We start from the raw sequence: 461373 nt of genomic DNA, 5'->3' as shown, positions 1-461373 counted from the left end.
GCGTCCTCGGCCACGGGGGCCGCGGCCGGGGCGCTCGCCTGCTTCACGGGCCGGATCGGCGCTGCCTGAACCGACTCCACCGCGATGGTGATGTGGCAGGTGCGCTTGCGGATCCGGTACGCGCGGCCCTGCGCCCGCGGCCGGAACCGCTTGAGCGTGGGGCCCTCGTCGACGTAGGCCTCGCTGACCAGCAGCGAGTCCGGGTCGAGCCGCTCGTTGTTCTCCGCGTTAGCAATGGCCGAGGCCAGCACCTTGTACACGGGCTCGCTGGCGGCCTGCGGCGCGAACTGCAGCACGGTCAGCGCGTCCTTCGCGGGCATGCCGCGGACGAGGTCGACCACGCGGCGCGCCTTAGTCGCGGAGATGCGCACGTGCCTGGCAACCGCACGAGCGCCGGGCAGCGCGACTTCGCTCTTCGTTGGCATCGGGTGTCCTTACCTAACTATCCGCTGATCCGCTTACCGGCGCCGGCTCTTGCGGTCGTCCTTCTCGTGACCCTTGAACGTGCGGGTCAGAGCGAACTCGCCGAGCTTGTGGCCGACCATCGACTCGCTCACGTACACCGGCACGTGCTTGCGCCCGTCGTGTACGGCGATCGTGTGCCCGAGCATCTCCGGGGTGATCGTCGACCGCCGCGACCAGGTCTTGATGACGTTCTTGGAGTTCCTGTCGTTCTGCGCTTCCACCTTCTTCATGAGGTGGTCGTCGACGAACGGGCCCTTCTTCAGGCTGCGAGGCATATCTACTCAGAACCTTCCTCAGCCGCGCTTGCGGTTGGCGTAGCGGCGGCGGACGATCAGCCGGTCGCTCGGCTTGCCCTTGCGACGGGTGCGGCCCTCGGGCTTACCGTTCGGGTTGACCGGGTGGCGGCCACCGGAGGTCTTACCCTCACCACCACCGTGCGGGTGGTCGATCGGGTTCATCGCGACACCACGGACGGTCGGGCGCTTGCCCTTCCACCGCATCCGGCCGGCCTTGCCCCAGTTGATGTTTGACTGGTCGGCGTTGCCGATCTCGCCAACCGTGGCCCGGCAGGACACCGACACCCGCCGGATCTCGCCGGACGGCATGCGCAGCGTGGCGTAGTCAGCCTCGCGGCCGAGCAGCTGGATGCCGACGCCGGCCGAGCGGGCCAGCTTGGCCCCGCCGCCCGGGCGCAGCTCCACGGCGTGCACCGTGGTGCCGACCGGGATGTTGCGCAGCGGCAGGTTGTTGCCCGGCTTGATGTCCGCGCGAACGCCGGACTCGACGCGGTCGCCCTGCTTGAGGTCCTTCGGCGCGATGATGTAGCGCTTCTCGCCGTCGGCGTAGTGCAGCAGCGCGATGCGCGCGGTGCGGTTCGGGTCGTACTCGATGTGAGCGACCTTGGCCGGTACGCCGTCCTTGTCGACCCGCTTGAAGTCGATCAGACGGTACTGGCGCTTGTGGCCGCCGCCCTGGTGGCGGGTCGTGATCCGGCCGTGGGCGTTGCGCCCGCCCTTGCTGTGCAGCGGGGCGAGCAGCGACTTCTCCGGCGTCGACCGGGTGACCTCGGCGAAGTCGGCGACACTCGCGCCACGGCGACCGGGCGTGGTCGGCTTGTACTTACGGATAGCCATTATCGATAAACCCCTAGCTCACCGGGCCGCCGAAGGCCTCAATGCGGTCACCGTCGACGAGCTTCACGATCGCGCGCTTCGTGTCCTTGCGCTTTCCAACGCCGGTACGCGTGCGCTTGCGCTTGCCCTGGCGGTTCAGCGTGTTCACCGTCTCGACGCGGACGTTGAAGATCTGCTGAATAGCGATCTTGATCTCGGTCTTGTTCGCGTCCGGGTGCACGAGGAACGTGTACCAGTTCTTGTTGAGCTCGCTGTAGCTCTTCTCCGAGACCACCGGCGCGAAAATGACGTCGCGCGGGTCGGCGATCGTGGTCACTGCCCGTCCTCCTCGCTGGCTGCGTCCTGGGCCTCGCCGGAAGCGGCGGTCGCGCTGACCGTCAGCGGCAGGCCGAGGAACTCGTCCAGCGCCGCGGCGGTGAAGACCACGTCATCGGCGACCAGGACGTCGTACGTGTTGAGCTGGCCGGCCTCGATCAGGTGCACGGTCGGCACGTTGCGCAGCGAAAGCCAGTTGTTCTCGTCCTCGGCGGTCAGTACGACCAACACGCGCTTGGACTCGGTGACCTTGCTCAGCACGCCGAGCGCGGTCTTGGTCGAGGGCCGCTCGGTGTCCACGAAGGACTCGACCAGATGCAGGTGGCCGCCGCGGGCCCGGTCAGACAGGGCGCCACGCAGGGCGGCGGCCTTCATCTTCTTCGGGGTCCGCTGGCTGTAGTCGCGCGGCACCGGGCCGTGCACCACACCACCGCCGGTGAACTGCGGCGCGCGGGTCGAACCCTGCCGGGCCCGGCCGGTGCCCTTCTGCTTGTACGGCTTCCTGCCGCCACCGGACACCTCGCCGCGGCTCTTGGCCTTGTGCGTGCCCTGCCGGGCGGCGGCCAGCTGGGCCACCACCACCTGGTGCATGAGCGGGATGTTGGCCTGCGCGTCGAAAATGTCCGCGGGGAGCTCGACCGAACGGGTCTTGGTGCCCTCGCCGTTGATGACGTCTACCGTGGTCACTTCGTCGCACCACCCTTCTTGGCGGCGCTGCGCACGAGCACGAGCGCGCCCTTCGGGCCCGGTACGGCGCCCTTGACCAGGATCAGGTTGTTCTCCGGGTCGACCGCCTGGATGGTCAGGTTCTGCACGGTGTAGCGCACGCCACCCATGCGGCCGGCCATCCGGACGCCCTTGAATACCCGGCCGGGAGTGGCGCAGGCGCCAATCGAGCCGGGCGAGCGGTGCTTGCGCTCGACACCGTGGCTGGCGCGCAGGCCGTGGAAGCCGTGCCGCTTCATCACACCGGCGAAGCCCTTGCCCTTGGTCCGTCCGGTCACGTCGATCGGCTGACCGACCTCAAACGCCTCGACGGTGACCTCAGCGCCCAGCTCGTACTCGCCCGCGTCGTTGGTGCGCAGCTCGACGATGTGTCGGCGCGGCGCCACGTTCGCCTTGGCGTAGTGCCCGGCCTTGGGCTTGGTCACCTTGCGCGGGTCGATCGCGCCGTACGCGAGCTGGACCGCCGAGTAGCCGTCCTTGTCGGGGGTGCGGACCTGGGTCACGACGCACGGGCCGGCCTGCACCACGGTCACCGGGACGACGCGGTTGTTGTCCCAGACCTGGGTCATGCCGAGCTTGGCGCCCAGGATCCCCTTGACTTGCCTGTCCATTAGTCGAGTCCCTACTACAGCTTGATCTCGATGTCGACGCCCGCCGGGAGGTCGAGGCGCATCAGCGAGTCGACCGTCTTCGGCGTCGGGTCGATGATGTCGATCAGACGCTTGTGCGTACGCATCTCGAAGTGCTCGCGCGAGTCCTTGTACTTGTGGGGCGAGCGAATCACGCAGAAGCGATTGATCTCCGTGGGCAGCGGCACCGGGCCTGCGACCTGCGCCCCGGTACGAGTCACCGTCTCCACGATCTTCCTGGCCGAGGAGTCGACGACCTCATGGTCATAGGCCTTGAGCCGGATGCGGATCTTCTGTCCCGCCATAGTGGCTTCTGTTCCTTCTCTCGATGCCGCTGTTGTGCGGGCCTGCGCCCGCCGGCGCCCGTCTTCGGCCCCGGTCGAATCCCGTCCCGCTTTGTACCGACCCCCGCGGTCGGGCGTGTCGCCTTTAGGAGCCAGGCTCCGCCCCGTGATCCGGAGCTGTCTGGCGGCGTCGGAGATCCTGACTGGATCGCCTACGAGCGGCGTTTCGTCCGTGGCCCACAAGCCCCTACGGGCCGGCGAACCGACTGCGGTGATCGCGAAGCGCCCGAGCGACCGGGCGCCACACGGGGGTGGCCGACCGAGATCGGCCACCCCGCGCTGAGCACAACCTGTTCAGTATGCCGTACTGCCGTACGGCCACAAAATCCGGGTAGCTCAGGTCACTTAAGGATCTTGGTGACCCGACCGGCGCCGACGGTACGGCCACCCTCCCGGATCGCGAACTTGAGGCCTTCCTCCATCGCGATCGGCTGGATGAGCTGAACCGTCATCGAAGTGTTGTCACCGGGCATGACCATCTCGGTGCCCTCGGGCAGCGTGACGACGCCGGTGACGTCCGTGGTCCGGAAGTAGAACTGCGGACGGTAGTTCTGGAAGAACGGGGTGTGCCGGCCACCCTCCTCCTTCGAGAGGATGTAGACGGTCCCCTCGAACTCGGTGTGCGGGGTGTTCGTGCCCGGCTTCACCACGACCATGCCGCGCTCGACGTCCTCGCGCTTGATACCGCGCAGCAGGAGGCCGACGTTCTCACCGGCACGAGCCTCGTCGAGCAGCTTGCGGAACATCTCGATACCGGTGACGACGGTCCGCATCGACTTCGGCTTGATGCCGACGATCTCGACCTCCTCGTTCGGCTTGAGGATGCCACGCTCGCAACGGCCGGTGACGACCGTACCGCGACCGGTGATCGTGAAGACGTCCTCGATGGGCATGAGGAACGGCTTCTCGGTCTCCCGCTCGGGCTGCGGAATCGCGGTGTCAACCGCGTTCATCAGCTCCATGAGCTTGTCCGCCCACTCCGGGTCGCCCTCGAGCGCCTTGAGCGCCGAGACGCGGATGACCGGCAGGTCGTCGCCCGGGTACTCCTGGCTCGAGAGCAGCTCGCGCACCTCGAGCTCGACCAGCTCGAGCAGCTCCTCATCGTCGACCATGTCGCTCTTGTTGAGCGCCACGACGATGTAGGGAACGCCGACCTGACGGGCCAGCAGCACGTGCTCGCGGGTCTGCGGCATCGGGCCGTCGGTGGCGGCCACGACCAGGATCGCGCCGTCCATCTGGGCGGCACCGGTGATCATGTTCTTGATGTAGTCGGCGTGACCAGGGCAGTCGACGTGGGCGTAGTGCCGCGCCTCGGTCTGGTACTCGACGTGTGCGATCGAGATGGTGATGCCGCGGGCCTTCTCTTCCGGCGCCTTGTCGATCTCGTCGAACGGCGTGTACGGGTTGAGATCCGGCATCTTGTCGTGCAGGACCTTCGTGATGGCCGCGGTCAGCGTCGTCTTCCCGTGGTCAATGTGACCGATGGTGCCGATGTTGACGTGCGGCTTAGTCCGCTCGAACTTCGCCTTCGCCACTGCTGTCCTCCTGTGGACTTCTTGGTTCGTACGTCGTTTCCCTGGGTCTGGCCGCAGTGGCCGGACCGGATGATTCAGCTCGCCCCCGCCGGGGCCAGCCGGGGATTACTCCCCGGTGGCCTTGGCGATGATCTCCTTCGCCACGTTCTGAGGAACCTCGGCGTAGGAGTCGAACTGCATCGAGTAGCTCGCCCGGCCCTGGGTCTTCGACCGCAGGTCGCCGACGTAGCCGAACATCTCCGACAACGGCACCAGGGCGCGGACGACGCGGGCACCGCCGCGCTCCTCCATCGCCTGGATGATGCCGCGGCGGGAGTTGAGATCGCCGATGACGTCACCCATGTTCTCCTCCGGGGTGACGACCTCGACGGCCATCATCGGCTCAAGAAGTACCGGATCGGCCTTCCGAGCCGCCTCCTTCAGTACCATCGAACCGGCGATCTTGAACGCCATTTCGGACGAGTCGACCTCGTGGTACTTCCCGTCCGTCAGCGTCAGCTTCAGCCCCACCAGCGGGTACCCGGCGAGGATGCCGTACTGCATCGCGTCCTGGGCTCCGGCGTCCACCGAGGGAATGAACTCCTTCGGCACACGCCCACCGGTGACCGCGTTGACGAACTCGTACGTCGGTCCGTCCGAGGACAACGGCAACGGCTCCAGGTTCACGAGGACACTGGCGTACTGGCCCGACCCACCGGTCTGCTTCTTGTGCGTGTGCTCGACCTTCTCCACCTTGCGGCGGATCGTCTCGCGGTAGGCCACCTGCGGCTTGCCGATGTTGGCCTCGACCCGGAACTCGCGCTTCATCCGGTCGACGAGGATCTCCAGGTGGAGTTCGCCCATACCGCTGATCACGGTCTGGCCGGTCTCCTCGTCGTTGCGGACGCGGAAGGTCGGGTCCTCCTCGGCCAGCTTCTGGATGGCGGTACCGAGCTTCTCCTGGTCGGCCTTTGACTTCGGCTCGATGGCCACCGAGATGACCGGCTCGGGGAACGTCATCGACTCCAGGATCACCGGGTGCGCCGGGTCGGACAGCGTGTCACCGGTGGTGGTCTGCTTGAGACCCTGCACCGCGATGATGTCACCGGCCTGCGCGAACGGGCGGTCTTCCCGCTTGTTCGCGTGCATCTGGTAGATCTTGCCGATCCGCTCCTTGCGATCCTTGGTGGAGTTGATCGTCTGCGCACCGGCCTCGATCCGGCCCGAGTACACCCGCACGTAGGTCAGCTTGCCGAGGTGCGGGTCGGTCTGGATCTTGAAAGCCAGGCCCGAGAACGGCTCCTCCACGCTGGGCTTGCGCCGGATCGGCGTCTCGCCGTCGGTGGCCGTGCCCACGATCGCCGGGATGTCCAGCGGCGAGGGCAGGAAGTCCACCACGGCGTCGAGCATGGGCTGCACGCCCTTGTTCTTGAACGCCGAGCCACACAGCACGGGGTTGATCTTCCCGGCGATGGTGGCCGCGCGGATCGCCACCTTCAGCTCGTCGACGCCGAACTCGCCGCCATCGAGGAACTTCTCCAGGATCGCGTCGTCCGTCTCGGACAGCGTCTCGAGCAGCTTCTCGCGGTACTCGTTGGCCTGGTCGACCAGGTCGGCCGGGATCTCCTCGATGGCGTAGTCCTCGCCCTTCTGGGTCTCGCCACGCCAGGTGAGCGCGCGCATGCCCAGCAGGTCGACGACGCCGGTGAAGTCGGCCTCGTTACCGATCGGGATCTGCAGCACCAACGGGTTGGCCTGCAGCCGGGTGACCATCATGTCGACACAGCGGAAGAAGTCCGCACCGGTGCGGTCGAGCTTGTTGACGAAGCACATCCGCGGCACGTGGTACTTCTCGGCCTGACGCCAGACCTGCTCGGTCTGCGGCTCGACGCCGGCGACACCGTCGTACACAGCCACGGCACCATCCAGAACCCGCAGCGACCGCTCAACCTCAACCGTGAAGTCGACGTGGCCGGGGGTATCGATGATCTGGATCGTGTGGCCCTTCCACTCGCACTTGGTTGCGGCGGAAGTGATGGTGATACCGCGCTCCTGCTCCTGCTCCATCCAGTCCATGACGGCCGCGCCCTCATGAACCTCACCGATCTTGTACGTGATACCGGTGTAGAACAGGATCCGCTCGGTGGTAGTCGTCTTACCGGCGTCGATGTGCGCCATGATGCCAATGTTGCGGAGGTTGGCGAGCGCGTTGTCGGCGGCAGCCACTGTGATCCCTACTTCGTCTTCTCGTCGTTTCGCATTACCACCGGTAATGCGCGAAGGCCCGGTTGGACTCAGCCATCTTGTGGGTGTCCTCGCGCCGCTTCACGGCGGCACCGAGGCCGTTGCTCGCGTCAAGCAGCTCGTTCATCAACCGCTCGATCATGGTCTTTTCGCGCCGGGCCTTGGAGTACGTCACCAGCCAGCGCAGGCCCAGGGTGGTGGCCCGGGTCGGCCGGACCTCAACCGGCACCTGGTACGTCGCGCCACCAACCCGGCGGCTGCGCACCTCCAGGGTCGGCTTCACGTTGTCCATGGCGCGCTTCAGTGTCACCACGGGGTCGGTGCCGGTCTTCTCCCGGCACCCCTCCAGGGCGCCGTACACGATCCGCTCGGCGAGCTGGCGCTTGCCGCGCATCAGGATCTTGTTGATCAGCTGGGTGACCAGCGGCGAGTTGAAAACCGGGTCGGCGACCAGCGGTCGGCGCGGCGCGGGGCCCTTACGCGGCATGTCAGCTCTTCTCCTTCTTCGCGCCGTACCGGCTGCGCGCCTGCTTCCGGTTACGGACGCCCTGGGTGTCCAGCGAGCCACGAACGATCTTGTACCGGACGCCGGGGAGGTCCTTAACCCGGCCACCACGGACCAGCACGATCGAGTGCTCCTGCAGGTTGTGCCCGACGCCCGGGATGTATGCGGTGACCTCGATCTGGCTGGTCAACCGCACGCGGGCGACCTTGCGCAGCGCCGAGTTCGGCTTCTTGGGCGTGGTGGTGTACACACGCGTGCACACGCCGCGCCGCTGCGGGCTTCCCTTGAGCGCCGGCGTCTTCGTCTTGCTCGTCTTCGCCTGGCGGCCCTTGCGGACCAGCTGCTGGATGGTGGGCATCCGGGTCTCGAATCTCCCTTCGACCGCCGTCTCGCGGCCGCCGTCTTGCTATCGAACGTCCTACACCTGCCGTGCGACCGGACCTGCGGCAAGCGCCTCATCGGCTCCTGCGCGCCTATCCGGCCCCCGCGGTCGGGCGTGTCGTCCGGCACACGGGCCCGGCGAATCTCATGCAAGCCGCCGGGTTAAATTCTCGTGCCGCGCCTTAGCGCACGCACGATGAGCCCGGGGCATGCCCCGGGCCACGAGGGGAAAGAGTACCGACCGTTGGCGCCCAGGTCAAAATGGGTCCCACGGAAGCCACTCCGAGCATTAATACTACTCCCCGATCGGGACGGACCGCCGCGGACCGGCCGCCGGCCCCGGGTCTGGTGGGGTGATGCCGCTCTCAGTGCGTCCGGGAGGCTCAACTCAGGATCAGCGCCAGCAGGAATCCGAACGCGGCGAGCACGAGGCCCCCGCCCCCGCACCAGATGCCGGAGATCGCCGGACCGCGACCTCGCAGCCGTCCGGCCGCCGCCCTGATCTGGCCCAGCGCGATCAGGCCCGCCGCGATCGCCGCCCCGCCGAGCAGCGCGGAGAGGATCGCGAACGCGCCCGATACCAGCGCGCCCCAGCCCGGGCCCGCACCGGCGATGCCGAGGCAGATCACCACGAACGCGACCAGGGCCGCGCCGATACCGGCCACTATGCTCCCGGTTGCCAGGCCCAGGAAGGTCGGGTTCACCGCCAGGTACGCGATCCCGAAGTCGGTGCCGGGTACCGGATCGATGCGCGCCGGCCGGCCCAGGGTCCCCACCGGTCCGGGCGGGGGCGGGATCGGCGGTGGCCACGGCGGGCCGCCAGGGTACGCGGCTGCCCCGCCTGGATAGACCGGCGCGCCGCCTGGGTGGGTCGGGTAGGCCGGAACGCCGCCCGGGTGGCCCGGGTACGCCACCGGCCGGCTCATCGGCCCGGGGGGCGGGTACGCCACCGGCGGCCCGGACGGCGGGTAGGGCTGCCCCGGCCCCGGCGCCGGGTACTGCGGCGCCTGCATCGCGGGAGGCAGCGGCGCCGGGTACGGCGCACCGGGGTGGCCCGGGGTGCCCGGGTACACCGGCGCTACCGGGTACTCCCCCGGCGGGGCGGGCGGTTCCGGCGGGGTCCAGGGAGGTGGCTGGGGCGGCTCCGTCACGGCCAGCCTTTCAGTTCACATCGGGGGCGAAGTTCGTACCGGGACCGCCGGCGGAGTGCAGCAGGCCGACGATGGCGGCGGCTACCAGCGCGCACGCGGCCAGCACGATGCCGACCCAGGCCAGCGCCACCCCGGTGCGGATCCGGCGGCCGCCGGTCAGGAATCCGCCGGCCGCCGACATCTCCCGCCGGGCGTCCCTGGCCATCAGCAGGGCGAGCGCGGCCGGGATTAGCCCGCCGACGAAGAATCCGGTGATCGCGGCGACGACGCCCAGCGCCAGGACGGCCGCCGCCTTCGTGGAGGGGACGGGATCAGGGTCGAGCGGGTGCCTCACGTTCGCGGGGTCAATGGCTGCCACGCTCGCTCCCGGGACTGCGCTCACCACCCTATGGAAACAGATCGGGGCCCCAGGCGTTCACCTGAGGCCCCGATCTCACGCCGGTGACGGCTCCCTGACCGGTCTGGCTCGGCGCGTCAGACGCCGCGCGACGACCCAGACCAGTCGACCGTCAGCGGAACGATCCGAGATCGAAGTCGTCCAGCGGTACGGCGTGTCCGCTGGCCGGCCCGAAGCCGTAGTCGGTCTCGGCGTACCCGGTCATCGAGTACACCTTGGCCTTGGCCTCCTCGGTCGGCTCGACCCGGATGTTGCGGTACTTGCTGATGCCCGTACCGGCCGGGATGAGCTTTCCGATGATCACGTTCTCCTTCAGCCCGATCAGCGAGTCGCTGCGGGCGTGGATCGCGGCGTCGGTGAGCACCCGGGTCGTCTCCTGGAAGGACGCCGCCGACAGCCACGACTCGGTGGCCAGCGACGCCTTGGTGATGCCCATGAGCACCGGACGTCCCGCGGACGGCTCGCCGCCCTCGGCGACGATCCGCCGGTTCTCCGCCTCGAAGTGCGCCCGGTCGACCAGCACGCCCGGCAGGAACTCGGTCGCGCCGGAGTCGATGATCGTCACCCGCTTGAGCATCTGCCGGATGATGATCTCGATGTGCTTGTCGTGGATGAGCACACCCTGCGACCGGTAGACCTCCTGGACCTCCTGGGTCAGGTGGACCTGGACGGCGCGCGGCCCGAGCACCCGCAGGAGCTCGTGCGGGTCGATGGTGCCCTCGGTGATCTTCTCACCGACCTCGACGTGCCCACCGTCGCTGACCCGCAGCTTGACCCGCTTGGAGATCTTGTCGTGGACGATCTCGTCGCTGCCGTCGTCCGGCACGATGATGATCTTCCGCGACCGGTCACCCTCCTCGATCCGGATGCGTCCGGCGATCTCCGCGATCGGCGCCTTGCCCTTGGGCACGCGCGCCTCGAAGATCTCCTGAACACGCGGCAGACCCTGGGTGATGTCCTCACCCGCGACGCCACCGGTGTGGAAGGTACGCATGGTCAGCTGGGTACCCGGCTCACCGATCGACTGGGCGGCAATGATGCCGACCGCCTCGCCGACGTCCACGGTCTTGCCGGTCGGCAGCGAACGCCCGTAGCAGGCCCCGCAGACGCCCAGCTTCGACTCGCAGGTGAGCACGCTGCGCACCCGGACGTTCTCCACGCCCGCGGCCACCAACCGGTCCACCAGGATCGAGTTGAGGTCGTCACCACGGTGCGCCACGACGTTGCCGGACGCGTCCTTGATGTCGTCGGCCAGCGTACGGGCGTGCGCCCCGGTCTCCGCGTGCTGGTGAACGACCAGCCGACCATCGGAGGCCCGCTCGCCGACCTGCATCGGGATGGCCCGGTCGGTGCCGCAGTCCTCCTCGCGGATGATCACGTCCTGCGAGACGTCCACCAGACGCCGGGTCAGGTACCCGGAGTCGGCGGTACGCAGGGCCGTGTCGGCCAGACCCTTGCGGGCACCGTGCGTGGAGATGAAGTACTCCAGCACGGACAGTCCCTCACGGAAGGACGACTTGATCGGACGCGGGATGATCTCACCCTTGGGGTTGGCCACCAGGCCACGGATCGCCGAGATCTGCCGCAGCTGCAGCAGGTTACCGCGAGCACCCGAGTTGATCATCTTCCACAGCGGGTTCTCGCGCGGCAGCGCCGTCTCCATCTCCTTGGCGACCTCGTTGGTCGCCTTGGTCCAGATGTCGATCAGCTCGCCGCGACGCTCCTCCGCGGTCATCAGACCACGCTGGTACTGCTTGTCGATCCGCTCGGCCTCGCGCTCGTATCCCTCAAGGATCTCCCGCTTGCGCGGGGGCTGGACCACGTCCTCGATGCCGATGGTCACGCCCGACCAGGTGGCCCAGTGGAAGCCGGCCTCCTTGAGCGCGTCCAGGGTGGCCGCCAGGGCGACCTTCGGGAAGCGCTCGGCCAGGTCGTTGACGATCGCCGAGAGCTGACCCTTGCGGATCTCGTAGTTCACGAACCGGTACCCCGGCGGCAGGGTCTCGTTGAACAGCACCCGACCCAGGGTCGTGTCCATGATCAGCGGCTGACCCACCTCCCAGCCCTCCGGCGCGTCCCACGGCTGCGCACCGGCGCCGTTGTCCACGCCGATCACGCCGTTCAGCCGGATCCGGATCGGAGCCTGGAGGTGCAGCTCGCCGTTGTCGAAGGCCATCCGGGCCTCCGCGTCCGAGCTGAACGTCCGGCCCGCACCCGACAGGTTGTCCTGCGTGTGGGTGAGGTGGTACAGGCCGATGACCATGTCCTGGGTGGGCATGGTGACCGGCTTGCCGTCGGCCGGCTTGAGGATGTTGTTCGACGAGAGCATCAGGATCCGGGCCTCGGCCTGCGCCTCGGCGGCCAGCGGCACGTGCACGGCCATCTGGTCACCGTCGAAGTCGGCGTTGAACGCCGTGCAGACCAGCGGGTGGATCTGGATGGCCTTGCCCTCGACCAGCTGCGGCTCGAAGGCCTGAATGCCCAGACGGTGCAGGGTAGGCGCCCGGTTGAGCAGCACCGGGTGCTCCCCGATGACCTCTTCCAGGACGTCCCACACCACCGGACGCTGGCGCTCCACCATCCGCTTGGCGGACTTGATGTTCTGCGCGTGGTTCAGGTCGACCAGCCGCTTCATCACGAACGGCTTGAACAGCTCCAGCGCCATGTACTTGGGCAGGCCGCACTGGTGCAGCTTGAGCTGCGGGCCGACCACGATGACCGAACGGCCGGAGTAGTCGACGCGCTTGCCCAGCAGGTTCTGCCGGAATCGGCCCTGCTTGCCCTTGAGCATGTCGGACAGCGACTTCAGCGGCCGGTTACCCGGGCCGGTGACCGGACGGCCACGGCGGCCGTTGTCGAACAGCGCGTCGACGGCCTCCTGCAGCATCCGCTTCTCGTTGTTCACGATGATCTCGGGCGCGCCCAGGTCGATCAGGCGCTTGAGCCGGTTGTTCCGGTTGATCACCCGGCGGTACAGGTCGTTCAGGTCGGAGGTCGCGAACCGGCCACCGTCCAGCTGCACCATCGGGCGCAGGTCCGGCGGGATCACCGGCACGCAGTCCAGCACCATGCCCATCGGCGAGTTGGTGGTGTTCAGGAACGCCGCCACGACCTTCAGCCGCTTGAGCGCGCGGATCTTCCGCTGGCCCTTGCCGGAGCGGATCGTCTCGCGCAGGTCCTCGGCCTCGGCGTCGAGATCCATGTTCTGGATCAGCGCCTTGATGGCCTCGGCGCCCATGGCGCCCGAGAAGTACTCGCCGAACCGGTCGCGCAGCTCGCGGTAGAGCAGCTCGTCGGTGACCAGCTGCTTGGTGTCGAGCTTGCGGAAGGTGTCCATCACCTCGTCGAGCCGGTCGACCTCGCGCTGTGCCCGGTCCCGGATCTGGCGCATCTCGCGCTCGCCAGCCTCCTTGACCTTGCGCCGCACGTCGGCCTTGGCGCCCTCCGCCTCCAGCTCGGCCAGGTCCTGCTCCAGCTTGGCGGCGCGCTTCTCGATCTCCGAGTCGCGGGCGTTCTCGGCGTGCCGCTTCTCCGCGCCGATTTCGCTCTCGACCGTCGACATGTCGCGGTGTCGCGCCTCGGTGTCCACGCCGGTGATGACGTACGAGGCGAAGTAAATGATCTTCTCGAGGTCCTTGGGTGCCAGGTCGAGCAGGTAGCCGAGCCGGCTCGGGACGCCCTTGAAGTACCAGATGTGGGTCACCGGCGCCGCGAGCTCGATGTGCCCCATCCGCTCACGCCGCACCTTGGCCCGGGTCACCTCGACGCCGCAGCGCTCACAGATGATGCCCTTGAACCGGACCCGCTTGTATTTACCGCAGTAGCACTCCCAGTCCCGGGTCGGGCCGAAGATCTTCTCGCAGAAGAGTCCGTCCTTTTCGGGCTTGAGGGTGCGGTAGTTGATCGTCTCGGGCTTCTTGACTTCACCGTGCGACCACTGACGGATGTCGTCCGCGGTCGCCAGGCCGATACGCAACTCGTCGAAGAAGTTGACGTCGAGCACTTGGTCCCTCGTATTTCTTGATCGCCTCGCGATTGGCTTTCTCGGTCGCTACGCGATGCTCGGGTTTGTGGTCGCCAGGTAAGGTCCGGCCGGCACGCCGGCCGGACCCTAACTTCAGATCTCCTCGACGCTGCTGACGCCCTCGTTCGGACGCCGCGACAGGTCGATACCCAGCTCCTCGGCCGCCCGGAACACCTCGTCGTCGGTCTCCCGCATCTCCAGAGCCACGCCGTCGCTGGACAACACCTCAACGTTGAGGCACAGCGACTGCAGCTCCTTGAGCAGAACCTTGAACGACTCGGGGATGCCGGGCTCGGGGATGTTCTCACCCTTGACGATCGCCTCGTAGACCTTCACGCGGCCGAGCACGTCGTCCGACTTGATCGTGAGCAGCTCCTGCAGGGCGTAGGCGGCACCGTACGCCTGCATCGCCCAGCACTCCATCTCACCGAAACGCTGCCCACCGAACTGCGCCTTACCACCCAGCGGCTGCTGCGTGATCATCGAGTACGGGCCGGTCGAACGCGCGTGGATCTTGTCGTCGACCAGGTGGTTCAGCTTCAGGATGTAGATGTAGCCGACCGCGATCCGATCGGGCAGCGGTTCGCCGGACCGGCCGTCGAACAGCTGCGCCTTACCACTGGCACCGACCAGCTGGACGCCGTCCCGGTTGGCCAGGGTGGAGTCGAGCAGGCCAGCGATCTCCTCTTCCTTCGCGCCGTCGAAGACCGGGGTCGCCACGTTGGTGTCCGGCTCCGACTCGTGCGCGTTGATCGACTGCAGCGCCCTCTTCCAGGTGGTGTCGTCGCCCTCGATCTTCCAGCCGGTCTTGGCCACCCACCCGAGGTGGGTCTCCAGGACCTGGCCGACATTCATCCGGCTCGGCACACCCAGCGGGTTGAGCACGATGTCGACCGGCGTGCCGTCCTCCAGGAACGGCATGTCCTCGACCGGAAGGATCTTGGAAATGACACCCTTGTTGCCGTGTCGGCCGGCGAGCTTGTCGCCGTCCTGGATCTTCCGCTTCTGGGCCACGTAGACCCGGACCAACTCGTTGACACCGGGCGACAGTTCGTCGCCGTCCTCCCGGGAGAAGGTACGGACACCGATGACCGTGCCGCTCTCACCGTGCGGCACCTTCAGGCTGGTGTCCCGGACCTCGCGGGCCTTCTCGCCGAAGATCGCGCGAAGCAGCCGCTCCTCCGGGGTCAGCTCGGTCTCGCCCTTGGGCGTGACCTTGCCGACCAGGATGTCACCGGGGGTCACCTCGGCGCCGATCCGGATGATCCCGCGCTCGTCCAGGTCCGCCAGCATCTCCTCGCTGACGTTCGGGATGTCGCGGGTGATCTCCTCCGGCCCCAGCTTGGTGTCGCGGGCGTCGACCTCGTGCTCCTCGATGTGGATCGAGGTCAGGACGTCCTGCTGGACCAACTTCTGGGACAGGATGATCGCGTCCTCGTAGTTGTGACCCTCCCAGGGCATGAACGCCACGAGCAGGTTGCGCCCGAGCGCCATCTCGCCCTCGTCGGTGCACGGCCCGTCGGCGATGACCTGGCCGGCCTCGACCCGGTCACCCTCGAAGACCACCGGCTTCTGGTTGACGCAGGAGCCGGCGTTGGAGCGACGGAACTTGTGCAGCAGGTACGTGCGGCGGTGACCGTCGTCCTGGTGCACCGTCACGTAGTCGGCGCACAGGTCCTCGACCACGCCACCGACCTCGGCGACCACCACGTCTCCGGCGTCGACCGCGGCCCGGTACTCCATGCCCGTGCCGACCAGCGGGGACTCCGCCTTGATCAGCGGGACCGCCTGGCGCTGCATGTTCGCGCCCATCAGGGCACGGTTGGCGTCGTCGTGCTCCAGGAACGGGATCATGGCCGTCGCGACCGAGACCATCTGCCGCGGCGAGACGTCCATGTAGTCCACGGCCTCGGGGGGCACGGCCTCAAACTCGCCGCCCTTACGCCGGACCAGCACCCGCTCGCCCGCGAACGCACCGTCCGCCTTGAGCGGCTCGTTGGCCTGCGCGATGACGTGCCGGTCCTCCTCGTCCGCGGTCAGGTAGTCGATCTGGTCGGTGACCCGACCGTCGAGGACCTTCCGGTACGGCGTCTCGATGAAGCCGAACGGGTTGACCCGGGCGAAGGTGGACAGCGCGCCGATCAGACCGATGTTCGGGCCTTCCGGCGTCTCGATCGGGCACATCCGTCCGTAGTGCGACGGGTGCACGTCACGGACCTCGAAGCCGGCCCGCTCACGGGACAGACCGCCCGGCCCCAGCGCCGACAGGCGGCGCCGGTGGGTCAGGCCAGCCAGCGGGTTGGTCTGATCCATGAACTGGGACAGCTGGGAGGTGCCGAAGAACTCCTTGATCGCCGCCACCACGGGGCGAATGTTGATCAAGGTCTGCGGCGTGATCGCCTCGACGTCCTGGGTGGTCATCCGCTCGCGGACGACCCGCTCCATCCGGGACAGACCGACCCGAACCTGGTTCTGGATCAGCTCGCCCACGGTGCGCAGGCGCCGGTTGCCGAAGTGGTCGATGTCGTCCGGCTCGTACCCGTCCTCGCCGGTGTGCAGCCGGCAGAGGTACTCGACGGTCGAAACGATGTCCTCGATGGTCAGCACACCCGTGGTAATCGGGACGTCGACCTCGAGCTTCTTGTTGAACTTGTAACGCCCGACCTTCGCCACGTCGTAGCGCTTCGGGTTGAAGAAGAGGTTGTCCAGCAGGGTCTGCGCGTTCTCCCGGGTCGGCGGCTCACCAGGCCGCAACTTCCGGTAGATGTCGAGCAGGGCTTCGTCCTGGCCGGCGATGTGGTCCTTCTCCAGGGTGGTCATCATCAGTTCGGACCAGCCGAACCGCTCGCGGATCTGCTCGTTCGACCAACCAATGGCCTTGAGCAGGACGGTGACCGCCTGGCGGCGCTTGCGGTCGATGCGAACGCCGACCGTGTCACGCTTATCGATGTCAAACTCCAGCCAGGCACCCCGGCTAGGGATGACCTTGACGCTGGACAGGTCCCGGTCGGAGGTCTTGTCCGGCTGCTTGTCGAAGTACACGCCCGGCGAGCGGACGAGCTGGCTGACCACGACGCGCTCGGTGCCGTTGATGATGAAGGTGCCCTTCGGCGTCATCATCGGGAAGTCACCCATGAACACGGTCTGGCTCTTGATCTCGCCAGTGCTGTGGTTGGTGAACTCCGCGGTCACGAACAGTGGTGCGCAGTAGGTCAGGTCCTTCTCCTTGCACTCCTCGATCGAGGCCTTGACCTCGTCGAAGCGCGGCGCGGAGAACGACAGCGACATAGTGCCAGAGAAGTCCTCAATGGGACTGATTTCGTCGAGGATTTCTGCAAGACCCGAACGAGCGTGCGGATCATCAGCCGAACGCGTTGCCCACGCCTCGTTGCCAACCAACCAGTCAAAGGACTCGGTTTGAATGGCAAGGAGGTTGGGGACTTCGAGGTGTTCGGTGATCCTGCCGAATGAGATTCGGCGGGGAGCGAAGGCGCTCGACGACGTACGACTGGTCTTCGCAGGGCGGGAAGCTGCCAAGATGCGTCCTTCCGAGGACCGGTGGTGCTGCAAAACGGCCGTTGCGCGTGCACCCCGATTGGCCCCTGTTAAATCACCCAAAACGGACAATCTATGCGGGGTCTATGTCGGAAGGCAGCGCAAACTAGCAGTGTAGCCGAAAGGCTAACCGCTGTCGAGCCCCCCATCGAGAAGTTCTCCGAGCGGGCCATGCCGGGGGCTGAACCCGGGGCCTGCACGGGCCTCAGAGACCCTTGCTCGGAACTCCCTACGACGGTCTGGCGCATCCGCGGAAGGCGTTGCGCAATCAGCGTGCCTGTCGCATGCCGGCCCCGTCAAGAGTTGAGCCTCGGGTCGGACACGGGTGACGCGCAACTTGCATGTACGCATACGGCATATTCGGACAAAGGTACGTCCGGATACTTCCCCGCAGTATCGGTGAGATAACGCCAGCGATACCGTCCGGCCGGAACAGTGTCCCATGAGCGGCCCGGCAACGCGGTGAGCCGGGCGATCCCGGCCAGGCGGCCCGACAAGCCGCAACGACGCTGCTCAGCGAGCCTATCGGAGCAGATGGGCGGGATCAGCGACGTACCCGGCGCCGCTGCGCCGACCCCGTCCGGGGCGGCCGGCGGTGGGCGTTTGAGGTCGGGACGGCCGGGCGGGTGGGCGTCGATGGGACGAGGCACGCCCGACGGGGGCTACGGCGCGCCGCCGGCCGGGCGGCCCAGTGTGACGATCGTCATCATGGATGCGTCGTCGGGCGCGGTCATCACGGCGGCACGAAACCGACCTTGCCGGCATTCTCCCGATCGAGGCGACGGCGCCACGAGCGGCCGGCGCGGCCGGATCGACTCAGGCGACGCGGCACTATGCGGCACGGCCGCGTCACCGTCGCCCGACCGGCGAGCCCGACCCGCGGATCCGACCGGCGAGCCAGGTGTGGCCGGCGCGGTCGGGGCCCATGGACGTGGTGCGGTGCCGTTGGCGGGCGTGCCCGCCAACGGCGGCGGCCGGTCCCCGGATATCCGGGAACCGGCCGCCGACCGACGCGAAGCGTCAGGTCACTTGAGGGTGACCTTGGCGCCCTCGGCCTCGAGCTTGGCCTTGGCCTTGTCGGCGTTCTCCTTGTTGGCCTTCTCCAGCACCGGCTTCGGCGCGGCCTCGACCAGGTCCTTGGCCTCCTTGAGGCCCAGGCCGGTCAGCTCACGCACGACCTTGATGACCTGGATCTTCTTGCCGCCGTCCGCCTCGAGGATGACGTCGAACTCGTCCTTCTCCTCCTCGGCCGGAGCGGCAGCGGCGCCGCCGCCCGGGGCCGCGGCGGCGATCGCGACCGGGGCGGCCGCGGTGACGTCGAAGGTCTCCTCGAACTGCTTCAGGAAGTCAGACAGCTCGATCAGCGTCATCTCCTTGAACGCGTCGAGCAGTTCGGTGTTGCTGAGCTTCGCCATGGTGGGTCGGCTTCCTTTCGTACGTGGTGGTGGTCAGGCGCTCTCGGGCGCCGTGGTGGCCGACGCCTCGGCGGTTGCGGCGGGCTCGGCACTGGCCGAGCCGCCTTCCTTCTCGATCTTGTCCTGCAGGGCGGCCACGGTGCGGGCTGCCTTCGCGAGCGGCGCCTGGAACAGGCCGGCGGCCTTGCTCAGGTTGGCCTTCATCGCACCGGCCAGCTTGGCCAGAATGACCTCGCGGGACTCGAGGTCGGCGATCTTCCCGACCTCGGCCGCGCTGATCGCCTTGCCCTCGAAGACGCCGCCCTTGATGATCAGCAGCGGGTGGGTCTTCGCGAAGTCGCGCAGGCCCTTCGCCGCCTCGACGGGGTCGCCGGAGACGAAGGCGAGCGCGGTAGGACCGGCGAACAGGCTCTCCAGTCCGGTGATTCCGGCGTCGGTCGCCGCCCGCTTCGCGAGCGTGTTCTTTGCCACCTCGTACTTCGTCTGGGCACCCAGCGAGCGCCGCAGCTCGGTGAGCTGAGCGACCGTCAGGCCCCGGTACTCGGTGAGAACGGTCGCGCTGGAGCTGCGGAAGCTCTCGCTCAGCTCGGCGACCGCGCCGGCCTTTTCGGCCCGGATCTTGTCTGCCATGTCCCTCCTTCCTGTGATCCTCGCGGGAGCGCTCGTGTTACGAGACTTCCCTGTGTGGGCTGGTGCCTCGATGGCCCAACAACGAGAAAACGCCCCGGGCGCAGGTGCGCACGGGGCGGGCAGGATCAGGACGGCCCGACTTCCGATGCTCCGGACCCCAAGATCCAAGCCGAACCGGCTCGAGTCCCGATGTCCGTCCCTGCGCGGGCCGCCCGCTCGATGCGGGGCCTTCGTTCGCGCCTTGCGGCACGATAACCAGCGGTCTCTGGGTGGTACTTCGCTGGTAAGAGTACCGGAGGCGGTGGGCGCCGCCAAAACCGCCCGGGCGCCTCAGCTCCGGGTGCGCCGCAGCCAGCCGTAGCCGGTCAGCACGGCCGCCGACCAGATCAGCGCCCAGCAGGTCAGGCCGCCCAGGGCGCCGGCCTCGATCCCGCCCGAGAGCGCCCGAGCCGTGCCGAGCAGGGGCGGGGCCAGCCACGGTACCGGGGACCCGCGCATCCCCAGGATGAGCGCCAGGACCGCGCCACCGATCAGGATGGCGGTCGCCCGGCCCGGCGTACCGGCGATCACCCGGCTGCTCAGGGCTCCCAGCGCGATGGCGGACGGCACGACTATCGCGTGCGCCCACAGGCCCAGCAGCAGCCCGGTGACGGCATCGGTGTGCTCGACGCCGCCGACCAGCCACGGAACCCCGATCGCGAGCACCACCACCGGCACCGCGACCGCACCGGCCGCGAGCAGGCCGGCGGCCGCCTCGTGCCGGCGGGAACGCATCGCGACCAGGGCCAGCCTGCGCTGGACGTCGGGCTCCGCGTCGAGCAGGAGCTTGGCCTGCCAGGCGAGTACGGGGAACATCAGCAGCGCGGACACGCCGTACGCCTCGGCGGCCACGGCCTTTCCGCCGCCGTACAAGATGCCGAGCAGCACGAGCGCGGCCAGCAGCGGGGGGATGCACCGCCCGGCGCGCAGGTACGCACCGACCCGCATGGACGCCAACGCCGCCGCGCCGGGATCGATGGTCCGGCCGGTGCCCGCCACGCTCTGCCGGCTCATGCGTGTACCCGGATGATCTGATGCCCCGCGGCGCGCAGGGCGGCCACCGCGGCCGGGCCGTCGTCGGCCGCCACCTCGATGAGCCACGGCGCCCCGGACACCGCGCCGCCGACCGGCACCGGTCGCACCGCGGGCCGCGCCTCGGGCGCCGCCGGGGTCTCCACGGCGGGGATTTTCGCCGGCCTCGCCGGCGCAGAAGCCTCCGCCGGCCCCGCCGGCACACAAGCCTCCGCCGGCCCCGCCGGCACAGAGTCCTCCGCCGGCGCCGCCTGCGCGGGGAGGGGCGCGTGCCGCGTCGCGGGCGCCCGGTCGACGGTCACCCGGCCGGCCTCGACGGTCCACCCGGTGGCACCGGGCAGCCGCGCGGTCTCGCCGCGATGGTCGCTGACGATGACCGCACCGCCGGCCGCCACCACCTCCGCGACGATCTCGGGTACCAACTCCCGGGCGGCCGAGTCGAGCCCCTCCCAGGGCTCGTCGAGCACCAGCAGATCGGGGTCGGGAATCAGGGCCTGCGCCAGGCCGACCTTCTGGGCGGTGCCCTTCGACAGCTCGCCCAGCTTGACCGTGCGGAACGGGGCCAGGCCCAGCCGCTCGATCCACGGCTCCGGCGAACCGGCCCGGGAGAGCGCCGCCATGGCACCCAGGTAGCGGGAGACGGTGAACGGCTGATCAGCCGGGAACCGCTCGGGTACCCAGCCCACCCGGCCAACCCGGTCGAGGATCCGGCCACGGGTCGGCCGAAGTACGCCGACTAGCAGTTGCAGCAGGGTGGACTTGCCGGCACCGTTGCGCCCCCGAACCACCACGATCTCGCCATCATCGATGTCTACGGTGACGTCCGAGAGCACCCAGTTGGCGCGGCGGCCGTACCGGAACGACACCCCGTCGAGGCGCATGAGGTGATCGTGCCATAGCGCGACGACGGGAACGACCCTGCAGGGTCGTTCCCGTCGTGTCGAACGGTGCCGCGTGCGGCCGGGCGCGATTACTCCGCGTCGCCGGCCTCGGTCAGGTTCCGCGTGATGCCAGGGTCGATCTGGATGCCCGGCCCCATCGTCGTGGTCACGACGACCTTCTTGAGGTACTTGCCCTTGGCCGCGGACGGCTTCGAGCGCAGCACCTCGTCGAGCACGGCGGCGTAGTTGTCGACCAGCTGCTCCTCGGTGAAGGACGCCTTGCCGATGATCAGGTGCAGGTTCGAGTGCTTGTCCACCCGGAAAGTGATCTTGCCGCCCTTGATGTCCGACACCGCCTTGGTGACGTCCATCGTGACCGTGCCGGTCTTCGGGTTCGGCATCAGGCCGCGCGGGCCCAGGATCCGCGCGATCCGACCGATCTTGGCCATCTGGTCCGGGGTGGCGATGGCCGCGTCGAAGTCCAGCCAGCCCTCCTGAATCCGGGCGACCAGGTCGTCACTGCCCACCACGTCGGCTCCCGCTGCCTCCGCCTCGGCGGCCTTCGGGCCGGCGGCGAAGACGATGACCCGAGCGGTCTTGCCGGTGCCGTGCGGCAGGTTGACCACGCCGCGCACCATCTGGTCCGCCTTGCGCGGGTCGACCCCGAGGCGCATCGCGACCTCGACCGTGGGGTCGAACTTGACGCCGGTGGTCTCCTTGGCCAGCTTGATCGCGTCGGCCGGGGTGTACAGCCTCGCCCGGTCGACCTGGTCGGCTGCCTTGCGGTAGTTCTTGCTGTGCTGCATGAGTTCGGTCTCCTGTGGTGTCTGGCGGACGCAGCCCGCGCCCTCCCACGGTGTGTCGGGGTCAGTCCTTGATCGTGATGCCCATGGAACGGGCAGTGCCGGCGATGATCCGCTCGGCCATCTCGATGTCGTTGGCGTTCAGGTCGGCCATCTTCTTCTCAGCGATCTCACGCAGCTGAGCCTTGGTGATCGCGCCGACCTTGGTGGCCTGCGGGACGCCGGAGCCCTTGGGCACGCCGGCGGCCTTGATCAGCAGGCGGGCGGCCGGGGGCGTCTTGAGCACGAAGGTGAACGAGCGGTCCTCGTACACGCTGATCTGCGCCGGTACGACATCGCCGCGCTGGGACTCGGTCTGGGCGTTGTACGCCTTCACGAACTCCATGATGTTGACGCCGTGCTGACCGAGGGCGGGACCGACCGGCGGAGCCGGGGTCGCCTGGCCAGCCGGCAACTGAAGCGTGAAGGTCTTGACGAGCTTCTTCTTCGGAGGCATGGCAGCATTCTTTCCTGGGCTGGTTGTTGGCACATACTGCCGGCCCGATCACGTCGCACGGTTCGACGCGTTCCGGGCCGGACGTTTTAGGGTACCGCTACGTCGCGGACGGCTCCGTCCGGCTCTCGCCACCCGGCTCCCGCGGCCATTCGGGGGCCCACGATCACCCGGCCGATAGGCCGGGGATCGCGCGGGTCCCGATCGCGGCGACCGCCCCGCTCGCGGGGCGACCTCGCCGGATCAGATCTTCGTGACCTGGTTGAAGTTCAGCTCGACCGGGGTCTCGCGGCCGAAGATCGACACGAGCACCTTGAGCTTCTGCTGGTCAGCGTTGATCTCACTGATCGTGGCCGGGAGCGACGCGAAGGCGCCGTCGGTGACGGTGACCGAGTCGCCCACCTCAAAGTCGAGGACCTTGACCTCGGGCTTCGCCTTGGTCTTCTCCACCGTCGCGACCGGCGCCAACCACTTCAGCACCTCGTCGAGGGAGAGCGGGGCGGGCCGGTCGGCGCGGTCGGTGGCGCCGACGAAGCCGGTGACTCCCGGGGTGTTACGCACGCAGGAGTACGACTCGGGGGTCAGCTCCATCCGAACCAGGATGTAACCGGGGAACACCTTGTTCTGGACCTGGAGCCGCTTGCCGTTCTTGACCTCGACCTCTTCCCGGGTCGGCACCTCGACCTGGTAGATGAAGTCTTCCATGTCAAGGCTGGTGATCCGGGTCTCGAGGTTGGTCTTGACCTTGTTCTCGTAGCCCGCGTACGAGTGCACGACGAACCAGTCGCCCGGCGCGAAGCGCAGCGCGGCGCGCAGCTGCTCGACCGGGTCGCCCTCCTCCTCGTCGGCGTCGGTGGCGTCGACATCGACGGTGGCCACGGCGGTCGTCGGTACGCTGGCCGCCTCGGCCGACGCGTCGATCTCCGTCGCCTCTGCGTCGGTCACGTCGTCGGGGGTACGGGCAGTCTCGTCGTACTCAGGCACGCTAGTTCTCTTCTCCTACTAACTCTGACCGCCGCCGAAGACCAGCAGCACGAGCCTGGCAAACCCGAGATCAAGCAGCCCGACGACGGTCAGTATGATCGCGACGAAAATGACGACGACCGCCGCATAGGTCAAAAGCTCCTTACGCGTCGGCCAGATGACCTTGCGGAGCTCAGCGACGATCTCACGAATGAACCGACCGATCCGGCCAAAAATTCCGGGACGATCGTCGGCGCCACCCTTGGTGGCCTTTTTATCCGTCTTGTCGCCATCATCCTTCGACTTGGTGCGCAGCGCGGTCGAGCCTTTCGCCGCCGCGGCCGCGTCCTCGTCGTCGAGGGAGTCATTGTCGACAGCGTCGTCGAGCACCTCATCAAGGTGCTCATCCACGGCGTCCTCGCCGCGCCGCTTGCTCTCGGCCACTTCGCCCTCTTCCAATCGAAGGTGATATGTCACGCGCTGCGGATCACTGCCGCGCTCTTCCTTTTAAATGCGGGCCGGCTGGCCCGCCGTCCGTCAAAGCCTGCAGGGGCGACAGGACTCGAACCTGCAACCTGCGGTTTTGGAGACCGCTGCGCTACCAATTGCGCCACACCCCTAGGAAGAGCTCACCCTGACCGCACCCGGCCAGGGTTGGATCACCCTACGGCCGCCCAGTGTACGGGTATCGACCGGGATTTCCCAACCGGAACCCGCGGGGCATCCCCGGTCATGCCACCCGCACCGTCGCCCGAGCTTGACTGAGTACTTTCTCTCCTTCACAGGTGGCGGTGAGATCCAGGATCGCGTGGCCTTCTTCTGTCGTGCCCTTCAGGACACCGGTGACCACCAGTTCGGTGCCCTCGTCGGTGTCCGGCACCACCACCGGGCGCGCGAAACGGACACTATAGTCGATCACGGAACCGGGGTGCCCCACCCAGTCGGTCACCGCCCGGCTCACCAGCGCCATGGTGAACAGTCCGTGCGCGATCACGCCGGGCAGACCGACGCCGGTCGCGACCCGGTCGCTCCAGTGGATCGGGTTGAAGTCACCGGACGCACCCGCGTACCGGACGAGATCCGCCCGGGTGATCCGATACCTGCGCTCCACGAGATCCATCTCGCTCACTCCCCCCGTACCACGAGCTTCGACCAGCCGGTGACCACCAGCTCGCCGTCCTGGTCGACCACCTCGGTGCGCGCGGTGACGAAGTCGTGCCCGCCCCGCGACACAATCTTCTCGATGGTGCTCCGGCAGGTCAGCACGTCGTCGGCGTGAATCGGGCGGCTGTGCTGGAGGCGCTGGTCGCCGTGGACGACCCGGCTGAAGTCCAGCCCGAGATCCGAGTCCTCGACCAGCTGCCGGACGCCCGAGTTGGTCAGCACGACGGCGAATGTCGGCGGAGCGATCACGTCCGGGTAGCCCAGCTTCCGGGCAGCTTCTGGATCGAGGTACTCCTCGTCCTCGGCCCCGATGGCCTCGGCGAACTCACGGATCTTCTCCCGCCCGACCCGGTAGGGCGGGGTCGGCGGGTAGGCGTGGCCTTCGAACGACGGATCCAGTGGCATGGTGCGAACCTACCGCCCGGCGACCCACGCCGAGCCGCCGCCATCAGCCAGCCGAGCCCGCCCACGCTGCCCGAGAGTCCGCCCCGCCCGGGCCCATCCCTGCCGCCCGGGCCCATCCATGCCGCCCGAGCCCGTCCGTGCCGCCCGAGCCCGTCCGTGCCGCCCGAGCGCGTCCATGCCGCCCGAGCGCGTCCATGCCGGCCCAGCCCCGGCCACGCCGGCCCAGCCCCGGCCACGCCGGCCCAGCCCCGGCCACGCCGCCCGAGCGCCGCCCACGCCGCCGGAGCCCGTCCCCGCCGGCGGAACACCGCCCGGACCCGCCCGGCGCCGCCCAGGGCGCGCGGAGGGCTCTGGACACCCCCGTCGAACCCGGCGCCGGCGCAGACCAACGAGCCGGCCGAATGAGGCCCACGATCCGGCCGGATAAGGCCGAGAGGCGGGCCGAATACGTAGGCGGGGAAACGACCGGCTGGGCGCCCAGTACGCGCCGGAACGCACTGATGGCGACGCCCCGAAATCGGGACGCCGCCATCCGCGGACGATGTTTCTTCGCCTTACCGGGCCCGGGCGCCGAGGGCGCCGCCCGACCGACTCGACCGGTCGGTGGGACTACCGGGTCTCGCGGTGCAGAGTGTGCTTGCCGTCACGCGGGCAGAACTTCTTCAGCTCAACGCGGTCCGGGTCGTTACGGCGGTTCTTGCGCGTGATGTAGTTGCGCTCCTTGCACTCCACACACGCCAGCGTGATCTTGGGACGTACGTCGGTCGCCTTAGCCACGGCGGAGTGCCTTCCTCGCTGATGGGACTTTTGCTCGGCGTCCCAGGGTAGCCGCTTGACGGCCACGGACGCAAAGCGGGCGCCCTGGAGACGCCCCGCTAACCGTAGCGGTGGCCGGACTTGAACCGGCGACACAGCGATTATGAGCCGCTTGCTCTACCAACTGAGCTACACCGCCAACTGCCCTCCGGCGTTGACCGGCGAGACCACCTACCGGAATCGACCGGCAGGAGCCCCCGCAGCGTCAACTGGCAGGTCGAGCCCCCTTACGGAATCGAACCGTAGACCTTCTCCTTACCATGGAGACGCTCTGCCGACTGAGCTAAGGGGGCGTCGCTATCTCCGTCCGGAGAAGCGCACCGGGTAAGAGTACACAACTCATGCGGGCGGGTCGAACCGGTATGCGGGTGTCAGGGAACGGCGCGCAGCCGTCGTATCTCACCCGCCGGCGTGGGCTCCGGCTCCGTCTGAGCGGAGAACCATGCCTCCAGCCGGTCGTAGGACAGCGGGCGGCTGAACAGGAATCCCTGGCCGGTGTGGCAGCCGATGTCCTCCAGCAGCGAGAGGGTCAGCTCGCTCTCCACGCCCTCCGCGACCACGCTCAGCCCGAAGTGCCGGGCCAGGTCGACGATCGCCCGAACGATCGCCAGGTCACCCGGATCGGTCGCCATGCCCTGGATGAACGTCCGATCAATCTTGACCTCGTGTACCGGCAGCCGGCGCAGGTACGACAGCGACGAGTACCCGGTTCCGAAGTCGTCGACCGACAGCCGTACGCCCATCTCGCTGAGCTGATTCAGGATCGGGAGCATCCGGTCGCTGCCACCGGACATGCCGTTCTCGGCCATCTCCAGGGTCAGCTGGTCGGGGCTCACGTCGTACTCCGCCAGCAGCCCACTCACCCAGGCCGGGAACTCGGGATCGGTCAGGGTACGGGGCGACAGGTTGACCGCGACGTTGAGCGGCTTGCCGGCCAGGGACCACTCCCGGCACCGGCGCAGCCCCTCCCGCAGCACCGCCTCGGTGAGCCGGCCCATCTGCCCGGTGTGCTCCGCCACCGCGACGAAGTCCTCCGGCGAGACGGACCCGTGCGCACTGCGCTCCCACCGGGCCAGGCACTCCACCCCGACGAGTTGGCGGGTGCGGAACGACACCTTCGGCTGGAAATAGACCTCGAGCTCGTCGTTGTCCAGCGCGCGCCGCAGGTCGCCGGCCAGGGCGAGCCGCCGGCTCGACCGGGACTCCAGGCCGATGTTGAACAGCTGTACGGCCGGGGACATCAGCTTCGCCACGTGGGTGGCCACGTCGGCGCGTTGCAGCAGGATCCCCGGCTCGGCGCCGTGGTCCGGATGCATCGCTATGCCCACCGCGGAGTCCACGTCCAGCTTCAGTTCACCGATCTCTATCGGATCCTGTAGCGCCTGCCGCAGCTCACCGGCGAGGGCGATCGCGGCGTCCGCACCCGGAGTCCGCAGCATCACCGCGAACTCGTCGCCGCCGAGCCGGGCCACCAGCGCCGCCGCCGGGGCGGCCTCGCGCAGCCGGCGAGCCACCTCGGACAGCAGTTCGTCGCCGGCCGCGTACCCCAGGGACTCGTTGACGTCACGCAGTCCCGACAGGTTGAACTGGAGTACGGCGACCGCCTCGCCCGGGGCACGCACCTTCACGGCCTGCTCCAGAGCGTTGGCCATGCGCCGGCGGTTCGGCAGGCCGGTGAGCGCGTCGTGGTGCGCGTCGAACCGGAGCCGGTCGACCAGCCGCGAATTCTCCACCGCCGCCGAGGCATGTACCGCCACGGTCTCCAGCAGCCGGATGTCCTCGGCTCGGAAGGTGACCGTCGGACCGCCGAGCCGGTCGGCCACCTCGAGAGTGCCGATCACCGCTCCACCGGAGCGCAGCGGTACCACTATCGCGTCCTTGGTACCCGCCTCCCGCAGCGCGGCCCGCGACTGGTCGTCGCCGTCCAGCTTGGGCCCGGTGGCCACCGTGATGCCCTGGTCGAACGCCCGGTGCCGCTGGCTCTCCGGGGTCGCCGAGAGGTCGATCAGGCCGCCGTCGTCGACCCGCGCCGACAGCAGCGTCTCCGGGAAGCGGCCCTGCGCCGGCAGCCACAACGTCGCCCACTCGGCCTGCAGCAGCCCGCGCACTCGGGCGAGCAGGACATCGGCCAGGGTGACGTCGTTGTTGGTCTCCGCCACGGCACGAGTCAGGTCGTAGATCTCGCTAAGCGACCGGTGCTGCCGCAGCGACTGCGCGTACGCCCGGTACACCACGAACAGAGCGGCGGCGAGGCCGGCCACCAGCAGGAGTGCCCACGGACTGCGCTGGATCGTGATCAGCACCAGCAGCCCGACCGCGGAATTGATGCTGCCCACCGCCAGGCCGGGCGTCGAGGTGCGCACTATCCGCCGGAGCGAGGCGCCGCCCTGTACCAGCGAGATCACCCCGAGTACGGCGGCGACGCTGAACAGCACGGTCGCCACCGTCGCCGCGAACAGCACCAGCCAACTGCGCGGCCCGGTGCCCAGCGGATCGGAGTACGAGACGATCAGCGCCCCGACCGCGGTGCTGGCGAGAATGCTCGAGGTGTTGAAGGCGAGCTTGACCGGTGGCCCGACCCGGGCCTGCACGATCAACCTGGCCAGCGTCCGGACCAGCAGCAGGGTCAGCGGCGGCAGATAGAACAGTGCGACGATGAACGGAATCTCCGTCGGCACGATCCGGAGACCGTGCCGACGCACCTCTACGGTGAACGAGAGCGCGTCGGCCGCGACGAACACCGCCAGAAATGCGGCGGCCTCGGGGAGCGAGCCGAAGACGGGCCGGTGATGCGCTACCGCCGGCACCGCCAGCAAGATCGTTAGGACGGTCAGCGGCCCGCTAATAAACCAGGCGAGGTACTCCGGTCGGCGCGGAGCGGTCACGGTAATCGTCACGCTCCCTAACGTCAGGACCGGCGGGTCAGACCCAAATGACGTCCGCCGGGCTCATCTCGTGCATCCCGCCCAGCAGCGGGGAGCCCGGGGTGGAACCGACAACGCTGACGACGACCGCCTGGGGGCTGTCGTCACTCGCGGGGGCGGCCACCCGGCCGGTTGGGGCGGCGGCGATGATGATGCCGAGCGCGACCGCCGCCATCACTATGAGCCGCAGCGTGCCGCTACGCAGCCTGCGTCTGTTCATTGCAGCTCCTGTTGGCGAGACCAGTCGATGGTTAGCGAGGAGTAATGTTGACGATGTTGCCACAGAAGCCGTCATAGCAAAAGTCCAGCTGCACCCTTGAGCCGATTGACTCGTCAATTCTCACCCATTGCGACGACGAGACCAGCGAAAGTGGCCAAGGATGACCCGGCGGCTAGTGCAGATGCTGGCCAAAAGGTCATCGCGATATGGCCGAAAGTATGATCGACCGCCTGGTTATCGCGCCCGTCGACAGCCGGCGGTTGTGATTCCACGATCGCGCAGGGTGCCGGTGGGCGAGGCGGCGACGGCCGGCGGCCTGACGGGTGTTTTCTCGTGGCCAAGGGGGACGCCGGCCTGCTGGGAAGGATCGCCCGGAACGCACCGCAGCCCCGGGCGGCGGTCCGGATCTATTGGCGGCGGGCCGGCGAGTCCGTCGCACCCTGAGTCCCGGGTCCGGCCTCCGCAAAGGGACTCATCCGCACTCGGGTTCGAAACCGGGGAAATTACGGATCGTCACTGATTCCTTCGGAGCGCCATCGACCACTGGGCCACCATTCATGAGAAACACAGGGGCCAGTGGAGGGGTCAAGATAGCGTTACCCCACGGGGAAGTCACGGCAGTTGACTATCGCGCTTTGCACCGCCAGATCGACAATTAACGGCGGAATAGCGGTAATGCTCGGTATTGCCCCTTTCCGGACAGCTGACCGCGCAGAGGATACCGACGAATCGGTTATATCCCGCGATGTTCCGGGGCGGCGCTCCCGACGGTTCCGGGTGCCGGCACGTGGACGCCCGGGCGAGCCTCCCGTCGGCACTACGAGCCGGAGACGCCGTGCCGCAGCTGTGCGGGTACCCGGGCGCGTCCCACGGCCGGCCGGCGGGCCGGGGCCGGAGCGACGGACACCGCGACCGGCACGGTGGCCGGCTGGCTCTTGTCCGGCAGCGGGTGCCGCGCCCGGTGGGCACGCATCGCGGCATCGAACGCCTCGGCGTTCAGGCTGCGCTGCGCCGCGGCGGAGATCTCCGCCTGCTGCCACGCGATCCGCTCGATGTCGGACACCGACTGATAGGTCCGCAGCAGCCGGGCACGGCCGGTGCGGCGGATGATCAGATCCTGCTGGAACGGATGCAGCTTCGGGTCCCAGCCCTCGCGGTGCATCATGGCCGCGCTCAACTGCTCGATGGTCAGCTCGCCCCGGTGGTACGCGCTGGTGGCGGCCCGCAGCAGGTACCGTTCCCGCTGCTGCGCCTCCTCGGTGTTCAGCTCGGTGTCCGGCACCGGGTAGACCGCCGCCTTCATGGCACGACGGGCGGCCTTGTCGGCGTTCTCGTACGCGCGCCACGCCGCATCCTGCGCATTGAGCACGGCGTGCCACTCCTGCCGCCGTCGCTGCGCCGTCACCGCCGCCCGGCCGGCGGCCACGGCCACCTCCTCGGCGTACCGGCGCAGCTCGTCGGGCGAGTCGCCGGAGGAATCGCCGGCGGTGGCCGCCACGGCGGCGGGCAGCGACCCGCGGCCCCGGCGAGCCGCGACGCCGGCCGGTGTCACCTCGGCCCGCTGGGCGGGATCGGCGGCGGCGCGCGCCCTTCGGACGGCGGCGCGACGGGCCCGCGCGGCTCGGCGGGCCGCACGCCGCTCGCGACCGCGCTGGCTGGTCAGCGAGATGACCGCGCAGACCAGCGCGGTCAGCGCGACGAGACCCAGCCAGATGGTCAGGGCCTCACGGACATCGGTGAGGAGCTCATGCATGACGAAATTTCCCACGATCGATACCTCGTCCAAGATCGATGCGTTTGGCGTGCGGGGTGGCCACTCCGATGAGAAGGTCCACAAGGGGCGGCCTGTGGGGTATGGACCGGTACGCCGCTATGACCGGCGGGGTCCACCCATGTGGGAACGGAAGGTGGCGTGGAGTTCCTGGCGGCCCGAAGCGCGGCCGTCAGGTGTTATGCGATCGGAGGAGCCCGCGAGCCCACCGTGAGAGGCACGGAGGTGCGGAGTGCGGCGGACGGGTACGCCGCGGCCGGCCGGCTCGCGGCCGCGGGCGCCATGATGGGCGCGGTCGCGGTGAGCGGGGCCCGGTGCGCACTCCACTGGTCGGCGCCGTCGCGGGGACCGGTGGCCTCGGCCACCGTGGTGTAACCGGCGTCGACGCCGGTCGCGAGGGGAGCCGGGATGGATGCGTCCCGCGCGGTCAGCTCGGCGTGGGCCGATGCGGACGCACCAACCGAGGCCGTGTTGACCGGAACCGGATGCCCATACCGCGCCCCGGCCGCCACAGAAAGCAGGGCAAGACCGACGAGCAGCGGCAGCGATCGATGCGCGTGACGTCGACGACGGGGCGACGCAACGACGGGCATGCGTGGACGTTACTCCCCATAGAGGACGTGCGTAAACCGGTCGTGACGAAGATCCCGCGCCGGACACGACCTGGTAGAGGCACCTTTCCGGGGCTCGGTACGCAGAAGCGTCGATACATCGGCAGAGCACTCGTAGGTGGCCAGGCACGGTGCCACGGGATCATCCCGCGCGTCGATGGTGACCTGTGTCACTGTTCTGTCCCTGTAGTTGTCGAGCCGGCGGTGACGGCCGGGTCGGCGGGCGACGCGACGATGCCAGGGCCGGCGGACGGGCCGGCCCTGGCATCAGCTGGTGCGGATCAGAATTGGCCGTTGGCCACATCCGCGAGGGTCACGCGGGTCGCCGTGTAATTGACGGTGACGCCGTTGGCGACGTACTTGATCGGCAGGCCCGTGTCGGCGTTGACGATCAGGCTCTGGGTCCCGTCTCCGGTGGCCAGACTGCCGGCGGCGAGGGTCAGTACCGCCTGGCCGTCGAGGGTGCCCTTGGTGACCTTGACCTCGGGCATCTGCCCCAGCAGCCGCAGCACCCCGGCGCGGACCGTCGGGCTGCCGCCGCCGACCGTCAGGGCGTCCATCGAGTCGTTCCAGACCCAGTTGTCGGTCCAGTTGGACAGGTCGGACACATCCTCGTGGATCCCGTTCTGCGCGAGGACCTTGAGCTTCTCAAGAACCTTGTCGTCGACGGCGGGCTTGGCACCGGGCGGGTCGAGAGTCGGCTTGACCTTCGGGTTGGCCGGGAGGTACGCGAGCGCCATCAGCTTGCGGGCCTGGTCCAGGTCGCCGTCGGCCGCCTGCTTCGCCGCCGCGACCACGTTCTTGCGCCCGGCCTCGTCCGCCTGCTTGTGATCGCCCTTCACCTGGGCCGGAAGGCCGCCGCGGGTCTTGGAGAAGTAGTAGTCGCCGTTGTCGGCGTGCAGGTCCCAGACGTCGACCTTGAGGCCGTTCGTGTACACCTGGTCGCGCAGCAGAAGCGTCGCGTCGCCCTGGGGCTGCGCAGCGGTGGTCAGGTAACCGGCCAGCTGCACCAGTGGGGCGTTCGCGTCCGTCGCGCCACCGGTCGCCGCCGAACTCGGGACGGCCAGATTGTGCGCCGGAGCCTGGGTGCCAACGCCGGCGGTAGCCACGGCGACCGCCGCGACCGCCGCGACGAAGCCGGTACCGGCGGTCGCGCGCCACGCCACGCGACGGTTCCGCAGCTTCCGTCCGCGGGTCTCGATCTGATCGAGGTCGGGCGCGTACGGCCGGTCCCCGACGATGTCCTGCAGCGCCGTGCTCAGACGTTCCTCGGTCTCGTGCGACATGGTCAGTGGTCTCCTTGATTCAGGACGGACTTGAGCTTGATCAACGCCCGGCTCGTCTGGCTCTTGACGGTGCCCTCACTGCACCCGAGGGCCGCCGCGGTCTCCCGCTCGCTGAGCCCCTCGAGAAACCGCAGGACGACGGTCGCCCGCTGCCGCGCGGGCAGCGACTGCAACGCCTGGAGCAGCTCGGCGCGGTTCACCACTTCGTCGGACAGGTCAGCGACGGTGATGTCGGTCACGTCGGCGTCGGGATGCACGGTGAGGTTCCGGTTCCGGCGCCAGCTGCGTCGCGACTCGTTGATCAGAATGCGTCGCACGTACGCGGACGGGCTGTCGGCCCGCTGGACCTTGCGCCAGTGGCTGTACGCCTTCGCCAGGGCCTCCTGGACGAGGTCGTCGGCCAGATACCAGTCCCCGCACAGCAAGTACGCCGTGCGGTGCAACGATGCGGCGATCCTCTGGACGAAATCCCGGAAATCCTGCTCCGCGCCGCTCGCCGTCCCGGCTGGTCGGTGCTTCATTACGGTCGTCACATCGGGAAAGACACCGGTATGGGCGCGGACGTTGTCACGGGGGTTCGGATCTTTCTGAGGCGGTACGTCTGGCGCTCGGAAGAAAACCACGCCCGGCGACCCAAAGGCCAGGTCAACGGCGGCCGGGGTCAGCGGGGCCGGGACCGCGGCGACCGGGAACGTCGCCGGCGTCGGGCCGCCCGGCGGGGTCGAGGCGGGCCTACGACAACGGCCCCTGGTCGGCGTCCGCGCGGACCAGGGGCCGTCGGACTCGAATGCGACATCTAGATCAGCGGCGGACTCGGTAGCGCAGGTGCAGCACGCGGTCGCCCTGGATCACCGTGTGCGGGTCTTCGAGCAGATGCTGGGCATCGGTCGACCCGAAGTACCGCTTGCCTGAGCCGAAGACCACCGGCGCGACGTCCATCGCCACCTCGTTCACCAGGCCGAGGGCGAATGCCTGTCCGCCGACGTCGCCCGCCGCCACGGCGACAGCGCGCTCCCCGGCGAGTTCCCTGGCCTTCGCGATCGCCTCGGCCACGTCGCTGATGAAGTAGTACGACGCCTGACGCTCCCGGGGGTGTACGGAGTGCAACCCCGTGGGGTGCCAATCGTCGGGTCTGGGCCGGTGCGACACCACGATCACGTGATCCCCCGCTGGCGGCACGCCCTCCCAGCCATTGATCATGTCGAACAGGTGGCGCCCGATCACCATCGACCCGATCCCCGCCCACATCGTCATGACGTAGTCGGCCGACGCCTGCGAGACCTTGATTTCGCCACCGTCGATGATTTCGACATCGCCGTTGACACACCAGTCGAAGAGTGGGCCGACCTGATCGTTCGCATCGGCGAGGAAACCGTCCACCGAGCGCATCGACGGGCGGGGGCGGCCCGCCGGATGATCGAGGTTGCCCTAGCTGTCGAGGCGGCCGGCCAGCCCTCCGAGACGCCGACACGTATGCGAGACGACCAGTGAGCTTGAGTGCGCCCGGGTGAGCCCCAATGAGACCTACGGCAACGGCCCCCGGTCAGCGTTTCCGCTGGCCAGGGGCCGTTCCGCGAGAATGTGGCGGGTGAAGGGTTCGCGCCAGATATGGCCGACATCACCAGTCGGTGACTACGCCCAGGCGGGATCACGGCCGGTCAGGCCGATGATGCGGTCCAAGGTGGGCGCGTCGGCCGGCACCGCGACCTCCGGTCCGTACATGCCCATCTCCCGCCCCTGCTCCACGCCGGCGAACACCGTGTCGCGCAGATGCGCCAACAGGTCGTCAGGCAGTTCCAGCCGCTGCCCGGTCGCGACCGCCAGGTCCCAGCCGTGCACGGCCAACTCGCCGACGATCATGTCGCCCATGACGGGCGCGGGCAGCGTGTGCGGCGTGCCCATGCTCGTCTCGCCCTCCCAGGCGCTCGGCGGCGCCCACGACAACGTGATGTCGTCCAGCAGGGCGAGTAGGCGGCCGCGCCAGTCGCCGGCCGCCAGGTCCACATCGGACTCGGCGGCCGCCGGCTGCGCAACGGACTCCTTGCGGCCGCCGCCGGCGAGCGACGGGCCCCAGAACAGGAGGTGGTTCACCAGTGCCCGCACGTCGTACTCCGTGCACGGAGTCTTGTTGGCGAGCTGGTCGTCGGTGATGGTGCGGGCGACCGCGGCCATGGCCTCGGCCGCGTTGGATAGGTGTGACATGACGGCGACGATAGGCGGCGCGGGCCGGAGGGGTCTTGAACAAAGGCGACATAAACTCTGCCGTGTGGGGCGAGACGTTCGTGAGCTGCGGGGTGCGTGGACCAGGTATCAGCGCCACGCGTTCCACGGCCCGTCGCCGACGCTCGCGCCGTGGGTGGAGCAGTACTGGGAGGCTCGCTGGGACTACGCCGAGCCTTACCGGCAGAAGATCGTGCCGTACCCGAACGTGCACCTGTCGTTCAGCGGCGGCCGCGCGGACGTCAACGGCGTGTGCAGCGGCTACCAGCTCAAGGTCCTCGAGGGCCGCGACCACGTCTTCGGCGTCGCGTTCCGGCCGGGCTGCTTCCGCCCGTTCCTCGGTGCCTCCGTCTCGACGATCACCGACCGCGTCGTCCCGGCGACCGAGGTGTTCGGCCCGGACCTGCCCACGACGCTCGACGTGCCGACCGTGGACGCGTTCCTGCGCAAACACCTGCCGGACGACGACCCCCGGGTGCGCCAGGCGATGGCCGCGGTCGAGCTGATCGCCAAGGACAAGGCCGTGACCACGGTCGAACGCCTCGCCGGCGAGCTGGGGCTGAACATGCGGCGGCTGCAACGGCTGTTCGCGGAGTACGTCGGCATCGGGCCCAAGTGGGTGATCCGCCGCTACCGCCTGCACGAGGTGACCGCACGCATGGCCGCCGGCGGGGCAATCGAGTGGGCCGCGCTGGCGGCAGACCTCGGCTACGCCGACCAGGGCCACTTGATCCGCGACTTCAAGAGCATGTTCGGCGAGCCACCGACCTGGTACGCGCAGCGGTATTAGTCCGCCTCCCCCGATTTGAGTGTGGGTCGCGTCGTGGCGCGGGTGCGGGCGGTCGCCGCCAGGGCCGGCGCCGCGCGCGCCGAGCTGTGCGCCGGCCTGTCCGACGGCGGTCGACGCTGGCTCGCCGCCCGTATGATCTGCGTCACGCTGCCGTGTCGACCTGGCTCAGCGCCGGGGTACCGGCGCCCCAGGTCGCCGAGTGGGCCGGGCATAGCGTTCACGTGCCGCTGCGGGTCTACGCGAAGCGCATCGACGGGCGGGCCGGGGCGGCGCGCCGCCGGATCGAGTCCGCGCTGAACCTGCCAGAGGACGTTATGCCAGGTCACAGCTAGTGGATCATGCCTGAAACCTTGCCACGTATTTGCCGCAGCGAGTGAGCCGAGACTGGCCCGGGTGAGACTGAGCGGGACTCACGACAACGGCCCCTGGTCAGCGTTTCCGCTGATCAGGGGCCGTTGTGCGAGACTGTGGCGGGTGGAGGGTTCGAACCTCCGTAGCTCTCGCGACAGATTTACAGTCTGCTCCCTTTGACCACTCGGGCAACCCGCCGTGACAATCGCTGCCGTGGCGCTCCGCCACCGTAGCGGAAGCAAGGATAACGGTAGAGCCGGGGTCTCGCGCAAACGGGTACCGTCGGCACGCCGCCGGGTACGTGGCAAGCTGAATGGACGAATCTCGCATACAGGAGAGACGACGTGGCAGATCCATCGTTCGACATCGTCAGCAAGGTCGACCGGCAGGAGCTCGACAACGCGCTCAACCAGGCCGAGAAGGAGCTGGAGACGCGGTTCGACTTCCGGGGTACCGGTGCGAAGGTCAGCCACGCCGGCGAGAACGCGGTCACCGTGGTGGCCGAGACCGAGGACCGCGCCCGGGCCGCCCTTGAGGTCTTCAAGGAGAAGCTGGTCAAGCGCAACATCTCGCTGAAGTCGCTGGATGCCGGCGAGCCGAAGCCCTCCGGGAAGACCTACCGGATCGATTGCAAGATCATGCAGGGGATCGAGTCGGACAAGGCCAAGTCGATCAGCAAGAAGATTCGCGACGACGGGCCCAAGGGCGTCCAGGCTCAGATCCAGGGCGACCAGCTGCGCGTCAGCGGCAAGAAGCGGGACGACCTGCAGACCGTGATCGCGATGCTGAAGCAGGCCGACTTCGGAGTGGCGCTCCAGTTCACGAACTACCGGTAGATCGGCCGGGCCACCGCCCGCCGTCGGCCCGCGAAGCCGGTGCCGCGACCCGCGAAAAGTAACCAGCCTGGCCAGCCGCGAAGCGGCGACCAGGCTGGTTTGCGGTTTTCGAGGGTCAGCGCAGGTACGTGACGGGACCCTGGTTGCCCGCCAGCTGCTCCAGCCGCGCGATGCGCTGCGCCATCGGCGGGTGGGTGGAGAACAGCTGGGCCAGGCCCTGCCGGCGGAACGGGTTGGCGATCATCAGGTGGGCCGCACTGGTCAGCTGGCGCTCGGGCGGCAGCGGCAGCGCGCGAGTACCCGAGTCAATCTTGCGGAGAGCGCTGGCCAGCGCGAGCGGGTCCTTGGTCAGCGCGGCGCCGGAGGCGTCCGCCTGGTACTCCCGGCTACGGCTGATCGCGAGCTGGATCACCGTCGCGGCGAGCGGGCCGAGGATGAGCATGGCCAGGGCACCGAGGATCCCCCCGTCCCGGTCGTTGTCCGAGCGGCCGCCGAGCGGAATGAACCATGCCAGGTGCGCCAGCATCGTGATGATGCCGGCCAACCCGGCCGCCACCGACGAGATCAGGATGTCCCGGTTGTACACGTGGGACAGCTCGTGGCCGATCACCCCGCGCAGCTCACGCGGGTCGAGCATGCGCATGATGCCCTCGGTGACGCAGACCGCGGCGTGCTGCGGGTTGCGACCGGTCGCGAACGCGTTGGGCTGCGGCGTCGGGCTGATGTACAGCCGGGGCATCGGCTGATGGGCGTTGCTGCTCAGCTCGCTGACGATCGCGTACAGCTGCGGCGCCTCGGCCTGGCCGACCGGGCGGGCCCCCATCGCGCGCAGGGCGATCTTGTCGGAGTAGAAGTAGGAGACAGCGTTCATCACCAGCGAGATGAGCACGGCGATCATCAGGCCGCCGCTCCCGCCGAACAGCCAACCGACCGCCAGAATCAGGCCGGTCAACAGGCCCAGGAGGGCCGCAGTCTTGAATCCATTGAAGTGCCGGTGCACGTTCACTCCTTTTACGGTTGACCGGTACAACGCGTTGCCGGCCGGGGTGCCTTCCCGCATTTTGCCGTGAATCGGCTGGGAGGAGCCTGAAAATCCGCCGATCATGATCAGGTTTAAGACGGTCAGGCCACCGCGTCGATCACCAACTGGGGGGCGAATCCGACCACCACGGCCACCAGAGCGACCCCGCCGAGCGCGGCGGCGACCGGCCACCCGATCTTGATCCGGGAATCCGGTTCGCCGTTCCCGGCGAAGAGCGCCCCGATCGCCCGGACGTAGTAGGCCAGCCCGACCACCGAGTTGATCGCCACCACGATCGCCAACCAGGCCGCACCGCCGGACAGCAGCGCCCGGACCACGACGACCTTCGCGAACAGCCCGGCCAGGCCGGGCGGCAGGCCGGCCAGGCCGATCATCGAGAGCACGAACACACCGGTCACCCAGGGCGCGCGCCGCGCCGCGCCGGCATAGTCGGTGATCCGGCCGCCGTCCCGACCGCCGCGCAGGGCGACGACCGCGCCGAACGCGCCGATCTCCAGGATCACGTAGAACACGGCGTACCCGAGGGTGGCCGCCACCGCCCCGGACACCCCCTGAGCGGTACGCCCCCGGGCCAGCGCCAGCGCGCCCAGCGGGGCGAGGATGTACCCGGCCTGTGCGATCGAGGACCAGGCGAGCAGCCGCACCATCCGCGCCTGGCGCAGCGCGCCGAGGTTACCGACGATCATGGTGAGCGTCGCCACCACCGCGAGTGCCGGCCCCACGATGGGAAGCGCCGGCCCGAGCGCGTCCACGGCGACGTACAGGATCGCGATGACGCCACCGAGCTTGGACGCGGTCGACAGGTACGCGGCGACCGGGACCGGCGCGCCATCGTACGCGGCGGGCGCCCAGGCGTGCATCGGCACCGCGGCCACCTTGAAGGCCAGTCCGGCGATCACCAGTACGGCACCGGTTGTCACCATCGGCGGACGGGGCCCGTGGCCCAACGCCGCGGCCAGCCGGGTGAAGTGCAGCGCGCCGGTGGACGCGTACAGCAGGGCGGCCCCGAGCAGGGTCACCGTGGTGGACACGACGCTGACCACGAAGAAGGTGACCGCGCCCTCCGCGCTGGCCACGCTGCGCCGGCGGAACGCGACCAGCGGGTACAGCGGGAGGGTCAGGGTCTCCACCGCGACGGTCAGGCTGATCAGATCCCGGGTGTAGCCGAGCACCACGCCCCCGGTCATCGAGCAGCCGAGCAGGAAGTAATACTCGCCCTGCGACTGGCTCGGCACCGACAGCGCCACAACCACCAGGGTCAGCAGCGCGAAGACGACGGCCACCAGTGCGGCCCGGTGATCGGCCACGTACGAGCAGCCGACCGAGCAGAACGTGCGGCGCACCGGGCCCCGTCCGACCGCGACCGCCGCGACGGCGGTGGCGAGGGTACCCAGTGCGGTGGCCGCCGCGACGGCCGCCCGCCGGGCCGGTACCAGCAGGTCGACCAGGAACGCCAGCAGCGCGGTGCCGGCCGCGCAGTACCCGGGCAGCAGGGCGACCTGGTTCAGGTTCATCGTGCCACCAGCGCCATCACGGGATCGTGCGCCAACCCGAGCACCAGCGCGGGGATCAGCCCGACGGCCAGGGTCAGCAGCACCAGCGGGGCCCAGGACACCAGCTCACCGGCGGACAGCGGCGGGCAACCACCGGCGAACGCCGGCCCGACCGGCCCGTGGCTGACCCGGCGCAGCAGCCGGAGGAAGTACGCGGCGGCCAGCGCCCCGCCGAGCGCCGCCGCCACGGCCAACACGGTCCACAATGGACCGCCATGGCGCAGCGCCGCGATCACCGCGAACGCCTCGCCCCAGAACCCGGCCAACCCGGGCAGCCCGAGCGAGGCGATGGCCGCGTACCCGAGCAGGCCGGCCAGCCGGGGCATTCGGTCGCGCAGGCCGCCGAGCTGGGCCAGTTCCCCGGTGTGCGCCCGGTCCTTGATGGCCCCGGCGAGGAAGAACAGCAGGCCGGTGACTATGCCGTGCGCGATGTTGCCGATCAGGGCGGCCTGCACGCCGGTCGCGTTGAGGGTGGCGATACCGAGCAGCACGAAGCCCATGTGCCCGACGCTGGAGTACGCGATCAGGCGCTTGAGCTCCGTCTGCGCCAGGCACACCAGCCCGCCTACCAGGATCGCGGCCACCGCGAGCACGCCCAGTACGGGCGCCACCCGGCGCGCGGCGTCGGGCAGCACCCCGACCGCTATCCGCAGCAGCCCGTACGTCCCCATCTTCAGCAGCACCCCGGCCAGGATCACCGAGCCGACCGTCGGCGCCTCGGTGTGCGCGTCCGGCAGCCAGCTGTGCAGTGGCCACAGTGGACTCTTCACCGCGAACGCGAGGGCCAGCAACACGAACGCGGCGAGTTGGAGCCCCTCGGACAGTCCGGCTCCGTGTGCGGCGGACAGCGCCACCAGGTCGCCGGTGCCCGCGCGGGTCACCACCAGGAACACCCCGACCAGCAGCAGCACCGAGCCCGACAGCGTGTAGAGCACGAACTTGCGGGCCGCGTGCCGCCGCGCCGGCCCGCCCCACACCGCGATGACCGCGTACATGGGTAGCAGGACGACCTCGAAGAACACGAAGAACAGGACGAGGTCGAGCGACAGGAACACGCCCACGATGCCGACCTCGATGGCCAGCAGCAGTGCGGCGAGCAGGCGTCCACGCGTACATGGAGGTGGTGTGCTTCGAGGTTGTGCCTCTTGGCTCACCACCTCCACGGCTGGAACCGTCCACAGTGTATAGATACCGCAGATAAGGGTCAGCAGGGCGGTCAGCACTACCAAGGGGTAGGAAATACCGTCCACCCCGATGTGGAAGCGTAGGTCCAGGCCGGAGGCCCAACGAAGGTTCAGTTCGTGCCAGGGGCGGATCTCTCCCGGCCGCGCCGGACCGGCCGGGGCCGCCGGACGCCAGCCGTAGAGCAGGACGCTGGCCACGAGGGCGAGCGCCGCGCCCGAGACGGCGACCAGCCGGCCGGCCCGATCTGCGCGCGCGGGCAGGATCGCCGCGCCGGCCGCGCCGAGCGCCGGGAACGCCAGCGTGGCGACGAGCAGCGCCTGCCCGGCCGTCATCGGGCACCCGCCAGAAGCACCGCGACCAGTCCGATCAGCAGCGCCCCGCCGAGCACGGTGGCGGTCGCCCGGGGCAGCGCGGTCCGGTGCCACCGGCCGACCGCCTCGCCGAGGCCCATCGTGTGCCGCCCCGTCGCCTCCACCGCTCCATCCACAAGGGACTCGTCGGCGCGTCGGACGAGTGCGGCGAGCCACAGTACGGGCCGGACGACGGCCGCGCGCTGGACCGCGTCGAGGTAGAACGCGGCGGCGAACACCGGCGCCGCCCGGCCCAGGGCCAGCGCCGGATCGGCGGCCGGAGCGCGCCGCCACAGCGCCCAGCCCAGCAGCGCCCCGGCGAGAAGGCACAGCAGCGGCGGAACGGTGGCCGCGTTCAGGTGCACCAGCGCCGGGGCGCCCAGCTGGCGGGCGAACCCGGGAACCAGGCCGGCGAGGCCCAGCAGCGTCGCCGGCACGGCCAGCGCCACGACCGGTACGAGCATGAGCGGTCCGGCCTCGTGGCCCCGGCGGTCGCCACGGCTCGCGCCGAAGAAGGTGCGCAGCCAGAGCCGGGTCGCGTACCAGGCCGTGGCCAGCGCGGTGCCCAACGCCGACAGCCAGACCACCCAGTCGACCCAGCCGGCCGCCGGCCCGCCCCCTCGGGCGTCGAAGGCCGCCGCCACCACCGCGTCCTTGCTCCAGAACCCGGCGAACGGCGGTACCCCGGCCAGCGCGGCCAGCCCGACGGTGAAGCACCAGAAGGTCACCGGCAGCGCCCGGCGCAGCCCTCCCATGGCCGCCATCGAGTTGGTGCCCACCGCGTGGATGACGCAGCCGGCCGCCAGGAACAGCAACGCCTTGAACGCCGCGTGGGACAGCAGGTGGAACAGCGCCTCCGGGGCCGCCCCGACGGCCAGCGCCCCGGCCATGTACCCGATCTGGGAGACGGTGGACCAGGCCAGCACCCGCTTGATGTCGTCCTGCGCGGTCGCCGCGAGGGCGCCGAGCAGCATGGTGATCGACGCTATGACGCCGAGCACGGCCAGGGTGGCGGGTGCGCCGAGGAACAGCGGGTAGAGCCGGGTCACCACGTAGATGCCGGCCGCCACCATGGTCGCCGCGTGGATCAGCGCGGAGATGGGGGTCGGGCCGGCCATCGCGTCGGGCAGCCAGGTGTGCAGCGGAAACTGCGCGCTCTTGCCGGCCACCCCGGCGAGCAGCAGCAGGGTGGCCAGGGTGAGCCGGGCCGGCGAGTAGTGCGCGGCGAGCACGTCGGCGATCCGGAACGACCCGGCGGACAGGCCGAGCAGCGCGATGCCGATCAGGAAGCCCACGTCGCCGACCCGGGTGACCAGGAACGCCTTGACCGCCGCGCCCGGCGCCTCCGGCAGGGCGCGGTCGTGCCCGATCAGCAGGTATGAGCAGATGCCCATGACCTCCCAGCCGACCAGCAACGCGATGAGGTCGCCGGAGACCACCACCAGCAGCATTGCGGCGGTGAACAGCGACACCTGGGCGGCATAGGGCGGGTACCGGTCGTCGTGCGTCAAGTACGCCACCGAGTACACCTGTACCGCCAGCGCCACGACGCCGACCGCGACGGCCACCAGCGCGGCGGCGCCGTCGACCCGCACCGACAGGGTCACCGGCAGGTCGCCGAAGTCGGCGATCCGGTACCCGCCGTCGACCGGTCCATTGTGGAGCGCCAGGGCGACGGCGAGCCCGAGCGCCGCCGCGGCACCGCCGACGCCGAGCGCTATCGCGCCGGCCCGGGCCCGGCCGACACCCCGTGCCGGCAACAGCAGGCCGAGCAGCGCCGCCAGCAGGGGTACCGCCGGCAGCGCGCCGGCCACGACGCTCACCGGTCCGCCTCGTCGCGCAACGGCACGCCGGCCCCGGGCGTGCCGCGCTGCGCCGGGATCCCCTCGGATGCCGGGACGCTTTCGGGTGCCAGGATGCCCTCGGGCGCCGGGATGCCCTCGGATGCCGGGGTGCCGTCGATGGACGGGCCTCGCTCGACGCGCGCCGGATCGGGGTCGGACAGCGGGATCCGGTCGACCGCGACGCTGGCCCGCAGCCGGTACAGCTGGAGGATCAGGGCCAGCCCCACGCCCACCTCGGCGGCCGCGAGCACGATGACGAACAGCGCGAACACCTGGCCGGAGGCGGGCAGCTCGGCCCGCACGGCGGCGTCCGAGGTGACCAGGATCAGGTTCACCGCGTTGAGCATCAGCTCGACCGACATCAGCAGCAGCACCGCGTTGCGGCGCACCAGCACGCCGTACACGCCGAATCCGAACAGGCCGGCCGCCGTCAGGTACGGGATGACGGGGTGCATCAGTCGCCGCCGGAATCGTCGTCGGCGTCCGGCCGGGAGACCACGACCGCGCCGATCAGGGCGGCCAGCAACAGCACGGAGAGCACCTCGAACGGCAGCACCCAGTGCCGGAACACCTCACCGCCGAGCAGCTGCGCCGAGCCGACGGCGGGCGCGTCCACCCGCTGCCACCGGTACCCATCGATCAGCAGCGCGGCCAGGCCCGCCCCGGCGCCGCCACCGACCAGCAGTCCGGTCCAGCCCGGCCGGTCCAGGTCGGGGCTGGCCCCGATCGGCGCCCGGGTGAGCATCACCGCGAACAGCAGCAGCACCACGACCGCGCCGACGTACAGCAGCACCTGCACCCAGGCGACCAGTTCGGCCGCCAGCACCAGGTAGGCCCCGGCGACGGCGCCCAGGGTGACCACGAGCCACAGCCCGGCGCGGACCACGTGTCGGGTGGTCACGACCCGAGCGCCGGCGCCGATCGCTATCGCGCCGAGCGCGAGCAGGAGGACGTCGGCCGCGGTCATCACGCCGCCCCGGCCGGCCCGCGACTGGTCCGGGTCGTCGCGCGGCGCCCGAGGCGCCGAGCCAGACCGGTCGATCGACTGGTCCGGGTCGTCGCGCGGCGCCAGACGCGCCGAGCCAGACCGGTCGACACGTAGATCGAACCATCCTCCATGGCTCGCTCCGCTCGCTTATCTGGCGGCCTTGCGGGCCGCGACGCTCTCCTCCTTCGCCGGCTCGCCCATCGGGTCGTGCGCGGGCGGCGGCGGCACCGTCCACATCCATTCCCGCAGCCGGTCCTTCTCGTGCAGCAGGTCGCGGATGTCGTACTCCGCGTACTCGAACTCCGGCGACCAGTAGAGGGCATCGAACGGGCACGCCTCGATGCAGATGCCGCAGTACATGCAGAGGGAGAAGTCGATGGCGAACCGGTCCAGCACATTGCGCTGGCGCGGCCGGGCGGCGCCCGGTACCACCACCTCCTCCTTGTGCGAATCTATATAGATGCACCAGTCCGGGCATTCCCGGGCACACAACATGCAGACGGTGCAATTTTCTTCGAAGAGGGCGATCACCCCACGCGATCGTGGCGGCAGGTCCGGCTCGACGTCCGGGTACTGCTGGGTGTGCGCCCGGTGGGCCATGGTCCGGGCGGTGACCGCCAGGCCCTTCGCCAGGCCCTTGCCGGGTATTGCTTCCATGCCGCTCATCCTTCCCCGTTCCGCGCGCTCACGCGAGCACCCGTACCCCCGCCGTGAGCACCAACTGACCGAGGGACACCGGCACCAGTACCAGCCAGCACAGCCGCTGGAGCTGATCCTCGCGCAGTCTCGGGTACGCCACCCGCACCCAGATCACCACAAAGCTCACCGCGAACGTCTTGACCAGCGTCCACAGCCAGCCCATCGGGGCGTCGAACGGGCCCTTCCACCCGCCGAGGAACAGCACGGTGGTCAGCGCGGAGATGACCACTATGCCCACGTACTCGGCGAGCAGGAAGAACGCGAAGCGCAGCCCGGTGTACTCGGTCAGGTACCCGAAGACCAGCTCGGAGTCCGCGATCGGCATGTCGAACGGCGGCCTGCGGATCTCGGCCAGCCCGGACACGAAGAAGACCACCATGGCCGGCAGTTGCCAGAGCAGCCACCAGGGCCGCCAGGCCGCCACGATGCCGGACAGGCTCAGCGTGCCGGCCGCCATCGCCACGCTGGCCGCGGACAGCACGAACGGCAGCTCGTACCCGAGTAGTTGGGCCGCCGCCCGCAGGCCGCCGAGCAGCGAGTATTTGTTGGCGCTGGACCAGGCGGCCATGAGCACCGCCACCACGCCCACGCCCACCACGGCGAGCACCACGAACAGCCCGATGTCGATGGGCTGGCCGACCATCCAGTCGCCCGGGCCGAGCGGGATGAACAGCAGCGCGACCAGGTACGGCAGCAACGCGATGACCGGCGCGAGCCGGAACACCGGCCGGTCGGCGTCAGCCGGGACGATGTCTTCCTTCTGGACGAACTTCACGCCGTCCGCGATCAACTGGGCCCACCCGTGGAAGGCTCCCGCGTACATCGGGCCGAGCCGGCCCTGCATGTGCGCCATCACCTTGTGCTCGGCCTGGCCCACCAGCAGCGGCAGGGTGAGGAATGCGACCACCACGCCGAGCACCCGGATGATGACCTCGATCACGGCTACCCCTGGCCGTCGGGGGTGCGCGGCCGCGGGCCGGGCTCGCGGCCGGCCGGGCCGGACCCGCCCGCCCCGCTCGGCTCGCCGGCCGGCGGGCGCGGACCCCACTCGCCCGGCGCCGGAACACCCGGGGGCCGCATCGGGGCCCGTCGGGCCGCGTGCGGATCATGGGACTCGCCCGGCTCCTTGGCGCCCGGCCAGGCCTTCGCCACCCGCGCGGCGAGGACGAACTCCTTGCGCAGCGGGTGCCCCTCGAACTCCGGGGGCAGCAGCAGGGGCCGCAGGCCGCCCGGGTGCCCCGGAAAGTCGACGCCGAACATCTCGTGCGTCTCCCGCTCGTGCCAGGCCGCGCCGGCGAACACGTCCACAATGGACGGCACGGCGGCCGACTCCCTGGACACCAGGGTCCGCAGCAGGACTCCGGTCCGCCCGGTGGTGGACCAGAGGTGCGCGACGATCCGGAACCCGTCGTCCAACTCGTCGACGGCGGACAGCCAGTCCAGGTAGTCGTATCCGAGATCGTTCCGCGCGGTATGCACGGCCGGCGCCCAGCCGTCCACCGCCACGTCAACGGTCACCCTGGACCAGGCGCCACCCCCGGAGACCGAGGCCGCGCCACCGAGCCGGGTACCCAACTCCTCCGGCGTCATGGATGGATCGTAACCGGGCAGGGAAGACCCGGTGCTCCGCCGACCGGTCGGCTCCCCGGGCCGCACCTCGATCCGCCCGTTGGAGGCCCGGGGAGCCAACCGAAGGAACCGATCGAAAACTGGCCAAAAGGCCGAACGAAATTAGACTGAACCGATGAGCGAGCCTCGCCTTCGCTCCGAACGCCCGAACGCATCGCCGCCGAGCGCACCGCCCCCGAACGCATCGCCGCCGAGCGCACCGCCCCCGAACGCACCGCCCCCGAGCGCACCGCCCCCGAGCGCCCCGTGGCCGGCCGAGCCGGTCCCCTCGACCCGGCTCGCGCCGCCGGCCGGCCCGCCGCGATCGGGTGCCCCGTCGCTGTCCGCCGATCCGCCGCCCTCGAACGCCCCGCCGTCGTCGATCAAGCCGCCGTCGTCGGCGATCAAGCCGCCGTCGTCGGCGATCCCGGGGCTGTCGGCCAATCCGCGGCTGTCGGCCATCCCGGGGCTGTCGGCTGCGGAGGGCCGGAGCCTGGCCAGCCTCGCGGTGGCCGCGGTCGCCGCGAGGCTGCGCGGCGCCCCGCCAGACGACCGGCCCCCGGTCGAGGCGCGGCTGCACAGGCCGGGTGCGTCGTTCGTCACGTTAGAGACCGACGGCCGGCTACGCGGCTGCATCGGCAGCCTGCTCCCGGTCCGGCCGCTGTACCTCGACGTGGCGCGCAACGCCCGCCGGGCCACCACCGACCCTCGCCTGCCACCGGTGACCAGGGCCGACTGGCCGGGCCTGGCGGTGTCCGTATCGGTGCTCACCGACCCCGCACCGCTGCCGGTGCGCGAGCTGGCCGGGCTGGTGGCCGCCCTGCGCCCCGGGCTGGACGGCCTGATCCTGACGGACGGCCGCCGGCGGGCCACCTTTCTGCCAGCGGTGTGGCGCAAGCTCGCCGATCCGGACCAGTTCGTCCGGGCGCTGCTGGCCAAGGGGGGCTGGCCGGACGGGGCCTGGCCGGACGGGATGAGGGCCGCCCGCTACACCAGCGAGGAGTTCACTGACGCCCCGCCGCGCGAGGACATAGGGTGACCGGCATGCACCCGCTGGTTGAGGAGGCCATGAAGAAGGCCGCGGTGGCCTGGCTGGCCGTACCGGGGCGGCCCGGGCCGTACCCAGTCTGGTGCCTGTGGAGCGACGGGGCGCTGTACCTGGTCAGCGGGCCGGGCGAGCAGCCGGCGCCGGGGCTGGAAGGCGCCACCGTGGTGGACGTCTCGGCCCGGGGAGATCACGGCGGGCGCATCGTCACCTGGCCGGCCAGGGTCGATCGGCTGGCACCGGACGACGAGCTGTGGCCGACGATCGCCCAGCAGTTGGCCGGCAAGCGGCTCAACGCACCGGCCGGCGTGGCGGAGACGGTCCGGCGCTGGGCGGACGAGTGCCTGGTCGCCCGCCTGGTCCCGGTCGGCGAACCGATCGAGGCAGCGCCCGACCTGCACGACGCCTCGGGCGCGGCCCCGCCACGCCCGACGCCGGCCGCCAACCGCACGGCGAAGCCCTTCCGGCTGCACCGGGTGCGCGGGGCGACCCGCCCCGAGCACTAAAACGCTCCGGCGCTGGGCGCCGGGGAGGGCGGGCCTCAGCCCACGAACGGCGGGACGGCGATCTCGCCACGGGCGATCGGGACCACCCGACCGGTGGCCGTCGCGTTCACCACCGTGCCGCCCCGCGCGGTCACCCGGCACTCGACCGTGGAGGGCCGGCCCATCTCGTGCCCCTGCTCCACCAGGTACTCGGACTCGCCCTCGCCCGGCAGCAGGCCGGACGCGACCAGCCAGACTCCCAGCCCGAGCGCGGCCGAGCCGGTCGCCGGGTCCTCCACCATGCCGCTGCCGAAGAACACCCGGGTGTGCGCGACCCGGTTGGCCTCGTCCCACGCGACCAGGCTCACCGCGAACAGCCCCGCCGCCCGGGCCGCCGCCGCGTCCCCGGCGGCGCGGGCCAGCGCGTCCCGGGTGATCGAGACGAACGGGAACTCCAGGCCGCAGCCCGCGATCCGGGGGGCCGGTCCGACGAAATCCTCGTCGGTCAGGCCGGCGGCGGCCAGCAGGTTGGTGGGGTCGAGCGCCTCGCCGACGGTGGCCGGCCCACCGGTCAGAGTGGCCTTCCCGCCCTCGTACACCTGGATGGGCAGCAGCCCCGCGCCGCACTCCTGGACGAGGGCGCCGGGCTCCCGCCCCGCCCGCTCGGCGAAGGTGACCGCCGCCCCGACGCTCGGGTGACCCGCGAACGGCAGCTCGGTCTCGGTGGTGAAGATCCGCGCCCGGTACGTCGCCTCGGGGGTGGTCGGCGGCAGCACGAAGGCCGTCTCCGAGAGGTTGAATTCGCGGGCCAGCGCCTGCAGCTGCTCGGCGGCGAGATCCTGGGCGTCGAACACCACCGCCAGGGGGTTACCGGTGAACGGTCGGTCCGTGAACACGTCCACGATCTGATACGGCAGGCTGATCATGTGATCACCCTATCCGCCAACTACTCTGGACGGGTGACCACGGCGACCAGGGTGTACGTCGCCCGGCTCGCTGGCCTCGCCGTCTTCGACCCCAACGGTGATCAGGTCGGTCGGGTCCGGGACGCGGTCGCGCGCATCCGCAGCAGCAGCGTGCCGCCCCGGGTCGTGGGGCTGGTGGCCGAGATGCCGCTGCGCCGCCGGATCTTCCTGCCGATCCACCGGATCACCGCCATCGAACCGGACTCCGTGGTGCTGTCCACCGGGACCCTCAACCTGCGGCGCTTCGAGAAGCGCGCCGGCGAGCTGCTGGTACTGACCGAGCTGCTGGACCGCCGGGTGACGGTGGCCGCGACCAGCCGGGCCGGCACGGTCGTCGACGTGGCGATGGAGGCCGACCGCGCCGGGGAGTGGTCGCTGACCCGGGTCGCGGTGCGCGAGGTGACGGGCCGGCTGGCCCGCCGGGGGCACCTGCACCAGCTGGAGTGGTCCGAGGTGACCGGCCTGATCGGGGTCACCGAGCAGCAGGGCACCGCCAACCTGCTCGCGGTGCTGGACAACATGCGCCCGGCGGACCTGGCCAACGTGCTGCAAGATCTGTCCGACAGCCGGCGCAACGAGGTGGCCGCCGCGCTGGACGACGAGCGCCTGGCCGACGTGCTCGAGGAGCTGCCCGAGCACGACCAGGTGGAGATCTTGGCCGCGCTCAAGCCCGAGCGGGCCGCCGACGTCCTGGAGGAGATGGACCCCGACGACGCCGCCGACCTGCTCGCCGAGCTGCCCAAGCCGGACCAGGAAGTGCTGCTGGACCTGATGCAGCCGGAGGAGGCCGATCCCGTCCGCCGGCTGCTCGACTACTCGCCCGGCACCGCCGGCGGCGTGATGACCTCCGAGCCGATCGTGCTGCCGCCGGACGCGACGGTGGCCGAGGCCCTGGCCCGGATCCGCGAGCCGCAGCTGTCCCCGGCGGTCGCGGCGCAGGTGTTCGTGGCGCGAACGCCGATGGCCACCCCGACCGGCCGGTACCTGGGCATGGTGCACTTCCAGCGGCTACTCCGAGAGCCGCCCGCCGAGCTGCTCGGCGCCGTGGTGGACAACGACATCGATCCGCTCGACCCGGACACCCCGCTGCCCGAGATCACCCGGCGGATGGCCACCTACAACCTGATCGCGATCGCGGTGGTCGACAACAACGACCGGCTGGTCGGCGCGGTCACCGTCGACGATGTGCTCGACCACCTGCTGCCGCCGGACTGGCGCGACCGCGATCAGGATGTGCCGCTGCGGATCGGCCATGGCTGAGTTCCGCCGGGACGCCCGGCTCGATCAGCCGCGGGTGTCCCGACGGGTACCGGTCCCGAAAATCGACAGCGAGACCTTCGGCAGGTTCGCGGAGGTGTTCGCCCGCTTCATGGGCACCCCGCGATTCATCGCGTACATGACGATCTTCGTACTGGTGTGGATCGTGCTCAACATCGTCGGCCTGTACGGGCTGCGGTGGGACCCGTACCCGTTCATCCTGCTGAACCTCTTCTTCAGCACCCAGGCCTCGTACGCCGCCCCGCTGATCCTGCTCGCCCAGAACCGCCAGGCCAACCGGGACCGGGTGACCATGGAGGAGGACCGGCGCCGCGCCGCCATGCAGAAGGAGGACACCGAGTACCTGGCCCGGGAGATCGCCTCGCTGCGCATCGCGCTCGGTGAGGTGGCCACCCGCGACTTCCTCCGCTCGGAGCTGGTCAGGCTGATCGAGGAGCTGGATCAGGCCGCGACCCGCCGGCAGAAGACGGAGCGTAAGGAGCTGCGGCGGGAGGCCCGCCGGGCGGCGCGCAGGGCGGCCGGGGCGGAGGGCCTGGACGAGCCGTTCGACGAGTTCGGCGACGACGCGGAGCCGCTGGAGCAGACTCCGCCGCGCGCCCCGAGGGGCTAGGCGCGCGGCACGGGCGGCGCGGAATCGTCGGGCCGTGCCGCCGGCCGGGAAGCCCGCCGTTGTCCGGGTGCCTGCGCAGTGCCGGACAACGCCGCCGGGAGACCCCCGGAGGGTTGGTTGGCGGACTCGCCGATACCCCGGATCGTCGCACCTCAGAGCCCATTCTCAAGATCAACAGTGATCGTGGCGGTGCCGTCGGTCACCGACGTCGCGCGCCGGTCGGCCGGTCCGGCGCCGGACGTAGCATGGTTGCTATGTCAGCTCCGACCACGTCCGTGGAAGCCGCCATCCAGTCCGCCCTGGCAACCGTGCAGGATCCGGAGATCCGTCGGCCGATCACCGATCTCGGGATGGTCCGCGCCGTGACGGTCGACACCGACGGCCGGGCGAAGATCGGCATCCTGCTCACCGTCTCCGGCTGCCCCATGCGGGACAAGTTGAACACGGACATCACCGCCGCGGTCTCCGCGGTGCCCGGCGTCACGGGCGTCGAGATCGACTTCGGTGCGATGACCACCGAGCAGCGCCAGGCCCTACAGTCCTCGCTGCGCGGGCCGGGCGCCGCCGAGCCGGTCATCCCGTTCGCCCAGCCCGGCTCCCGTACGAGGGTGTACGCGGTGGCCAGCGGCAAGGGCGGCGTCGGCAAGTCCAGCGTCACGGTCAACCTGGCCGCCTCACTGGCCGCCAAGGGCCTGTCGGTCGGCGTGGTGGACGCGGACATCTACGGGCACTCGGTGCCCCGGATGCTCGGCATCTCGGCCCGCCCCACCCAGGTCGAAGACATGATCATGCCGCCTCAGGCGTACGGCGTGAAGGTCATCTCGATAGGCATGTTCACCCAGGGCAACGCGGCCGTGGTGTGGCGCGGCCCGATGCTGCACCGCGCGCTGCAGCAGTTCCTCGCCGACGTGTACTGGGGCGACCTGGACGTCCTGCTGCTGGACCTGCCCCCGGGCACCGGCGACATCGCGATCTCCCTGGCTCAACTGCTGCCCAGCGCGGAGATCCTGGTGGTCACCACCCCGCAGGCCGCGGCGGCCGAGGTCGCCGAGCGGGCCGGGGCGATCGCCCTGCAGACGCACCAGCGGCTGATCGGTGTGGTCGAGAACATGTCCTGGCTGGCCCTGCCCACGGGCGAGCGGATGGAGATCTTCGGTGCCGGTGGCGGGCAGACCGTGGCCGAGTCGCTGACCCGGCTGACCGGAGCCACCGTGCCGCTGCTGGGACAGATCCCGCTGGACACCCGGGTACGGGAGGCCGGCGATCAAGGTGCTCCGATCGTGTTGGACGCGCCGGACGCGCCGGCGGCCCAGGCGCTCTCGGCGGTGGCCGACCGGCTGGCGATCCGCCGCGAATCACTGATCGGTAAGCCGCTGGGGCTACGGCCCTCGTCCGGCGGCTGAGATCGGGCCGGGCCCGACCGGCCGTTGAGGTCGCCCAGCGGAGCCGCCCGTCACGAGGTGCCGGGCGGCGGGGTGGCATGAGCCACGATCAGGTGGCGTCCATGTCGTACGCGACCTGGCTGGTGATCGCCGGCCCTCCCGCGGAGGTCGGCTTCAGCTGCCGGTCCACCGACTCGGCCGTGGACTTCAGCTCGTTGTGGACGCCCTTGAGGTCGTCCTGCACGCCCTTCAGGTCCTTCTGGACCCCCTCGTAGAGGTCCTCCAGCGGCTTGCGCAGCGCCTTCTCGTCCTCCTCGGAGAGCAGGTGCTTGCGCAGCAGCGACTTGGGGTTCAGGTCTTCCAGCTGGATGTCGGTGCCCAGCTCCCGGCTCAGGTCCCCGGTGGCATTGCGCGCCATGTCCCGCAGGTTGCGCACCATCTTCACGCCATCTGCGATCGCCTTGGGCAGCTTGTCCGGGCCGAAGATGAACAGGGCCAACAGCAACAGCAGGAGGATCTTCTCGCTATCGAGGTTGTCCAGCCCGAACATGTCGACCTACTTCCCCCGACGGCGATGGGCCGCGCGCTCGCCGGTCCGCGCGTTGCCGACGGGCCCGTTTTACAGGGTACGCATGGCTCGGCCCTGCGGCGAGAGGGCGAAGCGGATCAGTTGGAGTCCGCCGCCAAGGTCACCTGCACGGTATGCGGCCCGCCATCCCGCTGATACTGGACATTTACCGCCTGGCCCGGTGCGTACATCCGCACCAACGCGATCAGATCGGCCGGCTCCTCCAGGGGCACGTTGTTGATCCGGGTCAGCACGTCGCCCGGCTTGATCCCGGCGTTGGCGGCCGGCCCGCCCGAGGGCACGACCGTAACCTCGACCCCGCCGTTCGGATTTTGGTATGAATTGGACAATTCAGCACCGATCACCGTACGACGGGCCTTACCATTGTTGATGATGTCCTGCGCTATCCGTTTTGCCTGGTTAATCGGAATCGCGAACGCGAGTCCGATATTTCCGGCTTCGTCCGCATCGGAGGCCATCGAACGGATCACCGAGTTCATCCCGATCACCCGACCACCGGCATCCACCAAGGGACCACCGGAGTTCCCATGATTGATCGCGGCATCGGTCTGGATCGCGGAGTAGTACCGGGTCGGACCGCCCGGCTCGTCCGCCTCGATGGTCCGGTTCAACGAGCTGACGATCCCGGAGGTCACCGTGTTCGCCAGCGCCAGTGGAGAGCCGATCGCCAGCACCGGGTCACCGACCGCCACCTGGTCGGAGTCGCCGAACTGGACCGGCTGCAGACCGCTCTTGCTGAGCTTGAGCACCGCCACGTCCGACTCCTGGTCCTCCCCGACCACTTTGGCGTCGACCGTCGTGGAGTCGCTGAACGTCACGGTGGCCTGGCCCTTCTCCCCCTCTACAACGTGATCGTTTGTGATCACGTAACCGTCGCTGGAGGCGATGAACCCCGAACCCAGGCTGTATCCGGAGTCGGTACCCACCTTGATCGTCACGACGCTGGGCAGTACCCGGGACGCCACCCCGGCCAGCGAGTCCGGCGGGCGTACCGCCAGCGAGGCGGGCGTGCCGTTGCCCGCCGCGCCCAGGACGGTCTGCCCGGGCGCGCCCCCCTTGGTGGCGAAGACGTAGCCCAGCGTGCCGCCGAGCGCGCCGGCGAGCAGCGCGGTCACCACGGCCACCAGAAACACCATCCCGAGCGAACGGCGCTCCCCGGGCGCGGTGATCGTCGGATCGGGCTCCAGGGGAGGCGGCGCCGCAGCCGGGCGGATCACCACGGCCGACGGCGCGTCAGGATCCCGCCACGGGTCCCCCAGAGCGTCGGACCACCATGGCGACTGGCCCGTTCCCGTGGTGCTGGTCGAGCGAGCGCCGGGCGCGCCTTGCCGGGCGACGCCGTCAGGCTGCCGCCAGGCCGAACCGTCAGTCACGATCGGCACCCTCTCCTGTCCATCCCCGCCTCCAGCATCGCACGCCTCGCGGCGTCGCAAGCCGGCGCTCGGATCTCCACCGATCTCCCCTCCCGGGGGGCGGGATACTGGTGCGACCCTGACTAGGCTCTAGCGGGTAGCGTCCGCGCCCCGGTGCGGCGCACACCCCTCGGCGCCACTCGCTAACCGGAGGCGCCTGCCCACGGATCGGGAGGTGCACCATCGCCGCGACCATCAACCCGCCCAATCCAGTCACCGCGGCGGCACGCGAATTCGCCGAGGCGTACGCGCCCGAGGACCGGATCCTGCACGTCGCCCGCTCACTGGCCCACGAGGTCGGAGTGGCCCCCATCCAGCCCGGTGCCGGCGCCGCGCTGCGGCTGCTCGCCGCCGCGGGTGGCGCCAAGGCCGTGGTGGAGATCGGCACCGGTACCGGCGTGAGCGGCCTGTGGCTGCTGAGCGGGATGCGGCCCGACGGCATCCTGACCACCATCGACGTTGAGGCCGAGCACCAGCGGATGGCGCGCCGGATCTTCGCCGAGGCCGGGTACCAGGCGTCCCGCACCCGGATCATCACCGGCCGAGCCCTGGACGTGCTGCCCCGCCTCGCCGACGGAATGTACGACCTGCTCTTCATCGACGGTGACCGGGACGAGTACGGATCCTGCGTCGGCTCGGCGCTGCGGCTGCTGCGGCCGGGCGGGGTGCTGGCCATCAACGGGATGCTGGCCGGCGGCAAGGTGGCCGACCCGGCGGCCCGGGACCCGGAGACGGTGGTCCTGCGGGAGTTGGTCAAGGCGCTGCGCGACGCGGAGGAGTGGCTGCCGGCCCTGCTACCGGTCGGCGACGGCCTACTCGCGGCCGTCAAGCGCTGATCCATCCCGGCTGCCCGGACCGGCGGAGCGGACTCAGGCCTGCCCGTTCTCCGCGGCGATGCCCTCCAGCCAGCGCAGCAGCGTGCGTACCCCCCAGCCGGTGGCACCCTTGACCAGTTCGCCCTCGGGGCCCTCGATCCAGGACGGGGCGGACATGTCCAGGTGCGCCCAGCGGTTGCGGGCCGCCCCGGCGAACTCGCGCAGGAACAGCGCGGCGGTCACCGAGCCGGCTCCGCCGTCACCCACGTTGGCGGCGTCCGCGATGTCGCTGGCCAGCAGCTCCAGGTAGTCGTCCGGCAGCGGCAGCCGCCACACCTTCTCGCCGGCGGCACCGGCTGCGGCGCTCAGCGCTCCGGCCAGTTCGTCGTTGTCGCTGTACAGCGCGGCGGTGCGCTTGCCGAGGGCGACCGCGTTGGCCCCGGTCAGCGTCGCCAGGTCGACCAGGAGATCGGGGTTCAACCGGCGTGCCGCGTAGGCCAGCGCGTCGGCGAGCACCACCCGTCCCTCGGCGTCGGTGTTGAGCACCTCGGTGGTCCGGCCACCGTAGTGGCGGACCACGTCGCCCGGCCGGTACGCGGAGCCGCTGACCATGTTCTCGGCCAGCGGGGCCAGCGCCGTCACCCGCACCGGCAGCTTGAGCGCCGCCGCACCGAGGGTGGCGGCGATGATCGCCGCCGCTCCGCCCATGTCCTTGCGCATCAGCTTCATGCCGTCGCGGGTCTTGATGGAGATGCCGCCGGAGTCGAAGGTGATGCCCTTGCCGACGAGTACCACGTGTTGGCGCGCCCCGCGCGGGCGCCAGCCCAGCTCGACCAGGCGCGGTCCCCGGCTGGAGCCGCCGCCGACCGCGAGGATGCCACCGAACCCCTCGGCGGCCAACTCCTGCGGTTCCCGGACCCGTAGCTTGAGGCCGGGCAGCCGGTCCGCCTCGCGAGCCACCCGGGCGGCGAACCAGGCCGGGCTCTTGTCCTGGCTCGGCATGTTGGTCAGGTCGCGGGCCAGGTAGGTCACGCTGGCCACCGCGTTCGCGGTCGCCAGGGCCGCCTCGAAGCGCTCGGGCGCGTCGACCGCCACCGTCACCCGGCGCAGCGTCGGGCCGCCGCCCGGCTTCTCGGCGCCCAGCCGGAACCGGTACCCGGCGAGCAGCAGCCCCTCGGCGAGCCCGCGCACCGCCGACGGCTCGGCGGCGGGCGGCAGCGCAATGGTCAGCGAGGATTCCCGCGACGCGGCCCGGTAGAGCGCGGCCCCGGCCGACCGCCACCCGGCCTCGTTCGCCGAGCCCACCCCGACCAGCAGCAGCCGGTGGGTCCGCTCCCCCGGCCGGGGCAGCACGTGCACCACGCCCGCCGCGCCGCTGTGGTCTGTGTCATCGACGAGGGCGGTCGCCTGGGCGACGATGGCGTCGCCGAGCGGCACCCCGACGGCAACCAGCCCGTCCGGGTCGACCGGCAGCGCCAGCGCGGCCGAGGCTCCGGTGGCTGCGGAGAGGCGGATGGTGAGCAAGGCGCGGTCATCTCCCGTTCGTCATGGTTCGACTGCCATGGCAGCCGTCCGCACCCGGTGATCCGTGGATCGTCCGGGTGCGGACGGCGGCCTGACGTGTTCACCCGTACCCTCCGGCGCCCAGCGGCGCACCGAGAGACGGCCCCGCCTGCGGTTCTGCCGGCGGATAGGGTCAGCCGGCGGCGGCCTTCAGCGCGTCTCCGAGCGCGTTCGCCTCGTCGGGAGTCATCTCAACGACGAGCCGGCCACCGCCTTCCAGCGGGACGCGCATCACGATGCCCCGGCCCTCTTTGGTGACCTCCAGCGGACCGTCGCCCGTCCGCGGCTTCATCGCCGCCATCTCGTCTCCCCTCAAACTTTCCCCAGGTCAGAGCGGCTCCTCGGACCTGTACGGCAGCGGCCCGCGCTCCGGAAATGCGCCCCGGAACGGTGCCGACTCATGATTTTCCCTGATGAAGGGCGTCAGACCCAAACCGCCCCTGCAGAGATATGACACTGAACTAGACCGGAAGCAACGAAGCTGTCACAATGAGCGGCATTTCCGCCGGCCGGCGGCGTGATGTCGATCACGGGGGGTGAGGGCAACCCATGCAGGCCCGCTCGGCCCTGTTCGATCTCTACGGCGATTATCTACGCCCACGGGGCGGCCGGGCACCCGTTGCCGCCCTGGTCCGGCTGCTCGCGCCGCTGGGGATCGCCGCCCCCGCCGTACGCACCGCCGTGTCCCGCATGGTCCGGCAGGGCTGGCTACATCCGCTGCGGCTGTCGACCGGGCCCGGGTACCTGATGAGCCCGAAGGCGGCCCGGCGGCTCGACGAGGCGGCAGCGCGGATCTACCGCACCGGCCGGGCCGGCTGGGACGGAACCTTTGATCTTATTGTTATCGACGCCCCGCCCCAGCGGGGCGACCGGTCCCGGCTCGCCACCAACCTCGCCTTCCTCGGCTACGGCAACATCGACGAGACCACCTGGGTGGCCACCCGGGCCGCCGACGACGTGGACGCGCTGCTGCGCGAGTCCGGGCTGCGGTACGAGCGGTTCACCGCCAGCCACGCCGCCGGTACGGCCGGTGCCGTAGCGCTGGTACGCCGGGCGTGGAACCTCGACGAGATCGGCGGCGCGTACGAGCGGTTCGTCCGGGAGCTGCGCCCCCTGGTAGCCGCGATCAACGATCAGAGTACGGACGAGGCAAGCTACGCGGCCCGATTCCGGCTGGTACACGCCTGGCGAACGTTCCTGTTCAGCGATCCTCAGCTGCCACCGACCCTGCTCCCGGCGCGCTGGCCGGGCACCGCGGCGGCGGCCTTCTTCGATCGACACGCCGGCCGGCTGCGGCCCGCCGCCGACCGGTACGTCGACCTGTGTCTCGATCAGTCGAGCCGCGGCCCGACCGTGCGGCACCTGGCCCGGGCCCCGATCAAGAGCGTTCGACCGTAGGCGGATTTCCGCGAGGAGAGATCATGAGCGACGAGTTGTTGATCGAGCGAGACGGCGCCGTGGTGACCCTGACGCTCAACCGGCCGGACTCGCTCAACTCCCTCGACCGGGCGCTCAAGGAGTCGCTGCGGGACACCCTGTCAGACCTGGACACCGACCCGGAGTGCCGCGCGGTGGTGCTTGCCGGCGCCGGACGGGCCTTCTGCGTGGGTCAGGACCTGCGCGAGCACCTGGAGGTGCTCGAGTCCGGCTCGACCGCCCCGCTGGGCACCGTCCGCGAGCACTACAACCCGATCGCCTCCCGGCTGGCCCAACTGAGCAAGCCCGTCGTGGCAGCCGTTCGCGGCGCCGCCGCCGGCGCGGGTGCCTCGCTCGCGCTGCTCGCCGACTTCCGGATCGGCGGCCCGAAGACCAGCCTGCTGATGGCCTTCGCCAACGTGGGCCTCGCGGCCGACACCGGCGCCTCGTGGTCCTTGCCGAGGCTGGTCGGGCTGGCCAAGGCGACCGAGCTGCTGATGCTCGCCCAGCCCGTACCGGCGGCCGAGGCGCACCGGCTCGGACTGCTCACCACCCTGGTCGACGAGGACGACCAGGTGCTGCCCGCGGCCCGGGAACTCGCCGCCCGGCTCGCCGCCGGCCCCACGCTCGCGTACGGCGCGATCAAGCGCGAGCTGGCGATCGGCAGCATCGGCAGCCTCGCCGACGCGCTTGCCGCCGAGGCCGAGGCGCAGGCGCAGACGGGTGCGTCGGAGGATCACCGGGCGGCCACCGCGGCCTTCGCCGCCAAGCGCAGGCCGGAGTTCACCGGCCGCTGACCCCGGCCCGCCTCACTCGTCCTCTTCGGGGTCCAGGTTGGTCTGCCCGCCCATCAGGTAGGCCTGCATGGCCAGCTCGTCGCCGGCGGGCGAGACGAAGACCGGCAGCTCGGTGGGGCCCAACTGATCCACGAACGACCAGAACCGGGCGACCGCGTCCGCCGCCGAGTCCGCCTCGATCGGCAGGTTGAGGCTGATCAGCCACCGCTCGGTCATCGCGCGCTACCGCGCGCCGTCGCGGGCGGCCCGACCCGCCGGTCGTCCGCTCGCCACGTAACACTCCGCCAGATGATCGTCGACCATGCCGGTGGCCTGCATGAGCGCGTAGGCCGTGGTCGGGCCGACGAACCGGAAGCCGCGCTTGCGGAGATCCTTGGCCATCGCGGTCGACTCCGGCGTGGACGCCGGGACCTCCGCGTAGGACGTCGGGCGTGGCCGGCCGCCGGGCGCGTAGGACCAGAGCAGCGCGGACAGCCCGCCGGGCAGATCGAGCGCCGCCCGGGCGTTGTTGATCGCCGCGTCGATCTTCGCCCGGTTGCGCACGATGCCGGCGTCACCCATCAGCCGCTCGACGTCGGCGTCGCCGTAGGTGGCGACCTTCTCGATGACGAAGCCATCGAACGCGGACCGGAACGCCGGCCGCTTGCGCAGGATGGTCAGCCAGGACAGGCCGGACTGGAACGCCTCCAGGCTCAGCCGCTCGTAGAGCGCGTCGTCGTCGCGCACCGGCCGGCCCCACTCCACGTCGTGGTAGGCCAGGTAGTCGGGCGTGCTGCCCGCCCACCCACAGCGCGCCAGCCCGTCGGCTCCGATCAGCAGGTCCACGCGGCCAGCCTAATGAACCGGTACGACAGTTACGGCAGGCTCCCGGCCTCGACCAGCCGGGCGAAGCGCCGCAGCATCGAGGTCAGGCTCACCTTGGAACCGGGCCAGAGCACCGCTCCGGCGAACCGGCCGGCGGGTCCGGCCGGCAGCTGGAACCACTCGTGCCAGACCACCTGGGTGCGCCCGCCGCCCATCGGGGTGCAGCGCATCACGCCCGGCCCGCGCAGCAGCCGCCCGGTGTGGATCACCCGCACCTCGTACGGCGGGTCCAACTTCGCGACCTTCATCTCATCGCGCAGGACGGCCGGACCGACCGTGGTGACCGCCTCGATCGTGCTGCCCTCGCCTCCGTCGCCCTGGGTGATGCGCACCCTGGTGAACGGAATCCAGTCGCCCTGCCGCTCCCACGCCGTGAAGGCGGCGTACACCCGCTCCGCCGGCGCGTTCACGATCACCGTGGCGGTGACCTCGCCGGCCCCCGGAGCCGACGGCGGGGTCGACGCGGATCTCGGACCGGTCACTTGGCCGGCTCGACGGCCGCCGCGTCGCCCATCTCGCCGACGCCCGTGGGCCAGCCGCGGCCCGCCCGGTCGGAGTCGCGATCGCGGTCGGAGTCGGCGCCCGCGGCATCGGCATCGGTGGGGCCGGTCGCTTCGCCGGAGGTCTCCGCTTCGTCCCGCTTCGCGGCCCGGTGGGACTTCTCACCGTCGGACTGCGCGCCCTCGGGCCCGTCGAGGTCGATGGGCTCCCCGTCGAGGTCGATGGGCTGCGCGTCGACCGGGACCTCGGCCGCCGGATCGAGGTCCGCGTCGGTGGCCCGGCTGGGCCGCGCGGCCGACTCGCGCGCCTCGCGCAGCGCGTCCGCCTCCTCGATCCGTCCGGCGCGCAGCGCGGCGACCTCGGCCTCCAGGACGCCGATCAGCTCCTCCTTGTACCCGAGGTCGTAGCCGGCCCGCCGGAGCGCCTGGTCCACCTGGGTCATCCGGTAGCCACGCAACGTGACATCGAATTGCACCCCTGAGAGATCGGACTCGGTCAGCGGCCGGGATCCCGGCAGGGGAACCGACCGCCCGTCCGGTTCGGCAGGCTCCAGGCCCTGGTCACCTCCCATGATCAACACAGTGATACCAAAGACGAGTGCGGCAGCGACGAGCGCCACGGCGAGCACAATGAAGAGCTGGCCCATGTGCACGATCGTGGCACGCTTGCCCGGTGCGGGCGACCCCGCCACCCGGACGAGGAGATAGATGAGCGACCACGACGAGCGAAGTGCCTGGAACGGGGCGGTCGAGTCCCAGGTTGTGGGATCGCCGGATGGCACTCGGATCGATGATCTCCGAACTCCCGCCACGGCCGGAGCGGCCGTCTCGAACGTGAACGGAGGGCCGGACGGGCGCGGCGGGCCACCCGGGAACGGCGGGCCAAACGGGGGCGGCAGGCCAGCCGAAGGCAATGAGCCAAGCGGGGGCAGCGGCCCGGTCGGTGGGGATCTGCGGCTCGGCCGGCGGACATTGCGCCCCGGCGAGTTGGCGGTGATGGCCATCGTGAACCGGACCCCGGACTCCTTCTACGACCGGGGGGCGACCTTCGCTCAGGACGCCGCGCTGCGCGCGGTCGAGCGGGCCATCGACGACGGCGCGGACATCATCGACATCGGTGGAGTGAAGGCCGGACCCGGCGAGACCGTGGACGCCGCCGAGGAGATCCGCAGGACCGTCTCGACGATCGCCGCGGTCCGGGCCGAGTTCCCCGACGCGGTCATCTCGATCGACACCTGGCGGGCGGAGGTCGCCCGCGAGGCCGTGCCGGCCGGCGCCGATCTGATCAACGACACCTGGTCCAGCGCCGATCCCACCCTGGCCGAGGTCGCCGCCGCGACCGGAGCCGCACTGGTCTGCTCGCACGCCGGCGGGCTGGTGCCCCGGGCCCGGCCGTACCGGTCCGCGTTCACCGACGTGGTCGCCGACGTCGTGGGTACCGTCACCACGCTGGCCGAGCGCGCGCTGAGCCTGGGCGTACGCCGGGACGGCATCCTGATCGATCCGGCACACGACTTCGGCAAGAACACCCGGCACTCGCTGGAGGTGACCCGGCGCCTGGGCGAGCTGGTCGGTACGGGCTGGCCGGTGCTGGTGGCACTGTCCAACAAGGACTTCGTCGGCGAGACCCTCGACCTGCCGGTGCAGGACCGGCTGGAGGGCACCCTGGCCGCCACCGCCGTCTCCGCATGGCTGGGCGCCCGGGTGTTCCGCGCGCACCAGGTCCGGCAGACCCGACGGGTGCTGGACATGGTCGCCGCCATCCGTGGCGACCGCCAGCCGGCGGTGTCGCGTCGCGGCCTGGCCTGATCCGACCCGCGCAACCCGCCCGGCGTCTCAGGCCCAGCGCAGCACCCGCTTGCGCCACGAGTACAGCAGGCCAAGCGCCAGTACGCCGACGAAGATACCCATCTCCACGACCGCGCTGGCGCCGAACTCCGGTCGGTCGTAGATGACCGCCCACGGGAAGAGAAAGACGCTCTCGACCGCGAACAGCACGTAGAGAAACGCGTAGAGGTAATAGCGGATCTGGGCCTGCGCCCAGTCGCCCCCGACCGGATCGAGACCGCACTCGTAGTTCCGGTATTTGTCCGGCGCCGGGTTGGGCCGGGCCGGGCGCAGCAGACGGTTGGCCGAGAAGGCGCCGACGAACACCAGCGCGGCGACCACGAGCAACAGGCCCAACGTCGCGTACGAGCCGAGGTACCCGTCCATACGGACGATCGTACCGCCGAAAATCGACCAAGTTAGCGCTCGAATCCGGCCGGAGAGGCGCACCCGGAAACCGGCAGGAGCCCTCAGAATTAGCGTGCGAAACATTGTCACAAGAGATCGCGAGGTGCCCTTGCCACGCTGGTCCGCACTCCGGGGGCTGGTTGCGCTACTGGCCGCCGTACTGATCGGCGCCGGGGCGCTGAGCACCGCGCCCGCGCTCGCCTCGGGCGTCACCGTGGAGGACTCACCGGCCGCCTCGGACGACAGCCCGACCCCCACCGACTCGCCGACGCCGCCGGCCGATTCGCCGACGCCCACCCCGAGCGAGGAGGCACCCGAGTCGCCGACGCCGCCGCCCTCGCAGGCGCCGCCGTCGTGGCTGCAGCCGCCGCCCCCGTCGGTGGGCCGGACCGAAATTCCGCCCCACGCCCCGGTCCTGCGGGTACGGGCCTACGCCAGCAGCGCGATGCTCGGTGACGAGTACTGGAGCGGCACGGACGGCACGGCGTTCACGATCACGGTCAAGAACACCGGCACGGTGGCCGCGAAGGTCGACGTCAGCTACACCGTTCCGAACGGCGTGACCGACTCGGCGACGGGCGCCTGCCAGGGGGGCCACTGCTCGATCTCATCGCTGTCGCCCGGCGCGTCGGTACCGCTGACGGTCGCGATCACGGTCTCCCCGGACGCCTGGCGCGCGGCGCCGCTGGCGGGGCAGTTCGGCTTCACGGCCACCGGAGACGACGCCCGGGTGAGCAGCGGGCAGCGCCCGTGGAGCATCGTCTTCCCGGCCGGGCCGCCGGTCCCCGACATCGACCTGCGGGTCGAGAACGTCGCGCTCGGCACCGATCCCGACGTGCCCGGCCAGCTCAGGATCAAGGTTGCCAATGCGGGCCACCTACCGGCGGCCGCGTCGGTCGACGTCGTGGTGCCCAACGGTGTGAGCCAGGGCTCGTTGCCCACCAGCTGCCAACAACGGCAGCGGCTGGACGGCGCCACGACGCGATGCGTCCTGGGCACCCTGACTCCGGGCGCCCAGGAGTCGTTCTCGGTACCGCTGACCGTGGACGCGCGGGCACGCGCCGACGCGCCCTTGGCCGGCCTGGTCCGGGCCACGCTCACCCCGTCCGGGCAGGACGGCCGGACCACCCAGGCCTCGTACCAGATCCTCGTGCCGGCGGGCCAGACCGGCGTGGATGTCGGCAGTACGGCATCGGACTCGGCGACACCGCTCGGGAACGACCACGACGAGGAGTACGGCTCGTTCGCCCTCACCCCGCACAACACCGCCGCTTGGCCGATCATCGCCGTCTCGACGGTGGTCCTGATCGGGGTCATCGTGGCACTGGTGATCGTGCTGCGCGGGCGACCGGTGACGGCGGCGCCCCGGTTCGCGGGTGGGCCGGCGATGCGGAACGCCGCGGGACTGTCCGGCCCCACGGCCCCGGTCCGGCGCTACCTGCCCGACCGCGTGCCCGCCGCCCCACAGCCGGTCGCGCAGCCAGCAGCGCAGCCGGTCGCGCAGCCAGCAGTGGAGCCGATCCCGGTGGCCGAGGCGCCGGCGAGTCCGGTGGCCGAGGCGCCGGCGGTGCCCGCCGGACCTGAGGCCGGGCCGAAGGCCGGCGGGGTGGTCGGGGCGGAGCCGACCGGCCCGGTAGAGCTGGAATGGACCCGGTTGCCCGACTCGCCGCCGCCCAGCGATCCAGCCGGCGGCGATGCCGGAACCGGTGACGCCGGAACCGGTGACGCCGGAACCGGTGACGCCGGAACCGGTGACGCCGGAACCGGTGACGCCGGAACCGGTGACGCCGGAACCGGTGACGCCGGAACCGGTGACGCCGGAAGCGGTGACGCCATCACCGCCGATCCCGGCGATGATGGCGGCGCCGGAGCGGCGGACGCGGCCACCACCGAGACTGGCGACGGCGCCTCCGAGGCGACCGACGTGGCCACCGCCGCGACGGGCGGCGAGGCCACCGCCGCGACGGGCGGCGAGACGGGCGATGGGAGCACCGGAGAGGGTGTTGAGACCGACGGGCAGCCCGCCGGCTAGCGGCCCCGAGAGCTCCGGCGAGCACCCGCAACGGCAGCCGGGGGCCCGCCGATGCCCTGATCTCCTGCGGTCGGAATCGCGCCGGGTTGCCCTTATTGCGGGCAACAGTGGCTGTATTGGCGATTCCGCTGATAGCCGGGAATCTCGCGGCTACACCGACCGGCTACTGGGCCATCAATGATTGTGACCAATTGCCCTAACATTCGTCGGACCCGGGACAGAACCCGGGTTCAAGCTCGACGTAGGCTCAAGCTTGACAAAAACCTAGCGGGCCCGGCTACAACGGCGTTGCGCACCCGCACACGCATGGCCCGCCGCGAGGAGGTCCCTTCCCGTGACCAAGCAGGTCCGCCAACTGGATCGGGTGGTCATCCGGTTCGCCGGCGATTCCGGCGACGGTATGCAGCTCACCGGTGACCGGTTTACTTCCGAGACCGCTCAGCTGGGCAACGACATATCGACGTTGCCCAACTTCCCCGCGGAGATCCGGGCACCCGCTGGCACCCTGCCCGGGGTGTCCAGCTTCCAGGTGCACTTCGCCGACTTCGACATCCTCACCCCCGGCGACGCGCCGAACGTGCTGGTGGCGATGAACCCGGCCGCGCTCAAGGCCAACCTGCGTGACCTGCCGGGCGGGGCGGACATCATCGTCAACACCGATGAGTTCACCAACCGGAATCTGACCAAGGTCGGATACGCCGCCAACCCGCTGGAGGACGGGTCGCTGGAGGGCTACGCGGTTCACCCCGTCGGCCTGACCAGCATGACCGTCCGCGCCCTGGCCGACCTCGACGTGTCCAAGAAGGACGCCGAGCGGGCCAAGAACATGTTCGCCCTGGGCCTGCTCTCCTGGATGTACTCCCGGCCGTACGAGTCGACGCTCTCCTTCCTGGAGCGCAAGTTCGCCGCCCGTCCGGAGTTGGTGGCGGCGAACATCGCGGCGTTCAAGGCCGGCTGGAACTTCGGCGAGACGACCGAGGACTTCTCGGTGCGCTACGAGGTCAAGCCGGCCAAGATGCCACCCGGCAACTACCGCAACATCACCGGCAACGCGGCGCTGGCGCTGGGCGTGGTGGCCGCGGGGGTGCGGTCGGGCCGGCCGGTGGTGCTGGGCGCGTACCCGATCACTCCGGCCTCGGACGTCCTGCACGAGCTGTCCAAGCACAAGCGGTTCGACGTGACCACCGTGCAGGCCGAGGATGAGATCGCCGCCATCGGCGTGGCGCTGGGCGCCTCCTACGGCGGCGCGCTGGGCATCACCTCGACCAGCGGCCCCGGCGTCGCGCTGAAGGGCGAGACGATCTCCCTCGCGGTCGCGCTCGAGCTGCCGCTGCTCATCATCGACGTGCAGCGCGCCGGACCGTCCACGGGCATGCCGACCAAGACCGAGCAGGCCGACCTGAACATGGCGTTGTTCGGCCGGCACGGTGAGGCCCCGGTGGCGGTCATCGCGCCGAAGTCGCCGTCCGACTGCTTCTACGCGGCGCTGGACGCGGCCCGGATCGCGCTGACCTACCGGACCCCGGTGATCCTGCTCTCCGACGGGTACATCGCCAACGGCTCGGAGCCCTGGCTGCTGCCGGAGGTCGCCGACCTGCCCGACCTGTCGGTCGAGTTCGCCACCGAGCCCAACGGGCCGTCCGGCGAGTTCCTGCCGTACCTGCGTGACCCGAAGACCCTGGCCCGGCCGTGGGCGATCCCCGGTACCCCCGGGTTGGAGCACCGGATCGGCGGCCTGGAGAAGGCGGACAAGACCGGGGACATCTCGTACGACCCGGCCAACCACGACTTCATGGTGCGCACCCGGGCCGCGCGCATCGAGGCCATCGAGGTGCCCGACCTGGAGGTCGAGGACCCGAACGGCGACGCCCAGGTGCTGGTCCTCGGCTGGGGCTCCACCTACGGCCCGATCGGTGCCGCCTGCCGCGCCCTGCGGCAGCGGGGGCAGGCGATCGCCCAGGCCCACCTGCGGCACCTCTCGCCGATGCCGCGCAACCTCGGCGAGGTGCTCAAGCGGTACGACAAGGTGGTCATCCCGGAGATGAACCTGGGTCAGCTGGCCCACGTGATCCGGGCTCGCTACCTGATCGACGTGATCGGTTACAACCAGGTCCGCGGCCTGCCGTTCACGGCGGCCGAGCTGGAGACGATGTTGGAAGAAGTCGTGAAGAATGTCTGAATCGGTATCGATCAAGCTCTCCGCGAAGGACTTCAAGTCCGACCAGGAGGTGCGCTGGTGCCCGGGCTGCGGTGACTATGCGATCCTGGCCGCTGTCCAGTCGTTCATGCCCGAGCTGGGCATCCCGCGCGAGCGGATCGTCTTCATCTCTGGCATCGGCTGCTCGTCCCGGTTCCCGTACTACATGAACACCTACGGGATGCACTCCATCCACGGCCGCGCCCCGGCGATCGCCACCGGCCTGTCGGTGTCCCGGCCCGACCTGTCGGTGTGGGTGGTCACCGGCGACGGCGACGCGCTGTCGATCGGTGGCAACCACCTGATCCACGCGCTGCGGCGCAACGTCAACCTGAAGATCCTGCTGTTCAACAACAAGATCTACGGGCTGACCAAGGGCCAGTACTCGCCCACCTCGGAGGTTGGCAAGATCACGAAGTCGACCCCGGTCGGCTCCGCGGACTCGCCCTTCAATCCGATCTCGCTCGCGCTCGGCGCCGAGGCGTCGTTCGTGGCCCGGACCATCGACTCGGACCGCAAGCACCTGCAGTCGGTGCTGCGGGCGGCCTCGCAGCACGAGGGCTCGGCGTTCATCGAGATCTACCAGAACTGCAACATCTTCAACGACGGCGCGTTCGACGTGCTCAAGGAGCCGGCCACCCGGGACGACTTCCTGATCCGGCTGGAGCACGGCAAGCCGGTCACCTTCGGGGCCGACGGGCAGTGGTGCGTCGTTCACCCGCCCGGCGGCTTCGGGCTGTCGGTCGAGCGGACCGCGGAGACCGACCCGTCGCACATCCTGGTGCACGACGCGACCGTCAAGGACCCGGCCTACGCCTTCGCCCTGTCCCGGCTGCCCGACCTCGACCTGCGGCACACCCCGATCGGACTGTTCCGCTCGGTGGAACGGCCGGCGTACGACACGGTGGTCCGTGAGCAGGTCGCGACCGCGCAGAGCAAGCTCACCCGCGGCCTCGACGAGGAGTTGGGCGCGCTGCTCGGCTCCGGTGACACCTGGACGATCCTCTAGCGGCCACGGCCCGGTAGACGCAGACCGCCCCGGCGACCCGTTGATCGGGTCGCCGGGGCGGTTGAGTATCCGGCGCGGCGATGACCGTGAGGGTCAGGACGCCCGGGAGTCGACGTCGCGGGCGGGCAGCTGCGCCGGACCGGTGCGCCGGTCGGTCTCGGCGTAGCGGTCGCCGTCGAGGCACCGGTCGGTCTCGGTGAAGCGCTCCGAACCGGCCTCCAGATCCGGGTGCCGCACGGCGAGCGCGACCTTGGCCGCCTCCTCCAGGGTGAGCGCGGCGCCCTCGGCGTACGCGGAGTCGAACGTCGCGTCGCCCAACGCCGCGCGCAGCCGGCTCTGCTGCTCCGCCCAGTACCCGCCGTAGATCCTCGCCACATCCGGCAGCAGCGCCCGGGCGGCCTGGGCCGCGCCGAACAGCCGGGCGGCGGTGAGCCCGTCGTCCCCCAACGCGCAGCGCACCGCGAAGCCGTTGATGGTCTCCACCGCGCAGGAGTGGAAGCCGTAGCCCATCCGGGAGCGCAGCGCGACGGCCAGGTGGTCGTGCGCCGCGATCAGGTCGCGACGGGCGAGCGCGACCATGCCCAGGATCATGTCGACGGTGCGCCGGCCCCGCTCGATGGGCCGCCCGGCCTCCACGGGACGGGCCGCGCCGAGCAGGTCGGCGGCCTCGTCCAGGGCGCCACGCTCCCACAGGATCTGCGCGAGGCAGTACACGGCGGGCAGCGCCTCCCCGACCACGTCCCGCTCGTGCGCCCAGCCGATCAGTTCGCGGCAGGCCGCCTCGGCCTCGTTGGGACTGCCGATACTGCGCAGCGGCGAACCCCGCCCGGACAGCGCCCGCGCCACGAGGGCGTGGTCCCCGGCACGCAGCGCGTACGCCTCGGCCCGCTGGGAAAAGCGCAGTTCCTCGGCGTACTCCCCATCGGCACCCGCGTGCAGCGCGTGCGTGTGGTACGCGACGGCCAGCTCGGCCTCGGGGATCTCCTCGCCGGTGAGCGCGATCCGCTCGTACAGCCGGAACAGCCACAGCCGCCCCTCGCGGGCCAGCCCGCGCTCGCGCCACCACTGGTCGAGCCCGCCGACGATGTGCAGCCCCTGCCGGGCGCTGCCCTCGTTCGCGCTCCACCGCAGCGCGGCGCGCAGTTCGTCGGCGAGCGGATCGATGGCGAACAGGGACAGCGTGACGGGCCGCCGATCCGGACCCTGATGGGCCCGTTCGAGTGCGTGCAGGCACCAGGCCACGTGCCGGTTGCGCGCGACCCGCTCCTCGCCCGCCTCGGCGAGCCGGCGCGCCGCGTACGCCCGGATCGGACCGAGCATCCGGTACGTCGTGCCGGACGCCGTCGGCTGCGCCTGTACCAGCGACTTGTCCACCAGGATCGCGAGCACGTCCAGCGGATCCTCGCCCAGCAGCCACTCGATGGCCGGAAGGTCCACCTGGTCGGCGAAGACGGCCAGCCACCGCAGCAGCCGGGCCGCCCGCGGTGCGAGGGTGCGGTACGACCAGGTGACGGTGGCCTGCAGGGTGGCGTGCCGCAGGGCCGCACCGCCGTTCAGCGACACGGTGTCCACCATGGACAATCCGGCGTCCAATGTGGACACAACATCGTCGAGCCGGTTCACCAGCTCGCCCGCGGTCAACACCCGCAGCCTGGCGGCGGCCAGCTCCAGCGCCAGCGGCAGCCCTTCGAGCCGGTACGCCACCCGGCACAGCTGCTCCAGCTCGGCGCCCGCCGGTCGCTTGCCGCCGTGGGCCGCGGTGGCGCGGTCGAGCAGCAGCGCCACCGCGTCGCCGGGGCCGCCGTCGCGGTCGGGCTCCAGGGACAGCGGTGGGATCCGCCACACCACCTCGCCGGCCAGCCCGAGAGGCTCCCGGCTGGTCGCCAGCACCTGCGCGCCCCGGCTGCCGGACAGCAGCCGGCCGACGACCATCGCGGCCGCGCCCGGCTGCGCGTCGCAGGTGTCCAGGACGAGCAGGAACCGCCGGCTGGTCGCGTAGTCGGCGATGGTGTCCACGACCGCGCGCCCGGGCTCCGGGCGCAGCCCCAGGTTGGCCGCCACCGTCACCGCCACGAGCCCCGGGTCGGTGACCGAGGCCAGGTCGACGAACCACACCCCGTCCGGGTAGGCATCCACCCGGGTGGAGGCGACCTCGACGGCCAGCCGCGTCTTGCCAGAGCCGCCCGGCCCCACCACGGTGACCAGCCGGTGCCGTTCGACCAGCGCGGCCAACTCGTCCTGCTCGGTGGCCCGGCCGACGAAGTTGGTGACCGTACCGGGCAGGTTGTGCGGGGTCGCGTCGAGCGTGCGCGGCCGCGGGAACTGCCGGTGCAGCCCGGGGGCGATGAGCTGGAAGAGCCGCTCCCGGTCGTCGAACCCGCGCAGCCGGTGCAGGCCCAGGTCCAGCAGCCAGGACTGTTCGGCGAGCTGGCCGGCGTGCCGGGCAGTCGACGCCGAGCAGACCACCTGACCGCCGTGCGCGGCCGATGCGATCCGGGCCGCCCGGTGCACCTCGGGGCTGGTGTACTCGTCACCCATCGGCTCGGCGTACCCGGTGTGCAGCCCCATCCGCACCTGCGGCCGGGCCTCCGGGGTGGGCCAGTCGTGCACGGCCAGGGCGCGCTGCGCCTCGCCGCAGGCGTGCAGCGCGTCGCCGGCGTCTCCGAACGCGACGAACAGCGAATCGCCCTCGGCGAACAGCGGCGTGCCGGCGCAGGAGGCCAGGGTGTCGCGGAGAAGCCTGCGGTGCTGGTTCAGGACCGGCGGGTACCCCGCACCGAGCATCTGGGCCAACCGCGTCGACCCTTCGATGTCGGTGAAGAGGAATGTCACCAGGCCACTTGGCAGGTGAATCCGTTCCGACACGCCTGAACCTCCGCCCCCTGGAAGTCGTGCCTCATGCTGACGCACCCTCCGAAGCGACCGCATCGGAGAAACGGTCCGGCACGGATCGGCTCAAGGTCGAGCCTTGAATCCGGATCATGGCACGGGGGATTCAACGAGCGGAGAAACGTGGGAGTGCTACGGCTGACGTAACGACGACCACCAGGCCGAGTTGCGGTCTACAAGGTCACTTCGGGTCGGCCGACCAGCCGGGCATGGTCCCCGTCCGGCCGCGAGGGATGCGCCGCCATCGACTCGCGCGTGCCTCACGGATCGCGCGAGGCGGTCAAAAAGCTAGCACCCGCAGGCGCCGCCGCAGCACCCACCTGACGCCGGGGGGCGCGCCGCGGAGGAGGCCCGGCCCGCTACCGAAACGGTGGAGAGAAGCTTGACCGTGTCGTCATGCCCGTCGGGACAGCGTGCGGGCGCGGCCGACTGCTCCATCGGCCGGGTCAGCTCGAACGTGTCACCGCAGGCGCGGCACCGATACTCGTATCTCGGCATGTTCACAGGTTACGACGGCTGCGGCCACACCGGAACGGGTGCGATACTCACCTTGTGACCGGCACGGACCAGGCCTCCCCACCCGCGCTGCGCCCAGCGACCCCTCCCGATCCCGCCCGCCACCGACGACCGCGGCTGAGCTGGGTGTTCGTCGTGGGACGGCACATCGGGCGAGCCGCCATCGCCACCGGCCGGGCGACCCAGCGGTGGGCGCTACGCCCGAGCGGGCGCTTCGCGCTCCCGGCCCTGGCACTGGCCGCCCTGCTGGCCGTGGCGGGCAGCGCCGGCGGATATCTGGTTCCGGCGACCGCGCCCAACCAGCCGCTGCCCGTGCCGTCCGGCGGCGCTCAGGACACCGACCCGGCCCAGGCCGGGGGTCCGCAGCTGGGTGTGCCGACCGAGCCCGATCCGACCGACACGTCGCTGCCCGGCATGACCGACGTGCCGACCGAGGGGCCCACCGCCCCGGCCCAACCGCAGGACGCGTTGGTCGGATGGGCGGGCCCGCTCTCCACGACGCTCAGCATCCCGATCGTGGCGTTGCAGGCGTACGGGTACGCCCAGCTGTCGGAGCAGCAGAGTGAGCCCGCCTGCCATCTGACCTGGACCACCCTGGCCGGCATCGGCAAGGTGGAGTCCAACCACGGCCGCGCGAACGGCGCCGAGCTGCTGAGCAGCGGCAAGGCGGTGCCACCCATCATCGGCCTGCCCCTGGACGGCAACGGGAACCGCGCCAAGATCACGGACACCGACCACGGTCAGTACGACGGCGACAGCGTCTACGACCGCGCCGTCGGACCCATGCAGTTCGTGCCGAGCACCTGGAACAGGTACCAGGTCGACGCGGACCAGGACGGGACCGCGGATCCCAACGACATCAATGACGCTGCGCTCGCCGCCGCCAACTATCTCTGCGCGGGCGGCCGCGACCTTTCGAAGCCCGGCGATTGGTGGGCCGCGATTCTGTCCTACAACGCCCTACAGTCCTACGCGGAGAATGTGTTCACCGCGGCCAACGACTACGGAATTCACAGCCGAGGCGTGATCTGACGTGGACAACTTTCCGGCAACCCGAAGAATCGCCGGAACAACTACTTTCGCCGACTCCCGATTGTCGGCAAGCTAGAGCGGTGATGGTACGCGAGTGGGATCCCCGAACCGCGCCGTCCGTTGAGATCGAAGCCGTTCTGGCCACACTCAACGCAGCGCAGTCTGTCGATCTTCCCGAAGATCCACAATGGCGGGTCGACGCGTTCCGCGAATACCTTGCCGTCACTATGCCCGGTGAGCGGCGAGTGTGCTGGTTGGCGGAGTCGAGCCCCGGCGCCGCCGCCCGTGGCGAACCGGTGCTCGGCGAGGCCAACATCCTGTTGCTGGGCGACATCGGCGTGGTCGAGGTGGTCGTGCACCCCAAGGCTCGCCGCGGCGGGCTGGGGCGCGAACTGCTCGGTGCCGTGATTCGCCGGGCCTACAGCGAGGGTTTCACCTCGGTCGGCGCCGAGGCCATCGGCGACACCCCCGCCATCGATTTCTACGAGCGCCACGGGTTCAGCTGCGCTTATGTCGAGATTCGCAACGTACTCAAGCTGTCGAGCGTCGACTGGATGCGGCTCGGAGAGATGGCCGGCGGGGTCAGCTCCGGCTACCGCATCGAGTACTACCCCGGCGGCCCGCCGGAGGAGCTCTACGAGGCGTACGCCGAGGCGAAGGAGATTGTTCGCGAATCCTATGAGTTCAGCGACCTGGAACTGCGCCCAAGCTCCTACGACCCCGGGCGCCTGCGGGCCAGCCTGACCACCCTGCACGCACGTGGCCTCAAGCCCTACATCGTGCTCGGCATCCACGAGCGGACCGGGAAGGTGGCCGGCCTGACCGAGGTCGTGGTGCCGGCCCAGCGCCCCAGCCGCGCCGACCAGTACGACACGATCGTCGTGCCGGCCCACCGCGGATACGGGCTGGGCAGGGCCATCAAGGCACGGATGCTGTTCGAGCTGCGCTCGGCGGAGCCGCGCCTCACCGAGGTGCAGACCTGGAACGCCTTCGAGAACGAGCCGATGCTCAAGGTGAACGCGGAACTGGGCTTCCTGCCGGACCGGCAATGGCGCGAATACGAGGCCGACGTGGCGGACCTGTTCCGGGTGCTGCACCTGGCCACACCCTGACCCGCGACCATCGACCCACCGCTACCAGCGGATATCGGGTGATGGACGCGCGGTGCGGGGAGCGGACGGATCAGTAGGCGGCGCGCAGCAGCTGCGCCGCCTCCACCGCCCAGTAGGTGAGGATCGTCTGTGCGCCGGCCCGGCGGATCGAGGTCAACGTCTCCAGGATGACCCGATCCCGCTCCAGCCAGCCGTTTGCCGCGGCCGCCTCAACCATCGCGTACTCGCCCGAGATCTGGTACGCCGAGACCGGAACATCCACGGCGGACGCGATGGCGGCGAGCACGTCGAGGTACGGCAGGGCCGGCTTGACCATCACCATGTCGGCGCCCTCGGCGATGTCCAGGGCCGCCTCCCGCAACGCCTCCCGCGCGTTCGCGGGATCCTGCTGGTAGGAGCGGCGGTCACCGACCAGCGTCGACTCCACCGCCTCGCGGAACGGCCCGTACAGCGCCGACGCGTACTTCACGGTGTAGGCGAGGATGGCCACGTCGGCGTACCCGGCCTCGTCGAGCGCGTGCCGAACGAACCCGACCTGGCCGTCCATCATGCCGGACGGGCCCACCACGTGTACCCCGGAGGCGGCCTGCTCCACCGCCATTTCGCCGTACCGGATCAGGGTGGCGTCGTTGTCCACGCTGCCGTCAGGCGCCAGGACCCCGCAGTGGCCGTGCGAGGTGAACTCGTCGAGGCACAGGTCGCCCATCACGACCGTGGAGTCACCGACCTCGGCGATGACGTCCCGGATGGCGACGTTGAGGATGCCGTCCGGATCGGTACCCCCGGAGCCGACCTCGTCGCGCCGCTCCGGCACCCCGAACAGCATGATTCCGCCCACCCCGGCCGCGACCGCCTCGGCCGCGGCCTTGCGCAGCGACTCGCGCGAGTGCTGCACCACCCCGGGCAGCGTGGAGATCGGCCGCGGCTCGGTCAGCCCCTCCCGCACGAACATCGGCAGGATGAGCTGGCGCGGCGCGAGCTCGGTCTCGCTGACCAGGCGACGCATGGCCGGCGTGCGGCGCAGCCGACGCGGACGAACATCTGGATAGGTCATGGCCGCCTCACCTGAATCGCAGCGCCGTCGGACCCTGCACCTTGGAGCCGCGGCGCTGCTTGGCCGGCATGGCGGCCAGCTTCTCCCGCAGCTCGACCGCGTACGTGGCAAGCTCCTCGACCAGGTCGGGCACCGAGGCATGCTGCGGCTGGACGTCCACCCGCAGGCCGAACTCGACGGCGGTCTCGGCCGTCTTGGGCCCGATCACCGCGACCACCGTGCGGGTGTGCGGCTTACCGGCGATGCCGACCAGGTTGCGAACGGTCGAGGACGAGGTGAACAGCACCGCGTCGAAGCCGCCCGACTTGATGGCGTCGCGGATGTCGGCGGGCGGCGGCGCGGCCCGGACGGTCCGGTACGCGGTGACGTCGTCGACCTCCCAACCGCGCTCGGTCAGGCCGGCGGCCAGCGTCTCGGTGGCGATGTCGGCGCGCGGCAGCAGCACCCGACCCACCGGGTCGAGGATCTCGTCGTGTGGCGAGAACTCGGCGAGCAGGCCCTCACTGGACTGCTCGCCGGCCGGCACCAGCTCGGGCTGGATGCCGAAGGCCCGCACGGCGCTGGCGGTCGCCTCACCGATACAGGCGATCTTCACGCCGCCGAAGTGCCGGGCGTCCAGGCCGTGCTCGGCGAACTTCTCCCAGACCGCGCGGACGGCGTTGACCGAGGTGAAGATCACCCAGGCGTACCGGCCGTCCACCAGGCCCTTGATCGCCCGCTCCATCTGCGCCGGGGTGCGGGGCGGCTCGACCGCGATGGTCGGCACCTCGCACGGGATGGCGCCGTAGGCGCGCAGCCGCTCGCTCATCACACCGGCCTGCTCCTTGGTGCGCGGTACCAGCACCTTCCAGCCGTACAGCGGGCGGCTCTCCCACCAGCCCAGCTTGTCCCGCTGGGCGGTACCCGTGCCCACGGAGAGCACCACCCGGCCGCTGAAGCCGAGCGCGGCGGCGACCATGCTGTCCACTGTGGACGTCGAGGTGTACTGCGTCTCACCGGTGCCGTCGCCGGTGACCGCGACCGGGGTCTGCGGGTCGATGCCGGCCGCCAGCAGGCCGTCGCGCACCGTGCCGAGTTCGCCGGCCTCGACCGCGACCGCGACCGCGCCACGGCCGGCCGCCGCGGCGAGCGCCTCGAAGTCGACCGCGCCGATGTCGTCGATGTCGGCCGAGGTACGCACCCCGGTCAGCGGGATGCCGGCGTAGGTGGCCACCCCGGCCGCCTGCGCGATGCCCGGCACCACCTCGAACGGCACCGCGGTCCTGGCGACCGCCTGCACCTCCCGGACCACCGACTCGTGGCCGAACGGGTCTCCGGCCACGAGGTGCACCCCGTGCAGCCCGGACCGGGCCGCGGAGAGCAGTACCTTGGCCACGTCACCGGACGCGCCCTCGGCGGGTGAGAACTCCGCCTCCTGCGGCGCCAGCTCACGGATCGCTCCGAGCATGACCTCGGATACGCCCCGGTCGTAGACGACCTGGTCGGCCGAGGCCAAGGCGTCATGGGCGCGGCGGGTGAGCAGGCCGGGGTCGCCGGGGCCGGCCCCGACAAAGCTGATATGCCCGGTGGACTTTCGGGTCCGCGTCATTGCTGTACTCCCAGTACTTCGTTGGCGCCGGCGCCCAACAGCTCCTCCGCCAATAGGCGGCCAACCGTGGACGCGTCGGCGAGCGTCCCGGTACGGGACAGTCGGAGGGCGACACGCCCGTCCGGACTCAGCACCGCACCGCGCAGGTATATCTCCCCGGCCGGATCCGTCTGGCCGTGCTCGACGATCTCGGCGAGACCGGCGACGGGGGCGCTGCAGCCCGCTTCCAGCGTGGCGAGCAGCGCACGCTCCGCGTCGACCGCCGCCCGGGTTGGGGCGTGATCGAGCGCGCGGAGCGCGTCGAACAGGTCGGGATCGTCCACCCGGCACTCGATGGCCAGCACGCCCTGCGCGGGCGACGGCAGCATCTGCCCCGGGTCGAGGATCTCCGTCACTTCATTGGCCCGGCCGAGCCTGACCAGCCCGGCCCGCGCCACGACCACGCCGTCGAGCTCGCCGGACGCGACCTTGCGCAGCCGGGTATCCACGTTGCCGCGGATCGGCACGATCTCGATGGGCAGCCCGAGGGAGTGCAACTGGGCGATCCGCCGCACCGCACCCGTACCAATCCGGGCGCCGGCCGGCATCTCGGCCAGGGTCAGCCCGTCCCGGGCGACCAGCGCGTCGCGCGGATCCTCGCGCAGCGGGGTAGCCGCGATCACCAGGCCGTCGGCGGGCGCCGTCGGCAGATCCTTGTAGGAGTGCACCGCCAGGTCGATCTCCTTGGCGGCGAGCGCGTCGCGCAGCGCGGAGACGAACACCCCGACGCCCAACGCGGCCACCGGAGCGGTGGAGCGGTCGCCAGCGGTGCTGATCTCGACCAGCTCGACGTCCTGACCGCTGGCCTCGGCCAACGCGTCGGCGACCATGCGCGACTGCCTCACGGCGAGCGTGCTGCCCCTGGTTCCGAGGCGGATGCTCACGATTCGACCTCCGGAACCCCGTTCACCGCGCCGGATGACGGCACGTCCAAGTCGAACAATTCACGCAGCAGGGCGGCATACCGGTCGCCGCCCGGCCCGGCCGCCAGTTCCCGGACCCGCACGGTCGGCTGGTGCAGCAGGCGCTGCACGACCCGGTGGATAGTACGCGCCACCTCGGCCCGCTGCTCGTCGGTCAACTCCGTGCGGCGCTGGGACAGCCTGCGCAGCTCGGCGGCGACTACCTCGTCTGCTCGGGCCCGCAGGGCGGCCACCGTCGGCGCCACATCGGAGCTGCGCAGCCAGGCCAGGAACGCCTCGACCTCGACCTCGACGATGTCCGCGACCGCGGCCGTGTCCGCGGTCAGGCCGCCGTCCGCCGCCAGAGCGGTCCCGAGCCGCTCGATGTCGATCACCTCGACCCCGGGCAGGTCGGCCACCTCCGGGGCGACATCCCGGGGCACCGCGAGGTCCACGATGGTGACCGGGCCGGTCACGTCGGCCGCGGTGATGACGTGGCCGGACGAGGCGGTGGCCGAGACCACGAGGTCCACATTGGACAAGTCGAGCTCGGGTCGCGCGGCCGCGTCGTAGAGCTCGGCGAGCCGGGCGGCCCGCTCGGCGCTCCGGTTGGTCACGTAGAGCGGCCCCGCCCCGGCTCGACGCAGGGTGGCCAGGGCCAGCGAGCCCATCGCACCGGCCCCGACGACGAGCGCCGAGCGTCCGGCCAGCGTGGCCTCGTCGGGGCCGGTCGAGCCGACCGCGGCGGCCAGGTTGAGTGCCGCCGAGACCACGCTCTGGCCGGCCCGGTCGATCCCGGTCTCGGCATGCGCCCGCTTGCCGACCCGCAGCGCCTGCTGCATCAGCTCGTGCAGCAGCCGGCCGGTCGCGTCGTGCTCCGCCGCCACCGCGTACGCGTCGCGCAGCTGGCCGAGGATCTGCGCCTCGCCGATCACCATGGAGTCCAGGCCGGTGGCCACCCGGTACGCGTGCCGGACCGCCTCGGCGTCGTAGTGCACGTACGCGTAGGGCGCCAGCTCCGCGGGGGTCGAACCGGCCCGGGGCGCCAGTACCGAGACGATGTCGCTCAGCCCGCCGTGGAACGCCGACACCCCGGCATAGACCTCGATCCGGTTGCAGGTCGACAGCATCAGCGCCTCGCCGATGAACGGCTGGGCCAACAACTGCGCCAGGATCTCCGGTACCTCGACCGGCGGCGCGGCGAGCCGCTCCAGCACGGGTACCGGCGCCGTACGGTACGAGACGCCGACGACCACTAGATTCATCAGCTGATCGCCTCCGGCAACGCCGTCAGGGTGGCCTTCCGGTGTTCGTGGAAGGAGAGAATCTGCAGCTCGATCGCGAGATCGACCTTGCGCACGTCCACATTCTCGGGCACGGACAGCACGCACGGCGCGAAGTTCAGGATGCTGGTCACCCCGCAGTCGACCAGGGCATCGGTGACTGTCTGGGCGGCGTGCGCGGGCGTCGCGATCACCGCTATCGCGATCCGTTCGAGCGCGACCACCTCAGCAAGATCGTCAATGTGACGCACCGGCAGGCCCGCGATCCGGTCCCCGATCCGGGCCGGATCGACATCGAAGAGTGCCGCGATATGGAAGCCCCGGGAACCGAAGCCGCCATAGCCGGCGAGCGCCTGGCCGAGGTTACCGACGCCGACCAGCGCCACCGCCCGGTGCTGGTTGAGCCCGAGCACGTGTTCGATCTTGTCGATCAGCTGCCCGACGTCGTACCCGACGCCGCGGGTGCCGTTCGAGCGCAGATAGGACAGGTCCTTGCGCAGCTTGGCGGAGTTCACCCCGGCCGCGTGGGCCAGCTCCTCGCTGGACACCACGTCGTCGCCGCGCTCGGCGAGCACGTGCAGCGCCCGCAGGTACTCCGGAAGCCGGGCAACGGTGGCCTCGGGCAGGTCCGGCAGCTCCGAGAGCGGTGCCCCGCGATCGGACAGTCCATGGGCGGGCGAGCCGTTGGCTGGCAGCCCGGCCGCCGAGCGCGCGGGGCGGGAAGCACTTCCCCCCGGCCGCTCGTTGCGCTGCTGACTCAAGTCTTCCTCTCGATCCAGGTCGCCTGAGGGGACGCGTCGCTGCCGCGACGCCGCCGGCCACCCGTCGTCACTCCGTACGTGCCTGCTGGGAACCCCGCCGTGTCGACCATGGTCGACTGTGCTAGGAGGCTCACCGCGTTTACAGAGTAGGCGCTCGTGAAGACGTGCACAAATCGCGATCTTGGAAGCTCCCACCGCAGGTCAACCCGCTGGCCGGTGGGGTTAACCCGAACAACGGAACGGCGGCCCGCGGGATGGGGCATTCCGGTGCCAGTGTCTAGGTTCGATGCATGACACACCCCCGACCCGGGAACGCCCTCACCCGGATGGTCCGCCAGATCGGCGCCGACACGGCGTACGTGATCATCGGCTTCCCGATCGCCCTAGCTGGCCTCATCGTGACGTTCCCGCTGTTCGCGCTGGGTGTTGGCACCCTGGTCACGGTGATCGGTCTCCCGATCATGGTGGCGGCGCTGATCGTCGCCCGGGGGTTCGCCGACCTCGAACGGCTGCGGCTGCCGGCGGTCACCCACCGGGCGGCGCCCCGCCCGAGGTACCGGCACGCCCGGGAGGGCTCCGGGTTCTGGCGGCGCGTCTTCGCCTCGCTGCGCGACGGCCAGGGCTGGCTCGACCTGATGCACGCGTTCTTCGGGTGGATCGTGAACACGGTCAGTTTCGTGTTCACCGTCACCTGGTGGGCTGTCGCGCTCGGGGGCCTGACTTCGGCCATCTGGGCCCGGTACATCCCGGATGGCGCTAATGATCAGGACCTCAACGACCTGCTCGGCCTGCCCGACCGACTGTCCGACCGGGTCGGGCTGTACACCGTCCTCGGGGCGTTCTTCCTGATCACTCTGCCCCTCGTGGTCCGGATCACGGCGGTGATCCGGGCCCAGTTCGCCCGGGCGCTGCTGACCGGCATCGCCGAGGTGCAGAACCGGATCAGCGGCCTGGAACAGCAGCGGGACTCGGCGGTCTCGGCGGAGGCCACCGCGCTGCGCCGGCTGGAGCGCGACATCCACGACGGGCCGCAGCAGCGGCTGGTACGGCTGGCCATGGATCTGGGCCGGGCCCGCCAGCAACTGGAGATCAACCCCGAGGCGGCCCGGGCCACCATCGACGAGGCGCTCGGCCAGACCCGGGAGACCCTCGACGAACTGCGCGCCCTGTCCCGGGGCATCGCCCCGCCGATCCTGGCCGACCGCGGCCTGCCCAGCGCCCTGGCCGCGCTCGCCTCGCGCAGCACGGTGCCGGTGGCCCTGAGCGTGCCGGAGGATCTCGGCCGGCTGGCCCCGATCTTGGAGAACACCGCCTATTTCCTGGTCGCCGAGGCGCTGACCAACCTGGCCAAGCACAGCCAGGCTCAGGCCGGAGCGGTATACCTCGGCCGGGCCGAGGGCCGGCTGACGGTGGCCATCCTCGACGACGGGATCGGCGGCGCACACCTGTCCAAGGGCCACGGGCTGACGGGCCTGGCCGACCGGGTACGGGCGGCGGGTGGCACGCTGCACGTCACCAGCCCGGCCGGCGGGCCGACCGAGATCCGAGCGGAGTTGCCATGCGAATAGTCGTCGCGGACGACGCGGTACTGCTACGGGAGGGCCTGATCCGCCTCCTCGAAGAGAACGGGCACCAGGTCGTGGCCGCGGTCGCGGACGGCCCGACGCTGGTGGACGCGATCGTCGAACACCGCCCGGACGTGTCGATAGTGGACGTGCGGATGCCGCCGTCGCACACGGACGAGGGGCTGCGGGCCTCGGTCAGGGCCCGGCGGCTGGTGCCCCGGTCGCCGATCCTCGTCCTGTCGCAGTACGTCGAGGTCTCCTACGCCGACGATCTGCTGGCCGACCGGGTGGGCGCGATCGGATACCTGCTCAAGGACCGGGTGGCGGAGGTCGCCGACTTCCTGGACACGCTCACGCGGGTGGCCACCGGTGCCACCGTGCTCGACCCCGAGGTGGTGGCGCAGTTGGTGATCCGTCGCGGCCGCGCGCCGCTGGACTCGCTCACGCAACGGGAGCGCGAGGTCCTGGCGCTGATGGCCGAGGGCAAGTCGAACACCGCGATCGCCAAGACCATGGTGGTCACCGACGGCGCCGTGGAGAAGCACGTGAAGAACATCTTCACCAAGCTCGACCTGCCGCCGGACGAGGAGCAGCACCGCCGGGTGCTCGCCGTGCTCACCTATCTACGCGGCTGACCCGGCCGGCGGTCCGAGCCCGAGCCCCACTCGCCCGCCCGAGCCGATCGCCCGCCCGAGCCGGTCGCCCGCCCGAGCCGATCGGCCAGGCCGGCGGGCGGCTACGCGGCGGGCCGGGCCGCCAGCAGCGCCGCCTCGGCCAGCGTGTCGACCACGGGCACCCCGGTGGCCACCAGCCTCGCCCGGTCGGTGAAGCCACCGGAGTAGAGCACGCAGCGGGCGCCCACGCTCTGGGCGGCCACCGCGTCGTCCACCGAATCGCCGATCAGCACGCAGTCCGCACCCTTCAACCCCTGTTCCCGCAGGTGGTTAGCCAGGTGCGGGGCCTTGAACCCGCCGCCGAGAACGCCGCGCAGCCCGTCGACCCGGGCGAAGTACGTGTTCAGCCCGTACCGCTCCACGGTCGGCACGAGTTCCTCGTGGAACCACATGGAGAGCAGGGACTGGGAGCCCGCCCAGGATCGCAGCGTGTCCAACGCGCCGGCGGACAGCGGGCAGCCCGGGAGGCCGTCGGAGTACGCGAGGTGGAACGTCTTGTCCAGCCGGGCGAACTCCTCCTCGTCGATCGGGCGACCGAGCACGCCGCCGTAGTAGTCCGCGACCGGCCGGCGGAAGTCGCGCCGGTGCTCGTCCGCGGTCACCGCCGGTCCGCCGCAGGCCGCCAGCGAGGCGTTGGTGGCGGCGACCACCAGGGTCAGGTCGTCGAGCAGGGTTCCGTTCCAGTCCCAGACAAGATGTGGCACCCGGCAACCTTAGCCGCGGACGGCAGCGGGCCGCCCGAGATTAACCGGCCACCGCGACCGGCTCGCCGCATCGACCGGCCCACGATTGATCGGCCCGCCGCACCGATCAGCCGGCCAGGTCGCGGCGGAGGCGGCCCTCCTCGACCCGCCAGTACCCGTGCTCCTTGCCGTCCAGCATGATCACCGGTACCCGGTCGCCGTACTCCGCCTCCAGCGCGGCGTCCGACTCGACGTCCAGCTCGTCCCAGTCCTCGCCGGTGTCGGCCGCGATGCGGGCCAGCTCGTCCTTTGCCACGTCACACAGGTGGCAACCGGGCCGGGTGATCAAGGTCAGTCTGGGCGTCGTCACGTCACCAACCTAGCCCTGGTCGCGCAGGTGAGCCTTGCGCACCCGGCCGGTCGCCGAGTGTGGCAACGATGGGAGGAACTCGATGGCCGACGGGCACTTGAACCTGGCCAGCCTGCGGGCGCAGTGGTCCAGCAGCTCGTCGGCACCGACCTCGGCGACGGTGACCACGAACGCCTTGACGGACTGGCCCGCGTGCGAGTGCGGGATGCCGAGCACGGCCGCCTCCCGTACCGCCGGGTGCGCCATGAGCACCTGCTCGACCTCGTACGGGTACACGTTGAACCCGTTGACCACGATCAGCTCCCGCTTCCGGTCGACCAGGAACAGATCGCCGTCGGCGTCGGCGTAGGCCACGTCGCCGGTGGCCCACCAGCCGTCCGCGGCCGGGCCGTCCCGTCCGTCCGACCAGTACCCGCTGAACAGGTTCGCGCCCCGGGCGACGATCTCGCCCGGATCGGTGCCGGGCGAGCCCGCGGCGTCGTCGTCGAAGTCGTCGTCGGCGACGTCGATCGCCTCCCCGGACGCGGAGACCAGCTTGAGCGACACCCCGGGGATCGCCCGGCCGATGGATCCCGGCTTCGGCTCCGGTGCGGCCAGCGTCGAGGTGAGCACCGGCGCGGCCTCGGTCAGGCCGTACCCCTCGAAGACCCGGCGCCCGGTCGCCTCGAGAAACCGGGCGCCGGCCGACGGGCGCAGCGGGTCGGCGCCGCTGACCGCCAGCCGCACCGACGCGAACGCCTCGCCGAGATCGGGCAGCCGCGACCACGCCGCGAACATCGCCGGCACCCCGATCACGATGGTGACCCGGTGCGCGGCGACCAGCCCCAGGGACTCGGCCGCGTCGAAGCGATCCAGCAGCACCCCGGTCGCCCCGTGGTAGGCCAGGGCGCCGAGCCCGGCGGTCAGCCCGTACGAGTGAAACAGCGGCAGGGCGAGCAGCAGCACGTCCTCGGCGCCCATCGGCGGGGGCTCGACCCGGGCGAGCTGAGCGTGGTTGGCCAGCAGGGCCCGGTGAGAGAGCATGACGCCCTTCGGGCTGCCCTCGGTACCGCTGGTATAGAGCAGTACCGCGAGATCCTCGCCGCCGGCCGGGCTCACCGGCTCGGGCGGGCGCCCCCCGGTCGGCGCGGCCTCCGGCCGGTACCGCCGACGCAGCGGCAGACCGTCGGCGATCAGGTCGGCGGCGGCGCACACCTCCGGCGTGCCCACCAGTACGGCGGCCCCGGAATCGGCGAGGACGTGGCGCAGTTCCCGCCCGGTGAGCTCGGGATTGACCGGCACCGCTACCAGGCCGGCGCGCAGCACGGCGAAGTAGGACTCCACGAATCCCGGCGCATTGGGCAGGGCGATCGCCACCCGGGCCGGGTGGCCGTCGCTCGCGGGCAGGTCGAGCGCGCGCAGCCCGGCAGCGAGATCATCGATACGACGATCGAGATCCGCCCAGGTCACCACCTGGTTCTGCCAGATCAACGCGGCCCTTCCCGGGGTGGTTCGCGCGGCCCGGCGAACCGTCTCGGCAACGTTCGATGGCTCCTGCACGAAGGCACCCTAGCGCCGGACGGCGATCGTGGCGGGGGTCGATTTTCGCGGCCCGAGGGTCTCCATTCCGCTCGACACGCCCGGCGGTTCGCGACGCGCCGGGCGACACGCTGATCACGACACGCCGATCGGCGGGGAGCGTGTCGCGGAAAAGCGGCGAGCCCTACCCATCAAAGCCTTGTCAATTACCGAGCGGCGGACAACGTGTGCGACGGGTATCGAAGGGTCTTCGAAATACTTCGCCTCTGTGTAACGGACTCCGCACGTACCGGTGACGTTGGCCCTATTATTTCTGGGGTCGGCCCACCCAATGTGTCGTGTGTCGACACCCCTCTGCCTGAGGAGGCCGCAGTGCCCGTTAAAGCACCGCACCACCACCTCGTGGGCAGGAGTCGGATTTCGCATAGCGCTCCGGCTCTCGCCCCGTGGGCGCTGGCGCACGGGCCGGCGGAGGAGGTGTGGTGACCCGTTACGAGTTGGCTGGTGCGGGCACCGGCACGTCCTTCCCGCTCGCCGCGTCGTTCCCGGGCGCGTCTCCCTCTCCCACGTCCTCGACCTCCCGACCGGGCCCGACCGGGTCCGTCGGCCGAGAGGTGCTCGCCGCGCGCCTCGCGCTGACCGAGGGCCTCTCGGTGCTGCGCGACTGCATGACCGAGATGTTGAGCTCGGTCCTGCACGGCGACGGCGGCACCAGCTCCCGCACGCGCAACCGGCCACACGTCAACGACATCCCGATCAGGCACATCCCGGGCGGCAACACCAAGCCGGTCGGCGGAAGGCTGGCCGTTCCGGCCCGCCCGGTGCCGGTCCAGGCGCCAGAGTTGGGCGGCGACACCGAGCCCCTGCCGCAGCGGCCGGGCGCCCCCACCACCGGTCTGATCGACGGCGCCTCCGGCAACCAGGCCACCGAGCCGCCACCAACGCGGACCGGCCCGCCGGACGGCGCTCCCCCCGGGTTCCCGGTCCGCCCGGACCCGTCGGACGCGGCCGCGGCCGTGTGGACGCTGGTCGAGCGGGCTCAGGCCGGCGAGGCGGAGGCGTTCGGGCTGATCTACGACCGGTACGTGGACACGGTCTTCCGGTTCATCTACTTCCGGGTCGGCAACCGGCAGTTGGCCGAGGACCTGACCTCGGACACCTTCCTGCGCGCCCTCAAGCGCATCGGCAGCTTCACCTGGCAGGGCCGCGACCTCGGCGCCTGGCTGGTGACCATCGCCCGCAACCTGGTGGCCGACCACTTCAAGTCCGGCCGGTACCGGCTGGAGGTCACCACCGGCGACGTGCTGGACGCCGACCGCGAGGATCGCGGCCCGGAGGGCAGCCCGGAGTCCGCGGTCGTCGACCACATCACCAACGTCGCCCTGCTCACCGCCGTGAAGCAGCTCAACCCCGAGCAGCAGGAATGCATAGTGCTGCGCTTCCTGCAGGGGTTCTCGGTCGCCGAGACGGCGCAGGCCATGGGCAAGAACGAGGGCGCGATCAAGGCGTTGCAGTACCGTGCGGTACGCGCGCTGGCCCGCCTCCTCCCAGACGGTTTCCAGGCGTGACGAGTGCCGGAGGGGCACCCGTAACTGATAGCGCGACTCGCGCGTTGAAACGGATGCCAGCCGTCCGGGCCGCTACCGGCGGCACCAGGGGGAGGAGGTGCGGGTGATGGCTGCCGGGTTTTTCGACCACCGTCGCGCCGAACGATTCGCCCAGCTCCTTGACCAGTCCGACGGCAGAAGTCGCCGGCACAGCCGCACCGCGATCGACGATGAACTCGCCGACCCCGTGGCGCTGGGCCGGTTGCTATCAGCCCGGGAGCCGGCCAAGGAAGAGACGCCGGACCAGGACTTCCGCACCAGCCTGCGAGCCATGCTGGTGGCCACCGCGGAGCGGGAGGGCATCGGCCTCACCGCCGGCAAGGACCAGCGCCGCCAGCTCGTCGGGGAGGTGTACCGCAGCGCCTCCGCACAGGGTGGCGCGACCGGTACCCCGGTGCGGGGGAAGAAGCGCCCGGTGGTGGGCAGCAAGCGCACCCGCGGCGCCATCATCATCGGCATCGCCGCCGGCACGCTCGCCCTGTCCGGCATGTCCATGGCCAGTGGCGACGCGATGCCCGGCGACCCGCTGTACGGGGTCAAGCGGTCCACCGAGAACGCTCAGCTCGCCCTGACCGGCTCGGACATCGACAGGGGCCAGGCATACCTGGGCTTCGCCCGCAACCGGGGCATGGAGGCCACGGCGGTGCGCGACGACCCGAACCGCCTGGAGGCGGCGCTCGGTGACATGGACGCCGAGACCACCCAGGGGGTCCGGCTGCTCACCGCGATGGCGCTGAACCAGCACAACCCGACCGCGCTCAGCCTGATCGACGACTTCGTCTCGACGCAGCGGCCGGAGGTGGTGCGCCTGGTCACCGGCCTGACGGGTCTGGCGCGGACCCGCGCGGCGCAGTCGCTGCGGCTGCTGGACCAGATCGGCGAGCGGTCGGCGGCCCTGCGGGCGTCGCTGTCCTGCGGGCTGAACGGCACGGCCTCCGACACGCTGGGCCCCAAGCCGCCGCCGTGCCCGGGCGCGTCCCGCGCCGGCCAGACGGGCCCCGCCGCGTCCGGCCACTAGGTCTCCAATCGCTCTTCGGCTCCGATCGCCGACTCACATCAGGGCCCGCCCGCGCTCGCGGCCGGGCCCTGATGGATTGGTGACCCTCGGTAACTGCCTCGGGTCGGCCGGTCATCGTGGGCCCATCGGCCGGCCGATCGCCGCGCCCGGCCCGTCCGCCCCGGTCACCGGGGCCCTCGAACGCTCCCCAGCGGGCGGAACTGCCCGTTTTCCGGCGGGCTTTGTTCAGGTCCCGGCGAGGTTGCGGCAAACCCATGGCGACGTTCTTTGGGGACTCTCAGCGTCACCGGGATCTGATTCCTGTCCGGGACGGATACCCTCGCAGGGGTCGATACCTCATCGCGGGAAGGGAGCAGCGTGTCCGGCACACCACGGCACGAGGTGCTCGCGGGCTGGGCGGCGGCCGAACTCGAGGAGGCCCTCACCATGCCCGCCGACTCGTCCGCCGCCGCCTTCTTCGACATCGACAACACGATGATGCAGGGCGCCTCGGTCTACTGGCTGGCCCGGGGCTTGGCCGCCCGTAAATACTTCACTACAGCCGATCTAGCCCGTTTTGCCTGGAGTCAGCTCAGGTTCCGGCTGCTCGCCCGGGAGCACAACGGCGACATGTCGCACGCCAAGCAGGCCGCCCTCGCGTTCGTCAAGGGCTGGCCCGTCGGCGAACTGCGCCGGCTCTCCGAGGAGATCTTCGACGAGTTGATGGCCGAACGGATCTGGTCGGGCACCCGCGCCCTGGCCCAGCTGCACCTCGACGCCGGGCAGCGGGTGTGGCTGGTCACCGCCGCGCCGATCGAGCTCGGCCAGGTGATGGCCGACCGGCTGGGGCTGACCGGGGCGCTCGGCACCGTCGCCGAGGTCGACCAGGGCCGGTATACCGGCCGGCTGGTCGGTGACCTGCTGCACGGCCCCGCCAAGGCCGAGGCCATCGCCGCGCTGGCCGGCGACGAGGGGCTGGACCTGCGCCGTTGCACCGCCTACAGCGACTCCGCCAACGATCTCCCGATGCTGTCGCTGGTCGGGCACGCGGTGGCGGTCAACCCGGACGCCACGCTGCGCCGGGAGGCACGGCAGCGTAACTGGGAGATCCGAGACTTCCGGACCGGGCGCAAGGCCGCGCGGATCGCCGTACCGTCCGCCCTCGGTACCGGCATGGTCATCGGAGCGGTCCTGGCCACGGCCGCCATCCGGCGCCGGCAGGGCCACAGCGGCTAGCCGGGCGAGGTCCTAGGCGTCCCGATCGCGCCGCTCCAGCAGCCCGTACAGGGTCTGCTGGATGGTCTCCCGAACCTGGTCGGCGAGGTTGAACACGACCGCGGGATCGTCCGCCTGCTCTGCGCGGCCGGCGGTCTCGATCGGGGTGCCGAAGCTGATCAGCCACTTGGACGGCAGCGGCACCAAGCCGAGCGGCCCGAGCCAGGGGAACGTCGGCGTGACCGGGAAGTACGGCCACCCGAGCAGCCGGGCCATCGGCTTGATCTCGCCGATCATCGGGTAGATCTCCTCGGCGCCGACGATGCTCACCGGGACGATCGGGGTACCGGTGCGCAGCGCGGCCGAGACGAACCCGCCCCGGCCGAAGCGCTGGAGCTTGTACCGGTCGCGGTACGGCTTGCCGACGCCCTTGAAGCCCTCCGGAAACACGCCGACCAGCTCACCGGCCGAAAGCAGCCGCTCGGCGTCCGGGTTGCAGGCCAGCGTGCTGCCATGCTTGCGGGCAAGCTCCGACAGGAACGGCATCCGGAACACCAGGTCGGCGCCGAGCAGCCGGAGGTGCCGGCCGCCCGGGGGCTCGTCGTGCACCGCCACCGAGAGCATCAGCGCGTCCATCGGGACCACGCCCGAGTGGTTCGCCACCACCAGGGCCGGCCCGGAGGTCGGCAGATTTTCGATCCCCTCGACGTCGACCCGGAACCACTCGCGGTAGAACAGCCGCAGCAGCGGGAAGAACACGCCGTCGGTCAGTTCCTGGTCGAACCCGAACTCGTCGACCTCGTACGCACCCGTGAGCCGGCGCCGCAGAAACGCCAGAGCGCCGGCGACCCGCCCGTCCCAGACGTCGGGCGTCTCCCGGTCCGGCGCGGGCGCGTGCTCCGGCAGGGCCGGGACCGGGGCCGGAGCGGCGGCCCTGAAGGCACGCGGGGCGCGGCCGCCCGGCGGGGCCGCGGGCGTGAGGTGGCCGGCTCCGTTCGGGTACGGGCCGGCGAGGCGGTTCTCGAAATCGGTCATGACGCGCCCCGCAGGGCGGCCCGTGCCGCGCGGATCCCACCGAGGATGGTCCGCTCCGCGGCGCCGATGGCGTCCTCGGGGACGATGCCGCCCGCCCCGGTACCCCGCAGGAAGTCGGCGAACGCGTCGGACGTGGACAGCGGCGTGTACCCGTACTCCCGGATCAGCCGGCTGGTGTCCACCACCCGGCCGTGCACGAACAGGTCCAGCTGATCGAGGCTGAACTTGACGCCGGAGCGGGCCATCCCGGCCGCGGCGGACAGCCCCTGCTCCGTCACCGGAATGGCTACCCGGTTCGCCCGGCGTACCGCCTGGGAGAGCGTGATCACGCCGGCGCCCGCCACGTTGAAGGTGCCCGGGTGGTCCTCGACCACCGAGCGGTGCAGCACCTCCAGCGCGTCGTCCACGTGGATGAACTGCAGCCGGGGGTCCCGGCCGAGCACGGTGGGCACCAGCGGGAGCGCGAAATACCGGGTCAGACTGGTGTTCGCCCGCCGGCCGATGAACGGCGCGAAGCGCAGCACCGTGGCCGCCACGTCGCTGCGCCGGCGCAGGAAGCCGCGCACGTAGCCCTCGATGTCGAGCACGTCGCGGGCGAACCCGCCCCGGGGCACCTCTCGCGGCTCGGTGTCCTCGGTGAACACCGCCGGATCGCGGAAGGACGCCCCGTACGCCGCCGTGGACGACCGGATCACGATCTTGCGCAGGTGCGGGGCCTGCTGGCAGGCGGCGAGCAACTGCATCGTGCCGATGACGTTCTGCTCTTTCATCGCAGGCCGGCCACCGGCACGCCGGTCACCGGCCACGGCGAGGTGAACCACCGCCTCCACCCGCTCGGAAGCAATGATCTTCGCGGGCTCGGTCGTGGTGATGTCCGCCGCGACGAACTCGACACCGCCGGCGAGCAGGATGGCCGACTCGGCCGGCGGCTCCTCGCTGTCCAGCCCGATGACCCGCCCGATCCGGGGATCGGCGGCGAGCCGAGCGGCAACCTGGGCGCCGAGATATCGGGCCACGCCGGTGACCAGCACCACAGCGGGGCCACGAGGGCGCCGGCGCGGGGTGGCGCCGTTGATGCGGCGCTCCTGACCGGTGCTCACGTCACTCCTCCGCGTAATCGCCAGAAGGATCCGAGCGAGGGGTGCCTGTGCCCGTCCGCCGAGGCGGCGGCCTAGCTACTTGCCGAGACGGCGACGCTGGACGCGGGTCTTACGCAGCAGCTTCCGATGCTTCTTCTTGGCCATCCGCTTGCGGCGCTTCTTGACCACCGAGCCCATACGAGTGTTCCCCTCGACCTGTGCGCTTGATTAAACCCGGTAAGCCTAGCCGGCCGGTTACGGTGAGGGGAAATCGGCCCATGCCCCTGGCTCGGGTCGGGTCAGGCCGACCTCTGGAACGCGTCGCGGAGATAGGCGTGGACGGCGTGCTCCGGCACCCGGAACGACCGCCCGACCCTGACCGCCGTGAGGTCACCGGAGTGCACCAGCCGGTAGACGGTCATCTTGGACACCCGCATCAGCTCCGCCACCTCGGCGACGGTCAGAAACTGAACCTCCGCCAACCTGCCCTCGGAGTGTGAGGATCCTGCCATGGCTCACCCTCGGTCCCTGTCCCGGCGCGTTCCGCCGTCGGGACAGCGAGCGCCACCGGGGCGGGGAACGCGCGTGTAACTAGAACGGTACCGGTACTGGTGTGAAGCGCGCGACGGCTTCTCACATTTGGTCCCGTATGGCGCATCTTCCGGGGGACGGACCTCTCGGCCGGGCGAGCTACCGCCGGGACGCCAGGGCCCGGGCGAAGAAGACCAGGTTCGCCGGGCGCTCGGCGAGCCGGCGCATCAGGTACCCGTACCACTGCTCCCCATACGGGACGTAGATCCGCACCTGGTACCCGGCGGCCGCCAGCCGGCGCTGCTCCTCCGGCCGGATCCCGTAGAGCATCTGGAACTCGAACTCCTCCGGCCCGCGGTCGAACCACTTCGCGCGGTCCTCCCCGATCGCGATCAGGCGCGGATCATGGGTCGCGATCATCGGGTACCCCGGCCCGGACATCAGGATGTTGAGGCAGCGAACGTACGACTTGTCCACGTCCACGGTGGACTGGAAGGCCACCGACTCCGGCTCCGAGTACGCGCCCTTGCACAGCCGGATCCGGGAGCCCGGGGTGGCCAGCTCACGGCAGTCCCCCTCCGTGCGGCGCAGGTACGCCTGTAGCACCGCGCCCGCGGTCGGGAAGTCCTGCCGCAGCCGCGCCAGGGTGTCCAGCGTCAGGTCGGTGGTCGCGGCGTCCTCCATGTCGAGGGTCACCGTGGTCCCCAGCGACGCGGCGAGCTCACAGATGGTATGCGCGTACTCGCAGGAAAGCGCCTCGTCGAACCGCTGACCCAGCGCGGAGAGCTTGACGCTGATCTCGGCGGCCGGGGTGACCCCGGCGTCGGCGAGTGACTTGAGCAACCGCAGGTACTCATCCTTGGTGGCCGCCGCCTGCCCGGGCGTCTGGGTGTCCTCGCCGAGGTAGTCGAGAGTCACCTTGAGTCCCTGGGCGACGAGCTCACGGGTGGCCCGCAGCGCGTCGTCGGTGGCCGCGCCCGCCACGAACCGGGCAACCACGTCCCGACTCAGCGGGACCGTCTGCACGAGCCGCTCAACCCGGGTCGACCGAGCCGCGGCGAGGATGGCCGTTCGGAGCATGGGGCGAGCGTATCGCCCACGAATACCTTCGACCCGCTAACCTCTGTTCCTGCCGAGTGGAGGACCGATGCACCGGATCAGCAGTACGCCCCGGACTGGGTGGCAGCAGACGGTACGGGAGCAGGGAGTGTCTCTTGCCCGATGGGACGAAAGCGCCTGCTATGTCCTTGACCTCGGGGAGGTCCTGCGGCTCGAGGCGCTGACCGCGGAGCTCTACGACATGTGCCTCGCGGCCGCACGGCACGTGGTCGAGCAGGGGCGGTACGCGGAATTCGGGGTGCCGGAGTGGGCCGTACCGGCCATCCAGGCATCCCTGCTGTCCGGGGCGCCGAGCCTGTGCACGCGACTGGACCTGTGGTACGACGGGCATCGCGCGCCCAAGCTGCTGGACTGCCGGTCCGACGTGCCGGGCGGCCTGGTGGAGACCTCCATCGCGCAGTGGTACTGGCTGGAGCAGACCAGACCCGACCAGGACCAGTGGAACAACCTGCACGAGCGGCTGCTGGCCGGCTGGCGGGCGATAGCGCAGGGCCTGCGCCACCCGACGGTCCACTTCGGCTGGTCGCAGCTCGATCCGGCCGGCGGCGACGAGTTGGCCGCCGGGTACCTGGCCGGCCTCGCCGAGCAGGCCGGCCTCGCTCCCCGGCTGATACCCATGCACGAGATCGGGTGGGACGGCGAGCGGTTCCTCGACGACGAGAGCACCCCCATCGTCACCTGCTTCAAGCGCTACCCGTGGGAGTGGATGATCCGCGAACCGTACGGGCGGGTCGCGACGGCGGCCAACGCCATGACGACCTGGATCGAGCCGCCGTGGAAGCTGCTGCTGGCCGGAACGCCGCTGCTGGCCACCCTGTGGCAGCTGTACCCGGACCACCCGAACCTGCTGCCGGCGTTCCCGGGACGGACCCTGGAACTGCCGCAACCGCCCAGCTTCTCGGGTAATCCGGTGGTGCTGACCAGCTGGATGGTCAGCGGGGAGGGCGGGCGGACGCACACCGCCGGGGCCGGCCTGCGGGAGTCCGGGGTAGACGGATATGAGCGTTTCGTCCCACACTATGTAACAAGATAGCCATCGGCGTACCTAGATTGCGCCGGGCTCGCCGACACCGTCTACCGTTGTCGCGTGAACTTCGACGCGTACGCCCACCGGGCTGTCGATCTTGTTAACGCGCCGCTAGACGATCTCGATGACCTGAGAAGCCTCTTCGACTCCGGGTCACGGTTGCAGTGCGAGACCACCGAACGGGACATCGCCGCCCTCCGTCGCGCCCAGAAGAGGCTGCGCGAGGTCTTCGAACTGGGCACCGGCCACCGGGACGCCGAGGCGGTGGCCGCCCTCAACGCCCTGCTCGACGCGCACCCGGTCCAGCCCCGCATCTCCGGCCACGACGCGGCCGACTGGCACATGCACGTCACCAGCCGCGGCTCGACGATCAGTGCCGAATACCTCGCCGGCGCCGTCTGGGGGCTGGCGGTCTGGCTCTGCGAGTACGGCAGCGCCCGCTTCGGCGTGTGCGCCGACGAACGGTGCGGCAACGTCTACCTGGACACGTCCTCCAACTGCTGCCGCAGGTTCTGCTCGGAACGCTGCGCCACCCGCTCACACGTCGCGGCGCACCGGGCCCGAAAGCGCGCCGCTGACGCGCTGACCCCGGTGGGCTGACCCTCCCCAGCGACCGACCGGTCCGGGTCGTCGCGCCTGCGCGGACGCGCCGAGCCAGACCCATGGAAAGCCTCGCTCAGACGTCCACAGTGGACGTCTGAGCGAGGTGTGTGCGCGCGAACCTCAGCGACTCGGCCAGGTCCGCCTCGCGCTCGGAGCGGCTGGCCGCCCGCCGGGTGGACACCTCGACCGCTATCGAGCCGGTGAACTTTCGCCCGGACAGCGACGCCAGCAGCGCGGCGCACGGCTGGGTGCCCCGGCCCGGCACCAGGTGCTCGTCGCGCGCCTCGCCGGTGCCGTCGCCGAGGTGCACGTGGGCGAGGGACGAGCCCATCGCGTCGGCCATCGCCAGCGAGTCACCGTGCGCGGCGGCGCAGTGCGACAGGTCCAGCGTGTACGCGTCGAACCCGACCTTGGTCGGGTCCCAACCCGGCGAATAGGGTACGAACTCCCGCCCGGCCATCCGCACCGGGAACATGTTCTCCACCGCGAACGTGATGCTCGGGTGCTGTTCGCGCAGCCGGGCGATGCCGGAGGAGAAGGTCCGGGCGTAGTCCCGCTGCCAGCTGAAGGGCGGGTGCACCACCACGATGGGGGCCGACAACGCCTCGGCCAGCCGCGCGCTGCGGCGCAGCCGCTCCCACGGATCGGGGCTCCAGACCCGCTGGGTGACCAGCAGGCAGGGGGCGTGGACGGAGCCGACCGGCACGCCGTAGTGCTCGGACAGGCCGCGCAGTGCCCCGGCGTCCTGGCTCACGGCGTCGGTCCAGACCATCACCTCGATCCCGTCGTACCCGAGGGCGGCGGCCATCGCGAAGGCGGCCGAGGTGGGCTCGGGGAAGACCGACGAGGTCGAAAGCAGGACAGGAATCACACCGCCAGAGTAGCGCCGGGGAGGTAGCCCGGCCCGAATCGTCCGGACAAATGGAATCCGTTCCACATTCCGGGCGGGGCCGATGCCCCTCAAGTCTCCAAAATGTCCAGCCTGCGCAGAATCACACCCTCGCGCAGCGCCCACGGGCAGATCTGTAGCTCCTCGATGTTGAGCCGGCGCATTGTGGCCTCCGCCACCACCGCGCCCGCCAGCAACTGGTGCGCCCTCGGCGCGCTGACCCCGTCCATCTCGCCCAGCGCGCTGGACGGGATGTGCCGGATGAAGGCGAGCACCTGGTGCAGTCCCGTACGGGTGAGCACCCGGGGGGTCAGCGGACCGGCCCCCGACGGCGCCGCGCCCGCCAGCCGGGCCAGGGTGCGGAAGGTCTTCGAGGTGGCCACCGGCCGGTCCCACCCGCTCGGCTCGATGACCCGGGCCGCCCCGTCGACCACCTTCTCCGCGTACTCGATCAGAGCGTCGACGTCGCCCGCCTTGGGCGGGGAGCCGTGCAGCCGCTCCCGGGTCAGCCGGCCGGCCCCCAGCGGCACGGACAGGGCGATGTCCGGCTCCTCGTCGATCCCGGCGGCCAATTCCAGGGAGCCCCCGCCGATGTCCAGCACCAGCAGCCGGCCGGACGACCAGCCGAACCAGCGCCGTACCGCGAGAAAGGTCATCCGAGCCTCGCCCTCTCCGGAGAGCACCCGCAGCTCCACCCCGGTCTCCCGGCGCACCCTGGCGAGCACCTCGGCCGAGTTGGTCGCGTCCCGCACCGCCGAGGTGGCGAACGCCAGCAGATCCTCGGTCTGCAGCTGCTCCGCCGCCTTGCGGGCGTCACGGACAGCGGTTACCAGCGCGTCCGCGCCCTGGGTGGACAGCCGGCCGTCCGGCTTGATCTGTTCCGCCAGGCGCAGGACGGCCTTTTCCGAATGGGCCGGCCACGGATGGGCACCGGCATGTGCGTCGACCACCAGAAGATGCACGGTGTTGGAGCCGACGTCGAGGACACCGAGTCGCATGCGGCATACGCTAGTCCGATGAGCATCCGCGCGTCCGTCGACGACCCGACCGATCCCCGCAGCCTGGAGGTTGGGCTGGACTTTCCCCGGGAATGGATCGAGTTTCCAGACCCGGCAGATCCCGAGCACATGATCAGGGCCGACCTGACCTGGTTGCTGTCCGCCTGGACCTGTGTGTTCGGAAAGGCCTGCCACGGGATCATCAAGGGGCGCTCCGGCGACGGCTGCTGCTCTCACGGCGCGTTCTTCACGGATGCCGACGACGAGAAGCGCACCCGCGAATCCGCCAAGAAGCTGACCCCGCAGACCTGGCAGCACTACCGGCGGGGATTCAAGAACTACACCGAGATGGACACCGTGGACGGCACGAATCCGGCCAGGCGCACGGCGACCCGCGACGGCGGGCCGTGTGTGTTCCTCAACGACGCGGACTTCGCCGGCGGTGGCGGCTGCGCGCTGCACGCTCAGGCACTGCGCGACGGGGCGCACCCGCTGGAGTACAAGCCGGACGTCTGCTGGCAGCTGCCGATCCGCCGGGACCAGGACTGGGCCACCCGGCCGGACGGCACCAAGGTCCTGGTGTCGACCATCACCGAGTTCGACCGGCGCGGCTGGGGCGAGGGTGGGCACGACCTGGACTGGTGGTGCACCTCATCGCCGGAGGCGCACGTCGGAGCCGAGCCGCTCTACCGCTCGTACGAGCCCGAGCTGACCGCGCTGGTCGGCAAGGCGGCGTACGCCAAGCTGGCCGAGCTGTGCGCGGCCCGGTCGGAGCTCGGGCTGGTGGCGCCGCACCCGGCCAGCCCGCAGCGCAAGACGATCCCGGTCATCGCGAGCCAGCCCGCCCGGAACAAGACCGCGGAGCGCCGCCAGCCCGCGCAGGCCCGGAGCAAGGACTGAGCACGCCCGCCCGCGGCGGCTCGGCTCACCGCCGGTCGGCGGCTGGCCGGCCGCTCGCCGGGCGGGGCCAATCCCGGGCGTCGATCCGGTAGCGCCGCTGGGCGCCCGGACCTGACCCGGTGACCCGGCCTAGGGCTCGAACTTGTAGCCCAGTCCCCGGACCGTGACGATGTGCCGCGGCGTCGAGGGCTCCGGCTCGATCTTGGACCGGAGCCGCTTCACGTGGACGTCCAGGGTCTTGGTGTCGCCCACGTAGTCGGCGCCCCAGACCCGGTCGATCAGCTGGCCCCGGGTGAGCACCCGGCCCGCGTTGCGTAGCAGCATCTCCAGCAGCTCGAACTCCTTGAGCGGCAGCGGCACCGCGTCGCCGGAGACCGTCACCACGTGCCGTTCGACGTCCATCCGGACCGGACCGGCGGCCAGAGTGGGCGCGGTCACCTCGACCGCCTCACCGACCTGCCGGCGCAGCACCGCGCGGACCCTCGCGACCAGTTCCCGGGGCGAGTAGGGCTTCGTGACGTAGTCGTCGGCACCGATCTCCAGCCCGACCACCTTGTCGATCTCCGAATCGCGGGCGGTGACCATGATGATGGGTACGTGCGACCGGGAACGCAGCTGCCGGCACACCTCGGTACCGGACATCTCCGGCAGCATGAGGTCCAGCAGGACGATGTCCGCGCCGGTCCGGTCGAATTCGGTCAGCGCCTGGGTACCCGTGGCCGCGACGGAGACCTCGAAGCCCTCCTTGCGCAGCATGTATGACAAAGCGTCTGAGAACGACTCTTCGTCCTCGACGACCAGCACGCGGGCCACTAAGCCTTTCCTTTCACTGCAACTCCGCGGCGGAGTATCCCGCCGCGATCACAACCGACGGCGGTAGCGGAAGCGCGTCGTCCGGTGGGCGTGCCGGAAGCCGCAGGATGAACGTCGAACCCTCACCGAACGTACTGACCACATCGACCTGTCCACCATGGTTGGTCGCGATGTGCTTGACGATCGCCAGGCCGAGCCCGGTGCCCCCGGTGGCCCGGGAGCGCGCCTTGTCGGCCCGGTAGAACCGCTCAAAGATCCGGTCGAGATCCTTGGGCTCGATGCCGATGCCCCGGTCGGTCACCGAGATCTCGACGAACTCCCCCTTGACCCCCGCGTCGATGGTCACCTTCAGCGGCGGCTCCTCGCCGACCCCGTCCGGCGAACCGACCCCGGCGTCCGGCGAGTACACCACCGCGTTCTCGGCGAGGTTGGCCACCGCGGTCATCAGCTGGCTCTCGCTGCCGTACACGGTCAGGCCCCGGGTGCCGGAGAAGGTGACCTCGATGCCCTTGGCCGAGGCCGGGGTACGGGTGCGGTCGATCACCTCCGCCACGATCCGGTCGACCGGCACCGGCGCCGGCTCGGGCAGCGGCTCGCCGCCCTGGAGGCGGGAGAGTTCGAGCAGTTCGGTGACCAGACGTCCCATTCGGGTCGACTCGTGCTGGATCCGCTCGGCGAACCGGCGGGCGGCCTCCGGGTCGGGCGGCCCGTCCCCGTCGGTCTCCAGGGCGTCCAGCAGCGCCTCGGCCAGCAGCTGTAGGGCTCCGACCGGGGTCTTCAGCTCGTGGCTCACGTTGGCCACGAAGTCCCGGCGTACCCGGGCCACCCGGTGCGCCTCCGTGACGTCGGCCGCCTCGACGGTGACGTGGCCGTCGCCGAGCGCCACGGCCCTGATGTGCACTCCTAGCGGATCACGGCCATTGCCCCGGGGCAGGTCGAGCTCCACCTCCCGCCGGGTGCCGGTACGCCGGGCCTGGCCGGCCAGGGTACGCACGACGGTGTGCGCGACCGGGGTACCCCCGGCCACCGTGCCGGCCCGAAGCAGGCCGAGCTCCCTGGCGGCCGGGTTGGCGAGCACCGGGCGGTCTTCCTCGTCCAGCACCAGCACGCCGACCCGCAGCGCGTCCAGACTCCGCTGGCCAAGCCCCTTGATCGAGGTGCTCCGGGCGGCCTCTTGCTCCACCGAGTCCTCCGTGTACGAAGCCGAATGCTGCGCAGTCGGCCCGCCGCGATCCTTGGCGCCGCGACGGCGCATCCACTCCACGCAATGATCGTAGGCGGGTTGTTAACCTAACGATTTCGCAGCAAAGGACGAATGGGACACCCGACGCACAGAATTCACTGGTCGGATTCGCGCAGTTCACCGGGGTTCACCGCGGCGACGCTCCGCCCACCTACCGTCACGCCGGAACTTACAGTAAAACACCAGCTGAGCGGTCTGGACCATGGGCCAGCCGCGACCACCTCTTGACCGGTCTGACCGGCCGACCAGACCCGCGAAGACCCGCGACGCGGCCGGCCCCCAGATCCGTGAACGTCCTTGGGAGCGACATGCGCGAGGAATACCGAGCAGACCTGGCCAGCGTCGGGCAGACCCTGGTCGCGATGGCCGAGGGAGTCCGGTCCGCGATGCGCCGGGCGACCGAAGCCCTACTGGCCGCCGACCAGACCGGTGCCGAGGAGGTCGTGTACGGCGACGCCGAGATCAACGCTTACCGCAGCCAGGTCGAGGACAAGGTCTACGACCTGCTCGCCCGGCAGGCGCCGGTCGCCTCCGACCTGCGCCAGGTGGTCACGGCGATCCACGTGGCGGCCGACCTGGAGCGGATGGGCGACCTCGCCGACCATGTCGCGAAGACCTGCCTGCGCCGGCTGCCGAACAGCGCGGTGCCCGACGAACTGGTACCCGTGGTCAGGGACATGGCCCGGGTCGCCGACCGGATCTCCGGGAAGATCGCCGAGATCCTGCAGTCCACGGACGCCAAGCGCGCCGCCGAACTGGAGCGCGACGACGACGAGATGGACGAGCTGAACAAGCAGCTCTTCGGGCTGCTGCTGGGCACCGCCTGGCGGCACGGGGTCGAGGCGGCCATCGATGGCGCGCTGCTCGCCCGCTGGTACGAGCGGTTCGCCGACCACGCCGTGAACGCCGGCGAGCAGATCGTGTACCTCGTCACCGGTGAGGCACCGGCGCAGACGGCCTGAGGCGTCCGGCGCCGGTGACCTCACCGTGCGCCGGCTACCGGCCCTGGTTCGCCACGGCGGCGGCGGCTTCGGCCGCCGCCTCGGGGTCGAGGTAGCGTCCACCCGCGACCAGCGGACGCAGGGTCTGCGGGTCGAGGTCGTAGCGCAGCGGGATGCCGGTCGGGATGTTCAGCTTGGCGATCGCCTCGTCGGAGATCTGGTCGAGGTGCTTGACCAGCGCCCGCAGCGAGTTGCCGTGGGCCGCGATCAGCACGGTGCGGCCGGCCAGCAGATCCGGGACGATCGAGTCGTACCAGTAGGGCAGTGCCCGGATCAGCACGTCCTTCAGGCACTCGGTACGCGGCCGGATGTCGACCGGCAGCGTGGCGTAGCGTGCGTCGCCGAACTGGGAGAACTCGTCGTTCTCGTCGATCGGCGGCGGCGGGACGTCGTACGACCGGCGCCAGAGCATGAACTGCTCCTCGCCGTACTCCTCCAGCGTCTGCTTCTTGTTCTTGCCCTGCAGCGCGCCGTAGTGCCGCTCGTTGAGCCGCCAGCTGCGCCGCACCGGAATCCAGTGCCGGTCGGTGGCGTGCAGTGTGATCTCCGCCGTCCGGATCGCCCGGCGCAGCACCGAGGTGTGCACGACGTCCGGCAGCAGACCAGTCTCGCGCAGCAGCTCACCGCCGCGGCGCGCCTCCTCCTCGCCCTGCGCCGACAGGTCCACGTCGACCCAACCGGTGAACAGGTTCTTCGCATTCCATTCGCTCTCGCCATGGCGGAGCAGCACGAGGGTGCCCACAGTCATGCGCTCATCCTGCCCGATCGACCCGCGGTCGCCTCGCCCGGCCGGCGTGACGACCACGACATGGAACCGGGTTGGGCAGCCTGCTTAGATGATCTGTAAATAAAACTTACTGGGGAGGTTGGGTGCGCGCCTGGCTCCGGTCGACCGCGGGTGGGCTCTCCCGGACCTACTGGGTCATCTGGTCGGGGATCCTGGTCAACCGGGCCGGCGGGTTCGCCGTGCTGTTCCTGACCCTGTACCTCACCGGGCCGCGGCACCTCACCCCGAGCCTGGCCGGCACGATCGTCGGCGGGTACGGCGTCGGCGCCGCCGGCGGGACGATGCTCGGCGGCGTCCTGGCCGACCGCTGGGGGCGGCGGCGGACCCTCCTGCTGGCCTACTTCACCGGCTCCGCGGTGCTGCTCGCGCTGGCGCTGGCCAAGAACCTCGGTGCGATCGCCGCCTGCGTCGTGCTGATGGGCGCCGCGCAGGGCATGCCCCAGCCGGCGTTCGTGGCGGCGATCGTGGACATCACGCCGGAGGCCGATCGGCCGCGCGCCTTCAACCTGCAGTTCTGGGCATTCAACCTGGGTCAGGCCGCGGCCGGCCTGATCGCCGGCGCGGTGGCCCGGCTCAGCTTCGTGCTGCTGTTCGCCGCCGATGCGACGAGCACCCTCATCACCGCCATCCTGATCCTGCTCTGGGTGCCGGAGAGCGTGCCGCACCGCTCGGGCCCGGAAGATCGCGTCGCGGCGGGCGGCGGACCGGGACCGGGACCGGGACCGGGACCGGCCCGGGCCGGGGTGCGGTTGGCGCTGACCGACCGCATCTTCATGGTGTTCGTGGGCCTGACCCTGCTTCAGGCGGTGCTGTCCGCCCAGAACACCTCGATCCTCCCGCTGTCCATGACCGCGGACCACATCCCGCCGGCCGGGTACGGGCTGCTCATGTCGCTGGCCGGACTGCTCATCGTGGCCGGGCAACTGTTCGTACCCGGGCTGATCCGGGGGCTGCTCCACGGCCGGGTGCTCGCCCTGTCGCTGGGCCTGCTGGCGCTCGGCTACGGCGCCCTCACGTTCGCCGGCTCGCTCGCCTTCTACCTGGCCTGCGCCGCGGTCTGGACGGTCGGCGCCATGCTGGGGGCGCCCGCCAACGCCACCATCATCTCCGACCTCGCGCCGCCCGCGGTCCGGGCGCGGTACCAGGCGGTGTTCTACCTGACCTTCTCGTTGGCCAGCTTCATCGCGCCGGCCCTGGGTGGAATCAGCTGGCAGTACCTGGGCTCCTGGCACTGGCTGCTGTGCGCGGGAGTGGGGCTGGTCGCCTGCGTCGGGCACCTGGTCGCCTCGCCGGCCCGGGAGCGCCAGGTCGCGCGGCGCGCGGCGGAACGGGCGGCCGCTACCCCGAAGCGGCGCGCCCTGGTGGACGGCCGGTCTTGACACGCCGGAGCGAGAACGAGCGCGGCGGCGGATGATCCCGTATGGTCGCAGATCTATGAGCGAGGACAACTGGCCAGGGCCGGTATCCGGCCAGGCACCCCACGATGAACAACACGTCATCGGCGTCGCGCACGTACCGGGCCTCAGCATGATCCTGAATGAGAGCACCGCTACCGAGTTGCCGCCGGTCCGCGCCGGTCACCCGCAGCCTATCGATCCCTCGAGCCCCCGACCCCACTGACCAGGTAAGCCCCTACGGCGGGCGGGCGACGCGGATCCCCTTGCCGCGTCGGCCACGCCTGCCGCTTGGACACCAAAAGGGTTCGCCGCGATCCCTCGGGACATCGGCGAACCCTCCTTGGTACCGGTGGCGTACCAACGTCCCCCAACGTGCGCCACCAGACGGCTGCTTGTCGGCCCGGCGTAACGACCCCCTCGTACGTCCGGCCGGCAGCCCGTCTGGCGTAAACGTACGGGTTGGAAGAACGGCCGGGCAAGCCGTTTGCGTTGTAGCCTCAATCACAAGCCGTCACCGAGCGGCCGGATCCCTTGCCTGGTAAGGGATCAGCCGTAGTGGCGTAGAGCAGGCCAGATCGTGTTCCAGGGCTCCCGCCGTCCATGACAGACAGTTACTGGCACGCCCTGCTCCTCGTTGCTCACCGGCAGCCCGCTGTCCAATGTGGTCGCCTGGGCGCAGTCGTCGAACCACCGGGAGAGGTCCTCGCCGACCGTCACCGCCACGGTCGCCGACGCCGGTGGAGGACCCAGCCGGTACAGCTCGTTGAGCCCGCCGTACGCGGTCGGCAACCCGTACCGGGGGCCGTACCGGTCCAGTGCGCCCTGCTCGCCGTAGTTGCCGGCGACCAGGGTGGTACGGCCACGGTCGGCGGCCGGCAGCGACCCGTACACGGCGGCGACCTGGCGCACGTACTCCGGCCAGCCGACCGAGTCGCGATCTGCCTGGTTGATCTGGCCGATGACGTCCGGCAGCGAGCGCGCCGGAATCAGCGGCAGCGCGATCACCACGCCCGTCAGCACGCTCACGGCCGCCGCCGCCCAGGTCCACGCCCACCTGCCCCGGTGGCCAGTGGCCCACCCCACGGTCACCACACAGCCGGCCGCGAACAGATAGGCGAGCAGCCCGAAGGTGTAATACCCCTGGCCCCCGGTGATCAGAACCAGCACGAACACCACCGGGTACGCCCAGGTGACCGCCCGGATCGCCCGCCACCGCGGGTCGCGCAGCAGCCGGATCAGCCCGGCGATCCAAATCGGGGCGACCGTCACCCCGATCAGGACGAACTGGAAGGGCAGCAGGAAGGTGCGGTCGTCCGAGCCCTTGTCCCTGGCGATGGCGCGGGCCATCGTCTGCTCGGGCCAGTGGTGGGCTATCTGGAAGATGAGGTTGGGCAGGCCCACCACCACCGCGATCCCGACGCCGGCCCACAGCCACGGGCTGGCCAGCTCGCGGCGCGGCCCGGCGATCAGCAGCCCTGCCGCCAGCCCGATGAGCAGCAGCACGATGAGCTGCTTGTTGTACAGGCCCAGTCCGACCGCGAGCCCCGCCGCCAGCCACCAGCGCGGCTGGGCGCGCTGCAGCGCGCGAACCGCGAACAGGATGACCAGCAACCACGCCACCAGGTCCGGCGACGCGGTCAGCAGCGCGTGGCCGCTGACCAGCACGAAGGTGGAGGACATCCCGACGGCCGCGAGCGTCTGCGCGACCGCGGTGCCGCCCAGTTCGCGGACCAGCAGCACGGTCAGCAGGATCACGGCCAGCGCGCACAGCGCGGCCGGGACGCGCGGTGCCCACAGGTTGTCGCCGAACAGCGCGACGCCGGCCCGGACCAGCAGCGGCGTCAGCGGCGGCTCGTCGACGTAGCCCCAGGCGGGATGGGAGGAGAGCACGCGAAAATACAGCTCGTCGCGCTCGTAACCGTACTGATTGACGGTGGCCGCCAGCAGGCCGGCGACCGCGACCATGACTACACCGACCGGACGCCACGCGAGTCGTGGGAGCACCGGGAAAGGGTAGGTCTATTTACGACGGTCGGTTGACCAGGTGCTCAAATGCCCGCAAATTGTCCAGCGGCTCCCCGCGCTTGACCCGCCACTCCCATTCGCGCCGGATCGCGGCACCGAAGCCGATCTCCAGCATGGTGTCGAAGCTCTCGTCGGCGTAGGTCAGCACCGACCCGAGCAGCCGGTCCAGTTCTTCCTCGGTGACCGCGTGCAGCGGCACCCGGCCGGTGAGGTAGACGTCACCGGCCTTGTCGATGGCGAACGCGACACCGTAGAGCCGGGCGTTGCGCTGTAGCAGCCAGGCCCACAACTGTTCGCGGTGCTCGTCCGGCTGGCGCATCACGAAGGCCTCGATGGCCAGCGCGTGGTCGCCGATCGTGAGATTGCACACCGTCTTGAGCTTGTGGGTGCCGGGCAGGGTCACCGAGTACCGCCCGGGTCCGGCGCTGTCCCAGGTCAGCTCCCGCTCGCTCAATGTGGACTCGATGAGCGTCGCGAGGTCGCCGCTCATTGCGCCGTGGCCAACTCGAAGCCCTGCGAGCGGTTCCCGCTCACCGCGTCCCGGTACACCGCCAGCAGGCCGGCCGCCGTCCGGTTCCAGGAGAACTGGCGGGCGTGCTCGATGGCGCCCCTGGCCAGCACCGCCCGCCGCCGCGGGTCCCGCAGCAGCCGGGCCAGCGCCCGCGCCCACTCCGCCGGGTCGTGCCCGTTGACGAGCAGCCCGGAGCGACCGTCCCGCACCGACGTGGGCAGCCCGCCCACCGCCGCGGCCACGACCGGCGTGCCGCACGCCTGCGCCTCCAGCGCGACCAGCCCGAAGGACTCGTTGTAGCTGGGCACCGCGACCACATCGGCGGCCCGGTACACCTCCGGCAGCGACTGCCTGTCCTGAGGCGCCAGGAACCGCACCATGCCGGCGATGCCCAGTTCGCCGGCCAGGCCGGCCAGGTCCAGGCCGCTGCCGCTCGTACCGCCGACTATGGCGAAGGTCACCTCGTCACGCAGGTCCGGCGGCAGCAGGGCCGCGGCGCGCAGCAGGATGTCGGGCGCCTTGAGCGGCTGGATCCGCCCCACGAACGCGACCACGTACCCGCGCGCCGGAAGGCCCAGCCGGCGCCGGGCGGCCACCCGCGCCGCCTCCTCGCGCCCCACCGCGGCCGGTGTGAACCGGTCGAGGTCGACGCCCGGTTCGACCACACTGACCCGGGCCGGCGATGCGCCGTACAGGTCGATCAGCTCGCGCGCCTCGATGGGCGTGTTGGCCACCAACCGGTCCGCCTCCGTGATCACCTGCTCCTCGCCGATCACGCGGGACTTGGGCTCGGGCCGGTCGCCGGCCGCCAGCTGACGATTTTTGACCTTCGCCAGGGTGTGCGCGGTGTGGACCAGGGGCACTCCCCACCGATCCTTCGCCAGCCAGCCGACCTGACCGGACAGCCAGTAGTGGGAGTGGACCAGGTCGTACCAACCGGGCGAGCGGGAGGCCTCGGCGCGCAGCACCCCGTTGGTGAAGGCGCACATCTGGGCCGGCAGCTCCTCCTTGGACAGCCCCTCGAACGGCCCGGCGATCACATGCCGGACCAGAACACCGGGCGCCATCTCCACCGTCGGCGGCAGCCCCGAGCGGGTGGCCCTGGTGAAGATCTCGACCTCCACGCCGGCCTGCGCGAGACGCTTGGCGACCTCGACGATGTAGACGTTCATCCCGCCCGCGTCGCCGCTACCGGCCTGTTCGAGTGGGGAGGTGTGCACCGACAGAGTGGCGACCCGACGCGGCAGCCTCGTTCCGGCCAGCGTGCTCACTCGGGCCACGTGCCCTCCCCGCGTCGTCGGAACCGTCGTCGGGCCTGGCTCTGGTTGTGCCCATACCCAACGCTGTCAACCGCCAGACCGACTCGCATCTTCCCGCTTCCCGATCCCGCCACGCCATTCGGGTGAGCAAACTCGCACCACGCCACGGCGCGCGGACGGCGAGGATGGCAGGATCGCGGAGAATGCCGGGCTCGCCTAGGAGGACGATTGACCACGTCAGCTCACCCGACGGCGGGCACGGTCCGCCCGATAGCGGTGATCACCGGAGCGTCCAGCGGGATCGGTGCCGCCACGGCGCGCCGGCTGGCCACCGAGGGCTTCCACGTGGTGGCCGCGGCCCGGCGGGCCGACCGGCTGGCCACGCTGGTCGAGGAGATCCGGGCCGGCGGTGGGCAGGCGACCGCGGTGAGCGCCGACGTCACGTCGGACGCCGAGGTCGCCGCGCTCGCCGATGCGGTGACGACGCTTCCCGGCGAGGTGACGCTGCTGGTGAACAACGCCGGTGGCGCGCTGGGCATGGACCCGGTCGAGTCCGCCAGCGTCGAGGACTGGCGCTGGATGTACGAGGTCAACGTCGCCGGTACGCTGCGGGTCACCCAGTCCCTGCTGCCGGCGCTGGAGGCGTCCGGCGCGGGTACGGTCGTGGTGCTCGGCTCGACCGCCGCGCAGATCGTGTACGAGGGCGGGGCCGGGTACACGGCGGCGAAGCACGCCCAGGCGGCGTTGACCGAGACGCTCCGGCTGGAGCTGTGCGGCCGGCCGATCCGGGTTATCGAGATCGATCCGGGCATGGTGCGCACCGACGAGTTCGCGCTCAACCGGTTCGGCGGCGACGAGCAGCGCGCGGCCGCGGTCTACGCCGGCGTAGCCAACCCGCTCGTGGCCGAGGACATCGCGGACTGCGTCGCCTGGTGCGCCACGCGACCGCACCACGTGAACGTGGACCGGCTGGTGGTTCGCCCGCTCGCCCAGGCCGCACAGCACAAGGTGCACCGGGTTCAGTGAGGTCCGCTTCGGCGGGTGCGGAGCACCGCGCGACGGCCCAGACCGGTCGCCCCGTCGGCTCGGTGACCCGGGGCACCACCAACCCGAACCGGCTGCGCCGGGTGGACGGTTGGATCTGCGCCACGCTGGGCCCACGGCTGCCGGAAGACGCGCTCGTGGTGGACCTCGGGTACGGCTCCTGGCCGGTGACCACCGTCGAGCTGCGCGACCGGCTGGCGCGGGTGCGCCCGCGCGCACGGGTGGTGGGGCTGGAGATCGACCGGGCACGGGTGGCGGAGGCATCGCGATACCGCGACCCGCCCGGGCTGAACTTCGCGCTCGGCGGGTTCGAGCTGGCCGGGCTGCGCCCCGCGCTGGTACGCGCGATGAACGTGCTGCGCCAGTATCCGGAGCCGGAGGTGCCGGGCGCCTGGTCGACGATGTCGGGGGCGATCGCGCCGGGCGGGTACGTCATCGACGGCACCTGCGACGAGCTGGGCCGGCTGTCGTCGTGGATCCTGCTGGACTCCTCCGGCCCCCGGTCGCTGACGCTCTCCATGCGACTGTCCACACTGAACAATCCCGCGGAGGTCGCGCAGCGGCTGCCCAAGGCGCTGATCCATCGCAACGTGCCGGGCCACTGGGTATACGAATACCTGACCGCGCTGGACGACGCGTGGCACGCCGCGGCGCCGCTGTCCGTGTTCAGCCACCGGCAGCGGTGGATCCAGACGGTGGCGGCCACGAGGGCGGCCGGCTGGCCGGTGCGGGACGGTACCCGGCGGTGGCGCCTCGGCGAGGTCACCATCGACTGGCCCGCCTAGCCGACCGCCACGAGCGACGCGAACATCCGCATCCGCGCCGCCGGCCCGCCTACAGCGAACAGTTGACCAGCACCGGCTCCGGGCGCAACTCGACCTCGAACCGCTTCTGCACTCCGTCGCGAACCTCCCGGGCCAGGTCCAGCAGCGCGTCGGTGGTGCCCGCGCCGCGGTTGGTCAGGGCCAGCGTGTGCTTGCCGGAGATGGCCACGCCGTCCCGCCCGTACCCCTTGGTGAAGCCGGCGTTCCCGATCAACCAGGCGGCGCTGGTCTTCACCGTGCCGTCCTCCCCCGGCCACGCCGGCGGCTCGCCGAGGTCGGCGGCCCGGCGGCGCAGCACCGCGTACCCGGCGGCGTCGAGCACCGGGTTGGTGAAGAACGAGCCGGCCGAGTAGGTGTCGGGGTCGTCCGGGTCCAGCACCATGCCCTTGCCGGCCCGCAGCCGGAGCACCGCCGAACGCACCTCCGCGAGCGGCGCCCGGCCGCCCACCGGCACTTCCAGCGCACGCGCCAGCTCCGGGTACCGGACCGGAGTCGAATGCCCCGAACGGCTCAGCCGCAGCGTCACGGACAGCACGACCCACCGGTCGACGTGCTTGAACACGCTGGCCCGGTACCCGAACCCGCACTGCGCCGGCGTGAACGTGGTGGTCTGGCCGAGCTGCCGGTCGTACACACGCACCGACGTGATCGTCTCCGCGACCTCCTGCCCGTACGCGCCGACGTTCTGGATCGGCGTGGCGCCGGACGAGCCCGGGACGCCGGAGAGGCACTCGATGCCGGCCCACCCCTCGGCCACCGTACGGGCGACCACCTCGTCCCACGGCTCGCCCGCCGCGAGAGTGAGCCGCACGCCGTCCGAGTTGGGGTCGGCCACCGCCTCGAAGCCCCGGGTACGCAGCAGCACCACGGTGCCGGGAAAGCCCTCGTCCCCGATCACCACGTTGGAACCGCCGGCCAGAACCAGTACCGGATCATCGTCTGGGATCGCCTCGGCGATCTCCGACGGATCGGTGACGGTGACCAACCGGCCGGCCGGGCCGCCCAGGCGCAGCGTGGTCAGGGATGCCAAGTCACGGCTGCCAACATGCACAGGACAACCCTAGGCTCTACAGTAGGTGCGGCTTCGGCGGACCGCCATCTCGGTCGGACCGTCGGCGGCAGTGGCGACCCAGGCGCGGCGATGATCTCCGGCCGTGCCGATGACCAGGCATGGACGGGATGACCAGGAATTTGGCTAACAAAGACTTCTGGCTGGCGGCGCTGCGCACCGAGGGGCCGGCGTTCCGGGAGGCCGTGACGGATGCTCCGCTGGACGCACCCGTGCCGTCCTGCCCCGGCTGGACGGTTGCCCACCTGATCGGGCACCTCGGCGAGTTCTACGGCTTCGTTCTGAGCCATGTCGGGCGGGGCGTGACCAGCCGGCCGGAGGACACCTCACCGGAGGAGTTCCAGCCGCCGTCGGGCGCCGACCCGCTCTCCTGGTGGGACGAGCGGTACCAGCAGGTCATCTCCACTTTGGACGCGCTCGACCCCGACATGCCCGCGTGGAACTGGGCGCCACAGGCCAAGACGGTGGAGTTCTGGCACCGGCGGGCGGCGCACGAGACCACCGTGCACCGCTGGGACGCGCAGTTCGCCACGATCAACGCCGAGCCGATCGAGCCGAAGCTCGCGGCGGACGGCGTGGACGAGGTGCTGGACACCTGGCTGCCGGCGGGCCGGCGGCGGGGCCCCAGCGACCTGGTGGGCGTCGTCGGGCTGGGCGCCACGGACCTGGACCGGGAGTGGCTGGTCCGGCTGCGCGCCGACGGCGGGGTCGCCCTTCTGGACACCGACACGCTGCTGGACACCGACGAGCACCGCGAGCGGGCGGTGGCCCGCGGGACCGCCAGCGACCTGATGCTGGCCCTCTACGGCCGGGTCGGCTTCGACCTGCTGGAGCTCGCCGGCGACGAGCGGCTGCTCGAGGCGCTGCGCACCGGCTGAGCCGGGCCTCGCCGGGCCGGCCCGGCGAGGTTCACGGGCCGGGCGGCCGAGGCGTCGATCCGCGCCCCCGGCCCGGCGATCGAGGCCCCGCGGTCGAGGGCCCGCGGTCGAGGGCCAGCGGTCGAGGCTCAGCGGTCGAGGCTCAGCACCAGCTGGGGGCGGGCGATCTCGTGGTCCGGGCGGATCGGCCGGACCGCCGTGCCGATGGCGAAGAACTCGGTGGTGTGCGAGCCCCACGAGTGGTTGCGCTGGTCCAGCTGTACGCCCACGATGCCCTCCGCGGACAGCGCCTCCGCCTCCTTCTGCATCCGCGCCATGGCCAGCTCCCGGGCGTCGTAGAGCGCCTGGGTGAACTGCGGCAGCTCGGTGTTCTGGCCGAGGTTGGACAGGATGTTGCCGAACGTACGGTGCGCGACGTGGTAGACGCAGACGCCCATGGTCATGCCCAGCGGCGCGTACCCGGCCTGCAGCAGGGTCCAGAAGTCCTGGCCGGACAGGTCGGACGTGAACGGCTGCCCATGATCGTTGCGCCAGCTCTTGCCGTCGTCGGCCTTGACCGCCGTGCCGACCGCGAGGAACTCGGCCGCGTCCGAGCCCCACTCCTTGAACTCCACCTCGAGCCGGACGCCCACGATCCCGTCGGCGCCGAGCGTGTCCGCCTCCGCCTGCATCCGGGTCATGGCCAGCTCCCGGGCGTGGTACATCGCCTGGGAGAGCACGTCGAGCTCCTGGTTCTTGCTCCAACGGCCCACCTGGAAACCGACGTGATAGACCGAGGTGCCCAGCACCAACCCGAGCGGCGTGAAGCCGGCTTGCTTGACCAGCAGGAACTCATTGACCGTGAGGTCCGAGGTGAAGATGTGGCCCTGCTTGTCCGGCCGGAGTTCGGCGAGCCGGTTCATGGCGTCCTGCGGGACACCCAGCTCCGTCGGATCGGCGCTCATGCGGCAACTCCCGAACTCTTGTCGGAAATCATGGAAGCTCTCCTCATCGCCTTACAGGCGCAACATAGGTAGTGGCGCCTCGAGTGAGGCGGTCGTTTCGAAGGGCACCACCGCGGTACCCCAGATAAAACAGTTGGCGACGTGGTCCTCGCCCTCCCCGCCGCTGGAGCAGCGCTGCCCGGACACCTGCAGCATCATGTCCCGGAGCAGGACCGTGTGGCCGCTGCGGTGCCGCGCGTCGGCGGCCAGCGACTTGCGGGCGGCGTCGCGCGCGGCGTGTACCAGCTCGGTGTTGCCGGCGAGCTCCTGGTTGTACCAGGACCGGCGCTGGCTCATCACGCTCCAGTCGTCGTGCCGGACCATCGCGCCGACCCCCTGCACCAGGGCCACCGGCACCCAGCCCGCCCGGATCAGCTTGGCGAAGTCCTGCCCGCTCAGGTCGGACGTGAACGGCCGGCGCGGCCGCTTGGCTCCGTCGGCCCGCACGGCCGTACCGATGGCCATGAACTCCAGCCCGTTGTCGTAGAACGAGCGTACGGACAGCCGGACCCCGACCACACCGTCGCCGCCCAGCCCGGCGCACTCCCGGCGCATCCGCTCGACCGCCCGGTGCCGGGCCTGGTTGAGTAGCTCCTGGGTGGCCGGCACCGGTACCACCGGGGCGATCCCCCAGCCGCCACCGCCCGCGAAGCCGCCGCCGGCGATGCCGCCGCCGGGCATCCCCCCGCCGGCGAACCCGCCGCGCACCCAGCCGCCGCCCATCGCCAGCCCGCGCCCGTAGTACCCGCAGCCCGTGTACGACCAGCCGACGTTGTAGACCGCACTGCCCAGCACCTGGCCGACCGGGGAGAAGCCGACCGACCGGATCGCGGCGAACTCCTCGACGGTCAGGTCTGAGGTGAAGCTCCCGGACTCGCCCCGGTCCCGCCGCTCACGCTGCTCGCTGATGCGCCACTGGGCGCGCAGCGGCAGCCGACCGGCGGCGATCTCGGCGGCGCTGCCCTCCGCGATCTCGTCCGCCGACCAGGTCTTGCCGGTCGGGTCGACGGTCATCGGTTCACCCCCGGCGCGCCCACGCCCGTCTCGGCCACCCCGGTCACGGTGCGGTCAGTTTCTGCAGCGCCGCCACCGCCGCGGCGTTGGTGCCGGCGACCGCGGCCAAGGCCTCGGCCAGCGATCGCGACCACTCCTCGGCGGTGACGGACTTGGTCGACATCACCACGCCTCCGGACTCGTGGCATACCTTGGTCACGGCCCGGGCGCCCACGTCGGTCCGGTCCAGCTCGTAGCGGCGATCGCCGACGTGTACGGAGATGCCCAAGACGGCCGGCTCCCGGCCGGCCATCCGCGCCTTCCACTTGCCCTCCCGCCGGACCTGGACCAGATCCGGAGGCAGGGTCGCGGACAGCATGTTGAGCAGCATCCCGGAGTACAGCGACAGATCATCTGTATGCCGGCGTAGCTGGGCGGCGAGCAGCTCGAGATCAAGGTTCGACTGCGGTGTGCCCTGCGTCATACGCTCCTCCAACGCGCGTTACCCCGATCCAGGCTAGCGCTCGCTCACCACCTCACGGGCAACCGCCAGAACGTCGGCCCCGAACAGGACGAGCCGGACCTCGTCCGGGCCCACGGTGGCCTCCTCGATCGCCACGAGCGCCTGGCGGACCGCGTCCTCGACCGGCCAACCGTACGTGCCGGCGGAGATCAACGGGAAGGCGATCGAGCGAGCTCCCAGCTCGTGGGCGACCGCGAGGGAGTTGGTGTAGCAGTCCCGCAGCAGGCTGGAGCGCTCGTCCTGGCCCGTGTAGACCGGCCCGACGGTGTGGATCACCCAACGGGCCGGCAACCGCCCGGCGGTGGTCGCGACCGCCTGGCCGGTGGGCAGCCCCCGGCCGTAGCGGGACGCCCGCAGCGCCCGGCACTCGGCGAGGATCTCCGGACCGCCGCGCCGGTGGATGGCGCCGTCCACCCCGCCGCCGCCGAGCAGCGACGAGTTCGCGGCGTTCACTATGGCGTCGACCGCCAGCGTGGTGATGTCCCCCTGGACCAGTTCGAGGCTCATCCCCGCATCATGGAGCCTGGATCGGCAGCCCATGCATGCGGCGGGTCATCAGGGTGGCGCCGACCACCGCCGCCGGCATCCCCAGGATCGCGCCGAACGGGATCAGGAAGCAGACAAAAACCGACACGCCGAAGCCGAGCGCCAGGAACCGGTGCCGCCGCAGCAGCTCGCGGCGCTCCCGCAGCCGCAGCCCCCGGCGGGCGCCGGCCACCCCGGTCAGCTCCAGGGCCAGCACCCAGCCGCCGACGAGCGCGCCGATCACGGGCACCACCGTCTGCCCGACCGCCGGCAGCAACCCGCCGACGAACAGCAGTACCCCGACCACCGCGGAGAAGACCAGCAGCCGGATCGACTCGGCGAGGCCCCGGAAGATCCCCCGCCACCACGGCACCTCGACCGCGTTGGGGACGCCGCCCAGGGCGTCCTCCACCCGCTCGGAGATCTTCTCGTAGAACGGGTCGCCGACGGCCAGCGTGAGCCCGGTGAACGCGACGAAGGCCAGCAGCGCGAACACCCCGACGATGGTGATCGCGGCGAGCACCCGGAGAAGATCGCGAAGCCCGTCCGACCAGCCGTTCGCGAACCAGGTCACCGCCCGCGACTCCGGGCCGAGGAACACCAGGAGCGCGATCAGCGCGACGAGCAGCAGGGCAAAGGCGATCAGGGCCGGCAGCATGCCCAGCACGACCAGGCCGGGGTTGCGGGCGTAGGTACCGAGTCCCCGCACGAGCAGCCCGACGCCGGTCATGAACTCTCGCACCGGCCGGCCGGCGTCGCGTACTCGGTTGTCCACGCCGGCAGCCTAACGGTCATGGTCCACTTCGGCCCGCCGTGCGCGGGCCGCCGCCCGTTGGTCGGTGGAGCCCGGCCGGGCGCGGGATCAGTCCGCTAGTCCGCTATGCGCACCCGTACCCGCCGGTTGGCCCGGCCCTTGCTCTCCACCTTGACCACCGACACCTTGCCGATCTGGCCGGTGGACGCCACGTGCGTACCCCCGTCGGCCTGCACGTCCAGCCCGGTGATGTCGACGATCCGGATCTCCTGCTCGTCGGCCGGAATCAGGTTCGACTGGGTACGGATGATGTCCGGCAGGGCCAGTGCCTCGTCGCGGGGCAGCACCCGGGCGAGCACCCGGCGGTCCGCGGTCACCTCGGCGTTGACCAGGTCTTCGAGCCGGGCCTTGAAGTCGGGCGGCACCTCGGGCAGGTTGAAGTCCATCCGGGCCTCACCGGGCTCCATGTTGCCCCCGGTGACCAGCGCGCCGAAGTCCCGGAAGACCACGCCGCACAGCACGTGCAGACCCGAGTGCGTGCGCATGAGCATGCTGCGCCGCGCGTCCTCGACGGCGCCGGTGACGGTCGTGCCGGCGGGCGGCAGAGGATCCCCCTCGGCGGGCAGCAGGTACAGGTCGTCGCCCTTGCGGGTACCGACGATCCGGGTCTGTACGCCTTGCCAGAGCAGCACCCCGTGGTCCGGCGGCTGCCCGCCGCCCCCGGGGTAGAAGGCCGACCGGTCCAGGACTATCCCGTCCTGCGCGTCGGAGAACAGCACCGTGCACTCCCACTCCCGCAGGCCGGGATCGGCGAGGTCGAGGCGGTGCGTGCGGCCGTGCTCGGTGACACCCATAACCGGCGACCCTACCCGTCCGCGCCGGCCAGGAAGCCGCTGATCCGCTGCCGCAGGTCGGCGCGGGCCGTCCAGAGCACCCCGGGCCGGTCGTAGATGTGCAGCCGCGCCCGGGGCAGCAGCGAGGCCAGGCGCTCGGCCACCCCGACCGGGTGAAGGTCGTCACCGACACAGCCGATCACCAGCGCGGAGGCCGTCACGGCGCCCAGCGCCGACGCGTCGGGCACCGCGAAGCCCTCCGCCAGACCGGCGAGACCGGCGCCCAGGCCGTCGCGCAGCAACTGCTCGCAGCGCTGCCGGACGAACGAGTACGCCGCCGCCGTGCCCCGCAGATCGACCGGTACCTCGGCGGACACCACCTCGGCGACCCGCTCCCGGTCGCCCGAGCCGACGGCGTCGAGCAGCGCGCCGATCCGCCGGCGGGCCGGGCCGGTACGCGGCGAGTCCAGCACCGCCGGCAGGAAGAACACCACCCGCTCGAACCGGTCGGGCCGGCGCGCCAGCAGCCCGCACAGCGCACCGGCGCCGAGGCTGACCCCCAGCGCCTGGTTCGCGCCGTGGAGGTCGGCGACGGCCCCGAGGTCGTCCGCCAGGTCGGCGTAGCTCCACCGGCCGGGCGGCGCGCCGGAGCGGCCGTGCCCGCGCAGCTGAACGAAGATCCTCGTCCCGGGTACCGCGCTGCCCAGCGGCCGGGTGTCGGCGATGCCGGAGCCCAGCCCGTGCGCGAACACGGTGACGGGACGGCCAGCGCCGGTGAGCAGGTACTCCAGCTCGACGCCCGCGGCGGTGGTGAACAGCTCGGTCGGCGGGGCCGGAAGCGACACCATCCCTACCAGGAACCCTGGCCGTCGACCGCGTCGCGCAGTGCGGGGCGCAGATCGAGCACGTAGACCAGCGAGACGGTTACCGCTATCAGACCGAGGAAGTTCCGGACGCTGCCGAACAGCAGCGTCACCAGCACGGCACCGCCGGTCATCGCGAGCCATCCGCCCTTGGGGATGCGACCGACAACCAGGAACGCGTCGGTCCGCTGGGTCAGGCAGTTGACGAACGCGAACAGCTCGACGATCAAGCTCACCACGGTGAGCGCGTAGGTGACATCAGCGGTCACCGTGCTGTAGAACAGCGGCGCGGCGGCAATGACCATAGCCAAGAGCTTATGCCGACGCGGCCCGGGACCGCCGGGCCGCGCCGTGCTGGCCTACTTCCCGGCCGGGTCGGTCCCCTCGGCCGGCGCGTCGCCGGCCTCCGGCGCCGCCTTGCTCTCGGGCCTGACCTGCTCCGATGCGGCCCCGTCCGCCTCGGCGTCCGGCCGGATGCCGACGGTGGCGTGGACGACCCGACGACCGCGGACCACCTGCTCGCCGCGGGCGACCAGGTCGGTGTAGATCTCCTGGGCACGCTCCTGCGCGGCCTGGGCGTTGGTCACCAGGCTGACGACGTTGCGCTGGGCGGCGTCGCGCAGGCGCACGGCCCGTCCCCCGGCCGCGTCGCGCAGCCGGTCGCTGTCGAACTCCCCGCTGGACACCCGGCCGCGCAGTTCGGTCACGGCGGCGGGGAGCTTGCGCAGCCGCTGGTAGGCGAGGTCGCCGACGGCGGCGGCCGCGTACAGCGGGGCGGGAATCTTGGCGTCTTCCTTCTCAGCCATCAGATCTCCTTGGTTCCGGCGGCCGGGTCGGCCGCGTTCGTGGCTGTCTTCGTTTGCTGCTCCGGGACCGCGGCGGGGCGGTCGGCGGCCGGGTCGACGTCCACGGCGAGGTCGGCCGTGACGCTCCCGACGTCCGGTTCGAGGTCATTGTCTGCTTCGAGGTTGATGCCTGCCTCGGCGGCAATGTCCGCTTCGAGGTCGGCGTCCGCCTCGGGGTTGGCGTCCGGGTCGGTGGCCGGCGGGCGCGCCGCGGCGGCCTCGGCCTCACGGGCGTTTTCCCGGCGGAACGTCTCGTAGATCTGGATGAGCGACTGCTTCTGGGCCGCGGTCAGCCCCGGGTCGGCCGCGATCGCCTCGAGGACGTTGTGGCCTTCCTTGCCGTCGAGCAGGCCCGCACGCAGGTACATCAGGGGCGTCGAGACCCGTAGCGCACCGGCTAGCTGCTGCAGCACCTCGGCGCTCGGCCGGCGCAGGCCGCGCTCGATCTGGCTGAGGTACGGGTTGCTGACCCCGGCCTGCTCGGCGAGCTGGCGGAGCGAGATCCGCGCGTTGCGGCGCAGGTCCCGGATGAAGTCGCCGATGTCGTGCGGCAGGTCCTTGGGCGTTTGCATGCCATCAACGGTACGTCGCCGCGCTTGCAGCAGCAAGCAAAGTGCTAGCGCTTGCTAGCGTGACCCCCGCCACCGGCAGACGCCGCCGCACCGTCGCCGCACCCTCGCCGCCGCCGTACCCTCGCCGCCCGTGCGCCTCGCGGGTGCGCCCTCGCCGAGGAGGGCGCACCGGGAACTCACCAGATCGCGCGCACCACGCCGACCGGCTCGCCCCGCCCGCGCTGGATCACGCCTTCGGCGTCTCCGGCCAGCTCGTCGAGGATCGGGGCGTCCACGCCCAGGCGGCGCAGCGCGCTGGCCACGACGGGGAATCTGGCCCGCCGGGAACCATCGTCGATCTTGATGGCCACCGCACCGGCCCCGGGCACCGCGACGGCCAGCACGCCCTCGGCGCCGCCCTTGGCGAGCAGGCCCGGCACCCCGCGCATCAGCCGGGCGTCGTCGGCTCCGGTCCCCGAGACCAGCTCGGGGTACGCCCGCATGGCGTCGGCCACGGTACGCCCGGCGGTGCCCGGCTGGCCCTGCACCAGCCGGAGGTACGCCGTCGCCAGCGCGTACAGCGAGATCGCCAGGACCGGTGCCCCGCACCCGTCGACGCCCACCGCCGCGGCGGGCTCGCCGGACATCTCCTCCACCACCGAGCGCAGGTGCCGCTGCAGCGGATGGTCGGGCCGGTGGTACCCCTCGATCGGCCAGCCTGCGGCCAGGCAGGTGAGCAGCATGCCGGTGTGCTTGCCGGAGCAGTTCATGTAGATCCGGGACGGGCCGCCGCCGCCCAGGATCACGTCCCGGCGGGCTGCCTCGGCCAGCGGCAGGTCGGGCGGGCAGGCCAGCGCCTGCTCGGGCAGGCCGCCGCCGCGCAGCATCGTCCGGGCCAGATCGACGTGCATCGGCTCGCCGTGGTGACTGGCGGAGACCAGGGCGAGTTGGGCCGGCTCGGCCAGCGCCAGCCCGGCCTTGAGCATGCCGGTGGCCTGCATCGGCTTGTTGGACGAGCGCGGGTAGATCGGCCCCGTCACGTCTCCGGCGGCGGCCACCGCCTCGCCGGTGGCGGACAGCACGACGACCGAACCCCGGTGGTAACTCTCCACGAAGCCGGACCGCGTGACCTCGGCGAGCAGTTCGCCGCCCGCGTAGCCGCCGGGGGCACGCCCATCGGCCGCCGGGTCGGGCGCGGCGACGCCGCCGCTGCCGGCCTGTGCCGGGATGGCGGAAAGCCGCTCAGCCATGGCGCTTCACCTCCAGCAGGGTGCGGGCCTGCTCGGCCGTCATGGGTGCTCGCCCGGCCAGCCGGGCGAGGCCGACCGCGCGGGCGACCAGTTGCATGTTCGACTCGACCGGCTGACCCTTGGCGTACGTGATCGTGTCCTCCATGCCGACCCGCAGGTGGCCGCCGGTGGACAGGGAGGCGAGCAGCACCGGGATGGTGGACCGGCCGATCCCGGTGGCGGAGAACGTGGCGCCCTCGGGCAGGTCGCGCAGGCAGGCCACGAGGGCCTCGGCGGTACCCGGCATCCCGCCCGGTACCCCCATCACCAGGTCGACGTGCACGTGCCCGCCGGCCGGCGGGCCGTACCGGTCGAGCAGCCGGCGCAGCGTGGTCAGCTGGCCAAGGTCGAAGATCTCGTACTCCGGCACGATGCCGCGCTCGCGCATCCGGGTGTGCAGCTCGACGATGAACTCCCAGCGGTTGAGGAACACGTCGTCGCCGAAGTTGACGGTGCCCATGGTGCAGGAGGCCATGTCCGGTTCGGCGTCCAGCACCCGCAGCCGATCGGGCTCAGGGTCGGTGACCGCGCCCCCGGTGGAGAGCTGGACGATCAGGTTGGTCTGCTCGCGCAGGGCCGCGACGGTGTCGCGCAGCCGGCCCAGGTCGAGGGTGGGCCGCGCGTCGTCGTCGCGGATATGAACGTGGATGACGGCGGCGCCCAGCGCCTCGCACTCCCGGGCGGTGGTGACCAGTTCATCGAGGCTCACCGGTAGCGGCGGCACCTCGCTCTTGGCCGACTCGGCGCCGGTCGGCGCGACCGTGATCAACGTCGGTGTTGTCATGGCCGCGATCCTTCCACGGTCGCTGACCTGCTGCTCAGCCCGGTATGTATTGACGAAATAGATAACACTCCTTACCGTTTCTCCATCGACATCCGTCCCTGTCACAGAGGTTCCGTAGGGAGGCCGATCTTGGCCAGATCACGCATTCTCACCGCCGTCGCCGCGCTGGCCGGCGCCGCGCTCGTCGCCACGACGCTCGCCCTGGCGTTGCCCGCCCAGGCGGCCGGCAGCGTCATCGCGACGTTCAGCAAGGACTCCGACTGGGGCACCGGCTACCAGGGCAAATACACGATCACCAACGGTACGGCGGCCGGCATCAGCGCCTGGACGGTCGCCTTCGACCTGCCGGCCGGGCTGACCATGGGTACCTACTGGGACACCCTCATCACGACCAGCGGCCAGCACGTGACCGCGAAGAACCGCGACTACAACGGCACCGTCGCGCCCGGGGCCAGCGTGACCTTCGGTTTCGTCGTCAACGGTGGCTCGGGGGCGCCCGCCGGCTGCACGATCAACGGCGCGTCGTGCACCACGGGCTCGGGTGGTGGCGGCAGCTCACCCACGCCGCCGCCGACCCGCACCCCGACCCCCAGCCCGACGCCCACCGGTGGCGGTGGAGGCGGTGGTGGTGGTACGGGCACCACGCTGGCCACGGCGCCGTACATCGACATGGGCTCGTGGCCGACGCCGGTACTGGCCGACGTCGCCAGCGCCAGCACGCTGAAGAACTTCACCCTCGCGTTCATCACCTCGGCCGGCTGCCACGCCAGCTGGTTCAACGCGTACGACCCGCGCGCGGGCTGGCAGCTCGACCAGATCAACGCCATCCGGGCCCGCGGCGGCGATGTCAAGATCTCCTTCGGCGGCGCGAGCGGCATCGAGCTGGCCCAGGCGTGCGGCAGCGTCAGCGCGCTGACCGCCGAGTACCAGGCCGTCATCAACGCGTACAGCCTCAAGTACATCGACTTCGACATCGAGGGCGCGGCGGTGGCCGACCCGAACTCGATCAACCTGCGCTCACAGGCGATGAAGCAGCTACAGACCGCCAACCCGAACCTGAAGATCTCGCTCACCCTGCCGGTGCTGCCGACCGGCCTTGACGGCAATGGCGTGAACGTGGTGACCGCCGCCAAGAACGCCGGGGTCAACCTCGACGTGGTCAACGTGATGGCGATGGACTACTACCAGAACGGCGACTACGGCGCCTTCGCGCTGCAGGCCGCGCAGTCCACGTTCAACCAGCTCAAGTCGCTGTACCCGACCAAGACCACGGCCCAGCTGTGGCGCATGGTCGGGGTGACGCCGATGCTTGGCCAGAACGACGACGGGCACATCTACAACCAGACCGCCGCGCGGAACCTGGTCTCCTTCGCCAAGACCAACCACCTCGGCGAGCTGGCCTTCTGGGAGGTCACCCGGGACCGCAACGCCTGCACCGGCGCGCTCTACATGTGCACCAACATCAGCCAGTCGCCGTACGAGTTCAGCAAGATCTTCTCCAGTTACACCGGCTGATCTGATAGACCAACATGGCGCGGGTCCGCTCGTCCGGGGTGGGCCCGCGCCCCATCCAGGCCCGGCCGCGCCCGCTCGGCGGGCCGTCAGGCGGGGTCGATCGCCGCGGCCGAGACGCCGACCCGCAGCGGCTCGCCGTCGCCGACGCTCCGCTTGATCACGGCTAGTGCGATCATCCCCAGCTCGTGGTGGCGCACCGCGGTGCCGACGAAGCCCACCTCCCGCCCGTCGGCGGTGGACACCGCCGTGCCGGCGGCCGGCAGCTCGTCGGTGCTCACGCCGTCCAGGTGCAGCAGTACCAGCCGACGGGGCGGCCGCCCCAGGTTGTGTACCCGGGCGATCGTCTCCTGGCCGCGGTAGCAGCCCTTGTCCAGGTGCACCGCGTCGGCCAGCCAGCCCACCTCGGCCGGGATCGTCCGGTGATCGGTCTCCAGCCCGTACCGCGGCCGGCGGGCGGCCACCCGCAGCGCCTCGAACGCCCAGATCCCGGCCCACGGCACGCCCAACTCCTCGGCGACGGCCGCCACCCGGGGACGCGGCACCAGCAGGTCGTACCCGTAGGACATCCGGCGCGCCCAACCGCCGCCGGGCAGCGGAGCGGTCGAGTACACGGTGGTCGGCCGGGGCGCCACGTCGGCCGAGGCGAACTTCGCCCCCGGTACCGGTGCCACCCGCGGCGGGTCCAGCTCGATGCCCGGGATCCTTGCCTCGGGACCGACCAGCGACAACAGCGCCCAGTCGGCGGTGACGTCGGCCGGCTCGACGCGCATCAGGAAGCGCATCCGGTTCAGGAAGTCCAGCAGCGCCGGCCCGGCCCCGGGCTCGGTGTCCAGCCAGGTGGTCGTGCCGTCGTCGGTGAGCACCGCGTGGTGTTCCGCGTGCCCGTGCGGCGACAGGACCAGCAGCTCGCTGCCCTCGCCCGGCCGCAGGTCGGTGAGGTGCTGGGTGGTCAGGCTGTGCAGCCAGCCCAGCCGGTCCTCGCCGGGGATGGCGATGATCCCCCGGTGCGAGCGGTCGACCAGCCCGGCGGCGGTTTCCAGGGTTCGCTGCTCGCGCACCGGGTCGCCGTAGTGGGCCACCGCGCCGGTGTCCGGCGAGCCCGGCTCGACGGCCTCGATCATTACCTCAGGCATCCGTACCTCCACAGGCGTCTGTGCCTCCGCACCCGGCACACAGCCCGAACAGCGCGACATGGCCGATATCGATCAGGAAGCCCTGGTCGCGGGTGAGCGTCTCGGCCAGCGGGCCGAGTACGCCGGAGGACACCTCGACGATCGCGCCACAACCCCGGCACACCAAGTGGACGTGCTGCGCCTCACCCACCGCGTGGTATGTCGGGGCGCCGTGGGACAGGTGGGCGTGGGTCACCAGACCCAGCTCCTCGAGCAGCTCCAGGGCCCGGTACACGGTGGTGATGTTCACCCCGGCGGCGGTCTTCGCGACCCGCGCGTGCACCTGGTCCGGGGTGGCGTGACCGAGCTCGTACACGGCCTCCAGCACGAGCTGGCGCTGAGCGGTCAGCCGGAGACCCCGGGAGCGCAGCACCTCCGCCAGCGGCGAATTGGACACCTTTCGAGGGTACTCGGACCGATCAGCCGACCAGAGCCGGCGGCGACCGGCGGCCGGCGGGCGCCGGCCGGGTAGTCTGCCTGACGTGTCGCAGCGAGTGGTCGCCGTGCTGGGTCGCGGCGTTGTACCAGCCCAGAGCCCCATCCTCCGCGCCGATGATCTCGGAGTCCTGCGTGGCGACGGGATCTTCGAGACCATGCACGTGCGTGGCTCGCGGCCCTGGCTCATCGAGGACCACCTTGATCGAATGAGTCGCTCGGCCCGGCTGGTCGAGCTCGACCTGCCGGCCCGCGAGGCGCTCCTCGAACTGGCCCACCAGGCGCTGGCCGAGTGGCCGACCGACGTCGAGGGCGCGCTGCGCCTGGTCTGCACCCGGGGCAGCGAGGACGGCGGGCCGGTCACCGCGTTCGCCACGCTGGCCCCGATCGGCGCCGGGCAGCTCCGAGGGCGCCGGGAGGGCATCTCGGTGGCGACCGCGTCGCTGGGCGTCGCGGCGGACGCCCGGTCGGCCGCGCCCTGGCTGCTCGCCGGCGCGAAGACGCTGTCGTACGCGGTGAACATGGCCTCCCAGCGGTGGGCCGGCGGCCGGGGCGTGGACGACATGCTGTGGGTCTCCAGCGACGGGTACGTGCTGGAGGCGCCGACCTCGACGCTGGTCTGGCTGGCCGGCGACACGCTGTGGACGGTCCCGGCCGCCTCGACCGGGATCCTGCCCGGCATCACCGCGCGGTGGCTGCTGGACCACGCCACCGACCTGGGCTACGAGGCCGGCGAGCGGATGATCCGTCCGGCCGAGCTGACCGCCGTGGACGGGGCCTGGCTGGCCTCCTCGATCCGCGGGTTGGCGGAGATCCGGACCCTCGACGGCAAGCCGCTGGACCCGGCCGCGGACACCGCCCGGATGCTGGGGTTGCTCGGCTTCTGACGCCGCCCGGAAACAGGCGCCGGCTCCTTGGCCGGTACCGGCCTCGGACCTGGCGCCCGTTTCCGGGCCTAGCCCCCGTCTTCGGACCTAGCGCCTGTCTTTGGGCCTAGCCCTGTCCTCGGACCTAGCGCAGGCGCCTCAGCCGCCGACCCGGATCAGCCGGGCGGACAGGTGCGCGCTCATCGGCTGCCCGACCGCGGCCATCTCCTGCGCGTACAGCAGGGCGCCCTCGACGATGCCGTACAGCCGCTGGCCGGCGGTGACCTCCTTCGCCGCCACCGTACGCACCACCGCGTCGGTCACCAGTTCGACCTTGAGGTGGTCCTGCCGGCCGACGTACAGCTCCATGATCCCGGTCGGGTTACTGAGCAGGACCTCCAGCTCATCGCCGGCCTGGTCGTCCTGCATGACAGGGCGCCACCAGCCCGTCTCCCGGGCCGCCGGCCGGATCGGGGTGCCGTCGTCCTGGATCAGCCAGGACCGCGACTCGTAGAACAGGAACGGCCGGCCATCGTGGCTGAACCGGACCTCCTGGGCGTAGTCGAAGTCCTCGATCGTCGGGTAACCACCCCGGCCCCGGCCGCGCCACACCCCGACGAACGGCAGCAGGCCGAGCAGCGCGGGGTGCAGGTCGGGCCCGGTACGCAGGTCGTGCGTCTCCTCGTACGGATACTCCGGCACCGGCGGGGCGTTCAGCCACGGCGGCGGGGTCAGACTGTCAGTCACCAGCGTCCTCTCGATACCCGTACGGCAAGGTAGACCAGCCCGCCCGCGAGGGCGCCGAACCCGGCGACCAGCAGGCTGACGAAACCGATCTCGGTAACCACGGCTCCCGATCCTATGCTGGTCCACATGCTCCGTTCTCTGGTCATCAAGGTGACAGCCGGCAGCGACGCTCCGGAACGCTGCTCGCAGGCGTTCACCGTGGCCTCCACCGCGCTGGCCGCCGGTGTCGACGTGTCGCTGTGGCTGACCGGCGAGGCCGCCTGGTTCGCACTGCCCGGACGCGCCGCCCAGCTCGAACTCCCGCACTCCGCGCCGCTGCCCGACCTGCTGGACGCCGTGCTGGCCGGTGGCCGGGTCACCCTGTGCACGCAGTGCGCCGCCCGCCGCTCGATTGGGCCGGAGGACGTCATCCCGCCGATCCGCATCGCCGGCTCGGCGGCCTTCGTCGAGGAGATCATGACCGAGGGCACGCAGGCGCTCGTCTACTGACCACCAACCGGCCCCACCCACGGCCAGCCCGCTCCGGGCCGGCCCCACTTACGGCCGGCCCGAGCCACGGCCGGCCCGACTCACCGGCCGGCCGCGCGTGGCGGTGGTGCCCGGTCAGGACCGGCAGGCGCCGGCGGTGAACGTCACCGTCACCTGGTCGCCGTCGGCGCGTACCAGCAGGCCGGACGGGTCGGCGTAGACGTCGTCGCGGTCGACCACGGGCGGCTTCGCCGGGGTGGGCAGGGAGTCGAGGGTCGCCGTCGGCGCCCCGACCGCCTCGACGGTACGCAGCCCGCACGGCAGTTGATGGATCGACCAGTGCGCCGCGGCCACGCCGAGCTGGCGGAGCACCGGCTCGACCGGGGCACGATCGGCCGCTCCGGGCGTGGCGGTCGGGTCGGCGGCGGGCCGCTGGCCCAGCGGGCGGCAGCCGGTGCCGGCGGTCACCTGGACCAGCCCGGCCCGGTCGACCGAGCCCGTGATCTCGACGTAGTCGCCGGCGTCGGCGGCCAGCCGGGGGGCCGGGGTACCGGTGGTGGCGGGGCGCGCGACCCCGGGCCGGTACGCGCGGGGCAGCCCGGCCGCGATCCGGTTGAGCAGGGCCGATTCGGTACCCGGGGCGGTGGCCAGCCAGACCTCCCGGTCGTAGCGCTCCCCGGACCGGACCGGCGTGATCTCGCAGCTGTCCAACCTGTCGTACCCGGTGATCGCCGGCACCACCCCGGCTCCGGCCGCGTCCACCACCAGCCCGATCGCCCGGTCGACGGTCGACTGCGCCTGCGCGATCGTGGTCTGCTCGCGCACACTCGGCTTCCCGTGCCGCGCGTACCAGACCCCGCCGACCAGCAGCACCAGCGCCCAGGCGGAGCAGACCGCGACCATCACCCGGCGCCGGCGCGGGTCCGGCGGAGGGGGCGGCGGAGGCGGCAGGTAGGGCACGTACCTCGGCTGGTCGTCGAGCGTCACCCGACCATCGTCCCTCTTCCGGCCAACCGTCTTCCGGCCGGCCAACGACGAAGGTGCCGGCCGCACGCTGCGCGCGCGACCGGCACCTTCACGCCCATGAGTGAGGCGCCGCTACGCCCGTGGAGGGCGACGCCGCTACGCCCGGGAGGGCGACGCCGCTACGCCCGGGAGGGCGGTGCGTCCGATCAAGCGGCGACCGAAAGGGCCACCTCGTTGATGCCGCGGCCGGCATCGACCGTCGCGTCGCCATTGCCCGCGCGGGACAGGGCGCGCAGCGTCCAGCTGCCCGGGGCGGCGAAGAACCTGAACTGGCCGGCCGCCGAGGTCACCACCTCGGCGGTGAACTCACCGGAGGAGTCGAGCAGCCGGACGTAGGCGCCGGAGACCGGCTGCCCTTCGGCGCTCACCACGCCGCTGATCACGGTCTCCTTCTCCACGTTGACGCTCGCCGGAAGCGGAGCGGACTGCTCCGGCGCGCCGCAGCCTGAGATGTCGGTCATGTTGTTCACCCCTGACCCGGCTCGTCGCCGAGCGCGACCGGCACGCCGACCAGCGAGCCGTACTCGGTCCACGAACCGTCGTAGTTCTTGACATTGCTGTGCCCGAGCAGTTCGCGCAGCACGAACCAGGTGTGCGACGAACGCTCACCGATCCGGCAGTACGCGATGGTGTCCTTGCTGTCGTCCAGGCCGGCCGCTCCGTAGATTCCCCGGAGCTCGTCGTCGGACTTGAACGTCCCGTCCTCGTTGGCCGCCTTGCTCCACGGCACGCTGATAGCGGTGGGCACGTGCCCGGCCCGCTGCGCCTGCTCCTGCGGAAGGTGGGCGGGGGCGAGCAGCCGGCCGGCGTACTCGTCGGGGGAGCGCACGTCGACCAGGTTCTGGGTGCCGATCGCGGCGACCACGTCGTCGCGGAACGCCCGCAGCGACAGGTCCTGGTCCTGCGCGACGTAGTTGGTCGCCGGGCGGGTCGTGGCGTCCCCGGTCAGCGGCCGGTTGTCCAGCTCCCACTTCTTGCGGCCGCCGTCCAGCAGCCGCACGTCGCCGTGGCCGTAGAGCTTGAAGTACCAGTAGGCGTACGCGGCGAACCAGTTGTTGTTGCCGCCGTAGAGGACGACGAGGTCGTCGTTGCCGATGCCGCGTGAGGACAGCAGGGCCTGGAACTGCTCCCGGTTCACGAAGTCCCGCCGGACCTGGTCCTGGAGGTCCAGGCGCCAGTCCAGCTTGACGGCGCCGGGAATGTGGGCCGTGTCGTACGCCGCGGTGTCCTCGTCGACCTCGACGAAGACGACGCCGGCGGCGCCCAGGTTCTTCTCGGCCCAATCGGCGGAGACGAGTACAGAGTCGCGACTCATGGTTACCTCTCGAAGGTGGTGGCTGGGCCGCGATCATGCGCGACGCGACCCGTGGGCGATCGATGGGTACGTCGGACGGCGCCGCTACCGGCAATGAGGCTGGGAGTGGAACGGCCGCCGTGTCAGGCCCGGGGACACAGGCAGGCCGCGACCAGGCCGAAGTCGATCGGCCGGCGCTTCGTGAGCATCAGATCACGGTCACGGCACGCCAGGAACGGCGACGCGGGGACCAGTGGGCTCATGGCTCCGGAGCCTACCATCGCCGGCATCCCCCGGACAGGGCGCCTCACCTTGCGACAATGCTCACTTACGCTCCGCCGCTGTTCAGCGGGACATTGGCGGCGGTCGCTGTAATTGTCACTCCGGCCTGCTTCGCCTGGACGTTCTGGATCTTCAGGTGGTACGGCAGCGGCGGGATCTTCACGTTGAACGACAGCTGCTGTTCGAGCGACCCCAGCACCTGCTGCAGGATGGGCGGTACGTTGCCACCCTGGACGTTCACCTTGTTGATGTGCACCTGCGCCGCATCGTTGACCACCTGGATGCTTCCGGTGGCGACCACATTGATCGACAGGGTCAGTACCTTCACCGGCGCGGTGATCTGGACCTCGCCGTTGGGCAGCGGCGCCACCGTCGCGCCACCGCTGCCGAACTGCGACAGATCAATCAGCTGAGACACCGAGGACCAGTCCAGCCGGGCGGTACCGGCCACGTGGTCGGCGGTTATGTCGCCGCTGCCGTTGATCAAGGCGCCGAGGCTGGCGTTGACCCCGGTGGCCACCACGGTGAGGTCGTCGAGCGTGACGTCCCGGGTGCTCGGCTTCGCGATGTCGATCGTGATCTTGTTGTATCTGCCGCCGACGACCTGGGTCAGGAACGGGAAGCCGCCGATCTTGACGGACGGGTTCGACGGCGAGCTGACCCCCTGCGCGGTCAGCTGCTTCTTGGCCTGGTCGGCGACTGTGCGCTCGGCGGCGATGACGGCCACCCGGTCGGCGATCACGAACAGCCCGGCGACGGCGATCACCACGACGACCAACACGAGCAGGGCCTTGCGTCCACGCCTACGACTGGCCGCCATGTGAATGCTCCTCGGTCCTCGAGACGGGGGGCGTCAGTTCAGGTTCGTGACCAGCACCATCACGCTGAGCACGTACGCGACCGGGGAGGCCAACGCGAACCCGCCCAGCGGGCCCTGCATGTGCCGCGCGATCCACAGTGCCGGCTGCTCGCCCTCCAACTGCCTGCCCACCTCCGCATAGGAGACCGCCAGGTCCGCGAGGACCGCCACCAGCGCGGTGGCGAAGCCGGCGAGCGCGGCCCGCTTGGGGTCCAGCCCAACCAGCACCGAGCCCATGACGCCGGCCACGCCGGTGCCCACCATGGCGCCCGCCACCACGCCCACCGTGCCCCGCGGCACCAGGGGGCTGGTGCGCGGCGACGGGAACACGATGTCGCCTAGCCTGGCCACCACCAGCGCGACCCCGGCGGCGACCAGGCAGGCGACGATCGCCGGAGTACCCGGGGCGTGCCGATTCAAAACAACCAGCATCCCGAAGCAGACCACGCCAATCACGACTATCAAGGTGCTGCCGAGCGACTCGGTGACCCGTGGCCGGGGGCTGCGGCGCAGCAACTGCCCGGCCACGGCGGCGCCCACCGCGGCGACGGTGATCAGGCAGAGGGGCGCCAGCGAGGCGTGCGACGTCATGGTCGCGGCGAGGTCGACGCCCGCCGCGGCGGCCAGCGACACGCCGGCCACCACCCGGGGCCCGGTCGGCCGCATGGTCACCGTCCAGGCCAGGACGAACAGCACCTGTACCGCGAAGACCACCAACCCGTACGAGCCGGCGCCGGCGTACGCGCCGAGCACCAGGGCGAGCCCGAGCAGGCCGGCGAACCCGGCCACCGCCAGCGAGAGCAGCCGGTCCAACGGCGCCACGCCCTCGCCACGCTCCTGCAGCCAGCTCGGCAGGTCGGACTGCATGCCCTGGGTCAGGCCGGTCTGCTGGCCCTCGACGGCCCGCCGCCGGTGGGGCCCGCGCAGCCGCCGCCCGCCGCCCCCCCGGGGCTGGCCGCCGCGGGAGCCCGGGTCACGGTCGCCCTCGGGCGCTCCGGTCATGGCTCGGGTCGGATCTTCCTGGCGGGGGTCGGCCCACCCGGGACCCCCCGGGGCGGCCTGCATCGGACCCGCCGGGACCGGGCCCGGCTGTCCGGGATTGCCCCGGCCCCGCTCCGGCCGGCCACGCTCGGGACGGTCCCGCCCGGCCGAGGGATCCTCGTCGGGCCCGCCGGGCGGGTAGTCGATCCCGCCGTCCCGCGTCGCGCTCCAGCCGTACGGGTCGGAGTCGTCGATGCGGCGGCCAGTGGGGTCTGCCCGGCGCGGGCGGCGCACGGCCGCACGCTGCCCGTGCTGCCACTGCTCGCGGGCGCCGTCCGGCGCCTCGCGACCTCCGCCCGGTGGGTTTGTCGGGGACACGCCCCTGATCGTGCCAGAGTGTGACCGGGTACCGCGACGCCGGCCGCCGTCGGATGTTCGCGGCGGCGGGGTCCGCCAGTGCCCCATTTCACGTGGTGAATCGGCCCGCACCATCGGTTATCCTTCTCTCTTAACCCGCCCGTCAGCGCCGTCGGGAATCAGTCAAGACGAGACGGAGGAGACGCGTGGAAATCCTCTTGCTGACCGGCGGACCCGCCGGCGAGGCGGCGGCCGTGCTGCCGGCTCTGGACCTGCTGCCACACTCGGTGCGCACGGCACCCCGCGACGTACGCACCCTGGTCTCCGGGCCGTCGCCGGATGTCGTCATGATCGACGCCCGCGGCGAGCTGGCCGATGCCCGCGCCACCTGCCGGATGCTGCACGCCACCGGCCTGGGCGTGCCCCTGATCGCCGTGGTCTACGAGTCCGGCCTGGTCGCGCTGTCCGCCGAGTGGGGGCTCGACGACATCGTGCTCGCCTCCGCCGGCCCCGCCGAGATCGAGGCAAGGCTGCGGCTGGCGGCCGGACGGCTGGGCCAGGCCAACGCCAACGAGGGCACCCTGATCCGGGCCGGCGAGCTGTCGATCGATCCGGACACCTACGCCGCGAAGCTCAAGGGCCGGCCGCTCGACCTCACCTACAAGGAGTTCGAGCTGCTCAAGTTCCTCTCCCAGCACCCCGGCCGGGTGTTCACCAGGGATCAGCTGCTGCGCGAGGTCTGGGGCTACGACTACTTCGGCGGCACCCGCACGGTGGACGTGCACGTCCGGCGGCTGCGCGCCAAGCTGGGCTCGGAGTACGAGTCGATGATCGGCACCGTTCGCCAGGTCGGGTACAAGTTCGTGGCCCCACAGGCCCGGGCGCTGCCGGAGACCGAGCCGGTCACCATCCCCACCCCCGTATAGCGGCCCGGGCGGGCGTTCCGGCATCGAACGGGCGTTCCGGCGGCGGATAGGTGGTCCGCACCCGGGTGGGCGGTCTGCCGGAGGCCCGCGCCGCCGCCGGGATAACGTTGCGCAATGACCTCCACCCTGCCGGTTCGGCGCCTGGAACGACTGGATCCGCAGCAGGTGAGCGAGGTCATCGAGCTGACCCGGGCGGCGAGCGACGCCGACGGCGTCAACCCGCTGTCCGAGCACGTCATGCTGCATCTGAGCCATGGTGGCGACGAGCCCGCGGAGCACCTTCTCATCCGCTCGGACGGGCGCCTGGTCGGGTACGCGCACGTGGACACCACGGACACGGTGGAGGGCGCCAGCGCCGAACTGGTGGTGCACCCGATGTTCCGCCGGCGGGGGCTCGGCCGGGCGCTGGTGACGGCGGTCACCGAGGCGGCGGCCGCACACGACCCGAGCGGCCGGCTGCGGCTGTGGGCGCACGGCGACCACCCTTCGGCCTCCGCGCTCGCGCTGTCGCTGGGCTTCGAACGGCACCGGGTGCTGTACCAGATGCGCCGCCCGCTGGACGCCCCGATCGAGGCGCCGGCCCTGCCGGCCGACGTGCGGATCCGCGCGTTCCGGCCGGGTGCTGACGATGAGCGGTGGGTCGAGCTCAACGGCCGGGCGTTCGCGCACCACCCCGACCAGGGCCGGTGGACGCTCAAGGACCTACGGGTCCGGATGACCGAACCATGGTTCGACCCGACCGGCTTCTTGATCGCTGAGCGCGCGCCCGAGGGCGACCCGGGCCGGGCGGGCGAACCGAAGCAGGCCGGCGCCGATGAGGCCGGTGCTTATGAAGCAGCAGCGGGCGGCGAGCGCCCGATGCTGGGCTTCCACTGGACCAAGGTGCACGGCGCCCGGCGCGTCGACGGTACCGACGTCCACCAGCACGACCCGATCGGCGAGGTCTACGTGCTCGGCGTGGACCCGGACGCGCAGGGCCTCGGCCTGGGTACCGCGCTGACCCTTGCCGGCCTGCGCCACCTGCGGGACCGCGGGCTCGACCAGGCCATGCTGTACGTGGACGGGAACGATTCGACGGCGGTACATCTGTACCAGAAGAACGGCTTCGTGCGCTGGTCGACGGACGTCTCCTTCCGGCGCGGGGCCTGACCGCCGCCGGACTCGATCCGGAAACGATCCGATTGTTGCCGACGGCACGTACGGCCACCCGTCTCGACCGAACGGGCATTCCCGGATATCCCGGCGGCCCGCACGCCCTACCGGGACGGGCATTCCCGGATGGTCCGCGGATCAGCTCCGCCGACGCCGGCCGATGACGTCGAGTCGGTGAGCCAACTCACTTCCGAGCTGCCGGACTCACCCGCCGAACTCCACATTGTCATCACAAATGAGGCATGAAATCGGGCATCAGCACCACCGTTCACGCAACCGACATCTCGCCATCGGCACATCGTCAACCGAGCACCTTGACGAGTTCACCATGCGTTCACTTCTGGCCTCTGCACCGTCCATCTGCCGCTCTTAACGTCCAGTCATCCGGCGAGATCGCCGGTTGACTGGACGGGGGCTTCGCCGCCGGCCCGGTATGACTACCGAAAACTCTCGAAGGGACAGCACGTGAAGCTCCAGCGGCACGGCATCCTGGCCGGCCTCGCGCTGACCGCGACGTTCGCGCTCGCCGCGTGCGGGTCGGACAACAACACCGCGAGCTCGCCGTCCACCCCCACCGGTGGAAGCAGCGCCTCCGCTAGCACGATTAGCTGCGCGACCGGCACCCTGAACGCTCAGGGCTCGACGGCTCAGCAGAATGCCATTAACCAGTGGGTCAAGGACTACCAGACCCAGTGCTCGGGCGCGAACATCGTCTACCAGGGCACCGGATCCGGCGCTGGCCAGCAGGCATTCATCTCCGGCACTGCGGACTTCGCTGGTTCGGACTCGGCGCTGACTGCCGCTGACCAGCCCAAGGCCAACAACCGTTGCAAGACCGGCCCGGCGATCCACCTGCCGATGGCAGTGGGCCCGATCGCGGTGGTCTACAACGTCCAGGGCGTGAGCAACCTGCAGCTCAAGCCGGCGACGCTGGCCAAGATCTTCTCCGGCAAGATCACCACCTGGAACGACGCCGCCATCAAGGCGGACAACCCGGGTGCGACCCTGCCGTCCACCAAGATCCTGACGCTGCACCGCTCGGACAGCTCGGGCACCAGCGACAACTTCACCAACTACCTGAGCACCGTTGACCCGACCGACTGGACCTTCGGCCACGACAAGACCTGGAAGGGCCCGGGCGGCGACGCCGAGAAGGGCTCGGACGGCATTGCCGCCCAGCTGGGCAAGACCGATGGCGCCATCGGCTACGTCGAGTGGTCCTACGCGCAGGCCGACAGCCTGAACACCGCCAAGATCGGTAACGCCGCGGGTCAGTTCCAGGACCTCACCGCCGCCTCGGCCGGTGTCACCATCGCCAGCGCGCAGACCACCGGCACCGGCGACGACATGCAGATGAAGATCGACTACAACACCACGGCTCAGGGTGCCTACCCGATCGTCCTGGTGACCTACGAGATCGTCTGCGAGCAGGGCAACTCCTCGACGGCGCTGCCGCTGCTGAAGGGCTTCCTGGGCTACACCTCCAGCAGCGCCGCTCAGCAGTCGGTGACCCAGCTGGGCTACGCCCCGCTGCCGGAGACGGTCCGCACCAAGGTTGCCGCCACCGTGGCCAAGCTCAGCTGACGCCCCTAACCGACCGGTAAGACGAACGATAGGTAGACGATGAGCCAACCATCGTTTCCCGGCTCCGCCGAGGCCGCTTCCGCGGCCTCGGCGGATTCGCCGAATGACCTGACTGTCGAGGACGACACCCGTACCGTCGACATCCCGCGGCACCGCTCCGGCGGCCGCGGCCCGGTCGCCCCCATGGGTGGCGGCGGCGCCCTGCCGACCAGGCGCCGGTTCGGCCCGGAGAGCGTCTTCCGCTGGCTCACAACGGGTTCCGGCGTAGTCGTGCTGGTCATCATCGTGGCCATCGCGGTCTTCCTGATCGCCAAGGCGGTGCCGGCGATCCGGGCCGACAAGGCCAACTTCCTGACTCACTTCCAGTGGTTCCCAGACGACGAGGTGCCGAAGTTCGGCATCGCCTCGCTGGCCATCGGCACCATCTACAGCTCCGCCATCGCGCTGGTCATCTCGGTGCCGGTGGCGCTGGGCATCGCGTTGTGCCTGTCCCACTACGCGCACAAGCGGCTGGCCAGTGGTCTCGGTTACCTGATCGACCTGCTCGCCGCGGTGCCGAGCATCGTCTTCGGCCTGTGGGGCCGGGACTACCTGTACCTGCCCGTCGAGCAGTTCTCCGGCTGGCTGCACAAGTACTTCGGCTGGATTCCGCTGTTCGGCAGCGACGGGCCCTACGGCAAGTCGATCCTGCTCGGCGCGCTGGTCCTGGCCATCATGGTGCTGCCGATCGTCACCTCGCTGTCGCGGGAGGTGTTCCGGCAGACCCCGCCGATGAACGAGGAGGCGGCGCTGGCGCTCGGCGCGACCAAGTGGGAAGTGGTCCGCCTGGCGGTCCTCCCCTACAGCCGCCCCGGCCTGATCGCGGCGGTCATGCTCGGCCTCGGCCGGGCGCTGGGCGAGACCATCGCCCTGGCGCTGGTCCTGGGCGGCGGCTTCGGCGTGGGGATCGACATCATCCACGACGGTGGCAACACGATCGCCGCGAACATCGCCAACGGCTTCGGTGAGGCCACCGACATCGGCCGCGGCGCGCTGATCGCCTCGGGTCTCGTGCTGTTCGCCATCACGCTGGTGGTCAACGTGATCGCTCGGGCGATCGTGTACCGCCGCCGTGAGTTCCTCGGAAGCGCGGTATGAGCATGACGACCCTTACCAACTCTCCGCAGGCACCGCTGACCACCTCGTTGCAGACCCGCCGCCTGCCGCTCTGGTCGCTGATCAGCATCGGGGTCGGGGCCGCCGTGGTGGCGTACCTGGTCTTCAAGATCGGCGGCCTGCTCGACGCCGGCTGGGTGCTCACCATCGTCGGCGCCGTGCTCATCTTCCTGATCGTGCTGGCGGTCGTCTCGACCGTGGTCGAGGGCGGTCGCTCCGCACGTAACCGGGTGGCCACGTCGCTGATCTACTCGGCGTTCATCCTGGCACTGCTGCCGCTGGTCTCGGTGGTGGTCACCCTTGTCAACAAGGGCAAGACCCGGCTCGACGGCACCTTCTTCAACAACTCGATGCGCAACATCACCGCCTTCGACTCCGGCGGCGGCGCGTACCACGCGATCGTCGGCACCCTGGAGCAGGTGGGCATCGCCACGGTGATCACGGTGCCGCTGGGCATCCTGGCCGCCGTCTACATCGTCGAGTACGGCCGGGGCCGGCTGGCCAACTCCATCCGGTTCTTCGTGGACGTCATGACCGGTATCCCGTCGATCGTGGCCGGCCTGTTCATCCTGGCGTTCTGGGTGCTGATCGTTTCGCCGCACTTCTCCCCGACTGACAAGCCGTTCTACTCCGGCTTCGCGGCGGCCCTGGCACTGTGCGTACTGATGCTGCCGACGGTCACCCGGTCGACCGAGGAGATGCTGCGGCTGGTGCCCGGGGCTCTGCGGGAGGGCTCCTACGCGCTGGGCATCCCGAAGTGGCGGACGATCGCCCGGATCGTGCTGCCGACCGCGCTGCCCGGCATCGTCACCGGCATCATGCTCGCCATCGCCCGCGCGGCCGGCGAGACGGCGCCGGTTCTCCTGGTGGCGGGGGGTACCCCGGACCGCAACTTCAACCCGTTCCAGGGCAACCAGGAGTCGCTGTCCGTCTACATCTACGAGCAGGCCAGCCTGGCCTCGAAGTACGGCCCGCCCCGGGCCTGGACCGCGGCGCTGACCCTGGTGGCGCTCGTGCTCGCACTGACGGTCGTGGCAAAGCTGCTGTCGCGCCGCACCAAGTTGAACCAGAAATGATCGCCCCTCAGGAGTCGGTAATGGCGAAGCGGATAGAAGCGGTCGGCGTCACCGCGTACTACGGCGCCTTCAAGGCGATCGACGGCATCAGCATGGTGATCGAGCCGAAGTCGGTCACCGCGTTGATCGGCCCGTCCGGCTGCGGCAAATCGACCTTCCTGCGCTCGATCAACCGGATGCACGAGGTGCTGCCGGGCGCCCGGGTCGAGGGCAAGCTGACCATCGACAGCCAGGACATCTACGCCCGCGATGTCGACGTCACCGCGGTGCGGCGGACGATCGGCATGGTCTTCCAGCGACCCAACCCGTTCCCCACCATGTCCATCTACGACAACGTGGTGGCCGGGCTGCGGCTGGGCGGCGTGCGGCGCAAGTCGGTGCTCGACGACGCCTGCGAGAAGGCGCTGCGCGCGGCGAACCTGTGGAACGAGGTGCACACCCGGCTCAACCGGCCCGGCGCCGGACTGTCCGGTGGTCAGCAGCAGCGGCTGTGCATCGCGCGGGCCATCGCGGTCGAGCCGCAGGTGGTGCTGATGGACGAACCGTGTTCGGCGCTGGACCCGATCTCCACGCTGGCGATCGAGGACCTGATCAGCGAGCTGAAGAACCAGTACACGATCATCATCGTCACGCACAACATGCAGCAGGCGGCCCGGGTCTCCGACCGGACGGCGTTCTTCTCGATCGACAAGACGGGCGACCCCGGCCGCCTGATCGAGTACGCCGAGACCGCCAAGATCTTCACCAACCCTTCGGTCAAGAAGACCGAGGACTACATCACCGGCCGTTTCGGCTGACGATTGCCGGCCGATCACGGCCAACCGCGGTGGCTGACGACTGGTCTGGGGCGTGGTGCGGCGCTAGAGGCGCCGGCCCGGACCGGTCGGACGACCGACCTGGCCCGTCGCGCGTCGGCAGACGCGCCGAGCCAGGCCGGTCGGACACGGCCGGTTCGAGAAGGTGGCGGCCTTCAGAACACGAGCCGACCGTCGACCAGTCGTGGGCGCACCGGGTTCACCGCGTCCCGGTGCGCCGCCGCGGCCAGCGCGGCGTCGATGCTGCGGTAGTCGGCCAGTTGGTCGAGCGTGGTCCGGGTCGGGGGCAGCATCGGCAACTCAGCGGTGTCGGCGGGAGCCGCCCACACCGAATGTGACGCCTCGGTGCCGATGTGCCGGGTCAGTTGCCCCTCGGGCAGCCGGGCGAGGAAGAAGTACGTGTCGTACCGCCGGGGCTCGAACTCCGGGGTGATCCACCGACTCCACGCGGCCAGCAGGTCGCCCCGCAGCACCAGCCCCCGCTCGCGCAGCAGTTCGGCGAAGCCCACCTCGCGCGCCTCAACCGCGCGCCGGGCGTGTTCCCACTCCACTGTGGACACATCGGCGAGCACGGTGTCCGCGCTCGCCCCGGCCAGCAGCACGCCGGTCTCCTCGAAGACCTCGCGCACGGCGGCGCAGACCACCGCCCGGGCCTCGTCGGCGGGCAGCCCGAGCCGTTCGGGCGGGGCCACCCAGTCCAGATCCGTACCCGCGTCGCGGGGGTCGACGGTGCCCCCGGGGAACGCGTACATCCCGGCGGCGAAGGCCATGCTGGCGGCCCGGCGCACCAGATAGACCTCGTAGGGCGAGCGGAGCAGCAGCACGGTCGCTGCCGGGCGGGGGCGCGCGACGGACTCAGAACTCACCCATCGACCCTACTTGCCCGCACCGGACATGGTTGGATCATGCCATGAGCACGCGTATTCGGTGGGGCATCCTGGCCACCGGCAACATCGCCAACACCTTCGCCCAGGATCTGGCGCTGCTGCCGGACGCTGAGATCGCGGCCGTCGGTTCCCGTACTCTCGACGCCGCTCGCGCCTTCGCCACCCGGCACGGCATCCCCCGCGCCTACGGCTCCTGGGCCGAACTGGCCGCCGATCCCGAGATCGACGTCGTCTACGTGGCAACCCCGCACTCGGCGCACCACGAGGCGGCCCGGTTGTGCCTGGAGGCCGGCAAGGCGGTGCTCTGCGAGAAGCCGATGACCCTCGATCTGGCCTCGGCGCAGGATCTCGTGACGCTGGCCGGCGAGCGCGGCGTGTTCCTCATGGAGGCCATGTGGATGCGCACCATCCCGGCCATCCGGAAGATCGTTGAACTGGTCGCCGACGGCGCGATCGGCGAGGTGACCGCGGTCTACGCGGACTTCGGCATCGCCGGCCCGTTCGAGCCCACCAGCCGGCTACGCGATCCGGCACTGGGCGGCGGCGCGCTGCTCGACCTCGGCGTGTACCCGGTCACCTTCGCTCAGCTGTTCCTCGGCCCACCGCAGCGGATCGCCGCGTTGGCCAGCCTCACGCCCGAGGGGGTGGACGACAACACCGGCATCATCCTCGGCTACGACGGCGGGGCGCTGGCCAGCCTGCACTGCGGGATAGTGGGCGCGACCCCGTGCACCGCCACGATCGTCGGCGAGACCGGCCGGATCGAGCTGCCCACGCTGTTCTTCCGGCCCGACCGGTTCACCATCCACCGGGGCCAGCAGGCCGAGGTGGTGCAGGTGCCGATCCGCGGCAACGGCATGGGCTACGAGGCCGAAGAGGTGATGCGCTGCCTGCGCGAGGGACTGACGGAGAGCCCGCTGGTGCCGCTGTCCTCGACCATCGAGGTGATGCGCTGCCTGGACGCCGTCCGCGCGCAGATCGGCGTCCGGTACTGACTCCGGCCGGCGGCGCGGCCCGGCACCGCCGGACCCGCGCGGCGAACGCCTGGGCGGTCGGGGCGGCCGAGGTGCGGCCGGCCCGACCGCCGGCTCAGAACAGCGGCCGGATCAGCAGGTAGACGATCGCGCCGACGGCACCGGCGGCCGGGAAGGTGAGCACCCAGGCGACCAGGATGTTGCCGGCGACGCCCCAGCGGACCGCGGAGAGCCGCTTCGTCGCGCCCACCCCCATGATCGCTGAGGTGATCGTGTGGGTCGTCGAGATCGGCAGCCCGTACGCGGTCGCCGTGTAGAGCACCGCCGAGGCCGTGGCCTCGGCCGCGAAGCCCTGCGGCGGGTCCAGGTGGATGACCTTGCGACCGAGGGTACGGATGATCCGCCAGCCCCCCGAGTAGGTGCCCACGGCCAGTACCAGGGCGGTCAACACGTCCACCCACCACTGGTGGCGCGTCATCGACTCGTACCCGCCGATGGTCAGCCCGAGCAGCACGATGCCGACCGTCTTCGACGCGTCCTGCATGCCGTGCCCGATCGACATGGCGAACGCGGACACCGACTGCGCTCCCCGGAAGCCCCGGTTGAGGGTGCCGGGGTGACCGCGCCGGAACGCCCAGAGCACGCCGAGCATGACGAAGTATCCGAGGATCAGCCCGATGATCGGGGAGAGCACCATGGGGATGATCACGCTCTTCAGGATGCCGCCCCACAGCACCACGCCCGGCCCACTGAGCAGGGTCGCACCGACCAGGCCGCCGAAAAGCGCGTGCGACGACGAGGACGGGATGCCGAAGTACCAGGTGGTCAGGTTCCAGGCGATCGCCCCGATCAGCCCAGCGATCACCACGCCGAGGCTGGCCGAGCCCTCGGGCAGCCGGACGATGCCCTTGCCCACGGTGGCCGCGACCTTGCCACCGAGGAAGGTGCCGATGAGGTTGCCGACCGCGGCCATCGCCAGCGCCACCCTCGGGGTCAGCGCGCGGGTCGAGACCGAGGTGGCGATCGCGTTGGCCGCGTCGTGGAAGCCGTTGGTGTAGTTGAAGCCCATCGCGAACAGGATCACCGCGATGGTGGCGCACAGTTCGAAGCTCATGACGCCGGTCCGGCCCGGTGCGAAGCACGGCGCGGGTCGGAGGCGATCACGACTCCTTCACCGCGATGGTCTCCACGGTGTTGGCGACCCGCTCGAAGGAGTCGCAGGCGAGTTCCATCTCCTCGACGACCTCCTTCATCTTGAGAACCGTCAGCGCGTCGTACTCCCCGGAGAACAGCCGCACCAGCAGCATCCGGTAGGCCCGGTCGCCCTCGTTCTCGAGCCGGTTGCATTCGACCCAGTAGTCCTCGAGGTCCCTCAGGCCGCGCAGCCGGGGCATGGTGGCGGCGGTGAGCCTGGCCTGCCGGTCGAGCACGTCGACCATCTCGTGCATCTCGCGGGGCAGCGCCGGCATCTTGGTCAGCCCGTAGAGGTAGACCAGGCTGCCCACCGCCTCCAGGTGGTCCATGACGTCGTCCAGGTTCGAGCCGAGCCGGTAGATGTCCTCCCGGTCGAACGGCGCGATGAAGGTCGAATTGATCTTCTGGTACAGGTCGTGGGTGATCGCGTCGCTCGCGTGCTCGACCTCGACCAGCCGCTCGCTGATCGCCTGGATGTCCGCGCCGGGCAGGATCAGTTCGGCCACCAGTTCCGTGCCGACGACGAGGTTCTGCGCGGCCCGGCTGAAGAAGTCGTAGAAGGAGTTGTCGCTCGGACGCAGTCGGAATCGCACGCGGGAACCTCACACGGTACGGGGGGTGATCTCCGGGAACTTTAGTTCACCGCCGGGTCACCCGTTGTTTCACGGGTACGGTCGCGGCCGCAAGCCGGCGCCGTTCCGCCGCCAGATCGAATGCGCCCTCCGGATAGGTTAGCCGCAAATCCCGGAAAGCCCCTCTGAGCAGGGAAGCGACGGCCCAATCGCGGTACCACTTCTTATTTGCCGGAATTATGTGCCACGGTGCGTAGCCGGTCGAGCACTCTGAGAGGGCGTCCTGATAGGCGTTCTGGTATTCGGCCCAGTAACCCCTTTCGTCCACGTCGGCCGGGTTGTACTTCCAGTGCTTGGTCGGGTCATCCAGCCGCTGTTCGATGCGTTTGCGCTGCTCCTCGAATGAAATGTGCAGCATCACCTTGACGATGGTGGTTCCGTTGCGCGTCAGGTCCCGCTCGAACTGGTTGATCTGCGCGTACCGGGCCCGCCACACGTCCGGCGTGACGATCTCGTGTACCCGCGCGATCAGCACGTCCTCGTAGTGCGAGCGGTTGAATACCCCGACATATCCGGCGGTCGGCATGGCCGCCCGGATGCGCCACAGGAAGTCGTGTGCCAACTCCTCGGGCGTCGGGGTGCCGAAGGCGACGATGTGCAGGCCCTGCGGGTTCATGGTGCCGGCGACCCGCCGGGTCGTGCCGTCCTTGCCACCGCAGTCCATGGCCTGCAGCACCAGCAGTACCCGCCGCCGCCCGGCGGCCGCCTTGGCGTTCGCGTACAGGCGCTCCTGGTGGGAGGCCAGCTCGATGCCGACCTTCTCCAGTTCCTGGCGCGCCCAGGCCTTGGGTCGCTTGCCGGCCTTGCCCGGCAGGCCGGGGGTCCCGTCCGGATCGATGGCGCCGAGATCCACCCGGCTGCCCGGCTCCACCCGGAGAATTTCTCGTAGGTCCACCGGCAGATCATCGCCCATCCACGCCGTTGAGCAACCCCTGGTGCTCTGCTCGTACCCTCGACACATGGTCGACGAACTCGGCGAACGGTTCGAAGAGCATCGAGGTCACCTCTTCGGCGTCGCGTACCGGATGCTCGGCAGCCGGTCCGAGGCCGAGGACGCGGTGCAGGAGACCTGGCTGCGTTTCGCCTCCACCAGCCCCGACCCGGCCAACCTGCGCGCCTGGCTGACGACCGTGACCGGGCGGATCTGCCTGGACCTGCTGCGCTCCGCCCGGGTACGCCGGGAGACCTACGTCGGCCAGTGGCTGCCCGAACCGATCGTCACCCGGCTGCCGGCGGGGATCGACCCCGCCGACGAGGTCACCGAGCACGAGCAGGTCGGCCTGGCCCTGTTGGTGGTGCTCGAACGGCTGACCCCGGAGCAGCGGGTCGCGTTCGTGCTGCACGACGTGTTCGCCGTCCCGTTCGACGCCATCGCCACCGCCCTGGACACCACGCCCGCCGCCGCCCGGCAGCTGGCCACCCGGGCCCGGCGCACGCTGGCCGATCCCGGCGCGCCCCGGCACACCGCGGACCTGGCCGAGCAGCGCCGGGTGATGTCCGCCTTCATGGACGCGGCGCAGCGCGGCGACCTGGACGGGCTGGCCCGCATCCTGGCGCCGGACGTGGTGGCCATCGGTGACGGCAACGGCCTGGCCCCCGCCGCTCACAAGCCGGTCACGGGCGCCACGCAGGTGAGCCGGTTCGTGCTCGGCCTGTTCCGGCAGGTCGAGCGGTACCAGTCGGTGCGCGCCGAGCCGGTGCTCGTCAACGGGGACATCGGGCTGCTCATCGACGCCGTCGACGCGTCCGGCACGCCGGTCCTGATGGTCATGGTGCCGACCTCCGCGGACGGCCGGATCACCGCGCTCTACAACCAGCTCAATCCGAGCAAGCTCGTCGGGGTGCCCCGGCCCGACCCGGCCACCACGGCCTGGCCGCCCCGGATCTAAGCACCGTCGGGCGGCCGAGCCGCCAGGGCGGCCGCCGTCGGCTCGTCCGCGGGCAGGAACGCCTCCAGCTTCAGCTCGGCGAGCGTGACGTCTTCGGCGGTGGCGAACGTGGTGACCGTCGTCATCAGCCGGAGTTCGCCGCAACGCGAGCGCAGCCGCAGGGGTACCGCGAAACCGAGCTGATCGGTGCCGATGTCCCGGGCCGGGGCGTGCGCCGCGAGCTCCGCGTGCAGCGCCGCCAACCGGCCGCCCGGGTCGCGCCGCGCCTGGCGCTCCAGCCGGTCGAGGATGTGGTACGCCCACTGGGCGAGATTGCGCACCCTCGGCGCCATTCCGTCGGGGTGCAGCGCGACCCGGTAGACGTTCACCGGCGGCGCCAGCAGGTGCGCCGCCACCCCCTCGGTGAGCACCTCGAACGCGTCGTTGGCGGCGACCAGGTCGCCGTGGCGGTCCACCACGATGGCCGGGTACGGCAGGTGCCCGTCGAGGATGTGGCCGAGCGCGGCCCGCACCGGCGCCAGTCCCGGATCGTTCAACGGGCTCTCCGGGTACGCCGGGGCGAACCCGGCCGCGAGCAGCAGATCGTTGCGGTCCCGCAGCGGCAGCTCCAGGGACTCAGCCAGCCGCACCACCATCCCGCGGCCGGGGACCGAGCGCCCGCTCTCGATGAAGCTCACGTGCCGCTGGGTCGTACCGGCGCGCAGCGCCAGCTCCAGCTGGCTGACCTGCATCCGGGTGCGCCGGGTACGCAGCGCCTCAGGGAAGTCCACACCAGTGGTTGTAACAGCGGTCCCCGGGCGGCTGCCATTCCTCGCGGGGAATTGCCGCGATACCCGGTCGACCACACGATTTCAGGCATGAACAGTGCGAACGGCATCGGCGACGGCATCCGCCTCGGCGTGGTGCTACCGAGTGGGAGGGCCCAATGGGGCCCGGGTACGGATCCGCGCGACCTGATCGACTTCGCGGTGCGGGCGGAACGGCTCGGGTTCGCCTCCCTCTGGGCCGGCGACACGCTGCTGCGGCCGGTCATCGAGACGTTCACCATGCTGTCCGCCGCGGCGGCGGCGACCGAGCGGGTACGGCTCGGCACCGCCGCGCTGCTGCCGGCGCTGCGCCGGCCGGTCCAGGCGGCGCAGGCCATCGCCTCGCTCGACCTGCTGAGCGGCGGACGGCTGGTGGTCACCGTGGGCGCCGGCTTTCCTCGCCGCTCCGAGGCCGAGTACGCCGTGTCGGAAGTGCCCTGGCGAGGACGGTTCGCCCGGCTCGACGACACCGTCGCGCTGTGGCGGCACCTGTGGGCGGCCGACAGCCCCACCGCGTACCACGGCGAGGTGCTGCGCTTCGATCACATCCCCGAGCAACTGCGGCCGGCCCGGCCGGGTGGGCCGCCGATCTGGCTCGGTGGCGCGTCACCGTCGGCGCTGGCGCGCACCGGCCGGCTCTACGACGGCTGGCTGCCGTACCCGCCGGACCCGGCCGACTACGAGGCGGGGCTGTCGCGGGTACGCGAGGCCGCGACCGAGGCCGGCCGCCCCGCCACGGCGGTCGCCCCGGCCCTGTTCGTGACGGTGCTCATCACCGACGACGCCGAGACGGGCCAGCGGGCCATCGCCGACTACGCCCTGGCCACGTACGGGATGCCGGTGGAGGTGGTGCGCACGATCCAGGTGCTGCTCGCCGGTACCCGCGAGCAGGTCACCGCCGCCCTCGACCGGTACGTCGCCGCCGGCGCCCGGCACCTCGTGTGCCGCATCGGCGCGCTCGACCTCAAGTCCCAACTCGACCAACTCGAACTCATCAGCACGCTGTACCCGAAGGAGAAGCCCGATGCTTGATCCCCAACGATTCGCCGAGCGGTACGTCGCACTGTGGAACGAGCCCGATCCCGGCGCACGGTGCCTCGCTATCGCCGAGGTCTTCGCCGAGCGGGCGCGCTACTGCAACGCGCTGCACCGGTACGACGGGCTCGACGAGATCACCGACGCCATCCAGGCGTCCCACGAGCGGTGGATCGGGCAGGGCTACGTCTTCCGCGCGCGGGACGGGGCCGCGACGCACCACGACGCCCTGCGGCTGCGCTGGGACATGCTGCCGGCTGCCGGCGGCGAGGTAGCCTCGATCGGCACCGACCTCATCGTGCTCGACGAGGACGGCCGGATCGCCCGCGACTACCAGTTCATCGAGAACTGACCCGGCCTCAACGACACGTGACCTGGCAGCGACACGTGAGCCGGCTTCAGACGACGAGCGGCCCGGCGGGGCGTCAGACGACCTGATCCAGCCAGGCCTGGTATCCGCCGGCGAACGGCTCGGTGCCGTCCGACAACGCCTTGACCAGCCAGTGCGCGGCGGCCCAGGCATTGCCCACCACGTCGACCGGGTAGCCGAACCGCAGCCGGTTGACCTCGAACTCGTCCTCGTCGACCAGCTCCGGTCCGGTGGCGGCGCGCCGCCGCCGGACGTCGAGGTCAAGGTCGACGAAGCGCACCAGGTGCGGGTCCACCCAGGTGGCCGGCGTGGCTATGTCGCAGTAGACCTCGGTGCGCCGGGGCGGCGCGTTGAACAGCGCCGTCCACCAGGACTGCCGGGGCACGAGCAGGACGTAGGGATCGTCATATTTGTAGCCACCGTCGTTCATCGCGTGCAGCGGCTGCGGAACGCCGAGCCAGATGCCGTGCTGATCCTCCCCGAGCCGCAGGGCCGGATAGCCCCGATGCGCGGTGCCGTCATATTTCGTGTATTCGACGCGCACCACGTCTTTGGCCATGCCCCGACAGTACTGGCCGCGACCCTGGCTAATACAGTTAGCGACCGCCGTTTTCCCGAACCTGTGGATAACTCGCCGGAGTGTGGACGACGCACAGGCCCGTCGGAGGCACGCGGTAGCGTTCTGACCCGTGAGCCGACCCACCGTTGAGGACCTGCTCGCCGCCGCCGTGGGTGCCGTGCCCGGCGGGGCGGCCCGGCCGGGGCAGCAGGCCATGGCCACGGCCGTCACCGAGGCCGTTTCGAACGGCGAGCACCTGCTGGTCCAGGCCGGCACCGGCACCGGCAAGTCGCTGGCCTACCTCGTGCCGGCGCTGCTGGTCGACGGGCCGGTGGTGGTGTCCACCGCCACCCTCGCGCTGCAGTCCCAGCTCGTCGACCACGACCTGCCCCGGCTGGCCGACGCGGTCGAGCCGCTGCTGCGCCGGCGACCGACCTTCGCGGTGCTCAAGGGGCGGCATCACTACGCCTGCCTGGCCCGGCTGGACAACTTCAACGAGGACGAGCCGGCCGACGCCCTGTTCGAGCCCGAAGACGGCGGCAGCAAGTGGCTGGGCGAGGCGGGCCGGCTGGGCAAGCAGGTCGAGCGGCTGCGCGACTGGGCCCTGGAGTCCGAGACCGGTGACCGCGACGAGTTGGACCCCGGCGTCGACGACTCCGCCTGGCGGCTGGCGTCCATGCCCGCCAGGGAGTGCGTGGGAGCGGCCCGCTGCCCCTACGGCAGCGAGTGCTTCGCCGAGGCGTCGCGAGCGCGGGCCCGGGAGGCCGACATCGTCGTGACCAATCACAGCCTGCTCGCCGTCGACATGCTCGCCGGCCGGCACATCGTGCCGCCGCACAAGCTGCTCGTGATCGACGAGGCGCACGAGCTGGCCGACCGGGTGTCCAGCGCGGCGCAGGCCGAATTGTCGCCGGAGGCCATCGAGCGGGCCGCCCGTCGGGTCCGCACCCTGGTGGACCCCGACGATTACGACCGGCTGACCGAGTCCGGCGACGCGCTGGCGGACGGGCTGACCGGGGCCGAGCCGGGCCGGCTCACCGCCGGGCTGCCGGCAGCGATCCAGGAGGCGCTCACCCTGCTCGACGCGGCCTGCCGGCGCGTCCTCGACCGGCTCGGCGACGTCAAGGCCGACGATCCCGATCCGGTGCGCAAGCAGCAGGCCAGGGCCGTGCTCTCCGAGATGACCGAGACCGCGCAGCGGCTGCTCGCCTCGGCCGACTTCGACGTCGCCTGGATCGAGCGCGGCGACCGGCGCCGTGCCATCGTGGTGGCGCCGCTGTCGGTCGCCGGCACGTTGTCCAACCACCTGTACGAGGACCGCACGGTGGTGGCCACCTCGGCCACGCTGGCCCTCGGCGGCCGGTTCGACACGGTGGCTCGCTCGCTCGGCCTGGCCGAGACCCCGTCCACCGAGGACCCGAAGGTCACCCCGTCCTGGACCTCGCTGGACGTGGGTTCGCCGTTCGAATATCCGAAGCAGGGCATCCTCTACGTCGCCGCGCACCTGCCCCGGCCGAGCGCGTCCGGGCTCTCCGACGCGGCCGCCGAGGAGCTGATCGCTCTGGTGCAGGCGCTCGGCGGCCGGACTCTCGGGCTGTTCTCGTCCCGCCGGGCCGCGGAGCGGGCGGCCGAGGTGCTGCGGGCAAAGACCGACCTGCACGTGCTGCTGCAGGGCGAGGAGGCGCTGCCGCTGCTCGTGCGCAAGTTCCGGGAGGACCGCAACAGCTGCCTCATGGGCGTGATGTCGCTGTGGCAGGGCGTCGACGTGCCGGGCGACGCCTGCCAGCTCGTGGTCATCGACCGGTTGCCGTTCCCGCGGCCGGACGAGCCCCTGGCGGCGGCTCGGGCGGCCGCGGTCGACGCGGCCGGCGGCTCGGGCTTCGCGGCCGTCAGCGTGCCGATCGCCGCCGTCCGGCTTGCCCAGGGTGTCGGCCGGCTGATCCGCAGCGCCAGCGACAAGGGCGTCGTGGCCGTGCTCGACTCGCGGCTGGAGACCGCCCGGGGCTACGGCGGCTACCTGCGCAAGACCCTGCCGCCGTTCTGGTACACGACCAAGGCCGACGTGGTGCATGGAGCCCTGCGCCGGCTGCGCTGACCGCCCGGGCGCTGACCGCCCGGCGTCGGATGCGGTGCCTAGCTCTTGACCACCACGTCGCTGGGCGGTGGCGGCTCCGGTCGTCGGCGTCGCCTGGCCGCCAGGTGCCGGATCCCGGTGTTGAGTACGGCCAGGATCGGCACCGCCACCAGGGCGCCGATGATGCCGGCCAGCACCACGCCGGTGGCGATGGCCACGATCACCGCCAGCGGGTGTACCGCCACCGCGCGGCCCATGATGACCGGCTGGAGTACGTGCCCCTCGAACTGCTGCACCGCCACGACCACCGCCACGACCACCAGTGCGGTGACCGGACCCCGGGTGACCAGGGCGACCAGGACCGCCACGGTGCCGGACAGCGTGGCGCCCACGATGGGGATGAAGGCACCCAGGAAGACCAGGGCGGCCAGCGCGAACGCCAGGTCGACCCGGAGGATCACCAGGCCGATGCCGATGCCCGTGGCGTCGATGAAGGCCACCAGCACGGTGGCCCGGACGTAGGCGACCAGGGTCTGCCACGAGTACTCGCCGGCGGTACCCAGCGGCTCCCGAGCCGCGACCGGCAGCAGGCCGACCAGGAACCGCCAGATCCGCCGGCCGTCACGCAGGAAGAAGAAGGTGGTGAACAGGATCAGGAAGGCGGACGCGATCACCTCGAACGCGGTGGTGGCCGTCGACCACGCGCCGCTGGTCAGCACTGATTTGTGACTGTTGAGCCAGTCTTGTACCGAGTTGAGTGCCGAGTCGAGCTGCCGGTCGGACAGGTGCATCGGCCCGCCCTTGAGCCAGCCCTGGATCTGCTGGATGCCGCCCTGCGCCTGCTGGCTGAGCTGGCTCCAGCTGTTCACGAACTCGGTAATGACCAGCGTCAACACGCCGGCGACCACGGCCAGGCCGGCGATCATCGTCAGCGCGGTGGCCAGCGACCGGTGCAGGTGGGCGTGCTTGCGCAGGAAGCCGACCAGCGGCGAGAGCAGCGCGGAGAGCAGCATCGAGATGGCGACCGGCACGACCACCTGGTGTAGCTTGCCGACCACCCACAGCACGGCCACCCCGGCGATGGCGACGATCAACAGACGCCACGACCAGGCCGCCGCGATGCGCAGCGGGTACGGCACGTCCTGGCCGTCTTGCCCCACCGGATGCTCCAGGTACACCTGTTCGGCCGCGGGCTCGTCGCCCATCGGCTCCGGCTCGTGATCCTGATCCTGCGCCGCGCTGCGTACGGTCTCTCTGCCGGCCTGGTAGGCCCGCCGGATATTCTCCTGTACCTGCCTGAAACGGCCCAAGGCGCTCTCCATCCGCCAGCCTTGCCGATCCCACCCTTCGGCGGCCACCCCCACGCGTCCGGCACCGCGCCCCCTGCGGCGACCGGACCACACCTACCGTACCGACGCGGGCAATCGAGATCCGCTGTACCGTACCGGTCGTGAACGTGAACGACCCCGAACCCGGTCTGCCCATCCGCCTGCTACACGACCGCGTCCTCGTCCGCCTCGAGGGCAATGAGGGAGAACGCCGCTCGGCCGCGGGGATCGTGATCCCGGCCACCGCCTCGGTCGGCCACCGGTTGTCCTGGGCGACCGCGGTCGGTGTCGGCCCGCACGTGCGCTCCATCGTGAACGGCGACCGGGTGCTGTTCGACCCCGACGACCGCTCCGAGGTCGAGCTGCACGGGCGCGACTACATCCTGCTACGCGAGCGTGACGTTCACGCCGTCGCGGCCAGCCGCGTGGAGACCGACGCCACCGGCCTCTACCTGTAGCCGACGAGGGCCGGCGGCTAACGGTACCCGGACTGCGGGTACCGGGGCAGCACCACGGGCAGCGGCACCACCGGCACCTGCGGGGCCTCGACCGCGCGTACCGAGCCGTCCGGGAAGCTCACGTGGTACCGGCCGCCGTCCCAGGTCACCGGTGGCGCGTGCGGGTCCCGGGAGAACACCCCTCGGTACCAGGCGACGCACTCCAACAGCCGGCGCTCCTCGGTCAGCATCCCGGTCAACTCCTCCGGCCGCATGGCCAGGCCGCGCTGGAGGCCGTCGCGCAGCAGCGCGAGCTGGGTCGCGGCGAACTGGTACCCGCGCATGGCCCGCTCGCCCTCCTCGCCGGCCACCCGCTTGGCCCAGGCCCGGGCGGACATCCGCCGGCCCATGGTGACCAGCGTGGCGACCTCCGGGGCAGTGAGCCAGCCGGCGCGCACGTACTCCGGGAGGATCCGCTCGGTCAGCCGGCCCTCCCGGGAGCGCAGGTACAGCGCGAGGCCGACCATGCCCAGGAAGATCGGCATCATCACCGAGAAGTACCCGTAGAGCTGCACCAGGTACTGGCCGGTGTCCTGGGCGATGGTGATCATCAGGTTCCACGAGCTGTGCATGATCATGGCCGCCAGCAGGCCGGCGAACGGGGCCAGCCGGCGCGCGGTGCGCGACCTGGCCCGGGCGGAGATGCCCAGCCCGACGCCGGTCATCGAGGTGAACAGCGGGTGGGCGAATCCGGAGAGCAGGATCCGGGCGAGGAACAGGCCGAGCACCCCGGCCAGCCCGCCGGCCACGCCGCCCTTGTCGGCACCGCTGGCGTACCCGTACCCGCCCAGGTAAAGGATGTTCTCCACCATGGCGAAGCCGGTGGCGGACAGTCCACAGTAGACGATCCCGTCCACGATGCCGGAGAACGCCCGCCGCCGGCGCCAGAACAGCAGGATCGGGCCGAGCGCCTTCATCGACTCCTCGATGACCGGGGCCACCGCCACCGCCACCAGCGCGGTCGGCCAGCCCAGCCGGCCGAACGCCCAACTGGCCAGGTTGTTGAGCAGGAAGGCGACCAGGGTCGCCACGCACGCGCCCCAGGCCAGGCAGAAGGCCAGGTACTTGATGGGCTCCGGCTCGTACCGGTCCAGCCAGAAGAAGGCCGCCACCAGCAGCGGTACCGGGATGATCGCCGCTATCACGCCGACGGCCACGGCCACCGGTCCGATGTTGAACCCGAGCAGGATCAGCATCGCCACGCCGCACAGCGCGATGAAGGCGATCAGGCCGGCCAGCAGGCCGATGCGCTTCCAGTCCGGTCGCCCGGACGGCATGGGCGCGAGGCTTCCGGCGAGCTGGCTCATCAGCCGAGACTATCCGGCCGACCGGGAGGGGCGCGGCACCCGCCCGGCGGCCCGGTGGATGAGCCTGGCCGTCGCCCGGTCCGACACGCCGGTGGCCAGCATCAGGTCGGTGCCGATGGTGCGCACCTGCGCGGCGACCACCCCGGCGGAGAAGTCGAGCCCCCGCCGGTACGCCTCGCCGGCCAGGGCCACCGCCGCCAGGGTCAGCTCCCGGGTTCGGTCGGGCTCCCGGCCGGCCGCCAGCTCCCGGACGAAGACGGCGACCGCCTCCGCCGCGCTCTGCAGGGACGCGATCAGGTTCGGCGACGCCTCCTCGCCGTCTTCGATCATGGTGACCGTCCGGCGGGCGAGCACCCTGGCGTTGCGCAGCGCATGGTCGATGTGGGGGGCGGCGTCCACGTACTCGGTCAGCGGCACCCGGGCCCGCCACCGCACCGGCGCCAGCGTGGCGGTCTCCCTGGCGTCGGCCAGCGCGTCCTGGAAGCGGGTGATCGACGAGTCGGCGTCGCTCAGCGCGTTTAGCGCCGCCTGCGCCTGCTCCAGGCTGCCGGACGCGAGCGCCCGGGCGCAGTCCCGCAGCCCCTCGGCGAGGCAGTCGAAGGCCGGCGCGGCCGCCCGTTTCATCACCGTGAGCGGGTTGATCTGCAACAGCAGCGCCAGCACCAGAACGCCGACGACCCCGCCGACCACCGCGTCGATGAACCGCGAGTAGTAAATGCCGCTCTGCGGCGGCGCCAGGGTGGACACCAGCACCGCCGAGGAGGCCGCCTGGCCGATCACGGTCGGGCTGCCGCCGAGGAACACGCAGGCCAGGATCACGAACGCGACGGATACCCCGATCTGCCACGGCCCGGTACCCGTGAAATAGATCAGCAGATCGCCGAGCAGGATCCCGAGCGCCACTCCGGCCAGCAGTTCCACCGCCCGGCGCAGGCGCTGGCCGACCGAGACGTTGAGCACGATGACCGCGGCGATCGGCGCGAAGTACGGGTGTGGGTGCCTGACCAGGTAGTGCGCCGCCAGCCAGGCGAGGCTCGCCGCGACCCCGGCCTGTGCGGCGAACAGCAGGCTGCCGCGCAACCGGCGCCAGCGGTCGGACAGGTCGGCCCTCGACCGCTGGCGCAGTTCGGTCAGCGCTTCCACGGTCGTGTGCATTCGGGGCCCGGCCATAGCCATGGTCGAGACACTATGCGCCCGGCCGCCGCCGTGTCGGGCGAAGACTATTCGTAGAGCCCGGGGATTTCCGGATCGAAGCCCAGGTCGCGAGCTGCCTCGGCGCGTCGGGACCGGTAAATCAGCAGTCCGAGCAGGCCGACGCCGGCCAGCACCATGGAGCCACCGACGATCATGACCCAGGCCGCGGCTGAGCCGCCGCCCCCGGCCCCGGGCACCGTCATGGCCTCGACCGGCGAGTCGCTGGGCAGTGGCACCACCGGGTCGATCGAAAGGCTGGGGGACGGCGGGTCGCCGACGGTCGGATCGGCGGCGGCAGTGGCGCTCCGGGTGGGGGCCGACAGCGCCCGGGCGGCCGGGGACGCGGTCCGGGCCGGGGTCGGACTGGCCGGGCCGAGCACGGTGTACGTCACGGCGCGCGCGCCGAGCCCGAGCAGGCCCGGCACCTCGATCCGGTGCGGGCCGGGTGCGCGGTCGCGCGCCGGCGGCCGGGCCCGCAGGGTGGCCACGCAGACGCCGTTCTGGCGCACCGCGCGCAGGGCCGCGGACAGCGGCGCACCATCCCACTCGAACTGGACGAGCGGGCAGGCCAGGCGCGATCCCGGCCGCATGCCGAGCTGCACCATGCGGTACCGGACGACGAAGACCGAGGTGGCCGCGCCCTGATCGGGCGTGACCCGCAGGGACGCGTCATCGCCCGGCGCCGAAATGGCCGGTGAGCCGGTCAGGACGATCCCGGTGAGGACCACCGCGCCGAACAGGACCGCGGACGCGGGCCGGAGTACGCGCATCGGCTCATCCTGGCCCAGCCCGGCCGGCCCCGGCTACCCCATGCCGGGAACTGGCACATCGACGCCTGGCGTACCACCCTTCTCCTCCTCAGGTCGTACCCGCGAAGCGTTCTTCATGCCGACGACCCGGACCCCCGGGCCGCCATAGCTTGCCCCTATGACCACAGTTGCGACCACCACCCGCGCGGCGGTGTCGGTGAACGACCTGGTGAAGGTGTACGGCACCGGGGAAGCGGCGGTACGTGCCCTGGACGGGATCAGCGTCGAGTTCGGCGCCGGCCAGTTCACGGCGATCATGGGCGCCTCCGGCTCCGGCAAGTCGACCCTGATGCACTGCGCCGCAGGCCTGGACACCGCCAGCTCCGGCAGCGTGAGCATCGGCTCCACGGTGATCACCGGGCTCAGCGACAAGGCGCTGACCAGGCTGCGCCGGCAGCGGATAGGTTTCGTGTTCCAGTCGTTCAACCTGCTGCCCACGCTGTCCGCGGAGCAGAACATCCGGCTGCCGCTGGAGCTGGCCGGCCGGGCGGTCGACCGCCAGTGGTACGACAACATCGTCGACGTGCTGGGCATCCGCGACCGGCTGCGGCACTATCCGGCCCAGCTGTCCGGCGGGCAGCAGCAGCGGGTCGCCTGCGCCCGGGCCCTGCTGCCCCGGCCCGATGTCGTCTTCGCCGACGAGCCGACCGGCAACCTGGACTCCCGCTCCGGCGCCGAGGTGCTCGGCTTCCTGCGCCGGTCGGTCAGCGACCTCGGCCAGACCGTCGTCATGGTCACCCACGATCCGAACGCCGCCTCGTACGCCGACCGGGTGATCCTGCTGGCCGACGGCCGGCTGGCCGGCACGCTGGACGCGCCGCCGGGCCCGGACGCCGTGCTGGGCGCGCTACGCCGGCTGGACGGCGTGGCGGCCGCCGACCCGCACCGCGCCGCCGACCCGCACCGCGCCGCCGACCCGCACCGCGCCGCCGACCCGCACCGCGCCCCGGCCGCGCCGCGGCGGGAGGTCTGAGCGATGTTCAAGACCACCGTCGCGGGGCTGCGCGCGCACGTGCTGAGGTTGCTCGCCACCGCCCTGGCCATCGTCCTGGGCGTCGGCTTCGTCGCCGGCACCCTGATCTTCGGCGACACCATGAAAGCGGCGGTGTACGACGAGTTCGCCCGCGCCGCGCAGCACGTGGACGTGTCCGTCACACCGCGGTCGGCGCACCGGACGGAGCTGCCCCGGTCCACCATGGACACGGTCCGAGCGGTCCCGGGTGTGGGCGGCGTCGACGGCCGGATGCAGGAGAACCTGCCGCTGCTGGACAGGCGGGGCCGGCTGGTCGCGGTGGGTGGGCACCCGGGCATCGCCATGTCCGCCGGTACCGTGCCGGCGCTGCGGCCCTACGACCTGAAGTCGGGGCGGGTGCCGGCCACCGCCACCGAGGCCGCCCTGGACGCCGGCACGGCGGCGCGCACCGGGTACGCGGTCGGGGACACCATGACCGTCCTGGACACCGGGCAGGCACCGCACCGGGTGACCCTGGTCGGCATCGTCGACTTCGGCGACTCCAAGCAGTACGCCGACCAGGCGGTGGTGATCCTCACCCCGGCGGCGATGACCACCCTGGCCGGGGCGACCGGGTACAGCCAGGTGGTGGTGTCGGCCGCCGCCGGCGTGGACCAGTCGACGCTCGCCCGTCGGGTGGGTGCCGCCCTGCCCGACGACCGGGTGGTGGCCGGCGCGCAGTACCGCGACGACCTGGCCAACGATGCGATCAACCAGCTGGCGAGCCTCATCGAGGTACTGCTGATCTTCGCGGTGATCGCGTGCGTGGTCTGCTCGTTCGTCATCTACAACACGTTCACCATCCTGATCGCGCAGCGGGTCCGGGAGCTGGCGCTGCTGCGCTGCGTCGGAGCGTCACGGGGGCAGCTGTTCGGCTCCGTGCTGCTGGAGTCCGTGGCGGTCGGGCTGGCCGGGGCCGTGCTCGGGATCGCGCTGGGCATCGGCCTGGGGTACCTGCTGTTCCGCGGGCTCGCCGCGCTGGGCCAGCCGCTGCCGTCACACGCCGTGGTGCTCACCGGCACCCCCGTGATCGTCTCGCTGCTGGTGGGCGTGCTGGTCACCGTGGCCTCGGCGCTGATCCCCGCGGCGCGGGCCACTGGGGTACCGCCGCTGGCCGCGCTGCGCGCCACGCCACTGGCCGCACCGGGACGGCACCGGCGGCGCGCGCCGCAGGTGATCCTCGCCGTACTGGTCGGCGCCGCGGGCACGGCGCTGACCGTGGCCGGCTCGACCTACCACGGCGATTCCCAGGTCGCGACGATCACGGTGGTGGTCGGCGGGTTGGTCAACTTCCTCGCCGTACTCATCCTGTCGCCGCTGTTCGTGGGCCCGCTGACCGCCGCGCTGGGCTGGCTGCCCGGTCGGATCTTCGGTACCCCCGCCCGGCTGGCCTCCGCGAACGCCCGGCGCAACCCGGGCCGCGCCGCGGCCACCACCGCCGCGCTGATGGTCGGGGTCGGCCTGATGTCCGCGGCCAGCGTCGCGCTCGCCTCGGTCAAGGCCACCACCACCGACCAGCTGACCGCGCACTACCCCGTCGACTACATCCTCCAGGCCGCCCAGACCGCCCACGGCAGCCTCGGCATCCCGCCGGAGGTGGCGCGACGGCTGCGGTCACGGCCGCAGCTGTCCAACGTCGTCGAGGTCAGGATCGACAGTGGGACGCTGGACGGAACGGGCGTGGAGATCGGCGCGGTCGACCCGGCCGACCAGTCGCTGGTGATCGGCCGGACGATGACCCTGGTCGCCGGGTCGGCGGCCAACTTCCGGCACGGCACGGTCGTCCTGTCCACCTCGGCGTCGGCGGCCAGGGGCAAGCGCGTCGGCGACACCGTCACGCTGTCTACCGGGGATGGCCGCGCGGGCAGGTTCACCGTGGCCGCGCTGGCCTCCGGCGAGTCCCAGGTCGGGGCGGCACTCATCGGGTGGGACGACCTGGCCGCACTGGACCCGACGGCCACCGACAACGTAGTGCTGATCAAGGCGGCCGACGGGGTGTCCCCGACCGCGTCCCGGGCGGCGGTGGATTCGGTGACCGACGCGTACCCGACGGTCCAGGTGAGCAGCCTCGCGGAGTGGCGGTCGGAGCTCACCCAGGAGATCGACTCGCTGATCGCGGCGGTGGCGGGCCTGCTCGCCATAGCCGTGATCATCGCACTGATCGGCGTCATGAACACGCTGTCGCTGTCGGTCTTCGAGCGTACGCGCGAGTCCGCGCTGACCCGGGCGCTCGGCCTGACCAGGGGCCAGCTGCGCGCCACGCTGCTGGTCGAGGCGCTGCTGATGGGGGTGGTCGGTGCCATCGTCGGGCTGGGCTTCGGCCTGCTCTACGGCTGGGCCACCACGCGGGTGATGTTCACCGGCTTCGCCCCGGAGTTGACGGTGCCGGTCGGGCAGCTGCTCGGGTACCTGGCCGTGGCGGGGGCGGCGGCGGTCGCCGCGGCGGTGCTGCCGGCCCGCCGGGCGGCTCGCGCCTCGATAGTGGGGGCGATGGCCGAGACCTGAACCAACGGGCCGGCGCCGGGACCTGGGCCGAGGCCCGGGCCGGCGCCGGGGGCCCGGGCCGGCGTCAGGCAACGGCGAGCCGTCAGGACCGGCGGGGCGCCCGGGGTACCTCCGGTGCGCCCCCGCCGGGCAGGTCGGCGAACAGGTCGCCGTACCGCTTAACCCGGCTGAGCACCTCGTCCGCCCGGAACTGGCGCACCCTGCCCTTCTCCAACTCCGGCCAGGTCAGCGGGGTCGAGACGGTCGGTGTCGGCTCGGCGCGCATCGAGTACGGGGCCACCGTGGTCTTCGCCGCGTTGTTCTGGCTCCAGTCGATGAACACCTTGCGCGGGCGCAGGTTCTTGGCCATCCGGGCGACGATCAGCCGGGGATTGTCGCGCTCCAGCTCCTCGGCCACCCGCCGGGCGTACCCGGCCACCTCGTCGGCCGGCTGGGTACCGGCCAGCGCGCACATCAGCTGCATGCCCTTGCGACCAGAGGTCTTCGGCAGCGGCTCCAGGCCGTCGGACCTCAGCCGCTCCCGCAGCAACAGGGCGACCTCGGCGCACTCGGTCAGGCCGGCGGGCGGCCCCGGGTCCAGGTCGACCACCAGCCGGTCCGGGCCGCTCGACCCGACCGTCCACTGTGGAACATGCAGCTCCAGGGCGGCGAGATTGGCCAACCAGACCAGGGTCGGCAGGTCGTCGGCGATCACGTAGTCCAGCGCCTCGCGCCCCTTGGTCGAGCCCGGCGCGGGCAGCGTCTCCACGCGTACCCAGTCCGGCACCCCGGCCGGCGCGTTCTTCTCGAAGAACCCGTTGCCGCCGACCCCGTTCGGGTACCGGATCCGGGTCAGTGGCCGGTCCGCCAGGTGCGGCAGCAGGACGGGCGCCACCCGGGTGTAATAGTCGATCACTTCGCCCTTGGTGAACCCGGCGGCGGGGTAGAGCACCTTGTCCAGGTTGGACAGTTCCAGCGTGACGCCTTCGACCTGTACCGGAAAGCGGTCGCGATCAACCATCGACGCACTCCGCCGGGGACTTGTCGGTGCGCAGCCGCTCCAGGCGCGGAAAGCGCAGCCGCCGGTCGGGGGTGAGCTGGCCGTACCGGACCTCCACCACCACCTGGGGGCGCACCCAGACCGCGTCCCGGGCGTCCTGGCTGGGCAGGTCGCCCGCGAACGGCGACGCCGGCCCGACGAGCGGGCGCAGCGCGTCGAGCAGTTCGCGCTCCTTGGCCGCCGAGATCCCGCCGCCGACCCGGCCCCGGAACTCGAGCCGGCCGTCCGGCCGCATCGTGCCCACCAGCAGCGCCCCGATGGTCCGGGCGCCCCGGCGCCAGCCGCCGACCACCAGGTCGGCGGTGTGCTCGCGCTTGTACTTGACCCAGTCCGGTGAGCGGGTGCCCGGCCGATACGGCGCCGCCAGCCGCTTGGCCACCACGCCCTCCAGCGCGTACTCGTCGGCCGCCGCCAGGGTGGCCTCGCCGTCATCGAACCGGGGAGGCACCAGCCACCGCAGCGCGGACAGGTCCAGGTCCTCCAGGGCGGCCCGGCGGTCCGCGTACGCGCGGCCGGTCAGGTCGAGCCCGTCGAGCGCCAGCAGGTCGAAGATCATGTACGTGACCGGGCGGGTGGCCGCGAGCCGGCCGGCCCGGCCCGCCTCCCGTACGTGCATGCGCTCGGCCAGCGCGGTGAACGAGGGCCGCCCCTCCCCGTCCAGCGTGACGATCTCCCCGTCGAGTACCGCCTGGTCGAGTACGGCGGCCAGCGGCCCCAGTTCGGGGTAGGCGACGGTGACGTCCGCGCCGCTGCGGGCGCGCAGGCTCAGCGTGCCGCGCTCGATGGTGGCAAGCGCCCGGACGCCGTCCCACTTGAACTCATAGGCCCATCCCGGCCCGCTGGGCAGCGGACCGGCGGTGGCGAGCATGGGCGCGCCGGGCACCCCTCGACCCTATCCGGGTATCACAGCGGCTGGTGGGCTCCTGGCCGCCAGAAGTAGCCGGCGGCGTCGCGCAGCCCGCGCGCCACGGCCCACATCGGGCTGCCGGTCACCCAGCCGCGCACCGTGCGCCGGGGCGAGGTCGCCGGCCCGGTCTCGCCCGCGGCCACCAGGTACGCCGCGAACATCTCCTCGGCCTGGTCGGCCACCAGGTGGGCGCGACCCCGATCGTCCCCGCCGGGCAGCACGCGGGCGGCCGAGTACAGGGTGGCGTGCACGTCACTGCTGAGCATCGGACCGTCTCCGACGATCGCCGGCAGGAGGTCGGCAGCCATGGCTAGAAGCCCCGCACCCGTGGTCGTCGCGACCGAATCGGCCGGACCGCTCATGGTCACGTTGCCTCCTCCCCCTGGCCACCGCCCCACTGCGCCGCTCGTCGGTCCGGCCCAAGGGGCTCGATCCGCGACGCGGCGCCCGGCGCCGGTCTCCCGCGGCCGTCGTCATCCGGAACAGCCGGCCACGGGGAAGCTCGGCGACGAGCGCTGTACACAGCATGCACCGACGTCTATTGCGATGCAACTCCCAGATAATAACGTTGCGTCACTGGTCGCTAGCGTTACTTTGCCGCAAGTGCGAGACTCGGCGCCGTGACCAGCAGCCCTACCGTTCGCCGCCGCCGTATTGCCCGTGAGCTGCGGCAGTTGCGCGAACGAAATGGATTGACCCTGGATCAGGCTGCCCGGCAGCTTGACATGTCCAAAAGCAACCTGTCCAGGATCGAGAACGCGCAGATCGGAATCAAGCCGCGCGACGTGCGCGCCGCCCTCGCCCTCTACCAGGTGTCGAATGCCGACGCCGAGGCGCTGATTGAAATAGCGCGCGGCGCCCAGCAGCGCGGCTGGTGGCACAACTACAGCGATGTCCTACCGGAATGGTTCGAGTTCTATGTCGGGCTTGAGGCTGAGGCGTCCGCGATGCGCACGTATGAGGCTGAATCAGTGCCCGGCCTGCTGCAGACCGAGGCGTACGCGCGGGCGATGTTCCTGCTCACCGCAGGCGACTCCGAGCTCGACCGCAAGGTGGCCGCACGCATTCAGCGCCAGGAGATCCTCCGGCAGGACTCCCCGGTCGCCGTGTCCGCGGTACTCAACGAGGCCGTACTGATGCGCCCGGTCGGCGGCTCGACGGTGATGAGCGAGCAATTGCGACAGCTGGCTGATCTTGCAGAATTACCGAACGTTACCATTCAGGTACTACCAATGTCGGCCGGTGGACACCCCGCGATGACAACACCCTACGTAATCCTGAGCTTCGCAGATGCTCCGGACGAATCAATCGTTTACCTCGACAATCTCACGTATGGACAGGCACTGGAAGAACCCGAACACGTCGGAGGGTATAGCATCGTGCATCAGAGGCTGTGCAGTATGGCACTCGATCCCGACGACTCGATTGCCCTACTCCGCGCTGCTTCTCGTCACATTCAGTAACTCCTCCGATAGCTCTTCTAAACGCAAAAGGGGGTGCGGTATGGCCGCCAAGGACCTGACGCGCGCGGCGTGGCACAAAAGCACACGCAGCAGCGGCAACGGCAACTGCGTCGAGGTGGCGATCCTCGACGACGCCGTTGCGGTCCGCGACACCAAAGACCGCAGCGGTCCGGTGCTGGTATTCACCCCAGCCGAATGGGGCGCGTTCGTAGCCGGCGCCAAGGACGGAGAATTCGACCTGGCCTGCTGAAGTACGCCGAACACCAACGACCCCTGTGCAGGGGGTCGTTGCTTGCTTTCTGGGGCGCTCTCGCTGAGAGCGCCCCTCACATCACGTTCCGTCCGGTGCGAAACCCATGCCGATCGGCGCCGGAGCGGTCGTTTTCCCTGGTCTCCGGTCGTATCCTGAGCACTATGCGGGCCATCTGGAAGGGCGCGGTCTCGTTCGGCCTCGTGTCGATCGCGGTCCGCCTCTACTCCGCGACCGAAGAGAAGGACATCCGCTTTCACCAGGTGCACCGCACGGACGGCGGGCGCATCCGGTATAAGCGGGTCTGTTCCGTGGACGGCGAGGAAGTCTCGTACGACGACATCGCCAAGGGGTATGACATCGGCGGCGGCGAGATGGTCGTGCTCGGCGACGACGACTTCGCTGACCTGCCGCTGACCACCTCGCACGCCATCGAGGTACTGGAGTTCGTGCCCGCCGAGCAGGTCGACCCCATCCTCTACGCCAAGGCCTATTACCTGGAGCCGGAGAGCACCGCCGCCAAGCCGTACGTGCTGCTGCGCGACGCGCTGACCGGCGTGGACCGGGTGGCCATCGTCAAGGTCGCCCTGCGCCAGCGCGAGCAGCTGGCCACGCTCCGGGTCCGCGACGGCGTGCTGGTGCTCAACACCATGCTGTGGCCGGACGAGGTGCGCAGCGCCGCGTTCGACTTCCTCGACGAGGATTTCTCGGCCCGGCCGCAGGAGTTGGCGATGGCCGAGTCCCTGATCGACTCGATGGCCGCCGACTTCGAGCCCGACGCCTACACGGACAACTACCGCGAGGCGCTGCAGGAGGTCATCGACGCGAAGATCGAGGGCCGCGAGGTGGTGGCGCCGGCCGAGGAGGAGGGGGTCCCGGCCCCGGCGGTCGACCTGATGGCCGCGCTGCGCGCCTCGGTCGACCGGGCCAGGGCGGCCCGCGGCGAGCACGCCGGGCCGCCGGCCGAGCCGACCCCGATCACCTCGGCCAAGTCGGCCAGGACGGCCGCTGCCAAGACCCCACCCGCCAAGAAGGCGGCCAAGGCCGCCCCGGCGAAGAAGGCGGCCGGCGGCAAGGCCACCGAATCGGCCGGCGAGGACAAGCAGGCCGCGAAGAAGGCCGCCGCGAAGGCCGGCACGCCGGCCAAGAAGACGACCGCCAAGAAGGCGGCGGGCAAGACCCGCCGCTCCGCCTGACCCGCCGCCCGCCCGACGCTCCGGCCGCCCGACCCTCCGGCCCCCGACTCACCGGCCGGTCGGCCCCGCGCCTATCCGATCGTCCGCACGTCCAGGGCGCCGTCCGCGTAACGGGCCCGCACCACCTTCTTGTCGAACTTGCCCACGCTGGTCCTGGGTACCGCGTCGATGAACGCCCACCGCTCCGGGACCTGCCAGTGGGCCACCCGACCGGCCAGGAAGTCGCGCAGTTCCTCGACCGTCACGGTGGCCGATTCGCGGAGCACGACCGTGGCCAGTGGCCGCTCGTCCCAGCGGGGATCCGGCACCCCCACGACGCACGCCTCCAGCACGGCCGGGTGTGCCATCAGGTGGTTCTCCAGGTCCATGCTGGAGATCCACTCGCCACCCGACTTGATCACGTCCTTGGCCCGGTCGGTGAGGGTCAGGTACCCGTCGGCCGACTGCGTCCCCACGTCGCCGGTGCGCAGCCAGCCGTCCCGGAACTTCTCCTGGTCGGGAACGTCCTCACCGAAGTACCGGGCGGTGACCCAGGGGCCGCGCACCTCCAGCTCGCCGACCGCCTGGCCGTCGTTGGGCTGGATGTCGCCGAGCGGCCCGACGATCCGCGCCTCCACCGCCGCCGGGAACTGCCCCTGGGTGTACCGGTAGTCCCAGGCCGCCTGGCCGCTGACCCCCGGCGGGGTCCGGGAGACCGAGCCCAGCGGGGACATCTCGGTCATGCCCCACGCGTGCAGGATCTCCACGCCGTACCGCTCCGAGAACGCGCGCATCAGCGCCGGCGGGCAGGCCGAGCCGCCGACCACCACCTCCTTGAGCGACGAGATGTCGGCCTCGGGGTGCCCGTCCAGGTAGGCGAGCAGGTCGGTCCAGATGGTCGGGACGGCGCCGCCCTTGTCCGGCCGCTCCGTCCGGATCATCTCGGCCAGCGGCTCGGGCTGCAGGAACCTGTCCGGCATGATCAGCGAGGCGCCCGCCATGAACGCCGCGTACGGCGTGCCCCACGCCATCGCGTGGAACATCGGCACGATGGTCAGTTCGCGGGAGTGCGGGGTCAGGCCGAACGCGGCGGGCGAGCAGACCTGCATCGAGTGCAGCCAGATGGACCGGTGCGAGTACGCCACGCCCTTCGGGTTGCCGGTGGTGCCGGACGTGTAGCAGAGAGCGGCGGCGTCCCGCTCGTCCACCTCCGGCCAGTCGTACTCGGTGGGCTTGCCGTCCAGCAGCTCCTCCCACCGGTGGATCCGGACCCCGGGCACCGCCTCCAGCGGGCCGGCGTCCCCGCCCCCGACCACCACGACGTGCTCCACCGTCGGCATCTGCGGCAGGCTCCGGGCCAGCAACGCGATCAGCGTCGAGTCGACGATCACCACCCGGTCCTCGGCGTGGGTGGCGATGTAGCTCAGCTGCTCGGGAAACAGCCGGAGATTGAGGGTGTGCAGCACCGCGCCCATGCTCGGAACCGCGAAGTATGCGACGAGGTGCTCGGCGTTGTTCCACATGAAGGTGCCGACCCGTTGGTCGCCGACCACCCCGAGATCGTCGTGCAGGGCGTGGGCGAGTTGGGCGGCCCGGGCACCGATCTCGGCGTACGTCTCGCGCCGGGCGCCGTCGGCGGTCCAGGTCACCACCTCGGATGTGCCGTGCACGCTACGGCCGTATTCGAGGAGCCGGGAAATCCGCAAAGGCAGATCCATCATCGTGCTACGCATGATCACACGTTAGTGGCGTTGGTCACAGCCGGCCAGTGGCCAAAACGGGCGCTCAGCCAATCTGCGCCTCCGCCGAGGCGTCGGCGCTCAGCCAATCGGCGCCTCCGCCGAGGCGTCGGCGCTCAGCCGATCAGCGCCTCCGCCGACGCGTCGCGCATCTCCCCGTTCCGCCCGTCCGACGGGGCGGCGCCGCGCAGCTCCCGGTTCGGCAGCAGCAGGCACAGCACCACCGCGATCAGCGACACCAGGCCCGCTACCAGGAAAATCGGGTGCAGCGTGGCGACGAAACCGTGCTGGACCGCCGAGCGCAGCGGGCCGGGCAGCGCGCGGATCGACGCCGGGTCGTTGATCGAGATGCTGTTCGCCTTCCCGGCGAAGCGGTGGGCGACGCCCGGCGGCAGCCGCTTCAGGGCGGCCGCGACCAGCGGGGCCAAGCTGCTGGCCAGCTTGTTGCTCAGCACCGCGCCCAGCGCCGCGACGCCCACCGAGCCGCCCAGCGAACGGAAGAAGGTGGCGGTCGCGGTGCCGGAGCCCATGTCGCGCAGGGCCAGGCCGTTCTGTACGGCGAGGATGAGCGGCTGCATCGACAGGCCGAGCCCGACGCCGATGATCAGCATGTAGCTGAACGCCTCCCAGAGCGTGGTGTCGGTGCTCAGCCGGGTGAACAGCAGCAGGCCGGCCGACAGCACCGCCGTGCCGATGACCGTGCTCCACTTGTACCGGCCCAGCTTGCTGATCACGCGGCCCGAGATGATCGAAGTGATGATCAAGCCGGCCATCATCGGCAGCATCAGCAGACCCGACTTCGTGGGCGTGGCGCCCTTCACGATCTGCAGGTACAGCGGCACGTAGATGATCGCGCCGAACATGCTGAAGCCGAGGATGAACGTGGCCGCGTTGGAGATCGAGAAGCTGCGGTTGCGGAACAGCCTCAGCGGCAGGATCGGCTCGGCGGCCCGCCTCTCGACCAGCAGGAACCCGACCGCGAGCACGACGAACGCGGCCAGCAGGCCGATCACCTTCGCCGAGGTCCAGGCCCAGCCCTTGGTGCCGCCGAAGGACAGCGCGAGCAGCAGGGAGATGACGGTGGTCACCAGCAGCGCCGAGCCGGCCCAGTCCACCCGGTGCTCGCGCTTGGTGTGCGGCACCAGCCGTAGCACCGAGTAGCAGAAGAAGATCGCGACGATCGCCAGCGGCACGTTGATGTAGAAGATCCAACGCCAGTCGTGCTGCGCGAAGTAGCCACCGACCAGCGGGCCGGCCACGCTCGACAGGCCGAAGACGGCGCCGAAGATGCCCTGGTAGCGGGGCCGTTCGCGGGGCGGCAGCACGTCCGAGATGATGGTGAACGCGAGGGTCATCAAGCCACCGGCGCCCAGTCCCTGGATGCCCCGGAACAGGATCAGCTCATCCAGGTTCTGGGAGATGCCGGCCAGCAGCGAGCCGACCATGAAGGTACCGATCGCGAACATCAGCAGCGGGCGCCGGCCGTACAGGTCGGAGACCTTGCCGTAGAGCGGGGTGGAGGCGGTGGAGGCGAGCAGATAGGCGGTCACCACCCAGGAGTAATGGTTGATGCCTCCGAGCTTGCCGACGATGGTCGGCAGTGCCGTACCGACGATGGTCTGATCCAGAGCGGCCAGCAACATGCCGGTCATCAACCCGCCCATCAGCAGGAGTATCTGCCGATGACTCAGCGCGGGCCTGCTGGTCTGCCCGACGGCCGTACTCATCTCTTCTCCTGTCCCAGTTCCGCCATGGTGTCGTTGATTCGCGTGAAGAGCCGGGCGAACTCCGCCCGCTCCGCGGCAGTCCAGCCCGCGAGCAGGTCCCGCATCGCCGACTGCCACCGGTCCCGGTTGCGGTCGAAGACCTCCACGCCGGTCCGGGTCGCCCCGACCAGCACGGCCCGCCTGTCCGTCGGATCCGGGGTGCGTGTGACCAGGCCGGCCGCCTCCAGCGCGTCGACCTGACGGCTGACCGTCGACAGGTCGAGACAGACGTGGTCGGCCAGCGCGGACAGCCGGGCCGGACCGCCACTGGCGATCCGGCTCAGCAGAATGTATTCGGCCCGCTCCAGGTCAAGGCCGTTCGGCGAGCGAAGGCTCGCGTAGTAGCGGTCGGCCCGACGCAGGAAGATGCCGAACTGACGCCCGATCTGAACGTCATCGTCCGCCAACGGTGGTCCCCACCAATCCCCCGAGAACTCGTCCTCAACGAGGATCTGTCGGCGGCGGGACGGCTGCCCGATGCGCGCTAGGACAGATTCGCGAAACCGTTTGCCCTGCCCACGGTGTTCAGGACGTACACCGCCTTGTCGGGCTCCAGCGCGGCGGCCAGCGCGGTCGCTCGCTCCTCGGCCGCCCGGCGTGCGAGTTCGGCCTCCCGCCGGCCCTCCTCGGCCTGCCTCTTACCCGCCAGGCCGGCCTGTATGCCGAGGAACCCGCCGAGAATCGTGCCGACGGTGCCGGTGATCACGCCGAGCGCGGCGCCCACCTCGGTACCCGTGCGGTACCGGTACACCGCGATGCCGAAGAACAGGAGCATCGCGGCTATGGCGACGAACACCGCCAGGAACCCGTACCCCGCGCCGCCGCCCCCGCTGTGCGGACGTTCGGGCTCTTCAGACTTTTGTTTCTTGGACATGGCGCCCCACCCCCTGGATCGCCCGATGGCTACGAGTCGACTTTAGACGCATTTGGGGTGTAGATGCCGTTTTCGCCCAATTCGCCCGAGCGGGGCCGTTCAGGGCGCGGCGACGGTCGATTCGTGCGCACCCCGGAGGCCGGCGGCCGGGTGCTGGGCCGCGTCCGCGACCGGAACACCGACCCGAAGCATCCGGTCGATCTCGTCCGGGGGTACCGGCCGGCCGAACAGCCAGCCCTGCCCGCAGTCGCAGCCCAGCTCGCGCAGCCGGGCGGCCTGCTCCACGGTCTCCACGCCCTCGGCGGTCGCGGACAGCCCGAGCCCGTGCGCCAGCCCGACCAGGGCCGCCACTATCCGGTCCCGGGCCGGATCGGCCGGTCGCTCGCCCAGCCCCTCGACGAACCGCGCCGCCAGCTTGAGCGTGTGCACCGGCAGGTCGCACAGGTAGGCGAAGTTCGAGTACCCGGTGCCGAAGTCGTCGATGGCGATCCGGATGCCCATCGCGGCCAGTGCGCCGAGCACCCGCATGGGCTCGCCGGCGGTCTCCATCACCGCGCTCTCGGTCAGCTCGAGCTGGAGCAGGCGGGACTCGAGCCCGGTCTCCGCGAGCACCTCCCGAACCGTGCCGGCGAGATCCGGTTGGTGCATCTGCCGTACCGCCAGGTTGACGCTGACCACGAGGTCCCGCCCACGGTCGGTCTGCCACCGCCGGGCCTGCCGGCACGCCTCGGCCAGCACCCAGCGCCCGAGCGGCACGATCAGCCCGCTCGCCTCGGCGACCTCGATGAACTGGTCGGGCAGCAGCCGGCCGAAGGCCGGATGGTTCCAGCGGACCAGCGCCTCCACGCCCACCAGTGCCTGGTCGGACAGCCGGAACAGGGGCTGGTACTCGACGACGAACTCGCCCCGGGTCAGCGCCGCCGGCATGGTCGTGGACAGCGTGTACCGGGTGACCTCCCGCGCGTGCCGGTCCGCGTCGAACAGTGCCCAGCGCCGCCCGCCCGCCGACTTCGCCCAGAACAGGGTGGTGTCGGCGGCCTTCATCATGTCCTCGACGTCGCTGGCGCCCACCGCCCGCTCCACCACGCCCACGCTCGCGCCGACGTTGAGCTCCTGGTCGCCGACGCGGATCGGCTCCTCCAGTGCCCGGAGTACGCCGCGGGCCACCGCGACCACCTGTTCGGTGCCGGTGGAGTCCGGGATGAGCACCACGAACTCGTCGCCACCGATGCGGGCGACGAGGTGCCCGAGGCGGGACACCTCGGCCTCCAGCCGCCCGGCGATCGCCGCGAGCAGCCGGTCGCCGAGGTCGTGGCCCAGCGTGTCGTTCACCACCTTGAACTCGTCGAGGTCCAGGTAACACAGCCCGATCCTGCGCTCGGGGTCCGCGCCGTCGAACAGCTCGTTCAACCGCTCCAGGAACAGCCTGCGGTTGGGCAGCCCGGTGAGCGGGTCGTGCCGGGCCTCGTGGCGCAGCCGGGCATGCAGCCGCTGCCGGTCGGTGACGTCCTGGATCATCGCTACCGCGTACCGCGGCTGCCCGTCGCGGTCGCGCAGCAGCGACAGGGTCATCTCGGTGTAGACCGTGCCGCCGTCGCGGCGCCGGTACCGCCGGTTGCGGCGCAGGAACTCGACCTCGCCGCCGATCACCTGCTGATGACCGTTCCAGCTGGCCGGCTCGTCGTCGGGGTGCGACAGGTCCCGGACGGTCAGTCGGCGCAGTTCGTCGATCGAATACCCGAGCAGGTCGGCCAGCGCCTGGTTCGCCTCCAGGATCCGGCCGCTCACGTCGGCGATGCCGATCCCGATCGCGGTGCTGGCGAACACCGCCCGGAATCGGGCCTCGGCCTGCGCCTGGGCGGAGGTCAACGCCTCCCAGGCCCGTTCCTGGTCGTCGAGGGTGCGCCTGCGCAGCGCCCAGCTGTACCCGCTGGCCAGCGCGCCCTGCAGGCCGGCGATCCGGTCAGCGGCACCGGCCGCGCCCTCGCCATCCGCGCCCTGGTCATCAACGCCAGGCGGGGGGCGGGTCTCATCCGCGCTGGCCAGCACGGTGGGGGTCGCGCCGGCGGCGCCCGCGCAGTCGGCCAGGTGGGTGCCGAGCAGCGCGACGGTCCGGCTGAGCGCCTCGGGGTTCAGGAAGTGGGCGCTGACCAGCGCCGCGCCGACCTGCCGCGCGGGATCGGGAGAGAACGGGCGGCCGGACAGGGCGGCGAACAGCTGGTCGGTGAGCCCGCACAGCAAATGGTTCAGCTCGGCCGGGCCGATCGGGACATAGCTGGTCCCGGCGACGGCTCGCGTCCAGGCGTCAACGAAGCGGTCCCGGCCGGATCCGGCTACGAGGCCGGATCCGATGCGTGCCATCGCAGCCTCCCCCGGTTTCCCATATGGCAACTTGCACGCGTCCGCGCGCTGCGAGCATATGGCCACCGGCAAGGCTCGGGGAACCCGTCGACGGTACCGGGCGAGTCGGGCGCATCATGATATCTATCTATACATAGGCACCGATCGCAGCGGGAACTTCGGTATCGGGGCAGCACCGGGCCTCGTAGTAGGTACGTTCCGACCGCGTACCTCGCAGGAAGGCGGCCAGGACGATGCGGCAGTTCGTGAACCCTCGCTCGGGACTCGAGGTCGAGCGGATCGGGCCGATCCTCGACCAGATCGGCCAAGCGACCGGCGACGCTGACCGACCCCGACTGATCCGCGTCGAGGCCTGGCGGGAGGATCGAAAGGTCGGTAGCACACTCTGCACGAGCGAGAGCGCGCGATATGCCGTGACCGGTTACCCCGACGCGTCGCACCTCACGGTCGAGGTGCTGGAGGGCGCCTGGGGCACCCCGTCGACCCGCGCCCACGACCGGCGCGCGAGCGCGCCGTCGTCCGGCTGTCCTCGGCGATTTTCCCTGGCCAAGGTGCTTGGAGCCGCCTGTCGGAATCGAACCGACGACCTCATTATTACGAGTAATGTGCTCTACCGACTGAGCTAAGGCGGCGTAGACCCGTAGAGTCTACTTGACCTCCCCGCCCCGGGCCCACCCGGTATCGACGAGATCATTCCGTCGGCGCGAGGGCGTTCCCAAACCGTTACGATCTTGCCCGCGAACCCTCCTCCGACCCGCGATTCCGCTGGTCGTTGCGGCGATCGGGCCACCCGCACGGGTACTCGCGGCGCTACCCGGTCTGGCGACCATTGGTTACCCTGCGAACGCATGACCCTCGACGAGCAGCCCGTCACCGAATCCCGGCCGCGCACGCTCGATCCGAAGGAACTCGGCTTCCGGCCGCGACCCCCGGTCGGTTGGTTGCAACCGGTACAGCTCTCGGGCACCGCGCTGCGGGTCATCCTCTCCCAACTCTTCGGCGCGTACCTCGACAAGCGCGAACTGCAGAACACGCTGCCGGCCAGGATCTACGACGAGGGAGCCGACCGCGACGAGCTGTGGTTCGACTACGTGGCCGACCTCGGTGACGGCTTCGACCCCACGTACACGATCGCCTATCTGCTCGCTCAGCCGAGCCTGACCGTCGACGGGCACGAGCTGCCGCGCGGCAAGGTCCTCATGATGGGCGGCGACGAGGTATACCCGACGGCCAGCACCGGGGCGTATGAGGACCGCACCAAGGGGCCGTACAAGGCCGCCCTGCCCTGCGCCTACGGCGCGGACCAGCCGCAGCTGTACGCGCTGCCCGGCAACCACGACTGGTACGACGGGCTCACCGCCTTCCTGCGGTTGTTCGCCAAGAACGAGGCGGACAGCATCGGCGGATGGGTCAACGCGCAAGCCCGGTCGTACTTCGCCATCTCGCTGCCGCACCGCTGGTGGCTGCTGGCCATCGACACGCAGTTCGGCACCTACCTCGACGATCCGCAGCTGCGCTACTTCCGGGACGTCGCCGCACGGCTGGGGCCCGACGACAGGGTGATCCTGTGCTCGCCGACCCCCGGCTGGGTCGAGTCGGTCGACGACCAGGGCGCCTACGACGCCATCGACTACTTCATCCGCACCGTGGTCGGACCGACCGGCGCGCAGGTGAAGCTGATGCTCTCCGGGGACCTGCACCACTACGCCCGGTACCAGGGGCCCGACCGTCAACTGGTCACCTGCGGTGGCGGCGGCGCGTACCTGTACCCGACGCACAAGCTGCCCGAACAGATCGAGGTACCGCCGCCGGCCAGCAGGTCGCGCCGGCAGAGCACGATCAAGCCGTACACGCTGGCCACCACGTTCCCGAGCAAGGCGGGGTCGCGCCGCTACGCCAGCGGGGTCTTCACCCGGGTCCTGGCGAACAACCTCAGCTTCGCCGGCCTGCTGGGTGCCGTGCACACCCTGTACGGGATGGCCATCGTCGAGCTGATGAGCCACCCGGCGGGTACGTTGCAGCGCCTGTTCACCATCCCGGTCGTGCTCATGGGCCTGGTAATGGTGGCCGGGGCCGCCTTCTTCGCGATGCCGCCCAAGGGCGGCAAGCGCCCGAAGCACTGGCTGTTAGGCATCGGGCACGGGCTTGTCCACGCCGGGCTCGGGGTTCTCGGAGCCTGGGCCTGGCTGGCCCTGCCCTTCGGGCACTGGGTCTGGCCGCTGCCCGTGGTCGCCGCGCTGGTCATCTACCTGCCGGTGTCCGGGCTGGTCGGCACCGAGGTCTTCTGCCTGTACCTGCTGGTGGCCAGCATGGCCCGGGTGAACCTCAACGAGCTGTTCGCCGGACAGTCCATTGTGGATTCAAAGAGCTTCCTGCGACTGCGGTTCGACCGGGACGGCTCGTTGACGATCTACCCGGTGGCGGTCGACCGGGTCAGCCGCCGCTGGCGGGTCGACCCCGAGGCGGCCGAGACCAGCCCCTGGATCGTGCCGGAGAAGCCGATCGAGGTACGGCTCATCGAGCCGCCGTTGCGCATCGAGTAGCCGCGACTCACCGGCTCTCGTAGGCCTGGCGGGGCCCGCACACCGAGGCCCGGCTGCACATGCAGCGCGAGCCGTCCGTGTCCAGCCGGACCACCACGGAGTCGCGCGGCACACTGTGTCCCACGACGCGTCCGTCACCGTCCGGTGTGGACACCCGGGCACCCACCGACGGCGCCGAGGCCTGGAAGCTCTGGTACAGCGGGTGTTCGTATTTGAGGCAACACATGAGCCGGCCGCAGGCCCCCGAGATGCGCAACGGGTTCAGCGGCAGATCCTGATCCTTGGCCATCCGGATGGTGACCGGCTCGAAGTCGGTGAGGAAGGTGGCGCAGCACAGGTCGCGCCCACACGACCCGATCCCGCCCTGCACCCGCGCCGAGTCGCGGGCGGAGAGCTGGCGCAGCTCCACCCGGCAGTGCAGGGTGGCACCCAGGTCGCGGACCAGGGACCGGAAGTCGACCCGGTGCGGTGCGGTGAAGTAGATAGTGGTCCGGCCGCCGGAGCCCGTCGCGCTCTCCAGCACGTGGTCGACGGCCACTACCTTCATCGGCAGCTCGTGCTCGCGGATCAGCTTCTTGGCCGCCGTCTTGGCCTCCGCCTTGCGCTTGCGCATCAACTCGTCGCGGCGCAGGTCGTCCTCGCCGGCGAGACCGACCAGTCTGGGGAAGCCGTCGGTGTCCTCGGAGACCCACTGTGGCGCCCAGACGCACTCGGCGACCTCGGCTCCGTCGTCGGTGGGGACCAGCACCTTGTCGCCCACGCCGATCGACAGCTCACCGGGGTTGAGGTAATACAGCCGGCCGTACCGGTTGAAGCTGACCGCACACAGCATTCCCATTGAGCCACCTTATCCCCGTTCGGGGCGCCGGAGACCGGCCGCTTTCGTGAACAACCGGGCGGAGATTCAGCCCAGTTCCAGGTGACCCCCGGTGCCGATCGCGACGGTCGGGGACGAGGGGTAGGGCAGGGCATCGAGCCGGCCCACCCAGGCGTCCACGACCCGTTGGCCGTCGTGCAGGATCTCGGCGGCGGTGCCCAGGACGTGCGCGCCGAGGTCGGCGGCTGCCGTGACCGCGTCCCGGGACGTGCCGGCGGGTGCGAACCCGCCCCCGGCGGGACCACCGGAGACCGCACCGCCCGCGAGCGCACCACCCGAGAGCGCACCGCCGACGACGCCACCGACCGCGCTGCGGGCCGAGGCACGCAGGGTGGCCGCCTCGGCCGAGCCCAGGCACTCGGCCAGCGTCCCGGCCAACGCCCTGCGGCCACGGACCAGCCAGGCGACCAGGTCGTCGAGGTAGGACGCGGTCGCGCGCAGCCGTCCCGCCATGCTCGCCGGGTCCCCGGCGAGATATCCCGACAGGGTCGACCATTGCGCCGCGTAGCCCTCCGCCGCAGGGCCGCGCCATGCGGCCGGCATCGGCACCGACGCCTGCGCCGCCTCATACCCGTCGGCCTGCCGTCCCAGTGGATCGCCAGCGGCAATCAGCGGGCCGGGGGCCACCTCGGCCAGGTGCGCGGCGACGTCGCCGGGCAGCGCGCCGAGCCTGCGCAGCAGCGCGAGGATCGGATGCCCCGGCGGCACCCCACCGGCGAGCAGTGTCGCGTCGACCCGATCGAGCAGGTCGCGGGCGGACGGGTAGGTGCGGTCGAGGAGGTCCATCAGGTGCCTCCGACGCCCTGGTGGCGGCGATGCGCCTCGTCCTCTACGGCCCGATAGCCCCCGGCCGCGGACCGCAGCGCCCCGGCCAGGTCGGTCAGCCTGGCACCGGCGGCCGCCGCCTCCCGCTCCCGCGCCGCGAGCGCGGCACCCCACCGGGCGTGCATGGTCCGGCCGAGTTCGCCGAGGCCGCCCGGGCCGTCGCCGCCGAACGTCGTCGGCCCCGGGTCGACCCGCCCAAGCCGGGTCGCGGCGGCGGACACCTCCTCGCTCAGCGAGCCGACCCGGCCCGCAAGCTCATCGATCTCCATCGACCCTCCCCAGCGGGCGGTAATCGGTGAACGTCTCGGCGTGCAGCGTGGTGCGGGCCCAGGCGGCGGCGTCGGACGCGGCGGCCACCGCCTGCCGGATCGAGCGGGACAGCTCGGCGTTGGTGCGGCCGGTGAGGTCGCCGATGACGGTCACATCGCGGATGGCGCCGTCGGCGGCCACCACCACCTCGACCATGCCGTCCGGCGAGCTGACCGTGACCTCCACGGTGTGCAGCGCCTTGTCGAACTCGGCGAGCCGGGCATCGAGACGCTGATAGCGCTCGATGGCTTCCTCGATGAATTGCTCGTCGATCTCGCGCGCCATGAGCCTCCCCCTCCCGGATGGTCACCGTACGGCACCGTACGGTGAGGAGGGAAGCCCGTCGATGTGGACTGTGGATAAGTGCGAGGTACGGGGCCGGTCAGCCGCGCCAGAGGGCGAGCATCATCGCCTCCACCGCGATCCGCGGCTTGACGTTGAGCTCGATCTCCGACCGGCAGGCCAGTACGGCCTCCAGCCGGCGCAGCGCACTCTCGGCCGTCCAGCGCGCGGCGGCCTGCGCGGCGACCTCGACGCTGTCCACGTGGACCGGCGCGACCGGCGCGGCCAGCTTCTCCACCAGGACATCCCGGTAGAACCCGGCCAGGTCCACCAGCGCCCGGTCCAGCGCGTCGCGTTGCGTGCGGGTGGCCCGCGACTTCTGTCGCCGCTCCAGTTCCCGGATGGCGCCCGTCATGCCCCGGGCGGCGGACGCCGCTCCCTTGCCGGTACCGCCGGCACCCAGCGCCATCTGCAGGTCGGCGCGCTCCTTGGCGTCCGCCTCGGACACCGTCGCGGCGGCCTCCGCCTCGGCCGCCTCGATCAGCGACGACGCCGCGTCGAAGCACGCGCCGACGCCGGTGAGCCGGCGCGGTACCGCGAGCACCTTGTCCCGGATTTCCCGCGCCTGCGGGTCCCTGGCCAGCCGGCGGGCCCGGCCCACGTGTCCCTGCGCGGCGGCGGCGGCCCACGCGGCGGCGGACGGATCGATGCCGTCCCGCTCGACGAGCACCGACGCGACCGCGGCGGCCGACGGCTGGCGCAGGGTCACCACGCGGCACCGGGAACGGATGGTCACCGAGACGTCGTCCGGGTGGGTGGAGGGGGTGCAGAGCAGGAAGACGGTGCGCGGCGGCGGCTCCTCGATCGCCTTGAGCAGCGCGTTCCCGGCCGCCTCGGTGAGCCGGTCGGCGTCCTCGATCAGCACCACCTGCCAGCGGCCCTGGCTCGGCGCGCCGGCCGCGCGCAGCACCAGCGCGCGCATCTCGCCGACCCCGATGGTCAGCCCCTCGGGCACCACGAACCGCACGTCGGCATGGGTCCCGGTGAGCGTGGTGTGGCAGGCCGGGCAGACGCCGCAGCCCTGGTCGGCGCATTGCAGCGCGGCCGCGAAGGCCCGTGCCGCGACCGACCGGCCGGAGCCGGGCGGACCGGTGAAGATCCAGGCGTGGGTCATACCCTGGGTCGGCTCGCCGCGCACCACCGCACCCGCGGCGGCCGCGGCCCGGCGCAGCGTTGCCACCGCCTCGTCCTGGCCGACGAGCGTGTCGAAGACACCGGTCACGACGGCCTGCTCTCCAGGGCGGACAGCGGACCCTCGAGCACCTTGGTGGGCTGCTCGGGACCGCCCGGCGCGGTGTCCCCGGCCGCGTTGCCGCCGCCGACCGCCGCACCCTCGACCGTCGCACCGACGCCCGCCGCATTCTCACCCGCGGCACCGTCGCCCACCACGGCCTCGCCCGCCACGGCCTCGCTCGGCGCGGCCGGCTGCGGCCCGGCCCCCGCCTCGGCCTCAGGGCGCGCCTCGCCCTCCGGACGCGGCTCGGCCTCCGGGCGTGGCTCCGGTGCCTGGCGGAGGTGCTCGGCCTCGCCGTGACCCGGCTCCGGCTGCGCCGCCCCGGGCTGGGCCGGTCCGAGTATGCCCACCACCCGTTCGGCGACCATCCCGGCCACCGCCTCGGGCGGCCGGGACGCGTCCAGCACCAGGTACCGGTTCGGGTCCGCCGCGGCGAGGTCCAGGAAGGCGTACCGCACCCGCTCGTGGAACGGCAGTTCCTCGCCCTCCAGCCGGTCGGTCTGCCCGGACCGGCGGCCGGCCCGCGCCAGCCCCACCTTCGGGTCGACGTCCAGCAGCACGACCAGGTCGGGCTTCAGGCCACCGGTGGCCCACCCGGACAACCAGCGCACGTCGTCGACCGGCAGGGTCCGGCCGGCGCCCTGATAGGCCAGCGACGAGTCGACGTACCGATCGCTGATCACCACCGCACCCCGGTTCAGCGCCGGACGCACCACGGTGGCCACGTGGTGCGCGCGGTCGGCGGCGTACAGCAGCGCTTCGGCCCGCGGGGCGATCTGTCCGCCGTCCACCGGCGCCGGATCGAGCAGCAGGCCGCGGATCCGGGCGCCGACGTCGGTAGCGCCGGGCTCCCGGGTGATCACGACGTCGTGGCCCTCCGCGCGCAGCCGGTTGGCCAGCCGCTGCACCTGGGTCGACTTGCCGGCACCCTCGCCGCCCTCGAACACGATGAACCGGCCGACCCGCGGCGCCGGTTCGGCCAGCGACAGCGGGCGGCCCCGGATCGAGCCGACGAGGTCCTTGAAGAGCGGTACGCCCTTCTTGTCGTCCATCTGCCGCAGCGCCGCGATGCCCGCGGCCACGCCGACCACACCGGCCACGAACAGCAGCAGGCGGGTGGTCGACACCGGGATGCCCAGCACCCGGCGGGACCCGCCGAAGCCGGTGATCAGCGAGGTCACGGACACGCTGAACAGCAGGGTCAGCTGGGTGCCCACTTGGATGAAGGAGAACACCCGGCCGCGAAGATCGTCGCTGATCTCCCGGCCCATCAGGGTGGTGCCGGCCAGCAGCGCCATGCCCGCGCCGACGCCCACACCCACCGCGAAGACCACGGCGATGACCAGGTGCCAGGCGAAGGCCAGAACGGCCACCGACAACGCGGCCAGCACGATGGACAGCCCGAACCAGCGGCGCCGGGACAACTCGCCGACCAGCCGCGGGCCGCCAACGATGCCCAGCGCGAGACCGATGAACAGGAACGCGAACAGGATGTAGAACGTGGAGTCGCCGCCGCCCAGCGACCGGGAGTAGAAGGAGGCGGTACCGACGACGGCGCCGGCCACCGCGAAGGCGCACAGGATGCCCTGGACCAGGCCGCGCACGAGCGGCGTCTTGCCCACGTACGCCCAGCCGGCGAGGAACTCGCGCCAGATGCTCGCCTGTTTGGCGCGGCGGGCGGCGGACCGGCCGCTGATCTCCTTGATCCCGAAGAACACCGTGAACGCGGTGGCCAGGAAGGTCAGCGCGTCGAAGTACAGGGCCACGTTCGACGAGTTGATCGGGCTGTGCCCGGTGGAGCGGACCACCGACCCGAGCAGGGTGTTCAGGCTCGCGAGCACGATGCCGGCCAGCACCGGGGTGACGCCGTACGTGGTGGCCAGGGTCAGCTGGTTCGCCGACTCCAGGCGCCCCTTGGGCAGCAGGTTCGGCACCGAGGCGTCCTTGGCCGGCCCCCAGCCCATCTGGAGCGTCTCGATCATGAAGGTGGCCACGGCCGTCCAGAGCACCACCAGCTTCGAGTCGCTGGTGAAGAAGGTGACGCTGGGGATCGAGGCGAACAGCAGGAACCGGCCGATGTCGCAGACGACCATCGTGTACCGGCGGTCCCACCGGTCCGCCACCACACCGGCCAGCGGGCCCATGACCAGCGCCGGCAGCATGCGCACGGCGACCACCGAGCCGAACGCGGCGCCCTGCGCGGCGGAGCCGGAGACCTGCTCCTTGGCGAAGGTCGCCGAGGCCAACAGGCCGAGCCAGTCACCGAGCGAGGAGAAGCCGAGTACCAGCCACAGCCGGCGGAACGGCCGGATCTTAAGAATTGCCCTTAAGGCGGCTGCTCCCGACAAATCGACGGGCGATGGCGGGGGCGAAGCCGGCGTTTCCGTGCGCCCTCCCCGCGGCTCGGACGTCGTACCGATGGCCCTAACCTCCGCACTGCCGTGCTGTCAAGCAGCTCCCATTGCGTTCACTGTAGCCGGGCTACCGGTCCGGGACAGACCGGCGCGGCGTGTCGAATACCCCTTTGTCGACGCGTGCCAACCGTACGAAATCGGGGTGCGACCCGCCGGAGCGACGCGAGACTATTTCGCGTTCCACACCGACCCGCTAGCGTGCTTTATGTGTCCTACGCAACATCCGGGCGGGATGCCCTGCTCAAGCGCTACAACGACGCCACTGTCGGGCTCGAACCGCCGTTCGCGATCGTCGATCTCGATGCCTTCGACGCCAACGCCACCGAGCTGGTCAAGCGCTCGGCGGGCAAGCCGCTGCGGGTGGCCAGCAAGTCGGTGCGCTGCCGTCACCTGCTCGGCCGGGCGCTTGCCATGCCGGGCTGGCGGGGGGTCATGGCGTTCACCCTGGCCGAGGCCCAGTGGCTGGTCCAGACCGGGGTCAGCGACGACGTGCTGATTGGATATCCAACCACCGACCGCGAGGCGCTGCGCGCCCTGGCCGGCGATGCGGAGTTGGCCGCCTCGATCACGCTCATGGTCGACAGCACCGACCAACTCGACTTCATCGACGCGGCGCTCGGCGGCGGCGCCGGCGGGCAGACCATCCGGCTCTGCGTCGAGCTGGACGCCTCGTGGCGACCGGTCGGCGACCGGCTACACATCGGCGTGCGCCGCTCGCCGATACACACGCCGGAACAGGCCGGCGCGCTGGCCGCCGAGGTGGCCCGCCGCACCGGATACCGGCTGGTCGGGGTGATGTCCTACGAGGCACAGATCGCCGGACTCGGGGACGCGCCCGGCGGGCAGCGGGCCCGGGGCGCCGCGATCCGGTTCATGCAGCGCCGCTCCATGCCCGAACTGATCGGGCGCCGGGGCGCCGCGGTGGCCGCGGTACGCCGGCACGCCGATCTCGAGTTCGTCAACGGCGGGGGTACCGGCAGCGTGGCCGCGACCGCCGCGGACCCGGCGGTGACCGAGGTGACCGCCGGGTCGGGGCTGTACGGGCCGGCGCTGTTCGATGGGTACCGGGCGTGGCGGCCCACGCCGGCGGCGTTCTTCGCGCTGCCGGTGGTGCGCCGCCCGGCGCCGGGGATCGCCACCGTGCTCGGTGGCGGCTGGATCGCCTCGGGCGAGACCAGCCGCAGCCGGCAGCCGGTCCCCTGGCTGCCCGGCGGGCTGTCGCTGATCGGCACCGAGGGCGCCGGCGAGGTGCAGACGCCGCTGACCGGCGCCCGCGCCGACGCGCTGCGGGTCGGTGACCGGGTCTGGTTCCGCCACGCCAAGGCCGGTGAGCTGTGCGAACACGTGGACGTGGTGCACCTCGTGTCCGGCGACCGGGTCGTCGGAGTGGTCCCCAGCTACCGCGGCGAGTCCCGGACGTTCCTCTAGGACGCGGGGCACGCGGAAGTCCGCGCCGGGGTCCGGCGCGGACTCGTCACCGGCCGGGCCGGACCCCTCCGGGCCCGGTCCGGCTCACCCACTCAGCGGGAGATGGTGTTGACGTGGCGGTACAGGTACTCCCGGATCAACGCCTTGGCCTCGGCCAGAACCGCCGGGTCGCCGTCCGGATCGCGCCGGAAGGCCAGCTTGATGAGCGCGTCGCCGGCCTCGACCGCCACCCCGAGCGCGAAGTCCAGCCGCGGGCCGGACGCCGCACCGAAATGGTCCACCAGCAGCCCGGCGAGCTGTTCGGCGATGATCGTGTTGTTGTCCCGCTCCTCGTCGAGCAGGTGCACGTCCACCACGTCGCCGAAGTGCAGGGTCCGGAAGCCTGGTACCGAGCGATGCATCGAGATGTACTCGTCGATCGCCGCGTCCACGACGTCCCACCAGTGAGTGAACTGGGTATCCGCGAAGCGGGAGCTGATCCGCTGCAGATAACCCTCAAGATTGCGCAGGGTCAACGCCTGCACTATCGCCCGCTTGTCCGGGAAGAACTGGTACACCGAGCCGATGGCGACCCCGGCCCGCTCGGCGAGCAGTGTGGTCGTCAACGCCTCGTACCCGATCTCGTCGACCAGCTCGGCGCACGCATCCAGCATTCGCTTAACCCGCGCGACACTTCGTTCCTGTACCGGAACGCGACGCAGCGGCCGGCTGGAGGCCTCGGTCGTCACTGTGCGCGCCACCCCTCTCGCGGCTACGGGCGATCATGCCACTTGATGTCAAATCTACTCAGAGCAACGATGCCGAGGCGGGCTCGAAGTGCCCTGTTCGGCTTTAAAACGCCGCAGATTGCGCGAGTTCATGGAGCGAGGAGCCTCGATGAGCGTCAACGAATGGCGAAACTGGGCCGGCAACCAGCGCGCGGAGGCCGTTCGGGTGGCCCATCCGGCGAGCGTGGACGAGGTATCCGCAGTGATTCGAGCCGCCGCCGATGAGGGGCTGACCGTCAAGGCGGCCGGCGCCGGGCACTCCTTCACCCCGGCCGCCGCGGCCGATGGGATCCGGGTGGAGCTCGACCGCCTGGCCGGTCTGATCTCGCTCGATCCGGCCTCGCGGCTGGTCACCGTGCAGGCCGGCATGCCGCTGCGGGTACTCAACCGGGTGCTGGCCGGACACGGGTTGGCCATGCCCAACCTGGGCGACATCGACACCCAGACGATCGCCGGCGCGATCTCCACCGGTACTCACGGCACCGGTGCCCGGCTGGGCTGCCTGGCCACCTTCGTCGAGGCGCTGACCCTGGTCGCCGGGGACGGCACGGTGATCCGGTGCTCGCCGACCGAGCGCCCGGAGGTGTTCCGGGCCGCCCGGGTCGGGATCGGCGCCCTCGGCGTGCTGACCGAGGTGACGCTGCGCTGCGTGGACGCGTTCACGCTGTGCGCCGAGGAGCGCCCGGAGCGCCTGGCCGACGTGTTCGCCGGACTCACCGAGCACGTCGAGGGCAATGATCATTTCGAGATGTACTGGTTCCCGTACACCGACCGGGTGCAGACCAAGCGCAACAACCGGGTGCCCGCGCACGACCGGCCGCTGGGCCGGCTGCGCGGCTGGTTGGACGACGACTTCCTGTCCAACACGGTGTTCGCCGGGGCCTGCCGGGTCGGCCGGGCGGTGCCGGCCCTGGTGCCGGGGATCACCGCCATCGAGGCCCGGGCGCTGACTCCGAGGGTCTACACGGGCCCGTCCCACGAGGTGTTCTGCACGCCACGGCGCGTGCGGTTCATGGAAATGGAGTACGGGATACCCCGCGCCGCGCTGCCCGAGGCGTTCGAGGGGCTGCGGAAGGTGGTCGAGGGCCTGCCGTTCAAGATCATCTTTCCGGTCGAGATCCGGGTATCGGCGGCCGACGACATCTGGCTGTCCCACGGGTACGGGCGGGACAACGCGTACATCGCGATCCATCAGTACGTCGGCATGCCGCACGAGCCATACTTCCGGGCGTTCGAGCAGGTCGCCGAGGGGCTCGGCGGCCGGCCACACTGGGGCAAGATGCACTGGCGCAGCCGTGACGACCTGCGCCCGGAGTACCCGCGCTTCGACGACTTCCTGGCGGTACGCGACGAACTCGACCCCGGGCGGGTCTTCGCCAACGCGTACACGTCGAGGGTCCTGGGCGACTGACCCCGACTCCGACCGGTCTGGCTCGGCGCTTGGCGCCCGCGCGACGACCCAGACCGGTCGGGACTCAGGTCGTCTTCTTGGCCGTGGCCTTCTTCGCGGCCGTCGCCTTGGCCGGCGCGGCCTTCTTGGTGGCCGTCTTCTTGGCCGCCGCGCTCTTCTTGGCCGCGGTGGCCTTCTTCGCGGTGGTGTTCTTCGCCGCGGTGCCCTTCGTCTCGGCCGCGGTCTGCTTCTTCGCCGGGGCGGCCTTCTTGGCGGTCGCCTTCTTGGGCGCGGGGCCCTTGGCCCGCTTCTCGGCCAGCATCTCCGAGCCCTGCTCCACCGACAGCGTCTCGGGCGTCTGGCCCCGCCGCAGCGACGCGTTGGTCTCGCCGTCGGTCACGTACGGGCCGAACCGGCCGTCCTTGATCACTAGCGGCTTCTCGGTCAGCGGGTCGGGCCCCAACTCCCGCAGCGGCGGTGCGGCGGCCCGGCGCTGCCTGGTCTTCGGCGCCGCGAGCAGCGTCAGCGCCTCGTCCAGGCTCACCGTGAACAGCTGCGACTCATCGGCCAGCGACCGGTACTCGTCGCCCCGCTTCACGTAGGGCCCGTACCGGCCCGCGCCCGCGAACACCTCCGCGCCCGCCGGGTCGGCGCCCAGCAGCCGGGGCAGGGACAGCAGCCGCAGCGCGTCGGCCAGCGACACCCCGTCCGGGGTCTGGGTACGCAGCAGGGACGCGTTGCGCTCCCCGCTGGACACGTACGGGCCGAACCGGCCGGACTTGATCACGACCGGCTCGCCGGTCTCCGGGTGCTCGCCCAGCTTCCGCTCGCCGCCGCCGCCCAGGAACAGCTCGTCGACCTTTGGCGGGTTCAGCTCGTCCGGGGCCATGCCCTCGGGCAGCGACGCCCGGTCGTCCTCGCCCGGCTCCTCGCCCGGCAGGGTGCGCTGCAGGTACGGCCCGTACCGGCCGACCCGCACCACCACGTCGCGGCCGGCGTCGTCGCGGAACAGCGGGATCGAGTTGACCCCGCGGGCGTCGATCTCGCCGAGGTTCTCGGTGACCATCTTCTTCAGGCCACCGGCGCGGGCGATCGAGCCCTCCTCGCCGAGGCCGCCGAAGTAGAAGGCGGTCAGAAACTCCAGCGCCGAGTGCTCGCCGTCGGCGATGTCGTCCAGCTCGTCCTCCATGGAGGCGGTGAACTGGTAGTCCACCAGCCGGGGGAAGTGCCCCTCGAGCAGGTTGGTCACCGCGAACGCGGTGAACGACGGGATCAGCGCCTGGCCGCGTTTGAACACGTACCCGCGGTCCTGGATGGTGGCCATGATGTTGGCGTAGGTGGAGGGCCGGCCGATGCCCAGCTCCTCCAGCGCCTTGACCAGCGAGGCTTCGGTGTAGCGGGCCGGCGGCTGGGTGGTGTGCCCGACCGGGTTGAGCCGGTCGCCGCGCAGCGCCTGGTCCTTGACCAGGTTCGGCAGCCGGCGCTCGGCGTCCTCCGCCTCGGCCTCCTCGTCGTCGCTGGACTCGACGTACGCGCGCAGGAAGCCGGGGTCGGTGATCGTCTTACCGGTCGCGCCGAAGTCGCACTCCTCGTTGGTGGTGGATACCGCCCGGATGCGCACCGAAACGGACGAACCGACCGCATCGGTCATCTGCGAGGCGATCGTGCGCCGCCAGATCAACTCGTAGAGCTTGAACTCCTCGGCGGACAGCTCGTTGGCCACCTCGCCGGGGGTACGGAAGGCGTCCCCGGCCGGCCGGATGGCCTCGTGCGCCTCCTGAGCGTTCTTCACCTTGGAGGTGTACCGGCGCGGCTGCGGCGGCACGAACCGGTCGCCGTACAGGTCCGCGACCTGGGTACGGGCCGCCGCGATCGCCGACTCGGAGAGGTTCACCGAGTCGGTACGCATGTAGGTGATGTAACCGTTCTCGTACAGCCGTTGGGCCGTGCGCATGGTCTGGGCGGAGGAGAACCGCATCTTGCGAGCGGCCTCCTGCTGCAGCGTGGAGGTGATGAACGGTGGGTACGGCCGGCGCCGGTACGGCTTCTCCTCAACCCGGACGACCTTGAATGGTCGGTTCTCCAGCCGGCCGGCGAGCCCGCGCGCGGCGCCCTCGTCCAGATGCACCACGTCGCCCCGGGCGCGCCCGGTGGTCGGCTCGAAGTCCCGGCCGGTGGCGATCCGGTCGCCATCGAGCGAGATCAGCGTGGCGGAGAAGCCGCGAGGCCCCTCCTCGGCCGCCTCGAGCAGGGCGAGGTCGGCCACGATGTCCCAGTACTCCGCCGACCGGAAGGCCATCCGCTGCTTCTCGCGGTCCACCACGATCCTGGTGGCGACCGACTGCACCCGGCCCGCCGACAGCCGCGGCATGACCTTCTTCCACAGCACCGGCGAGACCTCGTACCCGTACAACCGGTCCAAGATCCGGCGGTACTCGTACGCGTTGACCAGGGCTCGGTCGATTTCCCGCGGGCTGGCCACGGCGGCCTGGATGGCCGGCTTCGTGATCTCGTGGAACACCATCCGCTTGACCGGCACCTTGGGCTTGATCGTCTCCAGCAGGTGCCAGGCGATCGCCTCGCCCTCGCGGTCCTCGTCTGTGGCCAGGTAGACCTCGTCGACCTCCTTGGCCAGCTTGATCAGCCGGGTGATCTGCTGCTTCCGGTCGCTGGAAACCACATAAAGCGGCGTAAAACCGTTGTCAACATCCACGCCCAACCGGGCCCAGGGCAGCGACTTATACTTCGCCGGCACATCCGCCGCGTTACGCGGCAGGTCCCGCACGTGACCCAGGCTCGCCTCAACCACATACCCGGGGCCCAGGTAGCCCGAGATCGTCTTGGCCTTCGCCGGGGATTCGACGATGACCAGGCGTTTAGCGTCGTGTGGCACGGCACTCCCAGCTGCTCATGGACACGGTGTTCAAAGGTAACCCAGCACGCTCCGGAACTGGGCGTACCGGGGCCAGCCAGGCGGCGCCACCGTACACCCAACTCTGCCGGTGACTCACGTCACGGCGTGGGTCGTGCCCCGATCGCGTGACCCCGCGGGGGGTGTCGGGGGTCCTCGGCCGCTCCCCGACCCGGCCGCGGCCCAGCCGTCCCGCGGCCGCCCCGGCCACGCGCCTACGGGGCAGGCCACGCCTCTGCGGGAACCTCGGCCGGCCGGTCGCCGACCAGTTCGGCCAGCCGGGAGATCCGGCGCCGGCCGGCGATCCGGTACGCCGGTCCGCCGGCCCTGGTACCCAGGAGAACTGCCGGTAATCCGACAGCGGCCAGCGCCACACCCACCGGCTCCCAGGCCGGCTCGTCGGACGGGCCGAGCCGCAGGGTGAAGCCCAGCGGGTCACCGTACCCGGCGGCGATCACCCACAGCCTCAGCCGCCGGCCGTCCAGCCAGAACCCGGGCGGCGGGAGCTTCACCGCCCCACGCAGCCAGGCCACGGCCAGCGGTGCCAGGGTGCTGGAGTAGGCGGTGCGCACCCCGATGTTCTGATCGACGGTGGCCACCAGGGTCGCCGGTACCCCCCGCTGGGCCAGCTCCCCGTGCAGCACCCGGCCCCGCCACAGGTCGCCGACGACCACCGAGACCCGGGCCGTGCCGCCCATCCGGACCACCTGACCCGGGCCGGCCAGCAGTCCCTCCAGGTCGGTCGGCGCAGGCGGTGCCCCCTCGACCCCGAAGAGGTTGAGCTGCTTCACCCGCATCCCGGCCTCACCCGCCGCTCCTACCCGCACTCCGGTACTTCTTCGAAGTCCTTGCGCAGCTCGGTGGAGGCGAGCGCACCCGTGTTGAGCCCGGCCTGCGAGTACTCCTTGTCGAGGGTGCCGACCGCGGTGGCCACCCCGTCGTAGAACGGCTTGGCCTCGGTGATCGGGAGGGCCTGGACGGTGCCGTGCGCCTTGTCGTACGCGTCGCGCACCCTGGCCAGCCCGCTCACGAACCGGTCGGCGATCACCTTGCCGCCGTCCACGTCGGGCACTCCGGCGGCGACGACCTTCTTGCGCGCCGCCTCGGTGGTCTGCGAGGCGCCCTGGAGCAGCCGGAGCATGTTGTCCTTGGTCTGGACGGGGGTCGTCGCGTTCTTCATCTGCGCCGCTGCCTGGCTGTTGAGCTGGGCGATGCTGGACCGCCAGGGGGACAGCGCGCCGCACACCCGCACGGTCCAGGTCTTCGCCGGCGTGGCACTGCCGCTGCCACCGCCGTTGCCGCACGCGCCGAGCGCTACCACCACACCGAAAGCCGCCAGGGAAGGGAGCACGCGACGCATGCCCGTCACTGTACGACTGTTCGAGTGGCCACGATGGGTGGCCAGGGCGTGCCGCGACGCCGGAAGCGCGGCCGGTGCCGGGCTTGTCGCGTACGCGAACATCCTTCGACGCACGCCTGCCCGGGGCCGGTTGGGCTAACGGTGCCCTACACCCTGGTGCTACACCCTTGCGGTGGCGGCGTCCTCGCTCGGGTCCGCCGAGCCGCCGCCCGTGGCGGCCGCGATGTCCTCCTCCGAGGCCACCGCCATCGGCTTGCGCTTGTTGATCGTCACGGCGACCACGATGATGAGCAGGGCCGCGACGGCGACCGCGATGCGCAGCGGCGTGTTCTTGTCGCTGCCCGCGCTCCACATCACCACTGCCGGTGCGATCAGCAGCGAGACCAGGTTCATCACCTTGATCAGCGGGTTGATCGCCGGGCCGGCGGTGTCCTTGAACGGGTCGCCGACCGTGTCGCCGATGACCGTCGCGGCGTGGGCGTCCGAGCCCTTGCCGCCGAACTTGCCGTCCTCGATCATCTTCTTCGCGTTGTCCCAGGCACCACCGGAGTTGGCCAGGAACAGGGCCATCAGGGTACCGGCGCCGATCGCACCGGCCAGGTAGCTGGCCAGGGCGCCGATGCCCAGGCCGAAACCGACCGCGATGGGCGCCAGCACGGCGAGCAGGCCGGGAGTGATCAGCTCACGCTGGGCATCCCGCGTGCAGATGTCCACCACCCGGCCGTACTCCGGCCGCTGGGTACCGTCCATGATCCCGGGGAACTCGCGGAACTGCCGCCGCACCTCGAAGACCACGGCACCGGCGGACCGGGAAACCGCGTTGATGGCCAGCCCCGAGAAGAAGAACACCACAGCCGCGCCGATCAGCAGGCCGACGAGGTTGCGCGGGTTGGACACGTTGAGGATCTGGTCGAGCGACTCGGTGACCTTCGCCTTGCCCAACGCGGTACCCACCGTGTCGGTGTACGAGCCGAACAGCGCGGTCGCCGCCAGCACGGCGGTCGCGATCGCGATGCCCTTGGTGATCGCCTTGGTGGTGTTGCCGACCGCGTCCAGGTCGGTGAGCACCCGGGCGCCCGCCTCGTCGATCTCGCCGGACATCTCCGCGATGCCCTGCGCGTTGTCCGAGATCGGGCCGAAGGTGTCCATCGCCACGATCACGCCGACCGTGGTCAGCAGGCCGGTGCCGGCCATTGCGACCGCGAACAGGGACAGCACGATCGAGCCGCCGCCGAGCAGGAACGCGCCGTACACGCCCGCGCCGATGACCAGCGCCGAGTAGGTGGCCGACTCGTAGCCGATCGAGATGCCAGCCAGCACCACGGTGGCCGGGCCGGTCAGCGAACTCTTGCCGATGTCCTGCACCGGACGCCGGCCGACCTCGGTGAAATAGCCGGTCAGCGCCTGGATGATCGCCGCCAGCACGATGCCGATGATGACGGCGATGATCGCGACCACCGGCGGGGAGACCCGCAGGTTGTCGGTGGCGGCCAGCCCCAGCGTCGTACGCCAGCCGCTGCCCAGCAGATCCGTCCAGGTCTTCGGCAGGTACAGCCAGGCGGCCACCGCGCTCAGCACCGCCGAGATCCCGGCGGAGATGAAGAACGCTCGGTTGATCGCGGTCAGCCCACTGCGGTCGGACGTGCGCAGCCGGGTGATGAACACACCGATGATGGCGGTGAGCACGCCGATCGTCGGAACGATCAGCGGGAACACCAGACCGTGCACCCCGAAGGCGGCCTTGCCCAGGATCAGGGCTGCCACCAGGGTCACCGCGTACGACTCGAAGAGGTCCGCGGCCATGCCGGCGCAGTCGCCGACGTTGTCCCCCACGTTGTCGGCGATGGTCGCCGCATTGCGCGGGTCGTCCTCGGGGATCCCCTGCTCAACCTTGCCGACCAGGTCGGCTCCGACGTCGGCGGCCTTGGTGAAGATGCCACCGCCGACCCGCATGAACATGGCCAGCAGAGCGGCACCGAAGCCGAAGCCCTCCAGCACGGTCGGCGCGTCGCCCTTGTAGATGATCACGACGATCGCCGCACCGAACAGGCCGAGGCCAACGGTGAGGAAGCCGACCACGCCACCCGTGCGGAAGGCGATCTGCATGGCACGCTCGCGGCTACCCTGACCGGTGTTCGCCGCGGCGGCCACCCGCAGATTGGCCCTGGTGGCCAGCGCCATGCCCGCGCCACCGATGAACGCGCTGAACAGTGCGCCGACCACGAAGAACGCGGACCGTCCGATCTTGACAGACAGACCGCCCTCGTTCACTGGGAGCAGGAACAACAGAATTACGGCAATGATCACGAACACGCCGAGGGTTTTGAACTGGCGGAAGAGGTACGCGCTCGCGCCCTCCTGCACAGCCCCGGCGATGTCCTGCATTTTCTGGGTGCCCTTACCGGTTGCGAGAACCGCCCTGACCAGGGCGAACGCAAAGCCCAACGCCACCAGCGCGATAGCTGCGGCGACTATGACGTAGGACAGGTTGCTACCGGTAAGGGACAGCTCGCCTGCGGCGAGGGATCCCCTGGACATCTATGTCCTCCTGTACCGATACGTGCCATCATCGCCCGGTCAGTGGCGATGACGGACTCCACGCGGCGTAACCGCGTCCCTGCCCCGGCAGACGCCGGGGCGAGGAATAGCTGATGACCCGGGGTACTTTAGTCGTCTCGCGTGTGGCAAGTCACATCGCGTACCCTGTGTCTCGCGTTGAGACGTTCCGATGAGTTATGGCGAAGGTGAGCACTCCTCGGCGCCGGGCCCGGGTGAGCGCGGTCGGAGCCGGGTTGAGGCGCTCGGAGCCGGGTCGGAGCAGACGCGAGCCCGCCTCAACGTGACCCCGGGGAGCGCGGCCGGGGCCGGGTTGTGGGGCGCAGGCGAGCACGCCTCAACGGGCCGGAGAGCGGCCCGAGCCGGGCCGTGGCGGGGGTGAGCGCCCCAGGATGCGGGGCCGAAGGTCAGGTCCGGGCCGTCAGCCCCGGCCGCCCGCGCCGGTTCGGCCGGACGCGGCCGGCCACGACATCAGCACCTCGGTGCCCGGGCCATGATCCGCGGGGCGCACCGTGAGGTTCTCCACCAGCCCGGCGAGCAGGGCCAGCCGCATCCCCACGGTCACCGCCTCCTCGCTGGCGGCCTGGGCCTCGGAGGCCCCGGCGGTGGTCGCGCCCTCGTCCGGCGCCTCCAGCAGCGCGACCGGGTCGGCGAGCTCGGCCGGATCGTTCAGCGCCTGGCTGAGCGCGGCGTCGATCGGCGCACGGTCGATGACGCGCACCGTGAACCGCTCGTCGTCGCCCAGCGCCACCTCGACAAGGTCGGGGATGGAGTGGTCATGGTGCAGGGCGACGGCCCGGGAACAGGCCTCGCCGATCGCCAGCCGGATCTCGTCGAACAGCTCGGGAGCCACCCCCGCCCGGCGGGCTACCGCCACTCCGACCAGGCGAGCGGTGCGTACGTGAGCCGGCGCGGGCGTGAAGGACAGCCTGACCGTCGGCATCCGCGCCTCAGCCGGCCGCGCCGGCGGGGTCGACGCCGCCCTCCGGGCCGGCGCCGGGCGCGGCATCCGCGCCGGAACCGGCCGTCGCGGCCTCCACCGTCTCGTACATGGTGAAGACCCGGTCCAGCCCGGTGATCCGGAAGATCTTGAGCAGCCGCTCCTGATCGCAGACGAGGAACAGCTCACCGTTCACGCCGCGCAGCCGCTTGAGCGCGCCGACCAGCACACCCAGCCCGGTGGAGTCCAGGAACTCCACCCGATCAAGATCGACGATCAACCGTCGGGCGCCGCCCTCGACCAGCGCTATCAGGCGTTCACGCAGCTGTGGCGCGGTGTAGACATCAATCTCGCCGGCCACCTCGAGAACCAGATGGCCCTCGGCGGCGCGGGCCGACAGCGACAGCTCCATGCGGACCTCCTCCGGTGGCGACGCCGAAGGGCGTACCTCCTTGCGCATCTAACCACCGCCCGACGATCTCGCGCGCCCGCGTACCGCACCCAATTTCGTGCGTCGCCAACGTTCGGCCAGCGCGGACGCCGGGAACGGCCATTCGCGACCGGCAAACCGCCGGGCGTCAACGGGCGAGGGGGCAGCACGACATCGGCCGCCACCATTGAGTGGCCCGGATGCGCGGCCGGTGGGCCGTTGGACGCGGCCCGGGCACCGGTGTCAGAGTGCTTGGATGACCAGCCCCACCCTGTCCCCTGCCGGGTCACTCGCCCCCGACGAATTGCTGGACCGGTTGCTGGCTGGCCAAACCGAGCCGCTGACCCACGTAGAACGGGTACCCGCCCGGGACGGCGTCGCGGCTCCATGGCCCGAATGGGTCACGCCAGCGCTGCGCTCCGTGCTCGCCGAGCGGGGGATCACGGCCCCGTGGACGCACCAGGCCGTCGCCGCGGACCTCGCTCACTCCGGCAGGCACGTGGTCGTCTCCACCGGTACCGGCTCGGGCAAGTCGCTGGCCTATCACCTGCCGGTGCTCGCGACCCTCCAGAGCGATCCTCGCGCCACCGCCCTCTATCTGGCACCCAGCAAGGCACTGGCCGCCGATCAGCTGACCACGCTCACCGCGCTGGCCTCCGCCGACGTCCGGCCGGCGCTCTACGACGGCGATACGCCGCGCGAGGAGCGCGACTGGGTGCGGGCCTACGCGCGGTTCGTGCTGACCAACCCCGACATGCTGCACTACAGCGTGCTGCCCCGGCACGACGGTTGGTCCACGTTCCTTCGCCGGCTGAGGTACGTGGTCGTCGACGAGTGCCACGCCTACCGGGGCGTGTTCGGTTCGCACGTCGCGCAGGTGCTGCGCCGGCTGCGCCGGATCTGCGCCCGGTACGGGTCGGCACCGGTGTTCGTCCTCGCGTCCGCGACCGCGGGCGATCCCGCCGAGGCCGCATCCCGGCTGGTCGGACTGCCGGTGACCGCGGTCACCGAGGACGGCTCCCCGCGCGGCGGGGTGACCTTCGCGCTGTGGGAGCCCCCGCTGCTGTCGACCGGTCCGGGTCGCGGCACGGTCCCGGACGGGCCGAGCCAGACCGGTCGAAGGGTCAGCTCGACCAGCGACCAACCCAGCGAGCCCGCCGAGGTGCGGGTGCGCGACGCCATGCCGATCCGGCGGTCCGCCCTGCGGGAGACGGCCGACCTTCTCGCCGACTCGGTGGCCGGCGGCGTGCGGACGCTCGCGTTCGTCCGATCCCGCCGGGGTGCCGAGGTCGTGGCCGCGATGGCCCGGCGCTCGCTGGCCGAGGCCGTCCCGGAGCTGGCCGACCGGGTCGCCGCGTACCGGGCCGGGTACCTGCGCGAGGAACGGCGCGCCCTGGAGCGGGCGCTGCGCTCCGGCGAACTGTACGGGCTGGCGTCGACCAACGCGCTGGAGCTCGGCGTGGACCTGGTGGGCCTGGACGCGGTGGTGATCGCCGGCTATCCGGGCACGCTGGCCTCGCTCTGGCAGCAGGCCGGGCGGGCCGGGCGGGCGGGGCGCGACGCGTTGTGCGTGCTGGTCGCGCGGGACGACCCGCTGGACACCTACCTGGTGCACCACCCTGAGGCGCTGTTCGGGCGGTCGGTCGAGGCGACCGTCCTCGATCCCGGCAACCCGTACGTGCTCGGCCCGCACCTGTGCTGCGCCGCGGCCGAGCTGCCGCTGACGGACTCCGACCTCGTGCTGTTCGGTGAGGCCGCCCCCGCCACCGTGGACGCCCTGGTGTCGGCCGGCGCGCTGCGGCGGCGCCCGTCGGGCTGGTACTGGACGGACTCGCAGCGCCCCGAGGTCGACCTGCGCGGCACCGGCGGAGCCCGGGTATCGATCGTCGAGTCGTCGACCGGCCGGCTGCTCGGTACGGTCGACGGCGCCTCGTCGCACGCCCAGGTACACAGCGGCGCGGTGCACCTGCATCAGGGCGCCTCGTACATCGTTGACGAGCTGGACCTCGAGGACAGCGTGGCGCTGGTGCACGCCGAGGAGCCCGACTGGACCACCCATCCCCGGGATGTGACCAACGTCGACGTCGTGTCGGTCTCGTCCTACCTGGATGCCGGGCCGGTCGGGCTGTTCCTCGGTACCGTCGACGTGACCGGACAGGTGGTCGGGTACCAGCGACGGCGCATCAGTACGGGCGAGGTCATCGACACCCGCCCGCTCGACCTGCCGGTACGGCAGCTGCGCACCACCGCCGTGTGGTGGACCATCTCGCCCGACGAGCTGGACCGGTGCGGGGTCGAGCCACCCGACATCCCGGGTGCGCTGCATGCCGCCGAGCACGCCGCGATCGGGCTGCTGCCGCTGGTGGCCACCTGCGACCGCTGGGACATCGGGGGCCTGTCGACGGCGGCGCACCCGGACACCGAGGCGCCCACCGTGTTCGTCTACGACGGGCACCCGGGCGGTGCCGGCTTCGCGGAAAGGGCGTACCACGCGGCGGCGCAGTGGCTTCACGCTACCCGTGACGTCATCGATTCGTGTGGCTGCGAGGCCGGATGCCCGTCCTGCGTCCAGTCGCCCAAGTGCGGCAACGGAAACGACCCCTTGAACAAGGCCGACGCGGTACGGGTCCTGGACGCTGTCCTTGCCTCGCTGCCACCCGACGATGCCCTCACGACCATGAACGCCCCAGCGACCGCGAACGCCCCGATGCCCGCGAACGTCCCAACGGCCGAGAGAGCCCAGGAAGTCCCGGCCCCACGGGGCGCGGCCTCCGCCTGAGCCGCGCCACCGTTCGCGCACGACCTCCCGACCCCGGGGTCCCTGCCGGGCCCCCACCGCCCGGGCCCCCACCACCCGGGTCCCCACTGCCCGAGGGGCCGTGGTCCGAGGGGCCGTGGTCCGAGGGGCCGTGGTCCGCGCCGGCCGCGAGAAGGCCACGCTCCTCGGGTCGTGCAGCGGACCGGCCCGGGCGACCCCCCGCGCGCTGCCGAGCCCGGCCATCGCGACCTCGGCGGTCACCACCAGATCGAGTGCGTCGAGCCGGCAGTCCACCATCCGGGCACCGTTCAGGCTCACGGTCAGCCCGGCTCTGGCGCACGCGGCCGGCGCCCCGTCAATCGCGTAGCGGGCGCCGGCCAGCGCGCCGAGGTCCGCCGCCGACTGGGCCCGATGCCGTGCCGTCGCGGCCGCGGTGACCAGCGCGCCGGCCAGGCCGACCGCGACCACGACGAATCCGGCACCGAGCAGCCAGATCGAGGCGGATCCCCGATCGGCACGCGGACTCACGGGACCGCCGTCGGTTCGACGTCGGCGACCGCGTCTCCCGAGACGTCGACCCCGGGCAGATGTGCGCCCAGGGGTCGCACGTTCATGCGCACCGACGCCCGGACCGTCTGTCCGTCCGCCGCCACCGAGACCACGGCGCCGTGCGGCGCCCTCGCCCGGCCGGCCGCCATGCCGTCTCCTCCTCTGGCCGCCACCAGTGCGGCATCCCGGGCGGCGTCCACGCACTGCATCCTGGCCAGCACGGCGTCCACCGCGCCGAGCGCGAACAACAGCAGCAGCACCAGGGCGGGAAGCGCGACGGCCAGTTCGGCCGTGGCGCTTCCCCGATCGACGCCCAACCTCGACCTCGACGACCTCGACCCCGGCTCTGGCTCCCGCTCCGGCGCTGGCGCTGGCCTCGGTCCCGGGCCGGCGTCGTCCCGCGCCACCCGGCGCTCGGCACCACGCTCGCCACCGGGGTCGACACCACGGTTGGCATCGTGGCGGCCGCCCGGGTCGCTCACTTGAGGGCTCGGTCGATGAGCGCGGTGAGCGCCGCCTGAACGTGGCTGGAGGTCAGCACCTTGAGCAGGATTCCGGCGAACGCAACCGCCGCCAGGGTGCCCACCGCGTACTCCGCCGTCGTCATCCCTCGGTCGTCACGCAACCGTCGGACGAGTCGTTTCAACAAGCTCACGTAGCCTCCTCAGTATCGAAGCGCGTCGCCGAGTACGGCGACGATCACCGGCACGATGCCGGCGAAGACGAAGGCCGGCAGGAAACAGAGGCCCAGCGGCAGCACGATGAGCACGCCCGCCCGGCGAGCCGCGGTCTCCGCCTCGGCCGCCCGGCGCGCCCGCTGGTCGTCCGCCAGCCGGGTGAACGCCGCGGCGAGCGCCGAACCGCTGTCCGCGCTGCGGACCACAGCCGCTGCCATCCGGGCGCCGCCCGGCAGGTCCTGCATCGGCAGCCAGGCCTGGGCCGGAGTCAGGCCGAGCCCGAGCGACCGGCCGACCCTGGCCAGCCGCTGGGCGATGGGACCGTCCACCGCCTCGGCGACCGCCCCGACCGCCCGATCGGTGGGCAGCCCCGCCCGCAGCGCCGCCGCGAGCAGGTCGGCCGTGAACGGCAGGTCGGCCTCGGCGCGAAGCCGTTCGGCCCGACGCCGGGCGGGCTCCATGCGGCGCAGAAACCGCTCCGCCACCACGGCGACGGCCACGCCGGCCAATGCGCCGCCCCATCCACCGATCAGCAGAGCCGTCGCCAGCGCAGCGAGGCCGGCCGCGCCCAGCCGCGTCGCCGTGGCCGGGGCACCGGGGTGTCGCCCGCCGGACTGCCGCGCGGACCAGGGACCTTCCACCGGGCCGCGCGACCGGCCCGCACGGGTAGACCTGGTGACGGGACCTCCATTCGCGGCCACGGCGCCCGGCCCGCCGGTCCCGTTCCCTGGACCGGCGACGCCGCCGCGCGACCCAGCAACGCCGCCGCGAGACCCAGCAACGCCGCCACGCGACCCAGCAACGTCGCCACGCGACCCAGCAACGCCGCCACGCGACCCAGCGACGCCGCCACGCGACCCAGCGACGTCGCCACGCGACCCAGCGACGCCGCCACGCGACCCAGCAACGTCGGCGCGAGACCCGGCAGCCTCACCGCGCGAACGGGCGACGCGGTCTTCGCGCGCGGTCGCGGTACCCCGTCGGCCGGCCGAGCCGGCCAACTCCCCGGTCACGGCGGTCCGGCGGCGGCTCATCCCGCCACCCCGGCGATGCTCCGGGCCAGCCGGCCGGACCAGGCCAGGCCGGCCACCTGCAGCAGCAGGGCCAGCCCCGCGCAGACCCCACCCACCGGGGTGCGGAACAGGATGTGCAGTGGATCGGCGCCCATGCCGTAACCGACGCCAATGCCGGCGACCGGCAAGGCCGCGAGCAGCCATGCCGTGGCACCGGCACCGGAGGCCTCGGCGGCGGCGTGGCCGCGGATCCGGTCGAGCCACCGAACGTCGGCCTCCAGCCGTTCGAGCAGATCGGCCAGCGGAGACCCGGCCGCCTCGGCCACCTCCCAGGCGCTGGCGAGGCGCTCGACCAGCCGCGCCACCGGCGCCGCATCGGACGCTGCGAACGCCGGCAACGCCGCGCTCAACGCGCCGCCCGGCGCGACACCGGCCCGCAGGTCGGCGGCGAGCACGGCGACCGCGTCCAGCGCGCGGGCGGTCGCCTCGTCCACGCGGCGCGTACGCCGTCGGCGCAGCAGTGCCAGTGCCGCGAGGGTGGCGTAGACCGCCGCCGCGGCGCCCGCGACCGGGCCGCCCGCCGGTACGGCCACCGCGGCCCCGAACACCCCGGCCGCGACGGCCACGGTGCGGGGATGGCGATCGGCGAGCGCCGGCCGGCCCGTGGGCCGGGAGGCGGAGGTCAACAGCCTGAGCCTGCGCCTGCGGCGACGCGGCGCGAGCAGACTCATCGCCGGACGCCCAGCGCGGCCGGGGCCGTGACGTCCCGGGCGGCCAGCAGGTCAACCAGTTCCCGGGCCGCCGGTCCGGCCCCGGTGCCGCGCTGCCAGGCCGGCACGGCCTTCACCATCCGCTGCGGACCCGCCGGCGCCAGCAGGCACACCTGATCGAGGACGCGCCCGGCCGGCCCGCGCCGCAGATGCACCGCCACGCGCAGCGCCGCCGCTATCTGCGCGTGCAACGCGGCGCGGGGAACCCCGCCGAGCAGCCCCAACGCCTCCAGCCGGGCCGGGATGTCCATGGCGCCGTTGGCGTGTAGCGTGCCGGCGCCGCCCTCGTGGCCGGTGTTCAGCGCGCCGAGAAAATCCAGCACCTCGGCGCCCCGGCACTCGCCGACCACGAGCCGGTCGGGCCGCATCCGCAGCGCCTGGCGCACCAGCTCACGCAGCCCGATGTCGCCCGTGCCCTCCACGTTGGAGGTGCGGGCCTGGAGCCCGACCACGTGCGGATGGTTGGGCCGCAGTTCGGCGGCGTCCTCGACCAGCACGATCCGTTCGTCGGGCGGAACCAGTCCGAGCAGGCTGGTCAGCAGCGTGGTCTTCCCGGAGCCGGTGCCGCCGGAGACGACAAAGGCGAGCCGCGCCGCGACGATCGCGGCGAGCAACTCCGCCCCGACGGCGTCGAGCGTCCCCGCGGCGACCAGGTCGGCCAGCGTGAACGAGCGCTGGCGGAACGTGCGCAGCGACAGGTAGGGCCCAGCGGTCGCGATGGGCGGAAGCACGGCGTGCAACCGGCTCCCGTCGGCCAGCCGGACGTCGACAAACGGGGCCCCCTCGTCGAGCCGGCGGCCGCCCGCCGCGGCGAGGCGCTGCGCCAGCCGCCGAACCTCGTCCACGCCGCCCACCGCCAGGGGCGTGCGAATCAGCCCCGCGCCCCGGTCGACCCAGACCTCCCTGCCGTTGACCAGCAGGTCGGTCACGCTCGGATCGCGCAGCAGCGAGGTCAGGGGGCCGGCCGCGGGTACGTCGGCGCGGATCCGGCCGGACAGCGGATGTGCCCCACCCATCACGCGACCGCCTTGGTCATACCGAGCCCTAGCTCGGTGAGCAGCCGCTGGCACAGCCTGGCCAACGGGCTTCGCCCGTCCCGGGCGGGTGGTTGCCCACGCTCCAGCCCACGGGCCAGTCCTGGCTCCGGGCGCAGCACCCCGGCCAGCGGCAGCCCGAGCGCCTTGGCGACATCGGGGCCGCGTAGACCGCCCGGGGCGGGGCCACGTACGACGATGGAAAGCGACGGGCAGTGCGGCGCGGCCGCGGCGGCGACCCGGGCGGCGGCGGCGCATGCCCGAAGCTCCGCCGGCACCACCAGATATCCGCGGTCGGCCGCTTCCAGTGCGAGCACCGACGCGTCGTCCAGACGGCGCGGCAGGTCGATGACGACCAGGTCCTGCCCGCGGCGGCCAGCGTCCAGCGCGCTGGCCATCGCCTCCGCCGGCACCGCGAGCACGTCGCCGCGGTCCCACGACAGCACCACCAGCTCGCCCCGCTGCGGCAGCACCTCCACCAGAGCCGGCGGGCTGACCCGACCGCTGGTCTGGGTGAGGGCCGGCCAGCGCAGGCCGTCCAGCGACTCCCAGCCCAGCACCAGGTCCACCCCGCCGCCGAGCGGGTCCGCGTCGACCAGCAGCGTCCTCATGCCGGCCCTGGCCGCGGTGACCGCCAGCCCAGCGGCCAGGACGCTCGCTCCCGCGCCGCCGCGCCCACCGAGCACCGCGACCATCCGCGCCTCCGCCGCGCGGGCGATCCGGCCGATCCGCTGGACCAGCCACGGCTCGGCGGCCGGCAGGGTGGCGAGATGCTCGGCCCGTAGGTCGTGCGCGACGTCCCAATCCGGCGGTCCCGGCTGCTCATGGTGCCCGACCAGCACGATGCCGGGCCGGGACGGCAGCGACGCCCTGGCGCACTCCGCGGCCGCGTCGATGCCGACCAACACCATCGGCGCCTCGACGAACCACCTGGCCGCCGCGACCGCGTCCGGCGCCACGTCCACGATGACCTCCGCCTGGGCTGCGATCGTCAGCAGGTCGTCGAGGAGGTCCAGGTCGGCGGTGATGACCAGCGGGCGGCGGCGATCGGGGACGGGTGCGGCCTGGTGTGCGGTGTGAATGACCATCGCGGCCTCCTGTCGGGCGCGGATCTGACCCGCTCACCGTGGACCGCCACGCCGGCCCGGCCAACCGGCGAAACCATGATCTGTGGACAGCGGGGGTGGCTGTGGAAGCCGTCTCCCGGGCCCGGACGATCTGCTATGACTTCCCCACTGGAAAACGCCGAAAGCGGCGCTCGGCCGGGGACCTACAGCGCCTTGCGCATCTGCAGCGACGTGACCTCGTACCCGGCGGAGGAGTACAGGCTGCGGGCGGTCGGGTTATCGGCGAACACGTTCAGCCCCATCGTCGTGGCGCCGTGCCGGACCGCCTCCCGTTCGGTGGCATCCAGCAGTGCCCTGCCGTACCCGTTGCCGCGCAGTTCCGGACGTACCTCGATGTAGTAGACCCAGGCATCACCGCCGGAGGAGCCGGAGTGCCGCAGCTTCACCCAGACACACCCGACGGCGTCGAGGTCGTCGGTCTCGGCGGTGAGCACGAGTGTGTCCTCGGTCGCGAGCCCGTTCGGCAGGAGTTCATCCATGGCGCGGAGCGCACGATTGCGCGATCCGTCCGCGCCCCAATCGCCCGCGCGCACCCGCTGGTCTGCGTAGTCGTCCACGAGCCGGGCGCGGAAGCCGTCGAATTCCGCAGGGGTCATGGTGCGCAGCCGCAGGCCGTCCATCACGACAGTCTTTCGGTCGGCAGCCTCAATCGCGAGCCCCTTTTCACGGATTCCAGAGGCCGGCGGGCGGTTGGGCCGGGTTCGAGTCGGTAGCGGTTCGCGTCGGTAGCGTTCGTGGCGGCGCGGGCCTGACCGGAAGGCCCCGCCCGGTCGACCCGGTTCGCGGTGCACGCACGGTCGCTCAGACGGCCGTAGGCCCGACGGGGGCGGTTGCCGGTATAAGGGGAGACCCCCAGACCCACCCGAAAGCCCCAGCGCGCCCCTACCGTCCTTTTCGAGGCCGATTCCCGCGCTCACCTCACCGGCCCGGGCCCGATGGCAGGCACACCGGCGACAGGGATGCCGGTGAGAGGGATGCCGGTGAGAGGGATGCCGGTGAGAGGGTGCGATCGCGCCGGGGGCCCGCCGAGTCGGTGCCCGTTGGCCGCCGCCGGGCGCCTTGATCAAGCAACCGCGCGGGGTGGCCGATCCCGGCGAATTTCAAGATCCGTCGTGACCTGCGGAAACCCTACCGCCACGTACCGTGCGGGAATAGGGACGACCCCCGCCGGGGGGTGACGGGGGTCGTCGGGGGTCCGGCTCCGGGGGGGTCGAGCCGAACCCGCTCAGCGGTTACGGGGGGTGCAACCGCCGAGGGTCTGGATGCCGGGCAACGCGGCCGCGTTGGAGTACAGGCAACCGTCGTTCTACAAGCATGCCTGAACCACTCGGCGCACGTCGAGTGGCCTTCGCCCCAACACCCCGCGACACCTTGCGTCGCGATCATTCCGGCACACCATACGCCCATCGATCCCGGGCGGGCATGCCCCTTACGCAACGCATTCGCGTGTCTCGGGGTACGTCGCCGCGGCGGCGGGGTACCCCGCTAGACTTGCCCGCCGTGGGCCATGGCGCCGCCTTCTTCGACCTCGACAAAACCGTCATAGCCAAGTCGAGCGCTCTCGCGTTCGGCCGCCCCTTCTATCGCGACGGCCTGATTACTCGGCGTGACGTAGTGAAAGCTGCCTATGCTCAGCTGATCTTCAAGATCGGCGGCGCCGACGATCAACAGATGATCCGTACGCGCGACTACCTCGCCGAATTGTGCAAGGGGTGGAAGGTCGAACAAGTACGACAAATCGTCAACGAGACCCTTCACGAGCTTATCGACCCCTATATATATGCCGAGGCCGTCGAGCTGATCGAACACCACCAGACGGTCGGGCGGGACATCGTCCTAGTTTCCGCCTCGGGCGAGGAAATGGTCAGACCTATCGGGGACCTTCTGGGTGTGACCGACATCATCGCCACCCGCATGGTCGTCGAGGCCGGCCGGTACTCCGGGGAGATCGAGTTCTACGCGGGCGGGCCGAACAAGGTAGCCGCGATCAAGGAGATGGCCGCCACCCGCGGGTACGACCTGGCCGAGTCGTATGCCTATTCGGACTCGATCAGCGACGCGCCCCTGCTGGAGTCAGTGGGCCACCCGACGGCGGTCAACCCGGACCGCGGACTGCGCCGGATCGCGGCCGAGCAGGGCTGGCCCGTACTGGAGTTCCGGCACCCGATCCCGCTGCGCCGCCGCCTGCGCGACCGCCCGGCGGTGCCGGTGGCGGCCGCCGCGATCGGCGTGGGGGTCGGCGTCGCGATCGGCCTGGCCTGGTACGGGCGGCACCGCCGTTCGCGCCCTGGGGGCCTGGAGCCGACCGGCGCGCTGTGAGGCGACCGCCGCGGCTCGCCCGGCACCCCTGTCACTTCCAGGGGTAGCGCCCTCACGCGAAGCGGCGTAGAACGGGGAGTGCGGCGCCCTTCGGGGATCCGCACACGGCCATCGGGCACCCACGCGCGACCAGCCGCGGCAGGCACGTTGCGGCGGGACCGCGAGGACCGCCGACAACGATTTATATGCACGCTTGGTAACCCGGTAGGACGTGAGTGACGGCGCCTCCACGCGAGGCGCCGTCTACAAAATCGTCACCCGATCGCCATCCGTCGTCCGTCGAGGACCGACCGTGGACGAACCGCCGACGCGGGCCGGGACGGGGATGGACCCGGGCGCGAGGTGCTCCCGGACCGGGGGCGCAGCCCGGGCCGAACCCGAGGAGCGTCCGAGACTCCTCAGAGCTGCTCGGGGCTACCGGCGACCGCGGCGACCGCCGAGAGATCGTCCGCCGCCAGCGATACCACCCCGGTGCAGTGCTTGATCCACGAGCGGATTCCGTCCGGGGTACCGGTGGCGTACGCGCCGGCCGCGCCGACGTACTCCGGCTGCCGGGCCAGGTGCCCGACCTCGGGTGCGAGCAGGCCACGTGGGTCCAACCCGCCCGCGATCAGGGTGATGCGTGCCGCCGCCCGGGCCACCACGCCGTTCGGGCCGGTGAACGAGGCCATCGACAGCAACTCGCCGTGGACGACCGAGGCGAGCAGGAGGGTCGGCACCGAGGTGCCGCCGGCGATCAGGTCCAGCAGGGCGCCCAGCCGGTTCACGTCCGAGCCGGGGATCGGCCTGCCGAGCTGATCCGGCGGTACCGTGTCCCGCGCGGCGAGCACGTGGATGCGCGCCAGCACCTGCCGGGGTACCTTCATCCAGAGGTCGGCGAGCCCGTCGGTCTCCCGGGCGACCCGCAGCGCGCCCTGCACCACGGGATCGGTCACCGTACCGGCCCGGACCTCCTCCGGGTCGTACCCGTGGCCCTCGATCGCGGCGCTGGCCACCGCGGAACGCAGGCCGACCTCGGCCGCCACCGCCCCGCCCGATCGCCGTAGCGCCGGATGGGACAGCGCGGAGTCCACGTTCGCGCGGGCCGCGTCCAGTGCCGGTCCGACATCGACGAGTTCCAGCAGGGGGGCCAGCACATCGCTCACGATCACACAGAGTAGCGATATTCGGCCATCGAACCAAGCACACACTCCGTCGCCGAATACTCACGCCTGCTTGAAGGGTGTTCGTAACCGCGCACAAACGGCAAGATTGAGCCGGCGCGCGCGCAGCATATGCTCGCGTGGCCGATGGTTGGCACGGAAGCTGAGCCGAGAGGGAGCCATTCAATGAGCGAGACATTGGAGAATCTGCTCCAGGAGACCCGCCGGTTCGAGCCGCCGGGCGACCTGGCCGCGGACGCCAACGTCAAGGCGGACGCGTACGAACAGGCCGGCGCGGATCGGCTCGCCTTCTGGGCGACCCAGGCCGGACGTCTCGACTGGACGAAGCAGTGGGACCAGGTGCTCGACTGGTCCAACCCGCCGTTCGCGAAGTGGTTCGTGGGCGGCACGTTGAACGTGGCGTACAACTGCCTCGACCGGCACATCGAGGCGGGCCGGGGCGCCAAGGTGGCCATCCACTTCGAGGGCGAACCGGGCGACCGCCGCACGATCACCTACAGCGACCTGCACACTTCGGTGTGCCGGGCCGCCAATGCCCTGACCGCGCTCGGGATCGAGCCCGGCGACCGGGTGGCCATCTACATGCCGATGATTCCGGAGGCCGCGGTCGCGATGCTCGCCTGCGCGCGCATCGGCGCGACGCACAGCGTCGTCTTCGGCGGATTCTCCGTGGACGCGCTCAAGGGACGCATCCAGGACGCCGACGCCAAGCTCGTGATCACGGCCGACGGCGGGTACCGGCGGGGCAAGCCGAGCGCGCTCAAGCCGACCGTGGACGAGTCGGTGGCCGAGTGCCCGAGCGTGGAGCACGTGCTGGTGGTCCGGCGCACGGGTGAGGACGTGAGCTGGACGGACGGGCGCGACCTGTGGTGGCACGAGGTCGTGGAGACGGCCGACCCGGTACACGAGGCCCAGCCGATGGACGCCGAGCATCCGCTGTTCATCCTGTACACCAGCGGCACGACCGCCAAGCCCAAGGGCATCCTGCACACCACCGGCGGGTACCTGACCCAGGTCAGCTACACCTTCAACGCCGTGTTCGACCACAAGCCGGACACCGACGTCTACTGGTGCACCGCCGACATCGGCTGGGTCACCGGGCACTCCTACATCGTGTACGGTCCGCTGTCCAACGGCGCGACCCAGGTGATGTACGAGGGCACCCCGGACACCCCGCACCGCGGCCGGTTCTGGGAGATCGTGCAGCAGTACAAGGTGAGCATCCTGTACACCGCGCCCACGCTCATCCGCACCATGATGAAGTGGGGCGACGATATCCCGGCCGAGTACGACCTGTCCTCGCTGCGCATCCTGGGCAGCGTGGGCGAGCCGATCAACCCCGAGGCGTGGATCTGGTACCGGCAGACCATCGGTCGCGGCGAGACGCCGGTGGTGGACACCTGGTGGCAGACCGAGACCGGGGGCATCATGATCTCCCCGCTGCCCGGGGTCACCGCCACCAAGCCCGGCTCGGCCATGCGCCCGCTGCCCGGCATCGTCGCGGACGTGGTGGACGACCAGGGCAACAGCGTGCCCAACGGCGGTGGCGGATACCTGGTGCTGCGCGAGCCCTGGCCGAGCATGCTGCGCACGATCTGGGGCGACGACCAGCGGTTCATCGAGACGTACTGGTCGCGGTTCTCGAACATGTACTTCGCGGGCGACGGCGCCAAGCGCGACGAGGACGGCGACCTGTGGCTGCTCGGCCGGGTCGATGACGTGATGCTGGTGTCCGGGCACAACATTTCCACCACCGAGGTGGAGTCGGCGCTGGTCAGCCACCCGAAGGTGGCCGAGTCCGCGGTGGTGGGCGCGACCGACCCCACGACCGGCCAGGCGATCGTCGCCTTCGTCATCCTGCGTGGTGCCGCCGAGGGCGACGACGCGCTGCTGGGGGAGCTTCGCGACCACGTCGCGAAGACTCTCGGACCGATCGCCAAGCCGCGCCAGATCATGCTGGTACCGGAGCTGCCGAAGACCCGGTCCGGGAAGATCATGCGCCGGCTGCTGCGTGACGTCGCGGAGCGCCGCTCGCTGGGCGACGTCACCACGCTGCAGGACTCGACCGTGATGGACCTGATCCAGAACGGCATGTCCGCCGGCAAGTCCGACGAGGACTGACGAGGACGAACGAGACGCACGAGGTGCGGCGCCGGTCGGGAGCGAAACCGCCTCCCGGCCGGCGCTTCCCCGTTCGGGGCCGGGCGCCGGTCAGCCGCGCAGCGAGGCGAGCAGCCCGTCCCGCACCGTGAGCAGGGCCGAGTCCAGCGCGCCGAGCAGCACCGCGTCGTCGGGTACCGAGGTGATCTCGACCGCCGTTTCCAGGGACGGGGTGGCCCGCATGGCCATGATTACCGCGTCGCGCAGCGCGGCGCCGCCGGCCTGCGCCACCTCCCCACCGAGCACCACGAGCGGCGGGTCCAGCACCGCCACCACCGCCACGAGCCCGACCGCGATCCGGTCCGCCAGCGCCGCCAGGAACGGTGCGCCTCGCGGCCCCGCGGTCGCCGCCGTCACCACCTCGGCCGGCGTCCGGCCGGACAGCCCGTGCGACGCGGCCAGGGCGAGTACCGCCCGGCCACCCACCAGACCCTGCAGGTCGGCGTCGCCAACGCCGTCGGCGCTGTACAGCGGCATGTAGCCGATCTCGCCGGCCCCGCCCCTGGCGCCGCGCAGCAGCGTGCCGCCCAGATCGATGGCCAGGCCCAGGCCCTCGCCGAACCACAGCAGCGCGAAACCCTCCGCGCCCCTCGCGGCCCCCCTGCGGCGCTCGGCGATCGCGGCCAGATTCACGTCGTTGTCGACCCCGACCCGGGTGCCGACCCGCTCCTCGATGCGAGCGATCAGCCCCGGCCGGTTCCAGCCCGGCACGTCGACGTGGTGCACCGTCCCGGTGTGCGGGTCGTAGGCGCCCGCCACGCCGATCTGCAGGTACCCGGCGGTGTCGCCGGACATGCCCGACCGCTCGCGTAGCTGCTCGACGAAGCCGCATACCGCGTCCACCGGGTCGACGGCGCGAAAGTCGACCGGAGCCTCGAGCCGGGCGCGCACCGCGCCGGACACGTCGCACACCGCGCCGGCCAGGGCGGGGGTACCGGTCATCACGGTGTCCCGGACGGACAGGGCGACACCGTACGCGGCGTCCGGGTTGGCGGCGTACACCTCGGCGTTCGGGCCGGGCCCGGCGCTGACGTGGCCGACCACGACCACCAGCCCGGCTTCGGTCAGCCGCCGCACCGCCTCGGAGATGGTGGGCTTGGACAGGCCGGTGAGGTCGCGCAGCTCCGCCCTGGTCAGTTTGCCCCGTTCGAGCAGGTGCGACAGCGCCGCACTCTCGTTCATCGCCCGCAACAGCCGCGACGACCCGGCAAGGTGGGTCACCCGTACTCCCCCTGGACCGGCAGAGTCCCTAACAGTTGCCTGGAACGGTAGGGCGCTCCCGGTCCGCCGTCAACGCGCCGGGCCCGAGCCCCGACGCGAGTCATGGCAGCCCGGCCCGCGCCGGGTGGCGGCGAGGCCGGCGTTTCCAGGGGGACGACCCCGGGAAAACGCGACGTGACCCGTGACTCTCGCCTCGATCGTTCGCGGAGCTCGCGTCCGGCCCTACCCTGTGACCATGAGCAGCGCACCTGACGAGTCGGCCGTCCTCATCGAAGGACCGTGGACTCATCGGTTCGTCAGCGCCAATGGCAGCCGCTTTCATGTCGTCGAGGCGGGAACCGGGCCGCTCGTGCTCTTCCTGCACGGGTTCCCCGAATTCTGGTGGGCGTGGCAGCACCAGCTGCGGGCGCTGTCCGAGGCCGGCTTCCGGGCCGTCGCCGTCGACCTGCGGGGGTACGGCGCCAGCGATAAGCCACCGCGCGGCTACGACGGGTACACGCTGGCCGGCGACGTGGCGGGGCTGATCCGCGCGCTCGGCGAGCGCTCCGCGATCCTGGTCGGAAACGGGGCCGGCGGCATGGTCGCGTGGACCACCGCGGCGTTCCACCCCAAGCTGGTCCGCCGGCTGATCGTCACCGGTGCGGCGCACCCGCTGCGGCTGCGCACCGCGCTGGTGTCCGACCCGCGCGGGCAGCTCGCCGCGTCCGCGGCGATGCTGAGGTTCCAGGTGCCGCGCTACGAGCACGCGCTGACCCGCGACGACGCTCAGATGATCGACACGTACATGCGCCGGTGGGGCGGGCCGGCGTGGGTGCGCGGGCCGGACTTCGCGGAGTATTCGCGGCTGTGCCGCACCGCGTTCCAGATCCCGCAGACGGCGTTCTGCGCGCTGGAGGCGTACCGGTGGGCGTTCCGGTCGGTACTGCGGCTGCACGGGTACCGGTTCGTCAAGCTGGTGCAGCAGCCGATCGTCGCGCCCACGCTGCATCTGCACGGCGAGTTGGACACGGCGATCCTGCCGCGCACCGCGCAGGGCTCCGGCCGGTATGTGATCGCGCAGTACGAGTGGCACCCGATCGAGGGCGTCGGCCACTTCGCGTCAGTCGAGGTGCCAGACCTGATCACCGGCGAGATCCTGCGCTGGGCCAAGGAGTCCTAGCTCCTCCTAGACCCGCTGCTCCCGCACGTCGGTGACCTCGGCGGCGGGGACCCAGCCCTGGTACACGCCGAAGTCGAACTCCTCCAGGCTCAGCTCCGCGGCCACCGGCGCCTTGCCGCCCGTGTACTCCACCCGCAGCCAGCTGTCGTGCTCACCGAGCATGATGAACGGCTCGCCGCGCCAGTAGCAGGTGGTCCGCACGTAGACGAACTCGGACACCTCGTCGGCGGGCACCGTGCGCCGGTACCGGTCGCGCCGGATCTCCTCGAAGCCGTCGCGGGGCTGGGTGCTGTACAGCCGCATGTCGTCGCCGTCCGGGCTGACCTCGTACTCGTCGCCCCGCCAGCGGGCCACGTACCCGTCGCGCATCAGAACTCCGACCCGCGACTGCTGCGGCCGGTGATCGGATCCCAACCGGTCTGGTCGTACCCCGCCGGATCGAACCCGTCCTCGTCAGTGCCGGTCGCCTGCTGACCAGGCCCGTCGCCACCGGACTCGGCACCGTCGGGCTGGTCGCGGCCGGGTTCATCGCCGCCGAACGTATCGCCGCCGAACGTATCGCCGCCGAACGTATCGCCGCCGAACTCGTCGCTGGCGGCCTCGTCGCGGCCGGCGTCATCGCGGCCGAACGTGTCGCTGACGGCATCATCGCCGCCGGTCTCGTCTCTGGCGGCCTCATCGCCACCGGCCTCGTCGTGGTCTGGCGTGCCTTGACCCGGGGCGCCTTGGCCTGGGGCGTCCGACAGATCCGGCTTCACCGGGCCGGCGGTGGCCTCGGAGGCGACGCGCTGCCAGCGCGGTTCGTCCGCGTCCAGCAGCGCCACCAGCGTCTCGCCGCTGTCCCGGCTGACCCGCCACATCTCGGCGCCGTGCGGCAGCCGGGCGCTGTCCACCTTGAACTCGGCGATCACGTCGCTGCTCTCGCTGGGCGCGAAGCCGTTGCCACGGAACGGAGGGCGCTCGATCATCCAGCCCTGCATCGCACGCATGCCGGCCTCGTCCCGCCCGCCGTAGGGAACGCGGTACAGGTTGGGCCGGTAGGCCGCCCAACGCAGCACGTAGAGCTCGTTGTCGGACGGCTTGAACGGCGACCCGGGGTAGCCGAGTCCGAGCGCCGCGTACAGCTGCTCGGGCGTCTTGAGGTGGTCCGCCTCGCTGGCCCGGTGCACGAACCCGGAGACCCGGTCGTACCCGCGCTCCAGGAAGTACGCGACCTGGGTCGGCGCGATCGGCTTCTGCATCACGATCGCGTGCACCTCAGGTCGCGCGGACGCGGACGAGGCCGCCTTGTCGAACTCCGCGGACGGATCGTCGCTGAGCCCGACCTCGGCGGCCCACGCGGCCAGGGCACGGATCTGAGCACCGGGCAGGGTGGCCCCGACCGGCGTACCCGGGTTGACCGAGAACGACCAGGACTCCTCGGGCCAGGCCCTGATGAGCTGGACAAACTTCACCGTGACGGCGTCGGTACCGACGCCGAGGTGCTCCTCCATCCGGGCCGGTGAGGTGAACACGACCACGAACGGCTGCCCGTCGATCTCTTCACGCCGCCAGGCGAAGCCGGGCTGCCCCGGCGCGATCGACGTGGATTCGCCCGACGCGACCGGGACGAGCACCCTGGCCAGCAGCAGCGTGGACAGGAAGGTGTCGGTCTGGTTGTCGGACGCGGCGGCGAGCAGGTTGGACTCGACCTCGTTGGCCGGCACGAAATCGGGATCGCGGGGCGCCTTCTCCTCGACCGGCCCGAGCTCCTCGACCGGCCCGAGCTCCTTGGCCGACCCGAACGGTTCCTGCCCCGGTACCCGCGCCCGGCCGGCCGGCTCGCTGGCACGCGTTTCGCCGCCGGGACGGGGTGCGTCACCGGGACGAGGAGCCTCGACCGGCCGCTGCGCCTCGATGGAACGCTGCGCCTCAACGGAACGCGCCTCGATCGAACGCGGCGGATCGAGGCGGCGCGTGGTTTCGCTGGGGCGCGGTGGCTCGATGGCGCGCGTGGGTTCGATGGAACGCGGTGGCTCGACGAACCAGGGCGCATCACCGGGCCGACCCGAATCGCTGGGCCGACCTGAATCGATGGGCCGAGACGTTCCGGTGGGCGGGGCCGGGTCGGAGGGCCAGGGCGTGTCCGGGGACCACGGTGCCTGCGCGGGGCGCGGGGCGTCCATGGGCCGCGTCACGGAGGCTCGCACGGAGCCGATCGCGCTGGTCCCGGACCATCCCGCCGGCGGCGGGGCCGGCGACTGCGGGGAGGCCGGCTGGTTGGGCGGCAAGGGGGCGGGCGCTTCCAGCGGTGGCCGCCCGACATTCGTGGGAGCCGTGTCCAGCGGCGCCGATCGCCCGTACGGCGCCGGGGGCCGAGGCGACGGCGCCCCCGCATCCCCGCCTGCCGGGCGCACGGGCCTCCTCGGCAACGGTGTCGGCGCCCGACTTGTCGCTGGCCGATTCGTCGCTGCCTGATTTGTCCCGCCCTGGTTCGGGAAGGGGGTTGGCCGGCTCGGCAGCGGCGGAGGGCCGACCTGATCGGTGGGGCGCAACGGACGCGCCGGTAGGGACGCGGCGCCCTGGTCGGCGGAGGGCATGGGTCGCCGTGGCAGCATGCCCCCGCCCTGGCCGGCGGGCCTGCCCGGCGGCGTGGCGTCATTCTGGTCGCCCGTGGACGTCGGCCGGCTCGGCATCGGCGGGGCACCGACCTGATCGGTCGGGCGCAACGGACGCATCGGCAGCGGCACCGACGCCCGCCTGGGTCCCGGGTCCACGTGCCCGGCCACGACACCCTGCGCCGGCCGGTCCGGCTCAACGGCCGGCAGCTCGGGCCTGCCTTCGATGGCCCCACCCACCTGCGCGACTCCGGGCCTGATCGGCAGCGGAACGCCGCCCTCGCCCGGCCCGCCGCGCGGGGTCGCGGTGCCGCGAACCCGGGTGGCCTCGACTCGGGCCCGAGCGCCCAGGGACCGGCCGGGCAGCCGAACGTCCCCCCTGGCCAACTGCGCGACGAACCACGCGGGCAGGTAGCTCTCGACGGGCAGCCCCGGGTTGATGGCCAGCCACCAGTCCTGATTGGGCCAGACGGCGGCAAGGTCGTGATACGGAACCCGGCGGGCCGTTCCGACGTGGTTGGTCAGGCTGGCCCGCATCGACTCGACCGAGGTGAAGGCCAGGACATGGGTGCGCCCGCCGTTGGTCCAGGTGCCCCAGCCGGCCGATGCCTGGCCGGAGGTCTCCGCGCCGGAGACCGGCAGCAGGAGGTCGACCCGGGCCAGGATTTTGAAGTACAACTCCTGGTCACCGGCGACCAGAGCGTCCCGCAGCGCCGACTCGGCGTCGGTGGCTGGCTCCCAGTCGGTCACTAGGGCTGCACCTCCACCGCACCCGAGATTTGAATACCGCGACTAAACCTACAAGGCGGACGGCGGGTTGCGCAGCAGGTGGTCGCCTTACGCGCCGGTTCACGGGTGAAGCCGTGCGTCGATACCATCCGGCATGGCCCCGTATGGCCGGCCGAAACCGGGTCGCCGGGGCACATCAACGGCATCCCGGAGGCCACATGCGCCGGGTCAGGACGTCCACCATCACGGCGATGACGCTGCTTGTTGGATTTGCGACACCGGCACGTGGCGCAGAGGCGGCCCGGACGGGCAGCGACTTCCCGACTCCCCGGTCGGGGCCTTCGTGGACCTCGTCGCGCCCGGCGGGGACGTCGTGGCGGCCGGGCCGGGCCGCACGTTGGCCAGCTACGACGCGACGAGCTTCGCGGCGCCGTTCGTGTCGGCGACCGCCGCGCTCATCCGGCAGCACGACCCGGGCCTGCCCGCCGTGCGGGTGTCCGAGCGGATCCTGGCCAGCGCCGACCCCGCCCCCGACGGGCGGCGGTCGAGCGGGTACGGACACGGCGTGGCCAACCCGCTCCGTGCGGTGACCGAGAGCCTCGCCAGCTCCGGGCCGGCCGCCGCGCCGGCACGGGTGCGGATGGCGCCCCGTCCAGTCGCGGCCCCCGACCGGACCCGGGATCGGGCCGCCGCGCTGGCGCTGGCCGGCACCGGCCTCGCCGCACTGGTCCTGCTGGCCGCCGTGGTGATCCGACGCGGGTCTCGGCGCGGCTGGCGGGCGGGCCCGGGCTGAACCGGTCGACACCCGCTCGATCCGCCCACCCGATCCGCCCGCCGCGCGGCGGATAGCCCGCCACGGAGGCGGTGGGTAGCCCGCTACTGGAACAGCCCGGTGTTGCGCCGCTCGGTGTGCAGGTAGTCGGCGGCCGAATCGTCCAGGGCGACCTTGATGTCGCGCAGCATCCGCGACAGGTCCCCAGCGGCCGATCGCCACTTGGCCTGGCGGGCGTCGTACGCCTCGCGGGCCTCCCCACCCCAGCTGGCCACCAGGGGCGCCGCGTCCCGCTCGACCTGGCCCAACTGGTCACTCATCACGTTGAGTGCGGCCTGAATGTCATGACTCGCCTGCTCCAGCGCGGCGAAGTTGACGATGAGTACGTCGTCGCTCATGCCCGTGCCCCTCCCTCTCCTAGAGCGGCAGCCGCACACCGCCGGTCGAGCCCCGCAACCGGTCGGCCGCCGCGCCGTCGGATGTCGTGTATTGCCGGCCGGACGTGCGGATCGCCGTAGCCGTCTCGCCGAGCGCCTGCTGCAGCGCCGCCTGGTCCTCCGCCCAGGCCAGCTTGACCTGCTCGAAGGAGGCGCCGCCGGCGCCCTGCCACTGGCTGCGCAGCACCTCCAACTCGCCGAGCAGCCGCCTGAGCGTGCCCTGCAGCGACTGGTTGACCTGGTCGAACTTGGCCGCGGTGGCCTCCATCACCGCGGCCTGCGCGGAAGTCGTCGACATCGGAACCTCGCCCCCAATCCGTTCGCTTCGCGGTATCACGCCACGGGGTGAACAACGTCGCCGACGGTAGCGATTGATCGGCGACCGTCGCTACCCCATGCTCACCGCCTGTGGATAACTCCCGACTAATCGGGCGACGGAGCCCGGACACGTCGGCGCGTCGGTTCGCGGCGGGCGCATCGGCTGGTGGCGGGTGCGTCAGTTGGTGACCGGGGAAGGGGACCGGGCCGCGTCCGGATCGAGTGTCTGCCCCGCCGGCACCGCGGCGACCAGCGCGGCCGGCATCCGCACCGGGGTCGCCTTGGCGTACCCGAGCATGCCCAGCACCTCGGTTCGCGGCACCGGGTACCGCACGCCGAGGTCCGTCACCAGGCACAACGCGCCGCTGGCCGCACCCGGCGACGCCATCGCCTCCACGATCGCGCCCCGGCCGGGCGCCACCACCACTCGCCCGGCGAGCGGCCCGGCCGGTGAGCCCGCCGGAGCCGACCCCGGAGCCGACGACCCCGGAGCACCCGGCAACGACGAGGCGGTCGGCGACGGGGCGGCGGGCACGTTCACCTGGATGGCCGGCAGCCCCTGCGGACCGCCGATCCGCGCGCATACGCGCGAGTCGACGGTGGCCGGCTGGGCCAGGGCCGGCATGGACAGCGGCGGGGCCAACGCACTGGCGGGCGGGGTCAGCGGGGCCGCCACCGGGGCCGCCGTGTAGTCGCCCGGCGAGAGTTCGATGGCGCCCGAACGCCCCTGTACTCTCGCCGTCCGCTCATCGCCGAGCAGCAGGTTCGCCTGTACCTGCGAGATCGCCGCCAGCCCGGCGGACACCGCGACGGCGTACTGCGGCGCCCCGCCCTGCGGGCGTACCACGAACACCTGCCCCACTCGCGCGAAGCTGGCCTTCGACCGCTTGCCCCGCCCCGTGATCGGCATCGTGTCCAGGTCCGGCCCGGCCGGCACCGCGGCCAGCAGAGCGGCGGCCACGGTCAGCACCGGCTGCCCGCGCCACGCCAGCGCGCCCAGCGCGAAGTCGGTGACCCGGTGCCGGTGGCCGTGCCAGACCAGCGAGATCCCACCGCTCGGGTCGCCCGCCACGCGCACCAACAGCCCGGCATCGCCGAGCGGGCGTCCACCGGGCACCGCTCGTCCGATGTAGAGCGTCGAGGCGCCGCCCTGGTCGGCGCACATCGTCCAGGGCGCGCCCAGCAGGCCGCCGACGTCGGGCAGCGAGTCGGGCGCACCGGCGATGCCCAGCGGGGCACCGCGCGCCACCCGCGCGATCGACCGGCGCGCGACCGAGACCGTGTGCGCCTGCCCGGAGCCGATGACCAGCAGCGCGGAGGCGTAGTTGGGCACCGGGCGCAGGACGCCGTCCAGATAGACGTAACGCGCCCCGGTCTCCTTCTCGACGATCACCGCCGACGGATCCCGCCAGCCGGTGCCGCCGCCCGGCGCGAGCACCCCGTACACGGCGAAGGCCGCCAGCGACAGCGTGCCGACCAGTACTCCGATCAGGGTCGATCCGGCCAGCCGGCGAAACGGCGACTGCGCCGGGTCGGTCTGGCCCGTGACCAGGGCGGATACCACCCGCTGCAGGGTGAACTGATGCGAGTGGAGCTGGTCGGTTCGTGACGCCACGCCGTCCTCCCAGGATTTACGGTCAGCGATGCGTGCGGGCCGGCAATACGATATTCGCCCGATGGCACTGACGGGAGGTGACCGCGTGCCGACTCCGCGACAGCGCGGCGCGGCGGGGACCGGCCGGATCGTGGCGGCCCAGGTCGCCGTGCTCGCCCTGCTGCTCGCGGCGCTGGGCCGGGGCGCGCTGGGCTGGCTGCTCGCCGCGCCGGTCGCCGCCGCCTTGATCGCCCTGGGCTTCCTGCGCTGGCGGCATCGCTGGCTGCACGCCTGGCTGGCCACCGGGCTGCGCTACCTCGCCCGTCCCAGGACCGTGCCGGCCACCGCCGACCCGGCGGCCCTGCTCGCCTTCGTCGAGCCGACCGCCGAGATCGGCGCGGAGCCGGGCGTCATCGAGGACGCGGGCGGCGTGGTCGCGGTCCTCGACCTGGGCGAGGTGGGCACGCTGCACTCCGGCCCGGCGATCCCACTCCCGCCGCCGGTCGAGCTGCGCGCCGCGGGTGGGTGCGACGCCGTACAGCTGATCCTGGCCGCCGTACCGGCCGGCGACCCGGGGCCGGCGGGCACCTCGTACCGGCAGCTGACCGAGGGGCGGGTACCGGCCCGGTGCCGGGCGCTGCTCGCGGTGCGGGTGTCCCGGGCGGACGTTTCGTGGTCCGGGGAGGACCTGCGCCGCACGCTCGCGGGCGGCCTGCGGCGCGTCGAGCGCCGGCTGCGTCGGGACGGGGTCGCGCACCGCCAGCTGGGCGGCCGGGCGCTCGGGGCGGCGCTGGCCGACCTCGCCCCGGTGGTGCCACAGTCGCCGGCGGGCGGTGAGGGCTGGACGGACCTGCGGCTGGGCGGGCTGCACCAGGCCAGCCTGAAGGTCCCCCGGCTCGACCGCCTTCCCGTCGAGATCACCGAGCAGCTGATCTCTCGGCTGCTGGCCCTGCCCGCCGCGTCGACCACGGTCGGCCTGTGCGCCACCACCGCGGGTACCGACCTGGTGGTGCGGGTGGCCGCCGGCACCCCCGGCGGGCTGGCCACCGCGGTGTCCGTGGCGCACCGGCTGTTGGGTACGGCCGGGGTGGTGCCCGAGCGGCTGGACGGGCGGCAGCGCGCCGGCCTCGCCGCGACGCTGCCACTGGCCCGGTCGCTGGACGCCGGCCGGTCGCCGGAGGTCGCGATCCGCGCCGCACTCCCGCCGTCCGGGCTCATGCTCGGCCACAACCGGCACCGCCAGCCGGTGACCGTACGGCTGTTCCGGCCCGAACCGACCCTGGCGGTGCTGCTCGGCGGGGTACCGGCGGCGCAGGTGCTGACCCTCCGCGCGCTGGCGCTGGGCGCGCGGGTCGTCATCCAGACCGCCCGACCCCGGTCCTGGGAGCCCTTCCTGCGCGCGGTCACCCTGCCCACCGGCGAGGTGACCATGGCGCCGCCCGGGTTCGCCGCTCCGAGCGCCCCGGCCGGCCCGCTGGCACCGCAGCTGGTCGTGCTCGACGCCGGGCGGGCGCCCGTCCCGCCCGTACCGGCGGCGGCCTGGCGCGCCTGCCTGGTACTGCGGGAGGAGGTATCGGCCGCGGACACCGCCCAGCTGGCCCGGGCCGACCTGGTGCTCCTCCAGTCGATGCCGCCGGACGAGGGGGCGCTGGTGGCCGCCGCGCTCGGGCTGGGTGGCAGTCGCGAGTGGCTGAGCCGGATCCGGCCCGACCTGGTCGGCGCGGTGAGCCGGCTGGGCGCCGGGCGCAGCGCGGTCCGCTGGGCGATCCTGTCCCTGACGGACATCGAGCGACACGTGATCGGCGCACCGGAGCGGGTCGGAGCCAGCTGAGCGGATCGGAGCCGGCGCAGCGGGGTGGAGCCGGCGCAGCGGGGTGGAGCCGGCGCAGCGGGTGGAGCCGGCTGGGCAGGTCGGAGCCGGTGCGGCGGGTCACGGCCGGCGAGGTGGGCCGGGGTGGACGCGGCGGGTCACCGTGGGCCGAACGGACATGCGAGGATCGCCGAATGGGTATCGTCGTCCGGGTACTGGTCACGGCCGTGGCGCTGTGGATCTCCACCCTCCTGGTGTCCGGCATCGAGCTGGGCGGGAGCTCCACCGCGAAGAAAGTCGGCACGTTGATCGTGGTCGCCGCGATCTTCGGCGTCATCAACGGCGTGCTTCGGCCGATCATCAAGACCGTGGGCTGCGCCGTCTACGTGCTGACCTTCGGACTGGTAGCGCTGATCGTCAACGGGCTGCTGTTCATGCTCACCAGCTGGGTCGCCGGTCAGCTGTCGCTGCCGTTCCACGTGGACAACTTCTGGCCGACCGCGGTGCTCGGCGCGCTGATCGTCGCGGTGGTGAGCTGGCTCATCGACCTGGCCATCCCGAAGAGGTTCCAGTGATCGACGGGTACCGGGTCGGCACCGAGGGCATCGACGTCGACCTGGTGCACGGCTGGCTGTCCGCCGACTCATACTGGGCGGCCGGGCGCAGCCGCGAGACGGTCGAGCGCAGCATCGCCAACTCGTACTGCCTGGGCGCGTTCGGCCCGCAGGAGCGGCAGGTGGCCTTCGCCCGCGCGGTGACCGATTGGTCGACGTTCGGCTGGGTCGCCGACGTGTACGTCGACCGCGCGCACCGGGGCCGGGGACTGGGCCGGTGGCTGGTCGGCTCGCTGTGCGATCACCTCAGGTCGCGAGGCGTCGACCGGCTGCTGTTGGCCACCGCCGACGCCCACGGCGTGTACGAGAAGCTGGGCTTCGCCGGCCTGGCCCGGCCCGAGCGCTTCATGGAGATCGACGAGCGGTGATCCGCGTCACCCCATGAACGCCCGGGCGCCGTCCGAGTACCGGTCAGGTGGGCTGGTAGACGAGCAGCCTGGTGCCGTCGGCTCGCTCCAGCTCGATGTGGTCGATGTTGTTCGGCGCGAGGCCGATGCTCTCGTTGGACGGGGCGGCATCCTGACCCGGCTGCACCCGCCACGGCTTGAGCTGCAGCGGCTGTCCGCCACCGCGTGGATAGACCACCAGGTGCACCATCCACGGCGTGTCGTACTGCGGCGAGCTCTCGTACAGGCACAGCATCCGGATGTCGGTACCGCCGTTGGACGGCCCGTACCCGATCAGCGCGACGATCGGCTCGTCCTCGTCCAGCGGCTGCATCTGCGCCACCACCGGCTTCATCGGCGGCGCGGGCCGGTCGACCATCACCGACACCCCGAACGCCGCCAGCACGGCCAGGCAGGCCGCGGCGAGCCCGCCGCCGGCGAGCTGCCACCGGCGCCGGCGCATGGTCCGGCCGCGCTCGTCGCCGGCCTTGCGCAGCACCGAGTCCAGCAGCCGCGGTGGCGCCGTGGCGGTGGGCGCATCGATCGCCACCGCGGTGGGAGTGTCCAGCCTGCCCAGTAGGCCGGGCAGCACCGCCAACTCGGCGACCTCGTCCCGGCACTCCGCGCAGCCGGCGAGGTGCCGCTCGTACTGAGCCCGTTCGGCGGGGGCGAGCGCACCAAGTACGTACACGCCAGCATCGACAGTCTGCGGGCACTTCATTGCGTCACCCCCATCTCCTCAAGAACCAGGCGCAGCGAACGCAGCGCGTAGTGGGTGCGGGACTTCACTGTCCCCGGCGGAACACCGAGCCGTGAAGCCGCCTCGGCCACCGACCGGCCCTGGTAGAAGCACTCCACCAGTACCTGCCGGTGTACCGGCGACAGGCGGCTCAACGCCTCAGCGATCAACCAGGCCTCGACCGTCCGGTCGGTCTCATCATCGCTGGCCGGTTCGGGCAACGTGTCCGTCACGACCTCGGCCACCCGTACCGATCGTCGCCGCCACGAGTCGATCGCGAGGTTTCGCGCGGTCGTGAACAGCCATGCTCGTACCGAACCCCGGTCCGGGTCCAGCGCCTCCGGATGTCGCCACGCCCGCAGCAGCGTCTCCTGTACCAGGTCCTCGGCCCGCTGTCGGTCACCGCTGACCAGGCGGAGCGCGTGCGCGTACAGAGCGTCACCATGATCCGCGAACATCACCCGCAACAACTCGGTGTCGTCGCGAACTGGTCCCCGGGCCGCATCGGCCATGCGGCGCCCGACCCAACCCATATACACATCCTCCCGCGCCCTACGCAGGATGACACGCGGCGGGACTCACATCGGTTCAATCGCGGTCAGCCTCCGTTGGCCCCGGGACCCTCCTCCACCAGGGCATCCGCGAGAGCGCGAGCGGTCGTGGTGAGCCGGGCCCGGACCGCCTTCGCCGAGGTCATCATCTCGGCGGCGGGCAGCGCGCACGCAACCACCACACGGCGGTCGGGGTCCCGGTCGTTCAGGGCGAGCACTGAGGCGCACGCCACACCGGGCCTGAACTGGCCGATCTCCAACTGCATGGCGCGCCGCTCACCGGCCGCCAGGTCGGTCTCCAGCGCCTCGGGTGTGACGATCGTCGCCTGAGTGAACGGGCGCATACCCCAGTCCCGCAGGTAGCGGGTGCGCTGCTCCAGCGTCAGCGTCGCGAGCAGGGACTTACCCAGCGCGGTGGCGTGCGCGCCGTCGTCGAACCCGGGGACCAGGTCCTCCAGGTAGGGCGAGCGTGGCCCCTCGGCCACCGCGCTGAGCACCACCCGGCCGCTGATGAACCGGGCCAGGAAGTGGCTGTACCCGGTGTCCATGGCCGCCTTGCGCAGCACCTCGCCGACGCTCGCCGGACCGCGCAGCGCGGCCGTCAGCTCCCGGAAGCGGTCAGAGACCTCCATGCCGACCACGTAGGTGCCGTCCTCGCGGCGGGCCACATAACCCTCATAGGCCAGCGTGCGGACCAGGTGATAGGTCGTGGCCACGGTGAGTTCGCACCGCCGGGCGATCTGCTTGACCGTCAGTCCCTTCGGCGAGGCTCCGACCGATTCGAGAACTCGCAGCGCCCGCGAGACGCTGCGAATCAGGTCGGAGGGCTCGCCTTGTGGATCTCGCACCGGGGCACCTCCCCACGCCTCCAGGCTCTACACCATATGAAACTGGCTTTGATTTGTGAACGCCTGTCCGTTCTGCAACCAGCGCCGCAATGCGCTTCCGGCGGCGAGCGCGGACCCCGTGGCGCCGGCCATGGGGCGGTGATCGGAACCCGTCTTCCCTAGTCACGAGGGGTAAGCGGATGGTTGCGCTTCGGCACAACCGGCAAGACGCTACCAAAAATTTTTGTGACGCTAATCTCTTTGAGATCGAGCCTCGACGGGTGATCCGCGGCGGCCGCCGCGCCCATGGCTCAAGCCGATCCCACGGGTCGGCCCGACTCCACGGGCCCTGCCCGCCGGGCGCGGTCACTCGGGGGATGGCGCGGCCGCTCGGGGGGTGGCGCGGACAGGCCGGGGTGGCACGGCCGGGCCGAAGCGTCGCGGGCGCCCGCGACGCCCGTCCGGACCGGCATCCGGCTCCCACCGGGCCGCAACCCGCCCGTCCGGGGCCCGTACGCCGCCGTGGGCGGCCGGGTGCCCAGTTCAGCTGGTGCGGTCGGCGATGAACTCGCAGAGGTGCTCCAGGGCCCGCCGGGCCGCCGTGTCCGGCAGCGGGGCCAGGTGCTCACGGGCCTGCTCGGCGTACCCACGGACGGTCTCCCGGGCGCGCTTGAGCGCCGCGGACTCGCGCAGCAGCCCCAGCGCCTCGGCGTGCCGGTCGTCGTCGGTCACCGGCCCGTCCGCCAGCAGGTCGCGCAGGCGCACCGAGGCGGCGTCGGTCTCGTCGGAGGCCAGCGCGTACAGCACCGGCAGCGTCGGCACGCCCTCGCGCAGGTCGGTGCCCGGGGTCTTGCCGGACTGGGGCGACTCGGAGGCGATGTCGATCAGATCGTCGGAGAGCTGGAACGCGATGCCCATCGCTTCCCCGTACCGGGCCAGCGCCTCGACCTGATCCGTCGGCGCACCCGAGAACATCGCACCGAACCGCGCCGAGGTGGCCATGAGCGAGCCGGTCTTCTCGGCGAGGACGTACAGGTAGTGCTCGACGGGGGGCGCGTCGCGCGGGCCGACCGTCTCCGCGATCTGGCCGTGTACCAGCCGGGAGAAGGTGCTCGCCTGGATACGTACCGCCTCGGGGCCCAGCTGGGCCGCCACGTCGGCCGCGCGGGCGAACAGGAAGTCGCCGACCAGGATGGCGACCGAGTTGCTCCAGCGGGCGTTGGCGCTGGGCGCCCCCCGGCGCAGCAACGCCTCGTCCATCACGTCGTCGTGGTACAGGGTGGCCAGGTGGGTGAGCTCCACCACCTCGGCCGCCGAGACCACCTCCGGCCGGTGATACTCGCCGAACTGCGCGGAGATCGCCACGAGCAGCGGCCGGAACCGCTTCCCGCCGGCGTCGACCAGGTGCCTGGCCGCCTCCGCGATCAGTGGATCGCCGCTGAACACCGCGGCGTGCAGCCCCTCCTCGACCCTGACGAGCGTGGCCGCCACGGCCGATTCAAGCTCGGGGTCGAATAACGGGATATTGATTGAGCTGCTGGGAACCGCGCCTACCACGACTCAACGATGCCATACTCGCGGGCCGATGCCGATTCGGGCCCGTGTGGGCCGGGCGGAGCCCGGCCCACACGGGCCCGAATGCAGCTTCAGGAGCCCTCAGCGCGCCCCAGCGGGTCTCAGCGGATGAATTCCGCGGCCCGGTTGGTCAGATCCAGCAGCGGGGCCGGTACGACGCCCAGCAGCAGCGTGGCGATCCCACCGATGGCCAGCGTGGCCGAGGTGAGCGCGCCCGGGATGGAGACCGTGGGGGTCGAGTCCCCGGGCTCGGACAGCCACATCATGACCACCACGCGCAGGTACGGGAAGGCCAGAATCATGCTGCTCACCACACCGAAGATGACCAGCCACGACTGCCCACCGCCGATCGCGGCGGCGAACACCGCGAACTTGCCGGTGAAGCCGCTGGTCAGCGGGATACCCGCGAAGGCCAGCATGAGGAAGGTGAACAGACCGGCGTACAGCGGAGAACGCCGCCCCAGCCCGGCCCAGCGGGAGAGGTGGGTGGCCTCGCCGTCCGCGTCGCGCACCAGGGTCACCACGCCGAACGCGGCGATCACCGTGAAGCCGTAGGTGACCAGGTAGAACAGCGTGCTTGACAGGCCGTCCTTGCTCAGCCCCAGGACGCCCACCAGGATGTACCCGGCGTTGGCGATCGACGAGTAGGCGAGCAGCCGCTTGATGTCGGTCTGGGTGACCGACAGGATCGAACCCACCAGCATGGTGAGCACCGCGATCACGCCGATGACCGGCCGGAAGTCCCAGTCGGTGCCCTGGAACGCCACGTACAGCACGCGCAGCAGGCCACCGAACGCGGCCACCTTGGTGCAGGCGGACATGAACGCGGTGACCGGGGTGGGCGCGCCCTGGTACACGTCGGGGATCCAGACGTGGAACGGCGCCGCGGCCGCCTTGAACAGCAGTCCGAGCGAGACCAGCGCCAGGCCGATGTAGAGCAGCGTGGTGCTGTTGGTCGAGGTCTGCACCGCGTTGTGGATGCCCGAGAAGGAGACCTGGCCGGAGAACCCGTACAGCATGGCGATGCCGAACAGGAAGAACGCCGAGGCGAACGCGCCGAGCAGGAAGTACTTCATCGCCGACTCCTGAGACAGCAGCCGGCGCCGGCGGGCGAGGCCACACATCAGGTACAGCGGCAGGGAGAAGACCTCCAGCGCGATGAACATGGTCAGCAGGTCGTTCGCCGAGACGAAGAGCATCATGCCGCCGAGCGCGAACAGCATCAGCGGGTAGACCTCGGTACCGGCGTGCGGGCGGGCGGCTTGCTCCCGGTCGGCCTGGGTACCGGCGGTCACCCCGGCCGAGGCCACGAACGGCCCGCCCGGCTCCAGGGTGCGCTCGGCGATCAGCAGCAGCGCGACGATGCCCAGCGCGGCCAGCGAGCCCTGCAGGAACAGGGACGGTCCGTCCAGCGCGATGGCCGAGTCGGCGGTCAGCTCCCGGGTACCCGCCTCGAGGATCACCACGATGAGCGAGGCGACCAGCGCGGCCAGCCCCCAGACGAGCTGGACGCCGTACCGGCCGCGGCGCGGCACGAAGGCCTCGAAGAGCACCCCGACCGCGGCCGCGCCGAGCAGGATCAGCATCGGCGCGAGCGCGCCGTAATTGAGGTGCGGGAACGTGAGAGTCTGCTCCGCGAGTGTCACTTGCCGCCTCCCTGAGCGACCGTCGGATTCGGGTCGGACGTCCCGATCTGCGAGAACGTCGCCTTCACCGCCGGATTGATGACGTCGGTGACTGGTTTGGGGTAGAAGCCGAGCAGAAGGAGCAGCACGATCAGCGGCGCGACCACGACCTTCTCCCGCACGGACATGTCCCGGCGCATCCCGGGCACCTTCTCCAGTGCCGGGTTGAGCGTGCCCTGGGTGGTCCGCTGAATCATCCACAGCACGTACGCGGCGGCCAGGATGATGCCGACGGTGGCGATCACGGCGACCGCCTTGTGCACGGTGAAGGTGCCGATCAGCACCAGGAACTCACTGATGAACGGGCTGGTACCCGGCAGGGCCAGCGAGGCCAGGCCGGCGATGAAGAACACCCCGCCGAGGACCGGCATCAGCTTGCCCGCACCGCCGAAGTCGGAGACCTGGGCGCTGCCCCGCCGCGCCACCAGCATGCCCACCACCAGGAACAGCAGGCCGGTGGCCAGCCCGTGGTTGAGCATGTAGAGCACCGCACCGGTGCCACCCTGGGTGGTGAAGGCGAAGATCCCGATGCCGATGAAGCCGAAGTGCGCGATCGACGTGTAGGACACCAGTCGCTTGAGGTCGTTCTGACCGATCGCCAGCAGCGCACCGTAGATGATGCCCACCAGCGCCAGCACCAGGCCCAGCGGCGCGAAGTACTTCGCGGCGTGCGGGAACAGCGGCAGGCAGTAGCGCAGGATGCCGAACGTGCCGACCTTGTCCAGCACGCCGACCAGCAGGGCGCCGGCACCGGCCGGCGCCGCGCCACCGGCGTCCGGCAGCCAGGTGTGGAACGGGAAGAACGGCGCCTTGATGGCGAAGGCGACGAAGAAGCCGAGGAACAGCCACCGCTCGGTGGTGGTGGACATGTGCAGCTGGGTCAGCTGGTGCCAGTCGAAGGTGCCGTGACCGAGCTGGTCACGCCCGACCACCCACAGGCCGATCACCGCGGCGAGCATGAGCAGACCGCCGACCAGCGAGTAGAGGAAGAACTTCACCGCGGCGTACTGCCGGCGCTGCCCGCCGTAGGACCCGATGAGGAAGTACATCGGGATCAGCATGACCTCGAAGAACACGTAGAACAGGAAGATGTCCGCCGCGGCGAACACCCCGATCATCGTGCACTCCAGGGCCAGCAGCAGGGCGAAGTACGTGGGCACCGACCGCTTCGAGTTGTCCACGTCGTGCCAGGAGGCGAGGATCACCAGCGGTACCAGCAGGGCGATCAGCGCCAGCATGACCAGCGCTATGCCGTCGGTCTCGAAGGTGAACCGCGCGCCCCAGAACGGGATCCACTGGTACGACTCGCGGAACTGGAAGCGCGCGCCGTTGGCGTTGAAGGTCGCGTACATGACCGCGGTCAGCACGAGCACCGCCAGCGACCAGATCAGCGCCACGGTCTTGGCCAGCACCGGCCGGCTACGGGGCAGGCAGGCCACCACCGCGGCACCAACCAGGGGCCCGCCGGTGAGCACGCTCAGATATGGAAAGGAGCTCATGCCGCGTTGGCCTTCCCTATTCGCTTCGTTGTTCTGTGGGAGCCGATCATCCGAGCGCCACCGCCAGCGTCGCCGCCACGATCAGCAACGCGCCCCCGAGGATGGACAGCGCGTAGCTGCGCACGAAGCCGCTCTGGGTGCGCCGCAGCCGGCCCGAGGTGCCGCCGACGAACGCCGCCAGCCCGTTGACCAGTCCGTCGACGCCGCGGTTGTCGAGGTACACCAGCGCCCGGGTCAGGTACAGGCCCGGCTTCTCGAAGACACCCTCGTTGAACGCGTCTCCGTACAGGTTCGCGCGGGCCGCCCGGACCACCGGGCCGGCCGGCTGCTCGTGCAGCGCCGTCCCGTTGCGGAACAGCACGATGCCCAGGGCGAGGCCGATCAGCACGACCAGCAGGGTCAGGCCGCTGCTCGTCCACTGCCCGATGTGGGCGTGCGACTCCTCCGGCGGGTTGTTGAACACCGGCATCAGCCAGTCCTTGACCGGCAGCAGCGGGGAGACGAACAGGCCACCGGCCGCGATCGAGCCCACGCCCAGCAGGAGCAGCGGGATCGTCATGATCGGCGGCGACTCGTGCGGGTGCTCGATGTCTTCGGTCCACCGCTTCGGGCCGTGGAAGGTGAGCACGATCAGCCGGGTCATATAGAACGCGGTGAGCCCGGCGCCCAGCAGCGCGGCGGAGCCGAACAGCCAGCCGGTCCAGCCGGGGCGGTTGAACGCCGCCTCGATGATCGGGTCCTTGGAGAAGTACCCGGACAGCGGCGGAATGCCGATGATGGCCAAGTACCCGAGGCCGAACGTGATCCAGGTGATCGGCATGTAGCGCCACAGGCCGCCGAAGCGCCGGATGTCGGTCTGGTCCTTCATGCTGTGCATGATCGAGCCGGAGCCCAGGAACAGGCCGGCCTTGAAGAAGCCGTGGGCGAGCAGGTGGATCAAGGCCAGCGCGTACGCCGCCCCGCCCAGGCCGACGCCGAGGAACATGTACCCGATCTGGGACACGGTCGACCAGGCGAGCACCCGCTTGATGTCGTCCTTGGCCCCACCGATGATCGCCCCGAACAGCAGCGTGAACGCGCCGACCGATACCACCACGGTCTGCAACGAGGCATTGGCCGAGAAGATCGGGTTGGACCGGGCGATCAGGTACACGCCGGCGGTCACCATGGTCGCGGCGTGGATCAGGGCGGAGACCGGGGTCGGGCCCTCCATCGCGTCGGGCAACCACGCCTGCAGCGGGAACTGGCCGGACTTGCCGCACGCGCCGAGCAGGAGCAGCAGGCCCAGGATCAGGATCGTGGTCTTCCCGGCGGCGCCCGAGGTGGCCCCGTTGAACACGTCGGCGAAGTTGACCGAGCCGAAGGTCGCGAACATCAGGAAGATGGCGGTCACGAACCCGGCGTCACCGACGCGGTTCATGATGAACGCCTTCTTACCGGCGGTGGCCGCGGCTGGCCGGTCGTTCCAGAACGAGATAAGCAGGTAGGAGGCGAGACCGACGCCCTCCCACCCGACGAAGGTGATCACATAGTTGTTGCCGAGTACCAACAGGAGCATCGCCGCGACGAACAGGTTGAAGTACCCGAAGAAGCGTCGACGCCCCTGGTCGTGCGACATGTACCCGACCGCGTACAGGTGGATCAGGAAGCCCACACCGGTGATCAGGAGCACGAAGATGGCCGAGAGCGGATCGAGCAGCAACCCGAACTGAACCTTCAACCCGCCGACGGGGATGAAGTCGAACAGGTTGAGCGAGGCCGCCCTGGACGGGCCGGCCAGCCCGCGCAGCGAGAAGAAGTAGATCAGCCCCAGCACGAAGGAGGCCAGCACGGACAGCACGCCGAGGATGTGACCCCACTTGTTCATCCAGCGCCCGAAGAGCAGCAGGATGGCGGCGCTGGCCAGCGGAATCGCGACGAGCAACCAGATACTGGACAGCGTTCCGTGCGCTGCCTCGAAGTGAACCGGCATCTAAAACCTCAGTACTTCAGCAGGTTGGCGTCGTCGACGCTGGCCGACCGCCGGGTACGGAAGATCGACATGATGATGGCGAGCCCAACCACTACCTCGGCCGCCGCCACCACCATCACGAAGAAGGCGATGACCTGACCATCCAGGCTGCCGTTGATCCGGCTGAACGTGACCAGCGCGAGGTTGGCCGCGTTGAGCATCAGCTCCACGCACATGAACAGCACTATCGCGTTGCGCCGGATCAGCACGCCCACCGCACCGATGGTGAACAGCGCGGCCGAGAGCACCACGTAGTAAGTCGGGGTCATCGCTCAGTTCCCTTCGGGGCCGACTCGGCACCCGTCAATTCCCGAGTCGGCAGGATCTTGGAGATGCTCCGGTCGGCGAAGGTGCCGTCCGGGAGCAGGGCCGGGGTGGCCACCGAGTCAGAGGTGGCGTAGACGCCCGGTCCGGGCTTGGGGCCGGGGTAGTTACCCGGCGCGAAGCGCGCCTTCATCCGGTCCACCTGGGTGACCCGGTCCTCCTTGCGACGCTCGACGTGGGCCAGGATCATGGCGCCCACCGCCGCGGTGATCAGCAGCGCCGAGGTGACCTCGAAGGCGAAGACGTACTTCGTGAACAGCAGGGCCGCGATGCCCTGCACGTTGCCGCCGCTGGCGTTGTTCGCGGCGGCCAGGCCGGCCGAGGAGACGCTGCCCATGGCGCGGGCGATCGCGGTGCAGACCAGGCCGGCGAAGCCCAGGCCGATCAGGATCGCCGCGGTGCGCTGGCCGCGCAACGTCTCGATGAGCGCGTCCGAGGATTCCCTGCCGACCAGCATCAGCACGAACAGGAACAGCATCATGATGGCGCCGGTGTAGACGATGATCTGCACCATGCCGATGAACGGTCCCGCCTCGAGCACGTAGAACACGCCCAGCGAGAGCATGGTGACCACCAGGAACAGGGCCGAGTGGACCGCGTTGCGGGCCCAGACCATGCCGATGGCGCCGATCAGCGCGAGCGGCCCGAAGATCCAGAAGAAGACCTTCTCGCCGGTACTCATGTGGTCCGCGGCGGCGGCCAAGATGATGGCGTGGCTCATACAGCACCCCTGCTGAGTGGTTCCCCGGGCTGCGACGCGTCCGCGCCCCCGGCCCGCTCGGCCCCGGCCGAGGTACCGGGGTTGGTCAGGCTGCCGAGGTAGTAGTCCTTCTCGGATTCGCCCAGCCGCATCGCGTGCGGCGGCTGCTCCATGCCGGGCAGCAGCGGCGCGAGCAGCTGTTCCTTGGTGAAGATCAGATCCTGCCGGCTGTCCCGGGCCAGCTCGTACTCGTTGCTCATGGTGAGCGAGCGGGTCGGGCAGGCCTCGATGCACAGCCCGCAGAAAATGCAGCGGGCGTAGTTGATCTGGTACACGGTGGCGTACCGCTCACCGGGTGAGAATCGACTCTCCTCGGTGTTGTCGCCGCCCTCGACGTAGATCGCGTCGGCCGGGCAGGCCCAGGCGCACAGCTCGCAGCCGATGCACTTCTCCAGGCCGTCGGGGTGACGGTTGAGGATGTGCCGGCCGTGGTAGCGGGGCGCCGGTGTCGGCGGCTTGAACGGGTACTCCGTGGTGACGACCTTGCGGAACATGTGCGCGAAGGTCACCCCGAAGCCCTTGAACGAGCCGGTGAAGGTACCCACCTAGTTCTCCTTCTCGTCGGTGCCGCTGGTACCGACCGCTGCGGGCTCCCGTTGCCCGGACACCCTCGCCAGCCGCGGGCTGGGCGGGATCTGCAGGTCCAGTGGGGGCACCGGGAAGCTGCCCTCGGGCCTGGCGGCCAGCTGCTCCTCCAGCTCCTCCGTCGTCGGGGGCTGCTGGTTCCGCTTTTCCGGCCAGAGGAACACGGCGATGATCGCCACGAGCACCACCCCGCCGATCACGTACCAGCGGGTGTCGCCGCTCGGGTTGCGCTGGGTCGTCTTGATGCCGGCGAGTACCAGGATCCAGACCAGGTTGGCCGGCAGCAGCACCTTCCAACCCAGCCGCATGAACTGGTCGTAGCGCAGCCGGGGCAGCGTGGCCCGCAGCCAGATGAAGCCGAACAGGAAGACCAGCAGCTTGCCGATGAACCAGAGCAGGCCCCACCAGCTGTGGTTGAGCGCGTTGTGGTCGATCAGCGAGAGCGGCCACGGCACCCGCCAGCCGCCGAGGAACAGCGCGGCGCCGACCGCCGACACGTTGATCATGGCGATGTACTCGGCCAGGTAGAACATGGCGAACTTGAACGACGAGTACTCGGTGAGGTAACCGCCGACCAGCTCGGACTCGGCCTCGGGCAGGTCGAACGGCGCCCGGTTGGTCTCGCCGACCGCGGAGATCGCGTAGATCACGAAGCTGGGCAGGGTGACGATGGCGTACCAGCTCGGCGCGCTCGGGTGCCAGCCGAAGATGTCCCAGCTGGCCTGAGCGCCGCCCGCCTGGGCGTGCACGATGCCGGAGGTCGACATGGTGCCGGCCGTCATGAACACCGCCACGATGGACAGGCCCATGGCGACCTCGTACGAGATCATCTGCGCGCTCGACCGGAGACCACCCAGCAGCGGGTACGTCGACCCGGAGGCCCAGCCGGACAGCACGATGCCGTACACCGACATCGAGGTCGCGGCCAGGATCACCAGCACCGCGACCGGCACGTCGGTGACCTGCAGCGGGGTGCGGTGCCCGAAGATCGACACCATGGGCCCGAACGGGATCACCGCGAACGTGATGAACGCGCAGGTACCCGCGATGACCGGGGCCAGGAAGTAGACCACCTTGTCGGCGGTGATCGGGATGATCTCCTCCTTGAACGGCAGCTTCATGCCGTCCATGAGGCTCTGCAACCAGCCCTTCGGTCCCACCTGGTTCGGGCCCGGCCGCACCGCCATCCGCGCCACGACCTTGCGCTCATACATGATCGTGAACAGGGTGAGCACCAGCAGTAGCGCGAAGACGCCTACCACCTTGATCAGCACTAGCCACCAGACGTCGTGGCCGAAGTCGGCCAGCGTCGGGTCCTGAGCCAGATACCTCACCGGTTGCCTCCCTCAGGCGCCGGCTGCGCGGAGGGCCCGGACGCCGCGAGCAGCGGTCCGGCCGGGGGCGAGCCGGCGGAGATCCGTACGATCGCGCCGGACGGTACACCGAGGGTGCGGTGAACGCCGGAGCCGGGTGAGTTCGTTGGCAGCCAGACCACACCGTCGGGCAGCTCCGTGATGACCACGGGCAGGGTCAGCGCGCCCCGGTCGGTGCCGACCGTGACCGCGTCACCGTCGACCACGCCCAGGCGGGCGGCCCGGTCCTTGGACAGCCGCACCATCGTCGGGCGGGCGGTGCCGGCCAGAACGTCGTCGCCGTCCAGCAGGGTCCCCGAGTCGATGAGCTGGTGCCAGGTGGCGAGCACCGCCTCCTGCTCCGTCGGACTCGCCGCGCCGACCGCCGGTACGCTCGGCACCGCCGGCCGCGCCGCCCGGGTGGACGGCAGGGCGGCCATCTCGCGGCGTACCGCCGCGGGGTCGCCGGTGCCCAGCTCGACACCGAACTCGCGGGCCAGCGCGTCGAGTACCCGCGCGTCGGTCATCGCCGGCGTGTTCAGCACCTGCTCGAAGGTGCGCACCCGGCCCTCCCAGTTCAGGAACGAGCCGGCCTTCTCGGCCACCGGCGCGATCGGGAAGACCACGTCCGCGCGCTCCGCCACGGCGGTGCGCCGCAGCTCGATGCTGACCAGGAAGCCCACGTTCTCGAGGCCCTCCCGGGCGACCCGCGGGTCGGTCAGGTCGGCCGGGTCCACCCCGGCCACCACCAGCGCGTCCAGCCGCTCGTGGGCGGCCGCGTCGACGATGTGGTCGGTGTCGCGGCCCAGCCGGCTCGGCACCACGCCGGAGTCGAGGCCCCAGGCCTGAGCCAGCTCGGCCCGGCCGGTGGCGTCCAGCACCGGACGCCCGCCCGGCAGCAGGTTCGGCAGGCAGCCGGCCTCGATCGCACCCCGGTCGCCGGCCCGGCGCGGCACCCAGGCCAGCCGGGCTCCGGTACGGGCGGCCAGCGCCGCGGCGGCGGACAGCCCGCCCGGTACCGTGGCCAGCCGCTCGCCCACGATCAGCAGGGCGCCCTCGACGCTCAGCGCGGTGCGCAGCGCCTCGTCGCTGTTCAGCACGACGGCCTCGTCGCCGGGGACCGCCGGGCGCACCGTGGCACCCAGCTTGGTCAGGCCCCGGCTGGCGAACGGCGCCACCGCGTAGACCGGCATGGCGCGCTTGTTGTACGCCTTGCGCAGCCGCAGGAAGAGGATCGGGCACTCCTCCTCCGGCTCCAGGCCGACGATCACCACGGCCGGCGCGGCGTCCACGTCCGCGTAGGTCACGTGGTGCGCCCCGACCACCGACGAGGCCAGGAAGTCCTGCTCCTCGGTGATGGCGCGGGCGGCGGGGTCGGCCGAGCGCATCGGGCGGGCCCGGAAGTCGATGTCGTTGGTGCCCAGCACCACGCGGGCGAACTTCGCGTACGCGTACGCGTCCTCGACGGTCAGCCGGCCGCCGGTCAGCACGCCCACGCCCTTGCCCTCACGGGCCCGGCGCAGCCCCTCGGCGGCCACCGACAGGGCCTCCGGCCAGGAGGCCGTGCGCAGCTCACCGGTCTTCTGATCGCGCACCAGCGGCTCGGTGAGCCGGTCGGTGGCGGTCGCGTACTGGAAGCCCCAGCGACCCTTGTCGCAGTTCCACTCCTCGTTGACCTGCGGGTCGTCGCCGGCCAGGCGGCGCAGCACCTTGCCCCGCCGCCAGTCGGTGCGCTGCGAGCAGCCGGCCGCGCAGTGCTCGCACGCGCTGGGCGTGGAGACCAGGTCGAACGGGCGGGACCGGAACCGGTACTGGGCGCCGGTCAGCGCGCCGACCGGGCAGATCTGCACCGTGTTGCCGGAGAAGTAGGAGTTGAACGGGTCGTCGCCGACGCTCGGCCGCTCCTGCTCGTACTCGACCTCGTCGATCGACGAGTTCTCGTGCGGGTGGCCGAAGGCGGCCTCCCGGAAGATGCCGATCTGCTCCGCGGCGCCGCGGTCCATCAGGTCGATGAACTTGTCGCCGGCGATCTCCTCGGAGAACCGGGTGCACCGCTGGCACAGCACGCAACGCTCGCGGTCCAGCAGCACCTGGGTCGAGATGTTGATCGGCTTCTCGTACTCGCGCTTGTGGTCGTGGAAGCGGGTGTCCGTGCGGCCGGTCGACATCGCCTGGTTCTGCAGCGGGCACTCACCGCCCTTGTCGCACATGGGGCAGTCGAGAGGGTGGTTGATCAGGAGGAACTCCATGATCCCCTCTTGCGCCTTGCGAGCCACATCGCTGGTCAGCTGGGTCTTGACCACCATCCCGTCGGAGACCGGCTGGGTACACGAGGCGACCGGCTTGCGCTGCCCCTCGATGTCCACCAGGCACTGCCGGCACGCGCCGGCCGGCGCGAGCAGCGGGTGGTCGCAGAACCGCGGGATCGCGATGCCCAGCCGCTCGGCGGTCCGGATGACCAGCTCGCCCTTTGGCGCCTCGACCTCGATCCCGTCGATGGTGAGTTTGACCGTGGGCACCGGCGGCGGCGTTGGTGCCGTCGCCGACGGCACGGCCTGCGTGCTCTTTTCCAAATCCGTCACTAGTGCGCTCCCACCAACTCCGCGGGCGACAACAGCGGAGCCCTGCGGCCCTCGATGTAGTCCAGGTAGTCCTGTTTGAAGTACTTCATGGACGACTGCACCGGGCTGGCCGCGCCGTCGCCGAGCGCGCAGAACGAGCGGCCCAGCAGGTTGTCGCAGGTGTCCAGCAGAGTGTCCAGGTCCTCGTGGGTGCCCTTGCCTGCGAGGATCCGGTGCAGCACCTGCACCATCCAGTAGTTGCCCTCGCGGCACGGGGTGCACTTGCCACACGACTCGTGGTGGTAGAACTCGATCCACCGGTACGTCGCGTAGACCACGTCGTCCTGGTCGGAGAAGATCTGCACCGCCGTGGTGCCGAGCATGGTGCCGGCGCCGGCCATGCCCTCGAAGTCCAGCGGCACGTCCAGGTGCTCGTCGGTGAGCAGCGGGGTCGACGACCCACCCGGAGTCCAGAACTTCAGCTGGTGACCGGGCTGCATCCCACCGGCCAGCTCGATGAGCTGGCGCAGGGTGATGCCGAGCCCACACTCGTACTGGCCCGGGTTGTTGACCCGCCCCGAGATCGAGTAGATCTTCGGGCCGGGCGACTTCTCGCTACCCATGCTCCGGAACCAACCGGCCCCACCGAGCACGATGTACGGCACGCTGGCGATCGTCTCGACGTTGTTCACCACGGTCGGGCTGGCGTACAGCCCGTGGGTCGCCGGGAACGGCGGGCGCAGCCGGGGCTGGCCGCGGTACCCCTCCAGCGAGTCCAGCAGGGCGGTCTCCTCGCCGCAGATGTAGGCGCCCGCACCGCTGTGCACCACGACCTCCAGGTCGAACCCGGAGCCGAGGATGTTCTCGCCGAGGTACCCGGCGGCCTTCGCCTCGACCACCGCGTTGCGCAGCCGGCGCGCGGCGTGCACCGCCTCACCCCGGATGTAGATGAAGGCGCGGTTGGCGCGGATCGCGTAGCAGGCGATGATGATGCCCTCGATCAGCGAGTGCGGATCGGCCATCATCAGCGGCAGGTCCTTGCACGTGCCCGGCTCGCCCTCATCGGCGTTGACCACCAGGTAGTGCGGCTTACCGTCGTTCTGCGGGATGAAGGCCCACTTCATCCCGGTGGGGAAGCCCGCGCCACCGCGACCGCGCAGGCCGGACTCCTTCACCAGGGCGATCAGGTCGTCCGGGTGGGCGGTCAGGGCCTTGCGCAACGCCGTGTACCCGTCGAGCCGCTCGTACACGCCGATCTTCCACGCGTCCGGCGACAGCCAACGCTTGGTCAGGACCGGCGTGAGTCGCGCCAGCGCTTCCTGGGAGGGGGCGGTCATCCTCTCACCTCTTCGTTCTTCACGACGGGTCCTCGCGGCCCGGCGTTACGTCGCCGGCCGGCTTGGCGTCGCTGGCCGGCTTGTTGGCCGACAGACCCTTTTCCTCGGCCGGGGAGGTCACCACGGGCGCGGCCGACGGGGCGGGCGCCGGAGGGGTCTTCTTCTCTTCCGCCGCCTTGGCCTCGGCCGCGGCCTTGGCCGCCTCGCGGTCGGCCTGGGTCGGGATCGGCGTGTTCGGGTCGAACCCGGGGACCGTGATGCCGTGCTGCTCGGCCAGTTGGTTGCCGCGCAGCGTCGGCGCGGCGGCCGGGCCTTCGGCCACGGCTCCGTCGCGGTCCTCGTCGAACCCGGCGAGCTGGATCGACATCTCCTTGAGCGTGCACAGCCGGGAGCCTCGGGTCGGGGCCGGGCGCTGCCCGTCCTTCAGCTGGCGCACCAGCTCCGTGGCCTGCTCGGCCTGCATGTTGTCGAAGAACTCGTAGTTGACGGTGACCACCGGCGCGTAGTCGCACGCGGCCAGGCACTCGGCGTGCTCCAGCGTGATCGTGCCGTCCGTGGTCGTCTCGTCGTGCCCGACGCCCAGCTCCGCGGAGAGGGCCTCGAACGTCCGGTTGCCGCCCAGCACGCCGCACATCGTGTTGGTGCAGACGCTGACCAGCCAGTCACCGGTCGGCCGGCGCTTGTACATGGTGTAGAAGGTGGCGACCGCCCCGACCTGCGCCCGGGTGATGCCCAGCTGCTCGGCGCAGAAGGTCACCCCCTCCGGCGAGACGAACCCCTGCTCGGACTGCACCAGGTGCAGCAGCGGGAGCAGCGCGGAGCGCTCGTGCCCCGCCGGGTACCGCGCGATGATTTCCTTCGCGCGCGTGTAGGTCTCTTCACTGAAGGCCATTAACGGTCACACCCACCCATCACCGGGTCCAACGAAGCTCCCCCGGCGATCACGTCGGCCAGCAAAGCACCCTCGGCCATCGCGGGGATGGCCTGCAGGTTGACGAAGCTGGGCTCCCGGTAGTGCACCCGGTACGGGCGAGTACCCCCGTCCGAAACCGCATGCACCCCCAACTCGCCACGCGGCGACTCGATCTGCACATACACCTGCCCCGGCGGCACCCGGAAACCCTCAGTCACCAACTTGAAGTGGTGAATCAGCGACTCCATCGACTGACCCATGATCTTCGCGACGTGCTCCAGCGAGTTACCCATGCCGTCCATGCCGATCGCCAACTGCGCCGGCCAAGCGATCTTCCGGTCCTGGACCATCACCGGCCCCGGCTCCAACCGATCCATCGCCTGCTGGACGATCTTCAACGACTCCCGGATCTCCGCCAACCGCACCTGATACCGACCCCACACATCGGCGGTCGTCGCCGTCGGCACATCGAACTCGTAGGTCTCATACCCGCAGTACGGCATCGTCTTACGCAGATCCCACGGCAACCCGGCCGAGCGCAGCACCGGGCCGGTCACCCCGAGCGACAGGCACCCGGGCACGTCCAGCACCGCGACGCCCTTGGTCCGCTCCTGCCAGATGATCTGGCCGGTGAGCAGGTCCTCGTACTCCTTGAGCTTCTTGGGCAGGTAGGCCAAGAACTCGTGGATCTTCTTGATCGCCTCCGCCGGCAGGTCCTGCGCCACACCACCCGGGCGCACATACGCCATGTTCATCCGCAGACCGGAGGCCAGCTCGAAGATGTCCAGGATGTACTCGCGCTCCCGGAAGCCGTACAGCATCATCGAGATCGCGCCGAGCTCCATACCGGTGGTCGCCAACCACACCAGGTGCGAGGAGATCCGGTTGAGCTCCATCATCAGCACCCGGATCGTGTTCGCCCGGGGCGTGATCTGATCCTCGATGCCCAGCAGCTTCTCCACCGCCAGCGCGTACGCCGTCTCGTTGAAGATCGGAGCCAGGTAGTCCATCCGGGTCACGAACGTCGAGCCCTGCACCCAGTTACGGAACTCGAGGTTCTTCTCGATCCCGGTGTGCAGGTACCCGATGACCGCCCGGGCGTCGACGACGGTCTCGCCCTCCAACTCGAGGACGAGCCGGAGCACGCCGTGCGTTGACGGGTGCTGCGGGCCGAGGTTGACCACGATCCGTTCGTCGTGGATCGGGTCCTCGCCGCCGAGAGTCTCCCTCCAGTCCCCACCGGTGACGGTGAAGACTCGGCCCTCGGTGGTCTCTCGGGCGCTCGCGTACGAATCGGTGCTCATGCCGCCGCCTCGCTGCGCTCGCCGGCGCCCTGAGGCACGAGCAGCTCTGCGTTCATGGTTCGCTCGCTTCGCTCACTCACTGGTAGCTCCTCCGCTTGTCTGGCGGTGGTATCTCGGCGCCCTTGTACTCCACCGGGACACCGCCGAGCGGGTAGTCCTTGCGCTGCGGGTAACCCTCCCAGTCGTCCGGCATCAGGATCCGGGTCAGACCGGGGTGGCCCTCGAAGATGACGCCGAACATGTCGTACGCCTCGCGTTCCTGCCAGTCGGCCGTCGGGTACACCGACGTGACGCTGGGCACCCGCGGCTGCTCGGCCGAGACCGCGACCTCCAACCGGACCTTGCGGCGGTAGGTCATCGAGGTCAGCTGGTACACGATGTGCAGCCGGCGCTCGTCGGTGCCGAGGTAGTCCGCCCCGGACACCGAGGAGCACAGCTCGAAGCGCAGCGACGGATCGTCGCGCATGGTCCGGCACACCTCGAGGATGCGCTGCGGACGGATGTGCAGGGTCAGCTCGCCGCGGTCCACGACCACGTGCTCGATCGCGTCCGCGAAGCCCGGGTGGGCCTCGACCAGCGCGTCGTACACGTCGTCGAAGTAGTCGCCGTACGGCCGCTGCGCGTCCACGATCGCCGGACGGCGCCGGGTCAGGCCACCGAAGCCGGAGGTGTCGCCGGTGCCTTGGACGCCGAACAGCCCTCGCTGGGCGGGGCTGGCCGGCGGGAACTCGGCCGGGGCGCCGGTCTGCGCGCCGACCGGGTTCGCGGAGACCGGAACGTTGCCAGAGTCGCTGCTCACCGGGAGGTCCCTCCGGTCAGGTGGTGCTGCGCCTTCATCCAGTTCTCGATGCGCAGCTGCTCCTCGCGGCCCTCCTTGACCGCCTGCTCCCACTCCGCGCGCCGGGCCTTGTTCTCCCGGTACGAGGAGGGCATGGCGCCCGGTGCGACGGCCGGAACATTGCCACTCGCCTGGCGAGCGGCAAGCATCTTCCGGCCGTTGGGGCCGAGCGGCTGGTGGAGGATCTTCTCGCGGAGCTTGAGGATCGCGTCGATCAGCATCTCCGGCCGCGGCGGGCAGCCGGGCAGGTACATGTCGACCGGTACCACGTGGTCGACGCCCTGCACGATCGCGTAGTTGTTGAACATGCCGCCCGACGAGGCACACACGCCCATCGAGATCACCGAGCGAGGCTCCGGCATCTGGTCGTAGATCTGGCGCAGCACCGGCGCCATCTTCTGGCTCACCCGGCCAGCGACAATCATGAGGTCGGCCTGACGGGGCGAGGCGCGGAACACCTCCATGCCCCACCGGCCGAGGTCGTAGTGCGGGCCACCGGCCGCCATCATCTCGATGGCGCAGCAGGCCAGGCCGAACGTTGCTCCCCAGAACGACGACTTGCGCGCGTAGTTGGACAGCTTCTCGACCGAGGTGAGCAGGATTCCACTCGGCAGTTTCTCTTCGATACCCATGCCGGATCCCAGGCCTTAATCCCAGTCAAGCCCGCCGCGCCGCCAGACAAAGGCGTACGCGACGAACGCGGTTGCGATGAACAGCACCATCTCCACGAACCCGAAGGTGCCCAGCGCGTTGAAGGACACCGCCCACGGGTACAGGAAGATGATCTCGATGTCGAAGACGATGAACAGCATCGCCGTCAGGTAGAACTTGACCGGAAAGCGCCGGCCACTGCCGACAGGTTCCGGAGTCGGCTCGATACCGCACTCGTACGCGGACAGCTTTGCCCGGTTCGCGCGTTTCGGCCCGACGACCGGGGCGATCGCCACGGAGAACAACGCGAACAGGGCGCCGAGCACCACGAGACCGACGATCGGTACCCACTGAGCGAGCGACATGATCAGCCCCGCCTTGCCCTTCCTTGGCCATTTCCGCTGGCAAGTAACTTATTAGTAGCTCTAAAAGGCCTGCGATTTGGGGTGATCCGCGGCACCCCGTATCCGATAATTCCGCTCATACCGCCGGCGCCATCCTCGTGAGCCCGTTGATGATCCGGTCCATCGCGTCGCCACCCCGCGGATCCGTGAGATTCGCCAGCAGCTTCAGCACGAACTTCATGAGCATCGGGTGAGGCATGCCGTGCCGAGTGGCGATCTTCATGACCTGCGGGTTACCGATCAGCTTCACGAACCAGCCGCCGAGCCGGTAATACCCGCCGTACCTGGCCTTCAGCTCGATCGGGTAGTGCCGCAGGACGCGTTCACGTTCCGGGCCGGCGGGCCGGGCCAGCGCGTGCACCGCGATCTCCGCGGCCAAGGTCCCCGACTCCATGGCGTAGGCGATGCCCTCGCCGTTGAACGGATTGACCATGCCGCCCGCGTCGCCGATCAACATCACGCCCCGGGTGTAGTGGGGCACCCGGTTGAAGCCCATCGGCAGCGCGGCGCCCTGGATCGGGCCCTCGGCGTAGGACTCATCATTCATGGTCCAGTCGTCGGGCGTGGTGGACAGCCAGTCGGTGAGCATCGTCCGGTAATTGGTCTTGCCGAACGCGGAGCTGCTGTTGAGCACGCCGAGACCCACGTTGACCCGGCCGTCGCCCATCCCGAAGATCCAGCCGTAGCCGGGCAGCAGCTCATCCTCGCGCAGCGACCGGCCACCGCCGCGCTGCGCCGGTGCCGGGCTGCGCAGTTCCAGCCAGGACTCCAGGTAGTCGTCGCTCTGGCGGGCCGCCGAGCGGTAGTAACGCCGGACTGCCACCCCGATGGGCCGGTCCTCCCGCTTTGCCATGCCCAGCGCCAGCGCGAACCGGGCGGACACTCCGTCGCACGCCAGCACCAGCGGCGCCCGGAACTCCTGCCGCTCCTTGCCCGGCCCGACCTGCGCGGTCACGCCGACCACGCGGCCGGCCGCGTCCAGCACCGGCCCGGAGACGTTGTGGCTGGTCAGCAGCGTCGCGCCGGCCCCGGTCGCGGCGGTGGCCAGCATCTGGTCGAAATCGAACCGGGTCCGCACCAGGCCGTAGTTCGGGTAGCTGGCCAGATCAGGCCAGTCGAGCTCCAGACGGATGCCGCCGCCGATCACGCGAAGGCCCCGGTTGCGCACCCAGCCGGCCTTTTCGGAGGTATCCACCCCCATGTCGATCAGCTGCTTCACCGCGCGGGGGGTCAGGCCGTCGCCGCAGACCTTCTCCCGGGGAAACTCGCTCTTCTCCAGCAACAGGACCGACAGCCCATGACGGGCCAGATGGTATGCGGCGGCGGAACCGCCGGGCCCGGCGCCAACGACGATGACGTCGGCCTCCCGAGTCTGGACCACGACTTTCACCGCCTCGCTTCTTGCTGGTACCGGTCGTGCTCGTGAAAGTCTTCACAAGCACGCTCCGGCGAGCAGTCTAAGACCGCTCCCAGGAACCTTACGGGTTAGGTGTACCTAACTCGTAAGAGACTCATAAGTGCCCTCCGCCGTGGCGGGCAGGTCGGCCGCCCGCACAGCCCGGTGTAGCGCCACGATGCCGCCCGACAGGTTCCGCCAGGCCACCCTTTGCCACCCGGCCTCACTCATCCGCGCGGCCATCCGCTCCTGGTCCGGCCAGGCTCGGATCGACTCCGCCAGATAGACGTACGCCTCCGGGTTACTGGACACCCGGCGCGCCACCTCGGGCAGCGCCCGCATCAGGTAACCGAGGTACACGGTGCGGAACGCCGCGCTTATGGGGTGACTGAACTCGCACACCACCAGCCGCCCGCCGGGTCGGGTGACCCGCGCCATCTCGGCCAGCGCCGCGCGGGTGTCGTGGATGTTGCGCAGGCCGAAGGAGATCGTGACCGCGTCGAAGGCACCGTCCCGGAACGGCAGCCGCAACGCGTCGCCGGCGAGCAGCGTCACCTGCCGGTTCTGCCGGCCGAAGCGCAGCATGCCCAGCGAGATGTCCACCCCTATCGGGTTCGCACCGGTCTGGGCGAGTTCCTCGGTGGAGACGCCGGTGCCGGCGGCCAGGTCGAGGACCAGTTCGCCCGGGCTGAGGTCCAGCGCTCGCCGGGTGGCGGCCCGCCACAGCCGGTCCTGCCCGAAGGACAGGATGGTGTTGGTCACGTCGTACCGCTTGGCCACACCATCGAACATCTCGGCCACTTCGTGTGGCTGCTTGTCCAGGCTAGCCCTACTCACGTCGGCCCACTCTGCCAGACGTCCCTGGTACCCGCGTCCGGAGGGCCCGCACCCGCGCCCTGGGGGCGGGCCCGCACCCGTTGATTCCGGCGGCGGCGCGGCCTATGTTCGCGGGGTGATTATCGGGACGGCTCACTGCCACGCACGGATCGGTGACCCGATAGAGGGCTGAGCCCCCTCGGGGCCGCGAACCCCCACCCCCTCACCTCCACTCGGACGGGAGGGGGCCGCCTCCCGTTCCCTGCCATCCCCAGGTCGAGACCTCGAGCGCGACCGCGGGCGCCGCCGGGCGCCGCGCCCGGTCGCCGCACGCGAAGCAGGAAATCGACTACCGCCGCACGGGATAGCAAGGGAGCGAACCATTACCGTCACGTTCAACCACACCATCATCGCCGCAAAAGACCGGCAGGAATCGGCGCGGTTCTTCCGTGAGCTGTTCGAACTCGAACCGGCGCCCTCCTGGGGGGTGTTCACGAACATCCTGCTCGACCAGGGAGTCCTGCTGCAGTTCGCGGAGCCTCCGGTCGAGATCCAGATGCAGCACTACGCCTTCCTGGTCGACGACGAGCTGTTCGACAGGGCGTACGCGCGCATCCGGGAACGGGGTCTCGATCACTGGGCCGACCCGCAGATGAAGCGCCCCGGCCAGACGAACACGGAGCACGGCGGGCGGGGCGTCTACTTCATGGACCCGGCCGGCCACGGGATCGAAATGATCACGCGGCCCTACCTGTAACCGGTTGACCGATGGGTGGGCGCGACGGTCGCGCTCACCCATCCGGGCCACGAGCGGTATCGGATAAGCCGGACAAGCCGCCAGAGCGGAAACCGCGGCGTCAGTTCGCCTCGACGACGCTCAGGGCGGTACGGCCGCCGGCCCCGCCCCCGGGCAACGCGATGGAGGAGAAGTGCGACACGACCCGCTCGTCGGTCGGGTCGTCCGCCGGCGTCCAGTGCACCCGCAGGTGGTTGTACAGGGTGTCGCGCTGGGCCGGGATCCGGTCCGCGCCGCGGATCATCGAGACCAGCTCGGTGAGCTTCGAACGGTGCCGGGCACCCGCGCTGGAGATCACGTTCTCCTCCAGCATGATCGATCCAAGGTCGTCCACGCCCATGTGCAGCGAGAGCTGCCCGACGTCCTTGCCGGTGGTCAGCCAGGACGACTGCAGGTGCGCCACGTTGTCGAAGAACAGCCGGGCCATCGCGACGAACCGCAGATACTCCAGGTTAGTTGCCTGGGTGCGCCCCTTGAGGTGGTTGTTCTCCGGCTGGTAGGTCCACGGAATGAAGGACCGGAAGCCACCTGTGCGGTCCTGCACGTCGCGGATCATGCGGATGTGCTCGATCCGCTCCGCGTTGGTCTCGCCGGTGCCCATCATCATGGTCGCGGTCGACTCGACGCCCAGCCGGTGCGCGGTCTCCATGACCTCCAGCCAGCGCGCGCCCGACTCCTTCAGCGGCGCGATGGCGGTGCGTGGCCGCTCCGGCAGCATCTCCGCGCCGGCCCCGGCGATCGAGTCCAGTCCGGCCGCCTTGATCCGGCGGATCGACTCCTCGATCGACACGCCGGAGACCTTGGACATGTGCAGGATCTCGCTGGGCCCGATCGAGTGGATCACCAGGTCCGGGTACACCGCCTTGACCGCCGAGAACAGCGTCTCGTAATACTCCACGCCGTAGTCCGGGTGGTGGCCGCCCTGCAGCATGACCTGGGTGGCGCCCAGGTCGACCGCCTCGCCGCAGCGGCGCAGGATCTCCTCGGTCGGGTGGGACCAGCCCTCGGCGTGCTTGGGAGCCCGGAAGAAGGCGCAGAACTTGCAGGCCGTGACGCATACGTTGGTGTAGTTGATGTTGCGGTCGATGATGTACGTCACGATGTTGTCCGGGTACCGGCGCCGGCGTACCGCGTCGGCGGCCTCGCCCAGCGCGTGGAACGGCGCGTCGGTATAGAGCAGCAGCGCCTCGTCCGGGCTGATCCGCCCGCCGTCGGCCGCACGCTGCAGGATGTCGTCGAGCTCCCGGATAGCCGTCACGCCTTCGAGGGTAGACGGCCGCCGGGAGCCCGGCACCGCCACCCGACCGGCGTCCCGGCCCGCGACGTCCCGATCCGGGCGGCGACATAGGGTCGAGGTCATGGCAGATATGCGCTTCCGCCGGCTCGGCGCGTCGGGGCTGGTGGTCTCGGTCGTCGGCATCGGCTGCAACAACTTCGGCCGCAAGGTGGATCTTGACGGTACCCGCGCCGTGGTCGACGCCGCGATCGAACACGGGATCAACCTGTTCGACACGGCCGACATCTATGGCAACCCGCACGGCGCCTCGGAAGAACTGCTGGGAGCCGCCCTCAAGGGCCGCCGGGACGACGTGGTGATCGCCACCAAGTTCGGGATGGACATGGAGGGTGTCAACGGGGCCGACTTCGGCGCCCGGGGCTCCCGCCGGTACATCCACCGGGCGGTGGAGGCCTCGCTGCGCCGCCTCGGTACCGACTACCTCGACCTCTACCAGCTGCACCGGCCCGACCCGCAGACCCCGATCGAGGAGACCCTGTCCGCGCTGGACGACCTGGTGCGCGCCGGAAAGGTCCGGTACCTGGGCAACTCCAACTTCAGCGGGTGGCAGATCGCCGACGCGGCCTGGACCGCCCGGTCGGCCCACCTCACCCCGTTCGTCAGCGCGCAGAACGAGTACAACCTGCTGGAGCGGGGAGCGGAGCAGGAGGTGCTGCCGGCCTGCGAGCGGTTCAACCTGGGCATGCTGCCGTTCTTCCCGCTGGCCAGCGGCCTGCTGACCGGCAAGTACCGGCGCGGCGAGCAGCCCCCGGCCGGCGGCCGGCTCTCCGACGAGCGCTACGCGCAGCGGCTGGCCAACGCGCCCTGGGAGACGGTCGACGCGCTGCAGGACTTCGCCGACAAGCGCGGGATCAGCCTGCTGGAACTGGCGATCGGCGGCCTGGCCGCCAAGCCGGCCGTGGCCAGCGTGATCGCCGGCGCCACCCGGCCGGAGCAGGTCGCCGCGAACGCCGCGGCGGGCGCGTGGGTCCCGTCGGCCGAGGACCTCGCCGAGCTGAACGCGATCGGTTGACCGACCGGGCGGGCCGGCCCCGGAGCGATCCGGAGCCGGCCCGTCACGCGTCGTAGTCGACCGTCAGCGCCTCGGTGACCGGACTCGACTGGCAGGTCAGCACGTACCCGGCGGCGAGCTCGGCCGGCTGCAGGGCGTAGTTGCGCGCCATCCGCACCCGTCCGTCGATCACCTTCGCGCGGCAGGTGGAGCAGACCCCGCCCTTGCACGCGTACGGCAACTCCGGGCGTACCCGCAGCGCGGCGTCGAGTACCCGCTCGTCGGCCCCCATGGTGAAGGTGGAGGCACGCCCGTCCAGCAGCACGGTGACCGTCGCACCCGCCTCGGGCGCCGGCTCATCCGCCCGGCGCGTGGGCACCGGCGAGTCGTCGACGTGGAACAGCTCGGTGTGTACCCGCTCCGGGGCCACCCCACGCGATTCGAGCGCCGCGCGAGCATCGGTCACCATGCCGTACGGGCCGCACAGGAACCACTCGTCCACGCCGGCCGGTTGCAGCAGCCCGTCCAGGATGCCGCCGATCCGATCGCCGTCCAGCCGGCCGGAGAGCAGTTGGGCGTCGCCCGGCTCCCGGGACAGCACGTGGACCAGGTGCAGCCGGGACGGATCCCGGTCCTTGAGGTCGGCCAGCTCCTCGATGAACATCACCGACCGGGCGTACCGGTTGCCGTACACCACCGTGAACGTGCTGCCCGGCTCGGTGGCCAGTGCCGTGGCCACCAGGGACAGGACCGGGGTGATGCCGGAGCCGGCGACGATCGCCGCGTAGCGCCGGCTGCGCTCCGACCCGAACTCGGTGATGAAGTGGCCGAGCGGCGGCAGCACGGTCAGCGCGTCGCCGGGTCGCAGGTCGGTGGTCACGTACCCGGAGAACACGCCGCCGGGTACCTGCTTCACGCCGATGCGCAGCCGACCGTGGGCCGTCAGCTCGTCCGGCGTGGAGCAGATCGAGTACGAGCGCCGGACGTCCTGCCCGTCCTCCACCCGCCGGACCGTCAGGTGCTGCCCGGCGCGGAACGCGAACGTCTCCCGCAGCGGTTCGGGCACCTCGAAGGTGATCGCCACCGCGTCGTCCACCAGCCGGTCCACCGCGGCCACGGTCAGCTCATGGAACCGCGGCCGCTGCCGCACCGGCTCGACAACCGTCTCGGTCACAGCGGCTTCACCTGGTCGAACGGCTCGTGGCAGGAGCGGCAGCGCCACAGCGCCTTGCACGCGGTCGAGCCGAACTCCGACAGCCGCTCGGTGTCCAGCGATCCGCACCGGGGGCACTTGACCGACAGCGTCAGCGGGACCGGGCCGGCCACCCGGCCCGGGGGTGCGATCCCGGCGGAGGACAGCTTGGTCCGGCCCGACTCGCTGATCCAGTCGGTGCTCCAGGCGGGCGCGAGAGCCGTGACGATCTCCACCTCGGGGTAGCCGGCGCCGGCCAGCGCCGTCCGGATGTCCGCCCGGATCATCTCCATGGCGGGGCAGCCGGAGTAGGTAGGGGTGATGGTGACGATGATCCGGCCGGCCCCGTCCATCTCGACGGCGCGCAGCACGCCCAGGTCCTCGATGGACAGTACCTGCAGCTCGGGGTCGACGACCGCCGCCACCACGTCGCGCGGGGTGGTCGCGGTGTGCGGACGGGCGGTCACCAGCGGGCCCCCGGGTGCGCCCGGTGCAGCACCTGCATCTCCGCCAGCAGGTAGGACAGCTGCTCGGTGTGCCGGCCGTCCCGGCCGCCACCGGGCGCCCAACCGTCTGCCGGCCGCCGCACCGTCGCCCCGGCCAACACATCCTCCACTGTGGACAGCCACGGAAGGCGCAGGTCGGGTTCGTCCTCGAACAGCTCATGGGTGTACGGCCACACCTCGTCCACCGCCGCCTGCATGCGCTCGTGCGACACGTCCGTACCGTCGCCCAGCCGCGCCGTCCACATCGCGGCGTGGTCGAGGTGGTACGCGGACTCCTTGACGGCCTTCGCGGCGATCGCGGCCAGCCGCGCGTCCTCGCCGGCGGCCAGGCGCTGATAGCGCAGCCGCTGGTACGCGGCGAGGAACAGCAGCTTGGCGATCATCACGGCGAAGTCCCGGTCGGCCAGCTCGACCAGCAGAACGTTGCGGAACTCCCGGTCGCTGCGCAGGTAGGCCAGCGCGTCCTCGTCCCGGCCGGCACCCTCGAGCTCACCGGCGTAGCTGAGCAATAGCCGAGCGGCGCCGAGCTGGTCCAGCGCGATGTTGGCCAGCGCGACGTCCTCCTCCATCTCCGGCGAGCGGGTGCACCACTGGCCCAGCCGCTGCGCCGCCACCAACGCGTCGTCGCCGAGGGCGAGGAGCCGATCGAGGTGGGTGCTCACAGGTGCGCAGCCCCCTCGGGTACCTCATAGAAGGTCGGGTGGCGGTAGACCTTGTCAGCCGCGGGGTCGAAGAACGTGTCCTTCTCGTCCGGGCTCGACGCGACCACCTCGGCGGCCGGGACCACCCAGATGGACACCCCCTCCTGACGCCGGGTGTAGAGGTCACGCGCGTTGCGCAGGGCCATCTGGGCGTCCGGCGCGTGCAGGCTGCCGACGTGCGAGTGAGACAGCCCCCGGCGGGGCCGGACGAACACCTCCCACAGCGGCCACCCGTCGCTCATGCCGGATCCTCGCTTCCCTGACGGTCGCTCACGCGGCGACCTCCCGCATCCGGGCGGCCTGCTTTTCGGCGTACGCCTGGGCCGCCTCGCGGACCCAGGCACCCTCGGCGTGCGCCGCGCGCCGGTGCGCCGCGCGCTGCCGGTTGCACGGCCCATCGCCCTTGATCACGCGCATCAGCTCGTCGTAGTCGGGCTGGGTGTAGTCGTACGCCTGGCGCTGCTCGTTCCAGCGCAGGTCGGGGTCGGGGAGGTCCAGTCCGAGGACCGAGGCCTGCTGCACGCACATGTCAACGAAGCGCTGGCGCAGTTCGTCGTTGGAGAAGCGTTTGATCCTCCAGGTCATGGACTGCTGGGAGTGGGTCGAGTCGGCGTCGGGCGGGCCGAACATCGCCAGCGACGGGTACCACCAGCGGTCCACCGCGTCCTGCGCCATCACCTTCTGCTCCGGCGTGCCGTGCGCGAGGGTGTGCAGGATCTCGTACCCCTGCCGCTGGTGGAACGACTCCTCCTTGCAGATGCGGATCATCGCTCGCGCGTACGGGCCGTAGGAGCAACGGCACAGCGGCACCTGGTTGACGATGGCGGCGCCGTCCACCAGCCATCCGATGGCGCCGACGTCGGCCCAGGTCAGCGTCGGGTAATTGAAGATTGAGGAGTACTTCTGCCGGCCTGCCAGCAGCAGCTCCACCAGCGTGTCCCGGGACACCCCCAGCGTTTCGGCGGCCGCGTAGAGGTAGAGCCCGTGCCCGGCCTCGTCCTGCACCTTGGCCAGCAGGATCGCCTTGCGCTGGAGAGAGGGCGCCCGGCTGATCCAGTTGCCCTCTGGCTGCATACCGATGATCTCGGAGTGAGCATGCTGGGCGATCTGCCGGATCAGGCTCTGCCGGTAGCCGGTCGGCATCCAGTCGCGCGGTTCGATCTTCTGATCGGCGTCGATCACCGCGTCGAAGTAGCGCCGCAGCTCATCCTCGTCGGCCTCGGCGCCCGGACCGGCGTCCTGGCCGGCGACCGACGCGGCGCCCGCCTCGCGCAGGGCCCGCTCGGCGGCCGCGACCTCGTCGAGCAGGTGCGACGGCCCACGCGACGGCCCGCCGCCGGCCGGCCCGGAGCCGCCGGAGACCGATCCGGACTCGCCCGCATCGTCGGGGACATTGAAGTCGTTGCCGTACACGTGACCAGTGTTACAGCAACTGCCGTTCCGGGCAATGGCATGTAACAACGACGTTGAACCAACGTGAATGCCCTGCCCGAAGGTCGGCAGCTTCTATGTGATTTCGGGCACGAGAGCCTCCCACAATCGTCAAAGCCCACACTTACCGAGCCCTGATCTTGTGGGGATTGGCTACAACGGGTGGACGCAATCCGTGGACGGACCGAGTACCGTCGCTGGACGTAACCCCCGATAACCGAATATCCCCCCGACCGGTTTGGAGTCATCATCGCCATGCGCCCCCGCGTGGTCATGTCGGTGTGCCTGGCCATCGTGGCGGTCGTCGGAAGCGTGCTGCTGCTCGTGCCGACGACCCGAGCGCAATTGGCGGCTTTCGGCACGCACAGCAGGGCCGCCGCCAACCCCGGACAGTCGCCGTCCCCCAGGGCGAAGACGGCCGCGCAGCCCGCGCCGCCGCCGCCCGAGCTGCGCGCGCCGGCCGATCCGAACGCGGTAACGTCCGGCACCTCGACGACGACCTTCTTCTCGTGGGCGTTCCTCGACCTGACCAACAAGACGATCACCGGATCGGCCAACAGCGCTACCGGCACCAACTCCACCGAGTCCATGGTCAAGGCCTGGATCGCCTCGGACTACCTGCGCGACAACCCGAACCCGAGTCCATCGGTGCTCAATGACCTGCACCTCATGATCATTAATAGCAACGACGACATCGCGCAGGAGTACTACGTCAAGGACGGCACGAACGCGGTCATGCAACGGATGATCAAGATGTGCGGGCTGACCAACACGGCGATCTACCCGTACTGGTGGTCCAGGACCCAGATGTCGCCACGGGACGCGGTCAGGTACGGCGACTGCGTCGCCGACGGTACGGCGGCCGGTCCAAAGTGGACCTCCTGGATCCTCACCCAGATGCGGGAGGTCCAGGGCAGCGTCGCCGACAACAGCCCCTCCAACGTCAAGGTGCAGGGTGGCCGCTGGGGCATCATCGACGGCCTCCCGGCGAACCTGGTGCCGACCACCTCGATCAAGAATGGCTGGACGTATTACGGTCCCGGTTGGCACGTCAACTGCCTGGCCATCAACCCGGGGCACTGGGTACTCAACGTCATGATGCAAACCGATACGAACTCATTGCAGACGGCCGCTAATGTCTGCGCGGGAGTCGCCCGCCAACTGACGTACACCCCGGAGATCTGACCCACCCTCATGCGCACCCGAACCCTCGTCCTCCTGTGTCTTGTCGTCGCCGCCGTGGCCAGCGTGGTCTCGGTGCCGCTCGCGTACGCGGGAAGCCACTCGCCGGCCACCCCGTTCGGTACCGCGAAGACCGCCTCGCAGCCCAAGCCGCCGCTGCCCACGCTGGTGATCCCGGCGGATCCGAACTCGATCAAGGCGCCGGCCAACCTGGACTACTTCGGCTGGACGCTGATCGACCGGCAGACCGGACAGAGCGCGGGCTCGGCCAACGCGGAGACCACGGACAGCACCACCGAGTCGATGATCAAGGCCTGGATCGCGGCCGACTACCTGCGCCACCACGACAATCCGGCGCAGTCCGACCTCGACGCGCTGAACTCGATGATCATCCACAGCGACGACAACATCGCCCAGACATACTTCGTGGCCGACGGCGGCGAATCGTCGATCGACGAGCTGGTGCAGGTGTGCGGGCTGAAGGACACCCACGAGGCGTCGGGGCCGGTGGCCGGTAAGTGGTCGTACACCATGATGTCGCCGGCGGACGCCGCGCGGATGGGCCTGTGCATCGCCGACAACAAGGCCGCGGGTGCGAAGTGGACGCCGTGGCTGCTCACCTCGATGAAACACGTGGTGGGCTCGGTGCAGGACCAGCAGGCGACCACCGGCGGCGGGCGGTGGGGCATCATCGACGGGCTGCCCTCGTACCTGCAGTCCTCCACCGCCATGAAGAACGGTTGGACGGCCCAGGTCTACAACGACGACGACTGGCACATCAACTGCCTGGCCATCAACACCGGCTGGGTGCTGGCCATCGAACTCAGGTACCCGTGGACCTCCCCGGACGGCCGGTGGGAGGACGCGGACAACCTGGCCGTCGGCGCCAACGACTGCGCGGCGGTCACCAAGGAACTGGTCGGCGTACCGGCGGGCTGACCGTCGATCACCGCAAGGCGCTCAAGCCTCCCGCGAACGCTCCAGCCCACTTGCGAACACTAGGGCCCGGCCGATCGGCCGGGCCCTAGTGCGATAAGTCGAACGCGCGTTCTCAGTCGACGAAGAAGTCCGGCCGGCCGGTCGGCAGTGCCGGCGCCTCGCCCAGTTCGGCGGCGCGGCGGGCGAACTCCGACAGGCCCGCCACCTGCCGATCCCCCAGTGAGAAGTCCAGCGTGCGGAAGTAACCCGCCAAAGTCGCGGCGTCGAACGGCTCCCACCGGGCCGCCGCGGTGGCCACCTCGTCCAACTCCGACAGGCACAGGTCGCGTGAGCGAAGGAACGCCTGGTGGACGTCCTTGACCACGCCGGGGTGGGCGGCCGCGAAGTCGCGGCGCACCGCCCACACCGCGAACACCATCGGCAGGCCGGTCCAGTCGCGCCAGGCCTGGCCGAGGTCGGTCACGCTGAGGCCGCGTTTGGGCGCCTCGTACAGGGCGCGCAGCGCGACGTCGCCGATCACCACGCCCGCGTCCGCCTCCAGCAGCATGGTGCTGAGATCCGGCAGGCAGCGGAAGTACTCCGGCGTCACGCCATATTGCTGCTGGAGCAGCATCTTGGCGAGCAGTACGCCCGTGCGGCTGGTCGAGCCGAGCGCCACCCGGCGCTGGTCGAGCTGATCGAGCGGCCTGGTGGAGACCAGGTTCACCGACAGCACCGGCCCGTCGCTGCCCACCGCGAGGTCAGGCAGCAACAGCAACTCGTCCGCGTGGCGGAGGTACTCGACCAGCGAGATCGGGGCGATGTCCAGCCTGCCCTCGACCAGGTCATCGTTGAGCCGGTCCGGGGTGTCCTTGTGCAGGTCGAAATCCAGCAGGGTACCGGAGCGCATCAGCCCCCAGTAGATGGGCAGACAATTCAAGAACTGGATGTGACCTACCCGCGGTCGCTGCGATGTGCTCACCTGTCGCACGCTACGCCGTGCCCGGCCGTGGTGAAGCTCACGCCGGCACATCGATCGCCGCACCGGCGTCCGGGTGCCCGACGGGAGCGGGGAGCGCCCCGGCCATCGACCGCTCGCGGGCCGCGGCCCGCAACAGCGGGGCCATGAAGATCAGCGCGATGGCCAGCCCGAACAGGCCGGAGGCAGCGACGGTCGCGCGCACCGACAGCACGCCGAGCACCACCCCGCCGGCCACGAAGCCCACCGCGCTGGCCCCGTTGGCCACGGCACCGTACGTCGCGAAGGCCCGCCCCCGGAATTCCGCCGGAGCACGCCGGCCGAGCGTCAGGTTCGCCGCGACGTTCTCCACCCCGTTGGTGACACCGCCGAGCACGAACAGCGGCACGAGGACGGCGACGTTCGGCACGGCCGACATCGCGAGCACGCCGAAGCAGGTGAGCAGCAGTGAACCGGCCATCATCCGGGCCACCGCCGCGTCGCTGCGGGCGCGCCGGCTCAGCAGCCAGGCCCCGATCAGCATTGAGCCGTCCCAGGCCGCGGTGAGCAGCCCGTACACCGTCGTGCTCGAGTGCAGTACGCCACGCACGAAGAAGACGTCGGCCACGTTGACCGCGCTGACCGCCGCGATCAGCGCACCGAACAGCACCACCATGGTCCACACCAGCCGGTCGTCGCGCAGCCGCCAGGTCACCGCCGGCACCGGCGCGAATACGGCCGCGGATGCGGTCACCTCCGGGCCGGCCGCGGTACCGCCCCGGCGCCGGGTGCCGATCAGCAGGCCGGCGGCCACGATGGCCAGGTAGCTCACCGCGTCGAACAGCAGCGGTACCCGCAGCCCGAACAGCCCGACCAGCACGCCGCCGAGGGCCGGCGCGACCAGCATGCCGATCGAGCCGGCGGTCTGGTTGAGCGCGCTGGCCCGGGGCAGGTCCTCGTCGCGGACCATGGCCGGCAGCAGCGCGGCCAGGGTCGGCTGGGTCTGCGCGTACCCGCAGGCCAGCAGCGTGGCCAGCCCGATCAGCGCGTACACGTTGGACACGTACACCATGGCCACGCAGACCACGGCCTGGCCGATACCGGTGACGACCAGCAGCAGCCGGCTGTCCACCCGGTCGGCGAGCCGGCCCGTCCAGCGCACCAGCACCACCGGCGGCACGGCGGCGGCGAGCAGCAGGGCGGTCACCGCGTAGCTGCCCGCTCCCCGTTGCTGGAGCACCAGCAGCAGCGCCGTGGCGGCGAGGAAGTCTCCGCAGCTGGAGATGGCGCGGGCGACGGCGGCCACAGCAACGTCGGACCAGCGGGACTCAGATGTGAAGGACATACTTCGAAGTATGTCCTTCACATCTCGGAGTTGGCAATCCCTATGGCGCCCCTGTCGGGTCGTCTGTCGGAAACGCGCGGAGCATCACGGAGACCGTGCGGGCATCCGGCGGTGGATCGACCCGATCGCGCTTCCTGTACTGACGTACCAACTCTTCGATCGCTCCGCCGAGCGCCTTGAGCTCATCGGCGGTCACCAGGATGGCCATCTGGGAGAGCTGGACCGCGCGCTGCCACTCGGCCGGCTCACTCATCCGCCGGGCCAGGAACTTCCTGGTCTGGGCGTCCTCCCAGGCCAGGAACGTCGAGATCAACCCGTCCTCGGCCGCCCGCGCCTCCGGCGTGGCGTCCACGCCCGCGTCGACCGAGTACCCGCCGGCGACCGTGCTGCGCCACACCCGCTCGCGGGCGTCGCCCCGGCCCGGCGCCTCCTCGATCAGCCCCACCTTCGCAAGGGCACGCAGGTGGTAGCTGGTGGCGCTGGGCGACAGCCCGACGATCTCCGCGCACTCGGTGGCGGTGGACGGGCCGTTCTGGCTGAGATGCTCCAGGATCTGGATCCGCGCGGGATGGGACATCGCCCGCATCATCCCGATGTCGCTGATCAGCGGGTCGCCGTTGGGCGCCATGGGCAGGCCCGGGCCGGCCAGATCGCTATGAGCCGCACCGGGACGAGCCGGTAGCTTGCCGGCCGATGCGTTCGCGGCCGCGGTGGGGTCGGTCGCCGGATTCGTTGCCATCCGGTCAAGATAACGGGGCGAGCGCGGCGGGATCAGTAACCAGACCTAGAGATCAAGATCGTAGGCCGCGGCGATGGCCAGCTCGAGCGCCTCCTCCTGCCCGGGCAGCAGATGACCGATGCGCCGGCCGAGCGTCGAACGGGGCACGGTCGTGATGTTGTCGCACGAGATCACAGAGTCGTGGTCGAGACCGTTGGCCTTGCCGACCGGAACCTCGGTAGAGAGGCCCCGGATGGTGCTTGTGATCGGCGCCACGCTCATCGACGCGAGAAAGGGACGGACCTGCTCACGGGTGAGGACGAGTACCGGACGGGTCTTGTCGAGTGCCGCCAGGTGGATAGGCCGCATCAGTCGATGTCTATCGGCTGTGCCGTCGCCCACCCTGCCAGACCATCGAGGTCGCGCCCTTCAACCTCGGCGGCGTATATGGCCGCGTCACCCCGCACCGCTCCGATCGCTGATCAAGTTCTCGGGCGCGCACGGCTGCGCGCTAATTCGATGGAGCGGCCCGGTGGTGGCGGCGTATCGTAGTTGGTCGCTTGACGGCCGCGGTGAGTAGCACCGCAGCGGACGTCGTCGCGCCGGGCGTCGGCCATCCGCCCCCGGACACGCGAGCGGACAGCCGAGTTCTTCAAGGAAGCCAGCATGCCCGCATCCGACCTCGACGCCGATCTTGATCATGAACGGGAACATCTCACCAGCTCGCGCACTGCCCTGAAGCGGATGCGCGAGGGCGCCGAGGCCCTGTACGCCGTCGGCGGCGACGTCGCCGGCGACGGCTACGGCGCCGAGAGCCTGGGCCGCGCCCTGTCCCGCCGGATCGCCGAACTGGCCGACGACCCGACCACCCCGCTGTTCTTCGGCCGCCTCCGGTTCGGCGACGAGGGCGACTACCACATCGGCCGGCGGCACGTCACCGACGAACGCGGCGAGCCCATGGTGCTGGACTGGCGCGCACCCATCTCCCAGTCGTTCTACCGGGCCTCGGCCGGTGACCCGCAGGGCGTCGCGGTGCGCCGCCGGTTCGGGTTCTCCGCCGGCACGCTCACCTCGTTCGAAGACGAACACCTCGACCGGGGCGAGGAACTGGGCACCGCCAGCCGGATCCTGACCAACGAGATCGAGAGGCCGCGCGTCGGCCCGATGCGCGACATCGTGGCCACCATCCAGCCCGACCAGGATGAGCTGGTCCGCGCCGACATCGAAGAGACCATCTGCGTCCAGGGCGCGCCCGGTACCGGCAAGACCGCGGTCGGGCTGCACCGGGCGGCATACCTGCTGTACCTGCACCGGGAGCGGCTGCGCCGCTCGAAGGTGCTGATCGTCGGCCCGAACCGGGCGTTCCTGCGGTACATCGCGGCGGTGCTGCCCGCGCTCGGCGAGATCGACGTCGCGCAGTCCACCGTGGAGGACCTGCTGACCACCGCCGTCCGGGGCAGCGACAGCGCCGAGGGGCAGGTGGTGAAGCACGATCCGCGGATGGCGGAGGTGCTGCGCCGGGCGCTGGGCCGGTACGTGCGCCGGCCGGAGGAGCCGATCGCGGTCTCGGACGGAGCGTACCGGTGGCGGCTGCCGGAGACGGTACTGCGCCGGCTCGTCGACGACGTACGCCGCGAGGATCCCCCGCACGCGATCGGCCGGGAGCGGGTACGCGCCCGGGTGGTGGCGCTGCTGCAACGCCAGGCGGAGGCGCGCAGCGGCGAGTCGCCGCCGGAGTCGTGGGTACGCCGGATGGGCCGGTCCGCGGCGGTCGTGTCGTTCCTCGACGCGTGCTGGCCCGCGGTCACGCCCGAGGCGCTGGTCTTCGACGTGTTGAGCGATCCCACCGACGCGGCCGAGGGCATCCTCAGCGAACCGGAGCAGGCGGCCATCCGCTGGGCCAAGCCGGCCCGCTCACCCAGGGCGACCCGCTGGTCGGCGGCCGACGCGGTGCTCATCGACGAGGCGGCCGGCCTGATCGACCGGCTGCCCAGCTTCGGCCACGTGGTGATCGACGAGGCGCAGGACCTGTCGCCGATGCAGTGCCGCGCCATCGCCCGGCGCAGCGAGCACGCCTCGCTGACGCTGCTCGGCGACCTGGCCCAGGGCACCGCGCCCTGGGCAGCCCGGAACTGGGCCGACTCGCTCGAGCATCTGGGCAAGCCCGGCGCCGCCGTGGTGCCGCTGACCATCGGGTTTCGGGTACCGCAGGCGGTGGTCGCGCTGGCGAACCGGCTGCTGCCGGCGCTGGGCGTGGACGTCGCGGCGGCCACCTCGCTGCGCGGGGACGGGTGGCTGCGGGTACAGGAGGTGTCCGATGTGGACGCCGGCACGGTGGACGCGGTGCGGGCCGCGCTGGAGCAGGACGGCTCGGTCGGAGTGATCGCCGCGGACTCGGCCGTCGACCGGCTGGCCGCGGCGCTGCGGGCGGCCGGGCTGGACAGCGGGGGCGCCGAGGACGAGAGCCGGATCACGGTACTGCCCGCCACCCTGGCGAAGGGTCTGGAGTACGACCACGTCATCGCCGTGGAGCCGGCCGAGATCGCGGCGGCCGAGGCGCGCGGGCTCAACCGGCTGTACGTGGTGCTGACCCGGGCGGTGTCCCGGCTCGCGGTGATCCACTCGCGGCCGTTGCCCTCCCCGCTGTGACGAGTTTCCCCATATCGGCGCGCGCCGGCGCACCCCGGTGCCAGGATGCGTTCGACGAGGGGAGCTGTCATGAAGATGTCCCGGTACCTGCCCGGCACCCCGTGCTGGATCGACCTCGGCTCGCCCGACCTCGACGTTTCGAGGGCGTTCTACACCGACCTGTTCGGCTGGACCGCCGAGGTCTCGCCGGACCCCGCCGCCGGCGGGTACACCACCTTCCACCAGGGCGGCTCTCCCGTGGCCGGAGCTGGCCAGCTGATGAGCGACTCAGCGCCGCCGGCCTGGACCTGGTACGCGGCGACGGACGACCTGGACGCGACCGCCGCCCGGGTCGAGGGCGCCGGCGGGAAGGTGATGGTTCCGCCCATGGACGTGCTCGGCATCGGTCGGATGGCCGTGTTCATGGACACCACGGGCGCGCCGTTCTCGGCCTGGCAGGGCGGCAGTTTCCCGGGTGCGGGGATCGTCAACGAGCCGAGCACCTTCTGCTGGAACGAGCTGATGGTCCGCGAGGCCGACGCCGCCGCCGACTTCTACGGCCGGGCGCTGGGCTGGACCACGCAGGCCAGCGACCAGCCGGGCGTCGCGTACACCGAGTTCAAGTGCGGCGATCGGTCGGTCGCCGGGATGATGCCGATGACCAGCGACCGGTACCCGGACGACCTGCCCAGCCACTGGATGGTGTACCTGGCGGTCGCCGACGTCGACGAGACGGCGGAGCGGATCGGGCAGCTGGGCGGCGTGATCTCGATCGAGCCGACCGGCTCCCCGGCGGGGCGCTTCGCCGTCGCGGGCGACCCGTGCGGCGCGGTCTTCGGGATCGTCACGCTGACCTGACCGGCACCACCAGCGGCCCGAAGTCGCCGTCCACGACCCGGACCCGGGCGCCGTAGTGCCGGGCCAGCAGCTGTTCGGTGAGCACCTCGCGGGGGGTCCCGGCGGCGGCCACCCGGCCGCCGGACAGCAGCACCATCCGATCGGCGAACTCGCCCGCGATCGACAGGTCGTGCATGGTCGCAAGCACGGTCAGCGGGCCGTCCCGGCGCAGCTGGTCGACCAGCTCCAGCACCTCCTGCTGGTGCCCGATGTCCAGGGCCGTGGTCGGCTCGTCGAGCAGCAGCAGGGTGGCCCCCTGGGCCAGCGCCCGGGCCAGGAAGACGCGCTGGCGCTCGCCGCCCGACAGCGACTCCAGCCGGCGCGCGGCGAACCTGGTCAGGTCCAGCCGGGACAGGGCCTGATCGACGGCGGCCAGATCCGCGGCCGACTCGCGACCCAGCGGCCGGATGTACGGGGTGCGGCCCAGCAGCACGTAGTCGAGCACCACCATGCCGGGCGGTACCACCGGATCCTGCGTCACCATCGCCACCAGCCGGGCCCGGTCGCGCCGGCTCAGCACCGCGCTCGAACGGCCGAACAGCTCGATCGTGCCGCGGAATCGCACCAGCCCGCCGACCGCGCGCAGCAGCGTGGACTTGCCGGCCCCGTTCGGGCCGATCACGGTTACCCACTCGCCCTCGGCGACGGTCAGGCTGACCCCGCGCACGATCTCGCTGCCGTCCAGGTCGACGCCGACATCCCTGATCTCGACCGACATGTCAGGCCCGCCGGGAGCCGCGCAGCACGATCACGAAGAACGGCGCGCCGAAGAACGCGGTGACCACGCCGATCGGGATCTCGTTCGGTGCGAGCAGGGTACGGGCCGCCAGGTCCGCCAGGGTCAGGAACGCGGCGCCGAAGAGCAACGACAGCGGCAGGATCACCCGGTAGCTGGAGCCGGCCAGCAGCCGGACGGTGTGCGGCACGATGATCCCGACGAAGCCGATCAGCCCGGACACGGACACCGCCGCCGCGGTGCCCAACGACGCCGCGACGATCAGGATGATCCGGGTGCGCTCGGGGTTGGCGCCCAGGCTGGCGGCCTCCTCGTCACCCACCGACATCACGTCGAGCTGGCGCCGGTGGGCCAGCACCACCACCGCCATGGCGACCGTGTACGGCAGCAGGAGCAGCACGTCGTGCCAGCCCGCCGTGCTGAGCGAACCGGAGAGCCACGAATACACCTGGCGGATGGTCTGCGCGTACCGCTGCATCAGGAAGGTCTGCCCGGCGGTGAGGAAGCTGGCCACCGCGACACCGGCGAGGATCAGGGCGGCCGGGCCGCGGTACCTGCCCCGGCCGGATCCGCTCGCGCCCAGCGCGTAGGTCAACCCCACCGCCACCAGCGCACCGACAAAGGCCGCCGCCGGTACGGTGAGCGGAGTCGCCCCGCCGCCGCCCGCCGCCCCGGTGTCGATGGCGTGCGAGACCACGATGGCGGCGGTGGCGCCCAGGCCAGCGCCGGCGGCGGCGCCCAGCAGGTACGGGTCGGCCAGCGGGTTGCGGAACACGCCCTGGTACGTGCCGCCGGCCAGGGCGAGCGTCGCGCCGACCAGCAGCCCGAGGACCACCCGGGGCAGCCGGAGCTGGGTGACGATGGCCGCCTCGGTGCCGGTCAGGCCGCTGTGCAGGTGCACGCCCGGTACCAGGTCGATCAGCTCCAGCGCCACGCCCGCCGGGTTGAGCCCGACCGGCCCGATGGCGAGCCCGGCGAGCGAGGCGATCACCACAGCCGCCACGCCCGCGGCGAGCCACCCGGCCCGCAGCCGGCCCACCCGCGACCGGCCCACTCGCAGGGCGTCGGTGCGCAGCGAGTCGGCCCGCGGCGCGTCAGGCCGCGACGACCCGGCGACGGGCGATTGGGTGGTCGGCGGGTCGATCACCGGCGAGTCGGTGGCCGGGGAGTCGGTGGCCGCTGGCTCGCCGGTCGCGGCCGCACCCGCCGTCACGGTCGCACCCGGCCCCGGCCCGGGCCCCGGGTCCGGGTGCCGGCGGGGCGCGAACGCCGGCTCACGAAGCCGGTACCTTCTCCACCGCGTCGGTGATGTCCTTCACCAGGTTGACGACGCGAGGGCCCCAGCGCGAGGCGATGTCGTCGTCCAGCGCGACGACCCGGCCGTCGCGCACCGCGCTCAGCCCGCTCCAGCCCGGGCGCGCCGCCACGGTGCTCGCCGACTGCTGACAGCACTTGGTGTCGGCCAGGAAGATCAGATCCGGATTCGCCTTCACGATGCTCTCCGCGGACAGCTGCGGGTACCCGCCAGCCTTACCGTCGGTGTCCGCCGGGTCGGCGATGTTGGTCAGCCCGACCATGCTGAACAGGGAGCCGATGAAGGTCTTCGACGTGGCTGAGTAGTAGGTCTGGTCGAGTTCGTAGTAGTAGGTCAGCGGCTTGGTGCGCTTCGGCACGTCCTTGACCAGGCTGGCGATGCCGTCCTTCATCTGCGTCACGGCATTGGCGGCCTGGCTCTGGTGGTCGGTGAGCCTGCCGAGGTCGGTCAGCTCCGTGTACGAATCGTTCAGGGTGGCGGCCGCCGGCATCACGTACACCGGGACCTTCAGCTTGGTCAGCTGCTGCTTGATGTCGTTGATGTCCTCCGAGATGACCACCAGGTCCGGGCTCTTCGCGGCGATCGCCTCGGCGTCGGGCTGGTACCCGGACAGGTTGGTCTTCGGCACGCCGGCCGGGTAGTTCGACTGATCATCCACGGCGGCCACCTGGCTGCCGGCACCGATCGCGAAGAGCATCTCCGTGCCGGTCGGGGTCAGCGACACGATGTGCGTGGGGCGCTGGGAGAGCGTGACACCGCCAACGGTGACCGGGAACGCCGACGCGCTCGTGGCGGGCCTCGCGGACGTGGCGGGTGTGCTCGATCCGCAACCGGCGACCAGGCCGGCGACGGCCAGGGCGGCGAGCGCCAGCGCGGCCTTGCGCGGGCCTACCGTGGCGTACTTGGTCATCTGTCCTCCTGTCGGTCGAGGCCTGGTGCTTCGCCGACGGGACGGGTTCCGCCCGCGAGAATGCCCCTCCTCGAGAGCGTGGTTCCGCGATCCGCGCGGCAGGCGACCTGGCTCGTCCCCGCCGGCACGACCGGTGGGGCATCACAGTTGCGGGACAGCGCCGGAGTCGCACCGGCTTCGCTGCGCACGAACGGGTAGACGGTAGCTCACCGTGGCTCCGGCCTCGGCGCCACCGCCCTCAGGCGGGGCGTGGGGCGCTCCCCCGCGCCGCGATCCGGCTCGGTCGCGCTCCCCGCCGAGGTCTGGCTCAGTCGTCCTCGTCGTCGCCGGCCAGGGCGGAGCGCAGCTTGGCCTTGTCCGCTTTGCGGCGGGTCACCGCCTGGTCGACCTGGCCGATCATCTCCATGCGCCATTTGCGCAGCAGGACGAACTGCAGCCCGAACGAGGCGATGATCGCGACCATCAGCTTGACGAGCAGATCGATGTCGGGCACCGGCCACAGCACCAGCGCCACCACCACGAACAGGCCGACTCGACCCAACGTGTACTTGACCGCGGGGCTCACCGATCTCACCTCTCACGCACCTACCGGTGGGCCAGCCACCGGACGCCGAAGAACCACAACAGCGTGTAACTCAGCGTAGCCACCGCCGCACCGATATCGCCCACGCCCAAGGGCGGCAGGAAGTCCGCCAGACCACCCACCACCGAGCCCAGGACCAGCCCGATCGCCGCGGCGACGACCGCCACAACGATCCGTAACCCTACTCCCGGCCAGGCACGGAACTCCTCGGCGAACAGCCAGACCGGGAGGATCGCGATGAGCCAGCCGGAGGCGTGCCCGAACGTGCCGAGCTGGATCAGGGCGAAGATGCCGTCGATCGCGGCCAGCGCGGCGAGCCCGACCACCAGCCCAAAGATCACCTGTCCGAGCAGGTCGACCAGCCTCGCGTCGGGCCCGGTCGCCCGCCAGGGCCCGGCGGCCTGCGGCCGGCCGCCACCCTTGGAACCCTGCCCGCCGCTCCGGCCGCCACCCTGCGGGCCCCGGCCCGAACCCCGCGCGCCCTGCCCACGGCCCTGGCCCGCGCCCTGCGCCGCCGGTCCACGGCCCTGGCCCTGTGCCGCCTGGCCCGCGCGCCGAGGGTCGCCGCCCCGGCCCCGTGGCGGGCGGCGGCGTCCGGAGCCGGCGCTGTTCAGGCCGCCCATACCTGCTGCGGCTCGGCGCGGCGCAGCGCGAGCGGCACCGGGGGCTCGTGCTCACGGACGATCTCGTACCGCGTGTTGCGTTCAACCGGTTGGAAGCCCGCGTCCCAGATCAGGTTGAGCAGGTCCTCCCGGTGCATCGTGGCCGGGGTCCCGTAGTTGTCCGCATCATGCGTGATCTTGTATTCGACCACCGAGCCGTCCAGGTCGTCGGCGCCGAAGTTGAGCGAGAGCTGCGCCACCGACAGCCCGTGCATCACCCAGAAGCACTTGACGTGCGGAACGTTGTCGAACAGCAGCCGCGAGACCGCGAAGGTCTTCAGCGATTCGGCCGGCGCCGCCATGGTGGTGCGCTCCTGGAGCCGGTTGCGGATCTTGCCGTCCGCCGAATCGACGAAGTCGTGCTGGTATCGCAGCGGGATGAAGACCTGGAAGCCGCCCGTCTCGTCCTGCAGTTCGCGCAGGCGCAGCACGTGGTCGACCCGGTGCCGGTGCTCCTCGATGTGCCCGTACAGCATGGTGCTCGGGGTCTTCAAGCCCTTGCCGTGCGCCAGGCGGTGGATCCGCGACCAGTCCTCCCAGTGCGTGGCGTGGTCGACGATGTGCTGCCGGACCTCCCAGTCGAAGATCTCCGCCCCGCCGCCGGTCAGCGACTCGAGCCCGGCGTCGATCAGCTCGTCCAGGATCTCGTCGGCGGGCCGGCCGGAGATCTTCTCGAACCAGTGGATCTCGGTGGCGGTGAACGCCTTGAGCGACACCCCGGGCAGCGCGGCCTTCAGCTCGCGCAGCACCCGCGGGTAGTACTTCCAGGGCAGCGTCGGGTGCAGGCCGTTGACGATGTGCAACTCGGTGAGCTGCTCGTCCTTCATCTCGGAGGCCTTGGCCACGGCCTCCTCGACCCGCATCGTGTACGCGTCCTTCTCGCCGGGCTTGCGCTGGAATGAGCAGTACGCACAGGCCGCCGAGCAGACGTTGGTGAGGTTGAGGTGCCGGTTGACGTTGAACATCACCCGGTCGCCACTGCGCTCGGTGCGCTTCTGGTGCGCCAGCCGGCCCAGCCAAGCGAGGTCGTCGCTGGCGTACAGCGCCTCGCCGTCGGCGCGGGTCAGCCGCTCACCAGCGGAGACCTTGTCCTCGAGCTCGCGCTTGAGTCCCGCGTCCACGTACCCCGCCTCCTGTCGCCCCGTCGCCCGGCCCGGTATCCGACCGCGGTCGCCGGACTCCGAGCCTACGTCCCACCCGTTGGTACCGGCGCGCCGCCCGCCCCACGCCGACAGATCCCCGTCAGTCGGCACGCATGCGCTACGACCAGCGGTGGAAGCCTTTCCTGCCCCTGACGGTCAGGAAACTGTTACCCGCCGTCGGGTGACAGGGCTTGCTGCTCTGAGGTAGGACGGTTGGGGGGAAAATCAACGCCGGCAGCGCGGGACGGGTGGCATGAATCAGCACACGCGGCAGTCCTCACTCCGACTACCGGCCGTGCGGCGGTTCGCATGGCCGGTGCTGGTGTGCAGCGTGGTGTGCGTCCTGATCGCCCGGCCGTCGTTCGCGGCTCCGGCGGACGCCAACCCGGGGCAGAACCCTCCGTCGACCGCGACGATTCCCGACACCGGGGTCGCCCCGATTTCCGGTTCGCCGCTCACCCCGCCGGGCAGCGCCCAGGCCGGTTCCGGGTTGACCCCGGTCACCGGCCCGTACGCCTCGCAGATCACCGCTCAGTACGCGACCCTCGAGGCGACCGGCGAGAAGCTCAAAGAGGCCAATTTCGACCTGGACAACGCGAAGCAGGACGCGAACTCCACGTACCAGGTCTGGCAGCAGGCGATCAAGAACGCGGCCGAGACGCAGACGAAGGCCGACAACCTGGCGGCACAGGCCTACGAGGACGCGGCCGGGCTCGGCCCGCTGGCGAACTTCGCGAGCGACGTCCACCAGCTCGGCATGCTGGCGCCGGGGCTCAACGCCGGCGGCAGCCAGACCGGCAGCGTCGCGGCCGCGCAGGACGCCACCGAGGCGCGCAAGGAGGCCGCCACCGACGAGGAGGCCTACCGGGCGGCGCTGGCCCACGAACAGGAGCTCGAAAGCCAGCAGAACAGCCTTCAGAGCAGCTACAACCAGCAGAACACCACGCTGACCTCGCTGCAGACCACCAACGCGACGCAGATCGAGGCGGCTGAGGCGGCACAGGCCGCCTCGGATCAGCAGCTGGACCCGGAGTTCGGGGCCGGCACCCAGGTCAACGGCAGGGTGGCCAACCCGAAGGCGCTGGCCGCGCTGCGCTGGGCATACGCGCAGGCGACGGCAAACCCGCCAAAGTGGTACAAGTTCGGCGCCGAGGGGCCCAACTTCTTCGACTGCTCCGGGCTGACCTGGGCCTCCTACCGATCCACCGGATACACGCTGCCCCGGGTGGCCGCCGACCAGTTCCACGCCACCTCGGTCTCGGAGGTCCCGCCGTCCCAGCTGCTCCCGGGCGACCTGTTGTTCTTCAGCACCACCAGCAAGACCGACTGGACCACGATCTCCCACGTCGCGATCTATTACGGCGACAACCTGATGGTCGAGGCCGCCCACGAGGGCACCCCGGTCCGGGTCAGCCAGGTCTGGTGGTCGGCGTTCTACGGTGCGACCAGGGTCTACCCGGCCGTGGGCGCCCCGACGCCCACCCAATCGGCGTCGCCGACCCCGTCCAAGACGCCGAGCCCGACCCCGTCGAAGACCTCGAGCCCGAACCCGCACCCGTCGAAGACCCCGAGCGCGCCTCCCTCCGGCTCCTCGCCGAGCCCGAGTTCAAGCCCGAGCTCAAGCCCGAGCCCGACCTCGAGCCCATCGAAGTCACCGACTCCGCCGCCCGCCTCCCCGTCGCGCCCGCCGGTCGCGCCGCCGCCGTCGTCGGGGGGTTCGACGATCGGCAGCCCGTCGCCCAGCACATCGGAGTCCGAGTCCGGAACGGCGAGTGCCTCGGCGTCCCAATCCGGCCCGGCCTGACCGCGCGGCGCGTCATCGACCAGCTGAGCGCCATACCCGTCCCCTGACGGCACGACGATGCCGGGGCCGACTGTGTTCTGCGGCCGGAATGTGGCACGGTGAACGCCAGGTGCAGCACGCAACCGCCGGCCGATCCATCGACCGGCGGCACACGCTGGGAGAGTGTCATGGAAGACCAGAACACCTACCGTGACGCGTCGGCCGAGGGCGGGCCGGCTGGTAGGTCGCCGTCCGGGCCCGACGGCGGCATGCCGCCGTCGCCGCCATTCGGCGCCGGATTCCCTGACCGGGGGTCGGCCGAGGCGCCGCCCGGAGGCCAGTTCGAGCTTCCGCGCCCGCCGGCCGGCTCGCCGTGGCCGCCCCAGCCCCATCACCCGGCGTACTCGCAGGAGTCCGCGCCCCGCACCCCGTCCGCACCCGAGCCGCCGGCCCGTGACGCGTCCTGGGCACCCTGGATGCCGCCGCCGACGCCCGAGACGCCCCCGGCGGGGCAGTCCTGGGGCGCGGGGGCCGAGCACCCGGCGACCCCGGACCAGTGGAACGCCGGGCCCGAGCCGGGCGCGGCGCCGTGGAACGCCCCGGCGGAGCCCCCCGCCGCACCCTGGAACGCCCCGGCGGAGCCCGGCGCCGCACCCTGGAACGCCCCGGCGGGACCGGTGGCCGGCGGGTGGAACGCCCCGCCCGAGCCCGGTGCCGGCTGGAACGGCTCTCCGGATCCCGGCGCGGGCTGGAACGCCCCACCCGAGCCGGCCGGGTCGCCGGAAGGCTGGTCGGGGTCCGCGCCGGCCTCCCCGGAGGCCCCGGCCGTCGCCTCGGCGAGCGTGTCCGGCCCCGGCGCGGTCGGGCGAGCCACCGCGCCCGTGATCGCCCCGCCGCCCTCGGGCGTCCCCGCCCAGCGATCGTCCGGAAACACGTACCGGGCCGGCGAGATGGCTCGGCCGGAGCAGCCGGCCGAGGACTACCAGCCCGCCCAGCCGGGCTGGGGCGAGCAGCAGGCACAGGGGAACTGGGGCGAACAGCAGCCCGCCCAGCAGCAGCCAGACTGGGGTGGCCAACCCGCCCAGCAGGCACAGCAGGGCTGGAACGAACAGCAGGCCCAGCAGCCGCAGCCGGGCTGGGGCGAACAGGCCGCCCAGCAGGCACAGCCCGCCTGGGGTGACCAACCCGCCCAGCCGGGCTGGAGCGAACAGCCGGCACAGCAATCCCAGCCAGGCTGGGGCGACCAATCGGCCCAGCAGGCACAGCCCGCCTGGGGTGACCAACCGGCCCAGCAGCCGCAGCCGGGCTGGGGTGACCAACCGGCCCAGCAGCCGCAGCCGGGCTGGGGCGAACAGCCCGCCCAGCAGGCACAGCCGGGCTGGGGCGAACAGCCGGCGCCCGGGACGGGGCAGGCCGAACCGTTCGACGCCCGGTCCACGACGCCCGGCTTCGGCGGCGAGCTTCCCCGGCGCCGCGAGGGCGCCTCGCTCGAGGGGCTGCCGGACGGGCCCCCGATGGGGCTCTCCTCGTTCGACGGGTTCGACCAGTCGGGCACGGCGCCGTCCGAGACGCAGCGGGATCGCGAGTCGTTCGGGTACTCGTCGCTTCCGGAATCGGCACCCGTGGCCGAGCAGCCGCCGTACCAGTCGTCGATGCCGGAGGACGATCCGGCCACGTACGGGGCCCGGAGCGGGGCCGAGCCCTCCTGGGGCGGCGGCTTCGCCCAGTCCTGGCCGGAGGCGACTCCGCCGGGCGGCGAGCCCGGCTGGCCGTCGACCGACCCCACCCCGAGCGGCTCCTCGATCGCGGTGGACGGCCCGATGTCCGAGCTGCCCTCGGGCGGCTTCGGGCAGTTGAGCTCCGAACTGCCCTCGGGAGACTTCCCTCCCTCTTCGGAGACGCCCTCCGGCGGCTTTGGCCGGCTCGGCACCGATCCGGCGGCCGGCGCGTTCCCGTCCAACTCGGAGACACCCTCCGGCGGCTACGGCCAGCTGGCATCGGAGCCCGGAGTCGACGCCGCCGGGACGGCCGCGCCGGTGCGCTCGGTCGCCTCGGTGCCGCCCGCCCAGGGAGCGGCCCAGGCGGCACCCGGCAATTCGGCGGCCGGCCGGGCCGTGGTCTCTGGGGGTGGCCCCGACGTTGACCGGGCCTCCGCCGAGGAGGTCGCCGCCCTGATGCAGAACTCCAGCACGAGCGGCCCTCGGGTATACCGCTCGACCATTCCCCCGGACGCGTCGCCCGAGCCGGAACCGCGCTACCCCGACACCGCCGGGTACCCCGGTGCCGGTTCGGGCGGTTGGGGCCGGTCGGACGAGCCGCCGGCCTGGCCCCGGCTCGGCGAGCCCGAGCCCGGTGGGCACCCGGAGCCGCCGCTCGACCCGGAGGCCCCGCCCGAGCCGCCGGCGCCGCCGAGCCCCGAACCGCTGCCGACCCCGTTCCCGACGCCCAGGCCGGTGCCGCAGCCGCCGCCCGGCCCGGTGCCGCCGGAGCCGCCGATGCCCGAACCGACCCCGGGGCCTGTACCGCCCGGCCCACCCGTGCCGCCGGGGCCACCTTTCCCGCCCTCGCCCACGCCCATGCCGCCGTTCCCGCCGCCACCCGCGACGGGCGAGTCGCCGGCCGGTCCTCCCTCGGTACCGGCCGGTGCGCTGCCGACCTGGCCGCCGTCGACGACGCCCGGCCTCAACGGTGGCGACTACGGCGCCCAGGACGTGCCGCCGTCCCAGGCCGGGCCGGCGTTCGCGGACGCGCCCTATGGCGGCCAGCCGCACCCGGACGCGCCATACGGCGGCCAGCCCTACGGCGACCCCGGGTTCGCCGGGCCGCCCTACGGCGGGCAGCCGCACCAAGACGCCCCCTACGGCGGGCAGCCGCACCAAGACGCCCCCTACGGCGGGCAGCCGCACCAAGACGCCCCCTACGGCGGGCAGCCGCACCAAGACGCCCCGTACGGCGGGCAGCCGCATCCGGACGCGCCATACGGCGGGCAGCCCTACGGCGACCCCGGGTTCGCCGGGGCACCGTACGGCGGGCAGGGCCCGGCCGGTTCGTCCCAGGACCATCAGTTCGGCGGCCAGGGGCCGGCCGGATACCCACAGGCCGGGCAGCCCTTCGCCGGGCAGGCGCAGGTCGGGCAGGCCCAGGTCGGACAGCCGTTCGCCGGACAGCCGCCGGCCGGGTACGCCCAGGTCGGGCAGCCGCCCGCGGGGCAGCCGTTCCCGGGTCAACCGGGAGCGGCACCCATGGGAGCGGCGTCCGTCGGGCAGGCGCAGGTCGGGCAGGCGCAGGTCGGGCAGGCGCAGGTCGGGCAGCCGATGTCCGGCCCGCCGTTCGGGGCACCGCCCTCAGCGGATCCTTCGTCGAAGCCCGAGCAGACCCAGGCCATCGGGGCGCCCGAGTACGTCGAGCGCCTGGAGTGGCGCGGATCCTCGACGCCGCGCGACGCGCCCGGGGCTGCCCAGTATGGCCAGGCTCGCGCCCAGTACGGCCCGGGGAACGTGTACGGGGCCCAGCCACCCGGTCCGGGCGCCCCTCCGACCGCCGCGTTCGGAGCCCTCAACCCCAACGGGGGTTTCCCCAGCCAGGGTTCTCCGCTGGAGAACTCCGGCTCGCTGACCGGCCAGATCCTGGCCCAGGGACAGCCGGACGAGCCGAAGCCCGGCCATTCCAAGTTCAACGTATTCCTGGTGGTGGTCGTGGTCGGGCTCATCCTGGTCGGGGTGGTCGGAGCGGTCGTGACGTTCGCCTGAGCGAACGGTGTGCCATCCGGGGCGGGCGGTGATGCTGGACACCCGCCCCGGAAAGGCAGTGAAGTGCTCGTACACTGGTGAGGTTGACGCGTCCAGCAGGGGCGCGTTCTGGGCGTTCTTCCGGGACCACATGGCAGCGGCCAAGTTTCGGCCGCGCGGAGGTACGCCAGCATTCCGGAAGGTTTCCTTAGCCACATGACGCTGTCCGCAGCCCGCCCGCCCTTCGCCGACCCCGAGTCCTTTCCGTCCGTCTTCGACCGGCTGGAAGCCGTTCCGCCGACCCCCGGCTCGGACCGGCTGGACGCTACTCCGGCGACCGCCGGCTCCGACCGGCTGGACGCCGCCCAGGCGACCCCCGGCTCGGACCTGCCAGACCCCGCTCCCGCGACCGCCGGCTCCGACCGGCTGGACGCCGCCCAGGCGACCCCCGGCTCCGACCGGCGAGACTCCGCTCCGGCGACTCCCGGCTTCGCCGGCCTCGGGCTGCCCGAGCCTCTCGTGCGCACCCTGAGCAGGGAGGGCATCCGCGAGCCGTTCCCCATCCAGACCGCCACCATCCCGGACGCGCTGGCAGGGCGCGACGTGCTCGGGCGCGGCCAGACCGGCTCCGGCAAGACCCTCGCCTTCGGGCTGCCCGTGCTGGCCCGCGTCGGCATGGGCGGCCGTCCGGCGCCCGGCCGGCCCAAGGCGCTCATCCTGGTCCCGACCAGGGAGTTGGCCATGCAGGTCAACGACGCCCTCCTCCCGCTAGCCCGGTCGATGGGCCTGTTCAGCCGCACCGCGGTCGGCGGAACCTCGTACGACAAGCAGATCCGTGACCTGCGGCGGGGCGTGGACGTCCTGGTGGCCACCCCGGGTCGGCTGGCCGACCTGATCGAGCGCCGGGAGTGCTCGCTGGCCGAGATCGAGGTCAGCGTGCTCGACGAGGCCGACCAGATGGCCGACATGGGCTTCCTGCCGGACGTCACGGCGCTGCTGGAGCAGACCCCGGCCGGTGCGCAGCGGTTGCTCTTCTCGGCCACCCTCGACAACGACGTTGACACCCTGGTCAGCAAGTTCATGACCGATCCGGTGACGCACGAGGTCGACCCGCCGAAGGCGGCGGTGTCCACCATGGAACACCATCTGCTGCTGATCCCGCCGACCGAGAAGCTGAAGATCGTTTCGCGGATCGCGGCGCGGGACGGCCGGACGATCATGTTCGTCCGGACCCAGCTCGCCGTGGACCGGCTCGCCAGCCAGTTGACGGAGGTGGGAGTCCGCGCCGGTGCGCTGCACGGGGGCAAGACCCAGGCGGTACGCACCCGCACGCTCGCCGAGTTCCGCGAGGGCCGCACCAGCGTGCTCGTCGCCACCGACGTGGCGGCCCGGGGCATCCACGTCGACGGGATCTCGCTGGTGGTGCACGTCGACCCGCCGAAGGATCCCAAGGACTACCTGCACCGGGCCGGCCGCACGGCGCGGGCCGGCGAGGCGGGCACCGTGGCCACGCTGGTGCTGCCCCGCCAGCGGGCGAGCACCTTCGCGCTGCTGGAGAAGGCCGGGGTAGAGGCGACCAGGACGCAGGTGCGCGCCGAGACCGCCGAACTGGCGGAGCTCACCGGCGCGCGGGAGCCCAGCGGCGTACCGGTGCCGCCGGACGAGCCGAGCCCTCGCCGGGACGGCCGCCGCGGCCGCAGTGGCGGTGGGCACTATGGCGACCGCCAGCACGGCGACCGGCAGTACGGCGACCGGCCCAGCGGGTACCGGGATGGCGGCCACCGCGAGGGCGGGTACCGCGACGGCGGGCACCGGGATGGCGGCCACCGCGAGGGCGGGTACCGGGATGGCGGGTACCGCGAGGGCGGGTACCGCGACGGTGCGCGCCGGGACGGTCCGCGCCGCGAGGGTGGCCGGTGGGACGACCGGCCGCGTCGGCGGACCGACCGGCACCCGGCGGCCTGACCCAAGGCACAACCGCCCGACGATCACGCGCCAGCGGGTGCCGCCGGCACGGCACCCGCCGGCACGGCACCCGCCGGCACGGCAGCGACGCGGCGCACTCGGCGATCCACGGCGGCCGATCGACTCGGCCACCGGCAAGGCGCGTCGTACCCGAACGCGACCAAACGCCACTAAGGTCGGGACATGCCTGTCTCGCCCCGATCGCTGTTGTGGCAACGGATCGACACCGACGGCATCGAACACGTTCTGTTCGATGACCGATCGGGTCTGTACGCGCGGGGGACCATGGTCGCGGCGGCGCCCGTGCCCTACACCTGCGACTACGAGCTGCTCGCCGACCCGAAATGGTCGAGCGTCCGGCTGACCGTCACCGCCGAGGGGGCCGGCTGGCTGCGTAGCGTGAAGCTGGAGCGCCCCGACGGCCGCTGGCACGTGACCGCCGGCGAGCAGGGCAACCTCGACGCCGCGCTGGTCGCCGCCGGGCACCCCCGGGCGGGGCTGCCCGGCAGCGAGGATCCCGGCCGGCTGTTGGGCGCGCTGGACGTGGACCTCGGATACTGCCCGCTGGCCAACACTTTGCCGATCCGGCGGCTCGGGCTGCTGTCGGCCCCGCCCGGTACGGCGCACACCATCACCGCGGCCTGGGTGCTGGTACCGGAGTTGGTGGTGGTCCCCGCCCGACAGACCTACACGCTGGTGGCGCCCGGCAGCGTCCGGTACGCCAGCGGCGATTTCACCGCCGACCTCACCGTCGACGACGAGGGCTTCGTCGCTAGCTATCCGGGCCTGGCCACCCGGATAACCGGTTGAAAATTCCGCTTTTTACGCTGTCCACATCGGACACCTGAGGCCCCGGACCGGGCCTCGCTCAAGTCGTCCACAGTAGACACTTGGCGACCCCGTGCCGCCCGGTACCCGGCCGCCATGGCGCCGCATGCCGCCCTGCGGCATCGACCGGGATCTCTCCGTTACCCCTCGCGGAGGCCCTTTGATCTTGCCGTCAGGTGTGAGAAGTGCTCGCAATCATAGCGACTATCTACGCAAGATGGGCGTATTCCCTGATACCGGGATGGCCCACTCCCACCGGTGTTTAATGGGCGTACGTCCATCGGAGACCTTGGTCGGGCACCCAATCGCGCCAGGTCAGAGCTTCGCTGAACGCGAGGAGGGGGTCGTGGACACGGGAGATCGTCTGTTGACGCCGGGAGAGGTGGCAGCCCTTTTCCGGGTCGACCCTAAGACCGTCACCCGGTGGGCCGCGGCGGGACGGATAGGAAGTATCCGTACGCCGGGCGGCCACCGCCGGTTTCGGGAGTCTGAGGTACGAGCGCTCCTTGAGGGCGAGGGACTCGCTGAGCCGGAAGACAACGCACAACAACCCCAACAATACCCAAATGGGAACAGGGCCGCCTTTTAATGGCGAACCTGGGGGTTTTTAGACGCTGGCGCGGCCGGAGCCAAGCTCGCCGCGCCAGCGGCTGAACAGCGAGTGTGTTATGCCCAGGGCGTCCAGCACCTTGCCGGCGACGAAGTCGACCAGCTGGCGCCCTGACGCACTCGCTCCGGACGCATAGAAGCCCGGGCTGGCGGGCAGCACCACGGCGCCCGCGTCAATCAGGGCGATCAGGTGCTGCAGGTGGCCGCGGGAGACCGGGGTCTCGCGCGGTACCACCACCACGGGACGGCGCTCCTTGAGGTTCACCTCTGCGGCGCGCTGAAGCAGGTCCTTGGACAGCCCGACGGCGATGCCCGCGCACGCCGCCGTGCTGGCCGGCACGACGACCATGCCGCGGGTCCGGTACGAGCCACTGCTCGGACCGGCCGCCAGGTCGCCGGCGGGCCAGTAGGCCAGGTCGTCCGGCTCGACATCGCGGTCGAGCCAGGCGGCCAGGTCGGCCCTCCAGTGGGCGTCCCGGAACGCGTTGCCGGTCTCGTCGAGCAGGGTGAGCCGGGCGGCCCTGGACACGATCAGGTCCACCGGCAGCCCGGCGTCGAGCAGCCCGGTGATTACCGAGGCCGCGTACGGGGTCCCCGAGGCTCCGGACACACCGACCACGAACGGGGTGCGTACCGGCGTCTCCGTCACGGGCGCAGTCCCTGCCGGATCACCAGGTCGGCCAGGGCGAAGGCGAACAGCACGATGCCGATCACGCCGTTGGCGGTGAAGAACGCCCGGTTGACCCGGGACAGGTCGTCGGCCTTCACGATCGAGTGCTCGTACACGAACACGACGGCGATCAGCAGCAGCCCGAGCCACCAGAGCCAGCCGTACCCGGTCAGCGCGCCGAACCAGACCAGCAGCAGCACGGTCACCACGTGGGTGACCGAGGAGATCCGCAGCGAGCCGGCGATCCCCCAGCGCACCGGCACCGAGCCGATGCCGATCCGCTGGTCCGCCTCGTAGTCCTGGCAGGCGTAGATGCAGTCGAAGCCGCCGATCCAGGTGCCCACGGCCAGGCCGAGGACGAAGGCCGGCCAGGACCAGCGCCCGGTGACCCCGATCCACGCCCCGAGCGGCGCCACCGCCTGGGCCAGCGCCAGGAACGCCTGGGGGTAGTTGGTGAACCGCTTGGCGTAGGAGTAGAGGACCAGTACCACCACGGCCAGTGGGGCCAGCGCCAGGCTCAGCCAGTTCAGCGCGGCGGCGCTGACCAGGAAGACGATCAGCGCCAGGATCAGGCCGGCCCAGGCCGTGCGGCCGGACACGACCCCGGTGATCAACTCCCGGTTGGCGGTGCGCGGGTTCTGCGCGTCGATCTTGCGGTCGATGATCCGGTTGGCGGCCATGGCGACGGTACGGCCGGAGACCATCGCCACCGTGATCAGCCCGAGCGTGCCCCACTGGATGCCGGGGCCGCCGGGCGCCGTCACCATGGCCGTCAGGGCGGCCAGGTACGCGAACGGAAGCGCGAAGATCGAGTGCTCGATCATGACCAGGCGCATGAACGCCCGGACCGGGTTGGGCCTCGGCGAGGCGGCGATGGCGCTCACGCCGCCGCCTCGCTGCGCTCGCCGGCGTCGTGAGGCACCAGCGCGCTGCATTCTCTGGTTCGCTCGCTACGCTCGCTCACAATCCGTACTCCTGCCAGCGCCGGTCCACCTTGGAAATCACGTCGGGCGACATCACCGCGGCCGGCGGCCACCCGCGCTGATAGCCCTCGGTCGGCAGCTTGCGGGTCGCGTCGATGCCCGCCTTGCCTCCCCAGAACTGCTGGTACGAGGAGTGGTCGAGATGGTCCACCGGCCCCTCGGTGAGTAGCAGGTCGTGCGAGTAGTCCACGTTGCCGAAGGCCCGGAAGGCGACCTCGTGGTAGTCGTGCGGGTCGCAGTCGTCGTCCACCACCACGATGAGCTTGGTCAGCGACAACAGATGCGCTCCCCAGATCGAGCTCATCACCTTCTGCGCGTGCTTCGGGTACCGCTTGTCGATCGACACGATCAGGCAGTTGTGGAACACCCCGGGCTCGGGCATCGCGTAGTCGACGATGTCCGGGATCAGCATCTTGATCAGGGGCAGGAAGATCCGCTCGGTGGCGTACCCGATCCCGCCGTCCTCCTGTGGTGGCTTGGACGTGATGATCGACTGGTACACCGGGTCGCGTTGGGTCGTCATGCACTCGACGTGCAGCACCGGGAACGGCTCGACCGGCGTGTAGAAGCCGGTGTGATCCCCGAAGGGCCCCTCCGGGAGCCGCTCGCCCGGCTCCACGTAGCCCTCCAGCACGATCTGCGCGTGCGCGGGCACCTGCAGCGGCACCGTCAGGCAGTCCACCATCTCGACCCGCTCGCCGCGCAGGAAGCCGGCGAACAGGTACTCGTCGATGTCGGCCGGGAGCGGGGCGGTCGCCGCGTACGAGACGACCGGGTCGCAGCCGATGGCGATGGCGACCGGCAACCGTTCGCCCAGCCGCTCGGCGACCGCGTGGTGGGCGGTCGAGTCCTTGTGGATCTGCCAGTGCATGCCCAGCGTGCGCTCGTCGTGCTGCTGGAGCCGGTACAGGCCGAGGTTGCGCTTGCCGGTCTGCGGGTGCCTGGTGTGGGTCAGTCCGAAGTTGTGGAAGATGCCGCCGTCCTCGGGCCAGGTCTGCAGGCCGGGCAGCCGGTTGAGGTCCACGTCGTCGCCCTTGTACACGACCTCCTGGCACGGCGCGGACTTCACGTGCTTCGGCGGTACCGACTTGAGCTGCATGAGCTTGCCGAGCCCCTCGCGGATGCCGGACCAGCCGACCGGAAGCTCCGGTCTGATCAGCTCACCGATCCGCGCGCCCAGCTCGTTGACGTCCTCGACGCCCAGCGCCATGGCCATCCGCCGGTGGGTGCCGAACAGGTTCACCGCGACCGGCATCTGGCCGCGCGTCGGCTGCTCGAACAGCAGCGCCGGGCCGCGCCCACGCACGGTACGCGTGGTGATCTCGCTGATCTCCAGGGTCGGATCTACCGGCACCCGCACCCGGCGCAGTTCACCGGCGCGCTCCAGCGCCGAGATGAAGTCCTTGAGATCGGGGTACGGGAATCCGCGCGGCGCCATCCCGCCAGTCTGACAAGCGCGGCGGTGCCATCACACATGACCCCCGCCACTTGCGGCTCAGCCCACCCCGGCGTAGGAGTGCAGGCCGGAGACCACCAGGTTGACCACGAAAAGGTTGACCATCATGGCCCCCCAGCCGAGCACCGCGATCCAGGTGGCGATCGTGCGCTTCACGCTCGGCGTGGCCCGGGCGTGCAGGTACCCGGCATAGATCACCCACGCGATGAACGCCCAGGTCTCCTTCGGGTCCCAGCCCCAGTACCGGCCCCACGCCGCCTCGGCCCAGATGGCACCGCAGATGATGGCGAAGGTCCAGATCGGGAACGCGAACGCGTGCAGCCGGAAGGTCAGCCGCTCCAGCCCCTCGGCGGCAGGCAGCCGGTCACCCAGCGAGTACGGGAACCTGGTCTTTCCCCGCTCGTACCCGGTGCGCACGATGGTCAGCGCCGCCGCCACGAAGCCGACCATCAGGATGCCGGACGCGGTCACCGCCGCCGTGACGTGGATCTTCAGCCAGTACGAGTTGAGCGCCGGCACCAGCGGGGCCACCGGCGTGTAGAGCTTCACGCCGTCGATCCCGAGCAGGATCACCAGCGCCAGCGTCACGAACAGCCCCAACGGGCGGATCCGCGGCCGGCGCACCAGCAGCACCAGCCAGGCCGAGGCGCCGACCAGGGTGACCGCGAGCACGAACTCGTACATGTTGCCCCAGGGCACCCGGTGCGCGGCGAAGCCTCGGGTCACCACGCAGGACAGGTGCGCCAGCCAGCCGACCAGGGTCAGGGCGGTGGCCACCCGGCCGGCCCAGATCGCGGCGGGCGGGTCCGCGGCGCGCAGGTCGCCGCCGGCCCCGGGCTCGTCGACCGAGTCCGACGGGTCGGTGCCCGATGCGTCCAGCGTGGCCCCGCCAACGGGTACCCCCGCGCCGACCAGTTCGCGTTCGGGGGCGCGTTCGCGTACGGCGATCCGCGCCACGACACCGCGGTTGCCGAACGCGTACTCCGCCGCGTAAGTCAACATCGCAATCGCGTACGCCAGGATCGCCACCACCAACAGGTGGTCGGAGAGGGCGGCCATACCTATGATCCTCTCAGCGTGGACCGCTCAGCAGCGGTCCGGGCATCTTTCGCATCTTTCACTATGGACTCGAATTCCGCCTTGAATCCGGGGTACAGGCTGCGCGCCAGCGCACCGGCGCTCACCGGCCCCTCGGGCGGTACCCGGAACCAGACCCGCAGCCGCTTGCCGAGCAGCATGACGATCAGACCGAGCAGCAGGCACACGGCGCCGATCAGCACCAGGGTCTCGCCCGGGTCGTAGCGCACCTGCATGGTGGCCCACGGCCGGGTGCCGATGAACTGGAGAGTGCCACCGTCGCTGAGGGTCGTGGTCTGACCGGGTTTCAGCATGACCTGCTTGCCGACCGGCTTCAGCCTACCGGTGTCGATCTGGTGCTGGTCGAGGCTGTACACGGAGCTGGGAATGCCGGCGTCGAGGCCCAGGTCGCCCTCGTACTCGGTGAGCATCAGGGCCGGGTTGCGCTCGGCAGGGAAGGCGGAGGCGCCCACCGACGGGTCGGAGGGCAGGGTCGGCAGGAAGACGCCGCTGAACGCGACCTGCTGCTTGTGGCTCGGGTCGACCCCGGTCGCCGGCACGTTCGCGTCCGGGAACTCGATCACGCCGGTGCTGGTCTGCATCGCGTCGGTCGACAGGAACGGGGCCACCTGGGTCTGCGAGTGCCCGTACTTGTCGGTGTACTTGACCACCGGGGCGTACCCGGTGCCGAGCAGGTAGATCCGGGCGTGATCCAGGCGCAGCGGGTGGTTGACCTGGATGGTCGCCGACTTGGCCGCGCCGTCACCGATCGTGTAGTTGACGAACGCCTTGTAGACGCTGGGCTCGCCGTTGGACAGGTACTGGGCGTCGAAGCCGGTCATGTCGAGGCAGACCGGCTCCAGGCTGGCCGGGTTCACCCGGGCGCCCAGCCCGTAGTCGTCGAACTGCTGCAGGGTGTTACAGAAGCCCTGGTCGGCGCCCTGCACCACGAGCCGGTCGGCGTGGTACCCCCACCAGGACCCGAGCGCCACCGCGACCAGGATGGCCAGCAGGGAGAAGTGGAACAGGATGTTCCCGGTCTCCTTGAGGTGGCCCTTCTCGGCGCTGACCGTGATCCCGCCGTCCGCCTGCTCGCGCACCTTGACCCGGAACCGGCGCTGGCGGAGCAGGTCGTGCAGGCGGGCGGCCACCGCGGCCGGCTCGCCGCCGCCTGGCACCTCGATGTCCTCGGCGTGTACCGGCAGCCGCTCGAGCCGGGCGGGCGCCTCCGGCGGTACCCGCAGCACCGCCGCGATGTGCGCGCGCAGCCGCGGGATCAGGCAGCCGATCAGCGAGACGAACAGCAGCAGGTAGATCGCGGAGAACCACGGCGAGGCGAACACGTTGTACGCCCACAGGTGATCCAGCAGCGGACCCAGGATCCTGTGCTGGGCCAGGTATGTGTTGACCTTGTCGACGTTCAGGTTGCGCTGCGGCAGCAGCGAACCGGGGATGGCCGCGAGCGCCAGCAGGAAGAGCAGGATCAACGCGGTGCGCATGCTGGTCAGCCAGCGCCACGGCCGGCGGAACATGCCGATCAGCCGGCGCCCGGGGCCGATGCCCGGCCGGGGCGGCTCGGGCGGCGCCTCGGTGGTCAGTTCGTCCAGCGTCGCCATCAGATGCCCGTCGTGCCGGGGCCGGCGGTCGCGCGCAGCCAGTCGATGAATTCGGTCCAGACGCCGGTCAGCAGCGCGAGCCCGACCAGCACCAACAGGCCCCCGCCGATCCGGGTCACCCACCGGCTGTGCCGGCGCACCGTGGAGAACACGCCGAGCAGCCGGCGCAGTCCCAGCCCGAAGGCGAGGAACGGGATGCCCAGGCCCAGGCAGTACGCGACGGTGAGGGTGACCGCCCGGCCGGACTGGCCGCCGTACCCGGCCATCGCCAGCACCGCACCCAGGGTCGGGCCCAGGCACGGGCTCCAGCCCAGCCCGAACACCGCGCCGAGCACCGGCGCGCTGGCCAGCCCGGCCGCCGGCAGCCGGTGTACCCGAAGATCACGCTGGAGGCCCGGGATGAAGCCCATGAACGCGAAGCCGAGCACCACGGTCACCGCGCCGACCACGACCTCCTCGGCCCGCTGGTGCACCAGCAGCGTGTGCCCGGCCCGCGCGACCAGCACCCCCGCGAGGGTGAAGACCACCGTGAAGCCGGCGATGAACAGCAGAGTGCCGAGCACGATCCGGCCGCGAACCGCGGCGGCCCGGCCGGAGCGGGGCACCGGTCGGCCGAGCGGGTCGGTGCCCAGGGCGGCGTCCAGCTCGGCGCCGGCCATCCCGGTCACGTACGAGACGTAGCCCGGCACCAGAGGTAGCACGCAGGGCGACAGGAAACTCACAAGTCCGGCGAGCGCCGCGACACCTATCGCCAGCAGCAGCGGGCCGCTGCTGGCGATGTTCGCGAACGACTCGCCCATCTATGCCTTCTCAGCCGCGATCTGGTTGACCAGCGGGGTCAGCGACGACTGGGTCACCGAATTGCGGATGACCACCGCCACCTTGCCGGTACGGTCGATGATCAGCGTGCAGGGCAGCGCGGTCGGCACGTCGGAGAAGTCCAGCGGGACCCGGCCGTTCGGGTCGAACAGGCTCGGGTAGCTGCTGTGATCGGACTCGAACGACTTGGCCGCGTCCTTCTCGTCCCGGCTGTTCACGCCGAGAAAGGTGACCCCGCTGTTCTCGGTCGCCTTGTAGGTCGCCTCCAGCCCGGACGCCTCCAGCCGGCACGGCGCGCACCACGATGCCCAGAAGTTCAACACGACAACCTGGCCCTTGTGCGCGGCGAGGTTGTAGGTGCCACCGTCCACGGTGTCACCGGTGAGCTTCGGCGCAGCCTTGCGCTCGGCGGCCGGGTACACGATGGTCTTGCCGTCCCCCGCGACGTACCGGTCGCTGTCCCCGGCGGTCTGGCTGACCGCGTTCGAACCGGTGGAGCAGCCGGAGACGACGGTGAGCGCGGCGACCGCCGCTGCGACTCCGAGCAGAATGCGACGCATCAGGCCCCCTTGGCGGTGCGGGCGGACGGTGACTTCACGATCAGGTGGGCGGCCGGCTCGGCGTACTGGATGCCGGTCAGCCGGTCGTCCTCGAAGTGGAAGCTGGTCAGGCTGGCCAGGGCGCACTGGCGGCGGCGTGGGTCGTGCCACAGCCGCTTGCCCTCCATGCTCATGCGCAGCGTCCAGATCGGCAGCTGGTGGGAGACACAGACCGCCTCGTGCCCGGCCCCGGCGATCCGGGCCGCCTCCAGCGCCTCCCGCATCCGCACGGCCAACTGCCGGTACGGCTCGCCCCAGGACGGCATGAACGGGTCGCGCAGCGCCCACCAGTTGCGCGGGTCGCGCAGCGCGCCGTCGCCGACCGACACCCGCTTGCCCTCGAACACGTTGGCGGCCTCGATCAGCCGCTCGTCGGTCTCGATCTTCAGGCCGAACTGCGAGGCGAACGGCTCGGCGGTCTGCTGGGCGCGCTCCAGCGGACTGGCGACCAGGTGGGTGATGTCGTGCCCGGCCAGCGACTCGGCCGCGGCCTTGGCCATCTGCACGCCGAGTTCGGACAGCCGGTACCCGGGCAGCCGCCCGTAGAGGACCTTCGCGGGGTTGAACACCTCACCGTGACGCAGCACGTGGACGATGGTCTTCATGTCGCGGTCCTCCCGGAGGCGGCCGCGGCCGCGGCGACGGGCAGGGCCGCGCTGACGCGCTCCAGCGCCTCGTCGTCGATCGCGGTCGAGACGAACCACGCCTCGTACGGGCTGGGTGGCAGGTACACGCCGGCCGAGAGCATGGCGTGGAAGAAGGCGCGGAAGGCCGCCACGTCCTGGGTCTGCGCGTCGAGGTAGTTGGACACCTCGATGTCGGTAAAGAAGATCGAGAACATGTTGCCGGCGGTCGACAGGCGGTGCGGTACGCCCGCGCGCCGAAGCGCGGCGGTGGCCAGGTCCCGGATCGTCGCGGAGGTGGCGTCCAGCGTCGCGTACACCTCGGGGGTGGCCAGCCGCAGCGTGGTCAATCCGGCGGCGCAGGCGAGCGGGTTACCGGACAGCGTGCCGGCCTGGTAGACCGGGCCGGCCGGGGCCAGCCGCCCCATGATTTCCCGCCGTCCACCGAACGCCGCGGCCGGCAGCCCGCCACCCATCACCTTGCCGAAGGTCCACAGGTCGGCGTCGACCGGCTCCAGCCCGTGCCAGCCCTGCCGGGACACCCGGAAGCCGGTCATCACCTCGTCGACGATGAGCAGCGCGCCGTACTGGTGAGCGATCCGGGCGAGCGCGGCGTTGAAGCCCGGATGCGGAGCCACCACTCCCATGTTGCCGGCCGCCGCCTCGGTGATCACCGCCGCGATCTGGTCGCCCTGCTCGGCGAAGGCCGCCTCGACCGCCTCGATGTCGTTGTAGCGCAGCACGATGGTCTCGGCGGCGGACGCCCCGGTCACCCCCGGAGTGTCCGGCAGGCCGAGCGTGGCCACCCCGGAGCCGGCCGAGACCAGCAGCGCGTCCACGTGGCCGTGGTAGCAGCCGGCGAACTTCACGATCCGGGTCCGCCCCGTGTACCCGCGGGCCAGCCGGATCGCCGACATCGTCGCCTCGGTACCGGAGTTGACCAGGCGAACCTCGTCGGCGGCGGTACGCGCGACCAGCTCCTCGGCCAGGTCGACCTCGCCCGGGGTCGGGGTGCCGAAGCTGGTTCCCCGGGATGCGGCGGCGCGCACCGCGTCGATCACGGCGGGGTGCGCGTGGCCCAGGATCAGCGGGCCCCATGAGCAGACCAGGTCGACGTAGCGCCGGCCGTCCGCGTCGGTCAGCCAGCAGCCCTCGCCGCTGACCATGAACCGGGGTGTGCCGCCGACCGCGCGGAAGGCCCGCACCGGCGAGTTGACCCCGCCCGGTACCACCTCACTCGCCCGATCGAACAGCGCCTGCGAGGCCGGAGCCTCGTACGGGTAGGTGGGAAGCGCCGTCGAGGAGTAGGAGGCGCCGGAGGACGGCGCCGATGCCTCGGCGGCCTGCGGGGTACGGAAAGTCTCGGTCACGGCCCGGTCATTATGTCAGCACGCTACATATTGACCGCAGGGGGGCCGGTGACTTTCGGCCGCGCTGCCGGATGCCCCGGCCCACGATAGGCTTACCTGGTGGAGCGTCCGGAGTTGTCCATCTCGGTCCGAACCGAGCCGTCAGAGGCGGTTGTGAGCCTCGTCGGCGAGATCGACATGTCCACCGCACCCAAGCTGTCCAGCACGATCACCGAACTGTTCGTCGACGCGCCGCCCCGAGTGGTGCTGGACATGGCCGGCGTCACGTTCTGTGACTCCCAGGGCCTCGGCACGCTCGTGGTGCTGTCCCGCAAGGCGACCATGGCACAGAGTTGCCTCGTGCTCACCCAGGTCGGCGACTTCCTGCTGCGGGTACTGGACATCACCGGGCTGCGCCCGGCCCTGATGATCCACTAGGTCCCGCGACCGGCCAGGCCCGCGATCGGCTGGGCCCATGATCGGCTCGGGCCCGTGATCGGCCAGCTGGCGCCCGGCTCAGCCCCGGGCGCTCTCCAGGATCTCCAGCGCCCGATCCGGGTCCTCGCCCGAGCGCAGCACCGCCACCGCGTCGTCCACGGCGGTGGTCAGCGACCGGAACTGCCGGGCGGCCTCCGCCTGCGCCTCCAACTGCCGGGTCTTGGTCCACAGCTCGACGAACACCGACACCTTGGCGCGCAGCACCCACGGGTCGAACGGCTTGGTCAGGTAGTCCACCGCCCCAGCCGCGTACCCGCGCAGGGCCAGCTGGGCGTCCCGATCGGCCGCGGTCAGGAAGATGATGGGCACGTGCCGGGTGCGCTCGCGCTGCTTGATGTGGCTGGCCGTCTCAAAGCCGTCCATCTCGGGCATCTGCGCGTCGAGCAGGATCACCGCGAAGTCGTCGATCAGCAGCTGCTTGAGCGCCGCCTCGCCGCTCTCCACCGCCACCGGTACCACCGGAAGCCCCTGCAGGATTGCCTCGAGCGCGATCAGATTGTCCCGTCGGTCGTCGACCAGCAGCGCCTTCGCCGGCGCCCCGTCCATCCGCCCGCCCATCGTCATTGCGCCCAGCCCTCCTTGCCGTCGGAACCGTCCGGCCACGAGTTCTTCCCTGATACCCATGACGCCATCAGCTCAAGCAACTCGTCGAGATCGACCGGCTTCGTAATGTAGTCGCTGGCGCCCGCGGACAGTGCCGACTCGCGGTCGCCGGGCATCGCCTTCGCGGTGAGGAAGACCACCGGCAGATCCGCGAAGTTGCGGTTGCGGCGGATCTGCCGCGTGGTCTCGTACCCGTCCTGGTCGGGCATCATCGCGTCCATCAGCACGATGTGCACCCGGGGATGCTCGGTGAGCAGCCGGATGCCGTCCGCGCCGTTGTCCGCGTACAGCACCGTCATGCCGTGCAGTTCGAGGGCGCTGGTAAGGGCGAACACGTTGCGCACGTCGTCGTCCACGATGAGTACGGTCGCGCCGTCGAGCTGGTGGGCCGCCTGCGTGGCGATCCGGGCCGGGGCGGCGTTGGTCGCCGCCGAGCGCAGGATGGCCGGCCCGGAGCGGCCCGGGGCCACCACCGGGGGCGGGGTCATGGTCACCACCGTGTCCGGCAGGAGCACGTCGGGCAGGTACAGCGTGAAGCTGGAGCCCGTGCCGGGCGAGGAGGACACCGCGATCCCGCCGCCGATCAGCTGGGCGAGGTCCCGGCTGATGGACAGCCCCAGGCCCGTGCCGCCGTACTTGCGGCTGGTCGTGCCGTCGGCCTGCTGGAACGCCTCGAAGATGAGCGACAGCTTGTCGTCGGAGATGCCGATGCCGGTGTCGGTCACGGTGAACCCGATGACGTTGCGGGCGGTGCGCAGGGCCGGTGCGTCGACGCTCGCGCCGGGCTGGGCCGTAGCGATGCGCAGCGTCACCGAGCCGGTGTCGGTGAACTTCAAGGCGTTGGACAGCAGGTTGCGCAGGATCTGCTGGAGCTTCTGCGGATCGGTGACGATCACCGGCGGCACGTCCGGGGCCAGCTCCACGGCCAGCCGCAGCGCCTTCTCCTCGGCCTGCGGCGCGTACGCCTGTTGCACGTAGCCGCGCACGTCGGCGAGGCGTACCTCGGCCGGCTCGACGTCCATCCGACCGGCCTCGATCTTGGCCAGGTCGAGGATGTCGTCGATCAGCGAGAGCAGGTCGGATCCCGCGCTGTGGATGGTCCGGGCGAACTCGATCTGCTTGGGGCTCAGGTTGTGCTCGGAGTTGTCGGCCAGCAGCCGGGCCAGCAGCAGCAGCGAGTTGAGCGGGGTGCGCAGCTCGTGGCTCATGTTGGCGAGGAACTCGGACTTGTACTGGGAGGCCTGGGCGAGCTGCTGTGCCTTCTCCTCCAGCCCCAGCCGGGCCAGCTCGATCTCCCGGTTCTTGGTCTCGATGTTCACGTTCTGCTCGGACAGCACGGTGGTCTTGTCCTCGAGCTCGGCGTTGGTGCGCTGCAGCTCGGCGGACTGGTCCTGCATCTCGTGCGCCAGCCGCTGCGACTGCGAGAGCAGTTCCTCGGTGCGCCGGTTGGCCTGGATGGTGTTGAGCGCCACCCCGATCGCGGCCACCAACCGCTCCAGGAAGGACAGGTGCAGCTCGGAGAAGGTGCGTACCGAGGCGAACTCGATCACGCCGAGCAGCTCGCCCTCGAACAGCACCGGCAACACGATGAGGTCGGTCGGCGCCGTCTCGGCGAGGCCGGACCGGATGGTCAGCCGGCGGCCCGACGGGGCACCCACCCGGATGATCCGGCGGGACACGGCCGCCTGCCCGACCAGGCCCTCACCCGGTGCGAACACCACATCGGTCTCCGGCGCAACGTACCCGTAGGACGCGGTCAGCCCGAGCCGGATCGCACCGTCATCGTGCCGGGCCAAAAAGAAGGCGCCCAGCTGGCCGTCGACCAGCGGGGTGACCTCATTCATGATCATGCGACCGACCTCGACCAGGTCGCGCTGGCCCTGCAGCAGCCCACCGATGCGGGCCAGGTTGGAGTCGAGCCAGCCCTGCTCCGCGTTCTTCTTGGTGGTCTCGCGGAGCGTCACGATCATCTGGTTGATGTTGTCCTTGAGCTCCAGCACCTCGCCCTGCGCCTCGACCGCGATCCGCTGGGTCAGGTCGCCCCGGGTCACCGCGGTCGACACCTGCGAGATGGCGCGCAGCTGGGTGGTGAGCGTGGAGGCCAGCTGGTTCACATTCTCGGTGAGGTCCCGCCAGGTGCCGGCGACGCCCTTGACCTGTGCCTGACCGCCCAGCTTGCCCTCGATGCCGACCTCCCGGCCGACCCGGGTCAGTTCGTCGGCGAAGCTGGAGAGCTGGTCGACCATGGTGTTCACCGTCGACTTCAGCTCCAGGATCTCGCCCTGCGCGTCGACCGTGATCTTCTGGCTCAGGTCGCCCCGCGCCACGGCCGTGGTCACCTGGGCGATGTTGCGCACCTGACTGGTCAGGTTGGAGGCCATCGAGTTGACGTTGTCGGTCAGGTCCCGCCAGGTGCCCTCGACGCCCTTGACCTGCGCCTGACCGCCCAACTTGCCCTCGGTACCCACCTCGCGGGCCACCCGGGTCACCTCGTCCGCGAACGACGACAGCTGATCCACCATCGTGTTCACCGTCGACTTCAACTGCAGGATCTCGCCCTGCGCGTCAACCGTGATCTTCTGGCTCAGGTCGCCCCGCGCCACCGCCGTGGTCACCTGCGCGATGTTGCGCACCTGGCTGGTCAGGTTGGCGGCGAGCTGGTTGACGTTGTCGGTCAGGTCCCGCCAGGTACCGGCGACCCCGCGTACCTGCGCCTGACCGCCGAGCTTGCCCTCGGTACCCACCTCGCGGGCCACCCGGGTCACCTCGTCCGCGAACGACGACAGCTGATCCACCATCGTGTTCACCGTCGACTTCAGCTCCAGGATCTCGCCCCGGGCATCCACCGTGATCTTCTGGCTCAGGTCGCCCCGCGCTACCGCGGCCGACACCTGAGCGATGTTGCGCACCTGGGCCGTGAGGTTGGAGGCCATGTAGTTCACGTTGTCGGTGAGGTTGCGCCAGGTGCCGGCGACCCCGCGTACCTGCGCCTGACCGCCCAGGTTGCCCTCGGTGCCGACCTCTCGGGACACCCGGGTCACCTCGTCCGCGAACGACGACAGCTGATCCACCATCGTGTTCACCGTCGACTTCAGCTCCAGGATCTCGCCCCGGGCATCCACCGTGATCTTCTGGCTCAGGTCGCCCCGCGCCACCGCCGTGGTCACCTGCGCGATGTTGCGCACCTGGCTGGTCAGGTTCGAGGCCAGCTGGTTGACGCTCTCGGTGAGGTCCCGCCAGGTACCCGAGACCCCGCGCACCTGCGCCTGACCGCCCAACTTGCCCTCGGTACCCACCTCGCGGGCCACCCGGGTCACCTCGTCCGCGAACGACGACAGCTGATCCACCATCGTGTTCACGGTGTCCTTGAGCTCAAGGATCTCGCCCTGCGCGGCGACCGTGATCTTCTGGCTCAGGTCGCCCCGGGCCACGGCGGTCGACACCTGGGAGATGTTGCGCACCTGACTGGTCAGGTTCGAGGCCATCGAGTTGACGTTGTCGGTGAGGTCCTTCCAGGTACCGGCGACCCCCGGTACCTCCGCCTGACCGCCCAGCTTGCCCTCGGTACCCACCTCGCGGGCCACCCGGGTGACCTCCTCGGCGAACAGCCGGAGGGTGTCGGTGAGCGAGTTGATGGTGTCGGCCAGCTCGGCGACCTCACCCTTGGCCGAAACCGTGATCTTCCGGGACAGATCGCCGTGCGCTATCGCGGTCGTCACCTGCGCGATCGACCGCACCTGGTCGGTCAGGTTGGAGGCCATGATGTTCACGTTGTCGGTCAGGTCGCGCCAGGTGCCGGAGACCCCGCGCACGTCGGCCTGGCCGCCCAGCTTGCCCTCGGTACCCACGTCCCGGGACACCCTGGTCACCTCGTCGGCGAAGCTGGAAAGCTGGTCGACCATGGTGTTGACCGCGCGCCCGATGCGCAGGAACTCGCCGCGCAGCGGCCGGCCGTCGATCTCGTTGGCCATGTGCTGGGACAGGTCGCCCTCGGCCACCGCCACGATCACCCGGGCGATCTCCGTGGTCGGCCGGCCCAGGTCGTCGATCAGGCTGTTGACCGCCCGGACCCCGTCCGCCCACGCGCCGTCGAAGTGCTCCTCGTCGACCCGCTCGGTCATTCGGCCGTCGCGCCCGACCACCCGGCCGATGCGCAGAAGCTCCCGGTTGCGCCGTTCGAGCAGGGCCATGACTTCGTTGAAGCGGTCCGCCACCTCGCCCGCGGCGCCGGTTCGGCGCGGCATTCGTACCTTGAAGTCACCGTCGCGAACCCGCTGCAGCGCGTCGGCCAGCGCGGTCAGCAGGGCGGCATCGCCCTCCAGCCTGGCCGGGGACCTGTCCACCGTAGTCATGTCACTCCTCACAGTCGCGGGCGGCGTGACCGCACCCATCATGGCCCGCTCAGGTCCGAATTGCGACCCACGACCGGGGGACACCAGGGCGACTACCGCCGCACACCGGTAGCCGGATGAGTGAAGGTCACCACCCCGTGAGCGATGGGGGGACCCCAAGCCCCTAATGCTTCACGACTGATGCGGAGTGAGTTGGCCTGAATGCGCCTTTCGGTGGACACTGCTATGCGTGGCAGCCAGCGTTACTCGCCGGATACGACTCCCAGCCGACAGCCGCACGCCGGCGGCCGCCCGAGCCGTCGTCCGCGCCGTCCTCGACGAGGCTGACCTGCCAATCCTGCTCGACGAGGCGCTGCTGCTGACCACCGAGCTGTCCACCAACGGCGTCCAGCACGCCGGCACGGACATCGATCTGGAGGTCATCGCCGACGCCGACGGGCTGACCGTCACGGTGACCGACTACGGCACCGGGAACGCGGCCATGGCGCCGCTGAGCGATGAACTCACCGAGCGCGGACGGGGCCTGCTGCTCGTCGACCACTTCTCGGCCAGCTGGGGCACCACGCACCAGGGCAAGAGCAAGGGCGTCTGGTTTCGGCTGATGCGTCCCGGTCTGGATGGAAAAGCCCCCCAGGCGGAGAGTGACCGGGCGCCGGCCTCGGGCGAGGCGCCGAGCGCGGCCGCCCTGGCCGCGCTGGTCGGCGTCGACCTGCCCGACGCGGAACCCGGCACCCTCGCCCAGGTCGCCACGCACCTGCTCGGCCGGCTGTGCGCCGCCACGGGTGCGACCGGCGGCGCGGTGCGGCTGGATCAGGCCGACGGGCGGGGCATGCTGCCGTTCGCCGAGTACGGGCTGGCCTTCCCCGCCGACGCCGGCGACATCCGGACCAAGGTGGCCGTGTCCTGGCCGTGGCGGGGCGAGCTGGCACTGATCACTCCGTCCACGCCGGGCCCATACGCGGAGCCGCTGGCCAGGCTGACCGCCGAGCGGCTGGGCCTGGCGCTGGAGAACGACCGGCTGCGCCACACCGACCTGCGCCGGCAGGCGTGGCTGACGTTCCTGGCCGAGGCCAGCGAGTTGCTGGCCCAGTCGCTGGACGTCGAGCTGACCATGGCGCTGATCCCCCGGCTCGTCGTGCCCAGGCTCGGCCAGTGGACCGCGGTGTACGGCGTGGACGAGTGGGGCGAGCCGGTGTACGCCGCGGCCGCCCACGCCGACGAGGCAGCCCTGCCCGGCCTGCTCGCGGAGCTGAGCCAGACCGGCCCGGACAGCGTTCCGGCCAGGCTGCGCGAGGCCATCCGCGGCGGCATGCAGGTCCCGCTCACCGCGCCGGTGGAGGGGCTGGCGGTCCCCCTGATCGCCCGGGGCGGCCGGATCGGCGCGCTCGCGGTCGGCCGGCACCTGGACCGGCGGCAGGAGCCGGAGGAGGTGGCGATCGTCGAGGACCTGGCCCGCCGTGCCGCCCTGGCCCTGGACAACGCCCGGATCCACGCCGAGCGACGCCGGGTCGCGCAGACTCTGCAGCAGTCGCTGCTGCCGCCCGCGCTGCCGATCGTCAACGGGATAGGTCTGGGCGCGGAGTACGTGCCGACCCAGCGCGACGCCGACGTCGGCGGCGACTTCTACGACGTGGTACCCATGCCGGACGGCCGGTGGCTGGTGGTCATCGGCGACGTATCCGGCAAGGGAGTCCAGGCGGCGACCGTGACCGGCCTGGTACGGGACGTGATCCGGGTGCTGATCCGGGACGGTCGGCCGCTGCCCGAGATGCTCGACCGGATCAACGACACGCTGGTCGACCGGGGCAGCGGGCGCTACTGCACGCTGGCCATGGCCGCGCTGGCCCCGGGCCCGAACCACCGGCTGCAGGTGACCCTGCACCTGGCCGGGCACGACCGCCCGGTGCTGCTGCGCAGCGAGGGGGAGGCCACGTTCGTGGGCACCCCGGGCACGGCGCTGGGCCTGCTGGAGCGGGTACGCACCCCCAGCACCATGATCGAGCTGGCCCCCGGCGACACAATGATCTTCTTCACCGACGGGGTGACCGAGCGGCGCCGGGGCAGCGAGCTGTTCGGCATCGACCGGCTGCGGGCGGCCGCCGCCGAGCTGGCCGGGTACGAGGCCGAGGTGGTGGCGGCCCGGCTGCGCGCCGCCGCGCTGGGCTTCTCGGCCGAGCCGCCCCGCGACGACATCGCGATCCTGGCCCTGCGCAACGACCTGCTGCCCTGACCCTTACCGACTCTGGCGGCCCGGCCGCCCAGGACGCCTAGTACCAGCCGTTGGCCTGCCAGAACGCCCATGCGTCCGACGGCGTGCCGTACTGGTCCTTGATGTAGCCCAGGCCCCACTTGATCTGCGTGGCCGCGTCGGTCTGCCAGTCCGAGGCCACGCTGGCCATCTTGTCGCCGGGCAGCGCCTGGGGGATGCCGTACGCCCCCGAGCTGGGGTTCTCCGCCGTCGGGTTCCAGCCGCTCTCCCGGTCCCACATCTGCACCAGGGCCGGCATCTCGCTGGTCGAGAAGCCGAACGAGGGCAGCAGCTGGCAGGCGATCAGCTGGTTGCCGGAGTAGTCGCCGCAGCCGGCCGGCGTGGCGGCCTTGGTCGTCGCCTTGGTCGTCGCGGCCCTGGTGGGCACCGGGGCATGGGTACGCGGCGCGGCGGCGTGGGTCGGCGACGGCGACGGGCTGGGGGACGGGGAGAACGACGGCGAGGGCGAGGGCGAGGCCGAGGGCGATGGCGACTGCGACGCGGGGTCGACGCGGGCCAGGTCGCGGGACACCTGGTTGCCGCCGGCGCGGTCGGCCAGGCTCACCACCGGGGGTGCCGAGGCGGGCTGACCGGCACCGTCGTGGAACGTCAGGCCGATGCCCGCGGCGACAAGGACGGCGGCGCCCGCGCTGCCGATGACCAGCGGGCGGCGGCCCAGCAGGCGGCGGATCGGCCCCATCCTTCGATGGCGGACAGGCTGCAGATCGTCGGCGGGCATGGCCGGCTCCCTCCCGGGGGGTAGGTCGCGGCGCGCGAGAACGACACGCCGAGGCGTTACCCTGCCGTGATCTCGCACGCCGTTTCAAGGCCACCCACAGTCATCGTGAAACATCTCACCATCGATAGTCGATGATCAGGCAGCGACGCCGTCAGCCCGATTTATCGGAAATGAACGACAGGCCGAGGCGGTGAGCGCGGGACCCTCAGGCGGCTTCTCATACCGGAAGCGCCGGCGCACCGGGCGCCAAGCCCGGAGATACGAGCAGCTCAACGGCCTATTCAGAAGATCGCGGTCGATCACGGACGGGCTGCGGCGCCGGCCCGCGGGCCGGCTTGGGGCAAAAGGGCGCACGGCGACGGCCGACACGGCCGATCGCCGGAGAAAGTTACCGACAGTGACGAGGCGGCACAGGTCGAATCGAGGCCCGGCGCGGTGGGGCTAGGGCACCCGGGCGGCGGACCGGCCGAGGGGCCGCAAACAGTGCGCCCGGACCTCGGGGACGCGCGGAGACGGGTGCGGCTCAGGGGCCGGGGACGGGCCGGAAACAGCGCGCCCCAGGGCCGGGGACGGGCCCCACGAACAACGCGCCCGGCCCGCGATGCGGGCCGGGCGCGTGGCGATACGGGTCAGTTGCCGTTCGGCCTCGACGGGTTGGCCGAGTGGGGCTGCCGAGGGCTCCTGGTCGGCCGCGACGGGCTCGACGACCCCGACGGACTCGACGACGCCGACGGATCGGGCGACTTCGACGGCGTCGGAGACCCGGACGGGCTCGGCGAGGCCGAGTGGCTCGGTGTTCCGGAGGGACTCGGTGTTCCGGAGGGGCTCGGCGACGTGGACGGGCTCGCCGGGGCGGTGGTCGTCGCGGGCGTGGTCGTGGCCGGTGCGGTCGTGGCTGGTGCCGTCACGGGCGTCGTCGCGGGCGGCGCGACCACGGCCGGGGGCGCGCTCGTCGGGGGCGCTGCCGGGGTGACGGACGGCGACGGCGGAGCCGCCGGTGTCGAGGGCCGGGCCGCCGACCGCGACGCGGACGCGCTCGCCGAACCCGTGGCGGTGGCCGAGTCGGTACGGCCGAGATCGCGGTTCGACCGCGGGGCATGCCCGTCGACGCTCAGCGAGGCCGGCGTGGTACCCGGGTCGGAGCCCAGGTACGCGATGGCGAACCCGCCGCCCCCACCGGCGCCGATGATGCCGGTGACGACCAGGGCGACGATCAGGGTCGAGCGGATGGCACGCCGGCCGCCGACCGGGGCCAGTCCCTGGTCGAACTCCCCGGTGACAGGGCGAAGGGTCGGATCGGTGACGGCGTCGTCCATCGCGACGGCAGGGCCTGCGGTGACCGGATCGATGACCCGCCCGGACCGACGGCCGAGCCGCCGGTGAGCAGGAACATAACGGCGGTGAGCGGGCACAGCAGGCTCCCTTCGACGGGGTCCCGGCGGCTGCTGCTCCGCCAGAGCGCGGGCGCCATGAGGCACCCGAGGCTCACCTTGCCCGCGACCCGTATCCCCGCGAAAGACAACGCTGCGTAATCGTGGTGGATATCACGCCAGATACGGATGAGCGACCCCGATCAACCTGAGACGGACTTGTCAGGAATGAGCGATAGGGCCGCCGTCAGATACCTCCGACGAACCGGCCGGGTGACAGCGTCCGCCGCGGATCGAACCGCTCCTTGATCTCGCGCATCAGCTCGATCCCCGGTACCGGACCCCACAGGTCCAACTCCCCGCGCAGATGTTCGGGTGCGCACAGCACCTCGCAGGACCCGCCCCGGGCGAGCAGCACCCGGCGTACGGCGTCCAGAATGTTGGCCACTCGTGCGGCCGGGAGGTCCCCGGGCAGCGCGGCGTGCACCACGCCGATCCCCGCGGCTCCGCGCACGGGCACCGGCCCGCCGGCCGCGTCGCCGAGCGCGTAGATGGCGGCGGGCAGGTTGGCCACCGGTACCGACAGGCGCAGGCCGACGTCGTCGAGGCCGAACGGGTACCGGCCCCACCAGTCCGGCGCGTCGTCGCCGGGAACGACGACCCCGCCGATCAGCCCGGCCGCGGCCTGGGCACGGGCCCGCGCCCCCACCGCCGAACCCTCGAACAGCACGGCCAGCGTGCCGGAGAGGGCCGGTCCGTTCCCGCCGTGCTGGCGGGGCACCGGACGGTCGACCGACGACGGCAGGTCGACCTCGACCGCGGTCGGTGCCAGCCCGGAGCCCAGCAGCGCGGTGACCAGACCGTCGACCTCGCTGGGGGTGTACACCGACCGGATCAGCATGACGCGTTCGATCGGCAGCGGGTGCAGCCGGAACGTGGCCTCGGTGATCACGCCGAGCGTGCCGTACGAGCCGCAGAGCAGCTTGCCCACGTCGTAGCCGGCGACGTTCTTGACCACCTTGCCGCCCGAGCGCGCCACGGTGCCGTCGGCACGCACGAACTGCACGCCGATCAGCAGGTCTCTCGGCGCGCCGTAGGTGTGCGCCAGCGGGCCGGCCTCGTTGGTGGCGAGCATCCCGCCGACGGTGGCCTCGACCGAGCCGGGATCGAGGGCGAGCCGCTGGCCGGAGGGCGCCAGGGCGGCCTGCAGGGCGTGCAGCGGGGTCCCGGCGCCGACCGTGACCACGAGGTCACCGGTCGAGTGCGCGTGTACCCCGGCGAGCTTCGCGGTGTCCACGATGACGTCCACGCCGGCCGGGCGCCCGCCCCAGTCGAGCTTGCTGCCGTCCCCGCGCGCCACGACCGTCAGCCCCTCGCCGGCGCAGCGGCCGAGCAGCACCGCGAGCTGGTCGACCCGGCCCGGCGCGGCGACGAACCGCGCGGGGCACCCGCCGACGGCGTCGGCCGGGCCGGCCTTCCGTGCCATTCCCGCCGCTTCCCCCAGCACGTCCAGGCTCATTCAGGCGTCCCGTCGCTCTCACCGTTCCCGGGCTGGTCCCCGAACCCGGGCTGGTCCCCGATCCCGCCCTGGTCTTCGATCGCGGGCTGGTCTCCAATCCCACCATGGTGGTCGATCCGGCGCTGTTCACCGATCCCGTGCCTGCCGCCGGCACCGTTGCGGCCCCAGGCCCCGCCGGGCCTGTTGTCCCTGCCGGCTCTGCCGGGACCGGCGTTCGGCCGAGGGGCGAGGGCGACCGGGGAACGCTCGGCACACAGCCCCGGCGCCGGGAAGACCTTCCCTGGACTCGCCAGGCCGTCCGGATCGAACGCGGACCGGACCAGGCGCATGGTGTCCAGATCGTCGGCGGAGAACATGCGGAACAACGTCGCCGACCGGTCCACCTCCACGCCGTGCTCACCGGAGATCGAGCCGCCGCGGGCCACGCACAGGTCCAGGATCTGGCCGGAGACCCACTCGGCCCGCTCTCGCGCGCCCGGCAGTTGGCCGTCGTAGAGCACCAGGGGGTGCAGGTTGCCCTCGCAGGCGTGGAAGAGGTTGGCCACCCGGAGGCCGGCCGCGCCGGCCAACGCGTCGATCTCGCCGAGCACCTCGGCCAGCGCGGCGCGCGGGATGACCGCGTCCTGCGCGAGGTAGTCGCGGCTGATCCGGCCGACCGCCGCGAACGCCGACTTGCGGCCCTTCCAGATCGCCGCGCGGCGCGCCGGATCGTCCGCCGTACGGATCTCGAACGCCTCGGCGCACAGCTCGGTCACCGCCGCCGTCTCCGCCTCGACCTCCACCGCCGGGCCGTCCAGCTCGATGATCAAGAGTGCCCGCGCCCCGGCCGGGTACCCGCAGTGCACCGCCGCCTCGGCGGCCTCGATGGCCAGCGCGTCCATGATCTCGGCGGCGGCCGGCTGGATGCCGGCCGCGATGATGGCGCTGACCGCGGCACCTGCCCGCTCGACGCGGTCGAACGCGGCCAGAATGGTGCACGCCGCCTCGGGGGCGCGCAGCAGCCTGACCGCGATCTTGGTGGCGATACCGAGCGTGCCCTCGGCGCCGACGAACACGCCGGTCAGGTCGTACCCGGGTGACCGGGCGGCCGTGCCCGCGCCGATCTGGACCAGTTCGCCGCCGGGCGTGCACACCTCCAGGCCGGTCACGTGGTGCACCGTGAAGCCGTACTTCACGCAGTGCGCGCCGCCCGAATTCTCCGCGACGTCGCCCCCGATCGAACAGATCCGCCGGCTGGACGGGTCCCCCGCGTAGAAGTAGCCGCCCGGGGCCACCTCGCGGGTGATCGCCAGATTCACCACGCCCGGCTCGACCACGGCCCGCAGGTTGCGCAGGTCGATCTCGATGATCCGGCGCATCCGCGAGGTCACGATCAGCACACCGTCGGCCTCCGGCAGGGCGCGGCCCGACAGGCCGGTGTCGCAGCCCCGGGCCGAGAACGGCATCCCGGCGTCCCGGCAGGCCAGCATCGCGGCCCGCACGCCGCTGGCCTCCTCGGGCAGCACGACGAGGCCCGGAGTGCAGCGGTAGGGCGTGAGGCCGTCGCACTCGTAGGTGCGCCGGGTGGCCAGATCGGTGATGACCGCAGCGTCGCCGAGGTCACGACGGAGCCGCTGAGCCACCATGGCGAGCGTCACAGCCACATCGTACGAGTGTGCGACCCCCGGTGTCAGCGCTTGACATGGGGCCGAACGGGTAATCTCTGCGCTCGTGACGAGTTCTCAACCACCGGTCGCGAAGAAGGTCGCGCGCGAGCGCGTGCAGCACGGCGACACCGTTGTCGATGAGTACTTCTGGCTCGCCGACAAGGAGGATCCGGACACCATCGCGTATCTGACCGCGGAGAACGAGTTCACCGAGGCCAGGACCGGGCACCTGGCCGGGCTGCGGGAGACGGTGTTCGGCGAAATCAAGGCCCGTACCCAAGAGACCGACCTGTCGGTACCGTCGCGCAAGGGCGGGTACTGGTACTACAGCCGCACCGTCGAGGGGCAGCAGTACGGCATCTTCTGCCGGCGCCCGGCCGCCCCCGGGGAGGTCGACCCGCCGGCCACCGGCGACGGCGCCCCGTTGCCCGGCGAGGAGATCCTGCTCGACGGCAACGAATTGGCGCAGGGGCACGACTTCTTCGCGCTCGGCACCTCCGACGTGTCGCCCGACGGGCGCTGGCTGGCCTACTCCACCGACTTCGCCGGCAACGAGCGGTTCACGCTGCAGGTCAAGGACCTGTCCACCGGCGAGGTGCTGCACGACCGGATCCCCGACACGTTCTACGGCTCGGCCTGGTCGGCCGACGCGTCGACGCTGTTCTATCTGACCGTCGACGAGAGCTGGCGACCGTACCGGGTCTGGCGGCACGTGCTGGGTACCGGGGCCGACGCCGACCAGGTGGTGTACGAGGAGCCCGACGAGAAGTTCTGGGTATCCGTGGAGCTGACCCGCTCGGAGCGGTTCATCTTCATCGACGCGGCCAGCAAGCTCACCTCCGAGGTGCGCTTCATCCCGGCCGCCGAGCCGATGGCCACCCCGGTCGTGGTCGCGCCCCGCCGGCAGGGCGTCGAGTACGCGGTCGAGCATCACGGCCACCGCTTCCTGATCCTGCACAACGACGGCGCGGAGGACTTCGCGCTCGCGTACACGCCGGTCGACGCGCCCGGTGCGTGGACTCCGCTGATCGACCACGAGCCCGGTACCCGGCTGCTGTCGGTCGACGCGTTCGACCGGTACCTGGTCGTGTCGCTGCGCCGGGACGGGCTGACCGGGCTACGGGTCATGCCCCTGGACGGCGGCGGCCAGTACGACATGAGGTTCCCCGAGCCGCTGTACTCGGTGGAGCCGGGCGCCAACCCGGAGTACGGCACCGACGTCTTCCGGCTGCACTACACGTCGCTGATCGTCCCCGACTCGATCTACGACTGCGACCTGGGCAGCGGTGAGCTGGTGCTGCGCAAGCGTCAGCCCGTGCTCCCCGCGCCGTCCGGGGCGCCGTACCGGGCCGAGGACTATGAGCAGCACCGGGAGTGGGCGCTGGCCGACGACGGTACCCGGGTGCCGATCTCGCTGGTCTGCCGGCGCGGTACCGCCCGTGACGGCTCGGCGCCGACGGTGCTCTACGGGTACGGCTCCTACGAGGCGAGCATGGACCCGTGGTTCTCCATCGCACGACTGTCCCTTTTGGACCGTGGGGTGGTGTTCGCGATCGCGCACGTGCGCGGCGGCGGCGAGCTCGGCCGGGCCTGGTACGACCACGGCAAGATGCTGGCCAAGAAGAACTCCTTCACCGACTTCGTGGCCTGCGCCCGGCACCTGGTCAAGGAGGGCTGGACGGCGACCGATCGGCTGGTCGCCCGGGGCGCGTCGGCCGGCGGCCTGCTGATGGGCGCGGTGGCCAACCTGGCGCCGGACGCGTTCGCCGGCATCGTCGCGCAGGTGCCGTTCGTGGACGCGCTCAACTCGATCCTCGATCCGTCGTTGCCGCTGACCGTCACCGAATGGGAGGAGTGGGGCAACCCGCTGGCGGATCCCGAGGTGTACGCGTACATGAAGTCGTACACGCCGTACGAGAACTTGTCCACTGTGGACTATCCGGCGATCCTGGCGATGACCAGCCTCAACGACACCCGGGTGCTCTACCACGAGCCGGCGAAGTGGGTGGCACGGCTGCGCGACCGCTCGCCCAACTCGGACGTACTGCTCAAGATCGAGATGGAGGCCGGGCACGGCGGGCCGTCCGGCCGGTACGACACCTGGAAGGAAGAGGCGTTCGTGATCGCCTGGATCCTCGACCGGTTCGGGTCCGCGGTCAGCGCCTCCTGAGCCCAGTCGGCCCGGCCGGGCTCAGCTCCGGCCGGGCTCGGCTCCGGCCCGGCTCGGTCGATCGGCTAGGCGGGCCGGCTCAGTCGCCGGCGGGCGCGAGGAGACGGGCGAGCAGCGCGGGGTCGAGGTTGCCGCCGGAGATGACCGCGACGGTGCGGCCGGCCGGCAGCTCCGCGCGGTGGTACAGGTACGCGGCGACGGACACCGCGCCGCTGGGCTCGACCACCAGCCGGGCCGACCGGGCCAGCGCCCCGACCGTGTCCAGGATTTCGTCCTCGGTCACCGTGATGATGCCGTCCAGCCGCGCGGCCAGGTGTGCCAGGGTCAGCTCGGAGGTCGGCGTGCGCAGCCCGTCCGCCACGGTGCGGTAGGTCCGCTCGGTCGACCAGGTCACCACCCGGCCCTCTCGCAGGCTCTCCTGCGCGTCGGCGGCCAACTCCGGCTCGACCCCGATCACGGTCGCGGACGGGCGCAGCGCCTTGACCGCCGTGGCCACCCCCGAGGCGAGGCCGCCGCCGCCCACCGGCACCAGCACCACGTCGACCACGGGCAGGTCGGCGACGATCTCCAGGCCGACCGTGCCCTGCCCGGCGATCACGTCGGGGTGGTCATAGGGCGGGATGATCGAATACCCCTCGGCCGCGGCCAGCTTCAGCGTGGCCGGCTCGCGTTCCGGCGGTGCGACCAGCACCACCCGGGCGCCCAGCGCCTCGGTGGCGGCGATCTTCATGGGTGCGGCGACGTCCGGCATCACGACCACGCAGGGCACTCCGAACGCGCGCGCGGCGTACGCCACGGCCTGCGCGTGGTTCCCGGACGAGTGGGTGATCACGCCGGCCGCCCGTCGCGCGGCCGGCAGCGAGGCGATCGCGAAGTACGCGCCACGGATCTTGAAGGCACCGATCGGCTGCAGGCTCTCCGGCTTGACCCAGAACTCGCCCGGGGCGCCCGCGCCGGCCGATCCCCCGCTGGCCGATCCCCCGACCGCGGCGTCGTCGCCGATCGCCGGCGCGCCGGGGCGTCCTCGCGCGGCCCACGGCGCGGGCAGCAGCGGAGTGTGCACCGCGACACCGGCCAGCACCTCGGCGGCGCGGCTGACATCGTCCAGGGAGATCAGGTCCATGCCGCCATGGTAACTAGGACCCTTCCTCACCGTCCGTTACGCGGCGTCGCCGGCGGAGCCCTGCCGCCGCAGGTCGTGCGAAACCGCATCGCCAACGGTCACTGTCGAGGGGCTCCCCGGCGGCTCTCCGTCTTCTATGCTGGCCGCGAGCGGACGGCACCTAGGGGGACCCGTGGCCACAGATGGAGAGCTCGCGGTGGACCTCCGCCGGCTGACCAAGCGGTTCGGGGCGGTGACCGCCGTCAACGACGTGACGCTGACCGTCGAGTCCGGCGAGATCGTGGCGTTCCTCGGCCCGAACGGCGCCGGCAAGACCACCACCATCGACATGGTGCTCGGCCTCGCCAGGCCGGACGCCGGCACGGTTCGGGTCTACGGCAAGCAGCCGTCCGAGGCGATCGCCCGGGGCGAGGTGTCCGCGGTCATGCAGACCGGTGGCCTGCTCAAGGACTTCACGGTCGCCGAGACCCTGGTCTACACGGCCTCGCTGTACTCGCACGCCCGCCCGGTCGCCGAGGTGCTGGAGCGGGCCGGCATCAGTGATATCGCCGACCGGCGGGTCGGCAAGTGCTCCGGCGGTCAGCAGCAGCGGCTGAGGTTCGCCATCGCCCTGCTCTCGGATCCGCGACTGCTGCTGCTGGACGAGCCGACCGCCGGGATGGACGTCGAGGGCCGGCGCGAGTTCTGGGCCGCCATCCGGCGGGACGCCGAACGGGGCCGCACGGTCATGTTCGCCACCCACTACCTCGACGAGGCCGACGCGTACGCCGACCGGATAGTGCTCATCCGTCAGGGCAGCATCGTCGCGGACGGCACGACCGCCGAGATCAAGGCGCTCGCGGCCGGCCGGATCGTCCGGGCCACCCTGCCCGACGCCGACGAGGCGGCACTGGCGGCGCTGCCCGGGGTCGAGACGGTCGAGTTGCGCGGCGACACCGTGCTGGTGCGCACGGCGGACTCCGACAGCGTGGCGCGGCACCTGCTGACCCAGACCGCCGCTCGGGACCTGGAAATCACCTCGAGGAACCTCGAGGAGGCGTTCATCGCGCTGACCGGCGACGATGCCTCGCAGAACCCTACCGCCACCGCGGGGAGCCAACGATGACGTCGTCCACGGCCACACCGGCACCCCAGACGCGACAGGTTCCGCCGCTGGGCGGCTTCAACCTCACCGCGCTGCGGCTGGAGGTCCGCCGGGTGCTGCGCAACCGCCGCACCCTCATCTTCATCCTGATCTTCCCCACGGTGTTCTTCCTGCTGTTCGGCCTGCCCAACAAGAACGAGCAGCTCGGCGGCCAGTCCGCCATCGCATACATCATGATCAGCATGGCGGTGTACGGGGCGATGGTGGGCACCACCTCGGGCGGCGCGGCGGTGGCCGTCGAACGGAGCATGGGCTGGAGCCGGCAGCTGCGGCTCACCCCGCTGCGGCCGGTCGCCTATGTGCTCATGAAGCTGGTCACCGCCATGGTCCTCGGCCTGATCGCGGTGGCGGTGGTGTTCGTGGTCGGCGCGCTGAGCGGCGTGCGGATGCCGGCGCACGTGTGGCTGCTGTCCGGGCTGGCCGCCTGGCTGTGCTCGCTGGTGTTCGCCGCGTTCGGGCTGTTCATGGGCTTCCTGCTGCCCTCCGAGAACGTGATGCAGTTCGTCGGCCCGCTGCTGGCCGTCCTGGCCGCGTTCGGTGGGATCTTCGTTCCGCTGGAAGTCTTCTCGCACACGCTGCAGTCGATCGCGAAGTTCACCCCGGTCTACGGCGTCGGTGTGATCGCCCGCTCCCCGCTGGTGGGCGGCTTCACCGCGACCGCGCTGGCCAACGTGCTGATCTGGACGGCGCTGTTCGGCATCGGCGCGATGCGCCTGTTCCGTCGCGACACCGCGCGAGTCTGACGACCCGCTGATCCGCCGGGCCGACGCCCGGCCCCGGGACATTCACGCGCGCCCGCCCCCATACCCAACTCGCGGGCGCGGCCCCAAACCCAAGCCGCTGGCCCGCCCTGAGTCGCGTCGGCCCCGAGGCTCGCCCCGCGCAGGAGCTGCCCGTGACCGGCGTAGTCGGACAGATCACCACGTTGGTTAGATCACTGGGCGGCACCGGACATTGGTTGTAGCTTGACAACTATTCCATTCGTACAACTAATGAGGATCCCCGGTGCCCGAAGTCACGGACCGTCGCCGGTGGTTGATCTTGGCGATCTGCTGCCTGAGCCTGTTCATCGTCTCCCTGGACAACACGATCGTGAACGTCGCGCTGCCGTCGATTCAGCGCGACCTGGGCGCGTCGGTGTCGGGGCTGCAGTGGACCATCGACGCGTACACCCTGGTGCTGGCCAGCCTGCTGATGCTGTCCGGGTCGACCGCGGACCGGGTCGGCCGGCGCAGGGTCTTCCAGATCGGCCTGGTGATCTTCGGTGTCGGCTCGCTGCTGTGCAGCGTGGCCCCCAACATCGGGACGCTTGTCGGGTTCAGAATCCTGCAGGCGATCGGCGGCTCTATGCTCAACCCGGTGGCGATGTCCATCATCACCAATGTGTTCACCGACCGGCGCCAGCGCGCCACCGCGATCGGCGTGTGGGGCGGCGTGGTCGGAATCAGCTTCGCGCTCGGGCCTACGGTCGGTGGCCTGCTGGTCCAGTCCGTCGGCTGGCGCTCGATCTTCTGGATCAACATCCCGGTGGTGGTGGCCGCGATCGTGCTGACCGCGATGTTCGTGCCCGAGTCCCGGGCGGCGCGCAGCCGCCGGATCGACCCGTTCGGTCAGGTGCTGGTGCTGCTCACGTTGGCGACTCTCACCTACGGGATCATCGAGGGACCGGGCCGCGGCTGGGCCTCCCCGGAGATCCTCGGCTGCTTCGTGGTGGCCGTCGGTTCGGTGATCGGTCTGCTGCTCTATGAGCCAAGGCGCCAGGAGCCGCTGCTGGACCTGCGGTTCTTCCGCAGCGCGCCGTTCAGCGGCGCGACCCTGATCGCGATCTCCGGGTTCGGTGCGATGGGCGCGTTCCTCTTCCTGAACACGCTCTACCTTCAGGACTCGCGCGGGTTCTCGGCGCTGGACGCCGGGCTGCTCACCCTGCCGCTGGCGGTGGTGATGTCGCTGTGCGCGCCGTGGGCCGGGCGGATGGTCAGCCGGCGCGGTGGCCGGCTACCGCTGGCGGTCGGAGGGATCGCGATGGCGGCCGGCGCCGCCGTGATGACCAGCCTGACCGAGCACACGTCGATCGCGCTGCTGTTCGTCTCGTACGTCATCTTCGGCATCGGCTTCGGCCTGCTGAACCCGCCGATCACCAACACCGCGGTGTCCGGCATGCCGGTGTCCCAGGCCGGAGTCGCGGCGGCCGTCGCGTCCACCAGCCGGCAGGTCGGCCAGTCGCTCGGCATCGCCGTGGTCGGCTCGGTGGTCACCTCGGCGGTCCACGGGTCGCTGCAGGTGGGCTTCGCCTCCGCCAGCCACGCCGGGTGGTGGATCATCACGTGCTGTGGTCTCGTGGTGGCGGTGCTCGGCTTCGTCACGACCGGACGGTGGGCGCGCCGGACCGCGGCGACGGTGGCCGCCGAGTTCATCGATGAGCCGTCTCGGGTACCGGCGGGCGTGCGATGACCGATCCGCCGCGCGCCGAGTTGGAGGCCCAGACCTGGCGGGCAGTGCGCGCCCTGGTGATGGATCGCTACGACCGCCGCAAGGAGGTCTGCGACGCGCTGGGCATGAGTTTCATCCGGGCCAAGGCGCTGCGCAAGCTCGCCGAGGCGCCGCTGACAATGCGCGAGCTGGCCGCCGGGCTGGGCACGGACGCGCCGTACACCACGCTGGTGGTGGACGACCTGGAGCGGCGCGGGCTCGTCGTGCGCAGCGCGCACCCCACCGACCGCCGGTCGAAGATCGTGACCGCGACGCCGGACGGGACGGCGGCCGCCGCGCGCGCCGAGGACATCCTCAACGAGCCACCCCAGCCGGTGCGCCAGTTGGACGCGGCCGACCTCGCCGCGCTCAACCGGATAGTCACCACCCTGCTCGACGCCGGGGAGGGCGCCATCCCCGACGAAGGCACCGCCGCCTGACGCGCTGGCCCGGCTCGCCCGTCAGGTGATCCCGGCGCCGGCCTGGTCGATCGCGTCGTCCAGCCGGTGCGCCAGGTCCACGTCCGGCGCGGTGACCGCGTCGACGCTGGTGGTACGGACCACGAGGGTGGCGTTCTCCGGGTCGTCCCGGGTCACCTTCGGCCCCCGCCCGAAATCCCGGCGCACCCCGTCGATCATGTCCAGCACCCGATCCAGGTTCGCTGGCGGGAGCGTGATGGTCCGGGTCAACGCCCGACTGTTGCCCGACCAGTACGGCAGCCGATCCAGCGCGGCGCTCAGCTCCTCCGCGCTCAGCGGTGAGGTACGCCCGTCCGGCCCAACCAGCCCACCGCCGGCCGGCGCCGGTGGCTCGACCAGTTCGCGCAGGTCGGGCGGCAGGTACAGGGACTGGATGAACCCGCTGTCCTGCTCGCTCAGCACGCTGATCACGGTCTGTGCCTGGTACCGGGCCACGTCCGGGGTACGGTGCGAGATCCGCCCCACCTCCTCGACGAAGCCGGCCACCCCGCGCGGCGGGTACGGCACGTTGACCGCGTAGTTCTCGTGCAGTTCGGCCGGTACCTTGTCGAGGAACCGCTCCCGGTCGGGCTCGTTCAGCGCCCGGGCCAGTACGGTCACCGCGGCCTCCGCGGCGGATTTCGCCTCTTCGAAGTCCACCCCGATGCGGCGTCCGACCTCGCCGACCACCTCCCGGTAGCGCAGCACCAGCGGCTCCGGCGGCGGTGCGGTCCCGATCAGCTCGGGGTCGGGACGGGGCCAGGAGGGCGCCGGCCCGGGTCGGCTCGGCTGCGGTCGCGCCTCGGCCGCGGGCTTGTGCGCCCCCGCCGGCGCCGGCCCATGCTGTTGCCCCTGTGGCGACTGTTGTATCTGTTTCGACGAGCCGAGGGTGACGCGGTCCTGGCTGGGCCGGCGCCCCTGCGCACGAGCCTGCCGGGCCAACTCCCGCCGCTTCGGGTTGTCGCCCTCCATCTGCTTCTCGTCTTGCTGGTCGCTCATTGACGCGGTTTTCCCGCTCACCGGGCGGCTAATCGTGACCGGCCCGAATCGGGCCGGAATCAGGGGTCCGATCGGGAACGTCCCCGAGGCGCCCTAGGGGCCCGCGTTCGTAGCTTTGGCCAGGTACGGGAGGGAGCGAGAAAGTGCGGAAGTTTCTGCTGGTACCCGGCGTGATCCTGGGTCTGTACCTGTTTGGCCGGGCGATCGTCGAGCCGTTCATCATCGATTTCGGCGACCCGACCACGTACCGCCACGACTGGGGTGGGCCGAGCCTGGCCGGTGTGCTGGCCGTCCACTGTGGACCGGGCCTGCTGTTCGGCGCGGCGATCGTCACAGCGCTGGTCCGCCGGTATGGCCGACCGCCGGCCGGCACCCGCAGACTCACCGGCACCGGCGGCCATTAGATCGACGGGGAGAGGGCTGCGCCGCCGTCGCGTGGCCCGCTTCGCGCCCGCGCCGCTGGGCGGCCTGTCCATCGACTGGTGGACAGGCCCCCTCCATCGCTCGGGCGTCCCGTGAACCGTCGCCGATTCACGACGATGGTCGCATGACAGTCATCGAGGTTCGCGGGTTGATCCGCGACTATCAGGGCCGGCGGGCGGTGGACGGCATCGACCTGACCGTCGCCGCCGGCGAGGTGTTCGCGTTACTGGGACCCAATGGGGCCGGCAAGACGACCACGGTGGAGATCCTGGAAGGCCACCGGCGCCGCGACGCGGGCGAGGTCCGCGTACTCGACGAGGACCCGCAGCGGGCCGGCCGCGCCTGGCGGTGCCGCATCGGGGTGGTCCTGCAGTCCGCGACGGACGTCGCCGAGCTCACCGTGGCGGAAAGTGTCCGCCACTTCGCCGGCTACTACCCCCGCAGCCGAGACGCGGCGACGGTACTGGACCAGGTCGGCCTGACCGAGCAGGCTGGCAAGCGGATCCGCGCCCTGTCGGGTGGCCAGCGCCGGCGGGTCGACGTGGCCCTGGGCATCATCGGATCGCCGGAGGTGCTCTTCCTTGACGAGCCGACCACGGGCTTCGACCCGCAGGCCCGCCGGCAGTTCTGGAAGCTCGTCCGTCAGCTCGCGCACGACGGTACGACCATCCTGTTGACCACGCACTACCTGGAGGAGGCGGAGGCCCTCGCCGACCGAATCGCGATCATGGTCAGCGGCCGGCTCGTGGCCGGCGCGCGGGCTCACCAACGCCGACATCGGGCGCGCCCTCTACATCTCCGAGGCGACGGTGAAGACCCACCTGCTGCGCGCCTTCGCCAAGCTCAACGTCTCGGACCGGACCGCGGCGGTCACCACCGCGATGGCCCGCGGCCTGCTCACCCCGCCACCGGGGCGGGCGTGAGGCCGGTCGGGCCGTGATGACGTCAGTGCCAGCCGTACTCGGTGCGCAGCTTGTCGGCCACCGCCTCGAACCGTTCGCGGTCGAGGATGGCGCCCTCGCGGCGGATGCCGTCCTCCTCCACCCGCAGCACCCGGTCCAGGCGAATCCAGCTCGGCCGCCGATCCCGGTCCCAGGTGCCCGGGCCGAGCGCGTACCAGTTGTGCTGGCCGTCGCGCTGTGCCCGGCTGGACAGCATCAGGCCGAGCAGCGTGCTGCCCTCCCGGCCGACGACCAGCACCGGCCGGTCCTTGCCCTGATCGGGCTCGTCCTCGTAGACCACCCAGGTCCACACGATCTCGCCCGGGTCGGCCTGCCCGTCGAGCTGCGGCGCGTACACCAGGTGCCGCACCGGATGCAGTGGAGGCGCCGGACGCGGCTGTCCCGGGACGCGGCCCGTGCCACGTCCCGCGAGCCGGCCGAGTCTCGCGGTCGCGCCCTTGAAGAAGCTCGCCACGGTGGGACACCCTAACCGGTGCCCACCGGGACGAGCCGCTTCGGTCAGCCCTCGCTGTCCAGGCTGTGCAGCTGTCCGACCGGGTACCGCTCGCCGGACGCCGCCCCGGCCGGCACCGCCGCCTCGATGGCGGCCAGATCCTGCTCGGCCAGCGCGAGGTCGGCCGCGCCGAGCGCCTCGGCGAGCCGGTCGCGGCGGCGGGCGCCGACCAGCGGCACGATGTCCTCGCCACGGGAGGCGACCCAGCCGATAGCGGCCTGGGCGACGGTGATGTTCCGCTGCGCGGCGATCTTTCGCAGCGCCTCGACCAGGGCGAGGTTGCGTTCCAGGTGCTCGCCCTGGAAGCGCGGGCCGGCCGCGCGGAAGTCGGCGGCGGTCAGCTCACGCCCGGCGGTCCAGTGGCCGGAGAGCAGGCCACGGGTCAGCACGCCGTACGCCGTGACGCCGATGCCGAGTTCCCGGGCGGTGGGCAGGATCTCCTTCTCGATGCCGCGGTAGAGCAGCGAGTATTCGATCTGCAGGTCGGCGATGGGGTGCACCGCCTGGGCCCGGCGCAGCGTGGCCGCCCCGACCTCGGACAGGCCGATGTGCCGCACGTAGCCGGCCTGAACCAGCTCCGCGATCGCTCCGACGGTCTCCTCGATCGGGACCGACGGGTCCAGCCGGGCCGGCCGGTAGATGTCGATGTAGTCGGTGCCGAGCCGGTTGAGGCTGTAGGCCAGCGCGGTCTTCACCGCGGCCGGCCGCGCGTCATACCCCAGCCAGTTGCCGGCCGGGTCGCGCTGCGCGCCGAACTTGACGCTGATGGTGACGCTGTCCCGGTCGCGTCCGCGCAGCGCCTCGCGCAGCAGCAGTTCGTTGCGACCCATGCCGTAGAAGTCGCCGGTGTCCAGCAGCGTCACCCCGGCGTCGAGCGCGGCGTGGATGGTGGCGAGCGACTCGCCCTCGTCGGTCGGCCCGTAAAAGTCGGACATGCCCATGAGCCCCAGGCCGAGCGCCGAGACGCGCGGGCCGGTGGCACCCAGAGTGCGGATCTTCATTGTGCGTCCCCTTGGTATCAACGTTAGCTAGCGTCGTTAACGCGAGCCGTTAGCGACGCTAACACCAAGCTGGTATCGTTGCCAACATGAGCCCAGACGCCCGGCAGCGCATCCTCGACGCCGCCGCCTCGCTGCTGGCCGAGTCCGGCAGCGAGGCGCTGTCCACCCGCGCCGTGGCCGCCGCCGCCAACATCCAGGCGCCCACGCTCTACCGGATCTTCGGGGACAAACAGGGCCTCATCGAGGCGGTCACGGCGTACGGCTTCGAGCGGTACCTGGCCGACAAGCAGGCGCAGGCGCCCACCGGCGACCCGGTCGAGGACCTACGCCGGGGCTGGGACCTGCACGTCGAGTTCGCCCTGACGCACCCGGACTTCTACGCCCTCATGTACGGCAGCGTCCGGCCCGGGCACCAGCCCGCCGTCCCCAGGGAGGCCACCGGCCTGCTCGTGGCCATGCTGGAGCGGGTGGCCCATGCCGGGCGCCTGCGGGTACCGGTCGCCACGGCGGCCCAGATGACCGGCGCCGCGAGCGTCGGGGTGGCGCTGGCCCTGATCGCCCGTCCGGAGCAGGAGCGCGACCCCGCGCTGTCGGCACGGGTACGGGAAGCGATGCTCGACGCGATCCTCACCGATCCGCACCCGGCCCGAGACGGCGCGGGCCCGGCGCGAGACGGCGCGGACACCCCGCTGGCGGCCCGCGCGCTGGCCCTGGACGCGGCGCTGGCCGGCGCGCCGCCCGCCGACGACGCGCCACCCGCCGGCACGCCAGTCGACACGTCACCCGACACGTCATCCGGCGGGGCGGCCGCTGCCGGGGCGGCACCGGCCGCCGGGGCGTTGACCGCCGCCGAGACCGCGCTGCTGCGGCAGTGGCTGCGGCGGCTCGCCGAGGGACCTCACGACTCGACCGGGAACTCCAGGGCGGTCAGGTAGGCCCGGGCCCAGGCCGTCACGTCGTGGGTACGCAGGTAGCGGCGCATGGCGCGCATCCGCCGGCCGGCATCGGCCGGGTCGGCCTCCAGCGCGAGCACCAGCGTGTCCTTGAGCTCATCGAGGTCGTGCGGGTTGACCTGGTACGCCTGCTTGAGCTCCTGGGCCGCCCCGGCGAACTCGGAGAGCACCAACGCCCCGCCGTTGTCCGGGCGGCACGCCACGTACTCCTTGGCGACCAGGTTCATCCCGTCGCGTAGCGGGGTCACCACCATGACGTCCGCCGCCAGGTAGAGCGCGGCCAGTTCGGACCGGTTGTACGAGCAGTTCAGGTAGTGAACGGCGGGCACACCGAGCCGGCCGTACTCACCGTTGACGCCACCCACCTCGCGCTCGACCTTGTCGCGCAGCATGCGGTAGTGCTCGACCCGTTCCCGGCTCGGCACCGCCACCTGGACGAGCACCGTGTTGGGCACCTTGACCCGACCATCGGCGAGCAGCTCACGGTACGCCTTGAGCCGGTGCTCGATGCCCTTCGTGTAGTCCAGCCGGTCGACGCCGAGCAGGATGCGGTCCGGGTTGCCGAGGTCGGCCCGCATCTGCGCGGCGTGGGCGCGCACCTGCTCGGAGGCCGCGAGCCGCTCCAGATCCTCGACATCGATCGAGATGGGGAACGCGCCGACCCGCGCCACCCGGCCATCCACCTCGATCTCGGAGTGCCGGGTGCGCAGGCCCAGGACCCGGTCGATGAGCCGGACGAAATTGCGCGCGCCGCCGGGGGTCTGGAAGCCGACCAGGTCGGCACCGAGCAGCCCCCGCAGCAGGTCGGCGCAGCGCGGGATCTGCTTGAACAGTTCGGGCGGCGGGAACGGGATGTGCATGAAGAAGCCGATGCGCAGGTCGGGGCGCAGCGCGCGGAGCATCGCCGGCACCAGTTGCAGGTGGTAGTCCTGCACCCAGACGAGCGCGCCCGGCGGCGACGACTCGGCCGCCGCGGCGGCGAACCGGCGGTTGATCCGCTGGTACGCCTCCCACCAGCGGCGGTGGAAGACCGGTTGCTCCACGGCGTCGTGGTAGAGCGGCCAGACCGTGGAGTTGGCGAAGCCCTCGTAGTAGTTCTCGAACTCGTCATCGGACAGCGGTACCGCGCGCAGCGCTACGCCGTCGATGTCCGGGAGATCGGGGGCCGGGCCGGTGCCGCCGGCCCAGCCGATCCAGGTCGTCCCCTCGCCGCGCAGGATCGGCCGCAGCGCGCTGACCAGGCCTCCCGGGCTCCGGCGCCACTCCCGGGCGCCACTGTCGAGCACGGTCTCGTCGATGGGAAGGCGGTTCGCGACCACCACAAGCTCACTGTGCGGCATGACCGGTGACCTCCGGGGGATGGAGTTGTGACGATCATTCCTGGTCGCGAGGCATGACCTCTGTCGATGTTCCTACCGATAAAACGTTAAGTGGCTGTTACAAAACAGTACAGCGAGCAATGATCTGGCTCACAAACAGCTACCGACCGCGCTTGGTCACCACGTACGCGGACGGGTGCAGGCCGCCCCTGGCCAGCACGATCTCCTTGATCACGCGGATCAGGCGGGTGCGCTGGACGGTCTCCCGGAACAGCCGCTTGTCGTCGGTGAGCAGCACGGCCCGGCCGTTGCCCGGCAGCACCCGCGCGATCTCCGCGAGCGCGGCCGGGTACAGCGCGGAGTTGACCCGGTGCGAACCCACCCGCTTGCCGAACGGCAGGTTCGCCATCACCCGGTCCACCGCGCCGGACTCCACCGGAAGGTGGGCCGCGTCGGCCCGGGCCAGCAGCGCGCTCGCGCCGCGGGTACGCAGGTTGTCCGCCGCCATGCGCAGCCAACGATTCTGTAGGTCGAACCCGAGCAGCCGGCCGGGCCGGGCCAACTCGGCGGCGTGCACCAGCAGCGTCCCGGCTCCGCAGAACGGGTCCAGTACGGTCTGCCCGGGCTCGATCTTCGCCAGCCGGGTCAGCACGGCCGCCACCACGGGGTTGGTGGAGGCCGGGGTGCGCTGCAGCTCACCGAAGCGCTGGGTCAGGTACAGCGCGCCGATCTCGGCGCCGCCCGGCTCGACGTTCACGTCCCAGGCGTTCGGGCTGTTCTCCCAGCCGTACTCGGACTCGAACCGCTCGCGCGCCGCCCAACGCTCCTCGCCCAGGTCACCGACCCGGAACCGGACGGCGTCGCCACCCGGCAGCAGCGCGCTGAGCACGCCGTCCTTGAGCGAGTCCGAAAGCGCCGCCGGGTCGACCGCCAGCACGTCGAAGTACCGGCTGGCGGCCAGCGGCCGCAACGCGCCGGTGTACTCGATCAGCAGGCCATCCGGGTACCGCCGCAGCACCCGCGCACCGAGCGCGCGGACATCCTCGGCCAGGTAGTCCACGGCGCCCGGGGCGGTACGCAGAATCAGGTGATCGTTGATCTGGCGGTCCAGGTCGATCCGCGGGCGGTATGGCACCCGCCCAGCTTACGGAGATCGGACTCAGAAGGTGCCGAGGTCCAGCGCCGTCATGGATCCCCAGCCGAAGCCCAGCTCGCTCGGGCCGCCCAGGGTGTAGACGCCGGCCCCGCCCGCGTTCGGGTAGAGCCAGAGCAGCCCCTGTCCGTCGCGCGCCATGACGTCCACCCGCCCGTCACCGTTCATGTCGCCGAGCGAGATGGAGTTCATGCCGTTCCAGCCGATGCCCAGCTCGATCGGGTTACCGAAGCCGCCCCCGCCGATCCTCGGGTACAGCCAGAGGATGCCGTACGCGTCCCGGGCCACGATGTCGGTCCGGCCGTCGGAGTTCAGGTCGCCCAGTTTGATCGCGTTCATCACCTGCCAGCCGACCCCGATCACCACCGGCGCACCGAACGTCGTGGTGCCGGTGCGCCCCGTGTTCGGGTAGAGCCACAGCCGGCCCAGCCCGTCCCGGGCCACGAGGTCGGCCCGGCCGTCGCCGTCCACGTCGCCCAGCTCGATCGCGTTCATGCCGTTCCACCCGAGACCGACCAGGGCGGGCAACCCGAACAGGGTGGTGCCGGTGCCGCGTTGATCCGGGTACACCCACAGCCGGCCGAGGCTGTCGCGGGCCAGCAGGTCGTCGAAGCCGTCGCCGTTGAGGTCGGCGGCGTCGATCAGGTCCATGCCGTTCCAGCCGACCCCGACCGTGGACGGCGCGCCGAGGGTGGACGTTCCACGCCCGCGGATGTTCGGGTACACCACCAGAGTGCCCTGGCTGGTCCGGGCCACCACCGAGTCGTAGTGCGGGGGCAGCGGCACCGGGTTCGCGCCGGCGAACGCGGCCAGCTCGGCCAGCGAGCCGTTGAACGCGTCCTTGTCACCGGGCCAGGGGCCGTCGGCGTACTGCCAGATGGTGAACCGGTTCCAGCCGGCCGGCAGCACCGGCGGCGCCGTGGTGTACGCGGCGATGTCCAGCGGCAGGTACGAGAAGGACGCGTTGTTGCCGGTACACGGGTTCCACCAGTTGCTGTTCGTGTAGATCATCGGCGGCCGGCCGATCCGGGCCTGCACCTCGTTGACGAACCCGCCGATCCACGTGGACATCTGCGTGGGCGTCAGCCCCCAGCAGTCGGGCAGCCCCAGGGCGCCGTAGGGCCACTCGATGTCCAGGAACGGCACCAGGGTCTGCCCGTCGGTGACGTACTGCGCGTGGTCGATGAGGAAGTCCGCCTGGCCGACCGGGTTGCCCTGATCCGGCCGGGCGAAGTGGTACGCGCCGACGTACAACCCCTGGTTCTTCGCGGCGTGCAGATCGGAGTCGAAGTACGGGTTGATGTAGTTGGTGCCCTCGGTCACCTTCACGTAGGCGAACTTCGTCCCGGCCGCCGCCTGCCCGGCCCAGTCGATGGTCCGGCCGTTGGTGTGGTCGTTGCTGGACACGTCGATCCCGACGACCGGGTAGCCGACCGGTGCCGCGGGCGCGGCCACCGGCGGTCGCGCGCCCGGGACCGAGCCGGCGTGCGCCCAACCGCCCGGGTTGGCCGCCGCCGCGCCGAGGGCCGCGGGCGCCGCCACTGCGGCGGCGGCATCGGGCTGGGCGACCACGGGCGCGGCCGCCATGCCGGCCACGCCGTCTCGCGCCACCACGCCCGGCGCAACCACCGTGCCCGGCGCGCCCACCGCACCGGGCTGCGTCACGGCACCCGGCTGCGTCACGGCACCTGGTCGGACCACGGCACCAGGCTGATCCACGGCGGGCTGGCGCACCGCGGGGTCGGCCAGCGCCGGGGACGCCACGCTCGCGGATCCGGCCGCGAGCACCCCGGCGAGCATCAGCGCGGCCAGCCGTTTCTCCGTCGCCGCGGCCAGGCGCCGCCGGGACCCAGACAGTTTGCTACCCATCGATGCCATGCGAATCCCCCCACGCGTGCTCGGCGGAGTTGACGCGCGAGGAATCAACGGGCCGCCGACCACCGGCGACCACGCCGTCGCTCGTACACAAGGCCGCCGGTCAAGACCCGGCAGCGGCACCACCAACACCTGAATCGGATACACGTAACGCTAGGCGAAGGCCCGCGCATTCGCGGGCGAATCGTCAGGAAGGCACCGATCGTTCGCGTTGCAGGGCAGAGTCGGGCAGGGCTCCATCGGGCAGGACAGAGTCGCGCGAGGCGGCGTCGAGCGGGGCCGTACGCGAACCGGACGGCGCGATAGGGCGGCCCGGGCGGCTGGCCAGGCTCGCGGCCGCCACCCTGAGCCGGCGCGACCCCGGTACCGTGGCCCGTCGCGCCAGCACGTCGTACCCGGCCCGGGCGACCTCGTCGAGGATCCCCCGGTACAGCAGGAGTGCGGTGCGGATGCAGGCCTGCGACGTCGGGGCGAGCATGGTCACCCCGACGGCGGCCCGCGCGTAGTGCTCCCGGGCCCGGTCCACCTCGAACGCGATCAGCGCCCGGATCGGTTCGGTGGCCACGCCGGCCCGCTTCGCGGCCCGCAGGTCGTCGACGCTCACCCCGAACCGGGCGAGGTCCTCCAGCGGCAGGTACAGGCGGTCGCGCTCCAGATCCTCGCCGACGTCGCGGATGAAGTTGGTCAGCTGGAAGGCGATGCCGAGTTGGCGGGCGGGTTCCCGCGCCGGCCCCCGCAGCGCGTCGACTCCGCCACCGGCCCCGCCGCCCGGCCCGTCGCCGGCCATCAGGATCGGCAGCATCATGGTGCCGATGGCCGCGGCCGAGCCCTCCATGTAGCCGAGCACCTCGTCGTAGGTCTGGTACGCGCTGACCGTCAGGTCCATCGCCATCGACCGGAGAAACCTGTCGAAGTCGCCCCGGTCCAGCCCAAAGATCTCGATGGTGTGCAGGACCGCCGGCAGCAGCGGATCGTCCAGTTCGCCGGAGAAGAACCGGTCGCCCCACTCCCGCAGCCGGGCCGCCCGGCGATCCGGTGCGGTGTCGTCGAACGCGTCAACGATCTCGTCGGCGTACCGGGTGAAGCCGTACAGCGCGTGCACGTGGCGCCGTTTCCATTTCGGCAGCAGCAGCGTTGCCAGGTAATAGGTCCGGCCGTGATGCCGGTGCAGGGCGCGACAACGTTCATACGAGGCGGACAGGCTTCCGTCCACTGCCCCACTCTCGCCCACCGGACTCCCGAATCGACTCATAAATCGATGCAATTCGCACCATACGCTATGCTGGCCCGCGGGCTCACGGCCCCCTCAGCCGCGCACGTCCAGCCCTCGACAACGTTAGGCGCGGCGTAGCCAGCCGGCGGCGCCGGGAAGCGGGCATGATGGTCGGCGGCGACCGCGAAGGAGGGCAGCGACAGTGCGGACTGTTTCGGGGCGCACCGATCGAGTGATCATTGTCGGCGCCGGGCTCGGCGGGCTGGCGTGCGCGCTGCACCTGGCCGGGGCGGGGCGCGAGGTCACCGTGCTGGAACGGGAGCCGACGCCCGGCGGGCGGGCCGGCCGGCTGACGCTGAGCGGATACGAATTCGACACCGGCCCGACGGTGCTGACCATGCCGGAGCTGATCGACGAGGCGCTCGCCGCGGTCGGGGAGAACCTGTCCCGCTGGCTCGACCTGACGCCGATCGACCCCGCGTACCGGGCGCACTTCCACGACGGATCGACGCTGGACGTCATCACCGAGACCACCCGGATGGCGGGCGAGGTGTCGCGGGTCTGCGGCCCCCGGGAGGCCGACGGCTACCTGCGCTTCGTCGACTACACGAGGCGGCTGTGGCAGCTGCAGCGGAACGACTTCATCGACCGCAACCTCGACGCCCCGCGCGACCTGCTCACCGCCAACCTGGTGCGCCTGATCGCGGCGGGCGGGTTCCGGCGCCTCCAGGGCAAGGTCAACCAGTTCTTCCGGGACCCGCGTACCCGCCGGATCTTCTCGTTCCAGTCCCTGTACGCCGGGGTCGCGCCGCACGATGCCCTCGCGCTCTACTCGGTCATCTCCTACCTCGACGCGGTGTCCGGCGTGTACTTCCCGCGCGGCGGCATCCACGCCGTGCCCCGGGCGCTGGCCGGAGCGGCCGAGAAGGTGGGCGTGCACCTGAGGTACTCCACGACGGTCGCCTCCGTGGAGACCAGGGCCGGCCGGGCGGTAGGCGTGATCACCGAGGGCGGTGAGCGCATCCCGGCCGACGCCGTGATCCTCAACCCGGACCTGCCGGTCGCCTACCGGGATCTGTTGCCCGGCACGCCGCGGCGGCTCGCCCGGCTGCGCCACTCGCCGTCCGCGGTGGTGCTGCACATCGGGTCCAGTGCCCGGTACGAGAAGATCGCCCACCACAACATCCATTTCGGCCGGGCGTGGCGATCCACCTTCGACGAGGTGATCCGGCAGGGGCGGTTGATGAGCGACCCGTCCCTGCTCGTGACCAACCCCACCCGGAGCGATCGGACGCTGGCCCCGCCCGACCGGGAGATCTACTACGTGCTGGCCCCGGCGCCCAATCTCGTCTCCTCCCCGCTGGACTGGTCCGAACGGGCCACCCGCGAGTACGCCGGCGAACTCGTCGCCACCCTGGAGGCGCGGGGCTACTACGACTTCGGCGCCGGCATCGAGCTGTCCCGGGTGGTGACCCCGGCCGACTGGGCCGCGGCCGGGATGGCCGCCGGTACGCCCTTCGCCGCCGCGCACACGCTGCGCCAGACCGGCCCGTTCCGCCCAGCCAACCTGCACCCGACGCTGTCCAATGTGGTGTTTGTCGGTTCCGGCACCCAACCGGGTGTCGGGGTGCCCATGGTGCTCATCTCCGGCAAGCTAGCCGCCCAACGAATCACGGGAACCATTTCATGAATCGCGAATCGCATCTGGTCGAACTCGTCGCCAATGATGGGATCCACATTGGACAGTCCACTGTTGAAGACGCTCACCAGGCGCCGGACGGCAAGCTGCACCGCGCGTTCTCGATCCTGCTGATGGACCCCGACGGCCGGCTGCTGCTCCAGCGGCGGGCCGCCGTCAAGACCCGGTTCCCGCTGCGCTGGGCCAACGCCTGCTGCGGGCACCCCGCGCCCGGCGTACCGGTGCCCGAGGCGGCCGCCACCCGGCTGGACGAGGAGCTGGGCATCGCCGGCGTCCCGTTCGAGCAGCTCGGCGTCCACCTGTACCGCGCCGCCGACCCGGTCACCGGCCTGGTCGAGCACGAGTACGACCACGTCCTACTCGGCCGGGTCACCCCGGACGTCGCTATGCGACCCGACCCGGCCGAGGTGGCCGAGGTCGACTGGGTGGAGGTCGAGACGCTACGGTCCGGGCTCGCCACCGAGCCCGACCGGTACGCCCCCTGGCTGGCCGGCGTCGTCGAGCTGCTGCCTGGCGGCGCCGGTGGCCGTTGACGGCCTGACCGCCGGTGAGGTGGCCCGCCGACTCGGAGTCGCCGTCACCACCCTGCGCACCTGGCACCAGCGGTACGGGCTCGGCCCCACCGGCCACGCCCCCGGCCACCACCGCCGGTACACCGCCGACGACCTGAGCCTGCTGGAGCGGATGCGCCAGCTCATCACCCGGGGCGTACCGCCGGCGCAGGCCGCCCGGCAGGCGCTCGGCGCCGGCGACTCGGCCGCCCCGGTACGCGACGGGGGCGGCCGGGCGATCAGCGTCGGGCGCTACGGGGCCTCCGCGCGCGGGCTGGCCCGGGCCGCGCTGCGGCTGGACGCGTGCGCCATCGCCGAACTGCTCGACGAGGCGATCACCGCGGCCGGCGTGATCAGCACCTGGGAAGAAATGATCGCGCCGGTACTGCGCGGGATCGGCACCAGGCACGCCTCCACCGGCACCATGATCGAGGTCGAGCACCTGCTCAGCGGGTGCGTGTCGGCCGCGCTGGCCGTGGTGCCCCGGCCCCGGGCCGGCGACCCGCCCCGGGTGCTGCTCGGCTGCGCCGACGAGGAGCAGCACACCCTGCCCGTCGAGGCGCTCGCCGCCGGCCTCGCCCAGTCCGGCCTGGCGGTGCGGCAGCTCGGCGCCCGAATGCCCGCCCGGGCCCTGCGGGAGGCCGTCCGCCGTACCGGCCCGGCCGCGGTGGGGCTGTGGGCGCACGCCGACCGGTACGCGGTGCCGGCCCAGCTCCTCGACCTCACCGAACTTCCCGCCCCGCCGTCGCTGCTGATCGCGGCCGGACCAGGCTGGGACGGCGCCGAGTTGCCGGTCGCCGTGGCGCGGCCGCAGACGCTGCGCGAGGCGGTGGCGATCCTCACGACGGGTTCGTACTGACCCGTACCTTCCGGTTACGGTGTCCGGGCACGTTCCGGTAACCCCTCATCCGGAGATCTCCAATGGCTCGGCGCCGCGCCGTCACCCTCGCGCTGGCCGTACTGCTCCTGCTCGGCAGCTGTACCGCCGGCGACGCCGCTCACGACCAGGCCGCACGCTCCCGGCACCCAGTGTCAGCGGCCGGCGACCACCCGTCCACCAGTCCCTCGATGCGGTCGAAGCCGGCCGCACTGGCCAGCCCGTCGCCCAGCCCTTCCCCCAGCCCGCCCCCGCCGCCGCCACCGCTGCCTCCCCTCCTCGGCCACGGTGACCTGCGCGGGCCATATGGCTCGATGTACCACACCGGTTCGTCGGCCGTGGCGCTCACCTTCGACGACGGCCCCGGCCCCGACACCGGCCGGGTACTCGACACCCTCAAGCAGTACGGCGTCCACGCCACGTTCTGCGTGATCGGCAGCCAAGTCTCGGCGCAGGCGAGCATGATCAAACGGATAGTCCGCGAGGGCCACACGCTGTGCAACCACACGTGGAGCCACGACGAGAAGCTGAGCACCCGGACCCCCGCGCAGATCGTCGCCGAACTGCAACGGACCGACGACGCGATCCACGCCATCGTGCCGGGCGCCCGCATCCAGTACTTCCGTAACCCGGGCGGCGAATTCAGCCCGCAGACCGTCTCCATCGCGGCCGGCATGGGCATGAGATCGCTGTACTGGAGCGTCGACCCGGCCGACTGGAGCCGTCCCGGTACCCAGGCCATCATTTCTAATGTGATTGACCACACTCGGCCGGGGTCGATCGTGCTCATGCACGACGGCGGGGGCGACCGGTCGCAGACGCTTGCGGCGCTGCGCACGCTCCTGCCGTACCTCAAGCACAAGTACGGGCTGATCCCGCTTCCCACCTCGGCAAACGCGTCCAGATGAGGCCCGTACGCCACCCCATCCCGTCTGGGTCATCGCGACCACGGGTACGCGGTTTTGGCGTTCCATCTCTGATCGCGTATGCTTTGCAGGCCTCCGGCGGGGCCGGATGGGAGCTCAAGCCGCCTGAATCGCGATATGCGATGATGGCGGGGCCGCCCTCATCGTCTAGCGGCCCAGGACGCCGCCCTTTCAAGGCGGTAGCACGGGTTCGAATCCCGTTGGGGGCACGGACCGGCTAGCGTACGCTTAGCCGGCCGACGCAAGGTCCTGTGGAGCAGTTGGAGTGCTCGCCGCCCTGTCAAGGCGGAGGTCGCGGGTTCAAGTCCCGTCAGGACCGCCAAGCCCCGACGCCGCGCGGAACATCGTGCGGCGTCTGGCTTATGGGCACGTGGATGCTCGCTCCGGCTTCGGAGCGCGTACCATGACCCGGGAACGGCCAGGTAGCTCAGTTGGTACGAGCGTCCGCCTGAAAAGCGGAAGGTCGGCGGTTCGACCCCGCCCCTGGCCACCAGCTCTCGCCGGGCTGAACGAAGCGGTGACCAGTGAAGACTCCTGGTCACCGTTTCGCTTTCCCCCTAGATCACAAAACTAGATGATCTTGTAGTCTCAGTTCTGGTCTCAGTTGTGTCCCGCTGCCCCGGACCCGCTCCGCTCTCGCCGCGTGTCGTGCCTGAATCCGTCTGGCGGGTCGGTACGGTCCTAACCGGTATTCCACCGGCCTTGTGGTCTGGTCGCCGGCGCATGCGCGGGGGGCCGGCGAATCACCGATCGCCAATCGGGCCCCGCCCCGAGAGGGAGGTGGGATGTCATCGAAAAGAGGCCGCCGCCAGCGGCCCGATCGGCACCAATGCAGCGGGGAGATCAATTCCCTGTAAATCTGTCGCGACAACCTCTCAACCCGCCTGCGCGGCGTGACCAACGGCATGCGTCCGACAAGCGCGCCCGCCGACCACCGTCGCCCGTTGGAGGCCTCGGTTCTTCGTCGTCCTTCCGTTTGGCTACCCGACTGCCTGCTCGCCAGTCGGGTTCTTCAGCTTCCGAAGGTAGTCCGCCGCCATCGGCGCCGCGGTGGCGTGACCGGAGTCGATCGCCGACTGGTAGGAAGCCCGTGCCCCCGTCACATCGCCCTGCTCCTCAAGCAGCAGGCCGAGGCTGACCGCCGCCAGTGGCGCAGCGGCGGCGTCACCGGAGTCGATCGCCAACTGGTAGGAAGCCCGTGCCCCCGTCACATCACCCTGCTCCTCAAGCAGCAACCCGAGGCCGAGCGCCGCCATCGCTGCCGCGGTGGCGTCACCGGAGTCGATCGCCAACTGGTAGGCAGCCCGTGCCCCCGTCACATCACCCTGCTCCGCAAGCAGCCTCCCGAGGCTGACCGCCGCCGCTGGCGCAGCGGCGGCGTCACCGGAGTCGATCGCCAACTGGTAGGCAGCCCGTGCCCCCGTCACATCACCCTGCCCCTCAAGCAGCAACCCGAGACTGAACGCCGCCGCTGGCGCAGCGGCGGCGTCACCGGAGTCGATCGCCAACTGGTAGGCAGCCCGTGCCCCCGTCACATCACCCTGCCCCTCAAGCAGCCCCCCGAGACTGAACGCCGCCGCTGGCGCCGCGGGGGTGTGACCGGAGTCGATCGCCAACTGGTAGGCAGCCCGTGCCCCCGTCACATCACCCTGCTCCGCAAGCAGCAACCCGAGGCTGAGCGACGCCATGGGCGCCACGGCGGCGTCACCGGAGTCGACCGCCTTGCACATCGCGGCAACAGCGGATCTCAGATTTCCCTTGAGATATGCGGCAATTCCTATGTCATAGGCATCGGTGGCGGGGACGGCGTCGATGACTTCGGCCCAGGTCTGCTCAGGGATCGACCGTGCAGAATTGTTGTCCTGTCCATCTTCAACGGCCAGCACGTAGTCCAGCACCTCGAATCCACCATCGGAAGTGGCGGTGACGAGCGCGACTTGCGATGCGACGGGTTGTTTGGCCCAGGTCAGCCCTTCGTTGAACAGGGCGGTGGTGGGGTCAAGGTCGATGCGGACCCGACGAAGGTATAGCGGGAACAGCCGTTGCAGCTCGGAGGCACTGATCGGTCGGGAAAGTCCGATGCGGCGGGCGTCGACGGCGGCCTGTACCAGCGCGTACCCGGCGGGCTGCTCGGTGCGTCCGGCACGGTACCTGTCCATCAACCACTGCCCCCCAACCAAGGTCTCCCCGATACTCGCCGTCACCCGCTCACCCGGGTACAGCCGGTGCGCTTCGGCCGCCTCAGTCTCGTTCAGCTCGAAGCCCAGCTCCACCTTGGTCGCCCGCCCTAGTGCGGCCCGGGCGGTAGCCGCGACATCACCACTACTGTTGCGGATCGCGTTCCATCGGTCCTCGGTCATCGTGGCCACCAACCACCCGTGCCGGGCGACGATGTCCAACACCTCACCGGTCAGATGAGACAGGTCGGTAGCGGTCAGATCGTCCAGCCACACCAGGGTCGGCACAAGGAGCCGTATCGGCTGATCCAGCCGCATCAATGCCGCCAGCGCCTCCCCATTCCGGGGCAACAACACTGGCGGGTCTACCTGCGACAACGCGGCCCTGGCTGCGTGGGCAGCTGTGCGCGACTTACCCGCCTTCGACGCCCCAACGACGATCACCAGCCCGAACGGCGGCCCACCAGCGGCGAACAATTGCGCCAGCTGTCTGTCCGTGTCGGGCCGGTGTACGTAGGGGTCATTACCTGCTCTGGTGTACCGGGTCTCGGTCGTCCCCAGCGCCGCGTCCGACAGCGCGGACAGACGGGGCGGCATCCCGTTGGGGCATTCCTGCAGCAACCCGCGCACCGTCAGGCGCCACTGCGCGTCCTGCCGCACACGACCCGCGCGCAGATCCGCCATCCTGCCCGCCGCCGCCGCGACGAACCCCACCCCAGCCAGCACCGCCGACCAGATCGACAACACGACCAGCAGATGATGCTGCTTGTCAGCCAGCTTCATCCACAACGCCACGACCGCGGTGGCCGCTGACACCCCCAAGACCACCACACCAGCGATGGCCGAGATCCGCACCCAGCCCCAGCCGTCCACCGGAGCCGGCGACAATACCGCCCCCCGCCGTGACGGCATCCTGGTCCCCTTTCCACCCGGTTCGCCTCGCGAGCGTATCGATGTCGAGCCACCTTTCGCGTCGCCCGAGCGACCCCACCCGTGGGTCGGCCTTTCGCCGCTGTGGCAGCGGGTGTAGCAATGGCGCCGAACACGGGCAGCCAGACGGGGACCGCCACGTACGAAGTGGCAGGCCGTAAGGTCTGCCAGCCTGTCGGAGCGAGACCTGAAAAGCGGAAGGTCGGCGGTTCGACCCCGCCCCTGGCCACCGGCTCTCGCCGGGCTGAACGAAACGGTGACCAGTGAAAACTCCTGGTCACCGTTTCGCTTTCCCGAGTACCTCGTGACCGATCTTGACCATCTCGATCGGCTGGGCTGGCTCCCACGACCTTCTTTCGACCCCTGTTCGCCCCCCGCTATCGCATGTGGGGTGCACGACGTGGTCTTGTCCTCGTGCTCGCCAGGCTGGTCACCTCATTGACCGATGCTGGCTCCTCCTCACCCTCGGTGCCAGCCTTGGGGCACGCAAGAGGCACGCGACGTCCTCGGTGGGCGAGAGTGACGGTTCGGCCTGGTGCTCGCCGTACGCGCCGGTCTGGCGCGCGGGTGGCGCCGGTGGCAAGCCGCGCGGCGGCGCGGCATCTTAGGGTCGTGGCAGCTGGCTCAGCGCCGACGGTCTCCACCCGGTCGGATCGTCGCCGGGCGGCACCATCGCGAGGGCCTGCCAGGGCAGGAGGACGTCCAACCAGCCCGTCTCGGCCGGGGTCAGCGGGCGCTCGGACTGGTAGCCGGCGAGGAACGCCGCGCGAACCTCGGCCGACACGGGCCCCCAGTTGTGGTAGCGGGTGCCGAGCAGAATGGCCGCGCGGGCCAGCTCGACGAGTCGGTGCTCATGCCGGGTCTCCTCAAAGTCGATGACCGCGGTGACCTCGCCGTGGGCGCACAAGATGTTGGCAGAGCGGAAATCGAAATGGACGAGCTGCCACGGAAGTCGGTCGGGTGACGCGCCGGTAACCAGCCCGCGCAGCGTGTCACGAGCCGCCGCCGGCAGATGGTCGGCGCGGGAGTCGAGCCAGTCGGTGATCCGGGTCGTCAACGGCTTGTACGCAACGGCGAGCGCGGGAATCTGATCGGCGTCCGGGTACGCCGCCAGGGCGTCCTGCAACCGAGCCAGCACCGCTCCAGCCGCCCGCACCTGGTTGAGATCGGCGGTGTCGAGGAGGTCGCCCACGATCTCGCGCTGCAGGCCCATCGAGACACCGTCGACCTCGACCTGAAGACGGCCGTCTCGCGCCGGAACCGGCGCCGAAACCGGCAGCCCCCGGCCGTGAAGCCAGCTCGTGAGGCGCGCCGCCTCCGCCAGGCGGGGGAAACGCTCGGGCGCCACCGACCACTTCGCGAGCAGTCGGCCGGACGGCGTGCCGACCCAAGCCAGCGCGTTGTGGCCGCTCATGACGATCCGCTCGCAGGAGTCGATGCGAACGTCCCAGTACTCGTCCAGCATCGCGGCAACCCAGCGGCCGGCCGACTCTTCATCGCTGAAACCGAACCGTCCGTCGAGCGCGTGGCGGGGGTCCTGGACCTCCCACAACATCTCCAACACCGGCGCCTGCGATTCGATCATCCGGCGTATCCAATCACAGGACCGGTGGGACTCCGCGGCGGCCGTCGGCTCACGTGGACGGCTTGAAGAACCGTGCTCTCGGCCTCGTTTGCTACCGGCGCCGCTGTAGCAGCGGGTGTAGCAACTGCGCCGAGCGCGGACAGCCCAACGGGAGCCATCAGATCCTGAGCGCCAGGCTAGAAGGGCCGTTGGCCCGCCCAGTCCAGACCTGAAAGCGCACGCCACAGCTCCCGTCGGTACTCCACTACGGCGGTGTGCATTGTCGAGCGCCTGTCCCGGCTCGTCGAATGCGACCGCTGGAGACCCGGAGAGTCTTTGACCTGGTCGGCGGGCGACGCGTCGCCCCATCTAGCGCCGAAGCGATGGCCCGGAAGTGGCGGGCTGCACCCTAGACATTGGCAGTCTTCGTGCGTAAATTACCATCCACTCGCGAAACATCCCTCGAAAAACGTCTCCGCCTGAGGAGGTACGTATTCATGCGACGCAGCCGCCAATCGGCTATGGCGCTCGTGAAGCGCACGACGACCTGGCTTGCCGTCACGGTGGCCGCGGTGGCCGCCGCCACGGTCGTCACTGCCGGCCCCTCGTTCGCCGTGAGCCCCACCAGCGCCACAGCGACGGCATCGGTTGGCTATGCCTATTTCAACGCGGACACCCAGGTGCTGAGCATTCACGATTCGCACGCCGACGGCTACGGAATCGCGGTAATAAACTACCGCTACGACCTGGCTAACATAGGACCCTACTACGGGTGGAACCGCGAGGGTAGCGGCACCACTACCTACTACTACCTGCACATGCCTCCCCTCGGCGAAATCAAGTTCTACGTATGCCCCGAGCAGAACGGCGTCGTCATAGAATATGAGTGCGGCTCGAGGGCATTTGGGTACGCCGGCACAGAGATTTAGCCCAGGAAGTCAGCCGGGTCTCGAGACGTAGACGCGGGCCGCCGGTCGCGCGATCCTCAACAAAACACGCTCGGATAACTGCGTGTCGTGTGAGCAGGGAACGGCCACCGCACAAAGGTAGTCCGTTATGGACAGAAGAACCGTGCGGTGGCCGCCGGCCGGTCCGAGTGAGACCTGAGGAGTGGAGGTTGGCGGTTCGACCCTGCCCCCGGCCACCCAAACAATCCAGCTGTGACCAGCATCAACGCCGGTCACAGCTGACCCATTTCTGCCCAGTGCCCGGGGCAGGGCCTCCCTGCCGAACGGGCGAGGCTGGCCAGTGGCGCCAGGACCGATCGCCGTCCCTACCTACCCAGGGTTTCGTACCAACTCTGGTTTGCGTTGGCGTAGTTCGGATTCGTGTAGACGCTGCCGCTTGCGTTGCTGTCCAACATCAGACCGGTCGTATAGTCTCGAAATCCGTAGGTGTCATCGATGTAGTCGTAAGTCATGATCCACCGCTGGTACGTCCCGTTGTTGCATTTCAGGGCGTAGACACTCCCCGAGGAATTGCTGTCGAGGCACATACCGGTTGCGCCGTCCTTCAGCTCATACGCACCATAGGCGGTGTCGTAATACCATCCCCAGGCCTGGGGACTACTGCCGGTGCAGGTCGTGGTGTAGACGCGGTTCGTCCCGGTGGTGCTGGCGGTGTCACTCTCCAGGCAACGGTGGGTCGCCTCGTCCCGCAGTACCGTCGTTTTCTGCAACGTAATAGATGCGGGCGTGACCGCGTTGTCAGAGGCACGGAGGATCGCGCCGGTGGCGGCATTGGCCGTTCCGGCAGCGGCCGCCAGTACGCCGGCTGCCGCTGTGAGGACGGTGACGGCGCTCTTCAGGGTGCGTCGTTTGCTCATGTGCTGCTCCTCGTCCACGCGAAACCGTCGCGGGCAAAATCCGGCTCGCCGAAGCTGAACTTGTGACCGCGTGCCGGCCGCGACAAAGTGTGCCCCGACATTAGCGATCACCGCTAGGACTCCGCTTTGGTCTCGCTATGCCCGATGCCGACCCATTGCCCTTTACGCATTCGGTTGGTAAGCGGCTGACCTGACGCTCTCCAGCTTGCGACGTACGGTGCGGTTGACAACGGCTCGCATAGTCGATTGCCACGTCCTGAACGCGTCGCCACCAACACCGTCGGTCGGCAGAATGTCAACAATGAGCGGCGGATTCCGCGACGGCCTGCCGCGGGCCGACGCCCGGCGTTTCGATCAGGCGGCTGGCCGATCATCGTCGGGCTGGGAGGTGCGCAGCCAGGCGCCCAATGCGATGACCGCTTCGATGATCTGGCTGTAGCGCACGGAGTAGAAGAGGTCGAAGGTGTGCTGGGCGCCCGGCAGTTCGGCGTACACGACGGGCTGGGTGCTGACTTCGCGGAGCCGAGTGACCAACTCGCGGGTGTCCTCCACCAGCGTCGAACTGTCCTTGTCGCCGTGCAGGAACAGGAACGGCGGCGCATCGCGGAGCCGATCCAGCGGGGACGAGCCAGGGCCGCCGACCCTGCCGTAGTACCCGTAGAAGCCGATCGCCGCGGCGACCGAAGTGTCCGCGGACTCGAAGCCCGGCTGGAAGGCCGGGTCGTTCGGGGTCAGCGCAACCATCGAGGCCAGGTGGGCGCCGGCTGAGCTCCCGGACACGATGACCGTACGCGGGTCGCCGCCGTGATCCGCGGCGTGGGACCGTACCCAGGCGATCACCCGCTTGGCGTCAACGTGAGCGTTCGGAAAGTGGTGAGCCGGGGCGAGCCGGTAATTGGCGCTCACCCCTACCCAACCCTGGGCGGCGAGCTGGTAGAGCAGCGCGCGGCCCTCCCAGCGCTTATGCCCCGTCCGGAAGCCACCCCCGTGGAAGTACACCAGGACCGGGCCGCCGGTGGGGCGGTCCCGGCGGTGGTAGACGTCGAGCAGGTTGCGCTTGCCGGCGTCGCCGTACGCGAGGTTCCCGACCCGGACGACGCCATGACGCCGCACGGCGAACGGTGCGAGCAGGATGTGGGCCCACGGCCGGCGCGCCGGCCGCAGGTCGATGCCGGCGTCGTCGGCGAAGGCCCGGCGCAGCTCCGCGCCGGTCGGCAGCGCCCGCCGGATCAGGACGGCGAGGCCGGCCGCGGTGAGCGCCGCGACGGCGAGCGCGACCAGACCGCCGGGTGAGGCGAGGTCGCCCTGCGCGAAGGCGAGGATGCTGTCCCCGGCCAGCGCGTACAGGGCGAGGAACGGTAGCTCGTTGATCAGGAAGGTCGCCCAGAATCCCCAGTAGCTCTGGGTGGTATGCGCGGGCCGTGGTCCGATCACGGCGGTGGCGGTGCAGAACGCCAGAAGCCCGACGGAGAAGACGTATCCGAACGGCACGACGTCCGTCCTTATCGGCAGTTCTGCCGGCCGGGCAACCCGATGATCAGGGCCGCGCCGACGGTCAGATGCATGCCGAGCAGCGCCAGCCGGCTGCTCGTGCCTACGCCGCTGCCCAGCGGTGCGACCAGCGAGAGGATCAGCACGATCGCCGCGATGATCCGGTACGGCAGGACGGGGCGGCGGATGGTGCGCTCGAGTAGCGCGAGCAGGCCCCAGGCGGCCAGGCCGGCGATCAGCGCGGCCACCACGACCGCGGCCGGGCCGAGGTGCCGGGCACCGTCCCCCTGGCGGACGGCGAGGTCGTTGCCGCCCCACGGGTCGTTGACGGCCCACAGCAGGAGCGCGCCGGCCGCGGCGGCGATGACAGTGAGAGCGCGGCCGGTACGCCGTGCGGTGGTCCGGGTCAGGTCGAGGTGCTTGATGGCGTTCGTCATGCCGATGAGCGTGGCGGACCGGCCGGCCGAAAACATCGGACCGCGGGCCGCACCGGCACCTTCTTTGTCCAACCCGACCGCCAACTTTAGAAGGTGTCGGGCCCGGGTCCTCCCTGGTTAGCCTCGGCGAATGAGCAGCGACCGCCGCCCGAACACCACCGCCCTCGCCGTAGTCCTGGGTGTGTCCGGCGCACTGACCGCGGTGACGATCCTGAGCTGGTGGAGCGACCGCCCGCCGGGCCCGCTGCTCGCGCTCGACATCGCGGCCGGCGCGCTGAGCTGGGCGCTCGCGGCGCTGACGCTGTGGCGGCCGGCCGCCGCCACAGCCGTCCTCACCGTGCTGGCCGCCCTGTCGCCGGTGGCCACCCCAGCGGCCATGATCGGCGCGTTGCAGGTGTCGCGACGCAGGCGCTTCCCGGTCGCGACCGCGGTGGCGGTGGCCGGGCTCGCCGCTCAGGCGGTCCAGGGTCTCTGGCGGACCCAACGCGGCCTGCCGTACGGGTGGTGGCTGGCCCTGATCACCGTCAGCTACGGCGCGCTGGTCGGCTGGGGCGCCTGGGCGCAGGCCCGTGTGGCGCTGATCCACTCGCTGCACGAGCGGGCCCGCCGTGCCGAGGCAGAGCAGGGCCGCCGGGTGGCCGAGGCGCGCGTACTGGAGCGCCGCAAGATCGCCCGGGAGATGCACGACGTCCTCGCGCACCGCCTGTCGCTCGTGGCCACCTTCGCCGGCGCGATGGAGTACCGTCCGGACTCTTCACCCGAGCGGTTGTCCCGGGCCGCGGGCGTGGTCAGGGACGGCGTGCATCAGGCGCTCGAGGAGTTGCGCGAGGTGATCTCGCTGCTGCGTGAGGACGATCCGCCGGACGGCGACGGCATCCGGCCGCAGCCGGTGCTGGCCGACATCCCGGGCCTGGTCGAGGAGTCCCGCGAGGCCGGCACCGAGGTGCTGCTGCGCGAGGCGGTGGACGAGTCGGCCGAGGCGCCGCCGACGGTGGCCCGTACGGCGTACCGGGTGATCCAGGAGGGTCTGACCAACGCCCGCAAACATGCCGCCGGCCAGCCGGTCCGAGTCGACCTGCACGGCGGGCCCGGCACGGGCCTGCGGATCGACGTCCGCAATCCGCTGCCACCGCACCGCACGACGCCGAGTTGGTCCGGGGGCGCCGGCCTCGTCGGGCTCACCGAGCGGGTGCACCTGGCCGGCGGGCAGCTCGACCACCAGACGATCGACGGCGAGTTCCGGCTGCGCGCATCGCTACCATGGCCGGCATGACCCCACCGGTGCGCGTGCTCGTCGTCGACGATGACGCGCTCGTCCGGGCCGGGCTGACCATGATGCTCGACGGTGCCCCGGGCATCGCCGTGGTCGGCGAGGCCGCCGACGGCGACGAGGCCCCCGCCGCGACCGACGCGCATGCCCCCGACGTCGTACTGATGGACCTGCGCATGCCGCGGGTCGATGGCATCACCGCCACGCGTCGCCTGCGGGCACGTCCGCGCCCGCCCGAGGTCATCGTGCTGACCACGTTCGACACCGACGAGAACATCCTGCACGCGCTGCGCGCCGGGGCCAGCGGCTTCCTGCTCAAGGACACCCCGCCGGCCCGGATCGCCGAGGCGGTCCGGCAGGTCGCGGCCGGCGAGCCGATCCTGTCTCCACGGATCACCCGTCGCCTGATGGACCGGGTCGCCGTCCAGGCCGGCACCTACGCCCGCGCCAGGGCCACCCTTGCCGCGCTCAGCCCGCGCGAACACGACGTCGTCGTCGCGATCGCCCAGGGCAACAACAACACCGAGATAGCCGAGTCGCTCAACATGACACTGGCCACGGTGAAGACTCACGTCTCACACATCCTGACCAAGCTCGACCTCGACAACCGCACCCAGATCGCCCTGCTCGCCCACGACGCCGGCCTCGCCTGACGGTCGCGCTGGACCAGGCATACTCCGGCACCCGCGGTTCAGCGGCGTTCGAGGTACCGCAGGACGGCGAGCACCCGGCGGTGATCGGTGTCGGAGGCGGTCAGGCCGAGCTTGGTGAAGATGTTGGCGATGTGCTTCTCGACGGCCCGTTCCGTGACGACGAACTGCTTGGCGATAGCGGCATTGGTGCGCCCCTGGGCCATGAGCCCGAGTACCTCACGCTCGCGTGGGGTCAATGCCCCGAGTTCCTTGGTTCGGCGGCCCGCACCCATCAGCTGGGTGACCACCTCGGGGTCCAGTGCGGTGCCTCCGGACGCGACCCGCTGGAGGGCATCGATGAAGTCGTCGATGTCCACGACCCGCTCCTTGAGCAGGTACCCGACGCCCGCCGAGCCCTCCGCCAGCAACTGGTCGACGAAGCGGGTCTCGACGTACTGGGAGAACAGCAGAACACCGAGCCCAGGAAAGCGGCGGCGCAGCTCGACGGAGGCGCGCAGCCCCTCGTCGGTATGCGTGGGTGGCAGGCGGATGTCGACGATCGCCGCGTCGGGCGGGTCCTCGCCGACCGCGGCCCGCAGGGCGGCGGCGTCACCGACCGCGGCGACCTCGTGCCCCCGCAGCGTGAGCAGCTGCGCCAGGCCATCGCGCAGAATGGCGGCGTCCTCGGCGATGATCAGGCGCATCTCGACTCTCAGGCGTGCAGTGGAAGGTCAACCGTGATCACGGTTGGTCCGGCGGGCGGGCTGTCGGTGTCCAGGGTGCCGTCCACGGTAGCCACCCGGTCGGCGAGCCCGCGCAGGCCCGTCCCGCCGGTCGGTCCCGCACCGCCCCGGCCGTTGTCGGCCACCCGCAGCCGGATCCGGCCGCCGCGCGCAGTCACCTCGACCGTCGCGCGGTCCGCACCGCTGTGCTTGGCGACGTTGGTCAGCAATTCGGCCGCGCAGAAATAGGCGATGGTCTCGATCGCCGCCGAGGGTCGCTCGGTGATTTCGGTACGCAGGTCCACCGGAATCGCGCTGCGGGCGGCGAGGGTAGCGATGGCCGCGTCGAGCCCGGCGTCCAGAACCGGCGGATGGATGCCGCGGACCACGTCACGCAGTTCGCTGATCGCCTCCTTGGCGTTGTCCCGGGCCGTGACGAGCATGCCTCGGGTCGCGCCGGAGGTCCGGCCGTCGAGCGTTTCGATGGCCATGGTCAGGTTCATGCCCAGCGCCACCAGGCGGGCCTGAACACCGTCGTGCAGGTCCCGTTCGATCCTGCGCAGAGTCGCGGCCGCCTCGTCGACCGCGTGGGCCCGGGTCCGTCGCAGTTCGGTGATCCGCGCGGACGTGCCGTCGGGGCCGAGGAGACCCCGGACGAGGAGCCGGTCGAGTAGGACGGCGGTGCGCACGACCCAGGGAGCCGAGAGCACCAGCACCGCCCCGGCCGCGCAGACCACGAGCAGCCGGGGCCAGGTGTCGAAGACGACGCCACCCACCACGAGCCCGTGCCGGATCCCACCGGCACGACCCGGGGCGGTCATCTGGTTGATGCCCAGCGCGTGCTGGATCGGGTAGGTGAACGCGATCACGCCCCAGGCCCAGAACGCCAGTACCATGGCCAGGCCCAGCAGCGATCCGGGCAGGCTCACCACGAGGTACGCGACCGCCCGCCAGCCGGCGAGGTCGCGCAGCCCCGCCCGGATCCGGGCGAAGACGTCGCGACCCGGGCGGAACGGGGCGGGCGCCACGATGGTCTCCTCCAGCAGTACGCGGGCCAGTCCCCGGCGTACCCGGCCGAGGCCGCGCGCACCGGGAATCGCCACCGCCAGCAGCGGAATGCCCAGGGCCGTGACCGCCAGGCCGGCGCTCAGCAGGAAACTGACCACCACGTAGACGGCGCCCAGCAACGCCAGGGGCGCGCCGGCGATGACGTACGCCAACTCCGCCCAGGTTCTCCTGGTGACCGGCGCCCTGAGGATCCGGCCGCCGGTCACCAGTACGCTGCTCACCCGGGCATTCTGCATGCTCAGCCGAGCAGGGCACCCACCAGCCGACCCTGCGACCAGGTAAGCGCCCGGACGATCCACGGCATCATCAACAGGAAGCCCAAACCGCCCACCACGGCATGGAAGGCCCACACTCCGGCGAACGTCGGGCCACCCCACGCGTTCGCGCCGCCGACCCCCAGGCCGACCAGCGGACGCGCCGGGTACGCGAGGTTGAGCAGGACGATCGACCAGCCGTACCCGGTGATCACCGCCACCAGGAAGTTCAGCGGGATGGTCAGCACCGCGTGGAACAGCGCCCGGATACCGGTACGGGCCGGCTCACCGACCTCCAGGCCGAGCAGCGCGCGGGCCATCCTGCGCGACAGCCGGCCGGCCGGCCCACCGACGAGCGCCAGCGGCACGCACGCCACCCCGACGGGCAGCGCGAGGAAGGCATACGCGGTACGCCGCCAGGTGTCGCCGGTGAACGGCGCGCGCGCCACGGCGGAGACGAATCGGAGGGCCAGCGGACGGGGCAACTGAGCGGAGGCGGCAAGCATGGTGGAATCCTTTTCTGTACAACCAGATCGTGATGTCTCCATGCTTGTCGCGGGCCGCCTGCGAACCAATCGTGGCAGCACGGAACCTCGGGGTTCGGTAAACCGAACCCTGCGTGCGTGCGGCGGGAGCTCAGCCCGTCATGCGATCTCAACTGGTGCTCGAGCTCGACGGGCTCGGCCGGCGCTCAGGTGACGGGGCGGTCCTGGACTGCGAGATCGGCGGCATGCTGGACGAGCGTGATCCCGGAGTTCTGCGTCGCGTTGTAATTGGACAGGACAACGATCAGCCAATCGTGCGCGGGCTCGACGATCCGGCCGATGCTGTTAATAATCCACTTATCGTCCTCTGTGCTGCGCGACAGCCAACCGTTCTTGACGTACACGCCAGTCGCCTGCGCATCGGCCGCGACTGGTACGCCCCACCGCTGGTCGCCGTCCACCCGACTCATCAGGCCAAGCAGATAGGCCCGGCTGGAGGAGTTGAGCGGCCCGGACGAATTGGCGATCAGCTGAAGCAGCCGAAGCTGGTCCGCCGCCGTTGTGGTGGTCAGGCCCCAGTACCCGTCCTGTCCCGGCGTGGTCTCGGTCAACCCGAACACGGCGTTGGCCTCGGCCAGTGCGGAGGCTCCGCCGATCTGATCCCACAGGGCAGTTGCCGCGTCGTTGTCGCTCTCAGTGATCATTTGGGTCGCCAACTGCCGTTGCGACTGAGACAGGCTCGTACCGGACTGCTGGCCCTGCCAGAGCAGGGTGGCCAGGATGTCGACCTTGACGATGCTTCCAGTCTCGAACTCAGTGCCCTCCTGGTAGAGGACCTCCTCGCCGGTGACCTTATCCAGCAAGGCAAAGGAGGCATGGGAGCCGTACTGGGCGAGGTACGCGGCGATCCTCGCACGCACGTAGACAGCGGGGTCGACCGACGGCCTCGGGGAGGCGGGTCCAGGTGCGGACGGGGTCGCCGACGGCAGGCGCACAGCGGCAACAGGCGACACACCCGAACGGTTGATCATTCTGTGCCCGATCGGTATAGCAACGGCAAGAAGAATCCCAGCCGCGGCCGCACCGGAAGCGGCGACGCGTCCTGATTTGCGCAACATGAGTAGAGTGTCGCAAATGATCTACGCGGGTTTGAGAGGTTTTCGTGTTATCGCACGATTGACTGATTCTCGTCCCGTTTCGGGCGTCCTTTCGGCCTTTCAGGCCGGTTGCCGTACGCAGACGCGGCCGTGCGGGCCGCCCAGGTGAGGACGGCCCGCACGGTCGGACCCGGCGCAATCCCGAGTGCCGGGCGTTTGGGTGATCAGAACTTGCCGGCCTGGACGTCGCTCAGCGTCACCCGGGAGACCTTGAAGGTGTCCGAGGACGGCGGAATGGTGCCCGACGACGGCTTCTGCCCCGGAGCGAGCTGCATCACGGCGCTGATCGGCATGCCGGTCTTGGCGTTGATCGTCAGCACCTCTTCGCCAGCGCCCTGGAACAGTGCCGGTCCCGCCGTAAGGGTCAGCGTGGGCTGGCCGCCGGTCGTCGAGTCGGCGACGGTGACATCCGGAATGGTGGAGATCAGGCTGAGCACGCCGGCCCGGACCTCCGGGTTGGCCGCCCCCCAGGACAGCGCGTCGACGCTGTTGGTCCAGACGTAGTTGTTGATGTCGTCCTGCAGGGCCTTGCCGGTGGGCCGCGGCAGCGGGCTCGTGATCCCGTTCGCCTTCAGCTTCGGCTGGAGCTTGGCCATCGCCTTGTCCCATTCCTGCTGCGCCTCGGCGGGGCTGACGCCCAACCCCCACGCGTTGGGGATGGCGTTGACCATCTGCTCCCGGGCCTTGGCGAGGTCGCCGGTCGTCGCCGCGTAGCGCGCCGCCGCCACCTCCTTGGCGTTCTGGGGCTCGGCGAGGTTGGCGTGATGGGCGATCGCCGATGAGAGGGCGCGCTGGGTGTCCGTCACGTAGAGGTCGCCGCTGTCGGTGTACAGGTTGTACGTGACGTCCGGCTTCCTGCCGTCAGCCGTCTGGGTCCTGATGACCAGCGACGCGTCCCCCGACAGCGAGCCGCCGCTCGCCTTGACGTCGGCCGCCAGGGTCACCAGCCTGGAACCCACCGCGGGCGCCTTCGCGGCCGACCCGGCCGCCCCCGCCGAGGCCGCGACGTGTGACGTCGACGCGGAGTGGGGCGTCGACGTGGCGACGACCACGACCGCCACCCCGGCCGCCGCCACGGTGATCCCGGCACCGATGCCGGCCTTGCCGAGGATGCCCAGAGACCCGCGGAGGTTACGCGCCCAGGAGAACCTCTCCTTGCGCGCCGGGGCCGCCCCGGGCGCCTCAGGTACCAGGGCGGTCACGGACTCGGCCATTACCGCCCGCAGCGAGGTCCGGGCCCGCTCGTACGCCTCGGTCCGCAGGGGCGCGACGTCCTTCACCTGACTGAGCAGGTCCATCTCGTCCACCATCATTGGCTCGCTTTCACACTGTTGAGATCGGTTATTAGCGCGGCCACTTCCGGCGCGTTCCGCAGCGCCATCCGGGCCTGGTGCAGCAGGCGGCGCCCCGTCCCGGCCGGCATACCGAGCGCCCGCGCGGCATCAGCGACGGTCAGGTCCTCCCAGGCGACCAGGGTCAGCACCTCTCGCTCCTCCGGCTTGAGCTTGGCCAGGGCCGTCCGGAGCACCGCCTGGGTGTCCACCCGGGCGTCCACGGCCGGCCAGGGGTCCCACCCGTTCGCCATGCCCGTCACGTCCGGTACGAGTTCCTCGGCCGGCCGGGACCGCCAGTAACGCCGGAGCCTGTTCAGCGCCACCCCGTACAACCAGGGCCGCGCCTCGGCGAACGACTGGTCGTAGCTCCGCCGGGACTCGAAGGCCGCCACCCACACCTCGCCGAGCAGGTCCTCGGCCGCCTCGCGACCCACTCGCCGCGCGAGGTAGGCCCCGACCGCACTCTCGTGGCGGTAGATCACCTCTACAAAGGCGTCCCTGTCACCGGTCAGCGATCTGCCGATCAGTTCCGCGTCTGACCTCATGAGCCTCCTCGCCTCTGCCTCGCCTTCCACTCTGAGATTGCCGACGCGCCGGCAAAGCGTTCAGGCGAGGGGCGCGATGCGCGGACCGTCACACCATGGGCGGGCGAGCCGGGGGGTCGGCGGGAGGGTGTAGCCGTCGAGCATCCGGAAAAGCCCGACCTGCTGAGCGGCCTCGCGGCCGGCCACGCGGGGCCACTCACGCGGGTCGGGCGCACCACGGGACACGGAGGGCGGCGGAACGGGGAGGGCGGCGGGACAGGGAAGGCGGCGGAACGGGGAGGGTGGCGCCGCCCTCAGGGTTCAAGCGAGCGGCGGGTCTTGCCACCGTCGACGTCGAGCGCCTGGTACACCGAGGCGTCGAGGTTTTGCAGGAGCAGCCGCGCGCCGCGCTCCTCGGCCCGGCCCCACATCTCGAACAGCGCGGTGATCCCCGCGGGGCCGCAGCGCGTCACGCCGGACATCTCGAGAACGAGTTGGGCCGGCCCGTCGTCGAGCAGCGCGCCGGCGCGCTGCGCCAGGACCTTCGCGGCCTCGACGTCGAGCTCGCCATCCACCACGAGCTGCGCGGTGTCGCCGCTGTGCTCCCAGTCGAACGACACATCCGGTCCTGGCATGCCGTCACCATATGCGGCGCCACCGACAGGGCAGGGCCACTTTCCCGGACCCGGCAGGATAGAGATCATGCGTATTCAACCGGCGAGCGCCGAGGACTGGCCCCTGATCTGGCCCATCTGGCACCGAGTGGTCTCCAGCGGAGAAACCTACTGTTGGGATCCCGACACTGACCAGACAACCGCTCGCCGGCTGTGGATGCTGCCGCAGCCGGCCGAGGTGTGGGTGGCCGCCGAGGAGACCGTCGTGGGTACGGCGGTGCTCAAGCCCAACCAGCCCGGGCTTGGCGACCACGTCGCCAACGCCTCGTTCATGGTCGATCCGGACGCCGCCGGCCGCGGGGTCGGCCGGGAGCTGGGCCGGCACATCATCGACCGGGCCAAGGCGCTGGGGTACCGGGCCATGCAGTTCAACGCGGTGGTCAGCACCAATGAGCGCGCGGTGCGGCTGTGGCAGTCACTCGGCTTCGAGATCGTGGGTACCGTTCCGCGGGCCTACCGGCACAGCCGGCACGGTCTGGTCGATCTGCACGTGATGCACCAGAGTTGGTGATCCCGGTGGCGCTCAGGTCGCCCGGCGACGCAGCGTGGCCACCGTGGAGCCGGCCAGGGTCACCAGGCAGTCCGGCAGTTGGCCGTCGGCCAGCGCCGCGCCGAACAGCGCACGACCCATCGAGGGGTCGGAGTTGACGTACGCGCTGACGAACCGGGCCACCCAGCGGGCGTCGTACGCGACCTCATCGATGTCCGGGAAGTCGAGGATCCAACCTCCGGGCCGGGTGCCCTCGCCGACCATGGTGGCGGCCAGGCACACGGCCACGTCGTAGGCGCCCGAAACACCCGCTCGGTCGACCACCTCGTGGAAGGTGCCGGCAAGGGCCTCCCGATCGTCGCCGAGCGCCGAGCGAAGCACCAGTTCAGCGTCGCGGTACGGGTCACTCTCCAGCCGGGTCACGGTGTTCAGCCTAAAGTGCCGGGTCAAGCCGGGCGGCGCAACAGGCAGCTGATCCGGGCGGTACAGATCCGCTCGCCCCGTTCGTCGGTGATCACGACCTCGTAGCTGGCCATCGTGCCACCCAGGTAGACCGGAGTGGCCACCCCCGTCACCTGGCCGGTCCGGGCCGAGCGGTGGTGGGTGGCGTTGATGTCGACGCCGACCGCGATGCCGCCATGCGTGGCCGCCGCGTGCAGCGCGGCCCCCACCGACCCGAGCGTCTCGGCCAGCACGCAGGACGCGCCGCCGTGCAGCAGCCCGTACGGCTGGGTGTTGCCCTCGACAGGCATCGAGCCGACCACGCGCTGGGGAGATGCCTCACTGATTGTGATGCCCATCCGCTCGGCCAGTGAGCCGCGAACCCCGATTCCGTCCGATAAGTCCCTGATCGAACCCTCCGGCCGCTGCGGGCGGGCCTCTTCCAACGCGTCCATGAACACGGACGGTACCCGGTGGGACCAGGGCCGGAGGCGATCGGTACCACAAGCACGCTAGGGTGACCCGGGACCTTTGGAGGGAGACGGCCCCATGCGCACAAACGCCAAGGCCCTCGTCACGATCGCGGCCACCCTGCTGATCGCGGTGAGCGGCTGCGCCTCGAAGTCGACCAGCACGACCGGTATCGCGCCCAACAAGGGGATCCGGTTGTACGGCACGGACGGCAACATGAGCAACACGTTCGGGGCGGACTTCAAGACGGCCGGGGCGATCAGCGGCATGGTGGGCACCACCCCGCTGACTCAGCTGTCCGACGACTTCAAGCAACGGCTGAGTTCCGTCGACTCGACCCTGGCCGACGACAACTACGCCGGCGAGTCGTACGACGCGGTGGTGATCAGCGCGCTGGCGGTGCAGATCGCGGGCACGACCGACCCGCTGACGGTGGCCAAGTACGTCGACGGGGTGACCACCCTGCAGCCGGGCGGAGTCGAGTGCACGCTGGTGAAGGACTGCCTGTCCGCCATCGCCGAAGGCAAGGACATCGCGTACCGCGGAGTGGCCGTCCCCGACGGGTTCACCGACTCGGGCGAGCCTGCGACCGCGTCCTACGGCACCCTGCACTTCGGCGAGAACAACCGGATCGATGACGGGAAGACCGAATTCGTCTCGGTCGGCGACACGAGCGACGCCAGCAAGCAGGCGTCGCCGTCGCACTCCGGCAACCACGGCGGTAGCACGGCCAAGCCGCTCAGCCTCGGGCTGATCCTGCCGAAGACCGGCTCGCTGGCGCCGCTGGGTCCGCCGATGTTCGCCGGTGCGCACCTGGCGGTCAAGGAGATCAACGCCGCTGGCGGGATCCTCGGCAAGCCGGTCACCGCGGTCGACGGCGACGACGGCACCAGCGTGGACAAGGCGTCCGCGCAGTTCGACTCGTTCGTGTCGCAGAACATCCCGATCATGATCGGGCCGCCGTCCTCGGACGAGGCGACCGCGCTGATCCCGAAGGCGGTGTCGGCCGGCCGGATCCTGGTGTCCCCGTCGGCCACGTCGTCCACCCTGTCCACGGTCGACGACCATGGCCTGTTCTTCCGGACCTGCCCGCCCGACTCGTACCAGTCGCAGGCGCTGGCCGACGTGATCATGCGCGGCGGCGCGCAGCGGGTGTTCATTGTGTCCCGCGACGACTCGTACGGCACCGGCCTGCGGGACGGGGTCAGCAAGGACCTGATCGCGGCCGGGATCAAGCAGAACGCCCTGGCCACCAGGACCTACCAGGATGACCAGAAGGACTTCAGCGCGATCACCAAGGCGATCATGGCGTTCAAGCCGGACTCGGTGATGGTGGCCGGCTACGACGAGTCGGCGGGCGTGATCGCCGCCCTGCAGGCGGCCGGAATCAAGTTCGCCCAGTCGTAGCTCCGGACAGGCCCCGGCCGGCGGTATGCCCGCACGCCGGGGCCCATCGGCCCATCGCGTTGCCCTGAGCGGCGATGTTGCCCTGGGGGGCGATACCTAGCGCGGGCGTTGCCGGCGGGACAGGAACTCGTCCATCCGCTCGCGCTTCTCCTCGTCCTCGAACAGGACGGCCTGGGCCAGCAGCTCGGCGGCCGGATGGGCGGCCGGGGCGTCGACCGCCAGTTTGGTCAGCCGCAGCGCCAGCGCCGAGCCGCCGGCGATCTCGTCCAGCAGAGAGTGCGCCGCGACAAGCAGCTCGCCCGGCTCCTCCACCACCCGGTTGACCAGCCGGATCGCGAGCGCCTCGGCGGCCGGCACGCGGCGGCCGGTGAACAGCAGTTCCTTGGCCAGCGCCTCGCCGATCAGCGCGGGCAGCCGGTAGGTCGCGCCCGCCCCCGCGATGATGCCCAGCTTCACCTCGGGCTGGCCGAAGAACGTGCGGGACGTACAGATCCGCAGGTCGCAGGCGTACGCCAGCTCCGCGCCGCCGCCCAGCGCCGGGCCGTCCAGGGCAGCCAGGGTGGGCATCGGCAGCCGCCGGAGCCGCTCGAAGACGCCCACGTTGATCGCGGCGAGCGCGTCCATCCGGCCCCGGTCGCGCAGCTGGCCGATGTCGGCCCCACCCGCGAAGATCCCGTCGGTGCCCCCGGTGAGCAGCAGCAGTTTCGGGTGCTGCTCGAGCGTCGCGCACAGCTCGTGCAGCTCGGCGACCATCCCGGCGTCGATCGCATTGCGCTTCTCCGGCCGGTCCAGCGTCACGACCATCCGGTCGCCGCGCTCCTCGATCCGCAGCGAGTTCACTGCCGCACCCCGTCATTCCACTCGTAGAAGCCGCGCCCGCTCTTGCGGCCGAGATGCCCCTGCGCCACCAGCGATTCAAGCAGGGCCGGCGGCTCGAATCGGGGACCGTACGCGTCGCGGAGCGTCCGGGCGATGTCCAGCCGCACGTCGAGCCCGACCAGGTCGGTGAGTTCCAGCGGACCCATCGGATGCCGGTACCCGAGCGTCATGGCCTTGTCGATATCGGCCGCGGTGGCCACTCCGTCCTCCACCATCCGGATCGCTTCCAGTCCCAGCGCGATGCCCAGCCGCGAGGTCGCGAAGCCGGGCAGGTCGCGCACTACCACGGGGTCCTTGCCCAGCCGGGCGGCGAGTGAACGCGCGGCGTCCACGAGTTCGGGTCCGGTGCCGTCGGCGACCACGATCTCCAACAGCGGCATGGCCCAGACCGGGTTGAAGAAGTGCAGGCCGATGACCCGCTCGCCGAGCGTGGCGATCGGGATGCTGGAGGTGTTGGAGCCGAGCAGGGCCGGGCGCTTCCCGACCGCCTCGGCGAGGACCGCCCGCTTGAGCTCGGGGCGCTCGGGCACGGCCTCCACAATCACGTCGGGCCCGTCGGCCACCCCGCCGAGCGAGGTCACGAATTCGACCCGGGTACGGGCGGCCGACGCGTCGGCCTCGGACATCCGGCCCCGGCCCACCGCACCGTCCCACACCCCGCCCAGCCGCTGCCGGGCGGCTTGCGCCTGTGCCTCGGAAACCTCGACGAGTTCGACCTGGTACCCGGCGTTGGCCGCCACATAGGCGATACCGATGCCCATGGTGCCGGCCCCGATCACCACGAAACGCTCAGTCATGCTCGGATTCTGCCGCCGCGGTCGCCGGGCTTGAACGCTGGGCTACGGTGAACGCCGACATGTACCGACCGGTCTGGCTCGGCGCGTCCGAATCCGCGCGACGACCCAGGCCGGTCGCCGACCGGTGTGGCTCGGCGCGGCTGAATCCGCGCGACGACCCGGACCGGTCGCCGATCGGGAGAGGGAAATCGATGGCTGACGGCGAGACCGTAGAGACTCGTGGTGAAGACCGGCACGACCTGATCGCCGCTGACACCAACAAGGACGGCAAGGCCGACGTGTGGGCGACCGACACCGACGGCGATGGCAAGGCGGACCTGTTCCAGTTCGACACCGATGGTGACGGAAAGGTCGACGTCACGATGGTCGACCTCGACCAGGACGGTACCCCGGACAAGATCGTTGACGGCGACGGCGGCCACGCGCCGACGGCCTGAACCACCCTTGCCGAGCTCGGCGCCTCGCCGACCCTGACGTCGCCGGCGGCCGGCCCACCGGGCGGGCCCGCCGGCGGCGTCGCGTGCGGACCCGAACCATTCCCGGGATAGCGCCGCCCTGAGCCGACCCTCGGGCCCCGTCGACCCTCAGCCGCCGTCGACCCTCAGCCGCCGTCGACCCTCAGCCGCCGTCGACCCTCAGCCGCCGTCGACTCTCAGGCCCCGTCGCCCCTCACAGCCCCCACCGAGTCTCAGCCGCCGCCCAGTGCGCGGATGGCCAGCGCCACCACGACCGCCAGGACCGCGGCGCACACGCACCCGACCAGCCAGGACCAGGCGCCCGACCCGGGCTCGTCCGGCGCGATCGCATCCGGGTGCCCCCGGGCCTCCAGCAGTTCCCGCTGGGCCAGCGCGGCGGTGCGGTACTGGCCGACCCTCGGCCCGCCCCGGGACAGCTCCAGCGCCAGCAGCGCCTGGGCCCGTTGCAGCCGCCGTACCGTCCGGCGTCCCGCCCGGCCGGCCTGCCGAAGGGCGAACCGGCGGGCCGCGGCCCGGCCGCGCGCCGAGCCGAGCGCGGCCAGCTCGCCCGGGGTCGCCACCCGCACGTCGCCGGCGAGCCGTTTCAGGTAGTAGCCGGCCTCCCGCCGACCAGCCCGCTTGATCAGCAGCGCTACCAGCAGCAGCGCGGGTATCCCCTTGATCAGCAGTGCCACCAGCACGCCGGGGGCGCCGTACCCGAACCCGTCGGCCAGCAGGGGCGAGTCCCAGCCGAAGTGGAACAGCCAGGCGCCGGCCAGCGCCGCGAGCGCCACGCCCCAGCGTCGCCACAGCGAACGGTCGTGGTGCAGTGCCGCGTACGCGATGCCCGAGCCGGCCAGCGCGGAGAACAGCGTGTGGCTCCACAGCCCGCCGAGGAATCCGCGCAGCAGGAAGGTGCCGACCACCGGCCCCAGGGTGTCGCCGTGTCCGGCCAGCGCCACCGCGTTGAGCGCGTACCCGATGTCCTCGACGACCTGGAAGCCCAGCCCGACGAAGGCGCCGTAGACGAAGCCGTCCACCACGCTGTTGATCTGTGCGCGGGCGGTCAGCACGATGACCACCACGCCGAGGGTCTTGGCCAACTCCTCGACCGTCGGCGCGGCCACCGCCGGCCCCCAACTGGCCGCGAACGCCGGTGAGACCAGCTTGGCCAGCAGGTTGTGCACCGCGGAGTCGCCCGGCACCGCCACCGCGGTGGCGGTCAGCGCACCCCAGCCGAGGGCGGCGAGCAGCAGCAGCGGCGGTTCCCGTTCGAAGTAGTCGAGGCTGCGCACGACCGCGACGAACAGGATGGCGTAGAGGGCGAACAGCACCACCGCGAGGGCGGTGGCCGACGGGTACCCGACAGCCTCGCGACGCAACAGGCCGCCGATGCGCCAGCCGCCGACCGCGATGAGCACGACCAGCAGCCAGAACGATGGCAGGCGCAGCGATCGGCGGGCTCGCGCCCCGGCCGGCGTGGGGATGACCAGTCCGGGCTCGGGCACGTCCGCCCGGCCGCCGTCCTCCGCCTCCGACTCGGCGCCGCGCCTGGAATCGGTGGTCATGAACGGCCGAAGGTGATGCTGAGCACGCTGGTCTCCAGGGCCGCCAGGGAGTCGTGCAGTTCCAGGTCGCCTCCTGCGAACGTCACCTGAACCGCCGTGCCGGCGGAGAGGAAGACCGTGTACCGGCCCTCCCGCCCCGGCGAGGTGTAGCCGCCCTGCAGGCCGGCCACCCCCGAGTCGGTGCGTACCGGCAACTCGCCACCGATCACCTGGTACCCGCGGTTGGCGGTGATCCTGGCTCGCAGCTGGGCGGTGGCCTCGTCCAACCCGCCGGTGAACGGCTCCGCCAGCACCGAATATCGCACCCCGCCGAGCAGGAACAACGCGGCGCCCTGATCCTCGGCGGGGGTCGTCCGGGTGACGTCGACCTGCGCGCCGGCCGGCGGCAGCACGCTGACCCCGGCCCCGACGTAGTACGCGCCGGCCGGAACCGGGCGGGCCGAGGCGATGGCGTTGTCCAGGGCGGGCAGGCCGAGGCCCAGCCCGGACAGGACGGCGAGCACGGCCAGGCTCCACAACGCGTTGCGCAGCAGCCGGGGTCGCATCCCATGAAGTTACCGTCCGGCGACGACGCGTGGTGTCTTCATCTTCACCGTGGTGGACGGCCGGGGGCGGGAGGGCCACCATCCGGCCGCCCCGGACAGCGCCCCGCACGCCGGTACCGCGAACAGCGACACCACGAAGGCGACCAGCGCGATGCCCAGCGTCACGGCGAAGCCGATCTGGACGAAGAACGGCACGCCCGAGATCAGCAGCGCGGCGAAGGTACCGGCGAGGATCACCGCGGCCGCCGCCACCGATGGTCCGGCATGCGCCACGGCCAGGGCCGCCGCCTCGCGCGGACCGCGCCCGTCGCGCAGTTCCTCGCGCAGCCGGGCGGTGATCAGAATGTTGTAGTCGGTGCCGATGGCCGTGACGAACAGGTACAGCACGATCGGGATGCTGAACGCCAGCGAGTCGGCGAACAGCCAGGCGGTCGCGCCGAGGGTGGCGGCGAACCCGGCGACCACCAGCACGACCAGCTGCACCGGGGCGAGCAGCGCGCGGAGCAGCCCGCCGAGGATCAGTACGAACAGCGCCGCCGCCACCGGGAAGATGACCGCCAGATCCCGGTGCGTCGCGTCGCGCACCTCGGCGTAGGCCATCGTCTGGCCGCCCAGCAGCACGGTGGTGCCCGCCGGGGCGGCCGCCCTTGCCCGGTCGCGCAGCGGGCCGTCCACCAGGTTCAGCGCGGCCGTCGAGTACGGCTGCGCGGACAGCACGAGCGGCACCTGCGCGGTGCGCCCGTCGGTCGACACGACCGGGGGCAGCGGCGAGGCCACCCCGGGCAACGCCGCCAGCCGCGACACGAACCGGCCGAGCTGGGTGGGCCCGATCGGGGCTTCGGAACGCAGGTACACCGTGGTGGGGTTGAGCGCACCGGCCGGGAACCCGAGCTGGAGCTGCCGGAAGGCGCGGCTCGACTCGGTACCGGCGGGCAGCTGCCCTACCGGGTCGTAGGACGGGTGTACCGAGCCGAGCCCGACGCCCAGCCCGCCGAGCAGCAGTACGCCGCCGAGCAGCACGAGCAGCGGCCGGCGGCCGACGAGCCGACCCAGTACCGCGACGCGCCCCGGCCTCGAACCAGCCAGCACGGGACCGCCGGCCGCCACGGGACCGCCGCTGGGTGCGCCGCCGCGCGCCAAGCCACGGGCGGGCCAGAACACCCAGCGCCCCAGTACCGTCAGCACCGCCGGCACCAGGGTCAGCGCGGCGAGCAGTGTCACCGCAACGCCGATCGCCAGGGCCGGACCCAGCGTGCGGTAGAACCCGAGCCTGGCCAGGATCAGCGCGCCGAACGCCGCGATCACGGCGAGCGCCGCCGAGGCCACGGCCTCGCCCACCCGCGTCAGCGCGGTCACCACCGCCTCGGTCGGCCGGTCGCCGGCCCGCAGCCGCTCCTGGTAGCGGAACAACAGGAACAGCACGTAGTCGGTGCCGATGCCGAACAGCACCACGGTGAGCATGGTGGGCAGCTCCTGACCCACCTGGAAGCCCAGCAGCCGGCCGGCGGACGCGACCAGGGCCGTGACCACCCCGTACCCCAGTCCGACCGTGAGCAGCGGCAGCAGCGCCGCCACCGGGCTGCGGAAGATCAGCAGCAGCAGGGTGACGATCAGCGCCAGGGTCGCCACGGTGACGATCACGGTGGCGTGGTCGAACGCGCCCTTGGTGTCGGCCGCGACCGCGGCCTGCCCGGTCATGCCGACGGACAGTCCGGTGCCGGCCAGTGCCGTCGCGCTCGAGTGGCGCAGCAGCGTAACGGCGGACCGGGTGTCCGCTCGCTCCGCCGGCCCGGCGAAGCTCACCACGAGCATCGCCACCCGCCGGTTGGCCGCGACGCCGCGCACCGGGTCGAAGGCCATGCCGGTGACCGCCGGCGGCCGGGGCAGGTCGGCGAGCCGGCCGGCGGACGCGAGGTCGGTCCCGGACAGCGTGCCGCCCGGGCGGGTCACCACGAGCACCGCGGTGGACCGGGCCGAGTCGGGGAACTCGCGCTCGGCCAGCGCCGCCGCGCGCGCGGATTCCGATCCGGAGGGCAGCGAGGCGGCCTGGTCCGGGTTGGTCACCGTGCTGATGCCCGGGGCGACCAGGATGAGCGCTCCGGCAACCACCAGCCAACTGACGATCACGAGCCACGGGCGGCGGGTCACCGCGCGGGCGACGGCTGCGAACATCGAACCTCCCAAATGATGGCACGACGTGCATAGTGGCATTCGAATGCATGATGGCACTCAACGCAGCATGTCATCGCATGCCATCTGGCACAACATGCCATGCATGCCAGCGCGCAACCATGAGAAGGTGGTGAGCGTGAATACCGCGCCAACCCGGCACGAACCCCCGCCGAACCCGGGGCCGGCGCAGCCGAGGCGGGCGGGCCCGCCCGCCGCCGGTGCGTCGCGGACCGGCGGGGCGCGGCCGGGCGCGCCGGCAACGGCCGGACCGGCCGCGGGTGCGCCGGGCACCGCCCCGCCGGCCAGAAGCGCGCCGGGGGCGACCACGCGGGCAACCCCGTCCGGGGCGACGCCGGAGACCGCGGCGCCCACCCGCCGCGAGCGCAAGAAGATCGAGACCCGGGCCGCGCTGGAGGCGGCGGCGCTGCGGCTGTTCGCCAAGCAGGGCTACGAACGCACCACGGTCGAGGAGATCGCCGAGGCCGCCGACGTGGCGGTGCGGACCTTCTTCCGGTACTTCCAGTCCAAGCAGCACGTGCTCTACGGCGACATGGCGATGAACATCACCGACCAGATGCGCGCCGCCCTGCTGGCCCGGCCGGCCACGGAGTCGCCGGTGCAGGCGGTGGGCGCCGCACTGGACGCGATGGAGCTGGGCGACCCCGACCAGCAGCAGCAGGTGCTGGACCGGCTGCGGTTGATGGAGCGGATGCCCGAGTTGGGCGGCACGTACCACATGATCTTTCAGCACCTGCACGACGTGATCGCCGAGCACGTCGCGGACCGCACCGGGCTACCGCCGGCCGAGCTGTACCCGCAGCTGCTCGCGGCGGCGGCGATAGCGGCGATCAAGGCGGCGCTGGCGGTGTTCGAGGCGGCCGGGGGGCGCCAGTCGCTCATCGAGCTGCGCGCCCGGGCGTATTCATCGCTCACTGCCGGCATTGGGGATCCACCCCGCGGCTGAGCCGGATACGGTATCGGTCGTGGCAGATCCGTGGGAGGGACTCGGCAATCGGCGCTACGTGCTGCTGACCACCGTGCGCGGGAACGGCACGCCGGTGCCCACCCCGGTGTGGGTGGTCCGCGACGGCGACCGCCTGGCGGTCTGGACGGGCGCCGGCGCCGGCAAGGTCAAGAGGATCCGGCGCAACGCCTCGGTGACGATCGCGCCCTGCACGGTCCGAGGCAGGCCGCTGGGCGAGCCGGCGGCGGCCAGCGCGCACCTGCTGCCGGCCGAAGATACGCTCCGGATCATCGATCTGATCATCAAGAAGTACCGGCTCCAGGGCCGGCTGGTGACCTGGCGGGCGCGTAGGCGCCCGGGCACCACGGTTGGCATCGGAATCGACCTGGACGGCGCTCCCGCGGGCTGACCCCACGAGACGGCCGCACCAGGGGCGACGGCCGTGGCGGGGCGACGGCGCGACCCGGAAAGCCCGGGCAGATACGCCTCAGGGGCGAAAGACGTGTAGCCATACTCGCCTTTCGCCCCCGACTCGTCGGTGGGTCCGCGATCGAACCGCGCCGCTGTATCGAATCTGGTCAGTCCCCCTGACGCTGCTGGGGAATCTGCCCCTGCAACAGGGCGCGTACTTCCGACTCCCGGTACCGGCGATGGCCACCGAGAGTGCGGATGGCGCTCAGCTTGCCCGCCTTGGCCCACCGGGTGACGGTCTTCGGGTCGACGCGGAACATCGACGCAACCTCGGCCGGGGTCAGCAGCGGCTCAGGCTCGTGCGTACGCGATGCCATCGGTCACTCCTCCACAGATATCTCAGAACGACGGCCGGGGTCCCGCCGGCCGACGCGATTCCATGGTCCGGCTAGTCCCGCATGTCCGACATGGACCGAACGGCTGAAGGTCCGTGGATGGACGGATGATGAATGCCCGATTTTTCCGTATTTTGTACGGTAGATAATGTCTTATTTGGATGATTTATTACTCTGCGTCATGGGACGAATACGAACCATTTTCGAGTTAGTTGCTCCGTTCGAGCAATTGCACCGCTCGCCACCTGGCCACTAGCTGCTCATATGCCTCGGTGGCGGAGTCCGCGTCGCCGTGTGACAGGCCGGCGAGTCCGGTCGCCACCAACCCCGGGGAGTCATCGGCGGCGAGGGCATCATCTGACAGAAGGGGGACAAGACCGCCGTAGTCGAGCTCAACCAAGGAGCGCGGGTGGAACTCCTCCAGCCACCGCGTGCTCTCCTCGACCGCCTCGGTGATCGGCGCGTCGCCCAGGGACTTGCGCAACACCGAGTGCGCCCGGTGAGCGCGCCGGCGCGCCTTGGAGATCTCCGTGCGGTACCGCAGCACCCGCCGGCCGGGCCGGACGGACAGCTGCTTCTCGGCCAGCTCGACGAAGACGAACCAGCGCAGCGGCACACCCCAGGTGGACACCTGCTCGTGTACCCGGGGCATCCCCTGCTCCAGCACCTTCGCGCCACTGCGCCAGTCTTCGACCACGGACTTGGCCAGGCCGGCCAGTCTGGGCGGGACGAAGGCGTCGGCCAGCACCGCCGGCACCCCGTCACGGGCGGACAGCGCCGCCTCGGCGACCCGGAACCGCAGGTTCCACGGGCAGATCAAGAGGGTCTCATCGGTCTCGAGGACGTAGGCCTCGTCGGGTAGGTCGGGCAGCCGGGTCCAGCCGGCGCCAAGAGCCTCCATGACCACGGTGCGCTGTCGGCCGGGGCCGTCCAGCGGCCCGATGGCTCGACCGTCCTTGACGTAGCGGCGCCAGTAGAGTTGGCGCTCCCGGTCGAAAGCGGTCAACGGCTCGTACACCCGAAGGTAGGCGGCAAAGTTCGAGGGCACGCAGGCGATCGTGCCACGCCGGACGGTGGTTCCGCTGCCGCGTACGCAACAGGTGGACCGCATTAGAGTTCCTGATATCCGGTACCACCCCGCCGGACGACGGACATCTACCCCACGAGGGAGTGTTGCCATGGGAGTGTTCAGCAGTGACGCCGATCACGAACAGGTGGTCTTCTGCCAGGACAAACAGTCCGGCCTACGAGCGATCATCGCCATCTACTCGACCGCGCTGGGGCCGGCTCTGGGTGGAACTCGGTTCTATCCCTACGCCGCAGAGGCCGACGCGTTGCACGATGTGCTCGAACTCTCCCGTGGCATGGCCTACAAGAATGCTCTCGCCGGGCTCGACCTCGGCGGCGGCAAAGCGGTCATCTGGGGTGACCCCGATCGGGAAAAGTCCGAGCCGCTGCTGCGCGCCTATGGCCGATTTGTCGCCTCGCTGGGCGGTCGTTACTACACCGCCTGCGACGTCGGCACCTACGTGCAGGACATGGACGTCGTGGCCAGGGAGACGAGGTTCGTCACCGGGCGCAGCGTCGAGCACGGAGGGGCCGGCGACTCCTCGATCCTTACCGCCTGGGGAGTCTTCCAGGGCATGCGGGCGGCCGCGGAGCACCGCTGGGGCAGCCCGACCCTGTCCGGACGCACGGTCGGCGTGGCCGGGCTGGGCAAGGTCGGCAAGCACCTGACCGCGCACCTGCTGGAGGACGGCGCCTCGGTCGTGGCCACCGATGTCTCCTCGCGGGCACTGGACTGGGTCCGCGCGACGTATCCGCAGGTCAACCTCGTCGACAACGCCGACGACCTGATCCGCTCCGACATCGACGTGTACGCCCCCTGCGCGCTCGGCGGCGCCCTGGACGACGACGCGGTGGCGGTACTTCGCGCCAAGATCGTGGCCGGCGCGGCCAACAACCAGCTGTCCCACCCGGGCGTCGACAAGCTGCTGGCGGACCGGGGCATCCTGTACGCGCCGGACTACGTGGTCAACGCCGGCGGCGTGATCCAGGTGGCCGACGAGATCGAGGGCTTCAACTTCGACCGTGCGAAGCTGCGGGCCACCAAGATCTTCGACACCACCCGGCAGATCCTGGCCCTGGGTGACGCCGAGGGAGTGCCTCCGGCGGCCGCCGCGGACCGGCTCGCCGAGCGCCGGATGGCCGAAGTCGGGCGTTTGCGGACGATCAGGCTTTAATAGATCGGGTCCGGCTCGTCAGAGTCGTTGGACGGGCCGGCCCGCCGGGTAAGGACCGGGTGGCGGAGGGCCGAGGTGCCGAACCTGGCTCTCGACATGTACCGTATGAGCCACGAGAGATGCCTGTAGTCATCGGGGCGCGTCTGGATTGGGCTGCCCCGTAATTCTGTGCGAGGGGGTCGAGCCATGGGGCGCGGCCGAGCTAAGGCGAAGCAGACAAAGGTGGCCCGGGAGTTGAAGTACCACTCCCCAAACACCGACCTCGCTGCACTGCAGCGCGAGCTCGCCAGCAGCGAGAAGTCGAAGGAACACTTCGACAACTACGGCGAGTTGCTTGACGACGACTCGGACGATGAGGACGACGAGGACGAGTCGGACGACGGCGCCTGGACGCCTGGGCGCCGGTAAGGACCGGGCGGCACACAAGCACGCGGTTTCTCCCGCGTGCTTAAGTGTGCCGCCGCGCCGTCCGGTGTGACCCTTCCCACTCCGGCGATCCCGGCTCTGCCGACGGCGCGATCAGATCGGTCCGAACGGCGCGCTGGGGCCCTCACCCCGGTGCCAGCGGCAACGCGACGGCGATCCCGTCAGCGGCCCGGGCATCAGGGGCGCCGGCTGACAAGTGCACCGATCGGTGACGGGCCGGCCGTGACGGGCCGGCCTTTGCGGCACCCCGAGCCGCCCGTCCTCGGGTGCCTCACCCGGCATCCGCGCGGGGTGGATCCGGCGACCGCGGGCGGGCCCGGCAAGGGCTGAGAGCCTCGTCAGCGGGGCCTGTTGGTGAACTGGTAGAAGGTCGGGAAGGCGTCCTCGAACGGCCGCCATCCCGGGCTACCGGCACCCAGATCCTCGGTGCGGGCGCGCCACGCGTGCTCCGCCTCGGCCAGCATCGCGGCGAGCCCCGGCCCGGCGGCGCGCACCCGGTCGGCGATCGATTCAGTGCTCTCGGGCATACTCCAGCACTCCCTCCAACAGGCGGATCTTGCTGTTCCGGCAGTGGTTGGTCTGCGTGCCGTCGAACCGGCCATGCTCGAAGTACCGGTTGGAGGCGTGCGCCCCGCCGCAGAAGCCGAAGTACGGACAGCTGGCCCGGCACGCCTCGACGCCGGACAGGTACTCGCCGATCCAGCCCTCCCGGTGCCGTGCCGCCCGGGCGACGATCTCGTGCAGTGGGTGCTCCATGACGTTGCCCGAGGAGAAGTCGCCGTACCGGGAGTCGACGAAGCCGGCCAGCTCCGGGGAGAGCAGGACCACCCTGCCATCCTCGCCGATCGCCGGGATCGGATCGAACTGGCGCGGCAGCAGTTGGTCATCTGTGCCGGCCAGGGCCGCTCCGGCGTACCTCAGGGCCCACTCGACCTCGCGCAGCTCGATCCGCGGGTCGGCCCGCCAGGCCGCGGTCAGCTCCGCCCAGAAGGTCTGCATGGCCGCTCCGCCGAAACCGGTCTCCCGGAGGTTGACGCCCTCCCGCTCCTCGACGTTGATGCCCAGCGCGTAGCAGCCCAGCTCGAGGAAGAATTCGTACAGGTCGGCGGCCAGGCCCGGCCGGGGGTCGGAGACCACGCACAGGGCGGCGAACGGGATGCCGTGCCGGCGCAGCGCACCGACCCCGCGCAGGATCCGGTCGTACGCCTGCTGGCCCCCTCGGACCACCCGCCGCGCGGCCAGTGACCGCGGGCCGTCCACGCTCACGCCGACCCGCACCCCGTGCTCGACGAAGTACTCGCACCAGGCGTCGTCGATCAGCGTGGCGTTGGTCTGGATGTGGTGCTCGACACCGCGGAACGGGGCCATGAGCCGGGCCAGGTGCGCTCGCCCGACGCTGGTCGGCTCGCCACCGTGCCAGACGACGGAGAACCGGCGCGCCCGCGCCGCCCAGGGGTTGGCCGAGGCGGCGACCGCCTCGGCCACGGAGACGGGCATCCGCCGCTCCACCGACCGGAACGGGAGGTAGCAGTACTCACAGTCGAGGTTGCACAACGTGGTGGGCTGCATGATCACGTAAGAGGGAACCACGGCTATCCCGCGCATCCCGCTCCACGACGGAGACGACAAAGGTCCCCTCCTCCGTCTCGGGAGTGTCGATTCAGACTAGGGGCTGCCAGCCATACCGGCTAGTGCGCCCTCCTCCGAATGATCGACCCCCCGGGCCGGCCGAAGCCCGGTGCTACCCCCTCGTGTACGAGCCGACCATCTGCACCGTGCCGGTACCCTCGACGATCTCCCCTACCGGCCACGCCTCGACCTTGCGGGCCGCCAGCAGCGCCAGCGCCCGGTCCGCGTCCTCGGCCGAGACCACGGCCATCATGCCGACGCCCATGTTGAAGGTGCTCTCCATGTCGGCGGCCTCGATCCGTCCCCTGGCCTGCACCAGGTCGAAGATCGGCTGCGGCCGCCAGGTCGAGCGGTCGACCATGGCGTCCATGCCGTCGGGCAGGACCCGGCACAGGTTGCCGGGGATGCCGCCGCCGGTGATGTGCGCGAACACCCGCACGTCACACTCCTCGACCAGGGCCAGGCAGTCCTTGGCGTAGATCCTGGTCGGCGTGAGCAGCTCCTCGCCGAGGCTGCGCTGGGTGCCGAGTTCCTCGACGATGCTGTCCAGCCGCAGCCGCCCGGAGCCGGCGAGCAGCACGTGCCGCACCAGCGAGAACCCGTTGGAGTGCAGCCCGGACGAGCCCATGGCGATGACCACGTCGCCGAGCTGGACATTCTCCCGGTCCAGGATCGCGTCGGCCTCGACCACGCCGACCCCGGTGCCGGAGATGTCGTACTCGTGCGGGCGCATCACGCCGGGGTGCTCCGCGGTCTCCCCGCCGAGCAGGGCACAGCCCGCCGCCCGGCAGCCGTCCGCGATCCCCGCCGCGATCTCCGAGATCCGTTCCGGGACCACCTCGCCGCAGGCGATGTAGTCCAGCAGGAACAGCGGCTCGGCGCCGCATGCGACCAGGTCGTCGACGACCATCGCGACCAGGTCGATGCCGACCGTGTCGTGGATGTCCATGGCCTGCGCCACGGTGAGCTTGGTGCCCACGCCGTCCGCGGAGGAGGCCAAGACCGGCTGCTTGTACTTCTTCATGTCCAGCCGGAAGAGGCCCGCGAAGCCGCCGACGCCGCCGATCACCTCAGGTCGAAGGGTGCGTTGCACCTTCGGCTTGAGCAACTCGACGGCCTGTTCTCCGGCGTGTATCGAGACACCGGAGTCGGCGTAGGTTACTGTCCGCTTACGGCCGGAGCGTCCGTTGCCAGCCGACCACGGCTGGAATGGGGTCTCGGCCCGCTCGGTCTGCGTCACTGTTATCTCCTCCGTACGACGGTTGCGCCCCGGTTAAGCGCTTCCGCCCGGTCGACCATCGGGCCGACGTCGGTTACCTTCGTGGTCACTGACGCAGCAGCGCGTCCGCCGTCCCAAAATTCGCGGTGCCACGGGCATCGGTGGCGTCGTCGGTCGGCTCGTGGCGCTCGGCCTCGCTGTCGCGGCCCATTCCGGCGCCGGCCAGTTGGCCCGCCATGGCGCCGCCCGGGTCATCGTGGGTGGCGTCACCGGCCACCCGCCGGCCGACGCTCTCCAGCACGTGTTTTCCGATGAGGTTGTCGCTGGGCAGCCCGATCGGGTACTCCCCGTCGAAGCACGCCCGGCACAGCCGGGTCCGAGGCTGTTCGGTCGCGGCGATGAGACCGGGCAGCGAGACGTAGCCCAGGGAGTCGGCACCGATAGAGCGGCGGATGCCCTCCGTGTCCAACCCGTTGGCGATCAGCTCGGCCCGGGTCGCGAAATCGATGCCGTAGAAGCACGGCCACTTGACCGGTGGCGAGGAGATGCGCACGTGCACCTCCAGCGCGCCGGACTCGCGCAGCATCCGGACGATCGCGCGCTGCGTGTTGCCCCGCACGATCGAGTCGTCGACCACCACCACGCGGCGGCCCCGGACGGCCTCCCGCAGCGGGTTGAGCTTGAGCCGCACGCCGAGCTGTCGGATGGTCTGCGACGGCTGGATGAAGGTGCGGCCCACGTAGGTGTTCTTGACCAGGCCCAGCCCGTACGGGATGCCGGACTCCTCGGCGTAGCCGATGGCGGCCGGGGTGCCCGACTCCGGTACCGGGATGACCAGGTCCGCCTCGACCGGGTGCTCCTGGGCGAGCCGGCGGCCGATGGCGACCCGGGTGGCGTAGACGTTGCGCCCGACGATCGTGGTGTCCGGCCGGGCCAGGTAGACGTATTCGAACAGACAGCCCTTGGGATCGGGTGCCGCGAAGCGCTGCGAGCGCAGCCCGTCCTCGTCGATGGCGATCAGCTCGCCGGGCTCGATCTCGCGCACCACGCTGGCGCCCACGATGTCCAGGGCGGCGGTCTCGCTGGCCACTACCCAGCCACGTTCGAGGCGGCCGAGCACCAGGGGACGTACCCCGTTCACGTCACGGGCCGCGTAGAGCGTGTCCTCGTCCATGAACACGAAGCTGAAGGCGCCACGCAGCTGGGGCAGCACCCGCATGGCCGCGGCCTCGACCGACAGGTCGGGCATGCTCGCGAGCATCGCGGTGACCAGGGCCGTGTCGCTGGTCGAGCCGTCCTCGGTCTGGATCGCGGCGGACAGGTCGGCGGTGTTGACCAGGTTGCCGTTGTGAGCCAGGGCGATGGTGGTCCCGGTCTCCGTGGACTGGATGGTCGGCTGGGAATTCTCCCAGGTCGGGCCGCCGGTCGTGGAGTAGCGGGCGTGCCCGATGGCCAGGTGCCCCTGCAGGCTGGCCAGGGTCGGCTCGTCGAAGACCTGGGCGACCAGGCCGAGATCCTTGTAGACCATCACGCCGGTGCCGTCGCTGACCGCTATGCCGGCCGCCTCCTGGCCACGGTGCTGGAGCGCGTATAGCCCGAAGTAGGTCAGCTTGGCTACCTCTTCGCCGGGGGCCCAGACCCCGAAGACCCCACACGCGTCCTGCGGGCCGGGCCGCCCTGGGTCAAGCTCGTGACTCAACCGGCCGTCGCCTCGGGGCACTTGCCGCTCCTTGCGCCGCTGGTGCTTCCTGTTCGCGTGACAGTGTACGCGAGCCAGAAGGCATAGCGGAGAGCCAGCTTTTCGTTGCCGTCAGTAGGGCTACGCAGGGCATCGACGCCGCTACGCACGCCGACATCGCATACCTCGCGGCGCCCCCGGGACGGGTCATCCCGTCCAGACGGGCAGCAACTCGGAGATGTCGGTACGGATGCCGCTCGCCGCGGCCCGGCCCTCCGCCAGTGCCCGGGACCATTCCAGCCGCCCGGTGGCGAGTCGTACCCAGGTGACCGGATCCGTCTCGATCACGTTCGGCGGCGTACCACGAGTGTGTCGCGGGCCGGCGACGCACTGAATTGCACCGTAGGGTGGGACCCGCACCTCCACCGATCGGCCAGGCGCACGCGAGGAGAGTTCGGACAACAACCACCGCACGGCATCGCGCAGCAGCTCACGAGCCGGTTCTTGACCGGCGTCGAGGGCCTGGACGGAGGCGGCCACAGCCGCCGGACCGGGGTGCACAGGGGACACGTCGGGACGATACGACTCGCACCCGACCTACTTAGGCATGCCCCCTGACTTTCGTCGGGACACCAGACAAGGCATAGTTGCCCACGGTGCAAATCCGCACGGGGGGTAGTCAGAACGGAAGGCGGTGGATGTTGACTGCGCACCGACGAGCCTGGACGCTGCGTGCCGGACTCATGGCGGTGTTGGTAGCGGGAACCATGGGCGCCGTCGCGACGCCCGCTTTCGCCGACAGCGCCATCGGGGTGTCTGTTAGTCCACTGGGCGACTTCGGCCCCGGCGCCAAACAGAACCTCCAGATCGTTGTTCAGAACAAGAACCCGATCGCCCAGGGCGGCCAGGATGAGGACGTCACCGTCACGATCAATGGCCTGAACAGCAATTTCACGGTCAGTGACCCCAAGGGTTGCGAGGGCAACGGCGATACGTCGTGCACCGTGACGTTCAAGGCCGGCGACGACGACACCCGGGCCACGATCTCGTTCAGCATCAAGGCGACGCAGAACATCCCGGCTGGGCAGACGGTGACCGGCAGCGGCACCGTGAATGTGGCGACGAACGACACCGCGGACGGGCAGCAGCACAGCGACAGCGCCAACTTCCAGGTGGTCGCCCACGGCGACGCCGCCGCCCCGCCCCCGCCCCCGCCACCGCCGACCACCAAGGCCGCGCCGACGACCGTCGCCGCGATCAGCGGAAGCGTCCACGACATCTCCACCGGCAACCCGGTCGCGGGCGCCAACGTGGCGATGCAGGATGGCGAAGGTCACACCTACCAGACTCCCACCAGCTCCAGCGGGAAGTTCTCCTTCCGGTCCACGGACAGCAACCCGATCTCGCCCGGCGAGATCGCGCTGGTCGTGACCAAGGACGGCTACCAGGAGAAGGACGTCAGCCAGGACACGCAGGCCGGGCAGTCCTACAACCTGGCCAGCATCGTGCTCACGGCCAACGCGCCCGCCAGCGCCTCGGACAGCCCGCTGCCGATACCCAGCGCCGCCGGCCCGACCGCCTCGGTGGTGGGTCTCGCGACCCAGGGGGCCGCCGCCAGCGGTGGCGACGGCGGCGGCAGCGGCCTCTCGATGCTGCTGATCGTGCTCGGCGTGATCCTCGTGCTGGCCGGCGCCGGCGCGATCGGCTACATACTCTGGCGCCGCCGCAACGAGGGCGGGGACCCGGGCGAGGACGACAGCGACATGCCGCGCCGCGGCCCGTCCCCGGTGCCGGCGAGCCGGGGCGCCTACCGGGGGTCGAACGACGAGACCCAGATCCGGTCCGGCGGGTACGGCAACGTGATGTCCGACGCGCCAACCATGCTGCAGAGGCCGGTGGTCGACGAGTACGCCGACCCGTACGGCGCACCCGACCCGACGCAGGTGGCCGGCTACGGCGCCACCCCGGGGTACCAGGGCGACGGCGGGTACGGCGGCGGCGGGTACGGCGACTCCTACGCGGGCGGCGGGTACGGCGAGCGCGACTACGACCGGGGTGCCGGCTACGACGCGGGTACCGGCGCCTACGAGCCCACCCGGCCGGCGTACGGCGCGCCGAACCCGGGGCCGGCCGCCGACCCCTACGCCGCGCCACCCCGCGACTACAACGGCTACAACGAGCCCACCACGTACGGCCGGGCCGAGCCGCCCTCCTCGGGCGGCGGGTACGGAGCCGACCAGGCCACCTCCCGCTACACCGGCGGGGACCAGGCCCCCACCTCGCGTTACGGCGGGGACCAGGCGACCACCCGCTACGGCGGCGGCGACCAGGCCCCCACCTCGCGGTACGGCGGCTCCGGCGGGTACGAGTCCGGCGGCGGGTATGAGCAGCCGGCCGGCTACGACGAGCAGCGTGGCGCCGGGTACGACGCCGGCCACCGCGGCGGCGGGCACCAGGACAGCACCCGGCGGTACGAGGGCGGCGGGTACGGAGCCGACCAGGCGACCTCTCGGTACGGCGAGCCCGGCGGTGGGTACGAGCCCGCCGGCGGGTACGAGCAGCCGGCCGGCTACGACGACCAGCGTGGCGCCGGGTACGACGGGAGTGGCCGTGAGCAGCGCGGCGGCTACCAGCCCCGGGGCGGGTACCAGCCACCGGCCGACCCGTACGAGCAACAACAGCAGCAGCAGCGGGGCGGCGGGCACGGCCAGCCGCGCGGCGGATACGAGCCGCCGCAGCAGGAGACACGCCGCTCGCTCGACTGGCTCGACGACTAGGCGACGGTCCACCGGAAGACGAAAGTTCCCGGTCACCCCGAGGGGTGGCCGGGAACTTCGCTTTCGGAGCAACGCTCGCGATGGGCCGGGGATGGGCCACCGCTCGGGCGACCGGGGCCGGTTCACAGCGGGGCCCCGTCGCGGCGGGGAAAATGGCAGGGCCTAGTGCGTCAGGCCCTGGTTCCGGGGGCCCAGTCTGGGCCGGCCCCCGGTCAAAGCCCGGCGGCCGGCTCCGGTGGTTTGGGCGCCGGTCAGCCGGCGGCCGGCTCCGGCGCCCCGAACAGGGCCGGCAGCGTGCCGGTCCAGGCCGTGCGCAACTCGTCCAGCGGGATGTCGAACTGGTCCCGAACGGCCACCGCGGAGCCACCCACCACGCCGAGCGGCGTCCAGGGCAGCCCGTGCTCCTCGGCCAGGGCGGTGAACGCCTTGTCGTGCCCCGCGGGCACCACGGCCAGCGCTCGGCCGGTGGACTCGGAGAACAACGCGACGGCCGGGTCGATGCCCTCGGGCAGCGCGACCGTGGCGCCTACGCCATGGCGCAGGGACGCCTCGACCAGGGTCTGCGCCAGCCCGCCGTCCGACAGGTCGTGCACGGCCGACAGGAGGCCACGCTCGGCGGCCGCGGCGATCACCGTGCCCAACAGCTTCTCCCGGGCCAGGTCGACCTTGGGCGGACGCCCGCCCAGGTGCTGGTGCACCACCCAGGCCCACTCGCCGCCGGACAGCTCCGTGCGGGTGTCGCCGAGCAGGATCAGCACGTCGCCGTTGTTGCGCAGGCCCATCGGTACCCGCTCCGCGACGTTGTCCAGCACGCCCAGCACGCCGACCACCGGGGTCGGGTTGATGGCCACGGCGCCGGTCTGGTTGTAGAAGCTGACGTTGCCACCGGTGACCGGGATGCCCAGCTCGAGGCAGCCATCGGCCAGGCCGCGCACGGCCTCGGCGAACTGCCACATCACCTGCGGGTCCTCGGGCGAGCCGAAGTTGAGGCAGTTGGTCACGGCCAGCGGGGTCGCGCCGGTCGCCGCCACGTTGCGGTACGCCTCGGCCAGCGCCAGCTGCGCACCCGCGTAGGGGTCGAGCCGGCTGTACCGGCCGTTGCCGTCGACCGACAGCGCGACGCCGAGCCCGGACTCCTCATCGATCCGCAGCACCCCGGCGTCCTCGGGCTGGGCCAGCACCGTGTTGCCGAGCACGTACCGGTCGTACTGCTCGGTCACCCAGGACTTGTCGCACAGGTTCGGGCTGGCGGCCAGCCGCAGCACGGTCTCGCGCAGCTCGTCGCCGGTCGACGGCCGGGGCAGCGTCTCCGCCCGGTCGGCGTGCATCAGCGGCAGGTCGCTCGGCTCGCGCATCGGACGCGCGTACACCGGGCCATCGTCACACAGCGAGGCCGGCGGCACGTCGACCACCGTCTCGCCGTGCCAGTCGATGACCAGCCGGCCGGTGTCGGTGACCTCACCGATCATCGTCGCTGGTACGCCCCAGCGCTCGGCGACCGCGAGCACGGTGTGCACCTTCCCCGGCTCGACGATCAGCAGCATCCGCTCCTGCGACTCGCTGGCCAGGATCTCGTGCGCCTGCATCGACGGCTCGCGCAGCGGCACCGTGTCCAGGTTGACCGACATGCCGGTGCCGCCGGCCGCCGCCGTCTCGGTGAGCGCGCAGGTGAGCCCGGCACCGCCGAGGTCTTGGATGCCAACCACCAGGTCGGCCCGGTAGATCTCCAGGCAGGCCTCGATGAGCAGCTTCTCGGCGAACGGGTCGCCGACCTGAACGCTGGGCCGCTGCGACTGAGCGCCGGAGCCGAACGTCGCGCTCGCCAGCACCGACACGCCGCCGATGCCGTCGCGCCCGGTCTTGGCGCCCATCAGGATCACCGAGTTACCCGGGCCGGTGGCCGCCTTGTTCTGCAGGCCGTGTACCGACAGGACGCCCACGCACAGCGCGTTGAGCAGCGGGTTGCCCTGGTAGCACGGGTCGAAGACCAGCTCGCCGCCGATGTTGGGCAGGCCGAGGCAGTTGCCGTACCCGCCGACACCGGCCACGATGCCGGGCAGCACCCGGGCGGTGTCCGGGTGGTCGGGCGCACCGAAGCGCAGCGGGTCCATCACCGCGATCGGACGGGCGCCCATGGCCAGGATGTCGCGGACGATGCCGCCGACGCCGGTGGCCGCGCCCTGGTACGGCTCCACGAAGCTCGGGTGGTTGTGCGACTCGATCTTGAACGTGACCGCCAGGTCATCGGAGATCTTGACCACACCGGCGTTCTCGCCGATGCCGGCGAGCATCCGGTCCGACGGCGCCGCCTTCTCGGAGAACTGGCGCAGGTGCACCTTGCTCGACTTGTACGAGCAGTGCTCGCTCCACATGATCGAGTACATGGCCAGCTCGGCCTGGGTGGGCCGGCGGCCGAGGATGTTGCGGATCTTCTCGTACTCGTCGTCCTGCAGGCCCAGCGCCCGGTATGGCTGCCGGTCATCGGGGCGTCGGGCGGCCCGCGCCACGGTGTCCGGCGTGCCCGGCTCGTCGAGCCGCTCCGCCTCGGAACCCTGGCCCTCGTGCGCGCCGAAGTCCTCCTCGGCGTGCACGTCGGCGGACTCGAGCTCGGCCTCGTCCGACTCGTCCTCCGGGTCGTCGATGACCTCGTTATCCAGCACCTCGTCGGGCGCCTGCTCCGGCGCCGCGTGCTCGGGGGCGGCCGAGTCGGGCTCGCCCTGCGGCGCGACTGCCTGGGGCGCGTGCTGCGCCGGTACCGTCTGGTCTTCCGTCGTGGTCATGCCTCGACCCCTACTCTGCCGGCCAGGTGCGCCAGCACCGAGGCGAAGAACGCGAGGCCATCGGTCGACGGGCCGGTGAGCGCGTCGACCGCGTGCTCGGGATGGGGCATGATCCCGACCACATTGCCCGCCTCGTTGCGGATCGCCGCGATGTCGCGCGATGAGCCGTTCGGGTTGCCGCCGGCGTACCGGGCGACAACCCGGCCGGTGGCCTCCAGCTCATCCAGCACGGCCTCGTCCGCCACGTACCGGCCCTCGCCGTTCTTCACCGGGATGATGATCTCCTGGTCCTCGGTGAAGTTCTTGGTCCACGAGGTGCTCGTGGACTGCACCCGCAGCGCCTGGTCGCGGTTGCGGAAGTGCAGGTGCGTGTTGCGAGTCAGCGCACCGGGCAGCAGATGCGCCTCGCAGAGCACCTGGAAGCCGTTGCAGATACCCAGGACGGGCATCCCGCCCTTGGCGGCGTCGACGATCGACTCCATCACCGGGGCGAACCGGGCGATCGCGCCGGCCCGCAGGGAGTCGCCGTACGAGAAGCCGCCGGGCAGGACGACGGCGTCGACCTGGTGCAGCTCGGGGTCGTTGTGCCAGAGCCCGATGTCCTCGGCGCCGGCCAGGCGCACGGCGCGCCGGGCGTCGCCGTCGTCCAGCGAGCCCGGGAAGGTGACGACGCCGATCCTCACGAGTCGCCATCCGGCAGGTGCACGGTGAACTCCTCGATGACCGGATTGGCGAGCAGCTTGTCGGCGATCTCCCGGGCACGTTCGACGTCGGCGGTCCCGGCAAACTCGATCTCAATCCGCTTGCCGATGCGTACCGACTCGACCCCGGTGACCCCGAGCCGCGGCAGTGCGTTCGCGACTGCCTGGCCCTGAGGGTCGAGGATCTCGGGCTTGAGCATGACGTCGACCACGACGCGGGCCACGGGGTACTCCTGACTGGTGAAACGAATAATGCCTGTGTGTGGGCGGCCCAAGCCTACCGGGCCGCCGCCGGTCCCAGATCACCGACTGTCACCCGAACGGGTCGATTCGGTGTCAGCTTTGTCACATTCGCTGCGATAGTTACCAATTCTGGGAAAAGCTGCCGTTGATTTGTGGCGTTCTGTGGCGCACAGGGCACCTTGAGTGAGGCGCCTCAGGGGCCCGTAATCACGTGAGAGCGCTTATCGCGGTCAATACAGCTAATATTGCGCAAATTCCCGAGCCGACGTACTGGACCATCGCCAGGCTCACGTACTTCAGCAGCACCCGCCCGAGCACCACCGCGGTACCGGACACCGCCGCCAAGCCGACCCAGGAGCCGACGAAGACCGCGGCGGCGTGCCCGCCCCGGGCGACCAGCCCGACGGTGAGCAGCTGGGACAGGTCGCCCCACTCGGCGGCGAACAGCACCAGGAAGCTCGCGCCGGCGGCCCGGAGGAAGTCACGCCGCTCATCCTGGTCGCTGGCGAGCTTGCGCTCGAACTTGTGCTCCTGGTGCTGCTCCTCCATGCCGGCCCGGCGGGCCGATCGGACCAGCAGCACGGCGCCCACCGCGAACAGGCCGGCGGCCACCAGCCGCACGGGTGCCGCGGGCAACAGGGTGATCAAACGGCCGGCGAGGACGGCGACCGCGGTCTGCACGCCGAACGCGACGACCACACCGAGCCAGACCGGCCAGGGCCGGTACCGGGTGGCCAGCACCAGCGTGGCCACGAACGTCTTGTCGGGCAGCTCGACCGGCACGATCAACACGAACGCGGTCAGCGCCGCGATCACGTAACCGGTCATCACACCCTCACCCCCGGCCGCCTTACCGCGACGCCCAAAACCCAGGCGCCGCTGACGCCGGGGATCCATCACTTCGGGTGCCACACGCCGGCCGGATCGCGCCCGGCGAAGGTGGTCACGGCTCCGCGACCGCCCTTCGCAGCCTGGTCGAGCATACGCGTGATGTACTTGGCCCCCGTGGAGCTCCTGCACTCAGGCAAGGTCCGTGACCTCTACGCGGACGGCGACGACCTCATCCTGGTCGCCTCCGACCGGGTATCGGTCTATGACGTGATTCTGCCGACCCCGATCCCTGACAAGGGCCGGATCCTCACCCAGCTGTCCGTCTGGTGGTTTGATCAACTGGGTGACCTCCTGCCGAACCACGTGATCTCGGCCACCGACGTGCCGCCCGAGTTCGCCGGCCGGGCGATCCGGTGCCGGAGGCTCCAGATGGTCCCGGTCGAGTGTGTGGCCCGCGGGTACCTGACCGGCGGCGGGCTGACCGAGTACCGGGCCACCGGGTCCGTGTCCGGGGTGTCGCTGCCGGCCGGCCTCGACGAGGCCTCCCGGCTGCCGGAGCCGATCTTCACCCCGTCCACCAAGGCGCCGGCCGGTCAGCACGACGAGCCGATCTCGTTCTCGGCCGTGGTGGAGACCGTGGGGGCGGAGACCGCCGAGCGACTGCGCGAGATCACCCTCGGGGTGTACGAGCGGGGCGCGACGCTGGCCGCCGAGCGCGGGATCATCATCGCCGACACCAAGATCGAGCTGGGCTGGGCGCCGGACGGCACCCTGGTGCTCGCCGACGAGGTACTCACCCCGGACTCGTCGCGGTTCTGGCCGGCCGACTCATGGCAGCCCGGCCGGCCGGCGTTCTCGTTCGACAAGCAGTTCGTCCGGGACTGGGCCGCCGGTACCGGCTGGGACAAGCGCGCACCAGGGCCGGAGCTGCCCGACGACATGGTCGAGCGGACCCGGGCCCGGTACGTCGAGATCTACGAACGGCTCACCGGCAAGCCCTGGTGAGCCCCGGATCGAGGCCGGCGTCGCCGGCCTCGACCGGAGCCGGTGCGGCCGGCCTCGACCGGAGCCGGTGCGGCCGGCGGATCGCGTCTCAGAGGATCGGGGCGGGGCGGTAACCGGCCGCCTCCGGATGCGCGGCGACCACCTCGGCCACCCGGGCGGCCACCGCCTCCACCTGCGCGGACGCCATGCCGACGAACGCGCCCCGGTCGGCGATCAGGGCCTCGATCTCGGTCCGGCTCAGCCCCAGGCGGGAGTCCGCCGCCAACCGGTCGAACAGGTCGTTCTCGGCCGCGCCCTTCTCCCGCATGGCCAGCGCCACGGCGACCGCGTGCTCCTTGATCGCCTCGTGGGCGACCTCCCGCCCGACTCCCCGACGCAGCGCCGCGACCAGCACCTTCGTGGTCGCCAGGAACGGCAGGTACCGGTCCAGCTCGCGCGAGATCACCGCCGGGTACGCGCCGAACTCCGCCAGTACCGTCAGGAACGTCTGGAACAGCCCGTCGAGGGCGAAGAACGCGTCCGGCAGGGCCACCCGGCGCACCACCGAGCAGGACACATCGCCCTCGTTCCACTGGTCGCCGGCCAGCTCACTGACCATCGACAGGTACCCGCGCACGATCACGGCCAGCCCGTTGATCCGCTCGCAGGAGCGGGTGTTCATCTTGTGCGGCATCGCACTGGAGCCCACCTGGCCGGCCTTGAAGCCCTCGGTGACCAGTTCCTGCCCGGCCATCAGCCGGATCGTGGTGGCCAGCGAGGACGGGGCCGCCGCGGCCTGCGCAAGGGCGGCCAGCACGTCGAAGTCCAGTGAGCGCGGGTAGACCTGGCCGACGCTGGTCAGCACCCGGGCGAAGCCGAGATGCGCCGCGATGGACCGCTCCAGCTCCGCGACCTTTGCCGCGTCGCCCAGCAGGTCGAGCTGGTCGGCGGCGGTGCCGACCGGGCCCTTGACGCCGCGCAGCGGGTAGCGGGCGATCAGCTCGTCCACCCGCTCGTACCCGATGAGCAGTTCCTCCGCCGCGCTGGCGAAACGCTTGCCCAGCGTGGTGGCCTGGGCCGGCACGTTGTGGGACCGGCCGACCATCACGGTGGCCTCGTACTCGACGGCCCGCTCGGCCAGGCGCGCCAGCGCCGCGACCATCCGGTCCCGGATCAGCAGCAGGGAGCTTCGGATCTGCAGCTGCTCGACGTTCTCAGTCAGGTCCCGGGACGTCATCCCCTGGTGGATCGCCTCGAAGCCGGCCAGCGCGGAGAACTCCTCGATGCGCGCCTTCACGTCGTGCCGGGTGACCCGCTCCCGGGCGGCGATGCTGGCCAGGTCGACTCGGTCGAGCACCTGCCGGTACGCCTCGATCGCGCCATCCGGCACGGCTACCCCCAGGTCCTTCTGGGCCTGGAGCACGGCGAGCCAGAGCCTGCGCTCGGCGCGCACTTTCTCCTCGGGTGACCAGATGTCGACGAGTTCGGGGGAGGCGTACCGGGCGGCGAGAACGTTCGGGATCACCTGCCCATTCTGCCCGCTAGCGCTCCAGGATCGCGGTGACCCCCTGGCCACCGGCCGCGCAGATGGAGATCAGGCCGCGCCCGCCGCCGTCGCGGGCCAGCAGCTTGGCCAGGGTGGCCACGATCCGGCCGCCGGTGGCCGCGAACGGGTGCCCGGTGGCCAGCGACGAGCCGTTGACGTTGAGCCGGCCGCGGTCGATCGCGCCCAGCGGCTCGTCCAGGCCGAGCCGCCGCTTGCAGAAGTCCGGGTCCTGCCAGGCCTTGAGCGTGGCCAGTACCTGCGAGGCGAACGCCTCATGGATCTCATAGAAGTCGAAGTCCCGCAGCGCCAGGCCGGCCCGGGCGAGCATCCGGGGCACCGCGTACGCCGGCGCCATGAGCAGCCCCTCGCCGCCGTGCACGAAGTCCACCGCCGCCGTCTCGCACCACCGGAACCAGGCCAGTACCGGCAGCCGGTGCTCGGTCGCCCACCGCTCGCTGGCCAGCAACACCGTCGACGCGCCGTCGGACAGAGCCGAGGAGTTCCCGGCGGTCATCGTGTCGCCGTACACCGGTCTCAGCGCGGCGAGCCGCTCCAGCGTGGTATCCGGCCGGAGGTTCTGATCCCTGGTCAGCCCCTGGTACGGGGTGACGAGGTCGTCGAAGAAACCCTCCCGGTACGCCCGGGCGAGGTGCCGGTGGCTGGCCAGTGTCAGCTCGTCCTGCTCCTGGCGGCCGATGCCCCAGTCCTTGGCGGTGATGGCAGCGTGCTCACCCATGGACAGGCCGGTGCGCGCCTCCGCGTTGCGCGGAACCTCCGGCCGGAACGCCTGCCCGGGGCGCAGCCTGCTGGCCGCGCGCAGCCGACGGCCGAGCGTCCGGGCCCGGTTGAATTCGAGCATCGCGGTGCGCAGTTGCTCGTTGACCCCGAGCGGCGCGTCGCTGGTGGTGTCCACGCCGCCGGCGATGCCGACCTCGATCTGTCCCAGGGCAATCTTGTTGGCCACCAGGATGGCGGTCTCCAGGCCGGTGCCGCACGCCTGCTGCACGTCATAGGCCGGGGTGTGCGGGTCGAGGCGCGAGCCCAACACGCATTCGCGGGTGAGGTTGAAATCGCGGCTGTGCTTGAGGACCGCACCGGCCACCACCTCGCCGATCCGCGCCCCGGCAAGGCCGAAGCGGGCCACCAACCCGTTCAGCGCGGAGGTGAGCATGTCCTGGTTGGAGGCTGTGGCGTAGGGGCCGTTGGACCGGGCGAACGGGATGCGGTTGCCGCCGAGGATGGCCACCCGACGCACGGCGACATCCGTCACCGGAGCATCACTGGACGTCATCACGCCTCCCGGTAGAGAATGCTTGCACTCAACTTACTCATGAGTAGGCTTACCGCGCGAGGGTCCTGGGAAAGAGACGGACATGATTAGCGTCGGCGGGACAGGTCGATGAGCGACAGGTACGCGAGCTTCGCCGCGTCCGGACCGGGTCGAGCCCTGGTCAAGCGTCTCGGGTTGCCCCAGCCGCCCCGGCTACGCCGGTACCGGGCCGGCGACCCGTTGCTGCCGGGCCCCGTGCTCATCGGCGGGAACGGCCGGCTCGGCGGCGCGATCGGCAAGCTGCTGGATTCGATGGCCGTCGAGGTGCGCGACCCGGGCGAGCCGGCCGACCCGAACCGGATCGCGCTGAACGCCGCGCTGGTGTTCGACGCCACCGGCATCACCCGCTCCGCCGGCCTACGGGCGCTCTACGATTTCTTCCACCCGCACGCCCGCTCGCTCTACCCGTGCGGGCGCGTCGTGGTCCTGGGCACCCCTCCCGAGCGGTGCGCGACGCCCGCCGAGGCCACCGCGCAGCGCGCGCTCGGCGGCTTCGTGCGCTCGGTGGGCAAGGAGTTCGGCCGGGGCACGACCGCCAATCTGGTGTACGCGGCGCCCGACGCCGACCTGGAATCGACGCTGCGCTTCCTGCTCTCCGACCGATCCGCCTACGTCTGCGGCCAGGAGATCCGGGTCGGACCGGGCCCCGCCACCGTACCCGCCGACTGGGACCGGCCGCTGGCGGACAAGGTGGCGCTGGTGACCGGGGCGGCACGGGGCATCGGCGCGGACATCGCCCGGGTACTGACCCGTCAGGGCGCGCACGTGGTCTGCCTCGACGTGCCGGCCGCCGGTGAGGCACTGTCCACTGTGGCCAACGAGTTGGCCGGCACCGCATTCCAGCTCGACCTCACCGCGGCGGATGCCCCGGCTCGGCTCGCCGAGCACCTGCAGGCCCGGCACGGCGGCGTCGACATCGTGGTGCACAACGCCGGCATCACCCGCGACAAGACCATCGCCCGGCTGACGCCCGAGCAGTGGGACCCGGTCCTCGACGTCAACCTGTCCAGCCAGGAACGGGTCAACGAGGCGCTGCTCGCCGAGGATCTGGTGCCGCGCGGCGGCCGGCTGATCGGGGTGGCCTCGATCGCCGGCATCGCGGGCAACCGCGGCCAGACCAACTACGCCACCTCGAAGGCCGGCGTGATCGGCCTGGTGCAGTCGACCGCACCGATCCTGGCCGGGTCCGGCATCACGGTCAACGCCGTCGCGCCGGGCTTCATCGAGACGGCGATGACCGCCAGGATGCCGGTGTTCGTGCGGGAGGCGGGGCGCCGGCTCAACAGCATGAGCCAGGGCGGCCTGCCGGTCGACGTGGCCGAGACGGTCGCGTACTTCGCCAGTCCCGCGTCGGGCGGGGTGACCGGCAACGTGGTGCGGGTCTGCGGCCAGTCGCTGCTGGGGGCCTGACGTGACCGAGCGTCAGCGAGGGCACCGGAGCCGCAGGGCGCTCGAGCCTCATGCCGGACCGCAGCGCAGCGAGGATCCGGCATGAGCGAAGTTGTCGAGGTGCCGGCGGCACCGGGCATCGGCTCCGTGTACCGCCACGCCGCGCTGGGGCAGCTGCGCCACCGGTCGTCGACCGAGCTGCCCGGCACCACCCTGGTGCTGCGCGGCCTGTCCGTGGACCGGGCGCACCTGGCCGCGTACGACCGGGTGTGCGGGTACCGGCTGTCCGACCAGCTCTGCCCGACGTACCCGCATATTTTGGCGTTCCCGCTGGCCATGCGGCTCATGTCCGCAGTGGACTTTCCGGTACGTGTCATCGGGGTGGTACACATCGCCAACCGGATCGAGGTGCTGCGGCCGATCGACGCCGGCGAGCGGCTGGAGTTCACGGTGCGCGCGACCGACCTGCGCCCGCACGAGCGCGGCCGCCAGTTCGACGTGCGGACCACCGCCTCGGTGGACGACGAGGTGGTGTGGCGCGGCATCTCCACGTACCTGCGCCGGGAGAAGGCCCGCGACGACCCGGCACCGCGCGACACAGCACAGCGCGAGCGGGTACCGCGCCCGCCGGCGCCCCGGCCCACCGCCGTCTGGCGGGTCGGGCGCGACGTCGGTACCCGGTACGCCAAGGTGTCCGGCGACCACAACCCGATCCACACCTCGCGGCTGGGCGCCCGAGTCTTCGGCTTCCCCCGCACGATCGCGCACGGCATGTGGAGCATGGCCCGCTGCCTGGCGGCGCTGGAGGGCCGGCTGCCCGACTCGTACGCGGTGGACGTCGCGTTCAAGCTGCCCATCCTGCTGCCGGCCTCGGTCGGCTTCAGCGCCGAGCGGGACGACGACGGCTGGGCCATCGGCCTGCACGACGCCCGATCCGGCAAGCCGCACCTCACCGGCCACGTCACCGGCTGACCGGTCGCTTCCGGCGGGCTGGGGCGCGGGGACGGCCGAGAAGGGTTGGCGGGAAGGTAATAACGTCGGATGCCATGAGTCTCCTCCAGCGGATCAAGCACGATCCCGAGCTAGCGGACCTGCTCATCCACCCGTTCGACTTCGACCTGAACCGCCCCTACTGGGTGGGCGAGGACGAGACGCTGCGGTCCGGCCAGCGGAAGGAGCCGTTCGCCGGCACCGCGTCCGGGGACGGCTACTTCTTCTGCGGAGCGGGGGGCGAGGAGCGCCCGGTTCTCTACCTGTCGAGCGACGGCATGACGAGCCTGGTCGCCGAGAACCTTCCCGACCTGTTGACGCTTGTCGTCGCGGCCCCCTGGTGGCTGGACTGCCTCACCTCCTGGCGGCGGGGCCCGGACGCGATGCGTGCGATTTCCGGGGAGTGCAGGGCCGAGTTCGTCGAGGATTGTCCCGACCTTGAGGAATGCCAGGGTCGGATCGCCACCGCGCTCGACCTCGACCTGGGAGTGGACGTCATCGCCCGGTTGCTGTCCGCCGCACGACGCACTGACCCGGACTTCATACTTGTCCACTCGGAAGGCCACGAACTAGAGCCGCTGGTCCCGGCCGATTCCGGGATTTCGTCAGCGCAGTAGCGCGCCCAGGCAGCCCTACCCGGGGGAGGACGGTCGCCAGGTGGCGCCGTGCAGCAGTTCGCCCGCGCCCAGCCAGACGAAGTTCATCAGCCGGGTGGCGGTCACCTCGGCGGCCTCCTCGACGTGGTCGACCACCCAGTCCGCCAGCGACTCGCCCGCGCCCACCAGCGCGTACGCCATCGCCACCACGTCCGCCGGTCGGGGCTGCCGGCCGCCCGCGGCGATCACCCTGGCGAGCAGCCCGGACACCACGTCGACCATGCGTGCCCGCATCGCGGCCACCTCGGCGGTGAACGGCTCCTGGCCACGCGCCTGCCGGTACAGCACCGACCAGCCGTCGCGGTGGTCGCCCACGAAGGTGAAGAAGGCGCGAAGCCCTCGCCACAGTTGTTCGTCCGGCGGCAGAGCCGATTCGGGCTCGGCCGGCACGGGCCCCGCGAGCGGCGGCACCACCGCGGAGACGATCGCCTCCATCAGCCGGGTGCCCTCGCGGTGCAGGCACGCGATGAACAACTCCTCCTTGCTGCCCAGGTACGCGTAGACCATGGGCTTGGAGATGCCGGCCCGCGCCGCTATCTCATCCATCGAGGCGTTGTGGAAGCCGACCGCGGAGAACACGGCAACCGCCGCGTCGAGCATCTGCTGCTCCCGTACTGCCCGGGGAAGACGCTTCTTCGCTGCGGCCGGCACGGTTGCGATGATACCTACTGCCGCGTAAGGTTACGCACCAGTAGCTTAGCCGGTGCTCAGGAGGACAGCATGGCAGATTTCGATCTCTCCGACCTTGGCTCGGTGGACCCGCAGCAGTTCGCGCAGATCGTCAAGAACGCCTCGGCCGCTGAGATCAAGTCCGTCATGCAGGGCGACGACCGCGGCAAGGTACTGGACGCCATCTTCAGCCGGATGCCCACCCTGTTCCGCGCGGACCGCGCCGGCTCCACCAGCGCCGTCATCCACTGGAACGTGGGAGACCGGCCGGACGGCGGCTCCGACACGTACGAGCTGGTCATCGCCGACGGCAAGTGTGTGCTGTCGCCCGAGCCGAGCAACGACCCCAAGCTGTCCCTGTCCATGGGCGCGGCCGACTTCCTGAAGGTCGTCTCCGGCACCGGCAACCCGGTGATGATGTTCATGACCGGCAAGCTCAAGGCAAAGGGTGACCTGGGGCTCGCGGCCAACATCGCGAACCTGTTCGACATCCCCAAGGCGTGAGGGCTCCGGTCCGGTAACGCCTGGGCTGAGCCTGGCGACGAACCCTCGCACCGGAAGGGGACCGACCATGCCGGAGTTCTCACTCGACCTGAACGAGGAGCAGCGGGACCTGCGGGACTGGGTGCACGGCTTCGCGAACGAGGTCGTGCGCCCGCAGGCCGCCGAGTGGGATGCCCGCGAGGAGACACCGTGGCCGGTCATCCTGCAGGCCGCGAAGATCGGGCTCTACGGCTTCGAGTTCCTGGTCAACTGCTGGGCCGACCCCTCCGGCCTGTCCCTGTGCCTGGTCAACGAGGAGCTGTTCTGGGGCGACGCCGGGATCGGGATGGCCCTGATGGGCACCAGCCTGGCGGTCGCCGCCATCTACGGCTCCGGCACCCCGGAGCAGATGATCGAGTGGGTGCCGCAGTGCTTCGGTGACGTCGACGATCCGAAGCTCGGCGCGTTCTGCACCACCGAGCCCGAGGCCGGCTCCGACGTGAGCGCGATGCGCACCCGGGCCCGGTACGACGAGGCCACCGACGAGTGGGTGCTGAGCGGACAGAAGGCTTTCGCCACCAACGGCGGCATCGCCAACGTGCACGTGGTGACGGCCAGCGTCGACCCGGCGCTGGGCTCGCGGGGACAGGCCGCGTTCGTGGTGCCGCCCGGCACCGCCGGCCTGGTCGGCGCGAAGAAGCTCAAGAAGCTCGGGCTGCGCGCCTCGCACACCGCCGACGTCTTCCTCGACGACGTACGGGTACCGGGCCGCTGCCTGCTGGGTGAGCGGGAGGCCCTGGAGGAGCGGCTGGCCCGGGCTCGGGAGGGCACCCGGTCGGCGGGCCAGGCGGCGATGCGTACGTTCGAGCTGTCCCGGCCCACGGTCGGCGCACAGGCCCTGGGCATCGCGCGGGCGGCGTACGAGTATTCGCTCGAGTACGCGAAGGGCCGGGTGCAGTTCGGCCGACCCATCATCGAGAACCAGGCGATCGCGTTCGCCCTGGCGGACATGCGCACCGAGATCGACGCCGCCAGGCTGCTGGTCTGGCGGGCGGCGTGGATGGGCCGCAACAACCGGCGGTTCGAGGCCGGCGAGGGCTCGATGAGCAAGTTGAAGGCCGGCGAGGTCGCGGTCGCGGTGGCCGAGAAGGCCGTCCAGATCCTCGGTGGCGCTGGGTATCTGCGTGAACACCCAGTTGAGCGCTGGTACCGGGACGCGAAGATATATACGATCTTCGAGGGTACGTCGGAGATCCAACGGCTTGTCGTATCCCGGGCGATCTCCGGCGTGCAGATCCGCTGAACCCCTCAGCGGTGGCATCGGAGGTCGAGTTCCATGGTGGACCTGTCTTTCACCATCGCCACCCTCGCGCGACGTGGCCTGCTCTCACCCGGCTCGCCCACCAAGGTGATGCGACAGCTGGCGGCGCTGCGCCGCTTCGGGTACGGCCTCGGCGGTGAGCTGCGCTCGGCGGCGGCCCGCGACCCCGACCGCCTCGTGATCATCGACGACCGGAAGCTGCCCGCCCCGCCCGACGGCTCCGCAGGGCCGATGCCCGGCCGGCTGACCTACGGCGAGTTGCTGGCCCGCGCCGAACGGCTGGCCGCCGCGCTGCACGGTGCGTGCGGCGTCGAGCCCACCGACCGGATCGGGTTGATGTGCCGCAACCACGGCGGCCTGATCGAGGGGATGACCGCGGCCAGCCTGCTCGGCGCGGACGCCGTACTGGTCAACACCGGCCTGTCGCCGGCGCAGCTGGCCGTCGTCGCCCAGGAGCAGCAACTGCGGATCCTCATCCACGACTCGGAGTTCGCCGAGCACGCGGTGGCGCTGCCCCGAAGGGTGGAACGGCTGGACGAGTCCGGGGTGGAAGACGTGTTGGCCACCGCCCCCGCGGGCAACGCGCGACGGCCCGACCGGGAAGGGCGCACGATCGTGCTCACCTCCGGCACCACGGGCGCACCCAAGGGCGCCCGGCGGCGCACCCCGGCCGGGTTCGCGCCGCTGGCCAGCATCATCTCCCGGATTCCGGTGTACGCCCGGTCCCGGATGCTGATCGCGGCTCCGGTCTTCCACACCTGGGGGCTGGCCGCGCTGCAGGTCGGCCTGGCGCTGCGCGCCACCATCGTGCTGCAGCGCCGCTTCGAGCCGGCCGATGCGCTGTCGGCCGTCATCGAACACGAATGCACGTCCATGTTCGCCGTGCCGGTGATGCTTCAGCGGCTGCTGGACACGCCGCCTCGGCCGACCCCGCTGCGCGTGGTGGCGGTGAGCGGCTCGGCGCTGCCCGGCGGCCTGGCCACCCGGTTCATGGACGCGTACGGCGACGTGCTCTACAACCTGTACGGCTCGACCGAGGCGTCCTGGGCCAGCATCGCCACCCCCGAGGATCTGCGCCGCGCGCCGACCACGGCGGGGCGGCCGCCGCACGGTACCCGGATCGCGATCGTGTCGCAGGCCGGTCGCGAAATGGCCGAGGGACAGACCGGCCGCATCTTCGTCGGCAACGAGATGCTCTTCGAGGGGTACACCAACGGGGCCGGGCGGGAGACGCTCGACGGGCTACTGGCGACCGGGGACCTCGGGCACCTGGACTCGGAGGGGCTGCTGTTCGTCGACGGCCGCGAGGACGACATGATCGTTTCTGGTGGTGAGAACGTGTTCCCGGCCGCGGTCGAGAACCTGCTGGCCGGGCTGCCGCAGATCCGTGAGGTGGCCGTGGTCGGGGTGCCGGACCCGGAGTTCGGTCAGCGGCTGGCCGCCTGGATCGCGCTGGTACCCGGCGAGGTTCTCGACCCGGCCGCGGTACGCGAGTACGTGCGGCGGCACCTGGCCCGGTTCGCGGTACCGCGCGACGTGCGCTTCGTGCCCGCCCTGCCGCGCAACGCCACCGGCAAGGTGGTGCCCCGTGACCTGCCATGGGACGGGGCCTGACGCTAGATCGCGATGCGCCCCTCGATCGCGGCGGCCGCGATGTCGGACCGGTACTGGCAACCCTCCATCCCGACCCCGGCCACCAGGCCGTAGGCGGCGTCCCGGGCGGCGGCGAGGGTCGGCCCCACCGCGGTGCACGACAGCACCCGGCCACCGGAGCTGACCAGCGCGCCGTCGGGTCGCCGGGCGGTACCCGCGTGGATCACACCCGGTACCTCGGCGCCGGTGATCACATCGCCGACCTTCGGCGTACCCGGATAGTTGGCCGCCGCCACCACGACCGTGACCGCCGAGCCCGAGCGCCAGCGCAGCGTCGGCTGCCCGGCCAGCCGACCCACGGCGGCGGCGTGCAGCAGCCCGGCCAGCGGGCTGGCCAGCAGGGCCAACACCACCTGGGTCTCCGGGTCGCCGAACCGGCAGTTGAACTCGATTACCTTCGGCCCGTCCGCGGTCAGCGCCAGGCCGACGTACAGCAGCCCGGCGAACGGCGTGCCCAGCTCGTGCATCCGCTTGAGCGTGGGCTCGACGACCGTGCGCAGCACCTCGTCCACCAGATCCGGCGGGGCCCAGGGCAGCGGCGCGTAGGCGCCCATGCCGCCGGTGTTCGGCCCGGTGTCGCCGTCGCCGATGCGCTTGAAGTCCTGGGCCGGCACCAGGGGCCGCGCCGTGATCCCGTCGGTGAGCACGAACAGGGAGACCTCGGGCCCGGCGAGGAACTCCTCCACCACCACCCGGCCGCACGCCTGGGCGTGGGCGAGCGCGGCGGCGCGGTCCTCGGTCACGATCACGCCCTTGCCGGCCGCCAGGCCGTCGTCCTTGACCACGTACGGCGCGCCGAACTCGTCCAGCGCGGCGGCCGCCTCCTCTGCGGTGGCGCAGGTGCGCGAGCGGGCGGTCGGCACGCCGGCCGCGACCATCACCGACTTGGCGAAGTCCTTCGACCCCTCGATCCGGGCAGCCGCCTGGGACGGGCCGAAGCAGGCGATGCCCTTGGCCCGGATGGCGTCGGCCGCGCCGGCCACCAGCGGTGCCTCCGGCCCGACCACCACCAGGTCGGCGCCCAGCTCGACGGCCAGCCCCGCGATCGCGTCGCGGTCGGCGAGGTCGACCGGGTGCAGGTGGGCGAGCTGGCCGATGCCCGGGTTGCCAGGGGCACAGTGCAGTGCGGTGACGGCCGGATCGGCAGCCAGCGCGGTGGCGAGCGCGTGCTCACGGCCACCGGATCCGATCAGAAGTACGAGCACGGGTCCAGATGTTACCGAAAGGTCAACGCGGCGCTGCTCGCCGTCGAGGTTGCCACCCCCATCGGCGCTCGAATCGCCGCATCCGACCCGGCTCGACTCCGTTGAGCAATCAGATAATTACTCTCCGCGCTCATCCTCGTGTCACGCACGACGTGCTCGCCTCACCACAAACCGGCTCGGCTCCGCTCAGACGGGCGATCACGCAGTCTGTGCTCGCCTCACCACAAACCGGCTCGGCTCCGCTCAGACGGGCGATCACGCAGTCTGTGCTCGCCTCACCACAAACCGGCTCGGCTCCGCTCAGACGAGTGAGTGGCGGATCACGTTCTCTTCGCGTCCCGGTCCGACCCCGACGACGCTGACTCGGGTGCCGCACAGTTCCTCGATGCGCTCCACGTAGCGCTGGGCGTTGACCGGCAGGTCCTCGAACGTCCGCGCCTTGGAGATGTCCTCGCCCCAGCCGGGCAGTTCCTCGAGAACCGGCTTGGCGTGGTGGAACGCGGTCTGCGTCATGGGCATCTGGTCCACCCGGTGCCCGTCCACCTCGTACCCGACGCAGATCGGCACCTTGTCCAGCCCGGACAGCACGTCCAGCTTGGTCACGAACAGGTCGGTGATCCCATTGATGCGCACCGAGTACCGGCCGACCACCGCGTCGAACCAGCCGCAGCGACGCTCCCGACCGGTGGTGGTGCCGTACTCGCCGCCGACCTTGAGCAGGTGCTGGCCGTTCTCGTCGAACAGCTCGGTGGGGAACGGGCCGGCCCCGACCCGGGTGGTGTACGCCTTGATCACGCCTATCACCTGGGAGATCCGGGTGGGCGGAATGCCCGAACCCACGCAGGCGCCGCCCGCGGTCGGGTTCGAGGAGGTCACGAACGGGTAGGTGCCGTGATCCACATCGAGCAGGGTGGCCTGCGCACCCTCCAGCAGGACGGTCGCCCCGCTCTCCAGCGCCTCGGCCAGCACCAGGCGGGTGTCCGCGATGTACGGGCGCAGTCGCTCGGCGTAGCCGAGATACTCCTCGACCACGGCGGAGACGTCGATGGCCTTGCGGTTGTAGACCTTGACCAGGATCTGGTTCTTCTCCCGCAGCACCAGCTCGAGCTTCGCCTGCAGGATGCCCGGGTCGAGCAGGTCCTGCACCCGGATCCCGGTACGGGCGACCTTGTCCGCGTACGTCGGGCCGATGCCACGGCCGGTGGTGCCGATCCGGGACGAGCCCAGGTAACGCTCGACCACCCGGTCCAGCGCCCGGTGGTGCGGCATGATCAGGTGCGCGTCGGCGGAGATGAGCAGCAGGTCGCAGGAGACTCCGCGCTCGGTCAGCCCGTCGATCTCCTCGATCAGGACCTTCGGGTCGATCACCACGCCGTTGCCGATCACCGGAGTACAGCCCGGGGTCAGCACCCCGGAAGGCAGCAGGTGCAGGGCGTACTTCTGCCCGTCAGGCGTGATCACGGTGTGCCCGGCGTTGTTACCGCCCTGGTACCGCACCACGTACCCGACCTGCCCACCGAGCAGGTCGGTAACCTTTCCCTTGCCCTCGTCGCCCCACTGGGCGCCGATCAGCACGATCGCTGGCATCTTGGCCTCTCGCCTGAAGGGGACGGACCGGGCAGGCTGCCTCGGCATCTCGAGACCCCCGGGGTGCCAGGCTAACAAGCGAGTCGACGTGGGCAGCATGGAGTCAAGGACAGGAGGCCAATCCGGGTGTACGACGTGGTGCTGTTGTCGCTATCCGACGGTGCGGGCTGCGGCGGCGCGTGCGCCTGCGGCGGCGGCGCTCCCCGAGCCCAGGTCATGGCGTGCGCCGACGTGTTGAAGGCCGAGGGCGCCACGGTGTCCACGCCGACCGCCTGCTCCGACCAGGAGATCGACGCGGTGATCGCCCGGCTCGACGGCCCGGCCCGGCCGGACGGGCTGACCTGGCCCGCGTCCGACGGCCCCCGGCTGATCGTCGCGACCGCCGCCGACGGCCAGGTCCGGGCGGTGGTGCGGCGGATGGTGCGCCGGTACGCCCCGCCACCGAGCCGGCGCCCGGCCGACCTGGCCGCGGGCCGTACCGTGCCCGACCTTCCACCGATCGGCATCCTCCCGCTCAACCGCCCCGCCGAGTTCGGCACGCCCGGGACGCCGGAAGAGGTCGCCAAGGCGGTGCTCGGCGGCGCGGTCCAGCGGCTGGACCTGCTACGCAACGACGGCGGCTCGGTCACCCTGCAGGGCGCGCTGCTGGGCGGGCAGGAGCGCTGGGCCGCCCGGGTCGAGGTGGATGACTCGGTGCTCGCGTCGCCGGGCGAACAGATCGTTGCCTGCGCGATCGCCAACGACGACGGGTACGCGGTGGTGGACGGGCTGCCCATGGCCACCGGGGCCGACCCGACCGACGGGCAGGTCAACGTGGCGGTCGCGGTACCGGTGGTGACGCGCTCCCGACTCGGTCGGCAACGGGTACGGGTGGAGGTCCGGCGGGCCAGCGGTCGCGCGGTGGCCGTGACTCCGCTCAGTGAGATCGACTTCATTGACGACGGCGTGGGCGGCACGCTGGGCCGAAAGCGCAGCTGGTGGACGGAGCGGGGCGCGTGGGGAGTGTACCGATCCTGATACCGGCCGTAACATTTCGCCGGGGGAGGTGGGCATAGGTGGCAATGTCCGATCAGGAGGATTTCTGGCCTCCGGACGAGCTCGTGGTCCGGCCGCACCCCGGCGGACCCGAGGTACCTGGCCAGCGCGCCGGATCGGACGAGACGGCGGTCGAGCCGGCCTCGCCCACCCAGCCCCCGACCTCGGCCGAGCCCGCACTACCGGCCCAGTTCCCCGGCGCAGCCCAGCCCGTGCCCGCGGCACCCACCGCGCAGCACGCGCCTGTCGATCAGCCTGGCTCGCACCCCCAGCCCGGCCTTCTTACTCAGCCCCGCCACCCCGCTCAGCCCGACCACCCTGCTCAGCCCCGCCACCCCGCTCAGCCCATGCCTCCCGGGCCCGGTGCCCAAGCCACACCGGCCGCCCCGCCGGCACGGGAATGGCCGGCGGCCGCGCCCGTAACCTGGCCGGCCGGCCCCTCGGCACCGGTCGCGGACCCGCCCCCACCGCCCCCGTCAACCGCACCGCCGTCGCCCCCACTGCCGCCGGCCGCACTGCCGCCGGCCGCACCGCCGCCGTCGCCCGCGCCGCAACCGACCGTGCCGCCGCCTGTTCAGTCGCCGCCACCCGCTCAGCTGACGGCGCCCGCACCGCCGTCGGCCGCCGGGCCGGCCGCGTCCGCGCCGCCCGCCGCCAACCTTCCCGGCCGGGGCAACGAGGCCCCCGGCAGGGAGAACGGGGCCGGCGGGCGTGGCACACCGGTCTCGCCCTGGGCGGAACCGCCGCAGCGTCAGGACCCCGTCGCCTCGGGCGTGCCACCCGCCGAGGACCCACACCGGCCCGCCGACCCACACCGGCCCGCCGATCCGCGATGGCCCGCCGCCGGGCCGCACCGACCCACCGGCCCGCACTGGTCGCCCGCAGCTGACTCGCTCCGACCGGCCGCCGGCCCGCAGCCGGCCGCGCCCCAGGCACCGCCGCCCGTCAACCAGCCACCGCCGCCGGTCAACCAGGCGCCGCCCCTCGATCAGGCACCGCCCGTCGACCAGGCACCGCCCGTCAACCAGGCACCGCCCGTCAACCAGGCACCGCCCGTCAACCAGGCACAGATTGCTGCCAACCGTGCCCCGGCGCCGCCCACGCTGAACGCTCAGGCGCCGTACCCGGTTCACGTGCCGCCCGCCGGAGACCCGGCCGCCCAGGCGCCCCCGTCGGCGCCGGGTCAGCAGCTCGCTCACCGGCCCGCGTCCGGCGCCCCGCCGTACCGGGCCCAGTACCCGCAGCTGCCGGTGCCCGCGCAGCCGTCTCTGCCCGCGCAGCCGTCTCTGCCCGCGCAGCCGTCCCTGCCCGCGCAGCCGTCCCTGCCCGCGCAGCCGTCCCTGCCCGCGCCGCAGCAGTTCCTGCCCGCGCAACTGACGCCGGGCAGGGATCCGGCCATCCCGACCGCCGACGAGTTCGCCCGGCGCCGGGTCGCACGTCCGGCCGACCCGGTGGCCCGCAGCGGCCTGCGCGGAGCGGTCAGCCGCGGCTCGCTCGGGCTGGTCAAGCTGCCGCCCGGCGCGCATGAGCGGGAGCTGCTCCACCAGGTCGAGATGGTGCGGCGCAACTTCGGCGGGCTGCGCCAGGTCACCGTGGTCAATCCGAAGGGCGGCGCGGGCAAGACCGTAGCCGTGCTGCTGCTGGCCATGACCTTCGGACAACGGCGCGGCGGGTACGTGCTGGCCTGGGACAACAACGAGACCCAGGGCACCCTGGGCATGCGCGCCCAGCAGGACTTCCACGCCCGTACGGTGCGGGACCTGCTGCGCGACCTCGATCATTTCAGCGGGCCGCACGGGCGGGTCGGCGACCTGTCGCAGTATGTACGGGCCCAGGGCGAGGGCATGTTCGACGTGCTGGCCAGCGACGAGTCGGCCACGGCCGGGGAGATGCTGACCGCCGGCGCCTTCGCGGACATCCGGGAGGTGGTGAGCCGGTTCTACAAATTGATCATGGTGGACACCGGCAACAACGTGCGGGCCGCCAACTGGCAGGCCGCCATCGACGCCACCGATCAGCTGGTGGTCACGATGTCCGCGCGCAACGACTCCGCCGAGACCGCCGCGCGGATGCTCGATCACCTGGAGCAGTCCGGCCGGCAGCGGCTGGTGCGACAGGCCGTCACCGTCGTCTCGATGCCGCCCAGCCGCAAGGAGATCGACCTCCCGGCGATCCGGCGGCACTTCGCCGCCCGTACCCGGGCGGTGATGCTCGCGCCGTATGAGCGCTTGATCGACTCCGGCGAGCCACTGCGGTACGGGCAGATGTCGGGAGCGACGCGGCAGGCCTGGCTGCGGGTGGCCTCGGCGGTGGCCGAGGGCTTGTAGAGCCGGCCCGGGGCCCATGAAGCCGAGCCCGGGCCCATGAAGTCCAGCCGGCGCCCGTTGAGGCCAAGCCGGCCGGACCGCTGGTGCGGCCCGGCCGGGGAGACGCTGGGGATGGGTGCCGCGCCCCGGTTCGGCGGTGCCTTCCCGGAGTACGGCGCTTCGATCGGGTTCAGCCGGTCAGCGCGTCGGCCGCCGAGGGGTCACAGTCGCGGAGGAACTGCGCGCACCGGGCCGCCTCGTCCGCCTCGCCGATCGCGTCGGCGGCCAGTGCGAGCTGGTGCAAACTCCGCAGGAAGCCACGGTTCGGCTCGTGCGACCAGGGCACCGGACCGTGGCCCTTCCAACCGGCCCGGCGCAACTGATCCAGGCCGCGGTGATACCCGGTGCGGGCGTAGGCGTACGCGGTCACCGGATCACCGGTTCCCATCGACCCCCTGGCGAGCGCGGCCCACGCGGCGCTGTAGGTGGGGAACCGCGCGGCGACGTTCTTTACCGCGTCGGGCTCGGCGCTGGCCAGCGCGGTGCTGGCCTCGGTTTCCTCGGGAAGCCGGGTGGCCGGCGGTTCGGGCAGCAGATTCTGCATGGGGCTCATTCAACCTCGCCATTTGGCTGACGGCTCGCCTGAAAGGCTGAGTCGTTGCTCACGCAACCGGTGGTTCTCCCGCACGGTGTACCGGAGTAGAAATGGAGGTCCGGAGCCTCCCCAGGACCCGGCGAGGAGAGCCCGGTGGCGCAAGCCGCCGGGCTCTCCTCCTGTCCGGGATTCCTGCTCACTTCCCGAGGCTGGTACCGGTCGAGCGCAGGTCCTCGCACGCCACCAGGACGCGCTTGGCCAGACCCTCCTCGGCCGCCCGGCCCCAGACCCGCGGGTCGTACGCCTTCTTGTTGCCGACCTCGCCGTCCACCTTGAGCACGCCGTCGTAGTTGGCGAACATGTGTCCGGCGACCGGGCGGGTGAACGCGTACTGGGTGTCGGTGTCGATGTTCATCTTGACGACGCCGTAGTCGAGCGCCTCCCGGATCTCCTCCAGCAGGGAGCCGGAGCCCCCGTGGAACACCAGGTCCAGCGGCTTGGTCACGCCGTACTTCTCGCCAACCGCGTCCTGGATCTGCTTGAGGATCTCCGGACGCAACTTGACGTTGCCGGGCTTGTACACGCCGTGCACGTTGCCGAAGGTCAGCGCGGTGATGTACCGGCCCTTCTCCCCCAGCCCGAGCGTGGCGGCGGTGGCCAGGCCGTCCTCCACCGTGCTGTACAGCTTCTCGTTGATCTCGTTGGCGACGCCGTCCTCCTCGCCACCCACGACCCCGACCTCGATCTCCAGCACGATGTGCGCGGCGGCCGCGGCGGCGAGCAGCTCCTCGGCGATGCGCAGGTTCTCGTCCAGCGGCACCGCGGAGCCGTCCCACATGTGCGACTGGAACAGCGGCGTCTCGCCCCGGGCCACCCGCTCCTTGGAGATCGCCATCAGCGGCCGTACGTAGCCGTCCAGCTTGTCCTTCGGGCAGTGGTCGGTGTGCAGCGCGATGTTGACGCTGTAGTTCTTGGCAACCTCGTGCGCGTACGCGGCCAACGCCACGGCCCCGGTCACCATGTTCTTCACGGTCGGACCCGAGAGGTATTCGGCACCGCCCGTGGACACCTGGATGATGCCGTCGCTCTGTGCGTCCGCGAAGCCGCGGATGGCGGCGTTCAGGGTCTGTGAGGAGGTGACGTTGATCGCCGGGTAGGCGAACGCGCCTGCCTTGGCACGGTCGAGCATCTCGGCGTAAACCTCGGGGGAAGCGATTGGCATCTGGAACGCTCCTTCGTGCACTGGCTGGCGGTGACTGGATTGCGCCGCCGGAAAAAGTCCGGCTCCAGTGCCGGGCCCGCGACGCACTGCCTGAACCGGCAGTATCCCGCACCTCACTGGGTGGATCACATCGTGGGGGCCCTATCCGCGACGCCCTGCGGCGGACGCCGCCAGGTCGTACCGTGGTTGCCAGGAGGTGGCCATGACCGAACCGGAGTTCAGCGACCCAGACGCGAACCTCGAGCCGGGCGTGGGCCCGGGCCGCGACGAGAATCTCGACCCTGACCGGCGCGATCTTGAGGCGCCCGCGGAGGACGCTTTCGAACAGTCCATGCCGGCCAACCCGGCCGGGGAGCGGGAAGACAGCCCGCTGAACGTGGAGCGCGACCCCGAGGTCAACGAGTGGGACGCGATCGAGCAGGCCCAGGTGGTCGGCTTCGACGACGACTACCGCTGAGCGCGCGGAGCGGGCTGGCCGCCGTGACCGGGGAGGGTCACCCCGGCGGGCCCGCTCTGGCCGCCGTGAGGCGATCTCGTCAGGGCGCCGGCGGTCGCGTCAGGGGCGCAGCGCGAACGACGCGTAGCCGACCACTCGCGAGCGGTCCCCGCCCGCGTCGGCGGAGGTGGCGCGGTGCAGCAGCGCGGGGCGCAGGCCGACACCCAGCGCGTACCCGAGCAGCCCGCGCAGCGCGTACGCGCCGCAGGCGTCGTACCGGCCGATGCGCGCGGCGGCCAGTTCCTCGACGGCGCGCACCGTGGCGGAGTCCTGCGCCCGCGCCTCCACCTCGCTCCGGTAGTGCGACAGGTCGGTGCTGCACAGGATGATCGTGCCGGGCCCGGTCGTGGCCACGGCGGCGGACAGCGCTCCGGCCACCTCGTCCGGAGTGGACGCGCCGACCGCGATCGGCAGGACCGGTACCGGCGGGACGCCGGCCAGCGCGCTCAGCCGCTGCAGGAACGGCAGCTGCACCTCCAGGGAGTGCTCGGGCGCCAGCGGCCGGTCGTCCACCCGGGCGTACCCGTCCCCGGCCAGCGCGGCAACCGCCGCGGTGTCGATCGGTACCTCGCCGAGCGGGGTGAGCCAGCCGGCGGTGCCCGGTACCACGCAGCCGACCACAGGTACCCGGTGCGCCGGGCCGATCAGGACAACCCGGCGGATTCCGTCGGCGTGCGGGCGCAGCCGGGCGTACGCGTGTGCCGCCGTGGGGCCGGAGTAGCGGTACCCGGCGTGCGGCACCACATATGCCGGGGCGAACGGCTCACCGTCCGGCACCGGTACCGCCTCGACGAGCAGGTCCACCCCGCGGGCGAGGACGGCCGGAGCGGCCGGGTAGAACTGGCCGGCCACGGCCGGCGTCCGGAGGCGGCGCTCATCCATCCTGGCTACCGGCCCGTCCCGCTACCCGGCGTCCAGCAGCACCGGCAGCCGCCGGGCTCCCCAGTCGCCGGCGGGGCCGTCGTACACCCCGGGTAGTTGGTATCCACAGTGGACGCAGGTACCCGGGTCGTCCAGCCGGTACGCCTCGACCCGGTAGCTGCGGCACCGGCAGGACAGGTTGCAGCCGGAACGCCCATAGCTGGCCAGCACCACGCCGCCGTCGACCCGTCCGCGTACGAGGCACAGCCCGCGCGGGCCCTCGTGCGGCCGGCAGGCGCGCGGGCACAGGTCGCACTGCACCCGCCGTCCGGCAGGCTGTGCCGGTACCGGGTGGGCACCGTGTGCGCGTCGGCGCCGGAGAGCGACGCGCCGCGGGGCGGCATCGCCTCACGCTACGCCCGAACTCATCGGTCCGCCTCCGCCCGAGGGGCCCACGCCAGGGGTCGGCCGACCGGCCGGCCCTCCGGTCCGCGAACCGGCCACCAGGGGTGCGCGAACCGCCCACCAGGGGACGTGAACCGGAGGCAGCCGCCGCTATTGGCTGAGAGATTCCTGGATCGGGGGGAGTCCTCATACCGGTCACCGGTAACCTCTATCGCCGTGGATACCGCCGAGAAGAGCCGCGCGCTGGCCGAGAGCCTGGGCAGCCTGCTCAACCCGAAGGATCTGATCCAGAGCGCCGGCCTGTTCGGCATCTGGGCGGTCATTTTCGCCGAGACCGGCCTGCTGATCGGGTTCTTCTTCCCCGGTGACTCTCTGATCTTCCTGGCCGGAGTCGCCTCCTCGCCCGTCGCCGACCAGTTCGTCGGCACCAAGCTCTCGCTGTTCTGGTTGCTGATCGTGACCCCGCTCGTGGCCATCGCCGGTGCCCAGTTGGGGCACTTCCTCGGCGCCCGGTACGGACGGAAGATGTTCCAACGCCCGGATTCCCGCCTGTTCAGGCAGGAGTACGTCGACAAGGCGGAGGCGTTCTTCAACCGGTTCGGAGCGGCCAAGGCGATCATTTTGTCGCGGTTCACCCCGGTCGTCCGCACGTTCATGAACCCGATCGCCGGCGTGCTGGAGGTGCCCGCCCGCACGTTCTTCATCTGGAACGTGGTGGTCAGCATCATCTGGGCCGACGGGGTGCTGCTGATCGGCTACTCGCTCGCGAAGCAGATCCTCAAGCTGATCCCGGCCTCGAAGATCGACACGTACCTGCTGCCGGTCATCGTGCTGATCGTTCTGCTCTCGCTGATCCCGATGTTCATCGAGTTCCTCCGCAGCCGGCGGGAGAAGCGCCGGGGCGGCGACCAGGACCGCCACCAGGGCGGCCGGCACGTCCGCCAGGGGGCCGGCCGGAACCGGTAACGGGGCGGGATCCGTAGCGGCGCCGGCCCGCGACGGGGTGGGCCTCCCTGGCCGCACCGGGCGGGCTTGAATCGGCGCTGGAGGAGCTTGAATCGGCGCTGGACAAGATAGCGGTCGGGCCCGGGAAAACTCTCCGGCCCGTCGGGTCAGGCCCGGTCGAGCACCGGCATCGTCGCCGGCAGCCGGTGAGCCAGGCCCGCGCTGACCGCACGGAACGTCAGCAGGGCGGCCTCTTCGAGGTAGAGCGCACGTTTGTGGGCCAGTTCCACGGTGTCGGCGAGCACCGAACAGCCATGCCGGGCCAGAATTACGCAGTTGGTGCCGTCCGCGCTGGCGTCGGCCGCCACCCGCGCGACCTCGGCGGTACCGGGCGGGTGGTACGGAGTGCGCGCCACGCGCCGCAGGTAGAAGGCGTGATCAGTGGTGATCAGCCGGATCGGCTCGTCGAGCGCGTCCAGCAGCAGCGTGTTCTGCGGATGCAGGTGCACTATCGCGTTGACGTCCCGCCTCGCGCGGTACGTCTCAAGGTGCAGCGCCAACTCCGAGGTCGGGAACTGTCCCGCCCCGCTGCGCGACCCGGTGGCCGGCGGCGGAGAGCCGCCGGCCACCGCACCCGTCGCGATACTCACCCGACAGAAGTCGGACCGGTCGAGACGGTCGAGCCACGTCCCCGTCGCGGTCACCCAGATATCGTCGGCGCCCGGTTCGCGCGCCGACAGGTTCCCACCCGAGCCGACCACCAGGCCGGCCCCGACCACCGCCGAACCCACCTGGACCAACTGGTCCCGCAGGTCTCCTGCGACGTAGTTCACGCGACCACGGCCCGGTCACCGGGCCGTGCCGGCGCGACAACGGCCGGTTCAGCGTTGTTCAGCGAGCCTTCTTGGTCGCACGCTTGCGCGGCGGGGTCAGCAGATCGGCGATCGCGGCGATCGCCGACGGCACCAGGCGGTAGTACGCCCAGACGCCGCGCTTCTCGCGCTCCAGGAGACCGGCCTCAGTGAGGATCCGGAGGTGGTGACTCACCGTCGGCTGAGAAAGTCCGAGCGGCGCGGTGAGGTCACACACGCACGCCTCGCCCTCAGGAGCCGACTGAATCAGGCTGAGCAGCCGGAGCCGGGCCGGGTCGGCGAGTGCCTTGAGCACTCCCGCCAGGCGCTCCGCATCGGCACGCTCAATCGGTTCGCCGGCAAGCGGCGAGATAGCTGGTAAAGCAGTTTCGGCCAACGCAGTTCCCACGTCTTCCATCCTTCCACCTACACCATCGATTCGCCTGCATATGCGCAGGTCCGAATCGACAAATTTTCAAACCGCGAGGCCGAGGTCGGTCAGCGAATAGGCGGATCTGTAACCCAGCCCAGCGGACCGAACGGCGCTCCCCGCGCCACGATCAACAATAACCGCAACTCCGACGACCACAGCTCCGGCTTCCCTCAAAGCATCCACAGCAGACATCACGCTCGAGCCCGTGGTTGAGGTGTCCTCCACCGCCAGCACTCTGCGGCCGGCGACGTCAGGTCCCTCGATACGCCTCTGTAGACCGTGCGTCTTCTCAGATTTACGGACAACGAATGCGTCCAGTTCAATGTCCCGGGCCGCCGCGGCATGGAGCATGGCTCCGGCCACCGGGTCGGCACCGAGCGTCAGACCGCCGACTGCGTCGTAGTCCCAGTCAGCCGTGAGGTCGAGCATCACCCGACCGACCAGCGGGGCCGCCGAGTGATGAAGCGTCACGCGGCGCAGATCGACGTAGTAGTTGGCCTCCTGGCCGGAGGACAACACCACGCGACCGTGGACGATAGCCAGGTCTGCGATGAGTTTGCGCAGGTCGTCGCGCTCTGTCATACGACGAGAGTACTTGCTAGGTCGATGGCACGAACCGACGACCCGGGCCGGCGTAGAAGAACCGGTTGGCCGCCGGCAACAGAAGCAGCACACCTATGGTGACAGCCAGTAATGCCGCCAAGACCTCGACGACCGCCACGGAGGCTCTCAAGCCCGGGGACGGGAAGCCGGCCGCACCTACGTTGACCAGGGCAAATGCGCCGCCACACAGGCCAATGAGGACGTAGAACCCCATCAGGCTGGCCAGCGTTATCCGGCTTGCATTAGAGCCCCGATGGGACAGCGCGGCGGTCACCACGGCACCGGCAGCGGGCAGTATCTACTCCACTACAGAGATCACAATCCCGATCCCGACGGTCGCGTGGACCACCGTGGCCGGATCGGGCCCGCCGCTCAAACTTGGATTGGTCTGGTCGGTGACCTGCGTAACCATGGAATCTTGATCTATGATTATCGATATTATGGAGAGCACTGTAGCGACCAATGACAGGCCCGCACCGAGATAGGTCAGAATCACTGCGATATTCACCACACCCGGTCGCGGCGGCCTCTGGATCAACACCGGACCGGCGTACCCGGGTGCCGGATGGCCCTGTCCCCAGTTGTAGGCGTACCCGCTCGGCGGCGCCTGCGTGGGCCACGACTGGGGCGGCACCAACGGCTCGGGCGGCATCAACGGTGGCTGCGCTGTGGGCCGCTGCCAAGGCTCGGGCGGCTGCCAAGACTCGGGTGGCTGCGGCTCGCCGGGCGTCGCCGACCTCATGGGGGGTCCGGCCGGGGCGTGCGGCCACGGGTGTCCGGGGCGAGGCGTCGCACCAGGGCGACCGGGGCGTGTCGCATACCGAACACCATCGCCTTGTAGCGCCAGCCGGGAACGCTGACCAATCGCCCCCGGCGCAGGTCCCGCAGCGCACCGTCCACCACGTCACCGGGTGCCAGCCACATCCAGCCCGGTGTGCCGGACATGTCGATGCCCGCCCGGTCGTGGAACTCGGTCCTCGTGTAGCCGGGGCACAGCGCGAGCACCCGTACCCCGGACCCGCGCACCGCCAGGGCCAGCGATTCGCTGAAATTGATCACCCATGACTTGCTCGCCGGATAGGTCGAGCCCGCCATGACCGTCCCGAAGCCCGACACGGACGCGACGTTGACGATGTCGCCTCCTCCGCGCCGGACCATGCCGGGCAACGCCGAGTGGGTCAGCCGGAGCACCGCGCGCACGTTGAGGTCCAGCATCCGCTCTTCGTCCAGCAGGGCGGTGCGCAGGAACGACCCGTTGACGCTGGTCCCAGCATTGTTGATCAATATGTCCAGAGTGGCGTCCGGGTCCCGCAGCCGCTCCTCGACCGCGGCGCAGCCCGGGATGGTCGACAGGTCGGCGGGCAGGACGTCGACGTCGACCCCGTGCGCGCCGGATAGCTCCGCGGCGAACTCGGCCAGCCGCGATTCGTTCCGCGCGACCAGGGTCAGGTTCCGACCCTCGGCGGCGAGCCGACGGGCGAACGCCGCGCCGATCCCCGCGGTGGCTCCGGTGACGAGCGCGGTTCGAGCGGGTGGCACGGTCGGCCTCGCTTGGAGTAGGAGGTGCCGGCAAGGCCCCGGGGGTGAGCCCGGCGGACCGGGCCCCTCCCCGGGGCGCTGGAGTTGCTCGCCTGCGCTCGACCTATCGCCGAGGAGAAGGCTGTTACGGAGTTGGCGGTGCCGGCGGCTGATCGGCCGGCGGGGTGTGACCCGGATGGGCGGGTGGCGCGTCCGGCGCGATCGGAGGCTGAGGGTAGGGGCCCGGCCCCGGTACCGGCGGGTACGCGAGGTTCGGATACGCCGGGTCGCCGCCGCCCGGCGTTCCCGGCCCGCGCCCGCGGAAGAACGGGTGGGACGAGGGCAGGGCCAGCAGAATGATCACGAGTATCAGCGCCAGCAGCCCGATCACCGACAGCGTCGTCGAGGTGGGACGCACCCAGCCGGGCTGAGCCTGCTTGACCAGGCGATTGACCGTGTCGGTGCTGACCCCACCGGACGTGGTGGAGGTGCTGCTGATCTCGCCGGTCAGCCCACCGCCGAGGCCACAGCCCAGGCACAGCACGCCGAGGCCGGCGGCGACCCAGGTGATGATCCGGGACACCCGGCTGCCGCGCAGGTCGAACGCCGCCAGGATGGCGACCCCCACGGCCAGGATGATGGTGACGATCGTGGCGGCGACGATCCCGACCCGGTACCCGGTGGCCACCGAGTCCGGGGTGGGGTTGGTCGAGTTGGCGTAGGCCTGGCGGAGTGCGTCGGCCACCTTGCCGCTCGACGGGAGCGGCAGTACCGCATTGATCACAAGGAGCACGGCAACCAGGTACAGCGCGTACCCGGCCGCGGTCACGGCGCCCGGTCGGCGCTGCGCGCCGGGGGCGACTGGAGCGGCAAATGACACGGTCATTCCTCCCAAAGAGACCTGCGCACACGCTACTGGCCGGGCGCAACACCCGCGACCCGTACCCGTCGGGCTCAGTCCGCGGGCACCAGATAGATCGGCTGCGGCGAGCGGAAGTACCGGTTCGACGCGGGGAGCAGCAACAGCACGAAGGCGCCGAGTAACAGCGGATAGATGAGCAGGCCGGCGAGTTCCGCGAGGTTCACCCAGCCCGGGTAGCTGGCGTCCTGCAGCCTGATCGCTTCGTGCTGCAGCACGCTGGTCGGCGGGGCGAACAGGTTGTCGACCGCGAGCGTCGCGCCGCAGCCCACCAGCAGCAGGCCGCTGGTGAGCAGGGTCAGCAGCCTGGCCCGGTTGCTCGCGCGGCGCACCCCGGCGGCGGCCAGCAGCAGCACCAGCACGCCGATCAGCACCACCAGCAGCGTGGTGGCGTCGCTGGTGTCGCTCTGGGACTTCTCGGTGCCGATGTCGGCCGCGCTGGCGTGGGTGAGCTCGCCGGCCAGGTCCACCAGCTTGCCGTAGTTGACCAGGTCATACAGCACGGCCGCGGCCTGCGCCAGCAGTACCGCGGCCGTGCCGAGCAGTGCGCCGATGGCGACGGTGACGGTCCAGGGCCGTCGCCATCGGGGGGTCGGGGGCTGGGTGGGATGACTCACCGGGCAGAGGTTACCGGCGAGCGGTTCAGCCAGCGGTCACCGCCAGCCCGTCCTTGCTCTCGTTGAGCTCGACCCGGACCGTGTCGCCGTCACGCACCTTGCCGCTGAGCAGGGCGCGGGCCAGCTGGTCACCGATCGCCGACTGGACCAGCCGGCGCAGCGGGCGGGCACCGTAGATCGGGTCGTACCCGCCCCGCGCCAGCCACTCCTTCGCCGGATCCTCGACCCGCAGGGTCAGCCGCCGGTCGGTCAGCCGCTTGCGCAGGCTGTCCAGCTGGATATTCACGATGGACTCCAGCTCGGTCGCGGACAGCGCCCCGAACACCACTATGTCGTCCAGCCGGTTCAGGAATTCGGGCTTGAAGTGCGTGCGCACCGTCGACAGCACCGCCTCCCTGCGCTGTTCGTCGCTCAGCGCCGGGTCGGCGATGGCGTGCGAGCCCAGGTTCGAGGTGAGGATCAGGATCGCGTTGCGGAAGTCCACGGTCCGACCCTGGCCATCGGTGAGCCGGCCGTCGTCGAGCACCTGCAGCAGCACGTCGAACACGTCCGGGTGGGCCTTTTCCACCTCGTCGAGCAGGATGACCGAGTACGGGCGGCGTCGTACCGACTCGGTGAGCTGGCCGCCCTCCTCGTACCCGATGTAGCCGGGCGGCGCGCCGACGAGCCGGGCGACGGAGTGCTTTTCGCCGTACTCGCTCATGTCGATGCGTACCATCGCCCGCTCGTCGTCGAACAGGAACTCCGCCAGCGCCTTGGCCAGCTCGGTCTTGCCGACCCCGGTGGGGCCGAGGAACAGGAAGCTGCCGGTGGGCCGGTCCGGGTCGGCGATGCCGGCACGCGCCCGGCGCACCGCGTCGGATACCGCCGTGACCGCCTCGGCCTGCCCGACCACGCGGGAGGCCAGCGACTCCTCCATCCGCAGCAGCTTGGCGGTCTCGCCCTCCATCAGCCGCCCGGCCTGGATGCCCGTCCACAGGGAGACCACCGCGGCGATGTCGTCGACGCCGACCTCCTCCTTGAGCATCGCGCCGTCGGCCTGCAGGCCGGCCAGCTCCGCCTCGGCACGGCTCAGCTCGATCTCCAGCGCGGGGATCCGCCCGTACCGCAGCTCCGAGGCCCGACCCAGGTCGGCGTCCCGCTCGGCCCGGTCGGCCTCGCCGCGCAGCGTCTCCAGTTGCTCCTTGGCCGCGGAGATCTTCTGGATGTGCGCCTTCTCGGTGAGCCACCGCTCGGACAGCACCGCCAACTGTTCCCGCCGGTCGGCCAGCTCGCGGCGCAGCCGCTCCAGCCGCTGCGCCGAGGCCGGGTCGGGCTCCTTGGCCAGCGCCATCTCCTCGATCTCCATGCGGCGCACGGCCCGCTCGATCTCGTCAACCTCGACCGGACGTGAGTCGATCTCCATGCGCAGCCGAGAGGCCGCCTCGTCGACCAGGTCGATCGCCTTGTCCGGCAGGAACCGGTCGGCGATGTACCGATCGGAGAGGGTGGCCGCGCCGACCAGGGCCGCGTCGGTGATACGCACGCCGTGGTGCACCTCGTAGCGCTCCTTGAGGCCGCGCAGGATGCCGATGGTGTCCTCGATGGACGGCTCGCCGACCAGTACCGGCTGGAACCGCCGCTCCAGCGCCGGGTCCTTCTCGACGTGCTCGCGGTACTCGTCGAGCGTCGTCGCGCCGACCATCCGCAGCTCGCCACGGGCCAGCATCGGCTTGAGCATGTTGCCGGCGTCCATCGAGCCCTCGCCCTTGCCGGCGCCGACGACAGTGTGCAGCTCATCGATGAAGGTGACGACCTGGCCGTCACTGCTCTTGATCTCCTCGAGGACCGACTTGAGCCGCTCCTCGAACTGGCCGCGGTACTGCGCGCCGGCCACCATGGCGGGCAGGTCCAGGCTGATCAGCCGCTTGTCGCGCAGGGACTCCGCGACGTCGCCGGCCACGATGCGCTGGGCCAGGCCCTCGACGATCGCGGTCTTGCCGACGCCCGGCTCTCCGATGAGCACGGGGTTGTTCTTGGTGCGACGGGACAGCACCTGGATCACCCGGCGGATCTCCGAGTCCCGGCCGATCACCGGATCGATCTTGCCCTCCCGCGCCTTGGCGGTCAGGTCGACGCCGTACTTCTCCAGCGCCTGGTACTGCTGCTCCGGGTCCGGGCTGGTCACCCGGCGGTCACCGCCACGGATCTGCGGGAAGGCGGCGACCAGGCTCTTCTCGGTCGCGCCCGACTCCTGCAGCAGCTTGGCGACGGCGCCGCCGACCTGCGCGAGCCCGGCGAGCAGGTGCTCGGTGGAGACGTACTCGTCCCCCAGCGGCCGGGCGATGGACTCCGCGGCGTTGACCGCGTTGACCATCTCCCGGGAGATGTTCGGCTCCGCCACGCTCGATCCCCGGGCGGACGGCTGCGACTCCACCGACCTCAGGGCCGCCCGGCGGATGTCCGCGGGGTTCGCGCCAACCGCCCGCAGCAGCGCCGGGGCGGTCGAACCACCCGTGTCCAGGAGCGCGAGCAGCAGATGCCACACTTCCACGGTGGCGTGACCCCGCTGGGTCGCTGTCGCTATCGCGCCGCTGACGACCTCGCGGCTCTTCGTGGTCAGACGCTCAATGTTCATCGGCTCCCCTGTTCAGAACGATCCATGGGATACGACACGGCCGGACTTGAGTCTATTCCGCTCAACTTTGCTCGGGGAGGGGTGTGCCCGATCACATTTTTTTCGGCTCGGCGCCGAAGGGCCCCTCCTGCGAGCGATGGGCGGGGACGAACGTGGGCATCGTGAACCCGATGACGATGGATTTCGGATCGTCGCGCGAGTGGGGCGACGCGGTGATCGCGGCGGCCAACTCGACGCTCACCCAGATGGCGGCGATCTGGCCCGACCTCACCTCCGCCGCGCTGCACCGGATGCTCGGTGTGACGCCGATGATCGGGCGTATAACGACACCGGCCCGATCTTCAGCATCGCGGACGGGCAGAAGCTGGTTCACCGGCATCTTCGGCGGCTTCACGGGCTGAGCCCGCCGGCCTCGGCCGGGCCGGCCCCCACGACGGGCCGGCCCGGCCACACCGCCGACCGCTGAGCCACTTGACACGGCACAAGATCGCGTAGACGATGTTACCCGCTGGTAGTAGACCCGCCGATGATCGAACGAACCGGCAGCTCACTCCGTGCGAACGGCTCCGCCCTGCCGCCGATAAAGCGGAGCAACCGCTCGATAGTTCACAGTTCGCTGCTCACGGGTCGTGAATTACATTCTGAAGTCTTCCGTTCACGGGGACTCGCGGGCTAACGTGACGCCACCTCAGCGGGTTCGGTATCGCGGGAGTGTTAACGGTGGGCGCTGCACAGTCGGTCTTTCAAGGCTTCGCCAATCCGGTGGATCCAAGCCCGGCGGAGTTGCGCGCGTGGGCTCATCAGCCCGACGCCGTCCCGCTGCACACCATGCCCCCGGACTGGGACCTGCTGGTCTCCGGTGACCATCTGATCTCCACCCTGATGGAGCTGGCGATGGACCGGCAGTGCCCCGCCCGCCGGTTCGCCGTGCATTGCCTGTACATCTACGCCGCCGACGCGATCCGCACGAACTTCCGGGCGCACCCCAAGCGCCGGCTGCGCAAGATGGTCGAGCACGTCGAGCACGACGGCGACGACCTGCTGCGGATCTGGGCGCACAACGTGCGGATGCTGCTGGCCCGGCCCGAACTGTTCGACTACCGCGACTGGTGCGAGGGCGGCCTCGTTCGCCACCCTCGCCGCCTGTCGTCCTGACGGACTATTGCTGCTGATTGGGCTTCTGCTGGCCCATCTGCGGCTGGTTCATCGAGTCGGTGCCCTCGTTCATCCGGCTCTGTCCCTTGTCCATCTCTTCGCCGTGCTTGTTGCCGCTCATGTCGTCGGCCTTGTTACCGGCCTTGTCGACGGCCTCTTTCACCTTCTGCTTGGCCTTGTCTGTCATCCCCATGACGTATCCCCCCGTCCCGACGTCAGTTGATCGATCACTCCAGGTCAAGGTACGTCAGGAGGGGGTGAGGCCGGTCCGAAATGACTAATCGGCTCCGGACCGGCGCGGCCGCCATACCACCAGCGCGGTGCTCGTGTCCCGGGTACGGGCCAGGTCGCGGCTCCCGCCGTACGCCATGATCTGCGCCAGGCGGCGCTGAGCGTCGGCGAGGTCCGCCTCCAGGTCCATGATCCGCTGCTGGAACTCGGTCACCAGCTGCTCCAGCTCGATGATCCGTTTGACCCCGGCCAGGTTGACGCCGTCCTCCTGGCTGAGCCGCTGGATCTCCCGGAGCAGCACGACGTCCCGGGCGCTGTAGCGCCGACCCCCACCGGCGGCCCGACCCGGCTGGACCAGACCCATCCGGTCGTACTGGCGCAGCGTCTGCGGATGCATGCCGGCCAGCCGGGCCGCCACCGAAATGATGAGCACCTTGGCGTCGGAGGCGTGCTCGATAGAGATCACGAACTCATCACTCATGGCGCACCTGCCGATCGATGTGTTCCCGGGGCGCGGCCGGGGCCGACGCCGCGTAGGTCTGCAGCGCCTCCCGGGCCGACTCCGGGAGGTCTTTCGGTACCACCACGTCGACCGTGACCAGCAGATCACCGGGTGTGCCCTCGCGCCGCGGTACGCCCTTGCCACGCACCCGCAGGGTGCGCCCGGACGGCGTACCCGCCGGGACCCGCACGGTCACCGAGCCGTTCAGGGTAGGTACCCGCAGGTCTACCCCATTCACGGCCTCGGGGAACGTGATCGGCACGGACAGCGTGAGGTCGTCCCCGTACCTGCCGAACAGCGGGTCTTCCTTGACCTTGATCAGCACGAACAGGTTCCCGGGCGGGCCGCCCCGCTCGCCCGGCTCGCCCCGGCCGGCCAGCCGGATCTTCTGACCGTCGGCGACGCCCGGCGGGATGCGCACGTTGAGGGTGCGGGTCTTGGTGACCCCGCCCGTCCCGTGACACTCCGGGCACTTCTCGTCCACGATCGTCCCGACACCCTGGCACTCCCGGCACGGCTCGGCGAAGCTGAACGAGCCCTGGTTGCTGGTCGTGACCCCGGCGCCGTGGCAGACCGGGCAGGTCCGCGGCTGGGTGCCGGGCTTGGCCCCGCTGCCGTTACAGGTGTCGCAGACGCCCGGCGCGCGCAGCGTCAGCGGCAGCGTCGCGCCGTTGACCGCGTCCCGGAAGTCCAGCGAAACCTCGGCCTCGACGTCCCGTCCCCGTGCCGGCCCGCGCCGGGTGGCGGTGCGTGCACCGCCACCCGAGAAGATCGAGCTGAACAGGTCGGAGAAGCCCGCGCCGCCGAACCTGCGGTCACCGGTCGCCGTACCGGCGGCCGCGTCACCGAAGATGTCCGACATGGTGAACGGACCACCACCGGGCCCGCCGCCGCCCCGTGAGCCCCGGCGGAACGCGCCGGAGCCGAACAGCTGGCGCATCTCGTCGTACTCTTTGCGCTTGCGGTCGTCCGAGAGCACGTCGTAGGCCTCGGATACCGCCTTGAACCGGTCCTCCGCCTCGACGTTGCCCGGATTGCGGTCCGGATGCAGCTCCCGCGCGAGCTTGCGGTACGCCTTCTTGATCTCATCGGACGGAGCGGACTGGGACACGCCGAGGATGGCGTAGAAGTCCTTCTCCAGCCAGTCTTTAGAGCTCATGACGCCGCCTCGCTACGCTCGCCGGCGCCATGAGAAACAACGCGCTCCACACCCATGACGCCGCCACCTCCCCTGCTCAGTTGTTGAGTTCCTGGTGTCACTCGGGATCGGCCACCGCGACCAACGCCGGACGCAGCAAACGTTCCCCGAGCAGATAGCCCCTGCGAAGGATGTCCACGCAGGTCGGTTCGGCCACGTCGGCCGAGGTCAGGTGCGCGACCGCCTCGTGCACCGTCGGGTCGAACGGGTCGCCCTTCTCGCCGAACGCGGTCAGCCCGAACTTGGTCAGCGAACCGAGCAGTTGCTCGGCCACCGACCCGAACGGCCCGACCAGGTCGCCGTGCTCGCGGGCCCGGTCCAGGTCGTCCAGCACCGGCAGCAGCGCGACCAGGACTCCGCCCGTCGCCTGCTCACCGACCAGCGCCCGGTCCCGGTCCACCCGCTTGCGGTAGTTGGCGTACTCGGCGGTGACCCGTTGCAGGTCCCGTACGCGTTCGTCCAACTCCGCGCGCAGCGCGGCCAGTTCGGCACCCAGCGGTCCGGACGACGGCTCGGCGGCGAACGCCGCCTCCGGCGCCTCGCTCGGCTCGATGACCTCGCCGACCACCACGGACTCCTCCTCAATCTGCGCCTCCGGGCCGGAGTCCGCGACAGCGGGCTGCTCCGGCGCGTCGGCCGGAGCGTTCTGCTCGATCGGATCGTCTTTGCGGATCTTCCGCCGATCCCGGATCACCAGGGGCGGCTGCCGCTCCTCGGTGCCGCCGGCGGGCGCCTCATCAGCGCCCGCCGGGTCCCTTTCGGTGCCACTCACTTCTTGTCGTCCTCGACAATCTCGGCGTCCACGACGTCCTCGCCACCGTTGCCACCGTTACCGCCGTTACCGGCAGCACCGCCGGCGCTGGCCTGCGGGCCCTCGCCCTCGGGTCCGGCACCGGCCGCACCGGGCTGGCCCTCCGCGCCGGCCGCCTGGGCCTGCGCGTACAGCTGCGAGCCGGCCTTCTGGGAGGCCTGCGCCAGCTTCTCGTGCGCCGACTTGATCTTCTCCAGGTCGGTGCCGCCGAGGGCGCTGCGCAGCTCGCCGAGCGCCTCGTTGATCTCGTCGCGACCGTCGGCGGGCAGCTTGTCGCCGCTCTCCGCGAGGAACTTCTCGGTCTGCCACTGGAGCTGCTCGGCCTGGTTGCGGGTCTCCGCCTCTTCGCGCCGGCGCTTGTCGTCGTCGGCGTGATCCTGGGCGTCGCGCATCATCCGCTCGATGTCATCCTTGGGCAGCGCCGAGCCGCCGGTGATGACCATCGACTGCTCCTTGCCGGTGCCCAGGTCCTTCGCGTTGACGTGCACGATGCCGTTCGCGTCGATGTCGAAGGTGACCTCGATCTGCGGCACGCCGCGCGGCGCCGGCGGGAGGCCGGTCAGCTCGAAGGTGCCGAGGTTCTTGTTGTACGCCGCGATGTCCCGCTCACCCTGGAAGACCTGGATCAGCACCGAGGGCTGGTTGTCGTCGGCGGTCGTGAAGATCTCCGAACGCTTGGTCGGGATCGTGGTGTTGCGCTCGATCAGCTTGGTGAAGATGCCACCCTTGGTCTCGATGCCCAGCGACAGCGGGGTCACGTCGAGCAGCAGGACGTCCTTGACCTCACCCTTCAGCACACCGGCCTGCAGGGCGGCGCCGACCGCGACAACCTCGTCCGGGTTGACGCCCTTGTTCGGCTCCTTGCCACCGGTCAGCTGCTTGACCAGGTCGGACACGGCGGGCATGCGGGTCGAGCCGCCGACCAGGATCACGTGGTCGACGTCGGAGACCTTGATGCCGGCGTCCTTGATCGCCTGCTCGAACGGGCCCTTACAGGCGTCCAGCAGGTCCTGGCTCATCCGCTGGAACTCGGCGCGCGACAGCTGGGTGTCCAGGTGCAGCGGGCCGGCGCTGCCGGCGGTGATGTAGGGCAGGTTGATGCTGGTGGTGGCGGCGGCGGACAGCTCGATCTTGGCCTTCTCGGCCGCTTCCTTGAGCCGCTGCAGGGCCATCTTGTCCTGCGAGAGGTCGATGCCGTGCTGGCCGCGGAAGGTCTTGACCAGGTGGTCGATGATCCGCTCGTCCCAGTCGTCGCCGCCGAGGTGGTTGTTGCCGGCGGTCGCCTTGACCTCGATCACGCCCTCGCCGAGCTCCAGCAGCGAGACGTCGAACGTGCCGCCACCCAGGTCGAAGACCAGAACGGTCTGCTCCTTGGAGCCCTTGTCCAGGCCGTACGCGAGCGCGGCGGCGGTGGGCTCGTTGACGATGCGCAGCACGTTGAAGCCGGCGATCTCACCGGCCTCCTTGGTCGCCTGACGCTGGGCGTCGTTGAAGTACGCCGGTACGGTGATCACCGCGTCGGCGATCGTCTCGCCCAGGTACGCCTCGGCGTCACGCTTGAGCTTCATCAGAACCCGCGCGGAGATCTCCTGCGGGGTGTACTTCTTGCCGTCGATGTCGATGGACCAGTTCGTGCCCATCTCCCGCTTGACCGAACGGATCGTCCGGTCCGGGTTGGTGACCGCCTGGCGCTTGGCCACCTCACCGACGAGCACTTCACCGTTACGGGCGAACGCGACGATCGACGGTGTGGTCCGCGACCCTTCGGCGTTCGCGATGACGGTGGGTTCGCCACCCTCGAGAACGCTGACCACCGAGTTGGTCGTCCCGAGGTCGATGCCGACCGCACGTGCCATGTTCGCTGCCTCCGTTGTTGACTCAGCCGGCCACTCGAAGTTGAGCGAGCCGGACTCAATAGTGACACGGGCCGCCCAGGTGTCAAGGGGAGTTGAGTGTGGTAGGCGCAACTCGGCATCAGGCAGTGGCGTCGCGGGTACGAATCGGGCAGGCTCTTGGGTGTGACCCGGCGTACCGTACCGCCCCCGGCCGCCCCGTCCTCGTCCACCGGAGTTCCCGCGTTGACCGAGGCACTGGGCGAGCTGCTCAGCGCGCTGCACGGCGCGCGGTTTCCGCTGGTCGCGCCGTGCGCCGAGGCCGCCGATGAGGCACGGGGGACCATGGTCGCGCAGCTGCGCGACTATCTACTTCCCCGGCTCGGCCGGCTCGACGCGCCGTTACTCGTGGTCGTCGGCGGCTCCACCGGTGCCGGCAAGTCGACGTTGGTCAACAGCCTGGTCCGGGCCCCGGTCAGCCAGGCCGGCGCGCTGCGCCCGACCACCCGGTCCCCGGTCCTGGTGCATCACCCCTCGGACGGGCGCTGGTTCCACGAGCGGCGGCTGCTGCCCGGGCTCGTTCGCACCACCGACCTGAGCGGAGCGCCGGACACGTTGCGCATGGTCGCCGCCACCGGGCTGGCCCCCGGGCTGGCCCTGCTCGACGCGCCCGACATCGACTCGGTGGTGGAGGCCAACCGGGAGCTGGCCGAGCAGCTGCTCGCCGCGGCCGACCTCTGGCTGTTCGTCACCACCGCCGCCCGGTACGCCGACGCCGTCCCGTGGTCGGTCCTGGCCACCGCCCGCGACCGGGGCACCGCCCTGGCGGTCGCGCTGGACCGGGTGCCGCCGGACGCCCAGGACGACCTCGGCAGGCAGCTGTCCGGGATGCTGTCCGCCCAGGCGCTGGCCCCCGCCCGGCTGTTCGTGGTGCCCGAGGCCGGGCTGGACGGGCAGGGGCTGCTCGCCGAGTGGGTGATCCAGCCGGTACGGGACTGGCTGTCCGGGCTCGCCGCGGACCCGGCGATGCGCGCCGGGCTGGTGCGCCAGACCATCAGCGGCGCGGTGGCCGCGCTGGTTCCGGCGACCTCCGGGCTGGTCGACGCGGCCGAGGAGCAGATCACCACGGCCACCGCGCTGCGCGACGCCGTACAGATCGCGCGGTCCGGCGCGCTGTCCACGCTCGACGCCGCGCTCGGCGACGGCAGCGTGCTGCGCGGCGAGGCCCTCGACCGCTGGCAGGAGTACGCGGATACCGGCCAGCAGGTGCCGGCCGCGGGCGGTGCCGGCCGGCTCCGGGACCGGGTCGGCGCGGCGTTCTCGGGCCGGGCCCGGCCGGCCGGGCGGCTGCGCGGCGCCCTGTCTGCCAGCCTGGCGACGGTGATCTCCGCCGCCGTGACGGAGGCCGAGGAGCGGGTACGGGCGGCCTGGCGGTACCAGCCGGAACTGCTGAGCCGGGTACCGGCGGCCGACGACCCCGGCGAGACGGCGCAGCGGCTGGTCCGGCTGTGGCAGCGCTGGATGCTCGACCAGGTGCGGCGGCACGCGGCCGACCAGCGGGGGGCGGCGCACCCGGCCAACACGGCCGGCCTGCTGGCGACGATCGCGGTGGTGGCGCCCCCGGCGCCGGACGCCCCCGACGACACCCCGGACGCGGGTGCCGCCCTGCTTCGAGCGATCTCCTGCGATGAGACGCTGAGAGAGTTGGCCGAGCGCGGCCGCACCGAGCTTGACCGGAGGTTACGGGAGCTGTTCGACGATCGCACGAGCCGGTTCACCGGCGTGCTGGCCGGCGCCGAGATCGGCCCGGATCAGCCGGAGCGGCTGTACGCGGCGGCTGAGGCCGTCGCCTCGGCCGCGATGGACGAGCGGCCGGCCATGCCGCGCCAGGCGCTGCCCGCCCCGGCCGAGGCGGGGGCACAGTGACCGAGCGCCTCGATGTCGCGCTGCCGCGCGCACGCCACGGGTACGACCAGGACCCCATCGACGCCGATTCGCTGGTGACCCGCGCCGGGGCGCTGGGCCGCTTCGTCCGCTCGGCGGCCGGCGTGCTCGACGAACGGCGGCTGGCGCCCGCCCGGAGCCTCGCCGATCACACGGTGCAGCGGCTCGCGCACTCCCGCGAGCACACCGTCGTCGCACTGGCCGGCGCCACCGGCGGCGGCAAGTCCAGCCTGTTCAACGCGCTGAGCGGACTGGCCCTCTCCGACGTCGGGGTGCGCCGGCCGACCACCGGGCAGCCGCACGCGTGCGTGTGGGGCGGCGCCGGTGCCGGGCCGCTGCTGGACTGGCTCGAGGTACCGGCCCCGCTGCGGTTCGACCGGGAGAGCGCGCTGGACGCTCAGGACGAGGCGACGCTGCGCGGGCTGGTCCTGCTCGACCTGCCCGACCTCGACTCGGTGGTGGCCGAGCACCGCGACGAGGCGGAGCGGCTGCTTGACCTGGTCGACCTGGTGGTCTGGGTGACCGACCCGCAGAAGTACGCCGACCGGCTGGTGCATGAGCAGTACCTGCGCGCGTTCGGCCGGCACCGGGACATCACCATCGTGGTGCTCAACCAGGTCGACCGGCTGGCCGTCCCGGACGTGGGCCGGTGCGTGAACGACCTGCGGCGGCTGCTGGACGCCGACGGGCTCGGCGGGGTGCCGGTGCTGGCGACCAGCGCTATCGGCGGGTCCGCCGGGGTGGTGGAGCTGCGCCGGGAGCTGGAGAAGGCGATGGTTGCCCGGCAGGCGCGGCTGCGCCGGCTGGATGGTGACCTGCTCAAGCTGGTGGACGACCTGTCGTCGACGGTCGGGCCACCGGCGGCCGAGCTCGGGCGCGGCGTGGTGCGCGCGGTCACCGAGGAGCTGTGCTCGGCGGCCGGCGCTCCGGCCGTGGCGAACGCGGTCGCGCGGGCGCGCAGGTACCAGGCCCGGCGCGTGATGGGCTGGCCGCTGACCCGGTACTGGCGGCGCCGGCCGGACCCGCTGGCCTGGCAGTACCCGGAGCGGGTCCCGCAGACGTCCGGGCTGGCCGTACCGGCCCGTGCCCAGCGCGCCGCGATCGAGGTGGCGGTGCGCGCGCTGGCCGACCGCGCCTCCGCCGGCCTGCCCGAGCCGTGGACACAGGCGTTGGGCACCGCGGCCCGGTCCCGGCTCGGGGACCTGCCCGATGCCCTGGACGCCGCGATCGACCACGTCGACCTGGGCGCGTCCCGCACCCCGGCATGGTGGCGGGTGGTCTCGGCCCTGCAGTGGCTGCTGACGCTGGCGGCCCTCGCCGGGGTGGCCTGGCTGATCGGCCGGCTGTTCCTTCCCGGCCTTGGCGGCGCGGCCCGGCCCGCCCTGCTGGCCGGGGTCGGGCTGCTCGGCGGGGCGCTGCTGTCGGTGCTGGTCGCGCCGCTGGCCGCCGCCGGTTCGCGGCGCGCCAGCCGGGAGGCGGGCGGCCCGATCGAGTCCGCGGTCGCCGAGATCGCCGGCGAGTACGTGATCCGGCCCGTACGGGCGATGTCGACCCGGTACGCCGAGGCCCGCGAGGCGCTCGAGGCGGCCGGCCGGTGACCGGAGCCCGGATCGGGCTGGTGCGCCGCGGCGGGACCGCGGCGCTGGGGGTCGTCGAACTGTCCTGGGGTGGCTGGGCCTACTTCGCCCCGGCCAGCTTCTTCACCTCGTTCCCCGGCCTCGGTCACCGTTGGACCGGCGCCTACCTGCCCTACAACGAGCACCTCACCAGCGACCTGGGCGCCACCTTCCTGACCCTGGGCGGGCTGCTGGTGGTCGCCGCCATCCTCGACGACCGGCGGGTCAGCGTCGTGGTGCTGCTCGGCGCGGGCGGGTTCAACGCGCTGCACCTGGCGTACCACGCCCGGCACCGGGGCGAACTGATCGGCGCGGACTACGGCGCGAGCCTGGTCTCGCTGGTGCTGGGCGTGCTGGTGCCGCTCGCCCTGCTGTTCACCGTGCGCCGCCCGGCCCGGACCTGACCAGCGGCGCGGCGACCCCGGGGGCGAGGGCGGCGGGCGGCGCCGGCCCAATCAGCGCCGTGGCGGCGGCCGGGGCGCGCGGGCGCGGCGTCGGGTTGACTCAGAAGTAAATGGCCTTGGGGCATAGGCTCGTGACATGCCCAGCAATGCCGCTGCCGACCCCGGACCAGGCCTACCGGAGCTCGTCCTCCGGGCCGCCCGGGACCTGGACAAGGTGGATACCGCGTTCGACGCCGAGCTGCTGCTCTCCACGCTGCTGGGCACCATCTACGCCGGCAGCCTGCCAGACCGGGCCGTCGCGCTGGAGTTCTTTGGCCGGACGCTGCGCGAGCACCTGTCCACCACGGACACCAGCACCGCCCGGGTGGCCGCCTCGGTGCTCGACGCGCTGACGCCCGGCACCTCCGAGCAGCGCGAGGAGGCAGCCGACGACCAAGGGCCGGCCTGGCTGGGCGCGCTGGGCGCGGTACGGGTCACCGGCGGGTACGCGTACGGCGACCGGTACGGGGATCAGACCAGCTACCTGATCACCTACGAGTACCGGGAGCCGGAGGTGGGCGGGCCCGATCACGCCGTGGTGATCCTGGTCGATCACAACCTCGGCCTGGTCAAGGACCTGGTGATCGCCGCACCCGCCTCGATGGTGCTGGATCAGCTGCGGCAGAGCGTGACCGCGGACGAGGCGGCGATGACCTGGCTGGCCGAGGTCGAGCCGGCCACGGTACGGGCCGCCTCCACCGGGTACCTGCGGGCGACCGACAACACGTCCGAACTGCCCGAGTCCGAATCTCTCTCGTCCAACTGGGCGCTCGCGTACGCCCGGCTCGCGCTGATTCCCGACCAGCTCCCGGTCGCCGCCGACCGACCCGTGCCGGGGGTCGACAAGGATGGGCTGGTCGGGGAGTTCCTGGACTCGCCCGAGGCGCGGCTGTCCGGCCTGGCCGGCGCGTCCGGCGAGCGGCGCGAGGCGGTCACCTACTGCCTGGGCTTGGCCATCGACTTCGCCGACACTCGGGGCGGCGATCCGATGCGCTGGAGCCCGCGGGCGGTAGAGGTGTTCATGCTCGACTGGGTACACGGCCGGGCGGTGCTCGACAGCCGGGACACCGGTACGCTGCCGGACGCGCTGGGCGCCTGGGTGCTGTGGGCGGGGCGCCGGCTCGGCCTGCCGGACGTGGCGCTACAGGCCACCTTCGACGAGGTGGGCCTGCGCCGGGCGGAGTTCGCCCGGCTGTGCGCGACGGGCGAGCGGCAGAGCCCGGCGGTCCGCGCGACGGCCAGGCTGATCGCGGAGGGCGTGGACCTCACCGACGAGCAGGCGGTCGACGCCTGGCTTCGGACGTATCAGTCGGACAATTGACGCCCCGTGCGGAGATTCGTCGCCGGTGAGCGGTCTCGACGGGAAATCCTGCCGTGCCTCGCCACTGTGTCGGTGCTCACGTCGTCTGCAATGCTGGGGGGAGCGGCATCGGGGTCGCTGCTCCGCATACCCTGCGGTGGGCTGTCCCGAAGCCGACTCCCACCTCGTCCGTCCAACCGGGCGGCGTGGATCGGACACGGCACGGTCACCCCGCTGCCGAGGCAGATAGGACAGGGAGAGACGGATGGCGAAGGGCCAACCCCCGGCCCGCGACGGGCGCGATGACATGGCGCCCGAACCGGAGTTCGTGCAATTACTCACCCCCGAAGGGGAACGGGTCGAGCACCCAGAGTATTCGGTCGACTTCAGCGACGAGGAGTACCGCGGCCTCTACCGGGACCTCGTGGTGGTCAGGAAGCTGGACACCGAGGCGACCGCGCTGCAGCGCCAGGGCGAACTGGGCCTCTGGGCGAGCCTGCTCGGGCAGGAGGCGGCCCAGGTCGGCTCCGGGCGCGCGCTGCGGACGCAGGACATGGCCTTCCCCACCTATCGCGAGCACGGCGTGCTCTACTGCCGCGGCATCGACCCGATCATGCCGCTCGGCCTGTTCCGCGGCGTCGACCAGGGCGCGTGGGACCCGATCAAGCACAAGTTCAACATGTACACGATCGTCATCGGCGCGCAGACGCTGCACGCGGTCGGCTACGCCATGGGCATCAACCTGGACGGCCGGATCGGCGGCGCGACCCCGACCGCCAAGCGCGCGACCGCGGGCGGCAACGGCGCGGGCCTGGACGGCGACAGTGGCGACGAGGCCGTCATCGCGTACTTCGGCGACGGCGCGAGCAGCCAGGGCGACGTGAACGAGGCTTTCATCTGGGCCGGCGTGTTCCACGCGCCGATCGTGTTCTTCTGCCAGAACAACCAGTACGCCATCTCCGCGCCGCTGGAGCGGCAGACCCGGGTGCCGCTCTACCAGCGCGCCGCCGGGTTCGGCTTCCCCGGCGTGCGGGTGGACGGCAACGACGTGCTGGCCGCCTACGCGGTCACCCGCACGGCCCTGGACAACGCCCGGCACGGGCAGGGCCCGACGCTGGTCGAGGCGTACACGTACCGGATGGGTGCGCACACCACCTCCGACGACCCGACCCGGTACCGGATCGCCAGCGAGGTCGAGTCGTGGCAGGCCAAGGACCCGATCCTGCGGGTACGCCGGTTCCTGACCAACCAGGGCATCGCCGACGAGGCGTTCTTCGGCGAGGTGGACGAGCAGGCCGCCCGCGAGGCGGTACACCTGCGCGAGCGGGTGCTGTCCATGCCCGAGCCCGACCCGCTGAGCATGTTCGACAACGTGTACCCCAACGGCTCGCCCCTGATCGACGAGGAGCGCGCCCGGCACACCGAGTACCTGTCTTCCTTCGCAGAGGGGGCCCACCGATGACCGCACCAGCCGTCGCCCCTGCCGCCGAGAAGAGCACGACTCTGTCCATGGGCAAGGCGCTCAACACGGGGCTGCGTCGCGCCATGGACGACGACCCGAAGGTCATCATCATGGGCGAGGACGTCGGCAAGCTCGGCGGCGTCTTCCGGATCACCGACGGGCTGCAGAAGGACTTCGGTGAGGACCGGGTCATCGACACTCCGCTGGCCGAGTCGGGCATCGTGGGCACCGCGATCGGGCTCGCGCTGCGCGGGTACCGGCCGGTCTGCGAGATCCAGTTCGACGGGTTCGTCTACCCGGCATACGACCAGATCGTGTCGCAGGTGGCCAAGTTCCACTACCGCTCGCAGGGCCAGGTGCGGCTGCCGATCGTGATCCGGATCCCGTTCGGCGGCGGCATTGGGGCGGTCGAGCACCACTCCGAGTCGCCCGAGGCCTACTTCTCGCACACGGCCGGACTCAAGGTCGTCTCGTGCGCGAACCCCAACGACGCGTACTGGATGATCCAGCAGGCCATCGCGTCGGATGACCCGATCATCTTCATGGAGCCGAAGCGCCGGTACTGGGAGAAGGGCCCGGTCGACACCGACGGGCAGCCGTACCCGCTGCACTCGGCCCGCGTGATCCGGCCCGGTACCGACGCCACGATCGTCGCGTACGGCCCGATGGTGCGCACGGCGCTGGACGCCGCCACCGCCGCCGAGGACGACGGCCGCAGCCTCGAGGTGATCGACCTGCGCTCGCTGTCGCCGCTGGACCTCGGGTCGGTCTACGACTCGGTGCGCCGCACCGGCCGGCTGGTCGTGGTACACGAGGCACCGTCCAACCTGGGCATGGGTGCGGAGATCGCGGCCCGGGTCACCGAGCGCTGCTTCTACTCGCTGGAGTCCCCGGTGCTGCGGGTGACCGGGTTCGATGTGCCCTACCCGGCCGCCCGGGTGGAGGAGGAGTACCTGCCGGACCTGGACCGGGTGCTCGACGCCGTCGACCGAAGCTTTGGTTGGTGAGGCGGGTGTCGCGCGTCAAGGAGTTCAACCTGCCCGACCTCGGTGAGGGGCTCACCGAGGGCGAGATCCTCAAGTGGCTGGTGACGGTCGGCGACGACATCACGCTCAACCAGCCGATCGTCGAGGTGGAGACGGCCAAGGCCGCGGTGGAGATCCCGGCCAAGTGGGCCGGGCGGGTCATCACGATCTTCCATGGTGAGGGCGAGACGATCGACGTCGGTACGCCGATCATCGCCATCGACACCGATCCGAACGCCGGCCCGCTGCCCGATTCCGGGCCGGGCGAGGCGTCCGGCACCACCGCACCGTCGGCCGCGTCGCTGGCCGCCGTCGAGGTGGCGCCGGCCGAGGGGGCCGTCGAGCCCGGCCTGATCGGCGGGCCGGCGCCGGGTGGCCGCACCCCGGTGCTGGTCGGGTACGGCCCGAAGACCACGACCGCCAAGCGGCGCCCGCGCGCGTCGGCACCGGCCACATCCGCGGCACCGGCCACTCCGGCCGCGCCCGCGGTCCCGGCGCCCGCGGTCCCGGCGCCCGCGGTCCCGGCGCCCGCGGTCCCGGCGCCCGCACCCACGGCACCGACGCCCGCGCGACCCGCTGCCGCCCAGCCCGGACCGGCGATCCCCCGGCAAGGGCCGCCGGCGCCCGCGACTGGCGGACCCGTTCGGAGCGGCGCCAACGGGGTGCTGGCCAAGCCGCCGGTGCGCAAGCTGGCGCGCGACCTCGGGGTGGACCTGACTGCCCTGGTGGGCACCGGGCCGCAGGGGTCGATCACACGGGACGACGTCCAGGCCGCGGTCGCCGCGGTCGCGGAGCAGTCCGCGGGTTCCGCCGTCGCCGCCGGCCGGGCGTTCGTCGCGGGCGAACGGGAACAGCGCATCCCGGTGAAGGGAGTACGCAAGCTCACCGCGGAGAACATGGTGTCCAGCGCGTTCACCGCGCCGCACGTCACCGAGTTCCTCACGGTGGACATGACGCGGTCGATGCGGGCGCTGGAGCGGATCAAGGGGCTGCCCGACTGGCGGGACGTCCGGGTCTCCCCGCTGTTGCTGGTGGCCAAGGCGGTGCTGCTGACCATCAAGCGGTACCCGATGGTCAACTCCAGCTGGGACTGCGACCACATCGTGGTCAAGGACTACGTGAACCTGGGCATCGCCGCCGCCACCGAGCGCGGACTGGTCGTCCCGAACATCAAGGACGCCGGCGAGCTGCCCCTGCGCGGGCTGGCCGAGGCCATGACCGAACTGGTGGGCACCGCGAAGGCGGGACGGACCACGCCGGCCGACATGTCGGGCGGGACGTTCACGATCACCAACGTGGGCGTGTTCGGAGTGGACACCGGTACCCCGATCCTGCCGCCCGGGGAGGCCGCGATCCTCGCGTTCGGCGCGGTTCGCGAGATGCCGTGGGTACACAAGAAGAAGATCAGGATCCGCCAGGTCACCACCCTCGGGCTGTCCTTCGACCACCGGATCATCGACGGTGAGCTGGGCTCGAAGTTCCTGCGGGACGTCGGCGCCTTCCTCACCGATCCCGAGGCCGCCCTGCTCGCGTGGGGCTGACACACCTGCAGATACCCAGAGTCACCCGTTTTGCCGGTCTGGCCGGATAATTCCGGCCGGACCGGCAGGGTCCAAGTCACCACCTTCGAGCGGTACGGTGGTGCGACCGCCGCGTAACCCCGGCAGGAGTGACGCGGCCGACACCGCGGTAGGCGCCGCCAGCGCCCACCGTGCTGATCGAGGAGGCATGAGATGACGTCCGACGGCCCGTACCCGCCCGGCTATGAGCCGGCAGGCGGCAACCCGCCGTATGGGCGGTACCCCGGCGACGAGCAGACCGAGGGACAGCCGCCGCGCCCGTCGGCGTCCGCACGGGTGAACCCGGCGGGCCCGTGGGGGTCGCCGGCCGGACAGGACCAGTATGGCGGCGGCCAGCCTGCCCCCGGTCAGTACGGTGCCGACCAGTACGGTGCCGACCAGCCCGGTCGTGACCAGTCCGGTCGTGACCAGTCCGGTCGTGACCAGCCCGGGTACGGCGCGGCGCCGGGGCAGTACCGGCCCAACGTCCAGATGCCGACGGAGTCGTTCCGGCCGCCGAGCCAGCCATCGGCCGGCCCGGCCGGGGTGTACGGCCGGGCCTCCGAGCCGACCCAGTACGGCGGTGGCGGCGGCCAGTACGGCGGCGGCCAGTACGGTCAGCCCACGCAGCCCGGCGGTGCCGGGCAGTACGGCGGCGGGCCGGGCGAGCGCGGCGAGCGGGGAGCACCGGACGACCGCGGTGCCGGGCACGATCCGTACGGCGCGCCCACCACCCAGTGGACCGCACCCACCCAGTACGGCGGTTCGGCGCAGTCCGGAGCGCGGGATGGCGCCCCGTCCGGCACCTACGGCGCCCCGACCCAGCAGTACGGGCAGCCGACCCAGCAGTACGGTGCGCCCGCCCAGCAGCAGTACGGGCAGCCCACCGACCGGTACGGGAGCCCCACCCAGCAGTACGGGCAGCCGACCCAGCAGTACGGCGGCGGCCAGTACGGGGCCGGTCAGGGCCAGTACGCCGACCCGGAGGCGGAGCGGTTCGGGCCGCGCGGCGACGCTGACGAGCAGGGTCCCGGTGGGGACGGCGGCTCGCGGCGCAAGGTTGTGCTGATCGGGGCGGTCATCGCCGTAGTGGTGATCATTGCGGTGATCATCATTGCCGTGGTGGCCAAGTCCAAGGGCGGCAACGACTACGCGATCGGCAGCTGCGTGAAGGAGGCCGGCACCAAGGCCACCGTCGCGGACTGCGGCGACGCCGGCGCGTACAGCATCGTCAGCAAGGCCGCGTCGCCGGACAAGTGCACCGACCAGACCCAGCCCTACGTCGTGCTGCACAGCAAGGGCTCCGCCGACCAGGTGCTCTGCCTCAAGCCCGTGAAGTAACAGGGACCGACGGTAGGCGCGACGCCCGGCGTGGCGCCTACCGCGGATCGGTCCCGCTCTCGTCATCGGCCAGCAGTTGGAACACGTCACCGATCGGCCACGGGTTCCATTGCCGACGATGCCCGCGAGGATGCCCCGGTCGCGCAGTTGGCGATCACCCAGGCGACAGGTCGACCATGATCCGCGCTGACGGCGTCGGTACCGGCATGTCGGGCATCCCCCGGGTCGGCGGCGACCGCACCGGCACCCGCGAGGCACCGTGCGGGCCGGTCAGTGAGGCCATTCGAGCACGCGACGCCGTGTCCGCGCTGTCCCCCGGTCCCACCCGTTGCCGGGTTACGTCATGGGAATCACGCCGGTGAGTCGGCCCCCGGCCCGGTCTGGGCGCCAATGATCGGGCACGATTGAACGATGATCCGAGTACGGGCGCCCGAGCTGCGCGGGCGGGGCTGGTTGAACACGGGCGGGCGTGAGCTGCGCCTGTCCGATCTCCGCGGGAAGATCGTTCTGCTGGACTTCTGGACATTCTGCTGCATCAACTGCCTGCACGTGCTCGATGAGCTGCGCCCGCTCGAGGAGAAGTACGGCGACATCCTGGTCACCATCGGGGTGCACTCGCCGAAGTTCGAGCACGAGAAGGACCCGGTGGCGCTGGCCGCCGCCGTCGAGCGGTACGGGGTGGGCCACCCGGTGCTCGACGACCCGGAGCTGGAGACGTGGCAGCAGTACACGGCGCGCGCCTGGCCGACGCTGTGCCTGGTGGATCCCGAGGGGTACCTGGTCGCCACGGTGGCCGGCGAGGGGCACGCGGCCGGGCTGGCCAAGATGATCGACTCGCTGATCGAGACCCACGAGGCCCGCGGCACGCTGCACCGGGGAGACGCCCCGTTCGTGCCGCCGGCCCCGCCAGACACCGACCTGCGCTTCCCCGGCAAGGCGGTGCTCTCGCCGGACGGCGGCTTCCTGGTGTCATCCTCGGCCCAGCATCAGATAGTCGAGCTGGCCGAGGACTTCTCGGTGCTGCGCCGGATCGGCTCGGGCACCCGCGGGCGGGCCGACGGTGTGGCCGCGACCGCCCAGTTCTCCGAGCCGCAGGGGCTGTGCCTGCTGCCGGCGCGGGTCGCCGAGGCCGTCGGGTATGACCTGGTGGTCGCCGACACCGTCAACCACCTGCTGCGCGGGGTGCGGCTGGCGGACGGTTCGGTGAGCACCGTCGCCGGTACCGGCCGGCCGTGGCGCAGCGCGCCCGAGGGCACCGGCGCGCTGGACGTCGACCTGTCCTCGCCGTGGGATCTGGCCTGGTACGACGGCCGGGTCATCGTCGCCATGGCCGGGGTGCACCAGCTCTGGTGGTTTGACCCGATCGAGGGTACGGCCGGGGTCTACGCCGGCACCACGGTCGAGGCGCTGCGGGACGGCCCGCTGGCCGAGACCTGGATGGCCCAGCCGTCCGGCCTGTCGGCGCTGCCCGGCGCGGCCGGGTCGGCTGGGTCCGGCTCAGCCGGGTCGGCTGAGTCCGGCGCGGCCGGGTCGGTTGAGTCCGGCGCGGCCGGGGCCGGCGACGCGGCGGGCGAGCGGCTGTGGCTGGTCGACAGCGAGTCCTCCTCGCTGCGGTTCGTCGCCGACGGCGCCCTGCACACCGCCGTCGGCCAGGGGCTGTTCGACTTCGGGCAGGTGGACGGGCCGGCCGCCAAGGCGCTGTTCCAGCACCCGCTGGGTGTGTGCGCGCTGCCGGACGGATCGGTGCTGGTGGCCGACACGTACAACAACGCGCTGCGCCGCTTCGCGGACGGCCAGGTGTCCACCGTGGCCACCGGACTGGCCGAGCCGAGCGACGTGGTGCTGACCCCGGACGGCGGCGTGGTGGTCGTGGAGTCGGCGGCACACCGGCTGACCCGGCTCGCGCCGGGCGTCCTCGCGGTGGCCGCGGACGGATCGGCCGGCGGGATGGGGCCGGACCGGCGGTACCGCACCGAACGGCCGGCCACCCGGCTGGCGCCCGGAACGGTACGGCTGGAGGTCATGTTCGCGCCCGCGCCCGGGCAGAAGCTGGACGACTCGTTCGGCCCGTCCACCCGGCTGGAGGTGTCCGCGTCACCGCCCGAGCTACTGCTGGCCGGTGCCGGCGTGACCACCGACCTGACCCGTGAACTGGTGCTCTCCCCGGACGTGCCGGGCGGGGTGCTCCAGGTGGTGGGGCAGGCCGCGACCTGCGACGCGCACGAGGAGCACGCCGCCTGCCACCTGACCCGCCAGGACTGGGGGGTACCGGTGGTGACCGCGCCGGACGGAGCGGCCACGATCAGCCTGGCGCTGTTCCAGCACGACCAGCCGGCCGGCTGACCCGGCCACGCCGGCTCGCCGAGGCGGCCACGCGACAGGGCTACGCGACAGGGCTACGCAACGGGGCTGAAGGGCTCCAGCGACACCCCGGCCGCGCCCAGCGCCTCCCGCACCGCGCGGGCCAGCGCCACGGCGCCCGGGGTGTCGCCGTGTACGCACAGCGACTCGACCGCGCCGTCGTCGGCCAGCCGTACCGCCTGCGCGACGGCGGCGGCCTCGCCGAGCAGGGCGCCCGGCTCCGAGCGGGGCACCAGGGTGCCGTCCGGCCGGTACCCGCGGTCCACGAACCCCTCCGGCACCGCGCGCAGCCCGGCCTCGGCGGCGAGCCGCAGCAGCGCGGAGCCGGGCAGCCCGAGCACCGGCAGCGACCGGTCGTACCCGACCACCGCGGCCACCACGGCGGCGGCCTGGTTCTCGTCGGCGACAGCGGTGTTGTACAGGGCACCGTGCGGTTTGACGTAGCGCACCCGGGTGCCGGCGAGCCTGGCGAACGCGTCCAGCGCGCCGAGCTGGTACAGCAGGTCGTCGCGCAGCTCGTCGTGGGCGTAGTCGATCCGGCGACGGCCGAAGCCGGCCAGGTCCCGGTACCCGACCTGGGCCCCGATCGCGACGCCGCGCTCGGCCGCGGACAGGCAGACCCGGCGCATCGTCGACGGATCGCCGGCGTGGAACCCGCAGGCCACGTTGGCGCTGGTCAGCACGTCGAGCAGGGCATCGTCCTCGCCCAGGCGCCAGACTCCGAAGCCCTCGCCGAGGTCAGCGTTCAGATCCACGGAACACCACGGTAGTGCCCGGCCGGGCCTGTGCCAGCAGCGGCAGGTCGGCGGGGTGCACCACCGCGACGACCGGGTACCCGCCGGTGGTCGGGTGGTCGGCCAGGAAGATCACCGGCTGGCCGTCCGCCGGGATCTGCACGGCTCCGAGCACCACGCCCTCGCTGGGCAGCTCGCCGTCGCGCACCCGGGTCAGCGCCGGGCCGGTCAGCCGCACGCCCACCCGGTTGCTCTTCGGCGAGACCGTGTATGTCGCGCCGGCCAGACCTGGGTCGGCGAACCACCCGGCCCTTGGCCCGGGCGCCACCCGCACCTCCACTGTGGACGCCACCTCCACCGGCGCCGGAACCTCCTCTGTGGACGTCACATCCACTGTGGACGGATCCTCGCTGTCCACGGTGGAGGGAGGCGGCGGGCCGCTCGGCGCGCCCAGTGGCAGCAGGTCGCCGTCGCGCAGCGCGGCCGGCCCGAGCCCGGAGAGGACATCCGTCGAGCGGCTGCCGAGCACCGGTGGCACGTCGACGCCGCCGGCCAAGGCGAGGTACGTGCGCAGCCCTCGGGTACAGCGTCCGATGTGGAGCGTCGCGCCGGCCGGTACCGGCTGGACGCCGCCGAACCGGCCGGGCCGCCCGTCCACCGTGACCGTCGCGTACCCGCCGGTGGCGGCGACCCAGGTCGCGACCGTGGCGCGCAGCCGGCAGCCGGTCAGCGTGACCTCCAGCCCGGCCGCGTCCGGCGGGTTGCCGACCAGCCGGTTGGCCAGCCGCAGCGCGGGCTGGTCCAGGGCACCGGAGCGCGGCACGCCGAGGTGGGCCAGGCCGGGCCGGCCCAGATCCTGAACGGTGGTCAGCGGCCCGGCGCGCAGTACCTCGATCATCGCTGCGTCACCTCCACGAACCGCACCACGGTCCCGGGCTCGAGCAGGGCGGGCGGGTCCGCGGCCACGTCGAAGAGCACCGCGTCGGTACGGCCGATGAGCAGCCAGCCGCCCGGCGACGCGCCCGGATACACCCCGCTGTACGGGCCGGCCAGCCCCACGCTGCCGGCCGGTACCCGGGTGCGCGGCGTGGCCAGGCGCGGCACGGCGTACCGCTCGGGCAGCCCGGTCAGGTACCCGAACCCCGGCGCGAAGCCGCAGAACGCGACCGTCCACTCCGCGGCACTGTGCAGGTCGACCACCTCGCGGGGGCTGACCCCCCAGTGCTCGGCGACCCGCCTGAGGTCTTCCCCGTCGTACACGGTCGGCAACTCCACCCGCCGCACCGCCCGCTCGTCCCCGGCGCCGGGACCGGGCGGTGGCCAGCCGCGCAGGGTGGCGGCCAGCCCGGCCGGATCCGGTACTCCGTCGAGCAGCACGGTGCGGGCGCCCGGCACGATCTCCTCGGCCGCCAGGTCGCCGTTCTCGCGAGCCCGCCACAGCCGCCTGCGCCACGCCTGCGCCTCGGCCGGGGACTCGCACTCGATCAGCAGCGCCGACCAGCCGACCTCGGTAATCCGCACGACCGAATGGTAGTCAGGGTCGACCATCCCCTACCGACCGGTAACCTACGATACCGTAGCCTGTCGCCATGACGATCGAGGCCCGCGCCACCCGGCTGCGCCCCCGCGACATCGGCAAGCCCCGCATGCGCGGGTGGCTGCACACCTACGCGTTCTTCGTGGCCGCCGGCTGCGGCGCGATACTGATCACGCTGGCCAGCACGGCGACCACGCGCCCCGGGGCCGCGCCGGCGATCGCGTGCGCCGTGTACAGCGTCACGCTGTGCGGACTGTTCGGCACCAGCGCCCTCTACCACCGCCGGGTCTGGTCACCGCGCGGCTTCACGATCATGCGGCGGCTCGACCACTCGATGATTTTCATCTTCATCGCCGGCACGTACACGCCCTTCTCGGTGCTGCTGCTGACCGGCACCAAGGAGATCGTGATCCTTGCCGTGGTCTGGGGCGGGGCGCTGCTCGGCGTGGCCATGAAGCTCATCTCGCCGAACGCGCACCGCTGGCTGTCCGCACCGCTGTACATCGCGCTCGGCTGGGTCGCCGTCGCGGTGCTACCGGACCTGCTGCACCGCGGCGGAGTCGCGGCGTTCACCCTGCTGATGGCAGGCGGCGCCGCGTACACCGCGGGGGCCGTCTGCTACGCGCTGCGCCGGCCCAACCCGTGGCCGCGGACCTTCGGCCACCACGAGGTCTTCCACGCCTGCACGCTCATCGCGGCGGCCTGCCAACACATCGCGATCTACCTCGCGCTGTTCGCCCACGCCTAGGCTGGCCGGATCCGCGATGTTCGCCCCCAGGTAGGGCGGGCCCTGGCGGCCCGCCCTACGCGGGCTGGCCTAGCGGAAGATGTCCGGGTCCTGCACCTCGGTACGCCGGCGCTCCTCGACCACGCGCTGCCGCTGCTCGGGCAGCGGCACCTCACGGGACGTGACCACCGTGCGACGCCGGCTGTTCCAGTACCACAGGGTGAGGATCAGGCAGACCAGGCCGGCGCCCATGAGCACCCAGCCCACCACCTGGATGCTGACAAACCCCAGGCTGGCCTTTACCGCGAACGCGAGGATCGCGCCCACTGCGAGAAGAAAAATGCTGCCACCGATGCCCACGATGTCCTCCCAATCGAGTCACAAATGCGGGGCTGTCCGGTGGAGTACCCGACTGTCCGGATCGCTAATCAGGCACGCTAAGGGGCATGACAACGAGCCGGACCCTGGTGATTCTGCGGCACGCCAAGGCCGAGGCGCCCAATCGGGCGGCCGACCTGGAACGATCGCTGACCGAACGCGGGCACGCCGACGCCGGTGCGGCGGGCGCGTGGTTGGTGTCCCGCGGCTACCTGCCCAATCTCGTCATCTGTTCGCCGGCCAGGCGGACCAGGCAGACCTGGCACGGGGTCGCCGTCGCGCTGGCCGGTGAGGGTTCGCCAGAGGTGCGCTACCAGGCCGAGGCGTACGGCGGGGGGACCACCGAACTGCTCGGGCTGCTACGGACCACGCCCGCGGAGGTCGGCACGGTGCTGCTGATCGGGCACAACCCGACGATGTCGATGCTCTCCATGACCCTGGATCCCGCCGCGCCGTCCGACTCGGACGGCCTGCGGACCAGCGGACTCGCGGTGCACACGATGGAGACCGCGTGGGATGCCCTGGTGCCCGGCGGCGCCTCGCTGATCGCCACCCACACGGCACGCGCCTGATCGGTCGCGCCGCGTATCCGCCCCTCGCGCATCCCAGGGTCGCGGGTCGCGGGTCGCGGGTTTCGGGTGGGCGGGGTGCGGCCCGGCACGCGCCGGACCCGGCGGCGGCGCGGGCTGGTGCCCGCGCCGCAGGTCGATCAGGGGCCGCCGGGCGGCGGCGCGTCCGGAGGCGGCTCCGGCGTGATGGGGCCATCCGGATCGTGGATGTACCTGGCCTGTTCCACCAGCGTGTACTGGTTGCGCCGGCGCCGGTCGTTCCAGAAGTACAGGGTGAGCAGGATGACCGTGAGCCCGGCGAACATGAGTACCCAGCCGACCACGTGCAGGTCGAGCCAGGAGATGTTCGCGTGGACCGCCCAGGTGAAGATAGCGCCTAGGCCAATCAGGAATACACCGCCACCGATGCCCATAAAACGCTCCCTTGCTTACGTTTCAGGCTAGTCGGTCATCACGCACCCGCAAGCCGGTCGGCGACTCCTGAGGCAATGAGCGGAAACGACGGCGGCCGCCCCGGAAGTCCGGGAACGGCCGCCAATGGGCATTCAGGAGGTCAGAATGCCTCTTCGGGAAGTTCCATGGCGTCGAGCGTGGTGGACTCGATGATCCGGCGGTCGGCACCGATGCGGGGCAGGATCTCGTGCGCGAAGAAGTGCGCCGCGGCCACCTTGCCCTCGTAGAAGTGCTTGTCGGCCTCCGAGACCTCGCCCGCGAGCGCGCCGAGCGCCACCTCGGCCTGCCGCTGCAGCAGCCAGCCGACGACCAGGTCACCGACCGCCAGCAGGAACCGGCGCGAGTTGAGCCCGATCTTGTAGAGCTCGGCCGTCTCGCCGCCGCCCGCCGCGCCCAGCCAGCCCATGAACGCGCCCAGCATCTGCTGCACCTCGGACAGCGCCCGGCCCAGCGCCAGCCGGTCCTCCTTGAGCCGGCCGTTGCCCGACTCCGCCTCGAGGAACGACTGGATCTCCCCGGCGACGACCATGAGAGCGGCGCCCTGATCCTTCACGATCTTGCGGAAGACCAGGTCCAGGCTCTGAATGGCGGTCGTGCCCTCGTACAGGGTGTCAATCTTGGCGTCCCGCACGTACTGCTCCAGCGGGTAGTCCTGCAGGAAGCCGGAGCCGCCGAAGGTCTGCAGTGCCTCGTGCCCGAGCAGCTCGTAGGCCCGCTCCGAGCCGACGCCCTTCACCAGCGGCAGCAGCAGGTCGTTGACCCGCGCGGCGAGCTTCGCGCCGGCCTCGTCACCGGCCACCTCGGCCTCCCGGACCCGGTCCTGCCACCTCGCGGCGTACGCCACCAGGGCGCGCAGTCCCTCGGAGTACGACTTCTGCAACAGCAGCGAGCGCCGCACGTCGGGGTGGTGGGTGATGGTGACCCGGGTAGCCGTGCGGTCGCCCTGGTTGGCCAGGTCGGAGCCCTGCACCCGGTTCTTCGCGTACTCCAGCGCGTTGAGGTACCCGGTGGACAGCGTCGCTATCGCCTTGGTGCCGACCATCATCCGGGCGTACTCGATGATCAGGAACATCTGCCGGATGCCCTCGTGCACGTCGCCGAGCAGCCAGCCCTTCGCCGGTACGCCGTGCTCACCGAAGGTGACCTCGCACGTGGTGGAGACCTTGAGGCCCATCTTGTGCTCGACGTTCGTCGCGAAAACGCCGTTGCGCTCGCCCAGTTCGCCGGTCTTCCAGTCGAAGTGGAACTTCGGCACGATGAACAGCGACAGGCCCTTGGTGCCCGGGCCGCCCGCCCCCGGCGTATCCACCGGGCGGGCCAGTACGTAGTGCATGATGTTCTCGGTCAGGTCGTGCTCACCGCTGGTGATGAACCGCTTGACGCCCTCGATGTGCCAGGAGCCGTCCGGCTGCGGGACGGCGCGGGTGCGACCGGCTCCCACGTCCGAGCCGGCGTCCGGCTCGGTGAGCACCATGGTCGACGCCCAGCGCTTCTCGACCAGCAGCGAAGCCAGCTCCTTCTGCTCGGGTGTGCCCTCCGACCACAGGGTCTGCGCGAACGACGGCCCGGACGAGTACATCCAGATCGGCGCGTTGGCGCCCAGGATCAGCTCGGCGAACGACCACCAGAGGATGCGCGGAGCCGGCGTTCCGCCGAGCACCGCCGGCAGGTCCAGCCGCCAGAACTCGGCGTCCATGAAGGTCTGGTATGACCTGCGGAAGGGCTCGGGAATCTTGGCGGTGTGCGTCGCCGGGTCGAACACGGGTGGATTGCGGTCACTCTCGGCGTAGCTCGCCGCGAGATCCTCCCTGGCCATCCGCTCGGCCTCGACGAGGATGCTCCGGGCGGTGTCGACGTCGAGATCTGGGTACGCCTCGCTGCCGAGCAGCTGGTCGGCGCCGAAGACCTCGAACAGGTTGAAGTAGAGGTCTCGCAGGTTGCTCTTGTAGTGGCTCATCGGTGCGCAGTCCCCCGGTTCGGCGAGGTTACTAACCAGTAACCTCAGTTTATTACCCGCCGGTAAGACCCGGCAAGGCGGTAGCCACCGGCGTTTAACCCGACAGTCCGAGACTCCACCGTAATACGGCAAACCGGATATTAACGGGCAAATGATCAAAGAAGTGTGAGAGGAGGGCGTCACCCACATATGCGCCCGTCGTTGGGCGCTATGACATTGAACGGGGATTTACGGAGAAATTAGATGTTCATCAACATATTGACCAACCTGCTCCCATTCAAACAGCAGAAGCGTTACAGCGGCCGGCACCGCGCCGGGGGAATGTTGCGCCTACTACCGACCCGTCGCACCGCCTGACCTGCGGCAACGCCGCGACTACGCCTCGGCGCCCAGCTCCCAGCTGGGTACGGCGACATTGGCGGTGGCCGGACGCGCACCCGCGTACTCCATCAGCACCAGCGCGATGTCGTCGTCGAGGCGGCCGTCGACCCATTCGGTCAAGGCGCTCTCCAGCGAGGCCAGGCCGTCGCCGACCGTACCGTGACCCAACAGCCGCCAGGCCCGCGCCGCGGTGGGGAAGAACTCCCCGTCCCGGCGCGCCTCGGCCAATCCATCGGTGTAGAGCAGGAGCCGGTCGCCGGGTTCGAGGCGCTCCACCCGGGGCCGCACCACCGGCGTGAAGCCCAGGGGCGGCGCGCTGGCCGGCGGCTCCAGCGGAATCACCTCGCCGCGGCGCAACAGCAGCGGTGCGGGGTGTCCGCAGTTGACGATCGTCAACGTACCGCCCCGCTCCTCGACCAGCGCGGCGGTGACGAAGTCCTCGTCGCCCACCGAGCGCGCCACGGCACGGTCCAGGTCGGCGACGATCGCGCGCAGGTCGGCCCGCTCGTAGGCGACGTGCCGGTACGAGCCGAGCACGATGCTGGCCAGCCGCACCGCGTCAAGGCCCTTGCCCCGGACGTCGCCGATGAGCATGCGGACGCCGTACGGCGTGTCGACCGCCTCGTACAGGTCGCCGCCGATGTCCGCCGCCGCGGTCGCGGAGATGTAGCGGCCGGCCACCGCCAGCTGTCCGATCTCGGGCCCCAACGGGCGCAGGACCGCCGTCTGCGCGACGCTGGCCAGCTTGGCCAGCTCGGCCAGGCGCTCCGCCTGCCGGGCGCGCACCGTCCCGGCGACCGCCGCGACACCGGTGGCCACCATGATCCCGCAGACGTTGATCGCGCTCCACATGTTCATGCCATGCGGGAATGAGCCGAACGCGATGGCGATGGCGGCGGCCGCGGCGCCGACGATCAGCACCTCGCGCCACGGGACGAACAGCGCGGTAAGGAACGGCACCGCGGCGAGCAGCCCGATGTAGTGCGGCTGCGGCCCGTCGGCCAGCTCGACCGCGCTGATGACCGCGAGCAGCACGACGGCCGCGCCGAGACCGACGCGGACTTCACGGCTCATCCTGAGTTTCATGGGTACGCCGACAGCATGACGGATTTCGCGCCGTTACCAAACCGTCTACGCGCATCTCCACGCGAACGGCGAGCGACCCTGACCACGAGTCTGATACCCACTCGCCGGCGACCCGATCCGCGCCTTGCCGTGCGCGCACGCGCGGCGACCGGCGGTGGTTCTTCTGCGGGTGGCACCGGCGCCGCCCGACCGTCAGCGTGGGTCACGTCACGTCACGTCACGTCACGTCACGTCACGTCACGCGGTCGGCTCGCAGCCGCCGGAGCGGTTAGCTCAGCACCTCCCACTTGGCGGCGGGCAGGACGCCCGTACCCAGGCTGGCGATCGCGGCGAACGCCGCGGTGGTGAGGTCCAGGCAGCGACCGGACACGTAGGGCCCACGGTCGTTGATGCGCACGACCACGGACTTTCCGTTCGCCGGGTTGGTCACCCGAACCTTGGTGTTGAACGCCAGCGTCTTGCTCGCCGCGGTCAACCCGTTCGGGTCGAAGGCCTCACCGTTGGCGGTGCGGCTGCCGTCGCCGTAATACGAGACACCGCACGTACCCGAGCTGGCCACCGTGCCGCCGCCGGACGTCTGGGTCGGGGTCGGCTTCTTCGTGCTCGGCTTGGGGCTCGGGTGCGTCGGGCTCGGCGACGGCGACCGAGACGGGGAGGGGGACGGGGCCACGGACGTCGCGGACGGGCTCGGCAGCGCCCGCAGGCCGCTGCGCGACGCGCGGTCGTCGGTGCTGCGCGTGGGAATCGGGGTAATGCGCACCTCGGCGGCGCCCACCGCGGCACCGGCGGCGTCATCGGACAGGGTGGTGTGACTGTCGGACGCCGGCCCCAGATCCATGGCGGCGGCCGCGGCGCCGATCAGCACTCCGGCCAGGGCGACGGCCGACAGCAACGGCACGAATTTGCGGAACGGCGTCGAGCGGCGCGCGCTGGCGGCGTGTCTGCCGGGCAAAATCAGCACCCTTCATCGACAATATGTACCGTCGGGAACGGTATCGAGCCGACACCGGGGCTCGTCAAGCTTTCCCGAAAATGTGTCTGAATTCTGGCGCTATGTTTAGGCCGTTCAGCTCCGGGCGTACCGAAATCCGTGGCGAATCGTTTACCGTCCGTCTATAGGCACACAAGCATGAACCATTACGCTCGGCAATTCATTACACGCGGTCAGTAACATCAATTCTTATCGACGATCGTCGTTGTCCAAATTGCGCACCCGCGTCCACGACACCCCGCGCGGAATTCGATCGCACGAGGTCGACCGGTTCCGTCATGATCACATCGTGGTCATTCCCGCTCACCAGATACGCGCCTCCTACACCGCCGAAACGATCACGGTGTACCAGGCGTACCCGCCGGAGATCACGCGACCGGCGCTGGCGGCGGGGCGCTTCGTGCCGCCGTTCAAGCGCGAACGGATGACCTGGGTCAAGCCGTCGTTCCTGTGGATGATGTACCGCTGCGGCTGGGCGTCCAAGCCCGGCCAGGAGGTCGTACTCGCCGTCGAGCTGCTGCGCACCGGGTTCGAGTGGGCGCTGGCCAACGCGTGCCTGAGCCACTTCGACCGGAGCCTGTATCCCGACCGTGACGCCTGGACGCGACGGCTGGCCGTCAGCCGGGTGCGGGTGCAGTGGGATCCCGAACGATCGCTGCGCCTGGAGCCGTTGCCGTACCGGTCACTGCAGCTCGGGCTGTCTGGTGAGGCCGTCGACCGGTACGTCGACGAGTGGACGGTCGGGCTCACCGACGTGACCGGAACCGCCCGGACGATCGCGGACCGCGTGCGTCGCGGCGCCGACGACGAGGCGACCGCGCTGCTCCCGGCGCTCCGCCCGTACCCGCTGCCGCCGGAGATCGGCGCGGCCATCGGCGCCAGTCCACAATCGGAAACGACCTCGTAAATGCCCTCAGTCGGGCGCGCGGCGAAATCCCGCGTCGGCGCACGCGCCCTCCAGTAGGTCCAGTCCGAAGGCCTCGACCGGGCCGAGAGCCCCCGCGGACCGCACGCCCCGCGTGGCAGCCTCGCAGGCCGCCCAGGCGAGGATCCGTCCGGTGAACGAGTAGGGATCCGCCCCGCTCAGGCGCACCGTGGCCAGTGGCCCGCCGCTCGCGTCGCTGGCCACGGCTACCACATCCGACCGGATCCTCGCCGCCGTACTTGGCTCGCCCCTGCCCCGCTGCAGCCGGCGGACCTGTGAGTTCAGGGCCTGGCGCAGCCCCGGAACGCGCTCCACCGACCCGGCGAGCGCGAAACCGTACTGCACGAGCCTGGTGGCGCGGCCGAACCAGCCGAGATAGACGCCCACGTCGGTGAGCGGCTCGGGCATGCCGTCGCGCTCGCGGCCGGACGCCGGAGTGGCGACCAGGCCAGCCCCCGGAGCGGCGACCCAGCCGGACCCCGATGTCGCCGGCCGCAGCCGCGGAAGCGCGAAATGCTCCGAGGAGCCGATCGAGAAGCCCTGCCTCGTATCGCCGTCCACCTCGAACGACGTCACGTGCGCCGCGGTCCGCTCTGTCACGACGCGCCCGCCGCGCAACGCGTACCCGGGCTCCAGCAGCAGGCCGACCACCGACGCGCGGGTCCCCGCGCTGCTGGCACCCCGGATGTTCCTGCTGATGAAGTAGCCGACCCGAACCGCGGTCGCGGCGGGCCCGGCGGCCCGCAGCGCGAGAGCCCCGGCAAGGTTGCCCGGCACGTAGTCGTAGCCGAAGGCGGTCAGCAGCGCCGCTCCGGTCCCCTCCGCGCGCGGCCCGAACTCCTCGAACACCTGACGGATGAACGGTGGTTCGCCGGTGGAGTCCAGGTACACCGCGCCGACGTCCGCCGCCGCCCGCACAACGGCCCGGCCCACGCTCACGAACGGCCCGGCGGTCGATACCAGCACGTCACCCGGCCCGACCAGGTCGCGCAGTGGCCCTGGTTCCGCGTCCGCGACGGCCGTCTCCAGCGCCGTCCCGTCGCCCGGCAGCGAGAGCTGAGCGGCCAGTGCGGCCAGCCGGTTCCGGTCACGGCCGGCAAGGATCGGGCGCACCCCGCTCGCCACCATCGACCGCGCGACAAGCCCTCCGGTGTAGCCCGTCGCCCCGTACAACACGATCCGGCCCGGCATGCCCTGAGCCTACGTCCGCGCGGAACCTCGAACGTCCGCATCGGCCTGATCACCGACACCGACGACACATCGGCGGTCAACGATCAGCTCGGCGCCCGGTAACCACCCGGATTCGCGGCCGGATCTGCCGCGACGAGCGACGATCATGGACTCTATGGTTGGCCGGTGTCGAACCACGACTTCGTGATGGCCTACACCCAGGACTACGCCGAATGGTTGGACGAACGGGGTTATCCGCGCCCGGCCGTCAACGAGGGCAACCGGCTGCCCACGCCCGCCGAGGTCCTCGCGGTGCTCCGCGCGGTCCCGGACAGCGAGGTCGAGGTCAGCGACCCGTACGCGTTCCTGTGTCCCCCGGGCAGTGGCGCCAGCGGCGGCTACTGGCTCAGGCTGGAGGCGCCTGCCGAATCCTCGTTGACGGACGAGAGCTGGGACGAGCCCGGGTACTTCCTCATCAAGGCCGACTACGACAAGGAGTTGACTGTCGTGATCGCCCTGGCCGCCGGCTGCGGGCAGTTGTTGATCTATCCGGACACCGGCGCGGTACCGGTGATCGTGAACGGCTCCGATGACCCCGCGGCGGTCGCTGAGCTGTTGGCTCAGGCGGACGACGAACCAGACGAATGGCAGGCATTCCACCAACTCCGGTACGGCTGACACCACCCGACCACCGCTGCCCGCGTTCCGGCAGCTCATAGTCCACCCGTGGCGAGATCGAGGCGGTGATGGCGCGCTGTCCGCCCGAGCGCGTGAGGCGACCGAACTCCTGGAGATGGGGGCGTCGGCGGGCGCGTCATCCTGACGCCCCGACCGTCGGCGTCAGCCCGTGGGCGTGCCGATCTGGTCGCGTTCCAGAACGGAACGCAGCTCCGAGAGGAGCTGCGCGGTGCCCGTTATCGGGTGCGCCTTGAGCACCTCCGCGATCAGCTCGGTCAACCGCTCGGTGAAGGTCCCATCTGCCGCGTTGACCAATCGCAGGCCGTCGTCGGTCAGGGTGAGCAGCGATGAGCGGCGATCCAACGGATTCGGCTGGCGGACAACCAATCCCTGCCTCTCCAGGCGATCGGCGCCCTTGCTGATGGCCCCGATGCCGGCGGCGAACTCCGCGGCCAGGTCTGCCACCCGGGCCCCGGGGTGGTCCCGGAGGTAGCGCAGGAACTCGAACTGCGACGTGACGATCCCGTGCCGCTCACGAAGACGGTCGTTGAGGGCGTTGTACAGACGCGTCTCACACCGAACGAGGTCACTGAAAAAGCCCGGGAGGTCGACCCTCTCACCGCTCGCTTTAGATGCCACGGCATATAGTGTACGCTACATTCCACGGCATATAATTCCCTGGAAGATAGTTGCGAGCAGGAGCAGGCGATGAGCAAGGAACAGCGAGCCCGGATCGACGCGATGCTGCGGCAGCCCCGGCCCGAGAGCCCTCAGTCGGTCGAGGCGATCCGAGCCGGATTCAAGGCGATGATGGCCCAGATGATCGTGCCAAGCGGCATCCGTACCACGGAAACGACGCTCGGCGATCGACTCGCACTGCGCGTCGATCCGGACAACGGCCCACGCGCAGGGACCATCCTGTACTTCCACGGTGGCAGCTTCGTGTTCGGCTCACCCGAGACCGCACTGTCGCTGACGGCGAACCTCGTGGCCAAGACCGGATTCAAGGCGTTCTCGGTGGACTACCGACTCGCCCCCGAGCACCCATTCCCCGCCGCGATCGAAGACGCCCTGAGCGCCTACCGCGCCCTCATCGAGGGCGGCGAGGATCCCTCGGCCATCGCGTTGGCCGGGGACTCAGCCGGCGGCGGCCTCACCGTCACCACCTGCCTCGCCGCCCGCGACGCCGGCCTCCCGATGCCCGCCGCGATCGTGGCGTTCTCCCCAGGGTTCGACGCCACCCGGACGGGCGCGAGCATGGACACCAAGGCAGGCATCGACCCGTTCTTCACCCGCGAGGGCCTGGGACATACCGGAGCCATGTACCTCGCCGGAGCGGACCCGCACCAGCCGATGCTCAGCCCTGCCATCCTGGCCGACCTGACCGGCCTCCCGCCGATGCTTCTCCAGGCAGGCACGAACGAAATACTTCTGGACGACTCCACCCGGATGGCCGCCCGCGCCCGCGCAGTTGGAGTGGACGTGATCCTCGACATCACCGCCGACGTACCCCACGTGTTCCAGGCCTTCGCCGGCGTTCTCGAAGAAGCCGACGAGGCCCTGGACCGCGCAGCCTTCTTCCTCACACAGCACGTTCGAGTTCCCGACATGGCGGCGGGATCGAACCACGTGTCGGACACTGTGGACGGAGTTCCCTCGGTATAGCCAGCCCTACCCCGGATTGGCCGTCGCGGACGCTCGGCCACGGGCTCGTCGTACGCTTCGCCCAGGGGCTGCTCCTGATCGCGGCCGCAGGGTACGTCCTGCCGGGTCGCTTCCCCGCCGACGTCAACGAGAACCTCCACTCCCTCGGCGCTCTTCTGATCATGGTGATGGGTAACCTGGGGCCGCCACTGGCAGGGTTGGCCCCACGCGCCACAATCCTCGGTCGGCTGCGCGTGGCGTCGACATCGTCCTTCTCGTCAAGGCCACCCGCCCACCAATGGCGAGCGGCGCGTCTGGCGCCGGCATCGAGGTCAGGGCACCTGGCGAGGCGACCAGCTAGCGCAGGCAGCGCAACGTGCCGAACCCGCCGTCGGCGCATCCGCCGGGAGCCCAGGGCGACATGCTCCGCGCTGTCGCTCGACCCCGGGTCGAACACCGAAAGCGCTGGTCCGAACCGTGGGTCTGGCCCCACCCACCCGTACGGCCAGACCCATACTGCGACGACCCGGCCCTCCCTAGCGTGAATACCACAACGACACGGAGGTAGAACACCATGACGAACACCACGACCGCGACGGCGCACCTGACCGACTCCCGCAACCAGGATGCCTTCAACACAATGAAGAAATGCGTGACGCTCTTCGGCGTCGTCAGCGCCATCGTCCTCGCAACAGTGACCGCGATGGCGTTCACGGGCCACGAAACAACCTCGTTCATGTGGATCCGGGGCGCCATCCTGCTCGCGGTCGCCCCAGTGATCCATCGGATGGCCGTCCACGCCTCGCGAGGGTCGATTCGGGCCTTCGATCGCGTGCGCACCCTGTCCACCATCACGCCGATCGCGATCATCGGCGTCGACCTGATCCCCGGCCTCTGCCCGGCCTGGTACGCCGTGATGCAGGGCCTGTCCGCCCTCGCCCTAATCGGCGTCGCCTTCATCACCCGCAGCGCCGCACTGAGCGCCGCTTTCGCCGAGAAGACCAGCTGACATTGCCCAAAGCAAAGGAAGCCTGGCCAGTGCAACCGCTCTGACCAGGCTCTCCTTGTGGCACGGATGAGGGAAATCGAACCCTCACGGTCAGCCCTCCGTAAGCCCGAGAATCGCCGTCGCTCCTGCCTGGTCGCCGTGGTCGACCGGGGCCGGCACGATCTGGCGATGCCCCTCGGTCGCCACCCCTGGCCCGGCGAAGGCCAAGGACAAGCTGACCGGCCAGCGCGTCTGGCAGGTCCGGGTCGTGGACCTGAACCCCGAGTTGGGTACGCGAACCGCAAGCAGCCAACCGTCCAACTCATCGTCGTCCGCGTCGCACTGGACGCCGCTGCGCCTGCGCCGTCATCCCGAGATGTTCTCGGCTCCAGGCAGATCGATGTCCTCGGCTCCAGGCGGCTTCGGTACGTCCCGCCACGCGGCCGCGGCTTTCCGGTCCATCGCGGTCAGGCGTTCGGCGAGTTCGGGGGTGATCGTGGACGCGTCGTCCGGCATCCTTTCCAGCCAGCCGGACGCCACCCAGCTGCGGATCAGCTCGTAGGCGCGTTCCTCGGTGATCTCGGTGAACTCGTAGTCCGAGCCCAGGTACTTCGCGCGCCACATCCGGTCGTCGGATTGCCACCCGCCCCGAATCAGCGCCTCGGCCAGGGCCACCGGCGCGCCTTCCGGCAGCCGGGTCAACCCGGCCTTGCCTTCGTCAGCCAGCTCGGGTTTGTCACTATTGATGAAGTACCGCCACCTGATCAATCGAACCACCTCGTACGTCAGCCTCGGCGAGTCGCCCGCGGCACTGATCTCTAGCAGTTTCAGGCACGGGCCGGACATTGGCTGATGTCGAGCTACTCAGCGGAGTCGTACCGTGCCCGAGCGCCGTGGACGGCCTCGATGTGGCTCTCCGCCCAGGTCTTGATGGCCTGCTGAAGCGGAAGCAACCCGTGACCAAGGCGCGTGAGCTCATAGTCCACCCGTGGCGGGACCGCGGCGGTGACGCTGCGCTCGACCAGGCCATCACGTTCCAACTTGCGAAGCGTCTGGGTGAGCATCTTCTGGCTCGCGCCGGCGACGATGCGCGCGACCTCGCTGTGTCGCAGCGGCCCATCGGCCAGGGCACTGATGACAAGCGTGACCCATTTATCGCTCAGTGTCGCGAGCACCTCGTGACCGGGGCATTCAGCTAGGTTGGCGTTGTATTCGCGCCTGCTGATCTCCCGCTTCTCCGCAGCGCTGATGGTTGCCATGGCGGTTCCTCCGGGTGCCCTGGGCACTTCTGAGTGCCGTCTTCTCCGTCCAGCGATCGCTACCTAGCGTTGATCCTATGAAGTCGATCATCGTCCGCGAACCTGGCGATCCGAACGTACTCGAAATCGCGGACCTGCCGCTCCCCGAACCCGGCCCCCACCAGGTACGGATCAAGGTCGCGGCCTCCGCGCTCAACCCCATCGACCTGTCCGCCAGAGCCGGTCGCCTCACCGCCGCCGGTCTCATGCCACCGATGCCGCAGTACGGACTTGGCTGGGACGTTGCCGGGCACGTCGACGCCATCGGATCGGGCACCGTTCGCTTCCAGCCCGGCGACGCGGTGATCGGGTTGCGCGACCTGCTGTTCGCTGGTGGCGCGCAAGCGGAATACGTGGTGCTGGACGAATCCGCCGTTGCCCCCGCCCCCACATCGGTACCGCTCACCGCCGCGGCCACGCTGCCATTGAACGGATTAACGGCGGATCGCGCCCTCGACCTTGCTGGGCTGGCACCGGGGCAGACGCTTCTGGTCACCGGCGCCTCCGGCGGCGTCGGCGGATTCGCTGTCCAACTCGCGGCGACCCGGGGACTGCGTACGCTCGCGCTAGCCCGCCCACACGACGCCAACCGCGTACGCGCCCTGGGCGCGGAGGTCGTCACCTCGTCCGACGAACTCGGTGCCGCCGTACGCCGGATCGTTCCCGGCGGCGTGGACGCCGTGATCGACGCCGCGATCCTCGGCATCACCGCCCATCAGGCCCTTCGCGGTGCCGGCACCTTCGTCGCGCTCGTCGCCCCCTTCGCCCCGCCACCCATCCGTGGCACCCGCGTCGTGGTACAGGAAGTCTTCGCCGACGGGAACCGGCTCGCCGAGCTATCGAAGCTCGTCGACGATGGTGCGCTCACCCTCCGCGTCGCGAGGGCTTTCCCTCTCGACCAGGCCCGCGAGGCGCACGAACTCCTGGAAGCGGGGGGCGTCGGCGGGCGCATCATCCTGACGCCCTGACGTACCGATTCGCGCATCCAGTCAGGACAAAGAGGCAACGCGGAGAGCTGTCGAGTACCTGCGTGCGGAGGTTAATGGCACGGCACCAGCGATATCGAGTCAGCAAGCACGACGGAAGCCTGGCTGCGGCATCTGCCGTGACCAGGCGTTCCGTGGTGGAGTGGGTGAGGGGAATCGAACCCTCACTGTCGGCTTGGGAACTCGCGTCGGTGGCCGTCTCGATCAAGGCCACGACACTCCGGTCCTGGTCGGGGTGGTCCCGGCTTCCCGCCGTTCCCCGTGGTTCCCCGCGGCTACGGGCACGTAGGGGGCACGCGGAAAGGTGGCAGGCCCGGCCTCCGGCGGGCTGCTCCGGGCGAGGCGAGGTGAGATGATAGGAGCGAACGTGACGGAGGAGGTGGGAGCAATGACGACCAGCAATCGGGAACCGATGCCAGAACTACCCAACGCTGAGCATGTACCGGCTGAGGAATTGGTACGCCGGCAGGGCGCCCAACCGATCGACTCCGTGGCGGCCATGGCTCGGCCGGACCTGTTTGAGACCGACGAGGAACTGGACGAGTTCCTCGCCGAGATCTACGCGGCCCGCCGAGCGGACGTGTAGTGAGCCTCATCGTCCTGGACACGGACGTCGCCTCCACTATCCTGCGGGACGCCAGTCCGACCGCCTTCAGGCCAAACTCGCCGGGCATCACTGGTTGATCTCGTTCGTCACCCTCGGCGAGCTGACACACTGGACCATCGCCCGCAGTTGGGGGCCACGGAAGCTCGCTGACCTTCAGCGATGGCGGCGAGACGTGGTGGTAATGCCAGCCGATGAGGCGGTAGCGCAGACGTGGGGAGCGTTGAGGGCACGAGCCGCTTCCCGAGGGCGGCACCGTCCGGCCAACGACACATGGATCGCGGCCTGCTGCCTGGTCAACCGGCTTCCGCTGGCAACGTTCAACACCAAAGACTTCGTCGACTTCGCCCAATACGAGGGCCTGGTCCTGCTCGACCTGGCGTAATCCGGCGCGGATCGCGGCCGTCATCTGGCTTACCGCCTCATCTACCCGACCTGCTTGCTCACCTCGGTGACCTCGGCCTTATCGCGATCGTGAAGGTCGACGGCGAGCGTGAGCACCTGCCATGGACAGTCGTGATCAGCGGTCGGGCGCTCGGTGAGGGCGCCATTCGCTTCGACGGCCCGAGCCTTGACTACTGCGTGGCTCACTCCTTGGCCGAGTTGCGGCGAAGGATGCCGGCGGTCGACCTGTTGTCCTGACTCGGATCGGGCGCGGATTGAGGCCGTCGCGTGGCTTACCGCCCCGGCGCCGTCAGCGCCGGGGCAGCTTGCCATCGCGGACGCGCCCGCGTAGCGGCGCACTTGATTGGCTGATAGGCCAAGGCTCGGTCGACAACTTCGGCAGCTGTCAGCTGTGGGTCAATCGTGAAGATCAGTTCAGAGACCCCGGGGTAGACGAGGTCGCGTTCCAGCTGGTCCAGCCAGCTGTTCAATTCAACGTCGTCCGCGTAGTCGAGACTTATGATCCGCCCCACGAGGACAACCGCCTCATCTCGCGTCAGCTCCACCATCAGGTCGCTCACCTCCGACTGGCGCTAATGGCACGCGGCGTGATCAGAGGATCAATAATATCGAAGGCCCCGGCTGGGAATCGCGTCCTGGCCAGGGCCTTCGACTTGGAGCGGGTGAAGGGAATCGAACCCTCACTGTCAGCTTGGGAATTGCACAAGTGGGCCCGGTCGTGGGCCTGAGTACCTGGTCAGAGTCGGCTCGGGCGGCCGGGAGTGGCCTGGGCTGTCCTCGGTTAATGGCACGCTAATGGCACGGCGGGACCTGGTCCTGGTCGTCGCGCTCGCCAGCGCGCACCGCCCCTGCCTGACCGTTCCGTCTGCCGTCGACCCGCCCCTTGGGGAGCGGGCCGGCGCCGGGGCCGCCACGACGCGCGGACCGCGACCGTACCGACCAACGCTGGCGGCCCCGGCGACGGTCTGCTCGGCTTGCCCGGGTCGATGGCGGGCGGGGCGGTCAGGCTCCCTACCCGGACCCCGACGGCGGGCGGGCTGACAACGGCCCCCAACTGTTCCGGAGCCCGAGCCCCCCGCCGGAGGCAAGGTTTAGACCGGAAGCTCCTGCTCGCATTCGCCGCGACACACAGAATGCCGGAGGGCTACCGTGCGGATCGTGGCTCACCCTGAGGATTCGGCGGACCGGCGTTTCGCAGAGCTGCGACGGCTAGGCGATCGTGAGCGCAACTTGGCGAAGGACCTGGCGGAGACGCGGGATGCGATCGCGCGGCTGGTCACTCAGCTCCTGCCCGCGCACGCTCTAGCTGGCCGGATTGAGCCGGTCGCGGCGCGAGTGGGTGTTCGCGGTGGATGGGTCGAGCAGCCGCGCCGGGGCAAGTTATGGCTCCGGTAGTCAGTACGCTCCCAGCGCGGGGTGCGGCCGGCCGCGGCGTACCGCCCCGCCGCCGAAGGCGAGCGGGGCGGCTTACAGCTGCGGCCGTGTGCCGCGCTCGCGCCGCGGAGCGGCGCGCTTGATCCTAAAGAGAACGAATCGGCAGTGCAGGCAATAGGATCGTCGGGGCTGACGGCCGAAAGGGCGACATGAGAGTGAGCCGAGACGAGCCGGGCACGCTGGTTAGGGCTTGGCTTTTTGCGCGTAGAGCCTGTGCACGATGGGCATCGCACCCGCCAGCCCGGAACTCAGGACCCTGAAGCGATACGTCTAGGCCGGCCGTGCTGCGTCATGAAACAGACCTTCGTCCCCCTTGCGTCCTGATCCGGTGGCGGCGGCTGATCAACTAGCCGACCAGAGATCATGTGGAGCAGTTAGAGCATGGTGAATCCGGAATCGTGACGATGGGCCTCGATTGCCCGAATACGTGATCCACATTGACACCGTAGCGTTCGCGCACAATGATGGCGCGATGGGCGAAGTGTTCATGGAATGCACTCCTGTCGCCGACGGTGCATCGATTCGCCAAGGCGACATATTCATATTCCGCGACAGCCCGACCGGCGACGATATATGGAAGAAAGCGGGAGTTATTGTCACCGCGGACTGTGATATCGCCAATGACAAACATGCAGGCATCCTGTCGTACGTGCCGATTTTTCCACTACGGGACTATCTCGCATGGCGGGTCATGCCTAAAATCGCCGACGACCGCAGGAAACGAAACCTCCGTCAGATATCAGAGTTGATCGGCCGGCTCGAACGGGATCTGGACATCAGGCCGGGCCTTTCCGGGGCCGCCATCGAAGTGCTCGCCACCGTGGCCGGCGGCCTGAAGGACCTTCAAAGTCATTTGGGGAGCGTCACGCAGAAAGACTCGGACGCTCTGGCCGCAATGATTGAGGAGGTTTCCGTCTGTGACCGCGTGCGTACGTCCTCAGCATATGCGGAACAGTTCGCGATGCTGGCAACTATCTACACATCCGCAAAGAAGAAATCGGCAGGGGAAGTACTATTGAGCGAAATCCGCGCTCGTTTGAAAAATCTACCTGGTGACGTCTTTTTCATCAGTGCACTAAGTCAGGAACACACCGGAGGATACATCGCGTATCTCCGGCTGATCCGCGAAACGCACCTGCACCAAATCTCAACCTCGTACTACTACAAGGATGGGCGCAGCGTTGTCGCCAATCGCGCCTCCCGATTGCGCGCACCGTACGTCTACCGTTTGACGCAGCAGATGGCAGACGTCTTCACGTCGATCGGGCTCCCGGAAGAGTACGAAGCGGCACGAGACTGCATCTTTGACTCTCGTCTCGCGCCCGAGCCGGCATTGGAGACAACTTGACGACCGATTACGTCTTCAGCATCGCGTCCCTGCAAGCCTGCCTAGTGGCGGCCGAGGCATCCTGGTTCGCCGGCATGCCCGGCGACCAATGCTCACAGTGGCAGGTGGAGCGCATCGAGTTCGGCGACACCGTCTACTTCATCCACGAGTCAGACGAGCGGGCCACTCGGCGCATCGTGATCCTGGATCAGGAACCGTTCGGCATCGCCAATAGCCGCTGGCTGAAGAAGTCGGTTCTCGAGCGGGTCCACCGCTCCGCGATCGTCGCCGCCGCCCCCCCGGTGTCACTTCCCCGCGACTGGCACGCCTTCCATCACAAGAATCTGTTCTCATTTTTCGGCAGCCGCCGCACCAAGACGGACCGGATGAGTCGGTGGACGGCCGAAAACAGACCGAATGGCTCGGCGGACGTGCTGTTCTGGCAATTCTCCCCACCGAATCACATCGTCGCGCTGCAGGACTACCAACCCGACTATTCTCGATACGACGAAGCGGTCCTCTTCTGGGATGAGGCTCTGCACGAGGCCCGCACGAGATTCACCGGGGCGCCTCGCGTCACCGGCCTGGTGCCGCCGATGGTTGCGCTCAGTGCCACGTTCGACGCCACGTCCCGCGGCCGCACATACACGGAATGGCTGCCGTACCTGAGCGACGACCAACGACGTTTTCTCGAGCGCACGCCGCCGGTTAAGCTGCGCGGTCCTGCCGGGACGGGAAAGACGCTCTGCCTTCTCCTTAAGGCTATCCGTGAGGTCACTAACGCACGCGCCCAAGGAAAGGCTCTCCGGGTCTTGTTCCTGACACACAGTTGGGCGATGGAAACCCAAATCGACCAGCTCCTGCGCACCATGGACGAGCGCAACGCGGTCCGCGACATTGATGTATTCCCCTTGTTCAGCGCCGGAAGTATGTTATTCAACAGCACGCTGCCGGCGGGGCTCGAGCCGCTCGGCGAGGACAGCCATGAGGGCAAGCGAGAGCAGTTGGTTCGCGTCACGCAACTGCTGAGCCAGTCGATCCTGACGGACTGGCCAGCCTATCGCAGCCGGGTGCGGCCGGAGTTCGCAGACACCGTCGAGAGCGACCCGAGCGGCGGCGACTTCCGGCTGTTCGCGTGGGAGGTGCTTAACGAGTTCGCCTGCGTTCTCGGCCCGGAGGGCATCGTGCCCGGCGCGAGCGACGCGATCCAGGAATATCGAGATCTCGAGCGCGCATCCTGGATGATGTCACTGGAGACGGACGCCGAGAAAGATTTCATCCTCGCGGTTTATGGCTACTATGTTGACAGCCTGCGCGCCGACAACCTGATCAGCTCAGACCAAATCATCAACGACTTCGTTAAAGATCTGGAGAAGAGCAGCTGGCAGTACCAGCGACTGGCCGAAGGATACGATCTTATCTTCGTCGACGAGCTGCATCTGTTCAACGAGCAGGAACGGCGGGCGCTCCACCATCTGACGAAGGACTCCAAAACCTATCCGAAAATGTTCATGGCGCTCGACCCCCGTCAGTCGGCAGAGGTCGTCTACGCCGGCGTCGCCGGCCGTTCCATCACCCGCGACGACTCTGGGCGCGTCGGCACGGTCATGGGGGAGGTCGAGCAGCACTCCCTGACGCGCGTGCACCGATTCGGCCATCAGGTTCTAGCCCTGTTGCGGCACATCAACAAGAGCTGGCCGCAGCTCGATCTCGGCGACGACTGGGAACTCGACCTGGAGCAGGTGCACGCCGACGCCCCGTCGTCGGAGACACCGACGGTGTATCGGCATGCCGACGCGCACGAGGAGGCGCGGAACGCGCTTCGTGCGGCCCGCGCGTGGACCAACAGGCCCGATGGAGGCCGGGTGGCCGTCGTTCTCGTTGACAAGGACGCCCTCGAACTTTATGAGGAGATGGCGCTCGACTCGGAAATGGGACGGGTGAACGTGCTGGGGAGCCGAGACGATCTCGCCAGCCTGCAGTATGAAAAGCGCACGATCGTTCTCGCCCCGGCCGAGTACGTAGCGGGGCTGCAGTTCGACACCGTGATCGTCACTGGTCTACCGCGCATGCGGCGCTATGCAAAGTGGCCTCAGACAAGGCATCTGCTGTCTCAGCTCTACCTGGCGATCTCGCGGGCCAGCAACCACGTCGAGATCCATGTCAACCAGGCTAACGGGTCACTGCCCGACGTGTTACAGACTGCCATCCGAACCGGAGCACTGCGGGAGAAGGAGTAACCCCTTCTATCGGCAGGCCCCGAAGAGACCGCCGCTCATCGGTGCCCCGAGCACGACGGTTCGCGCCGTTTAAGCGGCAAGTCTTGATCTCCTACAGAATTTTTCCATGAGCGCGCCTCGACACGAAAAACGACTTCGGCAAACGCCGAGGGTATGACCTAAGGTGCTTGTCATGGCTGGGCGCACTTACGGCGAGATCCCGGGATACCCGGTTGGGTCGGCCTTCGTCAACAGAACAGAACTGGCAATGTCCAAAGTGCACCGTTCGAACCAGGGAGGCATTTGTGGTGGCCAGGACGGAACTGAATCGATCGTAGTCTCAGGCGGGTACGTCGACGACGAGGACTACGGCACCGAGATCGTCTACACGGGACAGGGCGGCAACGATCCGGCGACCAGACGCCAGATCGCCGATCAGGTTCTCACCTTAGGGAACGCCGGCCTCGCCCGTAGCCAGTTGGAGGGCTATCCGGTGCGGGTAGTCCGCGGCTCAGGCGGAGATCCGACTTGGTCGCCCGTGGCTGGGTTCCGCTACGACGGTCTCTTTCACGTCGTTGATCATTGGCACGAAATCGGCAAAGACAAGTTCCGAATCTGGCGATTCCGACTCGCGGCGCTGGAACGCGTCGACGCATTACCCGCATACCTATCTCTGGCCGGCCCAGCCACTCGCATACCGTCACTCGTTCAGCGAATTGTCCGCAGCACCGCGGTCGCCCTCGGAGTCAAGCAACTACACGACTACTGCTGTCAGGTCTGCGACATTCGGCTCACGACCGATGCCGGCCCATACGTCGAGGCCGCACACATCCGGCCCCTTGGCCGACCACATGACGGACCGGACGTCGCCACCAATCTTCTCGCTCTCTGCCCGAATCATCATGTACTCTTCGACGCCGGCGCGTTCTACATAGCTGATGATTACACCATCTACGCAACGGCAACGGGTGAAATCCTCGGACGGCTCCGAATCGCTCGTCAACATCTTATTGGCCGAGAGTATCTGGCCTACCACCGAGAAACGCACGGGACGTAGGTGCCGCTACCGCCGTTGGTGCCCTGCGATTGGGCAGTTTGCAAACAAAAGGATTCCGAACTCCAGGCACCCGCTTTCCTTTTGAATTTCAATGGTGGTGTCGTCGATCCTCACCAGCTGGGGCCGTCGATCGGCTTCAAAGGAGCAGACAGGAATGAATGAAGGAAAAGAATATCCTCAACCAAGTAGCGAGGAGCTGATATCAGCTCTTGATCAGACCGGATTTCTCTTCGAGCAGCGTGTCGCACAAGTCTTCGCAAGCCGAAAAGCATTCGAGGATGTTGATGTAGGCGTTCCGTACACAGATTCGGATACAGGCAAGACTCGCGAGCTCGACGTCCTCGCCCACTATGGCGAATACGTCGGCGATTTCCAAATGTCGGCCCCGCTCGTGACGGCCAGCATAATTGTGGAATGCAAGAACACCAAAAATCCTTTCGTCGTTATCGGCGATACGGTGTCAAATATTCGGCATCTGAGCATGGCTAACACGTATCTTGCAGAATTTGATCCGCTCACCCTGGGGTTTAAGGACGGGACAAGCACGCCACACCAATTGAACTTTCACAACCTGGAGGGCGGCCCAGGCGACGCAGGCTTCCTGGGTACCCAGCTAGTACGACTCAATCTCGCCGGCGGAAAGTGGCGGGCTGATAATAATGGCGTATACGACAGTATAATTTACCCTCTCGCCAAAGGGACTCGGGCGCAGATGACCCATGATTTCGTCAAGGAGGGTGTCCCCGAGGAACTCGTCACGCCGTGCTTCTGCTTCTATTCCTCCGTCGTGGTTACGAACGGACCGATCTACACCGTCACCCAAGGCATTACGGACGCCTCCGTCAACCAGGTTCGTTGGGCACCCTTTGAACGAGGCCTTCGCGAGGAAAAGCTCACCGGCACTTTTTTATTCGAAATAGTCGAATTCGATCATTTGGAAGAGTACCTGGATGAGCGATTTTTTCGATTCATATCCTCAGTCGAAAAGCGGCTAGCGGAGAACGCTCGCGTCTTCGACCCAGCCTGGTTGTTGCACAAATTTGGACAACCCAGCCGATTGAATCTCTACGAGGCATGGGCAGCTGGGGTCGAAGCGAGGAAGGTTGAAGGTACTTGATCCATTCAGATCGAAATGACGAGTCATATGCCTTTCCCAGGAACTCGCCGGCAATTCTAGCTAGCGTATTGGCGTATGCCTGCCACTAAGCTCCAGAACTTTTGTCTGTACAAATTTGACAGATTCTGAGGGAGACAAAGCCAAGGCTTGTAGGCCTTCGTACGCGCCGTTCAAACGCCGAACCTCGTCGGCTGACTCAAGGAATAGCTCGCCCGCCACCGTCTCGATATAGCCCAACGACGGATCTCTCTGATCGAACGACAGGATCGCAAAACCCCCGCGTACCGCCAAATGCGCACCAGCTGCGAGGCGTAACACCTGAACCGTGATGTTCGGCCGGGCAGCCAGCCTGGCCACGAGCTCTAGTTGCTCAACCATGACGTCGGTTCCACCGACTCTCAGCATCAGCGCAACCTCCGTGACGATCGCGTGCATCCGCAGCGCTGGCCGGCGCGTCGTTAGTACCTCCTGGCGTAGCGCAGTGGCCTCTACTCGATGAGCAATTAACTCCGACTCGGTCTCCCGGCCAACTCGGTTTATCTCCTCGGCGTAGGCGCGGGTCTGCATCAGGCTCGGGATCGCCATCGGCTCGAAGTGGCGCAGCTCCGCGGCTTCGGCCTCGTATGCCATGTAGGTGATGTAACGGTTCGGCAAGGTACTCAGACCCTGCCACCAACCCGGTTCCCGCAGCTGGCGGGCCATCTCCAGCAGCCCACGACCAGGCTCCTGCTCATGCGGCACGCCGTACGCGACCAGGATTTCAAGCACGTCCCGCGGCCGGGGCTTGATGTCGCCCGACTCGATGCGGCCGATGCGACCCTGCGAGCAGGCCAGCAGGCGGGCCGCCTCTTCCTGGGTTAGGCCGCGCTCCTCGCGTAGGCGGCGCAGACGGCGCCCGAGGCGCCGTGAGTTCGGCGTCGGAGGGGTGAACCGCGGCACCTCGGAATCTTCCCTCATACGCATTCAGTGCTCCCAATAGAAGTTGATGATGATCCTGGGAGTTGCCAGGCATCGTACGATGCTGCACGATGGTCACATCGTGCATAGTCACGAAGCCATGTCAAGCCACGAGATTGGGGAGCGTGCCATGGATGACCAGAGTCCAGACCCAATGGGCGTCCTGCTCGATGCCGCCCTAGAAGTTCACCGCAGCCATGAGCCGGACAGCGACGGCAACTGCATACATCCCGACTGTCGCAGCCGCCGCCCCGCTGGCGTGGCGGAAATCTGCCTCGCCTACCTCACGGCCAGCACGGTCCTCAGCCTCTGGGCCACTCAGGGCTACGTCGCGGTGACCAGCGCTCTCGAAGCTGGAGCGGCTGGAGACGGCGTATTCGGCGGGAGGGTTCCCGCATCGGCGATCGGTACTACCGCCCCGGCCACTGCCGCGCGGCGGGGCAACCTGACCTCCGCCCCCTGTCGATCGGAGTCCATCGCTCGCGGCGGACACCCAAGCTGGTGCGCCGGGCCGCCGTACTGCACGGTCGAGCAAGGGCTGTCTCATGCGAGCGCTCCTGAGCGGATGGGGGACATGGTGCTGATGCTCATGGCGGCGGACGGCGATGGGCCGATGATCAGCGTCATCGACGATGCTGGAAGCCTCATCCTTCCTGTTGATACGGCCGACGAACTCGGCCACGCGATCCACGAGCTGAGCCTCAAAGCTGCGGCCTAACCCATCGGCCACCGTGTCGGGCTCAGAACTTGAAGTCGGATGAGTGGAGGCATAGTGTCGTGCATAATCACGGAGCGCGACGCGGGAGGTTCGCGATGGAGCCGAACCCCGATCAGATCGCGGCCCGGCGCCAGCTGGGCTCTGAGCTGCGCCAACTCCGTGAGGACGCGTACCGCAGCGGGCAGGACCTGGCCTCCGCACTGGGTTGGTCCCAGTCCAAGGTCAGCCGGATCGAACAGGCCCGGACTCTACCCAGCGTCAACGACGTTCACGCGGTACTCCGTGAGCTTCGCGTACCCGCGGCAGAGCAGGAGCGACTCCTGACCCTCGCGGGGGAGGCAGCCGGCGAGCCCGGGGCCTGGCGCAACTCGACCGGCGCCGGACTGACCCGCCGGCAGCAGGACTTCGTGGCCCTGGAGCGGGCTGCCTCAGCGATCAGCCACTATCAGCCGATCCTGATCCCCGGCTACCTCCAGACCGAGGCGTACGCGCGACGGGTTCTGGAAATGGCCGGCTCCACCAGCGTGGACCGGGGTGTAGAGCTGCGGCTCGCCCGCCGGGCCACGCTGACCGCTCCGAACGCACCGTCGTACCGAATTCTCCTGCTGGAGACCGCGCTCCGCTGGCGGCCCGGTCCCCCGCCGCTGATGGCCGAACAACTCGCCCTGGTCTCGGAGCTGGCCAAGCGGCCCAACGTGGAGTTACGGATCCTGCGCCTGGACCAGGAGCAGGTGATGTACCTCCAGCACCCCTGCATGATCTTCGAGTTCACCGGTCCCGCGGCGCACGGTGAGGCGCTAGTCGAGACCGAGGTTCAGGACGTACGGATCACGGATGCGGAAGGGGTCGGCCTGCTGAACCGTCGGTTCGAGCGGCTGTCTTCCTCGGCCATAGCTCCAAGTGATTCACTTGCGTTTATCGATTCGGTCGCCGACTCTTACGTGAGCGACCGCAACTAGCCTTCGGGGAGGTTCCTGTGGAGCAAACTCCCGATTTCAGCCAGGCCCGGTGGTTCAAGAGCAACAACTCGGGCGACGGCGGATGCGTGGAGGTCGCGATCCTGCCGACTGCGGTCGGCATTCGCGACAGCAAGACCGAGAACAGCCCAGTGATCGTCGTATCGCGGGACGAGTGGTCAGCCTTCGTCGCAGGCGTACGGGCCGGCGAATTCGAGGGGTGACCGGGGGCCGGTCGGGCTGTGGCACGGCTCCGGCAATCTCAGGAGGTATTCGGGGGTGGCTACGGTGCGGCCAGAGGTCGACCAGCCTGTGAGCCGTGCCCGTAGCGCCTTCGGATATCTCTGGTCCGCCTCGATCGTGTCCAGCGTCGGCGACGGCGCGTACCTGGTTGCCGCGCCTCTGCTGGCCGCGCTGCTGACCAACAGCCCTATCGGTGTGGCCGTCGTGAGCGCCGCGACGGCCGCACCATGGCTCCTGGTGGGCTTCTGGTCCGGCGCGATCGTCGACCGGTTCCCGCGTCGCCTCGTGATGGTCATCGCCGACCTGGTCCGCGCTGTCGGGCTGACCGTCATCGCCGTGTTGGTCGCGTCGGGCCACGCCACCATCGCCGCGCTAGCCGGGGCCTCGTTCCTGGTCGTCGCCGGCAAGTCGTTCCACGATGCTGCGGCTCAAGCGCTGGTACCGCATGTGGTCGGCCGGTCTCAGGATGCGCTGACCCGGGCCAACGGCCGCCTCTTCGCCGGCGAGACCGTGAGTCAGACCGTCGCCGGACCGCCACTCGGTGGCGCAACCTTCGGCGTCGCCCCGTGGCTGCCCTTCGCCCTGGACGCGGTGTCGTTCGCCGGTTCTGCCGCGCTGCTTGGCCGCGTGCCGGCGCCCCCACCGCCGGAGAGGCAGGACGGGCAGAGCCTGGGAGCCGCGGTACGGGAAGGCTTCCAGTACCTGTTCCGCCGTCGCGAGCTGGTCGCGCTGGCCCTGTGCCTGGGCGCGTTCAACCTCGCCTACAACCTGGCGTACGCCACGATCGTCCTGTTCGCTAAGCACACCCTCCACGTCTCCAATTTCGGCTTTGCGCTGCTGGTCAGCGTCGGTGCGCTCGGCTCAGCCGTCACCGGCTGGCTCGCCCCTGCTCTGGTACGCCGGCTGACGACGAAGGGCGCTGTTGTGGCGGCACTGCTGGTCCAGGCGCTCGGCTGGCTTGCGGTCGCGGCAACGTCGTCGGTCTGGATCGTGGGCGCGGCTCTCCTCGTTCTGGGCACGAGTACCACGCTGGTCACGGTCGCCGCCGTATCGGCACGTCAGCAGATTGTCCCGGATTATCTCCTCGGCCGGGTCGTCTCCGCGTTCCGGCTGCTGGGCAACGGCGCTGCACCGGTCGGCTCGGTCCTGGGTGGCCTCGTCGCCGACGGATACGGCCTGCGCGCGCCATTGGTGCTGGCACCGATCGTCATCGCGGCGTCGTTGGCGCTGTTTGCGGCACCTCTATTCAATCGTCCGCGCCCGGCCTCCGGCCAAGCCTGACTCCGACGGGGCAACGCGCCGCGTCGAGACCTCTGTCGGTCACGTGCTGTTCGAGGTCATGCGATTGACACCGCGACGATCTCCGCCTGTGGGAGGGTCGCGTCGATGGAAATCAGCTTTCCCAGTGGCCGAAAGTGGTCGAGCGCGGGCGCCACGAACGGTCGGTAGGAGCCCATCCCTGCGGTGACACGCTCCGGGCTGTCGTCCTCCCGCTGGGACAGCTCGCCACCGCAGTTGTCGCAGGTGTCTGGGCGCGTTGGAGCAGCGAACTCGACGTGCCACAGCTTGCCGCAGGCGCGGCAGAGCCGGCGACCGGTGAGGCGGCGTAGAACCTCGGCATCCGACAAGACAAGGTCGATCACGCGGTCGAGCGGTGCACCCAGATCGGAAAGCAGACCATCGAGCGGTACCGCCTGCGCCCAACCGTCGAGGACGAACCCGTCCGCGACGTCGGGCCGGGACAGACGGTCCCGGATCATCGAGAGCGATACGTCTTCCGGCACCAGCTCGCCCGCGTTCATGTGGCGCATCGCCTGGACAGCGGCGGGGGTATTGGCGCGGGCCGCTGCCTGGAACACGTCGGACACGCGCAGCACGGGTACACCTAGCTGCTCACCGATGAGGTCGGCGATGGTCCCCCGGTCGGACCCCGGAGGTCCGAGAACGATCAACCGCATCGGCGCAGCATAGTGCCAATACCGATGCCTAACTGACCGTCGATCCGAAGAAATATTCATCGATGCTTGCACCGTGCATAGTCACATAGCTATCATCGTGCATATGCATGACACTCACTCTCTGGAGGTAGAGCGGTGGCTCTGAAGGGCGGGACCAGGTTCTCGGTCGACGGCAACGACGTGTTCCCCGGCGGCTGCGTGCTGGTGCCGGACTCGATCGGCGAGGTCGAGGACTACGACGAGAAGACCGGCCGGCGTACCCCGGCCAAGGACAAGCTGACCGGCCAGCGTGTCTGGCAGGTCCGGGTCATGGACCTGGACCCCGAGCTGGGGAAGCGGTCGCGCGAGACGACCGTGAAGATCATCGGCGACTACCAGCCCGTACCCCCGACCGGGGCGCCGTTCGAGGCCGTCGAGTTCGACGGCATGACCGTCACGCCGTACGTCACCAACAACAACCGGATGGCCTACTCGCTGCGCGCGATCGCAATGCGCGCCCCGGCCGGCAGCAACTCGGCCGGCACGGCGACGAAGGCCCCTGCCTGACCTGATGTGCCCGTGGGGCGGGCGCTTCCTCCGGCAAGAGATACCGCCCGCCCCTCGGCTCAACCCCTGATCCACCTGCTTCGAGATGGAGGGCTGTTGTGCCCAGGCTACTGAGTGCTGCCCGCGTCACGGCACGGGATCGCACGCACCGGGGGTGGTCGTGATGGCGACCCGCCCCTGGGTCAACTTCAAGCGGCTGTCGGTCCGCGTGCCGTGGTGGATCGTCATGGCCATCGTCATCCCGGTCGCGGCCTTCCGGCTGGCGCGGTTCGTCGTACACCATCGCCGGGCCATCCCCGGCGTGACCGCGGTGCTTCTGCTGCTCTACGCCTACCTGCGCTTCGGCTGGCTGCCGCTGGTCCTGGTCGCGCTCGCGGTGGCGGGGGCCGTCGGGCTGTGGGCCTGGCGGGCGATGCCGTCATGCCGGCGCTTCCTGCTGCTTCCGGTGCTCGGCCGGTGGCGGGGCTTCTGGGTGTACCGCCGGCAGTGGGCGGAGTCGCTGTCCCTGTCCGGGCTGCACAAGACGTTCGACGGGATGGTGTTGCTGCCGCGGCTGGTCGGGGTGCGCTGCCGCGAGGCGACCGACGAGGTCACGGTACGGATGCTGCGCGGGCAGAATCCTGAGCTGTTCCACAAGGCGGCCGTGAACCTGGCGTACTCGTTCGGCACCCGCCAGTGCCGGGTGTTCTCGACTCGGCGCGAGGTGGCCCCGGTTCGGCTCGGCCGGCTGGCCGGCGCGCTGCGGCTGGTCGACCGGGTTCGGTACCGCGACCGGCCCCGGTTGGTCACGCTGGTGTTCTTCCGTCGCGACCCGCTGACCGAGAAGGTCGAGCCGTTCGAGGTGCCGCCGGTGCCGGACTTCACGGCGCTGGTGGTCGGGCTTCGCGAGGATGCGGAGCGGTACGCGCTGCGGCTGCTGGCGACTCACGTCCTGGTCGCGGGGGCGACACGGGCCGGTAAGGGCTCGGTGATCTGGTCGCTGATCCGGGCGTTGGCCGGCGGCGTCGCCTCGGGCCTGGTCCGGCTGTGGGTGGTCGACCCGAAGGGGGGCATGGAGCTGGCCATGGGTCAGCCGATGTTCGCCCGGTACGAGTACGACGACTTCACCGCCATGGCCGACCTGTTCGACCAGGCCGTGAGCGTGATGCGCAAGCGGCAGGCGGCGCTGCGCGGCCTGGTCCGGGTGCACACCCCGACGCTGGACGAGCCGCTGATCGTCATCGTGATCGACGAGATCGCGGCGCTCACCGCGTACCTGCAAGACGGCGAGCTGCGGTCGCGGATCGCGCAATCGCTCGGACTGCTGCTGTCGCAGGGTGCCGGGCTGGGCGTGCTGGTCGTGGCGGCGACGCAGGATCCGCGCAAGGAGACGGTGGGCCTGCGGGACCTGTTCCCGACCCGCATCGCGCTGCGGCTCAACGAGCCGAACCACGCTGACCTGGTGCTGGGCGACGGCGCCCGCGACCGGGGAGCGCTGGCCGACCAGATCCCGGTACCGCTTGCCGGCGTCGGCTTCGTCCGACTGGAAGGCCATCCGGAGCCGGCCCGGCTGCGCTTCTCCTACGTCGAGGATGCGCTGATCCGTGAGATGGCGGCGCTGTACCCGGCGCCGGTGGTCGGGCCGTTCCCGGCGCGCGTCACGGTGCCCACGTCGACCGGCGGTTCGGTGGTGCCCCGGCAGCGGCCGGCGCGGTCGACCTCGCTCAAGGATGGTCCGCTGCTGCCCTCGGGCCTGTTGGATGCGCTCGGCCCGCGGCAGCTGACGGATGGCGACCAGCCATGACCGACGACGAGCCGGCCCGGCGGTTCTTTCGGCTCCGCGCGCCCGACGTCCAGCGCGGTTCAGTGGCCATCTCGGTACGGGTCACCGAGGGCGCGGACCTCTACCTCGCGGTCGGTGGCGGCCGGCGGCGGATGTACCTGACCCCCGCCGAAGCCTGGGCCACCTGGCGCTGCCTGTCCGAGGCCGTCGCCTCCCTCGGCGATCCGCCGGACTGGATCCGCGTGCACATCACCCCCTCCTCTCGCTGATCTCCCTCCCTTGGAGTTGTTGTGGCTACCCGCACCCCTCAGCCCAACCGTCGTCACGCTGCGTCGACCTCGCAGGTACCGATCGACATGGAAGACCCGTACTACCGCCTCCCAACCGACCCGTACGCCGACCTCCTGCTCGCTCAGGCCGGCGAGGCGTACGCCGACCTGCGCGCCCAGGATGACGAGTTCACCGGCGGGTGGGCGGCATGACCAACGAACTGGTTCATCCGGGCTGGTGCGCCCGGAACTACCGCTGCACCGTCTCGCGGCTCGACGGTCGGCACCGGTCCGCGGCCGTGTGCTTCCCGGCGGCCGACGGCCGGCCGACCACCGTGGTCTCGCTCTCGCAGCGGCCGACCGAGCGCACGCCGGTGGTCGAGGTTCGGCTCCGGATCCGGCTGAGCAGCCGGGACGAGTCGCGGCAGGCAGAGCAGATCCGCCAGCTGCTGGACCGGCTGAACGCCGCGGTCAGGGAGATGACCGGATGAAGTCGGCGCGGCTGGTCCGGGTCCGTTGGGCGGTCCGCGGCACCCTGGTTCTGGGCGTCGCGGCCTCGGTGGCGGCCAACATCCTGCACGCGCGGCCGAACCCGGTGAGCCAGACCATCGCGGCCTGGCCACCGCTCGCCCTGCTGGTCACCGTCGAGCTGATTTCCCGGGTACCGGTCGGTAGTCGGTGGCTGTCGGCGGTGCGCCTGGTCGCGGCCGGCGGTATCTCGGGGATCGCGGCCTGGGTGTCGTACTGGCACATGGTCGGCGTGGTCGCCCGCTACGGCGAGACCGGCGCGTCGCCGTACCTGATGCCGTTCTCCGTTGACGGGCTCATCGTGGTGGCCTCGATCTGCCTGGTCGAGATCGCCAGCCAGCTGCGCGAGCCCGCCCCGGTCGCCACGGTCGCCTCGCCGGCCCCGGCGGTCGTGCCGGATCAGGAACCCTCCGAAAAAGATGAGGCTCCGTCCACCGTGGACATTCCCGCACCGGTTCGCCTGAACGGATACGCGATCGGCTCGGGGGTGGCGCGGTGAGGCGGGTCGGCTGCGCCCGGTGCGCCGACGCGGCGGGCTTCGTGGTGTCCGCCGGAGACCCTGACACCTTCTGGTACCGCTCGGAGTCGGTGTGCCTGAACTGCCTAGCGGCCTCGAAGCGCTGGGCAGGTTTCGTCGGCACGGTCACCGTGGTCCCGGTCGACGCGCCCGGCGTCGGAGTGCAGGCGCCACTGTTCGAGGTGGACCGGTGACGGTGGAGACCCTGCCCGGTATCGGCCCGGCCGAGGACACTCCCCGGCCGGGCTCCCGGGCGGCCCGGATGGCGCTGCCTCGCTCGGTCGACGTGCTCAAGGACATCGCCACCGAATACGGCGTGTGTGTAAAGCCCATCTCGATGCGCCGGACCGACCTGGACACCGGCCGTACCGAAGTCATCGACCTACCCTGCGGCGCTACCCGGGAGGACAAGTGCGCGCCGTGCGCCCGGCGGAATCGCAAGCTGCGGCAGGCGCAGATCCGGGAGGGCTGGCACCGCGGCGACGAGCCGTTGCCCGGTCCGGAGCCGGCGACCGAGGAGCAGAAGGCGCTGATCGTCATGCGGGCGCACTTCGAGTTCGAGCGTGCGGACGCGTGCCGGTCCTCGGAGTGGGACCAGGTGGCCGACCTGGACGAGGCGATCCGAGAGGTTGAGGAGGCGATCGCGGCCGAAGGGCTCCGCGGCCGGGTCGTCCCTCCTCGCCCCGTCGACGGCGAGGAGCCGGACCAGGACGCGGACGGCAAGCGGCGGATCCGGTCGACCAGGCGGCGGCAGGACGCGCCCGAACTGCCCCGGCGCAAGGTCGACCCGCGCACGATCGGCCGGGTCTACACCGCCCCGGACGGCACCGCCTACCAACCGTCGATGTGGCTGACCCTGACGCTGGACTCGTACGGGCCGGTGCTCGGCGACGGCACCCCTGCGCACCCCGACCGATACGACTACCGGCGGGCGGCCTGGGATGCGGTGCACTTCCCGCGGCTGCTCGACCGGTTCTGGCAGAACCTGCGCCGGTGTGAGGGCTGGAGCGTCCAGTACGCCGGATGCGTCGAGCCTCAGCGTCGACTCGCTCCGCACGCACACTTCGCCATCCGGGGCACCGTGCCCCGTGAGGTGCTGCGCACGGTCGCGGCGGCCACTTATCACCAGGTCTGGTGGCCGAGCGTCGACGTCCAGCGGTACACCGCGAACCGTCCGCCGGTCTGGGACGAGCATGCCGCGGCCTGGGTCGACCCGGACACCCGGGAGCCGCTGACCAGCTGGTCCGAGGCGCTGGACGCCATCGACCAGGACCCGGACGCCGAGCCGGTGCACGCTGTTCGGTTCGGCGCTCAGGTCGACGCGCAGGGCGTCATGCCCGGCACCCGCGACGCTGAGCGAACGATCCGCTACATCACGAAGTACATCACCAAGCAGACCAGCGACTGCCACAAGGCCGAGACGGAGCGGCAGCGGGCGCATCTCGACCGGCTTTGGCACCAACTCCAGATCACGCCGTGCTCGGACAGGTGCGCCAACTGGCTGCTCTACGGCGTCCAGCCGAAGAAGGCGCACGCCAAGCTGAAGCCCGGCCGGTGCAAGGGCAAGGTGCACCAGCGCGAAACGCTCGGCATCGGCGGCCGGCGCGTGCTCATCTCCCGCGACTGGTCGGGGAAGACCCTGGCCGACCACAAGGCGGACGCACGGGCATGGGTACGCGCACTGCTCGGCGTCACCGTCGACCTGGCCGCGGTCGAGCAGACCGGCGACACGGGCGAGTCATCGTCCCGGTACGCGTGGGAGTTGGCCCGGCCGGACGATCCCGACGTGCCGCCGCTCGGGTACCGGCTGCTGCATGCCATCTCGGAGCGCGCCCGGTGGCGCAGCCAGCTACTCGCGGCCAAGGACCGGGCCGCGCAAGGAAGCGCAGATGTCTCGGCAATCAGCGACCACACCAGGACTGACGGGGAGGACTGACGGAGGTGGACGAGGTGCTGACCATCGAACAGGCAGCGGCTCGAATCAAGATGAGCGAACGGTACGTGCGCCGGCTGGTCGCCGAGCGGCGCATCCCGTTCCACAAGCTCGGCCGGAGCGTGCGCCTCAAGGCATCCGACCTGGCAGCGCACATCGACGCGGGGCGCGTCGAGCCGATTACCGCCGCTGACGTGTGGCGCGGCCTGGGGAGGGCCGCCTGATGGCGAACAAGGACGGGCATCGCCGATTCGGCAGCGTGCGCAAGCTGCCGTCGGGCCGGTACCAGGTGCGGTACCCCGGGCCGGACGGACGCATCCGTACCGCTCCCGAGACGTTCGCGCGCAAGGGCGACGCCGACCGGTACCTCACGCTGACCGAGGCGCAGATCGCCCGACGGGAGTGGACCGACCCGGACCGGGCGAAAATCAAGCTCGGCGACTACGCGAAGCAGTGGATCGACCAGCGGCCGAACCTTCGCCCGCGGACCGTGCACCTGTACACCTGGCTGCTCGGCCGGTACGTCACGCCGTACCTCGGTCCGGTCGAGCTGGGCCAGCTGACGACTCCGCTCATCCGCGAATGGCGGGCAAAACTGCTCGGCAACGGCGTCTCGCAGAGCATGAGCGCGAAGGCGTACCGGCTGCTGCGGGCGATCCTGATGACCGCGGTCAAGGAAGACGAGATCCTGCCCAAGAATCCGTGCCGGATCCCGGGTGCCGACCAGGAGAAGGCGTCGGAGCGGCCGGTCCTCAAGGTCGCTCAGGTCTTCAAGCTGGCGGACGCCGTACCGGCTCCGTACCGGGCGCTGGTGCTGCTCACCACCTTCGGGTGCCTGCGTTGGGGCGAGGTGGCCGCACTGCAACGGCAGGACATCGACCTGGGCGCGGGAACCGTCCGCGTCCGCCAGGCGGTGACCGAGCAGCGGGGCGTGGGCCTGGTCCTCGGGCCGCCGAAGTCGCGGGCCGGCCGACGCACGGTGAGCCTTCCCCCGGCCATCGTCTCGGCAGTGCGCGAACACCTGGCGGCGCACGTTGACGACGATCCGGACGCGTTCGTGTTCACCGGCCCGACCGGCGCGCAGATCTGGCGCGGCAACTTCAACAAGCTGGTGCACTGGCCAGAGGCGGTCGCGGCCGTCGGCGTACCGGGGCTGCATTTCCACGACCTCCGGCACACCGGCAACACGCTGGCCGCGCAGACCGGCGCGAGCACCCGCGACCTGATGGCACGCATGGGCCACGACTCGGCCCAGGCGGCGCTGATCTACCAGCACGCCACCACCGAGGCTGACCGCGCCATCGCAGATGCCCTGGAAGGAGCACTGGAACGCGATCGAACCCATCCAAGACAGCCACCGGCTGCGAGCCAAGCTGAACCTCGCGAGTCCGAAATGGACGTCTCCGAGTCCACACTTGACGTGTCGATGTCCGAATGTGACATACTGGAGTCCTCCAAGGACCGAGGAGAACCACAGTGACGGTTTACGCGTTCTGGAACAACAAGGGCGGCACGGGCAAGACCAGCCTGTGCTTTCAATCGATCTGCTTCTATGCAAGACATCATCCAAATGAGCGGATACTCGCGATTGACGTCTGCCCACAGGCCAACCTGTCCGAACTTTTTCTAGGCGGGTTGGCCAACGACGGAAGCGGCAAACTGCTGGAGCGGCAGGGAACGATGCCGCGAGCAACCGTCGGCGGCTACTTCCAGACCCGGCTGCCCTCTCCGTACTCTCCGCCCGCCTCCCTGTCGGCCGCGGACTTCATCACGAAGCCCCACGACTACAACCCCGCCGTACCGGCCAACGTCGATCTGATCTGCGGCGACCCGCTGTTGGAACTCCAGGCCAACGCCATCTCTACCCTGGCTAATAACCAGATCCCGGGTACGAACGCCTGGGTAGCGGTGGTCGATTGGTTGTCCGACCTTATCCAGCCGCTGCACGAGCAGTACGACACCATGTTCATCGACTGCAACCCGAGCTTTTCGATCTACACCCAAATCGCCCTCTCGGCTGTCGATCGCCTTGTACTGCCAGTCATGGCGGACGACTCGTCCCGCCGCGCGATCCAGAACGCTTTCTCGTTGGTGTACGGGCTCAAGCTGCCGTCGGACATCTACGCCACCTACGCGTTCGCCACACGCCTAACCGAGGCCGGCCGGGATCTGCCGAAGGTACACATGATCGCGAAGAACCGCCTCACGCAGTACATGGGTCCGGCATCCGCGTATGCTGCCGTACTTCGCTCCATCACCGTGGACGTTGGCAAGTTGCTGGCGAGCAACCCCGAGATTTTCAACTTCAACGATGTCGACAGCGGCCTGGTGGACATCCGGGACTTCCAGACAACCGGGGTCGTGGCGTTCGCACGAGGTTGCCCGCTGTACGAGCTACAGGCCGGCAAGCTCGACGTCATGGGCCACCGCGTGACGGTGCACGAGGAGTACCGCCTCAACTGCGTCGAGGCTATGGAGGACCTCGTGGCCAAGCTCTGATCTGCGCCCAATGGCACGCTAATGGCACGTAGCATGACCAAAGGATCAAGAATATCGAAGACCCTGGCTGGGGCTCACGTCCTGACCAGGGCCTTCGGTTTGGAGCGGGTGAAGGGAATCGAACCCTCACTGTCAGCTTGGGAAGCTGATGTTCTGCCATTGAACTACACCCGCGAGCGGATCTACTCTACCTGATCGCCGGCCCCGCGTGCAGAGCCGGGTCGCCCATCGTGTGTCCGGACCGCTCGTCCCGCCAGATCTCCGTCCGCCGGGCCGATGGACCGCCGCCCTCCGGCCGCCGGGCCACCATCGCCACGTCCACCGAGAATTCGTAGAGCCGCCAGTCGATCCGGCGCTCCGCCCGGTACGCCTCGGCCAGCCGCTCCACCCTGGCCCGGTCCGTGACCGGCCGGGCGCGGCCCGACAGGTACGCCTCGTCGTCGTTGTCCTCCGGCGGGAACGCGTGCAGCGCGTAGCGCCCGTCACGGTCGAGGTCGCGCCTCTTCGGCGAGTCGATGACGAAGCAGTACAGCCCGTCATCCATGATGACCGGCGCCACGGGGTGTATCCGCGGGCCACCGTCCGGCCGCACCGTCGCCAGGTACCCCAGGCCGGACCCGTACTGGTGGACGAGCTCACGGATCGCCGCCGCGAGGTCGGGCTCGGCTGCCGCGAATTCCGACCAGGTTGCCATCTCCACATTCTATCGAACATATGTTCGGATAGGAACCGAAAGCGCGGCGCCCCGCTCCGGCAGGCTCGGCGGGGGGAAGAGGTACGCCGGGGGAAGGCACTGCGCGGGCGGGGCGCCGCAGGTGAGCGATCAGAGCGTGGGCGACGGGCTATCAGAGCGCGAGCGATGAGGGGATCCGAGGCCGCTCCGGACACTGACCGGGGAGGAGGAGGTCCGGCCAGGCCTCGGGCATTCAGGAGCGGTGATGCCGCGGGCTAGTCAGCCACCCGCGGCGCCGTCGTCCGTCAGGTGGTAGGTCGGCCGTAGCCGTTGACGACAGAAGTGTTGATCTTCTGCATCTGCACCGGTTTGCCGAAGGTCGGCGCGCTGACCACCCAGCCATTGCCCACGTAGATGACGACGTGGTGCACGTCCGAGTAGTAGAAGACCAGGTCGCCCGGCTTGAGGTTGGCCTTGCTGACCGGTGTCGTGGTCTGCTTCTGCTGGTACGCGTTGTGCGGGATGGTCACGCCCACCGAGCGCCAGGACGCCAGGGTCAGCCCGGAGCAGTCGTAGGAGTCGGGGCCGTCGGCGTCCCAGACGTACGACTTGCCGATCTGGTCGCAGGCGAACTGGGCCGCCTTGCTGCCGGCGTCGCCGGTGTACACCTGTGGGCAGGCGACCGGGCGGTACTCGCCGGTGCCGGCGCCGCTGCCGTATGCGGCCAGCCGCATCTGCTGCAACTGGTTGAGCTGGCTCTGCAGTTGCGTGCGCTGCGTGGTCAGCTGCTGCTGCTGCCTGGAGAGCTGCGCGACCATCGCGTCGATGGGCGCTTCCTGCTTCTGGTACTGCTGGCGCAGCTTCACGACGTCGGAGATGCTCTGGGTCTGCGAGCGGGACACCGCGTCGAGCATGCCGAGCTGGTCGACCAGAGTGGTCGGGTCTCCGCTCTCCAAGAGCGCGTTGAGGTTCGAGCTAGGGCCGTACTCGTAGTACTTGGCGGACAACGCGCTGATCCGAGTCATCGCCAGGTCTACCTGCTGTTGCAGCGGCTTGATCTTCTTCTGTAGACCGGCGACCTTGGCCTGGTTGTTGACCAGATTCTGGTGGACACCGTCCCACTGCTCCAGCAGCGGTTCGAGCTGGTTCCACTTCTGGTCGATCTGCGCCTCGAGCTGCCCCGGAGTTTGCGGGGCAGCGGAGGCCGTGGTGGCGCCGACGGCGAGCACGAGGCCGGAGACGGCGGCGACGAGGCCGACGAGACGCGCGGCGCGGACCAGGCGGAAGGTGTGAATCAGACGGGTACGAGGCGGTCGGGCGGCAAACCCTGCCACGGTGGACGACCCTTTCTTCCCTGCGAAGGCATTTGGCCTTCACCGCCTACCGGGTTAGCTGACGGATTCGGGCTGGGAAGCGCCCTACCGCGCGCTGCGCGGATTCACCCCATGGTGCTGGTGGGTCCCCGGTTCGTATTGTCGATTCGGCGGTGCCGTCCGGGGTCTCCCCTCACGGGCGACCGACTTCCGAGCGGCGACTCATAACGGTAGGGACACGACACCGTGCCGCGCAAGCAAACACGAGCATTACTACGCGCCGAATTTACTTTGTCGACGCGCGGTAACGACCATATCCGACGAGTAGAAAACTCGTTAGAACGTTTGCGGAAATCGAAACCGGCGGTGTCCATAGTGGACACCGCCGGTTTCAAACTCCGGAGGAACCGGGAGGATCAGGGTCGGCCGTAGGCGTATGGAGTGCCGATGACCGTCATCTTCGTCTCCATGACGTCCTCGCCCTCCCTCGGCGCGTGCACCACCCAGCCGTTGCCGATGTACAGCGCGACGTGGTGCAGGTCGGAGCCGTAGAACACCAGGTCGCCGATCTGCAGTTGGCTGGAGCTGACCCGCCTCGTGGCCGCGTACTGTTCCGCCGCGTTGTGCGGCAGGGACACGCCGGCGGCCTCCCAGGCGACCATGGTCAGGCCCGAGCAGTCGTAGTAGGTCGGCCCCGCGTCGCCCCAGCCGTACGGGTGACTGATGAGCGAGCAGGCCTTCTTCGCGGCCGTCGCGCCCGAGCCGCTGGTGTAGGTGTACGGGCAGGGGACCGGCTTGAGGTTGCCGCCGGTGGTACCGGCCGAGCCGTACGCCTGGGTACGCAGCTTCTGCAGCTGGCTGATCTGCGCGTTGATCGTGGTCTTCTGGGTGGCCAGGCTCGCGTCCTGCTTCTTCTGCTGGGCGACCAGGCTGTCCAGGGACTTCTTCTGGGCGGTGTACTTGGCGACCTGCTGCTGCACCGCGTCGACGGTCTTCTGCTGGGCCTTGGCCACCTGGTTGAGGCTCATCATCTCGTCGACCAGAGTGGTCGGGTCGCCGCTTTCCAGCAGGGCGTTGAGGTTGGAGCCGGGGCCGTTCATGTACAGCTCAGCGGACATCGCGCCGACCCGGGTCTGTGCCAGCGAGACCTTGGTCTGCAGCGGCGCCAGCTCCTTGTTCAGCGTGCTCTGCTTGCTCAGGTTCTGTTGAAGCTGCTCGTGCACCTTGTCGTACTGCTCGACGAGCGGCTCGAGCTGGTTCCACTTCTGGTCGATCTGCGCTTCGATGTCGGAGATCGATGGGGTGGCGTGTGCCTGCGTGCCGGGTAGCAGTGCCGCGATGAGCGCGAACACCGCGGCTACCACGACAACGGCGACACGCCGCGAGGGCAGGTGGACAGTGAGGTGATTTCTCACGAAGAGTGAACTCCTTCGCTCCCGGGGGGACGGAGCGGGACGATCACATAGGTTAGGGAAGGTCCGGATGGGCAATCAAGTCGGGTCCAAAGGTAATTCGATGCGCGTTTAGTTGGCTACGCTGCGTACCGCCGGATTGTTGGAACCGCCATCCGCGGCGCCCACCACCGCGCGCAGGACATCGTCGAGGGTGAGCAGCCCCAGCGGCGTACGCCCGTCGGTGATGAGCACGATGTGCCGCCGCTCGCGGCGCATGGCCAGCAGTGCCTCGGCGAGCGAACGGTCGGGTGGCAGCGCGGGCAGCGGCCGGATCAGCGTCTGCGCGATGGGTGCCCGGCGCGCCTGACCGACGACGCCGAGCACGTCCTTGACATGTACGAAGCCCCGTACCCGCCGGGTCTCCCGATCCACCACCGGGAACCGGGACAGCCCGGTACGGGTGGCCAGCACCTCCAGCGAGGCCGGCGACACGTCCTCGGCGACGGTGGTGACGGTGCCCCACGGCCGCAGCGCGTCCCGGGCGGTACGGCGGTGCAGCGCCAGCGCGCCGGTGATCCGCCGCTCCTCCTCCGGGTCGAGCAGTCCTTCCGTCCTCGACTCGGCGACCAGCCCGGCCAACTCCTCGGCGGTGTACACGGTCTTCACGGCGTCGGTCGCCTCGACCCGCCAGATCTTGAGCACCATGCGGGCCGCCCACCTCATCGCGACCAGCAACGGCCGGGTGGCGACGCAGAACCACAGCATCGGCGGCCCGAGCCAGAGCACCGCCCGCTCCGGGCCCACCAGGGTCAGGTTCTTCGGCACCATCTCGCCCAGCACGGTGTGCAGGAACACCACCGCGATCAGGCCGAGGACGAAGCCGAGCGGGTGCGCCGCCACGGTGGGCAGGTGCGTCGCGGTCAGGCCCCGGCCGACCAGGCCGGACAGGGCGGGTTCGGCGATCGCGCCCAGGCCCAGCGAGCAGACCGTCACGCCGAGCTGCGATCCGGCGATCATCACCGGTATCTGCTCCATGGCGCGCAGCGCCGACCGCGCCATCTGCGACGTCGCGGCCAGCGGCTCGATGACGGTACGCCTGGACGCGATCAGCGAGAACTCGGCCGCCACGAAGTACGCGTTGCCCAGCAACAGGATGATGATGATGAAGCTAGTCATCGGTCGGCTCCGGCCGGGTGACCCGGACCTGCTCGATCCGGTGCCGGTCGACCTCGACGACGGTGAACTCGTACCCCTGCTCGGTGAACGTCTCGCCGTCGGTCGGGATGTGCCCGAGCCGGGCCATGATGAACCCGGCCAGCGTCTCGTACGGCCCCTCGGGCAGCCGGAAGCCGGTCGCCTCGGCCAGCTCGTCCTCGCGCAGCACGCCCTCGACCAGCACGCTGCGGTCGCCGGTCGGAGCGGTGATCTCGAAGGCCGCCGGGGTGACGTCGTACTCGTCGGCGATCTCGCCGACCAGCTCCTCGGCCAGGTCCTCCACGGTGACCACGCCGTCGGTGCCGCCGTACTCGTCGACCACGATGGCCAGGTCGGCGTTGGCGGCCTGCAGGATCTCCAAAACCCCGTCCAGGTCCAGGCTCTCCGGCACGTAGACCGGCTCGCGGGCGATGGCCGCCACGGACGTGGTGAGCCGGCTGGCGGGCGGTACGGCGAGAGCGTCGATCACGGTTACCACCCCGGTGATCAAGTCGACCGTCGACTCGTACACCGGGAACCGGCTGTGCCCGGTGTCCCGGGCGGTGGTGAGCAGATCCGCGATGCTGGTGGCGGCTGGCAGCGAGATCACGTCGACCCGGGGCGTCATCGCCTCGGCGGCGCGCTTCTCGCCGAACCGGATGGTGCGCTGCAGCAGCAGGGCGGTGTCCTCGGGCAGCGCGCCGGCCCGGGCGGAGATGGCCGCGAGCAGGCCCAGTTCCTCGGGCGAACGGGCGGTGGCCAGCTCCTGCTGGGGCTGCACCCCGAACCGTCGGACGATGAAGTTGGCCGCTCCGTTCAGCGCCCCGATGAACCAGCGCAGGATCCGGGAGAAGGTCACCTGAGGCCCGGCGGTGGCGCGGGCCAGCGGGGTGGGCCGGGCCAACGCCGCGTTCTTGGGTACCAGCTCCCCGAACAGCATCGAGAACAGCGTGGCGATGGCCAGCGCCACGAAGTAGGTGAGCGTGTGGTGATCGCCGAACAGCGGCCGCAGCAGCCGGGACAGCGCGGGCTCGGCGAGGTACCCGGTCAGCAGTGCGGCCAGCGTGATGCCCAGCTGCGCGCCGGACAGTTGGAAGGACAGCTCGCGCAGCGCGTCCTGGACCGTCCGGGCGGCCCGGTCGCCGGCCTGGGCGCCCAGCTCGATCGCGCCCCGGTCGACCGTGACCAGCGAGAACTCTGCCGCGACGAAGAACGCGTTCGCGGCGGTGAGCAGCACAAATGCCAGGAGGGGGAGCACTGTCAATAACGCGGAAATGGTCAATTCACCTCGGCATCCATTGTGCCGGATGACCGAGGGCGGGCGTTGCCCGGCAGCGGCGCACCGGTGAACGCCCCCGAAAACTCCGGCGATCAGCCGGCGGCGGGCTCCGGCTCGGGCCTGGACGTGGGCTCCGGCTTGACCGAACGCAGCAGTACCGTCGCCACGTCCACCACCTCGGCCTGGCCCGCGGCGACCGCGTTCACCCCGTCCGAGAGCATGGTCATGCAGAACGGGCAGCCGACCGCCACCGTCTTCGCGCCGGTGGACACCGCCTCCTCGACGCGGTCGATGTTGATCCGCTTGCCGATCCGCTCCTCCATCCACATCCTGGCGCCGCCGGCGCCGCAGCAGAACGAGCGTTCGGAGTTGCGGGGCATCTCGGTGATGCCCCCGCTGGCGGCGGCGCCCAGCACCTCCCGCGGCGGGGTGAACACCCGGTTGTGCCGGCCGAGGTAGCACGGGTCGTGGTAGGTCAGCCCGCCGTCCAGCGGCTGTACGGGGGTGAGCTTTCCGCTGCCGACCAGGTCGGCGAGCAACTGGGTGTGGTGGATGACCTGGTACTGGCCGCCGAGCTGGCCGTACTCGTTGGCCAGGGTGTTGAAGCAGTGCGGGCAGCTAGCGACGATCTTGGTGACCCCGGCCTCGTTCAGCGTCTCCACGTTCTGCGCGGCCAGCATCTGGAACAGGAACTCGTTGCCGATGCGCCGGGCCGGGTCGCCCGTGCAGGTCTCGCCGTTGCCGAGGATGGCGAAGGGGACTCCGGCCTCGTGCAGCAGGGTCGCCACCGCCCGGGTGGTCTTCTTGGCCCGGTCCTCGAAGGCGCCTGCGCAGCCGACCCAGAACAGGTACTCGAAGTCGGTGCCGTCCCCCACCCTCGGGATCTCGAAGTCCAGGCCCTTGGTCCAGTCCTCCCGGGTGGCCGGCGGTGCGCCCCACGGGTTGCCCTTGGACTCCAGGTTGCGCAGCATGACGCCGGCCTCGCTGGGGAAGTTGGATTCGATCAGCACCTGGTAGCGCCGCATGTCCACGATGTGGTCCACGTGCTCGATGTCCACCGGGCACTGCTCCACACAGGCGCCGCAGGTGGTGCAGGACCACAGCACGTCGGGGTCGACGATGCCCTGCTCGTCCGGGCCACCGATCAGCGGTCGCTGGGCCTCGGCCAGCGCCAGGACGTTGAGCTTGGAGTGATCGACGCCGGCCCCGCCGTCCGGCGAACCGGCCGGCTCACCCTCGCCGGCCGCGTCGGCCCCGCCGGCCAGCAGGTACGGCGCCTTGGCGTAGGCGTGATCGCGCAGGGAGAGCACCAGCAGCTTCGGCGACAGCGGCTTGCCGGTGTTCCAGGCCGGGCACTGCGACTGGCACCGGCCGCACTCGGTGCAGGTGGTGAAGTCGAGCAGGCCCTTCCAGGTGAACTGCTCCACGGCGGCCACGCCGAACTGGTCGCGGTCGGGGTCCGCCTCCTCAAAGTCCAGCGGCTTGCCCTTGCTCATCATCGGCCGCAGGCCGCCGAGCGCCGGCGCGGCGGACGCCGTGCGCTTGAAGAAGATGTTGAAGAAGGCGGCGAACCGGTGCCAGGCGATGCCCATGTTCAGGTTGAAGGCGATCACCACAAACCAGCCCATGCTGATTATGATCTTCGCGATAGCGGTGATCGTGATGGCGTTCGCGCTGGCCGGCAGGATGTCGCCGAGGCCGTGCGAGATCGGCGCGGCCCAGACCGGGTAGGGCAGCTGCCCGCGGGCCGCCTTGAAGCCGCGGATCAGGAAGATGCACACCACGATCCCGACGATCGTGTACTCGACGTAGTAGGCCTGCCAGAACGTCGAGCCGGCGAACCGGGAGCGGGAGCTGCGGGTGGGCAGGTGCAGCAGCCGGATCACGATCAGGGTGGCGATGCCGACGCCGGTCAGCGCCGCGATCAACTCCATGATCAGGCCGTACGCGGCCCAGTATCCGAGCACCGGAATCTCGAACGCCGGACTGAACGTCTCCCCGTACGCCTCGATCAGGGTGAACAGCAGGGCACCGAAGCCCACCATCACGAACCAGTGCGAGACGCCGACCACCGTCCAGCGCAGCATCCGGGTGTGGCCGAGCGTCTCCTTCACGGTGGTGGCGAGCCGGGCCCCCTTGCGGTCGAACCGCTCGGGGTCGGGCTGGCCGAGCCGCACGACCCGAAGAATGCCGCGCACGGCGCGGACCACCAGTGCGATGGCGCCGACGGTGACGACGATGGCGAGCGTGGCCGCCACAATCTGGACCGGTCCCATCCGTTACGGCTCCCTCAGACGCTCGGTTCTCTCACTGGTGCCGCAGCCTAGTCGGTTAGTTACCGCCTGGTAACGTGAGATCCGCCGCAGTCAGTGCGTACACGGTCGATCCAAGCGCGGTCGGTGTGCGCAGGCTTACCCACAGCCTGTGGATAAGCCTGGGGAAAACCTCACAGTTGTACCGCCGAGCCATTCGGACGCGACCAGTCACGACCATTCCGCTGCGACCATTTCGCCATGAACACTTCGACACGAGCACCGTGCCGGGACCGCAACGGCGGCCAGCTCAGACAGCGGCGGCCCGGAAACCCTACGCCCGGACCGACCGCGTCTCAAAAAGCCCGTACCCGACCGTGCGCGCCCCCGGCCGAATCACGGCCGGACACGCGCACCGGTCGGTCGGGTCAACGCCAGCGGGCGAGCAGGGCCAGGGCCGCGACCATCGCGCCGAAACCGATCGCGAGGTTCCAATACCCCCAGGCCAGCACGGGGTAGACACCAGTGGACAGGTAGAAGGTCACCAGCCAGGCGATGCCAACGAAGATCAAGGCCACCGCGCTGACCGGCAGCCAGGTCGGACTAGGCCGCTTGGAGATCGCAGACACGCGAGGTGCGATGTCCGCCGGCGGCGTGTAGACCTTTTTCTGTCGAACTCGGGACTTGGGCACTGGGCTCTCCTGGAGGGAACGTCGCTGAACATTACCGCGTCTGCCCGCTATGTGAACACCCGAGCACGGCCAGAATAATGTCCAAGGCAAGCGTAGTCGCCAGCGCACCCATGCGTTAACAGGTGAGGGGCGAGCTGAGGGAGGGTCGTGGAGGAGTACACATCGGGCACCTCATCCTGGGGCAAGGCGCTCCGGAGGGGTGGCCGGGCCCTGCTGCCGTACCGTCGCCGGCCCACCGCATGGTCCGCGCTGGTGCCGGTCGTCGCCCTGCTCACCGGATACCTGCTCACCACGAGCGCGCACACGGCCGCCGGTACCGCCCTGCGTGACGACCGGACCCCCCAGCTGTCCAGCCTGATCGCCGACCGGAACCGGCAGATCGAGCAGCTGGACAAGCAGGAGTCCACCCTGCGCACCGACAACGCCGACAAGGCCAAGGCGGTCGCCGGCTCCGATGCGGACACCAACGCCCTACAGGCGCGCGGCGACTCGGAAATGGCCGGCGCCGGGCTGACAAAGGTGCACGGACCGGCCGTGACCGTCGAGCTCAACGACGCGCCGAAGCGCCCGGACGGCACGCTGCCGAGCGGCGTCCAGCCGGACGACGTCGTGGTGCACCAGCAGGACGTGCAGGCGGTGGTGAACGCCCTGTGGTCGGGCGGCGCCGAGGCCATGACCATCATGAACGTCCGGGTCATCTCCACCAGCGCGGTCCGCTGTGTCGGCAACACCCTGCTGCTCAACGGCCGGGTCTACTCGCCACCGTTCGTCATCACCGCGATCGGCGACCCCAACCGGCTGCAGACGGCACTGGACGCGTCCAGCGGCGTACGCATCTTCAAGGAGGCGGCGACCGCCTTCGGCCTGGACTACAACGTCGGCACGCGACCCGACGTGATCATGCCCGCATATGACGGTTCGACAGATTTGCGGTTCGCCCACGTGACAGGGTGAAACTATGGCGCACACGCCCAAACATCGCGTACCGGACAGCGATGCCACCATCGAGATCGACCCGATGGACGCCATGACGGCGATGTCCGAGGTGGAGGACCCGCCGCTCGGTGGTTCGGGCGTGATACCCAGGCCGCCGTTGCCCGCACAGCCCGGCCCCGCGGAGTTCGGTGACCCCGGGCCTGGCCGGATCGCCCGGACGGTGCGGGCGGTCGCCCGGGCCGGCGGGGAAGTGCTGATCACCTTTGGCCTGGTGGTGCTGCTTTTCGTCGGGTACCAGCTCTACGGTCGGGTCGGGGAGATCAAGGATCATCAGCGCGACCTGGACCGGAACCTGTCCCAGTCCTGGTCCGGACCGGGCAAGCCGGCCGGTGCCGCGCCGGCACCCGTGCCCACGGCTGCCGCCCCGGAGCCGGAGCCGGCAGACGGTGAGGCCATCGGCCGGCTCTACATCCCCAAGCTCGACCTGGACTGGGTGATGGTCGAGGGCGTCTCGCTCGACGACCTCTCGGGCGCGCCGGGCCACTACCCGGGCACCGCGATGCCCGGCCAGGTCGGCAACTTCGCCGCGGCCGGGCACCGGGAGCGCGGGATGTTCTGGGACCTCGACCAGGTGCAGCCGGGCGACTACGTGGTGATGGAGACCCAGACCAGCTGGTACGTCTACAAGATCTTCGAGAACCACATCGTGACCCCGCACTCGGTCGAGGTCATCGCACCGACCCCGAACGAGCCCGGCGTTCCGGCCAAGCAGGCGGACATCACGCTCACCACCTGCAATCCGAAGTGGGACAACTATCAGCGACTGGTAGTGCACGGGACCCTGGTGGAGACCGACCCGCACGACAAGCGCCCGTCGCAGCTGGAGAGTTGACGTGTACGGCTGGATCTGGCACAGGCTGCCGTTCGGGTGGCCCGGCAAGCTCGCGAGCTCGGTGCTGCTCATCGCCGCGGCGGCTGCCTTACTCTGGTACGTGGCCTTCCCCGCGGTCGATCCCTACCTGCCGTACAACGACGGACAGGTGACCAACGGGCACAGCACCACGAACCGGGACGATGTGGCCCCGGTCACGCCCTCTCCCCCAAGGTGACTCGCATGCGCATCCTCGTCGTGGACAACTACGACTCGTTCGTCTACAACCTCGTCCAGTACCTGGGACAGCTGGGCGTCGACTGCGAGGTACGGCGCAACGACGAGATCGACCTGACTGAGGTGGGCCGGCTCGACCCGGACGGCGTACTCCTGTCGCCGGGGCCCGGCACCCCGCAGCGCGCGGGCATCTGCGTGCCGCTGGTGGCCGAGTTCGCCGGCCGGGTGCCCATGCTCGGGGTCTGCCTCGGCCACCAGGCGTTCGGGGCGGCCTACGGCGCCACCGTCGAGCGGGCGCCGGAGCTGCTGCACGGCAAGACCTCCGAGGTGCACCACCGGGGCAGCGGCGTACTGGCCGGCCTGCCCAACCCGTTCACGGCGACCCGGTACCACTCGCTGGCCGTGCTGGAGTCCACGCTGCCGGATGAGATCGAGGTCACCGGGCGCACCGAGTCGGGCGTGGTGATGGCGATGCGGCACCGCACGCTGCCGATCGAGGGTGTCCAGTTCCATCCTGAGTCGGTGCTGACCCAGGGCGGCCACCTGCTGCTCGCCAACTGGCTGGCGACCTGCGGGTACCGGGAGGCGCTGGACCGGGCCCCGGAGCTGGTCGAGCAGGTCGAACAGCGGCGGCTGGCGGCATTCGCCGCCTGAGGCGGCACGGCCAGCGGCACCGGGGCCGGCGGCCAGGCCCTGCCACTCAATAGGCCGCCCGGCTCCGGCCGCCAGGCCGCTGGGCCCGGCTCAGGGCGGGCTACGTCGAGGGCGCCACCGACGGTGACGGCGGCGGCGAGCTGGGCGGCGAGGTCGGCGTCGGCGAGTCCGTCTCGGCCAACTTGCCGACGAAGATCGTGATCGAGTCGTCCAGGTTCACGGTCGTGTCCGGCGAGGGAGACTGGCTGGTCACCATCCCGACGTCGTTCGGGTCCGAGGTGAACTGCGACGACACGTGCACGTTGTCGAAGCCCAGGTCGTCGAGCTTCTGCTGGGCCTGGTCACTGGACAGGCCGGACAGAGACGGCACCTTCTCCTGGTTGCCCATGCCGATGCTCACGGTGACCGTGGTGCCCTCGGCGACCGTCTGGCCCGACTTCGGGTCCTGGTCGACCACCTCGCCCTTGTCGGCCACCAGGCTCTTCACCTGGACGAACTTGGCCTTGAGCTGGACCGTGTTGAGCAATGCCGTGGCCGAGTCCTGATTGCCCCCGGACAGCGACGGGACCGTGACCTTCTTCGGGCCGGCGCACACCTGGTAGTTGATCGTGGTGTTCTGCACGACCTGCCGGCGCGGTGGTTGCGTCTGTTCGATCACCGTGTCCTTGGTGCAGGTGGCGTCGAAGACCAGCTGCGCGTTGCCCCGCAGCTTGCTCTGGGCGAGCAGGCTCTGCGCCTCGGCCGAGGTCCGGTTGACCAGGTTCGGGACCTCGGACTTCTGAGGACGATTGGCCAGGTAAAGGCCGGTCCCCAGGGCGCCGACCGCGAGTACGCCGAGGATCACCAGGCTCGCGATCAGCCAGTTCGAGGCACGCCGGCGCTGCGGGTTGCCGACCCGGGCCATCGTGCCGGTGTTGCGGTTGCCCACCAGTCGGGGCTGCTGCACGGGCACCGGCATGGTCCGGTCGTCCTCGCGCATCACCGGGGTGGCCAGCACCGGCCGTCCGGCCGCCGCCCGCAGCAGGTCGGCGCGCATCTCTCCGGCACTCTGGTACCGGTTCAGCCGGTTCTTCGCCAGCGCCTTGAGGACCACCGCGTCGACGTCCGGCGGCACATCCCGGTTGGAGTCGCTGGGCGGCAGCGGGTCCTCTCGCACGTGCTGGTAGGCCACCGACACGGGGTTGTCGCCGACGAACGGCGGATGCCCGGTGAGCAGCTCGTACAGCACGCATCCGGTGGCGTACACGTCGGACCGGGCGTCCACCGCCTCACCGCGGGCCTGCTCCGGGGACAGGTACTGGGCCGTACCGATCACCGCGCTGGTCTGCGTCATCGTGGTGGCGCCGCTGGCCAGGGCGCGGGCGATGCCGAAGTCCATCACCTTGACCTGTCCGGTCTGGGTGAGCATGACGTTGCCCGGCTTGATGTCCCGGTGGATGATCGAGTGCCGGTGGCTGAACTCCAACGCCGCGCAGATGTCGGCGGTGATCTCCAGGGCGCGGCGCGGCATCAGCCGCCCCTCGGCGGTCAGCACCTCCTTGAGCGTGCGGCCGTTGACGAACTCCATGACGATGAACGGGATGGTCTCGCCGGTCGGTGCGCGCTCCTCGCCCGTGTCGTAGACAGCGACGATCGCCGGGTGGTTGAGCGAGGCCGCGTTCTGTGCCTCGCGACGGAACCTCTCCTGGAAGGTGCGGTCCCTGGCCAGGTCGGTACGCAGCATCTTGATCGCCACATCGCGGCCCAACCGGAGGTCGCGGCCACGGTGTACCTCGGCCATGCCGCCATAGCCGAGCAAGTCGGCGACCTGGTACCTGCCCCCGAGCAGCCGGCCCGCACTCATCTCGTCATTCGTCCTTTAGTCATCGATGCTCATCGTCCCTTGCCATTCCTACCCGATGGCGTTCACTGGGATTGATCCGGGCCGGGGCTGCAGTCGTCGTTCGATCGGCCCTTCCCGCAGTCCTGGCCACCCTGATCGGTGGGGCCGGTGGTCGGTGTGGGCGCTCCGGTACCCCCGTTGCCGCCGTGGCCACCGTCGTCGTCGCCCTTGCCGGTCGAGACGGTCAGCGTGATGGTGTCGTTGGGCCGAGCCTCACAAGGTGTGACACGTGTCACCTCTCCGGCGTCGCCGCCGGACTCGTTGACCTTGAGCACCCGGAAACCCTGGTCGGTCAGTTGATCCCGCACGTCCTGGTACTGCTGGCCGGTCAGCTCGTCGCAGTTTATGTCTATGGGCTGGTTGTCGTCGGAGCCCTGGGTGGCCGGATCCGTCGGAGTGTCGGTAGGTACCGGAGGCGCCGGCGCCATGCTGGTGGGGGCCACGCTCGGCGAGTTGGCCAGGGGCGTCCCCGGGTTCTTGTCGTCGCCGTTGTGGTTGGCGAGCACGAAGGCGAGCACACCCGCGCCGATCAGCAGGAGAGCGACCAGTGCGATCAGCACGCCGTTGAGCACGGCACGACTGCTCTTCTTCGGCGCCGGAGCCCGGCCGCCCGAACCGGCGGAGGTGGGTGCCACCGGCGGGTAGCCCGGGTCGGCGCGGCGCGGCGCCTGGGTCGGCGGCATGGCGCTTCCCCGGGAGTACCCGGCCGGGCCGGCCTGACCCGGCTGCCCCATCGGCCGGGTACGCGGCCCGGCGCCCGGGTACCCGGGCATGGTGTGGGTGGCCCCGGGCTGGTTGCCCGCCATCCGGGCGCCCATGGGCGGAGCGCCCTGCACCCGGGTGGTCGCGTTCGGGCCACCGGATACCCGGCTGGCCGGCACCGGCCCGCCCGGCGCCCGTACCGTCGGCCCGGTCGGCGAACCCAGCGGGCCCGGAGAGGCCTGCGAGGCGACCGGCGGCACGGAGACCGGCGCTCCGGTCGGCCCCACTCCGGGGCCGCCCCCGGCCAAGCCGGCCGCCGCGCGCCGGGCGACCTGCCCCAGCGCGGCGGCGCTCGGGTACCGGGCCGACGGATCCTTGGCCATCGCCCGCTCGACGATCGAGCGCACGGCCGGCGGGATGTCGGGAGGCAGCGGCGGCGGCTGGGTGCGGACGTGCTTCATCGCGAGTTCGAGCGGGTTGTCGCCCTCGAACGGACGCCGCCCGGCCAGGCACTGATAAGCCACCACGCCGAGCGCGTACACGTCGGACAGCGGCGTGGCCACCGCGCCCGTGGCCTGCTCCGGCGAGATGTACGAGGCGGTGCCCAGCACCGAGCCGACCGCGGTCAGCTGCCCGACCATTTCCGACCGGGCGATCCCGAAGTCGGTGAGCACCAGCGTGCCGTCCGGCCTGACCAGCAGGTTGCCGGGCTTCACGTCGCGGTGCACGATGCCCTTGTCGTGAGCCGCCTGTAGCGCGTCGGCGGCCTGAGCCATCAGGGCCATGGTGCGCCCCGGGGTCAGCCGGCCGACCCGCCCGAGGGTACGCGACAGCGCGTCGCCCTCCACGTACTCCATGACCAGGTAGGCGCCGACCACCGGGTCGGATCCGTAGTCGTAGACGTCGACGACGCCCGGATGGTTGATGGTGGCCATGGTGCGCGCCTCGCCCCGGAACCGCTCGACGAAGTCGGGGTCCTCGAGCAGGGCGGGCAGCAAGATCTTCACCGCCACGGTACGGCCGAGTACGTCGTCGGTACCGCGCCAGACCTCGCCCATGCCGCCACCGGCGATCCGGTCGTCGAGCCGGTACCGCCCACCGAGCATGGTGCCCACGTTCACCATGACGCGGGTTCCGCCGGGCTCATTTGATCCCCTTCTGCGCAATCACGGTCTTCATCAGGTCACCGGCGATCCGGGCGGCCTCTCCGCTACCGCTGTCGCCGGCGTGCTCCAGAAAGACGCAGACGGCCGCGATCGGCTGGTTGTCCTTCATCGCGAAGCCGATGAACCAGCCGTGATCCCCGTCGTCCGTGCTGTTCTGGGCCGTTCCGGTCTTGCCGCCGACCTGGAAGCCCGGGATTTGGGCCTTCTTGCCGGTGCCGCCTGCGACCACACTCTCCATCATCTGCTGAAGGTCGCCGGCCACCTGGGTATTGACCGGAGTCCGCAGCACCTTGGGAGATGCGGTGTACGCCGAACTCAGGTCCGGCGCCTGGGCCTTGTCGATCAAGTATGGACGCATCTGGTGTCCATCGTTCGCGACGGTGGCCGCGATCAGCGCGCCCTCCAGCGGAGTCATCTGGACGTTGAGCTGGCCGATGCTGGACTGGGCGACGAAGTTCGGGTCGTCCTGCCCGTTCGGGTCGGTCATATCCCCGGTGTGGCTGGCCGCCACGCCGAGGCCGGCCTCGTGCCCGTCCCGGCCGAGGCTCAGGCTGTCGTCCTCGAACCCGAACGCCTGTGCCATCGACTTGATCTGCTGGGAACCGAGGTGCACGCCGAGCTGCGCGAACGCGGTGTTGCACGACACGGTCAGCGCCTGGATCAGCGAGATGGTCGCGTTCGGGCAGGTCGAGGCCTCGGCGTTGTGCATGGTGAACGAGCCGCCCGGGATCGGGGTGTACGACGAGCCGGCCGGGATCACCGTCTGCGGCGTGTACTGCCCGCTGGACAGCGCGGCCGCCGAGTCGATCACCTTCATGGTCGAGCCGGGCGAGAACGTCTCCTGGGTGGCCTTGTCCAGCAGCGGCTTGTCCTCGTCGGCGTTGAGCTGGTCGTACGCGTCCTGGGCGGTGTCCGAGTTGTGGCTGGCCAGCGGGTTCGGGTCGTAGCTCGGGGTGGAGGCCAGGCCGAGCACCGCCCCGCTGGACGGGTCGATCACCACGGCCGCGGCGTTCTTCACCCCGCTGCGGTTGTGCAGGATGTCGTTGTAGGCCTCGTCCTGCACCGCCTTGTTGATGGTCAGCAGGATGTTGCCGCCGCTGGTCTTGTTGCCGAAGATCTCCTTGACCCGGTCGGCGAACAGTTCCGGCGCGTTGCCGGACAGGAAGTCGTTCTCCGCCTGCTCGACCCCGGTAGCCAGACCGCTGACCGGCTTGTACCCGACGAACGGCGCGTACTCCGCGCCCAGCGGATAGTTGCGCTGATATTTCAGCTCGTCGTTGGTGGCCACGCTCTGCGCGACGATGGTCTGCCCGCCGGCCAGCGCGATCTCGCCGCGCTTGCGCTGGTACTCGGTGAGCTGGGTGCGCGCGTTGTGCGGGTCGGTCCGGTACGCGTTCGCCTTGTACACCTGCACCCAGTTCAGGTTCAGGAACAGCAGCCCGAACAGGACGAGGACGACGACGCCGACCCGGCGCAGGGGGGCGTTCATGACCTACTCCGCTTCCACACGCTCACCGGATTACCTCCGTCGCCAACCCCGCCAGCCGCTCCGGCTGGCCGGACGGCGAGGCGCCCGAGGTCGCCGGGCGCCGGGAGGCGTCCGAGATGCGCAGCAGCAGGCCGATGAGCAGCCAGTTCGCCATCAGGGAGGACCCACCGGCGGAGAGGAACGGGGTGGTCTGACCGGTCAGCGGGATCAGCTTGGTGACCCCACCGACGATCACGAAGACCTGTAGGCCCAGGGTGAACGCCAGGCCGCCGGCCATGAGCTTGCCGAACGAGTCGCGCACCGCGATGGCCGCGCGCAGCCCCCGTACCGTGATGAGCAGGTAGATCAACAGCAGGCCGGTGAGCCCGAACAGGCCGATCTCCTCCCCGATGCCGGCGAAGATGAAGTCGTTGTTCACGAACGGCACGTTCTCCGGCTGCCCGGCACCCGGGCCGGCGCCGAACAGGCCGCCGGTACCCAACCCGAGTAATGACTGGACCAGCTGATACCCCGTGACGTTGGGATCCGCGAACGGATTGAGCCAGATCTCGACCCGCTCGTGGAAGTTGGCGAACGGACCGCCGATCGTCGCGCCCAGCACGTTGGCCAGGAACGCCCCGCCGATGAACAGCACCAGACCGATGATCAACCAGCTGACCCGCTCGGTGGCGATATAGAGCGTGACCACGAACATGCCGAAGTACAGCAGCGCGGTACCCAGGTCCTTCTCGAAGACCAGGACCATGAGGCTGAGCACCCAGACCACGATCACCGGGCCCATGTCGCGGCCGCGCGGGAAGTCGATGCCCAGGAATCTTCGGCTGGCCAGCGACAGCACCTCGCGCTTGCTCACCAGGTAGTACGCGAAGAAGGACAGCAGCAGCAGCTTCGCGAACTCGCCCGGCTGGATCTGGAAGAAGCCGCCGAACTTGATCCACAGTTTCGCGCCGTTGATGCTCGACAGCGAGGCGGGCAGCACCGCCGGGATCATCATCAGTACGAGGCCGATGAGCCCGAGGGTGTACGCGTACCTGGACAGAATCCGGTGATCACGCACGATGATCAACGCTATGGTCGCGACCACTATCGAAACGAGCGTCCACAGCAGTTGCCGGAAGCCCAGCCCGGCCAGGACCCCGTAGCCGGCGCGCTGGGCCGCGTCGAGGCCGCCCAGGTCCAGCCGCCGTAGGAAGGCCACGCCCAGCCCGTCGAGCAGCGCCACGCACGGCAAGATCGACGGATCGGCGTACGGCGTCAGGTTCCGCACCGCGATGTGGGCCCCGACGAACAGCAGGGTCAACAGCGCGGGAATCACCCAGAACCGGGCGGTGACCCGGCCGACCAGGGCGTACTCGACCGCCGCCGAGTACGCCAGCACGATCACCATCGCGACGAGGATCAGTGCCAGCTCGGTGTTACGTCGGGTTGATACGCGCGGGTCGGCCGGCGCACTGGGGGTGCTCGGCGTTGCGGGCGCAGTCGGCGCAGTCACGATCTGGGTGGTCTCCTGCCGTCAGCAGCCGCTGCTGCTCGGGATGGTGACGGGATCCGGGGAGGGGGACACGGAGCCCTGGATCGTCGTCCGGGTGGTCACCTTCGTGGAGCTGGGGTCCGACACCGGCGCACCGGAGGAGGGGCTGCCGGACGGGGACGGGGACAGGGACTGGGACGAGGACGGGTCCGGGCTACCGGTCGGGCTCGGCGGGGCGCTCGTGGGCGCCACCGGCGATACCGACGGCGACGGGCAGTCGGGCACCACGTTGCCGTTGGCCGGATCGATCAGGTCGTTCAGCTTGCGCTGAGCGTCCTGCTCGTTGTTGGCCGGGATGCCCTGCTTGACCTTGTCCTGGGCCACCCTGGTCAGGTCACCGATCTTGGTGGCACTGGAGTGGTGCACCTTGGACAGGTGTACCCCGGCGATCTGGCCCGGTACGCCCTGGAAGACGGCCACCATCCCGTCCGGCGTGGCGCCGACGTAGTACTGCGCCTGACTCCAGGTCCAGCCGCCCCACAGCAGCCCGCCGAGCACCACCAGCACCACGGCGAGCAACGCCGAGGTGCGCAGCGGGTGCCGCTTCGGCCGCGGCTCCTCCTCGGGGGCCGGCTGCTCTGGAGCGGCCGCCCTGGGCGCCTGCAACGCCGACGCGCGGGAGGCCGGCGTGGACCCCTCCACGCTGGGCACCATGCCCCGGTCCCGGGCGGCGGCGCCGCCGACCAGCGGTCGCTGCTCGACAATGTCGCCGTCTGTGACGTCCGCGATGATCACCGTGACGTTGTCCGGTCCGCCGCCGCGCAGCGCCAGCTGAACCAGCCGCTCGACGCACTGGCCCGGATCGGTGTACTCCCGCATGCTCTGGGCGATCGTCTCGCCACTGACCACGGCGGTCAGTCCGTCGCTGCACAGCAGGTACCGGTCGCCCGGCACCGCCTGCCGGACCGAGTACTCGGGATCGATGTCCCGGCCGTCCAGCGCACGGGTCAGCAGCGACCGCTGTGGGTGACTGCTCGCCTCCTCAGCGCTGATCCGGCCCTCGTCCACCAGCATCTGGACATAGGTGTCGTCCTTGGTGACCTGGACGAACTCGCCGTCACGCAGCAAGTACGCCCGGGAGTCGCCGACGTGCACCATGCCGAACTTGCTGCCGGAGAAGAGCATCGCGGTCAGTGTGGTCCCCATGCCCTCCAGGGCCGGGTTCGCGTCGACCGCGTCGCGTAACTGTTGGTTGGCCGTGTCCACGGCCGATCGAAGGGCGTCGACCAGGGCATCGCCGGGAACGTCTTCATCCAGCGGCGCCATGGCGGCGATGGTGATGTTGCTGGCGACGTCACCGGCGGCCATGCCGCCCATGCCGTCGGCTACGGCAAGCAGCCGCGGCCCGGCGTAGACGGAATCTTGATTACCGTCTCGAATCAGGCCGCGGTCACTGCGGGCCGCGTAACGCAGGGTGAGGGTCATGGTCGCAACTCGAGGGCAGTGCGGCCGATCCGGATCGGCACGCCGAGGGGTACGGGGGTGGGTCCGGTAACCTTCTCACGGTCGAGGTAGGTCCCGTTCGTCGAACCTAGGTCCTCAAGGAGCCACTGTCCCGCCCGGGGTACAAGTCGAGCATGTCGGGCCGAGGCGTAGTCATCCGTGATGACGAGTGTGGAATCCTCGGCTCGACCGATGGTTATCGGCTGCTCACCGAGGGTGATACGCGTTCCAGCGAGCGCGCCGGCGGTGACCACCAACTGGTGCACCGCCCGCCCACGCTTGACCTTTGCCGGCCGCCCCCCGACCGCCGTGACCCCAACCCCCCTGGGTGCCGCGACGAGCCTTGACCGAGAACCCGCGAACAGGTCCCGCCGAACCACTCCGACCACGGTGAATACGAAGATCCACAACAAGATCAGGAAGCCGATCCGGGCAACCGTGAGGACAAGTTCCTGCGGCAAGGTCTAGCCGTCCACGCGGAACGTCAACGTGGTCGTACCGAGCTGGACCATGTCGCCGGGATTCAGCGCGACGGCCGAGACCCGCTGACCGTTGACCATGGTGCCGTTGGTGGAGCCAAGATCGGTCAGCACCACCTGGGCCCCGTCGTAGTCGAGCCGGGCGTGCCGGCGCGAGATCCCGACGTCCGGCAGCCGCAGATTGGCCTGGTCCCCCCGGCCGATCACGGTCGAGCCGATGGACAGCGGGTAGGTCCGGCCGTCGTTGGCGACCAGCCGCACGGTCCGCGCCCCTGGCGGGCCGCTGACCGGCCGCCCCTGCTGCTGGTACGGCTGGTCGTAGGGCGACTGCTCGTACGGCGGGTACTGGGGCGGGGGCGGCTGCTCGTAGGACTGCATCGGCGGCACGTCCCCGCCGGTGTAGACCTCGGCGGTGACCCGGAACATGCCGGTATCCAGCCCGTCGCCCCGTTCGATTTCAACGATCACGTCACCGTAGACCGTCCAGCCCTGCTCGCCAATGAACTCGGCCTGAGACTGGGCCAGCTCCTGGGCGAGCGCCGCCGCGTACGGCGCCAACCGGCTGTGATCATACGGCGACAGATCAATGACGTAGCGGTTCGGGACCAGAGTGCGCCCGCCGGCCAGGATAGCCTTGTGCGCCTCCGCCTCCCGCTGCATGGCGTTAAGGATCTCGACCGGGTGGACGACACCCTTGAAGACCTTCGCAAAGGCCCCTTCTACTAGGCCCTCTAGACGCTTCTCGAAGCGTTGCAGCACACTCACCGGCTCCTCCTCGGGTTCCGAGGTCTGATGGTATCCGGATGCCGCACGCGCGCACGCGCACCGATCGGTTTGAGTCGTGCTACAGTTTGCCCCGCGCTGCCGCGCAGCCCTGAAGGGGGTTCAGATTTTCCCCTTCTTGAGCGCTGAGCACCGGGGGAGTGGCGGAATGGCAGACGCGCACGGTTCAGGTCCGTGTGCCCGAAAGGGCGTGAGGGTTCAACTCCCTCCTTCCCCACCATGTGGCGGCCGGCTCGAGAGAGCCGGCCGTCTCCCGTCCCGGGGTGTCGTCGGGGGCTGCTGACCCGGGCGCCGGTTACTCACCGTGTCGGGATGACGGAGCGTATGCTCCACAAGTTCGCCGTAGTCGACAAGCCAAGGGGTGCTTTCCACAGTGAGCGTCGCGCTGGTGACCGGTTCCGCTGGTCTGATCGGGTCCGAGGCGGTCCGTCATTTCGCCGGTCTCGGCCTGGACGTGGTCGGTATCGACAACGACATGCGGGCCAAATTCTTCGGTGCCGAGGCCTCGACCGCCTGGAATGTGCTGCGGCTCACCAGCGAGCTCGGTGATGCCTACACCCACCACGACGTGGACATCCGGGACCGGGACGGGCTGGCCAAGATCTTCAAGCGGTACGCCGGCGACATCGCCGTCGTCATCCACACCGCCGCGCAGCCCTCGCACGACTGGGCGGTGCGCGACCCGTTCACCGACTTCGACGTGAACGCGGGCGGCACGCTCAACGTGCTGCAGAACGTCCGCGAGCACTGCATCGAGGCGCCGCTGATCCACTGCTCCACCAACAAGGTGTACGGCGACCGCCCGAACTACCTGCCCTACGTGGAGCTGGACACCCGCTGGGAGCTCGAGCCGGGGCACACCTACGAGCAGGGCATCCGCGAGGACATGTCGATCGACGCGTGCCTGCACTCCGTGTTCGGCGCGTCCAAGGTCGCCGCCGACGTCATGGTTCAGGAGTACGGCCGCTACTTCGGCATGAAGACCGCCTGCTTCCGGGGCGGCACGCTGACCGGCCCGGCCCACTCCGCCACCGAGCTGCACGGCTTCCTCGGGTACGTGATGCGGTGCAACATGGAGCGCCGGACGTACAAGATCTTCGGGTACAAGGGCAAGATGGTGCGCGACGCCATCCACAGCCACGACGTGATCTCCGCCTTCGAGGCGTTCTTCCGCAACCCGCGCAGCGCCGCCGTGTACAACCTGGGCGGCGGGCGGCACTCGAACACCTCGCACCTGGAGGCGTTCGCGATCGCCGAGCGCATCACCGGCAAGGAAATGATCACCGAGTACCACGAGGCCAACCGGGTCGGTGACCACCAGTGGTGGATCGGCTCCAACGCCGCCTTCCAGCGGGACTACCCGGACTGGAAGCAGGTCTACGACGTACCGATGATCCTGACCGAGATCTACGAGGCCAACGCCGACAAGTGGGTCCCGGCGCAGTGAAGCAGAGCGTGCTCGGCGTCCTCGTGGACGCGACGACGTACGACGAGGCGGCCGACGCGGTGCTGGCCGCGGCCCGGGAGGGCCGACCGTTCGCCCTGACGGCGCTGGCCGTGCACGGCGTGATGACGGGCGTGCAGGACAAGGACCACAACGCGCGGCTCAACGGCTTCGACATGGTCACGCCGGACGGGCAGCCGGTGCGCTGGGCGCTGAACTCGCTGTACGGCGCGGGCCTTACCGACCGCGTCTACGGGCCGCTGCTGACCCTGCGGGTGCTGGAGCGGGCCGCCAACGAGGGACTGCCGGTCTACCTCTACGGCTCCACGGACGAGACGCTCGACCGGCTGGTGCCGAAGCTGTACGAGATGTTTCCGGCACTGAAGGTCGCCGGTCGCGAACCGTCCAAGTTCCGCACGGCCCAGCCGGGCGAGGACAAGGAGATCGCCGACCGGATCATCCAGTCGGGCGCACGGATCGTGCTGGTCGGGCTCGGTTGCCCGCGCCAGGAGGTCTTCGCGTACGCGATGCGCCCGCTGCTGCCGATGGCGCAGCTCGCGGTCGGCGCCGCCTTCGACTACCACGCCGGGGGCCTGCGCAAGCCGCCGCCGTGGATGCAGAAGCGGGGCCTCGAGTGGCTGTGGCGGCTGGGCCTGGAGCCCGGCCGGCTGTGGAAGCGATACCTGATCCTCAACCCGGCGTACCTGGCCCGGCTGTTCGCGCAGAAGCTTCACCTGTGGAAGGCGACGCCGCCGCCGGCCTCGACCGAGCGGCTGTCCACCTTCCCGGTCTGACCGCCCCGGTCACCTTCCTTACCAGTCTTACTTCGACCGGTTGGCCGGCCTGCTCATCCCAGGCCGGCCAACCGGTCTTTGGTCTGTTCGTCGCACAGCGCCCCGGCTACGCCCGCGGCGTACGCCTCGGCGGGGCTCAGACCCAGCCGCTCGGCGAGCTCGTACTCGCGCCCGAGGTCCGTGCCGAACATCGCCGGGTCATCGGTGTTGATGGTGCACAACGCGCCGGCTTCGTGCAGCGCCGGCAGCGGGTGCTCCTCGATCGCGCGGACCACCCCGGTGCGCAGGTTGGACGTCGGGCAGACGTCCAGCACTATGCCGCGCTCGACAATCTCCTTCAGCAGGTCCGCGTCCTCCACCGCCCGGATGCCGTGCCGCAGCCGGGCCGGGTTCAACGTGAGCATCTCCCGGATCGAGTCCGGGCCGGCCGCCTCGCCGGCGTGCGGCACCGGGGCCAGGCCGCCGTCCCGGGCGATCTCGAACGCCCGGCGGTACGGCTCGGCCGGCCTCGTCTCCAGTCCACCGAGTCCGAAGCCGACCACCCCACGGTCGGCGTACCGGACGCTGACCCGGGCGGCCTGTTCCGCGAGCTCCGGGGGGAGCCCCCGGTACAGGTCCGGGGTGAACCGCACCACGACCCCGCTGCGCTCGTACGCCTCGACGGCACCCTCGCAGTACCCGGTGAAGATCTCGTCCCAGTCCAGCCCGCGCTCGACGCGCTCGGCGGGCGAGAAGATCCCCTCCAGGTACACCGCGCCGAAGCCGGCGGCCTCGGCGGCGTAATCCACCACCACGCGACGGAAATCGTCGGCCGTGCGCAGGCAGTTGGTGGTCAGGATCCAGACGTCGATGAAGTGCTTGAAGTCGGTGAACTCGTAGAGCTTCTCCAGGCCGGCCACGGAATCGGCCGGCAACGTCTCACCGTTGCGGCGGGCGATCTCCAGCAGTGTGGCGGGCCGGATGGATCCCTCAAGGTGGACATGCAGTTCGATCTTGGGGATGGCCGGAGATTGAGTCACCCGCCCACAATCTCAGATGAGGCGAGCCCGCCGGCAGGCGACCGGACTCAGCGACGCCCGACCGACCCGTCGTTCTGCACGTACAGCAGCTCAAGGATGGAGCGGGTGGCCTCGAACCAGCGGTCGAGCCACGCGGCGCTGGGCATGACGCCCTTGGGCGGCAGCTCCATCAGCAGCCCGCGCAGCAGCGGATGATCGGCCAACGCACCGGACGGCATGTCCATCCAGCCGCTCGGCGGGAACACTGGCTCGGCGAGCTTGTCCAGCTCGTTGAGCGACATCGTCGGCTGGGTCGGCAGCGGGGTGTCCATCACCGAGCCGAGCGATGCGGCCTCGCCGCCACCGGGTAGCTCGGCGGCGCCGGCCACGGTGGCCAGCCCACCGGAACGCCGGGCGGTGCCGCGGTAGTTCAACTGGCCGGCGAAGCGATCCTCGCTGGTGGCCACACCGTTGTCCAAGTTTTCAGGGCCGTTCTGCATCCCTATCGCCTGCCTCTGTCTGCGTTTTTGCACCGCCATGACGCCTCCTGCGGCGAGGTGGCCCGGCAATCGCCGTACCGCCCGGTTCAACGAGGCTGGGTGCCAGCGGCGACGGTCTCAGACGAATACGCGGAGTTCAGAGGGGGTGTGACGTGGGGCGCCCGGCCGGCCCGGGCCGCCCCAGGGCAGAACGTTAGAGGTCGAATTCGCCGTCCTTGGCACCGCCGACAAACGCGTCCCACTCGTCCTGAGTGAAGATCAGTGCCGGCCCGGTCGGGTTCTTCGAGTCGCGCACCGCGATCGCCTCGTCCACGAAGGCAACTTCGACGCAGTTGTCGCAGTTTGGCCCGCTGGCCGAGCTCTTACGCCAAACGGCCCGGCTCAGGTCGACCCGGAGCCCCTTGGTTTCGATCTGCATTACAGCTCCTTTGCCCGTGCGGCGATGTACGCGATCGACTCGTCGGGAGGCATCGCGCTCGCCCGCAGATGATCGAATATGTACTGGTACCGCTGGAGTTCCTCGTCCTTCTCCAGGAAGAGGCCCCCAGCCGCATTCTCGGCGAAGACGACGTCGGGATCGGCCTGTTCGTCGTAACCGAGGATGGTGAATGATCCTTCCATCGCCACGTGAGCGCCGGACGAGAATGGCAACACCTGAACCGTCACGTTTGGCTGAGCGGCAGAGTCCACCACGTGATCGAACTGTTCGCGCATCACCGTGGACCCCCCCACCAAACGGTGGAACATCGTCTCGTCCAACACCACCCAAAGATCGAGCGGATCATCCTGTACCAACAACGACTGACGGGCCATTCGGACATGCACGCGTCGGTCGACGTCGCTGTCACTCATCTCCGGCCGGCCAGTCCTGATCATGACTCGGGCGTAGTTCTGCGTCTGTAGCAAACCGGGGATCACCTGGACCTCGTACGAGTGGATCGACGAGGCTGCCGCCTCCAGACCCACGTACGCACCGGTCAACACGGTCCCGTAAAGGTGCCACCAGCCCTTCTGCCGGGCGTCCCGGGCCACCTGCACGAGGTCCTCGGCGGTCACCCCGTCGATGCCGTAGACCTCCAGCATGTCCCGGACATCCCGGGGAGTCACTCCGGTGTGGCCGGTCTCGATCCGGGAGATCTTGGAGGAGGAGCACTCCAGCCGGTCGGCGACCACTTCGATCGTCAGCCCGGCCGTCTCCCGGAGCCGGCGCAGCTCGAGGCCGAGCCGGCGGCGGCGGACGGTCGGACTAGGTCGGACAGTCACGGTTCACCTCCCGCCGCGGCGGCCTTGAAGCGGCAGCGGCGGAACCAGGCCCTGGAGGCCGCCGAGCCCATGAGGAAAGGGGTGGGTGGGTGGCACACGGACGACTCGGCGAGGAGCAGGCTTCCCCGAACCGGCTCGTCAGAGATCGAACCGCGTTACTGCCACCACCGTAGAAGCGAAAGGCACGCCGTGCAACTTGCATTGATCATTCGATCAGGTGCAGGCTGTCGATATGGCGCGGATGACCGGGCTTACCGGAAAGATCCCGTGGTCGTTCCGGCCCGCGCCACTTCGACGGGGGTTTCTGGCATTTCCCGGTGGCGGGTCCACCGGCACTCTTGGGTACCGGACAGGAGTCTATATGTTGCCCCGTTCCGGCGACGTGCTGCGCGTGACGCGCGCGGCAAGTGTGCAGTTCATCTCGCCCATGCTCTTCCGGGTGATCCGAGTGCACGACTGGGCCACCTACGACGGGTGGTGCTGGCTCGACGGATACGAGCTGGACGGCACCGGCGACGCCGTGGACCGGCGCACCATCTTCGTGCAGATCGAGGGCCTGCAACGGGCGGCGTCCGGCGCCGGGCCGAACAGGTACCGGATGAGTCAGCGCCCCGTACGGGCGCCCGTAACGTAAATTCCTCTCATAATCCGTCCGGCGGTCATACGATCAAAGGCACCTGTGGTTCACCCCTAACGTGACCCGTACCCCGATTTCTCTCGGGAGACGGTGTCCATGCTCAACCCCGATCCATCACGTCTGTTGCCTGTCATCGCCGGCGCCCTGCTCGGTGCCGGAGCATTGACCGGCACGGCAGGCGCCGATGGCGCCGGTACGCGGCTGGTGCCGCCCCCGGTCGCCATAGCGGCGGCATCCACCCCAGTACCCGCGGCCCACCCGGCCGTGGCTTCGCGGCAATCGCCGCCACCGGCGCCGGCGCGACTTCTCGCCACCGAGCCGCCGTGGTTCCCGCTGCCGCCGCCGATCCCGATGCCCACCACGCCGCGGGCGTCCCCCTCGCCGGCCACGCCCGCGCGGCCGAAACCACCGGCCGCTCCGGCTGTCGCGGCATCGCCCGCTCCCTTGGCCGGACCGCCGGGGGCGGTCGCGCCGGCGGTGCCGGCCGGAGCGGCCGAACCGATGGCGCCCGCCGAACCGCCGGGACCCGCCGCGCCACCGCCCTCCGCCGCACCGGCCGGGCCGGCGATCGTGCCGGCGGGGCCACTCGGGCCCGCCGGGCCGGCGGAACCCGTGGGGCCGCTCGGTCCGGCGGAACCCGTGGGACCTGCGGGGCCGTTCGAACCGGCGGGACCTGGGGCGCAGCCAGGGCCGCTAGGACCGGTGGGGCCGCTCGGCCCGGCTGACTCGGCCGCGCCGGTGGGACCGGCGCCCTCGGCATGGCCCGCGGGGCCGGCCGGGCAGTCGCCGCCGGCATCGCTGGCCAGCGGCGCCCCGGACCGCGCGCAGCCGGGGCGCGGGACGGGTCCGGGCCTACCCGCCGCCTGCCGGGCCGGGACGGCGGCGGCGCCCAGCACCTCCCGCGGCGGGGTGAACACCCGGTTGTGCCGGCCGAGGTAGCACGGGTCGTGGTAGGTCAGCCCGCCGTCCAGCGGCTGTACGGGGGTGAGCTTTCAGCTGCCGACCAGGTCGGCGAGCAACTGGGTGTGGTGGATGACCTGGTACT

At 70.8% G+C, this 461373-nt stretch carries 438 protein-coding genes, 10 tRNA genes, 7 pseudogenes and 2 riboswitches (1 of these 457 only partly in view); of the genes and pseudogenes, 161 read left to right on the top strand and 294 right to left on the bottom strand.

The genetic code is table 11. The annotated features are described in order from the left end of the window. The 32 genes and pseudogenes from rplV to ABEA87_RS02125 form a co-directional block, all read right to left on the bottom strand. Positions 1-425 (bottom strand): annotated as a pseudogene (gene rplV / locus ABEA87_RS02280) (50S ribosomal protein L22); its annotated part reaches 13 nt to the left of the window's first position; the annotation flags it as partial. Between the two features lie 33 nt (positions 426-458). After that, the gene (gene rpsS / locus ABEA87_RS02275; protein WP_345625510.1) at positions 459-740 is read right to left on the bottom strand and encodes a 30S ribosomal protein S19; all 282 of its coding nucleotides are present in this window, start codon (positions 738-740) and stop codon (positions 459-461) included. Positions 741-758: 18 nt separating this feature from the next. Beyond that, entirely contained in the window at positions 759-1598 is an 840-nt protein-coding gene (gene rplB / locus ABEA87_RS02270) for a 50S ribosomal protein L2 (RefSeq protein WP_345625508.1), read from the bottom strand. A 13-nt stretch (positions 1599-1611) separates the two neighbouring features. Further along, positions 1612-1914, bottom strand: a complete 303-nt coding sequence (gene rplW / locus ABEA87_RS02265; protein ID WP_345625506.1) for a 50S ribosomal protein L23 — start codon at positions 1912-1914, stop codon at positions 1612-1614. Beyond that, positions 1911-2600 carry a 50S ribosomal protein L4 gene (rplD, locus tag ABEA87_RS02260; RefSeq protein WP_345625504.1) on the bottom strand — a complete coding sequence of 230 codons (690 nt, stop codon included), beginning with the start codon at positions 2598-2600 and terminating at the stop codon, positions 1911-1913. The genes rplW and rplD overlap by 4 nt, the downstream gene beginning before the upstream one ends. After that, positions 2597-3250: a 50S ribosomal protein L3 gene (gene rplC / locus ABEA87_RS02255; RefSeq protein WP_345625503.1), complete on the bottom strand. Its 654-nt coding sequence runs from the start codon at positions 3248-3250 to the stop codon at positions 2597-2599. Before rplC ends, rplD begins: the two co-directional genes overlap by 4 nt. Positions 3251-3264: 14 nt before the next feature. Beyond that, positions 3265-3573: a 30S ribosomal protein S10 gene (gene rpsJ / locus ABEA87_RS02250; RefSeq protein WP_007073037.1), complete on the bottom strand. Its 309-nt coding sequence runs from the start codon at positions 3571-3573 to the stop codon at positions 3265-3267. Positions 3574-3953: 380 nt separating this feature from the next. Beyond that, positions 3954-5147, bottom strand: a complete 1194-nt coding sequence (tuf, locus tag ABEA87_RS02245; protein ID WP_345625502.1) for an elongation factor Tu — start codon at positions 5145-5147, stop codon at positions 3954-3956. 105 nt (positions 5148-5252) lie between these two features. Then, positions 5253-7358 (bottom strand): elongation factor G, encoded by a 2106-nt coding sequence (gene fusA / locus ABEA87_RS02240; protein ID WP_425570729.1) that lies wholly within the window; start codon positions 7356-7358, stop codon positions 5253-5255. A 28-nt stretch (positions 7359-7386) separates the two neighbouring features. Next, positions 7387-7857 (bottom strand): 30S ribosomal protein S7, encoded by a 471-nt coding sequence (gene rpsG / locus ABEA87_RS02235; RefSeq protein WP_345625498.1) that lies wholly within the window; start codon positions 7855-7857, stop codon positions 7387-7389. Position 7858: 1 nt separating this feature from the next. After that, positions 7859-8233 carry a 30S ribosomal protein S12 gene (gene rpsL, locus ABEA87_RS02230; protein ID WP_345625496.1) on the bottom strand — a complete coding sequence of 125 codons (375 nt, stop codon included), beginning with the start codon at positions 8231-8233 and terminating at the stop codon, positions 7859-7861. Between the two features lie 406 nt (positions 8234-8639). After that, complete coding sequence (locus tag ABEA87_RS02225) at positions 8640-9407, bottom strand: phage holin family protein (protein WP_345625494.1); 768 nt, start codon at positions 9405-9407, stop codon at positions 8640-8642. A 10-nt stretch (positions 9408-9417) separates the two neighbouring features. After that, positions 9418-9765 carry a hypothetical protein gene (locus ABEA87_RS02220; RefSeq protein ID WP_345625492.1) on the bottom strand — a complete coding sequence of 116 codons (348 nt, stop codon included), beginning with the start codon at positions 9763-9765 and terminating at the stop codon, positions 9418-9420. Positions 9766-9916: 151 nt separating this feature from the next. Then, a complete protein-coding gene (locus ABEA87_RS02215; protein WP_345625491.1) occupies positions 9917-13807 on the bottom strand; it encodes a DNA-directed RNA polymerase subunit beta' in 3891 nt (1296 codons plus the stop codon). Positions 13808-13921: 114 nt separating this feature from the next. Then, positions 13922-17365, bottom strand: coding sequence for a DNA-directed RNA polymerase subunit beta (rpoB, locus tag ABEA87_RS02210; RefSeq protein WP_345625489.1), 3444 nt, complete (start codon positions 17363-17365; stop codon positions 13922-13924). Positions 17366-18408: 1043 nt separating this feature from the next. Next, a complete protein-coding gene (gene rplL, locus ABEA87_RS02205; protein WP_345625487.1) occupies positions 18409-18798 on the bottom strand; it encodes a 50S ribosomal protein L7/L12 in 390 nt (129 codons plus the stop codon). Between the two features lie 33 nt (positions 18799-18831). Beyond that, a complete protein-coding gene (gene rplJ, locus ABEA87_RS02200; RefSeq protein ID WP_345625486.1) occupies positions 18832-19428 on the bottom strand; it encodes a 50S ribosomal protein L10 in 597 nt (198 codons plus the stop codon). A 330-nt stretch (positions 19429-19758) separates the two neighbouring features. After that, positions 19759-20481: a hypothetical protein gene (locus tag ABEA87_RS02195; protein ID WP_345625484.1), complete on the bottom strand. Its 723-nt coding sequence runs from the start codon at positions 20479-20481 to the stop codon at positions 19759-19761. Beyond that, entirely contained in the window at positions 20478-21380 is a 903-nt protein-coding gene (locus ABEA87_RS02190; RefSeq protein WP_345625482.1) for an ATP-binding cassette domain-containing protein, read from the bottom strand. Before ABEA87_RS02190 ends, ABEA87_RS02195 begins: the two co-directional genes overlap by 4 nt. An 89-nt stretch (positions 21381-21469) precedes the next feature. Continuing rightward, positions 21470-22186, bottom strand: coding sequence for a 50S ribosomal protein L1 (rplA, locus tag ABEA87_RS02185; RefSeq protein WP_345625480.1), 717 nt, complete (start codon positions 22184-22186; stop codon positions 21470-21472). A gap of 61 nt (positions 22187-22247) precedes the next feature. After that, entirely contained in the window at positions 22248-22679 is a 432-nt protein-coding gene (gene rplK / locus ABEA87_RS02180) for a 50S ribosomal protein L11 (protein ID WP_345625478.1), read from the bottom strand. Between the two features lie 240 nt (positions 22680-22919). After that, positions 22920-23660: a transcription termination/antitermination protein NusG gene (nusG, locus tag ABEA87_RS02175; RefSeq protein WP_345625476.1), complete on the bottom strand. Its 741-nt coding sequence runs from the start codon at positions 23658-23660 to the stop codon at positions 22920-22922. 18 nt (positions 23661-23678) lie between these two features. Further along, positions 23679-24083, bottom strand: a complete 405-nt coding sequence (gene secE / locus ABEA87_RS02170) for a preprotein translocase subunit SecE (RefSeq protein WP_345625474.1) — start codon at positions 24081-24083, stop codon at positions 23679-23681. Positions 24084-24186: 103 nt separating this feature from the next. After that, a tRNA-Trp gene (locus tag ABEA87_RS02165) sits at positions 24187-24259 on the bottom strand. A 110-nt stretch (positions 24260-24369) separates the two neighbouring features. After that, positions 24370-24759, bottom strand: coding sequence for a MaoC/PaaZ C-terminal domain-containing protein (locus ABEA87_RS02160; RefSeq protein WP_345625472.1), 390 nt, complete (start codon positions 24757-24759; stop codon positions 24370-24372). A gap of 5 nt (positions 24760-24764) precedes the next feature. Next, positions 24765-25208 (bottom strand): MaoC family dehydratase N-terminal domain-containing protein, encoded by a 444-nt coding sequence (locus ABEA87_RS02155; protein WP_345625470.1) that lies wholly within the window; start codon positions 25206-25208, stop codon positions 24765-24767. Between the two features lie 609 nt (positions 25209-25817). Continuing rightward, positions 25818-25985: a 50S ribosomal protein L33 gene (rpmG, locus tag ABEA87_RS02150; RefSeq protein WP_306837514.1), complete on the bottom strand. Its 168-nt coding sequence runs from the start codon at positions 25983-25985 to the stop codon at positions 25818-25820. A 105-nt stretch (positions 25986-26090) separates the two neighbouring features. Next, positions 26091-26163: transfer RNA gene (locus tag ABEA87_RS02145), tRNA-Met, on the bottom strand. 81 nt (positions 26164-26244) lie between these two features. Continuing rightward, positions 26245-26317: transfer RNA gene (locus ABEA87_RS02140), tRNA-Thr, on the bottom strand. A gap of 78 nt (positions 26318-26395) precedes the next feature. Then, positions 26396-28921, bottom strand: a complete 2526-nt coding sequence (locus ABEA87_RS02135; RefSeq protein WP_345625467.1) for a putative bifunctional diguanylate cyclase/phosphodiesterase — start codon at positions 28919-28921, stop codon at positions 26396-26398. Between the two features lie 25 nt (positions 28922-28946). Continuing rightward, entirely contained in the window at positions 28947-29168 is a 222-nt protein-coding gene (locus ABEA87_RS02130) for a hypothetical protein (protein ID WP_345625465.1), read from the bottom strand. Between the two features lie 817 nt (positions 29169-29985). Further along, positions 29986-30921: a hypothetical protein gene (locus tag ABEA87_RS02125; RefSeq protein ID WP_345625463.1), complete on the bottom strand. Its 936-nt coding sequence runs from the start codon at positions 30919-30921 to the stop codon at positions 29986-29988. Between the two features lie 228 nt (positions 30922-31149). Between ABEA87_RS02125 and ABEA87_RS02120 the strand changes: the two genes are divergently transcribed. Then, positions 31150-31314, top strand: a complete 165-nt coding sequence (locus tag ABEA87_RS02120) for a hypothetical protein (protein WP_345625461.1) — start codon at positions 31150-31152, stop codon at positions 31312-31314. 517 nt (positions 31315-31831) lie between these two features. Here ABEA87_RS02120 and ABEA87_RS02115 read toward each other — a convergent pair. The 4 genes from ABEA87_RS02115 to ABEA87_RS02100 form a co-directional block, all read right to left on the bottom strand. After that, on the bottom strand, positions 31832-32836 hold the full coding sequence (locus ABEA87_RS02115; protein WP_345625459.1) for a hypothetical protein: 1005 nt from the start codon (positions 32834-32836) through the stop codon (positions 31832-31834). 2 nt (positions 32837-32838) lie between these two features. Further along, positions 32839-33357, bottom strand: coding sequence for a SigE family RNA polymerase sigma factor (locus tag ABEA87_RS02110; protein WP_345625458.1), 519 nt, complete (start codon positions 33355-33357; stop codon positions 32839-32841). 280 nt (positions 33358-33637) lie between these two features. Next, on the bottom strand, positions 33638-34225 hold the full coding sequence (locus ABEA87_RS02105) for a dihydrofolate reductase family protein (RefSeq protein ID WP_345625457.1): 588 nt from the start codon (positions 34223-34225) through the stop codon (positions 33638-33640). A 243-nt stretch (positions 34226-34468) separates the two neighbouring features. After that, positions 34469-35038 (bottom strand): TIGR03086 family metal-binding protein, encoded by a 570-nt coding sequence (locus ABEA87_RS02100; protein ID WP_345625455.1) that lies wholly within the window; start codon positions 35036-35038, stop codon positions 34469-34471. 64 nt (positions 35039-35102) lie between these two features. Here ABEA87_RS02100 and ABEA87_RS02095 point away from each other — a divergent pair, with 64 nt between their 5' ends. After that, a complete protein-coding gene (locus ABEA87_RS02095; RefSeq protein ID WP_345625454.1) occupies positions 35103-35846 on the top strand; it encodes a helix-turn-helix domain-containing protein in 744 nt (247 codons plus the stop codon). A 152-nt stretch (positions 35847-35998) separates the two neighbouring features. Then, entirely contained in the window at positions 35999-36178 is a 180-nt protein-coding gene (locus ABEA87_RS02090; protein WP_425570708.1) for a site-specific integrase, read from the top strand. A gap of 136 nt (positions 36179-36314) precedes the next feature. Here the strand turns inward: ABEA87_RS02090 and ABEA87_RS02085 are convergent. After that, positions 36315-36395, bottom strand: a tRNA-Tyr gene (locus ABEA87_RS02085). Positions 36396-36541: 146 nt separating this feature from the next. Here ABEA87_RS02085 and ABEA87_RS02080 point away from each other — a divergent pair. Continuing rightward, a complete protein-coding gene (locus ABEA87_RS02080) occupies positions 36542-37033 on the top strand; it encodes a YajQ family cyclic di-GMP-binding protein (RefSeq protein ID WP_345625453.1) in 492 nt (163 codons plus the stop codon). Positions 37034-37148: 115 nt separating this feature from the next. Here ABEA87_RS02080 and htpX read toward each other — a convergent pair whose 3' ends face one another. The 9 genes and pseudogenes from htpX to ABEA87_RS02035 form a co-directional block, all read right to left on the bottom strand. Then, the gene (gene htpX, locus ABEA87_RS02075; RefSeq protein ID WP_345625452.1) at positions 37149-38033 is read right to left on the bottom strand and encodes a zinc metalloprotease HtpX; all 885 of its coding nucleotides are present in this window, start codon (positions 38031-38033) and stop codon (positions 37149-37151) included. A 122-nt stretch (positions 38034-38155) separates the two neighbouring features. Further along, positions 38156-39589, bottom strand: a complete 1434-nt coding sequence (locus ABEA87_RS02070; protein ID WP_345625450.1) for an NADH-quinone oxidoreductase subunit N — start codon at positions 39587-39589, stop codon at positions 38156-38158. Next, positions 39586-41145: a complex I subunit 4 family protein gene (locus ABEA87_RS02065; protein ID WP_345625448.1), complete on the bottom strand. Its 1560-nt coding sequence runs from the start codon at positions 41143-41145 to the stop codon at positions 39586-39588. Before ABEA87_RS02065 ends, ABEA87_RS02070 begins: the two co-directional genes overlap by 4 nt. Beyond that, positions 41142-42986 (bottom strand): NADH-quinone oxidoreductase subunit 5 family protein, encoded by a 1845-nt coding sequence (locus tag ABEA87_RS02060; protein WP_345625446.1) that lies wholly within the window; start codon positions 42984-42986, stop codon positions 41142-41144. The genes ABEA87_RS02065 and ABEA87_RS02060 overlap by 4 nt, the downstream gene beginning before the upstream one ends. Then, on the bottom strand, positions 42983-43462 hold the full coding sequence (nuoK, locus tag ABEA87_RS02055) for an NADH-quinone oxidoreductase subunit NuoK (protein ID WP_345625444.1): 480 nt from the start codon (positions 43460-43462) through the stop codon (positions 42983-42985). Before nuoK (ABEA87_RS02055) ends, ABEA87_RS02060 begins: the two co-directional genes overlap by 4 nt. Next, on the bottom strand, positions 43462-43974 hold the full coding sequence (locus tag ABEA87_RS02050) for an NADH-quinone oxidoreductase subunit J family protein (protein WP_345625442.1): 513 nt from the start codon (positions 43972-43974) through the stop codon (positions 43462-43464). Before ABEA87_RS02050 ends, nuoK (ABEA87_RS02055) begins: the two co-directional genes overlap by 1 nt. 174 nt (positions 43975-44148) lie before the next feature. Further along, positions 44149-44661: pseudogene (locus ABEA87_RS02045) on the bottom strand (NuoI/complex I 23 kDa subunit family protein); the annotation flags it as partial. 19 nt (positions 44662-44680) lie between these two features. Continuing rightward, the gene (locus ABEA87_RS02040; protein WP_345625440.1) at positions 44681-45634 is read right to left on the bottom strand and encodes a complex I subunit 1/NuoH family protein; all 954 of its coding nucleotides are present in this window, start codon (positions 45632-45634) and stop codon (positions 44681-44683) included. 2 nt (positions 45635-45636) lie between these two features. Then, positions 45637-46284 (bottom strand): NADH-quinone oxidoreductase subunit C, encoded by a 648-nt coding sequence (locus ABEA87_RS02035; protein WP_345625438.1) that lies wholly within the window; start codon positions 46282-46284, stop codon positions 45637-45639. 154 nt (positions 46285-46438) lie between these two features. Here ABEA87_RS02035 and amrA point away from each other — a divergent pair, with 154 nt between their 5' ends. Both amrA and ABEA87_RS02025 read left to right on the top strand, forming a co-directional pair. After that, positions 46439-47341, top strand: coding sequence for an AmmeMemoRadiSam system protein A (gene amrA, locus ABEA87_RS02030; protein ID WP_345625436.1), 903 nt, complete (start codon positions 46439-46441; stop codon positions 47339-47341). A 5-nt stretch (positions 47342-47346) separates the two neighbouring features. Continuing rightward, positions 47347-47853, top strand: coding sequence for a hypothetical protein (locus ABEA87_RS02025; protein WP_345625434.1), 507 nt, complete (start codon positions 47347-47349; stop codon positions 47851-47853). Between the two features lie 35 nt (positions 47854-47888). On the opposite strand, the gene ABEA87_RS02020 is transcribed toward ABEA87_RS02025, so the two are convergent. After that, entirely contained in the window at positions 47889-48758 is an 870-nt protein-coding gene (locus ABEA87_RS02020; protein ID WP_345625432.1) for a PhzF family phenazine biosynthesis protein, read from the bottom strand. 33 nt (positions 48759-48791) lie between these two features. Here ABEA87_RS02020 and ABEA87_RS02015 point away from each other — a divergent pair, with 33 nt between their 5' ends. From ABEA87_RS02015 to ABEA87_RS02005, 3 genes are all read left to right on the top strand, one after another. Beyond that, positions 48792-50057 (top strand): magnesium transporter MgtE N-terminal domain-containing protein, encoded by a 1266-nt coding sequence (locus tag ABEA87_RS02015; protein WP_345625430.1) that lies wholly within the window; start codon positions 48792-48794, stop codon positions 50055-50057. Then, positions 50050-50685 carry a DUF1003 domain-containing protein gene (locus ABEA87_RS02010; RefSeq protein ID WP_345625428.1) on the top strand — a complete coding sequence of 212 codons (636 nt, stop codon included), beginning with the start codon at positions 50050-50052 and terminating at the stop codon, positions 50683-50685. Before ABEA87_RS02015 ends, ABEA87_RS02010 begins: the two co-directional genes overlap by 8 nt. 254 nt (positions 50686-50939) lie before the next feature. Continuing rightward, entirely contained in the window at positions 50940-52088 is a 1149-nt protein-coding gene (locus tag ABEA87_RS02005) for an Mrp/NBP35 family ATP-binding protein (RefSeq protein ID WP_345625426.1), read from the top strand. A gap of 88 nt (positions 52089-52176) precedes the next feature. Here the strand turns inward: ABEA87_RS02005 and ABEA87_RS02000 are convergent, their stop codons facing one another. After that, a complete protein-coding gene (locus ABEA87_RS02000) occupies positions 52177-52617 on the bottom strand; it encodes a Sec-independent protein translocase family protein (RefSeq protein ID WP_345625424.1) in 441 nt (146 codons plus the stop codon). Between the two features lie 116 nt (positions 52618-52733). Then, complete coding sequence (locus ABEA87_RS01995; protein WP_345625422.1) at positions 52734-54029, bottom strand: S1C family serine protease; 1296 nt, start codon at positions 54027-54029, stop codon at positions 52734-52736. A 233-nt stretch (positions 54030-54262) separates the two neighbouring features. Between ABEA87_RS01995 and ABEA87_RS01990 the strand changes: the two genes are divergently transcribed. Continuing rightward, the gene (locus tag ABEA87_RS01990) at positions 54263-54904 is read left to right on the top strand and encodes an O-methyltransferase (protein WP_345625768.1); all 642 of its coding nucleotides are present in this window, start codon (positions 54263-54265) and stop codon (positions 54902-54904) included. Between the two features lie 33 nt (positions 54905-54937). On the opposite strand, the gene ABEA87_RS01985 is transcribed toward ABEA87_RS01990, so the two are convergent. Together ABEA87_RS01985 and ABEA87_RS01980 are read right to left on the bottom strand one after the other, a co-directional pair. After that, complete coding sequence (locus ABEA87_RS01985) at positions 54938-56407, bottom strand: leucyl aminopeptidase (RefSeq protein ID WP_425570704.1); 1470 nt, start codon at positions 56405-56407, stop codon at positions 54938-54940. 172 nt (positions 56408-56579) lie between these two features. Then, entirely contained in the window at positions 56580-56747 is a 168-nt protein-coding gene (locus ABEA87_RS01980; protein WP_007455245.1) for a DUF3117 domain-containing protein, read from the bottom strand. Between the two features lie 248 nt (positions 56748-56995). Here ABEA87_RS01980 and ABEA87_RS01975 point away from each other — a divergent pair, with 248 nt between their 5' ends. Both ABEA87_RS01975 and ABEA87_RS01970 read left to right on the top strand, forming a co-directional pair. Further along, positions 56996-57844: a PaaX family transcriptional regulator gene (locus tag ABEA87_RS01975; RefSeq protein ID WP_345625420.1), complete on the top strand. Its 849-nt coding sequence runs from the start codon at positions 56996-56998 to the stop codon at positions 57842-57844. A 23-nt stretch (positions 57845-57867) separates the two neighbouring features. Then, complete coding sequence (locus ABEA87_RS01970; protein ID WP_345625419.1) at positions 57868-58659, top strand: enoyl-CoA hydratase-related protein; 792 nt, start codon at positions 57868-57870, stop codon at positions 58657-58659. A 12-nt stretch (positions 58660-58671) separates the two neighbouring features. Here the strand turns inward: ABEA87_RS01970 and ABEA87_RS01965 are convergent. The 4 genes and pseudogenes from ABEA87_RS01965 to ABEA87_RS01950 all read right to left on the bottom strand — a co-directional run. After that, positions 58672-58863: pseudogene (locus ABEA87_RS01965) on the bottom strand (hypothetical protein); the annotation flags it as partial. Positions 58864-58881: 18 nt separating this feature from the next. Further along, positions 58882-59484, bottom strand: a complete 603-nt coding sequence (locus ABEA87_RS01960) for a DNA-3-methyladenine glycosylase I (protein ID WP_345625417.1) — start codon at positions 59482-59484, stop codon at positions 58882-58884. A gap of 29 nt (positions 59485-59513) precedes the next feature. Then, positions 59514-60005: an SRPBCC family protein gene (locus ABEA87_RS01955; protein ID WP_345625415.1), complete on the bottom strand. Its 492-nt coding sequence runs from the start codon at positions 60003-60005 to the stop codon at positions 59514-59516. After that, positions 60002-60805, bottom strand: a complete 804-nt coding sequence (locus ABEA87_RS01950; RefSeq protein ID WP_425570703.1) for a DivIVA domain-containing protein — start codon at positions 60803-60805, stop codon at positions 60002-60004. Before ABEA87_RS01950 ends, ABEA87_RS01955 begins: the two co-directional genes overlap by 4 nt. Positions 60806-61019: 214 nt before the next feature. Here ABEA87_RS01950 and folP point away from each other — a divergent pair, with 214 nt between their 5' ends. Further along, complete coding sequence (gene folP / locus ABEA87_RS01945) at positions 61020-61832, top strand: dihydropteroate synthase (protein WP_345625413.1); 813 nt, start codon at positions 61020-61022, stop codon at positions 61830-61832. Between the two features lie 27 nt (positions 61833-61859). On the opposite strand, the gene ABEA87_RS01940 is transcribed toward folP, so the two are convergent. Beyond that, positions 61860-62237, bottom strand: a complete 378-nt coding sequence (locus ABEA87_RS01940) for an NADH-quinone oxidoreductase subunit A (protein ID WP_345625411.1) — start codon at positions 62235-62237, stop codon at positions 61860-61862. Between the two features lie 124 nt (positions 62238-62361). On the opposite strand from ABEA87_RS01940, the gene ABEA87_RS01935 reads away from it, so the two are divergent. The 3 genes from ABEA87_RS01935 to ABEA87_RS01925 all read left to right on the top strand — a co-directional run bounded on the left by ABEA87_RS01935 (position 62362) and on the right by ABEA87_RS01925 (position 67496). Further along, complete coding sequence (locus ABEA87_RS01935; protein ID WP_345625409.1) at positions 62362-64290, top strand: COG1361 family protein; 1929 nt, start codon at positions 62362-62364, stop codon at positions 64288-64290. Between the two features lie 334 nt (positions 64291-64624). Next, on the top strand, positions 64625-66469 hold the full coding sequence (locus tag ABEA87_RS01930) for a 2-oxoacid:acceptor oxidoreductase subunit alpha (RefSeq protein ID WP_345625407.1): 1845 nt from the start codon (positions 64625-64627) through the stop codon (positions 66467-66469). After that, positions 66462-67496: a 2-oxoacid:ferredoxin oxidoreductase subunit beta gene (locus ABEA87_RS01925; protein ID WP_345625405.1), complete on the top strand. Its 1035-nt coding sequence runs from the start codon at positions 66462-66464 to the stop codon at positions 67494-67496. Before ABEA87_RS01930 ends, ABEA87_RS01925 begins: the two co-directional genes overlap by 8 nt. Positions 67497-67589: 93 nt before the next feature. Here ABEA87_RS01925 and ABEA87_RS01920 read toward each other — a convergent pair whose 3' ends face one another. Beyond that, the gene (locus ABEA87_RS01920; RefSeq protein WP_345625403.1) at positions 67590-70361 is read right to left on the bottom strand and encodes an ATP-binding protein; all 2772 of its coding nucleotides are present in this window, start codon (positions 70359-70361) and stop codon (positions 67590-67592) included. Between the two features lie 312 nt (positions 70362-70673). After that, complete coding sequence (locus tag ABEA87_RS01915) at positions 70674-70883, bottom strand: FmdB family zinc ribbon protein (protein ID WP_345625402.1); 210 nt, start codon at positions 70881-70883, stop codon at positions 70674-70676. Between the two features lie 54 nt (positions 70884-70937). Here ABEA87_RS01915 and ABEA87_RS01910 point away from each other — a divergent pair, with 54 nt between their 5' ends. Continuing rightward, positions 70938-71933: a lytic transglycosylase domain-containing protein gene (locus tag ABEA87_RS01910; RefSeq protein WP_345625400.1), complete on the top strand. Its 996-nt coding sequence runs from the start codon at positions 70938-70940 to the stop codon at positions 71931-71933. An 83-nt stretch (positions 71934-72016) separates the two neighbouring features. Continuing rightward, entirely contained in the window at positions 72017-73045 is a 1029-nt protein-coding gene (locus ABEA87_RS01905) for a GNAT family N-acetyltransferase (protein WP_345625764.1), read from the top strand. Positions 73046-73115: 70 nt separating this feature from the next. Here ABEA87_RS01905 and hemB read toward each other — a convergent pair whose 3' ends face one another. Genes hemB through ABEA87_RS01880 form a run of 5 tightly spaced genes read right to left on the bottom strand, consistent with a single transcriptional unit; the run spans position 73116 to position 78576 of the window. Then, on the bottom strand, positions 73116-74099 hold the full coding sequence (hemB, locus tag ABEA87_RS01900; RefSeq protein ID WP_345625398.1) for a porphobilinogen synthase: 984 nt from the start codon (positions 74097-74099) through the stop codon (positions 73116-73118). A 7-nt stretch (positions 74100-74106) separates the two neighbouring features. Next, positions 74107-75687, bottom strand: coding sequence for a bifunctional uroporphyrinogen-III C-methyltransferase/uroporphyrinogen-III synthase (locus ABEA87_RS01895; protein ID WP_345625397.1), 1581 nt, complete (start codon positions 75685-75687; stop codon positions 74107-74109). Then, positions 75684-76610 carry a hydroxymethylbilane synthase gene (gene hemC / locus ABEA87_RS01890; RefSeq protein ID WP_345625396.1) on the bottom strand — a complete coding sequence of 309 codons (927 nt, stop codon included), beginning with the start codon at positions 76608-76610 and terminating at the stop codon, positions 75684-75686. Before hemC ends, ABEA87_RS01895 begins: the two co-directional genes overlap by 4 nt. Then, positions 76607-77893 (bottom strand): glutamyl-tRNA reductase, encoded by a 1287-nt coding sequence (locus ABEA87_RS01885; RefSeq protein WP_345625394.1) that lies wholly within the window; start codon positions 77891-77893, stop codon positions 76607-76609. Before ABEA87_RS01885 ends, hemC begins: the two co-directional genes overlap by 4 nt. Then, positions 77893-78576: a redox-sensing transcriptional repressor Rex gene (locus ABEA87_RS01880; protein WP_345625762.1), complete on the bottom strand. Its 684-nt coding sequence runs from the start codon at positions 78574-78576 to the stop codon at positions 77893-77895. The genes ABEA87_RS01885 and ABEA87_RS01880 overlap by 1 nt, the downstream gene beginning before the upstream one ends. 386 nt (positions 78577-78962) lie before the next feature. On the opposite strand from ABEA87_RS01880, the gene ABEA87_RS01875 reads away from it, so the two are divergent. Both ABEA87_RS01875 and ABEA87_RS01870 read left to right on the top strand, forming a co-directional pair. After that, a complete protein-coding gene (locus ABEA87_RS01875) occupies positions 78963-80240 on the top strand; it encodes a sensor histidine kinase (RefSeq protein WP_345625393.1) in 1278 nt (425 codons plus the stop codon). Then, positions 80231-80872 carry a response regulator transcription factor gene (locus ABEA87_RS01870; RefSeq protein WP_345625391.1) on the top strand — a complete coding sequence of 214 codons (642 nt, stop codon included), beginning with the start codon at positions 80231-80233 and terminating at the stop codon, positions 80870-80872. The genes ABEA87_RS01875 and ABEA87_RS01870 overlap by 10 nt, the downstream gene beginning before the upstream one ends. Positions 80873-80973: 101 nt before the next feature. On the opposite strand, the gene ABEA87_RS01865 is transcribed toward ABEA87_RS01870, so the two are convergent. The 3 genes from ABEA87_RS01865 to ABEA87_RS01855 all read right to left on the bottom strand — a co-directional run bounded on the left by ABEA87_RS01865 (position 80974) and on the right by ABEA87_RS01855 (position 83503). Continuing rightward, on the bottom strand, positions 80974-81615 hold the full coding sequence (locus ABEA87_RS01865; protein ID WP_345625389.1) for an HAD family hydrolase: 642 nt from the start codon (positions 81613-81615) through the stop codon (positions 80974-80976). A gap of 106 nt (positions 81616-81721) precedes the next feature. Then, positions 81722-81964, bottom strand: coding sequence for a glutaredoxin family protein (locus tag ABEA87_RS01860; protein WP_345625387.1), 243 nt, complete (start codon positions 81962-81964; stop codon positions 81722-81724). A 9-nt stretch (positions 81965-81973) separates the two neighbouring features. Further along, entirely contained in the window at positions 81974-83503 is a 1530-nt protein-coding gene (locus ABEA87_RS01855) for an AMP-binding protein (protein ID WP_345625385.1), read from the bottom strand. A gap of 647 nt (positions 83504-84150) precedes the next feature. Between ABEA87_RS01855 and ABEA87_RS01850 the strand changes: the two genes are divergently transcribed. The 3 genes from ABEA87_RS01850 to ABEA87_RS01840 all read left to right on the top strand — a co-directional run bounded on the left by ABEA87_RS01850 (position 84151) and on the right by ABEA87_RS01840 (position 87322). Beyond that, positions 84151-85050, top strand: coding sequence for an ECF subfamily RNA polymerase sigma factor, BldN family (locus tag ABEA87_RS01850; protein ID WP_345625760.1), 900 nt, complete (start codon positions 84151-84153; stop codon positions 85048-85050). Between the two features lie 106 nt (positions 85051-85156). Then, positions 85157-86107 carry a DUF5667 domain-containing protein gene (locus ABEA87_RS01845; RefSeq protein ID WP_345625383.1) on the top strand — a complete coding sequence of 317 codons (951 nt, stop codon included), beginning with the start codon at positions 85157-85159 and terminating at the stop codon, positions 86105-86107. Between the two features lie 426 nt (positions 86108-86533). Next, positions 86534-87322, top strand: a complete 789-nt coding sequence (locus ABEA87_RS01840) for an HAD family hydrolase (protein ID WP_345625758.1) — start codon at positions 86534-86536, stop codon at positions 87320-87322. A 12-nt stretch (positions 87323-87334) separates the two neighbouring features. Here ABEA87_RS01840 and ABEA87_RS01835 read toward each other — a convergent pair whose 3' ends face one another. The 5 genes from ABEA87_RS01835 to ABEA87_RS01815 form a co-directional block, all read right to left on the bottom strand. Further along, a complete protein-coding gene (locus tag ABEA87_RS01835; protein ID WP_345625381.1) occupies positions 87335-88336 on the bottom strand; it encodes a lysophospholipid acyltransferase family protein in 1002 nt (333 codons plus the stop codon). Further along, entirely contained in the window at positions 88333-89412 is a 1080-nt protein-coding gene (locus ABEA87_RS01830; RefSeq protein WP_425570728.1) for an NAD-dependent epimerase/dehydratase family protein, read from the bottom strand. Before ABEA87_RS01830 ends, ABEA87_RS01835 begins: the two co-directional genes overlap by 4 nt. A 99-nt stretch (positions 89413-89511) precedes the next feature. Next, entirely contained in the window at positions 89512-89613 is a 102-nt protein-coding gene (locus ABEA87_RS01825) for a 30S ribosomal protein bS22 (protein ID WP_007465623.1), read from the bottom strand. Positions 89614-89714: 101 nt separating this feature from the next. Further along, positions 89715-89927, bottom strand: coding sequence for a helix-turn-helix domain-containing protein (locus tag ABEA87_RS01820; RefSeq protein WP_345625378.1), 213 nt, complete (start codon positions 89925-89927; stop codon positions 89715-89717). Between the two features lie 178 nt (positions 89928-90105). Then, positions 90106-91026, bottom strand: coding sequence for a proline dehydrogenase family protein (locus ABEA87_RS01815; RefSeq protein WP_345625376.1), 921 nt, complete (start codon positions 91024-91026; stop codon positions 90106-90108). Between the two features lie 67 nt (positions 91027-91093). On the opposite strand from ABEA87_RS01815, the gene ABEA87_RS01810 reads away from it, so the two are divergent. Both ABEA87_RS01810 and ABEA87_RS01805 read left to right on the top strand, forming a co-directional pair. Beyond that, positions 91094-92098, top strand: coding sequence for a glutathionylspermidine synthase family protein (locus ABEA87_RS01810; protein ID WP_345625374.1), 1005 nt, complete (start codon positions 91094-91096; stop codon positions 92096-92098). Positions 92099-92152: 54 nt separating this feature from the next. Next, positions 92153-92692 carry a CGNR zinc finger domain-containing protein gene (locus tag ABEA87_RS01805; RefSeq protein WP_345625373.1) on the top strand — a complete coding sequence of 180 codons (540 nt, stop codon included), beginning with the start codon at positions 92153-92155 and terminating at the stop codon, positions 92690-92692. Positions 92693-92768: 76 nt separating this feature from the next. Here the strand turns inward: ABEA87_RS01805 and ABEA87_RS01800 are convergent, their stop codons facing one another. Further along, positions 92769-93503: a sugar phosphate isomerase/epimerase family protein gene (locus tag ABEA87_RS01800; RefSeq protein ID WP_345625756.1), complete on the bottom strand. Its 735-nt coding sequence runs from the start codon at positions 93501-93503 to the stop codon at positions 92769-92771. Between the two features lie 152 nt (positions 93504-93655). Continuing rightward, positions 93656-94582: a Ppx/GppA phosphatase family protein gene (locus tag ABEA87_RS01795; protein WP_345625371.1), complete on the bottom strand. Its 927-nt coding sequence runs from the start codon at positions 94580-94582 to the stop codon at positions 93656-93658. An 18-nt stretch (positions 94583-94600) separates the two neighbouring features. Here ABEA87_RS01795 and ABEA87_RS01790 point away from each other — a divergent pair, with 18 nt between their 5' ends. After that, on the top strand, positions 94601-95482 hold the full coding sequence (locus ABEA87_RS01790) for a hypothetical protein (protein ID WP_345625370.1): 882 nt from the start codon (positions 94601-94603) through the stop codon (positions 95480-95482). Between the two features lie 129 nt (positions 95483-95611). Here ABEA87_RS01790 and ABEA87_RS01785 read toward each other — a convergent pair whose 3' ends face one another. Beyond that, on the bottom strand, positions 95612-96295 hold the full coding sequence (locus ABEA87_RS01785; RefSeq protein WP_345625368.1) for a response regulator transcription factor: 684 nt from the start codon (positions 96293-96295) through the stop codon (positions 95612-95614). Positions 96296-96308: 13 nt separating this feature from the next. After that, on the bottom strand, positions 96309-97550 hold the full coding sequence (locus ABEA87_RS01780; RefSeq protein ID WP_345625754.1) for an ATP-binding protein: 1242 nt from the start codon (positions 97548-97550) through the stop codon (positions 96309-96311). Between the two features lie 296 nt (positions 97551-97846). Between ABEA87_RS01780 and phoU the strand changes: the two genes are divergently transcribed. After that, complete coding sequence (gene phoU, locus ABEA87_RS01775; protein ID WP_345625366.1) at positions 97847-98500, top strand: phosphate signaling complex protein PhoU; 654 nt, start codon at positions 97847-97849, stop codon at positions 98498-98500. A gap of 34 nt (positions 98501-98534) precedes the next feature. Here the strand turns inward: phoU and ABEA87_RS01770 are convergent, their stop codons facing one another. Then, complete coding sequence (locus ABEA87_RS01770; protein WP_345625364.1) at positions 98535-99287, bottom strand: phosphoglyceromutase; 753 nt, start codon at positions 99285-99287, stop codon at positions 98535-98537. Between the two features lie 122 nt (positions 99288-99409). On the opposite strand from ABEA87_RS01770, the gene ABEA87_RS01765 reads away from it, so the two are divergent. Next, complete coding sequence (locus tag ABEA87_RS01765) at positions 99410-100705, top strand: MFS transporter (protein ID WP_345625362.1); 1296 nt, start codon at positions 99410-99412, stop codon at positions 100703-100705. Positions 100706-101269: 564 nt separating this feature from the next. On the opposite strand, the gene ABEA87_RS01760 is transcribed toward ABEA87_RS01765, so the two are convergent. Genes ABEA87_RS01760 through mshA form a run of 3 tightly spaced genes read right to left on the bottom strand, consistent with a single transcriptional unit; the run spans position 101270 to position 104539 of the window. Next, positions 101270-102727, bottom strand: coding sequence for a glycosyltransferase family 39 protein (locus ABEA87_RS01760; protein WP_345625360.1), 1458 nt, complete (start codon positions 102725-102727; stop codon positions 101270-101272). A 19-nt stretch (positions 102728-102746) separates the two neighbouring features. Beyond that, complete coding sequence (locus tag ABEA87_RS01755) at positions 102747-103238, bottom strand: type III secretion system chaperone family protein (RefSeq protein ID WP_345625359.1); 492 nt, start codon at positions 103236-103238, stop codon at positions 102747-102749. Beyond that, positions 103235-104539: a D-inositol-3-phosphate glycosyltransferase gene (gene mshA / locus ABEA87_RS01750; RefSeq protein WP_345625357.1), complete on the bottom strand. Its 1305-nt coding sequence runs from the start codon at positions 104537-104539 to the stop codon at positions 103235-103237. Before mshA ends, ABEA87_RS01755 begins: the two co-directional genes overlap by 4 nt. 249 nt (positions 104540-104788) lie before the next feature. Between mshA and ABEA87_RS01745 the strand changes: the two genes are divergently transcribed. Next, on the top strand, positions 104789-105544 hold the full coding sequence (locus tag ABEA87_RS01745; protein WP_425570727.1) for an SDR family NAD(P)-dependent oxidoreductase: 756 nt from the start codon (positions 104789-104791) through the stop codon (positions 105542-105544). After that, positions 105541-106347, top strand: a complete 807-nt coding sequence (locus ABEA87_RS01740) for a class I SAM-dependent methyltransferase (protein WP_345625354.1) — start codon at positions 105541-105543, stop codon at positions 106345-106347. Before ABEA87_RS01745 ends, ABEA87_RS01740 begins: the two co-directional genes overlap by 4 nt. A 49-nt stretch (positions 106348-106396) precedes the next feature. On the opposite strand, the gene ABEA87_RS01735 is transcribed toward ABEA87_RS01740, so the two are convergent. After that, a complete protein-coding gene (locus ABEA87_RS01735) occupies positions 106397-107437 on the bottom strand; it encodes a UDP-N-acetylmuramate dehydrogenase (protein ID WP_425570699.1) in 1041 nt (346 codons plus the stop codon). A 128-nt stretch (positions 107438-107565) separates the two neighbouring features. Here ABEA87_RS01735 and ABEA87_RS01730 point away from each other — a divergent pair, with 128 nt between their 5' ends. Further along, entirely contained in the window at positions 107566-108333 is a 768-nt protein-coding gene (locus tag ABEA87_RS01730) for a maleylpyruvate isomerase N-terminal domain-containing protein (RefSeq protein WP_345625352.1), read from the top strand. A gap of 128 nt (positions 108334-108461) precedes the next feature. Here ABEA87_RS01730 and ABEA87_RS01725 read toward each other — a convergent pair whose 3' ends face one another. The 12 genes from ABEA87_RS01725 to ABEA87_RS01670 form a co-directional block, all read right to left on the bottom strand. Then, positions 108462-109277 carry a heavy metal-binding domain-containing protein gene (locus ABEA87_RS01725; RefSeq protein ID WP_345625350.1) on the bottom strand — a complete coding sequence of 272 codons (816 nt, stop codon included), beginning with the start codon at positions 109275-109277 and terminating at the stop codon, positions 108462-108464. Between the two features lie 51 nt (positions 109278-109328). Continuing rightward, positions 109329-110330 carry a heavy metal-binding domain-containing protein gene (locus ABEA87_RS01720; protein ID WP_345625349.1) on the bottom strand — a complete coding sequence of 334 codons (1002 nt, stop codon included), beginning with the start codon at positions 110328-110330 and terminating at the stop codon, positions 109329-109331. A gap of 43 nt (positions 110331-110373) precedes the next feature. Next, a complete protein-coding gene (locus tag ABEA87_RS01715) occupies positions 110374-110793 on the bottom strand; it encodes a hypothetical protein (RefSeq protein ID WP_345625347.1) in 420 nt (139 codons plus the stop codon). 33 nt (positions 110794-110826) lie between these two features. Further along, entirely contained in the window at positions 110827-111339 is a 513-nt protein-coding gene (locus tag ABEA87_RS01710) for an O-acetyl-ADP-ribose deacetylase (RefSeq protein WP_345625345.1), read from the bottom strand. Between the two features lie 7 nt (positions 111340-111346). Continuing rightward, positions 111347-112087 carry an EI24 domain-containing protein gene (locus ABEA87_RS01705; protein WP_345625751.1) on the bottom strand — a complete coding sequence of 247 codons (741 nt, stop codon included), beginning with the start codon at positions 112085-112087 and terminating at the stop codon, positions 111347-111349. 140 nt (positions 112088-112227) lie between these two features. After that, complete coding sequence (locus ABEA87_RS01700) at positions 112228-112965, bottom strand: alanyl-tRNA editing protein (protein ID WP_345625343.1); 738 nt, start codon at positions 112963-112965, stop codon at positions 112228-112230. A gap of 11 nt (positions 112966-112976) precedes the next feature. Further along, positions 112977-113792, bottom strand: coding sequence for an alpha/beta fold hydrolase (locus ABEA87_RS01695; protein WP_425570697.1), 816 nt, complete (start codon positions 113790-113792; stop codon positions 112977-112979). 2 nt (positions 113793-113794) lie between these two features. Further along, a complete protein-coding gene (locus tag ABEA87_RS01690) occupies positions 113795-114112 on the bottom strand; it encodes a DUF2516 family protein (RefSeq protein ID WP_345625341.1) in 318 nt (105 codons plus the stop codon). Between the two features lie 54 nt (positions 114113-114166). Continuing rightward, positions 114167-114613, bottom strand: coding sequence for a hypothetical protein (locus tag ABEA87_RS01685; protein WP_345625340.1), 447 nt, complete (start codon positions 114611-114613; stop codon positions 114167-114169). Further along, positions 114613-115224, bottom strand: a complete 612-nt coding sequence (locus tag ABEA87_RS01680) for a helix-turn-helix domain-containing protein (protein ID WP_345625338.1) — start codon at positions 115222-115224, stop codon at positions 114613-114615. Before ABEA87_RS01680 ends, ABEA87_RS01685 begins: the two co-directional genes overlap by 1 nt. Before the next feature lie 176 nt (positions 115225-115400). Beyond that, positions 115401-116453, bottom strand: coding sequence for an asparaginase (locus ABEA87_RS01675; protein ID WP_345625336.1), 1053 nt, complete (start codon positions 116451-116453; stop codon positions 115401-115403). Beyond that, positions 116446-117276 carry a beta-keto acid cleavage family enzyme gene (locus tag ABEA87_RS01670; RefSeq protein ID WP_345625334.1) on the bottom strand — a complete coding sequence of 277 codons (831 nt, stop codon included), beginning with the start codon at positions 117274-117276 and terminating at the stop codon, positions 116446-116448. Before ABEA87_RS01670 ends, ABEA87_RS01675 begins: the two co-directional genes overlap by 8 nt. 129 nt (positions 117277-117405) lie before the next feature. Between ABEA87_RS01670 and ABEA87_RS01665 the strand changes: the two genes are divergently transcribed. Beyond that, complete coding sequence (locus ABEA87_RS01665) at positions 117406-118791, top strand: glycoside hydrolase family 18 protein (protein ID WP_345625332.1); 1386 nt, start codon at positions 117406-117408, stop codon at positions 118789-118791. A gap of 86 nt (positions 118792-118877) precedes the next feature. On the opposite strand, the gene ygfZ is transcribed toward ABEA87_RS01665, so the two are convergent. Together ygfZ and ABEA87_RS01655 are read right to left on the bottom strand one after the other, a co-directional pair. Continuing rightward, positions 118878-119924, bottom strand: coding sequence for a CAF17-like 4Fe-4S cluster assembly/insertion protein YgfZ (gene ygfZ, locus ABEA87_RS01660; protein ID WP_345625330.1), 1047 nt, complete (start codon positions 119922-119924; stop codon positions 118878-118880). Beyond that, positions 119917-120360: a Fur family transcriptional regulator gene (locus tag ABEA87_RS01655; protein WP_345625328.1), complete on the bottom strand. Its 444-nt coding sequence runs from the start codon at positions 120358-120360 to the stop codon at positions 119917-119919. The genes ygfZ and ABEA87_RS01655 overlap by 8 nt, the downstream gene beginning before the upstream one ends. A gap of 85 nt (positions 120361-120445) precedes the next feature. Between ABEA87_RS01655 and ABEA87_RS01650 the strand changes: the two genes are divergently transcribed. Continuing rightward, positions 120446-121285 (top strand): aminotransferase class IV, encoded by an 840-nt coding sequence (locus ABEA87_RS01650; RefSeq protein ID WP_345625326.1) that lies wholly within the window; start codon positions 120446-120448, stop codon positions 121283-121285. Between the two features lie 138 nt (positions 121286-121423). On the opposite strand, the gene ABEA87_RS01645 is transcribed toward ABEA87_RS01650, so the two are convergent. Further along, entirely contained in the window at positions 121424-122011 is a 588-nt protein-coding gene (locus ABEA87_RS01645) for a heme-binding beta-barrel domain-containing protein (RefSeq protein WP_345625324.1), read from the bottom strand. Continuing rightward, on the bottom strand, positions 122008-122112 hold the full coding sequence (mtfM, locus tag ABEA87_RS01640) for a small membrane protein MtfM (RefSeq protein WP_345625323.1): 105 nt from the start codon (positions 122110-122112) through the stop codon (positions 122008-122010). Before mtfM ends, ABEA87_RS01645 begins: the two co-directional genes overlap by 4 nt. A gap of 13 nt (positions 122113-122125) precedes the next feature. On the opposite strand from mtfM, the gene ABEA87_RS01635 reads away from it, so the two are divergent. Further along, positions 122126-122500, top strand: coding sequence for a DsrE family protein (locus tag ABEA87_RS01635; RefSeq protein ID WP_345625321.1), 375 nt, complete (start codon positions 122126-122128; stop codon positions 122498-122500). Between the two features lie 114 nt (positions 122501-122614). Here the strand turns inward: ABEA87_RS01635 and ABEA87_RS01630 are convergent, their stop codons facing one another. From ABEA87_RS01630 to ABEA87_RS01610, 5 genes are all read right to left on the bottom strand, one after another. Beyond that, positions 122615-123466, bottom strand: a complete 852-nt coding sequence (locus tag ABEA87_RS01630) for a hypothetical protein (RefSeq protein ID WP_345625320.1) — start codon at positions 123464-123466, stop codon at positions 122615-122617. 185 nt (positions 123467-123651) lie between these two features. Next, positions 123652-123966 carry a DUF1416 domain-containing protein gene (locus tag ABEA87_RS01625; protein WP_345625318.1) on the bottom strand — a complete coding sequence of 105 codons (315 nt, stop codon included), beginning with the start codon at positions 123964-123966 and terminating at the stop codon, positions 123652-123654. Between the two features lie 5 nt (positions 123967-123971). Next, complete coding sequence (locus ABEA87_RS01620) at positions 123972-124820, bottom strand: sulfurtransferase (protein WP_345625314.1); 849 nt, start codon at positions 124818-124820, stop codon at positions 123972-123974. A gap of 307 nt (positions 124821-125127) precedes the next feature. Then, complete coding sequence (locus ABEA87_RS01615; RefSeq protein WP_345625312.1) at positions 125128-125901, bottom strand: LmeA family phospholipid-binding protein; 774 nt, start codon at positions 125899-125901, stop codon at positions 125128-125130. Positions 125902-125934: 33 nt separating this feature from the next. Next, positions 125935-127299: a hypothetical protein gene (locus ABEA87_RS01610; protein ID WP_345625310.1), complete on the bottom strand. Its 1365-nt coding sequence runs from the start codon at positions 127297-127299 to the stop codon at positions 125935-125937. A gap of 185 nt (positions 127300-127484) precedes the next feature. On the opposite strand from ABEA87_RS01610, the gene ABEA87_RS01605 reads away from it, so the two are divergent. From ABEA87_RS01605 to pstB, 6 genes are all read left to right on the top strand, one after another. Continuing rightward, entirely contained in the window at positions 127485-128204 is a 720-nt protein-coding gene (locus ABEA87_RS01605; RefSeq protein ID WP_345625308.1) for a response regulator transcription factor, read from the top strand. A gap of 114 nt (positions 128205-128318) precedes the next feature. Beyond that, complete coding sequence (gene mshD, locus ABEA87_RS01600) at positions 128319-129353, top strand: mycothiol synthase (protein WP_345625306.1); 1035 nt, start codon at positions 128319-128321, stop codon at positions 129351-129353. A gap of 468 nt (positions 129354-129821) precedes the next feature. After that, positions 129822-130940 carry a phosphate ABC transporter substrate-binding protein PstS gene (gene pstS, locus ABEA87_RS01595; protein ID WP_345625304.1) on the top strand — a complete coding sequence of 373 codons (1119 nt, stop codon included), beginning with the start codon at positions 129822-129824 and terminating at the stop codon, positions 130938-130940. A 183-nt stretch (positions 130941-131123) separates the two neighbouring features. Next, positions 131124-132077 carry a phosphate ABC transporter permease subunit PstC gene (gene pstC / locus ABEA87_RS01590; RefSeq protein ID WP_345625749.1) on the top strand — a complete coding sequence of 318 codons (954 nt, stop codon included), beginning with the start codon at positions 131124-131126 and terminating at the stop codon, positions 132075-132077. After that, positions 132074-133171, top strand: a complete 1098-nt coding sequence (gene pstA, locus ABEA87_RS01585; protein WP_345625302.1) for a phosphate ABC transporter permease PstA — start codon at positions 132074-132076, stop codon at positions 133169-133171. The genes pstC and pstA overlap by 4 nt, the downstream gene beginning before the upstream one ends. Positions 133172-133191: 20 nt before the next feature. After that, positions 133192-133968, top strand: a complete 777-nt coding sequence (gene pstB / locus ABEA87_RS01580) for a phosphate ABC transporter ATP-binding protein PstB (protein ID WP_345625300.1) — start codon at positions 133192-133194, stop codon at positions 133966-133968. A 173-nt stretch (positions 133969-134141) separates the two neighbouring features. Here pstB and ABEA87_RS01575 read toward each other — a convergent pair whose 3' ends face one another. Continuing rightward, positions 134142-134852, bottom strand: a complete 711-nt coding sequence (locus tag ABEA87_RS01575) for an NUDIX hydrolase (protein ID WP_345625298.1) — start codon at positions 134850-134852, stop codon at positions 134142-134144. Between the two features lie 44 nt (positions 134853-134896). Here ABEA87_RS01575 and ABEA87_RS01570 point away from each other — a divergent pair, with 44 nt between their 5' ends. Continuing rightward, positions 134897-135868, top strand: coding sequence for a Gfo/Idh/MocA family protein (locus ABEA87_RS01570; RefSeq protein ID WP_345625296.1), 972 nt, complete (start codon positions 134897-134899; stop codon positions 135866-135868). 94 nt (positions 135869-135962) lie between these two features. Here ABEA87_RS01570 and ABEA87_RS01565 read toward each other — a convergent pair whose 3' ends face one another. The 3 genes from ABEA87_RS01565 to ABEA87_RS01555 are packed head-to-tail and all read right to left on the bottom strand — an operon-like array spanning position 135963 to position 138544. Next, entirely contained in the window at positions 135963-136961 is a 999-nt protein-coding gene (locus tag ABEA87_RS01565) for an inorganic phosphate transporter (protein WP_345625295.1), read from the bottom strand. Positions 136962-137007: 46 nt separating this feature from the next. Continuing rightward, positions 137008-137634 (bottom strand): DUF47 domain-containing protein, encoded by a 627-nt coding sequence (locus ABEA87_RS01560; RefSeq protein WP_345625294.1) that lies wholly within the window; start codon positions 137632-137634, stop codon positions 137008-137010. 46 nt (positions 137635-137680) lie between these two features. Then, complete coding sequence (locus ABEA87_RS01555) at positions 137681-138544, bottom strand: PPK2 family polyphosphate kinase (RefSeq protein WP_345625293.1); 864 nt, start codon at positions 138542-138544, stop codon at positions 137681-137683. Between the two features lie 88 nt (positions 138545-138632). Here ABEA87_RS01555 and sigJ point away from each other — a divergent pair, with 88 nt between their 5' ends. Next, positions 138633-139562 carry an RNA polymerase sigma factor SigJ gene (gene sigJ / locus ABEA87_RS01550; RefSeq protein WP_345625292.1) on the top strand — a complete coding sequence of 310 codons (930 nt, stop codon included), beginning with the start codon at positions 138633-138635 and terminating at the stop codon, positions 139560-139562. Here sigJ and ABEA87_RS01545 read toward each other — a convergent pair. Then, positions 139559-140332, bottom strand: a complete 774-nt coding sequence (locus tag ABEA87_RS01545; protein WP_345625291.1) for a helix-turn-helix domain-containing protein — start codon at positions 140330-140332, stop codon at positions 139559-139561. The genes sigJ and ABEA87_RS01545 overlap by 4 nt on opposite strands. An 87-nt stretch (positions 140333-140419) precedes the next feature. Between ABEA87_RS01545 and ABEA87_RS01540 the strand changes: the two genes are divergently transcribed. Then, the gene (locus ABEA87_RS01540; RefSeq protein WP_345625289.1) at positions 140420-141400 is read left to right on the top strand and encodes an LLM class flavin-dependent oxidoreductase; all 981 of its coding nucleotides are present in this window, start codon (positions 140420-140422) and stop codon (positions 141398-141400) included. Next, positions 141393-141755 carry a nuclear transport factor 2 family protein gene (locus tag ABEA87_RS01535; protein ID WP_345625288.1) on the top strand — a complete coding sequence of 121 codons (363 nt, stop codon included), beginning with the start codon at positions 141393-141395 and terminating at the stop codon, positions 141753-141755. Before ABEA87_RS01540 ends, ABEA87_RS01535 begins: the two co-directional genes overlap by 8 nt. 73 nt (positions 141756-141828) lie before the next feature. Here ABEA87_RS01535 and ABEA87_RS01530 read toward each other — a convergent pair whose 3' ends face one another. Then, entirely contained in the window at positions 141829-142332 is a 504-nt protein-coding gene (locus ABEA87_RS01530; RefSeq protein ID WP_345625286.1) for a DUF402 domain-containing protein, read from the bottom strand. A 214-nt stretch (positions 142333-142546) separates the two neighbouring features. On the opposite strand from ABEA87_RS01530, the gene ABEA87_RS01525 reads away from it, so the two are divergent. Continuing rightward, positions 142547-144427 (top strand): ATP-dependent DNA helicase, encoded by a 1881-nt coding sequence (locus ABEA87_RS01525; protein ID WP_345625747.1) that lies wholly within the window; start codon positions 142547-142549, stop codon positions 144425-144427. A 38-nt stretch (positions 144428-144465) separates the two neighbouring features. On the opposite strand, the gene ABEA87_RS01520 is transcribed toward ABEA87_RS01525, so the two are convergent. Next, positions 144466-145716 (bottom strand): AI-2E family transporter, encoded by a 1251-nt coding sequence (locus tag ABEA87_RS01520; protein WP_345625284.1) that lies wholly within the window; start codon positions 145714-145716, stop codon positions 144466-144468. 140 nt (positions 145717-145856) lie between these two features. Here ABEA87_RS01520 and ABEA87_RS01515 point away from each other — a divergent pair, with 140 nt between their 5' ends. Further along, a complete protein-coding gene (locus tag ABEA87_RS01515; RefSeq protein ID WP_345625282.1) occupies positions 145857-146192 on the top strand; it encodes a GroES family chaperonin in 336 nt (111 codons plus the stop codon). 17 nt (positions 146193-146209) lie between these two features. On the opposite strand, the gene ABEA87_RS01510 is transcribed toward ABEA87_RS01515, so the two are convergent. The 3 genes from ABEA87_RS01510 to ABEA87_RS01500 all read right to left on the bottom strand — a co-directional run bounded on the left by ABEA87_RS01510 (position 146210) and on the right by ABEA87_RS01500 (position 149502). Further along, positions 146210-147538, bottom strand: coding sequence for a PrsW family intramembrane metalloprotease (locus ABEA87_RS01510; RefSeq protein WP_345625280.1), 1329 nt, complete (start codon positions 147536-147538; stop codon positions 146210-146212). A 9-nt stretch (positions 147539-147547) separates the two neighbouring features. After that, the gene (locus ABEA87_RS01505) at positions 147548-148693 is read right to left on the bottom strand and encodes an FUSC family protein (protein WP_345625278.1); all 1146 of its coding nucleotides are present in this window, start codon (positions 148691-148693) and stop codon (positions 147548-147550) included. Between the two features lie 65 nt (positions 148694-148758). Next, a complete protein-coding gene (locus ABEA87_RS01500) occupies positions 148759-149502 on the bottom strand; it encodes a hypothetical protein (RefSeq protein ID WP_345625276.1) in 744 nt (247 codons plus the stop codon). A gap of 157 nt (positions 149503-149659) precedes the next feature. On the opposite strand from ABEA87_RS01500, the gene ABEA87_RS01495 reads away from it, so the two are divergent. Both ABEA87_RS01495 and ABEA87_RS01490 read left to right on the top strand, forming a co-directional pair. Then, positions 149660-150514 carry an ABC transporter ATP-binding protein gene (locus ABEA87_RS01495; RefSeq protein ID WP_345625274.1) on the top strand — a complete coding sequence of 285 codons (855 nt, stop codon included), beginning with the start codon at positions 149660-149662 and terminating at the stop codon, positions 150512-150514. Between the two features lie 3 nt (positions 150515-150517). Then, complete coding sequence (locus ABEA87_RS01490; RefSeq protein ID WP_345625272.1) at positions 150518-153058, top strand: ABC transporter permease; 2541 nt, start codon at positions 150518-150520, stop codon at positions 153056-153058. Positions 153059-153140: 82 nt separating this feature from the next. Here the strand turns inward: ABEA87_RS01490 and ligD (ABEA87_RS01485) are convergent, their stop codons facing one another. From ligD (ABEA87_RS01485) to ABEA87_RS01475, 3 genes are read right to left on the bottom strand one after another with little or no spacing between them, the layout of a single operon-like run. Continuing rightward, a complete protein-coding gene (ligD, locus tag ABEA87_RS01485) occupies positions 153141-154058 on the bottom strand; it encodes a non-homologous end-joining DNA ligase (protein WP_345625270.1) in 918 nt (305 codons plus the stop codon). Then, positions 154051-154965 carry a non-homologous end-joining DNA ligase gene (gene ligD, locus ABEA87_RS01480; protein ID WP_345625745.1) on the bottom strand — a complete coding sequence of 305 codons (915 nt, stop codon included), beginning with the start codon at positions 154963-154965 and terminating at the stop codon, positions 154051-154053. Before ligD (ABEA87_RS01480) ends, ligD (ABEA87_RS01485) begins: the two co-directional genes overlap by 8 nt. Before the next feature lie 35 nt (positions 154966-155000). Continuing rightward, positions 155001-155372, bottom strand: coding sequence for a hypothetical protein (locus tag ABEA87_RS01475; RefSeq protein WP_345625268.1), 372 nt, complete (start codon positions 155370-155372; stop codon positions 155001-155003). A gap of 252 nt (positions 155373-155624) precedes the next feature. Here ABEA87_RS01475 and ABEA87_RS01470 point away from each other — a divergent pair, with 252 nt between their 5' ends. The 3 genes from ABEA87_RS01470 (at position 155625) to ku (ending at position 157913) form a co-directional block, all read left to right on the top strand. Next, entirely contained in the window at positions 155625-156467 is an 843-nt protein-coding gene (locus ABEA87_RS01470) for a helix-turn-helix domain-containing protein (protein WP_345625266.1), read from the top strand. A 40-nt stretch (positions 156468-156507) separates the two neighbouring features. Continuing rightward, complete coding sequence (locus ABEA87_RS01465) at positions 156508-156717, top strand: DUF397 domain-containing protein (protein ID WP_345625264.1); 210 nt, start codon at positions 156508-156510, stop codon at positions 156715-156717. A 164-nt stretch (positions 156718-156881) separates the two neighbouring features. Next, positions 156882-157913: a non-homologous end joining protein Ku gene (ku, locus tag ABEA87_RS01460; protein WP_345625262.1), complete on the top strand. Its 1032-nt coding sequence runs from the start codon at positions 156882-156884 to the stop codon at positions 157911-157913. Positions 157914-157984: 71 nt separating this feature from the next. Here ku and ABEA87_RS01455 read toward each other — a convergent pair whose 3' ends face one another. The 6 genes from ABEA87_RS01455 to ABEA87_RS01430 form a co-directional block, all read right to left on the bottom strand. Beyond that, a complete protein-coding gene (locus tag ABEA87_RS01455) occupies positions 157985-159610 on the bottom strand; it encodes a long-chain fatty acid--CoA ligase (RefSeq protein WP_345625743.1) in 1626 nt (541 codons plus the stop codon). Between the two features lie 137 nt (positions 159611-159747). Beyond that, positions 159748-161358: an MDR family MFS transporter gene (locus ABEA87_RS01450; protein WP_345625260.1), complete on the bottom strand. Its 1611-nt coding sequence runs from the start codon at positions 161356-161358 to the stop codon at positions 159748-159750. Beyond that, positions 161355-161804, bottom strand: coding sequence for a MarR family winged helix-turn-helix transcriptional regulator (locus tag ABEA87_RS01445; protein ID WP_345625258.1), 450 nt, complete (start codon positions 161802-161804; stop codon positions 161355-161357). Before ABEA87_RS01445 ends, ABEA87_RS01450 begins: the two co-directional genes overlap by 4 nt. 77 nt (positions 161805-161881) lie before the next feature. Next, entirely contained in the window at positions 161882-162271 is a 390-nt protein-coding gene (locus ABEA87_RS01440; RefSeq protein WP_345625256.1) for a hypothetical protein, read from the bottom strand. A gap of 99 nt (positions 162272-162370) precedes the next feature. Then, positions 162371-164632, bottom strand: coding sequence for a putative bifunctional diguanylate cyclase/phosphodiesterase (locus ABEA87_RS01435; RefSeq protein WP_345625255.1), 2262 nt, complete (start codon positions 164630-164632; stop codon positions 162371-162373). A gap of 556 nt (positions 164633-165188) precedes the next feature. Then, positions 165189-165264: transfer RNA gene (locus tag ABEA87_RS01430), tRNA-Thr, on the bottom strand. A gap of 216 nt (positions 165265-165480) precedes the next feature. Between ABEA87_RS01430 and ABEA87_RS01425 the strand changes: the two genes are divergently transcribed. Further along, on the top strand, positions 165481-167175 hold the full coding sequence (locus ABEA87_RS01425; protein ID WP_345625253.1) for a metallophosphoesterase family protein: 1695 nt from the start codon (positions 165481-165483) through the stop codon (positions 167173-167175). Positions 167176-167182: 7 nt separating this feature from the next. Here the strand turns inward: ABEA87_RS01425 and ABEA87_RS01420 are convergent, their stop codons facing one another. The 6 genes from ABEA87_RS01420 to tmk all read right to left on the bottom strand — a co-directional run bounded on the left by ABEA87_RS01420 (position 167183) and on the right by tmk (position 173083). Continuing rightward, positions 167183-168013, bottom strand: coding sequence for a PSP1 domain-containing protein (locus ABEA87_RS01420; protein WP_345625251.1), 831 nt, complete (start codon positions 168011-168013; stop codon positions 167183-167185). A gap of 66 nt (positions 168014-168079) precedes the next feature. Further along, positions 168080-168838, bottom strand: a complete 759-nt coding sequence (locus ABEA87_RS01415) for a hypothetical protein (protein ID WP_345625249.1) — start codon at positions 168836-168838, stop codon at positions 168080-168082. Further along, complete coding sequence (locus ABEA87_RS01410; protein ID WP_345625248.1) at positions 168838-169146, bottom strand: hypothetical protein; 309 nt, start codon at positions 169144-169146, stop codon at positions 168838-168840. The genes ABEA87_RS01415 and ABEA87_RS01410 overlap by 1 nt, the downstream gene beginning before the upstream one ends. After that, on the bottom strand, positions 169133-169471 hold the full coding sequence (locus tag ABEA87_RS01405; protein ID WP_345625246.1) for a YbaB/EbfC family nucleoid-associated protein: 339 nt from the start codon (positions 169469-169471) through the stop codon (positions 169133-169135). Before ABEA87_RS01405 ends, ABEA87_RS01410 begins: the two co-directional genes overlap by 14 nt. Before the next feature lie 97 nt (positions 169472-169568). Next, positions 169569-170750 (bottom strand): DNA polymerase III subunit delta', encoded by a 1182-nt coding sequence (locus ABEA87_RS01400; protein WP_345625244.1) that lies wholly within the window; start codon positions 170748-170750, stop codon positions 169569-169571. Continuing rightward, positions 170747-173083 (bottom strand): dTMP kinase, encoded by a 2337-nt coding sequence (gene tmk, locus ABEA87_RS01395; RefSeq protein ID WP_425570726.1) that lies wholly within the window; start codon positions 173081-173083, stop codon positions 170747-170749. The genes ABEA87_RS01400 and tmk overlap by 4 nt, the downstream gene beginning before the upstream one ends. A gap of 300 nt (positions 173084-173383) precedes the next feature. On the opposite strand from tmk, the gene ABEA87_RS01390 reads away from it, so the two are divergent. Beyond that, a complete protein-coding gene (locus tag ABEA87_RS01390) occupies positions 173384-174604 on the top strand; it encodes an amino acid deaminase/aldolase (RefSeq protein WP_345625242.1) in 1221 nt (406 codons plus the stop codon). Positions 174605-174696: 92 nt separating this feature from the next. Here ABEA87_RS01390 and ABEA87_RS01385 read toward each other — a convergent pair whose 3' ends face one another. Then, positions 174697-175257 carry a TetR/AcrR family transcriptional regulator gene (locus ABEA87_RS01385; protein WP_345625241.1) on the bottom strand — a complete coding sequence of 187 codons (561 nt, stop codon included), beginning with the start codon at positions 175255-175257 and terminating at the stop codon, positions 174697-174699. A 223-nt stretch (positions 175258-175480) separates the two neighbouring features. Here ABEA87_RS01385 and ABEA87_RS01380 point away from each other — a divergent pair, with 223 nt between their 5' ends. Then, on the top strand, positions 175481-176782 hold the full coding sequence (locus ABEA87_RS01380; protein WP_425570691.1) for a D-arabinono-1,4-lactone oxidase: 1302 nt from the start codon (positions 175481-175483) through the stop codon (positions 176780-176782). A gap of 64 nt (positions 176783-176846) precedes the next feature. Here the strand turns inward: ABEA87_RS01380 and topA are convergent, their stop codons facing one another. The 6 genes from topA to ABEA87_RS01350 form a co-directional block, all read right to left on the bottom strand. Then, positions 176847-179654: a type I DNA topoisomerase gene (gene topA, locus ABEA87_RS01375; protein ID WP_345625237.1), complete on the bottom strand. Its 2808-nt coding sequence runs from the start codon at positions 179652-179654 to the stop codon at positions 176847-176849. A 233-nt stretch (positions 179655-179887) separates the two neighbouring features. After that, positions 179888-180499 carry a hypothetical protein gene (locus ABEA87_RS01370; RefSeq protein ID WP_345625235.1) on the bottom strand — a complete coding sequence of 204 codons (612 nt, stop codon included), beginning with the start codon at positions 180497-180499 and terminating at the stop codon, positions 179888-179890. Next, positions 180490-181032, bottom strand: a complete 543-nt coding sequence (locus ABEA87_RS01365) for a hypothetical protein (RefSeq protein ID WP_345625233.1) — start codon at positions 181030-181032, stop codon at positions 180490-180492. The genes ABEA87_RS01370 and ABEA87_RS01365 overlap by 10 nt, the downstream gene beginning before the upstream one ends. Before the next feature lie 159 nt (positions 181033-181191). Next, complete coding sequence (locus ABEA87_RS01360) at positions 181192-183570, bottom strand: sodium-translocating pyrophosphatase (RefSeq protein ID WP_345625231.1); 2379 nt, start codon at positions 183568-183570, stop codon at positions 181192-181194. 439 nt (positions 183571-184009) lie between these two features. Further along, on the bottom strand, positions 184010-184531 hold the full coding sequence (locus ABEA87_RS01355; protein WP_345625229.1) for an ATP-binding protein: 522 nt from the start codon (positions 184529-184531) through the stop codon (positions 184010-184012). Between the two features lie 7 nt (positions 184532-184538). Then, a complete protein-coding gene (locus ABEA87_RS01350; RefSeq protein WP_345625227.1) occupies positions 184539-184940 on the bottom strand; it encodes an STAS domain-containing protein in 402 nt (133 codons plus the stop codon). 274 nt (positions 184941-185214) lie between these two features. Between ABEA87_RS01350 and ABEA87_RS01345 the strand changes: the two genes are divergently transcribed. Further along, the gene (locus ABEA87_RS01345) at positions 185215-187737 is read left to right on the top strand and encodes a DEAD/DEAH box helicase (RefSeq protein WP_345625226.1); all 2523 of its coding nucleotides are present in this window, start codon (positions 185215-185217) and stop codon (positions 187735-187737) included. A 189-nt stretch (positions 187738-187926) separates the two neighbouring features. Here ABEA87_RS01345 and ABEA87_RS01340 read toward each other — a convergent pair. The 8 genes and pseudogenes from ABEA87_RS01340 to ABEA87_RS01305 form a co-directional block, all read right to left on the bottom strand. Continuing rightward, positions 187927-188244 (bottom strand): annotated as a pseudogene (locus tag ABEA87_RS01340) (Rv3654c family TadE-like protein); the annotation flags it as partial. Continuing rightward, complete coding sequence (locus ABEA87_RS01335) at positions 188241-188582, bottom strand: TadE family type IV pilus minor pilin (RefSeq protein WP_345625224.1); 342 nt, start codon at positions 188580-188582, stop codon at positions 188241-188243. The gene ABEA87_RS01335 and the pseudogene ABEA87_RS01340, both read right to left, overlap by 4 nt. A 161-nt stretch (positions 188583-188743) precedes the next feature. After that, the gene (locus tag ABEA87_RS01330) at positions 188744-188911 is read right to left on the bottom strand and encodes a DUF4244 domain-containing protein (protein WP_345625740.1); all 168 of its coding nucleotides are present in this window, start codon (positions 188909-188911) and stop codon (positions 188744-188746) included. An 18-nt stretch (positions 188912-188929) separates the two neighbouring features. Then, entirely contained in the window at positions 188930-189583 is a 654-nt protein-coding gene (locus ABEA87_RS01325; RefSeq protein WP_425570690.1) for a type II secretion system F family protein, read from the bottom strand. A 389-nt stretch (positions 189584-189972) separates the two neighbouring features. After that, positions 189973-190641 carry a type II secretion system F family protein gene (locus ABEA87_RS01320; RefSeq protein ID WP_345625222.1) on the bottom strand — a complete coding sequence of 223 codons (669 nt, stop codon included), beginning with the start codon at positions 190639-190641 and terminating at the stop codon, positions 189973-189975. 41 nt (positions 190642-190682) lie between these two features. Beyond that, the gene (locus ABEA87_RS01315) at positions 190683-191795 is read right to left on the bottom strand and encodes a TadA family conjugal transfer-associated ATPase (protein ID WP_425570688.1); all 1113 of its coding nucleotides are present in this window, start codon (positions 191793-191795) and stop codon (positions 190683-190685) included. Further along, positions 191741-192787, bottom strand: coding sequence for a septum site-determining protein Ssd (gene ssd, locus ABEA87_RS01310; RefSeq protein ID WP_345625736.1), 1047 nt, complete (start codon positions 192785-192787; stop codon positions 191741-191743). The genes ABEA87_RS01315 and ssd overlap by 55 nt, the downstream gene beginning before the upstream one ends. 242 nt (positions 192788-193029) lie before the next feature. Continuing rightward, positions 193030-193506: a GNAT family N-acetyltransferase gene (locus tag ABEA87_RS01305; RefSeq protein WP_345625220.1), complete on the bottom strand. Its 477-nt coding sequence runs from the start codon at positions 193504-193506 to the stop codon at positions 193030-193032. A gap of 871 nt (positions 193507-194377) precedes the next feature. Here ABEA87_RS01305 and ABEA87_RS01300 point away from each other — a divergent pair. Beyond that, positions 194378-195205 (top strand): HAD family hydrolase, encoded by an 828-nt coding sequence (locus tag ABEA87_RS01300; RefSeq protein ID WP_345625218.1) that lies wholly within the window; start codon positions 194378-194380, stop codon positions 195203-195205. Positions 195206-195603: 398 nt separating this feature from the next. Here ABEA87_RS01300 and ABEA87_RS01295 read toward each other — a convergent pair whose 3' ends face one another. Continuing rightward, positions 195604-196353 carry an oxidoreductase gene (locus ABEA87_RS01295; protein ID WP_345625734.1) on the bottom strand — a complete coding sequence of 250 codons (750 nt, stop codon included), beginning with the start codon at positions 196351-196353 and terminating at the stop codon, positions 195604-195606. A gap of 180 nt (positions 196354-196533) precedes the next feature. Here ABEA87_RS01295 and acs point away from each other — a divergent pair, with 180 nt between their 5' ends. Beyond that, the gene (acs, locus tag ABEA87_RS01290; RefSeq protein ID WP_345625216.1) at positions 196534-198489 is read left to right on the top strand and encodes an acetate--CoA ligase; all 1956 of its coding nucleotides are present in this window, start codon (positions 196534-196536) and stop codon (positions 198487-198489) included. A gap of 90 nt (positions 198490-198579) precedes the next feature. On the opposite strand, the gene ABEA87_RS01285 is transcribed toward acs, so the two are convergent. Next, positions 198580-199749 carry an ROK family transcriptional regulator gene (locus ABEA87_RS01285; RefSeq protein WP_345625214.1) on the bottom strand — a complete coding sequence of 390 codons (1170 nt, stop codon included), beginning with the start codon at positions 199747-199749 and terminating at the stop codon, positions 198580-198582. A 235-nt stretch (positions 199750-199984) separates the two neighbouring features. Between ABEA87_RS01285 and ABEA87_RS01280 the strand changes: the two genes are divergently transcribed. Continuing rightward, complete coding sequence (locus ABEA87_RS01280) at positions 199985-200908, top strand: alpha/beta fold hydrolase (protein ID WP_345625212.1); 924 nt, start codon at positions 199985-199987, stop codon at positions 200906-200908. A gap of 6 nt (positions 200909-200914) precedes the next feature. Here ABEA87_RS01280 and ABEA87_RS01275 read toward each other — a convergent pair whose 3' ends face one another. Continuing rightward, the gene (locus ABEA87_RS01275; protein WP_345625732.1) at positions 200915-201280 is read right to left on the bottom strand and encodes a hypothetical protein; all 366 of its coding nucleotides are present in this window, start codon (positions 201278-201280) and stop codon (positions 200915-200917) included. Next, positions 201277-204255, bottom strand: coding sequence for an SseB family protein (locus ABEA87_RS01270; RefSeq protein ID WP_425570686.1), 2979 nt, complete (start codon positions 204253-204255; stop codon positions 201277-201279). The genes ABEA87_RS01275 and ABEA87_RS01270 overlap by 4 nt, the downstream gene beginning before the upstream one ends. Positions 204256-204577: 322 nt before the next feature. On the opposite strand from ABEA87_RS01270, the gene ABEA87_RS01265 reads away from it, so the two are divergent. After that, complete coding sequence (locus ABEA87_RS01265; RefSeq protein WP_345625210.1) at positions 204578-205027, top strand: S8 family serine peptidase; 450 nt, start codon at positions 204578-204580, stop codon at positions 205025-205027. A gap of 83 nt (positions 205028-205110) precedes the next feature. Here ABEA87_RS01265 and ABEA87_RS01260 read toward each other — a convergent pair whose 3' ends face one another. The 3 genes from ABEA87_RS01260 to eccB all read right to left on the bottom strand — a co-directional run bounded on the left by ABEA87_RS01260 (position 205111) and on the right by eccB (position 207376). Next, entirely contained in the window at positions 205111-205404 is a 294-nt protein-coding gene (locus ABEA87_RS01260; RefSeq protein WP_345625208.1) for a WXG100 family type VII secretion target, read from the bottom strand. A 19-nt stretch (positions 205405-205423) separates the two neighbouring features. Further along, complete coding sequence (locus ABEA87_RS01255; protein ID WP_345625206.1) at positions 205424-205741, bottom strand: WXG100 family type VII secretion target; 318 nt, start codon at positions 205739-205741, stop codon at positions 205424-205426. Between the two features lie 198 nt (positions 205742-205939). Continuing rightward, positions 205940-207376: a type VII secretion protein EccB gene (eccB, locus tag ABEA87_RS01250; protein WP_345625204.1), complete on the bottom strand. Its 1437-nt coding sequence runs from the start codon at positions 207374-207376 to the stop codon at positions 205940-205942. 85 nt (positions 207377-207461) lie between these two features. Here eccB and eccE point away from each other — a divergent pair, with 85 nt between their 5' ends. The 3 genes from eccE (at position 207462) to ABEA87_RS01235 (ending at position 210147) form a co-directional block, all read left to right on the top strand. After that, entirely contained in the window at positions 207462-209186 is a 1725-nt protein-coding gene (eccE, locus tag ABEA87_RS01245; protein ID WP_345625203.1) for a type VII secretion protein EccE, read from the top strand. Positions 209187-209359: 173 nt separating this feature from the next. After that, on the top strand, positions 209360-209740 hold the full coding sequence (locus ABEA87_RS01240) for a phage holin family protein (RefSeq protein ID WP_345625201.1): 381 nt from the start codon (positions 209360-209362) through the stop codon (positions 209738-209740). Beyond that, the gene (locus ABEA87_RS01235; RefSeq protein ID WP_345625199.1) at positions 209737-210147 is read left to right on the top strand and encodes a GNAT family N-acetyltransferase; all 411 of its coding nucleotides are present in this window, start codon (positions 209737-209739) and stop codon (positions 210145-210147) included. Before ABEA87_RS01240 ends, ABEA87_RS01235 begins: the two co-directional genes overlap by 4 nt. Positions 210148-210190: 43 nt before the next feature. Here the strand turns inward: ABEA87_RS01235 and ABEA87_RS01230 are convergent, their stop codons facing one another. The 20 genes from ABEA87_RS01230 to ABEA87_RS01135 all read right to left on the bottom strand — a co-directional run bounded on the left by ABEA87_RS01230 (position 210191) and on the right by ABEA87_RS01135 (position 232314). Then, positions 210191-210856, bottom strand: coding sequence for an anti-sigma factor family protein (locus ABEA87_RS01230; RefSeq protein ID WP_345625197.1), 666 nt, complete (start codon positions 210854-210856; stop codon positions 210191-210193). A 26-nt stretch (positions 210857-210882) separates the two neighbouring features. Further along, entirely contained in the window at positions 210883-211437 is a 555-nt protein-coding gene (locus ABEA87_RS01225; RefSeq protein WP_425570685.1) for a sigma-70 family RNA polymerase sigma factor, read from the bottom strand. A gap of 65 nt (positions 211438-211502) precedes the next feature. Further along, on the bottom strand, positions 211503-212303 hold the full coding sequence (locus tag ABEA87_RS01220) for an IclR family transcriptional regulator (RefSeq protein ID WP_345625195.1): 801 nt from the start codon (positions 212301-212303) through the stop codon (positions 211503-211505). A 522-nt stretch (positions 212304-212825) separates the two neighbouring features. After that, a complete protein-coding gene (locus tag ABEA87_RS01215) occupies positions 212826-213812 on the bottom strand; it encodes a polyprenyl synthetase family protein (protein WP_345625728.1) in 987 nt (328 codons plus the stop codon). 146 nt (positions 213813-213958) lie between these two features. Next, entirely contained in the window at positions 213959-215443 is a 1485-nt protein-coding gene (gene nuoN, locus ABEA87_RS01210) for an NADH-quinone oxidoreductase subunit NuoN (RefSeq protein WP_425570725.1), read from the bottom strand. Positions 215444-215499: 56 nt separating this feature from the next. Continuing rightward, a complete protein-coding gene (locus tag ABEA87_RS01205) occupies positions 215500-217041 on the bottom strand; it encodes an NADH-quinone oxidoreductase subunit M (protein WP_345625192.1) in 1542 nt (513 codons plus the stop codon). A 46-nt stretch (positions 217042-217087) separates the two neighbouring features. Next, entirely contained in the window at positions 217088-219013 is a 1926-nt protein-coding gene (gene nuoL / locus ABEA87_RS01200; protein ID WP_345625190.1) for an NADH-quinone oxidoreductase subunit L, read from the bottom strand. An 8-nt stretch (positions 219014-219021) separates the two neighbouring features. Then, positions 219022-219321 (bottom strand): NADH-quinone oxidoreductase subunit NuoK, encoded by a 300-nt coding sequence (gene nuoK, locus ABEA87_RS01195; RefSeq protein WP_345625188.1) that lies wholly within the window; start codon positions 219319-219321, stop codon positions 219022-219024. Continuing rightward, on the bottom strand, positions 219318-220097 hold the full coding sequence (locus tag ABEA87_RS01190) for an NADH-quinone oxidoreductase subunit J (protein ID WP_345625186.1): 780 nt from the start codon (positions 220095-220097) through the stop codon (positions 219318-219320). Before ABEA87_RS01190 ends, nuoK (ABEA87_RS01195) begins: the two co-directional genes overlap by 4 nt. Then, positions 220094-220681 (bottom strand): NADH-quinone oxidoreductase subunit NuoI, encoded by a 588-nt coding sequence (nuoI, locus tag ABEA87_RS01185; RefSeq protein ID WP_345625185.1) that lies wholly within the window; start codon positions 220679-220681, stop codon positions 220094-220096. Before nuoI ends, ABEA87_RS01190 begins: the two co-directional genes overlap by 4 nt. Further along, positions 220682-222055: an NADH-quinone oxidoreductase subunit NuoH gene (gene nuoH, locus ABEA87_RS01180; protein ID WP_345625184.1), complete on the bottom strand. Its 1374-nt coding sequence runs from the start codon at positions 222053-222055 to the stop codon at positions 220682-220684. It abuts the gene before it with no gap. Further along, positions 222052-224625: an NADH-quinone oxidoreductase subunit G gene (locus ABEA87_RS01175; RefSeq protein ID WP_345625727.1), complete on the bottom strand. Its 2574-nt coding sequence runs from the start codon at positions 224623-224625 to the stop codon at positions 222052-222054. The genes nuoH and ABEA87_RS01175 overlap by 4 nt, the downstream gene beginning before the upstream one ends. Positions 224626-224654: 29 nt before the next feature. Next, a complete protein-coding gene (gene nuoF / locus ABEA87_RS01170) occupies positions 224655-225971 on the bottom strand; it encodes an NADH-quinone oxidoreductase subunit NuoF (RefSeq protein ID WP_345625183.1) in 1317 nt (438 codons plus the stop codon). 19 nt (positions 225972-225990) lie between these two features. After that, positions 225991-226863 carry an NADH-quinone oxidoreductase subunit NuoE gene (gene nuoE / locus ABEA87_RS01165; protein WP_345625181.1) on the bottom strand — a complete coding sequence of 291 codons (873 nt, stop codon included), beginning with the start codon at positions 226861-226863 and terminating at the stop codon, positions 225991-225993. Then, a complete protein-coding gene (locus ABEA87_RS01160) occupies positions 226863-228188 on the bottom strand; it encodes an NADH-quinone oxidoreductase subunit D (protein ID WP_345625179.1) in 1326 nt (441 codons plus the stop codon). Before ABEA87_RS01160 ends, nuoE begins: the two co-directional genes overlap by 1 nt. Before the next feature lie 76 nt (positions 228189-228264). Next, positions 228265-229029: an NADH-quinone oxidoreductase subunit C gene (locus ABEA87_RS01155; RefSeq protein WP_425570724.1), complete on the bottom strand. Its 765-nt coding sequence runs from the start codon at positions 229027-229029 to the stop codon at positions 228265-228267. Continuing rightward, positions 228984-229658 carry a NuoB/complex I 20 kDa subunit family protein gene (locus tag ABEA87_RS01150; RefSeq protein ID WP_345625176.1) on the bottom strand — a complete coding sequence of 225 codons (675 nt, stop codon included), beginning with the start codon at positions 229656-229658 and terminating at the stop codon, positions 228984-228986. Before ABEA87_RS01150 ends, ABEA87_RS01155 begins: the two co-directional genes overlap by 46 nt. Before the next feature lie 15 nt (positions 229659-229673). Then, a complete protein-coding gene (locus ABEA87_RS01145) occupies positions 229674-230042 on the bottom strand; it encodes an NADH-quinone oxidoreductase subunit A (protein WP_345625174.1) in 369 nt (122 codons plus the stop codon). A 115-nt stretch (positions 230043-230157) separates the two neighbouring features. After that, positions 230158-231471: a geranylgeranyl reductase family protein gene (locus ABEA87_RS01140; RefSeq protein WP_345625172.1), complete on the bottom strand. Its 1314-nt coding sequence runs from the start codon at positions 231469-231471 to the stop codon at positions 230158-230160. Between the two features lie 105 nt (positions 231472-231576). Then, positions 231577-232314: a demethylmenaquinone methyltransferase gene (locus ABEA87_RS01135; protein ID WP_345625170.1), complete on the bottom strand. Its 738-nt coding sequence runs from the start codon at positions 232312-232314 to the stop codon at positions 231577-231579. Between the two features lie 241 nt (positions 232315-232555). On the opposite strand from ABEA87_RS01135, the gene ABEA87_RS01130 reads away from it, so the two are divergent. Further along, a complete protein-coding gene (locus ABEA87_RS01130; protein ID WP_345625726.1) occupies positions 232556-233050 on the top strand; it encodes a VOC family protein in 495 nt (164 codons plus the stop codon). A 100-nt stretch (positions 233051-233150) separates the two neighbouring features. On the opposite strand, the gene mqnC is transcribed toward ABEA87_RS01130, so the two are convergent. Next, complete coding sequence (gene mqnC, locus ABEA87_RS01125; RefSeq protein ID WP_345625168.1) at positions 233151-234347, bottom strand: cyclic dehypoxanthinyl futalosine synthase; 1197 nt, start codon at positions 234345-234347, stop codon at positions 233151-233153. A gap of 109 nt (positions 234348-234456) precedes the next feature. Here mqnC and ABEA87_RS01120 point away from each other — a divergent pair, with 109 nt between their 5' ends. After that, on the top strand, positions 234457-235398 hold the full coding sequence (locus ABEA87_RS01120) for an aldo/keto reductase (protein ID WP_345625724.1): 942 nt from the start codon (positions 234457-234459) through the stop codon (positions 235396-235398). 43 nt (positions 235399-235441) lie between these two features. On the opposite strand, the gene paaE is transcribed toward ABEA87_RS01120, so the two are convergent. Genes paaE through paaA form a run of 5 tightly spaced genes read right to left on the bottom strand, consistent with a single transcriptional unit; the run spans position 235442 to position 239189 of the window. Continuing rightward, entirely contained in the window at positions 235442-236551 is a 1110-nt protein-coding gene (paaE, locus tag ABEA87_RS01115) for a 1,2-phenylacetyl-CoA epoxidase subunit PaaE (RefSeq protein WP_345625166.1), read from the bottom strand. Next, positions 236548-237036, bottom strand: coding sequence for a 1,2-phenylacetyl-CoA epoxidase subunit PaaD (gene paaD, locus ABEA87_RS01110; protein WP_345625165.1), 489 nt, complete (start codon positions 237034-237036; stop codon positions 236548-236550). Before paaD ends, paaE begins: the two co-directional genes overlap by 4 nt. Then, positions 237033-237737: a 1,2-phenylacetyl-CoA epoxidase subunit PaaC gene (gene paaC / locus ABEA87_RS01105; RefSeq protein WP_345625163.1), complete on the bottom strand. Its 705-nt coding sequence runs from the start codon at positions 237735-237737 to the stop codon at positions 237033-237035. Before paaC ends, paaD begins: the two co-directional genes overlap by 4 nt. Next, positions 237734-238018: a 1,2-phenylacetyl-CoA epoxidase subunit PaaB gene (gene paaB, locus ABEA87_RS01100; RefSeq protein ID WP_345625161.1), complete on the bottom strand. Its 285-nt coding sequence runs from the start codon at positions 238016-238018 to the stop codon at positions 237734-237736. The genes paaC and paaB overlap by 4 nt, the downstream gene beginning before the upstream one ends. Before the next feature lie 28 nt (positions 238019-238046). Continuing rightward, positions 238047-239189, bottom strand: a complete 1143-nt coding sequence (gene paaA, locus ABEA87_RS01095) for a 1,2-phenylacetyl-CoA epoxidase subunit PaaA (protein WP_425570684.1) — start codon at positions 239187-239189, stop codon at positions 238047-238049. Positions 239190-239462: 273 nt separating this feature from the next. Here paaA and ABEA87_RS01090 point away from each other — a divergent pair, with 273 nt between their 5' ends. Next, positions 239463-240392: a hypothetical protein gene (locus ABEA87_RS01090; RefSeq protein WP_345625160.1), complete on the top strand. Its 930-nt coding sequence runs from the start codon at positions 239463-239465 to the stop codon at positions 240390-240392. A 9-nt stretch (positions 240393-240401) separates the two neighbouring features. Beyond that, positions 240402-241328: a hypothetical protein gene (locus ABEA87_RS01085; protein WP_345625159.1), complete on the top strand. Its 927-nt coding sequence runs from the start codon at positions 240402-240404 to the stop codon at positions 241326-241328. 112 nt (positions 241329-241440) lie between these two features. Here ABEA87_RS01085 and ABEA87_RS01080 read toward each other — a convergent pair whose 3' ends face one another. Genes ABEA87_RS01080 through ABEA87_RS01065 form a run of 4 tightly spaced genes read right to left on the bottom strand, consistent with a single transcriptional unit; the run spans position 241441 to position 244697 of the window. After that, positions 241441-242289 (bottom strand): menaquinone biosynthetic enzyme MqnA/MqnD family protein, encoded by an 849-nt coding sequence (locus ABEA87_RS01080; protein ID WP_345625158.1) that lies wholly within the window; start codon positions 242287-242289, stop codon positions 241441-241443. Positions 242290-242326: 37 nt separating this feature from the next. Beyond that, positions 242327-243610, bottom strand: a complete 1284-nt coding sequence (locus ABEA87_RS01075) for an MFS transporter (RefSeq protein ID WP_345625156.1) — start codon at positions 243608-243610, stop codon at positions 242327-242329. 40 nt (positions 243611-243650) lie between these two features. Next, positions 243651-244349, bottom strand: a complete 699-nt coding sequence (locus tag ABEA87_RS01070; RefSeq protein WP_345625154.1) for an ArsR/SmtB family transcription factor — start codon at positions 244347-244349, stop codon at positions 243651-243653. Between the two features lie 45 nt (positions 244350-244394). Then, positions 244395-244697 (bottom strand): type II toxin-antitoxin system PemK/MazF family toxin, encoded by a 303-nt coding sequence (locus ABEA87_RS01065; RefSeq protein WP_345625152.1) that lies wholly within the window; start codon positions 244695-244697, stop codon positions 244395-244397. A gap of 297 nt (positions 244698-244994) precedes the next feature. Here ABEA87_RS01065 and ABEA87_RS01060 point away from each other — a divergent pair, with 297 nt between their 5' ends. Both ABEA87_RS01060 and ABEA87_RS01055 read left to right on the top strand, forming a co-directional pair. Further along, the gene (locus ABEA87_RS01060) at positions 244995-246977 is read left to right on the top strand and encodes a HelD family protein (RefSeq protein WP_345625149.1); all 1983 of its coding nucleotides are present in this window, start codon (positions 244995-244997) and stop codon (positions 246975-246977) included. Between the two features lie 69 nt (positions 246978-247046). Beyond that, positions 247047-247814, top strand: coding sequence for a VOC family protein (locus ABEA87_RS01055; protein ID WP_345625147.1), 768 nt, complete (start codon positions 247047-247049; stop codon positions 247812-247814). Here ABEA87_RS01055 and ABEA87_RS01050 read toward each other — a convergent pair. The 6 genes from ABEA87_RS01050 to mqnE form a co-directional block, all read right to left on the bottom strand. Beyond that, positions 247801-248571, bottom strand: a complete 771-nt coding sequence (locus ABEA87_RS01050) for an ABC transporter ATP-binding protein (RefSeq protein ID WP_345625145.1) — start codon at positions 248569-248571, stop codon at positions 247801-247803. The two genes, ABEA87_RS01055 and ABEA87_RS01050, sit on opposite strands and share 14 nt — an antisense overlap. A gap of 1 nt (position 248572) precedes the next feature. Beyond that, positions 248573-249664 (bottom strand): FecCD family ABC transporter permease, encoded by a 1092-nt coding sequence (locus ABEA87_RS01045; RefSeq protein ID WP_345625720.1) that lies wholly within the window; start codon positions 249662-249664, stop codon positions 248573-248575. A gap of 199 nt (positions 249665-249863) precedes the next feature. Then, a complete protein-coding gene (locus tag ABEA87_RS01040) occupies positions 249864-250814 on the bottom strand; it encodes an ABC transporter substrate-binding protein (protein ID WP_345625143.1) in 951 nt (316 codons plus the stop codon). A 106-nt stretch (positions 250815-250920) separates the two neighbouring features. Then, positions 250921-250990, bottom strand: a riboswitch (cobalamin riboswitch). Between the two features lie 131 nt (positions 250991-251121). After that, entirely contained in the window at positions 251122-251379 is a 258-nt protein-coding gene (locus tag ABEA87_RS01035) for a DUF4229 domain-containing protein (protein ID WP_345625141.1), read from the bottom strand. Positions 251380-251399: 20 nt separating this feature from the next. After that, on the bottom strand, positions 251400-252020 hold the full coding sequence (locus ABEA87_RS01030) for a hypothetical protein (protein ID WP_345625140.1): 621 nt from the start codon (positions 252018-252020) through the stop codon (positions 251400-251402). Continuing rightward, positions 252008-253180, bottom strand: a complete 1173-nt coding sequence (gene mqnE / locus ABEA87_RS01025; RefSeq protein WP_345625139.1) for an aminofutalosine synthase MqnE — start codon at positions 253178-253180, stop codon at positions 252008-252010. The genes ABEA87_RS01030 and mqnE overlap by 13 nt, the downstream gene beginning before the upstream one ends. 316 nt (positions 253181-253496) lie before the next feature. Here mqnE and ABEA87_RS01020 point away from each other — a divergent pair, with 316 nt between their 5' ends. From ABEA87_RS01020 to ABEA87_RS01000, 5 genes are all read left to right on the top strand, one after another. Beyond that, positions 253497-255005, top strand: coding sequence for a C40 family peptidase (locus ABEA87_RS01020; RefSeq protein ID WP_345625138.1), 1509 nt, complete (start codon positions 253497-253499; stop codon positions 255003-255005). A 167-nt stretch (positions 255006-255172) separates the two neighbouring features. Then, on the top strand, positions 255173-258733 hold the full coding sequence (locus ABEA87_RS01015) for a hypothetical protein (protein WP_345625137.1): 3561 nt from the start codon (positions 255173-255175) through the stop codon (positions 258731-258733). A 195-nt stretch (positions 258734-258928) separates the two neighbouring features. Next, entirely contained in the window at positions 258929-260677 is a 1749-nt protein-coding gene (locus ABEA87_RS01010; RefSeq protein WP_345625136.1) for a DEAD/DEAH box helicase, read from the top strand. Between the two features lie 183 nt (positions 260678-260860). Continuing rightward, the gene (locus tag ABEA87_RS01005; RefSeq protein ID WP_345625134.1) at positions 260861-261487 is read left to right on the top strand and encodes a putative glycolipid-binding domain-containing protein; all 627 of its coding nucleotides are present in this window, start codon (positions 260861-260863) and stop codon (positions 261485-261487) included. 364 nt (positions 261488-261851) lie between these two features. Continuing rightward, the gene (locus ABEA87_RS01000) at positions 261852-262094 is read left to right on the top strand and encodes a BldC family transcriptional regulator (protein WP_345625132.1); all 243 of its coding nucleotides are present in this window, start codon (positions 261852-261854) and stop codon (positions 262092-262094) included. An 18-nt stretch (positions 262095-262112) separates the two neighbouring features. On the opposite strand, the gene ABEA87_RS00995 is transcribed toward ABEA87_RS01000, so the two are convergent. Genes ABEA87_RS00995 through hemL form a run of 9 tightly spaced genes read right to left on the bottom strand, consistent with a single transcriptional unit; the run spans position 262113 to position 271327 of the window. Next, on the bottom strand, positions 262113-262763 hold the full coding sequence (locus tag ABEA87_RS00995) for a UbiX family flavin prenyltransferase (protein ID WP_345625130.1): 651 nt from the start codon (positions 262761-262763) through the stop codon (positions 262113-262115). After that, entirely contained in the window at positions 262760-263719 is a 960-nt protein-coding gene (mqnP, locus tag ABEA87_RS00990) for a menaquinone biosynthesis prenyltransferase MqnP (RefSeq protein ID WP_425570683.1), read from the bottom strand. The genes ABEA87_RS00995 and mqnP overlap by 4 nt, the downstream gene beginning before the upstream one ends. A 25-nt stretch (positions 263720-263744) precedes the next feature. Continuing rightward, entirely contained in the window at positions 263745-265205 is a 1461-nt protein-coding gene (locus ABEA87_RS00985) for a menaquinone biosynthesis decarboxylase (protein ID WP_345625126.1), read from the bottom strand. Between the two features lie 57 nt (positions 265206-265262). After that, complete coding sequence (ccsB, locus tag ABEA87_RS00980) at positions 265263-266282, bottom strand: c-type cytochrome biogenesis protein CcsB (protein ID WP_345625124.1); 1020 nt, start codon at positions 266280-266282, stop codon at positions 265263-265265. Between the two features lie 2 nt (positions 266283-266284). Beyond that, positions 266285-267916, bottom strand: a complete 1632-nt coding sequence (gene resB / locus ABEA87_RS00975; RefSeq protein WP_345625122.1) for a cytochrome c biogenesis protein ResB — start codon at positions 267914-267916, stop codon at positions 266285-266287. Beyond that, a complete protein-coding gene (locus ABEA87_RS00970) occupies positions 267916-268716 on the bottom strand; it encodes a cytochrome c biogenesis CcdA family protein (protein WP_345625120.1) in 801 nt (266 codons plus the stop codon). The genes resB and ABEA87_RS00970 overlap by 1 nt, the downstream gene beginning before the upstream one ends. Beyond that, the gene (locus ABEA87_RS00965) at positions 268717-269295 is read right to left on the bottom strand and encodes a TlpA family protein disulfide reductase (protein WP_345625118.1); all 579 of its coding nucleotides are present in this window, start codon (positions 269293-269295) and stop codon (positions 268717-268719) included. It abuts the gene before it with no gap. After that, a complete protein-coding gene (locus ABEA87_RS00960; protein ID WP_345625116.1) occupies positions 269295-269939 on the bottom strand; it encodes a histidine phosphatase family protein in 645 nt (214 codons plus the stop codon). The genes ABEA87_RS00965 and ABEA87_RS00960 overlap by 1 nt, the downstream gene beginning before the upstream one ends. After that, on the bottom strand, positions 269936-271327 hold the full coding sequence (hemL, locus tag ABEA87_RS00955) for a glutamate-1-semialdehyde 2,1-aminomutase (protein WP_345625115.1): 1392 nt from the start codon (positions 271325-271327) through the stop codon (positions 269936-269938). Before hemL ends, ABEA87_RS00960 begins: the two co-directional genes overlap by 4 nt. Before the next feature lie 99 nt (positions 271328-271426). Here hemL and ABEA87_RS00950 point away from each other — a divergent pair, with 99 nt between their 5' ends. Further along, positions 271427-271744 (top strand): STAS domain-containing protein, encoded by a 318-nt coding sequence (locus ABEA87_RS00950; RefSeq protein WP_345625113.1) that lies wholly within the window; start codon positions 271427-271429, stop codon positions 271742-271744. A 78-nt stretch (positions 271745-271822) separates the two neighbouring features. Here ABEA87_RS00950 and ABEA87_RS00945 read toward each other — a convergent pair whose 3' ends face one another. Both ABEA87_RS00945 and ABEA87_RS00940 read right to left on the bottom strand, forming a co-directional pair. Then, the gene (locus ABEA87_RS00945; protein WP_345625718.1) at positions 271823-272362 is read right to left on the bottom strand and encodes a response regulator; all 540 of its coding nucleotides are present in this window, start codon (positions 272360-272362) and stop codon (positions 271823-271825) included. A 2-nt stretch (positions 272363-272364) separates the two neighbouring features. After that, positions 272365-276759 carry a HAMP domain-containing protein gene (locus tag ABEA87_RS00940; protein ID WP_345625111.1) on the bottom strand — a complete coding sequence of 1465 codons (4395 nt, stop codon included), beginning with the start codon at positions 276757-276759 and terminating at the stop codon, positions 272365-272367. Between the two features lie 229 nt (positions 276760-276988). On the opposite strand from ABEA87_RS00940, the gene ABEA87_RS00935 reads away from it, so the two are divergent. Continuing rightward, positions 276989-278989 carry a SpoIIE family protein phosphatase gene (locus tag ABEA87_RS00935; RefSeq protein WP_345625109.1) on the top strand — a complete coding sequence of 667 codons (2001 nt, stop codon included), beginning with the start codon at positions 276989-276991 and terminating at the stop codon, positions 278987-278989. Between the two features lie 37 nt (positions 278990-279026). Here the strand turns inward: ABEA87_RS00935 and ABEA87_RS00930 are convergent, their stop codons facing one another. Continuing rightward, complete coding sequence (locus tag ABEA87_RS00930) at positions 279027-279746, bottom strand: aggregation-promoting factor C-terminal-like domain-containing protein (RefSeq protein ID WP_345625107.1); 720 nt, start codon at positions 279744-279746, stop codon at positions 279027-279029. 633 nt (positions 279747-280379) lie between these two features. On the opposite strand from ABEA87_RS00930, the gene ABEA87_RS00925 reads away from it, so the two are divergent. Next, on the top strand, positions 280380-281129 hold the full coding sequence (locus tag ABEA87_RS00925; RefSeq protein ID WP_345625106.1) for a hypothetical protein: 750 nt from the start codon (positions 280380-280382) through the stop codon (positions 281127-281129). A gap of 234 nt (positions 281130-281363) precedes the next feature. Here the strand turns inward: ABEA87_RS00925 and ABEA87_RS00920 are convergent, their stop codons facing one another. Continuing rightward, positions 281364-282635, bottom strand: coding sequence for an FAD-binding oxidoreductase (locus ABEA87_RS00920; protein ID WP_345625105.1), 1272 nt, complete (start codon positions 282633-282635; stop codon positions 281364-281366). Then, a complete protein-coding gene (locus ABEA87_RS00915) occupies positions 282632-284272 on the bottom strand; it encodes an FAD-linked oxidase C-terminal domain-containing protein (protein ID WP_345625104.1) in 1641 nt (546 codons plus the stop codon). The genes ABEA87_RS00920 and ABEA87_RS00915 overlap by 4 nt, the downstream gene beginning before the upstream one ends. 73 nt (positions 284273-284345) lie before the next feature. Here ABEA87_RS00915 and ABEA87_RS00910 point away from each other — a divergent pair, with 73 nt between their 5' ends. After that, positions 284346-286451 (top strand): S9 family peptidase, encoded by a 2106-nt coding sequence (locus ABEA87_RS00910; protein ID WP_345625103.1) that lies wholly within the window; start codon positions 284346-284348, stop codon positions 286449-286451. A gap of 79 nt (positions 286452-286530) precedes the next feature. Here ABEA87_RS00910 and ABEA87_RS00905 read toward each other — a convergent pair whose 3' ends face one another. Further along, complete coding sequence (locus tag ABEA87_RS00905; RefSeq protein ID WP_345625102.1) at positions 286531-287574, bottom strand: threonine ammonia-lyase; 1044 nt, start codon at positions 287572-287574, stop codon at positions 286531-286533. 172 nt (positions 287575-287746) lie between these two features. Between ABEA87_RS00905 and ABEA87_RS00900 the strand changes: the two genes are divergently transcribed. From ABEA87_RS00900 to ABEA87_RS00885, 4 genes are all read left to right on the top strand, one after another. Then, positions 287747-288679, top strand: a complete 933-nt coding sequence (locus ABEA87_RS00900; RefSeq protein ID WP_345625101.1) for an ABC transporter ATP-binding protein — start codon at positions 287747-287749, stop codon at positions 288677-288679. Beyond that, complete coding sequence (locus ABEA87_RS00895; protein ID WP_345625100.1) at positions 288676-289461, top strand: ABC transporter permease; 786 nt, start codon at positions 288676-288678, stop codon at positions 289459-289461. The genes ABEA87_RS00900 and ABEA87_RS00895 overlap by 4 nt, the downstream gene beginning before the upstream one ends. Positions 289462-289723: 262 nt before the next feature. Beyond that, complete coding sequence (locus tag ABEA87_RS00890) at positions 289724-291169, top strand: MFS transporter (RefSeq protein ID WP_345625099.1); 1446 nt, start codon at positions 289724-289726, stop codon at positions 291167-291169. After that, positions 291166-291627 carry a MarR family winged helix-turn-helix transcriptional regulator gene (locus tag ABEA87_RS00885; protein ID WP_345625098.1) on the top strand — a complete coding sequence of 154 codons (462 nt, stop codon included), beginning with the start codon at positions 291166-291168 and terminating at the stop codon, positions 291625-291627. The genes ABEA87_RS00890 and ABEA87_RS00885 overlap by 4 nt, the downstream gene beginning before the upstream one ends. 21 nt (positions 291628-291648) lie before the next feature. Here the strand turns inward: ABEA87_RS00885 and ABEA87_RS00880 are convergent, their stop codons facing one another. Beyond that, a complete protein-coding gene (locus tag ABEA87_RS00880) occupies positions 291649-292644 on the bottom strand; it encodes a DUF2267 domain-containing protein (protein WP_345625097.1) in 996 nt (331 codons plus the stop codon). Between the two features lie 143 nt (positions 292645-292787). Between ABEA87_RS00880 and ABEA87_RS00875 the strand changes: the two genes are divergently transcribed. Continuing rightward, positions 292788-293048, top strand: coding sequence for a hypothetical protein (locus tag ABEA87_RS00875; protein WP_345625096.1), 261 nt, complete (start codon positions 292788-292790; stop codon positions 293046-293048). Between the two features lie 143 nt (positions 293049-293191). Continuing rightward, positions 293192-294007 carry an ABC transporter ATP-binding protein gene (locus tag ABEA87_RS00870; protein WP_425570679.1) on the top strand — a complete coding sequence of 272 codons (816 nt, stop codon included), beginning with the start codon at positions 293192-293194 and terminating at the stop codon, positions 294005-294007. A gap of 5 nt (positions 294008-294012) precedes the next feature. Here ABEA87_RS00870 and ABEA87_RS00860 read toward each other — a convergent pair whose 3' ends face one another. Next, positions 294013-294378, bottom strand: a complete 366-nt coding sequence (locus tag ABEA87_RS00860) for a type II toxin-antitoxin system PemK/MazF family toxin (protein ID WP_425570678.1) — start codon at positions 294376-294378, stop codon at positions 294013-294015. Positions 294379-294527: 149 nt separating this feature from the next. After that, the gene (locus ABEA87_RS00855; protein WP_345625095.1) at positions 294528-295523 is read right to left on the bottom strand and encodes an aldo/keto reductase; all 996 of its coding nucleotides are present in this window, start codon (positions 295521-295523) and stop codon (positions 294528-294530) included. Positions 295524-295609: 86 nt separating this feature from the next. On the opposite strand from ABEA87_RS00855, the gene ABEA87_RS00850 reads away from it, so the two are divergent. Continuing rightward, complete coding sequence (locus ABEA87_RS00850; protein WP_345625094.1) at positions 295610-296458, top strand: TetR/AcrR family transcriptional regulator; 849 nt, start codon at positions 295610-295612, stop codon at positions 296456-296458. Here ABEA87_RS00850 and ABEA87_RS00845 read toward each other — a convergent pair. The 4 genes and pseudogenes from ABEA87_RS00845 to ABEA87_RS00830 form a co-directional block, all read right to left on the bottom strand. Beyond that, positions 296422-297816 carry an alpha,alpha-trehalose-phosphate synthase (UDP-forming) gene (locus tag ABEA87_RS00845; protein ID WP_345625093.1) on the bottom strand — a complete coding sequence of 465 codons (1395 nt, stop codon included), beginning with the start codon at positions 297814-297816 and terminating at the stop codon, positions 296422-296424. The genes ABEA87_RS00850 and ABEA87_RS00845 overlap by 37 nt on opposite strands. Before the next feature lie 139 nt (positions 297817-297955). Next, the gene (locus ABEA87_RS00840) at positions 297956-298930 is read right to left on the bottom strand and encodes a TRM11 family SAM-dependent methyltransferase (protein WP_345625092.1); all 975 of its coding nucleotides are present in this window, start codon (positions 298928-298930) and stop codon (positions 297956-297958) included. 24 nt (positions 298931-298954) lie between these two features. After that, the gene (locus tag ABEA87_RS00835; RefSeq protein ID WP_345625091.1) at positions 298955-300817 is read right to left on the bottom strand and encodes a GH25 family lysozyme; all 1863 of its coding nucleotides are present in this window, start codon (positions 300815-300817) and stop codon (positions 298955-298957) included. A 295-nt stretch (positions 300818-301112) separates the two neighbouring features. Further along, positions 301113-302036, bottom strand: a pseudogene (locus ABEA87_RS00830) (phytoene/squalene synthase family protein); the annotation flags it as partial. Positions 302037-302238: 202 nt separating this feature from the next. Here ABEA87_RS00830 and crtI point away from each other — a divergent pair. The 7 genes from crtI to ABEA87_RS00795 all read left to right on the top strand — a co-directional run bounded on the left by crtI (position 302239) and on the right by ABEA87_RS00795 (position 306582). Then, positions 302239-303726, top strand: coding sequence for a phytoene desaturase family protein (gene crtI / locus ABEA87_RS00825; RefSeq protein ID WP_345625090.1), 1488 nt, complete (start codon positions 302239-302241; stop codon positions 303724-303726). After that, on the top strand, positions 303723-304268 hold the full coding sequence (gene idi, locus ABEA87_RS00820) for an isopentenyl-diphosphate Delta-isomerase (RefSeq protein WP_345625089.1): 546 nt from the start codon (positions 303723-303725) through the stop codon (positions 304266-304268). Before crtI ends, idi begins: the two co-directional genes overlap by 4 nt. Further along, on the top strand, positions 304258-305145 hold the full coding sequence (locus tag ABEA87_RS00815; protein WP_345625088.1) for a MerR family transcriptional regulator: 888 nt from the start codon (positions 304258-304260) through the stop codon (positions 305143-305145). The genes idi and ABEA87_RS00815 overlap by 11 nt, the downstream gene beginning before the upstream one ends. A gap of 62 nt (positions 305146-305207) precedes the next feature. Continuing rightward, on the top strand, positions 305208-306071 hold the full coding sequence (locus ABEA87_RS00810) for a polysaccharide deacetylase family protein (protein WP_345625087.1): 864 nt from the start codon (positions 305208-305210) through the stop codon (positions 306069-306071). A gap of 154 nt (positions 306072-306225) precedes the next feature. Beyond that, positions 306226-306298: transfer RNA gene (locus ABEA87_RS00805), tRNA-Glu, on the top strand. Positions 306299-306334: 36 nt separating this feature from the next. After that, positions 306335-306411, top strand: a tRNA-Asp gene (locus ABEA87_RS00800). A 94-nt stretch (positions 306412-306505) separates the two neighbouring features. Further along, a tRNA-Phe gene (locus tag ABEA87_RS00795) sits at positions 306506-306582 on the top strand. Between the two features lie 487 nt (positions 306583-307069). Here the strand turns inward: ABEA87_RS00795 and ABEA87_RS00790 are convergent. Then, positions 307070-309139 carry a tetratricopeptide repeat protein gene (locus ABEA87_RS00790; protein ID WP_345625086.1) on the bottom strand — a complete coding sequence of 690 codons (2070 nt, stop codon included), beginning with the start codon at positions 309137-309139 and terminating at the stop codon, positions 307070-307072. A 661-nt stretch (positions 309140-309800) separates the two neighbouring features. Continuing rightward, positions 309801-310781, bottom strand: a complete 981-nt coding sequence (locus tag ABEA87_RS00785) for a phosphotransferase (protein ID WP_345625085.1) — start codon at positions 310779-310781, stop codon at positions 309801-309803. Between the two features lie 476 nt (positions 310782-311257). On the opposite strand from ABEA87_RS00785, the gene ABEA87_RS00780 reads away from it, so the two are divergent. Next, complete coding sequence (locus ABEA87_RS00780; protein WP_345625084.1) at positions 311258-311689, top strand: hypothetical protein; 432 nt, start codon at positions 311258-311260, stop codon at positions 311687-311689. A 344-nt stretch (positions 311690-312033) separates the two neighbouring features. Here the strand turns inward: ABEA87_RS00780 and ABEA87_RS00775 are convergent, their stop codons facing one another. The 3 genes from ABEA87_RS00775 to ABEA87_RS00765 form a co-directional block, all read right to left on the bottom strand. Continuing rightward, positions 312034-312585 carry an RICIN domain-containing protein gene (locus ABEA87_RS00775; protein WP_345625083.1) on the bottom strand — a complete coding sequence of 184 codons (552 nt, stop codon included), beginning with the start codon at positions 312583-312585 and terminating at the stop codon, positions 312034-312036. Positions 312586-312939: 354 nt separating this feature from the next. Then, on the bottom strand, positions 312940-314076 hold the full coding sequence (locus ABEA87_RS00770) for an alpha/beta hydrolase (protein WP_345625082.1): 1137 nt from the start codon (positions 314074-314076) through the stop codon (positions 312940-312942). Positions 314077-314087: 11 nt separating this feature from the next. Beyond that, positions 314088-314513 (bottom strand): DUF6069 family protein, encoded by a 426-nt coding sequence (locus ABEA87_RS00765; protein WP_345625081.1) that lies wholly within the window; start codon positions 314511-314513, stop codon positions 314088-314090. 130 nt (positions 314514-314643) lie between these two features. On the opposite strand from ABEA87_RS00765, the gene ABEA87_RS42490 reads away from it, so the two are divergent. Together ABEA87_RS42490 and ABEA87_RS00755 are read left to right on the top strand one after the other, a co-directional pair. After that, entirely contained in the window at positions 314644-315786 is a 1143-nt protein-coding gene (locus tag ABEA87_RS42490; protein ID WP_425570677.1) for a sensor histidine kinase, read from the top strand. Further along, positions 315774-316436: a response regulator gene (locus ABEA87_RS00755; RefSeq protein WP_425570676.1), complete on the top strand. Its 663-nt coding sequence runs from the start codon at positions 315774-315776 to the stop codon at positions 316434-316436. The genes ABEA87_RS42490 and ABEA87_RS00755 overlap by 13 nt, the downstream gene beginning before the upstream one ends. A gap of 38 nt (positions 316437-316474) precedes the next feature. Here ABEA87_RS00755 and ABEA87_RS00750 read toward each other — a convergent pair whose 3' ends face one another. The 7 genes from ABEA87_RS00750 to ABEA87_RS00720 all read right to left on the bottom strand — a co-directional run bounded on the left by ABEA87_RS00750 (position 316475) and on the right by ABEA87_RS00720 (position 322594). Beyond that, entirely contained in the window at positions 316475-317119 is a 645-nt protein-coding gene (locus ABEA87_RS00750; protein WP_345625080.1) for a response regulator transcription factor, read from the bottom strand. Positions 317120-317127: 8 nt separating this feature from the next. Next, the gene (locus ABEA87_RS00745) at positions 317128-318426 is read right to left on the bottom strand and encodes a sensor histidine kinase (protein ID WP_345625079.1); all 1299 of its coding nucleotides are present in this window, start codon (positions 318424-318426) and stop codon (positions 317128-317130) included. A 17-nt stretch (positions 318427-318443) separates the two neighbouring features. Then, positions 318444-318965, bottom strand: a complete 522-nt coding sequence (locus ABEA87_RS00740) for a hypothetical protein (protein ID WP_345625078.1) — start codon at positions 318963-318965, stop codon at positions 318444-318446. A gap of 185 nt (positions 318966-319150) precedes the next feature. Next, positions 319151-320062 carry a serine hydrolase gene (locus tag ABEA87_RS00735; RefSeq protein ID WP_345625077.1) on the bottom strand — a complete coding sequence of 304 codons (912 nt, stop codon included), beginning with the start codon at positions 320060-320062 and terminating at the stop codon, positions 319151-319153. Positions 320063-320265: 203 nt separating this feature from the next. Then, positions 320266-321411 carry a hypothetical protein gene (locus ABEA87_RS00730; RefSeq protein WP_345625076.1) on the bottom strand — a complete coding sequence of 382 codons (1146 nt, stop codon included), beginning with the start codon at positions 321409-321411 and terminating at the stop codon, positions 320266-320268. Then, positions 321411-321980: an RNA polymerase sigma factor gene (locus ABEA87_RS00725; RefSeq protein ID WP_345625075.1), complete on the bottom strand. Its 570-nt coding sequence runs from the start codon at positions 321978-321980 to the stop codon at positions 321411-321413. Before ABEA87_RS00725 ends, ABEA87_RS00730 begins: the two co-directional genes overlap by 1 nt. A gap of 293 nt (positions 321981-322273) precedes the next feature. Further along, positions 322274-322594, bottom strand: a complete 321-nt coding sequence (locus ABEA87_RS00720; protein WP_345625074.1) for an STAS domain-containing protein — start codon at positions 322592-322594, stop codon at positions 322274-322276. Positions 322595-322661: 67 nt separating this feature from the next. On the opposite strand from ABEA87_RS00720, the gene ABEA87_RS00715 reads away from it, so the two are divergent. Continuing rightward, positions 322662-323144 (top strand): GNAT family N-acetyltransferase, encoded by a 483-nt coding sequence (locus ABEA87_RS00715; protein ID WP_345625073.1) that lies wholly within the window; start codon positions 322662-322664, stop codon positions 323142-323144. Positions 323145-323156: 12 nt separating this feature from the next. Here ABEA87_RS00715 and ABEA87_RS00710 read toward each other — a convergent pair whose 3' ends face one another. Continuing rightward, positions 323157-323546 carry a hypothetical protein gene (locus ABEA87_RS00710; RefSeq protein ID WP_345625072.1) on the bottom strand — a complete coding sequence of 130 codons (390 nt, stop codon included), beginning with the start codon at positions 323544-323546 and terminating at the stop codon, positions 323157-323159. 23 nt (positions 323547-323569) lie between these two features. After that, a complete protein-coding gene (locus ABEA87_RS00705) occupies positions 323570-324019 on the bottom strand; it encodes a PaaI family thioesterase (protein WP_345625071.1) in 450 nt (149 codons plus the stop codon). 94 nt (positions 324020-324113) lie between these two features. On the opposite strand from ABEA87_RS00705, the gene ABEA87_RS00700 reads away from it, so the two are divergent. Further along, positions 324114-325442, top strand: a complete 1329-nt coding sequence (locus tag ABEA87_RS00700; RefSeq protein ID WP_345625070.1) for an ABC transporter substrate-binding protein — start codon at positions 324114-324116, stop codon at positions 325440-325442. Positions 325443-325538: 96 nt separating this feature from the next. Here the strand turns inward: ABEA87_RS00700 and ABEA87_RS00695 are convergent, their stop codons facing one another. Together ABEA87_RS00695 and ABEA87_RS00690 are read right to left on the bottom strand one after the other, a co-directional pair. Next, positions 325539-326282, bottom strand: a complete 744-nt coding sequence (locus tag ABEA87_RS00695; protein WP_345625069.1) for an enoyl-CoA hydratase/isomerase family protein — start codon at positions 326280-326282, stop codon at positions 325539-325541. After that, positions 326279-327118, bottom strand: a complete 840-nt coding sequence (locus ABEA87_RS00690; protein WP_345625068.1) for a 3-hydroxyacyl-CoA dehydrogenase family protein — start codon at positions 327116-327118, stop codon at positions 326279-326281. Before ABEA87_RS00690 ends, ABEA87_RS00695 begins: the two co-directional genes overlap by 4 nt. A 191-nt stretch (positions 327119-327309) precedes the next feature. On the opposite strand from ABEA87_RS00690, the gene ABEA87_RS00685 reads away from it, so the two are divergent. Next, positions 327310-327555: a hypothetical protein gene (locus tag ABEA87_RS00685; protein WP_345625067.1), complete on the top strand. Its 246-nt coding sequence runs from the start codon at positions 327310-327312 to the stop codon at positions 327553-327555. 251 nt (positions 327556-327806) lie between these two features. Here ABEA87_RS00685 and ABEA87_RS00680 read toward each other — a convergent pair whose 3' ends face one another. Genes ABEA87_RS00680 through ABEA87_RS00670 form a run of 3 tightly spaced genes read right to left on the bottom strand, consistent with a single transcriptional unit; the run spans position 327807 to position 331858 of the window. Then, positions 327807-329141 (bottom strand): PrsW family intramembrane metalloprotease, encoded by a 1335-nt coding sequence (locus ABEA87_RS00680; RefSeq protein WP_345625066.1) that lies wholly within the window; start codon positions 329139-329141, stop codon positions 327807-327809. After that, complete coding sequence (locus tag ABEA87_RS00675) at positions 329138-329686, bottom strand: hypothetical protein (protein WP_345625065.1); 549 nt, start codon at positions 329684-329686, stop codon at positions 329138-329140. The genes ABEA87_RS00680 and ABEA87_RS00675 overlap by 4 nt, the downstream gene beginning before the upstream one ends. A 9-nt stretch (positions 329687-329695) precedes the next feature. Next, positions 329696-331858 carry an MMPL family transporter gene (locus ABEA87_RS00670; RefSeq protein ID WP_345625064.1) on the bottom strand — a complete coding sequence of 721 codons (2163 nt, stop codon included), beginning with the start codon at positions 331856-331858 and terminating at the stop codon, positions 329696-329698. Between the two features lie 136 nt (positions 331859-331994). Here ABEA87_RS00670 and ABEA87_RS00665 point away from each other — a divergent pair, with 136 nt between their 5' ends. Together ABEA87_RS00665 and ABEA87_RS00660 are read left to right on the top strand one after the other, a co-directional pair. Further along, the gene (locus tag ABEA87_RS00665) at positions 331995-332822 is read left to right on the top strand and encodes an acyl-CoA-like ligand-binding transcription factor (RefSeq protein ID WP_345625063.1); all 828 of its coding nucleotides are present in this window, start codon (positions 331995-331997) and stop codon (positions 332820-332822) included. 19 nt (positions 332823-332841) lie between these two features. Continuing rightward, positions 332842-333231: a PPOX class F420-dependent oxidoreductase gene (locus ABEA87_RS00660; RefSeq protein WP_345625062.1), complete on the top strand. Its 390-nt coding sequence runs from the start codon at positions 332842-332844 to the stop codon at positions 333229-333231. 169 nt (positions 333232-333400) lie between these two features. Here ABEA87_RS00660 and ABEA87_RS00655 read toward each other — a convergent pair whose 3' ends face one another. Together ABEA87_RS00655 and ABEA87_RS00650 are read right to left on the bottom strand one after the other, a co-directional pair. Then, positions 333401-333610: a BldC family transcriptional regulator gene (locus ABEA87_RS00655; RefSeq protein WP_007073996.1), complete on the bottom strand. Its 210-nt coding sequence runs from the start codon at positions 333608-333610 to the stop codon at positions 333401-333403. Between the two features lie 226 nt (positions 333611-333836). After that, complete coding sequence (locus tag ABEA87_RS00650; protein ID WP_345625061.1) at positions 333837-334676, bottom strand: hypothetical protein; 840 nt, start codon at positions 334674-334676, stop codon at positions 333837-333839. Positions 334677-334806: 130 nt separating this feature from the next. On the opposite strand from ABEA87_RS00650, the gene ABEA87_RS00645 reads away from it, so the two are divergent. Continuing rightward, positions 334807-335871, top strand: coding sequence for a Glu/Leu/Phe/Val family dehydrogenase (locus ABEA87_RS00645; RefSeq protein WP_345625060.1), 1065 nt, complete (start codon positions 334807-334809; stop codon positions 335869-335871). A 186-nt stretch (positions 335872-336057) separates the two neighbouring features. After that, the gene (locus ABEA87_RS00640) at positions 336058-336279 is read left to right on the top strand and encodes a DUF3073 domain-containing protein (RefSeq protein ID WP_345625059.1); all 222 of its coding nucleotides are present in this window, start codon (positions 336058-336060) and stop codon (positions 336277-336279) included. Positions 336280-336635: 356 nt separating this feature from the next. Here the strand turns inward: ABEA87_RS00640 and amcA are convergent, their stop codons facing one another. From amcA to ABEA87_RS00615, 5 genes are all read right to left on the bottom strand, one after another. Beyond that, on the bottom strand, positions 336636-336824 hold the full coding sequence (gene amcA, locus ABEA87_RS00635; RefSeq protein WP_345625058.1) for a multiple cyclophane-containing RiPP AmcA: 189 nt from the start codon (positions 336822-336824) through the stop codon (positions 336636-336638). Next, a complete protein-coding gene (gene amcB / locus ABEA87_RS00630; RefSeq protein WP_345625713.1) occupies positions 336808-337902 on the bottom strand; it encodes a cyclophane-forming radical SAM peptide maturase AmcB in 1095 nt (364 codons plus the stop codon). The genes amcA and amcB overlap by 17 nt, the downstream gene beginning before the upstream one ends. A 136-nt stretch (positions 337903-338038) precedes the next feature. Further along, on the bottom strand, positions 338039-339166 hold the full coding sequence (gene purM, locus ABEA87_RS00625) for a phosphoribosylformylglycinamidine cyclo-ligase (RefSeq protein WP_345625057.1): 1128 nt from the start codon (positions 339164-339166) through the stop codon (positions 338039-338041). An 85-nt stretch (positions 339167-339251) separates the two neighbouring features. Continuing rightward, a complete protein-coding gene (gene purF, locus ABEA87_RS00620) occupies positions 339252-340865 on the bottom strand; it encodes an amidophosphoribosyltransferase (protein WP_345625056.1) in 1614 nt (537 codons plus the stop codon). Positions 340866-341030: 165 nt separating this feature from the next. After that, positions 341031-341393 (bottom strand): sterol carrier family protein, encoded by a 363-nt coding sequence (locus ABEA87_RS00615; protein WP_425570675.1) that lies wholly within the window; start codon positions 341391-341393, stop codon positions 341031-341033. Positions 341394-341566: 173 nt separating this feature from the next. Here ABEA87_RS00615 and ABEA87_RS00610 point away from each other — a divergent pair, with 173 nt between their 5' ends. Beyond that, positions 341567-343600 carry a carboxypeptidase-like regulatory domain-containing protein gene (locus ABEA87_RS00610; RefSeq protein ID WP_345625055.1) on the top strand — a complete coding sequence of 678 codons (2034 nt, stop codon included), beginning with the start codon at positions 341567-341569 and terminating at the stop codon, positions 343598-343600. A gap of 251 nt (positions 343601-343851) precedes the next feature. Here the strand turns inward: ABEA87_RS00610 and purL are convergent, their stop codons facing one another. The 4 genes from purL to ABEA87_RS00590 form a co-directional block, all read right to left on the bottom strand. Continuing rightward, complete coding sequence (purL, locus tag ABEA87_RS00605; RefSeq protein WP_345625054.1) at positions 343852-346380, bottom strand: phosphoribosylformylglycinamidine synthase subunit PurL; 2529 nt, start codon at positions 346378-346380, stop codon at positions 343852-343854. Beyond that, the gene (gene purQ / locus ABEA87_RS00600) at positions 346377-347063 is read right to left on the bottom strand and encodes a phosphoribosylformylglycinamidine synthase subunit PurQ (protein WP_345625053.1); all 687 of its coding nucleotides are present in this window, start codon (positions 347061-347063) and stop codon (positions 346377-346379) included. The genes purL and purQ overlap by 4 nt, the downstream gene beginning before the upstream one ends. Further along, positions 347060-347305, bottom strand: a complete 246-nt coding sequence (gene purS / locus ABEA87_RS00595; protein ID WP_345625052.1) for a phosphoribosylformylglycinamidine synthase subunit PurS — start codon at positions 347303-347305, stop codon at positions 347060-347062. The genes purQ and purS overlap by 4 nt, the downstream gene beginning before the upstream one ends. A gap of 226 nt (positions 347306-347531) precedes the next feature. Then, positions 347532-348152 carry a TMEM165/GDT1 family protein gene (locus ABEA87_RS00590; RefSeq protein WP_345625051.1) on the bottom strand — a complete coding sequence of 207 codons (621 nt, stop codon included), beginning with the start codon at positions 348150-348152 and terminating at the stop codon, positions 347532-347534. 177 nt (positions 348153-348329) lie between these two features. On the opposite strand from ABEA87_RS00590, the gene ABEA87_RS00585 reads away from it, so the two are divergent. Next, entirely contained in the window at positions 348330-349160 is an 831-nt protein-coding gene (locus ABEA87_RS00585; protein ID WP_345625710.1) for a phosphoribosylaminoimidazolesuccinocarboxamide synthase, read from the top strand. Between the two features lie 88 nt (positions 349161-349248). Here ABEA87_RS00585 and purB read toward each other — a convergent pair whose 3' ends face one another. Then, complete coding sequence (gene purB / locus ABEA87_RS00580) at positions 349249-350664, bottom strand: adenylosuccinate lyase (RefSeq protein ID WP_345625050.1); 1416 nt, start codon at positions 350662-350664, stop codon at positions 349249-349251. A 16-nt stretch (positions 350665-350680) separates the two neighbouring features. After that, complete coding sequence (locus ABEA87_RS00575) at positions 350681-351976, bottom strand: acetyl-CoA C-acetyltransferase (RefSeq protein ID WP_345625049.1); 1296 nt, start codon at positions 351974-351976, stop codon at positions 350681-350683. A 108-nt stretch (positions 351977-352084) separates the two neighbouring features. Here ABEA87_RS00575 and ABEA87_RS00570 point away from each other — a divergent pair, with 108 nt between their 5' ends. From ABEA87_RS00570 to ABEA87_RS00560, 3 genes are all read left to right on the top strand, one after another. Then, a complete protein-coding gene (locus ABEA87_RS00570) occupies positions 352085-353425 on the top strand; it encodes a 3-oxoacyl-ACP reductase (protein ID WP_345625048.1) in 1341 nt (446 codons plus the stop codon). 81 nt (positions 353426-353506) lie between these two features. After that, positions 353507-354376 (top strand): MaoC/PaaZ C-terminal domain-containing protein, encoded by an 870-nt coding sequence (locus ABEA87_RS00565; RefSeq protein WP_345625047.1) that lies wholly within the window; start codon positions 353507-353509, stop codon positions 354374-354376. Between the two features lie 74 nt (positions 354377-354450). Next, positions 354451-355011, top strand: a complete 561-nt coding sequence (locus ABEA87_RS00560; RefSeq protein ID WP_345625046.1) for a hypothetical protein — start codon at positions 354451-354453, stop codon at positions 355009-355011. Between the two features lie 15 nt (positions 355012-355026). On the opposite strand, the gene ABEA87_RS00555 is transcribed toward ABEA87_RS00560, so the two are convergent. Then, positions 355027-355650 (bottom strand): TetR/AcrR family transcriptional regulator, encoded by a 624-nt coding sequence (locus ABEA87_RS00555; protein WP_345625709.1) that lies wholly within the window; start codon positions 355648-355650, stop codon positions 355027-355029. A gap of 120 nt (positions 355651-355770) precedes the next feature. On the opposite strand from ABEA87_RS00555, the gene ABEA87_RS00550 reads away from it, so the two are divergent. From ABEA87_RS00550 to ABEA87_RS00540, 3 genes are all read left to right on the top strand, one after another. Then, positions 355771-356223 carry an SCP2 sterol-binding domain-containing protein gene (locus ABEA87_RS00550; protein ID WP_345625045.1) on the top strand — a complete coding sequence of 151 codons (453 nt, stop codon included), beginning with the start codon at positions 355771-355773 and terminating at the stop codon, positions 356221-356223. A gap of 67 nt (positions 356224-356290) precedes the next feature. Next, on the top strand, positions 356291-357505 hold the full coding sequence (locus tag ABEA87_RS00545; protein ID WP_345625044.1) for an acyl-CoA dehydrogenase family protein: 1215 nt from the start codon (positions 356291-356293) through the stop codon (positions 357503-357505). Positions 357506-357541: 36 nt separating this feature from the next. Beyond that, the gene (locus ABEA87_RS00540; RefSeq protein ID WP_345625708.1) at positions 357542-359137 is read left to right on the top strand and encodes an AMP-binding protein; all 1596 of its coding nucleotides are present in this window, start codon (positions 357542-357544) and stop codon (positions 359135-359137) included. 2 nt (positions 359138-359139) lie between these two features. Here ABEA87_RS00540 and purD read toward each other — a convergent pair whose 3' ends face one another. Next, positions 359140-360381 carry a phosphoribosylamine--glycine ligase gene (gene purD / locus ABEA87_RS00535; RefSeq protein WP_345625043.1) on the bottom strand — a complete coding sequence of 414 codons (1242 nt, stop codon included), beginning with the start codon at positions 360379-360381 and terminating at the stop codon, positions 359140-359142. 300 nt (positions 360382-360681) lie between these two features. Further along, positions 360682-361968: an adenylosuccinate synthase gene (locus tag ABEA87_RS00530; protein ID WP_345625042.1), complete on the bottom strand. Its 1287-nt coding sequence runs from the start codon at positions 361966-361968 to the stop codon at positions 360682-360684. Between the two features lie 126 nt (positions 361969-362094). Here ABEA87_RS00530 and ABEA87_RS00525 point away from each other — a divergent pair, with 126 nt between their 5' ends. Further along, entirely contained in the window at positions 362095-362985 is an 891-nt protein-coding gene (locus tag ABEA87_RS00525; protein WP_425570674.1) for a hypothetical protein, read from the top strand. A 197-nt stretch (positions 362986-363182) separates the two neighbouring features. Here ABEA87_RS00525 and ABEA87_RS00520 read toward each other — a convergent pair whose 3' ends face one another. Continuing rightward, on the bottom strand, positions 363183-363338 hold the full coding sequence (locus ABEA87_RS00520) for a hypothetical protein (protein WP_345625041.1): 156 nt from the start codon (positions 363336-363338) through the stop codon (positions 363183-363185). A gap of 12 nt (positions 363339-363350) precedes the next feature. On the opposite strand from ABEA87_RS00520, the gene ABEA87_RS00515 reads away from it, so the two are divergent. Continuing rightward, positions 363351-365330: a MinD/ParA family ATP-binding protein gene (locus ABEA87_RS00515; protein WP_425570673.1), complete on the top strand. Its 1980-nt coding sequence runs from the start codon at positions 363351-363353 to the stop codon at positions 365328-365330. Positions 365331-365499: 169 nt separating this feature from the next. Here ABEA87_RS00515 and ABEA87_RS00510 read toward each other — a convergent pair whose 3' ends face one another. Both ABEA87_RS00510 and fbaA read right to left on the bottom strand, forming a co-directional pair. Then, positions 365500-365913, bottom strand: coding sequence for a DUF3151 domain-containing protein (locus tag ABEA87_RS00510; protein WP_345625706.1), 414 nt, complete (start codon positions 365911-365913; stop codon positions 365500-365502). 187 nt (positions 365914-366100) lie between these two features. Continuing rightward, positions 366101-367126, bottom strand: a complete 1026-nt coding sequence (fbaA, locus tag ABEA87_RS00505; RefSeq protein WP_345625039.1) for a class II fructose-bisphosphate aldolase — start codon at positions 367124-367126, stop codon at positions 366101-366103. A 202-nt stretch (positions 367127-367328) separates the two neighbouring features. On the opposite strand from fbaA, the gene ABEA87_RS00500 reads away from it, so the two are divergent. Next, positions 367329-367583, top strand: a complete 255-nt coding sequence (locus ABEA87_RS00500) for a hypothetical protein (RefSeq protein ID WP_345625038.1) — start codon at positions 367329-367331, stop codon at positions 367581-367583. A 99-nt stretch (positions 367584-367682) separates the two neighbouring features. Here the strand turns inward: ABEA87_RS00500 and amrB are convergent, their stop codons facing one another. Both amrB and ABEA87_RS00490 read right to left on the bottom strand, forming a co-directional pair. Further along, on the bottom strand, positions 367683-368504 hold the full coding sequence (amrB, locus tag ABEA87_RS00495; protein ID WP_345625037.1) for an AmmeMemoRadiSam system protein B: 822 nt from the start codon (positions 368502-368504) through the stop codon (positions 367683-367685). A 21-nt stretch (positions 368505-368525) separates the two neighbouring features. Continuing rightward, the gene (locus ABEA87_RS00490) at positions 368526-368804 is read right to left on the bottom strand and encodes a hypothetical protein (RefSeq protein WP_345625036.1); all 279 of its coding nucleotides are present in this window, start codon (positions 368802-368804) and stop codon (positions 368526-368528) included. A 300-nt stretch (positions 368805-369104) separates the two neighbouring features. Here ABEA87_RS00490 and ABEA87_RS00485 point away from each other — a divergent pair, with 300 nt between their 5' ends. After that, complete coding sequence (locus ABEA87_RS00485; RefSeq protein WP_345625035.1) at positions 369105-369854, top strand: DedA family protein; 750 nt, start codon at positions 369105-369107, stop codon at positions 369852-369854. A gap of 146 nt (positions 369855-370000) precedes the next feature. On the opposite strand, the gene ABEA87_RS00480 is transcribed toward ABEA87_RS00485, so the two are convergent. The 8 genes from ABEA87_RS00480 to clpB form a co-directional block, all read right to left on the bottom strand. Further along, on the bottom strand, positions 370001-370666 hold the full coding sequence (locus ABEA87_RS00480) for a class II aldolase/adducin family protein (RefSeq protein WP_345625034.1): 666 nt from the start codon (positions 370664-370666) through the stop codon (positions 370001-370003). 58 nt (positions 370667-370724) lie between these two features. Further along, positions 370725-371102, bottom strand: coding sequence for an ArsR/SmtB family transcription factor (locus ABEA87_RS00475; RefSeq protein ID WP_345625033.1), 378 nt, complete (start codon positions 371100-371102; stop codon positions 370725-370727). Between the two features lie 57 nt (positions 371103-371159). Next, a complete protein-coding gene (gene pyrE, locus ABEA87_RS00470; protein WP_345625032.1) occupies positions 371160-371699 on the bottom strand; it encodes an orotate phosphoribosyltransferase in 540 nt (179 codons plus the stop codon). Positions 371700-371715: 16 nt separating this feature from the next. Further along, positions 371716-371994, bottom strand: a complete 279-nt coding sequence (locus tag ABEA87_RS00465; protein WP_345625031.1) for a hypothetical protein — start codon at positions 371992-371994, stop codon at positions 371716-371718. A 464-nt stretch (positions 371995-372458) separates the two neighbouring features. Further along, on the bottom strand, positions 372459-373259 hold the full coding sequence (locus tag ABEA87_RS00460) for an SDR family NAD(P)-dependent oxidoreductase (RefSeq protein ID WP_345625030.1): 801 nt from the start codon (positions 373257-373259) through the stop codon (positions 372459-372461). A 124-nt stretch (positions 373260-373383) separates the two neighbouring features. Beyond that, positions 373384-374118 (bottom strand): hypothetical protein, encoded by a 735-nt coding sequence (locus tag ABEA87_RS00455; RefSeq protein WP_345625029.1) that lies wholly within the window; start codon positions 374116-374118, stop codon positions 373384-373386. A 74-nt stretch (positions 374119-374192) separates the two neighbouring features. After that, the gene (locus ABEA87_RS00450) at positions 374193-374774 is read right to left on the bottom strand and encodes a hypothetical protein (protein ID WP_345625028.1); all 582 of its coding nucleotides are present in this window, start codon (positions 374772-374774) and stop codon (positions 374193-374195) included. Between the two features lie 25 nt (positions 374775-374799). Further along, positions 374800-377391, bottom strand: a complete 2592-nt coding sequence (clpB, locus tag ABEA87_RS00445) for an ATP-dependent chaperone ClpB (RefSeq protein WP_345625027.1) — start codon at positions 377389-377391, stop codon at positions 374800-374802. An 83-nt stretch (positions 377392-377474) separates the two neighbouring features. Here clpB and ABEA87_RS00440 point away from each other — a divergent pair, with 83 nt between their 5' ends. Further along, positions 377475-377792: a glycoside hydrolase family 18 protein gene (locus tag ABEA87_RS00440; protein ID WP_345625026.1), complete on the top strand. Its 318-nt coding sequence runs from the start codon at positions 377475-377477 to the stop codon at positions 377790-377792. Between the two features lie 319 nt (positions 377793-378111). Then, positions 378112-378546 carry a hypothetical protein gene (locus ABEA87_RS00435; RefSeq protein ID WP_345625025.1) on the top strand — a complete coding sequence of 145 codons (435 nt, stop codon included), beginning with the start codon at positions 378112-378114 and terminating at the stop codon, positions 378544-378546. A 4-nt stretch (positions 378547-378550) separates the two neighbouring features. Here the strand turns inward: ABEA87_RS00435 and ABEA87_RS00430 are convergent, their stop codons facing one another. The 5 genes from ABEA87_RS00430 to dnaK all read right to left on the bottom strand — a co-directional run bounded on the left by ABEA87_RS00430 (position 378551) and on the right by dnaK (position 383144). Beyond that, positions 378551-378739: an Rv0909 family putative TA system antitoxin gene (locus ABEA87_RS00430; RefSeq protein ID WP_345625024.1), complete on the bottom strand. Its 189-nt coding sequence runs from the start codon at positions 378737-378739 to the stop codon at positions 378551-378553. A gap of 84 nt (positions 378740-378823) precedes the next feature. Next, a complete protein-coding gene (locus ABEA87_RS00425; RefSeq protein ID WP_345625023.1) occupies positions 378824-379258 on the bottom strand; it encodes a heat shock protein transcriptional repressor HspR in 435 nt (144 codons plus the stop codon). Next, positions 379251-380438 carry a molecular chaperone DnaJ gene (gene dnaJ, locus ABEA87_RS00420; protein ID WP_345625022.1) on the bottom strand — a complete coding sequence of 396 codons (1188 nt, stop codon included), beginning with the start codon at positions 380436-380438 and terminating at the stop codon, positions 379251-379253. Before dnaJ ends, ABEA87_RS00425 begins: the two co-directional genes overlap by 8 nt. Before the next feature lie 97 nt (positions 380439-380535). Next, on the bottom strand, positions 380536-381249 hold the full coding sequence (gene grpE, locus ABEA87_RS00415) for a nucleotide exchange factor GrpE (protein WP_345625021.1): 714 nt from the start codon (positions 381247-381249) through the stop codon (positions 380536-380538). Next, a complete protein-coding gene (dnaK, locus tag ABEA87_RS00410) occupies positions 381246-383144 on the bottom strand; it encodes a molecular chaperone DnaK (protein ID WP_345625020.1) in 1899 nt (632 codons plus the stop codon). The genes grpE and dnaK overlap by 4 nt, the downstream gene beginning before the upstream one ends. Positions 383145-383306: 162 nt before the next feature. Between dnaK and ABEA87_RS00405 the strand changes: the two genes are divergently transcribed. The 9 genes from ABEA87_RS00405 to ABEA87_RS00365 all read left to right on the top strand — a co-directional run bounded on the left by ABEA87_RS00405 (position 383307) and on the right by ABEA87_RS00365 (position 396153). Continuing rightward, positions 383307-385046, top strand: a complete 1740-nt coding sequence (locus ABEA87_RS00405) for a dynamin family protein (protein WP_345625019.1) — start codon at positions 383307-383309, stop codon at positions 385044-385046. After that, on the top strand, positions 385043-386662 hold the full coding sequence (locus ABEA87_RS00400; protein ID WP_345625018.1) for a GTPase: 1620 nt from the start codon (positions 385043-385045) through the stop codon (positions 386660-386662). Before ABEA87_RS00405 ends, ABEA87_RS00400 begins: the two co-directional genes overlap by 4 nt. After that, a complete protein-coding gene (locus ABEA87_RS00395) occupies positions 386659-387084 on the top strand; it encodes a hypothetical protein (protein WP_345625017.1) in 426 nt (141 codons plus the stop codon). The genes ABEA87_RS00400 and ABEA87_RS00395 overlap by 4 nt, the downstream gene beginning before the upstream one ends. 136 nt (positions 387085-387220) lie before the next feature. Beyond that, positions 387221-388444 carry a hypothetical protein gene (locus tag ABEA87_RS00390; RefSeq protein WP_345625016.1) on the top strand — a complete coding sequence of 408 codons (1224 nt, stop codon included), beginning with the start codon at positions 387221-387223 and terminating at the stop codon, positions 388442-388444. 244 nt (positions 388445-388688) lie between these two features. Continuing rightward, positions 388689-389885 carry a pyruvate dehydrogenase (acetyl-transferring) E1 component subunit alpha gene (gene pdhA / locus ABEA87_RS00385; protein ID WP_345625015.1) on the top strand — a complete coding sequence of 399 codons (1197 nt, stop codon included), beginning with the start codon at positions 388689-388691 and terminating at the stop codon, positions 389883-389885. After that, a complete protein-coding gene (locus ABEA87_RS00380; RefSeq protein WP_345625014.1) occupies positions 389882-390892 on the top strand; it encodes an alpha-ketoacid dehydrogenase subunit beta in 1011 nt (336 codons plus the stop codon). The genes pdhA and ABEA87_RS00380 overlap by 4 nt, the downstream gene beginning before the upstream one ends. A 5-nt stretch (positions 390893-390897) precedes the next feature. Next, positions 390898-392451, top strand: coding sequence for a dihydrolipoamide acetyltransferase family protein (locus tag ABEA87_RS00375; protein ID WP_425570671.1), 1554 nt, complete (start codon positions 390898-390900; stop codon positions 392449-392451). Between the two features lie 192 nt (positions 392452-392643). Then, the gene (locus ABEA87_RS00370) at positions 392644-393810 is read left to right on the top strand and encodes an LppU/SCO3897 family protein (RefSeq protein WP_345625012.1); all 1167 of its coding nucleotides are present in this window, start codon (positions 392644-392646) and stop codon (positions 393808-393810) included. Between the two features lie 411 nt (positions 393811-394221). Beyond that, positions 394222-396153, top strand: a complete 1932-nt coding sequence (locus tag ABEA87_RS00365) for an NHL domain-containing thioredoxin family protein (protein ID WP_345625011.1) — start codon at positions 394222-394224, stop codon at positions 396151-396153. Positions 396154-396206: 53 nt separating this feature from the next. Here the strand turns inward: ABEA87_RS00365 and ABEA87_RS00360 are convergent, their stop codons facing one another. Genes ABEA87_RS00360 through pxpB form a run of 3 tightly spaced genes read right to left on the bottom strand, consistent with a single transcriptional unit; the run spans position 396207 to position 398426 of the window. Next, complete coding sequence (locus ABEA87_RS00360; protein WP_345625010.1) at positions 396207-396926, bottom strand: LamB/YcsF family protein; 720 nt, start codon at positions 396924-396926, stop codon at positions 396207-396209. Next, positions 396910-397803, bottom strand: coding sequence for a 5-oxoprolinase subunit C family protein (locus ABEA87_RS00355; protein WP_345625009.1), 894 nt, complete (start codon positions 397801-397803; stop codon positions 396910-396912). The genes ABEA87_RS00360 and ABEA87_RS00355 overlap by 17 nt, the downstream gene beginning before the upstream one ends. After that, complete coding sequence (gene pxpB, locus ABEA87_RS00350) at positions 397800-398426, bottom strand: 5-oxoprolinase subunit PxpB (RefSeq protein ID WP_345625008.1); 627 nt, start codon at positions 398424-398426, stop codon at positions 397800-397802. The genes ABEA87_RS00355 and pxpB overlap by 4 nt, the downstream gene beginning before the upstream one ends. Positions 398427-398494: 68 nt before the next feature. Between pxpB and trhA the strand changes: the two genes are divergently transcribed. After that, positions 398495-399190: a PAQR family membrane homeostasis protein TrhA gene (gene trhA, locus ABEA87_RS00345; RefSeq protein ID WP_345625007.1), complete on the top strand. Its 696-nt coding sequence runs from the start codon at positions 398495-398497 to the stop codon at positions 399188-399190. 69 nt (positions 399191-399259) lie between these two features. On the opposite strand, the gene ABEA87_RS00340 is transcribed toward trhA, so the two are convergent. Beyond that, positions 399260-399529 (bottom strand): DUF6458 family protein, encoded by a 270-nt coding sequence (locus ABEA87_RS00340; RefSeq protein ID WP_345625006.1) that lies wholly within the window; start codon positions 399527-399529, stop codon positions 399260-399262. An 86-nt stretch (positions 399530-399615) separates the two neighbouring features. Here ABEA87_RS00340 and ABEA87_RS00335 point away from each other — a divergent pair, with 86 nt between their 5' ends. Beyond that, positions 399616-400119 (top strand): SixA phosphatase family protein, encoded by a 504-nt coding sequence (locus ABEA87_RS00335; protein WP_345625005.1) that lies wholly within the window; start codon positions 399616-399618, stop codon positions 400117-400119. A gap of 137 nt (positions 400120-400256) precedes the next feature. Here ABEA87_RS00335 and ABEA87_RS00330 read toward each other — a convergent pair whose 3' ends face one another. From ABEA87_RS00330 to ABEA87_RS00315, 4 genes are all read right to left on the bottom strand, one after another. Continuing rightward, a complete protein-coding gene (locus ABEA87_RS00330) occupies positions 400257-400529 on the bottom strand; it encodes a DUF6458 family protein (protein WP_345625004.1) in 273 nt (90 codons plus the stop codon). Between the two features lie 140 nt (positions 400530-400669). Next, the gene (locus ABEA87_RS00325) at positions 400670-402526 is read right to left on the bottom strand and encodes an acyl-CoA dehydrogenase (protein WP_345625003.1); all 1857 of its coding nucleotides are present in this window, start codon (positions 402524-402526) and stop codon (positions 400670-400672) included. Positions 402527-402901: 375 nt separating this feature from the next. After that, positions 402902-403981, bottom strand: a complete 1080-nt coding sequence (locus ABEA87_RS00320; protein ID WP_345625002.1) for a PP2C family protein-serine/threonine phosphatase — start codon at positions 403979-403981, stop codon at positions 402902-402904. 280 nt (positions 403982-404261) lie between these two features. After that, entirely contained in the window at positions 404262-404945 is a 684-nt protein-coding gene (locus ABEA87_RS00315; RefSeq protein WP_345625001.1) for a septal ring lytic transglycosylase RlpA family protein, read from the bottom strand. A gap of 328 nt (positions 404946-405273) precedes the next feature. Here ABEA87_RS00315 and ABEA87_RS00310 point away from each other — a divergent pair, with 328 nt between their 5' ends. After that, complete coding sequence (locus ABEA87_RS00310; RefSeq protein ID WP_345625000.1) at positions 405274-405891, top strand: DUF4291 domain-containing protein; 618 nt, start codon at positions 405274-405276, stop codon at positions 405889-405891. 6 nt (positions 405892-405897) lie between these two features. Here ABEA87_RS00310 and ABEA87_RS00305 read toward each other — a convergent pair whose 3' ends face one another. After that, positions 405898-407100 carry a saccharopine dehydrogenase NADP-binding domain-containing protein gene (locus ABEA87_RS00305; RefSeq protein ID WP_345624999.1) on the bottom strand — a complete coding sequence of 401 codons (1203 nt, stop codon included), beginning with the start codon at positions 407098-407100 and terminating at the stop codon, positions 405898-405900. A 165-nt stretch (positions 407101-407265) separates the two neighbouring features. Here ABEA87_RS00305 and ABEA87_RS00300 point away from each other — a divergent pair, with 165 nt between their 5' ends. Then, positions 407266-407757 (top strand): hypothetical protein, encoded by a 492-nt coding sequence (locus ABEA87_RS00300; RefSeq protein WP_345624998.1) that lies wholly within the window; start codon positions 407266-407268, stop codon positions 407755-407757. 162 nt (positions 407758-407919) lie between these two features. Here the strand turns inward: ABEA87_RS00300 and ABEA87_RS42485 are convergent, their stop codons facing one another. After that, entirely contained in the window at positions 407920-408222 is a 303-nt protein-coding gene (locus ABEA87_RS42485; RefSeq protein ID WP_425570669.1) for a MarR family winged helix-turn-helix transcriptional regulator, read from the bottom strand. Positions 408223-408465: 243 nt separating this feature from the next. Here ABEA87_RS42485 and ABEA87_RS00290 point away from each other — a divergent pair, with 243 nt between their 5' ends. Together ABEA87_RS00290 and ABEA87_RS00285 are read left to right on the top strand one after the other, a co-directional pair. Further along, positions 408466-409422, top strand: coding sequence for an alpha/beta hydrolase (locus ABEA87_RS00290; RefSeq protein ID WP_345624996.1), 957 nt, complete (start codon positions 408466-408468; stop codon positions 409420-409422). Positions 409423-409975: 553 nt separating this feature from the next. Beyond that, positions 409976-410410 carry a hypothetical protein gene (locus ABEA87_RS00285; RefSeq protein WP_345624995.1) on the top strand — a complete coding sequence of 145 codons (435 nt, stop codon included), beginning with the start codon at positions 409976-409978 and terminating at the stop codon, positions 410408-410410. Between the two features lie 345 nt (positions 410411-410755). Here the strand turns inward: ABEA87_RS00285 and ABEA87_RS00280 are convergent, their stop codons facing one another. Together ABEA87_RS00280 and ABEA87_RS00275 are read right to left on the bottom strand one after the other, a co-directional pair. Then, positions 410756-411157, bottom strand: coding sequence for a hypothetical protein (locus ABEA87_RS00280; RefSeq protein WP_345624994.1), 402 nt, complete (start codon positions 411155-411157; stop codon positions 410756-410758). Between the two features lie 92 nt (positions 411158-411249). Beyond that, entirely contained in the window at positions 411250-411648 is a 399-nt protein-coding gene (locus ABEA87_RS00275; RefSeq protein ID WP_345624993.1) for a winged helix-turn-helix transcriptional regulator, read from the bottom strand. Between ABEA87_RS00275 and ABEA87_RS00270 the strand changes: the two genes are divergently transcribed. From ABEA87_RS00270 to ABEA87_RS00255, 4 genes are all read left to right on the top strand, one after another. Continuing rightward, complete coding sequence (locus ABEA87_RS00270; protein WP_345624992.1) at positions 411642-412655, top strand: NADP-dependent oxidoreductase; 1014 nt, start codon at positions 411642-411644, stop codon at positions 412653-412655. The two genes, ABEA87_RS00275 and ABEA87_RS00270, sit on opposite strands and share 7 nt — an antisense overlap. Positions 412656-413061: 406 nt before the next feature. Next, positions 413062-413259 (top strand): hypothetical protein, encoded by a 198-nt coding sequence (locus ABEA87_RS00265; protein WP_345624991.1) that lies wholly within the window; start codon positions 413062-413064, stop codon positions 413257-413259. Beyond that, complete coding sequence (locus ABEA87_RS00260; RefSeq protein ID WP_345624990.1) at positions 413192-413662, top strand: PIN domain-containing protein; 471 nt, start codon at positions 413192-413194, stop codon at positions 413660-413662. Before ABEA87_RS00265 ends, ABEA87_RS00260 begins: the two co-directional genes overlap by 68 nt. Before the next feature lie 89 nt (positions 413663-413751). After that, positions 413752-413919, top strand: coding sequence for a hypothetical protein (locus tag ABEA87_RS00255; RefSeq protein WP_345624989.1), 168 nt, complete (start codon positions 413752-413754; stop codon positions 413917-413919). Positions 413920-413954: 35 nt separating this feature from the next. Here the strand turns inward: ABEA87_RS00255 and ABEA87_RS00250 are convergent, their stop codons facing one another. Beyond that, a complete protein-coding gene (locus tag ABEA87_RS00250) occupies positions 413955-414230 on the bottom strand; it encodes an e9imm peptide (protein WP_345624988.1) in 276 nt (91 codons plus the stop codon). Between the two features lie 1358 nt (positions 414231-415588). On the opposite strand from ABEA87_RS00250, the gene ABEA87_RS00245 reads away from it, so the two are divergent. The 4 genes from ABEA87_RS00245 (at position 415589) to ABEA87_RS00230 (ending at position 420836) form a co-directional block, all read left to right on the top strand. Then, positions 415589-416464 (top strand): hypothetical protein, encoded by an 876-nt coding sequence (locus ABEA87_RS00245; RefSeq protein WP_345624987.1) that lies wholly within the window; start codon positions 415589-415591, stop codon positions 416462-416464. Beyond that, a complete protein-coding gene (locus ABEA87_RS00240; protein WP_345624986.1) occupies positions 416461-418683 on the top strand; it encodes a UvrD-helicase domain-containing protein in 2223 nt (740 codons plus the stop codon). The genes ABEA87_RS00245 and ABEA87_RS00240 overlap by 4 nt, the downstream gene beginning before the upstream one ends. A gap of 172 nt (positions 418684-418855) precedes the next feature. After that, entirely contained in the window at positions 418856-419719 is an 864-nt protein-coding gene (locus ABEA87_RS00235; RefSeq protein ID WP_345624985.1) for a YDG/SRA domain-containing protein, read from the top strand. Between the two features lie 154 nt (positions 419720-419873). Further along, entirely contained in the window at positions 419874-420836 is a 963-nt protein-coding gene (locus ABEA87_RS00230) for a hypothetical protein (RefSeq protein WP_345624984.1), read from the top strand. A 60-nt stretch (positions 420837-420896) separates the two neighbouring features. Here ABEA87_RS00230 and ABEA87_RS00225 read toward each other — a convergent pair whose 3' ends face one another. After that, positions 420897-421799, bottom strand: coding sequence for a helix-turn-helix domain-containing protein (locus ABEA87_RS00225; protein WP_345624983.1), 903 nt, complete (start codon positions 421797-421799; stop codon positions 420897-420899). Positions 421800-421923: 124 nt separating this feature from the next. Between ABEA87_RS00225 and ABEA87_RS00220 the strand changes: the two genes are divergently transcribed. The 4 genes from ABEA87_RS00220 (at position 421924) to ABEA87_RS00205 (ending at position 424991) form a co-directional block, all read left to right on the top strand. Continuing rightward, on the top strand, positions 421924-422511 hold the full coding sequence (locus ABEA87_RS00220) for a hypothetical protein (RefSeq protein ID WP_345624982.1): 588 nt from the start codon (positions 421924-421926) through the stop codon (positions 422509-422511). A gap of 95 nt (positions 422512-422606) precedes the next feature. Continuing rightward, the gene (locus tag ABEA87_RS00215) at positions 422607-423470 is read left to right on the top strand and encodes a helix-turn-helix domain-containing protein (RefSeq protein WP_345624981.1); all 864 of its coding nucleotides are present in this window, start codon (positions 422607-422609) and stop codon (positions 423468-423470) included. A gap of 17 nt (positions 423471-423487) precedes the next feature. Beyond that, entirely contained in the window at positions 423488-423691 is a 204-nt protein-coding gene (locus tag ABEA87_RS00210; protein WP_345624980.1) for a DUF397 domain-containing protein, read from the top strand. 55 nt (positions 423692-423746) lie between these two features. Then, positions 423747-424991, top strand: a complete 1245-nt coding sequence (locus tag ABEA87_RS00205; protein WP_345624979.1) for an MFS transporter — start codon at positions 423747-423749, stop codon at positions 424989-424991. A 56-nt stretch (positions 424992-425047) separates the two neighbouring features. On the opposite strand, the gene ABEA87_RS00200 is transcribed toward ABEA87_RS00205, so the two are convergent. After that, entirely contained in the window at positions 425048-425668 is a 621-nt protein-coding gene (locus ABEA87_RS00200) for an adenylate kinase family protein (RefSeq protein WP_345624978.1), read from the bottom strand. Between the two features lie 135 nt (positions 425669-425803). Between ABEA87_RS00200 and ABEA87_RS00195 the strand changes: the two genes are divergently transcribed. From ABEA87_RS00195 to ABEA87_RS00145, 11 genes are all read left to right on the top strand, one after another. Beyond that, complete coding sequence (locus ABEA87_RS00195; protein WP_345624977.1) at positions 425804-426214, top strand: transcriptional regulator; 411 nt, start codon at positions 425804-425806, stop codon at positions 426212-426214. Between the two features lie 163 nt (positions 426215-426377). Continuing rightward, on the top strand, positions 426378-427997 hold the full coding sequence (locus tag ABEA87_RS00190) for a type IV secretory system conjugative DNA transfer family protein (protein ID WP_345624976.1): 1620 nt from the start codon (positions 426378-426380) through the stop codon (positions 427995-427997). Next, positions 427994-428245 carry a spread protein gene (locus ABEA87_RS00185; RefSeq protein ID WP_345624975.1) on the top strand — a complete coding sequence of 84 codons (252 nt, stop codon included), beginning with the start codon at positions 427994-427996 and terminating at the stop codon, positions 428243-428245. The genes ABEA87_RS00190 and ABEA87_RS00185 overlap by 4 nt, the downstream gene beginning before the upstream one ends. 87 nt (positions 428246-428332) lie before the next feature. Beyond that, on the top strand, positions 428333-428458 hold the full coding sequence (locus ABEA87_RS00180; RefSeq protein WP_345624974.1) for a hypothetical protein: 126 nt from the start codon (positions 428333-428335) through the stop codon (positions 428456-428458). Next, positions 428455-428736, top strand: a complete 282-nt coding sequence (locus tag ABEA87_RS00175; RefSeq protein ID WP_345624973.1) for a DUF6907 domain-containing protein — start codon at positions 428455-428457, stop codon at positions 428734-428736. Before ABEA87_RS00180 ends, ABEA87_RS00175 begins: the two co-directional genes overlap by 4 nt. Further along, complete coding sequence (locus tag ABEA87_RS00170) at positions 428733-429272, top strand: DUF2637 domain-containing protein (protein ID WP_425570667.1); 540 nt, start codon at positions 428733-428735, stop codon at positions 429270-429272. Before ABEA87_RS00175 ends, ABEA87_RS00170 begins: the two co-directional genes overlap by 4 nt. Then, on the top strand, positions 429269-429484 hold the full coding sequence (locus tag ABEA87_RS00165) for a hypothetical protein (protein WP_345624972.1): 216 nt from the start codon (positions 429269-429271) through the stop codon (positions 429482-429484). Before ABEA87_RS00170 ends, ABEA87_RS00165 begins: the two co-directional genes overlap by 4 nt. Beyond that, entirely contained in the window at positions 429481-431226 is a 1746-nt protein-coding gene (locus tag ABEA87_RS00160; protein ID WP_345624971.1) for a replication initiator, read from the top strand. The genes ABEA87_RS00165 and ABEA87_RS00160 overlap by 4 nt, the downstream gene beginning before the upstream one ends. A 5-nt stretch (positions 431227-431231) precedes the next feature. Further along, positions 431232-431447, top strand: a complete 216-nt coding sequence (locus ABEA87_RS00155) for a helix-turn-helix domain-containing protein (RefSeq protein WP_425570666.1) — start codon at positions 431232-431234, stop codon at positions 431445-431447. Beyond that, positions 431447-432703 carry a tyrosine-type recombinase/integrase gene (locus ABEA87_RS00150; RefSeq protein ID WP_345624970.1) on the top strand — a complete coding sequence of 419 codons (1257 nt, stop codon included), beginning with the start codon at positions 431447-431449 and terminating at the stop codon, positions 432701-432703. The genes ABEA87_RS00155 and ABEA87_RS00150 overlap by 1 nt, the downstream gene beginning before the upstream one ends. Next, entirely contained in the window at positions 432700-433722 is a 1023-nt protein-coding gene (locus ABEA87_RS00145; protein WP_345624969.1) for a ParA family protein, read from the top strand. Before ABEA87_RS00150 ends, ABEA87_RS00145 begins: the two co-directional genes overlap by 4 nt. A gap of 100 nt (positions 433723-433822) precedes the next feature. On the opposite strand, the gene ABEA87_RS00140 is transcribed toward ABEA87_RS00145, so the two are convergent. The 8 genes from ABEA87_RS00140 to ABEA87_RS00105 form a co-directional block, all read right to left on the bottom strand. Further along, a tRNA-Gly gene (locus tag ABEA87_RS00140) sits at positions 433823-433896 on the bottom strand. 13 nt (positions 433897-433909) lie between these two features. Continuing rightward, a complete protein-coding gene (locus ABEA87_RS00135) occupies positions 433910-434416 on the bottom strand; it encodes a pyridoxamine 5'-phosphate oxidase family protein (protein WP_345624968.1) in 507 nt (168 codons plus the stop codon). A gap of 284 nt (positions 434417-434700) precedes the next feature. Continuing rightward, positions 434701-435729: a C40 family peptidase gene (locus ABEA87_RS00130; protein ID WP_345624967.1), complete on the bottom strand. Its 1029-nt coding sequence runs from the start codon at positions 435727-435729 to the stop codon at positions 434701-434703. Between the two features lie 28 nt (positions 435730-435757). Further along, a riboswitch (cyclic di-AMP (ydaO/yuaA leader) is annotated at positions 435758-435891 on the bottom strand. Positions 435892-436124: 233 nt separating this feature from the next. Continuing rightward, the gene (locus ABEA87_RS00125) at positions 436125-437123 is read right to left on the bottom strand and encodes a C40 family peptidase (RefSeq protein ID WP_345624966.1); all 999 of its coding nucleotides are present in this window, start codon (positions 437121-437123) and stop codon (positions 436125-436127) included. Between the two features lie 108 nt (positions 437124-437231). Beyond that, a complete protein-coding gene (locus ABEA87_RS00120; protein ID WP_345624965.1) occupies positions 437232-438278 on the bottom strand; it encodes a hemolysin family protein in 1047 nt (348 codons plus the stop codon). Next, the gene (locus ABEA87_RS00115) at positions 438271-439560 is read right to left on the bottom strand and encodes a hemolysin family protein (protein WP_345624964.1); all 1290 of its coding nucleotides are present in this window, start codon (positions 439558-439560) and stop codon (positions 438271-438273) included. The genes ABEA87_RS00120 and ABEA87_RS00115 overlap by 8 nt, the downstream gene beginning before the upstream one ends. 107 nt (positions 439561-439667) lie before the next feature. After that, a complete protein-coding gene (locus ABEA87_RS00110) occupies positions 439668-441851 on the bottom strand; it encodes a (Fe-S)-binding protein (RefSeq protein WP_345624963.1) in 2184 nt (727 codons plus the stop codon). A gap of 404 nt (positions 441852-442255) precedes the next feature. Continuing rightward, complete coding sequence (locus ABEA87_RS00105; protein ID WP_345624962.1) at positions 442256-442519, bottom strand: cell division protein CrgA; 264 nt, start codon at positions 442517-442519, stop codon at positions 442256-442258. Between the two features lie 147 nt (positions 442520-442666). Here ABEA87_RS00105 and ABEA87_RS00100 point away from each other — a divergent pair, with 147 nt between their 5' ends. Genes ABEA87_RS00100 through ABEA87_RS00085 form a run of 4 tightly spaced genes read left to right on the top strand, consistent with a single transcriptional unit; the run spans position 442667 to position 445217 of the window. Further along, entirely contained in the window at positions 442667-443473 is an 807-nt protein-coding gene (locus ABEA87_RS00100; protein WP_345624961.1) for a DUF881 domain-containing protein, read from the top strand. Positions 443474-443477: 4 nt separating this feature from the next. Beyond that, complete coding sequence (locus ABEA87_RS00095; RefSeq protein WP_345624960.1) at positions 443478-444347, top strand: class E sortase; 870 nt, start codon at positions 443478-443480, stop codon at positions 444345-444347. A 1-nt stretch (position 444348) separates the two neighbouring features. Continuing rightward, positions 444349-444564, top strand: a complete 216-nt coding sequence (locus ABEA87_RS00090; RefSeq protein WP_345625789.1) for a hypothetical protein — start codon at positions 444349-444351, stop codon at positions 444562-444564. Between the two features lie 5 nt (positions 444565-444569). Next, positions 444570-445217: an aminodeoxychorismate/anthranilate synthase component II gene (locus ABEA87_RS00085; RefSeq protein ID WP_345624959.1), complete on the top strand. Its 648-nt coding sequence runs from the start codon at positions 444570-444572 to the stop codon at positions 445215-445217. A 100-nt stretch (positions 445218-445317) separates the two neighbouring features. On the opposite strand, the gene pknB is transcribed toward ABEA87_RS00085, so the two are convergent. The 7 genes and pseudogenes from pknB to ABEA87_RS00045 form a co-directional block, all read right to left on the bottom strand. Next, the gene (gene pknB, locus ABEA87_RS00080) at positions 445318-447060 is read right to left on the bottom strand and encodes a Stk1 family PASTA domain-containing Ser/Thr kinase (RefSeq protein ID WP_345624958.1); all 1743 of its coding nucleotides are present in this window, start codon (positions 447058-447060) and stop codon (positions 445318-445320) included. Positions 447061-447743: 683 nt separating this feature from the next. Then, positions 447744-448925: pseudogene (locus tag ABEA87_RS00070) on the bottom strand (serine/threonine-protein kinase); the annotation flags it as partial. Positions 448926-448944: 19 nt separating this feature from the next. Next, entirely contained in the window at positions 448945-450456 is a 1512-nt protein-coding gene (locus ABEA87_RS00065) for a penicillin-binding protein 2 (protein WP_345624957.1), read from the bottom strand. A 22-nt stretch (positions 450457-450478) separates the two neighbouring features. After that, positions 450479-451951, bottom strand: coding sequence for an FtsW/RodA/SpoVE family cell cycle protein (locus ABEA87_RS00060; protein WP_425570722.1), 1473 nt, complete (start codon positions 451949-451951; stop codon positions 450479-450481). Positions 451952-451969: 18 nt separating this feature from the next. After that, the gene (locus ABEA87_RS00055) at positions 451970-453412 is read right to left on the bottom strand and encodes a PP2C family protein-serine/threonine phosphatase (protein ID WP_345624955.1); all 1443 of its coding nucleotides are present in this window, start codon (positions 453410-453412) and stop codon (positions 451970-451972) included. After that, positions 453409-453891, bottom strand: coding sequence for an FHA domain-containing protein FhaB/FipA (locus ABEA87_RS00050; protein WP_345624954.1), 483 nt, complete (start codon positions 453889-453891; stop codon positions 453409-453411). The genes ABEA87_RS00055 and ABEA87_RS00050 overlap by 4 nt, the downstream gene beginning before the upstream one ends. Positions 453892-453894: 3 nt before the next feature. Further along, the gene (locus tag ABEA87_RS00045; protein WP_345624953.1) at positions 453895-454674 is read right to left on the bottom strand and encodes a DUF3662 and FHA domain-containing protein; all 780 of its coding nucleotides are present in this window, start codon (positions 454672-454674) and stop codon (positions 453895-453897) included. Between the two features lie 152 nt (positions 454675-454826). Between ABEA87_RS00045 and ABEA87_RS00040 the strand changes: the two genes are divergently transcribed. The 3 genes from ABEA87_RS00040 to ABEA87_RS00030 all read left to right on the top strand — a co-directional run bounded on the left by ABEA87_RS00040 (position 454827) and on the right by ABEA87_RS00030 (position 456930). After that, positions 454827-454912, top strand: a tRNA-Leu gene (locus ABEA87_RS00040). A gap of 153 nt (positions 454913-455065) precedes the next feature. Then, positions 455066-456139, top strand: a complete 1074-nt coding sequence (locus ABEA87_RS00035) for an NAD-dependent epimerase/dehydratase family protein (protein ID WP_345625703.1) — start codon at positions 455066-455068, stop codon at positions 456137-456139. Continuing rightward, positions 456136-456930 (top strand): WecB/TagA/CpsF family glycosyltransferase, encoded by a 795-nt coding sequence (locus tag ABEA87_RS00030; protein ID WP_345624952.1) that lies wholly within the window; start codon positions 456136-456138, stop codon positions 456928-456930. The genes ABEA87_RS00035 and ABEA87_RS00030 overlap by 4 nt, the downstream gene beginning before the upstream one ends. A gap of 53 nt (positions 456931-456983) precedes the next feature. Here the strand turns inward: ABEA87_RS00030 and add are convergent, their stop codons facing one another. The 4 genes from add to ABEA87_RS00010 form a co-directional block, all read right to left on the bottom strand. Continuing rightward, on the bottom strand, positions 456984-457949 hold the full coding sequence (gene add / locus ABEA87_RS00025; RefSeq protein WP_345624951.1) for an adenosine deaminase: 966 nt from the start codon (positions 457947-457949) through the stop codon (positions 456984-456986). Positions 457950-457996: 47 nt separating this feature from the next. Next, positions 457997-458428 (bottom strand): hypothetical protein, encoded by a 432-nt coding sequence (locus ABEA87_RS00020; RefSeq protein WP_345624950.1) that lies wholly within the window; start codon positions 458426-458428, stop codon positions 457997-457999. Between the two features lie 193 nt (positions 458429-458621). Then, positions 458622-458840 (bottom strand): DUF397 domain-containing protein, encoded by a 219-nt coding sequence (locus ABEA87_RS00015; protein WP_425570721.1) that lies wholly within the window; start codon positions 458838-458840, stop codon positions 458622-458624. Between the two features lie 5 nt (positions 458841-458845). Next, the gene (locus ABEA87_RS00010) at positions 458846-459691 is read right to left on the bottom strand and encodes a helix-turn-helix domain-containing protein (RefSeq protein WP_345624948.1); all 846 of its coding nucleotides are present in this window, start codon (positions 459689-459691) and stop codon (positions 458846-458848) included. Between the two features lie 361 nt (positions 459692-460052). On the opposite strand from ABEA87_RS00010, the gene ABEA87_RS00005 reads away from it, so the two are divergent. Continuing rightward, entirely contained in the window at positions 460053-460325 is a 273-nt protein-coding gene (locus ABEA87_RS00005; protein ID WP_345624947.1) for a hypothetical protein, read from the top strand. Positions 460326-461209: 884 nt separating this feature from the next. Here the strand turns inward: ABEA87_RS00005 and ABEA87_RS42480 are convergent. Further along, a pseudogene (locus ABEA87_RS42480) lies at positions 461210-461373 on the bottom strand (disulfide reductase); the annotation flags it as partial.

Origin of the sequence: Rugosimonospora acidiphila (assembly GCF_039543385.1) — a bacterium.
Taxonomy (GTDB): domain Bacteria; phylum Actinomycetota; class Actinomycetes; order Mycobacteriales; family Micromonosporaceae; genus Rugosimonospora; species Rugosimonospora acidiphila.
The sequence above is the reverse complement of the archived record's forward strand: the minus strand, read 5'-3'. Positions and strand labels throughout refer to the sequence as shown.

Bases quoted from the DNA above. Each gene is read 5' to 3' on its own strand.
- rpsS (WP_345625510.1), bottom strand. From the start codon at position 740: ATGCCTCGCAGCCTGAAGAAGGGCCCGTTCGTCGACGACCACCTCATG.
- rplB (WP_345625508.1), bottom strand. From the start codon at position 1,598: ATGGCTATCCGTAAGTACAAGCCGACCACGCCCGGTCGCCGTGGCGCG.
- rplC (WP_345625503.1), bottom strand. From the start codon at position 3,250: ATGGACAGGCAAGTCAAGGGGATCCTGGGCGCCAAGCTCGGCATGACC.
- rpsJ (WP_007073037.1), bottom strand. From the start codon at position 3,573: ATGGCGGGACAGAAGATCCGCATCCGGCTCAAGGCCTATGACCATGAG.
- rpsG (WP_345625498.1), bottom strand. From the start codon at position 7,857: ATGCCGCGTAAGGGCCCCGCGCCGCGCCGACCGCTGGTCGCCGACCCG.
- rpsL (WP_345625496.1), bottom strand. From the start codon at position 8,233: ATGCCCACCATCCAGCAGCTGGTCCGCAAGGGCCGCCAGGCGAAGACG.
- rplL (WP_345625487.1), bottom strand. From the start codon at position 18,798: ATGGCGAAGCTCAGCAACACCGAACTGCTCGACGCGTTCAAGGAGATG.
- rplJ (WP_345625486.1), bottom strand. From the start codon at position 19,428: ATGGCAGACAAGATCCGGGCCGAAAAGGCCGGCGCGGTCGCCGAGCTG.
- ABEA87_RS02195 (WP_345625484.1), bottom strand. From the start codon at position 20,481: ATGAGCCGGCAGAGCGTGGCGGGCACCGGCCGGACCATCGATCCCGGC.
- ABEA87_RS02190 (WP_345625482.1), bottom strand. From the start codon at position 21,380: ATGCGCCTCGACGGGGTGTCGTTCCGGTACGGCCGCCGCGCCAACTGG.
- rplA (WP_345625480.1), bottom strand. From the start codon at position 22,186: ATGCAGCACAGCAAGAACTACCGCAAGGCAGCCGACCAGGTCGACCGG.
- rplK (WP_345625478.1), bottom strand. From the start codon at position 22,679: ATGCCTCCGAAGAAGAAGCTCGTCAAGACCTTCACGCTTCAGTTGCCG.
- ABEA87_RS02160 (WP_345625472.1), bottom strand. From the start codon at position 24,759: ATGGATCTCGTGGAGCGCAGGTATCGGATCACCCGGGCGGATCTCGTC.
- ABEA87_RS02155 (WP_345625470.1), bottom strand. From the start codon at position 25,208: ATGCCACTGGATCCGTCGTTCGAAGGCCACGCCTACCCGCCGACCCCG.
- ABEA87_RS02130 (WP_345625465.1), bottom strand. From the start codon at position 29,168: ATGAACAGACGCAGGCTGCGTAGCGGCACGCTGCGGCTCATAGTGATG.
- ABEA87_RS02125 (WP_345625463.1), bottom strand. From the start codon at position 30,921: ATGCATGAGCTCCTCACCGATGTCCGTGAGGCCCTGACCATCTGGCTG.
- ABEA87_RS02115 (WP_345625459.1), bottom strand. From the start codon at position 32,836: ATGTCGCACGAGACCGAGGAACGTCTGAGCACGGCGCTGCAGGACATC.
- ABEA87_RS02110 (WP_345625458.1), bottom strand. From the start codon at position 33,357: ATGAAGCACCGACCAGCCGGGACGGCGAGCGGCGCGGAGCAGGATTTC.
- ABEA87_RS02105 (WP_345625457.1), bottom strand. From the start codon at position 34,225: ATGCGCTCGGTGGACGGTTTCCTCGCCGATGCGAACGATCAGGTCGGC.
- ABEA87_RS02100 (WP_345625455.1), bottom strand. From the start codon at position 35,038: ATGTCACACCTATCCAACGCGGCCGAGGCCATGGCCGCGGTCGCCCGC.
- ABEA87_RS02070 (WP_345625450.1), bottom strand. From the start codon at position 39,589: ATGAACCTGAACCAGGTCGCCCTGCTGCCCGGGTACTGCGCGGCCGGC.
- ABEA87_RS02065 (WP_345625448.1), bottom strand. From the start codon at position 41,145: ATGACGGCCGGGCAGGCGCTGCTCGTCGCCACGCTGGCGTTCCCGGCG.
- nuoK (WP_345625444.1), bottom strand. From the start codon at position 43,462: ATGCACCCCGTCATCCCGTACCTGACGGCGGCCGGCCTGTTCGGATTC.
- ABEA87_RS02050 (WP_345625442.1), bottom strand. From the start codon at position 43,974: ATGACCGCGGCCGACGTCCTCCTGCTCGCGCTCGGCGCGATAGCGATC.
- ABEA87_RS02035 (WP_345625438.1), bottom strand. From the start codon at position 46,284: ATGACGCCGGAGGAGTTGGGTACCCGGCTCGGTGGCGCGGCCTCGGTC.
- amrA (WP_345625436.1), top strand. From the start codon at position 46,439: ATGAGCGAGCCTCGCCTTCGCTCCGAACGCCCGAACGCATCGCCGCCG.
- ABEA87_RS02025 (WP_345625434.1), top strand. From the start codon at position 47,347: ATGCACCCGCTGGTTGAGGAGGCCATGAAGAAGGCCGCGGTGGCCTGG.
- ABEA87_RS02020 (WP_345625432.1), bottom strand. From the start codon at position 48,758: ATGATCAGCCTGCCGTATCAGATCGTGGACGTGTTCACGGACCGACCG.
- ABEA87_RS02010 (WP_345625428.1), top strand. From the start codon at position 50,050: ATGGCTGAGTTCCGCCGGGACGCCCGGCTCGATCAGCCGCGGGTGTCC.
- ABEA87_RS02005 (WP_345625426.1), top strand. From the start codon at position 50,940: ATGTCAGCTCCGACCACGTCCGTGGAAGCCGCCATCCAGTCCGCCCTG.
- ABEA87_RS02000 (WP_345625424.1), bottom strand. From the start codon at position 52,617: ATGTTCGGGCTGGACAACCTCGATAGCGAGAAGATCCTCCTGCTGTTG.
- ABEA87_RS01980 (WP_007455245.1), bottom strand. From the start codon at position 56,747: ATGGCGGCGATGAAGCCGCGGACGGGCGACGGTCCGCTGGAGGTCACC.
- ABEA87_RS01975 (WP_345625420.1), top strand. From the start codon at position 56,996: ATGCAGGCCCGCTCGGCCCTGTTCGATCTCTACGGCGATTATCTACGC.
- ABEA87_RS01970 (WP_345625419.1), top strand. From the start codon at position 57,868: ATGAGCGACGAGTTGTTGATCGAGCGAGACGGCGCCGTGGTGACCCTG.
- folP (WP_345625413.1), top strand. From the start codon at position 61,020: ATGGCCATCGTGAACCGGACCCCGGACTCCTTCTACGACCGGGGGGCG.
- ABEA87_RS01940 (WP_345625411.1), bottom strand. From the start codon at position 62,237: ATGGACGGGTACCTCGGCTCGTACGCGACGTTGGGCCTGTTGCTCGTG.
- ABEA87_RS01925 (WP_345625405.1), top strand. From the start codon at position 66,462: ATGTCTGAATCGGTATCGATCAAGCTCTCCGCGAAGGACTTCAAGTCC.
- ABEA87_RS01915 (WP_345625402.1), bottom strand. From the start codon at position 70,883: ATGCCGAGATACGAGTATCGGTGCCGCGCCTGCGGTGACACGTTCGAG.
- ABEA87_RS01905 (WP_345625764.1), top strand. From the start codon at position 72,017: ATGGTACGCGAGTGGGATCCCCGAACCGCGCCGTCCGTTGAGATCGAA.
- hemB (WP_345625398.1), bottom strand. From the start codon at position 74,099: ATGACCTATCCAGATGTTCGTCCGCGTCGGCTGCGCCGCACGCCGGCC.
- ABEA87_RS01895 (WP_345625397.1), bottom strand. From the start codon at position 75,687: ATGACGCGGACCCGAAAGTCCACCGGGCATATCAGCTTTGTCGGGGCC.
- ABEA87_RS01885 (WP_345625394.1), bottom strand. From the start codon at position 77,893: ATGAATCTAGTGGTCGTCGGCGTCTCGTACCGTACGGCGCCGGTACCC.
- ABEA87_RS01875 (WP_345625393.1), top strand. From the start codon at position 78,963: ATGACACACCCCCGACCCGGGAACGCCCTCACCCGGATGGTCCGCCAG.
- ABEA87_RS01870 (WP_345625391.1), top strand. From the start codon at position 80,231: ATGCGAATAGTCGTCGCGGACGACGCGGTACTGCTACGGGAGGGCCTG.
- ABEA87_RS01850 (WP_345625760.1), top strand. From the start codon at position 84,151: ATGACCGAGATGTTGAGCTCGGTCCTGCACGGCGACGGCGGCACCAGC.
- ABEA87_RS01845 (WP_345625383.1), top strand. From the start codon at position 85,157: ATGGCTGCCGGGTTTTTCGACCACCGTCGCGCCGAACGATTCGCCCAG.
- ABEA87_RS01840 (WP_345625758.1), top strand. From the start codon at position 86,534: ATGCCCGCCGACTCGTCCGCCGCCGCCTTCTTCGACATCGACAACACG.
- ABEA87_RS01835 (WP_345625381.1), bottom strand. From the start codon at position 88,336: ATGACCGATTTCGAGAACCGCCTCGCCGGCCCGTACCCGAACGGAGCC.
- ABEA87_RS01825 (WP_007465623.1), bottom strand. From the start codon at position 89,613: ATGGGCTCGGTGGTCAAGAAGCGCCGCAAGCGGATGGCCAAGAAGAAG.
- ABEA87_RS01820 (WP_345625378.1), bottom strand. From the start codon at position 89,927: ATGGCAGGATCCTCACACTCCGAGGGCAGGTTGGCGGAGGTTCAGTTT.
- ABEA87_RS01815 (WP_345625376.1), bottom strand. From the start codon at position 91,026: ATGCTCCGAACGGCCATCCTCGCCGCGGCTCGGTCGACCCGGGTTGAG.
- ABEA87_RS01810 (WP_345625374.1), top strand. From the start codon at position 91,094: ATGCACCGGATCAGCAGTACGCCCCGGACTGGGTGGCAGCAGACGGTA.
- ABEA87_RS01800 (WP_345625756.1), bottom strand. From the start codon at position 93,503: ATGGCCGCCGCCCTCGGGTACGACGGGATCGAGGTGATGGTCTGGACC.
- ABEA87_RS01795 (WP_345625371.1), bottom strand. From the start codon at position 94,582: ATGCGACTCGGTGTCCTCGACGTCGGCTCCAACACCGTGCATCTTCTG.
- ABEA87_RS01790 (WP_345625370.1), top strand. From the start codon at position 94,601: ATGAGCATCCGCGCGTCCGTCGACGACCCGACCGATCCCCGCAGCCTG.
- ABEA87_RS01780 (WP_345625754.1), bottom strand. From the start codon at position 97,550: ATGCGCCGTCGCGGCGCCAAGGATCGCGGCGGGCCGACTGCGCAGCAT.
- phoU (WP_345625366.1), top strand. From the start codon at position 97,847: ATGCGCGAGGAATACCGAGCAGACCTGGCCAGCGTCGGGCAGACCCTG.
- ABEA87_RS01770 (WP_345625364.1), bottom strand. From the start codon at position 99,287: ATGACTGTGGGCACCCTCGTGCTGCTCCGCCATGGCGAGAGCGAATGG.
- ABEA87_RS01755 (WP_345625359.1), bottom strand. From the start codon at position 103,238: ATGAGCGGCGACCTCGCGACGCTCATCGAGTCCACATTGAGCGAGCGG.
- ABEA87_RS01730 (WP_345625352.1), top strand. From the start codon at position 107,566: ATGACCAGGAATTTGGCTAACAAAGACTTCTGGCTGGCGGCGCTGCGC.
- ABEA87_RS01725 (WP_345625350.1), bottom strand. From the start codon at position 109,277: ATGAGCGCCGATCCGACGGAGCTGGGTGTCCCGCAGGACGCCATGAAC.
- ABEA87_RS01720 (WP_345625349.1), bottom strand. From the start codon at position 110,330: ATGACCGTCGACCCGACCGGCAAGACCTGGTCGGCGGACGAGATCGCG.
- ABEA87_RS01715 (WP_345625347.1), bottom strand. From the start codon at position 110,793: ATGACGCAGGGCACACCGCAGTCGAACCTTGATCTCGAGCTGCTCGCC.
- ABEA87_RS01710 (WP_345625345.1), bottom strand. From the start codon at position 111,339: ATGAGCCTCGAACTGGTCCAGGGGGACATCACCACGCTGGCGGTCGAC.
- ABEA87_RS01705 (WP_345625751.1), bottom strand. From the start codon at position 112,087: ATGACCGGCGTCGGGCTGCTCGTGCGGGGACTCGGTACCTACGCCCGC.
- ABEA87_RS01700 (WP_345625343.1), bottom strand. From the start codon at position 112,965: ATGGGTGTCACCGAGCACGGCCGCACGCACCGCCTCGACCTCGCCGAT.
- ABEA87_RS01695 (WP_425570697.1), bottom strand. From the start codon at position 113,792: ATGGTGTCGCTTCCGGCCCCGCCGACCGAGCTGTTCACCACCGCCGCG.
- ABEA87_RS01690 (WP_345625341.1), bottom strand. From the start codon at position 114,112: ATGGTCATTGCCGCCGCGCCGCTGTTCTACAGCACGGTGACCGCTGAT.
- ABEA87_RS01685 (WP_345625340.1), bottom strand. From the start codon at position 114,613: ATGGCTGAGAAGGAAGACGCCAAGATTCCCGCCCCGCTGTACGCGGCC.
- ABEA87_RS01680 (WP_345625338.1), bottom strand. From the start codon at position 115,224: ATGCAAACGCCCAAGGACCTGCCGCACGACATCGGCGACTTCATCCGG.
- ABEA87_RS01675 (WP_345625336.1), bottom strand. From the start codon at position 116,453: ATGGCTGAGCGGCTTTCCGCCATCCCGGCACAGGCCGGCAGCGGCGGC.
- ABEA87_RS01670 (WP_345625334.1), bottom strand. From the start codon at position 117,276: ATGACAACACCGACGTTGATCACGGTCGCGCCGACCGGCGCCGAGTCG.
- ygfZ (WP_345625330.1), bottom strand. From the start codon at position 119,924: ATGCCTGAGGTAATGATCGAGGCCGTCGAGCCGGGCTCGCCGGACACC.
- ABEA87_RS01635 (WP_345625321.1), top strand. From the start codon at position 122,126: ATGCTGGTCCACATGCTCCGTTCTCTGGTCATCAAGGTGACAGCCGGC.
- ABEA87_RS01625 (WP_345625318.1), bottom strand. From the start codon at position 123,966: ATGACCGACATCTCAGGCTGCGGCGCGCCGGAGCAGTCCGCTCCGCTT.
- ABEA87_RS01620 (WP_345625314.1), bottom strand. From the start codon at position 124,820: ATGAGTCGCGACTCTGTACTCGTCTCCGCCGATTGGGCCGAGAAGAAC.
- ABEA87_RS01615 (WP_345625312.1), bottom strand. From the start codon at position 125,901: ATGGCGGCCAGTCGTAGGCGTGGACGCAAGGCCCTGCTCGTGTTGGTC.
- mshD (WP_345625306.1), top strand. From the start codon at position 128,319: ATGACCTCCACCCTGCCGGTTCGGCGCCTGGAACGACTGGATCCGCAG.
- pstC (WP_345625749.1), top strand. From the start codon at position 131,124: ATGGGTGGCGGCGGCGCCCTGCCGACCAGGCGCCGGTTCGGCCCGGAG.
- pstA (WP_345625302.1), top strand. From the start codon at position 132,074: ATGAGCATGACGACCCTTACCAACTCTCCGCAGGCACCGCTGACCACC.
- pstB (WP_345625300.1), top strand. From the start codon at position 133,192: ATGGCGAAGCGGATAGAAGCGGTCGGCGTCACCGCGTACTACGGCGCC.
- ABEA87_RS01570 (WP_345625296.1), top strand. From the start codon at position 134,897: ATGAGCACGCGTATTCGGTGGGGCATCCTGGCCACCGGCAACATCGCC.
- ABEA87_RS01565 (WP_345625295.1), bottom strand. From the start codon at position 136,961: ATGAGCTTCGAACTGTGCGCCACCATCGCGGTGATCCTGTTCGCGATG.
- sigJ (WP_345625292.1), top strand. From the start codon at position 138,633: ATGGTCGACGAACTCGGCGAACGGTTCGAAGAGCATCGAGGTCACCTC.
- ABEA87_RS01540 (WP_345625289.1), top strand. From the start codon at position 140,420: ATGAACAGTGCGAACGGCATCGGCGACGGCATCCGCCTCGGCGTGGTG.
- ABEA87_RS01535 (WP_345625288.1), top strand. From the start codon at position 141,393: ATGCTTGATCCCCAACGATTCGCCGAGCGGTACGTCGCACTGTGGAAC.
- ABEA87_RS01530 (WP_345625286.1), bottom strand. From the start codon at position 142,332: ATGGCCAAAGACGTGGTGCGCGTCGAATACACGAAATATGACGGCACC.
- ABEA87_RS01525 (WP_345625747.1), top strand. From the start codon at position 142,547: ATGGCCACGGCCGTCACCGAGGCCGTTTCGAACGGCGAGCACCTGCTG.
- ABEA87_RS01510 (WP_345625280.1), bottom strand. From the start codon at position 147,538: ATGAGCCAGCTCGCCGGAAGCCTCGCGCCCATGCCGTCCGGGCGACCG.
- ABEA87_RS01505 (WP_345625278.1), bottom strand. From the start codon at position 148,693: ATGCACACGACCGTGGAAGCGCTGACCGAACTGCGCCAGCGGTCGAGG.
- ABEA87_RS01500 (WP_345625276.1), bottom strand. From the start codon at position 149,502: ATGCGCGTACTCCGGCCCGCGTCCGCGGTCCTGTTCGGCGCGGTGGTC.
- ABEA87_RS01495 (WP_345625274.1), top strand. From the start codon at position 149,660: ATGACCACAGTTGCGACCACCACCCGCGCGGCGGTGTCGGTGAACGAC.
- ABEA87_RS01490 (WP_345625272.1), top strand. From the start codon at position 150,518: ATGTTCAAGACCACCGTCGCGGGGCTGCGCGCGCACGTGCTGAGGTTG.
- ligD (WP_345625270.1), bottom strand. From the start codon at position 154,058: ATGGTTGATCGCGACCGCTTTCCGGTACAGGTCGAAGGCGTCACGCTG.
- ligD (WP_345625745.1), bottom strand. From the start codon at position 154,965: ATGCTCGCCACCGCCGGTCCGCTGCCCAGCGGGCCGGGATGGGCCTAT.
- ABEA87_RS01465 (WP_345625264.1), top strand. From the start codon at position 156,508: ATGGCCGCCAAGGACCTGACGCGCGCGGCGTGGCACAAAAGCACACGC.
- ku (WP_345625262.1), top strand. From the start codon at position 156,882: ATGCGGGCCATCTGGAAGGGCGCGGTCTCGTTCGGCCTCGTGTCGATC.
- ABEA87_RS01455 (WP_345625743.1), bottom strand. From the start codon at position 159,610: ATGGATCTGCCTTTGCGGATTTCCCGGCTCCTCGAATACGGCCGTAGC.
- ABEA87_RS01450 (WP_345625260.1), bottom strand. From the start codon at position 161,358: ATGAGTACGGCCGTCGGGCAGACCAGCAGGCCCGCGCTGAGTCATCGG.
- ABEA87_RS01440 (WP_345625256.1), bottom strand. From the start codon at position 162,271: ATGTCCAAGAAACAAAAGTCTGAAGAGCCCGAACGTCCGCACAGCGGG.
- ABEA87_RS01435 (WP_345625255.1), bottom strand. From the start codon at position 164,632: ATGGCACGCATCGGATCCGGCCTCGTAGCCGGATCCGGCCGGGACCGC.
- ABEA87_RS01425 (WP_345625253.1), top strand. From the start codon at position 165,481: ATGACCCTCGACGAGCAGCCCGTCACCGAATCCCGGCCGCGCACGCTC.
- ABEA87_RS01420 (WP_345625251.1), bottom strand. From the start codon at position 168,013: ATGGGAATGCTGTGTGCGGTCAGCTTCAACCGGTACGGCCGGCTGTAT.
- ABEA87_RS01415 (WP_345625249.1), bottom strand. From the start codon at position 168,838: ATGGACCTCCTCGACCGCACCTACCCGTCCGCCCGCGACCTGCTCGAT.
- ABEA87_RS01410 (WP_345625248.1), bottom strand. From the start codon at position 169,146: ATGGAGATCGATGAGCTTGCGGGCCGGGTCGGCTCGCTGAGCGAGGAG.
- ABEA87_RS01405 (WP_345625246.1), bottom strand. From the start codon at position 169,471: ATGGCGCGCGAGATCGACGAGCAATTCATCGAGGAAGCCATCGAGCGC.
- ABEA87_RS01385 (WP_345625241.1), bottom strand. From the start codon at position 175,257: ATGCTGGATGCGTGCGCCGAGCTGGTCGACGAGATCGGGTACGAGGCG.
- ABEA87_RS01380 (WP_425570691.1), top strand. From the start codon at position 175,481: ATGAGCGTCAACGAATGGCGAAACTGGGCCGGCAACCAGCGCGCGGAG.
- ABEA87_RS01365 (WP_345625233.1), bottom strand. From the start codon at position 181,032: ATGCGTCGCGTGCTCCCTTCCCTGGCGGCTTTCGGTGTGGTGGTAGCG.
- ABEA87_RS01360 (WP_345625231.1), bottom strand. From the start codon at position 183,570: ATGTCCAGGGGATCCCTCGCCGCAGGCGAGCTGTCCCTTACCGGTAGC.
- ABEA87_RS01355 (WP_345625229.1), bottom strand. From the start codon at position 184,531: ATGCCGACGGTCAGGCTGTCCTTCACGCCCGCGCCGGCTCACGTACGC.
- ABEA87_RS01350 (WP_345625227.1), bottom strand. From the start codon at position 184,940: ATGGAGCTGTCGCTGTCGGCCCGCGCCGCCGAGGGCCATCTGGTTCTC.
- ABEA87_RS01345 (WP_345625226.1), top strand. From the start codon at position 185,215: ATGACCAGCCCCACCCTGTCCCCTGCCGGGTCACTCGCCCCCGACGAA.
- ABEA87_RS01305 (WP_345625220.1), bottom strand. From the start codon at position 193,506: ATGGACGGCCTGCGGCTGCGCACCATGACCCCTGCGGAATTCGACGGC.
- acs (WP_345625216.1), top strand. From the start codon at position 196,534: ATGAGCGAGACATTGGAGAATCTGCTCCAGGAGACCCGCCGGTTCGAG.
- ABEA87_RS01280 (WP_345625212.1), top strand. From the start codon at position 199,985: ATGAGCAGCGCACCTGACGAGTCGGCCGTCCTCATCGAAGGACCGTGG.
- ABEA87_RS01260 (WP_345625208.1), bottom strand. From the start codon at position 205,404: ATGAGCGACGACGTACTCATCGTCAACTTCGCCGCGCTGGAGCAGGCG.
- ABEA87_RS01255 (WP_345625206.1), bottom strand. From the start codon at position 205,741: ATGTCGACGACTTCCGCGCAGGCCGCGGTGATGGAGGCCACCGCGGCC.
- ABEA87_RS01240 (WP_345625201.1), top strand. From the start codon at position 209,360: ATGGGTATCGTCGTCCGGGTACTGGTCACGGCCGTGGCGCTGTGGATC.
- ABEA87_RS01225 (WP_425570685.1), bottom strand. From the start codon at position 211,437: ATGGGTTGGGTCGGGCGCCGCATGGCCGATGCGGCCCGGGGACCAGTT.
- nuoN (WP_425570725.1), bottom strand. From the start codon at position 215,443: ATGCTGATCCTGCTCGGCGCGGCCGCGGTCGGGGTGCTCTTCGAGGCC.
- ABEA87_RS01205 (WP_345625192.1), bottom strand. From the start codon at position 217,041: ATGAGCTCCTTTCCATATCTGAGCGTGCTCACCGGCGGGCCCCTGGTT.
- nuoL (WP_345625190.1), bottom strand. From the start codon at position 219,013: ATGCCGGTTCACTTCGAGGCAGCGCACGGAACGCTGTCCAGTATCTGG.
- nuoK (WP_345625188.1), bottom strand. From the start codon at position 219,321: ATGACCCCGACTTACTACGTGGTGCTCTCGGCCGCGCTGTTCACCATC.
- ABEA87_RS01190 (WP_345625186.1), bottom strand. From the start codon at position 220,097: ATGAGCCACGCCATCATCTTGGCCGCCGCCGCGGACCACATGAGTACC.
- nuoF (WP_345625183.1), bottom strand. From the start codon at position 225,971: ATGACCGCCCCCTCCCAGGAAGCGCTGGCGCGACTCACGCCGGTCCTG.
- nuoE (WP_345625181.1), bottom strand. From the start codon at position 226,863: ATGGCCTTCAGTGAAGAGACCTACACGCGCGCGAAGGAAATCATCGCG.
- ABEA87_RS01160 (WP_345625179.1), bottom strand. From the start codon at position 228,188: ATGAGCACCGATTCGTACGCGAGCGCCCGAGAGACCACCGAGGGCCGA.
- ABEA87_RS01150 (WP_345625176.1), bottom strand. From the start codon at position 229,658: ATGGGTATCGAAGAGAAACTGCCGAGTGGAATCCTGCTCACCTCGGTC.
- ABEA87_RS01145 (WP_345625174.1), bottom strand. From the start codon at position 230,042: ATGTCGCTCGCTCAGTGGGTACCGATCGTCGGTCTCGTGGTGCTCGGC.
- ABEA87_RS01120 (WP_345625724.1), top strand. From the start codon at position 234,457: ATGCGCTTCCGCCGGCTCGGCGCGTCGGGGCTGGTGGTCTCGGTCGTC.
- paaB (WP_345625161.1), bottom strand. From the start codon at position 238,018: ATGAGCGACGGGTGGCCGCTGTGGGAGGTGTTCGTCCGGCCCCGCCGG.
- ABEA87_RS01090 (WP_345625160.1), top strand. From the start codon at position 239,463: ATGCGCCCCCGCGTGGTCATGTCGGTGTGCCTGGCCATCGTGGCGGTC.
- ABEA87_RS01085 (WP_345625159.1), top strand. From the start codon at position 240,402: ATGCGCACCCGAACCCTCGTCCTCCTGTGTCTTGTCGTCGCCGCCGTG.
- ABEA87_RS01075 (WP_345625156.1), bottom strand. From the start codon at position 243,610: ATGTCCTTCACATCTGAGTCCCGCTGGTCCGACGTTGCTGTGGCCGCC.
- ABEA87_RS01070 (WP_345625154.1), bottom strand. From the start codon at position 244,349: ATGGCAACGAATCCGGCGACCGACCCCACCGCGGCCGCGAACGCATCG.
- ABEA87_RS01065 (WP_345625152.1), bottom strand. From the start codon at position 244,697: ATGCGGCCTATCCACCTGGCGGCACTCGACAAGACCCGTCCGGTACTC.
- ABEA87_RS01060 (WP_345625149.1), top strand. From the start codon at position 244,995: ATGCCCGCATCCGACCTCGACGCCGATCTTGATCATGAACGGGAACAT.
- ABEA87_RS01055 (WP_345625147.1), top strand. From the start codon at position 247,047: ATGAAGATGTCCCGGTACCTGCCCGGCACCCCGTGCTGGATCGACCTC.
- ABEA87_RS01050 (WP_345625145.1), bottom strand. From the start codon at position 248,571: ATGTCGGTCGAGATCAGGGATGTCGGCGTCGACCTGGACGGCAGCGAG.
- ABEA87_RS01040 (WP_345625143.1), bottom strand. From the start codon at position 250,814: ATGACCAAGTACGCCACGGTAGGCCCGCGCAAGGCCGCGCTGGCGCTC.
- ABEA87_RS01030 (WP_345625140.1), bottom strand. From the start codon at position 252,020: ATGGGCGGCCTGAACAGCGCCGGCTCCGGACGCCGCCGCCCGCCACGG.
- ABEA87_RS01015 (WP_345625137.1), top strand. From the start codon at position 255,173: ATGGAAGACCAGAACACCTACCGTGACGCGTCGGCCGAGGGCGGGCCG.
- ABEA87_RS01010 (WP_345625136.1), top strand. From the start codon at position 258,929: ATGACGCTGTCCGCAGCCCGCCCGCCCTTCGCCGACCCCGAGTCCTTT.
- ABEA87_RS01005 (WP_345625134.1), top strand. From the start codon at position 260,861: ATGCCTGTCTCGCCCCGATCGCTGTTGTGGCAACGGATCGACACCGAC.
- mqnP (WP_425570683.1), bottom strand. From the start codon at position 263,719: ATGCAGCGCGCTGGTGCCTCACGACGCCGGCGAGCGCAGCGAGGCGGC.
- ABEA87_RS00985 (WP_345625126.1), bottom strand. From the start codon at position 265,205: ATGGCGCCGCGCGGATTCCCGTACCCCGATCTCAAGGACTTCATCTCG.
- ccsB (WP_345625124.1), bottom strand. From the start codon at position 266,282: ATGGCCGCCCTCTCCGACCACCTGTTGGTGGTGGCGATCCTGGCGTAC.
- resB (WP_345625122.1), bottom strand. From the start codon at position 267,916: ATGGCGACGCTGGACGAACTGACCACCGAGGCGCCGCCCGAGCCGCCC.
- ABEA87_RS00970 (WP_345625120.1), bottom strand. From the start codon at position 268,716: ATGGGCGAGTCGTTCGCGAACATCGCCAGCAGCGGCCCGCTGCTGCTG.
- ABEA87_RS00965 (WP_345625118.1), bottom strand. From the start codon at position 269,295: ATGCGTCGCATTCTGCTCGGAGTCGCAGCGGCGGTCGCCGCGCTCACC.
- ABEA87_RS00960 (WP_345625116.1), bottom strand. From the start codon at position 269,939: ATGAAGACCATCGTCCACGTGCTGCGTCACGGTGAGGTGTTCAACCCC.
- ABEA87_RS00945 (WP_345625718.1), bottom strand. From the start codon at position 272,362: ATGGGCGGGCGGATGGACGGGGCGCCGGCGAAGGCGCTGCTGGTCGAC.
- ABEA87_RS00940 (WP_345625111.1), bottom strand. From the start codon at position 276,759: ATGACTACGGTGGACAGGTCCCCGGCCAGGCTGGAGGGCGATGCCGCC.
- ABEA87_RS00930 (WP_345625107.1), bottom strand. From the start codon at position 279,746: ATGCCCGCCGACGATCTGCAGCCTGTCCGCCATCGAAGGATGGGGCCG.
- ABEA87_RS00920 (WP_345625105.1), bottom strand. From the start codon at position 282,635: ATGAGCCTGGACGTGCTGGGGGAAGCGGCGGGAATGGCACGGAAGGCC.
- ABEA87_RS00905 (WP_345625102.1), bottom strand. From the start codon at position 287,574: ATGGACCTGATCTCCCTGGACGATGTCAGCCGCGCCGCCGAGGTGCTG.
- ABEA87_RS00895 (WP_345625100.1), top strand. From the start codon at position 288,676: ATGACGTCGTCCACGGCCACACCGGCACCCCAGACGCGACAGGTTCCG.
- ABEA87_RS00885 (WP_345625098.1), top strand. From the start codon at position 291,166: ATGACCGATCCGCCGCGCGCCGAGTTGGAGGCCCAGACCTGGCGGGCA.
- ABEA87_RS00880 (WP_345625097.1), bottom strand. From the start codon at position 292,644: ATGAGCGACCAGCAAGACGAGAAGCAGATGGAGGGCGACAACCCGAAG.
- ABEA87_RS00870 (WP_425570679.1), top strand. From the start codon at position 293,192: ATGACAGTCATCGAGGTTCGCGGGTTGATCCGCGACTATCAGGGCCGG.
- ABEA87_RS00855 (WP_345625095.1), bottom strand. From the start codon at position 295,523: ATGAAGATCCGCACTCTGGGTGCCACCGGCCCGCGCGTCTCGGCGCTC.
- ABEA87_RS00850 (WP_345625094.1), top strand. From the start codon at position 295,610: ATGAGCCCAGACGCCCGGCAGCGCATCCTCGACGCCGCCGCCTCGCTG.
- ABEA87_RS00845 (WP_345625093.1), bottom strand. From the start codon at position 297,816: ATGCCGCACAGTGAGCTTGTGGTGGTCGCGAACCGCCTTCCCATCGAC.
- ABEA87_RS00835 (WP_345625091.1), bottom strand. From the start codon at position 300,817: ATGGGTAGCAAACTGTCTGGGTCCCGGCGGCGCCTGGCCGCGGCGACG.
- idi (WP_345625089.1), top strand. From the start codon at position 303,723: ATGAATCGCGAATCGCATCTGGTCGAACTCGTCGCCAATGATGGGATC.
- ABEA87_RS00810 (WP_345625087.1), top strand. From the start codon at position 305,208: ATGGCTCGGCGCCGCGCCGTCACCCTCGCGCTGGCCGTACTGCTCCTG.
- ABEA87_RS00785 (WP_345625085.1), bottom strand. From the start codon at position 310,781: ATGATCGAATCGCAGGCGCCGGTGTTGGAGATGTTGTGGGAGGTCCAG.
- ABEA87_RS00780 (WP_345625084.1), top strand. From the start codon at position 311,258: ATGCGACGCAGCCGCCAATCGGCTATGGCGCTCGTGAAGCGCACGACG.
- ABEA87_RS00775 (WP_345625083.1), bottom strand. From the start codon at position 312,585: ATGAGCAAACGACGCACCCTGAAGAGCGCCGTCACCGTCCTCACAGCG.
- ABEA87_RS00765 (WP_345625081.1), bottom strand. From the start codon at position 314,513: ATGACGAACGCCATCAAGCACCTCGACCTGACCCGGACCACCGCACGG.
- ABEA87_RS42490 (WP_425570677.1), top strand. From the start codon at position 314,644: ATGAGCAGCGACCGCCGCCCGAACACCACCGCCCTCGCCGTAGTCCTG.
- ABEA87_RS00755 (WP_425570676.1), top strand. From the start codon at position 315,774: ATGGCCGGCATGACCCCACCGGTGCGCGTGCTCGTCGTCGACGATGAC.
- ABEA87_RS00750 (WP_345625080.1), bottom strand. From the start codon at position 317,119: ATGCGCCTGATCATCGCCGAGGACGCCGCCATTCTGCGCGATGGCCTG.
- ABEA87_RS00740 (WP_345625078.1), bottom strand. From the start codon at position 318,965: ATGCTTGCCGCCTCCGCTCAGTTGCCCCGTCCGCTGGCCCTCCGATTC.
- ABEA87_RS00735 (WP_345625077.1), bottom strand. From the start codon at position 320,062: ATGTTGCGCAAATCAGGACGCGTCGCCGCTTCCGGTGCGGCCGCGGCT.
- ABEA87_RS00730 (WP_345625076.1), bottom strand. From the start codon at position 321,411: ATGGTGGACGAGATGGACCTGCTCAGTCAGGTGAAGGACGTCGCGCCC.
- ABEA87_RS00725 (WP_345625075.1), bottom strand. From the start codon at position 321,980: ATGAGGTCAGACGCGGAACTGATCGGCAGATCGCTGACCGGTGACAGG.
- ABEA87_RS00720 (WP_345625074.1), bottom strand. From the start codon at position 322,594: ATGCCAGGACCGGATGTGTCGTTCGACTGGGAGCACAGCGGCGACACC.
- ABEA87_RS00715 (WP_345625073.1), top strand. From the start codon at position 322,662: ATGCGTATTCAACCGGCGAGCGCCGAGGACTGGCCCCTGATCTGGCCC.
- ABEA87_RS00705 (WP_345625071.1), bottom strand. From the start codon at position 324,019: ATGGACGCGTTGGAAGAGGCCCGCCCGCAGCGGCCGGAGGGTTCGATC.
- ABEA87_RS00700 (WP_345625070.1), top strand. From the start codon at position 324,114: ATGCGCACAAACGCCAAGGCCCTCGTCACGATCGCGGCCACCCTGCTG.
- ABEA87_RS00690 (WP_345625068.1), bottom strand. From the start codon at position 327,118: ATGACTGAGCGTTTCGTGGTGATCGGGGCCGGCACCATGGGCATCGGT.
- ABEA87_RS00685 (WP_345625067.1), top strand. From the start codon at position 327,310: ATGGCTGACGGCGAGACCGTAGAGACTCGTGGTGAAGACCGGCACGAC.
- ABEA87_RS00680 (WP_345625066.1), bottom strand. From the start codon at position 329,141: ATGACCACCGATTCCAGGCGCGGCGCCGAGTCGGAGGCGGAGGACGGC.
- ABEA87_RS00675 (WP_345625065.1), bottom strand. From the start codon at position 329,686: ATGCGACCCCGGCTGCTGCGCAACGCGTTGTGGAGCCTGGCCGTGCTC.
- ABEA87_RS00670 (WP_345625064.1), bottom strand. From the start codon at position 331,858: ATGTTCGCAGCCGTCGCCCGCGCGGTGACCCGCCGCCCGTGGCTCGTG.
- ABEA87_RS00655 (WP_007073996.1), bottom strand. From the start codon at position 333,610: ATGGCATCGCGTACGCACGAGCCTGAGCCGCTGCTGACCCCGGCCGAG.
- ABEA87_RS00645 (WP_345625060.1), top strand. From the start codon at position 334,807: ATGGGAGTGTTCAGCAGTGACGCCGATCACGAACAGGTGGTCTTCTGC.
- ABEA87_RS00640 (WP_345625059.1), top strand. From the start codon at position 336,058: ATGGGGCGCGGCCGAGCTAAGGCGAAGCAGACAAAGGTGGCCCGGGAG.
- amcA (WP_345625058.1), bottom strand. From the start codon at position 336,824: ATGCCCGAGAGCACTGAATCGATCGCCGACCGGGTGCGCGCCGCCGGG.
- amcB (WP_345625713.1), bottom strand. From the start codon at position 337,902: ATGCGCGGGATAGCCGTGGTTCCCTCTTACGTGATCATGCAGCCCACC.
- ABEA87_RS00610 (WP_345625055.1), top strand. From the start codon at position 341,567: ATGGCGGTGTTGGTAGCGGGAACCATGGGCGCCGTCGCGACGCCCGCT.
- purL (WP_345625054.1), bottom strand. From the start codon at position 346,380: ATGACCACGACGGAAGACCAGACGGTACCGGCGCAGCACGCGCCCCAG.
- ABEA87_RS00590 (WP_345625051.1), bottom strand. From the start codon at position 348,152: ATGACCGGTTACGTGATCGCGGCGCTGACCGCGTTCGTGTTGATCGTG.
- ABEA87_RS00575 (WP_345625049.1), bottom strand. From the start codon at position 351,976: ATGACGTCCAGTGATGCTCCGGTGACGGATGTCGCCGTGCGTCGGGTG.
- ABEA87_RS00570 (WP_345625048.1), top strand. From the start codon at position 352,085: ATGAGCGACAGGTACGCGAGCTTCGCCGCGTCCGGACCGGGTCGAGCC.
- ABEA87_RS00565 (WP_345625047.1), top strand. From the start codon at position 353,507: ATGAGCGAAGTTGTCGAGGTGCCGGCGGCACCGGGCATCGGCTCCGTG.
- ABEA87_RS00560 (WP_345625046.1), top strand. From the start codon at position 354,451: ATGAGTCTCCTCCAGCGGATCAAGCACGATCCCGAGCTAGCGGACCTG.
- ABEA87_RS00555 (WP_345625709.1), bottom strand. From the start codon at position 355,650: ATGCTCGACGCGGCGGTTGCCGTGTTCTCCGCGGTCGGCTTCCACAAC.
- ABEA87_RS00550 (WP_345625045.1), top strand. From the start codon at position 355,771: ATGGCAGATTTCGATCTCTCCGACCTTGGCTCGGTGGACCCGCAGCAG.
- ABEA87_RS00545 (WP_345625044.1), top strand. From the start codon at position 356,291: ATGCCGGAGTTCTCACTCGACCTGAACGAGGAGCAGCGGGACCTGCGG.
- ABEA87_RS00530 (WP_345625042.1), bottom strand. From the start codon at position 361,968: ATGCCAGCGATCGTGCTGATCGGCGCCCAGTGGGGCGACGAGGGCAAG.
- ABEA87_RS00515 (WP_425570673.1), top strand. From the start codon at position 363,351: ATGCCTCCCGGGCCCGGTGCCCAAGCCACACCGGCCGCCCCGCCGGCA.
- ABEA87_RS00510 (WP_345625706.1), bottom strand. From the start codon at position 365,913: ATGCAGAATCTGCTGCCCGAACCGCCGGCCACCCGGCTTCCCGAGGAA.
- fbaA (WP_345625039.1), bottom strand. From the start codon at position 367,126: ATGCCAATCGCTTCCCCCGAGGTTTACGCCGAGATGCTCGACCGTGCC.
- ABEA87_RS00500 (WP_345625038.1), top strand. From the start codon at position 367,329: ATGACCGAACCGGAGTTCAGCGACCCAGACGCGAACCTCGAGCCGGGC.
- amrB (WP_345625037.1), bottom strand. From the start codon at position 368,504: ATGGATGAGCGCCGCCTCCGGACGCCGGCCGTGGCCGGCCAGTTCTAC.
- ABEA87_RS00475 (WP_345625033.1), bottom strand. From the start codon at position 371,102: ATGGAAGACGTGGGAACTGCGTTGGCCGAAACTGCTTTACCAGCTATC.
- pyrE (WP_345625032.1), bottom strand. From the start codon at position 371,699: ATGACAGAGCGCGACGACCTGCGCAAACTCATCGCAGACCTGGCTATC.
- clpB (WP_345625027.1), bottom strand. From the start codon at position 377,391: ATGAACATTGAGCGTCTGACCACGAAGAGCCGCGAGGTCGTCAGCGGC.
- ABEA87_RS00430 (WP_345625024.1), bottom strand. From the start codon at position 378,739: ATGGGGATGACAGACAAGGCCAAGCAGAAGGTGAAAGAGGCCGTCGAC.
- ABEA87_RS00425 (WP_345625023.1), bottom strand. From the start codon at position 379,258: ATGAGTGATGAGTTCGTGATCTCTATCGAGCACGCCTCCGACGCCAAG.
- dnaJ (WP_345625022.1), bottom strand. From the start codon at position 380,438: ATGAGCTCTAAAGACTGGCTGGAGAAGGACTTCTACGCCATCCTCGGC.
- dnaK (WP_345625020.1), bottom strand. From the start codon at position 383,144: ATGGCACGTGCGGTCGGCATCGACCTCGGGACGACCAACTCGGTGGTC.
- ABEA87_RS00390 (WP_345625016.1), top strand. From the start codon at position 387,221: ATGCCCAGCAATGCCGCTGCCGACCCCGGACCAGGCCTACCGGAGCTC.
- pdhA (WP_345625015.1), top strand. From the start codon at position 388,689: ATGGCGAAGGGCCAACCCCCGGCCCGCGACGGGCGCGATGACATGGCG.
- ABEA87_RS00380 (WP_345625014.1), top strand. From the start codon at position 389,882: ATGACCGCACCAGCCGTCGCCCCTGCCGCCGAGAAGAGCACGACTCTG.
- ABEA87_RS00370 (WP_345625012.1), top strand. From the start codon at position 392,644: ATGACGTCCGACGGCCCGTACCCGCCCGGCTATGAGCCGGCAGGCGGC.
- ABEA87_RS00365 (WP_345625011.1), top strand. From the start codon at position 394,222: ATGATCCGAGTACGGGCGCCCGAGCTGCGCGGGCGGGGCTGGTTGAAC.
- ABEA87_RS00355 (WP_345625009.1), bottom strand. From the start codon at position 397,803: ATGATCGAGGTACTGCGCGCCGGGCCGCTGACCACCGTTCAGGATCTG.
- trhA (WP_345625007.1), top strand. From the start codon at position 398,495: ATGACGATCGAGGCCCGCGCCACCCGGCTGCGCCCCCGCGACATCGGC.
- ABEA87_RS00335 (WP_345625005.1), top strand. From the start codon at position 399,616: ATGACAACGAGCCGGACCCTGGTGATTCTGCGGCACGCCAAGGCCGAG.
- ABEA87_RS00330 (WP_345625004.1), bottom strand. From the start codon at position 400,529: ATGGGCATCGGTGGCGGTGTATTCCTGATTGGCCTAGGCGCTATCTTC.
- ABEA87_RS00325 (WP_345625003.1), bottom strand. From the start codon at position 402,526: ATGAGCCACTACAAGAGCAACCTGCGAGACCTCTACTTCAACCTGTTC.
- ABEA87_RS00320 (WP_345625002.1), bottom strand. From the start codon at position 403,981: ATGAGCCGTGAAGTCCGCGTCGGTCTCGGCGCGGCCGTCGTGCTGCTC.
- ABEA87_RS00305 (WP_345624999.1), bottom strand. From the start codon at position 407,100: ATGCCGGGCCGGATCGTGTTGTACGGGGCGACGGGCTACACCGGAGGG.
- ABEA87_RS00290 (WP_345624996.1), top strand. From the start codon at position 408,466: ATGAGCAAGGAACAGCGAGCCCGGATCGACGCGATGCTGCGGCAGCCC.
- ABEA87_RS00285 (WP_345624995.1), top strand. From the start codon at position 409,976: ATGACGAACACCACGACCGCGACGGCGCACCTGACCGACTCCCGCAAC.
- ABEA87_RS00275 (WP_345624993.1), bottom strand. From the start codon at position 411,648: ATGGCAACCATCAGCGCTGCGGAGAAGCGGGAGATCAGCAGGCGCGAA.
- ABEA87_RS00265 (WP_345624991.1), top strand. From the start codon at position 413,062: ATGACGACCAGCAATCGGGAACCGATGCCAGAACTACCCAACGCTGAG.
- ABEA87_RS00250 (WP_345624988.1), bottom strand. From the start codon at position 414,230: ATGGTGGAGCTGACGCGAGATGAGGCGGTTGTCCTCGTGGGGCGGATC.
- ABEA87_RS00245 (WP_345624987.1), top strand. From the start codon at position 415,589: ATGGGCGAAGTGTTCATGGAATGCACTCCTGTCGCCGACGGTGCATCG.
- ABEA87_RS00235 (WP_345624985.1), top strand. From the start codon at position 418,856: ATGGCTGGGCGCACTTACGGCGAGATCCCGGGATACCCGGTTGGGTCG.
- ABEA87_RS00230 (WP_345624984.1), top strand. From the start codon at position 419,874: ATGAATGAAGGAAAAGAATATCCTCAACCAAGTAGCGAGGAGCTGATA.
- ABEA87_RS00225 (WP_345624983.1), bottom strand. From the start codon at position 421,799: ATGCGTATGAGGGAAGATTCCGAGGTGCCGCGGTTCACCCCTCCGACG.
- ABEA87_RS00220 (WP_345624982.1), top strand. From the start codon at position 421,924: ATGGATGACCAGAGTCCAGACCCAATGGGCGTCCTGCTCGATGCCGCC.
- ABEA87_RS00215 (WP_345624981.1), top strand. From the start codon at position 422,607: ATGGAGCCGAACCCCGATCAGATCGCGGCCCGGCGCCAGCTGGGCTCT.
- ABEA87_RS00200 (WP_345624978.1), bottom strand. From the start codon at position 425,668: ATGCGGTTGATCGTTCTCGGACCTCCGGGGTCCGACCGGGGGACCATC.
- ABEA87_RS00190 (WP_345624976.1), top strand. From the start codon at position 426,378: ATGGCGACCCGCCCCTGGGTCAACTTCAAGCGGCTGTCGGTCCGCGTG.
- ABEA87_RS00185 (WP_345624975.1), top strand. From the start codon at position 427,994: ATGACCGACGACGAGCCGGCCCGGCGGTTCTTTCGGCTCCGCGCGCCC.
- ABEA87_RS00180 (WP_345624974.1), top strand. From the start codon at position 428,333: ATGGAAGACCCGTACTACCGCCTCCCAACCGACCCGTACGCCGACCTC.
- ABEA87_RS00175 (WP_345624973.1), top strand. From the start codon at position 428,455: ATGACCAACGAACTGGTTCATCCGGGCTGGTGCGCCCGGAACTACCGC.
- ABEA87_RS00170 (WP_425570667.1), top strand. From the start codon at position 428,733: ATGAAGTCGGCGCGGCTGGTCCGGGTCCGTTGGGCGGTCCGCGGCACC.
- ABEA87_RS00150 (WP_345624970.1), top strand. From the start codon at position 431,447: ATGGCGAACAAGGACGGGCATCGCCGATTCGGCAGCGTGCGCAAGCTG.
- ABEA87_RS00135 (WP_345624968.1), bottom strand. From the start codon at position 434,416: ATGGCAACCTGGTCGGAATTCGCGGCAGCCGAGCCCGACCTCGCGGCG.
- ABEA87_RS00120 (WP_345624965.1), bottom strand. From the start codon at position 438,278: ATGACTAGCTTCATCATCATCATCCTGTTGCTGGGCAACGCGTACTTC.
- ABEA87_RS00110 (WP_345624963.1), bottom strand. From the start codon at position 441,851: ATGGGACCGGTCCAGATTGTGGCGGCCACGCTCGCCATCGTCGTCACC.
- ABEA87_RS00095 (WP_345624960.1), top strand. From the start codon at position 443,478: ATGGCGCACACGCCCAAACATCGCGTACCGGACAGCGATGCCACCATC.
- ABEA87_RS00085 (WP_345624959.1), top strand. From the start codon at position 444,570: ATGCGCATCCTCGTCGTGGACAACTACGACTCGTTCGTCTACAACCTC.
- pknB (WP_345624958.1), bottom strand. From the start codon at position 447,060: ATGAGTGCGGGCCGGCTGCTCGGGGGCAGGTACCAGGTCGCCGACTTG.
- ABEA87_RS00065 (WP_345624957.1), bottom strand. From the start codon at position 450,456: ATGAACGCCCCCCTGCGCCGGGTCGGCGTCGTCGTCCTCGTCCTGTTC.
- ABEA87_RS00055 (WP_345624955.1), bottom strand. From the start codon at position 453,412: ATGACCCTCACCCTGCGTTACGCGGCCCGCAGTGACCGCGGCCTGATT.
- ABEA87_RS00020 (WP_345624950.1), bottom strand. From the start codon at position 458,428: ATGCAGAACGGCCCTGAAAACTTGGACAACGGTGTGGCCACCAGCGAG.
- ABEA87_RS00005 (WP_345624947.1), top strand. From the start codon at position 460,053: ATGTTGCCCCGTTCCGGCGACGTGCTGCGCGTGACGCGCGCGGCAAGT.